The organism is Bacteroides sp. MSK.18.37 (genome assembly GCF_019129155.2).
Lineage (GTDB): Bacteria > Bacteroidota > Bacteroidia > Bacteroidales > Bacteroidaceae > Bacteroides > Bacteroides ovatus.
This window is the reverse complement of the sequence record NZ_JAHOIB020000001.1, coordinates 4,902,078-5,363,450: the sequence shown is the minus strand read 5'-3', so window position 1 is coordinate 5,363,450 and position 461,373 is coordinate 4,902,078. Positions and strand designations below refer to the sequence as shown.

Annotated in this window: 397 protein-coding genes, 6 tRNA genes, 5 pseudogenes and 2 riboswitches (2 of these 410 running past the window's edge); of the genes and pseudogenes, 178 read left to right on the top strand and 230 right to left on the bottom strand. The window is 41.1% G+C overall.

The window, feature by feature from the left end:
* Positions 1–576, top strand: the 3' end of a protein-coding gene (locus KSX81_RS20715; RefSeq protein WP_315870289.1) for a hypothetical protein. It extends 1,269 nt beyond the left edge of the window; 576 of the gene's 1,845 nt are visible here — the last part of the coding sequence; its start codon lies off the left edge, out of view; its stop codon occupies positions 574–576.
* Positions 577–655: 79 nt separating this feature from the next.
* On the opposite strand, the gene KSX81_RS20710 is transcribed toward KSX81_RS20715, so the two are convergent.
* The 6 genes from KSX81_RS20710 to pstC all read right to left on the bottom strand — a co-directional run bounded on the left by KSX81_RS20710 (position 656) and on the right by pstC (position 7,778).
* Positions 656–1,537, bottom strand: a complete 882-nt coding sequence (locus KSX81_RS20710) for a hypothetical protein (protein WP_195578879.1) — start codon at positions 1,535–1,537, stop codon at positions 656–658.
* Between the two features lie 435 nt (positions 1,538–1,972).
* Positions 1,973–3,781: a site-specific integrase gene (locus KSX81_RS20705; protein ID WP_149947058.1), complete on the bottom strand. Its 1,809-nt coding sequence runs from the start codon at positions 3,779–3,781 to the stop codon at positions 1,973–1,975.
* A gap of 411 nt (positions 3,782–4,192) precedes the next feature.
* The gene (phoU, locus tag KSX81_RS20700) at positions 4,193–4,882 is read right to left on the bottom strand and encodes a phosphate signaling complex protein PhoU (RefSeq protein WP_004296659.1); all 690 of its coding nucleotides are present in this window, start codon (positions 4,880–4,882) and stop codon (positions 4,193–4,195) included.
* Positions 4,883–4,937: 55 nt separating this feature from the next.
* Entirely contained in the window at positions 4,938–5,696 is a 759-nt protein-coding gene (gene pstB / locus KSX81_RS20695) for a phosphate ABC transporter ATP-binding protein PstB (protein ID WP_004296658.1), read from the bottom strand.
* An 8-nt stretch (positions 5,697–5,704) separates the two neighbouring features.
* Positions 5,705–6,580 carry a phosphate ABC transporter permease PstA gene (gene pstA, locus KSX81_RS20690; protein WP_004321179.1) on the bottom strand — a complete coding sequence of 292 codons (876 nt, stop codon included), beginning with the start codon at positions 6,578–6,580 and terminating at the stop codon, positions 5,705–5,707.
* A 1-nt stretch (position 6,581) separates the two neighbouring features.
* Positions 6,582–7,778: a phosphate ABC transporter permease subunit PstC gene (gene pstC, locus KSX81_RS20685; RefSeq protein WP_004321180.1), complete on the bottom strand. Its 1,197-nt coding sequence runs from the start codon at positions 7,776–7,778 to the stop codon at positions 6,582–6,584.
* 177 nt (positions 7,779–7,955) lie between these two features.
* Here pstC and KSX81_RS20680 point away from each other — a divergent pair, with 177 nt between their 5' ends.
* The 4 genes from KSX81_RS20680 (at position 7,956) to KSX81_RS20665 (ending at position 12,785) form a co-directional block, all read left to right on the top strand.
* Complete coding sequence (locus tag KSX81_RS20680) at positions 7,956–8,768, top strand: PstS family phosphate ABC transporter substrate-binding protein (protein WP_004321191.1); 813 nt, start codon at positions 7,956–7,958, stop codon at positions 8,766–8,768.
* 48 nt (positions 8,769–8,816) lie between these two features.
* Positions 8,817–10,556 carry a glutamine--tRNA ligase/YqeY domain fusion protein gene (locus KSX81_RS20675; RefSeq protein ID WP_004321195.1) on the top strand — a complete coding sequence of 580 codons (1,740 nt, stop codon included), beginning with the start codon at positions 8,817–8,819 and terminating at the stop codon, positions 10,554–10,556.
* 102 nt (positions 10,557–10,658) lie between these two features.
* Positions 10,659–12,110, top strand: a complete 1,452-nt coding sequence (locus KSX81_RS20670) for a tetratricopeptide repeat protein (protein ID WP_004321197.1) — start codon at positions 10,659–10,661, stop codon at positions 12,108–12,110.
* Positions 12,111–12,140: 30 nt separating this feature from the next.
* Entirely contained in the window at positions 12,141–12,785 is a 645-nt protein-coding gene (locus KSX81_RS20665) for a DedA family protein (protein ID WP_004321199.1), read from the top strand.
* A 169-nt stretch (positions 12,786–12,954) separates the two neighbouring features.
* Here the strand turns inward: KSX81_RS20665 and KSX81_RS20660 are convergent, their stop codons facing one another.
* Entirely contained in the window at positions 12,955–13,839 is an 885-nt protein-coding gene (locus KSX81_RS20660) for a DUF3078 domain-containing protein (RefSeq protein WP_118418240.1), read from the bottom strand.
* A gap of 198 nt (positions 13,840–14,037) precedes the next feature.
* Complete coding sequence (gene tpx, locus KSX81_RS20655) at positions 14,038–14,538, bottom strand: thiol peroxidase (RefSeq protein ID WP_004296650.1); 501 nt, start codon at positions 14,536–14,538, stop codon at positions 14,038–14,040.
* A gap of 137 nt (positions 14,539–14,675) precedes the next feature.
* Between tpx and KSX81_RS20650 the strand changes: the two genes are divergently transcribed.
* From KSX81_RS20650 to KSX81_RS20635, 4 genes are all read left to right on the top strand, one after another.
* A complete protein-coding gene (locus KSX81_RS20650; RefSeq protein WP_217725976.1) occupies positions 14,676–15,239 on the top strand; it encodes an HdeD family acid-resistance protein in 564 nt (187 codons plus the stop codon).
* A gap of 83 nt (positions 15,240–15,322) precedes the next feature.
* Positions 15,323–15,802: a DUF4494 domain-containing protein gene (locus tag KSX81_RS20645; RefSeq protein ID WP_004296648.1), complete on the top strand. Its 480-nt coding sequence runs from the start codon at positions 15,323–15,325 to the stop codon at positions 15,800–15,802.
* A gap of 6 nt (positions 15,803–15,808) precedes the next feature.
* On the top strand, positions 15,809–16,477 hold the full coding sequence (locus KSX81_RS20640; protein WP_004296647.1) for a YggS family pyridoxal phosphate-dependent enzyme: 669 nt from the start codon (positions 15,809–15,811) through the stop codon (positions 16,475–16,477).
* A gap of 23 nt (positions 16,478–16,500) precedes the next feature.
* The gene (locus KSX81_RS20635) at positions 16,501–17,478 is read left to right on the top strand and encodes a dihydroorotate dehydrogenase-like protein (protein ID WP_004296646.1); all 978 of its coding nucleotides are present in this window, start codon (positions 16,501–16,503) and stop codon (positions 17,476–17,478) included.
* 119 nt (positions 17,479–17,597) lie between these two features.
* On the opposite strand, the gene KSX81_RS20630 is transcribed toward KSX81_RS20635, so the two are convergent.
* Positions 17,598–18,923 (bottom strand): PhoH family protein, encoded by a 1,326-nt coding sequence (locus KSX81_RS20630; RefSeq protein WP_004296645.1) that lies wholly within the window; start codon positions 18,921–18,923, stop codon positions 17,598–17,600.
* 131 nt (positions 18,924–19,054) lie between these two features.
* Between KSX81_RS20630 and KSX81_RS20625 the strand changes: the two genes are divergently transcribed.
* Complete coding sequence (locus KSX81_RS20625; protein ID WP_004303885.1) at positions 19,055–20,545, top strand: bifunctional folylpolyglutamate synthase/dihydrofolate synthase; 1,491 nt, start codon at positions 19,055–19,057, stop codon at positions 20,543–20,545.
* Here KSX81_RS20625 and KSX81_RS20620 read toward each other — a convergent pair.
* Positions 20,513–20,887: a RidA family protein gene (locus KSX81_RS20620; RefSeq protein WP_004303886.1), complete on the bottom strand. Its 375-nt coding sequence runs from the start codon at positions 20,885–20,887 to the stop codon at positions 20,513–20,515. The genes KSX81_RS20625 and KSX81_RS20620 overlap by 33 nt on opposite strands.
* A gap of 95 nt (positions 20,888–20,982) precedes the next feature.
* On the opposite strand from KSX81_RS20620, the gene KSX81_RS20615 reads away from it, so the two are divergent.
* From KSX81_RS20615 to KSX81_RS20605, 3 genes are read left to right on the top strand one after another with little or no spacing between them, the layout of a single operon-like run.
* Positions 20,983–22,599, top strand: a complete 1,617-nt coding sequence (locus KSX81_RS20615) for a formylglycine-generating enzyme family protein (protein WP_195401768.1) — start codon at positions 20,983–20,985, stop codon at positions 22,597–22,599.
* A 21-nt stretch (positions 22,600–22,620) separates the two neighbouring features.
* On the top strand, positions 22,621–23,289 hold the full coding sequence (locus KSX81_RS20610) for a hypothetical protein (RefSeq protein ID WP_004310258.1): 669 nt from the start codon (positions 22,621–22,623) through the stop codon (positions 23,287–23,289).
* A gap of 20 nt (positions 23,290–23,309) precedes the next feature.
* Positions 23,310–26,591, top strand: a complete 3,282-nt coding sequence (locus tag KSX81_RS20605; protein ID WP_217725975.1) for a CHAT domain-containing protein — start codon at positions 23,310–23,312, stop codon at positions 26,589–26,591.
* Here the strand turns inward: KSX81_RS20605 and KSX81_RS20600 are convergent.
* From KSX81_RS20600 to KSX81_RS20575, 6 genes are all read right to left on the bottom strand, one after another.
* Entirely contained in the window at positions 26,566–26,859 is a 294-nt protein-coding gene (locus tag KSX81_RS20600; RefSeq protein WP_032843712.1) for a RyR domain-containing protein, read from the bottom strand. The genes KSX81_RS20605 and KSX81_RS20600 overlap by 26 nt on opposite strands.
* A gap of 22 nt (positions 26,860–26,881) precedes the next feature.
* Complete coding sequence (locus KSX81_RS20595) at positions 26,882–27,949, bottom strand: RyR domain-containing protein (protein WP_118032914.1); 1,068 nt, start codon at positions 27,947–27,949, stop codon at positions 26,882–26,884.
* A gap of 4 nt (positions 27,950–27,953) precedes the next feature.
* Positions 27,954–28,526, bottom strand: coding sequence for a sigma-70 family RNA polymerase sigma factor (locus tag KSX81_RS20590; protein WP_004296637.1), 573 nt, complete (start codon positions 28,524–28,526; stop codon positions 27,954–27,956).
* A 4-nt stretch (positions 28,527–28,530) separates the two neighbouring features.
* Complete coding sequence (locus KSX81_RS20585; RefSeq protein WP_195401770.1) at positions 28,531–30,789, bottom strand: hypothetical protein; 2,259 nt, start codon at positions 30,787–30,789, stop codon at positions 28,531–28,533.
* Positions 30,790–30,915: 126 nt separating this feature from the next.
* The gene (locus KSX81_RS20580) at positions 30,916–31,422 is read right to left on the bottom strand and encodes a DUF805 domain-containing protein (RefSeq protein ID WP_004303897.1); all 507 of its coding nucleotides are present in this window, start codon (positions 31,420–31,422) and stop codon (positions 30,916–30,918) included.
* A gap of 137 nt (positions 31,423–31,559) precedes the next feature.
* Positions 31,560–31,919 carry a hypothetical protein gene (locus KSX81_RS20575; RefSeq protein ID WP_004303898.1) on the bottom strand — a complete coding sequence of 120 codons (360 nt, stop codon included), beginning with the start codon at positions 31,917–31,919 and terminating at the stop codon, positions 31,560–31,562.
* A 152-nt stretch (positions 31,920–32,071) separates the two neighbouring features.
* Between KSX81_RS20575 and KSX81_RS20570 the strand changes: the two genes are divergently transcribed.
* The 4 genes from KSX81_RS20570 to KSX81_RS20555 all read left to right on the top strand — a co-directional run bounded on the left by KSX81_RS20570 (position 32,072) and on the right by KSX81_RS20555 (position 35,773).
* Positions 32,072–34,399, top strand: a complete 2,328-nt coding sequence (locus KSX81_RS20570; RefSeq protein WP_118418235.1) for a DUF3987 domain-containing protein — start codon at positions 32,072–32,074, stop codon at positions 34,397–34,399.
* 256 nt (positions 34,400–34,655) lie between these two features.
* A complete protein-coding gene (locus KSX81_RS20565; RefSeq protein ID WP_004296631.1) occupies positions 34,656–35,144 on the top strand; it encodes an HU family DNA-binding protein in 489 nt (162 codons plus the stop codon).
* A gap of 70 nt (positions 35,145–35,214) precedes the next feature.
* A complete protein-coding gene (locus KSX81_RS20560; protein WP_004303901.1) occupies positions 35,215–35,313 on the top strand; it encodes a smalltalk protein in 99 nt (32 codons plus the stop codon).
* A gap of 16 nt (positions 35,314–35,329) precedes the next feature.
* Positions 35,330–35,773 (top strand): N-acetylmuramoyl-L-alanine amidase, encoded by a 444-nt coding sequence (locus KSX81_RS20555; RefSeq protein ID WP_004321221.1) that lies wholly within the window; start codon positions 35,330–35,332, stop codon positions 35,771–35,773.
* Positions 35,774–35,835: 62 nt separating this feature from the next.
* On the opposite strand, the gene KSX81_RS20550 is transcribed toward KSX81_RS20555, so the two are convergent.
* From KSX81_RS20550 to dnaN, 21 genes are all read right to left on the bottom strand, one after another.
* Entirely contained in the window at positions 35,836–36,069 is a 234-nt protein-coding gene (locus KSX81_RS20550) for a DUF4248 domain-containing protein (RefSeq protein ID WP_004296628.1), read from the bottom strand.
* A 342-nt stretch (positions 36,070–36,411) separates the two neighbouring features.
* Complete coding sequence (locus tag KSX81_RS20545; RefSeq protein ID WP_118418234.1) at positions 36,412–37,542, bottom strand: glycosyltransferase family 4 protein; 1,131 nt, start codon at positions 37,540–37,542, stop codon at positions 36,412–36,414.
* An 8-nt stretch (positions 37,543–37,550) separates the two neighbouring features.
* The gene (locus KSX81_RS20540; protein WP_118418233.1) at positions 37,551–38,507 is read right to left on the bottom strand and encodes a glycosyltransferase family 2 protein; all 957 of its coding nucleotides are present in this window, start codon (positions 38,505–38,507) and stop codon (positions 37,551–37,553) included.
* Position 38,508: 1 nt separating this feature from the next.
* Positions 38,509–39,333 (bottom strand): alpha-1,2-fucosyltransferase, encoded by an 825-nt coding sequence (locus tag KSX81_RS20535; protein ID WP_118418232.1) that lies wholly within the window; start codon positions 39,331–39,333, stop codon positions 38,509–38,511.
* 15 nt (positions 39,334–39,348) lie between these two features.
* Positions 39,349–40,260: a glycosyltransferase family 10 domain-containing protein gene (locus KSX81_RS20530; RefSeq protein WP_195530095.1), complete on the bottom strand. Its 912-nt coding sequence runs from the start codon at positions 40,258–40,260 to the stop codon at positions 39,349–39,351.
* A 43-nt stretch (positions 40,261–40,303) separates the two neighbouring features.
* Positions 40,304–40,936: an acyltransferase gene (locus KSX81_RS20525; RefSeq protein ID WP_217725973.1), complete on the bottom strand. Its 633-nt coding sequence runs from the start codon at positions 40,934–40,936 to the stop codon at positions 40,304–40,306.
* On the bottom strand, positions 40,933–41,772 hold the full coding sequence (locus KSX81_RS20520) for a glycosyltransferase family 2 protein (RefSeq protein ID WP_118418230.1): 840 nt from the start codon (positions 41,770–41,772) through the stop codon (positions 40,933–40,935). The genes KSX81_RS20525 and KSX81_RS20520 overlap by 4 nt, the downstream gene beginning before the upstream one ends.
* A gap of 19 nt (positions 41,773–41,791) precedes the next feature.
* Positions 41,792–42,994 (bottom strand): O-antigen ligase family protein, encoded by a 1,203-nt coding sequence (locus KSX81_RS20515; protein WP_118418229.1) that lies wholly within the window; start codon positions 42,992–42,994, stop codon positions 41,792–41,794.
* 18 nt (positions 42,995–43,012) lie between these two features.
* Entirely contained in the window at positions 43,013–43,867 is an 855-nt protein-coding gene (locus KSX81_RS20510) for a hypothetical protein (protein WP_217725971.1), read from the bottom strand.
* Positions 43,868–43,879: 12 nt separating this feature from the next.
* Entirely contained in the window at positions 43,880–45,175 is a 1,296-nt protein-coding gene (locus KSX81_RS20505; protein ID WP_118418227.1) for a lipopolysaccharide biosynthesis protein, read from the bottom strand.
* A gap of 61 nt (positions 45,176–45,236) precedes the next feature.
* On the bottom strand, positions 45,237–46,643 hold the full coding sequence (locus KSX81_RS20500) for an undecaprenyl-phosphate glucose phosphotransferase (protein ID WP_118418226.1): 1,407 nt from the start codon (positions 46,641–46,643) through the stop codon (positions 45,237–45,239).
* Positions 46,644–46,665: 22 nt separating this feature from the next.
* Complete coding sequence (locus KSX81_RS20495) at positions 46,666–47,802, bottom strand: chain-length determining protein (RefSeq protein WP_118418225.1); 1,137 nt, start codon at positions 47,800–47,802, stop codon at positions 46,666–46,668.
* A gap of 11 nt (positions 47,803–47,813) precedes the next feature.
* Positions 47,814–50,228 carry an SLBB domain-containing protein gene (locus tag KSX81_RS20490; protein WP_181990042.1) on the bottom strand — a complete coding sequence of 805 codons (2,415 nt, stop codon included), beginning with the start codon at positions 50,226–50,228 and terminating at the stop codon, positions 47,814–47,816.
* Positions 50,206–50,802 carry a UpxY family transcription antiterminator gene (locus KSX81_RS20485; protein ID WP_004297022.1) on the bottom strand — a complete coding sequence of 199 codons (597 nt, stop codon included), beginning with the start codon at positions 50,800–50,802 and terminating at the stop codon, positions 50,206–50,208. Before KSX81_RS20485 ends, KSX81_RS20490 begins: the two co-directional genes overlap by 23 nt.
* 356 nt (positions 50,803–51,158) lie before the next feature.
* Entirely contained in the window at positions 51,159–52,103 is a 945-nt protein-coding gene (locus KSX81_RS20480) for a tyrosine-type recombinase/integrase (RefSeq protein WP_004321252.1), read from the bottom strand.
* Between the two features lie 359 nt (positions 52,104–52,462).
* The gene (locus KSX81_RS20475; RefSeq protein ID WP_118418252.1) at positions 52,463–54,169 is read right to left on the bottom strand and encodes a serine protease; all 1,707 of its coding nucleotides are present in this window, start codon (positions 54,167–54,169) and stop codon (positions 52,463–52,465) included.
* Between the two features lies 1 nt (position 54,170).
* On the bottom strand, positions 54,171–54,914 hold the full coding sequence (gene rlmB / locus KSX81_RS20470) for a 23S rRNA (guanosine(2251)-2'-O)-methyltransferase RlmB (protein WP_004297025.1): 744 nt from the start codon (positions 54,912–54,914) through the stop codon (positions 54,171–54,173).
* A 41-nt stretch (positions 54,915–54,955) separates the two neighbouring features.
* On the bottom strand, positions 54,956–56,617 hold the full coding sequence (recN, locus tag KSX81_RS20465) for a DNA repair protein RecN (RefSeq protein WP_004304014.1): 1,662 nt from the start codon (positions 56,615–56,617) through the stop codon (positions 54,956–54,958).
* A 26-nt stretch (positions 56,618–56,643) separates the two neighbouring features.
* Complete coding sequence (gene coaBC / locus KSX81_RS20460) at positions 56,644–57,852, bottom strand: bifunctional phosphopantothenoylcysteine decarboxylase/phosphopantothenate--cysteine ligase CoaBC (RefSeq protein ID WP_004297027.1); 1,209 nt, start codon at positions 57,850–57,852, stop codon at positions 56,644–56,646.
* On the bottom strand, positions 57,852–58,631 hold the full coding sequence (locus tag KSX81_RS20455) for a 3'-5' exonuclease (protein ID WP_004297028.1): 780 nt from the start codon (positions 58,629–58,631) through the stop codon (positions 57,852–57,854). Before KSX81_RS20455 ends, coaBC begins: the two co-directional genes overlap by 1 nt.
* A gap of 101 nt (positions 58,632–58,732) precedes the next feature.
* On the bottom strand, positions 58,733–59,857 hold the full coding sequence (gene dnaN, locus KSX81_RS20450; protein WP_004297029.1) for a DNA polymerase III subunit beta: 1,125 nt from the start codon (positions 59,855–59,857) through the stop codon (positions 58,733–58,735).
* Positions 59,858–60,010: 153 nt separating this feature from the next.
* Here dnaN and KSX81_RS20445 point away from each other — a divergent pair, with 153 nt between their 5' ends.
* On the top strand, positions 60,011–60,385 hold the full coding sequence (locus tag KSX81_RS20445) for a DUF3127 domain-containing protein (RefSeq protein ID WP_004311494.1): 375 nt from the start codon (positions 60,011–60,013) through the stop codon (positions 60,383–60,385).
* Positions 60,386–60,490: 105 nt separating this feature from the next.
* Here KSX81_RS20445 and KSX81_RS20440 read toward each other — a convergent pair whose 3' ends face one another.
* The 5 genes from KSX81_RS20440 to KSX81_RS20420 form a co-directional block, all read right to left on the bottom strand.
* Complete coding sequence (locus tag KSX81_RS20440; protein WP_004321257.1) at positions 60,491–62,065, bottom strand: DUF3352 domain-containing protein; 1,575 nt, start codon at positions 62,063–62,065, stop codon at positions 60,491–60,493.
* Positions 62,066–62,148: 83 nt separating this feature from the next.
* Positions 62,149–62,907 (bottom strand): MBL fold metallo-hydrolase, encoded by a 759-nt coding sequence (locus tag KSX81_RS20435; protein WP_004321259.1) that lies wholly within the window; start codon positions 62,905–62,907, stop codon positions 62,149–62,151.
* Positions 62,908–62,917: 10 nt separating this feature from the next.
* Positions 62,918–63,910: a UDP-N-acetylmuramate dehydrogenase gene (gene murB / locus KSX81_RS20430; protein ID WP_004321261.1), complete on the bottom strand. Its 993-nt coding sequence runs from the start codon at positions 63,908–63,910 to the stop codon at positions 62,918–62,920.
* A gap of 47 nt (positions 63,911–63,957) precedes the next feature.
* Positions 63,958–64,806, bottom strand: a complete 849-nt coding sequence (locus KSX81_RS20425) for a DUF4348 domain-containing protein (protein WP_004297036.1) — start codon at positions 64,804–64,806, stop codon at positions 63,958–63,960.
* On the bottom strand, positions 64,806–65,759 hold the full coding sequence (locus tag KSX81_RS20420; protein ID WP_004311497.1) for an NAD-dependent epimerase/dehydratase family protein: 954 nt from the start codon (positions 65,757–65,759) through the stop codon (positions 64,806–64,808). Before KSX81_RS20420 ends, KSX81_RS20425 begins: the two co-directional genes overlap by 1 nt.
* 136 nt (positions 65,760–65,895) lie before the next feature.
* On the opposite strand from KSX81_RS20420, the gene kbl reads away from it, so the two are divergent.
* Positions 65,896–67,089, top strand: a complete 1,194-nt coding sequence (kbl, locus tag KSX81_RS20415) for a glycine C-acetyltransferase (protein WP_004321264.1) — start codon at positions 65,896–65,898, stop codon at positions 67,087–67,089.
* Positions 67,090–67,291: 202 nt separating this feature from the next.
* Positions 67,292–67,699, top strand: a complete 408-nt coding sequence (locus KSX81_RS20410) for a DUF2721 domain-containing protein (protein WP_004304023.1) — start codon at positions 67,292–67,294, stop codon at positions 67,697–67,699.
* Positions 67,700–67,730: 31 nt separating this feature from the next.
* Here KSX81_RS20410 and KSX81_RS20405 read toward each other — a convergent pair whose 3' ends face one another.
* The 10 genes from KSX81_RS20405 to purU form a co-directional block, all read right to left on the bottom strand.
* On the bottom strand, positions 67,731–69,995 hold the full coding sequence (locus KSX81_RS20405; protein ID WP_004321267.1) for a sensor histidine kinase: 2,265 nt from the start codon (positions 69,993–69,995) through the stop codon (positions 67,731–67,733).
* A gap of 155 nt (positions 69,996–70,150) precedes the next feature.
* A complete protein-coding gene (locus tag KSX81_RS20400) occupies positions 70,151–70,630 on the bottom strand; it encodes a ferritin (protein WP_004304025.1) in 480 nt (159 codons plus the stop codon).
* Positions 70,631–70,771: 141 nt separating this feature from the next.
* Complete coding sequence (lysA, locus tag KSX81_RS20395; RefSeq protein WP_004297042.1) at positions 70,772–71,932, bottom strand: diaminopimelate decarboxylase; 1,161 nt, start codon at positions 71,930–71,932, stop codon at positions 70,772–70,774.
* Positions 71,933–72,010: 78 nt separating this feature from the next.
* A complete protein-coding gene (locus tag KSX81_RS20390; protein WP_004297043.1) occupies positions 72,011–73,330 on the bottom strand; it encodes an aspartate kinase in 1,320 nt (439 codons plus the stop codon).
* Positions 73,331–73,343: 13 nt separating this feature from the next.
* Positions 73,344–74,072 (bottom strand): cell division ATP-binding protein FtsE, encoded by a 729-nt coding sequence (locus KSX81_RS20385; protein ID WP_004297044.1) that lies wholly within the window; start codon positions 74,070–74,072, stop codon positions 73,344–73,346.
* A gap of 41 nt (positions 74,073–74,113) precedes the next feature.
* Positions 74,114–74,725, bottom strand: a complete 612-nt coding sequence (hisIE, locus tag KSX81_RS20380) for a bifunctional phosphoribosyl-AMP cyclohydrolase/phosphoribosyl-ATP diphosphatase HisIE (protein WP_004297045.1) — start codon at positions 74,723–74,725, stop codon at positions 74,114–74,116.
* 130 nt (positions 74,726–74,855) lie between these two features.
* Positions 74,856–75,611 carry an imidazole glycerol phosphate synthase subunit HisF gene (gene hisF, locus KSX81_RS20375; protein ID WP_004297046.1) on the bottom strand — a complete coding sequence of 252 codons (756 nt, stop codon included), beginning with the start codon at positions 75,609–75,611 and terminating at the stop codon, positions 74,856–74,858.
* Between the two features lie 103 nt (positions 75,612–75,714).
* Positions 75,715–76,434 (bottom strand): 1-(5-phosphoribosyl)-5-[(5-phosphoribosylamino)methylideneamino]imidazole-4-carboxamide isomerase, encoded by a 720-nt coding sequence (hisA, locus tag KSX81_RS20370; protein WP_004297047.1) that lies wholly within the window; start codon positions 76,432–76,434, stop codon positions 75,715–75,717.
* Between the two features lie 18 nt (positions 76,435–76,452).
* On the bottom strand, positions 76,453–77,043 hold the full coding sequence (hisH, locus tag KSX81_RS20365; RefSeq protein ID WP_004297048.1) for an imidazole glycerol phosphate synthase subunit HisH: 591 nt from the start codon (positions 77,041–77,043) through the stop codon (positions 76,453–76,455).
* The gene (gene purU, locus KSX81_RS20360; RefSeq protein ID WP_004297049.1) at positions 77,043–77,900 is read right to left on the bottom strand and encodes a formyltetrahydrofolate deformylase; all 858 of its coding nucleotides are present in this window, start codon (positions 77,898–77,900) and stop codon (positions 77,043–77,045) included. The genes hisH and purU overlap by 1 nt, the downstream gene beginning before the upstream one ends.
* Before the next feature lie 442 nt (positions 77,901–78,342).
* Between purU and KSX81_RS20355 the strand changes: the two genes are divergently transcribed.
* Positions 78,343–78,416: transfer RNA gene (locus KSX81_RS20355), tRNA-Asp, on the top strand.
* A gap of 55 nt (positions 78,417–78,471) precedes the next feature.
* Positions 78,472–78,545, top strand: a tRNA-Asp gene (locus KSX81_RS20350).
* 218 nt (positions 78,546–78,763) lie between these two features.
* Here the strand turns inward: KSX81_RS20350 and KSX81_RS20345 are convergent.
* From KSX81_RS20345 to KSX81_RS20320, 6 genes and pseudogenes are all read right to left on the bottom strand, one after another.
* Positions 78,764–79,186, bottom strand: coding sequence for a GNAT family N-acetyltransferase (locus tag KSX81_RS20345; protein WP_004321274.1), 423 nt, complete (start codon positions 79,184–79,186; stop codon positions 78,764–78,766).
* Positions 79,187–79,250: 64 nt separating this feature from the next.
* The gene (locus KSX81_RS20340; RefSeq protein ID WP_004321275.1) at positions 79,251–79,829 is read right to left on the bottom strand and encodes a Crp/Fnr family transcriptional regulator; all 579 of its coding nucleotides are present in this window, start codon (positions 79,827–79,829) and stop codon (positions 79,251–79,253) included.
* 105 nt (positions 79,830–79,934) lie between these two features.
* Positions 79,935–80,498 (bottom strand): flavodoxin, encoded by a 564-nt coding sequence (locus KSX81_RS20335; protein ID WP_004304033.1) that lies wholly within the window; start codon positions 80,496–80,498, stop codon positions 79,935–79,937.
* A gap of 98 nt (positions 80,499–80,596) precedes the next feature.
* Positions 80,597–80,671 (bottom strand): annotated as a pseudogene (locus KSX81_RS20330) (sugar O-acetyltransferase); the annotation flags it as partial.
* 55 nt (positions 80,672–80,726) lie between these two features.
* Complete coding sequence (locus KSX81_RS20325) at positions 80,727–81,554, bottom strand: carboxymuconolactone decarboxylase family protein (RefSeq protein ID WP_081084210.1); 828 nt, start codon at positions 81,552–81,554, stop codon at positions 80,727–80,729.
* An 11-nt stretch (positions 81,555–81,565) separates the two neighbouring features.
* On the bottom strand, positions 81,566–82,006 hold the full coding sequence (locus KSX81_RS20320; protein WP_004321279.1) for a putative quinol monooxygenase: 441 nt from the start codon (positions 82,004–82,006) through the stop codon (positions 81,566–81,568).
* Between the two features lie 759 nt (positions 82,007–82,765).
* Between KSX81_RS20320 and KSX81_RS20315 the strand changes: the two genes are divergently transcribed.
* Entirely contained in the window at positions 82,766–86,977 is a 4,212-nt protein-coding gene (locus KSX81_RS20315) for an acyl-CoA dehydratase activase (protein WP_004321281.1), read from the top strand.
* Positions 86,978–86,981: 4 nt separating this feature from the next.
* A complete protein-coding gene (locus tag KSX81_RS20310) occupies positions 86,982–87,602 on the top strand; it encodes a TetR/AcrR family transcriptional regulator (protein WP_004304037.1) in 621 nt (206 codons plus the stop codon).
* Between the two features lie 189 nt (positions 87,603–87,791).
* On the opposite strand, the gene KSX81_RS20305 is transcribed toward KSX81_RS20310, so the two are convergent.
* The 10 genes from KSX81_RS20305 to KSX81_RS20260 all read right to left on the bottom strand — a co-directional run bounded on the left by KSX81_RS20305 (position 87,792) and on the right by KSX81_RS20260 (position 98,617).
* Complete coding sequence (locus KSX81_RS20305; protein WP_004321284.1) at positions 87,792–88,214, bottom strand: pyridoxamine 5'-phosphate oxidase family protein; 423 nt, start codon at positions 88,212–88,214, stop codon at positions 87,792–87,794.
* Between the two features lie 92 nt (positions 88,215–88,306).
* Positions 88,307–89,185 carry a helix-turn-helix domain-containing protein gene (locus KSX81_RS20300; protein WP_004304039.1) on the bottom strand — a complete coding sequence of 293 codons (879 nt, stop codon included), beginning with the start codon at positions 89,183–89,185 and terminating at the stop codon, positions 88,307–88,309.
* Between the two features lie 123 nt (positions 89,186–89,308).
* Entirely contained in the window at positions 89,309–89,857 is a 549-nt protein-coding gene (locus KSX81_RS20295; protein WP_004297054.1) for a Crp/Fnr family transcriptional regulator, read from the bottom strand.
* 40 nt (positions 89,858–89,897) lie between these two features.
* A complete protein-coding gene (locus KSX81_RS20290; RefSeq protein WP_004297055.1) occupies positions 89,898–91,262 on the bottom strand; it encodes an MATE family efflux transporter in 1,365 nt (454 codons plus the stop codon).
* Between the two features lie 237 nt (positions 91,263–91,499).
* Entirely contained in the window at positions 91,500–93,065 is a 1,566-nt protein-coding gene (locus KSX81_RS20285; RefSeq protein WP_004321286.1) for an STM4011 family radical SAM protein, read from the bottom strand.
* 11 nt (positions 93,066–93,076) lie between these two features.
* Entirely contained in the window at positions 93,077–94,354 is a 1,278-nt protein-coding gene (locus tag KSX81_RS20280; RefSeq protein WP_004297057.1) for an STM4012 family radical SAM protein, read from the bottom strand.
* A complete protein-coding gene (locus KSX81_RS20275; RefSeq protein ID WP_004297058.1) occupies positions 94,351–95,205 on the bottom strand; it encodes an STM4013/SEN3800 family hydrolase in 855 nt (284 codons plus the stop codon). Before KSX81_RS20275 ends, KSX81_RS20280 begins: the two co-directional genes overlap by 4 nt.
* Complete coding sequence (locus KSX81_RS20270; RefSeq protein ID WP_004297059.1) at positions 95,192–96,202, bottom strand: STM4014 family protein; 1,011 nt, start codon at positions 96,200–96,202, stop codon at positions 95,192–95,194. Before KSX81_RS20270 ends, KSX81_RS20275 begins: the two co-directional genes overlap by 14 nt.
* A 3-nt stretch (positions 96,203–96,205) precedes the next feature.
* The gene (locus KSX81_RS20265) at positions 96,206–97,279 is read right to left on the bottom strand and encodes an STM4015 family protein (protein ID WP_004321288.1); all 1,074 of its coding nucleotides are present in this window, start codon (positions 97,277–97,279) and stop codon (positions 96,206–96,208) included.
* Between the two features lie 201 nt (positions 97,280–97,480).
* A complete protein-coding gene (locus KSX81_RS20260; RefSeq protein ID WP_008774604.1) occupies positions 97,481–98,617 on the bottom strand; it encodes an OmpA family protein in 1,137 nt (378 codons plus the stop codon).
* A gap of 430 nt (positions 98,618–99,047) precedes the next feature.
* Positions 99,048–99,269, top strand: a riboswitch (cobalamin riboswitch).
* Positions 99,270–99,398: 129 nt separating this feature from the next.
* Between KSX81_RS20260 and nrdD the strand changes: the two genes are divergently transcribed.
* The gene (gene nrdD / locus KSX81_RS20255) at positions 99,399–101,492 is read left to right on the top strand and encodes an anaerobic ribonucleoside-triphosphate reductase (RefSeq protein ID WP_004297063.1); all 2,094 of its coding nucleotides are present in this window, start codon (positions 99,399–99,401) and stop codon (positions 101,490–101,492) included.
* Positions 101,476–101,961: an anaerobic ribonucleoside-triphosphate reductase activating protein gene (gene nrdG / locus KSX81_RS20250; protein WP_004297064.1), complete on the top strand. Its 486-nt coding sequence runs from the start codon at positions 101,476–101,478 to the stop codon at positions 101,959–101,961. Before nrdD ends, nrdG begins: the two co-directional genes overlap by 17 nt.
* A 79-nt stretch (positions 101,962–102,040) precedes the next feature.
* On the opposite strand, the gene KSX81_RS20245 is transcribed toward nrdG, so the two are convergent.
* The 6 genes from KSX81_RS20245 to KSX81_RS20220 all read right to left on the bottom strand — a co-directional run bounded on the left by KSX81_RS20245 (position 102,041) and on the right by KSX81_RS20220 (position 107,727).
* Positions 102,041–103,201, bottom strand: coding sequence for a MalY/PatB family protein (locus KSX81_RS20245; RefSeq protein ID WP_004297065.1), 1,161 nt, complete (start codon positions 103,199–103,201; stop codon positions 102,041–102,043).
* A 3-nt stretch (positions 103,202–103,204) separates the two neighbouring features.
* Complete coding sequence (locus KSX81_RS20240) at positions 103,205–104,068, bottom strand: DUF3737 family protein (RefSeq protein WP_004297066.1); 864 nt, start codon at positions 104,066–104,068, stop codon at positions 103,205–103,207.
* Between the two features lie 11 nt (positions 104,069–104,079).
* Positions 104,080–104,631, bottom strand: coding sequence for a cyclophilin-like fold protein (locus tag KSX81_RS20235; protein WP_004297067.1), 552 nt, complete (start codon positions 104,629–104,631; stop codon positions 104,080–104,082).
* Positions 104,632–104,648: 17 nt separating this feature from the next.
* The gene (locus tag KSX81_RS20230) at positions 104,649–105,680 is read right to left on the bottom strand and encodes an alpha/beta hydrolase (protein WP_004297068.1); all 1,032 of its coding nucleotides are present in this window, start codon (positions 105,678–105,680) and stop codon (positions 104,649–104,651) included.
* 129 nt (positions 105,681–105,809) lie between these two features.
* Complete coding sequence (locus KSX81_RS20225) at positions 105,810–107,015, bottom strand: MFS transporter (RefSeq protein WP_004297070.1); 1,206 nt, start codon at positions 107,013–107,015, stop codon at positions 105,810–105,812.
* 16 nt (positions 107,016–107,031) lie between these two features.
* Complete coding sequence (locus tag KSX81_RS20220) at positions 107,032–107,727, bottom strand: flavodoxin family protein (protein ID WP_004297071.1); 696 nt, start codon at positions 107,725–107,727, stop codon at positions 107,032–107,034.
* A 190-nt stretch (positions 107,728–107,917) separates the two neighbouring features.
* Here KSX81_RS20220 and KSX81_RS20215 point away from each other — a divergent pair, with 190 nt between their 5' ends.
* Positions 107,918–108,823 (top strand): helix-turn-helix domain-containing protein, encoded by a 906-nt coding sequence (locus tag KSX81_RS20215; RefSeq protein WP_004297072.1) that lies wholly within the window; start codon positions 107,918–107,920, stop codon positions 108,821–108,823.
* 141 nt (positions 108,824–108,964) lie between these two features.
* A complete protein-coding gene (locus KSX81_RS20210) occupies positions 108,965–110,722 on the top strand; it encodes a 1-deoxy-D-xylulose-5-phosphate synthase (RefSeq protein WP_004297073.1) in 1,758 nt (585 codons plus the stop codon).
* A 196-nt stretch (positions 110,723–110,918) separates the two neighbouring features.
* On the opposite strand, the gene KSX81_RS20205 is transcribed toward KSX81_RS20210, so the two are convergent.
* Positions 110,919–111,809, bottom strand: coding sequence for a helix-turn-helix domain-containing protein (locus KSX81_RS20205; RefSeq protein WP_004297074.1), 891 nt, complete (start codon positions 111,807–111,809; stop codon positions 110,919–110,921).
* A 155-nt stretch (positions 111,810–111,964) separates the two neighbouring features.
* On the opposite strand from KSX81_RS20205, the gene KSX81_RS20200 reads away from it, so the two are divergent.
* Positions 111,965–112,636: a YczE/YyaS/YitT family protein gene (locus KSX81_RS20200; protein WP_004297076.1), complete on the top strand. Its 672-nt coding sequence runs from the start codon at positions 111,965–111,967 to the stop codon at positions 112,634–112,636.
* A 156-nt stretch (positions 112,637–112,792) separates the two neighbouring features.
* On the opposite strand, the gene KSX81_RS20195 is transcribed toward KSX81_RS20200, so the two are convergent.
* The 3 genes from KSX81_RS20195 to KSX81_RS20185 form a co-directional block, all read right to left on the bottom strand.
* Positions 112,793–116,152, bottom strand: coding sequence for a S41 family peptidase (locus KSX81_RS20195; RefSeq protein ID WP_004321296.1), 3,360 nt, complete (start codon positions 116,150–116,152; stop codon positions 112,793–112,795).
* Between the two features lie 17 nt (positions 116,153–116,169).
* A complete protein-coding gene (locus tag KSX81_RS20190) occupies positions 116,170–116,991 on the bottom strand; it encodes an MBL fold metallo-hydrolase (protein ID WP_004321297.1) in 822 nt (273 codons plus the stop codon).
* A gap of 406 nt (positions 116,992–117,397) precedes the next feature.
* Positions 117,398–117,937 carry a flavodoxin family protein gene (locus tag KSX81_RS20185; RefSeq protein WP_004321298.1) on the bottom strand — a complete coding sequence of 180 codons (540 nt, stop codon included), beginning with the start codon at positions 117,935–117,937 and terminating at the stop codon, positions 117,398–117,400.
* A 194-nt stretch (positions 117,938–118,131) separates the two neighbouring features.
* On the opposite strand from KSX81_RS20185, the gene KSX81_RS20180 reads away from it, so the two are divergent.
* The 6 genes from KSX81_RS20180 to KSX81_RS20155 all read left to right on the top strand — a co-directional run bounded on the left by KSX81_RS20180 (position 118,132) and on the right by KSX81_RS20155 (position 124,085).
* Positions 118,132–118,821 (top strand): Crp/Fnr family transcriptional regulator, encoded by a 690-nt coding sequence (locus KSX81_RS20180; protein ID WP_004304055.1) that lies wholly within the window; start codon positions 118,132–118,134, stop codon positions 118,819–118,821.
* Positions 118,822–118,957: 136 nt separating this feature from the next.
* Entirely contained in the window at positions 118,958–119,794 is an 837-nt protein-coding gene (locus KSX81_RS20175; protein WP_004304056.1) for an AraC family transcriptional regulator, read from the top strand.
* A gap of 376 nt (positions 119,795–120,170) precedes the next feature.
* Positions 120,171–121,244 (top strand): alpha/beta hydrolase, encoded by a 1,074-nt coding sequence (locus KSX81_RS20170; RefSeq protein WP_115484076.1) that lies wholly within the window; start codon positions 120,171–120,173, stop codon positions 121,242–121,244.
* Between the two features lie 9 nt (positions 121,245–121,253).
* Entirely contained in the window at positions 121,254–122,447 is a 1,194-nt protein-coding gene (locus KSX81_RS20165; RefSeq protein WP_118032045.1) for an MFS transporter, read from the top strand.
* Positions 122,444–123,283, top strand: coding sequence for an aldo/keto reductase (locus tag KSX81_RS20160; RefSeq protein WP_217725650.1), 840 nt, complete (start codon positions 122,444–122,446; stop codon positions 123,281–123,283). Before KSX81_RS20165 ends, KSX81_RS20160 begins: the two co-directional genes overlap by 4 nt.
* Positions 123,284–123,323: 40 nt before the next feature.
* Positions 123,324–124,085: an NADPH-dependent oxidoreductase gene (locus tag KSX81_RS20155; protein WP_115484054.1), complete on the top strand. Its 762-nt coding sequence runs from the start codon at positions 123,324–123,326 to the stop codon at positions 124,083–124,085.
* A gap of 66 nt (positions 124,086–124,151) precedes the next feature.
* Here the strand turns inward: KSX81_RS20155 and KSX81_RS20150 are convergent, their stop codons facing one another.
* The 24 genes from KSX81_RS20150 to KSX81_RS20035 all read right to left on the bottom strand — a co-directional run bounded on the left by KSX81_RS20150 (position 124,152) and on the right by KSX81_RS20035 (position 155,953).
* Entirely contained in the window at positions 124,152–125,432 is a 1,281-nt protein-coding gene (locus KSX81_RS20150; RefSeq protein WP_115484053.1) for an alginate export family protein, read from the bottom strand.
* Positions 125,433–125,461: 29 nt separating this feature from the next.
* A complete protein-coding gene (locus tag KSX81_RS20145; RefSeq protein ID WP_004297090.1) occupies positions 125,462–126,253 on the bottom strand; it encodes a cytochrome c biogenesis protein in 792 nt (263 codons plus the stop codon).
* Entirely contained in the window at positions 126,250–127,473 is a 1,224-nt protein-coding gene (locus KSX81_RS20140; protein WP_217725649.1) for a cytochrome c biogenesis protein ResB, read from the bottom strand. The genes KSX81_RS20145 and KSX81_RS20140 overlap by 4 nt, the downstream gene beginning before the upstream one ends.
* Positions 127,474–127,485: 12 nt before the next feature.
* Entirely contained in the window at positions 127,486–128,967 is a 1,482-nt protein-coding gene (nrfA, locus tag KSX81_RS20135) for an ammonia-forming cytochrome c nitrite reductase (protein WP_004297092.1), read from the bottom strand.
* Between the two features lie 39 nt (positions 128,968–129,006).
* Positions 129,007–129,606, bottom strand: coding sequence for a cytochrome c nitrite reductase small subunit (nrfH, locus tag KSX81_RS20130; protein WP_004297093.1), 600 nt, complete (start codon positions 129,604–129,606; stop codon positions 129,007–129,009).
* 162 nt (positions 129,607–129,768) lie between these two features.
* Positions 129,769–130,260, bottom strand: coding sequence for a DUF4625 domain-containing protein (locus KSX81_RS20125; protein ID WP_004309723.1), 492 nt, complete (start codon positions 130,258–130,260; stop codon positions 129,769–129,771).
* Entirely contained in the window at positions 130,257–132,416 is a 2,160-nt protein-coding gene (locus tag KSX81_RS20120) for a TonB-dependent receptor (protein WP_195646465.1), read from the bottom strand. Before KSX81_RS20120 ends, KSX81_RS20125 begins: the two co-directional genes overlap by 4 nt.
* Before the next feature lie 87 nt (positions 132,417–132,503).
* Positions 132,504–132,818 carry a hypothetical protein gene (locus KSX81_RS20115; protein WP_004297096.1) on the bottom strand — a complete coding sequence of 105 codons (315 nt, stop codon included), beginning with the start codon at positions 132,816–132,818 and terminating at the stop codon, positions 132,504–132,506.
* Between the two features lie 72 nt (positions 132,819–132,890).
* Positions 132,891–133,847: a hypothetical protein gene (locus KSX81_RS20110; RefSeq protein WP_004297097.1), complete on the bottom strand. Its 957-nt coding sequence runs from the start codon at positions 133,845–133,847 to the stop codon at positions 132,891–132,893.
* Positions 133,848–133,920: 73 nt separating this feature from the next.
* Positions 133,921–136,014: a hypothetical protein gene (locus KSX81_RS20105; RefSeq protein WP_229128482.1), complete on the bottom strand. Its 2,094-nt coding sequence runs from the start codon at positions 136,012–136,014 to the stop codon at positions 133,921–133,923.
* Positions 136,015–136,059: 45 nt separating this feature from the next.
* Positions 136,060–138,627, bottom strand: a complete 2,568-nt coding sequence (locus KSX81_RS20100; RefSeq protein ID WP_004297099.1) for a beta-mannosidase — start codon at positions 138,625–138,627, stop codon at positions 136,060–136,062.
* 31 nt (positions 138,628–138,658) lie between these two features.
* Positions 138,659–140,077 (bottom strand): DUF5121 domain-containing protein, encoded by a 1,419-nt coding sequence (locus KSX81_RS20095; RefSeq protein ID WP_195646464.1) that lies wholly within the window; start codon positions 140,075–140,077, stop codon positions 138,659–138,661.
* A 34-nt stretch (positions 140,078–140,111) separates the two neighbouring features.
* Positions 140,112–141,665 (bottom strand): RagB/SusD family nutrient uptake outer membrane protein, encoded by a 1,554-nt coding sequence (locus KSX81_RS20090; protein WP_004304085.1) that lies wholly within the window; start codon positions 141,663–141,665, stop codon positions 140,112–140,114.
* Positions 141,666–141,697: 32 nt separating this feature from the next.
* A complete protein-coding gene (locus tag KSX81_RS20085) occupies positions 141,698–144,952 on the bottom strand; it encodes a TonB-dependent receptor (RefSeq protein ID WP_195646463.1) in 3,255 nt (1,084 codons plus the stop codon).
* Positions 144,953–145,097: 145 nt separating this feature from the next.
* On the bottom strand, positions 145,098–146,096 hold the full coding sequence (locus KSX81_RS20080) for a FecR family protein (RefSeq protein ID WP_195646462.1): 999 nt from the start codon (positions 146,094–146,096) through the stop codon (positions 145,098–145,100).
* 144 nt (positions 146,097–146,240) lie between these two features.
* Entirely contained in the window at positions 146,241–146,816 is a 576-nt protein-coding gene (locus tag KSX81_RS20075) for an RNA polymerase sigma-70 factor (protein WP_122135915.1), read from the bottom strand.
* A 34-nt stretch (positions 146,817–146,850) separates the two neighbouring features.
* The gene (locus KSX81_RS20070; RefSeq protein ID WP_032844255.1) at positions 146,851–148,563 is read right to left on the bottom strand and encodes an ATP-binding protein; all 1,713 of its coding nucleotides are present in this window, start codon (positions 148,561–148,563) and stop codon (positions 146,851–146,853) included.
* Positions 148,564–148,644: 81 nt separating this feature from the next.
* Positions 148,645–149,262: an HU family DNA-binding protein gene (locus KSX81_RS20065; protein ID WP_217725648.1), complete on the bottom strand. Its 618-nt coding sequence runs from the start codon at positions 149,260–149,262 to the stop codon at positions 148,645–148,647.
* Positions 149,263–149,531: 269 nt separating this feature from the next.
* Positions 149,532–151,778 carry a hypothetical protein gene (locus KSX81_RS20060; protein ID WP_004297108.1) on the bottom strand — a complete coding sequence of 749 codons (2,247 nt, stop codon included), beginning with the start codon at positions 151,776–151,778 and terminating at the stop codon, positions 149,532–149,534.
* 213 nt (positions 151,779–151,991) lie between these two features.
* A tRNA-OTHER gene (locus KSX81_RS20055) sits at positions 151,992–152,111 on the bottom strand.
* A gap of 198 nt (positions 152,112–152,309) precedes the next feature.
* The gene (rsgA, locus tag KSX81_RS20050) at positions 152,310–153,398 is read right to left on the bottom strand and encodes a ribosome small subunit-dependent GTPase A (RefSeq protein WP_004297109.1); all 1,089 of its coding nucleotides are present in this window, start codon (positions 153,396–153,398) and stop codon (positions 152,310–152,312) included.
* A gap of 217 nt (positions 153,399–153,615) precedes the next feature.
* On the bottom strand, positions 153,616–154,317 hold the full coding sequence (locus tag KSX81_RS20045; protein WP_004321318.1) for an SIMPL domain-containing protein: 702 nt from the start codon (positions 154,315–154,317) through the stop codon (positions 153,616–153,618).
* Between the two features lie 85 nt (positions 154,318–154,402).
* Positions 154,403–155,005 (bottom strand): DUF1062 domain-containing protein, encoded by a 603-nt coding sequence (locus KSX81_RS20040; RefSeq protein ID WP_004304101.1) that lies wholly within the window; start codon positions 155,003–155,005, stop codon positions 154,403–154,405.
* 108 nt (positions 155,006–155,113) lie between these two features.
* A complete protein-coding gene (locus tag KSX81_RS20035; RefSeq protein ID WP_004297112.1) occupies positions 155,114–155,953 on the bottom strand; it encodes an RteC domain-containing protein in 840 nt (279 codons plus the stop codon).
* A gap of 393 nt (positions 155,954–156,346) precedes the next feature.
* Between KSX81_RS20035 and KSX81_RS20030 the strand changes: the two genes are divergently transcribed.
* On the top strand, positions 156,347–156,622 hold the full coding sequence (locus KSX81_RS20030) for a putative quinol monooxygenase (RefSeq protein WP_004297114.1): 276 nt from the start codon (positions 156,347–156,349) through the stop codon (positions 156,620–156,622).
* A 67-nt stretch (positions 156,623–156,689) separates the two neighbouring features.
* Here KSX81_RS20030 and KSX81_RS20025 read toward each other — a convergent pair whose 3' ends face one another.
* The 3 genes and pseudogenes from KSX81_RS20025 to KSX81_RS20015 all read right to left on the bottom strand — a co-directional run.
* Positions 156,690–157,106 carry a pyridoxamine 5'-phosphate oxidase family protein gene (locus tag KSX81_RS20025; RefSeq protein ID WP_004321324.1) on the bottom strand — a complete coding sequence of 139 codons (417 nt, stop codon included), beginning with the start codon at positions 157,104–157,106 and terminating at the stop codon, positions 156,690–156,692.
* Positions 157,107–157,187: 81 nt separating this feature from the next.
* On the bottom strand, positions 157,188–158,012 hold the full coding sequence (locus KSX81_RS20020; protein WP_004297116.1) for a helix-turn-helix domain-containing protein: 825 nt from the start codon (positions 158,010–158,012) through the stop codon (positions 157,188–157,190).
* 37 nt (positions 158,013–158,049) lie between these two features.
* Positions 158,050–158,220 (bottom strand): annotated as a pseudogene (locus KSX81_RS20015) (ammonia-forming cytochrome c nitrite reductase subunit c552); the annotation flags it as partial.
* A gap of 310 nt (positions 158,221–158,530) precedes the next feature.
* Here KSX81_RS20015 and KSX81_RS20010 point away from each other — a divergent pair.
* Positions 158,531–159,127: a 3'-5' exonuclease gene (locus KSX81_RS20010; protein WP_004297119.1), complete on the top strand. Its 597-nt coding sequence runs from the start codon at positions 158,531–158,533 to the stop codon at positions 159,125–159,127.
* Between the two features lie 74 nt (positions 159,128–159,201).
* On the opposite strand, the gene uxuA is transcribed toward KSX81_RS20010, so the two are convergent.
* The 5 genes from uxuA to KSX81_RS19985 form a co-directional block, all read right to left on the bottom strand.
* Positions 159,202–160,371 carry a mannonate dehydratase gene (uxuA, locus tag KSX81_RS20005; RefSeq protein ID WP_004304108.1) on the bottom strand — a complete coding sequence of 390 codons (1,170 nt, stop codon included), beginning with the start codon at positions 160,369–160,371 and terminating at the stop codon, positions 159,202–159,204.
* A 63-nt stretch (positions 160,372–160,434) separates the two neighbouring features.
* Positions 160,435–161,247 carry an SDR family oxidoreductase gene (locus tag KSX81_RS20000; RefSeq protein WP_004297121.1) on the bottom strand — a complete coding sequence of 271 codons (813 nt, stop codon included), beginning with the start codon at positions 161,245–161,247 and terminating at the stop codon, positions 160,435–160,437.
* A 21-nt stretch (positions 161,248–161,268) separates the two neighbouring features.
* The gene (locus tag KSX81_RS19995) at positions 161,269–162,342 is read right to left on the bottom strand and encodes a substrate-binding domain-containing protein (protein WP_004297122.1); all 1,074 of its coding nucleotides are present in this window, start codon (positions 162,340–162,342) and stop codon (positions 161,269–161,271) included.
* A gap of 390 nt (positions 162,343–162,732) precedes the next feature.
* Positions 162,733–163,020: a YtxH domain-containing protein gene (locus KSX81_RS19990; protein WP_004297124.1), complete on the bottom strand. Its 288-nt coding sequence runs from the start codon at positions 163,018–163,020 to the stop codon at positions 162,733–162,735.
* A gap of 44 nt (positions 163,021–163,064) precedes the next feature.
* Positions 163,065–163,310, bottom strand: a complete 246-nt coding sequence (locus KSX81_RS19985; protein ID WP_004297125.1) for a GlsB/YeaQ/YmgE family stress response membrane protein — start codon at positions 163,308–163,310, stop codon at positions 163,065–163,067.
* 207 nt (positions 163,311–163,517) lie between these two features.
* Between KSX81_RS19985 and KSX81_RS19980 the strand changes: the two genes are divergently transcribed.
* Positions 163,518–164,723, top strand: a complete 1,206-nt coding sequence (locus tag KSX81_RS19980; protein ID WP_004297126.1) for an MFS transporter — start codon at positions 163,518–163,520, stop codon at positions 164,721–164,723.
* 132 nt (positions 164,724–164,855) lie between these two features.
* Here KSX81_RS19980 and KSX81_RS19975 read toward each other — a convergent pair whose 3' ends face one another.
* The gene (locus tag KSX81_RS19975) at positions 164,856–166,337 is read right to left on the bottom strand and encodes a RagB/SusD family nutrient uptake outer membrane protein (protein WP_004297127.1); all 1,482 of its coding nucleotides are present in this window, start codon (positions 166,335–166,337) and stop codon (positions 164,856–164,858) included.
* Between the two features lie 14 nt (positions 166,338–166,351).
* Positions 166,352–169,480 (bottom strand): SusC/RagA family TonB-linked outer membrane protein, encoded by a 3,129-nt coding sequence (locus KSX81_RS19970; RefSeq protein ID WP_004297128.1) that lies wholly within the window; start codon positions 169,478–169,480, stop codon positions 166,352–166,354.
* A gap of 157 nt (positions 169,481–169,637) precedes the next feature.
* Here KSX81_RS19970 and KSX81_RS19965 point away from each other — a divergent pair, with 157 nt between their 5' ends.
* The 6 genes from KSX81_RS19965 (at position 169,638) to bioD (ending at position 176,866) form a co-directional block, all read left to right on the top strand.
* Complete coding sequence (locus KSX81_RS19965; RefSeq protein ID WP_004297129.1) at positions 169,638–170,747, top strand: DUF4421 domain-containing protein; 1,110 nt, start codon at positions 169,638–169,640, stop codon at positions 170,745–170,747.
* Between the two features lie 88 nt (positions 170,748–170,835).
* Complete coding sequence (gene bioA, locus KSX81_RS19960; protein ID WP_004297131.1) at positions 170,836–173,250, top strand: adenosylmethionine--8-amino-7-oxononanoate transaminase; 2,415 nt, start codon at positions 170,836–170,838, stop codon at positions 173,248–173,250.
* A 221-nt stretch (positions 173,251–173,471) separates the two neighbouring features.
* Positions 173,472–174,626, top strand: coding sequence for an 8-amino-7-oxononanoate synthase (locus KSX81_RS19955; protein WP_004297133.1), 1,155 nt, complete (start codon positions 173,472–173,474; stop codon positions 174,624–174,626).
* Entirely contained in the window at positions 174,623–175,285 is a 663-nt protein-coding gene (locus KSX81_RS19950; protein WP_004297134.1) for a DUF452 family protein, read from the top strand. The genes KSX81_RS19955 and KSX81_RS19950 overlap by 4 nt, the downstream gene beginning before the upstream one ends.
* A gap of 64 nt (positions 175,286–175,349) precedes the next feature.
* On the top strand, positions 175,350–176,216 hold the full coding sequence (gene bioC, locus KSX81_RS19945; RefSeq protein ID WP_004297135.1) for a malonyl-ACP O-methyltransferase BioC: 867 nt from the start codon (positions 175,350–175,352) through the stop codon (positions 176,214–176,216).
* The gene (gene bioD, locus KSX81_RS19940; RefSeq protein WP_004297136.1) at positions 176,213–176,866 is read left to right on the top strand and encodes a dethiobiotin synthase; all 654 of its coding nucleotides are present in this window, start codon (positions 176,213–176,215) and stop codon (positions 176,864–176,866) included. The genes bioC and bioD overlap by 4 nt, the downstream gene beginning before the upstream one ends.
* A 105-nt stretch (positions 176,867–176,971) precedes the next feature.
* Here bioD and KSX81_RS19935 read toward each other — a convergent pair whose 3' ends face one another.
* The 4 genes from KSX81_RS19935 to KSX81_RS19920 all read right to left on the bottom strand — a co-directional run bounded on the left by KSX81_RS19935 (position 176,972) and on the right by KSX81_RS19920 (position 183,106).
* Positions 176,972–179,329, bottom strand: a complete 2,358-nt coding sequence (locus KSX81_RS19935) for a PAS domain-containing protein (protein ID WP_004297137.1) — start codon at positions 179,327–179,329, stop codon at positions 176,972–176,974.
* An 88-nt stretch (positions 179,330–179,417) separates the two neighbouring features.
* Positions 179,418–179,942, bottom strand: a complete 525-nt coding sequence (locus tag KSX81_RS19930) for a biotin/lipoyl-containing protein (RefSeq protein WP_004297139.1) — start codon at positions 179,940–179,942, stop codon at positions 179,418–179,420.
* Between the two features lie 29 nt (positions 179,943–179,971).
* Complete coding sequence (gene accC / locus KSX81_RS19925; RefSeq protein ID WP_004304129.1) at positions 179,972–181,483, bottom strand: acetyl-CoA carboxylase biotin carboxylase subunit; 1,512 nt, start codon at positions 181,481–181,483, stop codon at positions 179,972–179,974.
* A 78-nt stretch (positions 181,484–181,561) separates the two neighbouring features.
* The gene (locus KSX81_RS19920; RefSeq protein WP_004300524.1) at positions 181,562–183,106 is read right to left on the bottom strand and encodes an acyl-CoA carboxylase subunit beta; all 1,545 of its coding nucleotides are present in this window, start codon (positions 183,104–183,106) and stop codon (positions 181,562–181,564) included.
* A 248-nt stretch (positions 183,107–183,354) separates the two neighbouring features.
* Here KSX81_RS19920 and KSX81_RS19915 point away from each other — a divergent pair, with 248 nt between their 5' ends.
* The 3 genes from KSX81_RS19915 (at position 183,355) to KSX81_RS19905 (ending at position 187,010) form a co-directional block, all read left to right on the top strand.
* Entirely contained in the window at positions 183,355–183,942 is a 588-nt protein-coding gene (locus tag KSX81_RS19915; protein WP_004300526.1) for a DUF3575 domain-containing protein, read from the top strand.
* 24 nt (positions 183,943–183,966) lie between these two features.
* A complete protein-coding gene (locus tag KSX81_RS19910; protein WP_004321329.1) occupies positions 183,967–185,418 on the top strand; it encodes a DUF3868 domain-containing protein in 1,452 nt (483 codons plus the stop codon).
* A gap of 92 nt (positions 185,419–185,510) precedes the next feature.
* Entirely contained in the window at positions 185,511–187,010 is a 1,500-nt protein-coding gene (locus tag KSX81_RS19905) for an L-lactate permease (RefSeq protein ID WP_004300533.1), read from the top strand.
* Positions 187,011–187,980: 970 nt separating this feature from the next.
* On the opposite strand, the gene KSX81_RS19900 is transcribed toward KSX81_RS19905, so the two are convergent.
* The 5 genes from KSX81_RS19900 to KSX81_RS19880 form a co-directional block, all read right to left on the bottom strand.
* The gene (locus KSX81_RS19900) at positions 187,981–188,430 is read right to left on the bottom strand and encodes a WG repeat-containing protein (RefSeq protein ID WP_004300536.1); all 450 of its coding nucleotides are present in this window, start codon (positions 188,428–188,430) and stop codon (positions 187,981–187,983) included.
* Complete coding sequence (locus KSX81_RS19895) at positions 188,430–188,675, bottom strand: hypothetical protein (RefSeq protein ID WP_004300538.1); 246 nt, start codon at positions 188,673–188,675, stop codon at positions 188,430–188,432. Before KSX81_RS19895 ends, KSX81_RS19900 begins: the two co-directional genes overlap by 1 nt.
* A gap of 145 nt (positions 188,676–188,820) precedes the next feature.
* Positions 188,821–189,930 (bottom strand): AAA family ATPase, encoded by a 1,110-nt coding sequence (locus KSX81_RS19890; RefSeq protein WP_004300540.1) that lies wholly within the window; start codon positions 189,928–189,930, stop codon positions 188,821–188,823.
* Positions 189,931–189,932: 2 nt separating this feature from the next.
* Positions 189,933–190,640, bottom strand: coding sequence for an RNA ligase family protein (locus KSX81_RS19885; protein ID WP_004300543.1), 708 nt, complete (start codon positions 190,638–190,640; stop codon positions 189,933–189,935).
* 43 nt (positions 190,641–190,683) lie between these two features.
* Positions 190,684–192,081: an RtcB family protein gene (locus KSX81_RS19880; RefSeq protein WP_004304141.1), complete on the bottom strand. Its 1,398-nt coding sequence runs from the start codon at positions 192,079–192,081 to the stop codon at positions 190,684–190,686.
* Between the two features lie 513 nt (positions 192,082–192,594).
* Here KSX81_RS19880 and trxA point away from each other — a divergent pair.
* On the top strand, positions 192,595–193,092 hold the full coding sequence (trxA, locus tag KSX81_RS19875; RefSeq protein WP_217725647.1) for a thioredoxin: 498 nt from the start codon (positions 192,595–192,597) through the stop codon (positions 193,090–193,092).
* An 82-nt stretch (positions 193,093–193,174) separates the two neighbouring features.
* On the opposite strand, the gene KSX81_RS19870 is transcribed toward trxA, so the two are convergent.
* From KSX81_RS19870 to KSX81_RS19765, 22 genes are all read right to left on the bottom strand, one after another.
* The gene (locus tag KSX81_RS19870; protein WP_217725646.1) at positions 193,175–194,314 is read right to left on the bottom strand and encodes a metallophosphoesterase; all 1,140 of its coding nucleotides are present in this window, start codon (positions 194,312–194,314) and stop codon (positions 193,175–193,177) included.
* A gap of 20 nt (positions 194,315–194,334) precedes the next feature.
* Positions 194,335–195,501, bottom strand: a complete 1,167-nt coding sequence (locus KSX81_RS19865) for a metallophosphoesterase (protein WP_032845324.1) — start codon at positions 195,499–195,501, stop codon at positions 194,335–194,337.
* Between the two features lie 24 nt (positions 195,502–195,525).
* On the bottom strand, positions 195,526–196,983 hold the full coding sequence (locus KSX81_RS19860; protein ID WP_032845325.1) for a RagB/SusD family nutrient uptake outer membrane protein: 1,458 nt from the start codon (positions 196,981–196,983) through the stop codon (positions 195,526–195,528).
* A gap of 26 nt (positions 196,984–197,009) precedes the next feature.
* Positions 197,010–200,387, bottom strand: coding sequence for a TonB-dependent receptor (locus tag KSX81_RS19855; protein WP_032845326.1), 3,378 nt, complete (start codon positions 200,385–200,387; stop codon positions 197,010–197,012).
* A 10-nt stretch (positions 200,388–200,397) separates the two neighbouring features.
* Positions 200,398–201,567, bottom strand: a complete 1,170-nt coding sequence (locus KSX81_RS19850; protein WP_008774635.1) for a FecR family protein — start codon at positions 201,565–201,567, stop codon at positions 200,398–200,400.
* Positions 201,568–201,652: 85 nt separating this feature from the next.
* Positions 201,653–202,201, bottom strand: a complete 549-nt coding sequence (locus KSX81_RS19845) for an RNA polymerase sigma-70 factor (protein WP_004304159.1) — start codon at positions 202,199–202,201, stop codon at positions 201,653–201,655.
* Between the two features lie 64 nt (positions 202,202–202,265).
* Positions 202,266–202,982 carry a LytR/AlgR family response regulator transcription factor gene (locus tag KSX81_RS19840; RefSeq protein WP_004300562.1) on the bottom strand — a complete coding sequence of 239 codons (717 nt, stop codon included), beginning with the start codon at positions 202,980–202,982 and terminating at the stop codon, positions 202,266–202,268.
* Complete coding sequence (locus KSX81_RS19835) at positions 202,979–204,058, bottom strand: sensor histidine kinase (protein ID WP_004300564.1); 1,080 nt, start codon at positions 204,056–204,058, stop codon at positions 202,979–202,981. Before KSX81_RS19835 ends, KSX81_RS19840 begins: the two co-directional genes overlap by 4 nt.
* Positions 204,055–205,131, bottom strand: coding sequence for a sensor histidine kinase (locus KSX81_RS19830; RefSeq protein WP_004300566.1), 1,077 nt, complete (start codon positions 205,129–205,131; stop codon positions 204,055–204,057). Before KSX81_RS19830 ends, KSX81_RS19835 begins: the two co-directional genes overlap by 4 nt.
* Before the next feature lie 81 nt (positions 205,132–205,212).
* Positions 205,213–207,690, bottom strand: coding sequence for a TonB-dependent receptor (locus KSX81_RS19825; protein ID WP_217725645.1), 2,478 nt, complete (start codon positions 207,688–207,690; stop codon positions 205,213–205,215).
* A gap of 233 nt (positions 207,691–207,923) precedes the next feature.
* The gene (locus KSX81_RS19820) at positions 207,924–208,514 is read right to left on the bottom strand and encodes a sugar O-acetyltransferase (protein ID WP_004300595.1); all 591 of its coding nucleotides are present in this window, start codon (positions 208,512–208,514) and stop codon (positions 207,924–207,926) included.
* 20 nt (positions 208,515–208,534) lie between these two features.
* Positions 208,535–209,080: a DUF2500 family protein gene (locus tag KSX81_RS19815; protein ID WP_004300596.1), complete on the bottom strand. Its 546-nt coding sequence runs from the start codon at positions 209,078–209,080 to the stop codon at positions 208,535–208,537.
* A gap of 191 nt (positions 209,081–209,271) precedes the next feature.
* On the bottom strand, positions 209,272–211,353 hold the full coding sequence (locus tag KSX81_RS19810) for a beta-glucosidase (RefSeq protein ID WP_004300597.1): 2,082 nt from the start codon (positions 211,351–211,353) through the stop codon (positions 209,272–209,274).
* A gap of 62 nt (positions 211,354–211,415) precedes the next feature.
* Positions 211,416–212,987 carry a PKD domain-containing protein gene (locus KSX81_RS19805; protein WP_004300598.1) on the bottom strand — a complete coding sequence of 524 codons (1,572 nt, stop codon included), beginning with the start codon at positions 212,985–212,987 and terminating at the stop codon, positions 211,416–211,418.
* Positions 212,988–213,285: 298 nt separating this feature from the next.
* On the bottom strand, positions 213,286–214,446 hold the full coding sequence (locus KSX81_RS19800) for a sialidase family protein (RefSeq protein WP_004300600.1): 1,161 nt from the start codon (positions 214,444–214,446) through the stop codon (positions 213,286–213,288).
* Positions 214,433–215,887, bottom strand: a complete 1,455-nt coding sequence (locus KSX81_RS19795; protein WP_004300601.1) for a RagB/SusD family nutrient uptake outer membrane protein — start codon at positions 215,885–215,887, stop codon at positions 214,433–214,435. The genes KSX81_RS19800 and KSX81_RS19795 overlap by 14 nt, the downstream gene beginning before the upstream one ends.
* A gap of 19 nt (positions 215,888–215,906) precedes the next feature.
* The gene (locus tag KSX81_RS19790; protein ID WP_004300602.1) at positions 215,907–219,197 is read right to left on the bottom strand and encodes a SusC/RagA family TonB-linked outer membrane protein; all 3,291 of its coding nucleotides are present in this window, start codon (positions 219,195–219,197) and stop codon (positions 215,907–215,909) included.
* Positions 219,198–219,233: 36 nt separating this feature from the next.
* The gene (locus KSX81_RS19785) at positions 219,234–220,466 is read right to left on the bottom strand and encodes an MFS transporter (protein WP_004300603.1); all 1,233 of its coding nucleotides are present in this window, start codon (positions 220,464–220,466) and stop codon (positions 219,234–219,236) included.
* A 6-nt stretch (positions 220,467–220,472) separates the two neighbouring features.
* The gene (locus tag KSX81_RS19780; RefSeq protein WP_004300604.1) at positions 220,473–222,113 is read right to left on the bottom strand and encodes a sialidase family protein; all 1,641 of its coding nucleotides are present in this window, start codon (positions 222,111–222,113) and stop codon (positions 220,473–220,475) included.
* 116 nt (positions 222,114–222,229) lie between these two features.
* Entirely contained in the window at positions 222,230–223,141 is a 912-nt protein-coding gene (locus KSX81_RS19775; protein WP_004300605.1) for a dihydrodipicolinate synthase family protein, read from the bottom strand.
* A gap of 35 nt (positions 223,142–223,176) precedes the next feature.
* Positions 223,177–224,193 (bottom strand): hypothetical protein, encoded by a 1,017-nt coding sequence (locus KSX81_RS19770; RefSeq protein WP_004321345.1) that lies wholly within the window; start codon positions 224,191–224,193, stop codon positions 223,177–223,179.
* Positions 224,194–224,240: 47 nt separating this feature from the next.
* Positions 224,241–224,993 (bottom strand): FadR/GntR family transcriptional regulator, encoded by a 753-nt coding sequence (locus tag KSX81_RS19765; protein ID WP_004304171.1) that lies wholly within the window; start codon positions 224,991–224,993, stop codon positions 224,241–224,243.
* Between the two features lie 295 nt (positions 224,994–225,288).
* On the opposite strand from KSX81_RS19765, the gene KSX81_RS19760 reads away from it, so the two are divergent.
* Complete coding sequence (locus KSX81_RS19760) at positions 225,289–225,852, top strand: prolyl-tRNA synthetase associated domain-containing protein (RefSeq protein ID WP_004300608.1); 564 nt, start codon at positions 225,289–225,291, stop codon at positions 225,850–225,852.
* Between the two features lie 626 nt (positions 225,853–226,478).
* Here the strand turns inward: KSX81_RS19760 and KSX81_RS19755 are convergent.
* The 4 genes from KSX81_RS19755 to KSX81_RS19740 are packed head-to-tail and all read right to left on the bottom strand — an operon-like array spanning position 226,479 to position 232,180.
* The gene (locus tag KSX81_RS19755) at positions 226,479–228,899 is read right to left on the bottom strand and encodes an ABC transporter permease (protein WP_004300610.1); all 2,421 of its coding nucleotides are present in this window, start codon (positions 228,897–228,899) and stop codon (positions 226,479–226,481) included.
* Complete coding sequence (locus KSX81_RS19750; RefSeq protein WP_004300611.1) at positions 228,896–229,612, bottom strand: ABC transporter ATP-binding protein; 717 nt, start codon at positions 229,610–229,612, stop codon at positions 228,896–228,898. Before KSX81_RS19750 ends, KSX81_RS19755 begins: the two co-directional genes overlap by 4 nt.
* Before the next feature lie 12 nt (positions 229,613–229,624).
* Entirely contained in the window at positions 229,625–230,872 is a 1,248-nt protein-coding gene (locus KSX81_RS19745; protein WP_004300612.1) for an efflux RND transporter periplasmic adaptor subunit, read from the bottom strand.
* 6 nt (positions 230,873–230,878) lie between these two features.
* Positions 230,879–232,180, bottom strand: coding sequence for a TolC family protein (locus KSX81_RS19740; RefSeq protein WP_004326608.1), 1,302 nt, complete (start codon positions 232,178–232,180; stop codon positions 230,879–230,881).
* A 326-nt stretch (positions 232,181–232,506) separates the two neighbouring features.
* Here KSX81_RS19740 and KSX81_RS19735 point away from each other — a divergent pair, with 326 nt between their 5' ends.
* Genes KSX81_RS19735 through KSX81_RS19720 form a run of 4 tightly spaced genes read left to right on the top strand, consistent with a single transcriptional unit; the run spans position 232,507 to position 237,442 of the window.
* Positions 232,507–233,871 carry a sigma-54-dependent transcriptional regulator gene (locus tag KSX81_RS19735; protein WP_217725842.1) on the top strand — a complete coding sequence of 455 codons (1,365 nt, stop codon included), beginning with the start codon at positions 232,507–232,509 and terminating at the stop codon, positions 233,869–233,871.
* 5 nt (positions 233,872–233,876) lie between these two features.
* Positions 233,877–235,130 carry a sensor histidine kinase gene (locus tag KSX81_RS19730; RefSeq protein ID WP_217725843.1) on the top strand — a complete coding sequence of 418 codons (1,254 nt, stop codon included), beginning with the start codon at positions 233,877–233,879 and terminating at the stop codon, positions 235,128–235,130.
* Between the two features lie 57 nt (positions 235,131–235,187).
* Entirely contained in the window at positions 235,188–236,213 is a 1,026-nt protein-coding gene (locus KSX81_RS19725; protein ID WP_004300618.1) for an AI-2E family transporter, read from the top strand.
* Positions 236,214–236,269: 56 nt separating this feature from the next.
* The gene (locus KSX81_RS19720; RefSeq protein ID WP_217725844.1) at positions 236,270–237,442 is read left to right on the top strand and encodes a glycosyltransferase; all 1,173 of its coding nucleotides are present in this window, start codon (positions 236,270–236,272) and stop codon (positions 237,440–237,442) included.
* Between the two features lie 30 nt (positions 237,443–237,472).
* Here KSX81_RS19720 and rimI read toward each other — a convergent pair whose 3' ends face one another.
* The 4 genes from rimI to KSX81_RS19700 all read right to left on the bottom strand — a co-directional run bounded on the left by rimI (position 237,473) and on the right by KSX81_RS19700 (position 242,048).
* On the bottom strand, positions 237,473–237,922 hold the full coding sequence (gene rimI, locus KSX81_RS19715) for a ribosomal protein S18-alanine N-acetyltransferase (protein ID WP_004300620.1): 450 nt from the start codon (positions 237,920–237,922) through the stop codon (positions 237,473–237,475).
* 2 nt (positions 237,923–237,924) lie between these two features.
* Positions 237,925–239,391 (bottom strand): RimK family protein, encoded by a 1,467-nt coding sequence (locus tag KSX81_RS19710; RefSeq protein WP_004321360.1) that lies wholly within the window; start codon positions 239,389–239,391, stop codon positions 237,925–237,927.
* A 130-nt stretch (positions 239,392–239,521) separates the two neighbouring features.
* Positions 239,522–240,766, bottom strand: coding sequence for an ABC transporter permease (locus tag KSX81_RS19705; protein ID WP_004300622.1), 1,245 nt, complete (start codon positions 240,764–240,766; stop codon positions 239,522–239,524).
* Positions 240,767–240,848: 82 nt separating this feature from the next.
* Complete coding sequence (locus KSX81_RS19700) at positions 240,849–242,048, bottom strand: pyridoxal phosphate-dependent aminotransferase (RefSeq protein ID WP_004300623.1); 1,200 nt, start codon at positions 242,046–242,048, stop codon at positions 240,849–240,851.
* 180 nt (positions 242,049–242,228) lie between these two features.
* On the opposite strand from KSX81_RS19700, the gene KSX81_RS19695 reads away from it, so the two are divergent.
* Both KSX81_RS19695 and KSX81_RS19690 read left to right on the top strand, forming a co-directional pair.
* Complete coding sequence (locus KSX81_RS19695; RefSeq protein ID WP_004300624.1) at positions 242,229–243,464, top strand: hypothetical protein; 1,236 nt, start codon at positions 242,229–242,231, stop codon at positions 243,462–243,464.
* Between the two features lie 26 nt (positions 243,465–243,490).
* Complete coding sequence (locus tag KSX81_RS19690; RefSeq protein ID WP_004321362.1) at positions 243,491–243,706, top strand: hypothetical protein; 216 nt, start codon at positions 243,491–243,493, stop codon at positions 243,704–243,706.
* Between the two features lies 1 nt (position 243,707).
* On the opposite strand, the gene KSX81_RS19685 is transcribed toward KSX81_RS19690, so the two are convergent.
* The 4 genes from KSX81_RS19685 to KSX81_RS19670 form a co-directional block, all read right to left on the bottom strand.
* Positions 243,708–244,547, bottom strand: coding sequence for a histidinol-phosphatase (locus tag KSX81_RS19685; RefSeq protein WP_004304183.1), 840 nt, complete (start codon positions 244,545–244,547; stop codon positions 243,708–243,710).
* A 155-nt stretch (positions 244,548–244,702) separates the two neighbouring features.
* Complete coding sequence (locus KSX81_RS19680) at positions 244,703–246,571, bottom strand: ABC-F family ATP-binding cassette domain-containing protein (protein ID WP_004300627.1); 1,869 nt, start codon at positions 246,569–246,571, stop codon at positions 244,703–244,705.
* Position 246,572: 1 nt separating this feature from the next.
* Positions 246,573–247,373: a DUF3805 domain-containing protein gene (locus tag KSX81_RS19675; protein ID WP_004300628.1), complete on the bottom strand. Its 801-nt coding sequence runs from the start codon at positions 247,371–247,373 to the stop codon at positions 246,573–246,575.
* A 59-nt stretch (positions 247,374–247,432) separates the two neighbouring features.
* Positions 247,433–248,626 (bottom strand): hypothetical protein, encoded by a 1,194-nt coding sequence (locus tag KSX81_RS19670; RefSeq protein ID WP_004300629.1) that lies wholly within the window; start codon positions 248,624–248,626, stop codon positions 247,433–247,435.
* A 241-nt stretch (positions 248,627–248,867) separates the two neighbouring features.
* Between KSX81_RS19670 and KSX81_RS19665 the strand changes: the two genes are divergently transcribed.
* From KSX81_RS19665 to KSX81_RS19625, 9 genes are all read left to right on the top strand, one after another.
* Positions 248,868–249,557 (top strand): response regulator transcription factor, encoded by a 690-nt coding sequence (locus tag KSX81_RS19665; RefSeq protein WP_004300631.1) that lies wholly within the window; start codon positions 248,868–248,870, stop codon positions 249,555–249,557.
* Positions 249,558–249,584: 27 nt separating this feature from the next.
* Positions 249,585–251,366 carry a sensor histidine kinase gene (locus KSX81_RS19660; protein WP_004300632.1) on the top strand — a complete coding sequence of 594 codons (1,782 nt, stop codon included), beginning with the start codon at positions 249,585–249,587 and terminating at the stop codon, positions 251,364–251,366.
* 158 nt (positions 251,367–251,524) lie between these two features.
* Complete coding sequence (locus KSX81_RS19655) at positions 251,525–252,469, top strand: DUF5106 domain-containing protein (protein WP_004300633.1); 945 nt, start codon at positions 251,525–251,527, stop codon at positions 252,467–252,469.
* Between the two features lie 662 nt (positions 252,470–253,131).
* Positions 253,132–253,332, top strand: a riboswitch (cobalamin riboswitch).
* A 182-nt stretch (positions 253,333–253,514) separates the two neighbouring features.
* Positions 253,515–255,557 carry a TonB-dependent receptor plug domain-containing protein gene (locus KSX81_RS19650; protein WP_217725845.1) on the top strand — a complete coding sequence of 681 codons (2,043 nt, stop codon included), beginning with the start codon at positions 253,515–253,517 and terminating at the stop codon, positions 255,555–255,557.
* A 23-nt stretch (positions 255,558–255,580) separates the two neighbouring features.
* Positions 255,581–257,554: a YncE family protein gene (locus KSX81_RS19645; RefSeq protein WP_004321384.1), complete on the top strand. Its 1,974-nt coding sequence runs from the start codon at positions 255,581–255,583 to the stop codon at positions 257,552–257,554.
* 36 nt (positions 257,555–257,590) lie between these two features.
* Positions 257,591–258,376 carry a DUF4465 domain-containing protein gene (locus KSX81_RS19640; protein ID WP_004300637.1) on the top strand — a complete coding sequence of 262 codons (786 nt, stop codon included), beginning with the start codon at positions 257,591–257,593 and terminating at the stop codon, positions 258,374–258,376.
* A 288-nt stretch (positions 258,377–258,664) separates the two neighbouring features.
* On the top strand, positions 258,665–260,038 hold the full coding sequence (locus KSX81_RS19635; RefSeq protein WP_004300638.1) for a tryptophanase: 1,374 nt from the start codon (positions 258,665–258,667) through the stop codon (positions 260,036–260,038).
* Between the two features lie 80 nt (positions 260,039–260,118).
* Positions 260,119–260,421 (top strand): GNAT family N-acetyltransferase, encoded by a 303-nt coding sequence (locus KSX81_RS19630; protein WP_004300639.1) that lies wholly within the window; start codon positions 260,119–260,121, stop codon positions 260,419–260,421.
* Between the two features lie 8 nt (positions 260,422–260,429).
* Positions 260,430–260,654 (top strand): (4Fe-4S)-binding protein, encoded by a 225-nt coding sequence (locus KSX81_RS19625; protein ID WP_004300640.1) that lies wholly within the window; start codon positions 260,430–260,432, stop codon positions 260,652–260,654.
* Between the two features lie 161 nt (positions 260,655–260,815).
* Here KSX81_RS19625 and KSX81_RS19620 read toward each other — a convergent pair whose 3' ends face one another.
* From KSX81_RS19620 to mutY, 4 genes are all read right to left on the bottom strand, one after another.
* Positions 260,816–261,448 carry a 4'-phosphopantetheinyl transferase family protein gene (locus KSX81_RS19620; protein WP_004300641.1) on the bottom strand — a complete coding sequence of 211 codons (633 nt, stop codon included), beginning with the start codon at positions 261,446–261,448 and terminating at the stop codon, positions 260,816–260,818.
* Complete coding sequence (locus tag KSX81_RS19615; RefSeq protein ID WP_004300642.1) at positions 261,426–262,781, bottom strand: gliding motility-associated protein GldE; 1,356 nt, start codon at positions 262,779–262,781, stop codon at positions 261,426–261,428. The genes KSX81_RS19620 and KSX81_RS19615 overlap by 23 nt, the downstream gene beginning before the upstream one ends.
* Before the next feature lie 77 nt (positions 262,782–262,858).
* A complete protein-coding gene (locus tag KSX81_RS19610) occupies positions 262,859–263,338 on the bottom strand; it encodes a single-stranded DNA-binding protein (RefSeq protein ID WP_004304191.1) in 480 nt (159 codons plus the stop codon).
* Between the two features lie 91 nt (positions 263,339–263,429).
* On the bottom strand, positions 263,430–264,479 hold the full coding sequence (gene mutY, locus KSX81_RS19605) for an A/G-specific adenine glycosylase (RefSeq protein ID WP_004300644.1): 1,050 nt from the start codon (positions 264,477–264,479) through the stop codon (positions 263,430–263,432).
* A 211-nt stretch (positions 264,480–264,690) separates the two neighbouring features.
* Between mutY and KSX81_RS19600 the strand changes: the two genes are divergently transcribed.
* On the top strand, positions 264,691–264,966 hold the full coding sequence (locus KSX81_RS19600; protein WP_004300646.1) for an HU family DNA-binding protein: 276 nt from the start codon (positions 264,691–264,693) through the stop codon (positions 264,964–264,966).
* A 283-nt stretch (positions 264,967–265,249) separates the two neighbouring features.
* On the top strand, positions 265,250–266,824 hold the full coding sequence (locus tag KSX81_RS19595; protein WP_004300647.1) for a ribonuclease E/G: 1,575 nt from the start codon (positions 265,250–265,252) through the stop codon (positions 266,822–266,824).
* 43 nt (positions 266,825–266,867) lie between these two features.
* Here KSX81_RS19595 and KSX81_RS19590 read toward each other — a convergent pair whose 3' ends face one another.
* The 5 genes from KSX81_RS19590 to KSX81_RS19570 form a co-directional block, all read right to left on the bottom strand.
* Positions 266,868–268,424, bottom strand: coding sequence for an ATP-binding protein (locus tag KSX81_RS19590; protein ID WP_004300648.1), 1,557 nt, complete (start codon positions 268,422–268,424; stop codon positions 266,868–266,870).
* A 537-nt stretch (positions 268,425–268,961) separates the two neighbouring features.
* A complete protein-coding gene (locus tag KSX81_RS19585; protein WP_004300649.1) occupies positions 268,962–271,547 on the bottom strand; it encodes a collagen-like protein in 2,586 nt (861 codons plus the stop codon).
* A 374-nt stretch (positions 271,548–271,921) separates the two neighbouring features.
* Positions 271,922–272,860 carry a tyrosine-type recombinase/integrase gene (locus KSX81_RS19580; RefSeq protein WP_004300650.1) on the bottom strand — a complete coding sequence of 313 codons (939 nt, stop codon included), beginning with the start codon at positions 272,858–272,860 and terminating at the stop codon, positions 271,922–271,924.
* A 470-nt stretch (positions 272,861–273,330) separates the two neighbouring features.
* Complete coding sequence (locus tag KSX81_RS19575; protein WP_217725832.1) at positions 273,331–276,348, bottom strand: hypothetical protein; 3,018 nt, start codon at positions 276,346–276,348, stop codon at positions 273,331–273,333.
* A gap of 372 nt (positions 276,349–276,720) precedes the next feature.
* Complete coding sequence (locus tag KSX81_RS19570) at positions 276,721–277,665, bottom strand: tyrosine-type recombinase/integrase (RefSeq protein ID WP_217725831.1); 945 nt, start codon at positions 277,663–277,665, stop codon at positions 276,721–276,723.
* Between the two features lie 202 nt (positions 277,666–277,867).
* Here KSX81_RS19570 and KSX81_RS19565 point away from each other — a divergent pair, with 202 nt between their 5' ends.
* The gene (locus KSX81_RS19565; RefSeq protein WP_004300655.1) at positions 277,868–278,137 is read left to right on the top strand and encodes a DUF4248 domain-containing protein; all 270 of its coding nucleotides are present in this window, start codon (positions 277,868–277,870) and stop codon (positions 278,135–278,137) included.
* A gap of 237 nt (positions 278,138–278,374) precedes the next feature.
* On the opposite strand, the gene KSX81_RS19560 is transcribed toward KSX81_RS19565, so the two are convergent.
* The gene (locus KSX81_RS19560) at positions 278,375–278,530 is read right to left on the bottom strand and encodes a hypothetical protein (protein WP_224440856.1); all 156 of its coding nucleotides are present in this window, start codon (positions 278,528–278,530) and stop codon (positions 278,375–278,377) included.
* A gap of 133 nt (positions 278,531–278,663) precedes the next feature.
* Between KSX81_RS19560 and KSX81_RS19555 the strand changes: the two genes are divergently transcribed.
* From KSX81_RS19555 to KSX81_RS19535, 5 genes are all read left to right on the top strand, one after another.
* The gene (locus KSX81_RS19555) at positions 278,664–279,287 is read left to right on the top strand and encodes a hypothetical protein (RefSeq protein WP_004300658.1); all 624 of its coding nucleotides are present in this window, start codon (positions 278,664–278,666) and stop codon (positions 279,285–279,287) included.
* A 47-nt stretch (positions 279,288–279,334) separates the two neighbouring features.
* Complete coding sequence (gene dnaB, locus KSX81_RS19550) at positions 279,335–280,714, top strand: replicative DNA helicase (protein WP_004300659.1); 1,380 nt, start codon at positions 279,335–279,337, stop codon at positions 280,712–280,714.
* 188 nt (positions 280,715–280,902) lie between these two features.
* Positions 280,903–281,409, top strand: coding sequence for an HU family DNA-binding protein (locus KSX81_RS19545; protein WP_004300660.1), 507 nt, complete (start codon positions 280,903–280,905; stop codon positions 281,407–281,409).
* A gap of 121 nt (positions 281,410–281,530) precedes the next feature.
* Positions 281,531–281,824 carry a hypothetical protein gene (locus KSX81_RS19540; RefSeq protein ID WP_004300661.1) on the top strand — a complete coding sequence of 98 codons (294 nt, stop codon included), beginning with the start codon at positions 281,531–281,533 and terminating at the stop codon, positions 281,822–281,824.
* A 27-nt stretch (positions 281,825–281,851) separates the two neighbouring features.
* Positions 281,852–282,301 carry an N-acetylmuramoyl-L-alanine amidase gene (locus KSX81_RS19535; RefSeq protein WP_004300662.1) on the top strand — a complete coding sequence of 150 codons (450 nt, stop codon included), beginning with the start codon at positions 281,852–281,854 and terminating at the stop codon, positions 282,299–282,301.
* On the opposite strand, the gene KSX81_RS19530 is transcribed toward KSX81_RS19535, so the two are convergent.
* The 26 genes from KSX81_RS19530 to KSX81_RS19405 form a co-directional block, all read right to left on the bottom strand.
* Complete coding sequence (locus tag KSX81_RS19530) at positions 282,270–282,500, bottom strand: AAA family ATPase (protein ID WP_004321419.1); 231 nt, start codon at positions 282,498–282,500, stop codon at positions 282,270–282,272. The two genes, KSX81_RS19535 and KSX81_RS19530, sit on opposite strands and share 32 nt — an antisense overlap.
* Positions 282,501–282,768: 268 nt before the next feature.
* Complete coding sequence (locus KSX81_RS19525) at positions 282,769–285,336, bottom strand: zinc-dependent metalloprotease (RefSeq protein WP_004300664.1); 2,568 nt, start codon at positions 285,334–285,336, stop codon at positions 282,769–282,771.
* A 42-nt stretch (positions 285,337–285,378) separates the two neighbouring features.
* Entirely contained in the window at positions 285,379–286,350 is a 972-nt protein-coding gene (locus KSX81_RS19520; protein ID WP_004300665.1) for a fimbrillin family protein, read from the bottom strand.
* Positions 286,351–286,444: 94 nt separating this feature from the next.
* Entirely contained in the window at positions 286,445–288,085 is a 1,641-nt protein-coding gene (locus KSX81_RS19515) for a PKD-like family lipoprotein (RefSeq protein WP_004300666.1), read from the bottom strand.
* A gap of 9 nt (positions 288,086–288,094) precedes the next feature.
* Positions 288,095–288,820, bottom strand: a complete 726-nt coding sequence (locus tag KSX81_RS19510) for a DUF4843 domain-containing protein (RefSeq protein WP_004300667.1) — start codon at positions 288,818–288,820, stop codon at positions 288,095–288,097.
* A 12-nt stretch (positions 288,821–288,832) separates the two neighbouring features.
* A complete protein-coding gene (locus tag KSX81_RS19505; protein ID WP_004300668.1) occupies positions 288,833–290,392 on the bottom strand; it encodes a RagB/SusD family nutrient uptake outer membrane protein in 1,560 nt (519 codons plus the stop codon).
* A gap of 8 nt (positions 290,393–290,400) precedes the next feature.
* Positions 290,401–293,538: a SusC/RagA family TonB-linked outer membrane protein gene (locus tag KSX81_RS19500; protein ID WP_004300669.1), complete on the bottom strand. Its 3,138-nt coding sequence runs from the start codon at positions 293,536–293,538 to the stop codon at positions 290,401–290,403.
* Positions 293,539–293,758: 220 nt separating this feature from the next.
* Entirely contained in the window at positions 293,759–294,931 is a 1,173-nt protein-coding gene (locus KSX81_RS19495) for an iron-containing alcohol dehydrogenase (protein WP_004300670.1), read from the bottom strand.
* 139 nt (positions 294,932–295,070) lie between these two features.
* Positions 295,071–296,081: a lysylphosphatidylglycerol synthase transmembrane domain-containing protein gene (locus KSX81_RS19490; protein ID WP_004300672.1), complete on the bottom strand. Its 1,011-nt coding sequence runs from the start codon at positions 296,079–296,081 to the stop codon at positions 295,071–295,073.
* A 127-nt stretch (positions 296,082–296,208) separates the two neighbouring features.
* Complete coding sequence (locus tag KSX81_RS19485; protein ID WP_212135815.1) at positions 296,209–297,126, bottom strand: phosphatase PAP2 family protein; 918 nt, start codon at positions 297,124–297,126, stop codon at positions 296,209–296,211.
* 123 nt (positions 297,127–297,249) lie between these two features.
* The gene (locus tag KSX81_RS19480) at positions 297,250–297,900 is read right to left on the bottom strand and encodes a CDP-alcohol phosphatidyltransferase family protein (protein ID WP_004304216.1); all 651 of its coding nucleotides are present in this window, start codon (positions 297,898–297,900) and stop codon (positions 297,250–297,252) included.
* A gap of 103 nt (positions 297,901–298,003) precedes the next feature.
* Entirely contained in the window at positions 298,004–298,471 is a 468-nt protein-coding gene (locus KSX81_RS19475) for a GtrA family protein (protein ID WP_004326582.1), read from the bottom strand.
* A 14-nt stretch (positions 298,472–298,485) separates the two neighbouring features.
* On the bottom strand, positions 298,486–298,965 hold the full coding sequence (locus KSX81_RS19470) for a phosphatidylglycerophosphatase A (RefSeq protein ID WP_004326579.1): 480 nt from the start codon (positions 298,963–298,965) through the stop codon (positions 298,486–298,488).
* 161 nt (positions 298,966–299,126) lie between these two features.
* Positions 299,127–300,416: an inositol-3-phosphate synthase gene (locus KSX81_RS19465; protein WP_004300682.1), complete on the bottom strand. Its 1,290-nt coding sequence runs from the start codon at positions 300,414–300,416 to the stop codon at positions 299,127–299,129.
* Between the two features lie 108 nt (positions 300,417–300,524).
* Positions 300,525–303,077, bottom strand: a complete 2,553-nt coding sequence (locus KSX81_RS19460; RefSeq protein WP_032848990.1) for a DUF5686 and carboxypeptidase-like regulatory domain-containing protein — start codon at positions 303,075–303,077, stop codon at positions 300,525–300,527.
* A 97-nt stretch (positions 303,078–303,174) separates the two neighbouring features.
* The gene (locus KSX81_RS19455; protein WP_008648744.1) at positions 303,175–304,467 is read right to left on the bottom strand and encodes a sensor histidine kinase; all 1,293 of its coding nucleotides are present in this window, start codon (positions 304,465–304,467) and stop codon (positions 303,175–303,177) included.
* Between the two features lie 53 nt (positions 304,468–304,520).
* Positions 304,521–305,870: a sigma-54-dependent transcriptional regulator gene (locus KSX81_RS19450; protein WP_004326576.1), complete on the bottom strand. Its 1,350-nt coding sequence runs from the start codon at positions 305,868–305,870 to the stop codon at positions 304,521–304,523.
* A 443-nt stretch (positions 305,871–306,313) separates the two neighbouring features.
* Positions 306,314–307,792: a TolC family protein gene (locus KSX81_RS19445; protein ID WP_004326575.1), complete on the bottom strand. Its 1,479-nt coding sequence runs from the start codon at positions 307,790–307,792 to the stop codon at positions 306,314–306,316.
* 129 nt (positions 307,793–307,921) lie between these two features.
* Entirely contained in the window at positions 307,922–310,531 is a 2,610-nt protein-coding gene (locus KSX81_RS19440) for a PAS domain-containing sensor histidine kinase (RefSeq protein WP_217725830.1), read from the bottom strand.
* An 84-nt stretch (positions 310,532–310,615) separates the two neighbouring features.
* Positions 310,616–311,869 (bottom strand): ABC transporter permease, encoded by a 1,254-nt coding sequence (locus tag KSX81_RS19435; RefSeq protein WP_217725829.1) that lies wholly within the window; start codon positions 311,867–311,869, stop codon positions 310,616–310,618.
* Between the two features lie 29 nt (positions 311,870–311,898).
* Positions 311,899–313,188 carry an ABC transporter permease gene (locus tag KSX81_RS19430; RefSeq protein ID WP_008025744.1) on the bottom strand — a complete coding sequence of 430 codons (1,290 nt, stop codon included), beginning with the start codon at positions 313,186–313,188 and terminating at the stop codon, positions 311,899–311,901.
* A 96-nt stretch (positions 313,189–313,284) separates the two neighbouring features.
* Positions 313,285–313,911 (bottom strand): GIN domain-containing protein, encoded by a 627-nt coding sequence (locus tag KSX81_RS19425; RefSeq protein WP_004314288.1) that lies wholly within the window; start codon positions 313,909–313,911, stop codon positions 313,285–313,287.
* 67 nt (positions 313,912–313,978) lie between these two features.
* Positions 313,979–314,644 (bottom strand): ABC transporter ATP-binding protein, encoded by a 666-nt coding sequence (locus KSX81_RS19420; protein ID WP_008644652.1) that lies wholly within the window; start codon positions 314,642–314,644, stop codon positions 313,979–313,981.
* A 17-nt stretch (positions 314,645–314,661) separates the two neighbouring features.
* Positions 314,662–315,909 carry an efflux RND transporter periplasmic adaptor subunit gene (locus tag KSX81_RS19415; RefSeq protein ID WP_217725828.1) on the bottom strand — a complete coding sequence of 416 codons (1,248 nt, stop codon included), beginning with the start codon at positions 315,907–315,909 and terminating at the stop codon, positions 314,662–314,664.
* Between the two features lie 233 nt (positions 315,910–316,142).
* Positions 316,143–317,540: an NAD(P)/FAD-dependent oxidoreductase gene (locus tag KSX81_RS19410; protein WP_217725827.1), complete on the bottom strand. Its 1,398-nt coding sequence runs from the start codon at positions 317,538–317,540 to the stop codon at positions 316,143–316,145.
* 81 nt (positions 317,541–317,621) lie between these two features.
* On the bottom strand, positions 317,622–318,527 hold the full coding sequence (locus tag KSX81_RS19405) for a glucosaminidase domain-containing protein (RefSeq protein ID WP_217725826.1): 906 nt from the start codon (positions 318,525–318,527) through the stop codon (positions 317,622–317,624).
* Between the two features lie 110 nt (positions 318,528–318,637).
* Between KSX81_RS19405 and cdd the strand changes: the two genes are divergently transcribed.
* From cdd to KSX81_RS19360, 9 genes are all read left to right on the top strand, one after another.
* The gene (cdd, locus tag KSX81_RS19400) at positions 318,638–319,120 is read left to right on the top strand and encodes a cytidine deaminase (protein WP_195359351.1); all 483 of its coding nucleotides are present in this window, start codon (positions 318,638–318,640) and stop codon (positions 319,118–319,120) included.
* Positions 319,121–319,122: 2 nt separating this feature from the next.
* Positions 319,123–319,962, top strand: coding sequence for an AraC family transcriptional regulator (locus KSX81_RS19395; protein ID WP_004304233.1), 840 nt, complete (start codon positions 319,123–319,125; stop codon positions 319,960–319,962).
* Positions 319,963–320,050: 88 nt separating this feature from the next.
* Positions 320,051–320,632, top strand: a complete 582-nt coding sequence (locus KSX81_RS19390; RefSeq protein ID WP_004304234.1) for a DUF417 family protein — start codon at positions 320,051–320,053, stop codon at positions 320,630–320,632.
* Positions 320,633–320,731: 99 nt separating this feature from the next.
* Positions 320,732–322,105: an FAD-dependent oxidoreductase gene (locus KSX81_RS19385; protein WP_008644648.1), complete on the top strand. Its 1,374-nt coding sequence runs from the start codon at positions 320,732–320,734 to the stop codon at positions 322,103–322,105.
* 379 nt (positions 322,106–322,484) lie between these two features.
* The gene (locus tag KSX81_RS19380; RefSeq protein ID WP_128858419.1) at positions 322,485–324,185 is read left to right on the top strand and encodes an ABC-F family ATP-binding cassette domain-containing protein; all 1,701 of its coding nucleotides are present in this window, start codon (positions 322,485–322,487) and stop codon (positions 324,183–324,185) included.
* Between the two features lie 708 nt (positions 324,186–324,893).
* The gene (nudC, locus tag KSX81_RS19375) at positions 324,894–325,688 is read left to right on the top strand and encodes an NAD(+) diphosphatase (protein WP_259319899.1); all 795 of its coding nucleotides are present in this window, start codon (positions 324,894–324,896) and stop codon (positions 325,686–325,688) included.
* A gap of 7 nt (positions 325,689–325,695) precedes the next feature.
* On the top strand, positions 325,696–326,259 hold the full coding sequence (locus tag KSX81_RS19370; protein ID WP_217725833.1) for a Crp/Fnr family transcriptional regulator: 564 nt from the start codon (positions 325,696–325,698) through the stop codon (positions 326,257–326,259).
* Between the two features lie 80 nt (positions 326,260–326,339).
* Positions 326,340–327,389, top strand: coding sequence for an acyltransferase family protein (locus KSX81_RS19365; RefSeq protein WP_004326562.1), 1,050 nt, complete (start codon positions 326,340–326,342; stop codon positions 327,387–327,389).
* Positions 327,390–327,398: 9 nt separating this feature from the next.
* On the top strand, positions 327,399–328,574 hold the full coding sequence (locus KSX81_RS19360) for a DUF418 domain-containing protein (protein ID WP_004300735.1): 1,176 nt from the start codon (positions 327,399–327,401) through the stop codon (positions 328,572–328,574).
* 389 nt (positions 328,575–328,963) lie between these two features.
* On the opposite strand, the gene KSX81_RS19355 is transcribed toward KSX81_RS19360, so the two are convergent.
* From KSX81_RS19355 to KSX81_RS19345, 3 genes are all read right to left on the bottom strand, one after another.
* Complete coding sequence (locus KSX81_RS19355) at positions 328,964–330,709, bottom strand: phospho-sugar mutase (RefSeq protein WP_004300737.1); 1,746 nt, start codon at positions 330,707–330,709, stop codon at positions 328,964–328,966.
* 159 nt (positions 330,710–330,868) lie between these two features.
* Positions 330,869–332,512, bottom strand: a complete 1,644-nt coding sequence (locus tag KSX81_RS19350) for a C69 family dipeptidase (RefSeq protein WP_032812112.1) — start codon at positions 332,510–332,512, stop codon at positions 330,869–330,871.
* Positions 332,513–332,540: 28 nt separating this feature from the next.
* Complete coding sequence (locus KSX81_RS19345) at positions 332,541–334,193, bottom strand: M23 family metallopeptidase (protein ID WP_121960607.1); 1,653 nt, start codon at positions 334,191–334,193, stop codon at positions 332,541–332,543.
* A 198-nt stretch (positions 334,194–334,391) separates the two neighbouring features.
* Here KSX81_RS19345 and KSX81_RS19340 point away from each other — a divergent pair, with 198 nt between their 5' ends.
* Genes KSX81_RS19340 through KSX81_RS19330 form a run of 3 tightly spaced genes read left to right on the top strand, consistent with a single transcriptional unit; the run spans position 334,392 to position 341,751 of the window.
* Positions 334,392–337,025 carry a zinc-dependent metalloprotease gene (locus KSX81_RS19340; RefSeq protein WP_217725825.1) on the top strand — a complete coding sequence of 878 codons (2,634 nt, stop codon included), beginning with the start codon at positions 334,392–334,394 and terminating at the stop codon, positions 337,023–337,025.
* A gap of 30 nt (positions 337,026–337,055) precedes the next feature.
* Positions 337,056–340,403 carry a SusC/RagA family TonB-linked outer membrane protein gene (locus tag KSX81_RS19335; RefSeq protein ID WP_118418212.1) on the top strand — a complete coding sequence of 1,116 codons (3,348 nt, stop codon included), beginning with the start codon at positions 337,056–337,058 and terminating at the stop codon, positions 340,401–340,403.
* 10 nt (positions 340,404–340,413) lie between these two features.
* Positions 340,414–341,751: a RagB/SusD family nutrient uptake outer membrane protein gene (locus KSX81_RS19330; protein WP_004300747.1), complete on the top strand. Its 1,338-nt coding sequence runs from the start codon at positions 340,414–340,416 to the stop codon at positions 341,749–341,751.
* A gap of 420 nt (positions 341,752–342,171) precedes the next feature.
* On the opposite strand, the gene KSX81_RS19325 is transcribed toward KSX81_RS19330, so the two are convergent.
* Positions 342,172–343,245, bottom strand: a complete 1,074-nt coding sequence (locus tag KSX81_RS19325) for an IS110 family transposase (RefSeq protein ID WP_008645115.1) — start codon at positions 343,243–343,245, stop codon at positions 342,172–342,174.
* 354 nt (positions 343,246–343,599) lie between these two features.
* Here KSX81_RS19325 and KSX81_RS19320 point away from each other — a divergent pair, with 354 nt between their 5' ends.
* Both KSX81_RS19320 and ald read left to right on the top strand, forming a co-directional pair.
* The gene (locus KSX81_RS19320) at positions 343,600–344,283 is read left to right on the top strand and encodes a WG repeat-containing protein (RefSeq protein WP_004300751.1); all 684 of its coding nucleotides are present in this window, start codon (positions 343,600–343,602) and stop codon (positions 344,281–344,283) included.
* A gap of 130 nt (positions 344,284–344,413) precedes the next feature.
* The gene (ald, locus tag KSX81_RS19315; RefSeq protein ID WP_008999893.1) at positions 344,414–345,520 is read left to right on the top strand and encodes an alanine dehydrogenase; all 1,107 of its coding nucleotides are present in this window, start codon (positions 344,414–344,416) and stop codon (positions 345,518–345,520) included.
* Between the two features lie 148 nt (positions 345,521–345,668).
* Here ald and KSX81_RS19310 read toward each other — a convergent pair whose 3' ends face one another.
* From KSX81_RS19310 to KSX81_RS19280, 7 genes are all read right to left on the bottom strand, one after another.
* The gene (locus KSX81_RS19310) at positions 345,669–346,607 is read right to left on the bottom strand and encodes an NAD(P)H-dependent flavin oxidoreductase (protein WP_008999892.1); all 939 of its coding nucleotides are present in this window, start codon (positions 346,605–346,607) and stop codon (positions 345,669–345,671) included.
* A gap of 169 nt (positions 346,608–346,776) precedes the next feature.
* Positions 346,777–347,502 carry a DUF4858 domain-containing protein gene (locus tag KSX81_RS19305; protein WP_032853687.1) on the bottom strand — a complete coding sequence of 242 codons (726 nt, stop codon included), beginning with the start codon at positions 347,500–347,502 and terminating at the stop codon, positions 346,777–346,779.
* A gap of 177 nt (positions 347,503–347,679) precedes the next feature.
* Positions 347,680–348,204, bottom strand: a complete 525-nt coding sequence (locus KSX81_RS19300) for a DUF4943 family protein (protein WP_004304253.1) — start codon at positions 348,202–348,204, stop codon at positions 347,680–347,682.
* 11 nt (positions 348,205–348,215) lie between these two features.
* Entirely contained in the window at positions 348,216–349,265 is a 1,050-nt protein-coding gene (locus KSX81_RS19295) for an outer membrane beta-barrel protein (RefSeq protein ID WP_008999890.1), read from the bottom strand.
* Positions 349,249–349,800 carry an RNA polymerase sigma factor gene (locus tag KSX81_RS19290; RefSeq protein WP_004300758.1) on the bottom strand — a complete coding sequence of 184 codons (552 nt, stop codon included), beginning with the start codon at positions 349,798–349,800 and terminating at the stop codon, positions 349,249–349,251. Before KSX81_RS19290 ends, KSX81_RS19295 begins: the two co-directional genes overlap by 17 nt.
* A 249-nt stretch (positions 349,801–350,049) precedes the next feature.
* Positions 350,050–350,898 carry a carboxylating nicotinate-nucleotide diphosphorylase gene (gene nadC / locus KSX81_RS19285; RefSeq protein ID WP_004300759.1) on the bottom strand — a complete coding sequence of 283 codons (849 nt, stop codon included), beginning with the start codon at positions 350,896–350,898 and terminating at the stop codon, positions 350,050–350,052.
* Complete coding sequence (locus tag KSX81_RS19280) at positions 350,891–351,283, bottom strand: DUF4783 domain-containing protein (RefSeq protein WP_004304257.1); 393 nt, start codon at positions 351,281–351,283, stop codon at positions 350,891–350,893. The genes nadC and KSX81_RS19280 overlap by 8 nt, the downstream gene beginning before the upstream one ends.
* A gap of 127 nt (positions 351,284–351,410) precedes the next feature.
* Here KSX81_RS19280 and rlmH point away from each other — a divergent pair, with 127 nt between their 5' ends.
* Positions 351,411–351,884 (top strand): 23S rRNA (pseudouridine(1915)-N(3))-methyltransferase RlmH, encoded by a 474-nt coding sequence (gene rlmH / locus KSX81_RS19275; protein WP_032853686.1) that lies wholly within the window; start codon positions 351,411–351,413, stop codon positions 351,882–351,884.
* A 60-nt stretch (positions 351,885–351,944) separates the two neighbouring features.
* On the opposite strand, the gene KSX81_RS19270 is transcribed toward rlmH, so the two are convergent.
* The 5 genes from KSX81_RS19270 to KSX81_RS19250 all read right to left on the bottom strand — a co-directional run bounded on the left by KSX81_RS19270 (position 351,945) and on the right by KSX81_RS19250 (position 355,748).
* Entirely contained in the window at positions 351,945–352,580 is a 636-nt protein-coding gene (locus KSX81_RS19270) for an HD domain-containing protein (RefSeq protein ID WP_004321440.1), read from the bottom strand.
* A gap of 37 nt (positions 352,581–352,617) precedes the next feature.
* On the bottom strand, positions 352,618–353,073 hold the full coding sequence (gene queF / locus KSX81_RS19265) for a preQ(1) synthase (protein ID WP_004321441.1): 456 nt from the start codon (positions 353,071–353,073) through the stop codon (positions 352,618–352,620).
* A gap of 580 nt (positions 353,074–353,653) precedes the next feature.
* A complete protein-coding gene (gene queC, locus KSX81_RS19260; RefSeq protein WP_004300765.1) occupies positions 353,654–354,313 on the bottom strand; it encodes a 7-cyano-7-deazaguanine synthase QueC in 660 nt (219 codons plus the stop codon).
* A gap of 8 nt (positions 354,314–354,321) precedes the next feature.
* Positions 354,322–355,002 carry a queuosine precursor transporter gene (locus KSX81_RS19255; RefSeq protein WP_004321442.1) on the bottom strand — a complete coding sequence of 227 codons (681 nt, stop codon included), beginning with the start codon at positions 355,000–355,002 and terminating at the stop codon, positions 354,322–354,324.
* A gap of 239 nt (positions 355,003–355,241) precedes the next feature.
* Positions 355,242–355,748, bottom strand: a complete 507-nt coding sequence (locus tag KSX81_RS19250) for an RNA polymerase sigma factor (RefSeq protein WP_004300768.1) — start codon at positions 355,746–355,748, stop codon at positions 355,242–355,244.
* Positions 355,749–355,911: 163 nt separating this feature from the next.
* Between KSX81_RS19250 and KSX81_RS19245 the strand changes: the two genes are divergently transcribed.
* Positions 355,912–357,201 carry a DcaP family trimeric outer membrane transporter gene (locus KSX81_RS19245; protein ID WP_004321443.1) on the top strand — a complete coding sequence of 430 codons (1,290 nt, stop codon included), beginning with the start codon at positions 355,912–355,914 and terminating at the stop codon, positions 357,199–357,201.
* Between the two features lie 83 nt (positions 357,202–357,284).
* Here KSX81_RS19245 and KSX81_RS19240 read toward each other — a convergent pair whose 3' ends face one another.
* Entirely contained in the window at positions 357,285–358,694 is a 1,410-nt protein-coding gene (locus KSX81_RS19240; protein ID WP_022200189.1) for an OmpP1/FadL family transporter, read from the bottom strand.
* 208 nt (positions 358,695–358,902) lie between these two features.
* Between KSX81_RS19240 and KSX81_RS19235 the strand changes: the two genes are divergently transcribed.
* The 6 genes from KSX81_RS19235 (at position 358,903) to KSX81_RS19210 (ending at position 363,713) form a co-directional block, all read left to right on the top strand.
* Positions 358,903–359,904 (top strand): 2-hydroxyacid dehydrogenase, encoded by a 1,002-nt coding sequence (locus KSX81_RS19235; protein WP_004304300.1) that lies wholly within the window; start codon positions 358,903–358,905, stop codon positions 359,902–359,904.
* 63 nt (positions 359,905–359,967) lie between these two features.
* Positions 359,968–360,672 carry a pirin family protein gene (locus KSX81_RS19230; protein ID WP_061447744.1) on the top strand — a complete coding sequence of 235 codons (705 nt, stop codon included), beginning with the start codon at positions 359,968–359,970 and terminating at the stop codon, positions 360,670–360,672.
* Between the two features lie 43 nt (positions 360,673–360,715).
* Positions 360,716–361,363, top strand: a complete 648-nt coding sequence (gene pdxH / locus KSX81_RS19225) for a pyridoxamine 5'-phosphate oxidase (RefSeq protein WP_149939099.1) — start codon at positions 360,716–360,718, stop codon at positions 361,361–361,363.
* 67 nt (positions 361,364–361,430) lie between these two features.
* Positions 361,431–362,162 (top strand): MBL fold metallo-hydrolase, encoded by a 732-nt coding sequence (locus KSX81_RS19220; RefSeq protein ID WP_008999889.1) that lies wholly within the window; start codon positions 361,431–361,433, stop codon positions 362,160–362,162.
* 13 nt (positions 362,163–362,175) lie between these two features.
* On the top strand, positions 362,176–363,321 hold the full coding sequence (locus KSX81_RS19215; protein ID WP_008999888.1) for a DUF4468 domain-containing protein: 1,146 nt from the start codon (positions 362,176–362,178) through the stop codon (positions 363,319–363,321).
* Between the two features lie 14 nt (positions 363,322–363,335).
* On the top strand, positions 363,336–363,713 hold the full coding sequence (locus tag KSX81_RS19210; RefSeq protein WP_004304308.1) for a VOC family protein: 378 nt from the start codon (positions 363,336–363,338) through the stop codon (positions 363,711–363,713).
* 218 nt (positions 363,714–363,931) lie between these two features.
* On the opposite strand, the gene KSX81_RS19205 is transcribed toward KSX81_RS19210, so the two are convergent.
* Positions 363,932–364,117, bottom strand: a complete 186-nt coding sequence (locus KSX81_RS19205) for a hypothetical protein (protein ID WP_004300779.1) — start codon at positions 364,115–364,117, stop codon at positions 363,932–363,934.
* Positions 364,118–364,212: 95 nt separating this feature from the next.
* Between KSX81_RS19205 and KSX81_RS19200 the strand changes: the two genes are divergently transcribed.
* A complete protein-coding gene (locus tag KSX81_RS19200; RefSeq protein WP_004326523.1) occupies positions 364,213–364,944 on the top strand; it encodes a class I SAM-dependent methyltransferase in 732 nt (243 codons plus the stop codon).
* A 144-nt stretch (positions 364,945–365,088) separates the two neighbouring features.
* Here KSX81_RS19200 and KSX81_RS19195 read toward each other — a convergent pair whose 3' ends face one another.
* Positions 365,089–365,691: a TlpA family protein disulfide reductase gene (locus KSX81_RS19195; protein WP_004300781.1), complete on the bottom strand. Its 603-nt coding sequence runs from the start codon at positions 365,689–365,691 to the stop codon at positions 365,089–365,091.
* Between the two features lie 94 nt (positions 365,692–365,785).
* On the opposite strand from KSX81_RS19195, the gene KSX81_RS19190 reads away from it, so the two are divergent.
* Positions 365,786–365,859: transfer RNA gene (locus tag KSX81_RS19190), tRNA-Thr, on the top strand.
* Between the two features lie 59 nt (positions 365,860–365,918).
* Here the strand turns inward: KSX81_RS19190 and KSX81_RS19185 are convergent.
* The 4 genes and pseudogenes from KSX81_RS19185 to KSX81_RS19170 all read right to left on the bottom strand — a co-directional run bounded on the left by KSX81_RS19185 (position 365,919) and on the right by KSX81_RS19170 (position 371,513).
* Positions 365,919–366,798 (bottom strand): annotated as a pseudogene (locus KSX81_RS19185) (DMT family transporter).
* Positions 366,799–366,838: 40 nt separating this feature from the next.
* Positions 366,839–369,862, bottom strand: coding sequence for a PAS domain-containing protein (locus tag KSX81_RS19180; protein ID WP_008999887.1), 3,024 nt, complete (start codon positions 369,860–369,862; stop codon positions 366,839–366,841).
* 200 nt (positions 369,863–370,062) lie between these two features.
* Positions 370,063–370,716: a hypothetical protein gene (locus KSX81_RS19175; protein ID WP_004300785.1), complete on the bottom strand. Its 654-nt coding sequence runs from the start codon at positions 370,714–370,716 to the stop codon at positions 370,063–370,065.
* 380 nt (positions 370,717–371,096) lie between these two features.
* Positions 371,097–371,513 carry a hypothetical protein gene (locus tag KSX81_RS19170; RefSeq protein ID WP_175353606.1) on the bottom strand — a complete coding sequence of 139 codons (417 nt, stop codon included), beginning with the start codon at positions 371,511–371,513 and terminating at the stop codon, positions 371,097–371,099.
* 388 nt (positions 371,514–371,901) lie between these two features.
* On the opposite strand from KSX81_RS19170, the gene KSX81_RS19165 reads away from it, so the two are divergent.
* From KSX81_RS19165 to KSX81_RS19075, 19 genes are all read left to right on the top strand, one after another.
* Positions 371,902–372,288 (top strand): helix-turn-helix transcriptional regulator, encoded by a 387-nt coding sequence (locus KSX81_RS19165; protein WP_049702405.1) that lies wholly within the window; start codon positions 371,902–371,904, stop codon positions 372,286–372,288.
* A 295-nt stretch (positions 372,289–372,583) separates the two neighbouring features.
* Complete coding sequence (locus KSX81_RS19160) at positions 372,584–372,910, top strand: hypothetical protein (protein WP_149943877.1); 327 nt, start codon at positions 372,584–372,586, stop codon at positions 372,908–372,910.
* Positions 372,911–372,916: 6 nt separating this feature from the next.
* A complete protein-coding gene (locus tag KSX81_RS19155) occupies positions 372,917–373,180 on the top strand; it encodes a hypothetical protein (protein WP_149943878.1) in 264 nt (87 codons plus the stop codon).
* A gap of 4 nt (positions 373,181–373,184) precedes the next feature.
* Positions 373,185–373,376 (top strand): hypothetical protein, encoded by a 192-nt coding sequence (locus KSX81_RS19150; protein WP_217725914.1) that lies wholly within the window; start codon positions 373,185–373,187, stop codon positions 373,374–373,376.
* 2 nt (positions 373,377–373,378) lie between these two features.
* The gene (locus tag KSX81_RS19145) at positions 373,379–376,441 is read left to right on the top strand and encodes a CHC2 zinc finger domain-containing protein (RefSeq protein ID WP_175353605.1); all 3,063 of its coding nucleotides are present in this window, start codon (positions 373,379–373,381) and stop codon (positions 376,439–376,441) included.
* Positions 376,442–376,690: 249 nt separating this feature from the next.
* Positions 376,691–376,990 carry a hypothetical protein gene (locus tag KSX81_RS19140; protein ID WP_217725913.1) on the top strand — a complete coding sequence of 100 codons (300 nt, stop codon included), beginning with the start codon at positions 376,691–376,693 and terminating at the stop codon, positions 376,988–376,990.
* Positions 376,991–377,147: 157 nt separating this feature from the next.
* Complete coding sequence (locus KSX81_RS19135; protein ID WP_217725912.1) at positions 377,148–377,531, top strand: hypothetical protein; 384 nt, start codon at positions 377,148–377,150, stop codon at positions 377,529–377,531.
* 116 nt (positions 377,532–377,647) lie between these two features.
* The gene (locus tag KSX81_RS19130) at positions 377,648–377,977 is read left to right on the top strand and encodes a hypothetical protein (protein WP_217725911.1); all 330 of its coding nucleotides are present in this window, start codon (positions 377,648–377,650) and stop codon (positions 377,975–377,977) included.
* Positions 377,978–378,038: 61 nt separating this feature from the next.
* On the top strand, positions 378,039–378,371 hold the full coding sequence (locus tag KSX81_RS19125; RefSeq protein ID WP_049702397.1) for a hypothetical protein: 333 nt from the start codon (positions 378,039–378,041) through the stop codon (positions 378,369–378,371).
* Between the two features lie 578 nt (positions 378,372–378,949).
* Complete coding sequence (locus KSX81_RS19120; protein ID WP_049703309.1) at positions 378,950–379,429, top strand: hypothetical protein; 480 nt, start codon at positions 378,950–378,952, stop codon at positions 379,427–379,429.
* Between the two features lie 79 nt (positions 379,430–379,508).
* Complete coding sequence (locus tag KSX81_RS19115) at positions 379,509–379,967, top strand: hypothetical protein (RefSeq protein ID WP_049702396.1); 459 nt, start codon at positions 379,509–379,511, stop codon at positions 379,965–379,967.
* A 54-nt stretch (positions 379,968–380,021) separates the two neighbouring features.
* Positions 380,022–381,002, top strand: coding sequence for a hypothetical protein (locus tag KSX81_RS19110; RefSeq protein WP_149943884.1), 981 nt, complete (start codon positions 380,022–380,024; stop codon positions 381,000–381,002).
* 33 nt (positions 381,003–381,035) lie between these two features.
* A complete protein-coding gene (locus KSX81_RS19105) occupies positions 381,036–382,304 on the top strand; it encodes a hypothetical protein (RefSeq protein WP_049702394.1) in 1,269 nt (422 codons plus the stop codon).
* 66 nt (positions 382,305–382,370) lie between these two features.
* Positions 382,371–383,072 (top strand): hypothetical protein, encoded by a 702-nt coding sequence (locus tag KSX81_RS19100; protein ID WP_149943886.1) that lies wholly within the window; start codon positions 382,371–382,373, stop codon positions 383,070–383,072.
* Positions 383,073–383,074: 2 nt separating this feature from the next.
* Complete coding sequence (locus KSX81_RS19095; protein WP_217725910.1) at positions 383,075–384,028, top strand: hypothetical protein; 954 nt, start codon at positions 383,075–383,077, stop codon at positions 384,026–384,028.
* Complete coding sequence (locus KSX81_RS19090) at positions 384,009–384,500, top strand: hypothetical protein (RefSeq protein WP_225474029.1); 492 nt, start codon at positions 384,009–384,011, stop codon at positions 384,498–384,500. Before KSX81_RS19095 ends, KSX81_RS19090 begins: the two co-directional genes overlap by 20 nt.
* On the top strand, positions 384,497–384,787 hold the full coding sequence (locus KSX81_RS19085; RefSeq protein WP_225474027.1) for a hypothetical protein: 291 nt from the start codon (positions 384,497–384,499) through the stop codon (positions 384,785–384,787). The genes KSX81_RS19090 and KSX81_RS19085 overlap by 4 nt, the downstream gene beginning before the upstream one ends.
* Positions 384,787–385,389 (top strand): hypothetical protein, encoded by a 603-nt coding sequence (locus tag KSX81_RS19080; protein ID WP_049702390.1) that lies wholly within the window; start codon positions 384,787–384,789, stop codon positions 385,387–385,389. The genes KSX81_RS19085 and KSX81_RS19080 overlap by 1 nt, the downstream gene beginning before the upstream one ends.
* Positions 385,386–387,107, top strand: a complete 1,722-nt coding sequence (locus KSX81_RS19075; protein ID WP_217725909.1) for a hypothetical protein — start codon at positions 385,386–385,388, stop codon at positions 387,105–387,107. The genes KSX81_RS19080 and KSX81_RS19075 overlap by 4 nt, the downstream gene beginning before the upstream one ends.
* A 131-nt stretch (positions 387,108–387,238) precedes the next feature.
* On the opposite strand, the gene KSX81_RS19070 is transcribed toward KSX81_RS19075, so the two are convergent.
* Positions 387,239–387,844 (bottom strand): RadC family protein, encoded by a 606-nt coding sequence (locus tag KSX81_RS19070; protein WP_217725908.1) that lies wholly within the window; start codon positions 387,842–387,844, stop codon positions 387,239–387,241.
* 4 nt (positions 387,845–387,848) lie between these two features.
* Positions 387,849–388,406, bottom strand: coding sequence for a phosphoribosyltransferase (locus KSX81_RS19065; RefSeq protein WP_254884217.1), 558 nt, complete (start codon positions 388,404–388,406; stop codon positions 387,849–387,851).
* A 741-nt stretch (positions 388,407–389,147) separates the two neighbouring features.
* Between KSX81_RS19065 and KSX81_RS19060 the strand changes: the two genes are divergently transcribed.
* From KSX81_RS19060 to KSX81_RS19025, 8 genes are all read left to right on the top strand, one after another.
* Entirely contained in the window at positions 389,148–389,495 is a 348-nt protein-coding gene (locus KSX81_RS19060) for a hypothetical protein (protein WP_148364779.1), read from the top strand.
* Complete coding sequence (locus tag KSX81_RS19055; RefSeq protein WP_217725907.1) at positions 389,492–390,031, top strand: hypothetical protein; 540 nt, start codon at positions 389,492–389,494, stop codon at positions 390,029–390,031. Before KSX81_RS19060 ends, KSX81_RS19055 begins: the two co-directional genes overlap by 4 nt.
* A 13-nt stretch (positions 390,032–390,044) precedes the next feature.
* On the top strand, positions 390,045–390,257 hold the full coding sequence (locus KSX81_RS19050; protein WP_217725906.1) for a hypothetical protein: 213 nt from the start codon (positions 390,045–390,047) through the stop codon (positions 390,255–390,257).
* Positions 390,257–391,678 carry a hypothetical protein gene (locus tag KSX81_RS19045; RefSeq protein ID WP_217725905.1) on the top strand — a complete coding sequence of 474 codons (1,422 nt, stop codon included), beginning with the start codon at positions 390,257–390,259 and terminating at the stop codon, positions 391,676–391,678. Before KSX81_RS19050 ends, KSX81_RS19045 begins: the two co-directional genes overlap by 1 nt.
* A gap of 1 nt (position 391,679) precedes the next feature.
* On the top strand, positions 391,680–392,603 hold the full coding sequence (locus KSX81_RS19040; RefSeq protein ID WP_217725904.1) for a DUF6712 family protein: 924 nt from the start codon (positions 391,680–391,682) through the stop codon (positions 392,601–392,603).
* A gap of 4 nt (positions 392,604–392,607) precedes the next feature.
* A complete protein-coding gene (locus tag KSX81_RS19035; protein ID WP_049702380.1) occupies positions 392,608–393,474 on the top strand; it encodes a hypothetical protein in 867 nt (288 codons plus the stop codon).
* Positions 393,475–393,588: 114 nt separating this feature from the next.
* Entirely contained in the window at positions 393,589–393,924 is a 336-nt protein-coding gene (locus KSX81_RS19030; protein ID WP_049702379.1) for a hypothetical protein, read from the top strand.
* An 81-nt stretch (positions 393,925–394,005) separates the two neighbouring features.
* Positions 394,006–394,473 carry a hypothetical protein gene (locus tag KSX81_RS19025; protein ID WP_148364772.1) on the top strand — a complete coding sequence of 156 codons (468 nt, stop codon included), beginning with the start codon at positions 394,006–394,008 and terminating at the stop codon, positions 394,471–394,473.
* A 357-nt stretch (positions 394,474–394,830) separates the two neighbouring features.
* On the opposite strand, the gene KSX81_RS19020 is transcribed toward KSX81_RS19025, so the two are convergent.
* Positions 394,831–395,373: a hypothetical protein gene (locus KSX81_RS19020; protein WP_149943897.1), complete on the bottom strand. Its 543-nt coding sequence runs from the start codon at positions 395,371–395,373 to the stop codon at positions 394,831–394,833.
* A gap of 95 nt (positions 395,374–395,468) precedes the next feature.
* On the opposite strand from KSX81_RS19020, the gene KSX81_RS19015 reads away from it, so the two are divergent.
* The 20 genes and pseudogenes from KSX81_RS19015 to KSX81_RS18925 all read left to right on the top strand — a co-directional run bounded on the left by KSX81_RS19015 (position 395,469) and on the right by KSX81_RS18925 (position 415,408).
* Positions 395,469–396,890, top strand: a complete 1,422-nt coding sequence (locus KSX81_RS19015) for a P-loop NTPase fold protein (RefSeq protein WP_149943898.1) — start codon at positions 395,469–395,471, stop codon at positions 396,888–396,890.
* Between the two features lie 359 nt (positions 396,891–397,249).
* Positions 397,250–397,531 (top strand): hypothetical protein, encoded by a 282-nt coding sequence (locus KSX81_RS19010; RefSeq protein WP_217726086.1) that lies wholly within the window; start codon positions 397,250–397,252, stop codon positions 397,529–397,531.
* 185 nt (positions 397,532–397,716) lie between these two features.
* Positions 397,717–398,238 (top strand): hypothetical protein, encoded by a 522-nt coding sequence (locus tag KSX81_RS19005; protein WP_149943900.1) that lies wholly within the window; start codon positions 397,717–397,719, stop codon positions 398,236–398,238.
* Positions 398,235–398,879, top strand: coding sequence for a DUF4468 domain-containing protein (locus tag KSX81_RS19000; RefSeq protein ID WP_149943901.1), 645 nt, complete (start codon positions 398,235–398,237; stop codon positions 398,877–398,879). Before KSX81_RS19005 ends, KSX81_RS19000 begins: the two co-directional genes overlap by 4 nt.
* Positions 398,880–399,226: 347 nt before the next feature.
* Positions 399,227–399,472 carry a hypothetical protein gene (locus KSX81_RS29140; RefSeq protein ID WP_149943902.1) on the top strand — a complete coding sequence of 82 codons (246 nt, stop codon included), beginning with the start codon at positions 399,227–399,229 and terminating at the stop codon, positions 399,470–399,472.
* Positions 399,469–399,822, top strand: coding sequence for a hypothetical protein (locus KSX81_RS18995; RefSeq protein ID WP_149943903.1), 354 nt, complete (start codon positions 399,469–399,471; stop codon positions 399,820–399,822). The genes KSX81_RS29140 and KSX81_RS18995 overlap by 4 nt, the downstream gene beginning before the upstream one ends.
* Entirely contained in the window at positions 399,819–400,058 is a 240-nt protein-coding gene (locus KSX81_RS18990; RefSeq protein WP_149943904.1) for a hypothetical protein, read from the top strand. The genes KSX81_RS18995 and KSX81_RS18990 overlap by 4 nt, the downstream gene beginning before the upstream one ends.
* A 4-nt stretch (positions 400,059–400,062) precedes the next feature.
* Positions 400,063–400,203, top strand: coding sequence for a hypothetical protein (locus KSX81_RS18985; protein ID WP_195355537.1), 141 nt, complete (start codon positions 400,063–400,065; stop codon positions 400,201–400,203).
* A 207-nt stretch (positions 400,204–400,410) separates the two neighbouring features.
* Positions 400,411–400,881 carry a hypothetical protein gene (locus KSX81_RS18980; RefSeq protein ID WP_175353579.1) on the top strand — a complete coding sequence of 157 codons (471 nt, stop codon included), beginning with the start codon at positions 400,411–400,413 and terminating at the stop codon, positions 400,879–400,881.
* The gene (locus KSX81_RS18975; RefSeq protein WP_049702369.1) at positions 400,881–401,489 is read left to right on the top strand and encodes a hypothetical protein; all 609 of its coding nucleotides are present in this window, start codon (positions 400,881–400,883) and stop codon (positions 401,487–401,489) included. The genes KSX81_RS18980 and KSX81_RS18975 overlap by 1 nt, the downstream gene beginning before the upstream one ends.
* A 6-nt stretch (positions 401,490–401,495) precedes the next feature.
* Positions 401,496–405,386: a phage tail tape measure protein gene (locus tag KSX81_RS18970; RefSeq protein WP_217726087.1), complete on the top strand. Its 3,891-nt coding sequence runs from the start codon at positions 401,496–401,498 to the stop codon at positions 405,384–405,386.
* An 8-nt stretch (positions 405,387–405,394) separates the two neighbouring features.
* On the top strand, positions 405,395–407,560 hold the full coding sequence (locus tag KSX81_RS18965; protein WP_217726088.1) for a hypothetical protein: 2,166 nt from the start codon (positions 405,395–405,397) through the stop codon (positions 407,558–407,560).
* A gap of 42 nt (positions 407,561–407,602) precedes the next feature.
* Complete coding sequence (locus KSX81_RS18960) at positions 407,603–407,827, top strand: hypothetical protein (protein WP_217731672.1); 225 nt, start codon at positions 407,603–407,605, stop codon at positions 407,825–407,827.
* Positions 407,824–408,957, top strand: coding sequence for a hypothetical protein (locus KSX81_RS18955; RefSeq protein ID WP_217726089.1), 1,134 nt, complete (start codon positions 407,824–407,826; stop codon positions 408,955–408,957). The genes KSX81_RS18960 and KSX81_RS18955 overlap by 4 nt, the downstream gene beginning before the upstream one ends.
* A gap of 1 nt (position 408,958) precedes the next feature.
* Positions 408,959–410,332: a hypothetical protein gene (locus tag KSX81_RS18950; RefSeq protein WP_217726096.1), complete on the top strand. Its 1,374-nt coding sequence runs from the start codon at positions 408,959–408,961 to the stop codon at positions 410,330–410,332.
* Positions 410,333–410,343: 11 nt separating this feature from the next.
* Entirely contained in the window at positions 410,344–410,775 is a 432-nt protein-coding gene (locus tag KSX81_RS18945) for a hypothetical protein (protein WP_217726090.1), read from the top strand.
* A 59-nt stretch (positions 410,776–410,834) separates the two neighbouring features.
* Entirely contained in the window at positions 410,835–411,875 is a 1,041-nt protein-coding gene (locus KSX81_RS18940; protein WP_254884265.1) for a hypothetical protein, read from the top strand.
* A 4-nt stretch (positions 411,876–411,879) separates the two neighbouring features.
* Positions 411,880–414,621 carry a hypothetical protein gene (locus tag KSX81_RS18935; protein WP_332058677.1) on the top strand — a complete coding sequence of 914 codons (2,742 nt, stop codon included), beginning with the start codon at positions 411,880–411,882 and terminating at the stop codon, positions 414,619–414,621.
* An 8-nt stretch (positions 414,622–414,629) separates the two neighbouring features.
* A complete protein-coding gene (locus KSX81_RS18930) occupies positions 414,630–414,887 on the top strand; it encodes a hypothetical protein (RefSeq protein WP_217726092.1) in 258 nt (85 codons plus the stop codon).
* A gap of 28 nt (positions 414,888–414,915) precedes the next feature.
* Positions 414,916–415,408, top strand: a pseudogene (locus KSX81_RS18925) (N-acetylmuramoyl-L-alanine amidase).
* Between the two features lie 108 nt (positions 415,409–415,516).
* Here KSX81_RS18925 and KSX81_RS18920 read toward each other — a convergent pair.
* Positions 415,517–416,680, bottom strand: a complete 1,164-nt coding sequence (locus KSX81_RS18920) for a site-specific integrase (protein WP_217726093.1) — start codon at positions 416,678–416,680, stop codon at positions 415,517–415,519.
* A gap of 351 nt (positions 416,681–417,031) precedes the next feature.
* Between KSX81_RS18920 and KSX81_RS18915 the strand changes: the two genes are divergently transcribed.
* The 16 genes from KSX81_RS18915 to KSX81_RS18840 all read left to right on the top strand — a co-directional run bounded on the left by KSX81_RS18915 (position 417,032) and on the right by KSX81_RS18840 (position 430,755).
* Positions 417,032–418,357 carry a tyrosine-type recombinase/integrase gene (locus KSX81_RS18915; protein WP_117515376.1) on the top strand — a complete coding sequence of 442 codons (1,326 nt, stop codon included), beginning with the start codon at positions 417,032–417,034 and terminating at the stop codon, positions 418,355–418,357.
* Between the two features lie 6 nt (positions 418,358–418,363).
* Positions 418,364–419,569, top strand: coding sequence for a hypothetical protein (locus KSX81_RS18910; RefSeq protein WP_117610446.1), 1,206 nt, complete (start codon positions 418,364–418,366; stop codon positions 419,567–419,569).
* A 177-nt stretch (positions 419,570–419,746) separates the two neighbouring features.
* Positions 419,747–420,046 (top strand): helix-turn-helix domain-containing protein, encoded by a 300-nt coding sequence (locus KSX81_RS18905; RefSeq protein ID WP_117610445.1) that lies wholly within the window; start codon positions 419,747–419,749, stop codon positions 420,044–420,046.
* Positions 420,047–420,048: 2 nt separating this feature from the next.
* Entirely contained in the window at positions 420,049–420,357 is a 309-nt protein-coding gene (locus tag KSX81_RS18900; RefSeq protein WP_117610444.1) for an AbrB family transcriptional regulator, read from the top strand.
* Positions 420,350–421,384, top strand: a complete 1,035-nt coding sequence (locus KSX81_RS18895; protein WP_217726131.1) for an AAA family ATPase — start codon at positions 420,350–420,352, stop codon at positions 421,382–421,384. The genes KSX81_RS18900 and KSX81_RS18895 overlap by 8 nt, the downstream gene beginning before the upstream one ends.
* A 144-nt stretch (positions 421,385–421,528) precedes the next feature.
* On the top strand, positions 421,529–422,578 hold the full coding sequence (locus KSX81_RS18890) for a DUF6371 domain-containing protein (protein ID WP_120144341.1): 1,050 nt from the start codon (positions 421,529–421,531) through the stop codon (positions 422,576–422,578).
* A gap of 2 nt (positions 422,579–422,580) precedes the next feature.
* Positions 422,581–423,024: a RusA family crossover junction endodeoxyribonuclease gene (locus KSX81_RS18885; RefSeq protein ID WP_117610442.1), complete on the top strand. Its 444-nt coding sequence runs from the start codon at positions 422,581–422,583 to the stop codon at positions 423,022–423,024.
* A gap of 50 nt (positions 423,025–423,074) precedes the next feature.
* Positions 423,075–423,347, top strand: a complete 273-nt coding sequence (locus KSX81_RS18880; protein WP_117610441.1) for a hypothetical protein — start codon at positions 423,075–423,077, stop codon at positions 423,345–423,347.
* Between the two features lie 133 nt (positions 423,348–423,480).
* Entirely contained in the window at positions 423,481–423,900 is a 420-nt protein-coding gene (locus KSX81_RS18875; RefSeq protein WP_117610440.1) for a hypothetical protein, read from the top strand.
* 57 nt (positions 423,901–423,957) lie between these two features.
* Positions 423,958–425,739 carry a hypothetical protein gene (locus tag KSX81_RS18870; RefSeq protein ID WP_151923700.1) on the top strand — a complete coding sequence of 594 codons (1,782 nt, stop codon included), beginning with the start codon at positions 423,958–423,960 and terminating at the stop codon, positions 425,737–425,739.
* A 4-nt stretch (positions 425,740–425,743) separates the two neighbouring features.
* Complete coding sequence (locus tag KSX81_RS18865) at positions 425,744–425,905, top strand: hypothetical protein (RefSeq protein ID WP_007754900.1); 162 nt, start codon at positions 425,744–425,746, stop codon at positions 425,903–425,905.
* Between the two features lie 25 nt (positions 425,906–425,930).
* Positions 425,931–426,260 (top strand): hypothetical protein, encoded by a 330-nt coding sequence (locus KSX81_RS18860; protein ID WP_117610438.1) that lies wholly within the window; start codon positions 425,931–425,933, stop codon positions 426,258–426,260.
* A gap of 9 nt (positions 426,261–426,269) precedes the next feature.
* Positions 426,270–429,530: a phage tail tape measure protein gene (locus tag KSX81_RS18855; protein ID WP_117610437.1), complete on the top strand. Its 3,261-nt coding sequence runs from the start codon at positions 426,270–426,272 to the stop codon at positions 429,528–429,530.
* A 25-nt stretch (positions 429,531–429,555) separates the two neighbouring features.
* Positions 429,556–430,050: a hypothetical protein gene (locus tag KSX81_RS18850; RefSeq protein WP_117610436.1), complete on the top strand. Its 495-nt coding sequence runs from the start codon at positions 429,556–429,558 to the stop codon at positions 430,048–430,050.
* 2 nt (positions 430,051–430,052) lie between these two features.
* On the top strand, positions 430,053–430,535 hold the full coding sequence (locus tag KSX81_RS18845; protein ID WP_117610435.1) for a DNA-packaging protein: 483 nt from the start codon (positions 430,053–430,055) through the stop codon (positions 430,533–430,535).
* Entirely contained in the window at positions 430,522–430,755 is a 234-nt protein-coding gene (locus tag KSX81_RS18840) for a hypothetical protein (protein ID WP_217726130.1), read from the top strand. Before KSX81_RS18845 ends, KSX81_RS18840 begins: the two co-directional genes overlap by 14 nt.
* A gap of 37 nt (positions 430,756–430,792) precedes the next feature.
* Here KSX81_RS18840 and KSX81_RS18835 read toward each other — a convergent pair whose 3' ends face one another.
* From KSX81_RS18835 to KSX81_RS18815, 5 genes are all read right to left on the bottom strand, one after another.
* Complete coding sequence (locus tag KSX81_RS18835) at positions 430,793–431,122, bottom strand: hypothetical protein (RefSeq protein WP_217726129.1); 330 nt, start codon at positions 431,120–431,122, stop codon at positions 430,793–430,795.
* A 22-nt stretch (positions 431,123–431,144) separates the two neighbouring features.
* Positions 431,145–432,536, bottom strand: a complete 1,392-nt coding sequence (locus KSX81_RS18830) for a P-loop NTPase fold protein (RefSeq protein ID WP_217731671.1) — start codon at positions 432,534–432,536, stop codon at positions 431,145–431,147.
* 91 nt (positions 432,537–432,627) lie between these two features.
* Positions 432,628–433,029 (bottom strand): hypothetical protein, encoded by a 402-nt coding sequence (locus KSX81_RS18825; RefSeq protein WP_055236446.1) that lies wholly within the window; start codon positions 433,027–433,029, stop codon positions 432,628–432,630.
* Positions 433,030–433,032: 3 nt separating this feature from the next.
* On the bottom strand, positions 433,033–433,794 hold the full coding sequence (locus KSX81_RS18820) for a Fic family protein (RefSeq protein ID WP_217726075.1): 762 nt from the start codon (positions 433,792–433,794) through the stop codon (positions 433,033–433,035).
* Between the two features lie 18 nt (positions 433,795–433,812).
* Positions 433,813–434,106, bottom strand: a complete 294-nt coding sequence (locus tag KSX81_RS18815; RefSeq protein WP_254884262.1) for a helix-turn-helix domain-containing protein — start codon at positions 434,104–434,106, stop codon at positions 433,813–433,815.
* Between the two features lie 180 nt (positions 434,107–434,286).
* Here KSX81_RS18815 and KSX81_RS18810 point away from each other — a divergent pair, with 180 nt between their 5' ends.
* Positions 434,287–434,679, top strand: coding sequence for a hypothetical protein (locus KSX81_RS18810; RefSeq protein WP_254884261.1), 393 nt, complete (start codon positions 434,287–434,289; stop codon positions 434,677–434,679).
* Between the two features lie 248 nt (positions 434,680–434,927).
* Here KSX81_RS18810 and KSX81_RS18805 read toward each other — a convergent pair whose 3' ends face one another.
* Positions 434,928–435,863, bottom strand: coding sequence for a hypothetical protein (locus KSX81_RS18805; RefSeq protein WP_217726070.1), 936 nt, complete (start codon positions 435,861–435,863; stop codon positions 434,928–434,930).
* Positions 435,864–435,929: 66 nt separating this feature from the next.
* On the bottom strand, positions 435,930–436,232 hold the full coding sequence (locus KSX81_RS18800) for a helix-turn-helix domain-containing protein (protein WP_217726069.1): 303 nt from the start codon (positions 436,230–436,232) through the stop codon (positions 435,930–435,932).
* Between the two features lie 178 nt (positions 436,233–436,410).
* Between KSX81_RS18800 and KSX81_RS18795 the strand changes: the two genes are divergently transcribed.
* From KSX81_RS18795 to KSX81_RS18775, 5 genes are all read left to right on the top strand, one after another.
* Positions 436,411–436,587 carry a hypothetical protein gene (locus KSX81_RS18795; protein WP_217726067.1) on the top strand — a complete coding sequence of 59 codons (177 nt, stop codon included), beginning with the start codon at positions 436,411–436,413 and terminating at the stop codon, positions 436,585–436,587.
* 50 nt (positions 436,588–436,637) lie between these two features.
* Complete coding sequence (locus KSX81_RS18790; protein WP_217726065.1) at positions 436,638–436,832, top strand: 2-C-methyl-D-erythritol 4-phosphate cytidylyltransferase; 195 nt, start codon at positions 436,638–436,640, stop codon at positions 436,830–436,832.
* Between the two features lie 801 nt (positions 436,833–437,633).
* The gene (locus KSX81_RS18785) at positions 437,634–437,966 is read left to right on the top strand and encodes a hypothetical protein (RefSeq protein WP_151923698.1); all 333 of its coding nucleotides are present in this window, start codon (positions 437,634–437,636) and stop codon (positions 437,964–437,966) included.
* A gap of 41 nt (positions 437,967–438,007) precedes the next feature.
* On the top strand, positions 438,008–438,307 hold the full coding sequence (locus tag KSX81_RS18780) for a helix-turn-helix domain-containing protein (protein ID WP_117610427.1): 300 nt from the start codon (positions 438,008–438,010) through the stop codon (positions 438,305–438,307).
* A gap of 60 nt (positions 438,308–438,367) precedes the next feature.
* Positions 438,368–438,652, top strand: a complete 285-nt coding sequence (locus KSX81_RS18775; protein WP_117610426.1) for a DUF3853 family protein — start codon at positions 438,368–438,370, stop codon at positions 438,650–438,652.
* 204 nt (positions 438,653–438,856) lie between these two features.
* Here the strand turns inward: KSX81_RS18775 and KSX81_RS18770 are convergent.
* From KSX81_RS18770 to feoB, 3 genes are all read right to left on the bottom strand, one after another.
* Positions 438,857–438,928: transfer RNA gene (locus tag KSX81_RS18770), tRNA-Cys, on the bottom strand.
* A gap of 51 nt (positions 438,929–438,979) precedes the next feature.
* Positions 438,980–439,195: a hypothetical protein gene (locus KSX81_RS18765; RefSeq protein ID WP_004300786.1), complete on the bottom strand. Its 216-nt coding sequence runs from the start codon at positions 439,193–439,195 to the stop codon at positions 438,980–438,982.
* The gene (feoB, locus tag KSX81_RS18760; RefSeq protein WP_004300787.1) at positions 439,192–441,678 is read right to left on the bottom strand and encodes a ferrous iron transport protein B; all 2,487 of its coding nucleotides are present in this window, start codon (positions 441,676–441,678) and stop codon (positions 439,192–439,194) included. The genes KSX81_RS18765 and feoB overlap by 4 nt, the downstream gene beginning before the upstream one ends.
* 145 nt (positions 441,679–441,823) lie before the next feature.
* On the opposite strand from feoB, the gene tilS reads away from it, so the two are divergent.
* A complete protein-coding gene (gene tilS, locus KSX81_RS18755) occupies positions 441,824–443,104 on the top strand; it encodes a tRNA lysidine(34) synthetase TilS (RefSeq protein ID WP_004300789.1) in 1,281 nt (426 codons plus the stop codon).
* On the opposite strand, the gene KSX81_RS18750 is transcribed toward tilS, so the two are convergent.
* On the bottom strand, positions 443,089–443,925 hold the full coding sequence (locus KSX81_RS18750; protein ID WP_032843782.1) for a 4Fe-4S binding protein: 837 nt from the start codon (positions 443,923–443,925) through the stop codon (positions 443,089–443,091). The genes tilS and KSX81_RS18750 overlap by 16 nt on opposite strands.
* 236 nt (positions 443,926–444,161) lie before the next feature.
* On the opposite strand from KSX81_RS18750, the gene rho reads away from it, so the two are divergent.
* The 12 genes and pseudogenes from rho (at position 444,162) to KSX81_RS18690 (ending at position 459,547) form a co-directional block, all read left to right on the top strand.
* Positions 444,162–446,459, top strand: coding sequence for a transcription termination factor Rho (gene rho, locus KSX81_RS18745; RefSeq protein WP_004300791.1), 2,298 nt, complete (start codon positions 444,162–444,164; stop codon positions 446,457–446,459).
* A 284-nt stretch (positions 446,460–446,743) separates the two neighbouring features.
* Complete coding sequence (locus KSX81_RS18740) at positions 446,744–448,210, top strand: sulfatase (RefSeq protein WP_004300792.1); 1,467 nt, start codon at positions 446,744–446,746, stop codon at positions 448,208–448,210.
* Positions 448,211–448,300: 90 nt separating this feature from the next.
* Positions 448,301–450,151 (top strand): sensor histidine kinase, encoded by a 1,851-nt coding sequence (locus KSX81_RS18735; RefSeq protein ID WP_004300793.1) that lies wholly within the window; start codon positions 448,301–448,303, stop codon positions 450,149–450,151.
* Positions 450,148–452,103, top strand: coding sequence for a sensor histidine kinase (locus KSX81_RS18730; RefSeq protein ID WP_004300794.1), 1,956 nt, complete (start codon positions 450,148–450,150; stop codon positions 452,101–452,103). The genes KSX81_RS18735 and KSX81_RS18730 overlap by 4 nt, the downstream gene beginning before the upstream one ends.
* 39 nt (positions 452,104–452,142) lie before the next feature.
* Positions 452,143–453,465 (top strand): MATE family efflux transporter, encoded by a 1,323-nt coding sequence (locus KSX81_RS18725; RefSeq protein WP_004300795.1) that lies wholly within the window; start codon positions 452,143–452,145, stop codon positions 453,463–453,465.
* A 104-nt stretch (positions 453,466–453,569) separates the two neighbouring features.
* Entirely contained in the window at positions 453,570–454,892 is a 1,323-nt protein-coding gene (ffh, locus tag KSX81_RS18720) for a signal recognition particle protein (RefSeq protein WP_004300796.1), read from the top strand.
* 156 nt (positions 454,893–455,048) lie between these two features.
* Positions 455,049–455,930: a bifunctional methylenetetrahydrofolate dehydrogenase/methenyltetrahydrofolate cyclohydrolase FolD gene (folD, locus tag KSX81_RS18715; RefSeq protein WP_004321461.1), complete on the top strand. Its 882-nt coding sequence runs from the start codon at positions 455,049–455,051 to the stop codon at positions 455,928–455,930.
* On the top strand, positions 455,927–457,075 hold the full coding sequence (locus KSX81_RS18710; protein WP_004300798.1) for a CapA family protein: 1,149 nt from the start codon (positions 455,927–455,929) through the stop codon (positions 457,073–457,075). The genes folD and KSX81_RS18710 overlap by 4 nt, the downstream gene beginning before the upstream one ends.
* 64 nt (positions 457,076–457,139) lie before the next feature.
* Positions 457,140–457,215: transfer RNA gene (locus tag KSX81_RS18705), tRNA-His, on the top strand.
* Between the two features lie 239 nt (positions 457,216–457,454).
* On the top strand, positions 457,455–457,688 hold the full coding sequence (locus tag KSX81_RS18700; protein ID WP_004300799.1) for a PspC domain-containing protein: 234 nt from the start codon (positions 457,455–457,457) through the stop codon (positions 457,686–457,688).
* Position 457,689: 1 nt separating this feature from the next.
* Positions 457,690–458,055: pseudogene (locus tag KSX81_RS18695) on the top strand (VOC family protein); the annotation flags it as partial.
* A gap of 133 nt (positions 458,056–458,188) precedes the next feature.
* A complete protein-coding gene (locus KSX81_RS18690; protein ID WP_217726205.1) occupies positions 458,189–459,547 on the top strand; it encodes a transposase in 1,359 nt (452 codons plus the stop codon).
* Between the two features lie 231 nt (positions 459,548–459,778).
* Here the strand turns inward: KSX81_RS18690 and KSX81_RS18685 are convergent, their stop codons facing one another.
* On the bottom strand, positions 459,779–461,373 hold the 3' portion of the coding sequence (locus KSX81_RS18685; RefSeq protein WP_217725743.1) for a DNA polymerase III subunit gamma/tau. It continues 271 nt past the right edge of the window; the window shows 1,595 of its 1,866 coding nt (coding positions 272–1,866); the start codon falls outside the window, past its right edge; it ends in the stop codon at positions 459,779–459,781.

Below are 461,373 nucleotides of genomic sequence, written 5' to 3'. Positions count from 1 at the left end.
TTAGCCTATGTAAATGAGCAATACTGTTTTGATGTCCAGAAGTTCAATTATCAGAATGGGGTAATTGTAAAGAAACTGCTCCAAGATAGTAGTTTCGATGTCAGTGAAAACCAAACTTATGCCGTTTACCAAGAACAGTTGAAACATCTAATCAAAAAGGAGCCATTTGTAGACAGGATGCAGGCATACTGTGAATATCGTGCCAAGCAAGGGCTGATTGTCAATCTCGCAATGTCAACACTGGAAAGCAAATATCCAGAACTTAGGTATTATTATGAGGCTTTGGGGGCTGACAGGATTAAAGCTTTGAATTATAAAGAGAAGAAACTGCTCAATGAAATCCATATCATGAAAACCAAAAATAAGATTCGTCATGAATTACACGGCATTATTCATATCGGAGACAGAATATTAACTACTGATATTCAGCAAACCTTACATGATGTATATGACAGGCTGGGCATTGACAAGTCACCGAAAGCGGCCGACCTCAATGAATTCTTTGAGATTCATCCCGTCAAGATACCGACCGCCAACGGCCGGAAAAATGGCTTTGAGATTCGAGGAATATTGTAAACAAACAGAAAGAGGCTGAACTCAAAATCAATTTGAGACAGCCTCTTATTTTTATGTATCATGTACAATCCGGTTATTCTTATTGCTGTTGAGCGTTACGCATCTCAATAACTCGCTCGATGATTAAGTGCTGAATACAGCTAATTTTATCTTCGCACTTAGCTGCTTCAATCCGCAACTTCTCTGTTGCTTCGATGCTGTTTAACACATCACAGACTGTATCAAAACCATATTCCGAGATACCATAATTAATGGCCTTAATATATCTGGTCTGTTTTGCAGCTTTCACGCCAAAGGCTTGTACTGTTGCCTTCATCAATTGCTCTGCCTGCGCATAAGTTCTATATTCTTCTTTAAAAAGAGAAGAACTCATAGCAAGGGCTTTGCTTTGTAATAAAGAAACAGTAGTGCTTATACCAAAATATCCCTGTACGGCAGTACCGGACATAGAGTACATTATGCCAAACTTGCGGATATTCAGAAATAATTCATCTCCCGTTACAATTCCGGCATATCCTATCCACTCATCCTTTGAAGGACATTGGGAGAGATATGCAGTTGTTGCCACTCTGCGGTAAGCGTCAGAAACGCTATCACATTCCACTAATTCAGCTTGCAGTGGCTCATCCGTCAAACCGAGCAAGTTAACATTGTCGGCTTTATCCAGATAGACCATTACGGCCGGAGCATTATCGGGAAGATTCCCTATTTTACTACCTACGTAATCGTATAGAGGAACATTCTCTGCGTAGAATGGTTTTGCATCACAGAAGCAAAACACGGTCGGCAGGAGCTTGCTCTTATCTATAGATTCATAGGTTTTATTCTTCTCAAGGCATTTACGCCTGATAGAATAATCGGTGAAGGCAGGAATGATTTCCAGTTCTTCGCCATTTACTAATATCGTGGCAACAAAGTACCATTTGGGAGCTTCTTCGCTCCCCAAATTTACATGTTTCATAAAAGTTATATTATTATTGAAACTATCAAACGGTATATAAGAGCGGGCATACTTATACCTTCATATATACCCGGCAATCCGAGAATTGCCTAATTAATAATATTAACAATTATGAACTAATTGTTACAGCTTATCACTTCCAAGCAAAAGCGATAGCTTAAAGCACCGAGGTGCTGGGGTCGGATTGTACATGATTTCAAAGAGCGGGTTGTTCAATGCTTACTCATCAACAATATGAGTTAATCATTTAACTGCTGCAAAGATAAACCATTTTACTGATAATATCCAAATTCTACAATCCATTATGGTTAATTTCGTCCGGATTATTGTACAAATATAGACTGTCTGTTAACGTCAGTTAATGAGATTTTATCATACCTCCTTACAGCCGTAGCTGTTCGAGGAGAATATGGCGGTTTGGGTAGTAGAATCACTTTACTTGTCTTTGGCCTTCAATATTGCCGCTACAATTTCTTTCATGTCATTAAGGCTGTCATTATCCAGAATCCCCATTTTGAAAGCCTTATCAACAATCTGCATGACAGTTTCCACATTTACCTCTATCTTTATACATTTGACAATTAACAGCTTAAGCTCGTCCCTCAAATTGGACAGATTACCAACAGACAGCCGTTCCACATATTTATGGGCTACTTCAAGGCCGGAGGCGGGAGATTGCATATAAGCCTCTATTTCTTTCACAATACCACTTATCTCGCTATTGTAATCATATAGTTTGCCGTTCTTCACATATCCCATACGTTCAAACATGTCACTGGCTTTATTGATTCGGGATGCTAAAAATTGAGTGTCCAACAGAGTATCGAACGTAATACCATTTATAGTATTTTGATACTGTTTTAAAATATTAATGGCTTCTTTGTTACCTTCTTGACTAATAGTAGTAGGTACTTTATCAGATTGCCTTACTTTTGTAGATTCTGTTTCCAACATTAGTAAAGCGGCATCCTCAGAGGTTAATCTTACATATTTCTTAAAAGACTTTGCATCATTATGTCCTGTTATCTTCATTATAATATGACTATCATAGCCATGTTTTAGCATATTACAGATAAAGGAACGTCTTGCTGTATGCGTTCCTATTAGTTCGTATGCTTTCACTTGTGTTGTAACAACTTCTCCTCCCCTATCCTCTGTTACATTATGTAATCTTGTTATACCTGCTTTTTCACCTATGTTCTTTAAATAGTTCAAAGCTGTTTGATTGGTATAAATAGGAAAACCATTTTTATACTTATTCAGAATATCTATAGCAACAGGTAAAAGAGGAATTGATACTCTATGCGTTTTCTTTTCTTGCACAATTTCTATTACTTTCCCTTTACCATTAGGCGCTTCCTTTATAATCCCCTCATTAATTGCTTGCGTATCAGAGAAGCGTTGCCCTATCCAACATTGTAATACAAACAAATCTCTCACTTCTTCTTCCCTTCCTGTTAAGCGCAAAGCATATATTTTATCTATTTCATCTTCCGTTAAATAAATCTCATTTTCATCACCTTGTCTACTTTGGGGCTTTTTATACTTGTCCAGTTTGGATTCGTGAATATCAATCATGCCTTGCTGCTCTGCTCTTTTAAGAATACATATTATCTTCTCTACCTTATTACCAACCGTAGTAGTTTTCGTTGTTTTACCTTTACCAACTTCCTTATTAAAAAGATAAGATTCATAATCCTTTATCAATGGTAAATTTATATCACTAAAACTAATAGGATATTTACCTACTTCATTCAGAAAAGCTTCAAAGAACTTTATTTGTTTCACATAATCAGCTCTTGTACTATCTTTTATAGTTCTATCTAAAGCTAATGTATTACGTAACCAATGTACTGCATTTATATTTTGCTTTTCTTTCTCCATAGTATCTTTGTATATAAACTTCTTTAATATCTTAACACTATTTCCGATTTCGTTGGGATTGTCACAAAGATAACGCTTATATTGCAGAAAGCGATTTTTAATCTCAATTATTTTCGTGTTAACAATAGTATTATTGAGATTATCAAGTTCACTTAACCTACAACTGATATAAGCCTCTTGCTTCTTCACATTCCAATGTTCTGGATATACCTTAACACCCGTAGAAAGTCTTATTTGCTTCCTATCTATCCTGCATACCAAATAGATATTAGTAGGCTTGTTTGATTTGGGTTCTCTCAAATTAAACTTAGCCTGTACTTCATTAAAAAAAATCTGTCCCGTTTGAGCCTTGTTATTCATTTCTGTGCTTCAATTTCGTAATTCAAACTCGTACTTCAATTTCGTGCTTACAAGGCTTTAGCTAACAAAATATCAAGAAGAATCCTCTCTCACAGTATTGTAGAACGCCAATTTACTATCATCAATAAGAGCAAAAAAAATGGGGCTTTTCACAAAGCTCCATTTTTCAGTTTTCAATAGGTATTAGTTTTTTTTTAAGGTAAAAAGATTGTTTTCAGGATAACGGTGCAAATATAGGCGGTTTTACCGATACTATCCAAATTATAAAACATGTCATATAACATCTTTTTGAAAATTCTTTGGATTTATTATCATTTGAAGCAAAATCTCCTGTAACTTGTCCGTTACAGGAGACAAATATAAGATAATTTTTTAAGGAGCCCTAATTTCTGTTTAAAAATCGGCAGAAAATTACTTTTCCGGGTAATTTTCATCGGTTTTTCCACGATGTTTTAACACTTTGGCATCAATGAAGAATACAATCTCCTCGGCAATGTTGGTAATATGATCTCCCGAACGTTCCAGTTTACGGAACACGCTGACCAAATCTACGCAAGTATGTACAGCTTCCGGATGTTCGATAATATAGTCTGAAAGAATTCCTGTCGCATCCGCATTGATTTCATCCAGCAAATTATCCTTAGCAAACACTCCTGCCGCCAAATCATTACTCTCTTCATTCAAGGCACGTTTTGCCAGTTCCAGCATCGACAACACCTCTGCCTGCATCTCTGCCAGGCGGAGACGAGACAACAGCTCTGCATCCAATACCGGTTCTTTGCAACGAAGTACAAAACGGGCGATCCCTTCCGCAAAGTCACCCAAACGTTCCAAGTTCGTATTGATTTTCAACATAGCCAACACAAAACGAAGATCAATCGCCACCGGATTATACAATGCGATAATATCTTCCACATCACTATCTATCTTCAATTCAAAAGCATTCACCCTGCGTTCGCGAACCATCACCTGTTGAGCCAGCTCCTTGTCAAGGGTCAACACAGCCTCTCCGGCACGGTCAAGCTGGTTGTACACCAAGGTCCACATTTCATCAATTTCCTTCTTCAATAGGATGAGTTCCGATTCTATAAACTTTACCATAGTCTATTATATATAAATGATTAATATTCTATCAATTGGGTTTCAGATACCCGGATTACCCAAAACGTCCCGTTATGTAATTCTGGGTAGCCTCTTTCTCCGGATTGGTGAATATCTTTTTCGTCTGATCGAACTCCACCATTTCTCCCATATAGAAAAACGCCGTCTTATCACTGACACGGGCCGCCTGCTGCATATTATGCGTAACGATTACAATCGTATAATCCTTCTTCAGTTCATGAATCAACTCCTCCACTTTCGCCGTAGAAATAGGATCGAGCGCAGACGCAGGTTCATCCATCAGCAATACCGAAGGAGAGACAGCCATCGCACGGGCGATACAAAGACGCTGCTGCTGTCCGCCGGACAGTGCATAAGCCGATTCCTTCAACTTATCTTTCACCTCATCCCAAAGAGCCGCTCCTTTCAATGTTTCCTCCACACGCTGGCGAATGAAAGCATTATCTTTTATTCCGTTCACACGAAGTCCGTAAGCCACATTCTCGAATATGCTTTTCGGGAAAGGATTGGGACGCTGGAACACCATTCCCACATTCTTGCGGAGTTCGTCCACTTCCACGCCTTTCGCATAGATATTATGTCCGTCGATACGGATTTCTCCCTCCAGACGGGTAGCAGGAATCAAATCATTCATCCGATTGAAAAGCCGGAGAAAAGTAGATTTGCCACAACCGGACGGTCCGATAAAAGCAACAACCGATTTTTCCTCAATCTGCATGCTGATGCCCTTCAATGCATGAAAGTCCCCATACCAGAAGTTCACATCACGCGCATCTATTTTCACTGTATCCATATACTAATTTAGTTCGTTTTTACTCTTTTCTCAAAATACTTTCTCAAGGCATTAGCCAGCAGATTCACCAACAGGATAATCATAATCAATACCAATGCCGTGCCATAAGCCAGCGGCAGTTGTGCCTCCATATCCGTTCCACTGGTGGAAATCACATACAAATGGTAAGGCAAGGCCATACACTGATCCAAAATACCGGTAGGAAGTTGCGGCAGGAAGTATGCGGCACAAGTAAACAGAATCGGCGCCGTCTCTCCCGAAACACGTCCCAAGGCGAGAATCAACCCAGTGATAATGTTCGGCATACCCATCGGCAGAATAACGTGCCATATCGTCTGCAACTTCGTCGCTCCCAATGCCCGGCTACCTTCACGCATACTGTCGGGAATGGCTTTCAAGGCTTCCTCCGTTGTCCGGATGACCAAAGGTACGCAAAGCAAACCTAATGTCAAAGAGCCTGCCAGAATACTATCACCAAACCCCATATAATTGACAAACAGCGCCATACCGAACAATCCGAATACGATGGAAGGAATACCGCTCAAGTTATTGGTCATCACCCGGATAAAGCGTACCAACCTGCCTTTCGGCGCATACTCATTCATATAAATCCCACTCATCACCCCTATCGGAAATGCAAACAGCGCACTTCCCACCATCAGGTAGAAGGTACCGACAATAGCCGGCCAGATACCGCCACCTGTCATTCCGTCCGTAGGAGCCGAAGTGATAAAATCCCAACTGATAGCACCGATTCCCTTATAGATGATAAATCCCAGAATCGCAAACAATATCAATACAATGCAAAGACTCAACAACCGGAAAATCCCGAAAGCAAATTTCTGCGAACGGTGTTTAGCTTTATTATTACTCCGTATTTCCATCTTATTTACTACGTTTTAATCCTTTAGAAGAAATATATTCCACACTAAAGTTGATAATCAATGTAATGAAGAACAGTACGACACCCAACAGGAACAATGCCTGATAGTGCGGACCACCTGCAGGAGCCTCTCCCAGTTCGGCGGCAATCGTAGCCGGAATGGTACGTAAAGGCTCAAGAATAGTTGTCGGAATCACAGCCGCATTACCGGTAACCATCAATACCGCCATCGTCTCTCCGATAGCACGTCCGATGCCAAGTACCACGCCGGATGTAATACCCGAAATAGAATAAGGAATTACTACCTTATATATAGTCTGCCATTGAGAAGCCCCCAACGCCAGACTCGCTTCCCGCATTGCACGCGGACAGTTACGCATCGCATCTTCCGTCACCGTTATGATGGTGGGCAATGCCATAATGGCCAGTACGATACTCCCTGCCAGGCCGCTCTCTCCCACCGGAAGATTAAACAACTTCTGAATCAACGGAACGATGACAATCAACCCGAAAAAGCCATAGACCACGGAAGGAATACCGCTCAACAGTTCGATAATCGGTTTCAGCCAGTTCCGCACTTTCGGGTTTGCCACTTCAGACATATAGATAGAAACCGAAAGCCCGAACGGCAAAGCAAAAAGAATGGCGAACAGACTCACCCACAACGTACCGGTAATCAACGGCAGGAAGCCGAATTGAGCTGCCGGAGTGGCCGTAGGAAACCATTCGGCACCCGCAAATACATCTTTCACGGAAATGGTGTTATCCTCTATGAAATGCACCGCGTCCGGATGAACAATAAACTTCTGCGGAACAAAAGCTACGATACCCAGTGTTTTCTCTACCAGTTCCGTAATCTTGTCGCCTGCATATTCATAAGCAGGCCCCAGCTCCTCCTCCGTATAATACTGCGTTATATCCTCCAAACGAAAAACCCGGATAGGGAGATCTTCCCCACCGAGTTCCTTCCAGTTTGTGATCTCCTCATCAAAAACATTTTTTATCTGTGCAGGGCTCAACACACTAACTTTGTTGCTCTTATTCAGCGCCAACACATATCCCTCTTCAATCACCTTACTCTTGAACAGCCCGAAAGCTTCCGTGAAAAGGAAGAGTACAATCAGCAGAATAGTAATACTTGTCACGAAACCGCTACAAGTCAACATTCCTTCTATAATCCTTTCAAATACCTTTTTCATACCTACTATGATTTCTGATGCAAAGAAAGCGTCTCTTTATTAAGGAGGTGTGACTAACGTTTGAAGGAAATGTTTCAATCATGTTACGTTTGTGTTACAAGTATCATTTCCATTCCGGATGAAATGGAAATGTAATATTCGATTGCTTAATTTGCAAAGTCAATAAAAAGAAGAAATATGAAAGTGAGAAGAAACTTATTAATCGCCCTTTCCTTACTCTCGCTCGGTGCCAACGCACAACGTATAAAAGGTAGCGACACGGTACTGCCTGTCGCACAACAGACAGCAGAGCGGTTTATGAACCAGCATCCGAATGCCCGTGTCACTGTAACCGGTGGCGGAACCGGTGTGGGTATCTCCGCTTTAATGGATAATACAACGGACATTGCAATGGCTTCCCGCCCAATCAAGTTCAGCGAGAAGATGAAAATTAAAGCGGCAGGAGAAGAAGTAAACGAAGTGATTGTTGCCTACGACGCCCTCGCCGTGGTGGTGCATCCCTCTAATCCGGTGAAACAGCTGACCCGCCAACAACTGGAGGATATTTTCCGGGGGAAGATAACCAACTGGAAACAGGTAGGCGGAGACAACCGAAAAATAGTAGTCTACTCGCGTGAAACATCGTCCGGTACTTACGAATTTTTCAAAGAGAGCGTACTGAAAAATAAAAACTACATGGCAAGCAGCCTTTCCATGCCGGCAACAGGTGCTATTATCCAGTCTGTCAGCCAGACCAAAGGAGCCATCGGATATGTAGGACTGGCCTACGTGTCTCCCCGTGTCAAAACGCTTTCCGTGTCTTATGACGGAAGCCACTACGCCACCCCTACGGTAGAGAATGCCACCAACAAAACCTACCCTATCGTCCGGCCGCTTTACTACTATTACAATGTAAAAAATAAGGAACAAGTTAGCCCCCTGATTCAGTTTATTCTTTCATCCGACGGACAGGACATTATAAAAAAGAGCGGTTATATTCCGGTTAAATAAAAAAAATGTCCTACTTTTGTAGCCTAAATACAGATAACATTAACCGTTATGACAGATATTAAAAACGAAGAAGCAGGCGAAAAGAAAAGCTTGAACTTTATTGAACAGGCAGTAGAGAAAGACTTGAAAGAAGGTAAAAATGGTGGAAAAGTGCAGACGCGTTTCCCGCCCGAGCCCAACGGCTATCTTCACATCGGCCATGCCAAAGCTATTTGCCTTGATTTCGGCATCGCAGAAAAACACGGCGGTGTATGTAACCTTCGTTTCGACGACACTAACCCTACCAAGGAAGATGTGGAATATGTAGAAGCTATCAAAGAAGATATCCAATGGCTAGGCTACCAGTGGGGAAACGAATACTACGCTTCCGACTACTTCCAACAATTATGGGACTTCGCTATCCGCCTGATTCAGGAGGGAAAAGCATATATCGACGAACAGAGTTCGGAACTGATTGCACAGCAGAAAGGTACTCCTACCCAACCGGGTGTGGAAAGCCCTTACCGGAACCGTCCTATCGAAGAGAGCCTCGAACTTTTTAAGAAAATGAATAGCGGCGAGATCGAAGAAGGCGCCATGGTGCTCCGTGCCAAGATTGACATGGCTAATCCGAATATGCACTTCCGCGATCCGATTATTTACCGTGTAGTGAAACACCCGCACCACCGTACGGGTACTACCTGGAAAGCTTATCCGATGTATGACTTCGCCCACGGACAGAGTGACTTCTTCGAAGGAGTGACTCATTCTCTGTGCACACTTGAATTTGTGGTACACCGTCCGCTTTACGACCTCTTCATCGATTGGTTGAAAGAAGGAAAAGACCTGAACGACAACCGTCCCCGTCAGACTGAATTCAACAAACTGAACCTAAGTTACACCCTGATGAGCAAACGTAACCTGCTCACACTGGTGAAAGAAGGATTGGTAAACGGATGGGACGACCCTCGTATGCCGACGATCTGCGGTTTCCGCCGTCGCGGTTATTCACCGAAGTCCATTCATAAGTTTATCGATAAAATCGGATATACCACTTACGATGCCCTGAACGACATCGCCCTGTTGGAAAGCTCTGTCCGGGATGATTTGAACAGCCGTGCTACCCGTATATCTGCAGTAATCAACCCGGTTAAATTGATTATCACCAACTATCCGGAAGGACAGGTTGAAGAACTGGAAGCAATCAACAATCCGGAAGATCCGGAAGCAGGAAGTCACCTGATCGAGTTCAGCCGCGAATTGTGGATGGAGCGCGAAGACTTCATGGAAGACGCTCCCAAGAAATATTTCCGCATGACACCGGGGCAAGAAGTACGTCTCAAAAATGCTTATATCGTGAAATGTACCGGTTGCAAGAAAGACGAAAACGGTGTTATCACAGAAGTATATTGCGAATATGACGCAAATACCCGCAGCGGCATGCCGGATGCGAACCGCAAGGTGAAAGGTACGCTCCACTGGGTAAGCTGCAACCACTGCCTGCAAGCAGAAGTACGTTTGTACGACCGTTTGTGGAAAGTGGAAAATCCACGTGACGAACTGGCCGCCATCCGCGAAGCAAAAAAATGCGAAGCACTGGAAGCCATGAAAGAAATCATTAATCCGGATTCATTGAAAGTTCTGCCCAACTGCTACATAGAGAAGTTCGCAGCTACCCTGCCTCCACTCTCCTATCTGCAGTTCCAACGGATCGGTTACTTTAATATTGACAAAGAATCAACCCCGGATAAACTAATCTTCAACCGTACAGTAGGGTTGAAAGACACATGGGGTAAGATTAATAAATAACTAAGCTTTCAAGCTTAACTTTACAATGGGGCTGTGTCAAAAGGATCATCATCTGAACTTTTGCAACAGCCCCATCTTAGCAATTAAAAATCTAAAAGTAAAATGGGTAGAAAAAATTCGCCATCAGCAAAAAAGGAACTAGTCACACTAATCACAAACTACGAAGAAGCAAAAGCAGAAAACCGACAACTTTATCTGGATGCTGACCAATTGGCCGGCATCGCCGACTGGTATGCCTCCGAGCGAAAATTTGAAGAAGCACAAGAAGTAATCACTTATGGACTTAAAATACATCCGAGAAACACAGATTTGCTTATAGAACAAGCATATCTTTACCTGGATACCCAAAAGCTGCAAAAAGCAAAAAAAGTAGCGGATTCGATTACCGAAGAATTTGATTCCGAAGTGAAACTGCTGAAAGCCGAACTATTGCTGAATGGAGGAAAACTGGAGGAAGCTCAATGGCTGTTAAGCACAATAGCGGATGCCGACGAGCTGGAAACAATCATTGATGTTGTATTTCTCTATCTGGACATGGGATACCCGGACGCAGCCAAAGAATGGCTCGACAGAGGTAAATCCCGTTATACCGAAGATGAAGAATACATGGCTCTCACAGCCGATTATCTGGCATCGACCCATCAGGTAGAATCAGCCATCATCTATTACAATAAACTCATTGACAAATCTCCATTCAACCCTTCCTACTGGATGGGACTGGTGAAATGTTACTTTGTCCAGGAACAAATAGACAAAGCCATCGAAGCCTGTGATTTCGCATTGGCAGCCGACGATCAGTACGGGGAAGCTTATGCCTACAAGGCACATTGTTTCTTCTATCTGAACAATTCGGATGATGCCATCGAGAATTACCAAAAGGCGATTGAGCTCAAAGCCATTCCCCCCGAACTGGGTTACATGTTTATGGGAATATCCTACGGTAATAAAGAAGAATGGCAAAAAGCCGATGACTATTACGACAAAGTGATCGAACGTTTTGAAGAAGACGGAGACAAGCAGTCTATTTTATTGATAGACACCTATACCAGCAAAGCATTCGCCCTCTCTCACCTGGAAAGGTATGAAGAGGCGCATGAGTTATGCGAGAAAGCCAAAGAGATAAACCCGAACGAGGGATTGATTTATCTGACAGAAGGAAAACTATACCTGGCAGAGGAACTGGAAGACGAAGCTGCCATCTCTTTCGAAAAAGCGATAGAGATCAATCCGAACATAGAAATGTGGTATATGATTGCCTCTGCTTATTCGGAAAGTGACTATCTGATCGAAGCGAAAGAATACTTTGAAAAAGTGTACCAGATAAATCCGAAATACGAAGATGTGACGGAGAAATTGAGTGTTCTTTGCCTCATGCACGGTGAAATCGACAACTTCTTTAAATATAACAAGGAATGTGAACATCCACTGGAAGAAGACATGATCCTGGATCTGTTGAACAGTCCCGAACACAGAGAAGAAGACGAAAGAACTCTCAAAGAAGTGTGGGAACGCATGAAAAAAGAGAATAAGAAAAAAACAAAAGGAAAAAAATAAATCAATTTATAAATTCTATCCTCAAAAAACATGGAATCAGTAGCAGAACTTCTTAAATGGGTATTAGAAAACTTGAACTATTGGGTAGTCACTATTTTTATGGCTATCGAAAGCTCTTTTATTCCCTTCCCCTCGGAAGCCGTAGTACCCCCTGCCGCATGGAAAGCTATGGCAGACGACAGTATGAATATCTTTCTCGTTGTCCTATTTGCAACTATAGGAGCAGATATCGGTGCATTAGTTAATTATTACCTGGCACGTTGGTTGGGTCGTCCTATTATCTATAAATTCGCTAACAGCCGTTTAGGGCACATGTGCCTTATTGACGAAGAGAAAATACACCATGCAGAAGAATATTTCAGAAAGCACGGTGCAGCCTCTACTTTCTTTGGCCGTCTTATTCCGGCTGTACGCCAACTTATCAGTATTCCCGCAGGGTTAGCCGGCATGAAAATAGGTCCTTTCCTGCTTTATACAACTCTCGGCGCTGCTATATGGAACAGCATATTAGCTTTGCTCGGATACCTGATTTACCGTTTTACAGACCTCAAAACGACTAACGATGTCTATGTAATGGCCACCGAATACAGTCACGAAATCGGCTATGCCATTATAGCAGTGGTGGTAATTGTAATCGTTTTTTTGGCTTATAAAGGGCTGAAAAAAAGAAAATAAGTAGTAAAATACTCATTGCAAAGCCACAGAGGACGCAGAGAACACAAAGCAAGAACATAGAGTTACCGGGGCATCCATTATTGTAAATCGGCTATTACCCGTTAAATTCTTACTTCTTTGTGTATTCTACGTCCTCTGTGGTTTATTTTTTGTGGTAGATAAGAGCTAATTAGAAATTAAACTGAACTCCTACTCCCAATATCTCTTTAAATTGCACACGAGCACCTTTTGTACCATCCTTTTGCACGATTTTCACATCATCGTCATACATCAGGTTAGTAGTAAGTGTGGTTGAGAACCATTTATTGATAATCATATTTACTTGTACTTCCCAGTTCACATCTATATTCAGCGGCTTATGCAGATAATCGGAATATAGATCCAAACGTGAATATACCGTCATATTTTTCAAGAATTCATATTTGGCTTCTCCTTTCAAGTTAGCACCGAAGCTGGATAATAGATGTTTGCCCGGATCCACTCCATAAGCTCCTTCGTCAGAGAGACGGTCATTGAGTACAAATGTTCCGCGCCACGCAGCAGGAGACAATACAACGGTAAATATCTTACCCGGATCATACGTAAAGCCCAAACCGGTAGTCAAATAGGCAGGAGCCATAAATTCGGAGATAGCAATGTCTTTATTGACGGAGTAGTCATATCCTGGAGAAAACTGTGTCTGGAAAGTGGCGAACGCACTGGCATACCAACTTTTGGCAATAGCATAGCCATAATTCGTATTCAAATAGATTTTATCATTTGCTTTCCTGGTTCCGTCGTCACCGGTCTTATTTAATCCATAAGCCAGTTCGATACGATTATTCCACAGATGTTTTCCTTTCTTATAATTAATCTGATAAGTGCCCTGCAAGTCAAAGGCAACGGAGTTATCACCTCCGGCAGCCCAATTAGTGAGGCTCACTTGCGTTAGTTTCAGTCCGGCAAATCCTTCTTTTGTCCAGGGAGAAATTTGTGTACTATCGGCAGTTTGGGCCGACAAGGTTCCAACGCCCATACATAACAGGGCGATGAATAGAATTTTCATTTTGTTCATGATAGTTGAGGTTTAGTGTAGAAAAAACACAACCTAACAAGAACGGAGCCTTGGCAGTTTACCAAGCCTTTTTACCAGTTCCCATTAGGTCAAAATCTTTAAGATAAGTAGCAGGCTTAAGTATTAAGTATTAGCCATATTCGTTTATTAGCTGCAACTAATAGTTAATACCTAATACTTAATACTCCATATTCTATATTACTTTACAGCAGCTAAGGCTTTGTCATAATCAGGCTCCTGGGTGATTTCAGGAACAAGTTCCGTATATGCAATTTTGCCATCTTTGCCAATCACAACTACCGCACGCGCCAAAAGTCCTGCTAACGGACCATCTGCCATACGCACTCCGTAACTTTCGTCGAAATCAGAGAAGCGGAAATCAGACAATGGAATTACATTTTCAATACCTTCTGTCGTACAGAAACGGCCGTGTGCAAAAGGAAGATCCTTAGAAATAGCCAATACTACCGTATCTTTCAATCCGGCAGCCATTTTATTAAACTTACGTACAGAAGTTGCACATACGCTGGTATCCAGACTAGGGAAAATATTTAAAATCACATTTTTACCATTTAAATCTTTCAGAGAGAAAGAAGATAAATCTGTTTTTACCAGCTCGAAGTCAGGAGCTACCTTACCTACTTGTATAAATTCACCGATCAGTTTCACCGGTTGTCCTTTGAAATTTGTTGTTGCCATAATGCATGTATTTTTAAAATTTACTTTATATAGGAAACAACTATTCCCCCAAATATGTTCACGGAAAACCTTTTCTAAATTCAATTTGTTATTCCTCAACGAAATCACTCTAGTGTTCAATTTAAAATATAAAATGTATGGAAACTGTATTCAATGAGATTCAACATTCAGTAAAAAATTGGTGGACTTCTCTTCTTTTGGGAATCGTGTATATCATTGTAGCCCTTTGGCTCATGTTCTCACCCGTAAGCACCTATGTAGCTCTAAGTATCATTTTCAGTGTATCGATGCTGATAAGCGGTATTCTGGAAATCATCTTTGCTCTTAGCAACCGGAAAGGTGTCCCGAGCTGGGGATGGTATATCGTAGGAGGACTCATCGACCTCGTTCTGGGTATTTACCTGATTGCCTATCCGATGGTCAGCATGGAAGTTATCCCTTTCATCATAGCCTTCTGGCTTATGTTCCGAGGGTTCTCCTCCACCGGCTATTCCATCGACCTGAAACGTTACGGAACCCGCGACTGGGGCTGGTACATGGCTTTCGGTATTCTTGCCATCCTGTGCTCTCTTTTAATATTATGGCAACCCGCCATAGGAGCGCTCTACGCAGTGTATATGATTTCTTTTGCTTTCCTCATCATCGGACTTTTCCGTGTCGTGCTTTCATTTGAATTAAAGAATCTGCATAAAAGAAAATAAAAAGCTTTCGGCACTTACTTTGGGATTTTGTTTATCTTTGTAGGCAATTTACATAAATCAATTAATTAAAAAGGAAGAAAATTATGGCAATGCATACATGGTTTGAGTGCAAGATCCGTTATGAAAAAGTAATGGAAAACGGAATGCAGAAGAAAGTAACTGAACCTTATCTTGTTGACGCACTCAGTTTTACAGAAGCAGAAGCACGGATTATTGAAGAAATGACTCCGTTTATCTCCGGAGAATTTACCGTTTCGGATATTAAACGTGCCAACTATAGCGAACTTTTCCCCAGCGACGAAGAAAGTGCCGACCGCTGGTTCAAATGCAAACTTATTTTCATCACTCTGGATGAAAAAAGCGGTGCTGAAAAAAAGACTTCCACCCAAGTACTGGTACAAGCTGCCGACTTGCGCGACGCAGTCAAGAAGCTGGATGAAGGAATGAAAGGAACCATGGCAGATTATCAGATCGGTATGGTATCCGAGACTCCGCTCATGGATGTATATCCTTACAGCGCCGAACCGAATGACAAACCGGAGTTTGATCCATCAAAAGCATAAGTAACAATGAGTATTGCTGACAATTTAAAGCAAGTGCTGGCCGAACTCCCTCAAGGAGTCCGGCTGGTTGCTGTCTCAAAATTCCATCCCAATGAAGCGATAGAAGAAGCATATCAGGCGGGACAGCGTATTTTTGGAGAAAGCAAAGTGCAGGAAATGACAGCTAAATACGAAAGTTTGCCCAAAGACATTGAATGGCATTTCATCGGACACCTGCAGACGAACAAAATCAAATACATGATACCATACGTAGCGATGATTCATGGAATTGATAGTTATAAACTGCTGGCCGAAGTCAACAAACAAGCTGTCAAAGCGGGACGTACAGTGAACTGCCTATTGCAGATTCACGTTGCGCAGGAAGAAACCAAATTTGGTTTCAGTCCCGAAGAATGTAAGGAGATGTTGAATGCCGGAGAATGGAAAGAGCTGACTCATGTACGCATCTGCGGATTAATGGGGATGGCCAGCAACACCGATTGCATTGAACAAATCAACCGGGAATTTGGTTTACTAAATAGGCTCTTTAACGAGATAAAAACAACTTGGTTCATCCACTCCGATACTTTCTGCGAGCTGTCGATGGGAATGTCACATGACTACCACGAAGCCATTGCCGCAGGAAGTACGCTGGTACGGGTAGGAAGCAAGATTTTCGGAGAACGAATTTATTAATCAGGAGTAAAAAACATATTGCTATGACCGATTTAAAAACTACTTTCGCAGGGCTTTCCCTTAGAAACCCTATCATTATCAGTAGCTCGGGGCTGACCAACAGTGCCGGCAAAAACAAAAAATTGGCCGAAGATGGTGCCGGTGCAATTGTTCTGAAATCACTGTTTGAGGAACAGATCATGCTGGAAGCAGACCAACTGAAAGATCCGGCTTTCTATCCGGAAGCCAGTGACTATCTGGAAGAATATATCCGTGAGCACAAGCTATCCGAATACCTGACTTTAATAAAAGAAAGTAAGAAGGTATGCCCCATTCCTATCATTGCCAGCATCAACTGCTACACTGATTCCGAATGGATTGACTTTGCAAAGATGATTGAAGAAGCCGGTGCCGACGCATTGGAAATCAATATCCTTGCCCTGCAATCGGAAGTGCAATATACATACGGTTCATTCGAACAACGCCACATCGATATTCTCCGCCACATTAAAAAAACAATCAAGATACCTGTAATCATGAAACTGGGTGATAACCTGACAAATCCTGTGGCATTAATCGATCAGTTGTATGCCAACGGTGCAGCAGCAGTTGTTCTCTTCAACCGTTTCTATCAGCCGGACATCAATATCGAAAAGATGGAGCATATTTCAGGCGAAATATTCAGCAATGCTTCCGACCTCGCCATTCCGCTTCGTTGGATCGGAATTGCGTCTGCAGTAGTAGACAAGATCGACTATGCAGCTTCCGGTGGTGTTGCCAATGCAGAATCAGTAGTGAAAGCTATCCTTGCCGGTGCTTCGGCTGTAGAAGTTTGTAGCGCAGTCTATCTAAATACAAATGCATTCATCGGAGAAGCCAATCGCTTCCTCTCTGCATGGATGGAACGCAAAGGATTCAGGAATATAGCTCAATTCAAAGGCAAACTGAATATTAAGGATGTTCAGGGTGTTAATACATTCGAACGTACACAGTTCCTGAAATATTTCGGAAAGAAAGAATAAGGAAAAAGTATACTCAATCAATAAAGAAACGGTGAACAAATTGTGCTATTTGCAACAGGATGTTCACCGTTTTCTTTTTTAATCACTTATTAATTTATCTCGCTTAGCAGAGAAATCTGTTATAACAGGTTGCTTGCCAGTTCACTCAATTCACTTCGTTCACCTTTCAGCAAATTGACGTGTGCAAAGATATTCTGGTCTTTCATACGATCAATCATATATACCAAGCCATTGGACTGACTATCCAGATAAGGTTGGTCAATCTGCTGGATATCTCCCGTAAATACCATCTTCGTACCTTCTCCTGCACGGGTGATGATTGTCTTTATTTCATTCGGGGTCAGATTCTGCGCTTCGTCAATGATGCAATACATTTCGCTCAAACTACGACCACGGATAAATGCCAGAGCTTCAATCACCAGCTGCTCGCTTTTCTGCATATCTTCTATGCGCTTCACTTCGGTAGAGTTTGTAGCAAACTGACGTTTTATGACGTTCAGGTTATCAAACAACGGCTGCATATAAGGAGCTACTTTTTCCTGTGCGTCTCCCGGAAGGAAACCGATATCCTTATTGGAAAGCGCCACAACGGGACGTGCCAGCAAAATCTGTTTGTAATCCGTCAGCTTGCCCAAAGCAGCAGCCAAAGCCAGCAAAGTCTTACCTGTTCCCGCTTTTCCTGTCAGAGCCACCAGTTTGATGTTCGGGTCATTCAGAATCTCAAAAGCAAAACTCTGTTCCGCATTCCGTGGTTCGATTCCATAATTCTTACCCTTCATCACACGGATAATAGAATGGGTAAAAGGATTGTAGCGTGCCAATACACTATTCCGGTCACTCTTCAATACAAAACATTCATTGGGATGAATCAAATCCTTAAAGTCAAATTCACTCAAGTCAATGCCTTCCTTTGAAGAATAAATACGGTCGATCAATGCCGGATCTACATTTTCAAAAATCTCATTAGATTTCTCGAACACATCTACATTTACCACCTTATCCGTAATATAATCTTCGCAAAGCAGACCGATTGAACGGGCTTTCATGCGCAGATTCACATCTTTGGTCACTAAGATAGATTTCATTTTCGGATACTTGTCGGTCAGGTATTCGGTTGCCGCCAAAATCAAATGATCGGGTTTCTTTATAGGAAACGATTCCCACACTTTGGCAGCCGGCACATTGCTTGTCACGACAAACAGACGTCCCAATCCTTCGCCAAGCTTCACTCCGTCGGAGAAAAGCTCGTCGCTTGTCAGCACATCCAATTCGCGCACGAACTCACGAGCATTGAAATTTATCTGCTCGTTTCCTTTTTTGAACTTATCCAGTTCTTCGAGTACAACAAGAGGGAGGTAAATATCATTTTCCTGAAAATTCTTCAAGCAATTGTAGTCGTGAAGAATAACATTTGTGTCTAGCACAAAATTTTTCTTAGTTCCCATGATTTCTTAGATTTAAATGTTGATATTTGCAATCTCATTCGCCAATCCCCCATTTATAGTCAGATTGACGGTTCTAAAGATAAACAAATTAGTGGGCAATAAAGATTGCCCGACGTTAAATATTATAAAACATGGACTATCAGAACACTTTAAAGTACTTATATGAGAGTGCGCCAATGTTTCAACAAATAGGAGGCAAAGCATATAAGCCGGGTTTAGAGACCACACACAAATTGGACGAACATTTTGGGCATCCTCATCAACAATTCAAGACGATACATATCGCCGGAACCAATGGAAAAGGATCCTGTTCACATACCATCGCAGCCGTATTGCAGTGCGCCGGTTACCGGGTAGGACTATTCACCTCCCCTCATTTAATCGACTTCCGCGAACGTATCCGTATCAACGGTGAGATGATACCGGAAGAGTATGTAGTCAATTTCGTAGAAGAGCATCGCTCTTTCTTCGAGCCGCTGCACCCTTCATTCTTCGAACTGACCACCGCTATGGCATTCCGTTATTTTGCCGACCAGAAAGTAGATGTAGCAGTTATCGAAGTAGGCATGGGCGGAAGATTGGACTGTACGAATATCATCCATCCGGATTTGTGTGTTATCACCAACATAGGCCTCGACCACACCCAATATCTGGGTGACACGCTGACGAAGATTGCCAAAGAGAAAGCCGGAATTATCAAAGAAGGAGTTCCGGTCGTTATCGGCAGAGCCCAAGGGGCAGTGAAACGTGTATTTACCATGAAAGCTAAAGAAAAGAATGCGCCTATCGAATATGCCCGTGAAAATGCCCGGTACTGGGACATGGAAATAGTTCCTTATTCGAAATTGCAAGAAATAAGACCGATGATGGACAACACAATTCAGAGCATGCACGAAATGATCGAAGCAATGGACGAACAATCAGAAGAAGAGGCAAACCAGATGCGGCAAGCATTACTCATGTTAGACCTGTCAGACAGTCTACGTACGCTAGACCAGATACTCGACAAAAGAAAAGATGCTATCAAAATCCACAATGAGATGTTTCCTTTCGGACTTTTCACAGAGTTGAGCGGAGCTTACCAATTCGAAAATATGTTTACCATCCTAAAAGCCCTTGCGACACTGACCCGTCTGAACTACAACATCAGATCCCAGGACTATCGCGCAGGTCTTGCAAACGTATGTCAGCTCACCGGTCTGATGGGGCGTTGGCAGAAAGTACACAGCTATCCGGATATTATCTGTGACACGGGACATAATGTTGATGGAATCGAATATATCCATGTACAGCTCAATGCCATTCACAAAACCTTCGATCAGGAGATCCATATTGTATTCGGCATGGTCAATGACAAAGACATCCGGGGGGTTCTGCGAGCATTGCCGAAATATGCCACCTATTATTTTACCAAAGCAAGCGTTAAACGCGCGCTTCCGGAAAATGAACTACTGGCATTGGCAGAAGAAGCCGGATTGAAAGGTACCACCTACCCCACTGTTGTAGAAGCTGTACAGGCGGCAAAAAAGAACTGCCCCCCCAAAGATCTGATCTTTGTAGGAGGCAGCAGTTTCATTGTCGCAGATTTGTTAGCGAACCGCGATACACTCAATCTCTACTAACGCATCCTTTGGCAGAGCTTTTACGGCAACCGCCGAACGTGCCGGAAAGGCTCCGTCAAAATACGTGGCATACACACCGTTCATCCCTGCAAACAGGGACATATCCTGAAGAAAGACAGTGGTTTTGGCAATGTTTCCCATTGTCAATCCTGCTTCTTCAAGAATGTGTTTGATATTCTCCAACGACTGGCGAGCCTGTCCTTCTATCCCTTCAGCCATCTGTCCCGTAGCGGCATCAATAGGCAACTGACCGGACACAAATACCATACCATTGGCTTCTATCGCCTGACTATAAGGGCCGATAGCCCCCGGAGCTTTCTCACTGCAAATTACTTTTTTCATATATATTTCTTTTTTCTGTTTACTGAATTTCAAAGATAAAAATAAATTTCGAGTAAGATTGACAAATCTGTTTCTTTTTATTATCTTAGCAGCTGATGAGCAAGCATAATTACGACATATTCATAAGTTACCGTAAAAGATGTTCGGGCGACAAGCCTGAAATGCTACAACTGATGCTGGAAGAATCCGGATTCCGCAAAAGGGTGAGCTTTGATAAAGACAATTTAAACGGTCGGTTTGATGTTGAGTTGATTCGCCGTATTGATGAGTGCAAAGACTTCATTATGTTTATGGTGCCGGAGACGTTTACAACGATCCGTCCGCTCAATGAAGAAGCGGTCGAGACAGGCGAAAAAGCAACATGGGACATGGAAGAAGTGGCTTTCTACGAACGGATGGCATCCTTGACCTATGAAGAGTTTGAAACGGAAATTAAGCAGATCAGCCATACCGGAGAAATCGATTTTGTCCGGATAGAATTAGGCCGTGCGTTACACCGCCGGAGTAGAACCCCCAAACAGATAAATATCATTCCGATTGCTCCGCAGGAAAGTGAAAGCTATGATTTCGCCACCCTGCAACTACCACCGGACATTAGCGGATTAAAAGATTTTCAAGCTGTATTTTACAGTAACTCACGAGTAGCCCGATTCAAAGATATAAAGGGTGACCTCCTGAAACAAATGTTATCAAAAACTTCTTATGTATCTGCCAAATGGCTTGTGATGACTTTCATTGCTCTATCATTAATAGTAGTAGGAAGCAAAACTTATACTTCCATCCAAAGAACGGCAGAACAAAAACTGGAATTCAAGGATTGCCGCACTTATGACGATTATAGTAGTTTCATAAAGAAATACCCGGACAGTTCTTTGAAATCTACATGCGACTCCATCCTGCATGAATTCAATGCACTCCGGAATGACGGACGCGCTTCCGTAAACAACACCGGAAACAGGGATATAAAAGACAGAGAGAAAGAATGGGTAGACGTAAAATGGAATCCCACAATCACACTGCCCCAGCTCCGCTCCCTGGTGGAGATGATGAACAATATGCTGCTGATTCCGGCCAAAAACAAAGAATTCATCATGGGAAAGGCTACGGGTAAAGGATATGACTCACCGCAGCACACCGTTATATTGAGTTCCGATTATTATATGTGTAAATACGAAGTAACACGTTCGTTGTGGTATGCCATTATGAATGACTCCATTGTTACAGAAGAAGGCACGCTGCCTATGACACATATAACGTGGAATGACGCAGAGGCCTTCACCAAGAAGCTGAACAAGCTCACCGGTTTACCTTTTTCTCTCCCTACGGAGGCGCAATGGGAATATGCAGCAGCCGGAGGCGAAAGCTATCCTTATGCCGGTTCAGACAACATTCGTGATGTAGCCTACTATGCCTCCAATGCCAATGAACGCCTGCATCCCGTTGGCGAGAAACGCGAAAACGGATTCGATTTATACGACATGTCAGGCAACGCCGCCGAATGGTGTACAGACTGGATGAGCCGGTATGAAAATACACGGGTCACAGATCCCCAAGGTCCGGCAGAGAATCCCGGACACCATAAAAAGATAGTGAGAGGAGGCAGCTACCTGGCCAACGAACGTGATATGGACATTCGCCATCGTAGCGTACAGACTTACGATACATCAGAACCACATATCGGATTTCGTGTGGTACTTAATCCTATTCAATAACACTATGAATGCAGAATAAAAATGAGCAGGAAAACTATTTTCAGAGTATTCATCCTCCTGTTTTTTTCCATCGGAGGGCAAATGAGTGCCAATGCACAGACAACGACACCCTTTGAAACGGTGTTCGACGCCTGTAAGAAAGCATGTGAAGCATTGGACGGCGGCTTTGCCAGTGGCGAACAACTGCTGGCAGTAAGCAAAACGCTGCGTGATGCAGCCCCTATCCCATTAACCGTCAAACAAACCAAGGGCGATGTCTTGAGCCTGAAAGGACATCTGGTATTTGACTACGAATTCATTCAAGCCTGCGTTGATAATGAAACAATCTATGAAATTGCGGACAAGTATGCAGCAGAAGCGAGGATGAGAGGTGATAAGGACTCCGCCAACAAAGTAAGATTAGATACCAAAATGGTGGCTGCCGGTCAGACCTGTACTTTCGAGATTCCGAGCTGTTCGGGAACCTCGCAGATAGGCTGTGTGGCAGAGGTGAATCGCTCTTTCAGTTGGAAAATAAAGACAATCGGTTATCAATCGAAAAGTGAACGGGAATACAAATGTAATGACAGCGTCCGGAAAGGTCTTCCCTTCCGAAAAGAAAAGGTTAGCTCGGATGAACGATATAAAATCATCGTCTCGATCACCAATAAAAGCAAGAGAGACGGGAGCTTTGCCTTGATCTTATTTTAATCCACTAAAATCTCTATTATATGCGACAATTCATTCTATCTCTATTAGCCTGTCTATGTCTGACAGCCTACTCACAGACTACAAGCCAAGCCGACCTACTGGTTGAAGAAGCTCAAAAACTAGAAAGTAAACAAGATTACCCAACTGCCATTACCAAACTGAAACAAGCGGATGAATTATATGTCAAAACAGGAAAGACACAGAGTGCGGAACGCGCTACCTGCCTGCACATTCTCGGCCGTTGTTATCTGAATCTGGAACGTCCCGAAGGACTAACCTATACACAAATGGCAGCAGATATGCGCAAGACCATACTGGGCGAAACAAATATCAAATACATTTCCTCCCTGAACAACACAGGACTCTACTACCTGACTGTTGCAAAAGACTATCCTAAAGCAGCAGAAATTCATGGCAAGACATGGGAACTGTGCAGTCGCATTCAGCCCCGTCCCGAACAGGCATTCATGTTTCATATCAATCTCGCCCGCTGCTACATAGCTTTAGGAGAAATGGACAAAGCAAGTGCCATCGTAGAAGAGGAAATAGCCATCAGTAAAAAGATGTATGGCGAAAAGTCCCTTTCAGTTGCCCGTCAACTCCAGCAGATAGGTTCGTTGTACTACCTGTCGGGACGTAAAGATGTAGGAGTCACTTATTATGAGCAGGCCTTCAACATCTTTCCTGACGATTCAAAAGAATACGAGCAACTTCTCGATTGGATATCATCCATCTACGTGGAACTGAACAATCAGCCGAAAGTATTGGAATACATGAAATTGGTAGAAGCTCACAATAAAAAAGAATTGGAAAAGCCTTGCGACGAACCTGATTGCCTGACCGAGCGTGCCCAGTATTTTGCCAGCATAGGTAACAATGATAAGGCAAGGGCACATTTTCTGGATGCTTTAAAGAAATGCAATGTGAATACTGATAAGGAGATTGTTTTTAAAGTACGCCACAACTATGCGCAATTTCTTTCCGGAATACAAGATCACGCATCTGCCGGCGAATACTACGAACTGGCAGCAGACATCCTTCGCAACAATCCTGCCGAACAGGCTAAATTTGCATTGGAATCTTATCTGGGCGGACTCAATTATAGCATTGCCGCCAAGTATGAGGCCTCCAATCGTATGCTCAATCAGGCACTGTCGGTTTATGCACAGATGTTGCCGGACAAACTGGACAAATATGTAGACGCCTCCATTGCATTGTGCCGTAACTACGGATTCACCAAGGAATATGGAAAAGCCCTCGAAATACTTGCAAAAGCCGAAAAACAGCTTCCGACGGGTGATAAGTCAGATAAGATGGGGGAAATTCTGCGTTCCAGAGGCAGTATCTTATACCGACAAAAACAATATGCAGAAGCAGCAGCAAACTACCAACAGGCTGCAGACATTTACAAAATTCTTCCCGGCAGTGATGTAAAATATCAGGATGCACTTAGCAGTCTGAATCGTTGCCACACCATGATGGGCAATGAGACAGCAGCCAAGCAGACAGAACAGGATGCCGAACGTCAACGAATGGCGGTTTTAAACAGGCTATTGAAAGAGAATCTTGAACAATTGGACGCTTATCGCCTGCAATGGGGAGAAGACGGTTTGATGTATGTCTCCGCATTAGGGACTATCGCTGACATCTACTATACCCAAGGACAGACCGACAAGGCATTAGCCTATATGGAACCTTTCCTCTCCGGCGAAACAACCGCGCTGCGTAATCTTTTCCGTCTCTCGAAAGCCGATGAACGCCTGGCATTCTGGAAGGATATCCGTTCCTCACTGGACAGTATTCCCCTCCGTGCAGCCAATATCGCCGCAACAGGTACACCTGAACAAAAACAACGTTTTGCCCGGTTAGGTTACGATGCATTATTGTTTTCGAAAGGTATTATGCTCAATTCGTCTATTGAACTGGAGTCTCTGATCCGCGCTTCGGGAGATAAATCCCTGCTCAACCAATACAACAAGGCTACCCTTATGGCGGAACAAATTTTATCCATGCAAAGTGAACTCCCGAATGCAACCAATCAGACGGAAGCACGAAAAAATATCATCCGCCAGAAAGAGGAGTATGAACAGTTGCAACTGGACTTGATGCGAAAATCTACTGATTTCGGCGACTATACCCGTTATCTTTCCGTCAAATGGCAAGACGTACAAAAGCATCTGCATGGAAACTCCATCGCCATAGAATTTGCTCTCATAGACGATGAACTACTAGCTCCGGACAAACACCTGGCCGCTTTTGTACTTCGTCCGGGCGACACGTCTCCCACCGCAATCAAGTTAATGAGTCAGAAATTGCTATCGAAAGAGATGCAATCGTCTACGGCTTTCACCGCAACCGAAAACGGGGCACATTTCTGGAGAGCGCTGGATGAATATATCAGCAAAGCAGATACTATTTATTTTTCACCTGACGGGATACTTCATCAGCTACCCGTAGAATATCTTCCGTATGGAGCGGGTAACCTGCCATTAGCATTCCAGAAAGCCGTCTATCGTTTATCGTCAACAAAAGAAATCGCACTCGATAGAGCTTCGCTGAACTACTCATCAGCCGCACTTTTCGGAGGATTAGACTACGAAATGGCTTCAACCAAAGTTCGCAATATTGTTTCTACAGATCATAACTCCGGGAAATTCCGTAACGGACAGAATGGGTATCATGAGTTACCATATACGCTCAATGAAGTAAATAACGTAAATTCCCTGTTGAAAGAAAAGAAGATTAAAACCAATCTATTCGTAGGTGAAAACGGAACTGAAAAGCAGTTCCGGGCACTCGACGGCAAAGCTGTTTCGTTGATTCACATAGCTACTCACGGAGACTATAAAGAATTGAAGCAACGTGAAGCCGATGATGCGATGAAGCATTGCTTCCTGATTATGTCCGGCGCCAATGCCACGGAAGAGAATAACGACGGACTGCTCCGTGCAGATGAAATCAGTACACTAAACCTCCGCGGTTGTCGTATGGTTGTTCTTTCTGCCTGCAACACCGGTCAAGGTACTCTTGGTGCGGATGGTCTTTTCGGTCTTCAACGAGGCTTTAAGAATGCAGGAGTACAAACCATCCTCATGACACTTTCAGCTGTTGACGACCAGGCCTCCATGCTTCTCATGACTAAATTCTATGAGAACATCATTTCAGGGTTATCCGAACGACAGGCTCTTATCAAAGCGCAACAGTACCTTCGTGAGAACGGATATGCAGACAGTAAATATTGGGCACCATTTATCTTGTTGGATGCAGGCAGATCGCCTATTCCTCATCCTTCGAGATCTTGAACCCTAGTTTCATAATCAGTTTCAAGGTTTCCACCGAAGAATTTCTGTCGTACACCTTTTCTTCCTCAGGCAATTCTTCATACGGGACCAGGCACGGATGCTGCTTCAACACATCATCCCGCTTTTTTCCATACGTCCAACCTTGTTCTATTCTGGTTTTCGACCAGACTTCATGAACATTCTTAGCCATTTCTTCTACCAGGTATTCCAACTCCTTCGGGAGTTGGATATGTCCTGTATTCACCGGATTGGGAATATACTCTTTCATTTTATGATTCATTATTTATATATTAGCGGAACAATTTCCAATCTATCTTTTTACCACAATGACTGCAATAGATTTGGTCCATAAAAATAGACGCACCACATTCACAGACTTTGGCATCACCTTCATTCTTCAATTTTCTCATCAGCTCATTATGAAGAGCCGTATCGCCCTGTTTGATAATACTATACCCCAGCTTTTTCATCAGCTTGATCGTATCAAACGCCATACGTCGATCATATTCTTTTTCCGAATAAGGAAGCATGGAATAAGGCACCATGTCCGGAGTCTCTTTCTTCTCGTCATCCCTCTGCGGTCCATAAGTCCATCCTTCTTCCTGACGCTGGTCGGCCCAGACTTCATGCGCATTTTCAGCAATGGCTTCACGCAATTCAATCAAATCAGTGCTCAATTCAACATCTTCCAGATCAATAGGCCGCGGATTATAATCCAGATCAGGCACTTTCACTCTCGCAAGATACGCTTTTGCATCATTCCATGCCGCAATAAAGTGATCCTTGGGATAGGCCGTACTTTCCTCTCCTGTTGCAGGATCATAAAGCGTCACTTCCTCTTCATTTACGTCAAGCACTACTGCTGCATGATAAGCAATTTCCTCCTCGCTATTTTCCGGCAACCGGCAACTATTTACCACAACAATCGCATCATGTCCGGCCTTGAGGGCACGTATGACACTGTCAATACTGGAACCATAACTGCGCATCACAATCAATCCGCGTTGTTCGAGCAGGCGGCCTACACTATGCAAAGGAGTTCCCCTCTCCCTCAACCAACTGTTATTCCTGGCCTCCTCCGAGAGTTCATCCGAATTATATTCAATCTTTCTACGTTTCAAAATAAACTGCTCACACTGGAAATCACAAAGATTACCTTCCGATTTGGCTGCCATCTGCGCCATTGGCAGGAAGTCCGTTTCTTCATCATCAGCTCCCATCATGGCATCCAACTGTTGAGACAAGATAAATTCCTCTTGCAAACTTTCATCAGTCGCCAGATATTCAAGTACCAAAGCTGTTTCTTCAGCATTCGTCTTACCTTCTTCAAAAGCAGCCAACAATTCTTCGGTTATCATATTTTTATCTTTTGTTTTCATACTTCTTCTTATCATTCATAGCTAAGTGAGCCAATGCTGCCAGCGCACGCTTTTTAATATTGTACAGATTAGCAACAGTTATTCCCATAGATAATGCTAAAAATTCAGGTTCGACCTCTTTGAGTACTAATTCCCTGATGACCATCACATACCGCTTATTCGACATCAGATCGAACAAACGTTCCAAATCAATCTTTGCGGCTATTTTCGATTCAGAGTCGTCTATTTCTTCTTCATGATTCTGCTCATAAAGAGGCTCTTTACTCTCGTCTTCTATCATCTGTTCACGTTTTTTCCGGGAACAGAAAAAACGAATTGCCACAATCTTAATCCATGTTCCAATGGTGCTACGTCCCTCAAAATTACGAAGAACGGCAGCATCATTCTTCATTAGATGATAGTAGAGTTCGCTGATACATTCATCGTAATCAACCTGGTAATCAAATATCAGCTTAATTACATTGATAAACAACGGACGATATTTTATGTTGAAAAACCAATCGGTGATTTTTTCATCCCGATTGATTAATCCGTCGACTATTTCCTGATCTGTCATATAGTTAGTTCTTTTTCAATCTAAAACTTAGCTCAACCACACACTGGTCATAAGGGATGGTTTCCGGATATTTACTTCTTAAAATATCATTATCGACGATGCATTTATGCTTCTTCTGCTGAAAGTCTTTATCTCCGTCACACGTTACAAATCCTTGCAGTTCCATACATGCATTCCAACGCAAATGTTCGCACTTACTCAAATTATCAAATAATGTACTGGAAACAACGTCACAAACCTTAGAATAGTTCAATGTATGGGCATCACGCTGCGTCAGCTCAACCATCTCTTTCAATCTTTCCTTATTATCTTTGCCATCCTCTCCCATGGCCCCAGCTAAAAACTTTTTGGTATCGATATGCCATACATTAGCCCTATCCTGCTCTTCCTGATAAGCCAATTTAATTTGTGCATTCAAGCTATGCTTGTCCTGCAATGCCTCTCTACGCGCATTCCATTCTTCTTCCGCTGTTTGCTTCAGGCTTTCCTTCGCTTTCTTCTTCTCTTCAATTTCCTTCTCATTCGTTTCAGGCATTGCGTCAATCATAATTTTCTGATATGCATAATAAAATTCCTTTGCCAATACTTCAAGCACATCTGTCGATACCACATCGTACGAGAATATTTCTTCCTGCGCTCCAAAAGTTATGATTACATCCCGGGTATTGCCATAAATATTAAAATACTCTTTTATTTGCTTCAGCTGAATGGTGTTGCAACTTCCATTGACACGCAGATAAATCCTAAAATCATTGAAACAATCCTTTCTATATCGATAGGCATATTCGTAGAGATCAATCGCCAATGCCATCCCTTCATTATCATTTCCTATAGCAATTACAATATAGTTTAGATCATGAATGATTTCAGAAAATTTTTCCCAAAAACGTTCGGAATGGATAGACATTTCTTCACACCATTCCAACTCATTTTTCCTCTCCTTCAAGGCAGGTGCTTTCATTAAAAAATCACCTTTCAATTCATCCATATGTTCATCAACCACATATATTTTTTGAGGGTTCCTATTGCCATTTACATCGATCAATGCCCCAAACTCATATAGAAAACGAAATGCATCACGTCCTGTTTCTCCAAAGCCAATAATCATCGACGTAAAAGGTTTCTTTACACAAGCCTTCGATGTATCGACATCTACAAAATTCACGGGGTGATTCCTCACATTCTTTTTTAATTGCAATACAGCAAGATTAGACGAGTCGATGATATGAATCTGCTGTTTCAACCCATCACATATTTCCAACTTCTGGTTCTGGTTGTTCTTACGCGCATGGCAATAAATCTGAACCTGATTATGGACTCTATCTTCTTTACATTTCGCTATTTCCTTAAAAACAGACACCGCCTCCAGATTCAGTTCTTCATTGGGAGACAAGAAATAGAAAGTTGCCTGCGGGTACTTCTTGATTAGGTTTCCCAATCTCCTCAATCCGAGATATTTGTATAAATCAAATTCCGATTTGACTTTATCTATAACCCGGCCTGTGATTCCAAATTTAGAGTTAACCAGTATGCCGTCAAGCTCTTCTATCTTTTCTATAAATTTTTCAGTTCCGTCATGAGACGAATTAAAGAAATGACTGAATGTGAACCGGCCATGAGAACTGCTTTCATTAGCAGAAAGCAACCTCACGAAAATGAACTTACAATTCTCCCATCCTTCTTCATTCTTCCCCTTGGGCTCTGCCGCTTTTTTTCTTATGCTGTTAGCCAGCAATATCGCATTATCATTGACACCCCAGAAAATAAACAGCCGGCATTTCTTCTTTCTTGAAAGATTCGCCATACATAACCGCACCCATGAGATAAATCTGAATCCTAACAGTTTGATGATAAAAACCGCACTCACTATAACGGCCAGGAAATGTATCACAGAAAATATCGTCATGTAGAAAGGATCATGATGCAGATCTTCAGGAACCTCCAAAAGATCGGAATGCGAAGCGAACATTTCCATAGAAGACAGAGCAGACCTAAACGCCAACGCTATCGAATTACTGTCACTCCCTCCCTCATTAAAAGCATACCAATATATCAGGAAACCTGCAATAAATACCGTACCTGCAATCCATTTCAGGTTATCCACTAAGAATTTCCGTTTCTTAAAAAGCAGGTATACTAAACCTATCCCGATAATGATTAACAAAAGGGTAGAATATCCCCATTGATTTAAAAAACAAGGGTCTGTCGCGTGCTGTGCATTGCATTCACCAGTTTGAGAGATTACTGTGCTTAACATATACATATTCGATAGATTGATTATTTATTCTACAAATTTATACAAAATATTGAATAACAAACAGATTAGTAACAAAAAACCTCCTGCAAAACGAATTTTGCAAGAGGCTTTCTTATTTCTTCTTTAATAAGATTATTCAGCTTTTTCTTTATTCTCCTCCGCTGGAGCTTCTGCAGGTGCGGGAGCATCCTCCACCGGCTTGTCAACTTTCACCTCTTCTCTTGAAACGTTTACAGTCACATTTACAGAAGCAGGCTGTGCCTGATATGGCATACGGTTTTTCGGATCTGCTCCGTAAGGATTAGGACCTACCGTACCATCTGCAAACAACATATACAATGCAAAAATCCAACCAATGATAGGCACACAGCACAACAAAATCAGCCAACCGGATTTGTTTAAGTCGTGCAGACGTTTCACACCCTGTGCCAAAGAGAACCAAATGGAAGCAATCATAGCAGCAAGACCGATCAATAAACCAAATACTGATCCACCGGCCGATCCGCTGGCAGCACCCAAAATAAATGTACCTACACCAAGTGCCCATGCAATACTGGAAACTATACCACCGATAATGCCCGACAGGAAATATTCAATTCTACGAATACGCCCGTCAAATGAGAAAGGAGCTTTGAACATAATTTATTAAATTTATATGAATAAATAAGTGAGTTTTTATCCGTGTTTCTCAATATGAAAGCAAAGATATAAAAAAAATTAAATAAAGAAAGAAATCGGGCAAAAAGATTGAAAAAATGCCCTATTTTCTGTAGAAATCACAATTTCACTCCATCCCAATGCATCACTGCCACCCATTCTGTCGGCTGACAAGTTCCGCAAGAACGATGCGGAACCGTAGCGACCACCAAGTCACAATGGGAAGACAGTACGATTCTTAACTCCTTCAGCAACATATCCAGCTGAATAATCAAATGAAGATATTTCGTCATACACCGGATCACCCGTACATACTGATAAATGCACATATCCTCTCCCCGCCTTATCTCCCCTAATGTTTTAGGAGAGATAGCGAATTCGCTTATGAAAAAACTGTTACTGAAAATACGATCCATATCCATTAAAGCCAATACCAAATTGCTTAAAAACTCATAAGGTTCCTGTTTTTCTTTTGCCATGTCATTCTATGATTAATAAATTATAATATTTCATTTTTTATTTGCTTTATCAAGTGCTATCCACATAGGGAAGCAACCCTATTTTTAATATCCCGACCTTTGTTCCCGTTATCTGATAGTCAGGTAGCTCAATCTTACAAAAACAATTTTATATGAAAGTTTTAGAAGAAATCAAAGTCTCGGTTTACGAAAATGTGTATTCAAAAAAGCCCCGAGTCATGTCTTTCCTTGAAGTCATTATTATGTGCATTCATCCGATCTATGCCTCCATCATAAACGCTATTCGGCGGTACTATGCAGAAGGAGACCATGCCGCGGCACAGAAGCTGAAAAACCAACTCCCCTGCTTCACTCCGGCAGGCACATTCGACGGAGCGCACGCTATCAAAAACTTTCTTCTCCCCAGCCATATTGTCGGACTTGATTACGATCATGTAAAAGATCGTCTTCAAGTCATCCAACGTTGTGCGGCAGATCCCCACACAGTAGCGGCAATAGAAAGCCCTACCGACGGAGTGAAAGTTTTCGCCTATGTAGAAGGTATCGAAAACCGCCATCGTGAAGGGCAGCAACTAGTGAGCCGCTACTACAATCAACTGCTGGGATTGGAGAGTGACCCGGCATGCAAGGACGAAAGTCGCATGTGTTATTTCAGTTATTCCCCCAACGGATATGTTGCGGCGCTCTATCAGGCATTTGTGTTGGAGCCACTTATAAAAGAAGAAACAAACACTTTCTCTGAAAATGAAGTGCTTCCTCCCTTTCCCCTTCAGGATAATACTCCGGAAAACGTGTCTGAAGAAGAAATCGCCCAATTTATTTCGTCCTATATTTTCTTTCATCCGCTAACAGCCGGTCAGCGCCATTCCAACGTCTTCAAACTTGCCTGCGAAGCCTGCCGCCGACACTATCCCCAGAAAAGCATATTACGCGAACTTACTGTATTTTTCGAGCACACGGATTTTCGTCCCGAAGAACTAACAAAGGTTTTATCGTCTGGATATAAACAAGTTAATGAACATGCACCCGCTTCCTCTCCGGCCAGCGCCCCTTCTTTTCAAAAGGACATAAGGACAAAAAGACAATATAGTACTGCAGAAAATTCCGATACCGACGACGAAGCCTATTGGCTGGGAGAAGAATTCCGAAAAGGAACTCCTTTATTTCCCCGCAGTTTGTACAATAATCTTCCCGACCTATTAAATGACTGTATCATTGAAGACGGAAGCGAACGCGAACAAGATGTCGCTCTCCTTTCCGATCTCACGGCCTTGAGCGCAGCACTTCCGCAGACTTTCGGAATTTATAATCATAAAAAATACTCCACGCATATATTCAGTGTCATACTTTCGCCTGCCGCCAGTGGTAAAAGCATCGCCCAAACCGGACGATACCTGTTGGAAGAAATACATTCAGAAATCCTGTCTACCAGTGAATCTATGATGAAAAACTACCAAACTGTACATAATAACTGGCAATCAGAATATCAAAAACAGAAAAAGAAAGGAGAAGCATGCTCCGAAGAACCGCAACGACCTCCTTTCAAAATGCTATTCATTCCTGCTACTACCAGCTATACCCGCATGCAAATGCAGATGCAGGACAACGGTCCACAGGGAAGTATCATTTTCGACACGGAGGCACAAACGCTATCCACAGCCAATCATCTGGATTGTGGCAATTTCGACGATATGCTCCGCAAGGCTTTTGAGCACGAAAATATAGATTCTTCCTACAAAGCCAACGGCCTCATTCCGATCTATATACGCCATCCCAAATTGGCTTTGTTGCTGACGGGTACTCCCGGACAAATAGACGGCCTATTGAGCAGCTACGAAAACGGATTGCCCAGCCGCACCCTGATTTACACTTTCCGCGAAGCTCCGCACTGGAAAGAAATGGGCGACGACTGCGTCTCACTGGAAGATTCTTTCAAACCGATTGCGCATCGTGTCTCCGAATTATATCACTTCTGTCTGGCTCATCCGGTTCTTTTTCATTTCAACCGCCTGCAATGGAACCGTCTGAATGAGATTTTCTCACGTATGCTGTCCGAGGTGGCATTGGAAGGCAACGATGACCTCCAAGCCGTAGTGAAACGCTATGCTTTTCTGGTGATGCGTATCAGTATGATCCAGACCCGTATCCGGCAATTTGAAACAACCGATCTTTCTCCCGAGATTTATTGCACGGACGCTGATTTTGAGCGTTCTCTTCAAATCGTTCTATGTTGTTACGAGCATAGCCGGTTGTTGCACTCATCCATGCCGTCTCCTTCGGTCCGTCCACTGAAGAATCCGGACACTATTCGTAATTTTGTTCAAGAGTTGCCCGACAGTTTCACGACAGATGAAGCGATTCAGATTGGCGCAAAATACGATTTCAACCATCGTAAGGTAACACGTCTGCTAAAATCGCTTAATGGAGTAAAGATCAATAAGATATCCCATGGTTCCTATACCAAGATGAATGAGCAATAGTCACATCTGTCCTTTTTGTCCTTTTGTCCTTTTGGAGGGCCCGGAAAAACATCGGGAGATTTGAAAAAAACATCTCAATGATTGAAATCAAACATTGGGAAGTTTCGATACAAATCTCCCGATGTTTTTTCTTTTTATCTGTGCGCCTGTGTGCGTCATTATGCGTCATGCCGCTTTCCCGATGTAGTACTTTTGTCATGTAATCGATTACAAGGCAATTAAACAATTAAAAATTAATGATTTAAAATTAAAAGTTATGGCACAGAATTACACTCTCATGGCTCGTAAGAACCTGTTGAAACCTAGTGAAACTCCGAAATTTTATGCAGTGGCGCGTAGCGGTCGTAAAGTGACGGTCAAGGAAGTTTGTAAACGTATCACTGAACGCTCTTCTTATTCCAAAGGGGAACTGGAAGGTTGTATCGGTGAGTTTTTGCTCGAAATCGTCAATGTACTGGATGAAGGAAATATCGTCCAGATGGGTGACCTGGGTAATTTCCGTATGAGTATCAAGACCGGTACTCCTACCGATACGGCAAAGGAATTCAAGGCATCATGCATTGATAAGGGCAAAGTGCTCTTCTATCCGGGTAGTGATCTCCGCAAGTTGTGTAAGACATTGGATTATACATTGTATAAAAGTGATTCTTCCACTGATTCGGATAAAGATCCGCTTCCTGATGATGGCGGTGATGATAATCAGGGAGGTTCCGGCAGCGGGGAAGCTCCGGACCCGGCAGCTTAATCAACCGGTTGTTGACTGGTTCTTGAGTTCATAATGTATCAGTAGTATTTATTCTTTAATTCAAATTTATATGAAAAAGCAACTTTGGAAAAACATTCTCCAGTTTATCGTAACTATCGCGACTTCGATCATTTCGGCTATCGGTGTAACGTCCTGCGTGGGACATTAATCTCCTGCTGACCGATATGGAAAATTCAGAAGAAAACTATCTCCCACGTGAGATTAAGTTGTTGGTGATTCATTGCAGCGCGACGCGCTGCAATGGTTCCTTCACCGTAAAGCAGCTTCGACAATGTCACCTGCAACGAGGTTTCAAGGATATAGGGTATCATTTTTACATCACCCGTAATGGAGAACTTCACCATTGTCGCCCGGTATCGGAGCCCGGTGCGCATGTGCGAGGTTTCAACCGGCATAGTATTGGAATTTGCTATGAAGGTGGGTTGGATGAAGAAGGTCGTCCGGCGGATACGAGAACACAGGCGCAGCGCTTCGCGCTACTTGACTTGTTGACGATTCTCAAACATCAATATCCGGATGCGCAAATCCTGGGACATTATCAACTTAGTGCTTCGATTCATAAGGCTTGTCCCTGTTTTGACAGTCGAAAAGAGTATATGAATATATAAAAAGAACTACGGGAGCTCGCGAAAGTGCAGTCTCCCGTAGTTCTTTTTTATGTTTATATCATTTACAGTTCCCCCGGCTTTCCCAAGTAATAGGTAATAAGCCGCACTTCTCTCACAGAAAATGCCTTTGTCTTCGGATGAAAGTCAGTAGATAGTATTTCATTCATCAACGGCTTGCATCTCCTCATCCACCTCCGAAGTTTATTGACCGAAGCACGAATCGTCAGATCAGGAAAATACATCTGGGCTAACTCTTGTTTATTATAACATTTCACTACAAAGTCTGAATGTTCCATCGTTTCTTTATTACTGTTTTCTATGCTATAAAGTTACAAATATTTCAACATATAAACAAAGAAAACTGATATTATTATCCAGTATAATGAGAGTAAAAAAATATCAACGATCTTCACAGACAGTTGATATAGTGGGAAATTCACATCGGCTTTAACCTCCGATGTCAGGGCGTAGATCAGAAATGTACCGTCGTACGATTTCCAATCCACAATGTAGGAGAATCATACTGTTTACAGCATGAAGCTAGGGACCTACATTTTTTTCATCTCACATACGAAACACTCACGTGTTTATTACATCTCAACATTTTATTTTATACCATTTCTTATTTTTTTTAATCATCAATATCTCGCACTCATAAGTAAACGTTCATGTTCTTTTACAGTACAGCGTATATCATATAAATTTCGCACAGTTGAACGTCCATTAGATACTAGTGTCTGCCTATATTGATTATCTGTATATAACTTAAATGAGGCTTCAACAATTCCTTCGATATCTCCGACATCGATCATTATGCCATTTTTTCCTTGCTGCATTAAATCAGGAACTGCTCCCACTCTAGTTGTAATTATAGGTTTTTCTGCCAACATATATTCTGTTAACACCAATCCAAACCCTTCCCAACGAGTTAATAACATCGCTTGATCGAAGAGTTGGATATATTCTATCGGGTTAGAAACCCACCCAGTTATAAGAAAGTCATCTTTTAGTCTCATCTCTGAAAGTAAATTTTCAACAGATGCCCTTTCTTCACCATCTCCAACAATAACAAAAAAAGCATTAGGAATTTTTTCTTTAATAAGTGCAGCTGCTTTTATAAATAAATCAGGGCCTTTACCATAAGATATTCTTCCTACCATACCTATTATATAAGCGTTTAATGGTATCTTCAATTTGCTCCTATTTAAGTCATATCTACCTCGTTCCTCATCATACAAGCATACGTCAACACCACTAGGTATAATATGAATCTTATCCGAACAACAAATTTTATATTTTATAGCACTCTCCTTTTCCCAAGCAGAAATAGCTATTATCATATTAGTTTTATAAGCTAACACCTTCTCAATCAATGCATACACCTTTTTTTTGATTACAGATATGTTATTCATATTGAATGCCCAACCATGAGGATTATATAAAACTATATTTTTAAATCCGATATCTGCCAATCTTCCTAAAGCACCAGCTTTACTACTGTGCATATATATGACATCTGGCATATACTTTTTTATAAATTTCCGTATAGCCCAAATTCCCTTTGCATCATTTATTATAGAAATTTGTCTCCCCATAGATAAGTATTCTACATGCTCGGCTAAATATTCCATCTTTTCTATTTTATAATCCAAAGAGCAAATCAATATATGTTCAAATCTATTCTTATCCGAATATTTCAAATACATAGAAAGATAACGAGCAACCCCACCAGGAGATTGCACGATATGCATTATTTTTATTTTATCCATATCCTCCCTTATCTCTTATCTATCAAATGAAACACACCTTTCACGCTCCCCAATCCCAAATAGGAAAGCAAACTAGCCACACGTGCTTTTTTCCTTGCCCTACTATTACATAAAACAGACCAACGTATTGCCTTTATTCTTTTGTAAAGCATATTACGATGTTCATAGCCATCTGGCATTTTAAGTAAAAGATGAAAAAAGAAGCTCATCATTCTACATTGATATGCTTGCATTACTTTACCAAGAATATCTAAATGACTTTCCATCAATTCACATACTTTTAATGCACTATCCATCTTCTTAGAACTAAAAGATGACCCTTCAATACTGTCTCTTCGTAATAAATAATTATATATCCTTCTATTACAGAATGCCACCTTATCAGATTGAAATATCAACAAATAAGTAGTAGCCAAGTCTTCATAAACTATGCCTTTTGGATAGCGAATTCCTGTAGCAAATAAAGAACTATGATAAAGTTTTGCCCATGATGCCGTATCATATTTCTCTTGATAAAACATCTCTTCTATAGCTTTTATATTTGTCTGGCAATCTTCTCTATAAACCCTATTAACCACTTTAGGTTTTGAACCTTCGACAAAAGTATTATACAAAGCAATTGAAACTTTACACTCATATTTCTCTATCAATGAATAGAGCGTCATTATATAGTCATCAGTAACATAATCATCACTATCAATAAAAGTAATGAATTCACCAGTTGCTACATCAATCGCCACATTACGAGCATCACTCAATCCTCCATTCTGTTTGTGTATAACCTTTATACGCTTATCTTGTTTTGCATATTCGTCACAGATTCTTCCACAGCCATCAGAACTACCATCATTGACAAGAATTATTTCAAGATTAGTATATGTTTGCGCTAAAATACTGTCTACACATTTAGCTAAGTACGCTTCCACATTATAGACAGGAACAATTATCGAAATTAAGGGTTTCATATTAGGAGCAATTAATTATTATCCAATTATCCATAATAATTTCAGGAGGATTGTCCACATTCGACCATTTAGGAGGACAGAAAACAGTTTGTACATTATTATTAAGCATGGCTGCCCAATAACTAAAAGTGCTATTAGCCAATATCATAGACCTGCAATTAGACATTAAGTACATATCAATAAAACTATCCTCACCTGTATTCCAATCGACAACAAGCATGTTTTCTAATTTATAAAGCTCTTTTACATAATCAGGATCATTAGAAAAAAATACAAATAATGGATTATCAATTGTCTGACAAACTGCCTGTATTGCCCTTTTGTAATACTCATCCGTACAAATATTACCAAATATTTCAGCTTCTTTTTGCCATAAGTAGTCCCCTCGTCTTATATGAATAGATACAGAATTCTCGGATTTCAGCCGTTTAATTAGTTCAATATTCTTTCCTGACAATTCTAAAGATTTAAATAACAATGAAAAGTTATTTCCAATAAATTTCCGATCCTGCATATATCCATCATGAAGCAACGCATCTTCATGCCGTCCACTATCATCATTAATAAACCATGGTAAAAGGCCTAACCTTCTAAAAATCTTATTAAGATAAAAAAGAATCCCTCCCAGCAAGTTCGTAAGAAAAGAGGTAGGAGGCATTTCCACTTCAAATCGTTTACTTAATTCAAATCCATTATGACGTTTTAATGCTGCCTTGGGATAATAGGCAAAAAAACTTTCATTTTTATATTTATTTTTGAGATAAGAATAATACGCATACTCAAAAATCTGATTTCCTAATCCTCCTTGAAATACAATGATCTTCATTCTTCTATTTTTACACTACAATAGTATTTCAAGATGTTTGTCACAAATAAAATCTTCTGTACAAAGATATTTTTTCACACGATTAAAATTATCGTCTATGGCATCTCTCCTTGAGCAATAATCTTTATCGCTACATTGTTTCAATGCTCGGTCGATAGCTTCAATAGACAAATCTTCAATTTGAATAATGCCATCCGAATTAAAAAAATCTTTTATTCTTGACGCACCTATATATATAGGAACGGTTCTTGAAGCAAAACAATTTAGAATTTTTTCTGTAAAATAGAATGGTTCAATCGTATTTTCTATTACAATTGAATACATATAATCTCTATAAATATCCTCACATGAAACGTACCGATTTACAACTTTCCCCATAACATCAACATTGTCATTTGGAATGAGATGTTTCGCAACTTGTTTTCGGTAAATATGCATTCGACACATTGATTTATTTGATGCGACCATTGATATCAATTTATTTTTATCCGCATATTCGACTGCTGCCCCTCCCCACAAATCAGTACCATACCAGACCCCTCCAGCGGGAATAAATTCCGAATTAGATAATTTATCCAGTAGCTCGGGAGAGTATGTAAATACCTTAACAAAATTATCATTCAGATAAGCTATGTTCTTTTTCGCCTTACTATAAATATGAGGTATAATAACTTGAGATTCTAATAGAACTGCATATTTTTTAGCTGACGCGTTTTTAATATTAAAAATGTTCGATGAAGTATAAAAGTGTGTATCCAGAGCATAATTATATCTATCCCACAATATATTCTTCGGATATCTCCCGGCAATAAGAGAATATGGAGAATGAGCAGTCTCATCACTAGACAGAAACATCATTTTCACCCGTTCACCTATTTGATTGAAAATCAAAGGAGAACTCTTATCTTCAATTTCTGTTTTCCTCATAAGTTTTATCAATTCAGTAGGAATTATTTGATTCAGTAATATTTTAATCTTTTTCATCATTACCAATATTAACATGTTTTATCACTTTGCAGGGATTTCCTCCAGCAATACAATCATTTGGAATATTTTTTACCACAACGCTTCCAGCGGCAATAATACTTCTATCACCTATAGTAACACCCTTATTAATAATTGTCCGTGCACCAATAAAAACATCATTCCCTATAATCACCGGAGCATGTTTTATGCAAGCATAATTTTGCAGATCAACCAGTTCTCTTTCATAACGTCGAGATAAGTAGTCCAAAGCGTGGCTATTACTATCGTTTATCATACAGCCGGCTCCCATTGTAACATAGGAACCTATCCTGACATAATTATGAACCCATATTGAAACATCACTCATAGCAACATTATCTTTTATTTCTAATATCGCTCCATCCTCAATCTCAATGTATGACCGCATATTGGCTCCAAGAGTATTTTCACCACTCGTTATACGCGTATGAGAGCCTATCGTAAATCCTGCATAATTCCGATGCAACTTAAATCGAATATTTCCCACTAATCTAACTCCTCTACCAATTGACAATTTTTTATCATGTTTATATGTCTTAACATTCAACCTGATAATATTTAAAACCGTCCATGAGAATCTGATCATTTTCTTTATCATTCTTCCACCCGATATTTATCTAAAAATCTCATTACATATCCTTGAATAACAAAGCTATAAGCATGCTTAATAAAAGGTAATGGATTTATCTTTTTCTCTTTCAATTCCTTACGAGGAGAAGGAATATTTATTAACTTTGAATATTTATTATGAAAAGTGTTCTCATCCTGAATACGCCATTGAGGCAACGATTTATGACGTAAAACTTTATGATTAAGATGCAAGGCAAAACATTCAGGTAAATCAACAGTTTTCCAACCTGCATTATTTAAACGCATTATTAAATCTCCATCTCCACAATAAAAATTATACGATTTCTCATCTATATAATCAACGTCTTCTAATGCCGCTTTAAGATAATAGCCATGATTAAGCGCTATATAGGATCCAAGCGTACCTACACGATAATAATTATAACGAGGATATTCTCTAAAATAAAAGGCACCGGCACCGACCTTTAAACCGGATTTTAAGAAACTTTCCATTGCGTCATAACCATTTTGTAAACAATCATCAGCAAGAATTAGATCATCACTAACCATTACAATATATTTCCCATGCGCATATCTAAATCCAATATTCATAAATTCCCCCCAAGAATGTTTTCTTTTTTTTATGCCATCAAAATCTATTATAGTGTAATTCGGTTGAATTATCGTAAGAATATCTCTTTGTTTTGCTAACCAATCACACGTACCGTCAGTTGATCCACCATCTATCACAATGATTTCCTTTGAACCATTGAATTTATTTTTCCTTATGCTTTCTATCGTAGCTCTTATTAGTTGTTTTCTATTTTTTGAACCTAAAACGACAGATATATCACATTGCTTCATTGTTTATATTATTAAGAGGTTAAGAGTCTGCATTTTTCTTTTTATAATCTAAAAATACCGCCCATACAATTGAATGTATAATCATGCCATTGAAACAATTAAGGAACAAGAACAAAAGACAAGCAGCAACATTATTAAAGTGTAATTCTTTGAGCTTTAAAGTTTTAAAAACTGTTATTAAATAGAAGAACATTATTGGAAGGCCCAAACTCGCACATTGTGCAAGAACTCCATTAGATGATGTTCTATTGTTTAGTTCTAAAGATCTCATATCGTAATCCTCTGAATCGATACCGTATCCTACTAATGGACGTTCAGAAATCATTTGCAACATAGCTAAGTTATCAAACAGACGAACATTCAGTGATCCGTCCGCATTTTGATTCCCATAATCTTCTTCAAGCTTGTCTTGAATAACATCACTCGAATATATATACATTACACCACTAGCGGCTATTAACAATAGAAGAAAAAAAGCAAATTTACTCTTTTTCAAAACATCATTCTGTAAAACAATTATGAGAACAATTATCATTAATCCCAAATATCCGGATGTAGATCGTGATAATATCATAGCCAATATGAGTACGAATACTTTTTTTAATGTTTTCTTATTAAATAAATTAGATATCATATCGGGAATATACAAAAATAGGGTCATTGATAATACGACTTGAAAGGCACTGGGTTCCCACCACAGACTACACATCCGATTGCTATCATAACCTAATTTTATAACATCAAATAAAAGCAAATAATGCGTTCCACCATGAACTCCCTCTACCGAACGAGGAGATATCAACCCTATATGATACAGTGCGTACAAAGCTATGCTAATAATACAAATGACATAGGTCAGATCCAACAACAAACTCTTAAATGCACTGTAACTCATTGACAAAGTCATAAAAAATGTCCCCCAAAGTACTAAACAATATACATAGGGTTGAGTGACAGCTTCTACATGATTAGTATTAATTACAAGAAAATTTATCCATATCCAAAATGTGTAAATAACAACAAATAAAAAACTTTTATTCTTTATAACTGAACTCAAACGAGTTTTACGCCTTACAAATAAATATGCCCCATAAAAGAATAATGAAAAGCATGATAATATAGAATGTTGATGATAAAAGCAAAATGTACCGGATGATAATAATATCAGTAATACAGCTATCATATCCTCTATATAAGAACGCTTTACTATTATTGCTTTCATATACGTCAATGACAACAATTAATAAGTTCTTCCTTTTACTTGAAAGGGACGCTGCATATCCATATTCTCAAATATAATAATATACCAGCGAATCACTAAAATCAAGGGTCTCAATAAGAAACGTTTTATCTTCTTTTTTAAAGATTGATCACTGTAACGAGCTCTTTTAGCATGGATAGGTTTATCTGATAATTTATCCCAATCATTATCCACTGCAACAAACTCATCCGTATTCTGAATAATAGGATTGCATTTCTTTGCTAATAAAGAAAAAACACTTTGATCATGACGATTTTCTATAAAGCCGTCATAATTGGGAATTTTAGATCTTTTATCAGTAACCAAGTCGTAATGATAAAGATTAATATCATACCATTGTTTTGTCAAAGTCAATGTTATATTATTCTTTTTAAGAAAGATACATCCGGATAGAAGTTGATTAGATTCCATTGCAGAATCTCCACTGTTCACATTTAAAAATTCAAATAAATCAGCTTTCGTATATTCCTTTTCTTTATATCTTTCTTGGAATGCCAAAATTCCCGAAATACTGTTATCCAACATCTTTATATATTCCAGAAACCTTGGTATTCCTTTATAATTAAAAACATTTCCCGCATCAGAATAAACTAGTATATCACCATCTTCCATTCTTTGAAGTTGATTATATATAATAAATCCTTTCCAACGCCAATATCCATAGCCACGCCGATGCTTAAACCAATGAATTTTCTTTCTTAATTCAGGCTTAAGGTCTTTTTCTGTAAGAAAAACTCTCTCATCAAAAGGAAAAACTTCCGTTTCTTTTCGCAATCTGATTAAAGAATCAGAATAGTCTGTATTAGCAAATGAAAGAAGTACAATCTTTCTCATATATTGATTAATTTATAGCCGTGAAAACCATGGCATGGGATAAACTTTATTACTATACCACCAAACTCCTAACATAATAACTAAAGACCCAATAACCAAGCTGTATTTTACACCATCGGCTCCAATTGTTTTCACCAATAAAAAAGTTAATAAAAGCTGAATACCACTGCCTAACAATGTTACTACACCTAATCCGAATGTTTTTTTCACAGTATATGGATATTGAATAACTAACCCGTAAAATGAATATATCGTAGACGACAATATTATCCATGGCACATATTGGAAAGAAGAAGCATATTGCTCGCTCAAAACATAATGAACCAAAAACCAGCATAGGAAAATTACGATAAGGCCCAACACAAAAAAAGCACCGCCTAATTTATATGACAATTTTACTAGGAACTTTTTTTCTTCATATTCATTTTCCGGTGTCATCTTAGATAACCTTTTTTGAAGTTCCGGCACATAAACATTATTAAAAGAGGTATTAAACAAAGCGTAAACTGCACCAAAGCTCAAAGCCATCGAATAAAGACCATTAACAGACAGTCCGCAATATGTTGTAAGAATAACTTTATCCATCCCTCCTTTTATCCAAAAAGATAAAGAATGCGGCAAAAGAGGTATTCCAAACTTCATTAAAGTCTTTTGAATGTTAAGGTCTACTTTAAATAACAGATACCCTCTCTTATATAATAGTGAAAGATGAATAAAAGACATAATAAACATTGCTACTACATGACTCAAAATCTTTCCAAATGCCTGTTGTTCATATCCTACTACTAAAATAATAAGTAATCCGACATATACAATAACCTGACCAATCTGCAATTTCGCAAAGTTAATAGGATTATCCTCCATCCTATATAAAATGAAGTTCACACTGTTTGCCAACATACAAATACTACTCAACACTGTAAGCAATTGTAATGATAATCCTATATGTAAATATCCATCTATTATATTAGTACAGAAAACAATAATTATCGCAAAAATCATGTTAAGTAATAAAACTTGAAAAAGTAGATTACTAACCAATATAGCGACCTCTTCTTTGGTCCTTTCATAATAGAAATAGGGTAATGAATTTACTACAACCTGACCAGCTAATAGTATTACTATGTTTTGAAGGACATCAAAATTTGCAGCAATACCTAATTCTGAAGGAATTATAAAATAGGATACAATAGGCAATACTATAAAAGAAATAGATTTAGTTATGCCATCAGTTATAGTATATATAGCCGTTCTCTTAAATATAGGATGCTGTAGATAACCTTTAATTCTATCTTTAAAAAGATACATAATTCATTATAAGATTAAACATCAAACACTGAAAAAGATATATTGACAAATATAATTCTTTTCAATACGCATTTTTCTCTCCAACTATCACATTCACCACAGTCTTGTAAATGATATATAAGTCTAGCAATATCGTCCAATGCTCCATATACCAAATATCAGCCTTTACACGTCCTTCCATTTGTGACAGTTCTTTCGTTTCACCGCGAAAACCATGCGTTTGTGCCCAACCGGTTACGCCAGGTTTAATAAAATGACGCACCATATACTTATCAATCAACTGGGCATAAGTCTCTGTATGAGCTAACATATGTGGACGAGGTCCTACTATTGACATATCCCCCTTAAATACATTAATAAGTTGTGGAAGTTCATCAATATTAGAACGCCGAAGAAAGTCTCCAAAACGAGTTTTTCGAGGATCATCAATCGTAGCCTGTTTGCTGTCGGCTTCATCATTCACTTTCATGGAACGGAACTTGTAACATACAAAATCCACACCGTTCAAACCTGTCCGCATTTGCTTAAAAAATACAGGACCGGGAGAAGTTAACTTTATGATACTTCCAACTATGAGATAAATAAAAGGAAATACAGTAACCAGAAAAAGACCGGAGAAAACAATGTCAAATATTCGTTTTAATATACGGTTTTCCATCTTACCCAAAGGTTCATAACGTAGATTCAAAATAGGCATATTACCAACCATGCTGTGCCAAATTCGTCGAGGAAAACCCTTGCAAACATTAGGAACACCATGAAAATAGAGCAAATGGTTCTCACAATAATTCATTATAGAAAAATTATAGCGTCCTTCCTCCATCGACAAGGAACAAAAAACATGCTTTATTCCTGTTTGTCCAGACATAAAATCAGCAAAACTTTCAGGACTACCCAAATATAGACATTGAGATGAAAAAGTCTCATTATGTTTAATATCAAAATAACCAACAACTTCATAAATAGATGCCAAAGAACTTTCCATTTCTTCATATAACATCTGCATATTATTGCCTCCACCAATAAAAACAGCATAACGCTTATGTTTGCCCTTGGCGCAATAAGCAATCAGCGAATGACGAATTATAATACGATAAATACTTAATACAACAAAAAGTGTAAAAAAATAGATAACAAAAAAAAGAGGAGAAATAATAGATATTCCACTAAATGCCATAATACATGCCCAAAATACTGAAAAAGTTACAATATTCTTCAGTACACGCAATACAAGTTGATCCGCACGAATTTCCCTACTACTCCAAACCTTTCCTCGAGATGCAGAACAGGCCAAATAACAAAGACTAAGAGAAGTCATCATCAAAGAAACAGTACAAGAAAAAGGAGAATGCATATATACATTTTCCCAATAAAATAGTAATAGAAACAAACAGATATTGAGGATGATCAAATCTCCCAAAACTGCAATAAATTCTACTACTTTATTTATCTGATTAGTTGATGCCATATCACTTCACCAATTAGATATATTAAGCCCGGAGTTCTTTAAATTTATTCAGAAAATCTCTTCCGAATAAATTCCAGGATATAACGACACAAACAGACAGGAAAACAAATACCAATACATATATTTTCCTACTCGTTCCCGAAGGTTCCAATGGCACTACCGCAGGCTCTACAATAGCAAAGACCGGCTTTTCTTCCTGGACTTTAGCTCTGGCAACCTGAAGCTGGCTTGCCACTTGACTATATACCTGATAAGCCAAACTCATATCATTCTGCAAGCGTTCCTGTTCGGCACGGACACTTTGCAATATGATATTGTCATGAGAGTCCAGATAATCAGCATATTTCTGCTGCGCGGAATAATATTCCTGCTGGCGCTCTTTGAAGAGTTTCTCCAGATAAATGCAATCTTCTTTCGACTTGGTAATACGATAGTCTATGATATATTCCTGCAGCTTTTTCACCACAGAATCAGCTACGACTGCGGCGGCCCTGGGATTCTGCATGGTTACAGCAACGGAAGTCATGGACGTTTTCTTATCTACAGCGGCAACAATCATTTCCTTTAGGATTTCGATTTTTTTTGACTCTTTTTTAGATAATTCGATTGTGCCTTGACTGATTCTGTTCAAAGCTCTTGATTCATTCTCTTCTTCAGCAAACAAAGACTTCACCCCACCAATTACCATGCCCGGAAATCCGATTACATAGTTCCACCAAGGAGAGGATTCTTCGTCTAGGTAAGTGTTCAAAGTCATAGCTTCATCTTTTATTCCCGCTATTTTCATTGTAGAAAGTTCCAACAAGAAAGGAGTAGAAGAAACAATGTCCGGGGACAAAGAGGTATTTAAAGCATCCGTTCCATCCCCCATAGAAACCTCACTCCCCAAAAAAGAAGCTGCCAGACCTGACAAACCACCACCTTTAACGCTCCCCATCTCCGGAGAAAGAGTCACTTCAACCGTGTATTGCCTTGGAATACTTATCGCGACAATAATGCCAATTACCAGTCCAACGCCGGCAGCTTTATAGATTGTCTTGCGAATACCTATAAGCTTACGAAGAATATCCATCAGATCTAATTCGATCTCTTCATCTGTATGAATGTCCTGTCTCTGTTTTATTTCCTTTTCAGATACTTGTTCCGTCAGAGTAGCCATAGAGGTATTCGTTATTTCTTGATTAAATTAGCGATAGAAGCAACCATCATTCCTAAAGTACTGAATGTAGTAGCATAACCTAAGATATTTCCAATATTAGTTTTCTTCTTAGCTTTACTAGGCACAATTATCTCACATCCCGGCTCAATCTGTCTCTTACCACTACCTTTCACTTTAGTTACCTGGCCGTTCATATAAACGATGAATTTCTTACTCTTCTTTGCATTTTCAGAATAACCACCGGCCTGATTCAGGTAATAATCCATATCTTCACCCTTTATATAAGAAACTGTATTCGGAACCATTACAGCACCATTAATCGTAACCGTATTATTGTTTTTCGGGATAGAAATTACATCACCTTCACGCAAGACAATATCTGCTGTACTTCCAGGATTCGCTAATGCTTTCTCCAAATCAATACCGACTGTAAAATGGTCCTCTACGCGAACACCCAAAGAGTCCATCATAGCTTCACCCAACTGTCTGCTCATCAAACGGATTACATCACTCATGCGTTTCTTTTCACTAGCATTGGCTACACGAGTCAATTTGGCACCACGTAAGTAGGCATAATTCGTTGCACCTCCAGCTTTATTGATTAAGTCCGAAAGACGTTCTTCACGACTGGTCATTGCATAAGAGCCTCCAAACAGAATTTCACCTTCAACAACTACATTCTGTTGAGCTTGATACCCCGGACTGCGACGTACATAAACTTCATCGTAAGGTTGAAGGACAAAGCCGGGAGTTCCATCTACAATAAAACCTTCTTTTAGAGAAAATGTATATATCTGGCCGATAGTATCGTTATCCACTGTACTACGAGGATTCTTAATCCTACGGGATACATCTACACGGACTACAGAAGCGGCTTCACGCAATCCACCTGCTTGAATGATCAAGTCTTCAAGGGTCATGTTATCCGCATAAGGATAGGAATCAGGTTTGGCTACTTCACCGTGGATTACGACGTTGCCTCTGTCTTCCAGGTCATGAATACTAGGAATATAAAGGATATCGTTTTTCATCAGGATGATGTTTTGGGAAGTACCGTCCATGATAGCTTTAATGTCTACTGGAACAACTTCGGTAGTCAAGTCCTCACGCTGGCGGTAGAGAACGGCACGGTTCAAGAAGGCATCACCGGTCAGGCCTTGGGCTTCGTTTACCAGTTCACGGACAGTATTCAGTTTTCCATTCAACTGGTAGATGCCGGGACGATAAACGGCTCCACGGATTTCAAGTTTGTTGATGAAGCGGTTAAGGATGGCTTCGGCGGTCACAACATCACCGTTTCGCATTTTATAGACACTATAGTCAAGGTCTTTGACTGTGTTTACTTCATATTCCTGTCCGTTCTGGCGTACGACACGTAAGGAACGGGTGTAGGCGTCGGCTTCAAAGCTACCGGCATAGCTGATAAGAGTGGATAGGCTTTCATCCTTTTTCATTTCGAAACGCATCGGGCGTTTCACTTTTCCGTCGATCTTAACCAATACGTCATAGGCGGGGACTATTACTACATCCCCTTCCTGAAGCCGGATGTCATCCTGAATGTTTCCTTTCATGATAAATTGGTAGACATCGATCGTGGCGATATTTTTGCCGTTACGTACCAGCTGGACATTGCGAAGGCTTCCTATGTCACTGACTCCACCAGCGCGGTAAAGTGCATGAAAGACTGTGGCAAAAGAAGAGAGGGAGTAAGTGCCCGGTTGGACAACCTCACCCATTACATTGATCTGGATAGTACGTATGCTACCCAAAGTCAGACGGATGTCAGAGGTGGGATCATTCGCATTATTAAGACCATTATATATCTTGTTTAATGTCTTTTTGAGATAGTCATTGGCTTCAGCAATAGTTAGTCCGTTCAGGTTGACAGGACCTATTTTCTGAATGTTGATCGTGCCGTCAGGAGAAATCTGTTGGCGGATAGTGTTCTGGCTGGCTCCCCAGATATCGATAATCACTTCATCACCCGGACCCAGACGATAGTTCAAGGGAGTGGCGATGTTGACGCTGGGTTCAAAAGTCAGGTTACGAGTGTTGAAGATATTTCGTCCGAAAACCTGGTTGCCGCGTGCGAGGTCTTGAGTGCTCGGGTGGTCTTCCAGCATATCGGAAGTGTTTTCTTTCATTTCCTCACGAAGGCGTGATTCATTGATGTCGGTACCCGTTGCATTGGAAGCATTGACATTGTTTTGTTGTTCATATAGTTGCTTCACACGAGTTGCCTGTTCTTTGGTCACACCTCTACGTGCCAGTTCAGAAGCTAGCTGTTTTTGTTCTTTACCCTGGCGGATGCCATCCTTTACATATTCAAGAACTTGGGAGTCGCTCATGCTTTGAGCCATTAAAGGAGAAAAAACTCCCAGCAACAGAATGAATAGAAATACGTTAAATTTTCTTCGTGTTGTCATTGGTGATTTTTGTGGATTCTACATAACCGATTGGCATATCTACACAAGCACAGCCAAGCATATTTAAACGAACGGCAATCTTACTCTTCCCGCCTACAGTCACAAGTTCGCCAACAAGTCCACTCAAAGGACCTTTTATGACACGAACTTTCTCACCACGCGCTAGTGGAGTATCATTCATACAGACTGCTTCTTCGGAATAATCGAGCATGAAACGGAAACGGGCCATCTGCTCGTCAGGAATAACGGCAGGAGTGCTCTCTCCACGCATCACCATATAACGGCTGACCGTAGAAAATGAAAGGACTTCCATACGTTCTTTTGGATTGACATGTACAAAAACCATCATTGGGAGTAAGACTGTATCAACCATCTTACGACGGTCACTCCATTGATGAATTTGTTGTTGAACGGGAACAAAAGAATCAATTCCCATCTTAGACAAACGCTCGGCAACTTTTTTCTCGTGATGCATTCGAACGAGTGCTACATACCAGCGTTTTGAGTGTGCTACGCCTTCCCCTGTCCCACTACTAGGCCCGGCATTTACTGATTTCGGTTTCGTTAAAATCATATTTTTTACCCCATGTTCATCCGTTACTTCTTAGGTAACGGAATTATATTCGCTACAAAGATAGGTAAAAATATTAATAGCAAACAAACAATAAACTTCTTTTTTTCCTTTTTCTCTAAAATATGCAACATAAATCTATCTGAACATGAAGGATAACATCTTCATGCTCAAAGGCTTTTTATTACCTAAATTCAAGAATGTTTTATATTGAATGTTAGGTGCCCGCTTTTATATTCCCTCATAATCGATTTTTTTCTTTTTTTCACAGCGATGTGTATTCTATATGTGTGTTGTCCGTTACCTAAGAAGTAACATCAGCATTAAGTCCCTAATCCATAATGCTTTAATAATATTAATCAGAGCATTTTAAAATTACAAACGTAAGAATAATTCAATTTATTTACTTTTGTTCTTTCTTCCAATTCGAAACCCTTTAAATATATCTGTGTTGTTTTAATAGATTTGTGTCCTAGTGATTCGCTAATCATTTCGATAGGTACACCTCTGTACTTAGCAGTCGTAGCCCAAGAATGACGAAGCGTATACGACGTGACGGGCGAATGTAGCCTTAATTTTCTAGACAGGCTTTTCAACTCATTATTAAAACGTCTCAAAGCTGACTGATACTCACGATAGGCTCCTTCTTCATTCCGCTTGTACGCTCCGCTTAATATCCGGAAAAGATAATCAGGATAGCCAGAACTCCGGGCGTCAGATTTATTGTACAATCCCCCAATTGCATTCTGCGCTGACTCCAGCACTTCTATACTCATAGGAGTACCGGTCTTGGTACGATTGTACTTCAAAAGCCCCCGCTCCAGATTGGACTTTTCCAAATGGGCTAAATCAGAAAAAGGCATTCCACAAAACTGAAATAACAGATTGGCAATGGCCTGCGTCCGACGAAGCTTTTCCGATTGAGGATCTTTGTTTAATAGCATGTGAAGTTCGCCGATCGGGATAGCTTTCTTCTGACGTGTGTCCACCCCGGTAAAAACATCCCGGAACAAACCATGTACATAAGGAGCCTGATGCATATCGACACCACGATTGTAGATACTACGCAACATACGCATATACGTAGAAATCGTATTGGGCTTCAAACGGGAAGCCATCAGATAGTTGCTATACCTCTTTAGAGTTTCACGGTTTATCTTACTAAACGTGATGGATTGAGTTCCACAAAACTGCGAAAAAGAACGAATAGCGTGTTTATACACATGGGCCGTAGAATAACGACCCTCTTGTCGCAAACAGTCGATGTAATTGTTTGCACAAATAGTAAATCGATTTTTTTCCATAAATTATAACTTATCTCATACGTGTTATTAAAAACGTGCGGAATATAGTAAGATTATAGATAAAATGAACCACGATTTTAAATTTACTTACTGTTTTAGATAGAAATTCGAATTATTTCTAAAAAAAATAAGTGAAGCCATGCAGTATTTTCAATAACCATGCATTTAACTTATAAAAGAGGGGAAAAAGGGAAATCAAACCATATATCATTAAAACCTACAACCTGAACTTAACAAGTGAAGTGGGGAAAAATAAAAAAGAGAGAGAGTTTTTTATACAACGTCCCCAAAAACGAGGAATCCCTGCCAATTTTCGAGTTGGCAGGGATTCATTTTTTATCTTCAAGAAGATGATCTTTTTACTTGCAGTATTTGGTTATCAATTCATCTGCATTCGGATCACCCAATTCTTTCGCTTTCTTAAAGTTGCCGCAAGCTTCATCTGTCTTCTTCAGCTGTATCTGGCAAAGTCCCAATAAACGGTAAGCCTCACCATATTTAGGATCAGTCTTCAATATATTATTTAAAATCTGAATGGCTTCTTCATACCGTCCTACACGGAGGTTTACAACTGCATGCTCTGCCTGGTAGGTGAGGTCTGTCGGATTCATCTCGATGGCCTTGGCAATATCGTCTAAAGCGCGTTGAAACTGACGTGCTTTCAAAGCTGCCTGTTCGCGATAATAATAGAACACGTCGTTCACTTCTCCCTTGACTGCCGTATGGTAAGCATCATAATCGAGCATTGCATTTCGCGCCTGATCGGCATTCATATTCATCTGCGCACGTTCCAACAAATATGGAGCAAAGTCGGCCGTAATCGGTTGCGGGCAACGGGCAATACAGCTATCCATTAAGGCTACCACTTCTTTCGGATCCCCTTTCAGCAGTTCTTTCGTCTTGGCAGCACTAAAGAAAGAGGCCGGAGAAGCAATATTGCTAGTATTTACCTTTTCATAAGCAGCCAAAGCACCAGCATAGTCTTGTTGGGCAAACAGTATATCACCTTCCATTTGAATGTAAATTGGCAGCGGATCAATAGCGATTGCCTGACGGACATTCTTCAAAGCAGTGTCATACGTCCAGTCTTTATAAGTTTTCTCCGGCTTCGATAATTGATAAGCATACATTAGCTTACCTATATTATAATATACATCATCTTTCTTCTGGGCTACTTTCAGAGCCTGATTAAAGTCGGCAACGGCTTTATCATACCAGGTCTGATCGTCTTTACCTTTAGATGCATAATAATTGGCACGACGGAGATAACCATCTGCATTGGCAGGGAACTGGCGAATGAAGTCATCCAACAGCTTTTCATAGTCCTCGCCCGAGAGGCTCGAAGAGGCCATGAACAGATACACTAATGCCTGATCTTCCGTTTCAGGTAAACCTTTCCGGATACCAATGCTTTTCAAGGCAGCGTCTCCCAAAGAAAGAGCACTGATTTTCTGCGACATGGCAAAAGCTGCTCCCGCCGCATAACAAGTAGTCACCGTATCGATACCGGATGATTTCTGCGCAATACCAAATACCTGACCTTCCGCATTCATCACCGGACAGCTCACCATCTTATCTTTCATATGCATGCTCAATGTATAATAATGGTATTCTCCGGCTACTTTGGAAACATCTTTCACCTTACCAGTAACGCAAGCAATACTTTTTTGTGTAGAATAAGGAAGCATCCATGCATCGGCTCCTGTCACCGGGGCTGTTTTGGCAACGATCAGTGCAGGCACTTTCTTCTCGGTGATAGCCACACGAAACTTAATGACATCATACATGTCATTCGCTCCAAGTATCAGGCTGACCGGCATCTGCTTGCCTTCGGAAGTAATCACTACCGCACGTTCGGCTCCTTTAAAAAGAGTATAATCTGATAAAGCCAATCCGTCTTCGGACACAAAGAATCCGTTTCCCGTATTCAGCATTTTATCATTCTTGTCATAAGTCACTATTGAGAAGACTGCACGTTTTGCCTTCTCTACCCATTTTGGGGTTTGTGCCATGCTTCCTTGTACCAGGAAGAAAAGCAGCAAAGGTAGAATTAAAATCTTCTTCATATCAGTCATTGTTTCTTTGTTTCACAGCTTCGTAAATCAGGATACCGGCAGCTACAGAGACATTCAGGGATTCGATAGTGCCCAGCATCGGAATTTTCACCCATTCATCACAGAGGGCAAGGTTTTCATAAGAAACTCCTGTATCCTCCGCTCCCATTATGATGCAGAGGGGACCTGTATAATCGGCCTTGGTATAGTCATAATCTCCTTTTTCGGTAGCAGCCACAATGCGGAAACCACTATCTTTCAGATATTGCAGAGTCGAACGGAGGTTCTGTTCACGGCATACCGGAAGAGTATGTAGCGCTCCTGCCGATGTTTTCACGGCGTCAGCATTGACCGACGCACTACCCCGGACAGGAATAATCACAGCATCGACAGCCGCACATTCGCAGGTACGTGCAATCGCCCCGAAATTGCGTACATCGGTCACTCCGTCGAGCATAACAAAAAACGGATTTTTTCCTTGCTCAAACAAGAAAGGAACAAGATCCTCCGCTTTCTGATAAGTCACAGAAGAAATGAAGGCGATCACTCCTTGATGATTTTTCCGGGTAATACGGTTGATACGCTCTACCGGAACACGCTGAACAGGTATCAGCGTACCTTTCAAAGCTGCAAAAAGCTCCTTGGAAAGATCACTTTGAATATCTTTCTTCACGAGGATCTTATCTATCTCTTTTCCAGCCTGAAGGGCTTCTATCACGGCACGAACGCCGAAAATCATTTCACTTTTATCTAACATCTGGTTGATTTACTATTTTACTATTTACTATTCACTATTTATCAGTTGCGGGCAAGCAGGGATTTGGCATTGCTAAGGGCAGCTTCGGTGAGAGTGGCACCACTAAGCATGTGAGCTATTTCCTCTACCCGTTCTTCGTCAGTGAGACGGCGGATATGGCTGTTAGTTTCCGTATCGCTATCTTTCTTGTATACCTTATAATGAGCACGCCCACGGGCAGCAATCTGCGGCAGGTGGGTGATACTGATTACCTGACGGTTGCGGTCGCCCATCTCCTGCATCATGTCCGCCATACGGTCGGCTATTTCACCGGAGACTCCGGTATCTATTTCATCAAATACGATAGTCGGCAGCTTGACGGCTCCGGCAATCATCGCCTTGATAGAAAGCATGACACGGGCGATTTCACCTCCTGAAGCTACAGAAGAGATATTCTGCAAGGTGCCGTTCTTATTGGCGGAAAACAGGAAGTTGACTGTATCTTCTCCTTGCAATCCCGGCTCTTTCTTCAGTCCCATTTCTATCTGGAAACGAACATTCGGCATTCCTAATGGAATCAACCGGACAGCCAGCTGTTTTTCTACTTCACGAGCAGCTTTCGTACGGGCTTTGGTCAGCACTTCTGCCTGTTGTTTCACTTGTTTATATTGTTCCTCTTTGCGAGCAGTCAGTTCGGCGATACGCTCATCATAGGAAGTGATGTCCGACAATTTGCTGCGGTATTCATCCGTTAGCGCTATCAATTCATCAAGGGTTTGTACCCGATGTTTCTGCTGTAAGGAATAAATCAGATTCAACCGTTCATTCACTTCGTCCAGACGAACCGGATTGAATTCAACGGAGTCACTTTGTAAAGAGACTTCGTGCGAAATATCTTTCAGTTCGATATAAGCGCTCTCCATACGTTCGGTAAGTTCCTTGGCCGGCTGATATACTCTTTGCAGATTATTCAGTGTATTCAGACTGTCTTTCAGATAAGAAAGCAAGCCACCTTCATCCGAAGCAAACGACTGCTCCACCCGGTAAAGTCCGGCTTTTATCTCTTCTGCATGACTTAATGTTTCAGCTTCCTGCTCCAGTTCTTCCTGTTCGCCTTCCACCAAACAGGCTTCTTCGAGCTGTTCGAGTTGGAAGCGGATATAATCTTCATCGGAGCGACTTTTCTCTGCCAGTGACACTAATTCAGCGAGTTCGCGATCTGTCTGTTTCCATTCGTCATAACACAGATGATATTTCGCCAATGCAGCGTCATTATGCGCCAGAATATCAAGCACATTCAACTGAAATCCTTCTTTATTAAGCAGCAGATTCTGATGTTGCGAATGTACATCTATCAGCTGTTCGCCCAGCTCTTTCACTTGTGCCAACGAAGCAGGAGTATCGTTGATGAATGCCCGGCTCTTACCGGAAGACTGCACTTCACGACGCAAAATGCACTCTTCATCATATTCCAACTCGTTTTCTTCGAAAAACGGACGCATACCATAGGCAGATATATCGAAACGTGCCTCTATGATACATTTGGAAGCTCCGTGGCGAATCGCTTTCACATCGGCACGCTGTCCTAACAGGAGTCCGATAGCTCCCAGAATAATTGATTTTCCGGCTCCCGTTTCACCTGTTATAACGGAAAAGCCTGTTTCAAAACTGATATCCAGTTTTTCTATCAATGCGTAATTCTGAATGTATAGTGAACGTAACACCTTCTATTTTAATTAAAGATTAAAAATTAAAAACCGGGAGACAGGGTGGCTACCAGACGGTCGATGATGTCTTGGGCTACTTCCGTCTTCGGCTTCAGAGGATAGTCTGTACGACCTTTCCTGTCAATGATACTTATTTTATTGGTATCATGGCGAAAACCGGCTCCAGCATCATTCAACGAATTGAGCACAATAAAGTCGAAGTTTTTGCGTTCGAGCTTTCCTTCGGCATTCTGCTGCTCATTATTGGTTTCGAGGGCAAAGCCAACCAATAACTGATTTTTCCCTTTCAGTGCTCCTAAATTGGCAGCGATGTCTTGTGTTGCCTGAAGATGGAGGGTTAGTTCCTCTTCTTTCTCCCGCTTAATCTTCTTGTCGGCCACTGTTTCCGGACGGTAGTCGGCTACTGCCGCACAAAGAATACCTGCATCAGCATCTGGAAAATAGATCTGTGAAGCCGCATACATTTCTTCTGCTGATTCCACATCTACACGCCGGATACGGGAATGTTTCGTTTTGAGCTGCACAGGACCTGTTATCAATGTCACCTGCGCTCCGCGACGGGCACATTCTTCTGCCAACGCAAATCCCATCTTTCCGGAAGAATAATTGCCTATGAAACGCACCGGGTCAATTTTTTCGTAAGTAGGTCCGGCTGTAATCATCACTTTCTTTCCGGATAGTTCATCACTCGAAGCGAAGAATTCATCCAATACCCGGATGATGTTTTCCGGCTCTTCCATACGTCCCTTTCCTACCAAGTGGCTGGCTAATTCTCCTGTTCCCGGCTCGATAATGTGATTACCGTAAGAACGCAGGATATCCAGATTTTTCTGGGTGGCAGGATGGGCAAACATATCGAGATCCATTGCCGGAGCAACAAACACGGGAGCTTTTGCCGAAAGATAAGTTGTTATGAGCATATTGTCGGCTATTCCATTGGCCATTTTACCGATAGTAGAGGCAGTGGCAGGTGCAATCAATACAGCATCCGCCCACAATCCGAGATCGACGTGGCTATTCCACGTTCCGTCACGCTGGGCAAAAAACTCACTGATGACCGGTTTGCTGGTCAAAGCCGAAAGAGTGATGGGAGTAATAAATTCTTTTCCCGCCGGAGTAATTACGACTTGCACTTCCGCTCCCTGTTTTATCAGTCCGCGAATGATATAGCACGCCTTGTACGCGGCAATACTGCCGGTAATTCCAAGAATTATTTTTTTTCCTTTTAGCATTATTTTGTAATCAAATTACTCATTTCACGCAAACGGATTTTTGTCAATGCCGCCTTAGTGTTCAACGTGAAATCACTATTCAAAATCCAACTGTAATATCCGGGATCTTTCTTCAAAACCTCGGCTACAGACATTCCTTTATATTTTCCGAAGTTGAACACTTCCACCCCATTATCATCGTACACCATGCGTCCGGCAAAGTCTACATTCTTGCTGAAACTTGAATAATCTGCCAGGAACGCAATATCATTCTGAAGATCGGAGTAACGGTCGAGCTGTGCTTTCAGCACTTCGTAAGTGGCCCGTGTATCTGCTTCGGCAGTGTGTGCATCTTCCAGATTCTTGTCGCAATAGAATTTATAGGCAGCAGACAGGGTGCGTTGTTCCATTTTGTGGAAGATCACCTGTACGTCTACAAATTTGCGTTTCGTCATATCAATGTCCACTCCGGCGCGAAGGAACTCTTCAGCAAGGACAGGAATATCAAAACGATTGGAATTAAATCCTGCCAAATCGCAACCTTCAATGTCCCTGGCTATGTTTTTCGCCACTTCTTTGAAAGTAGGGCAATCGACTACGTCGGCATCATAAATGCCATGTATAGCAGAAGATGCTTCCGGGATATGCATTTCAGGATTGATACGTAATGTTTTTGCTTCTTCATTTCCATTCGGATATACTTTCAGATAGCAGATTTCAACAATTCGGTCTGTGTTGATATTGGTTCCGGTTGTTTCTAAATCAAAAAAAACAATGGGATTTTTCAGGTTTAATTTCATTTCTAATTATTTTTTCCACCACAGAGTAACACAGAGTTCCACAGAGTGTTTTATGTATTTATTGCTCTGTAGAACTCTGTGTTATTTTGCGGTGATTACTATTAATCATTTAGCATCATCGGCATCAGCAGCATCAGCAGGTCTTCGTTTTCTTCCTGCTCTACCGGGATGATTACTCCGGCACGTGAAGGATCTGCGAGTTCGATGACTACTTCGTCTGCTGAAATATTGTTCAGGATATCGATGAGGAATGTCGATTTGAAACCGATGCTCATTGCTGCACCTGCATACTGGCAAACTTGTGTTTCTTCGGCAGAAGTAGAGAAGTCAATATCTTGTGCGGAAATCACAATCTGGTTTTCCTGCATACGGAGTTTAATCAAACTGCTTGCCTGCGACGAGAAAATAGACACACGACGCAAAGCTCCTACCAACTGTTGACGGTCTACGGTCACTTTGTGCGGGTTGTTCTGCGGAATTACCGAGTTGTAGTTCGGGTAACGTCCTTCAATCAGGCGGCAAACCATCCGGTAGCTTTCGAGCATGAATACAGCATTGCGTTCATCGAATTCGATCGTCACTGTGCCTTGTTCTTTCGGCAAAAGATTCTTAAGCAAAGTAGCCGGTTTCTTTGGAAGGATGAAGGCTGCACGCTCGTTACCTTTAGCTGCCAATGTCTTGCAACGCACCAGTTTATGACCGTCTGAAGCAACCATTGTGATGTCTTCTGTGGTAATATCGAAATAAATACCGTTCATCACCGGACGAAGTTCGTCATCGGCAGTAGCAAATACCGAACGGTTGATACCTCCCAGAAGTACACTTGCCTCCATTTCTACACGGACTGCATTATCACCCAGTGTAGCCGATTGCGGGAATTCATCCGCATTCTGCCCCATCAGGCTGTATTTTCCGTTCTGGTACTGCACTGTTATTTCATAATTATCCGGATTGATTTCAAATGTAAGTGGTTGTTCCGGGATTTCTTTCAGTGCATCAAGCAATGTTTTCGCTACTACGGCAAAACGCCCGTTTGTATCGCTTTCATTCACTTCTACGGTAGTCACCATCGTTGTTTCACTGTCGGATACAGTCACAGACAATGTTCCGTCTTCCAATTCGAAGAGGAAACAATCGAGAATTGGCAGCGCATTTTTTGAATTAATCACACGGCTGATGGCCTGTAAATGGCTGGAAAGAGCAGTACTTGAAACGATAAATTTCATATATTTTCGTGTATTTAAGTTTTAAATGTTCTATCGCACAAAGTTACGAAAAAAGATTTGGGCTGCCCAATAAAACAAAAGAAAAAAACAGGCATTGTGTGAGGGATATTACTAAAAAATTGTAACTTCGCCCCAGAATTTAAAATTATCGCAATGGAATTTACAGGAAAAATCATCGCTATCCTCCCCCCGAGAGGCGGAGTTTCAAAAACTAGCGGCAACGAGTGGAAATCACAAGAGTACGTTATCGAAAACCACGACCAATATCCGCGCAAGATGTGCTTCGACGTATTTGGCGCAGACAAAATTGAGCAGTTCAACATTCAAATGGGCGAAGAACTAACTGTATCATTCGACGTTGACGCCCGTCAGTGGAACGATCGTTGGTTCAATAGTATCCGTGCATGGAAAGTAGAACGTGTTGGTGCAGGTGCTCCGATGGCTTCCGGTTCTCCCGTTCCTCCCCCACCTCCGTCAGCTATGCCGGAATTTACTCCGGGGGATGCCAAAGACGATCTGCCATTTTAAACCGAAAGCCATTCGCCGGACGAATAAGCATAAAAAACTCCCGATAGGATTAAATTCTGTCGGGAGTTTTTTTTAGAAAAACGATTGTAAACAAACGGTCATTTTTTATTCTGATTTATATTTCAAAACAATGTTAGGATATACCACTCCGTCTGTACAGGCAAACTGAACAAAGAGGGTGAAATTATGGAAAAAATCGGCGTTACGCAGAAAAAAATCCGGTACAAAACGAACGTGGTTTTCTGATTGCCGAAATATGTGGTCAAAATCCGCCATCAACATAAAGTGGTATGAATCAGACAAGTGATCCATGCCTGCCTGATAGGCCATTGCTCCATTAAGCACTTCGCCTTTATCCAGTTGGCGAATATATTGTGACAGAGCATTCTCATCAGGAGCAAGCAACAAACGCCCGTCATAGAACGCCGCATACACATCCAAAGTGGCCTCCACAAAACTGGTCAGTTGTTTAAACAATGTTGTTTGAGGCAACCGATAGACCAAGTATGCCTTATTTACAGTATAACCAAAAGTAATACGGGGAGTTTTTCTTCCTTCATCTGCCGGAGCAGTATTGACAAGGGTGCGAAGCATCCTTTCAGCTTCCGTCACATCTGCCACAGATAGGCTCAAGACTGCCGCTGCATCCTGCAACGTATCTTCACGCTGAAAGAGACAGGCAACCAGGTCTTGCCCGGCATTTTCCATCAGATAGCGGGAAAATTCCTTATCTCTATTCTGCACTTCACTCGTGCGGACTGCCCCGTTCTGCTCCTGCGCATTTCCATAAGAAAGTAAAGACGCCCAGTCCGTAATCCCCTGTCTGCTAAAATAGAAAGCAGTGGAGGGCAGTGCTTCACCCGGGAAGCCTTTGACTGATTGCTGCTGGCGAAGTTGTTTTATAAATGCAAAGCAAGTATCTGCATCATGAGTGATGCCGGAGAAATAGATAAAATCATCTTTCATCTTCATGTCAAATTCCGTCCATCCCATCATCCCTTTCATACGGGTATAGATTGTGGCGGCCGCTACACTTTTTTTCGGAGCACGCACTCCTGTAAAGGTCGGATCATCCGCCAATGATTTGTCACTCTTATATGCATCAATAACGTTTTCAATCAGTTTTTTCTGAAAACTTAACGCCATAAAATCAGACGTCAGATAGCAGGCTAGAAAATCACCATCTGCCAACGGGTAAATGATTATTTCCTCTCCTTTGTAAACAAACGTTTTCGGTGGATAAAGCGAAGATATATATTTACGCACAAACCTGTTCACCAATTCTTTATCCCCATTTCCCAATCTGCAATAAAGTACCTGGTTCCGTTCGTTATCCGGTTCGTGGAAACTAATCAGCATCTGATTCATTTGCCGACTCAAGCCATGGGGAGTATCTTCCGAGAGGGCATAAAGGCTTTGTTTCAGATAAGAAAAAAGTTTGGATACATAAAGATATTGCTGATTTTTACTACAAGTCAGATCATCGACCCCCGCTACAAACTCGAGCACATCATCGGTAACAAATACGGCTGAAGTGGTGGATGGAACCAGTTCATAAAGATCAAAATCTTTCTGCCCTTCGGCCGCCGACAGTCTAAAAAAAGAGTACAATGCGAAACCTGAGCACAAAAGTACAACAGAAGACGTGATCGCTATTTTCACTATCGTACGAAGTTTCATAATATTCGCTGTTTATCGGCTAGGTGCAAAAATAATAATTTCTACAAAGAAAACAAAACTTTTGCTAAAAATTTCACCGATAATCAAAGATAGATATCCAATCCGTCGAATGCCAGGTGAATATTTTCCGGAAGGCTCTTTTCAATCTCCGCATGCAAGCCCATATCATGACTCATGTGTATAAAGTACGTCTTCTTTGCCTGAATGCGCTGCGCCACTGCCAATGCTTCTTCCAAATTCTGATGAGTAGGATGCGTGGCAATCCGAAGTGCATTCACTACCAAAACATCTATTCCCGCCAATTGTTCATAGGATTCTTCGGGCATGGTCAGCATATCAGTGATATAACCTAATTGCCCGATACGATATCCCAGAATAGGCAATCGGCCATGCATCACACGTAAAGGAAGCACCTCCGTGTGGTTAACTGAAAAAGCCTGTCCCACCGAGATTTCCTGCAAAGGAATGTCGGGAACTCCCGGATAACGATGGTCAACAAAACAATAGGGCATACGCAAGCGCAAGCCTTGTGCCACATAATTTTCCGCATAAATAGGCACTGAACCAAATCGGCAAAACGGACGCAAATCGTCCAACCCGCCCACATGGTCATAATGTTCATGCGTAATGAGCACACCATCTATCTTCTCAAAAGGAAGACGCAATACCTGTGTCCGGAAATCCGGACCGCAATCTATCAAAATTCGCGCATCATCTGTCTCAACAATAGCAGATGCACGCAATCGGTTATCTTTCGGATCGGTAGAAGTACAAACCGGACATGTACAGCCGATTTGGGGTACTCCCGTCGATGTTCCACTTCCAATGATTCTTACTTTCACTTGTTACTTCTCAATTTATTAAGTTAACTTCCGGGTGGATATCAATGCCGAACTTCTCATGAACAGAGGCTCGGACTGCATCTGAAAGCGCAAGAATATCGCTACCTTTTGCTCCACCAAGATTCACTAACACCAGCGCTTGTTTATCATGTACGGCAGCCGGACCTAAGGCCTTACCTTTCCAGCCGCATTGGTCGATCATCCATCCTGCCGGAATTTTCACCCGATCTTCTGCCAGCTCATAGTAAGGTATCCGGGGATATTCCTGCTGCAGGGCTTCCAGTTTTTCTTTCGGCACAATGGGATTCATAAAGAAGCTGCCGGCATTTCCCATTACCTTCGGGTCGGGCAACTTGCTCTCACGAATATCAATTATCACTTTCCGTACAACAGAAAGCGTCAATGCCGGATATTTTTCAAGCTCCTGACGAATGGTTCCATAATCTAACGTATAATGTTCTTTTTTACTAAGTCGGAAACGGACATAGGTGACAAAAGCCGACTTGTTTTCCGGGCGTTTAAAGATACTGTTGCGGTAGGTATATCCACACTCTTCCACCGAATAAACGCGTTCTTCAGCTTGAATGTTCACCGTTTCCACAGCTGTTATCAGATCTTTCACTTCAACGCCATAAGCTCCGATGTTCTGTACCGCGCTCGCTCCGACCTCACCGGGGATGAGCGACAGGTTCTCCGTTCCATACCATCCATGTTCTACGCAATATGCAACGAGGTCATCCCATACTACTCCCGCTCCCACTCGTACCGACACAGAGTGTTCATCTTCCTCCGTCACTTCGATTCCTTCAATGCGGGAATGGAGTATCAACCCGTCGTAATCTTTGGTAAACAGCAGGTTACTGCCGCCACCAATATGCAAAAAAGGTGTCACAATGGCACCTTGCACAATCAGCTTCTTCAGTTCTTCAACCGAAGAATATTCTAAAAAACGAGCGGCACTGACATCGATGCCGAATGTATTGTAGGGCAAAAGAGAATACATATATTTTTAGTTATAAGTTATACTGTTATAGTGCATCTTAACCTGTATCAGATACTTGTATCTTCAAACTTATACAATTCCCATTCTCCGGCTTTCCGGCGGAAATAAAGGATATTGGAAAAACCATTTCCGATACCTTTCAACGCCAGGATTTTCGTGGGCGAATCATCGTCATTCCGCTGTCCGTAATTAATATTAGAAAGGCGGTCGACAGGAAGTACCGGTTTGAAGGCGAACCACTGATTAAGATCGAGGGTTGTCTCCAAAATGGAGAAATCATCGTCCGGATCACTGGTTACAAAAGCCAACGGCTCCCGCACACGCTGACTCTGAAAAAGACTATCCGTTGCAAAATGTCCGAAAAACTCAACAAAGTTTTCATTATCACTTTGTTCAATGGGCCGCAGGTTGATTGCCTCCAGTATCCATGCACCTTTGATACGTTCAAAATAGTATCTTTTCACCATTCGTGTTTTCACGAACATCCACTCTACCTGCACAGAAGTGAGGGAGGTATCTCCTACTAAATCCATGTCTTCTTCTCTATCAAACAGCAGTGTATAATAATGCTGTTTGGTAAACAAGTCATCATGCTTCCAGTTGCGTTCCTCAATGTTTGACTTCTTATCTCCATTGTAGTAGGGCAATGGAAATTTCACACGCTGACGCTGTAACACATCATCGGAAGCAAAATTGTAAATAAAATCATCGAAAGATTCATCCGCCTGTATAGGCTGCGGATCTTCCGGCGATTTATCATGGTGGCTAGAATCGGCTATCTGCCGGACTGAATCCACCTCTTTAGTAATAGATGCGAAGGGGTCAATATTTGTTTTCTTGTTTCCACAAGAGCTCAATATACCGAGCAGTATGACCCCTGCAATTAGTTTTTTCATTATTTCAGTTTCTCTCTTAACTTTTCAAGCATATCCACCGTCATGCTTTCCAAATTGTAGGCCGGCTTCCATCCCCACTCTTCACGAGCACAGGTATCATCCAGACTATCGGGCCAGCTATCGGCTATGCGCTGCTTCAAAGGATCTATATCATAAATCATCTCAAACTGCGGCACATGCTTCTTGATAGCTTGATATATCGTTTCCGGATCGAAACTCATGGAAGCGATATTGAAAGCATTGCGATGTATCAATCTTGCCGGATCGGCTTCCATCAGTGTGATTGCTGCATTCAGCGCATCCGGCATGTACATCATATCCATTAAAGTGCCTTGCTTAATGGGGCACACAAACTTTTCTCCTTTCACTGCCGAGTAGTAAATATCGACAGCATAATCGGTCGTACCTCCTCCCGGAGGGGTCACATTCGAAATAATGCCCGGAAAACGGACAGCACGGGTATCGACACCGTATTTATTAAAATAGTAATCACTCAACAACTCTGTCGTTACTTTAGTGACTCCATACATGGTACGGGGACGTTGAATGGTGTCCTGCGGTGTTTTCGTGTGAGGCGTACTAGCGCCAAACGAACCGATAGAACTCGGAGTAAACACCGCGCACCCTTGTTCACGTGCCACTTCCAGCACATTCCACAATCCATCGATGCCTATTTTCCAAGCCAGCTTGGGTTTCGACTCGGCAACTACAGACAACAGAGCAGCCAAGTTATAAATCGTATCGATATGATACTCTTTTACTACAGATGCAATCGCCTCGCCGTCCGTTACATCAGCAATAGCCGACGGTCCCGACTCCTTTAATTCCCCTTTAGGTTCTGCACCCGGAATATAACCAGCTACTACATTTGCATTTCCGTAACGTTTACGTAGCTCCATCGTTAGCTCCGACCCTATCTGTCCGGTAGCTCCAATAATCAAAATGTGTTCCATTTTTTCTTCTGACTTAGAATATCAAGCTTAAATAGTGCGCAAAGTAAGCACTTTTTTTTCAGATTTTAATCAAAAAGACATTGTTATTCCAAGAAAAATTGTGTCCTTTGCAATATAACTTAATCACCCAAACACTATGTACGGTAAAATGCAAGAATATCTCCGCCAAACATTGGCTGAAATTAAGGAAGCCGGACTTTATAAAGAAGAACGACTGATTGAAAGTGCGCAGCAAGCTGCCATCACTGTAAAAGGTAAGGAAGTATTAAACTTCTGCGCAAACAACTATCTAGGATTGTCCAATCATCCCCGATTAATCAAGGCTTCGCAGGAAATGATGAACAACCGTGGATACGGAATGTCATCCGTCCGTTTCATTTGTGGAACACAAGATATACACAAAGAACTGGAAGCTGCCGTTTCGGACTATTTCCAGACTGAAGACACGATTCTGTATGCTGCCTGCTTTGACGCTAACGGCGGTGTATTCGAACCGCTTTTCTCTGAAGAGGATGCCATCATCTCGGACTCGCTAAACCACGCTTCTATCATTGACGGGGTACGTCTTTGTAAAGCGAAACGTTACCGTTATGCCAATGCTGACATGAAAGACCTGGAAAGATGTCTGCAAGAAGCGCAGGCACAACGTTTCCGTATTGTTGTTACGGACGGTGTGTTCTCAATGGATGGCAATGTAGCTCCGATGGATCAGATTTGTGATCTTGCCGAGAAATACAATGCGTTAGTAATGGTGGACGAGTCTCACTCTGCCGGTGTGGTAGGTGCCACTGGTCATGGCGTAAGCGAGTTGTATAAGACTCACGGACGTGTAGATATTTATACCGGAACGTTGGGTAAGGCTTTCGGCGGTGCACTGGGAGGATTTACCACCGGGCGTAAAGAAATCATTGATTTACTCCGTCAACGTAGTCGCCCGTATTTGTTCTCCAACTCATTGGCTCCGGGTATCATCGGTGCAAGTCTTGAAGTTTTCAAGATGCTGAAAGAGAGCAATGCATTACATGACAAGTTGGTTGAAAATGTAAACTATTTCCGTGATAAGATGACGGCTGCCGGATTTGATATTAAACCGACGCAAAGTGCTATTTGTGCGGTAATGCTGTATGATGCGAAACTGTCTCAAATTTATGCTGCACGTATGCAGGAAGAAGGAATCTATGTGACAGGTTTCTACTATCCGGTAGTGCCGAAAGATCAGGCCCGCATCCGTGTACAGATTTCTGCAGGACACGAAAAAGCACATCTTGACAAGTGTATCGCTGCCTTTATCAAGGTAGGTAAAGAACTCAACGTATTGAAAGCGGAATAACTCCGAAGCAAGGTTTCCTTGCGGAATCTATATTTTAGGCGCGGATTACACGGATCACACAGATTTCACGTATCTTACACAGTTGCTTTATAACAAGCTTCATTCTAAAAAACGTATAATACGTGAAATCTATGTAATCTGCACCTAAATTCTCTTTTATAAAATGAATTTTGAACCGCTACTTGACTACAAAAAATAGATTATGGAAGAACTGACCCTCACTACTCCTGCCCTACTTTTCTCGGCAGTTTCATTGATTTTGTTGGCTTACACCAACCGTTTCTTATCGTATGCCCAACTTGTGCGCCAACTGCGTGACCGCTACGTGGAGAACCCTTCGGATATCACTGAAGCTCAAATCGAGAATTTACGGAAACGGTTGAACCTGACCCGTACAATGCAAGGACTGGGTATTGCAAGTCTTTTTCTTTGCGTAGTCAGTATGTTTCTTATTTATATCGGACTGCAATTATTTTCTGCTTACGTATTCGGACTGGCACTGATTCTGTTGATAGCCTCTCTAGGCGTATCTTTCCGCGAAATACAGATTTCCACCCGTTCACTGGAGATTTACTTGGGAACGATGGAGAAAGGGAAAAACAAAAAATAACACGGTTGACAATCCCTCCTATTAAGTTTTATCAAGACACTACCCGGCAAGGAAGGATGACCGTAAAGCGACTTCCCTTGCCTACTTCGGATTTGAGTTCAATCCTTCCACCCAGTTTTTCTATAATTACCTGACAAATAGAAAGCCCCAATCCTGCTCCCTGTGAAAATTCGTTCTGTTTGTAGAAACGGCTGAAAATCATCCGTTGTTCTTCGCGTGGAATACCTCTCCCAGTATCTTCTACATAAATCCGCACATGCCCCTCATCCGGCAGATAAATATACCCTAATTTGATATATCCGGTTTCCGTAAATTTACTGGCGTTATTCAAGAAATTTGTTAGAACTTGTATCAAGCGCTCTCTATCCACATTAATTTCCAAAGGTATATTATCCACTTCTTTCAGGAATTCCAGGCGTGGAGCAATCAATACCTGGTGAGTCATATAAATGTCATCAATCAGCTCTCTCACCCTACATTTCTTAAACGAGAAAGACATATAGCCTGATTCGATACGAGAAAGCTCCAGAATATCGTTAATCAATTTGAGCAGCAACTCGCTGTTCTTATTAATAGTGCCGATGTATTCTTCGCGTTCTACGGAACTCAATCCATCTTCCAATGCCAGAATATTGGCAAAGCCAACAATCGAATTAAGTGGAGTACGTATCTCATGGCTCATATTTGCCAGGAATGATTGTTTCAATTCTGCCTTTTCAGCGAGTAAGCGTGCAGCTTCCAGTTCCTCCTCACGATCTTTTATATCTTGTATGTTGAGCAGCAAACCTGCTGTTTTATATTCACCACCCGAAAGCTGTTTAGTAGTATAACGAAACTCCCACCACTGATAGCCTTTACCGTCGAAGTTACAAAGCTCCTGCACAATTTTTTTATGAGCACTTTTCAGATTTCGCCAGTTGAACTTCACTCCCTCCCAATGATCGGGATGAATAAAGCTCATGAATTCCTTAAACGAAAGTTGTCTAGGATTTAACCCTTGCGACGCCCAGAATGCATCTTCAAAAACAAAACAACCCTTATCCAATCTCCAAGCATACGTCATTCCACCCTCAATGGCTAATGACAATGTTTCTTTTTCATCAGCCAATGCTATAAGAGCCTGTTTTTTCCTCATCTGTTCCCGAAGATATAGCCACCAAAGAGAAGCAAAAAGTAAAATCAGGAAAAGAACAAATGAAGCGACTAAGGCTCCCCACAAAAATGGATATTCAGCTCTGAACGGAATATTGATAATACGATAGTTAGCAGGAATACTTTCCTTACTCAAACCAATTTGCGTCATTGTATTCCAGTCTACGACATACTCTTTCCGGCTTTCAACAATGGGTATATCCGAGGGACTTGCGCCATGCAATATGCGAACGGCAGTTTTCACCTCTTCTTCTACCTGAATAGGCAGCGAAGTGATGTATCCACCCAACAACTTCTCACCAAACCCAAAGGCTTCATTAATAGCTGTCAGACTAGGACTACCACAGATACTCCCAATATTAATAGTGGTGTAATCACGTTTCAACTGGATATAACATTGATCGCGGTAACTCCTGTTTAAAACCCACATAAAAGTAGCATCCGAATGATTTCTGGCATTACGCAAAGGAATAGCCATGAAACGGGTATAACCTTCTTCCTGTGCCAAACGTATCTGTTCTTCAGGAGAAAGTTCGGGATTATCTATGAATCCGGTCACTTTATGTCCTTTAAACTGTTCCTTTGCATCTCTTCTGATTTGTCTGTCGATATAGGTAGTATCGAGCATGGTAAACAAACGAACGTGCTCACCGAAAAGCTCTTTTGCCACACTGATATTCTCATTAAAGGCTATCTTGTCATGGAAGCCTGTCACGTTGGGATGATGTTTCAGTAATCCCCAATTCGGATAATTGACACCACCAAAAACCACAGGCACTTCTTTCGCCAACTGAATTCCGCATTTCATCAATGAATAAGTAGCCTGGTCTTCATTCACCAGAATCACTTCCGGCCGCCAGTCTTTCGATACGGAATCAACCAGAAAGCGCATCCGCTCAAGTTCCGGCTCTTCCCAGTAGGATTCACAGTCTAAATAAACGGTACGAATATCAGCATCAATTTTCTCTTTTTCAAATTGCTCCGCTATCATCCGGTTAAATTCCGGATAAGCCGCATAAGTCTCCTCATAAGAGTGGACAACTAAGATACGTCGTTCCTCTTTTTGAGAACAACTACTCACCCCTAAAAGGAGCAATAAAGATAAAAGGAGCAATCTTATAATTCCTCTGTTCAAACCATTCATTTATAATAACTGGGATTAATTTCTCTCCGACTCGTAACACAAAGGTAGTTTATTTTCGAACATAAGCCAAATAAGTGAAAAAAAAGAAGCTACCTGAACAGGAATTCAGGCAGCTTCTATAATATATTAAAGAACTATTTTTCAGAGTAACATCATTAACGCTGTCCCAATTGTGAGTCTACAAAGAAAATTCCGGTATCACCAGCTTTCTTGATCTTGTCAACAATGCCTTGTGCTGTAGCTTCTTCTTCTACTTGTTCGCGAACAAATCCCCACAAGAAATCCTGTGTTGCTTTATCCTTTTCAGCAGCAGCTACGTCTACCAGCTTGTCTACCAATTGAGAAACATGACATTCATGTTTGTATACGTGTTCGAATACCTCCAGAGGAGTACCCCATCCGTTAGGAACAACATCTATTTTATCTACTTTAGCAGTTCCTCCACGTTTGATGATATAATCTGCCATTGCATAAGCGTGTCCCATTTCTTCCTGGGATTGCTTTTTCATCCAATGAGCAAAACCGCTGAAACCTTCTTTCTCAAAATAGAAAGACATTGCTAGATACAGGTTAGCAGACCACATTTCAGCAGTAATCTGTTCGTTAATTGCATTCTGTAATTTTTCTGAAATCATAATCGTATTTTTTATTAAGTTGTTAATGTAGTTTCTTTTTGAACTCATTACAAAAATAACAAGCTTTCAGTTAAAATTGTTCCATGCACCCTATATTTTTAAACTACATTCACATTTTGATTGTAGCGGTTCATTTTTTACTTACACCAGTTCGTCGGAAGTATATCCTTTCGGCAGTTCACGACAGTTGTATCCGGAAGCCATTATTTCACCATAAGCACCAGCAGAGCGAAGGGCTATCAAGTCACCACGCTTCACTTTGTTCAGGTCAATTGCTTTTCCGAAAACATCCGACGATTCACAGATCGGTCCTACTACATCGTATGCCTCCAATGGTTCTTCGGAAGTAATATTTTCCATTTTATGGAATGCCTGATACAGAGCCGGACGGATAAGATCGGTCATACCTGCATCCAGGATGGCAAATTTCTTCCGTGTGCCTTGTTTTACATACAAAACCTTAGAGATTAAGGAACCGCACTGTCCTACAACTGCACGTCCCAATTCAAAATGCAAGGTCTGATAAGGACGCAATTTCAATTGTCCGGCATAGGTAGCAAAGTAATCCTTGAAGTTCGGAATAGCCTGACGGTTGGGATGTCCGTAGTCAATTCCCAAACCACCTCCTACATTAATATGTTCTACCAGAATTCTGCGAGCTTCCAATTTATCCTGTAATTCATTGACACGATTACAGAGAGCTACAAAATCGCTCATATCCAGAATCTGTGAACCGATGTGGAAGTGAAGCCCGATAAACTTTACGTTTTTCATCTCCTGCGCCACATCTATCACCTTGTCCATATCCTGCATGCTGATACCGAATTTGTTTTCCGCCAAACCTGTAGTGATATTTGCGTGAGTATGTGCGCCTACATCCGGATTGATACGAAAAGCAACATTAGCCACCTTATTTTGAGCAGCGGCCAATTCATTGATTACTTCCAGTTCGGGAATAGACTCTACATTGAAACAGAAGATGCCGTACTCCAGCCCGAGATTGATTTCCCAGTCTGCTTTACCTACTCCTGCAAAAACAACTTTATTGGCCGGAAATCCTGCACGGATAGCGGCACGAATTTCTCCACCGCTCACACAGTCGGCTCCCATTCCGCTCTCACGGATGATGGTAAGTACTTTCGGGTTGGCATTTGCTTTGACAGCGTAATGCACTGAATAATTAGGATATTTGGCAACCTCATGGTTAATAGCCGACAATGTATCGCGCAGCACTTTGGTATCGTAATAATAGAAAGGCGTCTGCAAAGTGCGGAATTTATCGATTGGAAATATTCCCTTCATAATTCGAAAAACTTGTTTAGTTGGTTAAAAAAGAGCGCTTTTATCAGTTCGGTAAAAGCGCTCGTATTATTTGTGGAATTATTTGCTGTTGAAAAGCATATCGCTCAACGATTGTAAAGCTACTTTCTTATCACACTCCCGAATGAGGAAGGAGATGTTATAGTTACTTCCTCCAAACGAGATCATTCGCACCGGTATATCGCGCATCGCATCAAGTGCTTTCGCTTCAAAACCGACATTTTCCCATTCAAGGTCACCTACAACGCAGATGATACACATTTCTTTATCAACGGTTACTGTTCCGTATTTCTTCAGGTCATCCAGAATCTCATTAAGATGTTTCGTGTTATCTATCGTAACAGATACACCGACTTCTGACGTACAGATCATATCGATAGATGTCTGATAGCTTTCGAAGATTTCGAACACCTTACGCAAGAAGCCATGAGCCAATAACATGCGGCTGGATTTAATCTTAATAGCAGTGATGTTATCTTTTGCAGCTACTGCCTTGATCTTGCCTTTTTCCGTGTCGTTAGAAATCAGTGTGCCCGGAGCCTCCGGATCCATTGTGTTCAACAGGCGGACAGGGATATTGGCATATTTAGCCGGCTGGATACAAGTAGGGTGCAGAATCTTTGCACCGAAGTAAGCCAACTCGGCTGCTTCTTCGAAGTGCAGCTGGCGTACCGGAGCGGTCTTGTCAACAATACGCGGGTCGTTATTGTGCATACCGTCGATATCTGTCCAGATCTGGATTTCGGAAGCGTTCACTGCTGCTCCGATCAGAGAAGCGGTGTAGTCGCTACCACCACGTTGCAGGTTGTCTATCTCACCGTAAGCATTGCGGCAGATGAAACCTTGCGTAATGTAGATTTCCGTATCCGGATAAAGATCCAATTGAGCACGCAATTTATCCTTAATATATACGGGGTCCGGTTCTGCGTTCTTATCAGTACGCATGAATTCCAAAGCCGGAAGCAACACGGACTTCACACCGCATTCCTGCAGGTAAAAGTTTACCATCGCCGTAGAGATAAGCTCTCCCTGTGCCAAAACCACTTTCTCTTCGAACAAAGTGAAAAGGTCTTTAGTATAGGAGCGGATGTAGTCGAAGTGGGATTTGACAACTTCAAGACCTTTCTGTTTATATTCCTGGGTTGCAAAAAGCTCATCAATATGCTGTTTATATTTTGCTTCCAGCTTATTAATAATCTCGTTGGCACCCTCCGGATTCTTCTTATACAGATAGTCCGAAATTTCCACCAATGTGTTTGTTGTTCCTGACATAGCAGAAAGAACAACAATCTTCTGTTCACCATCGGTAATCAATTTGGCTACTTCCTTCATGCGCTGAGCAGAACCTACGGAAGTTCCTCCAAACTTTAAAACTTTCATTTTCGTTACTGTTTTAGTTATCTATATTTAAATCTATTTCTATTGTTCTCTGTCTGGGCATATATTCATCAGTCACATCTACAATCTGATGGTCGGCACAACGATATACCCTGCCCGGATAATCTTTCAACAGTTGCAAATTGTGCGTCGTCATCACTACCGATGAGCCGGATTCGCAGATATTGTGCAACAATTCAACGATGGCTTTACCTGTTTCCACATCCAGATTTCCGGTTGGTTCATCCGCCAGGATGATAGCCGGAGAATTGAGTACGGCACGTGCAATCACAATGCGCTGCTGTTCGCCACCGGAAAGTTCGTTCGGAAGTTTATAACCTTTGTTGGACATTCCCACCAGTTGAAGCACTTCTTCAATACGCTCCTGTATCTCCTGTTTGTTTTTCCAGCCTGTGGCACGAAGCACAAATTCCAGGTTATTATATACAGTACGGTCTGTGAGCAGCTGAAAATCCTGGAATACAATGCCTAACTTGCGGCGCAATTGCGGGATATGCTTACGTTTGATAGATCGCATATTATAGCCCAGCACTTCCGCTTCACCGTCAATTACATCCAGTTCGCCATAAAGAGTCTTGAGCAGACTCGTTTTCCCCGAGCCTACTTTTCCGATCAAATAGACAAACTCTCCTTTGTGCAATTCCAGATTTACATCACTTAGCACACAGAGTTCCTGTTGATGGATTTCTACGTTCTTATATTGTATCAACGCCCCGTCATCCATGCCGACTCCCGTTTTAATTTTTAATTTCTAATCTTTACTTATTAATGCTTCTTCCAGGTACTGCTATGTCTTTCCTGCAGTTCACGTGCAAGATCTTCAATGCGATAGCCTTTTGAAGCAAGCAATACAATCATGTGATAAATGAGGTCGGCTCCTTCGTAGATCAAACGTTCGTCAGTACCGTTCGTTGCTTCGATCACTGTTTCCACAGCTTCCTCACCTACTTTTTGAGCTATCTTATTGATTCCCGACTCAAACAGGCTGGTTGTATAAGAACCTTCGGGCATTTCTTCGTGACGTTTGTCTATAAAGTCCTGCAATGCTTTCAGGAACATGACCGGTTCTTCGTTTTTCTCCCCCCAACAAGTATCTGTGCCTGTATGACACACAGGACCTACCGGTTCTACTTGAATCAATAATGTATCATTGTCACAATCAGCCTTTATAGATACAACATGAAGGAAGTTACCGCTTTCTTCGCCTTTTGTCCATAAACGATTCTTCGTACGGCTAAAGAATGTAACTTTTCCGGTTTCCACCGTTTTATCATAAGCTTCTTTATTCATGAAACCCAGCATCAAGACCTTACGTGTCTCGTTGTCCTGTATGATAGCCGGAACGAGTCCGTTCATTTTATCGAAATCCAATTCCATTTTTATATAAGTTCTAATTACTATTCCAATTTACAATTACTACCTATTCGCCTACGGAATTCTTTTGCAGACAGTTCCTATATTTATCTGACTATATAATCCATCCGCAGGAAAACCCGGCCGGGGTGCCTCACCCCCTGATGGTAATTCCTTCGCCGCAAAGATACGATTTTAATTCGGGAATTTTAATTTCTCCGAAGTGAAAAACACTGGCAGCCAATGCAGCATCTGCCTTTCCCTGTAAAAAGACATCACGGAAGTGCTCCTTACAGCCCGCACCTCCTGAAGCTATGATGGGAATGGAGAGTTGATCCGCTAAAGCGGCAAGTGCTTCATTTGCATAACCGGCTTTTACACCATCGTGATTCATGCTTGTGAAGAGTATTTCTCCTGCTCCGCGTTCCTGTGCTTCTTTAGTCCACTCGAACAGATCTTTATCCGTTTCGATGCGTCCTCCGTTCAGGTAACATTTCCAACCGTTTTCGGTCTGTTTGGCATCTACAGCCAACACACAAACTTGTGAGCCGAAATTCTTTGCTATCTCGTCAACCAACCGGGGATTGCGGATAGCGGAAGAATTGATAGAAATCTTATCTGCCCCTGCATTCAGCAGACGGTCTACATCACTTAATTCATTGATTCCACCACCTACGGTAAATGGGATATTGATATTAGCAGCAATCCGTTTTACCAATTCCGTAAAAGTCTTACGTCCTTCATGGCTTGCAGTAATGTCCAGGAAAACAAGTTCATCCGCCCCCTGTTCACTGTAAGCACGACCTAGTTCCACCGGATCACCGGCTTGACGCAAGTTGACAAAATTCGTTCCTTTCACGGTTTGTCCGTCTTTTATATCCAGACAAGGTACTATTCTTTTTGCTAACACAATCCTATTTTATTTATTGTTCAACAATTTATAATCTATATTCCTGAAGCTTGATTCTTATCTCCCTTATTATAAAGGTATCTTATTTATTCCGATACGCTCATTACAGAAAGATTCTCAAATCTTGTAAGGTGATATGTCCTTCGTATAATGCCTTACCGAAAATAACTCCGGGAACACCAGCCTCATCCAAAGCAACAATATCATCCACCTTGCTCACCCCGCCACTAGCCATCAGATAAAGGTCAGGGAATTTTGCCAGCATCTCTTTATACAAATCGATAGAAGGGCCACTCAACATTCCGTCACAGCTAATATCCGTACAGATTACTTTTCGTATACCTTTATCTATATAATTTTCGAGAAATGGAAAAAGTTCACAGGCACTTTCATCTTTCCAACCATTGACGGCTATCTTATGTTCTTTTACATCTGCCCCCAAAATAATCTTCTCACTGCCGTATATTTCCAGCCAATGACAGAATAATTCTGGATCTTTCACTGCAATGCTTCCTCCGGTTACCATCTGCGCACCGCTCTCAAAAGCAATTTTCAAATCTTCATCACTCTTTACTCCTCCACCAAAATCTATGACAAGAGAAGTGCGTACAGCAATCTGTTCCAACACCCGATAGTTAACGACATGATGAGAAGCAGCACCGTCCAAGTCTACCACATGGAGCCTGCGAACACCGTTCGCTTCAAACTCCTTTGCAACTTCCACCGGGTTCTCATTATACACCTTTTTACTATCGTAATCTCCCTGGGAAAGGCGTACGCACTTTCCATCAATAATATCAATGGCTGGAATAATTTCTATCATCTATTTACTATTTGTATCTTAGAGGTTTAAAAAGTTTGTCAGAATCTTCTCTCCTGTCTTACCACTTTTTTCCGGATGGAACTGGGTAGCATAAAAGTTATCTTTATGGAGCGCAGCACTGAACGGGTGAATATAGTCAGTTGTAGCAGCAGTAAAGTCGCAGGTCGGCACATAGAAGCTATGCACAAAATAGACAAACTCTTCTTCGGTGAACCCTTCAAACAATTTACTATTCGTTTTTCCAATGGTGTTCCATCCCATGTGCGGCACTTTATCCTCATGTTTCTGCGGGACAAAACGTTTCACATCCACATCAAAGATATTCAAACAATCGACTTCTCCTTCTTCGGAATGCCGGCACATCAACTGCATGCCGAGACAAATTCCAAATACAGGCTGACGGAGATTCTTAATCAGTTCGTCCAGTCCCGTTGCCTTCAAGTGGTTCATGGTAGTTTCCGCCTCTCCCACTCCGGGAAAAATAACTTTATCGGCCGATTGGAGTTCTTCTTTATCAGCAGTAATCACCGCTTCTACCCCCAACCGCTTTAAAGCATAATCCACAGAACGAATATTGCCGGCATTGTATTTTACAACTGCTACTTTCATCAGCTAAATATTACTGTTTTATTTTTATAAGCCAAAACTTTGCGCTCGATGTGCTTCTGCACTGCACGCGAAAGAACGATTTTTTCCAAATCCTTTCCTTTATTTACGAGGTCTTCAATAGCATCTTTATGAGTAATGCGCACTACATCCTGTTCAATAATCGGTCCGGCATCCAGCTCTGTCGTTACATAATGACTAGTTGCACCAATAATTTTCACCCCTCTCTGGAAAGCTGCGTGATAAGGCTTCGCCCCTACAAACGCAGGAAGGAAAGAATGATGAATATTGATAATCTTATTCGGATAAGCATTAATCATCTGTTCGGAGATCACCTGCATATAGCGTGCCAATACAATAAATGTAATCTTATGTTTGGCAAGCAATTCCATCTCTTTGCGCTCCTGTTCTTCTTTCGTCTCCTTGGTGATAGGGAACAGATAGAAAGGAATTCCGAAACGTTCTGCTACGTGCTGCAAATCCGGATGATTACTTATAATAAGAGGTATCTCTACATTCCACTCTCCTGCCGTATACCGGGCTAACATATCGAAAAGACAGTGTGACAGCTTGGATACGAAAATGGCCATACGTGGTTTTACATCAGAGAAATAAAGACGAAAATCCATTTCATATTTTTGCCCGTAGAGTGTTCTGAAATAATCTTCAATTTTTTCCTGTGGAACCAGAAAATCTTTCAGTTCCCATTCAATACGCATGAAGAAGATGTTCTCTACATGATCTACATACTGATCCAGATAGATAATATTTCCTTTGTTTACCGTAATAAAGTCTGTCACTTCCGCTAGGATTCCCGGTTTGTCGGGACAGTGCAATAACAGTTTGGCTGTTGTCATCATTCTTTCTACTAATTAACGATTCTAGGCAGATTATTTTCTACCTTTCTAATTTTAGTCCGCAAAAATAACGATTTATTGCAAAATTACGAATTATTCAAGCAGAAAGTTGATATAAAAACGGTGATTTCTTACAGATAGAAAGATATCGAGAGTTATTTTCAATGAAAAGAATGACAAACTTTAGGATAGTGATACCATTGCCTTCGGATAGTGACGGTATTCCATCGTGATAGCGTCACTATAACGATCAGATACCGTCACTATCCGAAGAGAAGAAAAACGAATATTTTTTTTCATTACAAAAGTACTCAAAATGAGACACTAAGCATTTTTCTTGTTTTTTCTTGAAAAAAACTTTTCTCAAAACGCTTGCAGGTTTACAAAAAACAACTACCTTTGCACCCGCAATCGAGAGAGATGCAGATTAATAAATTGAAATTCTGGTGCGTTAGTTCAGTTGGTTAGAATACATGCCTGTCACGCATGGGGTCACGGGTTCGAGTCCCGTACGCACCGCTTCTTTCACTAAGAAGCAGAGAGAAATATAAATGAGTTAATCCAATTAAAATTTGGTGCGTTAGTTCAGTTGGTTAGAATACATGCCTGTCACGCATGGGGTCACGGGTTCGAGTCCCGTACGCACCGCGAAAGCAAATAGTAAATTAAAGCAAAGCTCTGAAATTCAAGAAATTCAGAGCTTTTTTCTTTTTCTTCACTTCATTTAAAACAGAGTTTAAGTAGGCGATAGATGTGCCCATTCAAACTCTACAATGATTTTTTAACCAATCATTTTATTCAAATGTAACATTACATCTTCAATTAAAGGTACCTATACTAAGCATCTGTTTATAATTGAACAGAGACTACAACTGCATGTGTAAAATAAGATATTCCTTACCTTCTCCGTCCAAATTCGACCTTTTATATATGTTAAAACCCATATATTCATAAAAACCGACAGCTTGAACATTTTGCTCATTCACATCAACTTTAGTTACTTGCAAATTATCTATGGCATAAGTTATTAATTTTTTTCCGATTCCTGCGCCTCGATACTTATTGTCAATAAATAACATTTCAAGATTTCCTTCTGCAATTCCCATAAATCCGATTAAGATTCCCTCTTGTTCAAATCCGAATAGATTAACATACTGAAAATATACCGGAAGTCGTTCCTTATAATATAGAAAATCTTCCTCTTTAAGAAAATCATGTGTACTCAATACTGCACTTTCCCAAATTTCCATCAAACGTGGATAATCCGTAACTTTAATTTTTCTAATCATACTTGTAATTGCAATTTAAAGCCGCAAAGTTCGTTACTTATACATTCAAAACACTGAACCCAAGTTAAAAAATACGTTTACGGATTCTGCTTAGTGCTTGCGGTGTGATACCCAAATAAGAAGCTATATCTTTTAATGGTATATAGTTTAATGTAATACCATATTCTTCCATCATCTGTAGATAATACTGTTCAGGAGAATATTTAATTAAGTCGATATTTCTTTTCAAAAGTTTATTCAACAATATAGCATTTAAATCTTCAAATACAGTTTTTACTTTAGGGATAGCGGTATATAGTTCATTTACTTGCTTCTTGTCTATTCGGTAAATAACACTATCTACAATTGTTTGCACATTAAATGCAGACCTAGTTTGTAATGTAAAAGATATGTTTGACATTGAAAACGTACCCTCCTTACAAAACCAGAAAGTTTGTTCTTCCCCGTTATGATTTAAAAGCCAACAACGTAATATTCCATCAAAAACGAAATAACTATACCTCTCTGTTTCTCCTTCCTTAATCAAAAATGTACCTTTACTAACTAATATTCGTTCAAAATATTGGTCGAATAACTTAAACTCCTCCCAATTAAAAATATTAGTACTAAAATTAAATTCTTTAAGTAGTTTTTCTAAAAGCATAATCTAAATATGATTCGTAATATACTTACTCATTTAATATATTCACTATTACTTCCGCCCTATTTAACTTCTCATATTTAGTGAATATATTTTCAGTAGCCATTTTTATATTACTCCTTTCGCCCACTCTCCGGCCTGCTTGACACTTCCGTTCAACAATCGGCTTTCTCCCCATACGATTTTTGGATAAAGTTTCTTGAGTTGTTTTACACTATTAGTTATTGAGCTTCCTCCGGAAGTAGCAAATGGAATAACGGTTTTACCGGAGAAATCATATTTCTCAAGGAATGTATTGACCGGACGCGGACATAAATTCCACCATATCGGGTAACCAAGGAATATCACGTCGTAATCTTTCAGATTAAGCGCTTCTCCCCCCAATTCCGGACGTGAATTTTCAGTCGTCATTTCAATTGAACTACGGCTACTCTTGTTGTTCCAGTCGAGATCTGCCGAGGTATAGGCTGTAGCGGGAGTTATCTGATAAAGTTTGCCGCCAACCGTTTTTGCAATGGCATCGGCGGCTTTTTCTGTAGTTCCAGTACAAGAGAAATAGGCAACCAGGATTTTCTTATCGGACTGTACATTAGTATCCGCTGTCTGATTCTGCGCTTTTGATGAGCAGCTAAAGCAAAGGAGACTCATAAATATGAATATAATCTGTTTCATTTTATTTTGATTTTAAATATTTCTTATCATTAATTAGTTTAGACATTATCACGATGGAGTAACCCCACAGGCGTTTTCATTCTTCTATTACTTTGATAATTGCTCATATCGTCCATCAAACGATGTATTTCTCCTGTATTAAGCGCTTTGCGCGTCTTTACATATTCCTTAAAATTCCTCGGTAGTCATATTATTTCCTTTCAAAAGATAAAGCAGGATTAGCAAAAATCATCGTTTAGTCTGTTTGAGTTTGTTATACTCGTCATCTGTAACCGGTTCAAGCCACTCATTGGAAGTGTTTTCACCGGAAACTTCGAAAGCCAGATGAGCAAACCAACTGTCGGCAGCAGCTCCGTGCCAGTGTTTCACATTGGCAGGAATATGGATAACCGTACCAGGCAGAATCTCTACCGCCGGTTTACCTTCTTCCTGATACCAGCCTCGACCGGCTACACCGATAAGCATCTGTCCGCCACCTTTCGTTGCACGGTGAATATGCCAGTTATTGCGGCAACGTGGTTCAAAAGTAACGTTAGAGATATTCACCTGCTCGCGCGAAACCGGAGCAAGATAACTGTTACCAATAAAATACTGTGCATAGGCTGTATTGGGTTCACCAATAGGGAAAATCATCTCACGCTGGAAAGCTGTTTTGGCATCCTCACCAACAATATCTTCAGACCATACTCCTTTTGCCAAATTGAACGCTGCCCACGCCTTCGGCCAACCTGCATAGAAACCTATATGAGTGATAATCTCTGCGATCTCCGTGCGGGTGATGCCGTTCTTCTTCGCCGACTGAAGATGATAAACGAGCGAATTGTCCGTGATTCCCATACTGATAAGGGAGGTAATGGTTACTAAACTGCGGTCACGCAGACCGAGTTTGTCAGTGCGGCTCCAAACTTCTCCAAAGAGAACATCGTCATTAAGTTCCGCAAACTTAGGGGCAAACGTTCCTAACTGGTCGCGTCCTGCCGTCTGTACTATCTTTTCTTGTGCCATAACATTGAGTGTTAAAATACTAAATACTGAAAATAAAAGGAGTTTATTCATAATCATTTCGTTTATTGAATGAAGTTATTAATGCAATTTGCGGGGTTAAGCGGCGTTTGGTCAGAGAGTACGAGAGTCTTAACCATGTGCAGCGTTCCTTGCTTGTACTTTTGAAAATGCTCCGATGCAATATGAGATTTATAAGCCTCCTGACTCGCGTAAGTTTCAAGAATAGTTATCCTGCCAGGATTCTCTTTTTCGCTGACGGCATACATAGTCAGCACTCCCGGTTCAGTACGCAAGGAGACTTCACCCACTTCGGTCGCATATTTCATATATTCTTCAAGATACTCCAGATAAACCTCGATTTTCGATAGCCGCACAATACCGTCAGCCGCCATAGGTAATTTGGCGCACATACCAGGCTGCTGTTTTATATCCTTTTTCCCTGTCATACTGCATGATAACATAACGAATAAAGACAAAACACTTAGAATTGTTTTTATCACCATCTTCTATCTTTTCATTGTTAAACTTCTGATTGCAAATTTACTGCGATAAAACGAATGGAATTGTATATCAATTACGGATTTTTGTACCCAAATCCCCGATTCTGTAATAAAGCCGAATAAAAATCGGATATTAGAAGTAAAGTTATTCATCTGTTTTGAGACCGATAAGCTACTTTTCTCATCAGACTCTTGACAAATGACTTTTTATGTTGTATCTTTGAGAAAAGAAAAAGTATAAACAACATGAAAATAGAAAGAAATAATCATACATAAATCATAAATAACCTGGTATTTTACAATACCACTCCTATACAATATGGGGCAATAGTCGAATGATTATTGCCCCATTTTGTTTATAATTCAGCTTAAAATCTCTCGTCTGATCCTAAAACTGTTCTACAATAGTTTATAATAAACTCGAATACCGTTTTACTAAAACTATCAAAAAGTTTATTATAAACAGAATCCGGGTTTATTAAAATCCACGTTACCTTTTGTCAAAAATAGAGTAAACAAGATTTCTAAGATTCACCATAAAAGATCTACTACAACCCAACAAGTAATATAAATACACAATTATTCATTTACGTCTTTTTTTACACGATCGTTTTCCTCCCTCACATTCCATCTTTCTTTTTTCCCAATTCGTTAATTAAATCAAAAACTTCAATTACGATTTGCCGTATCTACCATATTTTTACATACATTTGCGTCTGACACAGATGTCAAACACGAGGTCTAATTTAAGATATTTGGTATATGAATGTATATAAAGTGGGTTTAGATATAGGCTCTACTACCACTAAGATGGTAGTATTGGATAAAGATGGAACTACAGTCTTGTTTTCCGGATACAAAAGGCATCAGGCAAAAACACAAGAATGTTTACTCAGATTTCTTTATCAAATAAAGGAACAGTTGGGTGATATTCCTTTATCTTTCCACATTACGGGCTCTGTTGGAATGGGAATTTCAGAGAAATGCTCTCTGCCGTTTGTGCAAGAGGTTGTAGCTGCAACAAACTATGTGCGCCGGGAGCATCCGCACACAGCCACTATGATCGATATTGGAGGAGAAGATGCGAAAGTTGTTTTCTTTCAGGACGGACAGGCTACAGACCTGCGCATGAATGGAAATTGCGCCGGCGGAACCGGGGCTTTCATTGACCAGATGGCTATTCTGCTTGGAGTCTCCATCGACGAATTGAATGAACTAGCACTTCGTTCCAATCAGGTATACTCTATCGCTTCACGCTGCGGAGTATTCTGCAAAACGGACATACAGAATCTGATAGCCAAAAATATATCCAAAGAAAATATAGCAGCTTCCATTTTCCATGCAGTAGCCGTACAGACCACTGTCACACTTGCACGCGGTTGCAATATCGTAGCTCCGGTATTACTCTGCGGTGGCCCATTGACTTTTATTCCGGCCCTTCGGAAAGCATTTGACAACTATCTGAATCTGTCACAAGATACAGATTTCATATTACCGGAAAAAGGAAATCTGATCCCTGCCTGGGGAGCAGCATTGGCAGAGAACAATGAAGAAAGTATTCATCTCTCCAACCTGATACAGGTAATAGAAAACAAACTAAGTGTTACCTCACCTTTCCAGAGTGATCTTTCTCCTATATTCGACAGTGAGGAAGAATATCGGTCATGGAAAAAAGAAAAAGACCAGTATAAAATTCAATATGCCAGTCTGCGTCCCGGATTACAGGAAGCAACTATCGGCATAGACTCCGGCTCTACTACCACCAAAATCGTAGTACTCGACAACAATCATCGTATCCTTTACTCCTATTATCACGACAACAACGGAAACCCTATAAAAACAGTAGAGAACGGCTTGCAGAAACTACATGAAGAATGCCGGAGACGAGGAACTACCCTGCGCATAAAAGGAGGATGTTCTACCGGTTACGGAGAAGATCTGATAAAAGCGGCTTTCCACATGGATGCGGGAATCATTGAAACCATCGCTCATTATGCTGCTGCCAAACATATCAGCAAAGAAGTTTCTTTTATCCTGGATATTGGAGGGCAGGATATGAAAGCCATCTTTGTGAACGACGGAGTAATCAACAGAATCGAAATCAATGAAGCCTGTTCCTCCGGTTGCGGTTCTTTTATCAGCACATTTGCGCAATCGCTGGATTACAGTGTGGAGGACTTTGCCAAAGCAGCTTGTTTTTCGCAAGCACCATGTGATCTGGGTACACGTTGCACAGTCTTCATGAACTCCAAAGTAAAACAGGTACTTCGGGAAGGAGCGTCCGTAGCGGATATAGCTGCCGGATTATCTTATTCCGTTGTTAAAAACTGCCTGTATAAGGTTCTGCAATTAAAAGACACGGAGATACTTGGCGACCATATTGTCGTGCAGGGAGGAACCATGCGTAATGATTCCATCGTACGAAGTCTGGAAAAGCTGACCGGGAAACAAACCTTCCGCAGTAACTGTCCTGAATTGATGGGTGCTCTTGGTTGTGCCCTATATGCCAAACAAATCGAAAATGCCCGGGTGACGGAGCTGAACGAGATGCTCCAATGGGCACAATATACTTCCAAGCAACTTCAATGCCGGGGGTGCGAGAACCAGTGCGCCATCATGCGATATACGTTCAACAGTAAAAACCATTACTTCTCCGGCAACCGGTGTGAGAAGGTGTTTTCCAATAAAGGAAGCCATGCGGACAAAGGCATCAATACGTATGATAAAAAGCTGGAATTATTATTCGACCGGAGCGCAGACATTCCACAACCCCTATTCACCATAGGTATTCCACGTATTCTGAACATGTATGAGGAATACCCTTTCTGGCATACCTTATTTACTGCTTGCGGCATTCAGGTACAGTTGTCGGAACCCTCTACATTCAGCAAATACGAGACTGCTGCCGGCATGGTGATGTCTGATAACATCTGCTTCCCTGCCAAACTTGTGCACAGTCATATCCGTAACCTGACACAGCAAAACGTCAACCGGATATTTATGCCGTTCGTTGTTTTCGAGAAAAAGGATAAGCAACAGCAAAACAGCTATAATTGCCCCATCGTTTCCGGTTATTCGGAAGTCATCAAAAGTGTACAGGAAGAGAATATACCGATAGATGCTCCGACTATCACCTTCAAAGATGAAGCATTGCTGTATAAACAATGCTATGAATATCTGAAATCTTTGGGTATCAGGGATGAGGTATGCAAAAATGCCTTCTCACGCGCATTACAGGAACAATATGCTTTCGAAGAAAAAATTGCTGCCTATAATCAGGAAGTTCTGAACGAGGGACGGGAAAAACACAAACTGATTATCTTACTCGCCGGACGCCCTTACCATAGCGATCCACTGATACAACACAAGGTTTCGGATATGATTGCTGCGATGGGAGTTTATGTGATAACTGATGATATTGTCCGCCAGCAGGAGATTTCATTGGAAAAGACTCATTACCTCTCTCAATGGGCATTTACCAACCGTATTCTGAAAGCAACCAAGTGGGCGGCAATGCAAGAGGGTGACATACAATATATGCAGATGACTTCTTTTGGCTGCGGTCCGGATGCTTTCCTTATAGATGAAGTACGTAACTTGCTGAAACGATACGGCAAGAATCTTACTTTGCTCAAGATAGACGATGTTAATAATATCGGCTCCATCAAATTACGAGTCCGCTCGTTGGTGGAAAGCTTGAATTTCAGTTTGAAACATTCTCAAGCGAAAGATCCCGAGCCATTTGTTTCAACTGCTCCTTTCACCAAGAAAGACAAAAAGAAGAAAATCCTCGCTCCATTCTTTACGCCTTTCATTTCACCACTCATTCCATCCATCATGAAAGTGGCCGGATATGAAATGGAAACGTTACCGTTGAGCGACACCGCATCTTGCGACTGGGGATTGAAATACTCCAATAATGAGGTATGTTATCCGGCAACATTGATTGTCGGCGACATAGTAAAAGCCTTTAAAAGCGGACGTTATGATCCTGCCAATACGTGCGTTGCCATCACACAAACCGGTGGACAATGTCGTGCCAGCAACTATATTTCACTGATAAAAAAGGCATTGATTGAGAATGGATACACCAATACACCGGTGGTATCACTTGCTTTCGGCAGTGGTATCGAAAATGAGCAATCCGGTTTTAAGGTAAACTGGCTCAAGGTTTTACCAATCATACTTGCGTCTGTGTTATACAGTGATTGCATTGCCAAATTCTATTATGCAGCTGTCGTTCGTGAGAAAGAACGGGGACAGGCCGCCCGTCTGCGCGATCTTTATCTGGATACAGCACAGCCCATCATCCAGAAAAATAAACCGGAGGACTTGTTGAGCTACTTATATCTCGCTGCCAAAGACTTCAACAAAATCTGTGAACAGAGATCCTGTCACAAAGTAGGTATTGTTGGGGAAATATTCCTGAAGTTCAACCCTTTTGCTCAAAAGGACGTCACCTCATGGCTCATCAACCAGAAGATCGAAGTGATTCCGCCACTGATAAGTGATTTCTTCATGCAGGGATTTGTCAACCTGAAAGTGAGACAGAACCAACACTTGCAGCGAAAACTCACTCCCGACTTTGTTATAGACTGGTTATACAAGAAAGTCCAGAAACAAATTAATAAGGTGAATGAAATCGGCAAAAGTTTCAATTACTTCATACCGTTCGAATCTATCTTTGAAAAGGCAGAAAAAGCTAAACAAGTCATCTCCTTGGGCACCCAGTTTGGAGAGGGTTGGCTGATATCCGGTGAAATACTATCCTTTGCTTCCCAAGGAGTCAATCATGTCATTAGCTTGCAACCTTTCGGATGCATTGCCAATCACATTGTAGAAAAAGGAATAGAAAAACGTATAAAATCGCTGTGCCCTCAAATGAATATACTATCTTTAGACTTTGACAGTAGCGTCAGCGATGTGAACATAACAAACAGATTATTACTTTTTATTGACAACATAAACAACTAAAATTATGGCTACAACGGAACATAGCGATTTAGAGCAGCAAATAATAAAAACTGCCCAACAACTTTTTATAGAAAAAGGATTTGTGGAGACCAGCATGAGTGATATTGCTGCAACGGTAGGAATCAACCGGCCCACTTTACATTATTATTTCAGAACCAAAGATAAGATGTTCAAAGCCGTGTTCGGCTCGATAGTCATGTCTTTAATGCCGAAAATACAGGATATAGTAAAACAGGATATCCCATTTATGGAGCGACTAAGCATGATTCTGGATGAGTATATTGAGCTTTTCACAAGTAATCCCTGTCTTCCCAGATTCATTTGTGGGGAAATACAGCGTGATGTAAACCACTTGCTTGCCACTGCAAAAGAACTTCAGTTCGGAGATGCTTTATCCCAAGTGAAAGACAGTATACTGACAGCAATGGAAGACGGTAAACTTAAAAAGGTTCCGATACATATTGTATTTCTGACTGTCTACAGCCTATTGAGCTATCCATTTCTTGCCAAGAACCTGATAGTATCTTTATTCTTGGAAGATGAAGCCGCTTTTGCTGACTTCCTGCAAGAATGGAAACAAAACATCATCAACCAATTGCAGAACTTATTGTGTTATGAGGAATAGTATAGATACTATATAAGGAGGTGTGTCATAATGAATAATAAAACGCAGATTAACGCAAATTATCGCAGATTATTCCAATTATATTGATATATTAATCAACGATTTATAAAATTATTTCTGCGATAATTTGCGTTAATCTGCGTTTTGACACACTCCGTTATTACCATTCAAATCACCCCATCTTGCACCTTATTCGACCACAAAATCTTCCGATTTAAAATTACTATAGAAACGTCCTGAAATAGCAGTAAACTTCAATACACAGTAATCGGGATCCGCCATTCCCTCCGGATAATACATGGTATCTCCCTCCTGCCAGATCATCTCTTTACTGGCACTATCCGTCAAGACATCCATCGTACCGCGTAGCATGACACCTCTAAAGAATCTCGTATCACAGAAGTAGATACACGCATGGTTGTTCTCACGGTATTGCGCCACACGCATGGACGACGTATTTGTTGTCAGATAAATCGTTTTTATCCCCTTTCTTTTTCTGGGTTGCAACATTGCTTTGATGGTAGGAAATCCTTCACCGTCTATCGAACCGATAAAAGCTGTTTTCAGCTTATCAATCATGTTGCCTACTGTTTTTTCCGCGTCTCTCATCATTTTACTTTTTATTATTGGTTTATTATCTGATGCGAAAGTAGAGAAATGCCAGGAAAGCAATGCAATAAAAAGAAAGGTAGAAATAGCACTTTTTACGGTTTGTGTGCTTTACGATACAATAACGGAGTTTCTCCCGTATGCTGCCGGAAGCTACGGATAAAATAAGAAACCGTTGAAAAACAGAGTTCAAATGCAATATCAGCTATAGGAAAGTCCGTATAAACAAGCAGCCTCTTAGCCTCTTCCATCACCTTGCTCTGAATATATTGTTTTGCGCTGATTCCCATGGTCGAGGTTATCATCTCATTCAGATAATTAGGAGTAATGCAGAGCTTATCCGCATAATATTGAACCGAATGTTGCTCTTTTGCATGTGTAGCAACCAAATTCATGAATTTACTTACATGATTATTGGAAACTTCCCTACTTCTGCCCTCCTCTATCGAAGTCATTTTAAGGTAAGCACGGTCCAGCAACATCAGGACTTCATAAAGCAATGCTCTCAAAACGTGTACATCGCCCTGTTGATACGAATCAATCTCCATCTTTATATCATGCAAGGTTTCAAGTATGCGTGTATAAAGCTCATCAGACAAATGTAGTAGCGATGAAGAACTTTCTATCTGAAAAAACGAAAGATGCTGTACAAACAAAGAATCTTTAAAGAGGAAAGACAAAAATTCTTCTTCGAAAATCAGAGCATACCCATTGGTGATATGATGAGTATCCCAGTTCCGGATTTCCCCCGGTTTAGAGAAAAGGACGTCACATGGAATTGCTTCATAGGTTTGGTTATCGACTGAAAAAGCTCCCTTACCTTCTGTTATAAAAGTAATATCATAATAATTTAGAGTGTGGACAGCACTTTTAGCCAGGAACTTCTTCACATACTTCAGTTCTACTACATCGACCAAAAGTTCACTCCCATACTTATGCTTATAAAAAGTATATCGAGGTATTGAGTTTTTCATTCAGAATACAAAAATAGTATTCCTTACCAAATAATCCAAAGACTTTTCAAATTCGATTCGATTGAATAAGCCATGAACCATCTGATAAGGAATACATAGAAAAATATGTCTAGGTTATATTTCCTATTTAGAACTTCCGGCCAGATATCCCAAACTGGTCACATCTGCCCCCAAGTAATGATTAATGTGCTTCAATGGCACCCTGTACAGAATATCCGGAATTTCCGCCAATAAAGAGAGGTACCTTTCCCTTACTGTCAGCTTGCGGGCATTCATATCCTCTTCCTCTTTAAAGTAAAACTGATACTCCATCAGTTGACGGACCAGATTCGCAAATGAAATTGAAGATGCACACAACTCTTCAATCTCCTCTTCACTGATGTAATAAGCAGCACATTTCGTCAGTGTCTTGATAGAATACTGACTTGAATTATAGCATAACACAGCATCACCCGCAGAGAAAAACCGATTGGTTCTCTCTTCTCCTTCATGAGTGGTATATGTATGCAAAATACCGGAAACAATAATGTACAAGCTCTGCTCTGGCAATGTGGCAGAAGCAATCGTTTCTCCTTTATCCAGATACACCATTTCCATTCGAGCCAACAGCTCTTTCACTTCTCTTTCATCCACCTGATACTCAAAACAGAGTTTCTTCAAATAAGCTTCCATACAAAATAGATTTTAGTTAATATATGTCACTTAAAAACACCTAATTCGACATAGCAGGCATCATTGTGCCTCTCAAATATAATTTCCTTTGGGTATATCGTAAATACCAGATACAGATCAATAATGAAACGACCGTTGAAATGGGTGGAGCAAATCCCATGATAAACAGCGACGAGCTATCTATCTGGCTGAACCAGTATGACAACGGTATACGGAACAGGAAAGTGGCTATCAGACTGTGAATCATCGGGAATAACGAGTTTCCTTGTCCGCTGAAATAAGAATTAATGCAGAACACGAAACTAACCACGATGCAGTCGATGCTATACCCTCGCAAATAATCTGCCGCCATTGCCACCACAGCAGCATCTTTCGTAAAGAAAGCAGTAAGAGTCTCCGGCAGGAATTGCGAATACACGCAAACCGACACACCGAAAACAAGAGCAATCCCAATCCCTGAAGCCAGACATTTATTCATTCTCTTGATAAGTCCCGCTCCATAGTTCTGTGCAGTCATGGTTGCCACAGCCGATGATATAGCCATCGGAGGCAGCATAGCAAACACGATGATTTTCTCAACAACACCCAGGGAAGCAGATGCAATGACTCCCATCTGATTGACAATGACAGTGATAATCAGAAAAGAAACATTGATTAAAGCATCCTGCAAAGCAATAGGTGCTCCCAACACCAAGATCTTTTTAGACAGATTCCGGTTCAATCGAATATCTTTCCGTGAAAAATCAAAATGGAATCCGTGCCGGTATAAGAACCAGAGCGCTATTCCAAAGCTGACTCCTTGTGCACTTACAGTAGCAATAGCCGCTCCTGCAGCTCCCCAATGGAAATAACCGACCAATATAAAATCGAGCACTATATTTATCACACATGCCAGCCCAACAAAATAAAGTGGTGTTTTAGAATCACCCAATCCACGCAAAATACCACATACAACATTATATCCTACTATAAACAGAATACCCAGAGAGCATACCAAAATATAGTTTTTCGTATCTACCATCGCTTCGACAGGAGTATGCATCAGTTCTGCTATCCGACTATGAAAAAGCACCATGACTAAAGTTAGCACTACGCCGGTTATTGAAAACAACCATACGGAAGACCCGATAGTAAAAGCTACTTTTCGATTGTCTTTAGCTCCGGTAGCAATAGCAATCAGCACTGTTGTCCCAGTAGTAATACCCAGAATAATACCTGTAATTGTCTGCATCACCTGACTACCAATAGCTACGGCTGCCACACTTGCCGAATCATCATATTGTCCGACAACGAAAAGGTCAGCTCCGCCATAAAGTGCCTGGAGCACATTGGCAATCAGAAAAGGTACTGCAAACTGCAACAATACCTTCGGTACGCTTCCTTGTGTCAAATCTAACTCTTTCATAGTTTCTTCGATACTTTTCCTCTTTATCTTATTTTGTTACAACATAAAAAAAGTGCCGGACAAGCGAATGATTTGCACCATTCATCTTATCCAGCACTATAATTATTATTATAGCACCCTCCGATGAGGATTTTTATGCCTGTCCCTATTTCAGGGCTGCAAATATGGGCTTTGTTTTCATAATTACCAAATTTTAACCGGTTTTTATTTTCTTATGAAGATGTAACTAGCTATATATCAACTATTATCAGACGAGGTTTGGTCTATAGGATCTCCGTTAGAAAAACGAAAGAAAGCTGCCAACCGATCCGGATTCAGCGTATAACGTGCGCGTTCTTTTAATAAGGGTTCCGCATTCATTACGGCACAAGAATGAGAAACTACGGACATCATCGGCCAGTCCTTTAACGAATTTCCTACAACTAAGGTGTGTTCAAAAGATAAACTCAAAGCCTTACATAACTGAATTACCCCCTCTTTTTTACTCGCTTCAGGATGAATGACTGTTATCAGCGGAGCTTTATGAAAAACCTGGCAGGGATTCTCTTTCAACCGGATAAGAATAGCTTCTCTCTGTTCTTTATCACGTACCAATATACTATACTTGTAAACCACTCCTTCATAATTATGAATAGTGACTTTTGCAGATTCTCCATATACCTCCGGATATACTTTCACCGGCAAACACCTGATCTGGCCCGAATAAGATAATAAACCTCCATCTGCAAAAACTCCTCCCCTGAATAAATAGAAAAGAGCCTTTCCCAGCTTTTTCTTCGCCTGCTCCATCGACAGAGAAGTGGCAAGATATAAGGAAACGGACTGTGCCATATATCGTAGAGCGTTAGCATAACTTTCAGAAACTTTTCCCTGTGAATCAGTCAGAGTTCCATCCACATCGAAGAAAACAGTCGTAATAAGTGGCTTGTCCGGTATTCGCCAGAACGCCCCTTCTCCCATGATTCGATGTAAAGGGTGATTGTTCAGGTTACTGAACGCAATATAACAATCACAAACCTTCCTCTCGCAAGATAGCGGCAGAACAGCTCCATCACCTTGATAAAAATTACCAATCTTCACCCGGCTTCGGGGACAAGCATACATATCCCCTTTCCAATCGATAAAACAATTATTCCTTCCTCCTGCGCAAACTTCCCATTGTACCGGAGCATTCTTCAAGTCATACTCAAAAAGATTATCCAGTTGCCTGAAAAACTGAATATCTTCCTGACTTAATGGTGCCCTTAACCCTTGCATAGCATTAATGAATAAATAAATATCCGGTAAAAGAGCATTCCGTAAATCATTGAGTACGGCCTTTGCAGAGGGATTTCCTACCGCTCCGGCACATACCTGTATTCCCGCATGATGGAGTATATGAATCTGATGCGCAAATTTCTCTACCGAAGTCATCTCCGGATGAAAACTGGCCCAAAGCCTTATCTTACTTATCACAGTGGGAGTTACACGAATCTCATCAAGCCAGTGTTTAGCCGGAAAAGAAAGGTTAGTCTGACAGGAAATTCCAGCCACCTGTGGCAATGCTGCCAAGTGCATCATTCCTTTCCGATAATAACGATGGATCAATGCTTCACCGTAAGGAATAATAAATAACTGCAACGGCTCCCCTTTCCATTGTTCAATAGCTGCTATAAAACGATTCCATGCCTGTTCGTCCTGTGTCGTATCTGCCAGATGCGACTTCTTGCCGAAAGGGCAATAAGAACAGGTATAGTTGCAGCTATTCAATTTGCCGCGATAATATATACGCCTGAAGGAAAGTAAAGAGCCTTCGTTTTCCATTTCTATTTCGTTCAATAAGAATAAGTTTCCATCAGTTCTCTTATTTCAGGAGTAATGAACAACTGACCAATATAATCGGAGTATGCCATTCCGTCGGAAGTCAGACAAATACGACCGTTATCCGTATCTTCTATCCATTGCCGTTCAGCTAACTGTCGAAACAACGGCACATTATCCGGTGATTCTCCAAAACGACGCTCATATTCGGCCTTATCAAGCCCCATATAATACATCAGATTTTTAATGATAAAACGTTGCCGCTGTTCTTCCTGCGAAAGAATAAATCCATTACGAGCCACTGTAAAATCAGTAGTGCCCATATAATCATCTATCTCTCCGGCAATACAACGCTGGCAAACAGTATACCGGGTGGCATAATGCAAATTACCCAGGTAACTGCGTCCGCCGGAGCCACACGACAGCATCACTTCATCCCCACATGAGATTTCCGCATCAGTAGACGGATGATGAATAAAACGCCGCATCGAAGTTTGTAGAAAACCTCTGTCTTTCAACAAATCACAAGCGGCACAATACATCTGAAAACAGACATCGTCGGATTCCCGCTCCGTGATAGCCGTTTCCGGTCGCACATATAGCGGATAGATAAAGAGTTCGTTAGGCTGAAACAGAAGAGCCTGTTCCAATGAATAAAGAAAGCTGGCCACAGTTTGTCCTTTGATTCCGTAAATCAAATCAATATTAAAAAACGGGAATTGTCTCTTCCGGATAGCCTCCAGCGCCTGATTAATCATGTCTCGCCGGGGACGTCTTTTCAAAGCAGTTAATTCTTCGTCAAGGAAACTCTGTACGCCAATACTCACACGAGCCACTCCTGCTTGCTTCAATAAGTCCAAACGGGCAGGATCGGCATATTCCGGCGATGTTTCTACGGAAGTAAAGGTATGTGAAGGATGCACTCCGAATAAGGCAGCTGTATCCAGTAAGTATTCCAGTTGAGGAACAGTGAGGAGCAACGGTGTGCCTCCTCCAATGGCGAAACTATCAAATGCCAGTCCGGTAGTGAGTGGAGACAACTGTTGCGCCTGCTTGTGAAGAGTTTCCAAATAAGTTGCGATATAATCCGCACGATTTGTTTGCAGAGAAAACAGGTTGCAATATCCACATTTATGACTACAAAAAGGAATATGGAAATAAAGCGATGCTTTCTGTCCTTCCACCTGTTTCAGGTAAGGAACCAGCGAAACCGGGGACGGAAAAGAACGATAAGCAGTTTTATGTGGGTAACTATACATATAGTCTACATATCGTGGTAGCGGTTGATTCATTTTTTCGTTAAAATAAAGTGTTTGTAAGGGACTGTATAAACCGTCTCGTGAGATATGCAATGATATTCATATCCATCCTCTCCATAGCAAGTGCCATGATCGGAAAGAGCAATCACCAGCGTATTTCCCCGTTTCTGAAAGGCCTGAAATAAACGGGGGAGCTGACTGTCGACATATTGCAGCGCGGCAGCGTGTGATTCCTTATCATCCTTCATTTTGCCTTCCACATAATGACAGTTCGGATAATGAATAGCAGAAAAATTGATATACATAAAAATCCGTTTGTCCTCCGGATAGTTTTCGAGTTTCTTCAATGCAAAATCAATTTGTTTTTCAGTACTATCGGGTGCCGTGCATCCAAAGGTCGGCAGCCAATAACTTTTAGTAAAGTAACCGGGAAACACACGCCCCAGTTCATTACGCTTGCTGAAGAAGTTCACCCCTCCTATACAAATCGTTTCATAACCTACATTGGCAAGGCTTTGCACAAAAGTTGCTTCCGTAAACGGATAACTTCCCGCAGGCGGAATACGTCCCGTACCAGCTTGCACAGGGAAAAACAACCACTTACGGCTGCGTAGCGAATGAGGTTCCGCCGGAGAAGGCAGAAATCCTGCAAAGATGGCAAAATGAGACGGGTAAGTAAAATTTCCCGGTGCATGTCTTTTTTCCCATTCTCCTCCGTGACTGTTCAGTACCGGTGTTCTTCCCGCCGCTTCTTCCTCCTTGCTGACATCATAACGCAAGGTATCAAAGCAAAGCATCAATATATCATGAGTACCCACCACCTGATTCATATCCAGATCCGGATTTTGGGTCTGTTCGCCAGCCGGCAGTTCATCTATTTGCATGGTTATATCTCTTTTTTATGTTTTTTATCTGTTGAATATAAATAGAATTATGAGCAAACATATCCTGATACACATGATCTCCCTGTCCGTTGACTTCTATTATATAAGGAATATCTGTTCCTCTCTCTATCAGTACATCCACTCCGGCATATTGCAAATCCAAAGATTGAACCGCTTCCTGACACTGAAAATAGATTTGTTGCCGCACTACTTCCGGCAAAGACAATTCGTTCCACCAATGTGCCTTATTGTTCAGATGCAGATTGGTTATGCTTCCTTTACTGCATCTCACAACGATATAATCAATTTCAGATTCCCGGCACACTACCCGGAGATCATAATTCTCTCCCTGCAACTGCTCTTTAGGAATCCATTCTTCTAAAATAGCTTCTGTTTGCATCACCGCTTCCGCCAACGGGATCATCTCTTTTTCCGTACTCAAACGGTGGATACGTTTGGTGTTATGAATGACTCCGTCCACTTGTTGTAAGGTAGTATAGACTACCCATTTATTCCGGTTGGGTTGATAGCGAACAGCCATAATACCTCCCGCCCCCGAACCGTAACGGGGTTTCAAAAAGCATCCTCTACCGCAATCGGCAAGAAGCTCTCTCAACTCATCAAAAGAACGGGGAGAAGGTAACATCGGAGTCACTTTCAACCCTCTGTCCATCAACACTTGTTTAGTTTCCTTTTTATCAAGAGCACGTAATAAAGCATGGGGAGTATTCAAAAAGCACACGTCATCAGATAGCCTCATCTCGCCTAAACGTTGCAGTGTCTCCTTATATGCCTGATTCAACAGCGCATATTTCAGGAAATTCGTTTCATCGCTTACACAAGGTTCCAGTTTGATAACTGCCTGCCGTAGTTGCGGCAAGCAGTTAAAAAGTTCCCCGTAAGTCATAAAACGAACTTCCGTCTGCAAGTGTTTGCCTGCTTCAATAAAGTATTCTATACGTTTGGACAGAGAGTTGCTGACAACGATTATCTGCATCTCCTATTCTGTAATCATCGGGTAATACCACAATTCACCATCATATTCATCTGCCTCTTCAGTTTCAGCAATATCTATTTTCATAGGGAGACTCTGCAACTGTTTCTTCATCTCCTTGCTCAAATAATTATAGCGCATATTGATAAACTTCAAATGAGCGATCTTATCCATATTATCCAGCAATAATTGGGCACCTTCATCTTTGAGAGTACCAGCCGAAACATCCATTGTTTCAAGTTGGGGAAGAATATCCGACTCCAGGAACATTTCTACAATCTTGTCCTGTTCTTCAGAGTTGACGATCCCCAGATAAGTCAGCTTCGGGAAACGTTCTTTGGAGAACAACGGACGGAATATCTCAATATCAGCTTCAAATCCATAATCTTCCACACCAACATATAGAATCAGTTTTTCCAGATTGGGGAAATCAGAACCAAGAATATCTTCTACCACTTCGGTAGGCAGGCCACCACTGATAATTTCGAGTGACCGCAACTCCGGCCGTGAAGTCTTTCCCAAACGCAGATTATTGGTTCCTTTGATTTTCAGATCTTTCAATTTAGGCATGGCATCGAGCAGCGGACTAATATCAGCTTGTTCAATCCATGAAATCTCCTGTTCTTCCTGCTCAATATCTCCCCAGAACAAGCCTTCTATTTGTGCGAACTTCTCCTTATTTTCAATCATTCCCTGTAATAAGGCAGAACAGTCGCCACCCTCATAATCCCAACAACCGATTGTTATTTGTTTATATTCAGAGAGATGTTTATCTTTCAATATCTTATCCAGAAGATTCACATTGTTTTCATACTCATCATAACTCAAAGTATATTTCTTGGCTTCCACTTTCATTTCACGTGCAGTTTCTTCAGCAGTTTCTACATACCCTTTTTTGGTCTTTTCCGCAATCAGTTTGCTGGCTGCTTTTTCAGCTTCTTCAGTCGTTGCGTAGTTTTTCACTTGTGTTTGTCCGTCGGTCCCCAACTTACCATAATTTACAGTAACATCTGTTCCGACTACCTCTATGCTCCAGAATTTCTGCGATTTAAAATCTTGAAAAACGAATACTCTCTTCATAATACAGTTTTTAATGGTTGATATTTGCACACTCAACACAGAACGCGCATGAACAATACCTGCAAAAATAACCATTTTATGTAATGTACAAAGAAATCTGTTTACTAAACTTTCAGAGTATTCAAAAATACAACCCAAGATATGCAACAAAGGCTGCCTTTTGGGGCAGCCTTCATTATTCTATTTCTGTAATATATCAGTTTAATCTTCAATAGTACATATACTTACACGGTTCCAATCCGGTTCAGTAAACATATCGCCTACACCCTGACCTTCAGCAGTGATACGAGATGCACTGATTTTATACTTGTTGACCAAGATCGTTTTTACAGCTTCTGCACGTGCTGCGGCAATTCTGGCATTCACTTCAACACTACCTTCCGGAGAAGCGTATCCCTTAATAACCACTTTAGAATCAGCATATTTCTTCAGGTAAGAAGCTACACGTTCCACATTAGGAAGTTGTGAAGCGTCAACTGACGATTTACCTTGTCTGAAAGTAATGATAGATTCAGGTACACGGGCGGTTTTCACTACAGTCTCCACCGGAACCACTTTTGTGCGGCATGCTTCAAGTTCTTCCTGCAATCCGTTGATACGTTGGTTTGCATTGCTGATCTCACCATCTTTGTTGTTTACATCTGCACGAAGTGCATTGATTGAAGAGTTCAGTCCGTCAATTTCGGCTTGATTATATACTCTCACTTTGGCAAAATGATGTGTTCCGTTACTTGTCTTAAAGTGATATGTCAATCCGGCTGTCAACTCAAAACCTGCGTTATTAGCATTGAAACGGCTCTTTGTTTCAGGGTAAGTACCTTGCATATCATACACAATGGCAGGTTTGATTCCTAATGTCCATGCTTTACTTTCACCCAAGTTGAAATTGAAATTCAATCCCAAACGCGTAGACCAGGAGTTCTGATCGCCATCGCCATTCACATAATAATGTAACCAACCCATTCCGGCCACAGCTTCCACTTCAAACAAACGAGGTTCGCCAGTGTAACTTGCAAATAGATTCATCAAATTGACTTTACCCAATACGCTGACATCCGAAGCATCGAAAGCCGTTTTACTGGATGTGGTATTGATATATCCCATTCCTTGGAATCCCAAACCGAAGATAGGAGTTAATTGCTTTGAGACTCCCACTCCAAAAGTGGGACGCATACCTTTAAAGAAAGCACTGTGAGTAAGGGGAGTAACTCCACCGGCATTTACTCCGACAGACCAATTATCTGTAAGTTTGGTACCTTCTACAACTGATTGGGCATTTGCTACTGTAAAGCCACCCAATATAAAAGCTAATAAAATAATAGATTTTCTCATATTCATAAGTTTTAAATGTAATGTTTTATCTGCTAAATCATTAGAAATGTATTGTTTGTTCATGTCTAACTTTCTAGTTTATTTTTTAATTCGTTATTCACTTTAAACAACATATCATATCAAAAATTAGTTCGCAAGCCATGAGCCCTATTAACATCTATTATGCTTTCGAAAAATCTAAAATATGGAAACATCAATGCAAACGCCTCATTCCCTGAAGAGAAAGGGATCCCAACATCGCTAACCATTATGCATCTTATTTCATTATTCTACACTTTCATTCATCCATCAGGCAGGAAATACATAAACCGGACTCTACTAAAATGCGAAGAATAGAACATAAACGGAAAGTTATCAGGTTGTTAATGCCATATATCGTTCTGATAAAGAGCGAATATTTTTCTTCCTTTTCAATTGGAATCTTGATTTAATTTCTAACTTTGCCGCCAACATCGGTTTCCGGAATGGCATTATCACCAGACGGAATTAAAAGGGAATCCAGTGAAAATCCGGAACTATCCCCGTAGCTGTAAGTTTTATCTCTCTCATAAAAAAGAGAAATGTTATGGCATTCATTTGCCACTGATTCATGAAACGGATCGGGAAGGCGCCACAACAAAAACAAGTCAGAAGACCTGCCGATAAAATTTCCGTTATTCCAGGCTTTCGGGTGAAAGGCAATAGAACGAATCGTACAGGTCCATTTTATTACAAGTCTCCAGAAATTGTCGTGCATGAATAACTATGTAGGCACTAAATCTATTTTGTTAATTCTTAAAATATAGGTATGATTAGTTCGGAGATATTCATTATCAAAAGAGACGGGAAAAAAGAAGCTTTTTCCCTCGACAAAATCAAAAATGCCATATCCAAGGCATTTTTATCAGTAGGTAGTTTTGCTACACAAGATGTGATAACCAATGTGTTAAGCCGTGTCAGTATCAGTGACGGAACAAACGTAGAGGAAATCCAAAACCAGGTGGAAGTCGCCTTGATGGCAGAACATTATTACAGCGTGGCCAAAGCGTATATGCTGTATCGTCAAAAACATTTGGAAGACCGTGAAGTCAGAGACAAACTTAAATTCCTCATGGATTATTGCGATGCTTCCAACCCTGCCAGCGGTAGCAAGTACGATGCCAACGCCAATGTGGAAAACAAGAATATCGCCACGCTGATAGGAGAACTGCCCAAATCCAATTTCATCCGCCTCAACCGCCGCCTGCTGACAGACCGTTTGAGGGATATGTATGGTAAAGAGGCTTCCGACCGTTATTTGGAACTCCTGAATCATCACTTCATCTACAAAAATGATGAAACCAATCTGGCGAACTACTGTGCCAGTATTACTATGTATCCCTGGCTGATAGCAGGAACAACAGCAGTAGGAGGCAATTCTACCGCCCCGACCAATCTGAAATCCTTCTGCGGAGGATTTATCAACATGGTATTTATCGTATCCAGTATGCTAAGCGGCGCATGTGCCACTCCTGAATTCCTGATGTACATGAACTATTTCATTGGTTTGGAATACGGACAGGACTATTATAAACATCCGGATAAACTGGCAGACTTGTCTCTGAAACAAAGATCGATCGATAAAATCATCACAGACTGTTTCGAGCAAATCGTATATTCCATCAACCAGCCTACGGGTGCCCGCAATTTCCAAGCAGTTTTCTGGAATGTGGCTTATTATGACAAGTATTATTTCAATAGCCTTTTCGAGCACTTTGTTTTCCCCGACGGAAGCAAACCCGACTGGGATTCGCTTAGCTGGTTGCAGAAGCGTTTTATGAAATGGTTTAATAAGGAGCGTACACGCACCGTTCTGACATTCCCTGTAGAGACAATGGCACTCCTGACCAAAGACGGCGATGTACTGGATAAGGAATATGGCGACTTCACCGCTGAAATGTATGCCGAAGGACATTCATTCTTCACCTATATGAGTGACAATGCCGACTCTTTGAGTAGCTGCTGCCGTCTACGTAATGAAATACAGGACAATGGCTTTAGTTATACACTGGGAGCCGGAGGAGTCTCTACCGGTTCGAAGAGCGTGTTGACCATCAATCTGAACCGTTGTATACAGCATGCTGTGAAATCAGGTATCCTCTACCCTTTCTTCCTGGAAGAAGTAGTAGACCTAGTTCACAAAGTACAGCTTGCCTATAATGAGAACCTGAAATTATTGCAGGCAAAGGGTATGTTACCTTTGTTTGATGCGGGTTATATCAATATGAGCCGCCAATATCTGACTATCGGCGTGAACGGACTGGTGGAAGCAGCCCAATTTATGGGAATCGACATCAACGACAATCCGAAATACGAGGCTTTTGTGCAGGAGATTCTCGGCATGATTGAGAAATACAATAAGAAATATCGTACCAAAGAAGTACTTTTCAACTGCGAAATGATTCCTGCCGAAAATGTGGGTGTGAAACACGCGAAATGGGACAAGGAAGCCGGATTCCAGACTTACCGCGAATGTTACAACAGCTATTTCTATATTGTAGAAGACAAATCGCTGAACATTGTCGATAAATTCCGCCTGCACGGGCATCGTTATATCGAGCATCTGACGGGTGGTTCGGCTTTGCACATGAATCTGGAAGAGCATCTTAGCAAAGAGCAATACCGGCAGTTGCTTCGTGTTGCCGCTACCGAAGGTTGCAACTACTTCACATTCAATATTCCGAATACAGTATGTAACAAATGCCATCATATCGACAAACGGTATTTGCATGAATGTCCCGAATGTCACAGCGAGAATGTGGATTATCTGACCCGCGTCATCGGATATATGAAGCGTATCAGCAATTTCTCCCAAGCACGGCAAAAGGAGGCCGATTTAAGATATTATGCTCCGGTACGCTGATTATGATATTGTTTTTCAGGAGATACCGGATGAGGTGACATTAGCCATCAACCTCTCCAACTGCCCCAACCATTGTAAAGGGTGCCACAGTGCATATCTGATGGAAGACGTAGGAGAACCATTGACGGAAGAAAGTCTTTCTACCCTGCTCGGTAAATATGGAAAAGCAATTACCTGTGTCTGTTTCATGGGCGGTGATGCTTCACCCGCAGAAGTGGAACAATTAGCTGCTTTTTTACACAAGCAGACCATCACTCCGGTAAAAGTCGGATGGTACTCCGGGAAGAGCAAGCTGCCGGAGCACTTTGATGTATCTCATTTCCAATATATAAAGTTAGGACCTTACATCGAGTCTCTGGGAGGATTAAAATCTGAAACGACCAATCAACGGTTGTACCACATAGAAAATGGAATAATGGAGGATATAACTTATCGTTTTCTCCCCCATCATTCCAAAAAGATTTCTTAATAAGAGAAACGCTCAAACGGAGTATGTTATATTTACCGTTTGAGCGTTCTTTTTTCTAACTACTTCTTTTCATTCGTATTTATGATTTCAGTACCCGCTTCAATCTGTTTAATCCTTCTATCAACCGCTGTCGCGGACACGCAATATTGATACGGATAAACCCTTCACCAGTCTCTCCATACAGACTGCCTTCGTTCACCCAAAGTTTTTCTTTCTTCAACAAGTCTTTTACTATTTCTGCTGACGTTTGATTCAAGACCGAGCAATCCACCCAAACCAGATATGTACCTTCCAACATCATTACGGGAAATTCCGGAAGATATTCATCAAAATAACCTTTTAAATAGATGTAATTCGCAAACAAATAGATTTTAAGTTCTTCCAGCCATTCTTCGCCCTCATTGTAAGCAGCCATCAACGCCTCCACTCCGAAAGGATTCACATCACAAACTTCATTTATATTAATCGCTTTATCTATTCTCACCCGTACATTTGCATCTGCAGAAATAATATTGGCTATCTGAAGCCCTGCCAGATTAAAAGCCTTGCTAGGCGAAACAAAGGTTACCGAATTCATAAGAAACTCTTCTGATATAGAAGCGAAAGGAGTATATTCATGCCCCAGAAAAACCAATTCACAATGAATTTCATCAGCAATCACAAACACATTATTCCGAATACAAATCTCACCTATCTGCCTTAATTCCTGCTTACTCCATACTCTTCCGACAGGATTATGCGGATTACATAACAACATGAGTTTTACCTTCGGATCGGAAGTTTTCTTCTCCAAATCATCAAAGTCAATCTGATACCCTCTGTTTCTATATACTAAAGGATTGGCAATCATCTCGCACCCGTTATTACGGATAGAGGAGAAAAAGCAGTTATATACAGGCGTCTGTACCATCACTTTATCGCCGGGTACTGTCAGTGCTTTAATTGCAGCAGATATTGCCGGCACAACTCCGGTAGTATAAATAATCCATTCTTTTTCTATCCGCCAGGCATGTCGTCGTGCAAACCAATTGGTTATCGCTTCGTAGTATGCGTCAGGTACGCGTACATATCCGAAAACCCCATGTTCCACCCGCTTCTTCAATGCCTCCACGACGGGGGGAGCTGTACGGAAATCCATATCAGCCACCCACATCGGCAAGACATCCGCATCTGCGGACGAATCCCATTTATAGGAATTCGTACCTCTGCGTGGAATAATTTCATCGAAATTATATTTCATATTTCAATCAAAACAGGTTAGATCGTCCCAAAGTTTCAATTCGCAATTTGCTGGTGATTTAATATTTTCGTCCAAAATGATTGCTCCGAAACTTTCGGCAACAATACTTCCCGTACGAGGATTTTTTACGCTATGAACGGGACTTTTAATCGTTGCCTTCACACTACTGTGTTCAAAAGCAAGGTCAGCATCTTCTGCCATCGTACAATTTTCCATCACCAGATCATGTGCGTAGCAAAGCGGTTGAGTCCCCGAAATCCTGCAATTTACCAAACGTAAGTTTTTAGAATGCCAGCCCAGATATTCTCCGTTCAGCTCGGAATCATAGACTGTTACATTTTCCGTATTCCAGAAAGCATCTTTGGAGTTGATAACTGCATTACGGATTTCTACATTCTTGCAATATTGGAACGAATAGTTCCCGTTTTGGGCATAGTTTTGTATCTTAATATTCTCACTGTGTATAAAAAGGTAATCCGCTTTATCAATCTGTACGTTCTTCAGCTCTATATTACGACAATACCAAAACGTTTCCAAAGCATTAGGCAACTGCACGTTTTCGAGTTTTATTCCATCCATTTCACGGAACATCTTCGGTGCTTCTACCAAGGTATCTGCCATTTGCAGACTTTGAGAGTACCATAGAGCAGCACGGGCTCCCTCTGTAAAGAGACAGTTTTTCACAATGAATCCGTTGGTATGCCAAAAAGGATATTTTCCTTCAAAGCGACAGTTGATTGCTATAATATTACTACATTCTTTCAATGCAGATTCACCGGCGTGAATTGTTACATCTTCCAGTTGAAGGTCGTGGGTCGCGAACAGAGGACGTTCGCCTCCATATTCTTTATTTCTTATTTGTTCCATTAGTTTATTCTTTAATCTGTTATTTCAAAAGTTACATTTACGCCTCCTGAACCAAGGGCGGAGGCCAGTCCTGAAGGATTTGTTATACGTCCTAAACGGGTATAAGTATATGAAGTGGAAAAGGTTTCATAAAATAAGACCACACAAGTGGAACCGTAAAGCATCAAGTCACCTGTCCGAATAGTCCCGGGATTGGACGACGCTGTCGGCAAACCTTTCGACAGATAATAATATTTTTCATTACCATGCAGTTCGGACATATCCACTGTCATAGGGAGTAGTCTCTTAAATGCTTTCGCTGTCTCATTATTGTCCAATGTGGCATTGAATGAAACAGGTCCGATTGTTATTTTAAGATTATTGCTCACTGGGGTATCATCGTTATTGTCGTCATTATCATCGGGATTATTGCCATTATTGTTACTGCCATTATCACCGGAACCAGAACCATTACCCGGAGTCACTTGTTGACCTGTTCCCTGTATAGGTTCATCTTCGCTACATGATGCGGAACCGACCGATAATGTCAGCATAGTAAGAATTGCTATTATATAGTATCTCATATTTATAGTATTAAAACTTATTTCTTTAGATATTCCTTAAAGAAGGATTCCAGTTTATTAAATGGAATAAGGCTCACACGATCGTAAAGATCTACGTGTCCGGCACCGGGTACTATATACAGTTCTTTAGGTTCGGCAGCGAATCGGTAGGCGTCTTCACTAAATTCACGTGAGTGGGCATTTTCACCGGTGATGAAAAGCATAGGGCGGGGTGAAATAGTCTCAATATCTTCGAAAGGATAGAAATTCATAAATTTCACATTGCTTGAAAGTGTAGGATGAGTGGTGGTCATAGGAGTTGCTCCGTCGGGGGTAAATTTTCCTCTTTGTGTACGGTAGAACTCATAGAACTCCCGTTCAATCGGACTGGACTTTTCTGTCAGTTGATGTACAGTGCCACCTGTATATTTAGTTTCTCCACCTAAAAATTCAGCATAACGCTGTTCTGCCGCTTCAGCCATTATTTGCTTTCTCTGTTCCAATGTCAATGAGTGTTTTAACCCGTTACGGCTAGCCGTACCCATATTGTACATACTGATTGTCGCAATGGCTTTAAGGCGAGGGTCTATTTTCGCTGCACTGATAGCAAAACTTCCACTACCGCAAATACCGATTACTCCAATTAGATTCCGGTCAACAAACGGACGGGTACCTAAAAAATCAACTGCGGCACTAAAGTCTTCCGCATAAACTTCCGGCAGAACAGCATTGCGCGGCTCGCCTTCACTCCCACCCCAAAAAGACAGGTCTATGGAGAGTGTTACAAACCCCCGTTCGGCCATTTTCGTTGCGTAAAGATTCGCGCTCTGTTCCTTGACAGCTCCCATTGGATGTCCGACAATGATTGCAGGGTATTTGTCCCCTTCTTTCATATTCTTAGGCAGAAACAAATTTCCGGCTACCTTCATTTTATACTGGTTGGAAAAAGAAACTTTCTCCACACTTACCAAATCACTTTTATAAAAGTTATCTGCATCTGTCTGTGCAGAAGAAAAACTAGTTCCAAGCATCATCATAAATACAGTTGTTAATAATAAAATCCGTTTCATATCTCTTATTTTTAATTATTAAAGAATTGATTGTCTACTTTCTACATTGCAAAAATACGATGAAAGAAAGAGACCTTTTGTAGATGAATTACTGACATAATAACCCCAATTACAGATTATATTTTTTTATTATTCTGTTACAATATTGATATTAACCTGCTTCCGGATATGCGCTACGCGAACCCGCAGATAAACGAATACAATACTCGCAATCAGGAAAAACAACGAGCCGAAAACAGAATATCGTGTGCCCATCTCTGTAATAAAAGCTCCGCATATAGCTGTACCAATCGTCGTTCCTAAATTGGCTGAAGTCAGAAACATTCCATTGGCAAAGTCTGGTGCTTCGGGAGCAGCATCTGCTATCATATATTGCATATTATTACTTGCTATACCCGCCAATACGCCTAAAATAAGGATGACAATCACCATAGCTCCAATCCATTCTCCAACGATGAACAGACAGATATATGAAACCAATAATGCAAAAGGCATAAGGATAATTGAACGTTTGGCATTTATTGATAGCAGTTTCCCCGCCATCACATTACCCACAATATTTGCCAAACCATATACGAGCAACACTGCACTTATCACATTATATGGGACCTCCGTTACTTTTTTCAGGTAATCCGACATATAGCTAAAGAATCCGAACATAGCTCCATTAATTAAGGTAACAGCAATAATTGAATACCACATCGTTGTTTTCTTCAATACGCTAAGCTGTGCACCATAAGATACTTTTTCTTTTACAGGCATGGAAGGGATAAACAGAATCGTAGCAACAAAGACTAATGCGTTTGCAACAGTGAAAAACAACATCGCCATGGAGAACGAAACTTCGCTGGCAATAAAACTAGTCACCGGAACGCCCAGCACCATGCCGGCGGACACACCGACAAAGACTTTAGAAACAGCCTTGGGAGCCTGTTCCTTGCTGACAGACGCCGCGGCTACTGTAAAAGCCATAGAGACATATACCGGATGCAGGAAAGCGGGAAGTATCCGAGCAATCAACAATACTGTGAAATTAGAGGTAAACATGGATATTACATTACTTATTGTAAACAATCCCAATGCCAGCAACATTACTTTCTTCCGGTTAATCCCCGAAAATAATAAAGGAGTCACAGGGGCTGACGCAGCCACCACCAATGCGAAAACACTTACCGTCCAGCCGGCTTGAGGTACGGAAACATTAAAAGTTGTGGCTATCAAGGGCAGGATCCCCACTACTCCCATTTCGGTGTTTATAATTCCAAATACACCGACCGTAAGGATAAAGACGAGCAAACCGCCCGAATTGAGTTTTAATTTATTTTTTTGTTCCATAGTTACTATATGCTATTTATAATTCCAATCCCATTTTATAGGCGTTTTCAAGATGTACTTTATCAATCTGCCGTGCCAGTTTCTCGCATCCGGTAGAACCGCCGGCACAATATAATCCCACTTCATTCCAACCTAACGCCTGATTGAGAAGACGAAAATATCGTATGGGCTGTTCGAAGGTCGTATCATTATCATCACCGGCTGTCATCAGTAATACCGAATCTTTTTGAGGATATTTATCATCGACAGAAATGGCATAAAGTCTATCAATGAACGATTTCAGCTTTGCCGTGATTGTCCAAAAGTAAAGAGGAGAAGCCATAACCACTGTATCACATTCCGCAAACAAAGGATATATATCCTGCATGTCGTCGCGAACAGTACACTGATGTGCAAGACGCTGACAAACTCCACATCCCCGGCACCCTTCTATCCGCATACTACCCAGATAAACCTTCGTCACAGAATGTCCGCGCTCTACCAATCCTTTAATGTATGCATCGGTCAGTCGGTCTGTATTGCCGCGTTTTGTGCCTGCACTCATTATTACAAGTATCTTTTTCATATTTCCCTGATGTGTTTTATCGATTAGCGAAGGAAGTGAAGTGTCTGTCGTTTCTTTACTATTCAAACACCGATAAATAGTCGTACCACCTAATAGTACGCCTCCGGTTGTTAGTAACACGCTTTTCAAAAAATGCTTTCTATCCATATTCTCTCTTTTATTAATTTCCTCTGATTCATCAAGTTTTATTTAACATGGCAAAGGTCAGAAGAATATAAAGAAGCCGTTGTAGACGGATTACGGGTATGATAACCCCAATTACAGATTAGTCATTTCCCTACTATGAAAACAGAACATTTATCTGTATCTTTGTTACCGATTCCAAATACCAAAAGCCATGGATAAAGTTATAAAACTAGAGAATGTAAATCAGTATAACGAACTGTACGGACTGGAAACATTGCATCCTTTGGTTAGTGTCATCGACTTGACCAAAGCAACGAAAACAGTTAACCATATCCAGATGAACTATGGTCTTTATGCTCTTTTCCTAAAAGAGAGCAAGAGCTGTGACATTAAATATGGTCGTCAGTATTATGATTACCAAGAAGGAACCATTGTCTGTTTTGCCCCAGGTCAGACAGCCGGTGTGAGTACCATTGAAGATGAAATCAATCCGGCTGTTTATGGTATTATTTTCCATCCGGACCTGATTCGCGGCACCTCACTTGGAAAAGATATTAAGAAATATACTTTCTTCTCTTATGCAGTAAACGAGGCTTTACATCTTTCAGATCAGGAAAAGGAAATAGTCATGGATTGCCTGAAGAAAATCAGTATCGAACTTGAGCATGGTATCGATAAACATAGCAAAGCATTAATCGCCATGAATATCGAACTGTTACTGAACTACTGTATGCGTTTTTATGAACGGCAGTTTATCACCCGGAACAGTGCCAATAAAGATGCTCTTACAAAGTTTGAACAACTTCTGGATGAATATTTCCAAGATCAACTTCCCATACAAAACGGGTTACCTTCCGTGAAGTACTTTGCTGATAAAGTCTATCTCTCCCCCAACTACTTTGGTGATATGGTAAAAAAAGAAACAGGAAAAACTCCACAGGAACATATTCAGACCAAAGTAATCGAACTAGCCAAAGAACGTATTGTCGATACGGAAGAAACCGTCAGCCAGATAGCTTATTCGTTAGGATTCCAATACCCGCAACATCTCTGCAGATTATTCAAAAGACGCGTCGGATGCACGCCTAATGAATACAGAAATCAGGCTTTAGCATAAAAATATAGTCCCTCAAATAAGGGAACTGTAATATAGGTAAAACAATCCGTAATTCATATACAAACAGATTTCAAATCCTGCTGTATCTTTGCAGTGTCATAAAGAAATAAGTAAAAACATTATTTAGAAAAACTGTTTGATATGTATTTAGAAAATATTTATTCTCCTGCAGATGTTAAGAAACTGTCGGAAAAAGAGCTAAACGAATTAGGTGGAGAAATCCGTGCAGCACTCCTGCAAAAATTAAGTGAGCATGGCGGGCATTTCGGACCTAATTTCGGAATGGTGGAAGCAACGATTGCTTTACATTATGTATTCAATTCGCCCAAAGACAAAATTGTATTTGACGTATCGCACCAGAGTTATGTACACAAGATGCTGACCGGTCGTAAAGATGCGTTCCTTCATCCGGAAAAATACGACAACGTATCAGGTTATACCGAACCGCAAGAAAGTGAACATGACTTCTTCATCATTGGACATACTTCCACTTCTGTCAGTCTGGCCAGCGGATTGGCAAAGGGACGTGACCTTACAGGCGGCAATGAAAATATCATAGCCGTCATAGGGGATGGTTCTTTAAGCGGAGGTGAAGCTTTCGAAGGATTGGATTATGTAGCAGAGCTTGGTACTAACATGATTATTATTGTCAATGACAATCAGATGTCTATTGCCGAAAATCACGGTGGACTATATAAGAACCTGAAAGAATTGCGTGACAGCAACGGTCAGTGCGAATGTAACTTCTTCAAGGCTATGGGTCTGGATTATATATATGTAAATGACGGTAACGATGTACAGGCGTTGATTGAAGCATTCTCCAAAGTGAAAGATATTCAGCATCCGATAGTAGTACACATCAACACTTTGAAAGGTAAAGGTTATGAACGTGCCGAACAGGATAAAGAGACTTATCACTGGCGCACTCCATTCAATCCGGAAACCGGAGAAGCAAAAGTCAATTATGAGGAAGAAGATTACAGCGAAGTAACCGCTCAATATCTGCTGAAAAAGATGGAAGAAGATTCTCGTGTGGTGACAATCACTTCGGGTACTCCTGCCGTTCTCGGATTCACTCCGGACCGCCGCAAGGAAGCTGGCAAACAGTTTGTAGATGTCGGCATTGCAGAAGAACACGCAGTAGCTCTTGCTTCGGGTATCGCAGCCAATGGCGGAAAACCTGTTTACGGAGTGTATAGTACATTTATCCAACGTTCATACGATCAACTTTCGCAAGACCTCTGTATCAATAATAACCCGGCTGTTTTGTTGGTATTCTGGGGAACACTGTCCGGAATGAATGATGTAACTCACCTCTGCTTCTTCGATATTCCGCTCATCAGCAATATTCCTAATATGGTTTATCTGGCACCGACTTGCAAAGAGGAATATCTTGCTATGCTAGAATGGAGTATCCGCCAAAATGAATACCCGGTTGCTATCCGTGTACCGGCAACAGATGTAATTACTTGTGGGGAACCGGTGGAGACTGATTATAGTGTTCTCAATCGCTATAAAGTGACGCATCGTGGATCAAAAGTAGCCATTCTTGCTTTAGGTTCGTTCTATGGATTGGGACAGTCGGTTGCATCACTTCTGAAAGAAAAAGCCAATATTGACGCAACACTCATCAATCCGCGTTACATCACCGGTGTAGACAACGAACTGATGGATGAACTGAAAGCAGATCACGAATTAGTGATTACGTTGGAAGACGGTGTATTGGATGGCGGTTTCGGTGAAAAGATTGCCCGTTATTATGGTGCTACAAACATGAAAGTTCTGAACTTTGGAGCTAAAAAAGAATTTGTTGACCGATATGATATACAGGAGTTTCTCCGTGCCAATCATCTGACGGATGAACAGATTGTAGAAGATATCACAGCAGTGATCGGTTAAAATCAAACCCATTCACTATATATTCAGGTAGGTTGATGTATACGGTCTTTAAGGACAGTTGAGTTGCATCAACCTACTTCCATTTTCATTCAAATCAGCCAACTTATTATTTAAATTCATTATATTCACTATTCAGTTCAGTAATTCCCCATTCAGTTCAGCAATCCTTTCCGTTCAAATCAATAATCCTTTCCGTTCAAATCAATAATCCTTTCCGATAATTCAACGGGGTCTGTCCCGCATTTCTTTTAAAGAACTTACAAAAACCGGCTGCATCACTAAACCCCAGTTTAGCAGCAATCTCGCCAACCGTAAATTTGGTAGAACTCAATAAAGTACGCGCTTCCATTACTAACAATTCATTAATAAGGCTATTGATAGTCTTACCTGTTCCAAGACGTACAATGCGTACCAGGTACTGTTCACTAATAGCCAGTTTATCCGCATAAAAGCTCACAAAATGTTCTTCCCTGAAATTACGGGTAACAAGTGCATGAAATTCTTGCAGAACGTGGTCTTTACGACTGATCTCTTTTTTGATAACGGTCTTTCGGGAAAGAAAATCTGCTATATCCAAAAACAGAGAATTGCACGCTGCCTGTATACGCCGGAAAAGGAAATGATGTTCAATATTCATCAGATGCATCAATACTTCCAGCTCCTTATGGATGATTTGAGCTTCATACTCTGTCAACTGAATCGTATATTGCTTATTCCGCCTCATGGTTGCCAACAGGATTGCCGTGATTTGTGTCAGATATGAATCGTCCGTCCGCATAGATTCGGAAAGGGCGAGAGTGATAAATTTAATATCCCGGCTTGAATAAAGATGTTCCGTGAGATAATTTGCTCCGTGAATAAGTAACATATTCGGTTCTATCGCAATAAACTCTCCATTCAGTAGAATTTCCGAACGGCCTTCAAGAACGAATATCATATAAAGCTCCCGATTGAAATAACATTCATTTGCCGGATAACTTCTATCTTTATATTCACTCCGGAAACAGACTACCTCCTCTTTATAATGAGGAAGTTCAGGATGCTCCTTCAACAATTGTGTATTATCAAATATACGAGATTTTACCATTTACACCTTTATTTTATGACGTAAAAATACGATTTGTTTCGGATATGACAAAAACTGTATGGAATTAGATAATCTATTTCAGAGTAAAAAACAAGACCTTTGCATATCCTTTTCAATACATGAGAAAGGAATCAATAGAAAGAGGTTAAAAAGACATGGAAATGAAAGAGATTTTTAAGAGGTATTTAGTGTTTGTTATCGGACTCTATTTTTTAGCGGCAGGTATCGTGTTGATTATACGCTCGGCATTGGGAACTACTCCCATATCGAGCATCAATTATGTATTAAGCCTGAATAGTCCTTTATCGTTGGGTACTTGCACATTTATCATCAACATGGTGCTTATCCTGGGACAGTTCTGGTTAATCCGAAAGAATAGAACCCGACAAGATATTATTGAAATTCTTCTTCAACTACCGTTCTCTTTTATCTTTTCGGCATTCATTGATTTCAATATGATGCTGACAAGCGAACTGCATCCCGCTAATTATGGTATGTCGATTGCTTTATTACTTACAGGATGCATGGTGCAGTCTATCGGAGTAGTGCTTGAACTGAAACCAAAAGTAGCCATGATGAGCGCAGAAGCATTTGTGAAATATGCATCCCGCCATTATAACAAGGAATTTGGAAAGTTCAAAGTTTATTTTGATATTACTTTGGTTACATTAGCCGTGATTCTCTCGCTGCTGCTGACTCAAGGTATTCAGGGAGTACGAGAAGGATCACTCATTGCCGCTTGTATAACGGGGTATATCGTCAGCTTCCTGAATCAGAAGATAATGACTAGAAAAACCCTCCATAGATTACTGCCGGTCTGGAAGTAAGCCCTATATCTATTTAAAATAAACGCCTTATAAAAGGAGTCATATAAAAAGGTCAATATAAGAAAATCACTATAAAAGAAAGTCGCTTCTCTGTTAGAATCTGATTGATTCTTTCAAAGAAGCGACTCTTTATTTTAGATATAATTATACTCGTATTTACTTCTTCTGACTATCTATCTCTTTCAGAAGTTCATCCACAGCCACCTTTAGTTGGGTATCCTCTCCTTTGACTACTGTTTCCGGATTATTGGCAACCTTTACATCCGGTTCCAATTGGGTATTTTCCAAATAACTGCCGTCAGGCAAACGATAACCGACGATAGGAATACCAAAGACCAGTGAAGGATCTTGTAAAGTTTCCCAAGACACACTTGTCATAGTACCCGGAACAGGCATACCGACAAGTTTGCCAATCTTTTGATGTTTATATACCCACGGAGTTCCGTGTGCATTCGAGTAGTTGGCCTCACATTGCAACATAATGGAAGGTTTGTTCCAACGACGGCTCGGCATATCACAGGCTTCACGTCCACGCACTACTTGTGTGAAATACTTCTGACCACTGAACAGTATTTCAATATCTTCATGCAGACGGCCACCACCGTTGAAACGGGTATCAATCACAATGCCTTCGCAGTTGTTATATTTTCCCAGAATGTCCGAGTATACAGTACGGAAGCTATCATCTCCCATCGACTGAATATGAACATATCCCAAACGTCCTTTCGACCATTTTTCAACATCTGCCGCACGTTGTTTTACCCAACGTTTGTATAACAATCCATTCAGTTGCCCGTTGGTGACCGGCATCACCACTTCTTCCCAACGCTCTTTATTTTGTGGATTGTAGATTGAAATCAATGTTTTCTTCCCTGCTTTATTATTCAGCAAGCAGGTTATGTCATTATCGAGAGTTATCTCTTCTCCATTAATCTTTTCAATGATGCAACCAGCCTTTACTTTGGTACGTGAATGATCGAACGGACCTTTTTCTATTATTTCAGCAATCTGCATTCCTTTTCCCTGATAATTCCAGTCGAACAAGAGTCCGAGATTAGAAGTGACATCTCCTTTTCCTTTGGGAGAATAACGTCCTCCGGTATGTGAAACATTCAGCTCACCCAACCACTCACTCAATAATTCTGCAAAGTCATAATTGTTATCAATATGAGGCAAGAACTTACGATAAGCATTAGTCATAGCATCCCAGTCAACCCCGTGCATATTGACATTGTAGAAGCGTTTTTGATGCTGTTTGTACACATGGTCAAACATCGTTTCACGTTCGGCAGCCAAATCCATTTTCATTTCAGCCTGATAGCTGATGGACTTCAACGCATCCGACTTGGCATCCATCTTTTGCATAATCCGGCTTCCCAACAAAAAGATATCTCCTTTTTTGTCCAACATCAACGATGCCCAACCGGTATTGAGTTTGTGCAGACGCTTCGTATCTTTTTCACGGAGATTCATTTTCCAAAGGTCATATCCACCTTCGAACGCGGAGAAATAGTAAAGATCTTCCCCGTCTTTTGAAAGTATGGCACTACCCAAGTCGGAAGAATTAGGAGTCAAACGTACGATACGGTCTTCAATGCCGTTCAGCTCGACAAGTATCTCTTTTTGATCTGCCTTATCATCAGCAGACTCATCCTGATTACTGTCTTTGCTGCTATCTACTTTGCTCTTTTCCTTGTCGGCCTTGCTTTTATCAGTCTTTCCCTTGTTAGCATTTCCTTTATCTGCTTTTTCCGCCTTAGACTTCTTTCCGTCTTTCGTCTTCTCATCGTCTTTCTCCTTTGCCTTCTTCTGTTCCTTTTCAAATTCCTTGAGTAATTCGAAATCTTCCTTACTCAAACGGTAACGATCATAAGCATCCTGATTGAGAAACACCAACATCACATCTTGCTGCGATCCCCAGGAAGCGTGCGCACGCATACCATAGCGCTCGGTTTGGAAAAGAATAGCATTCCCATCGAGTACCCAACGCGGAGCACCACTGATATATCCACTATTTGTCAGATTAGTAATTGCACCTCCCTGTGCGCTGACAATGCCTACATCCGAATAAGGATCGTGGCGGTTGCCTATAAATTCAAGAGTGAACCATTTACCGTCAGGCGACCATTCGTAATCGAATCCACCTCCGGTGTTATACCATGTAGAACCATCCGTTACCTGACGTACCTTTTTTGTTTTCAAATTGAGTACCATCAAACGATTACGGTCTTCGATAAAAGCCAATTCTTTACCGTCCGGTGAATATTGCGGATAAGTACGTTCTACCGTTTTAGACGGTAATAATACTTCCTCTTCAATAAGAGTGGCATTAGGGAAATTCGGGTCTTCCTTACGACTTATTTTGGCGGTATAAAGTTGCCAGTTACCGGTTCGCTCGCTGGCATAAACCAGTGTCCGGTTGTCCGGAGCAAAAGAAACGGCAGCTTCTTTTGCCGGAGTATTTGTGATTTGCTTGGTTGTAGCATAATCAGTTGAGGTCACAAACACATCACCACGTACAATAAAAGCCACTTGTTTACCGTCCGGAGATACAGAAGCGGAAGTTGCTCCCTGTGAGAATTTAAGTGTAGCAAGCTGCTGCTCATCATCACGGACCAGTTCTACTTTTACTTTTTCCGGACGTGCACCAGACTTCTGTGTGTATAACTCACCATCATAGGTATAACATAAGGTACCTTTATCGCTGACAGACAAAAAACGTACCGGGTGAGTTTTGAAAGTAGTCACAGCTTTCACTTCCTGTGGGGTATTCAAAGAGAAAGTATACACATTGAAGGAACCTCCATCACGCTCACTTAAAAAATAGACAGCATTACCATCAGGTGCATACACAGGATTACGGTCCTCTCCTCCCCGGTTTGTCAGGTTCGTATGTTTTCCCGTTTGGGTGTTATATAACCAGATATCTCTCGTAATGGAAGAAGTATGATGCTTTCTCCATTCATCTTCAAACCCTTTACGATCCTGATAAAGAAAGTTCTTCCCTGTTTTATCAAAACAGACCAGTTCGGCAGGAGTGCCCAGCACTTGCTCGGTACGTCCGCCGGCAACAGGAACTTTATATAATTCCGTCATCGCTCCTGTAGGAAACAGGGCAGTGCTTGCCGGATCCTGTATAGAAGCAGAGAAAAAGACATACTTTCCATCCGGAGTAAAAGCCGACGGTATTTCTGATGCAGAATGATAGGTCAATCGCCGGGCGGCACCTCCGTCAGCAGGCATAATGAATAAGTCAAAATTTCCATTCCGGTCACTGGCAAACGCAATTTGCTTGCCATCGGGCGACCAAACCGGATTGGCTTCATAAGAGGTTTGTGTGGTGAGTTGAACAGCTGTTCCTCCTTGTGCAGGGACTTTATAAATGTCACCCTTGTAACAAAAAACAATTTCTGATCCATCCGGTGATATACGTGCATCACGCATCCACAAAGGAGTAATTGCATAGCTGGATAATGCTGATAGTACCAGCGCTAAAGAAGTTATTAGTTTCTTCATATCAAATTATTATAAATTTATTCCGATAAATCGGTTTGAATTAGTTTTCCCGTGTAATTATAAAATGTGCTGTCACCAAAGTCCTTGTAAAAGAAGGCATATTTATCCACTCCCGTACAATGACAAACGCCAATCTGTCGGGGAAGATATTCCTGTAAATAATCTGCAATGACCTGATATTTTTGTTTTTCCGCATTATGGATATGAAAACCTCCCAAAAGTAACTTACAAGGAGATTCGGGAAAGGCAGCCTGAACCGTACGCAAAATATTGGTTATTCCCCGATGAGAACAGGCACTTAATACGGAAAATCCTTCCGGTTCCACCAATACCACCGCCAATTCATCCTGAAAAGTATCCGGTATTTTGCATCCATCTTCTTGCTGAACCAAAAAACGTTCAAAATGGGTATCTGCCTGATTTATAATATCAATAGAGGGAAAAAGGAAAACTCCGGGAAGCAGTTCGATCTGCTTTGTAATAAAGCGGAAACGGGAACGATCGAGATTTTGTGTATGCATCATCCCGTTCTCACGTTCATCCTTGAATTTAGGAGAAAAAATCTCACGCTTACAGACAACGGTTGCCTGCGTATTCAATTCCAAAAAATAACGTAGTCCGCCCGTATGATCGCTATGACCATGAGATAATATCAAATAATCGACTTTTTGCAAGTCAATATGCAACAAGCGGGCGTTACGGATAAACAAGTCGGATGCTCCCGTATCGAAAAGTAACCGATGTCCCGATGTCTCAATATAAAGAGAAAGACCATGCTCTGCCTGCAATTTACGTCCATAGACACAATTCTCCACAAGAGTCGTTATTTTATAGCCCATGACACTTAGTTAGTTATCAAACGAATTATACAAAATAAAAAGTTCTGCCACAAAATTATAATAATTCTGTGGCAGAACAAGCAATCCAGTCAATTAAGTAATCGTAAAAAGGGGAAAAAGGTGAGGGTAGTGAGGGAGGAATTGCAACCTTTTATTTTTATATTTTATTTTTTCCTATCTATATTTTCTCTAAAAAAAAACACGAATGTTAGAAATCCTCCCTCACTACCCTCACCTTTTCCCCTCTTCTTATAAAAAAAGACGGCGGAAAATCTGGAAAACATAACCGTCTTTTCCAGATTTCCCGTCAGGTTTTAAAAGTTAAGTTCAAAACTATATCTCAAATATTCGAACAAATCCATTTATCATATTCTTTATGAATATCTTTAATATGGAAAACAAACAGTTACACCATCTTTCCCATATTATATGCTTCCTGCATGTAGGGAGTATCTTTAATCTCTCCTACTTTCCATGCACCGATTCCATAGACCGTCCCTTTTTCCAGTGGTCCTTCCAAGCAATCGAGGAAGCCACGGAAGCCGTCGATAGTACGCTCCATCATTGCTTTATCGTTTTCTGCTGCCGCAATAATGAAATAAAATTCCTTATTGGTTATTTCCGTATAACGTGCGCAACAGCGGTCAATCATTATCTTCATCTGCCCGCACATGGTGTAAAAATAGACCGGGGTTGCCATTACAATCACATCGGCAGCAATCATCTTCTCCACGATTTCCGCTGCATCATCCTTCTGCGGACAAGGTTTACCGTACATACTGCAAACACTGCATCCCGTACAAGGATGAACCGTTTTGTCTTTCAGAAAAATCTTCTCTACTTCATTGCCCGCCTCAATAGCACCTTTCATAAATTCATCACAAAGCAAATCCGAATTACCACCTTTACGTGGACTGGACGAAATTATCAAAACTTTTTTAGCCATAACTTTCTTTTATTACTTTCATCTTTCAGAATTAATCAGTCTTTTTACTCTGCAAAAATAGACAATTTATAACATAGCGAATGTATATAAATTACAGAGAAATATACCCAGATTACAGATTCAAACATAACAAAAGATTTTTTCTACCAATATTTAATTTATATCTTTGTCCACAATACGAACAACATGATACAATGAAAAAAATACAACTGACCGACACACATAAAGAAAAGCTGTTTCAAATCCCCCTTTTCCGGAATTTGCCCTTAAACATTAAAGAATCCCTATTGGAGAAACTAGATTTCGTAGTCTATATAGCAAACAAGAAAGAGATAGTTGTTACGCAGGGAACGCCTTGCAACAAACTGTATGTGTTGTTGGAAGGGAAATTGCGCACGGATATTATCGACGGACTGGGAAATGAAGTGATGATTGAATATATCATTGCGCCACGCACTTTTGCCACTCCACATCTTTTTAGCTCGGACAACACATTGCCGGCTACTTTCACTGCCCTTGAGGACAGTGTGATACTTATGGCAACAAAGGATTCTACCTTTAAAGTTATCAGCCAGGACCCGCAAGTATTGCACAATTTTCTCTGCATTGCAGGCAATTGCAATATCTGTACCGTATCACGTCTGAAACCACTCTCCCGCAAGACTGTCCGGGAAAGATTTATCGTTTATCTGTTCGAGCACAAGAAGAAAGATTCCCTGATAGTGGAGATTACACATACGCAATCCCAACTTGCCGAATACCTGAATGTATCACGTCCCGCCTTATCGAAAGAAATTAATAAGATTATCAAGGAAGGGCTTATCACTATGGAAGGGAAACGGGTGGAAATTTTGAATAAGGCCGCTTTAGAGAAATTCATATAATAAAGAAACAGGGGCAGGGTTGAAACTAAGGAATAATTTGGCTCTTATATCGAAAACAAGTTAAATATATAAATGAGCCGAAGAGAAATAAAACTGTTTTTGCTATATTTGCAATCAGAAAGAAAAGCAAAAAAATATGACAGATGAACAATTAGGGCAAATGAAGCTTATCTTCAATTACAACGATGTATTCTACAGCTTCTTCTATGATGACCTCAGCGGCTGCGTACATCGCTCCCGCGAATATGCCATCAATTACGTCTATTCGGGTGAGATGATTCTCGACAATGGCAATGAGCAAATTCATGTCGGAAAAGGCGAATGCGTCTTCATACCGCGCGACCATCACATTACGATGTACAAGAAGACGAAAGATGGTGAACGCTACTGCGGTATCTTCCTGATGTTCACACGTCGTTTCTTACGTGAAATGTACGGTAAGTTGGAACAACGTAAAGTACCGACCAATACCGCGAAACTCAATTCCGGAGTGATAAAACTTCCGAAAACGGCCGAACTCGCCAGTCTGTTCGCTTCGATGACGCCCTACTTCGATCCGAAGGTGAAACCTGCGGATGACCTGATGCAACTGAAATTGCAGGAAGGTCTGCTCGCATTATTACATATCGACAAAAAGTTCGCGCCGACGCTTTTCGACTTCAATGAACCGTGGAAAATAGATATTCTGGAATTTATGAACGAGAACTACATGTACGAGCTCACGATGGAAGAGATGGCACACTACACGGGACGCAGCCTTGCCACATTCAAACGGGATTTCAAGAAAATCAGCGACCTCACTCCCGAAAAATGGCTTATCCGTAAACGACTCGAAGTAGCTTACGCCCTGATGAAAGAGGGCGGCAAAAAGGTCGTGGATGTTTATGCCGAAGTCGGTTTCAAGAACCCGTCTCACTTCTCAACCGCCTTCAAAAAACAGTACGGTATGCCGCCGACCGCCACATTCGTGTAAATCGGAGCAAAATATATTGAGTTTTTTAATTAAATTATTTAAGCCTCACTGCGACATCGCAGTGAGGCTTTCACATCAACTTACAGCTTGTTCCTTACAGTAACCTTACGGTAAGGGCAGCCCTGATAATTTACCGGAAAATATAGAGCATACAATCTTCATAGCAATGTGTATGCTGATGCCATATTGTCCATCGCCAAACTTGATTATCATAAATTCAGAACTACTTTTCCAGCCATTTGCATGGAGCTTTTAAGAAAATAGATAGTTGAGCTTTTGAGTAACTCCTTTTGAGCCCGACAATAATGTGCCGCTTATTTTATAGCCGTACCTTTGCAATATGAAATAGAACAATAACCATTTAAATAATAGAATGATGAGAACAGCGAATTTTAAATCCGCAGCTATCGCAGCCTTGTTAAGTATGGGGTTGCTTACCGGCTGCACGAACGGTATTACAAATCAAAAAACAAGTAATCATATGGACACATTGAATCTTACACAGGAATGGGACAAAAAGTTCCCACAGAGCAACAAGGTTAATCATCGTAAAGTAACCTTCAAAAACCGCTATGGCATCACACTTGCCGCCGACTTGTACGAACCCAAGAATATCGAAAGTAAAGTCCCTGCCATTGCCGTTAGCGGCCCTTTCGGGGCTGTGAAGGAACAGTCATCGGGACTTTATGCGCAGACAATGGCCGAATGCGGATTCCTCACCCTTGCGTTCGACCCCTCTTATACGGGCGAGAGCGGTGGCGAACCCCGTAATGTGGCATCGCCCGACATCAACACCGAAGATTTTAGCGCGGCAGTGGATTTCCTGATTGCACACCCCAATGTAGATGCCAAACGCATCGGTATCATCGGCATCTGCGGATTCGGTGGTATGGGACTGAATGCCGCGGCAATGGACACGCGCATCAAAGCAACAGTAGCTTCTACAATGTACGATATGAGCCGCGTGAATGCCAACGGCTATTTCGATGCCGAGGACAGTGCCGAAGTACGCCGCAACAAACGCGAGGCGATGAATGCTATCCGGACCCGTGATGCACAGAACGGCACGGCCACTCCCGGTACGCCCGGTCTGCCCACTAGCATCAAGGGCGACGAGCCGCAATTCGTCAAAGACTACTTCGATTATTACAAGACTGAACGTGCTTTTCACGCCCGTGCCATCAATTCTAATGGTGCATGGAACCCCACGATGGCTCTTTCGTTCATCAATATGCCATTGTTAACCTATATCCACGAGATTGATAATGCTGTATTGCTCATTCACGGCGAAAATGCCCATTCGCGTTATTTCAGCGAGGATGCCTTCAAACGCCTCAAGGGCAACAACAAGGAGTTACTAATCGTTCCCGGAGCCAACCACACCGACCTTTACGACCGGAAGATTCCGTTTGACAAACTGGAAGCATTTTTCAAGTCAAACCTCAAATAAAATAAAAACATGAGTATATCAACTAAAAATAAGCATAACCACTTGTTGATGTTCATCCTCACACTCGGAGTATTCGGAATATTGAATACTGAAATGGGAGTAGTGGGCATCATCCCCATCATTGCCGAAACCTTCGGTGTTACGGTGCCGGATGCGGGTTGGACGGTCAGCCTCTTTGCGCTGATCATTGCCTTCTCTGCTCCCGTCGTACCGTTACTTTTTTCACGGGTAAACCGTAAAACGGTCATGGTGCTCGCCTTGTCCGTGTTCGTGATTTCCAACCTCGTTTCGGTCTTCACGACGAACTTTACCGTACTGTTGATAACCCGTGCGATTCCGGCATTCTTTCATCCGCTCTATGTATCCATCGCTTTCTCAACCGCAGCCTCTTCCGTTAGTCGGGAGGATGCTCCGAAAGCCGTTTCCAAAATCTTTGCCGGAGTATCGGCAGGAATGGTGCTCGGAGTGCCCGTGACGAGCTACATCGCCAGTGAATTTTCATTCTCTGCAGCAATGGTATTTTTTACCGTTGTTAATACATTTGTACTGCTCGCCACTATTTTCCTCATACCGTCCATGCCCGTTAAGGAACGGTTATCGTATGGCACACAACTCAGCGTTTTGAAAAAGCCCGTATTGTGGAACTCCTTCCTTGCGGCATTACTGATGAATGCAGCCATGTTCGGATTTTACAGCTACTTGTCCGATTACCTGATAACGGTTACAGATGTCTCCTTCAAGGTAATCAGCCTTCTGCTGTTTGTTTACGGCATGGCAAATATCGTCGGAAATATCGCAGCCGGAAAGTTGTTGGCACAACATCCTTTCGCCACGTTGAAATACGTACCTGCCATCATGGCGATACTTTATCTCGTACTTTACGGACTAGGGAAACTGACCATACCAACGTCAATCGTCATTCTGATATTGGGAATATTCGCAGGTATTGCAAATAACGGGAATCAATTCATGGTATCTACGTCGGCAACCGAAGCACCCGATTTTGCCAACGGATTGTTCCTGACCGCCGCAAATCTCGGAACAGCGTTGGGAGCGGCAATATGTGGCATGTTCATAACTGTATGGGGAACACAATCATCTCCGTTGGGAGCTGTGGCATTCCTGCTTGTCGGAGTGGCAAGCATTATTATCAGGAATAGCTTAATGAGCCGCAATAAACACATAATGGCAGTGACAATATGAAGAAAACAGAACGACCAATAATCACTTTCCCGAATGGACAAACTGTTTGTCCGTTGGGACAAGGCACATGGAAAATGGGACAATCCGCCGCACGGCGGCATGAAGAAATACGGGCATTACAACATGGCATCGAGCTGGGAATGAACCTTGTCGATACTGCCGAGATGTACGACAACGAGGAACTGGTAGGCGAAGCTGTCCGCGACTGTAGAGAGAAAGTGCTTCTCGTGAGCAAAGTTTTACCGAGTAATGCAAGCTATCGTGGAACGAAACTCGCCTGTGAACGAAGTTTGCTGAAGCTCGGAACGGAGTATATCGACCTCTACCTGTTGCACTGGAAAGGACGCCATCCTTATGAAGAAACCGTTCGGGCGATGACCGAATTGCAACAAGAGGGAAAAATCCGTTTATGGGGTGTCAGTAATATGGACACAGCCGACATGGAACGTATTGTTTCACTGTCCGGTGGAAGCGGCTGCGCCACCGATCAGGTACTCTATAACCTCGGCGACCGGGGCATAGAGTTCGACCTCATGCCGTGGTGCGCTGCCCGTAGAATGCCGCTTATGGCTTATTCGCCCATCGGAGAAGGACGACTTCTGCGCCACCCTACATTGGTGGAAATCGCCCGGCGACACGATGTATCGCCTGCACAAATCGCATTGTCGTGGACGATGCGTCAGCCCGGTATCATTGCCATACCCAAAGCCGGTAATGTAACCCATGTGGAAGATAATTTCCGAAGCCTTTCCATTCATCTGACAGAGGAAGATTTGCATGATTTGGATACCGCGTTTCCCGCATCGGCACGGAAAATACCATTGGCAGGTTGGTAATAACATGAAATGCTATAAATTATGAACTATAATAAGAAAAATGAATAAAGTCATAGATAGTATGCTGGCACATCGTTCCATCCGTTCATACACCGACAGAACGGTAAGTGATGAAGATTTAAACTCCATCATCCGTGCCGTACAAGCCGCACCGAACTGGGTAAACCTGCAACTCGTTTCCATAATTGCAGTAAAGAATACCGACCATAGAAGACGTTTAGCCGAATTATGCGGAAATCAGGTACACATTGCCGAAGCTCCCGTATTCCTCGTGTTCTGTACTGATTACCATAGGGTGGCTCTTGCCTGCCATAAGAAAGAGCAAACGCTCGATGAAGTAATGCAGGACATTGACACATTGCTCGTGGGAGCTCATGAAGTCGGTATCGCTCTCGAAGCGGCTGTCGTGGCTGCCGAATCATTGGGATTGGGAACAGTCCCTATTGGAGATGTACGTAAAAATGCGCTGGAAATTGTCCATGAATTGAAACTTCCGGAATATGTCTTTCCTATGTTGGGATTATGTATCGGCTACCCCGCAGAAGAACCGGGATTAAAGCCTCGTTTTCCACAACAGGCTGTCTTTTTCGAAGAGACATATAAGACTGATTTAAAAGATAAACTCGCTGAATATGACGTTATCTACGCCCATTATCTTAAAGAACGTCCATGGAATAATCGTGTAGGCAACTGGACAGACCTGGCAGCTGATTTCTACCGACATCCGTTTCATTACAAAGGAGTTGCGGATGCCTTAAGTCAACAGGGATTTACCTCGGCTAAAAGCAGATATTCGGTATAGAGATCAAAGTCCTAAAATCCCGGTCAACATAAGTCAACCGGGATTCTCATCATTCTGTTTATTTCTCTACCATTTAGTGAAAAATACTTTCGGATTGATATTCAACGATACCCATCCCCAATCCTGCCAGCTTTTATGATTGCCGGTTTTCACAGCGTCCATCGTCTTCGTACCACGCATAAAAGAATATCCGGCAGAGAGTTTCACATCTTTCATGATCGACCAGTTTATCTGATAATCGACTTCCGAACCTAATGATTTCTTTAAATCCTGAACTTTAACTGCTGTACTAAAATAATGGTAATTAAGTTCCATATCTACCTTGCCAGATAGACGGAAACGACCTCCAATACGAGCATCCATCAATCCCGGTGCATAACCGTTTGCAAATGTAGAAGCATAAAAATAATCCATTGCTCCATAGAATTTATGATGGGTCCCATAAAGAGGATCAAAAGCCTTATACTTACCGCCATTTCCTTTATCACCGCTTAAATAATCAAAACTAGCCACGGCTCCCCATGTCTGATTAAACGTATAGGCGGCTTGTATGCTACCCATCAAAGCTGAAACTTTCTCCGCAGCTTTATTCTTACCCATCTGATAGTAGAAAGCACCATCCAGATTCCAGTTACTATTCTTATAAGTGAGGTAAGTACCCATTGTTTGTAAATAGCGGGTATGAGAATCATCCGTGGCTTTATCACCCGTTTCCAATCCCAGATTCATAAACAATAAAGAAGCTCCGAACGGAACATTATCCGCTTTATAATGATACCAGACGGTTTGCATATTCTTATAAGGCTGTCCGGTAGAAGAATCATAGTAAGTACCTCCACTTGTTCTATTGTCATTATTCTGGTTAAAAGCAAGAATCAGATGGACTTCATTATTTTTGTTGGCATATCCCAGCTTCAATGCATCGTGGTAACGGCCCGCTACATTCCAATCCAGTCCTCCCAAAATACGTTCATCATCATAAATCAATGACTGACGTCCCAGTTGAGCAAAGAACCCTTCACCAAAGTTCAGTTTCGCCCAAGCCTCATTCAACATAAAACGCCCATTCTTCTCAATCTGCGGGTCTTGTCCCCAAACACCGACATGCTGTGCCGACATCTTTAGTTCCAGATCCGAACGTTTATAATCCATCGAGAGGCGTGCACGGTTATTGATGAAAGATGTAGGAGCTACCCCTTCATCCCGTGGAGTCAATGCACCATTCCGATACTCCGCACGAGGTCTGATTTGCATAGACATCGTAAATTCATTCTCTTTCTCCGTGTTTTGTGTATATGCCATGCTTGGCAATAGCATAAGCAAGAATGACCAATAAGGTGTTTTCATTGATATTGAAGTTTAAGTGATTCGATATTTCAATTTAAATTATAAGTATGCACACTGACTCCTTGCGCGGCCGGAAGGTAATTGATTCCATACCAGCACATTTGCAACAGGACAAATGATACTAACAGAATAATCAACGCAGGACGTGCCTTCAATGGCTTGCCCAATCTGAAATGGATATACACCAGATAAGCGAACCAGGTAGCTGCCGCCCAAGTCTCTTTCGGGTCCCAAGCCCAGTAATGTCCCCAGGCTTCTTTTGCCCAGATAGCTCCGGTAAGCATACCTAATGTCATAAATGCCAGACCTACATAGGTGAGGTTGTCACACAAATCCATTTCTTTCCGTTCAATCTCCTTCTTTTTGAACCAAAGCAGATAGACGGCCATCACCGTCGCCGCTCCCAACATAGCATAAGCAAACATATACACAATGACATGAGGGGCAAACCACGGGCTTTGCAAAGCAGGCATCAACGTCTTATTATGAATCTCCGGTTTGAAGATATTGATACAAATAAAGACCAATGAAAGGATGCAACTGAAACTTAAAATCCATTTATACTTCCAGCGTGCATAGGTTATCAATCCCGCCAACGGAAGGAAGAAAGAATACCACAGCCGTGTCTCTCCCATTGTCCGCATCGGAGGACGTTCTAATGAAATCCACATTCCGATAATGAAACTGAAGAAAATAGCCAGACCTAAGAAAGTAAATCCATAAGCCCATCCCGTTTTTGTACCTTTCCAGGCAGCAAAAGCTCCCAAAGCCCAACAAACCAGTGCGGCTATTGCAAATAGTATAAAGTATTCCCAACTCATGCTTTGTCCTCCTCTTTCCTCTTTTGTGCGCTGACAAACAGACAGATGGCTCCTGCCATCATCATTATTATTCCTGTGTAAACAACCGGCAACCACGGATCGCGAACCAACTCGAAGACACTGATATCGCTCCATCGTCCCTTTGTTTCATCGTAACTAAGTTGATAAATTTTCCAACCTTCTATCTCCATCGGGCGGTTCACTTCAATGGTTCCTCCCGTGATCGTTCCTTCTTGTGTGTAAATCTTCACTTCCGATACAAATCGCTGCGGTTCCCGTTCCGGCATTACAATACTGGTTAAAGAATCCAGCCGGATTGCCTTATAGGGAAAAAGAAAACTACCGCAACTTACCCATCCCTCTTTGGTTGTTTGATTCTTCTGATTGACTGCTTTCAGATAGACAGCATAAGTCGCTCCCATCGAATGAAATTCAGTAAACTTCAAAATATCTTCGGTAGCCACAGAAGCAGCCATCGGAATAGATTGCTCAATAGTTAGCTGCCAGTCCTGCAAGCTGCCATTTGTCACTCCCTCTTCCAACAATACATGTACAGGAGATTTTTCGGGAAGCGTACGGCCGGTTTCATTATCAATCAACATCAGTTTCGGAGGATATTCGTCGATAGTGAAATCCTTCAGTTCGATAGCCAGCGGAAGTTCAATCAGTTGACCTTTATCATCCGTAGCCCGCCATTCGGCACTTCCCATCCGGGTTGTCATTTTCAACCTTTGCATATCGGCATTTCCCAAAGTGGCTGTTATCAGTGCAATAAACAATCCGATATGATTCAGTAGGAAAGAAATCCTGCTGATCTTCAAAGAGAAACCGGTGCGAAGGATTGTCAGCCCCAAGGCGGTGACCATCCAAAAGTAGAGCAGGACAAAAGGCCAGGAAGAAATCATCTGCGAAAATCCCAGCAGATCAGCCGGAGCATGACCGGAAGGAGCCTGCCGGATCAGTCCCATCACTACCGTCATGCCGACCACCCACAATAGAGACGAGACAGCAGCGGAATAATGACTCAACCATCCGAATAAATAGACACGTTTGCGAAGAAGGTGCATGGCTACCAAAGCAATGATATAAACCACTAACACAATCACATTGACCGGACAGGCAAACAGGTCCCAATGTATGGCTCCCACTGTCATTTGCAGCAATAGCCCTATCACCAGTAATCCTGCGCCAATCACCAGCCCTTCTTTATAGCTCCACATATATAAATTCTCTTATTTCTGTGCCAGACGGCCGTTTTCTTTCGCTTTCTCCAACCATGCCGGAACAGTTGTTTTCAGGAATTTCTCCTTAGCCGCTCTTTCAGCATCCATATCCAAGCCGATATATTCCTGTGCTTTTGCCTTTGTTGAAATGTCCGGCATCGGAACATCTCCCGTATATCCATTCTTTGCCAATACTTTGGATACAGCCAGACGGGCTTGCATGGCACGATCCAATCCATGAGAAAGAATTCTCTGAATTTCCTGCGGTGCGTGGAAAGAACCTCCGTGTGAAGCTACTCCGAAATCCCAACGCCATTGTGCCTGACGAATCAGTGCGAGCACATCTTTCATCTGTGTTTCTGTAGCACCCTTGTCCCAGGCAAATTTAGCTTCGATATGTGCTTTTGCCAATTCCTGTTCCAGACGGTTACGGATTTCATTCGCTTTACGTTGGCGTTCGTACACATTATTACGTAAAGTCTCTTCACTTTCGCGGTGACAAACCTGACAGGTGCGGTCAATCATAGCCAACGGGCTTTGGATATGGTGATCACTGAATTTCACACCACCTTCACTCTTATACGGCATGTGACAATCGGCACAAGAAACCCCTCTCTGTCCGTGGATACCCATCTGACAAATCTCATAGTCAGGATGCTGCGCTTTCAGAATCGGAGTACGGCTCAATTTATGAATATAATCATAGAAACCGGCCTCATCATAATAAGCCTCCATATCTTCTACCGTAAAACCTTTGTCCCAGGGGAAAGTCAGATACTTACCATCCCCTTTGAAATAATATTCCACATGACATTGTGCACATACCAATGAACGCATCTCCTGCGGAGTAGCTTTAGTGATGTCTTTACCCTGACGTTGGAAAGCCTCTATCAAAGCGGGACGACTGATATGAAGATTCATTGTTTCGGGATCATGACAATCGGAGCATCCGATAGGATTCACAATTTCGGCGCCCATAGCCCCCCATTTATTGTTATAGAAAGAATCGACACCCAATGCCTCCATCATACGGGGAACATCCGGACTCTTACAAGTCCAGCAGGTAGACGGTTGAGGACCTTCAGTCGGGCTCATGGGCGAACCGGTACGCAAAGATGCCGTAATATCCTCAATGGCATGCATGTGTCCCCGTGGAGTGGAATAATCTTTTGAGAAAGCATATCCCGCCCATAGAATCACCATTTCAGGACGTTTTTCCAAAGCATCTACAGCAATATTTCCATTAAATTCACTCTCAAAGTCAGTCTTTGCAGTCTCCGTCCAAGTCTGGTATTCACGGGGAAAGTCATTCTTAAACAGTTCATTTCGTGCTTCAATCCCTTTGATAACGTTTTTACGGTTATTGAAAATGCTGGCAACTTCCGCCCTCCGTTCCATCAACGCAGAAACGCATAATCCCAAAACAAATACAACGACCATTGAACCTCCGAACAACAGCCATCCTTGCCATGATTTTAATTTCTTTTCCATTGTATATCGGTTTTATTATTTTATTACGTATTTCATTTCTTATTTATCTTTCTGATTCACCATCTTCCGGAGCCATTCGGGAACAGGCGATTCCGGAAGAGGAACAATCGCTCCCGGAGTACCGGACAGGGAATTCTTTCCACCATGAGGAACATCACGATGGCAATCCCAGCAAGCCTTCCCCTCTCCTACCTGTGACATCATATAATCAATCTTCCCCGTCTTCACAAATTCCGTATTGAGTTGTGTATGACAGCGGATGCAATTATTCATAATCACTTCGGAACTAGCTTCATGAGCCTGAATGACCTGCGGCTCGCTTTTGGTAAGAAATGCAGCCACGTGTTTCATACCGTCCATACCTTTAAAGGTCCATTTCTTCACAGCATTTTCATGCGGCACATGACAATCATTGCAAGTGGCATTCCGGGCATGTGAACTATGGAACCAGGTTGCATAGTAAGGAGTCATAATGTGACAATTCACGCATGCAGCCGGGTCATCTCCAAGATAGGTATGCGCCCGGAGCATATACATAAACAGTGCTCCTCCACCCACAATAACACCGCCAATGATGACAGCCGCTACCTTCCATTTATAAGAAGGAAAGAGTCGATTTATTATTGGAAACTTCATCATACGAAAAAGTATTTTTCACAAAAGTAAAGGATTGGAAACAAAAAAGGTGTAATAGATATTACACCTTTCGAAAGAAAAAATACTCATTACGTAAAAAAACAGAATGGGAATGTGTCAAACGTCCCTTTTTGACCTCACCTCATTCTTTCTCTATGTATTGTCTTATTCATCATGGTGATGGTCTTCGTCTTCCACCTCATTACTTAATTTGATATTGCGTGCGATATAAGATTCGTTACCTGCGGCATCCGTGCAATAAACCATCAAATGATAATCTCCTGCAGTAGCATTGGCCGGTATTACAATATCGTGATGATGAATATGGGCGGTTTTCTGTCCGGACACATCGTAGGATCTGTTGAAACTAAAATCTACTGTTTCCTGTGCAGCCCTGCTATTACCTCCGTGTGAATGGTGGTCGAAATTACTATGAATTTCAATCTTATAGGATTTCAGCATGACATCATCCGACAAATCCATTTCAAAATGAACCCCATGTTCGTTTCCTATCTCCAAAGCCTGACCTTCTTCCGGTTCGTGAAGTTCAATCAGAGGTTTGGTCGTATCACTGGAGTCATCATTATCACAAGAGGAAAACATGAAAGTAACTGTTGCCAAAAGGCTAATCATTGGGAGATAAAATTTATTTTTCATTTCAGTAATTTTTTAAATGGAACTTTGATTAATATCTGGAAGTTACGTCCCGGTTCGGGGATTTCAACTTTCCTGTAAAAACTAAGATGATTGTAATATCGGGTATCGAATATATTCCGGGCGGTCAGGGTTATTTCAATCTCATTGTTTCCACCTATCGGAATATTCAATGAACCACCCAGATGAAAGAGATTTGCTCCGGCTGTACGGTCTTCGTTACGGTCCACTCTATTTTGCCGGGCAATGCTCTGCCATTCTGCATACAACATATACCAATTCTTTTGCCAGGTTAATGTATTGCGCATAACAGGAGGTGGCGAGAAACTCAATGGAATATGTTCATCACAATTATAGGTGTAAACGTATTCAGCGGAAATCCGATAATTGAAGTTGCGCAGAAAATCAACATCTACGGTAGCTTCAGTTCCTGCAAATAGCGCTTCTGCTCCGGTATAGCGATAGATTTGTCCGGCATGAGGCAATACAGACCACTCTCCAGTAGGACGCAGAAAGATGTAATTGCTGAACCAACTGACAAATGGAGAGACGGAGAAAGAAATTCCCCGGTACTTCAGATGATAAGAAGCGTCCAGTTGCCAGCCTTGTTCGGACTTTAGGTTTGCATCTCCCTGTTCATGGCGGAAAGTGCCGTGATGTACACCGTTGGCAGCCAACTCATTCGCACCGGGCAGGCGGAAACTACGCCCGATATTCACCTTTACCAGATGTTTGTCGGAGGGAGTCCATACCAATCCCAGAGAAAGAGAATAATCACCGTAGTGCTTATTCACAGAGTGACTGTTCCACTTGTAGAAGTCTATCTGTTCCGGATCATAGCCCTGTTTCCGAAGATAATCGGCAAGGTAAGTATCTTCATGCGAAGAGATATTCATATATCCGTAGTCATATCGCACTCCTCCGCTGACTGAAAACACATTGTTGGGTCTGTATGTCGTAAGCCAAAGCATTCCGGTAGTGGAACGGCGATATTCAGGCAGTAAAAACGAATAGCCGGAAATGTCGTTCCGTTGATGTTGTCCATCCCACCCCAATATATGTTCCCACGAAGAAGAACCAATAAAACGAGCTTTCACCGAAGCACTGAAAGTGTTCAGATTAAAAGCAAGTTCCTTGTCGGGGTCTTTCTCCGGTGCGGGTTGCGAACCATAGTGAGTATGGAAAGCACTCCACTCTTCACGGTGATTGTTCTGGAAACCTAAATCGCCTGACAAGATCAGTTTCTCCCATGCATATTGCTGGTGGGTGGTCACTTTCAGGTGATTCACTTTACTGAATGGCAATTCAATATTACGGCTGTCTCCATCATCTTCCACACGTGACGCATCGGGTATGCCATGTGCCCCCGGAAAGAATCCCGTCTTTTGATATACATTACTCACAGCATAATTCGCTTTATAGGCTCTTCGTTGATATTGGGTAAAAAGTCCGATATTGCGTTCAATGCCTGCTGTATTCTTGAGTTTACGCCCATATATGGGAATTCTTTGTGTCAGGTAGACAATAGAATCCGTCGGAATACGATAGTCACCGAAATGTTGTTCCGAATAACGAATATGGGAGTACCAGGCATTCTTCCTGATTCCCAGCATCAGTGATCCTCCGATGGTTCCATTGACTGATTTACCCAGCAGTGTGACATCTCCGAATACACGATTATCAGCAGGAACAGCCGACGGAACAACATCAATCACTCCTCCCATTGCATCACTGCCATAGAGCAGTGAGGAGGGTCCTTTCAATACATTGACTGCTCCGATATTGAAAGCATCCAGTTCTAGTCCGTGATCGGCTCCCCATTGTTGTCCTTCCTGTTTGATTCCGTTTTCCAATACAGCAATCCGGTTGAATCCCATTCCGCGAATCATCGGTTTGGAGAAGCCCGAACCAATATCCATTGCCTGTACTCCGGGAATATTCTCCATCGCCTGCATGAAGTTTCCTGTAAAATGTTTGCGCAAAAAATCCTGATCGGCTACATCAACCGTAAGGGCAGACTTTTTCGCTTGACGTTGCTGGTACGTTTCGGTTACCACAACATCAGGCAAAAGCATGCTCTTGATTGAATCGGATTTCTGTGCATGGACGGATAAGGTTACAAATAGCCCTATTACGCCCGAAATAATTCCGATACGCATCAATTACAATCTTTTATTTAATGTGTAAAATGAATGTAAGGATAGATTGAAAGCCAATCTATCTCCATTGAAAATATGAGTATGTAATCATGCGACCGGAGGCCCGCGTAAATGATGCGAATAAGTTCGTTTGCAAACAACCTTATCCTGGTAAATAATCGGCTCGTAGGGCACGAGCGTCAGTGTGCAATGAAATTCTATCGGTTGAGGTTCAGTAAAGAAAGAAAGGGAGTATTGGCAGATCGCACAATCATCAGATGATTGGTGAGAATGCTTTGCATGGGAACACGACTTTTCATCCTCACTTCCATGATAGTGAAAGGTCTTCACTACAAAGAAGGGAATGAATGTCATGAATAACATCCATGCTATATATACCCTTATATTTTTCTTTTGATACATTCTCCCTCTATTGATTAATAGAATAGCGGGACAAATATAACAGTATGAAAAATAATCAGCAAGTTATACATCTTAATATGTGTTATCAGTAATAGAGTTCACCTCCCTTAATGTCCAAATCTCTTCATATTCATAAGCCTCTCCCGGCTTTAGTTTAACCATAGGACTGTTCGGTTCCATTTCCAAAAATTCATCATTAAAATAAATCATGTTAGGAAAACACACCTGCAAATTATTATCATATTTCCCCTGTGGAACATACTTATTTTGTTTGATATACAAATAATCACTGAACTGATAGAAATACATACCGTTTGTAGTATTTATCCCATATTTCTTTTGTTCGTCTCCTCCGGGAAATGCGGTAAAATAATGATTCTCTACATGAATACGTTCCTGCAGATGATGAGAGGGAATTAATGTATCTGCTGACAATGAAATCTCACTAAATCCCAATGGATATTGTGAATTTGGCATCGCTTCACAATAGTAAATCCCACCGGCAGGCAGTAATGTACGTGTCCAGAAACAATATTCAACCTCCCCATTTGAAATATTAGACATTCGCTGTTTAATATGCAGAACCGGCTGGTTCTCTTCCAAAAAGTAAATCCGCTCCACCTGAATACCCATCGCCTGTGAGGGATGGCTGACCAAGCGCAATTTATCTTCCTCAATAAAGGTTTGATAAGGTCCTGCCCAAATTGAATCATGGATATTCTCCGTTCTACGTTCATTACCGATATCAAATCTACCGGCATCAGGACTTCGTCTTGTTCGTATATAGTTCTCTACAGTCCAACCGTTGATAACAGAATCACTCCACAATATATTATCTCCACGACTCTCTAAGCCGAAATATAGAATTTGTCCGCCATACGTCGGATTAACAATTACGGAAACAGCCCTGTTAGATAGCTTAAGGCAGTTCTCCCACCCTCTGTAAGAAACTGTATCAACCTCCTGAACCGGACGATGTGAACAGGATAAACAGAGAAAAAACAAAAGAATGAATAGTATATATTTCATAAAAGGCCAACCTCTCTTGATTTATTTAAATTCCTTTGGAGAGGATTTGAGAAGTCCTCTCCAAAGGATCATTTTATACCGGAATAATTTCGACAGAGAATGTAGAAGATATTGTTTTATTAAGCCAGATTACGAGGCTTCCTCCTACTTTATCACTCAAATAGTCACTATCAGACACCAACGTCTTTCCACCAACCTTGACCGTTACATTTCCGCTTCCGGTCCAATTATCAATTCTAAATACAGGATTCTTCACTGCGCCGGTAGGGTTACAAGTAAACTGACAACTTCCTGTACCTGTCGTTTTCATCAAAACCATCTCCCGTTTGGAATACCCTGTTACATCTGGATTATAAGAAACTCCGTTCAGATTCGTCGGGCTTCCCATATACAGCCATCCTCTTGTATACGCATCTATATCAGAAGCCGCATCAGGTTGATTGATACCCAACAGCATCAAATATACTCTATATTTATTTCCATCCGAATTAATCTGATAAGCAGTATTCCAGGAAACGTCCCCTTTAGCCTCCACGCCAATCAATGAAGAATGAGAGACCTGTGACGGCCAGGTAGCCGTTGACTTATCATAATCCCCATAACGGGCATTTAAATAGGGTTGTTTATCTACCGGCCAATGAGACATCTGATAATTTATATCATGCCAGGTCAAGTCATTCTCAATCGGCAACGGAGAGACTTCCGGACGTTCAGGAGTATAAGAGAAAACAGAAAAAGCATCAGGAGCATTATTTAAATGAGCAGTATAGATTTGCTCTTTCCAGTTTTTCACATTCTGGTTGACTTCATCAAATGGTTTAGCCGGATAAAGATCATACCGGTTGCCTGAAAGATTAGAAATACTAAAAGCCGGTTGTTTCACATGATCTGACGGAATGGATGAACTGCCGGAAATAACCATGGGCTCACTCAACTCATGATAGCGATAATAAGCCTGTCCCGCCTGTTTCTGAATATACTCGATGTGTCTCACGCCTACTCCGTCAGCATAGAAAGTATAATACTCGTCTACTTCCGGATATATCCCGTCAGGATAAGGAGCCTTATAATCCGGATTTACCAACGCATAATGGTACTTAACCACTTTCCTTACTTTATTATTCTCTATGATATCCACTTTCGCATGCGCCAACAAACGATCCGACATTGGCTCGAAGCATCCTTTACTCAAATCCGACCATGTTTCAGCAAACTCATAACAATAAAGCAATTCGTTATTCATGTGCCAAGCAGGTACAAAGTTTGCCTCCGACCAGAAAACAAATTGTCTGTTTTGTGCAGCAGCCGGGCAATGTTTCGGATTGAAACTGATTACCGTCGCATCCCCCGGAAAGCCAGCCCATGTAAAATTACGCTGTTTTACATCAAATTCCGGAGAGGACTCCACGACATCTTCAGCCGAAAACTCTTCAAAACGAATATCTGAAAAGTTCACTTCTGTCGAGTTTTCATTACCATTCCTGACTATCGGACAAATAAAATAGTTCTGTCCCTGTCCTCCCCAATCTTTCGATTGAGCAAGTTCAATCCAGTTCTCATGAAATTTCCCATCAATTTCTTTTCCAACACTCACATAAAAATGAAAGAAACCGGATATCTTATTCCTGATGATACGTGCCTTACCTGTAGAAGCTGTAAAAGGAACAGAAAAATAGCTATTATTGAGAGGTATGGAATAACGGAAAGAATAATCATTTTTATTTATCTTCTTCGTATTATCCAAAACGTTATCTATTCCGTCCTGACGATCCAATACCCGTACGGTCGACACACCGGATTCTGTACACACACTCACCGAAGTATAATTATTGAAATCCGGTTTCCCGTTCTTCTCCCGGACAATAGCCAAGCCAAAGTTAGTTGTTTTATCAGCTGTTACCTCCGCAATAAAATGTCCCTGCGCAATCTGTGGCAGACAAACACCATAAGTAGAATTCTTCCCGTTTAACCCTATTTTTACAGAGGAACCGGAAACATCAAAACGACCATTAGCCCCTATCGTTAAAGCGACAGGCTGATACTCCGTAACCACAGGAGGAGCCGGTTTTTCTTCTGGATTAACCGGCATATAGGGATCATCCAAAGTGCAAGCTATCAGGCTGGAAAGCAGACAAGCTGCCAATATATTATTCATTATCTTCTTCATTTTTATTATGTATTAATAGGTCCGATTGAGATATACATTTCACAATCAATTGACTTGATTTACCGAGAGATATTTCAATTGCTTCTCAAAAGCCGCCGCTGAAAGATGAGTCTTCACCTGAACCACTTCCTCTTTTCCCGGTATCAGCGTTACGTAATTCTGCTCAAAGAAACTTTCATCGTCATCTACATAAAGATAAAGCCCTCTAATCAGTGCAGAAGAACGAAGCCGTAAATTGACTCCTTCATTGGTCTTCTCCACCGTTATAATAGGAGCCACCTTTGAATAAGTATACTGATTGGAGTAGACCGGATAATGGATGTTCGAAGAAACAGTTTTACCATTTTCATTCAACGTCACATAAATGAAAACTTCGTTCTCTTTCTTACCTCCATAAAGTTCCGTAGTTGTTATCGAAGCCACATCTTCACACCCATTAGCACCCAAATCAAATGAAACTTTCTTTGAGAACACCGTCTGTCCCTCCAAAGTCAGAGTCGTTATCTCCAACTCTCCTTTCATCTTTTGCAAACGATCGGAAATGGCCTTGAATACGACTTGTTTTCCGGAAGCATAAGGAGAAACCAATACCTCGTCATATGCATCGCGGGCATAATACTGTAAAGCCTTCCATCTGCCACAATAATCAATACTTGACCACGAAGCTACCGGCCAACAATCATTAATCTGCCAATAAAGTGTTCCCATACAGTAGGGTTTTGCACGACGATGAGCTTCAATTCCAATCTTCACCGCCTCCGCCTGCAAATACTGGCTCATATAAACAAATGCACTAAAATCATCGGGAACTTTAAAATATTTCTCCATATACATCTTCATCATATTATTCCCGAAATTCGGATCACGAGTCTGGTCATTGCGGGCACGCTGATGAGACAACATAACTTCCGAATCCAAACGCAAATCATGTTCACTTGCAAAACGACGGATGGTGCGCATCTCCGGATAAGACTGAAAACCATACTCACTCATAAAGCGACCTATGTTTTTAGCTTCCGTGTACTCTTCAAGCCATCCTCCTTTCCAGACAGACCAGAAGTGTACATCTCCCATATTATAATCTATATTATTATAGCCGGTCACAGGAGATGTCGGGTGATAATACCTCGTTTCATCCACAGCCTGTATCGCTTCCGGAATTACGTCATAAAAGAGTTTATGCAGATTACTCTGATAAATTCTGTCTTCTTCGGGCGTATAACGATCTTTCCATCCCCATCCGAAATATGAAATCTCATTTTCATTGTTTCCGTTCCAGAGTGCAATGCAAGGATGATTACGCAAGCGTTTTACATTATCCTTCACTTCCTCGGCCACGCTATTCAAATAATGCTCGTCAGCGGGGAACATGCCACAGGCAAACATCATATCCTGCCAGACAAGAATACCGTATTTGTCACACATTTCATAAAACGCATCCATCTCATAAATACCTCCACCCCAAATACGCAACATATTCATATTCACATCAGCTGCCGACTTGATGATATATTCGTACCAACTTTCAGGCACCCTGTTCGGAAAATTATCCAAAGGAATATAATTGGCTCCTTTCATAAAGACCGCTTTTCCATTCAGCTTCACAAACATTGACTGCCCCTGTTCATCTTTTTCACGAACTATTTCCAATGTACGGATACCCGTCTTTACACGGTCTGTCACCTTACGTCCTTCTTTATCCAATACAATATCGAAATCATACATCCGGGGATTGCCTAATCCGTTAGTCCACCATAATTCAGGATTCTTCACTTCGAAGTCTACCCGTACCGTGTTCATCCCTTTAGTTAATGCTACTTGTTTACGAACAGCCTCTTTCTTATCATATTCCACTGTAAACGTTGCCTTCGTATCCTCATCACTCATCACCGTACAAACAGCCTCCATCTTCGCTTTTCCCGACTCCAGTTTCCGGGTAATAATTTGAGTTCCATCGATATGGATATCATCCCAGTATTCCAGATAAACATCTCTCCAGATACCGGTAGTAATCAAACGAGGGCCCCAGTCCCATCCATAATTATATCCGGCTTTGCGGGCATAAAGGCTTAACATAATATCCGACTGATCATTATTAGGCCATGCCTGCAACTGGAAAGGAGACGCCAGGTACTTAGGCATATCCACCTTAAATATAGAATGGAAATAGATGCGGATAGTATTCTCCCCTTTCTTCAAATAAGGAAGAGGATTCAAAGTCCATGTACGAAACATATTGTCACACTTCATCACTAGATAATCATTGATATAAATATCGGCATACGTATCAAGTCCGGCAAAAACTAGCTGTACATTGGGCGCTTGAAGCAGAGCCTCATCTACTATGAAAGTCTTTTTATATTCCCAATCCTTTTCTCCAATCCATTGCAGGGATTTCTCATTCACTCCGTAAAACGGGTCCTTTATCATACGATTATTCATCAAATCGGTATGTACGGCTCCGGGCACTTGTGCCGGGAGCCAATTTTGAGATATAGATTGCTTGAACTGCCATTCATCATTCAGACTGATCCGGCTTTTGTTTTTCGCCGTAACAGGTATCAAACAGGTAAATAACATAAGCAATAATATATATTGAATCTTTTTATGCATAATACAAATTAGTTTAATGATAAGTGATTACTCAATCCAGGTCACTCTCTACCAGAATAGTACTCCGGAAATGAGTTGTATTTCCCGATTTCGGAACAATAAATGTAATCTTGGCAACCGCTGATTTATAACTCGTATCATCGCCCAACGAAGGTGATATATTATAATTTCCCGGTTTACCGCTTTCTTCTACGGCTTTAAAGTTGTCATCTTCAAACGTTATATTCGGACAAGAGAACTCACCTCCCCAGTCTTTTTGATTATAGAATTTGAATTGAACCCATTTACTGACAATGACAGTCTGCGAGTAAACTGTTTGGGTAGCATCTTCCGAAACCTTACGGAAAATAACCGCATTATTAAAATCCCAATCCGGATTATAGCTCCACAATTCCGGACGACCGATTCCCCAACCATTCACAAACAAGGCTTCCGGATAGGAAACATTAGTAGTCAACGGATTTTCCGCACTCTCTACAAAAACAAAGTTGAACATCGTATTCATATATAACGTCACATTACCTGTCTGCCCGATATACATCAACTTATCTCCTTCCAGTTTAAAGAAATCCGGATCAAACTTCAACACATTGAGATCAATCAATTCTGTCCTCACTTCTTCACCGTTTGTCAAAGAAACATTCTGGGCACGAAGTGTATTGCTTACAAAATCATTATCCGACGCATTCTTCTTATATAGCATGAAGACAACATCATTTACTGTCATTTCCTTTTTCAGAGGTGAAATCTCAAAAGAAAAAGCATCGAATACCACCTCTCTCACTTTCTCTTCCGTACTCTGTGAATCACAAAGGGAAACCGGACGCGACGAAGCCAACTCGCAAGTATTCGTACTGGCATCAAATCCCCATACCATTCCTTTCTTTTCCGGCTCGCTATATATAAACACATTTGTATTATTCGGCAAGTCTACAGTAGCCTTATATAAATAAGGAGTTAACGGATTACTTTCATCCCTTTGCAGCACAATTTCTTCCCCTGTTTCACCAACCACTAAATATAATTGTGCAAAATCCGGCCTTTCCAATGGAATCTCGTAAGATTGTTCTGCTGTTTTCACATTTTTATTTGTAGCCACAACCTCCAGAGAAGCAAGTTGCTCGCCACACAAACGTCCAAACGGCACTTCGATTTCCTCTTCCACTTTCAACGTCTTTTGATTATTTCCCGGAAGAGTTTTGGAATAAAGCACCGCCTGATTGGCAACCAAGCGTATTTCTACGTGCGACAAGGCATCTGCATCCGTCACCTCCACGTTTAATTTTACCGACCCACCATATTGCAACTGTTCCTGATTCAAGGATAACTTTCCAATGACAGGTGCTTCGGCAGACGGATCGAAAAACATTTCATCCTGATTCTGGCAAGAAACAGCCAGTAACCCGATAAATATATAGAATGAAACAAGCTTATATAAATTCGTTTTCATATTTCTTCATTTAAAGATTAATAAAGGAAGAGGATTAATTATACCCCGGATTTTGAGTTAGGTTCGGATTACGATCCCTTTCTTCCTGCGGAATAGGCATCAGCAACATGTGTGCGGGGAATTTACCCGTAACAGTCGTTTGTTCTCCATCCACAATTTCCGACCACGTCAGACTTGACAGGGTGCTTTGAGCAATTCCATAACGTTTCAAATCAAAGAATCGCTCTCCTTCGTAAGCCAGTTCCAAGCGTCTTTCTTTCAAAAGGAGCCGGGTCAGTTCTTCTCTTGAACTGGCATTCAATTCCTGAAGTCCGATACGGGTACGAATCTTTTGCAGATTGGGTTCCGCTATTGCAGTTGCCGGACCGGACAAAGCATTGACTGCTTCTGCATGCAACAAAACAATATCAGCCAGACGGAAAATATAGATCAAGTCTCCGCAATCCCATCCTACCCGATTCTTTGCCCTGCACTTGTAAGGGAAAGGCAATGTGCGGGTTTCCCATTGTCCATTCTTCAGTTGCGCATAATACTGGTCGAACCAAATATTGTTAATGTCCTCAAAGATGACCGTAGAGTTTTTACGAACCTGATCTCCTTCATCATCAAAAGCTTTCAGCAAACTTTGGGAAGGTGTCAGATATTTACGCCAATTCTGCTCTGTCATGGAAGGAGGCAATAGAAGAACAGGTACGTAATTATTTTCCGTACTGTTGGCGATATACTGTACAGCCAGAATCGTCTCACTATTATTACGATGTTCATCGTCAAACAGATGGTCATACGTATCCACCAATCGGTATACCGGCGAATTCATCACTGCTTCCGAATAGGTCTTCACCTTATCCCATTCTACATTGCCGGGTGCACCTTTCGTTGCATACACTTTTGCAAACAAAGCGTTAACCGCCCCTTTACTGGCAAATCCTCTGGTTTCAGCTTCCGTAGCACGCTTGTCCGGTAAACGGGTCAACGCAAATTCCAAATCTTCAATGATACGTGCATAAACTTCCTCTTCCGAATCGGCACGAGGCACTTGCACATCAGCCGGAGCAGTGCTTCCCGTAGTAGTCACAACAGGCACACACCCCCAGGTCTTTACTAAATTAAAATAATGCAACGCCCGCAAGAAAGAAGCTTCTCCAAGCATTTCTTCACGTTTACTCACTCCGGTAAAAGCTTCCGCGTCCAACAACGGATCATTAATTTGAGGTATATATTTCAAAGCTACGTTACAACGCATAATACTTCCGTAAAGCGACTTCCATGATTTCATAACAACCGCATTACGGGGAGTCAGGTCGCGTAAGAACACATTATTGATATCCACATCATCACCACCACTGTATGCATTATCCGCAAAACAGTCTGCAAGAATCATATAATACCACATATAATATTCTTCATGCCCCTTCTGTATTCCGTCATAGCAACTGATAATCAGTGCTTCCGCATCTTTTATGGAAGTAAAAGCATTGGCTTCGGTCAGTTCTCCCTGCGGTGTTTCTGTCAGGAAACTATCACAGGAGGTCAGCCCTACATTGAGCAGCAAAGCTGCGGATATAAATATAGAATATATCTGTTTCATGTCTTTTTTAGATTTAATGAGTTGAACAATGCTCAAAATACAATAGTAGCTCCCAGAATATAAGTTCTTGCATGGGGGAAGACACCCTGGTCGATTCCCATAGCCGAAGAACTGCCTCCACCGATATTCACTTCCGGGTCATAACCTCTGTAATTGGTAAAAGTCACCAGGTTATCCCCTGATATATAGACCGTCACTCTGTCCATCAAAGCCTTCCGGGTCAGCGGACGCGGCAAAGTATATGACAGTTTCACATTTTTCAGTTTAAAGTAAGATCCGTCTTCTACAAAACGGGAAGAAATAGCCGGGTATTTATCTTTCTCCGCACGGGGCACAGTAGTGTAGTCTCCCGGATTACGCCAACGCATCAGGACACGGTCGGACTGGTTGCGGGAGTCGAACATTCCTTCGGTAAACATACGGGTGGCATTATAAATATCATTCCCGTATGAACCCTGAAAGAAGAAAGACAGGTCAAAATTCTTATATGAAAAGACATTGTTGATGCCATACAAAAATTTCGGCTGTGCACAACCCAAGATCCGGCGGTCTTCATCTGCGCTCAAATCTTCTTCATACACTAACATTCCGTTAGCCTTTTCGTACATCATACGTCCGTTTTGCGGGTTTACTCCTGCTGCCTGAAAACCATAAAAAGAACCTAAAGCCTGTCCTTTCTGAATGATAGACACATTTCCGGAGATTTTCTTATCAAGTGATCCGGTAAAGATAGCAGGACTTCCTGCCATATCTGTCACCTCATTCTTATTAGTGGAGATATTAAAATCTGTTGTCCATTTTAGTTCTCCGGTCAGATTACGCGTGGTCAGTTGGAACTCCAATCCTTTATTTACCACGCTACCTACATTTTGCATACCCGAATCGAATCCGGAAGTTTGAGGCAGCTTTACCATTAACAGCAAATCGGTTGTTTTCTTATAGTATGCATCGGCAGTCAACGTCATTCTTCCATTAAGGAAAGAGAAGTCGAGTCCCACATTGGTCTGGGTAGTTCTCTCCCAACGCAACTTATCATTCCCTATCTGGCTCTGATAATATCCTGGTAAAATAACGCCATCCATATTATAATTGGCTCCGATTCCATAAATCCCATAAGAACTATAATAACCCACCTGGTCATTACCAACCTGTCCCCAGCCGACACGCAGTTTCAAATCACTCAACCAATCCAATGGTTTCATAAATTCCTCCCCAGTCAGTCTCCATCCCAAAGAGAAAGAAGGGAAATACCCCCAACGGTTGTTCACGCCAAACTTGGAAGAACCGTCAGCACGGAAATTGACAGTGGCGAGGTACTTATTCTGGTAGTCATAGGTCACTCTCCCCAATACAGAAGCATTGGTAGATGCACCATAATCTTCACTTGGCTTGTTTAATACAGTTCCGGCGTTCATAGAATGTATTTTATTATCAGAGAATCCACGTATAGAACTGTTTGCCGATTCTCCCACATAGCGGGAAGCCACAAACCCCGCCAAAGCCGAGAAACTGTGATCTCCTATCTTCTTAGTATAAGTCAGAATTTCTTCGTTGATCCATTTGTAATTTAACGAAGTGTTATAACTCGCTTGTCCCTGCTGGTTACGTCCCCAAGCTGAACTGAACGGGTCCAGAAATTCTTTGTACCGGGAAGCACCCATTTCGATGCCCATGCTTGTTTTTAACTTCAGATCCGGAGTAAAAGCAATCTCCGCATAGAGGTTACCCAACAATTTATGATATACATAATCACGAGTATATGACTCTACCGCACTTAAAGGATTCTCCAAAGAAGACAAAAACGGTAGCGTAGGAAATGTTCCGTCCGCATTATATTTACCTACCACAGATGGAGTGGTGATGGCTTGCAGAATAACGGTCTCGGAATTTCCATCCGAAACATCGACATCATTGATCTTACTGTAACTTAGGTTCGTTCCGATCTTTACCCATTTTTTCAATTCCTGTTCCAGATTGATCTTAAAATTCATACGTTCAAATGAAGATGGTTTTACAATACCATCCTGTTTGATAAATCCGGCTGAAATGTAATAAAGGGATTTTTCGTTTCCACCGGAAATGGATAACTGATAATTCTGCATGGCCGCATTGCGAAACATTTCATCCTGCCAGTCGATATTGGCATTATACACGGAGGTATCCATGGCCGGATACCCCAAATCGGAAAGTAAATCCTGATATTCATCTTTATTCAAAACATCTATTCTCTTGGCACGTTCCGAAAAACCATAGTAGGCATTCAACTCAATTTGCGCTTCACCTTTCCGGCCTCTTTTGGTGGTAATCAGTACTACCCCATTCGCACCTGCATTTCCGTAGATTGCAGCAGAAGAAGCGTCTTTCAATACCGTAATGCTTTCTATTTCGGAAGGGTTGATCGTTTTTGTGTCACTGGTCGGCACTCCATCCACCACATACAAAGGTTCGTTTCCTGCATTGATAGACGTAGCTCCCCGGACACGGATAGAGAAACCCTCATTCGGCTTCCCCGAAGGGGTGATAACTTGTACTCCCGCAGAACGTCCGGCAAGTGCCGACCCGAAATCATTCACGGGAATATTTTCTATATCTTTTGCCAGAACAGTGGATACAGCTCCCGTTATATCTTTCTTCTTCTGTACGCTATAGCCTACTACAACCACTTCATCCAGTTTTTTCACATCTTCCTCTAAAGTTACATTCAGCATCCGGTTGTCTCCGATTCTTTTTTCCTGGGACAGATAACCGAGAAAAGAGTATTGAAGTACTTGATTAGGATGATCGATTTTGATTTCGTACTTACCATCCATATTGGTCACCACTCCATTATTACTTCCTTTCACCATCACACTGACACCTATCATCGGTTCGCCGGAACTATCCGTAACTTGTCCTGTCACGTTTCTGGCAGTAGCCCCCTGTGTAGATTCTGCGTCTTTCTGCCTGACATTCTTGGAGATACGGACAGTTTTGTTATTGATATCGAAAGAGACATCCTGCCCCCGAAACAGATTATTCAGTACATCTTCGATCTTTTGTTGTTTGGCGTCTATTGAAACTTTTCTTTTTGTATCAATATCCGGTGTTCGAAGAACAAACGTGTAGTTGTATCGCTTATTGATTGTTTCCAACGCCTCACCAATTGTCTTATTTTTGAGACTAAGCGTGATAAGTTCTCCATTATTCTGCGCCAATACCGGATTCGTCCAGATAAATAGCGCCAATAGAATTGGTAAAAGATTGCTAAATAGCTCTCTAAAATGAGCCGGTTTTTCATGATATTTCATACCTTTGGCAATGATCTAAGTTAATAATTAATTTTGTTAACTGATTTCCAAAACGGGAAAGTGTCGCAACCACTTTCTCGTTTATTTTTTTATTTGTTTATCCATCCATTCCGCACATGTATTTTAAGGTTAATAACTGGGTTGTCTATCTCGTCTTTCTTGAAATTTCAATAATATCCTGATCTCGCTTGATACATAATTCATTGTCTATATTCAATGCTTCGAGCATCTCATCCAAAGAAAGTCCCTGGGCAAATGTGACAAAGAAAATTTCTTTGAGTAGCGCTTTATCCCTTATCACAATCTGAACATTGAACAGACGTTGAAGTTCCGTTATAATCTCTTGCAGTGTCTTGTCTCTGAATGTATACTGTCCGTTTCGCCAGGATTGATACCCATCGACGTCAAACTTTTCAAGTTTAACTTGTTTTTTATCCAGTATAGCTTTCTCACCCGGAACAAGGAAAATATCATGCTGATTTAAATCTCCCTTCACCAACAAAGAAATACTTCCTTCGAGCAGTGTGGCTTCCGTGCCTTTATCTTCCGTATAAGAACGTACATTAAATCTTGTTCCATGCACTTTGATGCTTAAATCTTTTGTATCTACAATAAAAGGACGTTCCGGATCTTTTGTCACTTCCAGAAAGGTTTCTCCGCTAACAAATATCTGACGAACCTGGGTAAACCGTTCGGGATAGATAATATGTGTACCGGAATTCAGCCAGACTTTACTCTGGTCGGGCAAAATAACTTCTTTCTTTTGCCCATATTCGGCATAGACTTCTATCCAGTTGACTTGTGATTCCTTGTTATCCAGATATAGATAAAGAGTAGCTCCCAATAAAGGAATAAACAGAATAGCTGCAACACGTATCAGATAATGTATTGTTCTCGTGAATGTACTCTTTTGAGGAGACGGAGCTACTCCGCCAATAGCTTCACAGACCTTCACAAATGCAGAAGAAGTCATTTCGCGGTCACAGGCTACTTGAGACGATTCTTTCCAAATTTCTTGCAATTCCTGATCGAATTCCGGTTTAGACTCATTCTCTATGAACCATTGTCCAAACGCACTTGAAGTGATATCCTTCTTCAAGTTATAGAAATAGTCTTTCAATATTCCGGGAGGTAAGAGTTTCATTTTTCTTCGTATTATCTGGTTATATCTGATATACGGAAGCTAGAAAAAGTACACCCAATGCTTTTTCTACTTTAACATTTATAAACTATTAATTGGGGATAGAGGTGTAACAAAAAGTAGTATGGCAGAGCGGAAAAATTAAAATCAGAGAGAAAGAATGAACAAAGCAGCAATCCAATAAAGAAATCCTCCCAGTTTTTCACGAAGTATGTGCAACGCTATATTCAGATGGCGTTCTACCGTGCGTTTGGATATTCCTAGTTTAGAGGCTATCTCATCATTAGACAATCCTTGCAAACGACTCATGACAAACACTGCACGACGTTGCGGCGGCATATTATCCACCTCTTTCATCACCAGTTCTTTAATATGCGATAGATCATAAACACTTTCTATCATTTCATCTGTATGATCGCTATCCTTCAGATATGAAATGCTTTCCAAGGGTTCTGAAATGACTAAGGAACGGAAATAATCTGTTATCTCATTCTTTGTGATGGAATACAAATAGTTATTAAACTTCCGTTCGCAATCAATCAATTCTCTTTTTGTCCAGACCTTGATAAATACATTTTGAGCTATATCATCGGCAACAAAAGAATCTTTCACTATCCCCAATGTGAAGAAACGCACTTGAGAATAGTAACGATCGAAAAGAAGTTTAAAAGCATTTATATCTCCGGAAATCATTCGAGAGATAATATGACTCTCATTTTTCATAAACAGTTAGTGCAATATTGCAGATTTTATTGTCTCATACTTCCCAACATTTCCATCCCTTATTAGCACAAATGTACACCACATATGTCCGTACATTATAATTAGGAAACTTTTTCTTAGTGTCTTCACCGTATCTTTTCACCTGTTCCACGTGCTCGGGAAGAGGCTCGGAAAGCGCAAGCATCTTTTCAGCTTCTTTCATACGATAATATTTAAATTCGACCACACGATCATCCGTATAGTAATCTGTACCGGGAATACCGGTCATTTCAAAGTCTGATCGGCCTACTGAATTATTCTGTTCGATGGCAAAGGTATAACAACTACTTAAATAACGCGATACCAGTTCGTAGAAAGAACACCGGATAAAGTTTTCATTGATCTTATCAAAAACTTGTGCTGGAAATTGTCCCAAATATTGTTCGAAATAATTCTGAACGAGTGGTTCTAAGCTTCGATTGGAATCATAGTGCCGATACACAGGAACATAACGTTGTGCATTGCCTTCTATTTTGTTCAGTTGATTATAGTAGTCCATGTATACACTACGCATCGTCATATTAGGCAATGTGGTTACAAATTTATCCTTCAACGTCGTCATTCCCAAATAAAACAAACTAATGGGATAAAACTCTTTATCAAAAAACTTTTTCTTATTAAACTTACTAGCAAGATCAGCCACATTATAAGGCAATTCATCGTCAATTACCAATGCATCCAACATCGTTTTCGCATTATCCAGCGAAAGAGTCAACCGACGAATCCAATGAATGTCAGTACGTAGATTTTCATCTACCAATTCGTCCGGAATACTACCGGCATTGGCTGCAAATTTCTTGAAGAAGTAAGTAAGGATAGTGGCATTGAATAACCGATCTCCATTCGGACGGAAACGATAACCATCATAGTTACTCACTATTAGTTGCCATATTTCGTCAAAGCGATCCTGTCCTGTAGAATACTTATCAAGCACATAACGTAGATATGTTTCAGTTTCTTCGTATGTAAACCCAAGCATATTCAGGAAATTAGGCTCAAGAGTCAATATCTCTGCAATATTATATCCACTAGTCAAATCATCCATAGTGACAGGCAGCACACCTGTACAAAAACAAGTACGGATACTACCTTCACCAATACCTTTTTTAATTACTTTAAAAAAAGTACGCAGAAAGCTGTCATTAGTAGTAACTTCTTCATAGAGTGGATCATTATAGGCAGTAAGTAATTGATTGGTGAAATTATCATATTCATCAATCAAAATATAGACTTTAGGCAATTCGTGAGAGCGGGCGTAAGTAAGCACTTCTTCCAGCATTTTAGATGCATCGCCACGATTGCTAAATTCAAAATCACCAAACAAATCACGATTATGTGCTACCATTACTTCTACCGGACCGCAATTCAAGTCATTAAAATTCTGTGCCAGCCCTTGAATATGGTCTGACATTACCATTGCGGAGAAGTCATAACGGATTATCATATAACGGTTATGTTCTTTTGTCGGATGGTTTCCAATCCACGTGTCACCAAACAATTCTTCAAACCGATGCGCTTTCGTACGGTCATAATAGCAAGCTAGAGTAGAGACTAACAAACTCTTCCCAAAGCGACGGGGACGCAGAAATACAGGAGCCTTATAATCTTCAAGCTTAGCTATATATTGGGTCTTATCTACGTAATAGAAACCACGTTCACGCATTTCTATGAAATCTGCTACTGCATAAGGAATTGTTATACTTGCCATAATCCTACTGTTTTTTCTATAGACAAACAAAGGTACAAAATTGTTAGCAATAACAAGAAGAAATCTTTGAATTGATTGTTATTACTCTTGTTGCCAAACATAAAACACGGCTCTTCCAGCTCCACGTTTACGAAGAATCCCTTTCTCAATGAAAGTATTCAAATCATCTATTGCTTTCAGTCGGGAAAGTCCGGTCAGGCTACTATATTCCAATCGGGTAATACCACCATTTTTCTTTAGAAATTCCTGTAAAAGCTGTTGGCGTTGCTCCATAGAAAATTCCACTTTTTGAGAAGAGTGTTTGGATTTATCCACACGTTCCAACTCTATTTCACGCTTAATCTTCCTTTTGAACTCTTTGGAAGTGCGCAAATGCACGTTATCAAAACAGATTGATTCGGCACGAATCTCACGTTTAGTCATTACTTTATGCGTACATTTCAAAGAGATGCTAAAATGCCCGAGTTCGCCAAGTTCTACGATATATCCCTCTGCTAACGTTTCGGCTAGTTCATCCAATACAACTCCTACTACCGCATCTATCACGTTATAGTTAAAAGTCTGGGAAGAACGAGATACACGTTCCATGAATTCTTTCTTCGAGTAAGTTCCATTTGGAACGATACGGGCATGCAAAGGCTTTTGTTCTCCGGTACAATCAGGATCCGGTGTTTCATACAAATCATATTGAGCACTCATAAGTATATCTTTTTATTAGTTCATACATTTATTACTTTCACTACGTATATTTAATCGCCTGTTCATTGAACTTTAATCTTCAGTTCATATAAAAATAATCGTCTGACAGCTGTATCTTTTTCGTCTGACAGTTGTCAGACGGAAAGATAACAGTTGTCAGACGAAAGTTCAACAGCTGTCAGACGATTAATCTATCGCATACAAAGGTATAACTTTATGCGATACGACCTTTAAATCTTAGGAGGAAAAAGACAATTCCTCCCAAGAATTTAATCACCCAACAGTAATTTAGTCACAGCGGCAGTATTCAATGCCCATTCACGAGTATATATCTCGTCCGCTTCCGGAATATCAACTAACTTCAATCCCTGTGCCTGTGCTTTGACAGCTAACAGTTCACCAACAGTTGTTTTCGCTTCCAGCTTATCCAGATACTTTTCAATGGTCTGTGTATCCAAAGAAAGAATCGTCTGTCCACCAAAAGGTATTTCCAGCCAAACGATTTCCCGTTCTTTCACTTTCAGAACTCCGAAAACAAGCCCTTTCTGCAAACTTTGGGAAATACGTACCTGATGTTGTACGCAAGAAGGATCGTAAGCTACTCCTGTTCTTTCCGATATCTTCATTGGATAGGCAGAGTTCATCCAACCTACCACCAGATTAGGAGAGATAGTCCCGTTGCTATATGCATTGCAAGTGAAAGCGACATATTCCGCACCTACACGGTTCAGTTCATTCAAATCCAGCTCGATATATTCAGCAGTACCTTTCTTATTAGGAATACTTCGGATATCCCCGCTATGTTTAGCGCCAATAGCTTGCAAGTTGAAGAAGGAACAAACTTCTGTTGTGGAAGGCAAAGTGATATGACAACTCAAGTCCATGTCAAGATGCTGTGCCGGAAGCCCTTTTCCCCACTGCATAAACAATCGCACTTTATCCCCCTCTACCGGGAAACGCGTTCCCTGCAAAGCACAGGAAGTATCCTGAATTGTTTCGCTACGATCGCCGATAGCCAACGGAATATGGAACAACATAGGGTCAATATACATACTTTTGTTTTCACTTTCGACAGTTGCACTGGCGAAACGGGCAGCTACGACTTCCTTACACAAATCCTGTACATCCTTCACCATCGCTTTTAGCTGATCCTCCATATACAGACCCACCAAATAATGTGGTTCTATCAAAAGAGCATTCCCCCCTAAAGGTTTCACCATTCTCTTACGTCCCGGTTCAAAGTAGCTCTCCGCATACATACCCAAAGTAACTACCAAACGTGCCGGCAACAAATGAACCACTTCTTTAAATGCAGCCAACGTCTCTTCCGCTCCGAACCAAAGCATATTCGCAAATAAAGAACGTGCAAACATACCCGGTCGCTGCTTTAACAAAGCAAATGTCTGTTCCGCATCCGCCTTCAAACGGTTGCGCTCCACTTCTCCCTGCCAAACGGTATATGCCTCGCGGTAGAATATATCCATCAATTCCTTCAAATTTCCGAATTCCGGCTTACGGGCATATTCCGCCAGACGCAACGCACGTATCATACGTACCCACATCTCTCTTTTCGGATGCATGATTTCGCAAGCCTTCTCCGGAGCCATTGTCAGGTTGTTCAACCAAAGAGCTACCATTTTACATTCACGACGCGTATATTTCAACTTCAACTCCTCACGCTTCGCTTGAGCTGCCGAACGACTTTTATCCAAAACTCCACATATATGTGTGTTGTTTCTACCTGTTTTACGGATAATAGTCTTAGGCTCTATGATTTGCAGGAATCCGGTTTTCTTATACCACAGATAACGCAATATATCATTCGGAGTAGAGAAATAGATTTGCGCTTCCTGCGCTCTATCCTGTTCCACCAATGTATCTATCACCAACATCAATGTCTCCTTCATTTTGATTCCGACTGCCGGTAACGGAAGTTCGCCAAGCATTATTTTCAAGCTATCCGCTTGTGTGGCATCAAGAGCTGTACGCGATTCAAGCAAGTCACAGAAAAAAGCATTCAGCTCCTTGTCCTGCCAAAGTTCCAGCACTTTCAGTTTACTTCCCTGTCCGAAATATTCCGTAGTAGCCGTTTGGAACGGGGTTCCGCAGAACGGACAACCATTGTATCGTTCCATAGGGAATGTATTATCAGGGATCACGTGTCCGCAAGGTAGTTTAACGCCTTTCTGGCTATTAAACAGGTTAGCGATCCATGTAACCAGATGATCCAAGCGCGTTTCTCCGGTAGGTACATCCCACCCTTTCACCAATGGAGCCCAGTTTAGCGTCACGCCCAATGCTTCTTTCATCACCTGAAGAATCATCATCTGTTGAGCCGGATATAACTGATTAACGGCATGCAGCAGTTCTTCGGACAAGCTATATCCTACTTTACGGAGTTGGGCTACCAATGCAATGGTAGTCGAAGTCAACTCTTCCTGCTTTTTCTCTTCTTCTATCAAAGGCAAATAGATTGCATTCTGCCTGATAGACACTTTCAACAAATCTTTATTCATAACTTTGTTTTTTTAAGTAAGGTAATCGGAAGACTGTGAATCAATGGAGCATTCCTGCGGTTTTGAAGTAAGTCTTCCTTGACCTTAGTTGATAAAAAGAGGTAGAACAGGCCGGATTCGAACCAGCGTTATCCACCGTTAAGAAGTAAGCCCCGGTTGACCTCATTTCAGATAATCCCGAAGCTGCTGTCCTACCTCTATATTTATTTTTTGTGGAGCAGGCCGGAGTCGAACCGACGACCATCACAGGATAGAAGTAAATCTTAATTGACCTTTTTCATCAGGATAATCTCAAGATTATGTATGATGCTCTACCCACTGAGCTACTGCCCCTTTACGAAACAGGAAAACTGATAATCGTATGAGTCAATATCTTAACAGGATGTATGGAAGTAACCCGTACTTGACCTGTTTTCTTGTTTCTTCGACAAAGATAGATGCAGTGGTGCGCAGCCTTTTTGCGCAACTAAAACTTTTTTGCTCTTTTAAAGAAAAAAATAAATTCCAATACCTGCATCGTTTAAATAGAAATCAGCGATTTGCCTTACGATTCTTTACTTCTTCTACAAGTTTTGTAAAGGACTTCTCCTTTTTACGTTTCTCATGTTCGGAAGCTGAAAAGTGCCACGCTTCCCGGCGAAGTTTCAGATAGCTTGCATAAACTTTATAATCTAACACACCGCTATTGACTGCTTCTAAAACAGCACAACCCGGTTCGTTGATATGCTTGCAATCTTTGAAACGGCACGATTCTGCATAGTCAGAGATTTCAAGTACTTCGGCCAGTGAGTCTGGATTGTCGATAACCAAGCCAAATTCACGCACACCCGGAGTATCGATTAAAACACCCGAATCATTCATCAATACCATTTCCCGACGGGTTGATGTATGCCGGCCTTTTCCTGTGGACAGGCTTATATCGGAGGTAAGCAACACAGATTTTTCACAGAGTGCATTTACCAGAGAACTTTTCCCGACACCCGAAGAACCGACAAACACAACAGTTTCTCCCTCTGATATGGATTCCCGCAACCGGAGAATCGTTTGGGGTTGATGAATGCTCGTAAAAAATACGGGTATCTGATTGGAGATATGATTTATTTGTTCTTCAACACTCTGCCTGTCAAAATCTAAATCGGATTTATTAAGTACCAATACAGGCTTGATGTTTTCTTCTAATACCTGAACCATAAAACGTTCTACTCTGCGGACATTGAAATTATCGTCAAGACTCTGCACAATAAATGCTTTATCGACGTAAGAAGCAATGGCCTGCTTATCGGCAACTGTACCACTTTTCTTGCGATACAATGTCCGCTCACGAGGTAGCATATAGACAATAATCCCTTTATTCTCATCAAATGGTTGAAAAAGCACCCAATCACCCGTACAGGGTAATTCAGCATCAGATTTCCCATACATCATGTTTCCCGTGAGTTCACACTGAAACAATCCGTTTTCGGAAACGACCTCGTAGCAGGTACGATGTACTATGGATATACGTCCATGAGGAAGAGTGCTGTAGAGTGATTCTTGTTTTAGTTGGCTTAGTTTATCATTCCAGCCATACCAGTTTAAATTAAAGTCGAATTTGTGAATTGTTTGATTTTCGTTATTCATGATCTTAATGTATACAGCGTACACGTTACAAAGCACCACGATGCTTTTAGCACCCTTGTACGCAAGTTAAAAATTGAAATTATAAAGACATAAAGAGTACTCCCGGAAGGAATCATCCGAGAGCAAACGAAAGGACAATCTGTATCAGAAACACAGATTGTTTACTAAACCAAATCCGATTTATTATTTCTTGTCATGCGACAAAGATAGACTATTTTTATTTAATGGCAAAACGAGCCATCATTTCATACCGTAGCTTGATAACCCGGTACTGCTCGGTAGCTGCCGCACCCATGCTTACATTGCTCTGCGCTTCGAAAGGAAGATAACGGCTTATGTTATTATCGGCAGGTTCGATGATACGAATCACTTCACCCAACTGCTGCCCCATCGCTTCCACCAGATAAGATGCTTTCTCACGGGCAGCCTTCAGTGCTTCAATCTTACCTTGTTTCCGATACATTGGCAAATCCTTATGTTTGAGTTCTCCGATGCGCATGGACTCAATTCCCCACGTATTGACTGAACGAATAATAGAGTTAATCTGCTCAAAATCCGTAAGCCGGATATCCAATTGCTTACCTATCAGAAACTCCTTTCCTCTCTGACGCCAATAATCTCCTATTTCCTGTGTGCGGATAGCATCATCCGTTATTCCTATTTTGCGTAAACTTTTACGCAAATCTTTCTCTATCATTGCCAATGGCACTTTCGTATGAAAATCTTCTTCTTTTTTTGATTTACCGGTGTATTCTTCTTGCCAATACTCCTTAATCTGAACCAGAAAATGAATCTCATCCGGAACGACTTCTATTTCAGAAGAACCGGTCACTTCAACGTATCGTCCATCACTTTCCTGTGCATTCACAACGATACTCCAAGTAAACAAAACAAAAGCTAATAAACATACCTTTTTCATATCTTCCATCTTAATAGTACAACCTCTTTTACAGAATGCGAATTATCATTTCACAAAGCTATTAAAAAAAACTGTAAAACCGATTTTATCCCAAGAAATCAATCAGGCTTTTTCGATCCATCAAAATAGTATCGCCATTCTTTACCTTACACTTGGAAGATGTTTTGCCGGAAAGTAAAGAAATATACCCTTTTTCAAACAGCAGCTTCAAGCGGGTACTGGAAAGAGGCAGACATCTTTTTATCAATGAGGATAATTTAAGGCTCAAGTCGAAATCACACTTGACTTGGATACTTATGATCTCACTACTCATATTCAGGATGTCTTCTAAAGAGACGGTATTTATCACCTCATATTCAACACTGTCATAATCTAATTGAAGATTATTCCTACTTGCCACTCCGGCAGAAAAGGCATATTGCCAGGCAACTTCCCTGTCATTCATAGAAAAGCTGTGAAAGAGCTTTTTATCAATCAAGTCGGGTTTAGTTCGTGACAACAGAGTCATATTACAAGTGTTATCACATTTCACACATCTATAAATCAGCCAGACATCAATGTTTTTCTTCTGTGCATTCATCCTGAACTTATCACTGCAATAAAAGCGGTCACTATCACAGTGACTGCATTTCTTAATTAATAAGGGGCAATTCTTCACCCTTATCTCCCATGTAAATGTTGTTTCCATAACTATACAAAAGCGATTATCTTTCTTTGTGAATCAATTATATTTCTCCGCAAAGTTGGATAATAGCCATTTGTATAATTCACAAGATGTCACAAGACGCCCTGAAATTTATCTGTCAAGCTCATCCATCATCTTTATAATCTGTTCTTTCAACTTATCCAGAAATTGGGTTCTGCTTTTCTTTCTATTCCTGATTTCCAAGAATATACGATAAAAATCACCTATCTCGATATTAAACAGTGTTTCGCAACAAAAAGCAATGTCTTTCAAACTCGTATTTCCATTATTAAAGCATTTACCTGCATACAAGGCATAGATAAACTCAACCAAAGCAACTTTACTGTCCGTCCATTGCAACAGTTTACTGTCTACAATGGAAGTGAATTTAAGATGAAGTTTCTCTGTCAGTTGCTCTATTTCTTCCGACACATATTCTATCAAACGATTATTCGCCAAAATTTCTGCAACACTCGAATCATGCAAGGTGGTAAAAGAAATATCTCTATCCAGTAGATGACAATGTATATCAGAAAGAATATCATAATTCTCCCGAATGAAATAGCGGCTATCAAGCTCTGTCCGACCGACACGATAATATTCATAAAAGTCATTATTCAAAAATAATTTTTGCAGGTTCTCCAATTCAATCTTCAGATATCTGCATTGGGATGACAGAGATTTGTCGATACGATTCTTTTCAATCTGATACAAACGGACATAAAACATCAACAGACCGGAAATCTGCGGTTTCGATACTTTAAAGAAAAGAATCTCTTCTTCAGCACTTCGAAACTGATATCCGGCAACAGCTGTTTTCAGCGAGGTCAGTGAAACCTGTACGACACCAATGATCTGCCTGATTCTATCCAAAGGATCAACCGTCTGAAGCTCAATCCTTTTTATTTCTTCTTCTATGTTCAGCTTACTATTTCTTACGAAATTTTCCATTCATTCTCAACGCACCCACCACTCCCATCTGATTAGCATAAACCGGACTAAAAGCCTGAATACCTTAATTGCATCAGTTTTGAAAAACGATGCAGTGAATAATAAAAATGATAAAATGAAAAACCTGTTCAAGTATAGAACTACTCAAACGAAAGAAATTAGCCTGTGGTTTATGAGGCTAATATTAAGCTATAACAAATTTAAGAATTGTGCCCAAAATCATTGCTTTTAGAATTCAGATGCAAATATAATTGTTTTTTTAGGATGACATGAAGTTTATATGAATTTTTGAAATAAACTCACCAGAAGTATAGAAAAATAGTATCTTTGCCTCCGACTTTTCACAGATACTGTGAGAAAGCAATTCTTTTAATTATATAAATAAAAAAGACTATGATCAGATTAAATGTTTTTGTTCGTGTAAACGAATCCAACCGCGAAGAAGCGATAAAAGCGGCAAAAGAACTGACTGCCTGTTCTTTAAAAGAAGAAGGATGCATTGCTTATGATACTTTCGAAAGCAGCACGCGTCCTGACGTTTTCATGATTTGCGAAACTTGGCAGAATGCCGAAGTATTGGCAGCACACGAAAAATCTCCTCATTTCGCTCAATATGTAGGTATCATTCAGAAATTGGCTGAAATGAAATTGGAAAAATTTGAATTCTAAATGAATTACGAGGCTGTTCGAGAACAGCCTCATTAAATCCGCTATTCCTCTATCTTTCCGAGTAGAATTAGTCGAGTTTCTTATGGATAAATGTTCCTTCAATCCAATAAGTTGCGTGATTCGATTCAAATTTCAACAAGACATAGCCGGGATCAGTGGGACCACCGGGAAAATGATCGATAAACCAATCCTGCCAAAGTTCCTGCTTCATCTTTTCGTCAGTTACAACTTCCACTTTCCCCGTTAACGCCACGCTGTCTCCTTTATCCTGAAAGCATAATCCTGCTTTCGGATTCGATAAGAAATCAATTGTTTTTAGTGAATCTGCTCCGGTAGACATCCAGATAGTGGAAATTCCTTCTGCCAGGATTTTGCTCATCGGCACAGGACGGGGATAACCTTCTTTATTCACAGAAGCAAGGGTAACTACTTCACATCTCTGCAACAATTCTGTTGCTTTCTCTTTCATTGTTTTTGTGGTCATAAATTGATTGTTTTTTATTAACCTTGCAAAGGTAACGGCATATCTTCCCATTCTATTGTAAAAAAGCGACTTTTACCTAATCTATCTTTGTGGTTCGATATAAGTAAGTGTGGTTTCTTCCGGAACGGTTAGGGAAAGAAAAGACGCAGGAGTATTGCCGGACATCGACTTAATCTCTTTTGAAAAATGCGCTAAATCATAGTATCCTGCATCAACTGCCGTAGTCAACAGATTGGCTGATGTTGTGGTTCTCAACAATTCCACAGCATTCTTAAATTTAACAATACGGCTGTATTCTTTAGGAGTAAATCCGGTATAATGCTTGAACTTTCTCTCAAAATGACGCTGACACAAACAGACATCATCCATCAAGCTGCGAACTGAACGTTTTCCTTTGGAATGATTAATCATGTTCACTGCCATAGCGACATGAGAATCGGCAGGCTGATAATGACGCGCCAAATATGCCAGCAAATATTCTTCCACTACTCGTATTCGATCTGTGACATGCTTCTGCTCACCTAATTTTTCAATAAAAGTGTCATCAAAAACAGCCTTCATCTCATTAGTACTGACTCTGCTATTCACAAATTCGTGTAGAGGCAGGTTTGTAAAGCAAGACAAACCACAAGGTAAAAAACGAACGCCAAACATGTGAATCGATTCTGTATAAGTGACGAGTTCCGAATATTTTGTCATAGGTCCTACAAAATAGGAACGATAGGGTTGCATAATCAGACTCCCTTCTTCAACAGCATTAGCCACCTCTCCCAGCGTAAATATAAAATCGGTACAACCATCCGGCAGAATATGGATGCGCATACCATAATCCGGATTGCCCTTAAACTCCCAATAGCTATCAATGTAGGGAACAAGTAAATGAGAAGGCTGATATTCTGTATACATGGATCTATTTTGTACGCAAATATAGCGAAAATAAATTCTAATCAACGATGCGTCCGTTTGCCTTTGCCTTTTGAAGCCATTCAGGGACAATTTCTTCGAGAAATTTATCTTTGCCTACCTTTTCGGCAGCCATATCCAAACCGATATATTGCTGCGCCTTTTCTTTCGTTGTGATATCCGGAAGCGGAACATCACCAGTATATCCGTACGTTCAATTTGAAGGGGTCACTTTCAGCTGGACAAAAGGGATCAATTTAGATTGGATTCAGGGGATCAATTTGATTTGGACAGGAGGGGGCAAATGGTCCCGGATTTTCCATTTTGTCCATGCCTTTGGTTTATGTCGAACAAAAATAGTGTAAATTCTTTAAAAGAAGAGTTTTTTATTGGAAATGTTTCCCCAAAGTCCATTTTAATTCAATTTTTAGTAAAAGGTTTCTATTTGCCAATCCTGTTACTATATTTTCTCCAACCTCATTTTTTATGCTATATTTGTATCCGAAAAAATAATAGAAACGATGATAAACTTTGCAGCTATCGACTTTGAAACAGCCAACGGCAAACGTACCAGCGTATGCAGTGTTGGGGTTGTCATCGTAAGGGAAGGAAAAATAACGAATAAAATCTATCGTCTGATCCGTCCCCGCCCCAATTATTATACGCAATGGACCACAGCTGTTCATGGCTTAACTTACGACGACACGATGGAAGCCGACGAATTTCCGGAAGTATGGGCGGAAATCAAACCATTGATAGACGGTCTGCCACTTGTAGCGCACAACAGTCCTTTTGATGAAGGTTGTCTCCGGGCGGTTCACGAATTATATGACATGACTTATCCTGATTATAAGTTTTATTGTACTTGCCGTACTTCGAGGAAAGTCTTTGGAAAAGATTTGCCCAATCATCAGTTGCATACGGTAGCAGAACGATGCGGATATCATTTAGAGAATCACCACCACGCACTGGCAGATGCAGAGGCTTGCGCACAAATAGCTTTACTTATTATTCCCGAACCGAAAAAAGAAAGAAAAACAAAGAAAGCTGATAAAGATATACATGTTGGAGATTTATTCGCTTCACTTATTCCTCAACCAGTGAAAAAGAGCAAATGAAAAACACTACAACTATTATTTCAATCAATAATAGCCGTAGTGTTTGATAATAAAGTGCTAACTATGTACTTCGATTAGAGGATAGATTTTGCAATACCCATTTCCAAGCCGCGAAGTTCAGCCAATCCGCGAAGACGGCCCAGGCAAGAATATCCCGGATTCGTTTTCTTTTTCAAGTCATCAATCATTTGATGTCCGTGGTCGGGACGCATAGCGATAGAGCATTTACGACGCTGTTGTAGAAGAATAAGGCTCTTCATTACGTTGTACATGTCTACATTTCCTTCCAAGTGATTAGCTTCGTAGAAGTTTCCTTCCTCGTCACGTTGTGTACTGCGCAAGTGTACGAAGTTCACACGGTCGCCAAAACGCTCCATCATACCTGCAAGATCATTGTCGGCACGCACACCGAAAGAGCCTGTACACAAGCAGAGGCCATTAGATTCGTTAGGTACGGCTTCAATCAATTTCTTGAAATCCTCTTCCGTACTCAAAATACGAGGCAAACCTAAGATGGTATAAGGAGGATCATCCGGATGAATCACCAGTTTCACTCCTACTTCATCGGCAACAGGAGCAATTTCTTTTAAGAAAAAAATCAGGTTGGAACGAAGCTTCTCTGCATCAATATCGTCATAACGATCTAATGCTTGCTGAAATTGTTCTACTGTGAAACTTTCTTCCGAACCCGGAAGTCCGGCAATCATATTACGAACCAACAATTTCTTGTCGTCTTCGCTCATCTGCTCAAAACGAGCTTTCGCTTTAGCTATTTCTTCCGGAGTATAGTCTTTTTCAGCATTCGGACGTTTCAAGATGAAAAGATCGAAAGCTACAAAAGCTGCTTTTTCAAAGCGGAGTGCTTTAGAGCCGTCCGGCATTGTATAGGCAAGATCTGTGCGGGTCCAGTCCAATACAGGCATGAAGTTATAAGTAACTACCATCACGCCACACTTCGCCAGATTACGGATACTTTCCTTATAGTTTTCGATGTATTTCATAAAGTCGCCCGTCTGTGTTTTGATATGCTCGTGTACAGGTACACTTTCTACCACAGACCATGTCAGACCCACTTCTTCAATCATTTGCTTACGCTTCATGATCTCTTCTACTGTCCACACTTCACCATTTGGAATGTGATGAAGAGCATTTACTATACCAGTAGCGCCTGCCTGCTTAATATCCCACAAGCTAACCGGGTCATTAGGACCATACCAGCGCCAAGTTTGTTCACATAAATACATATTATTCTTTCCTGATTACAAGTTACTAATTATGATTAAAAACAGAATGATACCATCCCAATATTAGATAGAGAATGCATCAAATCCACCGTCGATAACAGCTACTGTACCTGTTACGAAATTAGAAGCATCGCTAATCAAATAATGGATTGTTCCATAAAGGTCTTCCGGTTCACCGAAACGGTTGAATGGAGTATGAGCGAGAATGGTCTTTGAACGATCGGTCAGAGAACCATCCGGATTAGTCAATAACGCACGATTCTGATCGGTCAGGAAAAATCCCGGAGCGATGGCATTTACACGCAGACCGTTACCGAATTTCAAAGCCAGTTCGCCAGCCATATATTTAGTAAAGTTGGCAATAGCTGCTTTTGCCGCACCATAACCTACCACACGGGTCAATGGACGAAGAGCCGATTCAGAACAGAAGTTTACAATAGAACCTTTCTTCTGTTCTACCATAATTTCAGCAAATACCATCGTAGGCAATACTGTACCGAAAAGGTTCAAATCCACTACTTTCTTGAATGCGTCAATCTGTAAATCGAAAAAAGTTTTATCCGGAGCAATAGTTGCACCTGCCATGTTACCTCCGGCAGCGTTCAACAATACATCAATACGGCCATAAGCCTTCATGATTTCCACTTTGTTGCCTTCCAACACTTCTTTATCCATCACATCCGTGTAAAGGAACATGGCTTCATTTCCTTCGGCTTTGATACTGTCTACCAATGCTTTTCCTGCTTCTCCACTTCTGTCGAGCACAACTACTTTTGCACCTTCCTTTGCGAGATACGCAGCAATACCTTTACCTAAAATACCAGCTCCACCGGTGATAACAACTACTTTGCCTTTTACGTTAAATAATTCATTCATGGTTCTTACAAATTTATATGTTTATAATTTATTGTTCAGATAATATTTCAGATTCTCTTTGAGAAGAATATCGATAGGCATCAAATTAACCTTTTCACTGCCCTGTTTGAACAACAGATGATTACACAATGATTTAATACCATCATATCCCTGACGCTCCGGACGCTGCGCAATCAATGCGGTTATGACACCTTCGGAAAGCAACTGTGTATTTCTCCCGATAAGGTCATAACCAACCAATTTAACAGACTGCATTCCTCTCGCTTTCAGGTAATTCCCTAAAATATAACAAGTTGAATTGAAGATAACAGCCCCATTTATATTTGGATTAGCTTCAAATATTTCATCCAGTTTCATGAAGTTATACACTGAATCATTTATTTTCAACTCCACTTCATGCAGATTTCCGTTGAACCCTGTTTCCGTGAGATAATGGCAGAAACCTTCGCGCCTGTTCTTTCCCTGATTAGAGTCATTCTTCCCACTATGAATAATTCGCGCCATCAATATATCGGAAGACGAAGAAAGCCGGTCCATCAACAATCTGGCAGCAATCACTCCGGCATCATAAGACTCCGTTCCGAAATAAGCCAGTTGATGTTGCCCTCCAATGTTGGAGTCAACATACACATAAGGTATTTCATTCCTGTCAAGTTCCTGCGAAAGCCGGATAACAGAATCCGTAAACAAAGTCGCAATCAATACACCATCTACTTTCTCATTCAGCAGATTACGGATGATATCATCAAAAGTCTTGTTATTATATTGATCGAAAAAGAGTTTGGTAATGGTGATGTTATACGATTCCATTTCCGACGCTGCTTTATCTATACCTTCCGAAATAGCTTCCCAATACTCTCCCTGAACAAAAGAAGGAGTAATCGCTAGAAGATGATATTGCTTTTTGGAGGCCGCCAATGAACGTGCCATCAGATTGGGCTGGTAATGTACCATCTCCAGAATCGCCTGTACCTTTTTCCTATTTTCTTCAGATACCCTACCACGATTATGGATTACACGATCTACCGTGCCAACAGAGACACCTGCCATCTTAGCAATGTCTACAATCCGAATATTTGAAAACTCTTTATCCATTTATTGATAAGTATCTTGTTTTTCATCGACAAAAGTAAAATGAATTATTGAATTAAGCAATAGTGTGTGCGCACACACATAACATACAATAAAGAACATATTATTAATAATCAGCTAGTTAACCAGAACAACCAGGAAGTATACATGTTGTTAAACATAAGAAAAAGTAAAGATAGTATAGAGAAAAAAGCATTTATCAGATGAGAAATCAGAGGGAAAATAGCTTTTGATTCTTGAAGGAAGTGAAAATAATGGAGAAGACACACCAATATGTGTTCGTGCACACATCATTCAAATAGTGACTGATAAGGCTAGAAATAAAAGATTAAACGTATATAAAATAAAACAGGTAACCGATTCTATTTAAATCGATTACCCGTTTTGGAGTTCTTATTTCCCCCACTTATCTTTTGCTTTTCCAGCCACTTTATCGGCTTCATCTGCTACTTTATCAGCAATTTCCGCACCGGCTTCTACTGCTTTAAGTCCAAGATCCACTGCTTTTCTTTCAGCATGAGCAGCAGCTATTTCAGCATCACGACCTATGCGATGGATAGCATTATAAATTTCACTTTCTAATTGTTTTGCTTTTGCTGTACGTGAAAGACGATAAGCTACTGCGCCAAGGATTGACCCAATTCCGAGTCCAATCCAGAAATTTCCATGTCTACATTCCATAATCAAGTTCTGTTTTTAGGATTAAAAATAAATTATATAAATATCTATTTAGATTTCGAGAATAAAGAAGCAATCCACAATACAAGGATAGCTCCTACGGTGGAAGTTATCAAACTTCCGATCAGTCCTGAAGCTGCCAGTCCGAAAAGGGCAAACACCCAACCGCCCAGTACACCTCCAAGAATACCAAGTAATAAATTTATAACAAGACCAAAACCTCCGCCGCGCATTATTTTACCTGCGAGGAATCCAGCCACAATACCAATAACGATATACCATATAAAGCCCATATAATCCTCCTTTTTTATTTAACAACAGTAGGTATGAAGAATAGTTCAGTCACTCAAAACTGAATTAACGACAATTTACAATCCTTAGTCTTAGAGCTTTATTCCTATCATATTGAATTAATCACAGCAAATATATATTGAGAAACGGGAAGTTTCCGTACCTTTGCAGCCGATTTTTCAGGAACACTTCAATAGTAAATAGGTATTATGGTACAGAATCAGGAACAACCCGTAGGAAAAATTACATTTTCCATTTTGATTGCATTGAGTCTTTCGCATTGCCTCAACGATCTTTTACAGTCGGTGCTATCAGCATCTTATCCTTTATTTAAAGATGATTTAGGACTTAGTTTCGCGCAAATCGGACTTATCACACTAGTTTATCAACTTTCCGCTTCAGTTTTTCAACCGATTACCGGAATTTTCTTTGATAAGCATCCCGTCGCATGGTCATTGCCTATCGGAATGAGCTTTACACTGATTGGTTTGATAAACTTAGCATTCTCTGATAATCTATACTGGATATTAGCCTCCGTATTCTTAATCGGAATTGGCTCTTCCGTACTGCATCCGGAAGCCTCCCGTATCACGTTCCTTGCCTCCGGCGGAAAACGTGGACTGGCACAATCACTCTTTCAGGTAGGTGGCAACTTCGGAGGTTCATTAGGTCCTTTACTGGTTGCTCTATTGGTGGCTCCTTATGGCAGACAACATCTCATCGTATTTGCATTTGTGGCTTTAGCTGCTATCGGAGTGATGTACCCAATTTGCAAATGGTATAAATCATATCTAAACCGGATGAAAGCACAGACTGTCAGTGTTAGAAAACCTGTTCATCTTCCTTTGCCTATGGATAAGACAGCCCTTTCAATCGCGATATTGCTGATTCTGATTTTCTCCAAATATATCTATATGGCAAGTCTCACGAGTTATTATACTTTCTATTTGATTCATAAATTCAATGTAAGTGTACAAGATTCGCAGCTATATTTATTTATCTTTCTGGTAGCTACTGCTATCGGAACATTAATCGGCGGACCTGTCGGTGACCGTATCGGTCGGAAGTATGTGATTTGGGCTTCTATTTTAGGAGCTGCCCCGTTCAGTTTACTAATGCCACATGCTAATTTGATGTGGACTATTATCCTTAGCTTCTGTGTGGGATTGATGCTTTCTTCCGCTTTTCCCGCCATATTGCTTTATGCACAGGAATTGCTTCCTACCAAGCTCGGATTAATATCAGGGTTATTCTTTGGATTTGCATTCGGGGTGGCTGGTGTAGCATCTGCTGTACTCGGTAATTTAGCGGATAAAACGAGTATTGAATATGTATATAATATCTGTGCTTATATGCCGCTACTAGGATTGGTCACATTCTTTTTACCTAATTTGAAGAAGAAAAAAATAGAATAAGATTAGATTAAATAAAATAGGGTGTGTCACATTTTGCGCTCCCTCTTTTCCAAAGAAAACGACCGGTATGCGTCGTCACGACGTATACCGGTCTACAAGTTAAGGTCAAAGTCAAAAAATTAAGAGAGCTATTTATATGTTAGGGTTAGCGTTAATTTCTTTCTGTGGAATAGCATATAAATAATAGGTGCTATTTACTGTAAACGGTTTACCGTTCGGGAAGTTAAGGAACCAATGTCCCAGAGGATTTCGTTTTTCAAAGCTACCACCCTCCTGCCAGCAATCGACTTCTGTCTTTTGCATCTCATCCGATAAAGCAGCACGTTCTACTGCCTTTTGTGTACGAAGTATATCGGTAATACCAAATCCTTCTCCCCAAAGTTCACGGCGACGTTCCATCAGAATCTCATTGATTACATCTTCCTGTGATTTTCCTGTCACCTCATAATCCCCTACTCCACGGGCATTACGCAATGTATTCAATGGAGCTACAGCCTGTGCCAACGCTACACCATCACGAACTTTCGCCTCCGCTTCTATCAAATACATTTCAGCAGCACGCATCAAGACCAGATCAGCCGTATCATCTGCACGCATGTGAAATTTCTTATATCCCAAATATCCTTCACGCATCCATTGAAACAAAGGTAAACGAATATCACCTTCGGTAAATGTATCTTTCAGATGGGGATCAGCCATAAAGCTGCTATATGCTCCTACGTATGTTGCATCCAAATAATAGAAATTATAGCTGGCATCCGATTGGGAAGGAATTTGAGGAAATCCCCATATCCATTCTTTATTGGAAATATTATTAAAACCTTCATACTCGGCTGTAGTTGTCATCAACGTATATCCTGCACGTGCTGCTTCAGCAGCTTTCGCAGCTTCTTCCCACTGTCCTGTCAGCAAGTAAGCACGAGCCAAAAGACCGTTGACTACTGCTACATTTGGTTTGAACTTTTGATTATCACCGCTGCGGACATAGTTTTTCAAATAGTCCTTCGCCAAAGTGAGGTCGTCGAAAATAAGCTGATAAACCTGTGCCACTGTTGATTTTCCTTTCGGTACAGTGGAGCTATTGCTAGGTTCGGTATATATAGGAACACACGAAGCATCTTTATCTTTCAAGTAGGTGAATTGATAATGCTGTACCAAGTGCAAATAACAAAAGGCGCGTAATGCCAATGCTTGTCCCTGTGCCTGACGGAGTTCTTCCGAATCCCCCTTGATAGAAATGGCAGTGTTACAATTATCTATCGTTTTATATATCAGATACCAGGCAAACTCTGTTCTACCATTTGAGGATTGCGCTATATCATTAAACTGATACGAAGAGTTAAAACCATATTTCGGACGGGAAACAATATCACTTGCCATCATATCATCCAGACACTGAAGTGCCCGATAACCGATATTGGCATAGGTACTTGAATAATCAAACAGATTATACCAGGCACCATTCACAAGTGCCTCCGCATTTTCGGGTACAGATACCTTATCCGAACTTACCGCATCTGTGGGGTCCGTATCCAAAAAACTGCTGCTACAACTCGTTGCCAGGAAAAGTCCGGCAACTGCCGCAAGAATGGATTGAATTTTTATTTTTCTCATAATTTAGTCTGAATTTAGAAAGAAACATTGATACCTCCGGAGATGGTTCGCATAGCCGGATAACGGTAATAAGTGATACCGGTAATTCCCTGTTCAGGGTCTAGTCCCTGATTCCGGTGAATGGTAAACAGATTATCTCCTTGTACATATACCTGCACACTGCTCAATGACAACTTACTAATCCATTGTTTGGGTAAGTTATAGGAAAGTGTCAGGTTTTTCAATCGCATATACGAATTATTCTGCAAGAAGCGAGTGGAAGCCGAGTTCCAGTTATTAGAGGTAGTACTCAAAGCAGGGACATCGGTATAGCGATTGTCGGGAGTCCATCTTCTTAGAATCTCCGTCGACCAGTCGCGACCTTCCAAACTTCCATTGTGCAGAATCATTGTAACATCACGATTGTAGATATATCCGCCGATACTGTAAGCAAAGATAGCCGAAAGATCGAATCCTTTCCAAGAAAGAGACGTATTGAATCCGCCATACACCTTCGGAAGAGACGATTTGTCAACATAATAATAGTCAGCCGAACCATAATCATTTGTTGTGACACGTTTTCCGGTCGGATTCTTATTTGCATCCACCTCATCCTTATACCACAGCGGATCTCCGTTTTCAGGATCTATCCCCGCCCACTCTATCATATAGAAATCATACACCGAACGACCTACCTGCAACTTGTTCACACCACTTCGCGGCATATCTTTCAATGGGAGGTCTGTCACCTTATTCTTATAATGCGTCAAGTTCATACCCAGTTTCCATACCCAACCATTCTGATTGATAATCGTTCCGTTAAGTACCATTTCTATACCTGTATTCTTCAAGGCTCCTACATTTTCGTCAATAGAACCGTATCCCAGGGAAGGAGCTATCGGACGTGAATAAAGCAGGTCTTTCGAACGACGTGTAAAGAAATCAAACGAACCGGAAAAACGGTTATTGAACAGGGAGAAGTCGATACCTACATTAAAGTTGAGGTTTGTTTCCCATTTCAGATTCGGAGTTGCCATACGGTCGGACACTAACGCATTTTCTCCCAAATTGGAAACAATAGTATAAAGTCCTTTACTTGCATAATAAGTACCTAGGTTGTCATTTCCCTGCGCACCATAGCTCATTTTCAGAGTCAAGGCAGACAACCAGTCGGAAGTACTTGCCATAAACTCTTCCCGGTCGATACGCCAAGAAGTACCCAACGACCAGAAATTTCCCCAGCGGGTCTCCGGCGCAAAACGTGAAGAACCGTCGCGACGATAGGATGCCGAGAAGAAATATTTATTTTGATAGTCGTATAATGCTTGAGTCAGATAACCCACCAACGCATAATCGATGCGATACCCCGAACCTCCGGTCAACTGCGAACCGACTACCAGTTCCGGCATATCAGGCTGTGCCATTTTGGAACGTGATGCTGTCAGTTCATCATAACGGTAAGAATAGGCTTCCACACCGGCAAGGACATTAAAATGATGTTCACCGATTGTCTTGTCATACGTAGCAATATTATTCCATGTCCAAGAGAAAGTACGGGTATTCATTCGGCTGACGCCGCCGCCGTTTTCTTTAGCCGGGCCCAATTGGGGGTTCGTATAATCCAACGTATTATAATTAATCAAGTCAAAGTTAAAACTAGTCTTGAATTTCAATCCCTCAATAATCGTAGCTTCCAGAAAAGTACGACCGGAAACTTCATCTTTCATTCGTTCTGATTTGTCTAAAGGCAAAGTAGCCGGCAGATTCCAGTTTGCCATCGAACCGGAAGGACGATAAGAGCCGAAGTCATAAATGCGGTCTCCATTCTCATCCAATTTGTAACTACCGTCGGTATTCATTTCATAAATCGGATAAAATCCCGGCATGGTACGCCCTGCGGTAATCACGTTACTGGTTTTAGAGTCGGAAGAAACCGGATAGTTCTGCATAGAATGTGCAAAACTCAAATTGACTCCTCCCTTCAACCAGGAGGTCATTTCGCTGGTGATATTGGAACGAAGATTGAAACGCTGATAACCGGATTCAAGCGCAATACCTTTATCATTCAGGTATCCGGCTGAAAAGAAATACTGATTTGCTTTTCCGCCTCCGGAAACACTTAGATTCAACTCTGTGCGAAGTGCTTGTTGTTCCATGGCGTCACTCCAGTCTGAATTCCATAATGGACGGGCACCTGCCACCAATTTTCCATCTGTACCGACCGGTTGCGCATATTGGGGACCGTATGGATTCGGTCCACCTCCCATCAATTTCGTAACCAGGTCTTTGGATGCTTGTGCCGCAGCAGTTGCCGGAGTATAATCCGCGCTCTTGGCGTACTGATTGCGAAGTGCTTCCCAATACAATTCAAAATATTGGTCGGTACTGACACGATCATAATCACGCACGGCACGGTTGGAACCTCCTAAGGAAGCTTTCACCTTTACCGTTGCTTTGGTATTTTGATCTCCCTGCTTGGTGGTGATAATAATCACTCCATTCGCACCACGGGAACCGTACAAAGCAGCAGAGGCCGCATCTTTCAATACTGTCATCGAAGATATGTCATCCGGATTGATAGAGTTCACACTACCATCGAACGGGACACCGTCCACTACATAAAGCGGGGCGCTGGAAGCGTTGATAGATCCGATACCACGAATACGGATTTCCGCATCCGTACCTGGCTGCCCACTTGCCGCACTTGCCTGTACTCCGGATACCGTGCCCTCTAATACACGTGATATGCTGGAAGTCTGTAACTTTTCAATCTCACCTGCTTTCATCGTCGAAGCTGCTCCGGTAAAACTATACTTTTTAGCGGTAGCATAAGCTACCACCATTACTTCTTCCAGTTCCTTACTTTCCGATTCCAACGTGACATTAATCACACTCCGGTTATTCACCGGTTGTTCCACCGTTCTCATTCCTACAAAACGGAACACTAAAGTGCCGGTCGCAGGAATCTCAATCGAATACTTTCCATCAATATCGGTAATGGTGCCGGAAGATGCTCCTTTCAATTGTACGGAGACACCAGGCAAAGGTTCTCCTTCAGAAGTCACTGTGCCTGTCACGCGTTTCTCCTGCTGTGCTTCCGCATATACTATATTTCCTGCAAAAAGCAGAAGAGACACGACTAATAAACGTAAATAGATTCTCATAATTTTGTGGCTTAAGATTTATTTGCTTGTTGTAACTAACAGTACATTGAACTTTTTTGTTTAGGAAACGAAACATTTTTTAGAAGATTGCTAGTATAAATCAACGAAAGATAGTACATTCGTGAAACTAAAAATATCTATACCAACAAAGAACCACATGGGGAAACGGGTTATTCTATATCTTTTTCTGTTATTTTCACTGTCCTTACAGGCGCAGACTGAAGAGAAAGTCTCTTTAGGCAACGATAGTACAGAAGTAGATTCCACAACAACCACCAAGCCAAGTGCTTTTAAAAGAGCGATCAAGAAGTTTATGAACTTCAGTGATTTCGATACGCTCTATATCAGTCCCAACCGTTATAACTATGCGCTGATGGTTACTCATTTCAGCAACTTTGAGTATTATTCTATCACCAGTGAATTGCCGCAGCCACAGAAACTTAGTTTTTCTCCCAACCCGCACAACAAGATAGGATTGTATTTCGGCTGGCGATGGATTTTCCTGGGATGGTCTGTAGATGTGAACGATATTTTCAAAAAAGGTACCCGAAAGAACAGAGGAACAGAATTCGATCTTAGCCTATACAGTTCCAAACTGGGTGTGGATATCTTCTATCGCCGCACTGGTAATGATTACAAAATACATAAAATCAGAGGATTTTCAGACGATATCCCCTCTAACTATTCCGAAGATTTCAGCGGAATAAAGGTAGATATCAAAGGACTGAATCTATATTATATCTTCAATAACCGTAAATTCTCCTATCCTGCCGCATTCAGTCAGTCCACTAATCAACGACGCAATGCAGGTACATTTATTGCAGGTTTTTCCATTTCAAAGCATCATCTCGACTTCGACTATACAGCACTTCCGGGGTTTATCCAGGAGGCGATGAATCCTGCCATGAAAGTCAAGAATATTAAATACACCAATGCCAATATCAGTTTCGGCTACGCCTACAATTGGGTCTTTGCCCGCAACTGTCTGGCATGCCTGTCTCTCACCCCTGCCATTGCCTACAAAGCTTCCGATGTGGACGCAGAAACAAATGAAGCAAAAGCATGGTACGGTAAATTCAATCTGGATTTTCTGGTTCGTGCAGGGATTGTCTACAACACCGGAAAGTATTATGTAGGTACTTCTTTTGTTGGGAAAAACTACAATTATCATCGCAACAATTTCTCTGTAGACAATGGATTCGGTACTCTCCAAATATATGCCGGATTCAACTTCAACACCCGCAAAGAATACAGGAAAAAGAAATAATACCACAGAAACTAGAAATCATCAACTTGCTTATCCAAAGAATCTTTGTACATTTGCCACGTTCTAACGAACAAAAGTAAAAAAATCAATGAAGCAACAACGCCACATACAGACCACACGCACGCTCCTTTCCCGCTTTCGCTACTGGGGAAGAAAGAACTATGCTGCCTTTGCAAGTATGGGACGTGAATTCCAAATCGGTCATCTGCATATCAATGTAGTAGACGTTGCTCTTCGTAAGCAGAATGCTGCACAAACTATCCCTTATCATACATTTATGACACTTCAGGAAATCAAAGACCAAGTGTTGGCGGGTATCGACATATCACCCGACCAAGCTGCTTGGCTAGCCAACATGGCTGACAGCGAGGCGCTTTATGCCGCCGCGCATGAGATTACCGTCGCGCGTGCTTCGCACGAGTTCGACATGTGTTCCATCATCAACGCCAAGTCCGGCCGATGTCCGGAAAACTGCAAATGGTGTGCACAATCCTCCCACTACCAGACTAAAGCCGAGATTTACGATCTCCTTCCCGCTGAAGAATGTCTTCGACAGGCCCAATACAACGAAGCCCAGGACGTCAACCGATTCTCCCTCGTTACCAGCGGACGAAAACCATCTCCCAAACAGATTACCCAACTTTGCGATACAGTCCACTATATGCGTCGACATTCGTCGATTCAACTTTGTGCTTCTCTGGGACTGCTCAATGAAGAAGAATTGCGTTCCCTGCATGAAGCGGGAATCACCCGTTATCACTGTAATCTGGAAACTGCCCCGTCTTATTTTTCCAAACTCTGCTCTACGCATACGCAAGAACAGAAACTGGCTACTCTCGATGCAGCCCGTCGTGTAGGCATGGATATCTGTTGCGGAGGTATCATCGGCATGGGAGAAACGATGGAACAACGGATTGAATTTGCTTTCACATTGGCAGAACTGAATGTTCAATCCATACCTATCAACCTGCTTAGTCCGATTCCGGGAACTCCACTGGAAAACGAGCAGCCTCTAAGCGAAGAAGAAATACTTAAAACCATCGCACTCTTTCGTTTTATCAATCCGACCGCTTTTCTGCGTTTTGCCGGAGGACGTTCACAACTTTCTTCCGAAGCGATGCACAAGGCATTATATATCGGAATTAACTCGGCTATCGTAGGCGACCTATTGACAACACTCGGCTCCAAAGTATCGGAAGACAAAAAGATGATTCAGGAAGAAGGCTATCATTTCGCCGATTCCCAATTTGATCGCGAGCACATCTGGCATCCGTATACTTCGACTACCGATCCGCTTCCTGTCTACAAAGTAAAACGGGCAGACGGCGCTACCATTACCCTCGAAGACGGACGAACGCTCATTGACGGAATGTCTTCCTGGTGGTGTGCAGTGCATGGATATAATCATCCGGTATTAAATCAGGCGGCAAAAGAACAATTAGATAAAATGTCTCATGTCATGTTCGGAGGACTGACGCATGATCCGGCCATTGAACTGGGGAAATTGTTATTGCCTTTGGTTCCTTCCTCCATGCAGAAAATATTCTATGCTGACTCCGGTTCGGTAGCCGTAGAAGTGGCACTGAAAATGGCTGTACAATATTGGTATGCAGCAGGAAAACCGGAAAAGAACAATTTCGTGACTATCCGTTCCGGCTATCACGGTGATACGTGGAATGCCATGTCTGTATGTGATCCGGTGACGGGTATGCACAGTCTTTTCGGTTCGGCATTGCCTGTACGTTATTTTGTCCCGTCCCCCACTTCCCGGTTCGACGGAGAATGGAATCCGAAAGATATACTACCTCTACAAGAGATGATTGAAAAACATTCAAAAGAGTTGGCGGCGCTTATTCTAGAACCGGTGGTACAGGGAGCAGGCGGGATGTGGTTTTATCATCCGCAGTACCTACGTGAAGCAGAAAAGCTTTGCCGGAAGCACGATATTCTTCTTATTTTCGATGAGATAGCAACGGGATTCGGACGAACCGGTAAACTTTTTGCTTGGGAACATGCCGGAGTAGAACCGGATATAATGTGTATCGGTAAAGCACTGACCGGAGGATATATGACACTTTCTGCTGTATTGACCAGCAACCGGATAGCAGATACAATCTCTAACCACGCACCGGGAGCTTTTATGCACGGACCTACATTTATGGGGAATCCACTTGCGTGTGCAGTGGCTTGCGCTTCCGTTCGCCTGCTGCTCGAATCCGGTTGGCAAGAGAATGTGAAGCGAATCGAAACTCAACTGAAAGAAGAACTGGCTCCTGCACGGGAATTTCCGGAAGTGGCTGATGTACGAATACTCGGAGCCATCGGAGTCATTGAGATGAAACGTCCGGTAAATATGGCCTATATGCAACGAAGATTTGTGGAAGAAAGAATCTGGGTACGTCCCTTTGGCAAGCTGGTATATCTGATGCCGCCTTTCATCATCACTTCGGAACAATTAAGCGAACTGACTTCCGGCTTACTTAAAGTTATTCAAAAAAGATGACAGATAAGAAGAATATTACCAGATTTTCACCCAAGAATCTGTTCCTCGGTGAGCAAAAGGGTGTTCCTCGGTGAGGAACGGGCCTTTCCTCACCGAGGAAGGATGCCTTGGTCGGTGAGAAACTTTCGGGATACTTCTTTAGACAATAAACATCTTATAGACAACTGATTACGCTTTCAACCATCCATATATCGAATACTTATTACTTAAAACAATAATTCATGACATTAGAACATATAAACCAGGAACTCCAGACCTTGAAAGAGAAAAAGAACTACCGTTCTCTCCCACCGCTTATTCACGAAGGACGAGATGTTCTGCTGAACGGACAACGAATGTTGAACCTATCTTCTAATGATTATCTCGGGCTGTCCAATGACATTTCATTGAGGAAGGAATTCTTAAAAACACTCACCCCTGAAACATTCCTGCCTACTTCCTCCTCTTCCCGGTTACTGACCGGCAATTTTAGTGACTATCAGAAGTTGGAGCAACAGCTAGCCACGATGTTCGGAACGGAAAGTGCACTTATATTCAATAGTGGTTATCATGCCAATACAGGAATACTTCCTGCCATTTGCAATACTCACACACTGATTCTTGCCGACAAGCTAGTGCATGCAAGCCTGATAGACGGAATTAAATTATCATCAGCTAAATGTATTCGGTATCGTCACAATGATATTTCCCAGTTGCAACGACTGATTGCTGAAAATCATAACGCTTATGAGCAGCTTATTATTGTTACCGAAAGTATCTTCAGCATGGATGGCGATGAAGCTGATCTTCCCGCTCTCATTCAACTCAAAAAGAGTTATTCCAATGTTCTTCTTTATGTAGATGAGGCTCATGCTTTTGGTGTACGAGGAAAAAAAGGATTAGGATGTGCCGAAGAACAGGACTGTATCAACGATATAGACTTTTTAGTAGGAACATTCGGAAAAGCCATTGCTTCGGCAGGTGCCTATATTGTCTGTCGGCAACTCATTCGGGAATATCTTATTAATAAAATGCGCACGTTTATATTCACCACCGCACTTCCTCCTATCAATATCCAGTGGACTTCGTGGATGTTAGAACGCCTTTCAGCTTTACAACATAAGAGGGCTCACCTGCTACAAATCAGTGAAAAGCTAAAGGTAGCCCTTACAGCCAAAGGATATAATTGCCCATCGGTGAGCCATATTGTACCTATGATTATAGGAGCCAGTGAAGATACCATATTGAAAGCAGAAGAACTCCAGCGCAAAGGATTCTATGCATTGCCCGTCCGTCCGCCTACCGTACCCGACGGAACTTCACGTATCCGTTTTTCACTGACAGCGGACATCACTGAACATGAAATTGACCAACTCATCAAATTGATAAACGAATGAAGCAGCATTTTATCATAAAGAATAATCAGAAGCATCTATTGCTTTTCTTCGCCGGTTGGGGGATGGACGAAACTCCTTTCCTGACCATTCATCCTACAGATAAGGACTGGATGATTTGCTATGATTACCGTTCATTAGCATTTGATACCGACTTATTAGAAACCTATTCCCAGATTACACTTATCGCCTGGTCGATGGGAGTCTGGGCAGCTTCGCAAATCATGAAGCAGTACCCACATCTGCCTGTCTCCCAAAGTATCGCCATCAACGGCACCCTCTACCCCATACACGAAACCAAAGGTATCGCTCACTCTATTTTCGATGGCACACTTCAAGGGCTGAATGAACAAACCTTGCAAAAATTTCAAAGAAGAATGTGTGGTTCAATAGCTGACTATAAAACTTTTCAAACCATATCCCCCCAGCGTCCGATGGAAGAACTCAAAGAAGAACTTGCCGCTATACAACAACAATATTTATCATTGCCGCCCTCTGATTTTAAATGGCAAAAAGCTATCATAGGAAAAGGCGACCGCATTTTCCTCCCGGATAACCAATATTTGGCATGGGAAAACCAAGTGGACTCTCTTGAACAAGTGGAAGCGGCACATTACCAACAAGAGCTTTTTAACACGATACTCATGCAGCCGGAGAACTGATGCATCCATCATTTTAAAATAAAGTGATTATCAAGTATATCAGCCTATTAAATAAATATCGATTATGAATAAACGACTAATCGCAGAACGTTTTTCAAAAGCTATCACTACCTATCCAAAGGAAGCAAACGTGCAACGGCAAATAGCAGGTAAAATGATTCGTTTGCTTACAGAACACATACCTTCTCCCTGTTCGAAAGTAATTGAATTTGGCTGCGGAACCGGTATTTACTCCCGTATGCTGCTCCAAGCCCTCCGTCCGGAAGAGTTATTACTTAATGACCTTTGCCCCGATATGAAATATTGCTGTGAGGACTTATTAATGAAGAAGCAGGTTTCTTTTCTTCCGGGAGATGCCGAAACAGTCTCTTTCCCCACCGAAAGTACATTGATAACTTCCTGCTCCGCCTTGCAATGGTTCGAATCACCGGAAAACTTTTTCGAAAGGTGTAATACCCTACTCAATAATCAGGGTTATTTTGCTTTTAGCACTTTTGGAAAAGAAAACATGAAAGAAATACGCGAACTTACCGGCAACGGACTTCCTTATCGTTCACGGGAAGAGCTCGAAGTAGCTTTGTCACCCCATTTTGACATACTGTATTCAGAAGAAGAGCTTATCCCGCTTTCGTTCGAAGACCCGATAAAAGTACTATATCACTTGAAGCAAACCGGAGTCAATGGCTTATCAACGCAATCCTCTCCTACCGGAAAACAAGAGAACGATTTGTGTTCATCAGACAACAATTCAAAGAATAATTCAAGAACTAATTCTAAGAACAATTCTAAGAACAATCTCCCCCAACAACAGTGGACTCGTCGTGACTTGCAACTCTTCTGTGAACGTTACACGCAGGAATTTACTCAGGGCACTTCTGTGTCCTTAACATATCACCCTATTTATATCATCGCAAAAAAGAAAAAAGTATGAAACAGAATGTATATTTCGTAAGCGGTATCGACACTGATGCCGGAAAAAGCTATGCCACCGGCTTTCTAGCTCGTGAATGGAACAAGAACGGGCATCGCACCATCACCCAGAAATTTATTCAAACGGGAAATGTAGGTCATTCCGAAGATATTGACCTACATCGGCAAATCATGGGAATCCCTTTCACCAAAGAAGACCAAGAGGGACTAACCATGCCGGAGATTTTCTCTTATCCCGCCTCTCCGCATCTTGCTTCCCAGCTGGATAACCGCCCCATCGACTTTGATAAAATAAAACGTGCGACCGAAGAATTGAGTGAACGGTATGACTCTGTTTTACTTGAAGGAGCAGGCGGCCTTATGGTTCCCCTGACAACTGAACTTTTAACCATTGACTACATCGTCCAAGAAAAATATCCGCTTATCTTTGTTACTTCGGGCAAACTGGGGAGTATCAATCATACCCTGCTTAGTCTCGAAGCAATACAAAAACGCGGCATTGTACTAGATACCGTATTATATAATTTATATCCTACCGTAGAAGACAAGACGATTCAGAATGATACAATGGAATTTATCCGGACCTGGCTGAAAAAGTATTTTCCGGAAACGAAGTTTATACTGGTTCCGGAAATAAAAAAGAATCTATAGAAAAGTAATCACCGACTACTTTCACTCAACAACAATCGTACTCTTTTGTGGATTATGGCTATCATAAGTAACTTTCACCGGATACATATAGCCATAATCCTTTTTTTAAACAGTAGTCGAATATTTATCTAAAGCCTTTCTCAATGTTCTTTCCGAAATCGGTTTGGTCACAAAGTCATTACAACCCATCTCCAATGCCAATTCTTTATCCGCCTCAAAAGCATAAGCCGTCAAAGCAATGATTGGAATTTCTTTAGAATAAGAGCGGATAATATGGGTTGCTTCCAGTCCATCCATACGCGGCATTTTTACATCCATCAGGATTAAGTCCGGTTGGTACTGCTTATACATTTCGATAGCTTCCACTCCGTCTTTAGCCCAAAGCAATGTATATTCCCTGCCAATCAGATTCTTCAGCAAGATAAAATTGCTCTCCACATCTTCTGCTACCAGAATCTTCTTAATCTGTTGTACACGATTGACTGTATTTCCTTTAGATACCACTTTCGACTCTTTAAAGAATTTACCATGCTCTCCGGTTTCTTCATAAGGGATCGTGAAATAGAATGTGGAGCCTTTACCCAGTTCGGAAGTCACCCCTATTTCTCCACCGATTTTTTCGATAATCATCCGACAGATAGACAGACCTAATCCTGTCCCTTGGGCAAAAGAGTTCAGTTTGACAAAACGCTCGAAGATATGATCTACCTTTTCCGGTTCTATCCCTATTCCTGTATCCTTTACATACACACGAATATCTTTATCCATTCGTCCAAAACCAAAACGGATCTCTCCTTCATAGGTAAACTTACTTGCATTAGTCAGGAAATTCGTTATCACCTGCATGATACGGTTCTGATCTCCCTCCATGAGCAAATCCTCCTCCTCATTATCAAAGACAAGAGTTACCCCTTCTTTCACACGTTCTTTATGAACAGTATAAATTGTTCGGCAGACCTCTCCCAGATTCATTGGACGTTTGATATATTCCAGTGTCCCGGCTTCTATCTTCGATAAATCCAGAATATCATTAATCAATTGCAACAAAATATCCGAATTCTGATTGATTATATCCGAATAGAGTTTTTTCTCTTCAGCAGTTTCGGCAGAAGGCAATAACTGGGAGAATCCTACAATAGCATTCAGCGGAGTCCGGATCTCATGGCTCATGTTAGCAAGGAAAGCGCTTTTCAATCTGTCGGATTGCTCCGCTTTAATCCTTGCCCTAATCAGTTCCTGCTCAATATTCTGAAGATTAGTAATATCCCATGAAATGCCAATCAGCAACGGTTTACGTCCCTCCATCGGTACAAGTGCTTTCAAAGTCTGCACGATACGCGCTTCTCCATTAGCGGACAAATAAGTTTCCTGCATATCAATGCGCTTATGAGTCTGAAGTAATTCTAAATCATCTTTACGGAATTTCTCCGCATCTCCATGCACCGGAAATATTTCATAATCCGTATGCCCGATAGCTTTAGACGCCGGAATACCTGAATGATCGGCAAATGCCTTATTCCAATACAAATATCTAAAATCATCTTCCGGGTCCTTCACACACAAATAGACCGGAATATTATTTAAAATACCATCCAACAATAAATTCAGTTCGCGGAGTTCATCCCGTTTCTTGATAACATCAGTAATATCCTGCGTAAAGAACCAAATGAGTTCCTGATTATTTTCACGAATCAGAAAAGCAGATACCTGATGTACTCTCTCCTTCGTATGCCCGTAAGGTATATAAGCCGCCCGATAAGCAAAGCTACCATCGTTATCACGAATTTCCTGCAATCTTTTTTCCCACGCCCCCCTGTCGGTCATAGAGACACGCAAATCATATACTTTTTGTGTACCCAACTCTTGCGTTACACCGTATTCTTCTATAAATTGCTTATTCGCATAAACCAGCGTTCCATCTCCCGCCACAGCAAGAATGCTGTCACTCACCTTATCGAGCACACTTTTAAAAACTTCCAACTGCCTTTGGGTAGCTACTCGTTCCGTTATATCACGACACATAATCAGCACGTATTCCTCATCCAACGGAAAAATACGGTTCTCGTAATAATGGCGTTCACCATTAAAATCCAGTTCGTGATGTGCAGTTGAAACAGTTCCGGTGGTGATAGCATGACGCATATTGGAGTGAATATTCTGATATGCTTCCGGTGGAACCATATCCTGCATACGCATCCCTCTAAAATCCTTGTTTGATATTCCTACATGGTTGGTTTCCTCATTGGAAACAACTTCAATACCTACCTCACTCTGATTGAAGACAGTCAGCATATCGGGAAGAGAGTCTAGTATTCTAACAGCATATTTTTCTTTAAAACTAACAGGACGATCGTTATATTTCTCATCCCTAAGGGTAGAAAGTTCTTTTCTAAGCTGCTCGTTTTCTTTTTTAAGTGCTTCTAACTGTTCTAATAATGCTTCTTTGCTTTGTTCGATACTCATAATGTAACGGTGTAAATACGTACTTATCTGCCAAAAGTAAATATTTTTTTGAATAAAAGCACGTATTTACCCCGTTTTTTTCAAAGAATTACTCAATTACCATAATCCGGTCGTTCAATCCCACCTTCATGCCATCTTCCACGAATACTTCTTTCACAACTCCATCCGTCACCGAACGTATCTCATTCTCCATTTTCATCGCCACCAATACACAAAGCGGATCACCCCGCTTCACGAGATCTCCTTTCTTTACATACGTCTTCAGGATAACTCCCGGCATCGGTGCCTGTACCACCTGACGCCCTACGGATTCAGCAGCAGTGCGGGCATTATGTATCTTCTCCATTTCTCCCTGCAATTCAATCTGATAAAGCTCCCCTTTATTCATAATCGTATATGAATTATTGGAAGAAGGAGAAATCTGCACTCCATGCGAGTGGTGATCGATGATGATCGAATGGATAGAGTCGCCACCCATGTTATAATCGACCTCATATATCTTACCATTGACTGCAATCTTCTTGATTGGTCCGTCCTCCAGAATCTCCACCTTATATTCACTGTCCGGCATATCCTGGAGCTTGGCGTAATATGTAGCTAATGTTGTACCCATAATCTGTTCCGTTATTTATTAGTCTCAAATCAATAATTATTAGCAGTCATCTGCAATTTACCATAATACTTCCAGAGTGATTCTCCTACTACCGGGAGTGTTGTTGCACGGGAAGCCGCTTCTTTCTCACGCTCGTAATGTCGCACTGCGGCAGCAATGACAGCCACTGTCGGATCTGTATTCTGACGACGTTTCAGGTCTTCCTTATCGAAGCGTGTATCAATAAACGTCGTGTCATATTCACCTTTCAGGAAAGCTGCGTTCTTCAATACACGTTGATGGAAAGGAATCGTTGTCTTAATTCCCAGAATCTTATACTCGCGCAAAGCACGTGCCATATTGGAAATGGCCGATGCACGGGTACGCCCCCAACAACATAGCTTGGCAATCATCGGGTCATAATGCAGAGAGACTTCAAATCCGGCATAAGCGGCACTGTCAAGACGCAGGTTACGTCCCTCGGGAGCTTCACGGACAGTAATCACACCGGGAGAGGGCATGAAGTTATTCTCCGGATCTTCGGCGTAAATACGACATTCGATCGCTGCTCCGCTAAACTCAATATCATCCTGTTTGTAAGGTAATGGATTTCCGGCAGCAACAGTTATCATATCCCGTACCAAGTCAACGCCTGTGCACTCCTCCGTCACAGGATGCTCTACCTGCAAACGGGTATTCATCTCGAGAAAATAGAAGTTCTGGTCCTTATCCATCATAAACTCCAATGTCCCGGCACTGTAATAACCTATTTTTTTACAGGCTTCCACGGCTACCTTCAACATCTTCTTTCTCGTCTCCTCTTTCACAAAAGGAGAAGGACTTTCTTCTATCACCTTTTGGTTACGACGCTGAATGGAACATTCACGTTCATACAGATGAACGACATTTCCATACTTATCTCCCATGATCTGAACTTCGATATGATGCGGATTCTCAATATATTTTTCAATATAAACCGCATCATTGCCAAAGGATGTCCCTGCTTCGGATTGCGACAAACGGAGAGCAGTTTCCACCTCTTCTTCCGTACGTACCAGACGCATACCTTTTCCTCCACCTCCCGCAAGTGCTTTCAGCATAATGGGATAGCCAACTTCATTAGCTACCTTCTTCACTTCATCAATGCCCTGTACCGGTGTTTCGGTTCCGGGCACAATAGGCAATCCTGCTTCCCGCATAATCTTACGGGCCTCCGTCTTGATTCCCATTTTGGAAATAATATCCGCACTCGGTCCGATAAAAATCACTCCCTCTTCTTCGCAACGGCGGGCAAAATCCGCATTCTCCGACAGGAAACCATATCCCGGATGAATAGCGGCTCCGGTCTTTTTGGCAATGGACAATATCAATTCCGGCTTTAGGTAGGAGGTATCTTCGGGCGATTCGGAGATGCAATAGGCTTCTTCCGCATAACGCACGTGCAAAGCTCCGCGGTCTACATGGGTATAAACAGCCACTGTCGAGATATTCATCACCCGACAAGTCCGAAAGATGCGCATCGCTATCTCACCCCGGTTGGCTACTAATATTTTTTTTATCATAATCTTTTTCTTTTTAGAAGTCAAAACTTAAAAGAGCAATTTAATAATTTTAGGCACGGATTTAATCCATAAACAGGCTTACAGCGGTAGATTAGAATGTTTCTTAGGAGGATTCGACTGCCGTTTGTTGGCAAGCATCTCGAAACTTCGAATCAACCGCAAACGGGTTACTGCCGGATCGATTACTTCATCCACATATCCCAGTTCCGCCGCCCGGTAAGGATTGGCAAACTTTCCGCGATAATCATCCTGAAGTTCTTTCCGTTTCTCTTCGGGTTTCTCGGCTTTATCTATTTCCTTACGGAAAAGGATATTCACAGCTCCATCCGGTCCCATCACCGCGATTTCGGCGGTAGGGAAAGCAAGATTTACATCTCCACGGATATGCTTGGAACTCATCACATCGTAAGCACCACCGTATGCTTTGCGGGTAATAACCGTCACTTTCGGCACCGTAGCCTCACAATAAGCATAAAGTAATTTTGCCCCGTTACGGATAATTCCGCCATATTCCTGATCGATTCCCGGAAGGAATCCCGGAACATCTACCAGTGTCAGTAAAGGGATATTGAAAGCATCACAGAAGCGGACAAAACGGGCGGCTTTGATAGACGCATTGATATCCAGTGTACCAGCAAGCACCAATGGCTGATTAGCCACCACTCCCACCGTTTTTCCATTCAGGCGGATATATCCCGTCACAATATTCGCAGCATATTCTGCCTGAAGCTCGAAGAAACTATTATCATCAGCCACCGCTTCTATCATCTCTTTTATATTATACGGCTGATTCGGATTGGACGGAATCAAATCTGCCAGTTCCGGAGTCAGGCGAGTCGGCGAATCGCTGGTCGCTACAAACGGAGGCTCTTCCATATTATTCCCCGGCAGATAGGAGATCAATTCACGAATATAATTGATGCACTCAATATCGTTTTCCGCAGAAAGATGGGCTACACCGGACTTTGTCATGTGCACGCCTACTCCACCGAGTTCTTCTTTTGTCACTTCTTCCTGTGTCACGCTTCTCACCACATCCGGTCCTGTAATAAACATATAACCGGAGTTTTTCACCATCAAAATAAAATCGGTCAATGCAGGAGAATAAACAGCACCACCGGCACAAGGTCCCATGATTGCGCTAATCTGCGGAATCACTCCGGATGCCATAGAATTGCGCAGGAATATCTCGGCATATCCGGCCAAAGAACGTACTCCTTCCTGAATTCGTGCACCTCCCGAGTCATTCAATCCGATGATGGGTGCTCCCATCTGCATGGCCATGTCCATCACTTTACAAATTTTCTTAGCGTGCGTTTCCGAAAGAGCTCCTCCAAATACGGTGAAATCCTGTGCGAATACATAAACCAGGCGCTTGCCAATCATACCATATCCCGTCACCACCCCGTCTCCGGCGAATTTCTGCTTTTCCATACCGAAATCGGTACACCGATGGGTTACCAACTTATCCAGTTCGATAAACGAACCTTTCTCCAATAATAAATCGATGCGTTCACGGGCGGTCAGCTTGCCCACAGAATGTTGTTTTTCAATGCGAGCGTCTCCGCCGCCTTTTTCTGCTTTCCTGTTCAGTACTTCCAGGTTGCTAATAAGCTCTTTCATAGGCTGTAATTATTAAAGTTGTATGTGTGTGTAAAAATAAACAGTAATAAATGAAATCATTGTCATATTGATTACACAAAGGTACTTTTATATAATGAACGCATCATGCGTGGAAATTGTTAGCATTTATGCCTTAAAACATCTTTATCCATTTATTTAGGGAGCTTTTTTTGCAGGTTGCGACAACAAACTTCCCCGCTTTTCTGTTTATCGCTTATCATTTTTAATAAAACCTATACCCTAACAAAATGAGAACAATTAAAATCTTATTAGCAGCCGGTTTCCTGCTCGTGTTCGGTACAAGTATTCATGCACAGGTACAACGGAATGAAACCTATCTACCCAAATTTGCCATCAAGACCAATGCTCTCTATTGGGCCACTTCTACGCCCAATTTAGGAATCGAAGTGGGATTGGCAAAGAAACTGACTCTCGACATATCCGGTAACTACAATCCGTGGAAGTTTGGTGACGACCGTCAAATCAAACATTGGCTCGTTCAGCCGGAATTACGCTATTGGCTCTGCGAACGTTTCAACGGAAGTTTCTTCGGTTTGCACGGACATTACGGAGAAATGAATGTCAGCAATCTGAATATATTCGGAATGGGACATGACCGTTACGACGGCAATCTGTACGGAGCCGGTATTTCCTACGGATATCAATGGATCATAAGCAAACGATGGAGTATGGAAGCTACCATCGGAGTGGGATACGCCCGTCTGGAATATGACAAGTATGCTCGTGGTGACGGAGGTGAAAAGTTGGGACATAACACCCGCAATTATTTCGGTCCGACCAAAATCGGTCTTAGTTTCATTTATGTCATCAAATAATCGAACTCTCTAAAACTTACAATGATGAAAAGAAAACTTATTTATCTATTTATAGCTTTTGCAGCCGCCATCCTACCGGCTCATGCACAAAAATTCCTGAACGATGCGCTCACTCTCTCGAACGTATCTTTATGGCAACAAGGTAACTCTCTCTATGTCAGCATGACCTTCGACATGAAGAATCTGACAATAGGTTCCGCCCGAAGTTTAAGCCTTATTCCCCTGCTGACGGACGGACAGCATAATGTACCCTTGCAAGAAATCATCGTCAATGGTAAAAGACGCGAAAAAGCATATATCCGCAGTCTGGCAATCACTAAGCAAGAACCTACCGCCATTATCGTTCCTTATAATAAAAGGGAAACTTTTAATTATACGCAGGTGATTCCTTACAAACCCTGGATGGCTAATGCCAGTTTGCAACTTGTAGAGAATCTATGCGGATGCGGCAATTATCAGGAAATGAATGCACAGGAACTGATTACCAATGATGTATCTACCGAAGCCAAACGTTTAAGTGCCATGTCTCCTATCATTGCCTATATTCAGCCAACCGTAGAAGTGGTCAAAAACCGTAGCGAACAATATGAAGCTCATCTGGATTTTCCGGTCAACAAATCGGTGATCCTTACCGACTTCATGAACAATCATGCTGAATTGGTGAATATCCATGCCATGTTTGACAAAATACAGAATGACCGGAACCTGACTGTGAAAGGTATCAGTATCAAAGGTTTCGCCTCGCCGGAAGGACCTCTTACCTTCAATGAACAGCTTTCCAAAAAACGTGCGGAAGCTTTGAAGGATTATCTGGTTAAGAACGAAAAAGTGCCTTCCAAACTATATAAAGTGACTTTCGGTGGAGAAAACTGGGATGGATTGGTAAAAGCACTCCAATCTTCTTCGATGAAGGAGAAGGAAACATTCCTGAACATCATCAAAAATACAACTGACGATGCCAAACGTAAACAGGAAATCATGCGTGTAGGCGGCGGAGCTCCTTACCGTAGTATGCTGAAAGAGATTTATCCGGGATTGCGTAAAGTGAACTGCAAGATTGACTATACCGTTGTCAATTTCGATGTTGAACAAGGCCGTATCATTATCCGGGAAAATCCGAAATATCTTAGTCTGAACGAAATGTATCAGGTGGCCAACAGTTATCCGAAAGGCAGCAAGGATTTTGTTAATGTATTCGATATTGCTGTACGCATGTATCCTACTGACGCCGTAGCTAACCTGAACGCAGGAGCCGTCGCATTATCACAAAAGGATTTGGATGCAGCAGTGAAGTTTATGGAGAAAGCCGATCACAATACTGCCGAGTTCATCAACAATACCGGAGTCTACAATTTCCTTAACGGAGACATTAACCGTGCCATGGCCGCATTCGAGCAGGCAGCAAAGCTAGGTAACGAAGCTGCCCTTGCCAACTTAAAACAATTACAACAAATTTTAAGTGTGAAGATGAAATAAACAGAAAAATCTATTTATTCAACCGACCAAAGTGGGGCGTTCGTTTGTTATATCAATAATAAACGACGTTCCACTTTTTAAATCTGATAATTATGACCTTGATCCTTGCTGTTATTCCAGTGTTACTGTTGATTATACTGATGGCATTTTTTAAAATGTCAGGTGATAAAAGTAGTATCATTTCTCTGATTGTGACGATGCTGATTGCTCTTTTCGGCTTCGCTTTCTCGGTAGACAATCTGTTTTACTCCTTTTTATATGGAGCATTAAAAGCTGTCTCTCCTATCTTAATCATTATTTTGATGGCTATTTTCAGTTATAATGTATTGTTGAAAACTGAAAAGATGGAGATTATCAAACAGCAATTCGCATCTATTTCTACCGATAAAAGTATTCAGGTGTTATTACTGACTTGGGGATTTGGAGGTCTATTGGAAGCTATGGCCGGCTTCGGAACAGCAGTAGCTATTCCGGCGGCAATTCTTATCAGTCTAGGATTCAAGCCTATCTTTTCGGCAACGGTGAGTCTGATTGCCAATAGTGTAGCCACTGCTTTCGGAGCAATCGGAACTCCGGTATTAGTATTGGCCAAAGAAACGAATTTGGACGTATTGCATCTTAGTACGAATGTCGTATTGCAATTATCCGTTTTAATGTTCCTGATTCCGCTGGTTCTACTTTTCCTTACTGATTCCAAACTTAAGTCGCTCCCGAAAAATATATTCCTGGCTTTATTGGTAGGCGGAGTCTCTTTAGCCAGCCAATATGTGGCAGCAAAATATATGGGTGCTGAATCTCCGGCCATAATCGGCAGTATTCTTTCTATTATCGTAATCGTTATTTATGGAAAACTTACTGCATCCAAAGAAGAGAAAGCACGAAAAAGCCATCTGAAAACGAAAGATATATTAAATGCATGGAGCATTTATTTACTGATTCTGTTTCTGATTATCTTAACCAGTCCCCTCTTTCCGGGATTACGTCATACATTAGAGAATAACTGGATTACGAGAATCAGCCTTCCTATCAATGCGTCCACCGTTAATTATACTATTTCCTGGCTGACCCATGCCGGAGTATTGCTTTTCATCGGTACTTTTATCGGTGGATTGATTCAGGGGGCTAAAGTAAAAGATCTGTTCATCGTTCTTTGGAATACCGTGAAGCAGTTGAAGAAAACATTCATTACGGTTATCTGCCTCGTGGGGTTATCTACTATTATGGATAGTTCCGGAATGATCGCCGTGATTGCCACAGCACTGGCTACGGCTACCGGAAGTTTATACCCGTTATTTGCTCCGGTTATCGGTTGTTTGGGAACGTTTATCACCGGAAGCGATACATCTTCCAACATCCTTTTCGGAAAGTTGCAAGCAAGTGTGGCTGGGCAAATTCATGTCAGTCCGGATTGGCTGTCTGCTGCAAATACAGTAGGTGCTACAGGGGGTAAGATTATCTCTCCACAAAGTATTGCCATTGCTACTTCTGCCGGAAACCAACAGGGAAAAGAAGGTGAAATACTGAAAGCAGCTATTCCTTATGCTTTAATATATGTGGCGATTACAGGAATTATTGTTTATATTTTCAGTTAATTACCCTAAAATTGAAGAAGATAATAATACTGTTAACAAAGCGTGATAATACTTCCGCTTAACCATTAGATATTAAAACATTTAGCTCGTTTTTGCACGGAAATGAATGAAACAGTGCGAAAATGAGTGAAACTGTATGGATTCGGTCATACATAGTGGAAAAAACATCTATCATTCCTATACTGTATCTATTTTAGTGTAGCATTAGGTGAGATAATCCATTTAAAGACATACGAATGCACACTTTATAGGGTGATAACCTGTATTTGACAGCTTAATTATCTATGAGGAGCGGCAGTATTTCTATAGTTCACAAGTGTGTGCCGTACAGCCCACGCATGTAAACCATACAACCTACATATGCGGGCTATGCAGCACACACTTGTGGGCTATAAATTTATCGCTGTTTAAGTGGGATTTTTGAGCTGCGATATTCGGATTTATATGGCTTCATTGTGACAAAAACAAGCCGTCTTATGCTTATAGGATATTTATACGGCTATTTTGTAGATGATAGGTAACCCGTTTTTACTGGTAAAAGTATGATAGATACATTTTTTTAAAGCTATCTAGCATAGATATTACAGTGATAATTAAAACATTACTAAAATGAATGATAGTATGATAGATAGTTTTTTCATTATGTAATGTTTAGTTCAAACTCCTATACTATGAATTAGTTCAAATCCATACAGTATTGTGAATACTACTAAAAAACACATGGCAGTTTAAGCAGATGTACTTAGTTAACTATATACATCTTGAGAATGTAAAATATTTGCAGAAACGACTTAATGCAGGATCCGATGAAGAAAATAGCAGTAAAGCACTGATATAAACCGGTTCTTCTTGGTAGAAAACGTACGAAAAGTGCCAGAAATAAGCAATCACCTTTACTACAGCATTAGCGTAGTGAGGGTGATTTCAACTTATTCTCTCTCACATCTTTCCTTGAAACTGTTAAATATAACTACAAATAATTTTTAAATATCTTATCTATTATACTTTTCTGAAGCATCACTTCCATAATAGGTGTTTCTCTATCATATTTATAATATCTCTTATCTTTACGCACATAAATATATCTAATATACTCATAACCTGTAGCACACCATTCCTCAATATCAAATCTAATATCATCATATTCGAAAGGAAGCACTAATCTATTATTTATATCAACAGCTCCATATTTACTATCCTTAGTTACTATTACAACATCTTTAGTTACATAATCCAAACTATCATATTCTGTAGGAAGTAATACTTTACCGATATAATCAATAATTCCCACTTTTTTATCTTTCACAACATAATGCGCGGAAGGCCCATATTCCCACCATGAAGAAATCGAATCATACTCGCAGGGAATTAGCTGCTCACCATCCTTCATCACCACTCCCACCTTATCCTGCCTCTTCACTACAAGGCTTTTTCAGCCAAGACCAAATTAAAGTCATCATCAGCTGAAATTTCCTGTAATTTTCCAAAGCCGAAAATAGTATCTCCTTTATTATCCAGCCAAGCATAACCACGTTCACCACACAAAATAACGCCCCATTTCCCTTCCTGAATATATATGATATCGTTCTCTTCTTGTGCATATCCTATAGAAGATACTAATAAAGAGAATAAAAGTAAAATATAAGTTTTAACTATGTGTTCCATGATATCAGAATTACAACCATCATAATATTCTCAAATATAACGGATATAATTCTGATACACAATAATTCTTCTAACAAATAACAATTCTATTTCTCATCATCAAATGAGTGGCTCTAGAATCACCTTTATCAACTTTTCACGTCGCTTATACCACATGATATACGACTTCATGCGCTTCCGCCAGTTGAGGAACCTCCAGTTTATCCAACATTTTATCTAAAACAGATTCAGGAAGTGCATATTCCCTGCTTTTATTTTGTTGACGCCAAATGTGGTATGGTTGTTCCAGATAGACTATCTTTACTTTTGCACCATAATCAACAAACAAACCAATCAATTGGGCACGCATCTGACGAGTTATGTTAGTAGCATTCCAAACAAAGTCCTGACCTTTGCGGAGATACGTTCTGGCTTCCTCTTTCGCTGTTTGCACTACCCATCCATTCGCAGACTTATCCGTAGGACTCAATTTGTGTTTTCGACGAATGACGTCCAAACTCACCACCGGAACATCTATGCCAGCAGATTGAATATAATAATCCTTCCCCATTCCCGGAAGTCCTGACAACATCGTCACTTCACATTTAAACTGTTCGTGAGGGACATAATCGATATAACTGTCTTCAGTATGGAAGTAATGAAAACGTGCATAATCAGTGGCAAATTCTCTTGGTTTCTTCCAACAATCCTGTTCACGGCAGAAAATCTCAAACAGTTCCAGTGCTTCCAGCAGTTCATTCTTATCTTCACAAATGCGTCCTCTGATATCAGCATCGGCCAACATCTTTAGCAATGAAGTATCTACCCGTAAAGAAGCTTCACAGAGTTTCTTCACAGAGTCAGGCTTCTCCATCAGCCAAACAGGTAATCCATGGTACCGGACTAAAGATGCAATCTGTTCCCGGATATGGAATGGAGCAGGACAATCCCGGTATAAAATAGTGCGGACAGTGTACTCTCCTTTTCTGGCATGTCCTTTAGCAGATACCCGCCTCTCTCCTTCATCCACGGAAGTTGAACGTTTTTCAACATCATGCAACAAGGCAGATGTCCAAATAAGTTCTTTCTCCAAAGTAGAAAGAGAATGATAAGCGGAAGACTGCTGCAATGCCTCCAACACCATACGGGTATGTTCGGCTACACTGCCCTCGGCATGATAACGAATATCCTGCTGAACAGTATTCATTTCGCGCACCCACTCGAACTGTTGTTCGAGTGAGCACCACGATTTATCTTCTATCAATTTCCAATTCATCTTTATTCCTCCTTTTCATTATTAAATTCCCAAACAAGCGGGGCACGCTTCCAGTTACGTGTCCAATGCTCGTCTGTTTTAACATGTCCTTTCCGCACATACTTAAATACATTATGTGCAAATTCGCTTACCAGATATTCTCCGACATTGCGGCTGACTACTCCCTCACGGGTACAAACCTCTTTCGTCCACGGTTCACAAGAGCCGAAGATAGCCGGTTCTTGTGACATACGGATGATTTCCTGTTTTAATAGTTCCGGTGTCAAACCGGAAACAGACTCTATCTTCAACTCCGGAACAGTAGGAAAGTCGAATAAAGCTGCATAAAACTTTACTTCTTCCCACGACAGCCACTGATCCATACAGCGGACTGCAAAAACATAAAAATGCGTTTCTAATCGCTGATATTCTATGGAATGTACGGCATATAGATTCTCTCCAAAGATTTCTATATCACCCAAATCATTCTTTATCAATTCCCAACGCTCACGCAGTTGCCTCGTCCAAGGTGAAGTAGTAGGAGCAGCATGCGAACGGGCAAAAACACCCCACTGACTTAAACAATTATTCTCTCCATCCAGCTTCTCGGTATGCACCAATGTCCGAATCCGTTGGATGTCCTCCCAATACGTATGGTTAATCCGGTCGTCACTAGTCGTTCCGGGAGAGAACGGATAGTGATAAGTGCGACCATATTTCTCTGATATCATTTCTTTCTTTTTTTTTAATTAAATACTAATTTCTTTCATCACATCACTCCTTATTCATTCGAACGATGCGAGGCATAAATTTACCCTGCACTTCCACCAGCGTTTCCTGTGTATACATCACTCTGTCAATATCTTTATATGCCAGTGGCATTTCTTCCACGCTCCCACCAATCAAAGTCACTCCCGCCTGCGACAGTAGTTTCTTCAAAGCCGATTGCGTAAAACTATCTTTTGCCTTCTGGCGGGACATCGCCCTGCCGGCTCCATGAGAAGCCGAATTTAAAGCAGCTTCCATCCCTTTGCCACAAACCAGATAACCTGCAGTAGCCATGCTACCGGGAATCAATCCCGCTTGTCCTTTCTGTGCCGGAGTAGCTCCTTTGCGATGCACGATTGCCATACGCCCCGGTGCTATTTCCTCTCTCCAAGCGAAGTTATGATGGTTGTTGACATTAGCGAGCGGCTTCAACCCTAATGCTTTCGCCAAATTCAAATGAATTCGCTCATGACAGGCACGGGCATAATCACCTGCCAGATTCATACTCATCCAATACTCCTGCCCCGCTTCAGTGTTTAAATCCAGCCAGGCAAAATGCTGTGCTTCACGGGGAAGCCTGCACACTTCACGTGCCAACAGGCTGTAATGTTTGGCAATGGCAGCTCCCAATCCTCGTGAACCGGAATGTGACAACAATGCCAGATAATTTCCTTCCGGAAGATTCAACACGTTATTTTCTTGCAGAGCGATCTCGCCGAACTCTACAAAATGATTGCCACCACCGGAACTCCCCAGTTGACGTACTGCCTTTCCATGCAAATCTCTCAACAAAGGCGTCAAACGGAATTCTTCCCTATCCAACACCTCATGTTCTTGCTCAAAACCCAATCCGCCATCCATACCGAAATGAGTGAAATCTTTCAAGGCTTCTTTCATCTGATAGGTATATCGTTTCAGGAAGTCAGCGCTGGCATCAAATACCGTCAGGCTCATCCGACAACCGATATCAACGCCTACGGCATACGGAATCACTACATTATCCGTAGCAAGCACTCCACCGATAGGTAACCCGTATCCGGCATGAGCGTCAGGCATCAATGCTCCGGCCACCGTTACAGGTAAGCGCATAGCCAGGTTCATCTGTTGTTTGGCAAGCGTTTCGATAAATTTACCTCCATAGGTTTTATACATCAACGGCTCATCCAATAAATCATAAGCTATAAACTCTTTCGCTATGATAGTAGGCGAAAGGCGTTCGGCCAGCTTATTCCAAATTTCATTATTTTTGTAAGATTCGGGATGCTCGAGTATATCGCTCAATGTCATTTCAATCTGTTCTTTAGTGTCGTATTTGCAATGTTTGCTCACAATGTCCACTACCAGACTACGGGCAACATTATCCCGGTATCCCAGTTTGCTTAAATCTTTTAATCGTATTCCCATACTCTTTTTTCGTTCGCATACAGCATTCCCTGTCGGCCTCACCGGCAGACAACAATGCAATACACGTGATACCAATGCTTTGGATATGGATATGAAATACCTCACCACCGCATTAAAGTGATTAATTTAAAATATAAAAAGTGATTGCAGGACTAATCAACGATTACCGCTTGTTAGTAGAATTGCGGTCAATATAAGAACCATAAGTTCAGTGTAAAAACAATAAGTTGCAAAGCCTCATCCTCTCGACGAGACAACTTAGTCCTAATTTGAAAATATTATAGCTCCAACATAATTAATACCCTTTCCATCTGTTTTTAAAGGGTGAATACTCATTTTATCGCGGCAAAAGTAGTGCTTATTTTTATTTCCTCCAAAGAATAATAGACAAATTTTAGCGTTCAGTAACTATCCGAGGGAAGTTTTGCCAAGAGTTTCTGTCAAATTGCTATTTTTTACTCCCTTTATATCCCCTATCTTTGCAACAGAGAAAACAAAAAGAAAGAATAGTATATGAAACTAATGAAAGGTTTATTGAGTGCTTTTGCCGTTATATTGGCAACCACAGCTTGTGCAGGCAACAGCGGAGAAAATAAAAAGAGTAATGAATCAACAAAGGAGGACAATAAAATGGAAGTAGTAGCATTAAATAAAGCCGATTTTTTAAAGAAAGTATATAATTATGAAGCCAATCCGAACGATTGGAAATTTGAGGGCAGCCGTCCTGCTATCGTAGATTTCTATGCTACCTGGTGCGGTCCATGTAAGGTGATGCACCCGATTCTGGAAGAACTTAGCAAAGAATATAGCGGTAAAGTAGATATCTACCAGATTGATGTGGACAAAGAACAAGATCTGGCAGCGGCATTCGGTATCCGCAGCATCCCTACCCTATTGATGATTCCAATGAAAGAGGAACCTAGAATCATGCAGGGAGCTATGCCCAAAGACCAGCTTAAAAAAGCAATTGATGAATTTCTTCTGAAACAAAATAACGAAACAAAGCAATAGACTTCGACTTTTTTCTCGTCATGGTGACTGCCCTCTATTCGTCTTTTGAAGATGGATAGGGGGCTAGTTCTAGTTAAACTCATTATAGTTTTCTCTGAACCCCGTCGTCACCAACGACGTAATAAACTCCATTGTCTATCAATACAGCCCGTCCACGCTTTTTCTTCCGATTCTCCTTATTGTCAACATTGACAGCGATGACTTTACCATTATAAAAGGTTGAAATATCCTTGAAGATAGTGTGCCCCATAAGGATATGTTTTACCATATAACGATCCAACATCATTTGTAAAGAGTCCTGTACCAACGGTTTATACTTGGGATCTTCTCTCACCAGGCCGCGATACCAGATCGGACCGTCATTACCATACAGAAAATCAGTCAGTGGAGAAAGCGCCTTACGCTCTTTTTTGCTCATGAAAAGTGCCCGGCTCATTTCCTCGTTCACAGTGGGGATATTCAAGTCCTTATCATAGAATAATTTTCCTAATCCGGCATGTACATATAAATCGGTTCCAATGATTTGCATTGTATTACGTGTTGCAAGCCAACGGCCTAATTCGGTATTTGTGCCGAATAATGAAGGATATTCCACTCCCAGTTTTTCTGCCAGCAATTTATATTTATCTTTTGTATAGCGAAGATCGTTGGACAACACCAGAGCCTCATGGTTTCCCAAAAGGAAAGAGACATGACCTCCCGCTTTAGCCGCTTCGTCTTCTAATTTATAGAACAGCCAGAAGATCTGCAGTACATCCTTGCCACGGTCGAAAACATCTCCGATAATCACCAAATGATTGCTACCGAAATTCCATTGATAGTTATCATTAATCACTCCATTTCCTTGTAACAGACTAATCACACAATCCAGCCGCCCATGAGGATCGGATATCACAAAAACTTTTTCCGGACGGGTATATTGCCACTCCGGTCTTTTCAATGGATGGAGTTTTACATCAAACGGATATCGTCCCTCATGGTCCGTCACACGGAAACTGAAATCTTTAGGTAATGTCGCATAAGTCTTGTCTGTAATCCGTCCTTTCTTATTGACATTAATAACCCGCGTACTACCGTCTGCCTGATAGAGTATATAGGGTCCGTCACCAGATAATTTTTCTTTTTTCTTATCTCCTGAATGATAAGTTCCGGCCTGAATGCCGGAACTTATTAAAACGAGAACAAGAGTAGAAAGAAATAATCTCAAAAAACGAGTGCTCATATTCTTTTCTTTCTTGAAGTTTATTTTTTAATCGTTACTAATTCTCCTTCGTCATTGATGGCTTTAATATCATCTCCTTCAATAACCACGGCACGAGTTTCTTTTTCAAAAGCTTTGGGATGGTTAACACAAATATCATATACCTTTTTATTATAGGTATACTTCACACGACTATTTTCCGTATGACCGATAATAATACGTTTGACATCATATTGAGCCAGAAGTTTATCTACATCCGCTTCCTTTATCGGACTGTACTCACTGCCAGTCTTAACCATTCCACGATACCACAACGGACCGTTATAACTATCACTATAAAGGAAATCGGCAATATCCGGATATTGTTTTTTCCGTTCCTCTTTTGAAAGGTAAATGCTCTTGCTCACCAGTTCATTGATTTCGGGAATTGTCTCTTCGCGTTCCATAAACACCTTACTCAATCCTGCATGAACATAAAGGTTTTCACCTACAATCTGAATGGTGTTTTTAGAACGCAGCCAGTTACCCATCACATTCGTCAGTCCCCACATTTTTCCATAGGTCATGTTCATCGCTCTTTGCGAAAGAGTGTTGTACTTGGCATACGTATATTTCAGATTATCACGCATTATCATTTCTTCGTGATCCCCCAAGATGGTTGTCACTCTGCCGCCAACAGTTTTCGCCTCAAATTCCAATTTGTATATGAGCCATAAAATAGGAAGTACGTCTGCTCCACGATCGAAAATATCACCATCAATCACCAAATGGTTACTGCCATATATCCATTCATATTTATCATTAATCACTTCCCCTGTTTTCAGAATAGCGGCAAACAAGTCGAAACGCCCGTGAAGGTCGGATACGGCAAATGTTTTAGCATACTCGGTACGGTTTTCCCATGCCGGACGTTCAAAATTCTCAATCTTATTAATGGGTACCTGAAAAAGGAGCTGATTATCATCCGAATACACATCCAGTTTCAATCCGGCCGGTAATCCGGATTCTTCACGAATGTTCAATGCATTATCTTTAGTCACTTCCAGAATTTTAAGTCTACCGTTTTCATAGAAAAGGTAAGGACCATCATTACGGAAATGAGTGATTTCAGCTATATCCGGTCCCACGGGAGTCAGATCTTCCCCGCACGAATAAAAGGCCGTGATGAACAAACCCAAAAGGAAATAGATGCTATATATCTTTTTCATAATTTCTATACGTTAATGCGTTAATTAATGCAATTCATATTCCGGATTCTGAACCATATTTTCATTGTACTCCATTTCGTGGTTAGGAACAGGAAGAACGATTTTATAATAACTCCAATCAAACTCTACTGCTTCATTGGGAACTTCGCTCAAATAATCTTCACGTATCACTTTCTTGTTATTTCTAAGTAAATCAAAGAAACGTTGTCCCTCTCCCCAAAATTCAATGCGGCGCTGTTCAAGCACCAGATCCAGATTTATACCTTCATCCGCCACAGCATCCAGATCCTTACCCGTACGTGCATAAATAGGTTTCAGATACTTGCGCGTATTAGGTATATCATTCCTCTTAATCGCAGCTTCAGCCGCATTCAGATAGAGTTCCGACAGACGGAAAACCGGGATATTGGCATCTTCATACGATTTAGAACCTTGGGCCGGATATTTCAAGCAATAAGGTTTACTGCTACTTGCCGTAGACACCATCTGACTACGAACATCATCGGAATTGTCTTTCATGTAGTCTTTCCAATACTTTTCGGTAGCTATCAGATTATATTTGGTGCTAAGATAACCGATGGATGATTTTCCCGGACTATCAGTTGTCAGATTCACAATTTCGAACAACAGTTCACTATTGAACGGAGTAGCCCATATCTTGGCATATTCATCATTGGTCCACAACTTATAGCCTTGTTTTTCCGCACCTTTGATAGCTTCGGCAGCCACATCGTATGCCTCTTTGTCATTCCCCATATAGAGATAAACCCGGCTTAATAATGTCATTGCCCCCCATTTATTGATTTTACCCTCTTTCTTTACCGGACGAAGCAGCTTCACCGCATCTGTCAGGTCGTCTGTGATGGCCTTATAACATTGGGCGGTCGTATTGCGGGAAGGTTTGATATTCTTATCTTCTACCACTTTATCAATAATGGGCACAGCCAGTGATGCCCCGTTATCTTTCAGATAAGGATACCCGTAAATACGTGTCATATCGAACAGCAACAAGGCACGTATTGCCAAAGCCTCTCCTTTCAAGTCATTATAATATTCCTGCTCTGTCAGCTTCTCCAGTTTCGGAGTTGTAATTTCCCGATCGGGAACAAGCTTTATCTTTTCAATATCCCGGAATAAAATGTTCAGGTTCTTACCAATACCGTAGTACATCCCCCAGAAACCACTAGGTCCATTCGTCTTATTGTACTTGAATGTATAGAAACTGACATTGGTGCTGGAAGACTTATAAGATTTCATGTCATCTCCCCTCAAATCACCATAACAGAACATATCTGCTCCATAATAACTGGATGACTGCATACTGCTGTATGCACCGTTCAGCACAAATTCAAAATCTCTTAATTCGGTCAATGAACCATCGGTTTCTATAGCTGTGGAAGATTGCAAATCTAACCAGTCATTTCCGCAACTACTCAATAAGGTTGCAAAGACACCTAAAGCTATATATTTTATCTTTTTCATACTTATTCATTTATAGATTAATGCACTTAGAATTTCACTTCCAAACCGAATGTATAGGTTCTCATCGGAGGAGTATCCCAACTAGGTGATGAACCCGATTCGGGGTCAATATAATCGTATGCCGCCCAAGTTAACAGGTTATTGCCCGATGCATACAGACGTATATTGTCGATACCCACTTTCCGGGTCCATGTCTTCGGCAGTGTAAAGCCGAAAGTCAGATTCTTCAGACGAACATAATCTCCACTGTATAAACGACGTGTGGTAGCATAATCGGTCATGGAAATTGATCTACCGACTACAAAACGTTCAATACTCGTTTCATCACCCTCCTTCTGCCAGCGTTTCCGGTAATAAATAGGAATATTCAGCGTTCCATCGCCACCGTGTTCCAGTTTGCCTGCCGCGCCGTCATAGTTCCATGCCCCAAAAGAGAAATTCACGTTAAAATTCAGATCAAACCACTTATAAGAGATGCTGTTACCCAGTCCACCGGTGATAGTAGGATCGGCACATTGCAGTATCACTTTTTCCGCACTACGCGGATCTTTAGTAGTTTCTTTGTTCAGATTTCCATTTTCATCCGTCGTATTCTTATAGAACATCGGTTCACCGTCTGCCGGGTCGATGCCTGCAAATTCAATCATATAATAGGTAGAATAGGGCAAACCTACCTTATGAATAGATGTTCCGCTGGTTACTTGTTTCAAATCTCCGTCCAACTTCAGGATTTTATTGGCATTATGTCCCAGATTCAAACTAGTACTCCAACGAAAATCTTTTGTCTCGATATTAGTTGAACGAATTTCCAATTCATATCCCTTGTTTTGTAATTTACCTATGTTGGCAAGATAACTTGAGAAACCTGTTGCAAGAGATAATGGCCGGCTGTAAAGCAGATTTTTCGTTGTACGAACGTAATATTCAAATGTAACATTCAGTCTGTTGTCGAAGAATCCCAAGTCGATACCGGAGTTGAAGTTGTAGTTGGTTTCCCAAGTCAGTTCCTTGTTTTTCAGTTGCGACTGCGTGATACCCGGATTATCGTTATAATTACTAGTCAGACTGCTCAATCCCATATATCCATAATAAGAAGACGGCAGAGTTCCGTTCACACCGTAAGAAACTCTAAGTTTCAGGTCACTTAACCAGTTCTGAAGAGGTTTCATAAAACTCTCGCTACTCACTCTCCATGCACCGGACAATGACCAGAAATTTCCCCAACGATTCTCTCTTGCCAATCGCGAACTTCCGTCTGTTCTCCAACTCGCTCCCAGATAGTATTTGTTGTCATAATCATAGTTGGCACGTGTAATATAAGAGACAATACGCGTCGTACTGTTAGAACCTCCCATACTCTGATACACTACACCATTGTTGACTTCCGGTTTATCCCAGCGTGCAAAATTAGAGATAGTAGTTCCCAGTCCATCCGACTCCTTACTGTTGATTTCATAACCAGCCAAAAGGTCCAGATTATGTTTTTTCTTGATCTTTGTCTGATAAGTCAGAATATTAGACCATGTCATATTGGTAATATCATTATAATCTTTGCTGAAACGCCCGTTATCATCGTCACCGTCACTGGTACGCGGGTCTTTCCATGCACGAGACTTGTTCATCACAAAATCATAGCTGAATGTAGACGCAAACTTGATTCCTTTCCAAATATCGAATGATGCATATACGGTATTGAAAGAACGAGTCGCATATTCTCTCTTAAAATTATAAGAATTTGATAACATCGGGTTACGGTCATCCAATTTGATTAATGCACGGTTCCAGGTGCCGTCTTCATTCCATATAGGGTCAGACGGTGTGGCTCCATTACGCGTACCGTAAATTGGAGAAGTATACGATGTCCCTTCCGAATAAGTATCCTGATTCACTTTGGAGAACTGTATCTTTGCACCGATATTCATCCATTTAGCCATTTGATAGTCTACATTCAAACGTGCAGAAATACGTTCCAGACCGGAGTTTATCGTAACACCATCCTGCTTCATATAGCCGATGGACGTATAGTATTTAATCTTTTCCTGTCCGCCGGAAGCTGAAAACTCGTAATTCTGGTGGCTACCGTTACGGAACAGATAATCATCCCAATTCACAAAACCACACCAAGGGATCGGTGCATACTGGTCAATATTCGAATCGGCATAAGCCCATGCTTCATTCTCGGTCATCCCCTGATGAAGTCCCACCTCATCATCGGTCTTACCGCTATAAGTTAAAGCATAATTTCGAAGCCCCTCGTGGATCAGGTTACGACGTTCCTGTCCGCCCATCAATTCGCGGAAAGGCATGGCAAAATTAGAGAATCCCCAATCCGATTTCAATTTAAAGACCGGTTTACCTGCTTTTCCTTGTTTCGTAGTAATAATGACAACTCCATTCGCTGCACGTGAACCATAAAGTGAAGCAGCAGCGGCATCCTTGATAACAGTGATGCTTTCAATATCCGATGTATTCAAGGTAGACATTACATCCAAACCGGAATCACTACCAGATGCACCAATATTACCCGACAATACGGGAACACCATCCACTACATACAGCGGAGAATTGGAGGCATTAAACGAACCCATACCACGGATACGGATGGACGTTGACGAACCCGGTATACCCGAACCGGTATTTACGCTGACACCGGGAGCCGCCCCCTCCAACATCTGTTGGAAAGATACATTAGGCACATCTTTCACAGCATCTGTCTTTACGATACTGGCAGAACCTGCATAAGCCGATTTCTTGAAAGTACCATATCCCGTTACAATCACTTCGTCCAACAGGTTATTATCCACTTTCAGGATTATGCTCATCGGCTTGCCGGGAGTTGCAACTACCTCCTGTGACGTATAACCGATATAAGAAACCATCAGAGTCACTTTCTTGTCTGTAACTTCCAGATGGAAATTACCGTCCATATCAGTCATCATACCGTTAGTTGTACCTTTCACGATGACATTAGCTCCGATTATCGGCTCTCCACTATCTTCAATTACTTTCCCTGTAATCGTATATTTCTCACGTGCAACAGTTTCCGTCCTAACGGGTTCAGCCTTACGGATGGCAATTACTCCATCATGAACCGTATAAGTCAGTCCGCTATTTCGCAGGCATTTGTTAAGCACTTCAGAAATCAGTTCATTCTTCACATCCAGATTTTCCACTCTGACTTTCTTTGCATCATTTGTGCTGTAGATAAAGGTAAAGTCCGTTTGTTTCTGAATTTCCCAAAGAACTTCATTCAGTGTTACATTTCTGAATTTGGCTGTAACCGTGGTCTGTGCGAATACAGATGCGCGCATCAGCCCTGAAGTCGTAATACAGAGAAAAAGGAACATCATACAAAGACGTTTTCCATATTTCCCAAATCTGGCAACATTACGTAGTTTTTCCATAAAACAGGGATTAATGATTAGTGAATATTTTGATAGTTTTTCCTTCTACTGTGACAGTTACTCTACCCGTTTGCTCCAACAATTTCACCAATGGGGTAATCTCATTATAGCGGTTAACATAGCAACCGAAGCGTAACTCTTTCGTCGCCTCATTCTCATAGACTACATCCATATCATACCATCTGGCAAGAGTTTTCATGATGTCGTCCAATCGCTGGTCCTTGAAATTGATCTTTCCATGTATCCATGAAGTATAAAATGCAGTATCTACATTGCGTACATTGATCTGGTTGCTGCCCGGAGTAATACAAGCCTGTTCCGATGGTTTCAGAATCCGGTTGCTTCCATTTTCAGTCTGTACTTTTACCGAACCGCTGACAAGTGTAGTTTGATATTCTTCGTTTGCGTAAGCTGATATATTAAAAGTAGTTCCTAATACTTCTATTTTCATCCCTTTGGTTTGTACAATAAAAGGCTGTCCGGTTTTGCTTACTTCGAAATAGGCCTCTCCCTCCAATTCTACCAGACGGCAATCCTGTGCAAACTGAACAGGGAAACGGATGGAACTCATAGAATTCAACTGTACTTTACTTCCATCGCTCAACGTCAGCTGATATTCACCACCACGAGGAACGTTTACCTTATTATATGCAAGTTTTTCGGATGTCCGGGCGGGAGCCTGCTGATAATTCAATGCTGTAGAATCCACCTGAATGACTGTACCATCTTTTTCTTTCAATTCCACGCCGGAGGTAGACTTCAAATCAATTGCTTCTCCATTATCCAGAATAAGAACGGCTTTCTTACCACCCGGAACAATTTGTTTCGCTACTTGAGATAACGGCTGGGGTTCATTACCGCTCTTATATATTGCCACAGTAGCAATAACCACCGGAAAAATGAAAATAGCAGCATATTTACATATATTCAGTATCCGATGTCTGAACCGATGGCGTTGGATTTTTCTTTGCACTCCCTCCCATCCGTCCTCTGTATGGAAAGTTTGCCGCTTCTGCATATTCTGCTTTATGTTCTCTTCCTTGCAGATTTCCCGAAAAAGGCGTTCGTTTTCGGGCGATTCATTTCTCCACCGGGTCAGTTCTGCCTGTTCTTCTTCCTCGATTTCATCAGATAAGTATCTGGCAATGAGTCTTGCAATATAGAAATGTTGGTTTATCATAATTCACATGTTTTAATCGTTGTTTATACTAAAACAGGTGAATTGAAAATCAGGGTGTATTAAAAATGATTTTTTTTAAAAGAAACTATAAAAAGTAAAAAACCAGGTAGTAATAGTCTTTCAAATATACGCGTAGTTTACGGTAGGCAATCTTTTTCTGGGAGTGTACCGTTTCGCCGGAAATATTCAGTGTTTCAGCAATTTCCGGATTGCTTTTTCCCTCAAGCGCCAGTTGCATAATGCTTTTCATCTGTGGCGGTAGTTTTTCAATGGCATCCACTAATATCCGGTAACTTTCTTCTGCTATGACCTTGTCTTGGAAAAAAGAGTCTTTACTCATTTCCTGAACTTTCTGTGCATACTCGTTCATGACCTTGGTATGTTCCAGTTCATTTAAAGATTTATTGCGTACCGACGTATAGAGGAATGATTTAATCTGATGCACATACATGAAATCATCGCGCAACTGCCACAACTTCACAAAACACTCCTGAACAATATCAGCCGCTAATGCATCATTTTCGACATACTGATTAGCAAACATACATAAAGATATGTAATATTTGTCGAATATAGAACGAAACTGCGTCTCATCAGTTAACTTAATACTAATATAGTCTGTTGTGCCAATCACGTATTCTTTATTTTGGTTACAAATATACCATTTGAAAATTATGTAACCAAACAAAAATGAAAAATCACAATCTTTGTTTCATTACAAAACCCTCAAAGAAGTCGTCCCGATAACTATTACCGATAGCAATTTCATACGATTTTATAAATATATCATTATTGTCAAATGACTCGATGTGATCGGTATTGACGATATAGGATTTATTCACCCGCAAAAAAATAGATTTTGGTAATAAATCGAATATGGCTTTCAGGCTCATGCGAGTAATGATACGCTGGTCGTTCAGTTGAAGAATGACGTAATCTTTCAATCCCTCAATAAAGAGAATATCGGAGAAATTCACCTTGAAATACCGGCGCTCTGCCTTTACGAAGAAATATTCAGCGGCAACAATCGTTTCGATAGCTTCTTTTTCTTCTTTCAATAATAGAGAATGATAGGATAACGCTTTATCCACCGCCTTTTGAAAACGTTCCGCTTCGACGGGCTTAATCAGATAGTCGATTGCATCTACTTCATAGCTATCCAGCGCATATTCTGTATAGGCTGTGGTGAAAATAACCAGTGTTTTTTTGGAAATCGTACGGGCAAACTCTATTCCTGTAATCCCAGGCATCTGAATATCCAGAAAAACCAGATCGACTCCCTGCTGCTCCATAAAGTCGGAAGCAGTTGCAGCACTATTAAAGCTGCCTATCAACTGGAGATTATCGGATTCTTCTATCAATAACTTCATGGCCTCACGTGCCAAGGGTTCATCATCTACAATGATACAATTCATAATGTTATACTTAAAATTACAGAATAGAGATTTTCATCTTCTTTTTGTTCCAACTTATAATGTTCAGGATACAGTAATCCTAATCTACGCTGAATATTGGCAAGTCCGATTCCACCGACTTTACCCTGCTGGACTGCAACAGCCGGTTTAGAATTCTCACACCGGAATTCCAGCCGGTGAGCCTCCACCTTAAAAAAGACATGGACATACGAAGAATGCTCACTATCAAAACTATGTTTCACCGCATTTTCCACAAAAGGAATGAATAATAAAGGCTGAATCCAAATGGAATCCACTTCTCCCTCCTGCCTCAACGTAAACTGGAAATTGTCACGGCGTATCTTTTCCAAATTCAGGTAGTCATTCAGGAAACGGATATCCGAAGCCAACGAAACTCTTTCACGCGAACTGTCATTAATCTGATACCGTAGCAAATCTTCCAGTTTAAAAAGTACTTTGGAAGCTTCTTCCGGATTTCTCTTTATCAGGACATTGGCATTATTCAGCATATTGAAAAGGAAATGCGGGTTAATCTGATTCTTCAGAAATGTCAGTTCGGATTGCAAAGTAGTGGACTCGAGTTCGTCAATACGCAGGTTGTAGCGCAACCAATGGGTAAACAGCGATATGGCTGCCGAACCTGCGGTAACAAAACCGATGGTCAGTATCCCCGAAAAAGTATTAATGAAAGTAGCGAATCTGCCAGGATCTTTTCCGGGCAGAATTACTTCAAAGAGTAATCCCTGGGTGATTGAAAGGAAGACGATGACTACCAAATTCGTCAGGACAGCCGCCAGGACATAATGACCTAAGCGGTTCTTCAACAGAAAACAGGGTACTAATATATACAGGTTCATATAGATTACTGTATTAATGGAAACAAAATATGCCAGGAATCCACCAAAACGCCGCCAAAAAGAAACTGACTGCAAAGGTTCGTACCAAAAGACATTAATAGTCATCAAAAGAACTATTATTTGCAGTAACAGATGTCTGCATGTCCGGTAATGAGGACTTAACAAAAAAGCTGTAACACTTTTATCTTCCATTCTTCTATGTTCTGTATTCAGGTTCATACTTCACCTCCTTTCAATTCCAACCAGATGCTTTCTGTCGTCAGGAATAGTCTGTAACGATTGCCATATAATAAGTTCAGTCTTTGGCGGATTCTTTCAAGTCCTTTATCTTCCAAAAGATTCACTTGTAGGCAAAGACAGGTGAATATAATTGTGTTCTCTTCTACTTTCAAATGGATTTTGAGAGAAACAGGGATTGATGTTCGCTGTTCGTTGATTGATTTTACAATATATTGCACAAATGGAATGAAAAGCAAGGGTGGAACCAGTGTTCTATTTACTTCTCCATCCGCAAGCAGTTCATAATTGAATTGTGCCTGGGAATTCTGTTCCAAGGTCAGGTAATTATTCAGGAAATTAATTTCACTACTAAGCAATACCTTTGTTCTGCTGCAATCATATAGTTGATAACGAAGTAGTTGACTTAATTTCATCAGCATCTTCGAGGCTTTTTCCGGTTCGCTCAATGTCAGTTCCCCCGAATGATGTAATGTTTTGAAAAGAAGTTCGGGGCTGACTTGTTCTTTTAGCTGTTCCACTTCCGAAAGTACGTGAACCTTTTCCATTTGTGAGACACGTTGATGGTCTATCATCCATTCTTTCAGGAGAACAGTCATTGTTCCTCCTATCATGCAGAGTGTAGACAACATGAAAGAAGATATATAATCCATCACTATAGGTATGGAGAAATAGGAGGCACGTTCGTAAAATTCCGGCCAGCAGGAATAAGATACATATTCCGTTGCCATTTGTATTGCCAGAGCAAGCATCATTGCTACTGAAAGTAAGGATATGTAGCTTAGATAGCGTCTTTTCAGCAAAAACTTTGGAAAGAGCCAGAAAAGATTCAGATAAATAACTCCTATATAAGTCAGTAGATATAAGAAAGTGAATGTATAAATCCATCCTCCCAATATATCCCGATAATCGAGGAATATAATAAAAACCTGATTGAATGATATGGTAGCCAACACCATAATAAGCACCAGATAACGCGCCCATCGAAGTTCCGGACTAACGAGGAATCGATATAATAAAGTAGATTTATTGTCTGTTGTTATTGTTTCAGCCATCGTGTATTTAATCAGGGAAGATGTTTTATCTCCGGGGACGAAGATAAAACATTTTTCCGGTTGGACTTCTATATCGGTTATCTAAAATTCAAGTTTATAACTCACATTTGTCAATGTTGTAGAACCGTCGCTAACATCAATTTTTCCAGTTTTCACATTATATTCATGTCCATAGTGTTCTTTCGCACCGGTAAAGTTAAGTCCTTTCACTGCAAACTCATGAGAGACTTTCTTCTTGTTGATGCGGTAACTCACGGTATAGTTGCCGATAAGCATGGGAGAATACTGTTTAGAAAATGCTTTCGTTTCGTCATACTGTACCTCTTTATCAGGATGATTCATCGTTGCTTCCCTGTCAATCGGAGAATACCGGTCACCTCCTTGTAAGGTCAATTTCAGATTGATGCTAAGAATATTCTGCCTGTTACGTCCCAGCATCCATTCCTTTCCAATCAGTCCGTTGATGACATAATTCCGATTAAACTTCGTATTGTACCACACACCGTCTCCGCCCCGGTAACGGGAATCGAAAAGAGAACCGGAAATCATGTAATAGAGTCCTTTTTCCAGGAAACGTTCTAAAGTGATGTCAATGCCTATATTGCGTCCTCTTCCTTTATTAACCAATGCGTCTTCCACATAGAAATCAGAGCGGTTGAGTACGGAATAAGAGCTGTCAGCCATCACAGGCACATCATGGAGAAATTGGATATAAGGTTCTATTTTCAGATTCATGCGATCGGATATTTTGTATCCAAAAGACAACATGACGTGCTGCGCTTTGGTGAAATCGAGTTCCTTGTTGACGGATTTGTCTCCTGTACTTTTCGTTTTCACAAAATAGACGTCCATTTTCTCCATACGGCTGTACATACCATAAGCCAGTGCGAAAGTTGCTTTCGGAGTAGCTTGCCATTTCAAACCAATACGGGGTTCAACAGACCACTTATTATTCAGGGTTAGAAATTGCCCGTAAATACCGGCATTGAGCGTCCAACGTTCCGTCAATCCTACAGAAGAACTATTGTAGGCAGATATCAGACTCGTATTGCCTTTTCCTTGAGATACGGTTTCCAGTGATTCGGCTTCATAAGGAGCAATGGCAAGGTTCATTTGATAGAACATGGCATTATACGTAAATCCTGTCTTATTAGTAAAACGGTTACTGAATTTACGGTTGAAAGTTGAAGTCAGTATCAAGTTGGTATGTTTCGAGTTAAGATCCATGTAGGGAGTAGATTCCAGAGAGTGGTTAAACATGGTTGCTCCTCCGTCCAGTTGTGAATAAGTACCGGCAATAGTGGTTTTCAATGATGCGTCATTGTTGAAGAAATAACGGTGGCTGATACCTCCGGCAGCCATATACTGTTTGTCTTTTGATTCGTTACGGTCGCTCATATATTCCCATTTATCCGTATTCTTTTCAAAATCACTGCCGAATTTATCAATCAGGCTGGTTCCCCAGACAGAGAATGTTCCTGCTTTCTGTGTCGGGAAATTCAGTTTGAAGTTCAAGTCCTGATAGTCCATCTTTCCGCCCTCCAAGTTCAGAAGTCCTGTTGTGGAATACCGATAATTGAAAATATAGGACGCTTTGTGCTTCTTGCTTAACGGTCCTTCGGAAGCTACATCAATTCCCATGATGCCCACTTGAAGCGTATTCTCATTCTTCTGGTTATTGCCATTGCGCAATTTCATATCAAACACACCGGATACCGCATTTCCATATTCTGCCGGAAAAGCTCCGGTAAAGAAATCGGAATTACCCAATACCTGCGAACTAAGAGATGAAAGTATTCCTCCACCCAATGTGGCAATATCCGCAAAGTGATTCGGGTTGGGAATTTCAACGTCTTCCAATCGCCATTGCAACAAATGGGGAGCATTGCCATGAATGGATATTCCATTGGAAGATACACTGGGGGCCACTCCGGCAAAGGAGGATACCAAACGGGCAGGGTCGTCAAAACCTCCGGCATAGCGGCTCGCTTCTTCCACACTCAACATACGGGCTCCGGTAGTAGCCATCTTATTCATCGCCTCCTCTTTATTGGTTCTGGCACGAATCACTACTTCATTGAGTTCGTTTACACTTTCTTTCAAAGGAATTTCCAGATAAACCTCCTTGGCGGAAGTTACCAGTATCTCTCTGAAAATACCCGGCTCATATCCCATAAAGGCTGCCTCTACCGTATGCCGTCCAACAGGAACCTGTGGTATGCTGAAACGCCCGAGACTGTCTGTTATCGTACCTGTTCCCTCTTTTTCGGATAATCTCACCGTTGCATACGGTATCGGGTGTTTTGAATCCCCGTCAATAACCATTCCCCGGATTGTCTGTACCGGCCGTCCTTTTCTCTGCGGTGTCTGACTAAACGCCACTGCGGATACCAACAAAGCAACCAACAAAAGTATCCACCCGCCATAACGATGTATTTTCCGGGTTAACTCTTCACTAAGAACTCTTTCAAAGGTTTTGAGTACTGCGCTGCATTCATCTGCGGAGATACCTGACTGAATAGATATTTTTTCTAATAATCTAGTTTTATTCATCTTCATGATTTTATTCTGTTTTTATTTCGTCACGAAGATAGAGTATAGAAGATTGCCGATTTTTGAAATGAGACGAATGCATCCCGTTCGTAGACAAAACACAAAATTGATAAGACGAAAAATCGTCCGAACTATGGAATTTCACTTAAAGAAGAACCTCTTTTTAAAAGACACATCACTTTCAGAACGATTTATATCCTCTAAAAGTGATGTGACTTTTTTTAATAGCACACGCCAACCTACCCTAAAAAGTCGGTCTTATCTTTATCCGTGATCTCCCGAATTACTTTACATGGCACTCCCGCAGCGATTACATTTTCCGGCACATCCTTAGTCACTACACTTCCTGCTCCGATTACCGAATTTCTCCCAATGGTAACACCACCCATAATATGAACGCCTGCACCAATCCAGACATTATCCTCTATTACAATCGGATGTGCATAGCAACCTCCCATAATGCGTTCCCGGGCATCAAGTGCATGATTTGCTGTGTACAATCCTACACGTGGCCCCAACAATACATTATCCCCTATTGTAATAAGATTCCCATCCAACATGATGCAATCAAAATTAGCAAAGAAGTTGTTTCCTATAGTGATATTAAATCCAAACTCACACCGGAAATTGGGTTCGAAGTGAACATTCTCCCCAATGCCTTTCAACAAATTGCGTAATAATGCTTCACGAACCTCTTTGGGTTTTCCATAAGTAGAGTTATAATCATTAGTCAGAAAAACGACTTGTTCTCTTCTCTGAACCAGTTCTGTAGACAAATCATTATACATAGTCCCCGACAACATTCTTTCATACAATTCTCTATTTTCCATATCTATATCATAATGATTGATTAAAGTCCTTTTGTAATCACCGGTAATCCGAAAAAGCCTTTTTGTAAAGTCAGTATCTTCGATGCACCTGCCTTGGCCTTATTATAAGTGGAAAGTGACACATGCAGCTCTTCCACAGCTCCATTCTCAAAAGCTACCTGCAAATAGTATTCCTTACGTATGCCATCCGAAACATAACGATGCCTGCCTACTCTACGGGTCTTCTTGTGTGTTTCTACATATTTTTTCTGTACCATCACTGTTTCTTCGTGTGTGGAAGCAGGATCGGCAAACCAATAATTACCGCCAAGAAACAAGACATAACTGATGGCACCGATGCAAGCCAAATGACACAAACAATTAATTACTTTACCATCCATGGTTGTCAGCCATATCCATTTCTTATAGAATGGGATAGTAACAAGAGCAATCAAAAGCGCCATTCCAAGAGGTATCCACCAGGCAGTCAGTGTATCTTCGTAGATAACATATCCAATGCCACACGAAGCAATAAATATCAGAAGCATCAAAAAGCGAAGTATCCTAATAAATAGAGTTTTCATCATATTTCTTTCATTTATACGCAAATATAAAAATAAGCTACTGAAAACACTGATTATTAAGAAAAATACTTGATTCAACCTACTAATTCATGATTAATCAAAAGCCTTTTGCCGATATATCAAGACCTTTTGATTTTCCATCATAACTGAAATTCATGCTTATTGTATCTCCTAATAAAATGACAGCTATACAATCATTCTTTTGTGAAAGAAAGAATATGACTAATATGTCTGGAGGATGTTCCTAATAAAATAGAATATTGACCGGAATTCACTTTCCAATCATGCGTTTCATCATCCCAGAAAGCCAAATCCTCTGGCGTTATTTCAAATTCTACAGTTTGATTCTCTCCTGAATTTAAAAATATCTTCTTAAACCTTTTCAGTTCTTTCTCGGGACGCGACACAGATGGTTGATTTTCTTTGAGATATAGCTGTATAACTTCAGCTCCTTTCTGACTTCCTGTATTTGTAATAGTCACCGAACATCTTATCATTTGGTCATTCATTTTTTTAGATGACAAACGTGGTTTAATCAATGTAAAAGTTGTATAAGAAAGCCCATACCCAAAAGGATAAAGTGGTTCTATATTTTTTGTATCATACCATCTATATCCCACTAATACACTTTCTCCATAATTCACATCATACACATTGATAAGATGCTCATTTTTAAGTTCATTATAGAGTGACGCCCCTTTAGGTAAGTATCCCCATGCCGGTGAGTCCTCAAATGTTTTTTCTATAGTCATTGGTAACTTACCAGAAGGAGTTACCTTACCTGTGATAATATCTGTAAGTGCTTCAAAACCCGATTGTCCTCCATACCACCCGTAAATCAAACCCGCCAATCGATCATTCCATGCAGACATATCAATAGCTGATCCCGTATTGAGGATAGCAATAGTATTAGGATTATTTTTAGTGACATATCGCATTAATGATTCATCTTCTTTTGGCAAAGCAAATGGACGTTCTATTGCTTCTTTATCTCGCGTACCCATACTTAGCAAAACGATGTCAGCCTCTTTTATATCAGCTACAGTAGGCTTTTCTATATAATACACTGTTCTGCCAAAAGCTCTCTGTAATGCTTCAATCAGACTTACATTATTGTAGCCGATTACTTCTGCAGCTCCATAGCCACGAGGTATTTCATATATAAACTTACCTGTCAATAATATTTTTCTATTCTTTGTTGGATCAAGTGGCAAAATATTATCTCTGTTTTTAAGTAAAACAATTCCTTCTTCTGCCACTTGTCGTGCAATTTTTTCATGCTCCTGATACTTATCAAGCAAAGACAAGTCATATTTGGACCTATCATAAAATCCCATTGCAATACAAGTAGCCAAAATAGGACGCACCATATCATCTAAATCTTTTTCTGTGATTTTTTTCTGATGGTATAAACCCAACACAGATTCTCCAAAATTATATGAACCAGGCATCTCCAAATTCTGTCCTGATTTAATAACTTTCTCCAAATTCCACACCGAATTCCAATCACTCATTACCAACCATTTAAATCCCAATTTTTCTCTAAGAATATTCTTAATAACATATGAACTTTGCCCAGCCCACTCTCCATCAATTTGGTTATACGAGGTCATTACAGACATAGCACCTGCATCTATTCCTGCCTTAAAACCAGGTAAATAGATTTCATTCATAGCTCGTTCGCTAATGATAGAATTACTCCGTTTACGATAAAATTCGGTGTTGTTCCCATAGAAATGCTTCAAACAAGCCGCTGTGCCTGTACTTTGAAGTCCCGTTACATATTGACTTACCATTTGAGATACTAAATAAGGATCTTCTCCAAAATATTCAAAGTTTCTTGCACATTGAGATTGTCGATAAATATTTAATCCAGGACCCAACAAAACTTCGATACCTCCGGCTCTACATTCCTCACCAATAGCTTTTGCATATTGGTAAGATAGATCTGGAGAAAATGTAGAGGCTAACAATATAGGAGAAGGAAAAGCTGTTGAGCGTTCCAATTGTTTCACCACATTAGGATCAGGCAAATTATTTCGGATATTTACTCCTTGTGTTGCATCCGACAAGTAAATGGGAAGTATCCCTTTCTCTTCGAATCCTTTAATAAAGAATTTATTATATCCTCTGACCATAAGTGCCTTCTCTTCTATCGTCAATCGTTCCAATAAGTCATTCGCCTTTTTATATGCCGCAGTTGCGTCCATTATTTGTTGAGCATATATCCCAATGCAACTAATAAACATAAAAACAAGTGAGATAATTTTTTTCATATTATGAAAACTCTTTAATGTAGAACTCCTCTTTATAATAGAGAAGTTCTACCTATTAATATTTAATTATTATATAATTCTTTTATTTCACTTTCTGATAATATTCTTTCGTACAAAATAAAATCATCCAGATAACCATTTAAAAAGTTTTCAGGGGCAAATGCTCCATTAGTAAAGCGATAATTACAACCAATGTAATATGGCCAATTATCAACTACTTTGTCAATAACCCCTTTCTTTTCAATAACTTTTTCTCCGTCTATATAAAGATAACTATCCCTTTTGCCATCAACTTTTTGATAAACACAAACATAATGATGCCATTCACCATCATCCATCCGTTTTCCTTCATATTCAGCCCAGTTTCCAGCCTTACCTTTATATTCTACGCAGAACACAACAGTTTTACCACTAGTATCAAGTCTGAACCAACTTTGTCTTGGGACAGGATCAGTATATGTAGCACCAGGACCAACACCTTGATGGAATATAGCATTCTTTCCAGTCATATTTGAAGTCTTCACCCAGAATGCAACAGTAAACTCACTCTCCGTATAGTGGCTCTTTAACCCTTCTTCAGGAATAGACAATATTGAATAATTTTCTTTATCTCCCTGGAAATGAGCAGCGAATCTACATTCAGCACTTTCGCCAGAAAAACGTGCCGGAGCATTATAGACATTTGCCCCAGTTCCTCCTATAAGTTCTTCAGGGTTCAATTGATTGGGACCTATATCTTTATTATCACCATCGAATGGTAAATATAACACTAGTTTTTCTGCAGAAATGACATATACGTATCCTTCTTTCTCTTTTACGGAACTGTTCACCGAGTTTTTGACCGTTAACGTCACTTTATATTTTCCAGGATTTACATACTGCACCACAGGATTCTGATCTGTTGAAACAGAAGGATTACCTCCTTCAAAAGTCCATTTCCAGTCTTCCACCATTCCCAATGTTTTATCTAAAAAGTGAATATATCCTCCGGCATATGTATTCCGGCATTGTGCTCCAAAATCTGCGGCAATCGCATTCTTATCAATAACAGTGATATAATCCACCATTACTTTATCAGAAGATGCTTTCGGATTTTTTGCCACTAATTTAACCGTATAAATTCCCGGAGAGAACATCATTTGTGGATTTTGTTCTGTTGAAGTAATAATTTCTCCACCTTCTTTAGGAGTAAAACTCCACAACCATTCATTAGGATAGCCTTTAGATAAATCTTTGAAAGATATAATATCTTCATTTGTTGCAGTAGTCTTATCTGCAGAGAAGTTGGCTGTTATCTGAGATGGGTAGTTGACAGTAATATATTGTTCTTTCACAATTTCATTAACATTGCTTCCTCGTCCAACAGACAAAATGACAGAATAAACTCCAGGTTTATTGTACACAACACTAGGACTGAATAAGACCGAAGTCTCCGGTTCTCCTCCATCAAAATGCCAGTTCCACTTAGTCGGTTCACCGATAGAAGCATCTTTGAAAGTGACACTTTCACCCATTGTGACTTCCTGAACATTCGATTCAAATGCTGCCTGTAATGATTGCAAATCATCTTCAGAACAAGCAGACAATACTATCATAACGACACACTGTAATAAATATAAAACTTTTCTTTTCATATCAGTGATATATTAAATTCATTGTATTTTATTAATTCTAATTCTCTCAAAACTAATCTTTTCGTATAGCTTTGAGCTGCCATTTTCATATAAAATTCCTATTTCATTATCAGAGAACATTACGATATCAGAATAGGCGAAGCCCCACTATATACGACATATCCTGCCGACCATGTTTTACCATTATCCGCACTTTTCTTTATACTCATATTTATGCGTGTTAAACTTATATCTGTATTCTCCTGCACATCAGAACAGGAAAATAAAAACAGTCTGAACAATATGTATTGACACCAATTCATTGTATCGATTTTATATTGACAACTTTAAAAGCCAATCCATCTGTATATCTTTTTTCTCCACCTTCATATATAAGAGCAATCTGTGAATCAGAGAGTTCAACCAAATCCGAATAACCAGAGTTTCCTTCATACACAATATATTGCCCTTTCCAACTTTTTCCACCATCAGAGCTTTTCTTAATAGTCATATTAATACGTTCTGTAGCAGAAGCTGCATTTGAGAGAAAAACAGATTGTCCTATTGATAGTATACTACCCTGACATTTACAATCTATTTGATCGTTGCTAGCTTGAGGATTAGACCACGTTATACCACCATCCTGACTAATACTATTTTTTCGGTAGAATCCTTCATCCGCTCTCATATTCAACATTAAAGTTCCCTCTCCTATTTCAGCAACAGAACATTCGCCAACACCACTAACCGGAGTTGGTTCACCTGGTTTCCATGTCTTTCCGTAATCATCAGAATAAATAATATGCGAATAACTTTTTACTTTTCCATTTTCCCTAGTAGTAAAATAGTTTGGAGCAATTAAACGTCCCCTATTGGTCCCTTTCTGAATTTGAATACCATGACAAGGTCCAGTAGCGTACCAATCCCATTTTTCTTTTTTCACAGCAGAAGTTATCTCAACAGGAGATGCCCAAGTGACACCGTCATCATCCGAATAGGTATAATACGGACGCCGAGTGTTTTCTCCGGTTCCATTGGTTATTGTTCCCCACTTATCTGTTTGATAATTCCATGTCATTAACAAATGTATTCTACCTTTATCATCAACAATCGGAACAGGATTTCCACAAGTATTCTGCCCATCATCCCATATCATTATTTGTTTACTCCATGTTTTTCCATTATCAGACGAACGCTTAACAACAAGATCTATATCTCCACTGTCTCCATTACTTCTAGCTTTTCTAGCCTCTGCAAATGCCAATAAGGTATTACTCTGCGTTTTAACAATAGCAGGTATTCTATAGACTTCATATCCGTCTACTCCCTGACTATAGACATAATCGAATTGGGATGCTGGAACTTCCTCTTCAGGTGAAGGTGGAACCGGAGTATCTTGTGAATCATCATCTTTTTGACAAGCCTGTGTAAATAGGCTCGTCATAAGAAATATACATGTCAGAATCTTATAAGTTTTCATATCCTTGGGTTTGTTTCAGATTAGGATTAATATTCATATCACTTAGTGGAATTGCGAGATATAATGGAATAATAATATTATCAATAGCTTTCTTTTTCAAGTTCGGAACTTCCTGATAGACATCTATTGTTCCACCAAAATGGAATCTGAGAAGATCAGGCCATCTTTTCCTTTCAAGATATAATTCTCTTGCACGCTCATTCAGAATCTCCTTTTCCACTACTTTTTTATCCGTACTTCCATTATAAATACCTATCTTAGCACGATCCCTGACTTTATTTAACTCAATGATAGCCTGCGGTGTCTGATTCAATGCTGCATAAGCTTCGGCCTTGAACAAATACATCTCTGCAAGTCGATAAATGATAATATCCGAATCATAGGTACGATCACCTTCTGTTTTTGTCCCCTTCATCTTATTATCGAAAATACCGATCTCATTTCCTCCCGCATCCTTAGCTATTATAAAAGACTCTTTTGTTCTAATATCAGTGGGATTAGCATAAAAAAGATCTATTAAAAAAGAGCTTGGTGCATAAGTACTGCGAGCCCCACCTTTTGCATAAGGTATTTCATCTTTATTTACTGCCTTTTCCACAAATACATCTCTTGGCTTCAAACTTTGACTATATTGGGCTTCCTTTTCATAAATCTCAAAGTGAATAGTCCATATCACTTCTTTTCCATATTTAGTACCATAAATATCGGCAAAATTGTCTTCAAAAGAAAGACCTTTACTTGCTAAATCAGCATAAGTGATAACATCTTTCAAATCCTGCTCAGAACCATTCAAGACTTTCGCTTTCCATAACAAAATATCGGCTTTCAGTGCATAACATGCCGGTTTTGAGGCTCTTCCTTTTCCATTCGTATAACTTTCTTCCGGGAAGAGATTGATTGCTGCATTCACATCACTTAGAGCCCGTTCTAAAACTTGCTCTGCCGGCTCCCTTGCTAATTTAGGCTTATTGGAACTTTCTGTCGGTTCCAGTTCTATAGGAGCATCTCCCCATATACGAGCTACACAGAAATACATATATCCCCTTATGCAATATGCTTCTGCCAACAGCCTGTTTTTATCAGATTCCACTCCAAAACTTATTCCAGGAGTATACTTTAATAACATATTACAATGCTGAATTACCGAATAATAACTTGACCAACCATATCCGTTTTGTGAAGTCAGATTCTGCGCCCACAAATTCGATGGACCACCTTCCAGACCTGTTGTAAAAGCATCTCCTCTATCTTCAAAATGAAGAGTTGAATTAGAAGTATCACGTAACTTAGTATAAATACCTATCAAATAGCTTTCTACATCCCCCTTTGTATTCCAGTACCCGTCTCCCGTTATACTTGAAACTGTATCTACATCCAACAAATTGCATGAATGTAACAAAAACAATGAAATTCCTAATAATATTGATTTAATTTGTTTCATAATTACAAGTCTTATTTAATTAGAAATTAATTTTTACTCCCATATTATATTGTCTTGGCCTTGGGTATACCCCATAATCCACTCCGGTATATATTTCAGGAAACATACCATCATATTTCTTTATATAACCTATGTTATATGCTCCAGCAAAAACTTCCACTCCACTCAATCTTATTTTTCTAACCCAAGTTGATGGTAGCATATAGCTTAAAGACACTTCTCTAAATGCCAGATAATCTCCTTTACTAAAATACAGGCTATTGTTGGTACTCCCACTTTCAGAACTGCCTATTTGATTATCCCATCTCATATGATTTCGATATTGATAATCGTAATCACTTTGAACTGTATATTTAGGATATTTCGTTCCATCATTCGCACTTTGCCAGGAATTGGTCATTGCGTCTTTTATGGCATTATTGTTATTACGTGAACTACCCATTATCTGTCCTTTAAAACCATTATCTATCACATGTCCCATAGCCCAGTCCATTACAACTCGTACAGTAAGTCCTTTATATTTGAAAGAGTTGACAATACCTCCTACCTTATCCGGTCGGATATATCCCATGAATTTCATATCTTTAGAGTCCAATTGCCCATCATTGTTCACGTCTTCAAATATGGCATCTCCTGCATGTTTCTTTCTACCTTGCGCATTAGGATCATTAGGGGCTTTAGCTGCTTCTTCTTCCGTTTGATAGGTTCCTAAATAATGAAACGCCCATCTTCCACCAAACTTTTCGCCCTCAGCAATTCCCCCAACCTTTTTAGTACCTCCTGTAGCAGGATCATAAATAAAATTACCTCCTACCCGATTTTTCTCTTCTCCATTATCCGGTAAATCTACTACGATTCCTTTATTGTAAGCAAACGTCAATGATAAATCCCATGAAAAATCTTTGGTTTGAATAGGAGTAGCATTCAACTCTATTTCTATTCCGGAGTTTCTTACTGAACCATAATTACTCTTAATCGAACTAAAGCCCGTAGAATTCCATAAAGGTTCATCATACAATCTATCAAATGTCAGTTTATTATAGTAGTCAATTAATAATCCCAATCTATTATTAAAAAATCCGAGATCGACTCCGATATCATACGATTCCGTCGTTTCCCATCGTAATTGAGAATTTTTTAATGTTGTATTTAGTATACCTACTGATCCTTGATAATTAGTATCTGTAATTTTGTACTCACCTCTTGAATTGGCAACACTCAAATTGTTATTACCCGTACGCCCCCAACTTGCACGCCATTTCCAACGACTCATAATACTTTCTAATGGCTTGAAGAAATTTTCCCTATGCATATTCCATCCAGCTGATACTCCAGGGAAAAATCCCCATTTATTATCTTCTGCAAACCGTGAAGAACCATCTGCACGCATACTGACAGAAACTATATATTTACCTTTATAATCATAGTTTACACGTCCAAAATAACTTAAAGTAGCTTCCATTGTCTTAGTAGAACTTGCTCTTTGTGTACTATCTGCCGTTGCATTTAATGTTGGAATTAAATCTATAGAAGATCCACTACCGCTTGCCGAAAGTCTGTAACTATAATCATGAGTATAACTGGCACCTGCTACAGCTCCTATATTATGCTCCTTGATTTTCTTATCATACGAAAGAACCAAATCTCCCTGCAAATGTCTGTCATAGTTATGCTTAGCTGAAGCAGGACGGATTGTATTTCCAGTCGTCTCATTATCTGCCTGAAAATAATTCTCAATACCTTCAGTTCCAAAATAATAGGCTGTTGGTTTTAAAACTAGCCCAGGTAAAATATTCCAGATTGCACCCAACTGAAAAGTTGTCCTATACACACTAGTATCATCATAATTTGTTTTATAATAAATCTCATGCAATCTACTTCTGAAAGAAGAAATACCTTCTCCGGGGGCTGGAGTTCCATCTTCATAGTACAATCTGTAGGTCGGTGGTGTTAATATACTTCGAGATATAGTATTGACTGTATTTCCACCTCCCACAGCATCTCTAACCTGCAGACTAGCTTTAGTAGACAAACTCCATGCCTCACTTAATTTATAATTTCCATTAAATAAGACACTATAATTTTTATAATTTGTACCTCTAAGTATACCATCCTGATTCAAATATCTTAAACCTACATAATAGTTAATCGCCTCTGTTCCTCCACTAATACTAAGATCAACCTCATGCTTTTGTCCTGTTGTGAAAGTTGCTTTCTGAAAGTCATTATCCTGGAAGATGAGCTGTTTTCCCGTAACAGGGTCCGCCATGGTTTGCCAGCCCTCATGTTCCAGCAGATTACTCACATAACCTTGACCATACTTTTGCAAATAAACATCCAAAAATTCAAGTGTATTTTTAGAGTTTCTCGGATTTCCTGTTGACATACCAAAAGAACCACTTAAGAATTTTGCCTGATCTTCCTTTCCATTATATGTCAAATCAGCCTGATTAAATTTCGCAATATTAGAACGGGATAATGTTATATAATCCCGTGCATTCAATAGTGGAATTCTCTGCGGTTGTTGTTCCACTCCATACGTATACCTTAAACTGACAGTAGGTTTCCCTTTCTGACCAGCTTTGGTTTTAACCAAGATTATACCATTAGCAGCTCTGGAACCATAAATAGCAGTAGAAGCAGCATCTTTCAGAACTTCTATCGATTCTATATCTGCAGGATTCATATCTGATATATTTCTAAATCCTTGTGATATTATACCATCAATAATTATTAAGGGAGTATCACTTTCAGGTGAAGTAGAACTACCTCCACGAATAAATATTTGAGGGTCTGCCCCCGGTTGTCCATTAGATATTTGTAAGGATAAACCTGGAACTTTGCCTTGTAATTGTAATAACGGATTCTGTCCTGGTGCTTTTTGAAATTCCTCTTTATTTATCTTAGAAATAGAATTTGTTATTAATGCTCTTGACTGTTTACCATAACCAATGGCAACGACTTCATCAAGTAACACAGAACTCTCTTCCAAAACAATCACAATATTTCTCCGTCCCTTAATATCAACCTCTTTTGTTTCCATTCCGACAAAAGAGACAATCAGAGTTGCATTAGGAGGAACCATTATAGAAAATTCACCGGAAGCATTGGTGATAGTACCTTTATCCATACCTTTTACGGATATTGAAACTCCTGGTAATTCAACTCCTGTCTGGTCTTGTACTACACCAGAGACCTTTATATCTTCAGAATTAATATTATTTGCTTGAATATTTGAAAATACAGATGATAAGATAAATACCATCGATAATATTAATAAATCTTTAGTATGCTTTATTGAGTTTTTCATAAAAAATAAAATTAGAATGAATAAATTATATAAGGATTAATCTTTCATATCAATCGTTTTAGGTCGCAGACAAGTGACCAAAATGACCAGCATAACAAATACCAGTATAGCAAGCAACGCAAAATCGCGTCCCAAATGTCCGGCATCCATCGACTCACCCAGAAGGCTCGTAATAATAGCTCCGGCAAATACACCACACATATTCATAATACCATAGGCAGTTGCCCTGTAACGTGCAGACACAAACTGACAGAGAATAGGCATATTATTTGCGTCAAACATACCAAAACCTATCCCAAACAGCATAGCCCCCATCACCAGTGCGAAAATAGAATGACCATATCCGATAAACAACAAGGAAGGTATGATAAGCCCCAAACCCATAGCACCAGTATATACTCTTCCACGTACATTTTTTAATACCCAACGGTCGGATATATATCCACCTGCCAACACACCGAATAATGAGGACAAAGCTATAGAAATAGTAGACATAGGACCTGCTACCGAAATATCAATAGATAAGCTGTCAGAGAAAAGAGTCGGTAACCAGTTCTTTGCCGCCCATCCCGGGGTGCCCGGTACACAGAAATAAAATAAGATAATCCAGAAAAAGACATTGGAAAATAACATTCCCAAACTCTTCAATACAGGAATCTTTTTCATCTTCTGATTTTCAGATACACTTCCTCTCTCTTTATCACGCAGAAGAAATGCCAGAATAACACCATAACCCACACCTATAATACCAAACCAATGGAATGTTGTATGCCAGGAATAGATTGCTGCAAAAGTAGCTCCAAATCCACCGATAGCCTGTCCCACATACAACCCTGTCATATGTATTCCCACAGCCAACGAACGAGTCTTATCTTTATGAAAATCGGCAATCAATGACAAAGCAGCAGGTAAATACAACGCTTCACTAATTCCCATAATTCCACGCAACCAGTAGAGTTGATTGAAAGTGGTGGCATATCCCATCAAGTAAGTAACTCCTGACCACACACACAGACTACCTACAATCAACCATTTGCGGCTCATACGATCACCGACAATCCCCGATAAAGGACTCATCAGTCCGTATACCCACAAGAATACAGCCATCAGGCGACCGAAATTGGCTGCTGATTCCAATTCCCGCACATCCTCCATCATTGGAATTCGCATAGTGGAAAGCATTTGCCTGTCCATATAATTCAACAAGGCAACACCCCACAGCAGCCCAACCACTACCCAAGGATATATATTTGAAGTTTTATTATTCATGTCCGTTTACTTTAAAATCTCTATTAAATTGATTTTTATAAAAGCTAAATCCGACTGACTACTCTCATATAATATACCTATTGAATTTTCATCTATGGATGTAATGCAGGAATATCCAGTACTACGATATTGGTCGAAAAGAATCCAATGTTCTTCCGGCCAAGTCATTCCATCATCAAAACTAACTTTTAAAGTCAGATTATCTCTTGTCCCATAATTATTCGGATTTACAAACAGAAGCATGCTTTTCTTCTTTCCTTCTTCCATATACTCATGTCGATGCAGACTTGCCATACAAGTAGGTTCTACGAGTGCTCTCCGTGAAGTTGGATGTTCTTTCCAACTTTCTCCCAGATCAATAGTTGTGCAGATTCTACGACCGTTCACGTCTTTATTTCCTCTGTTCCGGTTATCACGCATGTTCAACATCAAGGCGCCGTCACCCAATTGTACGACACTACATTCCGTAACATCCTGATATGCAGGATTACTGGTCACCCACGTCTTTCCATGATCTTTACTATACGTAATATTCGAGAAAGGAAGCCCGTTTTCGTCACGTCCTTGTGTAGGAAATACCAACGTTCCGTCTGTCAACGTAATTCCCTGTCCGGGTGCAGGTGCAAATAACCACCATTCAGGGCGTTTCGTCTTTGAGGTTATATTATCCGGAAAGCCCCAGCTAAGACCATCATCCGTACTTTTTGCTATCATAAACTGGGAAGTTTCTTTTAGCCCTGTTCCTGGTTGAGAACCTCTACCTTTCCATTGATGTGTCCAGTTCGTACTGTTTTCATTCAGACCTTCTATCCACTTTCCGTCTTTATCCAGCAGACCGTGCATCCATAATCCGGCTACATAAATATCACCAGTATTTTTATCTACTAAAATACAGGCATCACTCACTCCATTGTATTTCTGTGGTAAACCTCCCCATTCCCTCATATCCAAAACAGTTTGAATGGGTTGCCAAGTTACTCCCTTATCTGTACTACGATGAAGAGCAATATCTATATTTCCCTGCAAATCACGAGGATAATCATAGCGGGCATCAAAAATGGCCAATAAAGTGCCTTTATTACTAGTAGCTAATCCTGGAATACGTGATGAGATACATCCATCCTGTCCTTTCTGTCGTACAGCTACTCCTACTCGTAAAGGTTTACTTGTTTTATCCAAAATTTTCAGATTGCCTTTCGTGGTTTTCACCCGGTTACAATTAACCTGAACACGATGATCCAGTGAAACCGTATCTTTCAATGTTACGGCTACCCAAAAAGACAAAGAATCCTGATTAACCTGCACTTCATTAGTAAATGACATTTTTTGTGTAGCGGGAAGTGCATTACAAAGTAAACGAGACGTATCTATCAGTCCATTCTTCTTCGCACCATATATGGCAACAGAAACAATATCTGCCACATTCGTGCTCCCCAATAAATCCAGATCTATTTGCCGGATAACATAAGGTTGATTATCTGTCCTGATTAAAGTTATCTTCATTACAGGATTTGCCGGTTTCTTTACCAACACAGGAATAACAGGTCTCTCCAGTATCCATTTTATGTCTTTACCTAAAGATGTGACTGGTGACACCAATAACAAAATCATCGAAAATATGATAAATATTTTCTTACTTACTTTCATAGTATCTTTATTTTAGGTAATTTTGAACGCATTTAACTAGATTGGAGGGGATAGACAGAAAGTAAAGTAGCTTACCCCAGCAATACACTTTTACTGTCATCTCCTCTTTATTATTTTCAGAATTCAAAGAATTTTATAGCGTCCAAATCACCTCTTAGTTTTTCATATTCATCAACAGAAAAAGGTTTTATCGGCAACCGGCAAGAACCGCAATCAATACCTATCAGCTTCATAATCGCTTTGCCACCGCGCACTCCGCCACCATATTTAATAATAACCTCCACGGTACGTATGGATTTTATCTGATTGTGGCGAGCCGTTTCCAAATCGTTCATTTTCATTGAATCAAAAATAGCCTGATAGACATTAGGTATATAATTATACGTACTTCCAACTCCTGCTACAGCTCCCATAGCCAAGCCGGAAATAAGAATTTCATCATAACCATGCAATACTTCAAACCGATGTTGCTCCAACTCTATGCAAACTCCCATCTCCATCAGGTTATTATGAGTAAACTTAGTACCCACCAGATTAGGTATTTTCTTTTTCCCTTCTACCAAAAACTTATCCACCGGCAAATTAACCCCTGTAATCGATGGCATATTATAATAATAGAAAGGTAAGCCAGCAGCAGAGTGGCAAATAGGTGCAAAAAAATCAACTAATTCATCTACTGTTCCCGGTTTAAAAAAAGAGGGAGCAATTGAAGCAATAGCATCGGCCCCTACTTGTGCAGCATGACGTGCCAGTTCCATTGCACTTCGTTGACAGTTTGAGCCTACATGAGCTATGACCTTGAATCGCTTACGGGCAGAAACGAGCCATTTTTCAAGAATTAATTTACGCTCATCGATCGTCAATGAAGAAAATTCACCGGTTGTGCCGCACACAAATACCCCTTTGATAGGAGTCGATGCTATCCAATCAGCATATTTATCAATAACAGATAAATTTACGTCCCCATTCTCATCCAATGGGGTGAAGGTGGCCGCAACCATACCTTCCAGTTTTTCATAATTGTTCATAGTGCATTTAATTAGATTGTTATTTTACTTTATTTTCAGAAAGTTCCTTTCAAAATTAAGGGAGTTCGTATACCAGGTTGTATTTCACCGCTTACCACGTAAACGTCATTCCCCATATAAACCGCATTTGTCGTAACAGGAATAGGATAAGGGCAGTCTAAAGAATCCACCAAAGAATTTGTTTCTGTACTGATGACTCGTAGCTTACGGCTAAATCCCGGATGCTCGGGAGATGTAGGTAGTATTTCTTCAACTCCTCCCAGTAGTATTATCTTGTCTTTTTCATATGGAATAGCAGTCCCCGCCATTACAGGAAAATTACCAGCTATTTTGCTCCATTTCCTGCTACCTGGTTCATATACGTACCCCTCCGTATATTCTACCATCACTTCATTCGGAGCATAACTCCTTCCACTAAAAAGATAGAATCGTCCTCCCTGAACTACACTCACCGCATAGGCGAGCGATGGTCCCTCCCAACCGGGCATCTTCTGCCATCCTTTTTCTTTATGCAATAAATCAAGCATATAAAAATGATTGGTCGACTGTTCATTTGTCATAGTTTCCTGCCCCCCAGCAATATAAATACAGTTATCCCCAATAGCCCCCGTTGCATTTGCCAACGGAACCGGTAAAGCCGGATAACTAACAGAATCTACTACAAATGAAACGCCCTCTTTTTTTATGAGAAAAACTTTATCGCTACATTGCATACGATCGCATCCTCCAATACATAATAACCCTTCCGGCAAGCATATCGAAACTCCATAAGCTAATGGGCTGTTAAGGAAATCATCATAAACAGTCCACTTATCCATGTGCAGATCATAACTATATAAAGTAGACCACCAAGTTTTAACTCCTCCCTCCCAAGGATATTTATCAGGAAAGTTGGCTCCTCCCAGCACTAGTAATTTATCCTCTACTATTCCTGAGTATGCACCAGCCAATCCAACGTTTTTCAGCATACCGGTACATCCCGGAAGTAACAATGAGTTTTCCCATTGCATTACTATCTTATTTTCTCCTTTTCTCGAACAAGCCGTATTCATATATGATAAAATTAAAGATAAATATAAAATAAAAAAATACTGTTTTCTCATATACTATCTATCCTTTCTTCTTCGTTTTTCTCTGCCATCAATTCCAGACTCCGGTTCACTTTAAAAATCTTATAAACCTCAAAATGTCTTTCAATGGCATCACGATAGCCTTTCTCATCTCCTTTTCTTATAAAATCCAATAAATCAGCATGAGTAGCTATTCTGCCGCTTTTACTCATCTCTATATTTATAGGTTTTAAGTAGTCTTTGAACTTTTCTTTCACATAGACAAGTATAGGATGAATGATTTCCTGAAATTCAGATATTATTTTATTTCCCGTAATTTTGTATAGTTTTGTATGAAAAGCCGATTCGCTGATTAACGCATACTCGTTATTCTCGAAAACAATTCCCATTTTCACAATCTCGCTCAATTCCTCAATATCTTTAGGAGTTATCTTACGGAAAATATCACTTGATATTCCTATTTCAAGTGCGATTCTGAAATCCAATAAATCCAAAATTGTTTCTTCACTCAAAACACGAGGATCTATCACTCTTTTCATTCCACCTAAAATGGAAGGTTCAGTCAAAACCATTCCCTTACGAGGGCGCGCATGAATCAGTCCCATCATTTTCAAACGGCTCAAAGCTTCTCTGACAACACTTCTTGCAACTCCTAATTCTGCGGCCAGATTATTCTCATTGGGAATAGAATCTCCACATCTCAAATCATTCTTTTTAAAGTAGGTAAGTAAGCTGTCTTCTACCTGATCGATCAATGTTGTTTGATTAATTTCTATCTTCATATTATTAGATTTTACCATTTGTAGTATTTGTCTGACAAATAATACAAATGCAATATTAAGAGATTTTTTTTAGAATACAAGGGCATTATAATAAGAAAATGCACATTTATGTTGAAAAACATACTTTTAGTACATATTGAGCTCTCATTTAGAACAATAGCAAGAGCAGAGATACTCATTTTAAACATAGTAGCGATATCTACTTATTATAGTGAAGGCATAAATTCATAAGATAGGATACCCAAAAAATAAGCAATTAAAGATACAGACAAAATCACATATAAAAATCTAGGTTATGTCTATTGTATCTTTTATCTTTGCAACAATCAAAAAAAGCGATTATATGAGTCCTGATTCAGAATATACAGAAACACATGAGAATAAAATCTATGCCACTCTTGACAAACTGGGAATAGCGTATCAAAGTCTACACCACCCAGCCATAATGACTATGGAGGAAGGAGCAGAAATAGCCCAAAAGCTAGGTTGTACTTCATGCAAAAGTCTGTTTCTGACTAATAAACAGCAAGAATACTTCATGCTCTTATTGCCTGCAAATAAAAAATTGAAAACAAAAGAACTTGCCGGGCAGATAGGTAGTTCCCATCTCTCTTTCGCTTCCGAAAAGGCAATGGAAAATCTCTTGTGTACTTTTCCGGGGGCTGTCAGTATTCTAGGTCTTATCTACGATAAAGAGAACAAAGTACAGCTCCTGATTGATAAAGAAATTCTTGAATCAACATATATAGGATGTCATCCATGCGTAAACACATGCAGTCTAAAAATCAGGTTGGAGGACATTCTTAAAATACTATTGCCCAAAATCAGTCATCAGAATTTTAATATCGTGGAGTTATAATCCGAAATTACAAAGTCGTACATTCTGCAAAAAAAACGAACATTTAAGCTAGTTTCACGACTTAATTAAAGTACATGTCTTGTTCCTCGGTGAGAAACACATCGTTGCACACCGAGAAACGGGTCGTTCCTTTTAAAGGAACGGGGCTTTGGTTTTAAACCAAAAAACAAGCCATATAATCAGCTAAATATCAGCGTATTATCAGATTGCTATTCCAACTAATAAGCATATTGGAATTTTATTGACAACTTACGATAGGATGGGAATGATAGAATAACAGAAAGGATAGAAAAATTCATTTTAAACATGGTGACGGTATCCACTTATGATAGTGACGGTATATTCGTGGGATAGGGTAACCATCCCGACCGGATAGTGACGCTATGTTTTTGCTGGGAAAAGAGCATAAAAAAAGGCTATCTATCCCAGACAGCCAATCTTTTGTTAACCTTAAATCTAATACTATGAAAAACACATTGCAAAGATACGGACTTTCTGCATATCTCCAAATTTTCAGGCTCAAGTAGCGTATCTTATAACATGGTTTAATAGAAGTAACAGTTTCGTTAACATTTAACATAAATCCATCGGATATTAACAAATATCCGATGGAGTAGATTCAGAGATTACTCATATCGCAATGAACGAGCAGGTTTGCTCATTATTATTTTCATTGTCTGGAAAGCCACTGTCACAAATGAGATAAACAGCATCAGCAATACAGGTACTATAAAGAACCACGCTTTGAGATCGGTACGGAAAGCATAATGGCTTAACCAGGCATTCATACTAAACCAAGCTACCGGAAGAGCTATAACAACTGCAATCAAAATCAACTGGAAAAATCCTTTGACCAACTGATAGAAAAGATTCCAGCGGGAAGCTCCCAACACTTTACGTATTCCCATCTCTTTGGTGCGGGTGGAACAGGAAAACATGACTAATACCCAAAGTCCGAGACAGGAAATAAAGATTGCCAATCCGGTGAACGAACCGATCATCGCTCCGAAAACCTCGTCTTGCCGATATTGGTGGTCGAAGAACTGATCGAGGAAGAAATAATCAAAGCTGGAATCCGCAAAATACTGATTCCAGATCTCTTGCACTTGAGATACCAGTTCACGGGGATTTCCGGAAGCCATCACAACAGAGATATAACGCTGGGGCAACCAATCAATTTTATCTTTATGAATCAGCATGATAGGTGTATAGTTCTTGCTCAACGCCTGCTGATGATAATCTTTCACCACTCCGATAATCTGCATCGGCGCATCAGTACATTCCACTGTTACCAACTCGCCTATCGCCTCATCATTGGAAGCAAATCCCAGATTACGTACAGCTGTTTCATTAATCACCAGTTTATCGACATCATCACCATATTCTTCGGAGAAACTTCTTCCGGCTACTATCTGCAAACCGTATGCATCCGCATAATCAGGATCACAAGCCAGCATCTCATAAAGACGGTTCTGCTTCAAAGCGTCATTGGTGCGACGATTGGAAAGGAATGTGGCCACTTCTTCGCCCGGCACGGCACCGGAAAAAGTAACCCGATGGACCAGAGGAAGACGCGCGATTGCTTTTTTCATTGCTTCCAACTTGATATTCTGCCCCTCTGTATGTCCCGGAAACTTAACCACTAATGTCTGGCTGGTTTTCACTCCCAAAGATTGATTGCGCATAAAATTCAGCTGTGCAAAAACAATCAATGTAACACAAAGTAAAATCATGGAAGCTGTATACTGGACAACCACCAGTACCTGACGGGTTCGGTCGCCTGACTTGCTATGCAAAAACTTCCCTTTCAACAAGGTTATAGGTTTGCGATTCAACAAAGCCAATGCCGGATAATACCCGGAAATAAATATTCCGGCTATAAAAACGAGAACCAGCAAAATCCACCAGTAATCCATGAACCAGACAGAAAACGTAACTGTACGTCCTACCAATTGGTTGAAATGTGGAAGAACCAGTTCTATTAATCCCACAGCTAATATGAAAGCTATCAGATTCATAACCAAGGCCTCAAACAGGAATTGATAAATCAACTGTTGGCGGAAAGCTCCCACTACCCTGCGCACTCCCACTTCTTTAGCACGCTCCATCGAACGTGCTACGGTCAGATTGATATAGTTAATCCAGGCAATAACCAGAATAGCGACAGCCGCAAAAATCAGGGCGATCATAGCAGAACGATTTCCTTTGGTTTCCGTCTCATAGCCTATCTGTGGGGTGAGATGTATATCTGCCAAGGGAATTAAAGACACGCCCCACGTCTTATTTTTCAGTGCTTCCTCTGTCTTGTATTTCTCCGCCATCACAGGAAATTCTTTTTCTATCTCCGCTTTTCTTTCCGGTGAATCGAGCAAAACATACGTATAGGCTTCATGCTTATACCAGTATTCCTGCATATATTGAGGCAGAGAGGCATAGGAAATCAGAAAATTATAATGAATGTGTGAGTTGGAGGGCATTTCTTTCATGACTCCGGTCACTTCGCACGATACTTTATCATACGTTCCGGTAAAGATCAGAATTTTGCCGATAGGGTCTTCATCTTTGAAATACTTACGGGCAATACGTTCGGTGATTACCACTTGCCGGGGCATGGAGAGACAAGTCTTTTTATCCCCTTTCAGAAGTTCGAAATCAAAAAGACGGAAGAAGCCCGGATCGGCATAGGCTATCTGATTCTCCCGTAATGTCAGTTCGCCATATTTCACAATCTGCTCCGGTTGGAGATGGGTAGCGATACGGGTATAATCTTCGATTCCGGCAAGATTCTCTTTCATGGCCGAGGCATATCCGAAAGAGCTGGTCGCCCAGTAATCGGTCAGGACTTCCCCTTCATGAAAAGTGCTTTGCACCCGATAGATATGGGCATATTTCGTGTGCATTTTATCAAAGCTGAACTCAAAAGTGACATAGGTTAGCATCAGTAATGCCGATGCCATTCCGATTGCCAATCCAAAGATATTGATGAAACTGAACTTCTTCCGCTTCATCAGATTCCGATAGGCACTATTCCAGTAATTCCCTATCATACGGTTTCGTTTTTAGATGACGTTTTCTTTTCCAGCGGACGGTTGATGTTTTCGGCTACAATCTGTCCGTCCAATAGTTGGATGACCCGGTGTGCATACTTCGCATCCCGCTGTGAGTGGGTGACGATAATGATTGTGGTTCCCTGACGGTTGAGTTCGCTCAACAGTTCCATCACTTCGATGCCATTCACCGAATCCAGATTTCCGGTAGGTTCGTCGGCCAGCAGTAGTTTACATTCGGTCACTACGGCACGGACAATGGCTACACGCTGTTGCTGTCCGCCGGATAACTGCTGGGGATAATGATTCGCACGATGTAACAGGTTGACTTTTTCGAGCACTTTATTGACTCGTTCTTTCCGTTGGAGAGTCTTCATACCCAGATAGACAAGTGGCAGTTCCACATTCTCATACACGGTCAGTTCGTCAATCAGGTTGAAACTCTGAAAGATAAAGCCCAGATTACCTTTCCGCAAAGCAGTCAACTGGTTTTCAGTCATTTTATCGACTTGCTTCCCCTCAAAAAAGTAAGAACCGGAAGTCGGAGAATCCAATGTACCGAGAATATTCAGCAAGGTGGATTTGCCGCATCCTGACGGTCCCATTATCGCTACAAATTCTCCTTGTTCCACCTGTAAGGTGACATCATTCAATGCTTTTGTCTGCACCTCTTCTGTGGTGAAAAGCATAGATAGTTTTTCTGTTTTAATCATAATAATTATTCATTATTTTAGTATTAGTTTCTCATTGTCTCCAAATAATTCATACCCGGATATGATTACTTTCTCACCCGGAGACAAACCGTCTGTCACCTCGTAATACAGTGGATTCTGCCGTCCTATCTTCACAGGGCGCCGCGTGGCAAATGTACCACTTTCATCGACAACGTACATCCATCGGCCCCCGGTAATTTGAAAGAATCCGCCACGGGGAACCAGAATAGCTTGTGCCGGATCACCCAATTGCAGGTTTATGTGATAAGTCTGTCCGGCACGGATATTCTCCGGTCGTTCGGATATAAAATTGAGGTCTGTACGAAACTGACCGTCTTTCACTTCAGGATAAGGTTTAGTCACTTCCAGTTTATAGGTTCCTCCGTCACGGGTAAAGTCGGCAGGAAGTCCGGGAAGTACCCGTTCTACGTAGTGCTCGTCTATCTGTGCCTGTACTTTAAGGTCGGAAGTGATGATTTGCCCGATATGTTCGCCGGCAGAAATAGATTGCCCGATTTGCGCATTCAGGTTTCCTACCTGTCCGTCAATCGGAGCTTTCACTTTCAGGTTTTCCAAACGCTCACGAACCAATGCCAAGCTCCGTTTCATATTACGTATATTCTCGTCAAGACTGCCTATCTGACTTTCCCGAAAAATATGATCCTGCCGGATACGTTCGTCAATAACAGCCAGTTGCTCTTTGGCTGCTATATATTCTTCCTCTGCCTGGCGATAGTCTTCACGTGCTATCAGTTGTTCGTTTACCAAACGTTTATACTGCTCATAACGGCGTTGCTTCCCGATAAGCTCTTTATTCAGGCCGATACGTTCTTGTTTCAGTTGCAGTCGTTCCTGCTCCATACTAATCCGGGTATTACGCAACTCGTTTTCCTGATAAGCAAGATCGGCTTCACTCTGCATGATACCGATATTGAGCAATGGGTTGCTAAGACGCAGAATCACATCACCGGCCTTTACCATAGCTCCCTCTTCTTTCAGGCGCTCTTCCACACGACCGCCCTCGATGGCATCCATATAGATAATCCGGCTAGGCATGACCTGACCAATCACACGGATATAATCACTGAACTCGGCCTGCTCGACAGTAGCAATTGTCAGCCGGTCTTTCTCCACTGCCATAGAAGAAGCTGTATCTCTGAAAATAAAATAGGCAATCACAGCAAGTCCGAGCATTACCCCACCGACCCAATAAAGACGTTTGCGATTGATGCCGGGTTTTCGTTCAATAAGTGTATCCATAATGGTTTATAAAAAAGTTCCTTGTCGATAATATTTTTCTAGTTTCATCATCATTTCTATTTGCAAGCGTACACGAACCAGTTCTGCTTTGGCAGCAATAAACCGGTTACGGGCTTCCATCAGTTGAAAGACGGAAATCAATCCCTCTTCCCATTTCCGTTCGGATTCTTTCAGTACCAGTGTTTCAGCGTCAAGTTGTGATAATGCCTGCTGATGTTCACTATATCCGGTGTGAAGAGAAAGGAGTGTTTGCTCAATATCCGTATATAATTGTTGTTTTTCAAGTTCTTCTTCGTTTTTGAGCCGATACATATTCAATTTCAGCTTGCGCTGATTGGTCAAACGTTGCAAACCGCTTAGCAGGGGAAAGGAGATGCCAACACCCACATATTTTCCTATATTATCACGCAATTGTCTGGCCGAGAAAGCTGTATTATAATAATTGGAACCGACGGTGAAACGAGCAAAGACAGAGGGTGAGAAAGCTCCTCCCGCTATCGCATACTCTTTATGAGCTGCTTTTTGTTTCAAATCAATCATACGTATGGAGGGCAATATTTCGATAGATTGTGCGTATAGAGTTTCCACAGTCGAAACAGAATATGGTGGTACTTGGGATGCTGTAATCGTATCCAGAATAGCGAGTGTGTCGCCCGGCTGGATATTCATTAATTGTTTCAGATGTAATAAAGCGATCCGACTGCTATTTCCGCGCGACTGATAACGATAAATATCTCCCTCCCGGCGTGCTTTCACCTCCTGTAAATCGGAAGCTGATTTCAATCCCAGTTCCACGAAGACCTCTGTCTGTTTCAAATACCTTTCGCTCAACCGGCTTTGTTCCAAAGCAAGATCGAGCAATTTTCTCTCCAGAATCAGTTTGTAATAAGCATCCGTCACCTGATAGGCCAGTTCATTCTGTTTCTCTTTCAGCTCCCATTCACTACGTTCTTTGTTCATTTTCCGGAAACGCACCTGATTGATACGCGAAAAGCCTTCAAATAAGGAAAGTGTCATATCAAGTCCCACCGTTCCCTCTTCAAAAGATTCACTGGTATACCCATTGGTGTCAGGATCCAGCGAACGTCCGAATCGTTTGCCTGTTTCCGCATTAACCACTATGTGCGGCAGGAAAGCACCGACAGAAGCTATATAATCCGCTTTCGTTTCCTTTATGCCGATAACTCCGTTACGTACAGCCGGATTCTGTTTATAAGCCAAACGAATGCAATCGTCCAAACTCATAGCGGATTGGGCTAGCAGGAAAACCGGCACTGAAAGCAATAGTAGTAAAAGAAATCTTTTCATCCTTTATAATATATGATTGTGTGATAGCAGGATGATAAAAGCAAATGCAATGCCACAAATCATAAATAATTGATTATAAAACAAATAGAAATCACATAATTCTTCCACCGTCCAAAAATTAAACGCCCTAACGTCCAATAATTGGACATTACCGAGAGAATCCCTCTATTCTACCCCATTCTAACTCGTTCTGACTCATTCCAGCATAAACTTTGTATGAAAACGTCTAATTATTGGACACTCCCTTGCAAAGAAAATCAAAAACAGATACCTTTACCCGGAAACTTAAAAGGAACATTCAACGGACAGAGCCCCCAATCTTGCGTATGGAAACAGGAACGATTTTAATTGTAGACGACAATAAGAGTGTATTAGCCTCACTGGAGTTATTACTCGAGAATGTGTTCAGCACAGTCCGCACAGCTGCCAATCCTAATCAAATCACGACCATCTTATCTACCACTCCGATTGATATTGTGATTCTGGATATGAACTTTTCAGCAGGAATCAACAATGGTAACGAGGGACTGTACTGGCTGAAACATATCCATGAAATCCGCCCTTCACTGCCCGTTATTATGCTAACCGCCTACGGTGATGTAGAATTAGCCGTTAAAGCACTGAAGAATGGTGCAACAGATTTTCTACTAAAACCATGGGATAACCACATACTGATACAGAAAATAAAGGAAGCCTATCAAAACAATCGTCCAACCCATCATAAAAACTCTCCCAAATCAACCCAGAAAGCATCCGGTGATGAAAATCTGAATAAGTCAGAAATGTTGATCGGTCATTCCCCTGCAATGCTACAGCTAATTAAGGTAGTTACTAAAGTCGCCAAAACCGATGCCAATATCCTGATAACCGGAGAAAACGGAACAGGAAAAGAGATGTTAGCCAGGGAAATACATCGCTTATCTTCACGAAACACCCGTCAGTTACTTAGTGTCGATATGGGGGCTATCAGCGAATCGCTCTTTGAGAGTGAACTCTTCGGACACGAACGTGGAGCGTTTACTGATGCTTATGAAAGCCGTCCGGGTAAATTCGAAGCCGCCAATGGTGGTTCGCTTTTTATGGATGAAATCGGAAATCTCCCTCTTGCATTGCAGGCCAAACTACTGACTGTACTACAAAACCGAAATATCACCCGAATCGGAAGCAACAAAGTGATTCCCGTTGATATCCGACTCATCTCCGCCACCAACAAAGACATACCGGAGATGATTAAAGAAGGTTTGTTCCGCGAAGACTTATTCTATCGCATCAATACCATCCATCTGGAAATTCCCCCTTTGAGAGAACGGGGAGATGATCTATTATTATTCATCGATGCTTTTCTTCATCGCTTCGCTTCCAAATATCAACGACCGGAAATGCGAATGCATGAGCAAACGATTGAAAAGCTACGCTTCTATCATTGGCCGGGCAATATCCGGGAACTGCAACACACCATCGAAAAGGCGGTTATTTTATGCGAAAGCAACGTGATACGTCCTAAAGATATTCTGGTGAAACAGACTTGGAAACCACAGACAGTCCAAGCGGTGCCCAATCTGGAAGAAGTGGAACGACAAGCCATCGAGACGGCCATCTTGCAAAATAATGGAAACCTGACTGCTGCGGCCGAACAACTTGGTATCAGCCGACAAACGCTCTACAATAAACTGAAACGATTTAAGCCCTAAGCCGTATGCTATTCAGCCGACATATATATTGGACCACATTAGGACATATCCTATTTATTCTTGCTACCGCAGGAACAGGTCTATGGCTCATTATTTCCCAACAAGGAGTGGTAATAGGGATATTACTGGTTATCTGCTCCTTGTTTCAGATTGGAAGATTAGTGAATAAGCTAAACTCTTTCAACCAAAAATTACGCCTTTTCTTCGATGCGATAGAAGACAAAGACAATATGCTCTATTTCCCCGAAAACAATGTCAGCCGGGAACAGGAAATGCTGAATCGTTCACTCAACCGTATCAATGCCCTGCTCATCCGAACTCAAGCTGAATATTCAAAGCAGGAACATTTCTACCGTTCGCTATTGGAAGAAGTCCCTAGCGGTGTGTTGGCATGGGATTCTTCCGAAAAAATAATGATGGCCAACAGTGCCGCACTGACTTTATTGGGATGCCAGCAACTAGCCCAATACGACCAACTGAAACCTATCCTGCAGGAAAAAGAGAAGAAAGAACGGCTTAGTCTGTCTCAAAACCAGATGAAATTACAGAACGAAACTATTACCATCTTATCCATCAAGGATATCAGCAATGAACTGAATGATAAAGAGAGTGAATCATGGAACAAGCTAAGCCACGTGCTTACCCACGAAATCATGAACACCATTGCTCCCATCATCTCCCTGTCGCAAACATTATCCGCATATCCGGACAACAGCGAAAAAACACTTCGCGGACTTCATATCATCCAGGCACAAAGTGAACGCCTGCTGGAATTTACCGAATCTTTCCGTCGTCTCTCCTATCTGCCCCAACCGGAAAGGAAACGGTTTTCACTAACAGCCCTCCTGCAAAATCTGCAAGAACTCCTGTCTACCGATTTTCAGGAAAATCAGATTCATTTCACACTTACCTGTCAGCCGGAATTCATCGACATGGATGGAGACGAGAACCAGCTATCCCAAGTCCTGCTCAATCTCCTTAGAAACTCCATTCAGGCGTTAGACGGAAGAACAGACGGAGCAATCGAAATTTATGCATATCGGGACGAGCATATATCTATCGACGTCACAGACAATGGTCCCGGTATCCCCGATGAACTGCAGGAAAAAATATTCATTCCGTTCTTCACCACCAAATCCGAAGGAACCGGTATCGGATTAAGTCTCTGCCGACAAATCATCCGTAACCACAACGGTCATTTGTCTATTTTGGAAAGCCGTCCCGGTAAAACAATTTTTCATATCGACATTTCACTGTAAAACAAACCTTTCACGGCCTTCGAGTGTTTATTATCATATAAACGAATTTTACACGATATGAGCACCAAAGAACAATACTGGAAATATTCCCTCATTGTCATCATCCTGTTTATGGGAGTCATCATCTTCCGCCAAATCACTCCTTTTCTGGGGGGATTGCTGGGAGCACTCACCATCTACATTCTTGTACGCGGACAGATGAATCATCTGGTAGAAAAACGAAAGCTGAAACGAAGCATCAGCGCACTGTTGATTACCGCAGAAACGATTTTCGTCTTTCTTATCCCTTTGGGATTGACTGTCTGGATGGTGGCAAACAAGTTACAGGATATCAATCTGGATCCACAGACCTATATTGCACCTATTCAACAGGTAGCAGAATTCATCAAAGAGAAAACAGGATACGATGTATTGGGAAAAGATACGCTGTCATTCATCATGTCCATACTTCCCCGTATCGGACAAATTATAATGGAAAGCATCAGCAGCCTTGCCATCAACCTGTTCGTCATGATCTTTGTGCTTTACTTCATGCTGATTGGAGGAAAAAAGATGGAAGCTTATGTCAATGACATTCTGCCATTTAATGAAACCAATACGCAGGAAGTCATTCACGAAATCAATATGATTGTCCGTTCCAATGCTATCGGCATTCCCTTACTGGCTATCATTCAGGGAGGCGTGGCTATGATAGGCTATCTGCTTTTCGGAGCACCCAACATACTGATGCTGGGATTCCTGACCTGCTTTGCAACCATCATTCCGATGGTAGGTACGGCATTGGTATGGTTTCCTGTAGCCGCTTATCTTGCCATCAGCGGAGACTGGTTCAACGCCATCGGGCTTTTTGGCTATGGAGCTATCGTCGTATCGCAATCGGACAACCTTATCCGGTTCATCCTTCAAAAGAAGATGGCGGATACACATCCGCTTATCACTATTTTCGGAGTAGTCATCGGCCTGCCGATATTCGGGTTTATGGGAGTCATCTTCGGTCCGTTGCTGCTTTCATTATTCTTTCTTTTTGTGGATATGTTCAAGAAAGAATATCTCGACTTGCGAAATAACCTCCCATCGAGATGACGAAACTACCGAAAAATTGTGTACTTTTGCGGCTGTAAAAACGACACTAAAATTTGATGGAAACATTTACATTCAATACTGTCGAACTGATTCTTTTATCGGTGGCAGGTATTCTTTTTATCATCCAGCTCATTTATTATTTCGGCCTGTACAATCGAATACATGTCCACAATAAAGCTGTAGGCAAAGAAGAGGTGCATTTCATACGAGAACTGCCTCCACTTTCCGTGATTCTCTGTGCACGCAATGAGGCTGAAAATCTTCGTAAAATTCTACCTGCCATTCTGGAACAGGACTATCCACAATTTGAAGTGATTGTCATCAATGATGCTTCCACAGATGATACCGAGGATATACTGGGAGTGATGGAAGAAAAATATCCTCATCTTTACCATAGTTTTACGCCCGAAAGTGCACGCTATATCAGTCATAAGAAACTGGCTCTAACGTTAGGCATCAAAGCCAGCAAACATGACTGGCTCGTATTTACGGAAACAAACTGTATGCCCGCCAGCAACCAGTGGCTAAAACTGATGGCACGTAATTTCACTCCGCAGACCCAAATTGTGTTGGGATATAGCGGATACGACCGCACAAAAGGATGGTTGCACAAACGTACTGCATTCGATACTTTGTTCCAGTCTTTGCGCTATCTGGGATTCGCGCTGGCCGGAAAACCTTATATCGGTATCGGACGCAACCTGGCTTACCGGAAAGAACTATTCTTTCAACAGAAAGGTTTCTCCAAATACCTGAATCTGCAACGTGGAGAAGATGATTTATTCATTAATGAGCTAGCTACCTCCTCCAACACCCGTGTTGAAACAGACTTCAACGCTACCACACGGATACAGCCCGTATATCGCTACAAAGATTGGAAAGAAGAAAAGGTTAGTTATATGGCTACTGCCAGATTCTACCACGGAATACAGCGTTACCTACTGGGATTTGAGACATTTTCCCGTTTGTTATTCTATGCTGCCTGTATAGCAGGTATCGTATTCGGAATTCTTAATTTCCACTGGCTGGTAGCAGGCATCGCATTCCTGATCTGGTTACTGCGCTTTACAGTACAAGCTGTCATTATCAACCGCACGGCAAAAGAAATGGGTGGAGGACGAAAATACTATTTCTCGTTACCTGTTTTCGACCTTATCCAACCTGTACAGTCATTGAAGTTCAAACTCTGCCGTTTCTTCCGGGGAAAAGGAGATTTCATGAGAAGATAAACCGGATTTCGTGAGAAGACAGACTTATTGTTAAATCAATCGCTGCATATAAATAGCATCCGAACCATCGTGATAATAGCATGGCTTTATTCCAACAGGAATAAAGCCATTTTTCATATATAGCCCGATAGCGGAAGTATTGGTCACTTTCACTTCAAGCGTAATCTTTGCAGCCTTACATTCACCGGCCGTCTGAATCGTCTGGTCCATCAATACCTGCCCCAGTTCTCTTCCTCTATAATCCGGATGAACAGCTATCGAATAGATTCTTAAATAGCGAGTTCCCCCATGAAATAACAGGGAGACATAAGCGATCACCCTATCCGCCTCCATCATCACATAGAAAATTCCTTTCGAACGGCTTATCAGATAGGCAAACTGCTCTTTTGAAAAACTGTCTTCCCGGAAACACTCCCACTCTATTTCCAAAATAGCGGGAATGTCTGCCTGCTGTGCTTTACGGACGATTATCGGCTCCATAATCAATAATGTTTTGTTTCTAGCACTTGTTCAAAGTGATTCAACAAACGGTAATACATTTCATCACCGATAATGGCATCTTCCAGTCCATGATCGATGCTCGGATTGTCATTGATTTCAATCACATAAGCCTTATCATCCACCATTTTCAGATCGACTCCATACAACCCTTTTCCTATCAGATTGGCAGCCTTTACAGCTGTATCCAATACCACACGAGGCACCTGATAAATAGGAATCGTATCTACCAATCCACAACGGCTTCTGCCCGAATCATAGTGACAGTAAATCTGCCAGTGTCCTTTCGCCATATAATATTTGCAGGCATAGAGCGGTACACCGTTCAATAGACCGACACGCCAGTCAAACTCCGTTGGAGTAAATGCCTGTGCCAGCAAGATAGCCGATTTTTCAAACAGTATCTTCAGACTGGCTTGCAGTTCCTCTTCGTTCGACACTTTTTTCATACCAATGGAATAAGAGCCATCCGGTATTTTCAGGATAAAAGGAGCACCTACCAGTTCGCTTATCTGTTCAAACGAATGATGGTTGGATTGAAAAATCAATGTAGACTTAGGAGCAGATATCTTTTCCTTCTCAAAAAGTTCTTTCAGATACACTTTGTTCGTACACCGAATGATAGACAACGGATCGTCAATAACAGCCATTCCGTTTTGTGCAGCCAACTGTGACAAATGGAATGTATAATGATTGAGCGACGTTGTAGTACGAATAAACAAGGCATCAAATTCGAGCAAACGGATAGCATCATCTTCGGTTATCATCTCCACATGGATGTTCATTTTCTTAGCTACCTCCGTCAATTTGTGCAGAGCACCTTTATTGCTGGGAGGAAATTTCTCCTGTGGATCGACCAATACAGCGAGACTGTAACGGGAAGCCTTTGCCGACTTCGGTGCACGCCATATTTTCTTGTTAAAGTTATCCAGCGTATTGGCAAAGAAATCCTGCTCTGCATCATTAAGCTGATTCAGGGGAAGAAAATGAATGCCCTCGATCTGATTTCTGGGATGAGTATTCAAAGCCACTCTTAACAATGGGCAAGGGTAATTCTCGAAAATAAAACGCGCAATCCGTTCCATACCTTTTTCCCGGCATTTGCCAAAGTAGATATTCAGGTACCAGATATCATCCTTGATGTCATTCTTCTGTATCCATTGATAACAAAGGGCTTGCAGACTACGGTCCATCCGCACCCCCGTTCCAGCCTCCATTTTGTTGATGATATCAACATCCGGAATGACTTTCTGTCCTCTCGTTTGGGCTAGCAGCGAACAGTAATACCCTTCAGAGTTATAGCTGTAATCATTGCTAAGATTAATAACTAACTTCCGGTCTTTCTCCACCGGCTTGTTTTTTAGATAGTCGGAAACAGTCAGGACACTACTTGTCTCATAATACGGTTTCCAGTCATCCAGATTATCCAACAGAATTAACACATTATTCATAATGGTTAAAAATTAAACCTACAAGAGGATATTAAGTAAATTGGGCGCAAATATAGACATATTATTCACTCCACATCACGCAATGGACCAAATTATTTTTGCAGTAAAAATCAGATAGGAAAAAAGAGGATTATTCGTATCTCATGGAGCTTGCCGGATTGATCTTAGTGATAAGAAATGAAGGACCAATCAACATCAATACAGATGCACACAAAGTGCCCAAATTAATCAAGATAAAAAGTAAAACATTAAAAGAAACTGGAACAGTATCTACATAATAAGTCGCCGGATCAAGTTTAAAGAATCCGAATTGAGACTGAAGGATACAGAATGCCAAGCCAATGGCATTGCCCCAAAACATTCCTTTGCCAATCAAAAAGACTGCAAACCAAAGAAAGGTTCTGCGAATCGTGAAATTATTGGCTCCCAATGCTTTTAAAATCCCAATCATATTGGTACGTTCGATGATAATAATCAATAAACCGGAAATCATGGTGAAGCCAGCAACTCCTATCATCAAAATCAGAATCACCCATACGTTCAAATCCAATAAATCAAGCCAAGCAAAGATTTGAGGATTCAGTTGTTCGATGTTACGCACATAATACACACCTCCCAACTCATCTTGCCTGTTGTCAATATCAGTTGCGATCTCATAGGTTATATCTTCCAGTCTATCATAATCTTTCACCTGTAATTCCACACCGGTCACCTGTTCCGGTTGCCAACCGTTCAAACGATTCACCAGATTAAGATCCGTCAGTAAAAAGAGGTTGTCGTATTCGGAGAAATTCGTCTGATAAATTCCGGCAATCGTCAGGCGACGAGCGCGAATATCATCCTGTATATAATAGGTATATATCTTATCTCCCAGTTTCAACTTCATTTTAGTTGCCAACGCTTTCGAGATAAGTACTTGATTGGTAGAAACTGAATCACTGAAAACAGGAATCTCCCCTTCTACCAAATACTCTTTTATAAAATGGGGGTCAAACTCCGGACCTACACCTTTCAACACCATTCCTTGAAAAGCGTCATCGGTCTTAATCATACCCGGTTTGGTAGAGAAACGCTGCACATGGCTTATCTCCGGATAATCAGCAAGAGCAGTCATCATACTGTCTCCTACCACAATGGGATGGGTTTCGTAAGAACTGACCGCATCCAAATTAGTTATCTGGATATGCGACCCGAATCCTATAACTTTATTTCTCACTTCACTTTTAAACCCGATGACTACCGCCACTGCAATAATCATTACGGCCAAACCAATAGCAATACCCGCCATGGCAATGAGGACCGCAGGACGTGACACCTGCTTTCCGCCATCGCTTTCACGATAGATACGCCGGGCTATGAAAAGTGATAAAGACATTTGTTTAAGTATTAGGTATTAAGTATTAAGTGTAGCAGCAACAAACACCCCAGAAACTACGGTTAATACTTAATACTAGAATTTATTCCGTTCTTCCCGGATACACTTCCAAAGCCTTCTGCAAGACAAAAAGTGCACGGGTTAAATCTTCTTTTTTCAATACGTAAGCAATACGAACCTCATTGATTCCAGATCCCGGAGTGGTATAGAAACCGGAAGCCGGAGCCATGAATACAGTCTGACCTTCATACTCAAAATCAGAAAGACACCATGCGCAGAACTTATCGGAGTCATCTACCGGAAGTTTGGCCACTGTATAGAAAGCTCCCATCGGAATGGGCGAATAAACACCGGGAATACGGTTCAAACCGTCAATCAGACATTTACGACGTTCTACATACTCATCATACGTTTCGCGTGAATATTCTTCCGGAGCATCCAAAGAAGCTTCTGCAGCAATCTGTCCAATCAACGGAGGACTTAAACGAGCCTGACAGAACTTCATGACAGCATCGCGTATCTCCTTGTTTTTGGTAATCAACGCACCAATGCGGATACCACATTCGGAATATCGTTTTGATACCGAATCAATCAGTACTACATTATTTTCAATACCTTCCAGATGGCAGGCAGAAATATATGGAGAACCGGTATATATAAACTCACGATATACTTCATCAGAGAAAAGGAATAAATCGTACTTCTTTACCAAGTCACGAATCTGATTCATTTCACGACGTGTATACAAATAACCGGTAGGATTGTTTGGGTTACAAATAAGAATCGCTTTCGTACGCTCATTAATCAGTTCTTCAAACTTCTCTACTTTCGGAAGGGAAAAGCCTTCTTCAATGGTCGTAGCAATAGTGCGAATCTTTGCTCCGGCAGAGATTGCAAATGCCATATAGTTAGCGTATGCAGGTTCCGGAACGATAATTTCATCTCCCGGATTCAGGCAGGAAAGGAAGGAAAAAAGTACGGCTTCCGAACCTCCCGATGTAATGATTATATCGTCTGCTGTAAGGTTGATATTGAACTTTGCATAATATCCCACTAATTTTTCGCGATAGCTACGATAACCTGCACTGGGGCTATATTCCAGCACTTTACGATCAATATTGCGTATCGCGTCAATCGCGGCCTGAGGAGTGGGCAGATCAGGCTGTCCGATGTTCAGGTGAAACACATGGACTCCGCGTTGCTTGGCAGCGTCTGCCAAAGGAGCCAGTTTTCTGATAGGAGATGCAGGCATCTCGTTTCCGCGAATGGATATGGTTGGCATAATTTTAACTACAAATTACTAATTACTATTTACTTTTTCTACTTGGAGCTGCAAATGTACGCAATAATTTGAATACAGAGACATAAAAACTTTAAAAACCTTAGCAAGGTTAAAATCGTTATGGTAAATTGAAAAGAAAGCTATACATTTGTCATACAGAAAACTTAAAACAATATCATAATGACCATACACCTTATCTCATTCGCTTCAATACTTCACAAACAAGTCTCGCTACGTAGCTCGCACGAAGCTATTTTGAGCGAGATTGAAAAATATTATACTGTAAAGTTCGTCGACCATCAAGATATGGACAAACTTAGTAGTGACGATTTCAAAATCATTTTCGTCGCTACCGGTGGGGTGGAAAGACTGGTCATACAGCACTTTGAGAATCTTCCCCGCCCTGCCATTTTACTGGCAGACGGTATGCAGAATTCTCTTGCTGCCGCACTGGAAATTTCCACCTGGCTACGGGGACGCGGAATGAAAAGTGAAATTCTGCACGGTGAATTATCGGCTATCATCTTACGTATTCATACACTTTATAATAATTTTCAGGCACAACGTTCTTTGTTTGGCAAACGTATCGGAGTCATTGGAAGTCCTTCTTCCTGGTTAGTTGCCAGTAACGTAGACTACTTGTTGGCAAAACGTCGTTGGGGAATCGAATATGTAGATATTCCATTGGAACGGATTTATGAACAATTTAAACACATTACGGATGACCAAGTTGGAGCATCATGCGCAGCTGTAGCATCACAAGCTCTTGCCTGCCGCGAAGGAACTCCTGAAGATTTAATCAAATCCATGCGGCTGTACCGGGCAATCAAAAAGGTCTGTCAGGAAGAAAATCTGGAAGCGCTGACATTAAGCTGTTTTAAACTGATTGAACAAATCGACACTACCGGATGCGTGGCATTATCTTTATTGAATGATGACGGGATAATAGCAGGTTGTGAAGGAGATCTTCAATCTGTATTTACGCTATTAGCAGTTAAAGCACTTACGGGTAAAGACGGATTTATGGCAAATCCTTCCATGATTAATTCCCGTACGAATGAACTGATATTGGCACATTGCACCGTAGGTCTCAAACAAACGGAGAGATATATTATCCGCAATCACTTTGAAACAGAAAAAGGAATTGCCATACAAGGGCTACTTCCGACGGGGGATGTAACGATCATAAAATGTGGCGGTGAATGTCTGGATGAATATTACTTGTCTACAGGAACATTGACTGAAAACACTAATTATATTAATATGTGCCGTACACAAGTGCGCATCCACATGAATACTCCGGCCGAATACTTCTTAAAGAATCCACTGGGAAATCATCATATTATGCTTCATGGTAACTATGAAGATACGTTGAACGAGTTTTTCCAGGCAAATGCTTGCAAGAGGACGGAATAAAGGCATCTATAAAAAAAGAAAGATTTATGATAGGAGAAATTTCATGTGCTATAAATAGAGTTGAAGAGCAAATAGAGCAACTCTTTGACGAGAAAGAGGAGTTTATCATGGCCAATGAAGATGTGCTACCTAGAACTATGTATCTGAAGAAGTTGGCTGAAATTGATTCACGAATAGACGAGCTAAAAAAGACATTGGTTTCGTTGAATGAAGAGAAACAAGAGATTCTGGATATGGAATAACTTATCCTATGGGAATATCTTCCCATTTCCCCCCATGCCATTCTACCACCGAAGTAAAACCTGCTTTCTTCAAAGCGGCTAATCCTTCGAAGCGGGCATTGTTTATTCTTTCAGGGTAGTGCGCATCACTATTCACCTGTACCCGAATACCCAATTCTTTCAGGAAAGGGAAATAACGTTCATTCGGATAGAATGTACCCAGCTCATGATAAGACTTGGTATTGATTTCCACCATATAACCACGTGCGGCAATCACCGCGAAGTAATCGCGGACCAACGTGTCATACCATGCTTCATCAAGCAAACCCGGACGATAACAGGAAGCGTTATAATGCATCTTGTCAGCATGACCGACAATATCAAATCCTCCCAGCTCTACCATACGGAGCAGGTTCTTATAATAAAGGTGGACAACAGAATCCAAGTCACCATCGAAGTGCCTGTCTACCAATTGACGGAAAAGATCTGCCGGGGTATCAATATCTACGATTTTCCCTTCTGGAGAATACAACATATGCACAGAACCTATCCGGTAGTCAAGTGGTAGTTTTTGAAAACAAGGCAAAGAGGGATTGTTTTCTTCATTCAGGTAGTCAATTTCGAGACCGATGGCAAGCTCTATCTTACCTGCATATTTCTTTTTCAGACGAGAGAATTCGGAAAGGTAATCTTCCATTCTATCCCACTCCATCGTCCATGCGGTAGAAAATGGTAGTGGAGCATGAGAAGAAATGCCATAAGAAGTAAACCCTTCGCTGATAGCAAAACGAATAAAATCGTCCATATTGGCTCGTCCGTCGCAATACAGGCAGTGGCTATGATAATTGGTTAGGTTTGTCATACTAGGTTATATTGTCTGGGGGTATATTATCATTATTTGGTTATCCGGGAATATAATAAACTATACTTGTGCCATCGAAGTGGCACAACTGTGCCAGCATGTTGGCACTGCTACGCCAAAGAGGTGGCACAAAGGTGCCAATATAGTGGCACGAATCAGCCTTCTATTTCGCTAAGTTCCAACCAACGCATTGTCTTTTCGTCAATCATATCATTGACTTCGGGCAAACGTTTTGACTTTTCAGTCAATTCGTCAACGGAAAGTGTGCCGCTACAAAGAAGTTCCTCAATTTGTGTTTTTTCAGCTTCCAGTTCGGCGATTTCTTTTTCCAGTTGCTCGAATTCACGCTTTTCTTTAAAGCTCATCTTACGCTTGTCGTTCAGACGGACACGGGCGGTCTTTTCTTCCTGCGGCTTCTCTGCTTCTTTCTCTTTTTGTTCCTTTGCTTCTTTCCAGTTACGATAATCACTATAATTTCCGGGGAAGTCACGAATATCTCCCTGTCCGTTGAATACCATCAGGTGATCTACTACTTTATCCATAAAGTAACGGTCATGGGAAACGACAATCACACAGCCTTTGAAGTTTTGGAGATATTCTTCGAGCACATTCAGCGTGATAATATCGAGGTCATTGGTAGGCTCATCCAATACCAGGAAGTTAGGATTACGCATCAGGATGGTACAAAGGTAAAGACGGCGACGTTCTCCCCCACTCAATTTATAGACATAACTATGCTGGGTTTCAGGAGTAAACAGGAAATGCTGCAGAAATTGAGAAGCAGTCAGCTTCTTTCCATTGCCCAATTCGATGACTTCGGCAATATCCTGTATCACATCAATTACTTTCATCTGTTCGTCAAACTGAAGTCCGTCCTGCGAATAATAACCGAAACGAACTGTTTCGCCAATATCCACTGTTCCGCTATCAGGCTTGACTTGTCCCATCAATATCTTGATAAAAGTAGATTTTCCGGTTCCGTTATTTCCTACAATTCCCATCTTCTCATAACGAGAGAAGATATAAGAGAAATCATCCAGAATCTTCAGATCTCCGAAACTCTTGAAAAGATGGTCGGCTTCGAATATCTTGCTTCCGATATACGATGCTTTCACTTCCAGCTTTACATTATCAGTATTAAAACGCTGCTTCGCAACCTTTTCCAATTCGTAGAAAGCATCTTCCCGGTAACGAGCCTTATGTCCGCGTGCCTGCGGCATCCGGCGCATCCAGTCGAGTTCTGTACGATACAGATTATTGGCACGCTCTATTTCCACGCTCTTAGATTCAATACGTTCCTGACGCTTTTCGAGATAATAGCTGTAGTTACCTTTATATTGGTAGATTTGTTGATTGTCTATTTCGATAATCTCGGAGCAAACACGATCAAGGAAGTAACGGTCGTGAGTCACCATCAGCAGGCTAAGGTTGGTACGACGCAGGTAATCTTCCAACCATTCGGTCATATCCAAGTCCAGATGGTTGGTCGGCTCATCAAGGATTAACAGATCCGGTTCGGTAATCAAAGCGTTTGCCAAAGCAACACGCTTCAGCTGTCCGCCGGACAGTTGCTTCACTTTCTGATCGAAATTACGGATTTTAAGTTGTGAAAGGATTTGCTTGGCTTTCTGTTCATACTCCCAAGCTTTCTCCTGATCCATACGTGCCAAGAGGTTTTCCAATCCCGGATGACCTTCGGTTTCCATGCAGCGTTCGTACTCCTTTATCAATTCCACCGTGCTGTTACCATGATGGAAACAGGCTTCGAGCACTGTCAGTTCTTCGGGATATTGCGGATCCTGTTCCAGGTAATCCACCCGAAGATCACGACGAAAAACAATATTACCGCTATCATAACCTTCCTTTCCGGCAATGATATTCAGTAAGGTAGTCTTTCCACTACCGTTCTTTGCTATTAATCCTACCCGCTGACCTTCGGCAATGCCCAAAGATACATTTTCAAAAAGAACCAAGTCACCGAAAGACTTGGTCAGGTTATCTATCTGTAAATAAGGTACTGCCATTTTAATCCAAACACTTCTTATATTCTTCTATTACATTGCAAGGCTCTCCCGCCTTTACTTTACTCCAAACGAGCTTCATCGGGTCGATGGTCCGATCTTTATATTGGAGAACAGGAGCTTCCCGGTTGCCGTCAATCAACGTTTTCCATTCCATGCCATCCACTTCATTTGCCAGAATTGCACAAACAGTGATACCAATAGCCAACCATTCTTCTTTCTTTTTCGAACCAATCTTACCGCTGTCAATCACTTGTTGAAGTTTCTCCAAGTCCTCTTCTATTCCTTGAAAATCCTTTTTCAGTTCCTGCTTCACAGTAGATACCACCCATTCATATCCCTCATTAATCAAATAAATTTCAGAAAGACGTACAGGAATCAATTCAGCAGGATACTTCTGCCCTTCTTTACGTACCTCCAAAGTAGCGATTACATCTTCCGCCTCCTTCACAACTCCACCTTTAGGCACGGTGAAAGAACATTCAAAAGCAATATCGTCAACGCCTGTAATCCACAAATGGGAAGTATAATAAGTTCCCTCCTCCTGAAACATTTCTTTGCTATACGCACATTCCCACGTTCCGACTTTCACCAATGAAGCCGAATCGTTCTCTTTCAGTTCCTGCCGGATGGCATCTTTGCCATAACCGGCTTTTCCTTTAAATGCGGATATACGAAAATTCCCCGTCCATACATCGGGATTATAGAAAAGAAAAGAGCCTTCGCCATCTTCAAACTCATTCCAGTCTGATGGATAGTTCATAGAAAACCATGCTCCGGGAGAGATAAATTTCTTGCCTTGCATCCTTTTATTTTAAAATGATTACTTGGCAAAAGTACGAATTAAATACGAATTACAAAACATCATTTCCCTATTGGCTGTATTTTCCTCCGCACATCTTTAGAAATCTCCAGAAACATATAATTCAATTTCCCGGAATGAATACCTTCTTCGTTCTCCTTATACTTCTTATTAGCATATTGCTTCGATTTCTCGAAAGTCAATAGCGACATTTCATTCTGCGACTTGCCTACCATTGTGGAGTCCAGCTGTTCATCCGGGAAAAAGTCATCCAGATCGACATCACCAATCATTGTTGTTTCCAGGAAGTTCTTATCAGTATGTGAATTATCGGTATAATACCCCACAAACATGTGTCCCGGCGTACGTACCAGAATAGGATCGATATTTATAGCCCGAAGCAGTGATGCAAACAGTACGCTACCGTCCACACAATTAATCTGCGAAGATTCCAGTGCATCATCAAACGTACGAACCCGTTGCGAGAAAACAACATTGCTCGAAAGGCTGGTGTTGGAAACAGAACTGTAACGGAATTTGCGTTTCTGCAATATATTCCAGAGAGCATACACCTGCTTGTCCACCGCCCCTTTAGCCTTACTCTGATAGCCTAAGAAGCGATTGACAATACGAGTATTCAGTGCTTCGCGAAGCAACTGGTCAATCATCGGATTCTCTTCATTGACATAGGCAGCAAAGAAAATACTTGTATCATGGAATTTGGTTCCATTCGATACATACCCCAACAGACATTCATTGATACTGCGCACAGAGAATGTACGCACCCGTTGCCCCAGATCTTTTCCATTCATCTCGACAGTAATAGCCACACTTACCGGTTCTGCCTGCACCTCATTTTTCAGAGCTTCATAGTTCCAGATGATATCAGGATAAATCGTATATTCCGTTCGAGGCTTGTTTAGTACAAATTCCGACACCGAACGGGAGAAAAAAGGCGTTTCAGCCACTTCAATCCGTACCCGGCTATAGGCTGTCTTCGACTTCACCCGAACAGCAATACACGATTTCGGATTCCCCAAATAATTAGAATCCGACGGAACAATCACCTGCGCATCAGTAGTGGCAACAGACAAAATCGCTGAAGGAAATATATTTCCGCCCAGATCATCCACAATTTCAAAACCGGAATTGAATGAAGTATATTTAAACACAGACATACCGCCAAGGAGAATTAACAGTACCACCACCGATCCTATTATTTCCTTCCGATGCCGTTTTAAGTCAATTTTTATCATTATTTGTAGTTTCTATAATCAAACGTTTCTATTGTATCTCGCTAACAAAGATAACAAATAGTGAGCGGTTTTTCCTCTTACAATCAACAAAAACTTCCATATACCTCATCAATTCTCGGAATTCCCGGAATGTAACACGATTGTAACGTCTGTTTCATCTGCCCGTAACAAAGTCTCCTCATCTTTGCAAAGGATAAAATAAAAACGTAACTTTGTCATATCACATTAATACATACATCTTATGAACGATTACCGTATTCTAGTTGTCGACGATGAAGAAGACCTCTGTGAGATTCTGAAATTCAATCTTGAAAACGAAGGTTATGAAGTTGATACTGCAAACTCTGCTGAAGAAGCAATGAAGATGGACATCAGCAGCTATCACTTGATTCTCCTCGATGTGATGATGGGAGAAATCTCCGGATTCAAAATGGCGAACATCCTGAAAAAAGACAAGAAAACAGCTAAAGTGCCTATTATCTTTATCACAGCAAAAGATACCGAAAACGATACTGTGACCGGATTCAACCTGGGAGCAGACGATTATATTTCAAAACCTTTCTCGCTGCGTGAAGTCATCGCCCGTGTGAAAGCCGTATTAAGACGCACAGTAACAACGGAAACGGAAAGAGTCCCCGAACGTCTTACTTATCAGTCGCTCGTTATTGACATCACAAAGAAAAAAGTAAGTATCGACGATGAAGAAGTGCCATTGACCAAAAAAGAATTTGAGATCTTGCTTCTGCTGGTACAGAATAAAGGACGTGTATTTTCCCGTGAAGACATCCTGGCCCGCATCTGGAGTGACGAAGTGTACGTGCTCGACCGTACTATCGACGTAAACATCACCCGTCTGCGTAAAAAGATTGGGGTATACGGCAAATGCATTGTCACCCGTCTCGGATATGGATACTGTTTTGAAGCTGAATAAATAATTATGCCGAATTAAATAGTTATTATGAACCTGCCTGTAACTCAAAAGCATTTTCTTTCTTTTAGCCGAAAACTTTTCCTTTCGGTTATTTCACTATTCCTGGTATTTGCCATTTGTTTTATTGCGTACCAGTATCAACGTGAACGGGAATATAAAATAGAACTGCTAAACACCAAACTGCAAGATTACAACAGCAGGCTCTACGAACAACTGGAGAATCAACCTCTTGACAGTGAAATCATCAACGGTTATATCAATAACCATATCCTGGAAGACTTGCGTGTAACCCTTATTGATGCTCAAGGAAATGTTGTTTACGACAGCTATCCAAGTCATAATAACCAGATGGAGAACCACCTGAACCGTCCGGAAGTACAGAAAGCCATAAAACATGGCAACGGATATGATGTACGCCGTACTTCCGAGACAACCGGAGTTCCCTATTTCTATTCGGCCACTCATTATAAAGATTATATTGTCCGTTCGGCTTTACCTTACAATGTCAGCCTCATCAACAACCTGCAAGCAGACCCGCACTATTTATGGTTTACCGTAATCGTGACCTTATTATTAATGATTATCTTCTACAAATTCACCAACAAACTGGGGACTTCCATCAGCCAGCTCCGTGAATTTGCGATGCGCGCCGACCGGAACGAGCCTATCGAAATGGCTATGCAATCCGCCTTCCCGCACAACGAACTGGGAGAAATATCACAGCACATCATTCAAATCTACAAACGACTGCACGAAACCAAAGAAGCTCTCTACATTGAACGTGAAAAGCTAATCACCCACCTTCAAATCTCACACGAAGGACTAGGTATATTTACTAAAGACAAAAAAGAGATTCTTGTCAACAATCTTTTCACCCAATACAGCAACCTGATTTCAGACTCCAACCTGGAAACAACAGAAGAAGTCTTTGCCATCAGCGAACTGCAAGAGATCATTCATTTTATCAATAAGAATCAGCAAGAACGTTCGAGAGGAAAAGGTGAAAAACGAATGTCTGTCACCATCAATAAGAATGGACGGACATTTATCGTAGAATGTATCATCTTCCAGGATGCCAGCTTCGAGATTTCCATCAACGACGTTACCCAGGAAGAAGAACAGGTTAGACTCAAACGCCAACTGACCCAGAATATCGCCCATGAGTTGAAAACTCCCGTCAGCAGTATCCAAGGGTATTTGGAAACCATTGTCAGCAATGAAAATATTCCACGCGAGAAGATCAACGTATTCCTCGAACGTTGTTATGCACAAAGCAACCGTTTAAGTCGGTTATTACGCGACATCTCCGTACTCACCCGCATGGATGAAGCCGCCAACATGATCGACATGGAACGGGTAGACATCAGTGTGTTGGTAGGTAACATCATCAACGAAGTATCGTTGGAGCTTGACGAAAAACATATTACAGTCGTCAACTCCTTAAAGAAGAGTATACAAATCAAAGGAAATTACTCACTACTTTATTCCATCTTCCGTAATCTAATGGACAATGCCATCGCATACGCCGGAAGTAATATCCAGATCAATATCAACTGTTTCCGTGAAGATGAGAATTTCTACTATTTCAGCTTTGCCGACACAGGTATTGGAGTATCTCCCGAACATCTGAATCGTCTCTTCGAACGTTTCTACCGGGTAGACAAAGGTCGTTCACGGAAAGTAGGTGGAACAGGACTGGGACTAGCTATTGTGAAGAATGCCGTCATCATCCACGGTGGCAGCATCTCCGCCAAGAACAATCAGGGAGGCGGGCTGGAATTTGTATTTACATTGGCAAAGGAGAAGTAAAATCAGGAGTTATCCTGCAAAACTTGTCTAATCAAAAAAAACTAACAGAAGAGAACGCAGCAAAATAAAAGGAAGAAAAATTCTTTGAATAAAGTAGAAAGGACATTATCTTTGTCACCAATGTAATCTACATAAGTTCAATGTAATAATTGTTAGTTATGAAAACAAACATCCATATTCTTCCAGCTATATGCATCCTTTGCCTTTGTGCCTGCAAAAGCGGCAACGCTTCCAGTCTGAACAAAAATGATGTAAGACAAGACACCATTAAAACCTTTACATTGCCTGCCATCCCCCCAATGATGACAGCCCCGGAACAACGGGCAGACTTTCTGGTAAAACACTATTGGGATAACGTCAACTTCGCCGACACTAATTACATCCACCACCCCGAAGTGACCGAACAAGCTTGGGCGGATTATTGTGACATACTGAATCACGTCCCGTTGGAAACTGCACAAGAAGCCATGCGGAAAACAATCGAACAAACGAATGTAGACAAAAAAGTATTCACCTACATCACCGACCTGGCGGATAAATATTTATACGACCCCAACTCCCCCATGCGTAACGAAGAATTCTATATTCCCGTATTAGACGCCATGTTAGCTTCTCCCTTGTTAGAGGAAATTGAGAAAGTACGTCCTAAAGCCCGCCGGGAATTAGCACAGAAAAACCGTATCGGAACCAAAGCCCTGAACTTCAGCTACACATTAGCTTCCGGCGCACAAGGCTCCCTCTATCAACAGCAAGCCGACTATATCCTCCTATTCATCAACAACCCCGGCTGTCATGCCTGCACAGAAACAATAGATGCCCTGAAAAACGCACCTATCATCAACCGACTTTTGGGACAAAAGAAACTAACAGTCCTCTCTATCTACCCTGACGAAGAGTTGGACGAATGGAGAAAACACCTGAATGAATTCCCCAAAGAATGGATCAACGGATACGACAAGAAATTTGCCATCAAAGAACAACAACTATATGATTTGAAGGCTATCCCCACCCTCTACCTTTTAAACAAGGAAAAGACCGTGCTCCTAAAAGATGCCACCGCACAAGCTATCGAAGAACACCTAACTAATATTGAATTAAAGTAAAAACGGTGCAGAAATGAACTAATTTATTTCTCACTGATTGTAGCTATTCCCTTTATGTGCTATAATTATTCCGGAGTTATACTAAATATAATCACTCTGGATACATATATTTATTCGTCGGACTATAGTCCGACGTAAAGTTGACTATAGTCTTTCTTTCGAAGCACTATAGTCCAACGAAAGGTAGACTATAGTTCGACGAATTAATATATGCATATAGAGATATTATTTTCTACAGAATTGGAATGTAAATTTAGTACTTGAATTCCTTGTCTAAAACATTTGATTCATATCGGTGCAGTAAGGAACAAAATAGGTGGATACCGCTGCATCCACCTATAAAAAACTACCAATTATGTTTCAATAAATCTGTTTCATACGTCCAACGTTGGACATAGACAAGGATACTTTTTAAAAGCTAATCTTATGTCAAAGGCGGGCAACTCAATACCCGTCTCTAAAATCCGCTAATTTGGTAAATTTTGTAATAAGTGGCAGTCTCATTTACAAAAATACAAAAAATATCGAAGAAAACAAGTAAGAAGCAACAAATAATCGGTCCTTGCACGGCTCCTCCAATCTCGTTCTTTTTGGTTCTTTTTTTTCGTATCAAGACGAAAGAAAAAGAACATCCCCCAACTTGGAAAAAACAAATAAACTCCCTATCTTTGTCGCGCATTGGTTTGCGACTCCCATGCGGGGGAAGCAATTAAAAGGGAATCAGGTGTAAATCCTGAACAGTCCCGCTGCTGTAAGTTCCATGCATATTACAAGCAATTCACTCATTGCCACTGGAGACTAATCTGGGAAGGCGTTTGTAACAGGAATAAGTCAGAAGACCTACCATGCAATTATGTTTCACTGCTTTCGAGGAAAAAGCGTTGAGTCTAATGAACCGGACAAGTCGTCTATCATTTCATTCATCACTCTAATTCAGAGAAAGTGTGTTAAAACGAATAAACTCTGCCAAGTTTATTTATGCGTGTCCGGTCGAAGGGATTTCGCCCGGACACTTTTAAATAGCAACAGACAGAAAAAGAACTAAATGAAAGAGAGAACATTTAAGAAAATGATCTTTGCAGTATTTTACTGCCAATTCTTATCCATACCACTTTTTGCACAACAGCAAAAGGTAGATACGACACATACATATTCTATTCCTGAAATAACAGTATCAGATATCTATCAGACTCGCGAAGTACGTTCTACCGCTCCCCTGCAAGTATTCTCCAAAGACGCCCTGAAAAACCTGCACGCCCTGCAAGTATCCGACGCAGTGAAACACTTTGCCGGAGTGACCGTAAAAGACTACGGAGGTATTGGCGGACTAAAAACTGTATCCATACGAAGCCTGGGAGCACAACATACCGCTGTTGGCTATGACGGGATCACCCTAACCGATTGCCAAACGGGACAAATCGACATCGGGCGTTTCTCACTTGATAACGTAGACAGACTTTCTCTAAACAACGGACAAAGCGATAACATCTTCCAACCTGCCCGCTTCTTTGCGTCAGCAGGCATCTTGAATATCCAGACACTTACTCCACAGTTCACAAAAGACAAAAAGACCAACATAGCAGGAGCTTTCAAAACAGGTTCCTGGGGATTAGTCAATCCCTCCCTCCTGCTGGAACAACAATTCAATAAAACATGGAGCATGTCAGTCAATGGCGAATGGATGTCTTCTGACGGACATTATCCATATACACTGCGCTATGGAAGTGCAGAAGGAGATCTGTCCTCACGTGAGAAACGGAAGAATACAGACGTACAAACATTCCGTGCTGAAGCCGGACTTTACGGTAACTTCTCCGATAAAGAACAATGGCGGTTGAAAGCCTATTACTTCCAATCCTCCCGGGGACTACCCAAAGCTACCACTTTCTACAACGACCATTCTACCCAACACCTGTGGGATAAAAACACTTTCATACAAAGTCAATACAAGAAAGAATTCAGCCAACAATGGGTATTCCAAACCTCTGCCAAGTGGAATTGGAGCTATCAACGTTACCTAGACCCCGATACAAAGAACTCATTAAAGAAAACAGAAAACAGCTACTACCAGCAAGAATATTACCTTTCCTCTTCTGTACTATACAGACTGTTGAGCAACCTCTCATTCTCTCTTTCCACCGACGGAAGCATCAACACCATGAACGCCGATCTAAACAACTTTGTACACCCCACGCGCTATTCATGGCTAACGGCATTCGCCGGCAAATACGTGAATGACTGGTTAACAATCTCCGCATCCGCATTAGCAACCATTATCAATGAAGATGTAAAGAAAGGCGGCAGTGCCGGCAATCACCGTAAATTAACCCCTTATGTAAGTGCTGCATTCAAACCTTTTCATAATGAAGAATTCCGTGTACGCTTCTTCTATAAAGACATTTTCCGTCTGGCAAGTTTCAACGACTTATATTACGAAGAAGTAGGAAACACACAACTAAAGCCGGAAAAAGCCAAACAATACAACATCGGACTGACATACAACAAAAATGTATGCTCGTTCCTACCCTATTTGTCAGCAACCATCGACGCTTATTATAATAAGGTAACAGATAAAATCATCGCTTATCCTACCAAGAACCTTGCAGTATGGAGCATGAAAAACCTGGGACAAGTTGACATCAAAGGTATTGATGTTACAGGAAGCCTCTCCCTCCAACCCGGGGAAAAAATCCGCATCAACCTCTCGGGTAACTATACATACCAACGAGCATTAGACGTTACCCCACCCGATCCAAACACGTATGAATCAACATACAAACACCAGATAGCCTACACTCCCCGCGTCTCCGCTTCGGGGCAGGCAGGTATCGAAACACCATGGATCAATCTGTCTTACTCATTCCTATTTTCAGGAAAGCGCTATGCGTTGGGACAAAACATTGCCGAAAACAGATTAGATAGTTATAGCGACCACAGTATTTCTGCAAGCCGTGATTTCCTGATAAGAAAAGCCACCACCTCTTTCAGCTTGGAAGTACTGAACCTGATGGACAAGAATTACGAGATTGTGAAATACTTCCCAATGCCCGGACGATCTGTAAGAGCAACAATAAAAATAAGATATTAAATATTATAAAATAAGATATTGACGTGAAAAGGAAATTAATATATATATTCTGGTGCTGGCTGTCATCGATCTTGTTATTCATGGCATGTGATGACATGGAAGACAAACCTTTCACATCAGGCATTATAGGTGATCCGACAGAAACAGGTACCGCCGAATTATATGTATTATGTGAAGGACTGTTCAACCAGAATAACAGCTCATTGGCACGTTTCTCTTTCGGTAATCAACAAATGGTTCGTGATTACTTCAAAGCAGTCAACCACCGAGGATTAGGAGATACAGCCAACGATATGGCTATTTATGGAAGCAAGGTGTATGTCGTAGTCAACATCTCCAGTACAGTAGAAGTGATAGATTTTCGTACAGGAACCTCATTGAAACAAATTCAGATGCAGGCAGAAAATGGGAGTTCCCGCCAACCACGCTATATCACTTTTCATAAAGAAAAAGCATACGTATGTTCCTATGACGGAACCGTTGCGCGTATAGACACAACTTCCCTCTCCATAGATGCTATCACAACAGTGGGACGTAACCCTGACGGCATTTGTGTACAAAACGAAAAGCTATATATTTCCAATTCCGGCGGATTGGATTATTCATCAGGGCTGGGTGTAGATAATACAGTATCCGTTGTCGATATTGCCACATTCAAAGAGAGTAGCAAAATTATAGTAGGCCCGAATCCCGGTAAAATAATAGCAGGTCCGGATGAAACCGTCTATGTAGCCACCCGTGGCGAAGATATAGAAGCCGGAGATTATAATTTCGTCAAGATAGACTGCCGGACAAACAAAGTCACTCAATGTAACGAGAAAGTGCAAAACTTCGCCATCGACGGAGACATAGCCTACCTATATAATTACAACTACACCACACAGACTTCTTCTATCAAGATGTTCAATCTGAAAACAGAAGAAACAATCCGTGAGAATTTCATAACCGATGGAACTGTGATAAAGACACCTTACGGTATCAATATCAACCCTTACAGCAACAATGTATATATCACCGAAGCACGCGATTACACCACTTACGGCGACTTACTTTGTTTCAACCAACAAGGACAACTCATGTTTCGCCTAAACAACATCGGACTTAACCCGAATACCATCGTATTCAGTGACAAAGCCTCACAAAGCAATATTGACGACAATGACGATGACACGGAAAACCCTCTAGCTTTCGCCAATAAAGTATGGGAATACCGCCCTGCTCCCGGACAATTTATCAATACTACCACATCAGCATACAAGGATGGATTTACCTACGATGAAATATTGGAAGAAGCAACCCGCAGAATCCAGCAAAAATCGCTTATTACATTAGGAGGATTCGGTGGCTACATTGTTTTAGGATTCCCACAGCCCATTCCGAATGTAACGGGAGAATATGACTTCAAAGTAAGAGGTAATGCTTACTACAATTCCAAAACCGGAACAGGAAAACTGGGAGGAAGTGCCGAACCGGGAATTGTATTCGTATCCAAAGATGCAAACGGTAATGGAAAACCTGATGACGAATGGTATGAACTGAAAGGCAGCGAATACGGGAAAGATACAGAAACCCGAGAATATGAAATAACCTATTACCGTCCGAACCTAGCCAACCAAAATGTTTTCTGGAAGGATAATAAAAAAAACGAAGGATATATTCTCCGCAACAGTTACCATAATCAGGAATCCTATTATCCACTTTGGATAGAAGATGATGAAATCACATTTCAGGGAACACGCCTAAAAGATAATGCTGTCTTAGAAAATGGATTATGGGTAGGATATTGTTATCCATGGGGATATGCAGACAACCATCCCAACACCAAGGAAGGCAGTAATTTCAAGATAGATTGGGCTGTGGACAGTAACGGCACACCAGCCGACTTGGATCAAATAGATTTCGTTAAGATTATGACTGCAGTTAACCAAGACGCAGGACAAATGGGTGAAATATCAACCGAAGTCACAACCGTTGAAAACTTACATTTCAAAAAATAATCAACAATTTATTAATAACTAAAATTAGAAAAGAACATGAAAAAATTATCCTTATTATTACTATTATCAGTATTTATATTTTGTGGCTGTAGCGATGATGACGATACAAAAACATACATACTTAGCTTGCCTAATTACGAAACTCATACACTCGACATGGGCGATCAAGAAAATCCGGATGATTCATGGTCAGTAAGTAGTGAGTGGGGAACAACTAACTATAAATACAATCTGTTAACTGACGCAAGTGGAATCTTTGAATTTGACTGTGTATCTTCAACATACGGTTTCTATTCAGATAGCTTTGCATTTACGAATTGTACAGTAGAAGATTGTCCAGACTTCGCAAGCTATGATTATCGCGCTATCACCAAAAAAGGGGTAATCAATAATACATACGTTATCGTTGGAGCTGCCGGATATAAAATCGGAAAGAATTCTGATAAAGAAGCCGCAATACGATTCAGAGATCACGACAACCCTAATGAACTGGAAGACTATAGAGTAAAAGGACTATATGTAACAAACAGTGTCTATGCTTATAGCAGTATGAAAGAAGGAACTGGATATTATGGTGAAGAAGAAATATTCGGAAGCAACGACTCATTCAAACTTACTATCTACAATTATGATAAAACAATGCACGTAGATTGTTATTTGGCAGAAGGAACCAATCTCCTCGATCAATGGAAATGGGTAGATCTAACTTCATTGGGAGAAACGAAAGGACTAAAATTCTCATTAACATCTACCAAAAAGAATGAATACGGTCCATTGACACCGACCTACTTCTGTCTTGACGGTATCACTATCGAAGACTAAATAACCACTGCTCGATTGACCTCAACCTATTATATATTTATTTTTAATCAGCCTATTGATTACCAATAATCAAACTTATAATCATACTCAATCGAATGCATAATTTTAAAGAGCCGGATATCCTTTTAAGGGATCCGGCTCTCTTTATATCTTCTTACCACAAATTGATATATCACTAGCCTACGGAGAAATAATTCCATCAGCCACAACTTACAAAAAGTCATCATATATTTGTTAATCACGCAGATTTTAGCTACATTCGTCGACCTAAACTATAAATCTACAACAATGGAATTACCTTTTGCTGAATCATGGAAAATCAAGATGGTAGAACCCATCCGGAAAAGCACACGTGAAGAGCGTGAGCAATGGATTAAAGAAGCACATTATAATGTCTTTCAACTCAAATCAGAACAAGTTTATATCGATCTCATCACCGACTCCGGCACCGGAGCGATGAGTGACCGTCAATGGGCGGGAATGATGCTAGGTGATGAAAGCTATGCCGGAGCGACCTCATTCTTCAAGTTGAAAGAGATGATTACGAAACTAACAGGATTTGAATACATCATACCAACCCATCAGGGACGTGCCGCTGAAAATGTTCTTTTCTCTTATTTGGTACATGAAGGAGACATTGTGCCCGGCAACTCACATTTTGACACCACCAAAGGGCACATCGAGGGACGTCATGCCATCGCATTAGACTGCACCATCGATGCAGCCAAACAAACCCAACTAGAAATACCGTTTAAAGGAAATGTAGACCCTGATAAATTACAGAAAGCCCTCACAGAATACGCTGAACGGATTCCTTTTATCATCGTCACCATCACCAACAATACAGCCGGAGGACAACCCGTCTCTATGCAAAACCTGTACGAAGTACGTGCCATCGCCGACAAATATGGCAAACCCGTACTTTTCGACTCTGCACGTTTTGCCGAGAATGCCTACTTCATCAAAATGCGCGAAGAAGGTTACCGAGACAAAACTATCAAAGAAATCACACGGGAAATGTTCTCTCTTGCCGATGGCATGACAATGAGCGCCAAGAAAGACGGAATCGTCAATATGGGCGGATTTATTGCCACGCGACGTGCAGACTGGTATGAAGGTGCAAAAGGCTTCTGTGTACAATACGAAGGCTATCTCACCTACGGAGGCATGAACGGACGGGATATGAACGCCCTCGCCATCGGACTGGACGAAAACACCGAATTCGACAACCTCGAAACACGTATTAAACAAGTGGAATACCTGGCAAAGAAACTGGATGAATACGGAATCCCTTACCAACGCCCAGCCGGAGGACACGCCATCTTCATTGATGCGCCTAAAGTGCTGACACATGTTCCTCAAGAAGAATTCCCGGCGCAGACGCTAACCGTAGAGCTCTACCTGGAAGCCGGTATCCGTGGATGCGAAATCGGTTATATCCTTGCCGACCGTGATCCGGTGACCCATGAAAATCGCTTTAACGGCCTTGACCTACTTCGCCTCGCAATCCCCCGCAGAGTATATACCGACAATCACATGAATGTAATAGCTGCCGCCCTCAAAAATGTATATGAACGCAGAGAAAGCATCACTCATGGAGTACGTATCGCCTGGGAAGCTCCCTTAATGAGACACTTCACAGTTCAATTGGAAAGATTATAAACTTGGAGAATATTTGTTCGCGTAAAACAAAAGTGTTCCCCAAGTGTTTATATTATAATCGAACTTAATACGTAAAAATTATGGCAGAAGATTATAAATTAATAGACAACGAAGAAAAACATCGGTATGAGTTTCAGATCGATGGCAAAATAGCTGAAATAGACTATATCAAATCAAACAATGGAGAAATATACCTTGTACATACCGAAGTACCCGCCTCATTAGGCGGCAAGGGAGTAGGCTCACAACTTGCGGAAAAAGCATTGGCAGACATCGAGCGACAAGGTCTACGCCTGGTACCGCTTTGCCCGTTTGTAGCCGGATATATTCACAAACATCCGGAATGGAAGCGAATTGTAATGCGTGGTATTCATATTAAATAAATACATATATGGGAAAAAAAATTGAATATACCAATGGTGAACTGACCATTGTGTGGCAGCCTGAATTATGTCAGCACGCCGGAATATGTGTAAAGATGCTACCCAATGTTTATCATCCCAAAGAAAGACCCTGGGTGCAGATTGAAAATGCGACAACAGAAGAATTAATTGCACAAATCGGCAAATGTCCGTCAGGAGCATTGAGCTATCGACTTAATAAAAAAGAGAAATAACCCAATAGTGAAAGACTTCGCTTGAAAGGCTTTGAATTCATAAAAATGAGATTGCTTCAAAATAAAAAAATGAGGCAGTCTCATTTTTCGTTTTAGAAAGACACTACATTCGGACAATGATAACACACCGAGAAAAGAGCCTCACACATTTCCTCGTCCGTTCAATTCAATGTCCACGTCAATACAAAGTCCGGACAAATACGATAACCGACAGAATAAAGTTCTTGCTGCGCCGTAACTAACTCCTGAACCTGAAACGTCCCCTCCTCTTGAGGAATAAAATGCGTCAGCCGGAGTTTACGAAGATCAGCATCCGCATTTTCCATCCGCTTGAAAACAGCTTCCTTTGCCGACCAATGCAATAACAGCCCCCAAGTTATATCTCCCTGATAAGATTCTACTTGCTCGTCAGGACGGACATAGCGGTCGCATACCTTGTGAACCCGTTGGGCATATTGTTCAATGTCAATGCCTACCGGAACCGAAGAAGCAAGCATCACCGCCACATAACCTTTCGTATGAGAAATACTGATAAAAAAAGAATGATCTGTGAGATAAGGTTTCCCCTCGAGAGAGTAACCGATTTCCTTATCCTCCTGCAACATGGAATACAGCAGAACACGAACCGACAACCATTCCATCTTACGACGTTCGGAGACAAAGCGATTCAATTCCTGCTCACAGAAAGCTCTTCGCGCACCGGGCAAAAGAAGCAATAAAGCATCCAAAGACTCTTCCATCTTCCAGACAGCCCACTGTATGCCATTCGTCTTATACTGCAGAAACGACGCCATCTTCCATTTCTTTCGGCAGAATTGTAAACTTAACTTTCAATATACGGCGACTATCCATTTCGAGCACTTCAAACTCATAATTGTGATACGTCACTTTCTCATGCAGCGCCGGGAATTCACCTTTAATTTCGAGCAACATACCTGCCAATGTATCTGCATCTCCCACCACCTTTTCAAATTCGTCTTCGTCTACTTTTGCAATCTTATAGAAATCCGTCAACTGCGTTTTCGCTTCAAATATCCAGGTATGGTCATTCAAAACAACGTATGTACGCTCTTCATCATCGTATTCGTCGTGAATCTCACCTACAATCTCTTCGATAATATCCTCCATCGTTACCAGCCCGGAAGTTCCTCCAAACTCATCCACAACAATAGCAATATGAATCTTATTCGCCTGGAAGTCACGCAGCAAATCATCAATCATCTTCGTCTCCGGCACAAAATAAGCCGGACGAATCAATGACTGCCAACGGAAATTATCCCCCTTATTGACATGAGGCAGAAGGTCTTTAATATACAGCACCCCTTTAATATTGTCCCGTGAACCGGAATAGATAGGAATACGTGAATAAGCATTTTCAATGATACATTGCATCACCTCCTTGAAAGAGGTACGGATATCCAGATCGACCATATCCAGACGTGATGTCATCACCTCCTTCACGGTTTCCCCACCGAAACGGATAATTCCCTCCAGAATATTGTTCTCTTCAGAAAGCTCCGCTTTATCCGTCAATTCCAACGCGTGCGACAGTTCATCCACAGAAATATTGTGACTCTTCTTCACAAAATGCTTATTCAGAAAAGTTGTCGAACGCACAAGCACAGTAGCTATCGGACGGAATACCTTTTCCAGAAAGTAAATTCCCGGTGCCGAAAAACGGCAAAAGGCCAATGTTTTCTGTGCCGAATAAATCTTAGGCATAATTTCACCGAACAACAACAGGAGGAAGGTCAGGATGACGGTCAGTATCAGGAACTCTGCCAACGGAGAATGGAAAACAAACACATTCATAAAGAAGAAATTGCAGAGCATGATAATGGTCACATTCACAAAATTGTTCGTAATCAATATCGTTGCCAAGAGACGTTCGGTGTCCCCAAGAAGAGCACTTATTTTATCGTCGGAAGGATGATTGCGCTCATCAATATCATTCCGATCAGAAGGAGATAGCGAGAAAAAAGCTATTTCGGAAGCCGAAGCAAAGCCGGAAGCAAGCAGGAGCACACCTGCCAGCGCTATGGCAATAATAGCAGAGATAGAAGGAGTGTTTACGGTAATACCGTTGAAAATGTCAGCCAATTGGCTTAAATAACCATCTGAGTCCAAAGAGTTTATATTTTAGTTAAACAAAAGATAATGTGCCAATGAGTTAGAAAAAATCGATTGGCACACTATCACATTATTTAGAACGGCAAATCATCTGCCGGATTATCTTGTACAGGTTGCGCCTGCGACTGCTGCGTTTGTTGCGGCTGGCCGGCAACCGGTTGTTGCTGCTGTCCCATAGCAGGCTGTCCGGAAGCAGAAGCTCCCGCACCCGGGTTGGCTCCTTTCGGAGACAACATTTCCATATTATCCACATAAATTTCGGTGATATAGCGCATAGCACCCGACTGATCGCTGTAAGAACGCGTTCTTATTTTCCCTTCCAGATACAGCTTGTCACCTTTGTGCACATATTTATCTACAATCTCTGCCAAACGGTTAGATGCAACGATATTATGCCACTCTGTTCTTTCGGGAATCTGGGTTCCATTAGCCAACGTATATCCACGATCCGTCGTAGCCAATGGGAAAGTTGCCACTGCCGAACCTGTATCGAAGTATTTCACCCGAGGATCTTGTCCTACATTTCCTACCAATATCACTCTATTTACTGACATATCTGTATCAAGTTTATGATTCTTAAAATTAAATCTGCTGCCAAAATTAAACAGAATAACAATAGGATGCAAGAATTTTAAGTATTAAAACTTAATACTTGCCATTTAGTGCTTGCAGCAGAGTTTGCACCAGCCTTGAAATAGCGTACTGCTCCAGTTCCTCCACTTTTATTTTCTGGAAATCACCGAAAGAAGTCAAATTTTCAGATAATGTTACTTCATACAGATTAGCATAAATCACCCGGTGAGACAACACATGCTTCACTTCCCTGCAAACAGAACGCACCACCGGCACTTCCCCTGATGCAAAGAATGCACGGAATTCTGGCAAAGCAAGAAACTCTTCTTCCGAAAGAGCCGTCGGAGTCTCTATCAATGGCAATTCGAACAGATTCTTCCAAATATCATTTCCTGTTCGTTTATTTATAAAGGTATACGCGCCCGCACGTACATAAATATAATTGAAGTAACGGTTGGTAGTCTTTGTTTTATGCTGTTTCACCGGAAGCTTTGTCACTAACCCCTTCGAAAGTGCCGAGCAACCGCCTGCCAAGGGACAAAACAAACAGTTGGGCGACTGCGGAGTACACTGAATCGCTCCGAAATCCATTATCCCCTGATTGTAAACAGCCGGATGCTTCTTATCCAACATCTCATCTGCCAATGCTGCAAAAAGTTTCTTTCCTTCCGTCGAATCAATCGGAGTATCTATACCGAAATAACGTGAAAGCACCCGATACACATTACCATCCACCACCGCATAAGGCATACCGTAAGCAAACGAACAGATAGCTGCCGCCGTGTACTCCCCCACTCCTTTCAGAGCCAGCACTTCCGGATATGTTTTCGGGAAAACACCATTCATGCTTTTGGCGGCAGCATGAAGATTGCGGGCACGCGAATAATACCCCAACCCCTGCCAATACTTCATCACCTCGTCCTCATCCGCAGCAGCCAAAGTCTGTACATCGGGAAAACGCTTGATAAAGCGAAGAAAATAATCATACCCCTGCGCCACCCGCGTCTGTTGAAGAATAATCTCCGAAATCCAGATCAGATACGGATCGGCAGACTCCCTCCAGGGCAGTTCACGTTTATTCTCTTCATACCACTCTACAATCGTTTTCGTAAACTCGTTCATATCCTCATTCCTAATGTATTATCTAACATTTATCTTGTATATCCTACTCAAAAGGCACACAAAAGTAACTCTTTTAGCTCTAAGAAAACCCTATGCCACTATTTTTTTAGAAAAATGTGCAGAATATATTTTTTTAGGAGCTTAAAAAGCTATATATTTGCAGTCCAAAAAATTAGCAATAACATAGTAATAATATTTTTTTTAAGGAAAAATGACTAAAGCAGATATTGTAAACGAGATTACAAAGAAAACTGGGATTGATAAGCAGACAGTTCTTACAACAGTTGAGGCATTTATGGATGCAGTAAAGGATTCACTGTCTAACGATGAGAACGTATACCTGCGTGGGTTTGGTAGTTTCGTAGTAAAGAAAAGAGCACAGAAAACTGCTCGTAACATTTCTAAAAACACTACGATCATTATTCCGGAGCACAACATTCCGGCTTTCAAACCGGCTAAGACATTTACAATTTCAGTAAAGAAATAATAAACAAGAGTATTAACCCATAAAATGTGAAGCTATGCCAAGCGGAAAAAAGAAAAAAAGACATAAAATGTCTACGCACAAGCGTAAAAAAAGACTAAGAAAGAACAGACATAAAAGCAAAAAATAATTTTTAAGTCTGGATCACACAGAAATAAAGAACAAACTTGCGAAGCTAATGTCTTTCAAGTTTGTTCTTTGTTTAAGTAGCTAACCCTAAATGAACAATTTGTCAAAAAAGTTGTTCATATAAACGAGATTCAATCAATAATAAGGAAACAAAACAGTGACAAATGAACTAGTAGTTGACGTACAGCCCAAAGAGGTCTCCATCGCCCTTCTCGAAGATAAGAGCCTGGTGGAACTTCAAAGCGAAGGAAGAAATATTTCTTTCTCTGTGGGCAATATGTATTTGGGACGTATCAAGAAATTGATGCCCGGACTGAATGCATGCTTTGTAGACGTCGGTTACGAGAAAGACGCTTTCCTTCATTATTTAGACTTGGGTCCTCAATTTAACTCACTCGAAAAGTTTGTAAAGCAGACTTTAAGCGACAAAAAGAAGCTGACCTCCATCAGCAAAGCAACCCTGCTTCCCGACCTTGACAAGGATGGAACTGTATCCAACACCCTCAAAGTAGGACAAGAAGTAGTGGTGCAAATCGTTAAGGAACCGATCTCCACTAAGGGACCGCGACTGACGTCCGAAATTTCGTTTGCCGGACGCTATCTCGTACTGATCCCTTTCAATGATAAGGTTTCTGTTTCACAAAAAATTAAATCGAGCGAAGAGCGCGCCCGCCTTAAACAACTGCTGATGAGCATCAAGCCTAAAAACTTTGGTGTCATTGTCCGCACGGTAGCCGAAGGCAAACGCGTAGCCGAACTCGACGGAGAGCTTAAAGTTTTGGTTAAGCATTGGGAAGATGCGATGGTAAAAGTACAAAAAGCCACCAAGTACCCGACGTTGATTTATGAAGAAACCAGCCGCGCCGTAGGTTTGTTGCGCGACCTCTTCAACCCATCATTTGAGAATATTCACGTCAACGACGAGGCTGTGTACAATGAAATTAGGGATTACGTATCACTGATTGCGCCCGACCGGGCTAATATCGTGAAACTGTACAAAGGCCAACTTCCCATTTACGACAATTTCGGTATCACCAAGCAGATTAAATCATCGTTTGGTAAAACAGTCTCTTACAAGAGTGGTGCCTATCTGATTATTGAGCACACTGAGGCGCTTCACGTAGTAGACGTGAACAGCGGTAATCGCACCAAGAATGCCAACGGGCAGGAAGGTAACGCACTCGAAGTAAATCTGGGAGCCGCCGACGAGCTGGCCCGCCAACTGCGATTAAGAGACATGGGTGGTATCATTGTCGTCGACTTCATCGATATGAATGAAGCCGAAAACCGTCAAAAGCTTTATGAACGAATGTGTGCCAATATGCAGAAAGACAGGGCACGGCATAATATTCTGCCGCTTAGCAAATTTGGGCTAATGCAGATTACACGCCAACGTGTGCGTCCGGCAATGGACGTCAACACGACCGAAATCTGTCCTACTTGCTTCGGCAAAGGCACCATCAAATCGTCCATTCTCTTTACGGACACTTTGGAGAGTAAAATTGATTACCTGGTCAATAAACTGAAGGTTAAGAAATTCTCGTTACACGTCCATCCGTATGTTGCCGCCTACATCAATCAGGGACTCGTTTCCCTGAAACGGAAGTGGCAAATGAAATATGGATTCGGTATTAAGATTATTCCAAGTCAGAAACTCGCATTCCTGCAATATGTGTTCTATGATACACATGGAGAGGAAATCGATATGAAGGAAGAAATCGAAATCAAATAGACAAAAGGCGGCTCGTTAGGTACGGGTCGCCTTTTTGTTTGATCTATTTCTCTTCCACTATCCACTTTTCAATATTGCGGGTTTCCGCACTGAAATTTACTCCTATTTTAAAAAGCTTCCGTCCATCCATCTCGAAAGGAAGAGCATAGTGCTTGTCGTTTATCTGTTGTAAAGCCTCTTCTGCCGTACCGTTCAGTTTAAATTCCATGATATAGATGAAATTGTCTGTCTGCAAGACAAGATCGATGCGCCCTTCGCTTGTATGATATTCCACTTTGGCATAGAAGCCAACCAGTTTAAAGACGATGAAAAGTACATTCTCGTAATGCAGTTCCTGGTCGCGAATCACTTCGTAGGTGGTATCTGCAAAGAAACTTTGCAGGCGACGGAAGAAAGAGTCGTAATCGCCGGATTCCACTTCACGAACAAACTTCTGAATTTCAAAAGGAGATTCTACCTTATTCACATTCGCATAATAAGGAAGCAGAAAACGGACAAACCCCTCTTCTACTTCACGATTCGGGAAACCTAAGCGGTATATTCCAAAACGTTCGTCATACCCTTTAATGGTGAGGTAGCCACTCTGATAAATCACCGGAATAGGATTAGTCGATTCGGAGTCTATACTATTCAATACTTGGGCATCGGTTTCTTCGTGTGTCATCCGCTCCAAGTCATAATGATGTTTTTGCAGTAATTTCACCAGATAAGTGGGTGTACCTGTTTCAAACCAGTAGCTGCCAAATTCTCTATACTTAAAAGCATTGAGCAAACTAAACGGATTATACATACCGATTGAATGGTGCGTAAAGTGATAGCCGTCATAACATTCTTTCAATTCTGCACAGAGTTTATCATACGTCACACCTCGAACATCAGCAAATTCATGAAGCTCGGCATCCAAAGTATCATGAAGTTCCTGATCGCTAACCCCACAGATTTCAACATAATCTTTTCGCATGGATATATCGTCCAAGTTGTTCAAGTCACTAAACACACTGACTTTGCCAAACTTTGTCACACCGGTAAGGAATGCAAACTTGATGCAACCGTCCATTGTTTTAAGCGCTCCATAAAAAGGCTTTAATGTATTCCGAAATTGCTTTTGCAATTCTTCATTACCGATGGCTTGCAACATGGGTTTGTCATATTCATCGACAAGAATAACCACACGTTGCCCCGCCAACTTACAGGCACGCTCTATGATACCGGCAAAACGCAAAGAAAACGAACGTTCGGACGGCTCGGCACCATATAGTTTTTCCCATGCTGTCAGCGATTTATCAAGTATATTATCCAGACTTTCGGATGTATCATATTTCTCGATATTAAGGTCCAGATGCAGTATAGGATATTTTATCCAGTCCTTTTCCAGTTTTTCCACAGCCAACCCTTCAAACAGTTCTTTCTTTCCTTGAAAATAGGCCTCTAAGGTGGAGACGAGCAGACTCTTTCCGAAACGGCGCGGACGACTCAAGAAGTAATAACTTCCGGTCTTTACCATTTGATACATCAGTGCTGTCTTATCAATATAGAAATAACCGTCATTACGAATTTTTTCGAAATTCTGAATGCCGATCGGATAAATTTTATGGCTCATATTCTCTTCTTTTATAAATCAATGCCTTTCTTGCAAAGATATATATTTTTAATAGAACTCTTTGTCATGGCAAGTTAAAAGATTCTTTTCAACAATTCATTCTACACATTTACCAGGAAATAATTTAAGGACGACAAAGTAAGAGGAGGATGACTACACAAAAAGATTGAAAAGCCCGGACTTTCGCAAGCTCGGGCTTTCTATATTCTCTCAAGACATCTCCTTAATCTATAGGGAAATGGGGAACTAGCAAAACATTTAGAGTATACTAGTATTCTTGTAAAGAGATGCACTTAGAGTAAAGAAAAAGGGATGCCAGTGGGAAATTAGGGAGGCATCCCTTTCTAAAAGAAGTACAGATAGGGAAGGATTGACTTTCACAAGCTAATACCTTCCATCTGTTACTTCTCGGCGTATTCTTCACCATAACGGCGAAGAAGGGTTTATCTATTTTATCATCCGTTCAAGAGACAGCTCCCAATCCCATTAGGGATAAACATAGAGGAGCTATCTGATAAAACATTGAATGATTTCAAATTAATCTGCAAAGAGAGCAGTAGGGAATGTTACTGTCTTCACTACAGCTGCAGGAGATGTCGCGCTCCAGCTGATTGAAGGAGTAATAGTAACCGTCACTACCAAATCTTTCACAAGGCCTTGCAGTGCCAGACCAGCAGATGTAAGCTTCACTTTCTTTCCAGTAGAATCAAACTCGAAGTTAACTTTATCACTTAGTTCTACCTTAATAGAATATCCATAAAGAGCAAGAACATCGTCAGCAGAAGTCAAAGTACTAGTGTCATAAGTATTTTCATCTGCAGTCGGCCACATAGCCTTGCCTTTTCTGTCTTTCCATACGAGGTCAGTTAATACATCGATCTCTTCATTTTTAGCTTTAGCCGTATACTCTTTTATAATGCCAGTTTTTGCTACTGCCGCACCAAATTCTGATTTAAGCAGTTCTGACAATGATATGAATTGAACCTTTTTGTTACCAATTACAGAAAGATCAGTAGCACCATCAGGTTTACAATTTACATTTACGGTCAATGCCATATTGTCTTTAGCGTGATCCATGTCTACTGTGAACTTACCGTTAGCTACACTTCCTACAGGATCGTCGCCATTCTTGTCTATAGCGTATGTAACACTAGTGTATTTCCCTGCAGTAACTCCGTCAGTAATATCGCTCCAGCCAGTAAAGATTGCACTCATATCTCTTTCAAGTTTGATGCTCTGAATTTTAGTAACTGAACCTGAAGCAGAAGTAACGGTAGTCGTTGTTTCATTAATTACGAGAGATACTTTATCATCTTCAGTCCACATACCTGGAGCAGGTGTAAACACAGGCACGAGATAACCGACAGTTACCGGCAATTTGAATATAATTTGCTTCGTATTATCAACGTCGACTGTCAATACAGCATCCATAGAACCCAAGTATGCAGCGCCTACTGTCAGTTTCAGGGCGTCGTATTTAGTGTTGCTAGTACCAATGCCACTGAACTTCACTTTATCAGTTGCGTTGGCCGTAGCACTCGAACTGCTAATTTTAGCAGTAGTAATAGCATCTTTGATTGCTTTAATATTAGCAGCTGACACCTCAATATCACTCTTTTCGCCAGAGTTCCAAGTTACATCCTGTGCTGCCAAAGTAACTGTTTCTACTTGCTTGAAGGTGACAGTCAGTTTAGCTGCAGCATTGGTTACACTCGCACGCTCTACTCCATCATAAGGTTTACCATCTGTAGTCAGATAGCAGACTTCTACCTCTGCTTCTTGTCCTGTGGGAGAAATAATAGTCTGTTTACCATCTTTCGTTCCTAATTTCACATCTGCAGGAGCACCGTCCGCTAATTGATAATAATATGCGTAGACAGTACTCAAATCCATAGGAGTAGTGGTAGCTGCAGCAGCCAAGTCATCCAAAACAAGCTCCTTACCTACTTCTGCAGACACTGCTGCATCCGCCAGTGTTACAGTAGAACCAGAAACTGCTTCCGCTTTAATCTTCACATCATAAGCAGAGATAATCTCATTACCCCATGCGTCGTATGTGCAGAGTGCATACGCAGCTTCGGCAGGTGCTGTGGCTAGATCACCTTTTGGATTGATAGTCAGGTCATAGATACCACGATTTTTAGTAGGTTCTGCAGTACGAGTCAAAGGGCCAACTGTCTTGTTCTGCGCCATTTTAGAGATAATGTATGGTGCGTCCCCTTTTGAGTCCTTCAAAAGAATAGTGTATTTGCTAACATCACTAAAGTCGATATTCACCGGATTAATCAAAGCGTTCACTACATTGTCTGCAGCAAACAATAGTTGATTTTCTTTATATTCAACCCCATGGAACGTGAAAGCTGCTGCACATTTACCGTATTTTAATGTAACATCTTTCGTTCCGTCAGTAGTGATTTTGCCGTTGTTAATTGCTACTCCCTGAATACTAGTAATCAATTTACCAGTCGGCAGAACAACATCCACAAACTTACCGGTTTCCTGATCCTTCACATGCAAAGTCAGACTAGGAGTGCCGTCACCTTGTACAAGATAGATATTGGATTCAGCAGAATCACCCTTCACCCATTTACTTGATGCGTCATCATAAAAATACCAGAAGCCTTTTTCATAGTCACCGGTTCCGTTACCGATAAAAGGTGAATGACCGGCAGGACCTGTTGCCCCAGTTTCTCCCTTCGGGCCGGCAGGACCTGTTGCCCCAGTTTCTCCCTTTGGACCGTCAGGACCAGTTGCCCCAGTTTCTCCCTTCGGACCGGCAGGACCTACGGCACTATGTCCACTGTCGATACCGTCAAACAACCAGTGGTTAGTGGTTGGATCAATAGTAACCTTCGTTCCAGGATCTCCTTTTTTACCGTCTACAATAGAATAAGAATCTCCATTATTGAAAGTAATTTTAAATCCACCTTCAATATCGGTCACGTCAGTCACCCATTTACCGTCGTCGACCTTTGCCTGCAATGTGGCAATGCCTGCCTTATTCGCATCAATTTGCGTTTGCAGATTGTCAATGTCATCATCATAGTCTTTACAGCCTACGTAAGTGACAGTAGCAAGTGCCAATGCCCCGAAAAGCATTACCCTAACAAAATTTTTCTTCATAACTACTTAAAAATTACATTAATAATATATTATTAAACACTAAGTTTCAACAATAACCCCTCTGTTACTTTCTAGGTAACGGAGAAACCTTTGTGCCTGCTCTTCGGGAGTAGTTAATACTGAAAAATAATACAATATGCAATGAAACTTTTTTACCCCTGCTTCTGAAAGGCAGTAGAGGGAAGGAGATTTTTTGCAAAAATTTAGAAGTTAACAAAGTCCTAATACAAAGAATCCGCGTGTTTTATTTATATAATTCCTGTTTTGAGTGGTTTATTGGAAAAAATGTATGATTTCGTTTGGTTGTTTTAAGAAATATGCTCATATTTGCACCGATATTCATTCCCGTTACCTAGAAAGTAACAGAGTAATTTTCAAGTATTTACACCTATCACAGAGCGTTTCACAAAGTCAAGAACTTGTTTATTTGCTTCATCAATTTTCTTACTCCGGAAAGGTTTCAGGTAAGTCTCGGTCACAGTGATAGATGAATGTCCCATCGCTTCGGAGATAATGCCCGGATGAATTTCACAATAATAAGCCGTCGTAGCCCAGGTATGGCGGGCGGTGTACGAACTCAATTTATCGGATAATCCCAATAATTCACCTAACAACATCAACTGTTGGTTAAAGCTGCGCAATGCCAACTGATATTCGCGATACGCCTCTTTAGTTCCTTCACGGCTTTTCAACAACGGAAATAAATAAGGGGAAGTAGGATCACGATTGATGTACTTCTTTACCAGGATCATCGCTTCCGCAGTCAACGTCACAGATAGAGGACGACCTGTCTTACGTCTGCGATACGTTATTACGTTATCACGCAAATCGCTCTTACGCAAATAAGCAAGATCGACAAATGGCATACCACGTAACAAGAACATCAAAATAAACAACTCTTGTGCCTGATATACAGCCAATGAAACACCCGATGTACGGGACAATTTAACAAACACCTTTTTCATATCTTCATCGCCCAACGCACGTTTATGATCGGCGCGAGTACCGGTATAAACAGAACGGAACAAGTGAGGAACATAAGGTGCCTTACGAAGATCGACGGCACGATTGTAAACTGCACGAAACGTACGCAAATAAGTGGAAACGGTGTTCCAACTACAACCACGACTACGAAGATGTATTTCAAATCCTTTTAACCACTCCGGACTCACTTCTTCAAAGGTGAAGTCCGCTTTCCCACAATAAGCAATGATGGCATTCAGACTGCTACGATAAACGTGCGCAGTACCGAAGTTTCCCTCCACCTGTAGCCCCGTGGCTACTTGCTTCATAAATGTTACTACTTTCAACATTTTCTCAATTTATTAATTTATTCGACAATAAAGATACAAGTATTCTTTCATCTAAAAACTCATCATACGAACAAAACTGAAAACAAAGATGTTTTATAGAGAAAGCTATCAAAGTCGATTTATAACAAAAGCCCGGACTTTCGCAAGCTCGAGCTTTCTATATCTTGGGGACGTCTCCTTTACCTATAGGGAAATGGGTGACTAGCAATTGATTCTAGTACAACAAAAAAGACGCTCCAAGAATAAAGATAAAAGGGATGCCAGTGGGAAATTAGGGTGGCATCCCTTTTCTAAATAGAAGAACAAAGATAGAAGGATGGACTTTCACAAGCTGTGTCCTTCGCTTTGTTCTGGGGTAAAAATATCTTTTTCACACATAGGTGAAGAAGGGTTTTATCTTTATGGAGATAAATATCTCCTGCTCCCGACAGGAAGACCCCATACGTCACAGGAGATATATCATCATCTAATTAATTAGTAGTATCGTCTACCCAAGTTGAAACTTTGACTGTAATAGTCTTAGCCTGACCAACCATGCTACCCCAAGGAGAAGTAGGAGTAGCTTTCACGGTAACTACCAAGTTAGCATTGTTCATACTCAATTTAGCCATTGCATCAGTCAATTTGAGTTTATTATCAGAAATAGTAGGCTTCACAAAAGAAGACGCATCATTTCCTGAAAGAGAATACTCGATAGAGAAACCGTAGATAGTCATAGCAGCACTTGCATAGGTGTCAGCAGCAAAAGTAGGCCATACTTCTTTGCTATTTTTATCTTTCCAGATAAATGCTGTTGTCAAATCAAAACCGGCTTTTCTTGTACTCTCATCTGTCACATCATAGTCAAATTCAGTCTTTTCTGCATCTTTATAGCTAAATGTTCCGTTCAAGTTAGCGGCAGGAATGATTACCGGAATAGTTTCGGTGAATATTACGTTCTCACCACATTTTCCCTGCAGCGTAACATTGATTGGTTCGCCATCGTATTGGTTAGTCACTGTTACAGTACCGTCATTTTCATTAACAGTTACACCACGACTCGCCGGAGCAGCTTTTTGAGTATTAGCAGCAAGAGCAAACTTCATAGTACCGCCCATATCCGTAACTAATTTGCCATACACGGCATCATAATTAGAATAAAGTTCTTTCAAGCTTCTGGATGCTGTTACTGCTGTTATCTTGCTGCTAGGATCTTTAGCAAAGTTAGTTAGCAAAGTTCCGTCCGTTTGAGTAATAGCTTCCAGTTTAAATGCCGCATCAGTTTCTTTAGGAAGAGTTACGGTTACGCCCTTCACTGTTACATCAACAGTGTAATCACCATTCGTAATCTTCGTAGTAATATCAGTAGCCTCACAAGTTGTATTTGCAGGAACGACCAAGGCTAGTTGATTGCTGCCGTTCAAACCTAACTTAATAGTCTGATCTTGTGGAACACCTTCAAAGGTGCAACCGGAGAAATCACTCATACTAGCATCTCCCAATGCAGTTTTTATTGCAGTTATAACAGCAGCAGCGTCATTGGTAGTAGCGATGTCATACTTCTTTTCTGCAGCATTCCACAAAATAGGATCTGTTGAAGCCAGTGTAGCCGTTTGTGCCTGTCCTTCGCTGACAATTTTAACTTCCGTATATGACTTGGCAGCATAAACTTTTGTCGTAGGATGTTCATCTCCGGCTGTTGCAGGATCTGTCACTGTTACGGTAGATTGTACAGTAGCTTGGCTTCCTGCATCTCCTTTAGCTTTCAATACACCAGTCTCTGCATTCAAATCAAAGTTAGCAGCAACATTTGCTGTCGTTGAAAATGCTACACTGAAATACTTATCAGAGATACCGAGTTCGCTCAATGTCTTTGTATCAGGAGTACCGTCTACATCTCCATTAGCTTTTATTGCTGTATTCACAGTTACGTTATAATCAGATACCTTGGCATCTCCATCATTTTCCTTATAGTCAATACTAGCACCTTTCTTCACTGTTGCTACTCCTGCATTTGCAGATGCCCATTCCACCTTACTGATATACAGATTACTCTTCACAGCGGCAAAATAGTTGGAGGAGACATCATTCAAAGTCTTCTTATCGGCAGCAACTTTGTCTGTTACAGTCAGAGCCACAGCATAACTATTTTTCACTGCGCTAGCATCCAATGTTACTTCAATCAAGTTAGGTTCAGCATCTACCACTTTGATTCCTTTTATCTTGAACGGATCGTTTAGAGAACGCGTCTTCACTTTCTGGCAATCTACAGAAATAACATATTTCGCATTCTCACTTACTTCACCATTCTCACCATAACAAGCAACCAAATCTTTTATTACATCAGCCGGAGATACACGGAATCTCACTGCCACTTCGTTGACATTGACTACCGATTTCCAGTCGTGACCACCACCCGTAGCAAAGTCCACATAGTATGTATTGAACTGAACCTGTCCGTCTGCATAAGTCGGCACATACACGATACTCTGAATCATGCCTTTGATAGCGTCGATTTCTTTCTGAAGATGATCGGTCAAATCTTTGATCGCTTGATTGACAGCTGATTTCTCATCAGCAATCAGCGCTTTTACACCTTCATCCAATGTGGCAGTCCCTTCCGGCATATTGAGAGCAGCAACAGCTTTCTGTGCGTCAACAATCTGTTTGATAAGAGCTGCATAGTTTTCATAATCTGCGCCTTCTGTTTTTGCTACATAAGCATTGATGGCAGTCAGCAATTCATTTAATTGTGCCTGCTGTGCTTTAGCATCATCACTGAAAAGTTTATCGTACACATTTCCTACAAAAGTAGCCAGCGTTGTAGACACTCCATATTTTTCAGTAAGTACAGCATTGATGTTACCGAGTTCTGTTGTGATTCCGCTTTGAACAGCTCCTGTTACATACTTAGCAATCTCTCCCCACTTATCCTGATCGGTTCCATCATGCTTAAGAGCATCGATGATAGCTTGATTTACATAAGCACCGAAGCTGGTACTTTCGTAAGCACTTACATTTTTTTTGCCGGATGTGATGTATGCCTGTTCTGCTGCAATCAGTTCAGATAATACGGTTTTGGCATCTTCAAGTTCTGTAATCTTCTTTTCCAAGCCACTGACTCCATCCTCACCTTTGAGAATCTTTTGCAAAGAGGTCAGTTGATTTTGAAGGTCTGTCAATCTTGCTGCCAAATCTTTAGCTTTATCGCCTGTAGCATCTGCCAAAGCTTTTTCCAATGCAGCGATTTTTTGTTTCAAAGTTTCTTCACCATCCGGATTTTTCACAAGTGCACTCAAGTCGTTCAGTTGTGTCTGCAAATCTTGTTTTGCCTTTTCAACTGCGCTCTTCATGTCTTCTGTACTTACCGGACTGGTCGATGTGATCTTATCAACCTGCTCCTGCAAGCCTTTAATATCATCATCATAGTCCTTACAGCTTGTCACCACTGTACTGACTGTAAGCGTCAATGCCCCAAAAAGCATTACCCTAACAAATTTTTTCTTCATAACTACTTAAAAATTACATTAATAATATATTATTAAACACTAAGTTTCAATAATAGCCGCCCGTTACTTCGTAGGTAACGGAGAAACCTTTGTGCCTGCTCTTCGGGAGTAGTCAATACGGAAAAATGAAACAATATGCGATTACATTTTTTACCCCTGCTTCTTAGAAGCGGCAGAGGGGCGGGAGACCTTTTGCAAAATTTAGAAGTTAACAAAGCCCTAATACAAAGAATCCGCTTGTTTTATTTGGTTAATTCCTGTTTTGAGTAGTTTATTAGAAAAAATGTATGATTTCGTTTGGTTGTTTTAAGAAATATGCTCATATTTGCACCGATATTTCAACCCGTTACCTACGAAGTAACAGGATAAAAATCAAGCACTTAGACCTACCACAGATCGTTTTACAAAATCAAGTACTTGTATATTTGCTTCATCAATTTTCTTATTTCGGAAAGGCTTCAAATAAGTTTCCGTCACAGTGATAGACGAATGTCCCATCGCTTCGGAGATAATACCCGGATGAATTTCGCAATAATACGCAGTCGTAGCCCAGGTATGGCGGGCGGTGTACGAGCTCAACCGGTCTTTGAGTCCCAATGCCTTTCCTAATAATTCCAACTGATAATTAAAATTGCGCAATGCCAGTTGATATTCCCTATACGCCTTTGGCGAACCTTCGTCACTGTGAAGAATCGGGAACAAATAAGGCGACTGTTCCTCCCGATTCATATACTTTTGCAAAAGAAACATCGCTTCCGTCGTCAACGTCACAGACAACGGACGCCCCGTTTTACGACGACGATAACTAATCACATTTCCCCGCAAATCACTCTTGCGCAAATAAGCCAGGTCGACAAAAGGCAATCCCCGAAGCAGGAACATAAGAATGAACAACTCCTGCGCACCCTTCATGGCAGGAGTGATAGCGTCCGACTGCAACAGACGGGCAAACACCTTCTTCATATCCTCCATATCCAGTGCCCGGCGGCGGTCTGCCCGCGTACCTGTATATACGGATCGAAAAAGATGCGGCACGTATGATGCCTTCCGAAGATCGACAGCGCGATTGTAAACCGCACGCAACGTGCGAAGATACGTAGACACCGTATTCCAACTACACCCACGTGCACGAAGACTACCCTCAAAATGCTTCAGCCACTCCGGAGTGATTTCCCAAAACGACAAACGATCGGAACCCTGAAAAGTAAGAATCGCATTCAACGTACTTCTGTATACATGAGCAGTCCCTAAATTTCCACTCTGCTGCAAATCAACAGCCACTTGTTTCATAAACAAAGTAAAACTTTCCTTTTTCATTAAAAATAAATTAATAATTAATATTTACTTTTCCCACATTTTACTTTAGTAAAATACAAAAATATATCTTCAAAAATTTACATACATAAAATCTAAAAAATAAAAACCAAAACATTTACATTAATCATCAAAGTAAATTTCATACATTTGCACAATTTTTCAAACAACATATTATTTTAACCATTTAAAGTATAAAAAAATTATGAACAACAATGAACCAGCTGCCGAACGCTACAGCATTAATGGATTCAAGTATTTCTCCGAATTGGCGAAGGAGTATTTTCCCGATCTGGCAAACGCTTCTTCCGCCAGCAAAAAAATGCGCAAACGCATTAAAGCAAACAAGACATTGAACGAACAACTGGTTGCTGCATATTACACCAGCCAAACAATCGATGTCAGTCCTGAAATGCAGCTAATCATCTACCGACACTGGGGACCTCCCCACATTGACTTGCCGACAAACGTTTAGCGCGTAACAGAAAACGAAAACACGGACAAGAAATAAAAGGAAAATCGATCTATATATTTTTAAATATATCATTTATCTTTTATTGTTTATTATGTATTCCACTTTGCGTTCACCACTTTTTTTCAAAACAAAGATAACTACCAATCATATAGCTATTTACAGAAAGAAAAAAGCGTTCCACAAAGCGTTCGGCAAAAATGACCGTTTTTTCACTACAAACAAGACCTTCGAATCCCCCTAAACGAAGGCTTTGTTTTTTCTCCAACAGAAGCTCCACCAGTCACCAACAGAAGCTCCACCAACCACCAACAAAAGCTCCGCCAACCACCAACAGAAGCTCCGCCAACCACCAACAGAGCATCCGTTCCATCCCCACTCCTTCCCCGGCTTCATGAAAGAAGAAAAAAAACAGCGATTTGCGCATCGCGGCACCCTTTATTCATCCACACCCGTCCGCACGGAACCACCCCCCTTGCGCATCGCACAGGAACGGCGTACCTTTACAGAAATTTAAAACGATAACCCAATGAACAATTTCAACTTTCAAGCCATGATGGAACATGGTTTTCTCATTATCCCCAAAGCCCTGCTACAACAACAGATAGAAGACCCGAACATAGAAGCCGGAGAAATAGAAGCGCTCCTGAAAATCCTGATGAAAGTCAACTATTCGGACACGTTATACAGCGACCGGCAGCACAAAGACTACCTGTGCAAAAGAGGCGAAAGCATGTTCAGCTACCGCGACTGGAGCCGCATTTTCCGCTGGTCTGTCGGAAAAACCTTCCGGTTCATACACGCCCTTGCCATCCTGGGGATCATCGAAATCGTCCCCCATCCCAACAACCCGTCCCTGCATATCCGTGTCGTCGAATACGACAAATGGGTAGGAGCCCCCGACAGCGGCAAGCAGAAAAAGAAAGCCGTCAACGAGAAGTTCCGCCTGTTTTGGAATGAGTTTCACAGCATCACGCAGCTTCCCAAAGAAAACATCGCCAAAGCGCAACGCGAATGGAAAAAATTAAGCGACAAGGAACAGCAACTCGCCATCGACAAGGTAGAAGATTATTATTTCCACCAAACAAACATCAACTACCTGCTCCACGCTGCCAGCTATTTATCCAACAAAGCTTTCCTAAACGAATACTGATAAAACGAATCCCAATTAAACGAAGACTGATTAAACAAACACTGATTATGAATACCGAAAACAGAGTTTCACCACAGGCTCCCGAAATAGAAGAAGCCATCATCGGCGCCTGCCTGATAGAGCAGAGAGCTATACCACTGATAGCCGACAAGCTGCGCCCCGAAATGTTCTATGTCCTGCGCCACCAACTGATCTACGCCGCCATACTGGCTATGTACCACGCCGGAATGAAGATAGACATCCTCACCGTAAAAGAAGAGCTTTCCCACCGCGGAAAGCTCGAAGAGGCGGGCGGAGCGTTCGGCATCACCCAGTTGAGCAGCAAAGTGGCGACTTCCGCCCACCTCGAATATCACGCGCAGATCGTACACGAGAAATATCTACGACGCGAAATGATCTTGGGATTCAACAAACTACTCGCCTGCTCGCTAGACGAAACGATGGACATCGACGACTCGCTGATGGACGCGCACAACCTGCTCGACCGTCTGGAAGGCGAATTCGGCCACAACAACCACATGCGGGACATGGATGAACTGATGACCGCCACCATGACCGAAGCCGAAGGACGTATTGCCAACAACATAAACGGAGTAACCGGCATCCCTACCGGACTGGCAGACCTGGACCGCATGACGTCCGGACTCCAAAACGGCGAACTAGTGGTAATTGCCGCCCGTCCCGGCGTAGGAAAAACGGCATTCGCACTACACCTGGCACGAAACGCAGCCATGGCAGGACATGCCGTAGCCGTCTACAGCCTCGAAATGCAAGGAGAAAGACTGGCCGACCGATGGCTGACAGCAGCCAGCGAAGTCAGTGCCCGCCATTGGCGGTCAGGAACCGTCAGCCCGCAAGAGCTTGCAGAGGCACGCACAGCAGCCGCCGACCTCAAACGCCTGCCGATACACGTAGACGACAGCACCTCGGTCAACATGGAACACGTACGATCCAGCGCGCGACTGCTGCAAAGCCAACATGCGTGCGACGCGATCATTATAGACTACCTGCAACTCTGCGACATGACAACCGGCCAAAACAACCGCAACCGCGAACAGGAAGTGGCGCAAGCCACCCGCAAAGCGAAGTTGCTAGCCAAAGAGCTAAACGTACCGGTGGTACTGCTTAGCCAGCTAAACCGCGAATCGGAAAACCGCCCCGCAGGCCGCCCCGAACTGGCACATCTCCGCGAAAGTGGCGCAATCGAGCAGGATGCGGACGTCGTGATATTACTCTACCGCCCCGCCCTCGCACGAATAACAACCGACCGCGAAAGCGGTTACCCTACCGAAGAACTAGGCATAGCAATCATAGCCAAACAACGCAACGGAGAGACGGGAAACGTATACTTCAGGCATAATTCGGCAATGACAAAAATCACCGAATACGTCCCACCGCTGGAATACATGCTGAAACATGCTAAATAGATACAGATTCATCCCGATTCCATACAATTTTATATTACAATATATAGCTGTATGGAATTTCTTTTTTAGTTCATTATTGATATAAAATAAATAGCAAAATACTTGACTTTCCCTTTCAAATTTCGTATATTTGTAATGTCAACAAGGACAGAAAATATTATTACTTAAACCTTAACTTTTTTAATTGTATGAATGTATTAGTGGAGCGCTATCAGCGCAGAAAGTATGTGAATCAGCCGGATTCACAGATGTTGTATTATGTACGCCAGAAATCGGGCACAGTGAGAGTGATGGACATCAACAAGCTGGCCGATGCCATCGAAGCGAACTCATCGCTTACAGCAGGAGATGTGAAGCATTCCATCGAGGCTTTTGTTGAGCAGTTGCGCCTGTCGCTTACCCAGGGCGACAAGGTGAAGATTGACGGATTGGGCACGTTCCATATCACGTTGAGCAGCGAAGGGGCGGAAAAGGAGAAGGATTGCACGGTGCGCAATATCCGCAGAGTAAATGTTCGTTTTGTGGCAGACAAGGCACTTCAGTTGGTGAATACGAGTCATGCCACTACCCGAGGCGAGAATAATGTCGATTTCATCCTGGCCGGAAAGGGTGACGGAGAAGACGCGGATGGCGGCAACGGTGGTGGAAACAGCGGTAGCGGCGGAAGCGGAGAAGCTCCGGACCCGGCAGCCTAATCATTAAAAACAGTGCCGCATGGGTATTACAGAGTGATTTCTACAATTGCTCTCCATGTGGTTTCTGTTTTCTTCTACGTTTATTTTTTAATTCTCAATTTTCAATTCTCAATTTATTAAAATGCTCGATAAAATCATAGAGATCATTATGACGATCCTGCCCTTTCTGGGTAGTAATCGCAAGAAGCGCAAAGCAATGGCGCAAGAAGTAAAAGAGTTCAGTGAACTGGTGAAAGACCAATATACATTTCTGATGCAGCAGTTGGAAAAAGTGTTGAAGGATTATTTCGACCTTAGCTCGAGAGTGAAAGAGATGCATACAGAAATCTTCTCGCTAAGAGGTCAACTGGCACAGGCTGCTGCCTTGCAATGTATCAATAAAGAGTGTCCACAACGTAGTGTGACAGAGGCATGATAGTGATTCAGTCTATTTAATCCATCCATGAGAACTATAAATCTGATAGTAATCCATTGCTCCGCTACGCGCGAAGATAAGAGTTTCACAGAATATGACCTGGACGTCTGTCATCGCAGACGGGGATTCAACGGAGCGGGGTATCATTTCTATATCCGCAAGAACGGGGACATAAAATCTACCCGTCCGATAGAACGGATCGGTGCACACAGCCGCGGTTTCAACAAGGAAAGTATAGGGATTTGCTATGAGGGTGGACTCGACTGCAAAGGACAACCGAAAGATACCCGTACCGAATGGCAGAAACATTCGCTCCGGGTATTGATTCTCGCTTTATTGAAAGATTACCCGAATTGCCGGATATGTGGACACCGGGATCTAAGTCCCGACCTGAACGGAAACGGCGAGATAGAACCGGAAGAATGGATCAAGGCCTGTCCCTGTTTTAATGCTGAAACGGACTGGGGAAAAGTCTGAAAGAAGATACATTCAACTCAAATAAAGATGCCGCCTCCCGTTTCTCCAAATTCAAATACAGGTAATTGTCAAACTGTTTTCCAAATTCATTAACTACCGTTGTCTTACCGACTTGCCTTGCTCCACGCAATATCAAAGGCTTCCTGTGCGTATCGACTTTCCATCTTTCCAAATGAAATAATATATCTCTTTTAAACATAAGCAATAAACTTATTGATTTTCAGCAACAAATTTATAAAAAGTTTCCAAAGATGGGGCAAAACATCATTGATTTTGTTCCAAAGATGGGGCAAGATGCCAGTGATTTTGTTTTAAAGATGGGGCAAGCCACACTAATACTGTTACAAAAATGGGTCAAAACAGAATTTATATAGTTACAATCAGCTGATTTACAAATTAGACGATTTACTATGTACCGACTCCAATCGTACATCGTAAATCGTCTAATCGTCTAATAAGTTCGTCTATTATTTCACGTCGAATGCAGCTTCAATCAGTGCTTTCAAGTTCAGATAATGACTTCTGTATATTCCGCTGGAAGCATTTGCCGCATTAGTCAGGTCTCTTTTAAGATCAGTCAACTGTCCGCGTGCAATGGTCGGTGCCTCGGAAGGGAAATCGAAAGCCACAAGCGAATAACCACCCAGACTTCCGAGCGAGCCGGAACTGTTCTTCGGTTTATCAAGCATTCCGATCAACGCATTGACATAAGTCTTCTGCAAGCTACGCTGGGAAGCATCCGGTTTCTTTCCTCCTTGCAGATCGCTCCAGATACTCTTCTTCAAATCACGGAACAAATCGTTGGCCGTGTATGCTTTCGCTCCGTTGACCAGTTCGTTATCCGTCATTTTGTCGAGCGTGCGGCTACTAAGCAGTTGTTTCAATGTACTGCTCTGTACACGGTAGATCGAATTGAAAGTATTGATACCTGTTCTTTCGGTCAGTTTATCATCCATCAGCCAAGTCGGTGTGGTGAACAGTTCTTTGTTCAAGAAGTCGACCGCTTTCTTCTGAATATCTTTCGGTACGTATTCTACCGCTTTCATGTCTGTCTGTTCCACAGAAATCGGATTGTGGTAGATACCGGCAACATTGGTAGTCACATGCCCCACGTACAAGCTGAATTGTCCCACCACATTCTGATACAAGCGGACGGCCTTCATATAACCTTCATTCGGTTCATAAGTCCAGTTCATGATTTCAGGCATCACGCGTTTCAGGTTTTTGATGCCATACGAACTTGCCAACATGGCATCGTCTCCCAAATCCTCACTCTGGTTGCGGGGATCGTTTCTGTCGAGTTCCGTTCCGAACGTGTAACGTTTGTCTTCGCGCAACTTCCCGATGATCCACTTATTCAGGTGAGGTATTTCGGCTTCCGCCGTTTCATATTCGGGCATCCAGCGGTAGCCCCACTCAATCGCCCATTTGTCGTAGATACCGATACGGGGGAATATTCCCGAACGTGAGATGTTGTCTTCCGGCTGCGCCACATAGTTGAAACGGGCATAGTCCATGATAGACGGCGTGTGCCCGTTAGCTTCCACCCATATTTTGTCTCTTAGTTTCTCTACCGGGACGGTATTGGAAGAGCCGAAGTTATGACGCAGTCCTAACGTGTGTCCCACCTCGTGGGAGGAGACAAAGCGTATCAGTTCGCCCATCAGTTCATCGTCGAACATCGGTTTGCGTGCTCCCGGATCAATGGCTCCCGCCTGCACGATGTACCAGTTGTAGAGCAGGCTCATCACGTTGTGATACCAGTTGATATGCGTTTCAAGGATTTCACCGCTGCGAGGGTCGTGCACGTGAGGTCCGCTTGCGTTGGGTATATCGGAAGGTTTGTACACGATAGCCGAATGGCGGGCGTCTTCCAGGCTCCAAGAAGGATCGTCCGTCGGCGCTTCTTTGCCGAAGATCGCGTTTTTGAATCCCGCTTTTTCGAAAGCTGCTTGCCAGTCGTTCACACCTTGAATGAGGTAAGGCACCCATTTTTTGGGAGTGGCGGGGTCGATGTAGATGATAATCGGTTTCTTCGGTTCCACCAATTCGCCACGAAGGTATTTCTCGCGGTCTTCCTCTTTGGGTTCGAGACGCCAACGGGTGATATTTGCTTTGTACTTCACGCCCTGTGGGTTCTCATCAAAGTCCTTGTAGCTCACGGCAAAGTAACCTACCCGGTCGTCATGCAGTCTCGGTTTCATCGGTTCTTTGGGGAGCAGCAACAGGGAACTGTTCAGTTCGTAAGTCAACGGAGTGGTAGAAGTGGCAAAGAAAGCTGCCAGCAGTTTTTCCAGTCCGCTACCTCCTCCTTTCTTCCGTTGGAAGGTGCGGACAGTACGTATTTCGATATTCTGCGGGAAGGCTTTCAGCGTGTCGATGTAACTTGCGTCGTCTACCATGCTGCTTGCTCCGATGTTATCTTTCACACGGCTGGTGAATGAAAACATTTCGTTATCCTTACGGATATAGTCGGTCATGTCGATTACATAGTTGGTAGTTTCTCCTTCCTTACGGATGGTCTTCAGAGGGAACGTGGCCACAATGGGCTGAACATTGGAGTTCAACACTGCCTGATACAACCCCAGCGTATCGGCCGAATGTTCCAGATAGGAAATCTCACGCACGAACAGTTTGTCGCCACGTCCTTTCTCGAAACGGATGACTTCGTCGCTGATGTAATCGCCCGGATAGCCGACTTTACGTTTCTGCGCGTCTACCGGTGCTTTTACCACCCGGTTGACAATCAGTACATCACGCCCGAAAAGAGAGTCGGCTATTTCAAAGAAATATTTACCCTCTACGTAGTGTACCTTGAAAAAGCCGTCCATTGTTTTGGCTTTGCCGGTGATTACTTTTGCATAAGGTTGCAGCGCATCTTTCTTGCTCTTGGCGATGGAGTCAGCTTTTGCCTTATCCACTGCTTCCGTCTTGCTTTTCTTTTTCTTCTTTTTCTTGAAGATGTCCGTCGATTGCGCTCCGGCCAATGGAACGATCATTGCCAGAATCATCAGAATTGAAACTAATTTCTTCATTTTTTCTTTTTTAATATTTATATACAGATACAAAGATAATAATTATTCGATAGCGGTAATATCTTTCATATTCAGGTTGTTATCCGTTGACCAGAAGCCTGTTTTGGGTTTGCCTGAAGTCGTATATTCCCGTCCGTCGATTGTCAGCGTAAATTTATAGGTATAATTCATTCCTTTTTCAAAAGGAACGGCAACCATCATATAAGCGGTTTCCAGTGAAGACGGAAGTCCGAAAGCCGGCATTCCGGCATTTACTACCAGTCCGTCGGGAATGTTGTAAGTGATGCTATTCAAAGGGGTACCGCTGATTTCACCCGTTGCCAGGTTAACGGTGGCTCCGTCTGCATAAGACAGGGGATGTTCGTCACAAGTTACTACAATTTTAGTACAGGTTTTGTTGGCCAAAGCATCCGGACATTCCAACGCGGGCAAGGTGAGCTGGGAAAACAAAGGTTTGAATTCTCCTAAAGAAACCGTAGCTGCCGAATAACTGGAAGTGGTGGCCGAAGCGTATGCGAAGCCATATTTACGATTGGGCACAAATTCCGATGCATAGTGTTCCTGCACCGAAATGTTTGGAAGGGCTACTGTTTTGTAATCCTGCGAGGCGGCACTATAAGGGGTGTATGCGTAAATGGTATGATCGCCGCTTTTAAATCCTGCGGATAGTTCCGAAGAGGGATTCAAGGTCACTTCGTCGGTCACATGATCTTCATTGTCATAGGTGATATATGTCTTACCTTCATATTCCATCACAGTAGCTTTGGCTACTTCCGACGGGGCGTACGGCAAGTTATCCTGCGATTTGCCATCGGACAACACATATATTCCTATCTTGTCCGCTTCAATCCATCCCTGACTTCCATGGGAGTACACATTATAAGCACCGGAAACGGCAATTTTCCCCACCACGGGAATGTCTACATCTTCATCTTCACCATCATCACTACTGCAACTAACTGAAGATAACGCCAAAGCCACACAAGCGGCAAAATAAAAAAGTCTATTTTTCATACTTTTCTCGTTTAAATGATTAATTATTTACTGATAGATTATTTTCTTGTTTCTAATATTCTTCTTTTCATTTCTTACCTTTTCCTTCCTGTTCCTAATATTCTCCTTCATAGTTCGTGCACCACACCACGCCTTTCACATCGCCAAACCCGCTGAACGTCTGCAATTCCAGATCGGGAGCAAAACCTTCGAAGAGGCGTACCATCTGACTCCTGTTTACGTCGATTATGGCGATCTCTCCATTTTCCTGCGAAAGTGCCAGCCGGAAGTTCGGATCAGTACTATTTCCTCCATAGCCATAGAACTCGCAAACGACGGGGCTTCCACTGATACCGATGATACGACTGCCGGCTGTATAAGCTAGCATGTGGCTGCGCATCTGCATACTGTATATATAGAGATTTTTGTCTCCATCGGTAAAGTAGAAATAAGGATTCTTTTCAAAGTTGGAGGACATCTTGATGACACTTTGCGAGGTCAATAAGGAGCCGCCACTAAATCCGTATTGTTCTGTACCGGTTATCAGGTGAGAATTATTATCCATTCCTTTGACGGCAAACTCATGCAAATTATAATTCCCGGTGCCCTGCACGTCGATCAACGATACATAGTTTGCCCAGAAAGTCACTCCGCCGTTGGAGGCTACATCTATCTTTTCGTAAGCACCGATTGCCAGACAGCGGGTTCCCGCTCCCATGTCGTTCACCCGCAACACACCGGAAGGCACTTCCAAATCCTGATCGTATGTTTCGAAGTAGACAATGGCGGGGGTATAAGCTGTTCCCCACTGCGTATAGTCCGTGATACCGATAAAACGGGCGTTCTGCTCATCATACAAGATACAGCGTTCTTCATCGGCACACCAATAAGTAACGTTATGAAACGGTGCGAAACAGGTAATGCGACTGCCTCCCTCAAACTCATACGGCATGGCACTATACTTTCCATAATATGGAATTTCTTTATTGTCACTGCCTACGGCACGGATATACACGTCTCCCTGTTCGGAACAAATCACGTAATATTCTTTTTTGAACGCGAAGTTCATCATCCGCAAATCTTCCGGCTCTTTACGGTTCTCGAATTCGTCGGCAAGCCACATATCCTTTTGCAACGAATTGCCATCCAGCGTGACACTTCCACTGCCCTGATTAATCAGGATTTTCGGTAAACCTGATACGTAGGAACCGGAGATGGAGCCTAATACATAATAGTAATAGATTCCGCGCGGGTCTGTGCCCAAGCCGTCTTCGATGGTGCTTTCTACATCGTGCGTAGCCCGGAGGCTGGGATTGATGAAAGATAGGGAGGATTTTCCGTCTCCTTTGTCGGAAAGAATCATCCATCCCCAGTCGAAACTGTTCTTTCCCGTCAGGGTATATTTATTGCTGATATAAGTTTCATTCGTTTCTTTATTGATGACTTTCAGTATCAGTTCGTACGTTCCGCCTTTCTCGAACTGGTATTTCAGATGATAACCAGTGTAAATCAGTTCACGGTTCAGATACCATTGAACGGTAAATAGTTCATCTACATTGCCGATGTCCGTTGAGAAATTGATGGGAGCATCCATCTCGAAAAGGGTTCCTACCATAAATGTGTAATCCGACGAAGCGGAATTCACAAAGGAGACTTTGGCAGAGTCGGTATAGTCATAGTTTCCCAAATCGTCATAGCAGCCGGTTATCACGAGAAGCTGCAGGATTGAAATGAATAATATTGTTTTTCGCTTCATAGTTTATTGTCAGTTATCGAGAATTGTTTCATACAGGGGTGTCACTCCGTCTGCATCATAATACTGGTAATTACCTTGCTGCCACTGGTTTTTCCACCAGGTCTTGAAGTCGGCTATCAGGTTGATAAACTCAAGACCGGTGTATTTATCCAATGATTCGAGTATCTCGCCATCCATGAAAATGATAAAAACGCGGTATTTCATATCCGAGTATACTCCCAGATTGGCCGCTGAACTCTGGCTCCACCACACAGGGCAGGAAATCCGGTCGGTCACTTGAATCGTGACGTATTGATATTCTGCCGGGCCTACCAGACAGTTTTCCACTGCATCCAGCGAAAGGGTAAGTGTATATTCTGTGTTGAGCAGTGCTTCATTACGATAGACGGTGACTTCGTAGGTGTCTTCTGCCAGTCCTTTATGGAAGATGCCGGAAGTCAAAGGGGCATAATCGATGCCGGAACGGGCGGTGCTCTTCTCTCCCACTGCGGAAATATCACAGGTAGCATTTTCTTCGAGCAGGTAGCCAAGAAGTGTCATTTTCACTTTCACGGTTCCTTCCCGAAGCAAGGGTGCATCCGTAGCAAAATTGAATGTTATTTTCTGGGGAGACTTATCGTTCATGTAAGTAAAATAGACGTAGTTGTCTCCATGATAAACTTCCAGTTGCTCTTCGCTGCAGGAGGCGAAAACAAGCAGCAGGCAGAAGGTGGTATATGTCAATATTCGTTTCATATTATCCGGGGATTAGTTCGTTGTTTCACTTGCAGGCAATGGAAGTACATAGGAACCGGCCATGTTGATTTCTCCTTCCTCGTCAGAGTCGGGTACGGTGGAGAGGTTCATCCGTTTGTAGGTGTAAAAGGTGCCGCCTTCACCTATCATTTCTTTTCGTATATCGAGCAGTATCTCGGCATCCAGTTGTTCACGGGTACTGACTGTCAGACTAAGGGTACGCTCGGCTCCACGGGCTTTCCTGACTGTTTCGAGGTAGTTGATGCCGTCGGTTATTTTGCCATTATAGCTGCTTATTTCCGCCAGGATATGGCAGATTTCGCTAAACCGGATCACGGGAATCATCGGATTCTCCATCGCTTCTACCACCGATTCTACCGAAGGGTTATACTTGAGGGTGTAGTACTTAGACTGGGTTTCATTGGTGGTCCCAATCAGGTAAGTCAGCCGGTAGTCGGTATATACCCCAGTGTTGTCCGAAGCAAACAGGGAAGGGATGTTCGCCAACGGCAGACGGGTGGTAGACGAAGAGGAGGAAGAACCCCATACAGCCTGTTCATAATCCGTTGCCAACTGTTTCTTGTACAATCCGAACAAGATGTCATGGGAGACTTTCGTGTATCGGGAATTGAGATTGCAAGTGATGTTTTCTCCTTCTGTAAAGCCTATCCATCGCTTCTGCAAATAATAGGTGTTGTAGAGTTCTTTGGCGGCTGTTTCTGCATTTCTGTAGTAGGCAGGGCCGGCATAGATGCAGACACGGGCTTTCAACCCCAACAATGCCAGATAGTTGATACGGATGCCGCGATACCAGAAAAATGCGCCCATATCGTCTATATAGGAACCGGAATTGAAGCGGTAACGGGAATTCCATTCGGGAGTAGGTTCGTACATTTGTGAAGCATACATTGCTTCGGGATGGTATTCGGTGTCAAACTTACGCAGAATGTCTTCCGCTTCCAGCAGGTCTTTCAGGATTTTCTCGATAAAATCGGTAACGGTGCTCTTTTCTATCACAGCGGCTTCATATTTATCACGGTAAGGAAGATAAGTGCCGGAAGGGTTGGTTGCCGGCGCAGGAGCAAACAGGCGGAGCAGGTCAAAATGCATCATCGCCCTTAATGACAAAGCTTCCGCATAAATGAGTTTTTTCTCTTCTTCACCATATTCGAACAAAGAAATGTCCGTCGGCAGAATGTTCTCGATGAGCTTGTTCAGGTTGGCTATTACTTTATAACCTTTCTCCCAAATAGCGGTCACGACGGGTTCGGTGTCGACCGTGTTATAGATAAGTTCGGAAGCATCGGCATACATCGGAGAGATGGTTCCCACTTTTTGATTGTATTGTTGGGAGATGGCGCTTAGAAATCCCCAACTAAGTTGCTTACCGTAGAGTTCGTCGGACGCCAAGTTGGTGTAAATGCCGTTTAGCGCGTTCCGGTAGCCGAAACCGGTGGAAAACAGATCGTCGTCGGCAATCGCATTGTCGGGCGTTACGTCCAGCCAGGCATTGCAGGAGACTGTTAATATTCCTGCCAGGGCTATTAGTATATGGTTGATTCGTTTCTTCATTGGTATTGCTAGAATATGATGTTAGTAGTCAGATTGAATGAACGTGAGTAAGGATAATCCAGTCCCCGCTCCTGGCGGATGGTAGACCAATAGAACAAGTCGTTCATCGTGAACGAAAAGCGCAGGCCGGACAGACGTAGTTTCCTCAATTGTTCCGGACGGAAATTGTAGCTCATTGTCAATGAACTCCATTGCAGGGTATTGTTCTTCTGTACAAAACGCGAAGAAGCACCGGTAGTGACATTACGGTCACGAATATCTTTCATCGTAGTTATATCTCCCGGCCTCTGCCAACGGTCGAGCAGTACCCGCTTATCTACATTGTCATTCTTAATATCAGCATTTTCTACATAAGAGACGAGGGTATTGTTGTAAGCATCGCCGCCAAAGGTATAAAGGAAAGAGGCAAACATGGACAACTGTTTATAAGACAGGGTGTAACCGAACGAGCCTTGTCCTTTGGGGGCTGTATCGCCAATGATGGTCCATTCGTCGGCAGACCATACATCGGTAACATCACCATTACGGCGAAGATAGATTTCTTTGCCATTTGTGGGGCTGATTCCCAATGACTTCATTCCGTAGATGGAGGTCAGAGAAGCTCCTTCATAATACTTCAGATATGTTTGAGCGTATTTCGAATCAGAGCTGCTTTCGGGGTTATATCCGCTGAACAGTTCTTCTACCCTTTTATTATAGTCACGCATTGCCTGGGAGATTTCGACAATCGTATCTTTGTTTCTTGCAAAGCTGCCGTAGAGTTGCAAGAGCCAGTTTCTATCGCTGTAAAGCCTCATCCGCAGTTCCAGTTCGACACCGGTATTTTTCACTTTTCCCATATTCTCTTTGTAGGAGGTGAATCCGGTAGAAGAAGGGATGGTGTAATCGGTTATCAGGTCGATAGTACGTTCATCATAGGCAGAGGCTTTCAGATAGACTTTATCATGCCATAGCCCGATTTCAATTCCGTAATCGAGCGTGTATTTGCGTTCCCATTTCAGGTTCGGATTTCCCATCTGATAGAGGAATACGCCGTACCCTGTGGGGTACCAGCTGTCTGTCTGCAACTGATACATATCTTTAGCCGAATAGAGGGAGAAGTTGGTCTTTCCGGTCAGCCCGTAGGAGGCACGGAACTTCAGCATGGAGAAGAGTTCGTTCGACTTCATAAAATCATAATTATGAATATTGATTCCTGCTCCTGTCGACCAGAACATAGACCATCTTTTATCGGAACCGAACTCGGAAGAGCCGTCGATACGTCCTGTAAGGTCTGCCAGATAGATATTGTTATAAGTATAGTTGGAAGTAAATAAGGCTCCTACCAGACGGGTGGTATTGTCTGAACTGCTGGGCTTGCCATACACTTCTGCCGCATAGTTTGATGAGACAAGATCGCCACCCGGAAATCCCCGGTAATGTGTTTCGGAAGCTGTGCTCTGCGTCTGTCTCATGCTAGAGGATAAGCAGATGTTCAGGTTGTGTCCCCTGAAAGTATTGTTGTACATGAGTGACAGGCTTCCGTCTATCACTGTCCGCTTTTGCGTGGATTCCGTTTTTTCACCGTTAATGCTGCCTGTACTGGCTGAATAACTGGCAGAAGCGGGATCTTTGTATAAATCACCGGTCGAGTTTCTCATCAGGACAGAGAACTGTCCGCGCAGACGCAAACCGTCAGTGATGCGCCAGTTCAGACTAAGGTCATCGGTTACTTCGTTATAACCGGAACGATCGAAGCTGTTGTAGAAATTGATTTCGTACAGTGGATTTACTTGTGTACTGCTGGCACCGTCGAACTTTTCGAGACGACGGACATAATCGCCATTCTCATCATACAGGCGCATATAGGGAAGTAAATGGGAATAGTCGCTGAATGAATTGAAGGGGACATCTGTACTTTTATTATAAGTATAGGTCACTTTGTTCTTTATTTGTAATCCGCCAATACGGTAGTCTACATAAAAAGCGGCATTGGCATTTTTACGGGAAGAGTGTTTCATCACTCCTTCTGTTCCTCTGAATCCCAGTTCCACGCCCCAACGCACATCGTTTTCTCCACCGTCTATGAAGACGGAGTGTTTGTTGTTTAAAGCTGTGCGCAGTCCTTGAGAAAGCCAGTATGTATCGACACCCGTCAGTACATTATTGAGGCGTTGATAGTAACCGTTGGTATAGGGGGCTATTTCCGGCGTGTTACTGTCATATAGTCCTGCCAAACGTTCTGTTTCTAATTTCTCACGGGCATTCATCAGATTGTAAGAAGATAAATCCGGCAGTTCGGCAGACAGTACTCCGGAGTACTGTACGCGAAACTTTCCGGCTTCCGGTGCACGCCGTTCAACTACAATGACTCCGTTAGCCGCACGCGAACCATACATGGCAGTAGCGGCAGCATCTTTCAAAATATTGATACTGTGGATGCTATTCATATCGAGGTCGTATATCTTTTCTACATCGACTTCAAAACCATCCAGGATAAAGATAGGCAGATTGGAGTTACCGCTCAAGACTTCCCGGGAGATGGAGGAGGTAGAAGTCTGTCCCAGTGTCGTTTGTCCGATACCGGTCTGACCACGCAAGACAAACTGGGGCAGGCTGTTGGGATCGGACCCCGCTGCCAGATTCTCCTGTATCCTGAAAGAGGGATCGAAGGTTTGAATAGCTGAAATCAGGTTGTTAGGATTCACTCTCAACAGGTCTTCTTTTTCTATCTTTGTCGTATTTCCAGTGAAGCTTTCTTTCTGTATGGAGTTGTAGCCGGTCACAATCACTTCCTGAATACTTTCAGTGGCTTCTACCATTAGTACATCGACTTTCTGCCTGGAAGTGGTTTTGATTTTACGGGTTTCGAAACCGATATAGGAATAGATGACCAAACCGCCCTCTTCGGGCAGGGTCAACACGTAGCAACCGTTTATATCGGTAATTACACCATTGGAATGACCATCCAGACGAATCGTCACCCCTACCATCGGTTCATTGGAGAGTTTCTCAATCACCCGGCCATAAACATAATTTCCCTGCGGAGGAAGATTGTATGTTTCTTTTAAATTCTTTTTGTTTTGGGCTATTGCATTCGTAGATAGTGATAAAATATATACAAATAGTAAGATTCTATTCAAAGCCCCGGAATTTAGCTTTTGCATAACGGATATATATAGTTATTACATCTGCAAAAGTATCTTTATAGAATAGACTGGACAATCACGGATTTTAGGTATTTTATACAACTATTATACCAATACATTATTAAAGCGGATATTTTTTGCTTCCGTTTAGGTATTAACTAATAGCAAAACAAACAACTGCATCATTTATCCTCTATCAGAAGACAAATGATGCAGTTGCTCGTTATATCTGTTTTCCTTATAATGCCAGACGGTAAATCTCTTTACTATCCTTTTTCGTTAATTTGACATAGTTGCCAACCAACTCGCCTTTATTCCGGTGAAGGCTATCCGCAAGACGGTCGATATCCGGATTTTCAATACCGAGTTCCTTGAAAGTAACAGGTAGACCGATGGAAGTAAAGAAGGTCTTCAGGCGGGAAATTCCTTCAAGGGCCACCGCCTTTTTATCAGCTGAATCTGCCACTCCCCACACGCGGATTGCATATTGGGCTATCTTATCTACATTATGTTCTGTCATCCATGTCATCCAGGCAGGGAAGATAACGGAAAGTCCCGCACCATGAGTTACATTGTAAATCGCACTGATTTCATGTTCAAGGAAGTGAGAAGCCCAGTCTTCTTCACAGCCTACGCCACAGGTTCCGTTATGGGCAATCGTTCCGCACCACATCAGATTGGCACGGGCTCCGTAGTTTTCAGGGTCTTTCATGACGGTGGTTGCCTCTTTGATGATGGCAAGCAGGGTACCTTCGCACAGGCGGTCGCCTATTTCTACTTCTTTGGTATTGGTGAAATAGCGTTCCATGATGTGCGCCATCATATCGGCAACGCCGCAAGCGGTTTGAAAAGGAGGAAGTGTGTAGGTCAGTTCCGGGTTCATCACGGCGAAAACGGGACGCAATACAGAGGGAGCACGGAGACTTAATTTCTGCAATCCATCGACTTTGGTGATTACAGTGTTACCGGAGCCCTCGCTTCCGGCTGCAGGAATCGTCAATACAACAGCTACTTTCAGTGCTTCCGCAACAACGGCTTTTCCGATGTAGAAGTCCCAAAAATCTCCGTCATAAGGAACTCCGGCTGCAATGGCTTTTGCCGTATCGATTACGGAGCCACCACCCACGGCAAGCATCATGTCTACACTTTCTTTCCGGCAAAGGTCGATTCCTTCGTACACTTTCGTATCTATCGGATTAGGCTGTACACCGCCCAGCATACAATAGGGAATGCCTACTTCCTGCAATGATTTCTCTACACGAGCCAACAAGCCGCTACGTATCACAGAACCGCCACCATAAACAATCATGACTTTACGTGCACCGTATTTCTGTACTAATGCACCAGTCTGCGCTTCCGTATCCCGACCGAACACAAATTCGGTAGGGCTGTAAAAGATAAAATTATTCATTATCGTTTTCTTTATAGGTCTTTTCGTAAGTCTTTTCTATATAGATCCAAATATAACTCCTTTTGCAAACGAGCCTTTCTATAAATCCTTTGATGGATTCTTTCATAGAAGGACTTATAGGTCAGACAAAGTTATAAATTTAAGCAGAATATTTTTCTTTTGATTGTTTAAAATTTCCTACTTTCATAAGTGCAAGGCCGATTACAATCCAGACCATCTCGCGTACCCGGGTAATCAAAGCGGCATAGACTCCGTAAGCTCCGGAAAGGGAAAGACCTCCCACAGCGAGGGCAAAACCTCCTTCACGACCTCCCAATTGCATGGGTAAAAAAAACAGAAGATTGGCAAGTAAAGAAGAAAAAGCCGCAATCAGACAGCAGTCGGCAAAGCTGACATTAGTAGTCAGTACGTTCAGTATCAGCCATATTTCAAGACAACTGACTACACGGGCGGTATATTCCAACAAAAGGGCACTATAAAAGGTTTGTTTCTTTTGTTGGTGGAGAAGGGCGATTTGTTTGTCTATATTTTCCAACTTCTCTTTATGCACGCTTGCAAAGTGAAGGACTTTCTTTTTCAGAAAAGGGATGCGACTACCCATACGGACAACAGCCACAGCCATCCCATGCCGATAACCTTTTATAAAAAGAGTAGCAATCAGCAGGCAAAAGACAGTAATGGCTCCCAGAATGATTCCCATCACCCACCCCACCGGATACAGACAAACGTAAAGTAACACCGAACTTAACCAAAAGCAAAAGTGGGAAAAGATATGCATCATCACATAAAGAATCACGGAAGAAGTGGCACGCTCTATTCCGATATAGGGTTTCAACTCCATAATGCGGTATGGCTCGCCACCCATCAACCCGACAGGAGTCACGTAATTAAGTGCAAAACCTGTTACTGTGAATTTATAGAGCCGAGCAAATGAAAAACCGGTCTTGCCACTACTGCGGATGATTATGTACCACGATACTGTATTGATAAGATAGACAAATAGCCACAGCAACAAAACCAAAGGCAAATATACCCCTGCACGCTTCAGATTCGCCCAAAGCTCCTGATAATCCATATCGAAAGTGAATATCATTATCAGGACGGCGATAATACCAAAGGCGAGGAATATATTTCGGTACTTGTTCTTCACTATTTTGTAGGACTTATATCTATTTTATATAGGTATATATCTGCTTTTATATGAGTATATAGTTACTTCTTAGATGAGTATATGCTTACTTCTTGATGGATATATATCACTCTATTCACATATAACCTCACTTTATATACGCATAATATCTTTCGAAAAATCTTTTGAACGCCGGGATTCTCATCAATACATACTCAAATACCAGCCAGCCGATTAATGCGCAAGAGATGCCAAGTAATACATCAATGATATAATGATGGCAGGAATAAATAGCTGTTCCCCAAATGCCGACCATGATAATGGAGAAGAGGGTAATCACATACCATCTGCATTTACCAATAATGGCATACACTAATGCAACTACCATATAGGCCGCGTGCAGTGAAGGCACTGCCGCAAATACATTTGCATTACGCCCGTAGATTGAATCAAAGATAGTCACTCCAAAGAATGCATCAAAGCGACCCAATCCTGCAACATTGCCCGGTGTGTTCAATATCGGTTCGAAGCCGTAGTTGATGGCATACCAGGGCGGAGCAGCCGGATGAATGTAATAACCGGCAAAACCAATCAAATTGACAAACAAGAATACTAACGCAAAGCGAAGGTAGGTTTTTCTTTCCTTCTTGAAATACAGGCAAAGACCGAACAGGATGGGAACGGGAACCCAACAAAGGTAGAAGATTCCGGCAAAAACGTCCGCTATCGGCCAGTTGTGTGCAGCGAAGTATTCGCAAGGAGTAACCAGAAGACCATTATCCATTACTCCGAAAAGAGACTTTTCGAGATTATACAGTCCGGCCACATCAATCGGGTTCACTTCGTAGTTGGGGCAAATACGCATCCAGTCATACGAGATTCCAAAAATGGCGAAAGGTAACAGGGCCACAGCCAACTTACGAGTAGGTAATCCGGCAAAAAATAAAACTAAATAGAGTACCGCCATTAACAGGTGCTCGGAACGAAGCCCGATGAAGATACTTGTCAGCAAAAGGAAAAGAGCCATAATGACTGTCACAGTCAGGGCTTCTCTCTTCGACGGCATTTGAATATTCTTTATCATTATAATGTTTTGATTAGACAACTAGACTATTTACTATTAGACTATTTACGATGTACTATTTAGGATGTACGATGTAAATAGTAAATCGTCCAACAGTAAATTAATTCATTCTTTCATCGCTTTGTAACAATGTCTCACACGAGCAAATGCCGTGATATTGGCAAACAGGGCAACAAAAGCCAGAGGAACAATCATAATCAGGATTGGTTCGAAAACGGTGATATCTTTGAAAACGCCACAGAACAAAGCTCCGAGACTGGTCAGCACTACGCGTTCCGGACGTTGCATGAATCCGACTTTACATTCAATTCCTAAGCCTTCGGCACGGGCACGCACGTAGCTTACCATCAGTGAGCCGATTAGTGCCACAAATGCAATGAGTGCATAAAGGAAATAATCTTTCATTGATAAATAGTAACAGATACCAAAGAAAGTCATCAATTCACTGTAACGGTCGAGTACTGAATCGTAAAGCGCACCGAACTTGGAACTCATGTTGCCTAGGCGAGCTACACGTCCGTCCATCATATCGAACAGTCCGGCAAACAAAATCACACCTCCTGCCCAGCCGATAATGGCCAAATCGTTCTGTCCGCCATATATGCCGGCATATACAAACATACCTGCCGCTACTACATTCAGGATAAATCCGGTAGTGGTGATAAAGTTAGGAGTGATTCCTATTTTAATCATTCCGCGTATCAGGGGATTGATAATCTTATAAATCAACTGTTGTAAATAATCTCTGTAATTCATCTGTTTAAATCTGTTTATAGCTATTTTTATCTAAATCTTCTGTTTTCTCAATCTGTATATATCTAATTCTTTCGTTTTCTCATCAGTCTTTTCAATCCGTTTTTCAGTTTCTTTTTCCGAACAAACTTCTTATATCTATATTCCGGTAAACAAAAAAGCGTTGCATATTATAGTTCCAGAACAGTGCCACGATGACTGCCACTACCACTTTAGGAATAATGAAAAAATCTCCGAAATACAGGCTAAGCGTGTCGCGTACCCAGGGAATCTTCGCTAATGATTCCGTCAGTGCATACGTGCCCCACGTGTTTAACCAAACGCTGCAAATCCATACAAGGACAAATTTTACGGCAACGTGTGTTTTCTTTCCTTTCGATTTAAAAGTCCATTTATAGTTGATAACGCAATTAACGATTCCTCCATAGATAGCCCCCGCCAAGGTAGCATATACATAGTAGACATCAAACAGCCTGACTAGAAGAATCGTAACGAGAAAGTCTGCAATAGTTGCCATTTGAGCAGAAAGCTGCGCCCTCAAGAACATGAAGATGCCGCCTTTCTGGGAAATCATCCGTGCAACTTTTTTCAGCCAATCACCCATCTCGCTCCCACTAACAATATAAAACTATACACTCCCGCCAAAACATCGTCCATCATGACCCCTACCCCACCTTTCAGGCTTTCCATACGACGTATGCCCAACGGTTTGGCTATATCAAAGATGCGGAACAAGGCAAAAGCCGCAATCACGTACCAAAACCATTTGTCATCATTGGGAACAGCCAACAACGGTATCCACACTCCCACCATCTCATCTACTACCACACGCGAAGGATCTTCTCCCCAATAAGTCTCCAGCTTATCGGCAGCCCAAATGCCGGCGAATGTAAATACAATCACCAAAGCGGCAGTCAGCCATAATACCCAAGAGAAAGGAAGGAGAAAATAAAGTGCAATCCAAATGATAGAAGCCAGTAACGCCCCAGCCGTGCCGGGAGCAAAAGGAGAAAAACCGGAGCCAAAGCCCGTGCCTATAAAAACAGGTAGAAAGGGAGGACGCTTCATTTATTACTAATTACTAATTACAAACTACGAGTCGGTTGTGTCACGAGTCCCCCAACGAATGGGGAATTTGTACAATAAAAAAGTAAAAGTTGAGGTTGAGCATCCACCAGTCTTTATAGGATGGTAAATCTCAATCTCAACTTATTATTTGGGGTTACTGATTAAGCTAAGTAATCAGGTTCTTTTTCACCAATCATGTTACGCAATGTCTGTTTTACCATTCTCCATTGTGTAAACAAGTCGTGTTCGGGCTGATGTTCGAAATCGTGCATCGGGCTCTTGCAGAAGAATGACAACCAAGTCTGGATGCCACACATACCTGCACGCATTGCCAAGTCGCTGAACAACACAAGGTCAAGAGCGATAGGAGCTGCAAGGATAGAGTCGCGGCAAAGGAAGTTCACCTTGATTTCCATCGGGTAGCCCATCCATCCGAAGATGTCGATGTTGTCCCATGCTTCTTTGTTGTCTTTGCGGGGAGGATAGTAGTTGATACGTACTTTATGATAAACATCTCCGTAGAGATCCGGATATTTTTCTGGTTCGAAGATAGTGTCGATTACAGACAGCTTGCTGACTTCTTTTGTCTTGAAGTTGTCCGGATCATCAAGCACTTCACCGTCGCGGTTACCGAGGATATTGGTAGAGAACCAACCGTTCACACCCAGCATACGGGTTTTGAACATCGGAGCCAATACGGTTTTCATCAATGTCTGACCACTCTTGAAGTCTTTACCGGAGATAGGTACATTCTTTTGTTTAGAGAATTCCCACATAGCAGGAGTATCCACACACAAGTTAGGAGCACCCATTACGAACGGAGCGTCTTCTGCAATCGCAGCATACGCGTAACACATACTCGGAGAAATCACGTCTGTATTGTTTTCCTTCATTGCTTTCTCTAAAGCAGCGAGTGACATGTGTTCGTCAGACAGCGGAATGTAAATTTCAGTACTTGCAGCCCAAAGCACCACTACGCGTTCGCAGTTGTTAGCAGCCTTGAAGTCGCGGATATCCTGACGAAGTTGTTCTACCATTTCCCAACGGGTAGCGGCCTTCTTCACGTGTGTACCGTTCAGACGTTTTGCCCAGTTGTGATCGAAAGCAGCCGGCATCGGTTTGATAGCTTCCAACTCTTCTTTTACTCCATTCAGGTCTTTTTCTTTCAAAACCTCGGCGTACATAGCAGCTTCGTATGCGTTGTCCGGGAAAATATCCCATCCTCCGAAAACAATGTCTTCCAAATTCGTCAAAGGCACAACGTCCTTGATGAGTTTTTCTTCGTTGTTCTCCATGCGCATTGTGGCTAACTGTGTAATAGATCCTATCGGTTTTGCCAGTCCCTTGCGAGAGGCTAGTGTACCTACAATCATCGTGGTAGCTACCGCACCACCCACTCCAACTACCAGTACGCCAAGACGCCCGGTAGCGGGTTTAATTTCTTGTTTCATTTCTATTCTATTAAAATTAAACTAAAATTGATGCAAAAATAAGATTAATTAATTACTAATACGGTCTTTATTTGTCATATAAACATTGCAATTAGCAGGATTTAACTTTTAAAAGGTCATGTGGAGACTTATTCTCAAGCCTGATCTGTCAATCCCGGGCGAATCACGATAAGTGAGCCTCCAGATATAGTCCAAACGTAACACCTTGAAAATGTTTTCAATACCGACACCCGCCTCCACATAAGGTGTTTTTCCCATTGTTTGTGTGTTCTCTATCGGAAAAGCGAACAAACCGTCGCTCAAAGCCGGGTTGTTTTTATCGCTCAAATGTCCATATAATCCACGACAGGAAACTATTTCTCTCCATTTAAGTTTTTTCAACAACGGTACCCGGTTGAACAGCCATCCGTTGAGGAAATAAGTAACATCCCACGAGAAATATTCATCGTTCATAAACTCCATCGCATTCATCAACGAGTAAGATTCCGGTTGGATGGTATAAGAAAGGTTGGCATTAGGCATGATAAGCAACGGAAAAGGTACTTTATCCCACACTTTACCTGCTTTTAGTATAACGTCCGTATAGCCGAACGCGGAAAACCAGAAGCGTTTCTGAATACCGGCTTCGGTATGATTGTAAGTGTAATCGCTGCCCAACACTCCTTTTCCGGCAATGGTATGCGACAAGGTAAACACCGGTGCATCCAACGATACGGGAAAACGGTTCCATTGGGTCTGGAAGAATTTCTCATTTGGAGCATAACGCAACTTCAACTCTGCGGCACTGATAGAGAAATCTTTTACCGGGGTGTAGGTATCTCCTTCTTTCTTTAAAAAAGGAATCAGGTAGGAGGACTCATCTTTCCGTGTACGTGCTGTCAACTGGAAAGAAAAGCCGGAATAAAACTCATTGGTATAGGTCATCTCCGCCTGCCGGAAATAGCCGATACGGTCGTCCTTCTCACGTTTCAAGGCCAGAAACACATTGTCTTTGCTTGTATACAGGTAATTTTGTCCGTACTGGTTCACATCTGATTCGTAACGCAATTTCAATGAATGGATGGGAAATTCGTTGGCGTATTCTTTCTTCTTCTTGAAAGAATATTCCAGTTCCGCCAATCCTTTCACTCTTTCATCTTTAAACCCGTAAGCCACATATCCTTTGCCAAACAGGTGCGGATTGAGCCAGGCGGTAGTCATACCTCCGGCACGGATACGGGGACCTTCCAATGTGTTACCGCTGATAGTGGCATTCATCGGGCCGATATAGAAAAGCGGCGCTTCTTTGGAGGTAGGAATATATCCCGTAAAGAGAATGGAGAGTACTTTCTCCGTCCAGTAATATACCGGATAACTGCGTAATTGTGTCATCAGGCGGTCTACCGAGTTTTCCTGCTGGGAGATAGCGGCTTGCGGACGATTCTCCGCCCAGAATGTTTCGGGACGCGACAGGGCTTCCGTCTCTTCAATAATACGTTCGGGTTTGGTGAAGGCTTTGTCGGCTTCGGCAGTCGGCGTAAAGGTGTAGTTGCTGTAATCCGCTACACGGCGGGCAAAAATACCATCCTGTCCTTCGGTCAGTTTAAACTCAACAGTGATACTTTCATGATCGAGCAGACGTGTGCCGTCTTCAGCGCGCTTAAATTCCTGTTCGAGCAACATGTAGTCTACAAAGTTCAGGTTTATCTTTTTGGAAAAGTTGAATACGGCACGTTTAACAAAGTAAGTAGAGTCGAGCGTCACATACAGGTGTCCGTTGAAACCGAAAGACTCGGAATTAAAAGGCGTGAAAGCAAGGTCTGCACAAGGCTCTCCGGCAATCTGCAACGTGTCCATCAGGTAATATTTATAAAAGCCTGTGCCGATACGGGACAAGGGACTGACAAACTTATTTGTAAACAGGGAAATGTTGTTTTCGTAAATGTCGACGTCTTTAAAGACTTCATTGATGGCTGCCTGCATCCCTTGTTTAGAGAGAAATTCATCAACACCGGCCTGTTTGCGTCCTTTCACCCATTGCTTCTCGGAACGGGGAGATTTCCGGTAATAGTCTGTGGCAAGCAGTTCACGGGCTGATACCGTCAGAATCGGTTTACCGGTAACGGCAGAAGTATCTACATATTCTGTCAGGAAATCAAATTTACGATATAGCCATTTTTTCTGTTTCTCTTCATCGAAGTTATTCAACGCAAAGGTGGTCTTTTCATAACGTTCGCGTTGCCAGAAGTCTTTCTCGTAGGGAGAGTAGTTGTCACGGCTTTCAATCATACGGCGGACAAATTCTACGGCAGGATTATCTTTCTTCCGGTAGTGTTCACGTTTGGGTTTGACTACCACTTCACCAAGCGCGTATTCGGTAGGCGCAAGTGCTACTTTATAGGATGCATTACGGGCAGGGCGAATGGTGCGGATATAGTCATTATAACCGATTACAGAGATTACAAGTACTGCTTCGGAGCGGTGGGTTTTGAAGTAAAAGCGTCCGTCGCTTCCGGTAGTAGTTCCTTCGGTCGTGTCTTTTAAGCGTACAGATGCATAAGGCAAAGGTTCTTTGGTCAGAGAATCAGTCACCACCCCTTGTACCACATACTGCGCACTGAGCGGAATACTGATAGCCAATAAAAGAAAGAGCGTCAATGTGCCTTTTTTCATTAATCTCATACCTTAAATCCTATTGAATTGAGCGGGGCAAAGGTAGGAGTGATTTCAAGACAAAAAAAGGTCTATTTGACGGAAGAAATGTTCTTATTTGACACAATTAGGGGAAAGTAATACGAAATCGGGTCAGTCCGTCGGCATAGGTTCGCAAAGAGAATGTGCACCCATGACGCATCAGTACTTCGCGAATAAAGATGAGTCCGATTCCCTGACCGTTCGGTTTGGTAGAGAAGAAAGGACTGAACAGTTTAGCTTCTGTTTCTTTGCTGATTCCCTGACCGTTATCTATCACTTCAACAGTGGCCGGAGCGAGGGTGCGGACTATTATTTCCCCATCGGCTTCAATGCTTTCCGCTGCATTTTTGATGATATTTACGAGTACTTGCTCAAACAAAGCGGCATCCAGCATCACATCTTTCACACTTTCGTCTATTTCCATGCGGAGTGTAATGCGACGGTCATTACACATTCCTTCCATAAACCGCTTGCAGGTGAAAACCAAATCATTCAGATTAACAGAAGAAAGTGTCGGTTCGGGGATTTTCACCACATCGGCAAAACGGGTGATGAAACGACTCATCGAGAAACAACGGTCGGTACATACACGCATCACGTCGCAGATGTCTTCCATTCCTTCTTCGCTGGAAAGGGCTTGTTCTACCGTATCCAGTGTGGAAGTAATGCCGGCAGTCGTGTTGTTCACTTCGTGGGCAATCATGCGAATCACTTTCTCGTATGCTTTCTTTTCCGCTTTCATCACTTCGTCGGTGAGGGTTTCTACCAAGTAGAAGGGATGCTGAAATCCACGATCAATGAAAGAAGAATGAGTACACCGGTAGATATTCGAGTCGTTCAGACGGACGGTTACCTTCTCTCCTTTCGGGAGGTTAGCCAATTCCACCGCTAACGGAGAATCAATCTCTTTCATCTTCTTGCCTTGTACGTCTTCCAAACGAACACCCAGCATTTTCAAAGCCATCGGATTCAATTCCGAAAGGTCTTCATCAAGGGAAGTTATAATCACTCCCATCGGAGAAGCTTTAATCAGCAAATCAAGAAAATTATTCTGTTCACGCAGGCGGAGACGTTCATTCTTGAGCTGTTCCATCATGCGGTTGAAGATATTCACCACACGATCGGCCTCATATTGGCCTACAGGACTAAGGCGGCTACTGAAATCCTGCTCACGCAACAATTCCATACCGCTTCCGATTGTATTCAACGGCTTCACGATCTTACGATAGAAAAAGGTCAGATAAATGAGGATGAAAAGTATCAGCCCCTCCCCTATGTAGAAAAAGATTGTATTCAGTTGACTGGAAAGGAACAGCAATACACTACCTAATGCCAGCAGCAGAAAGACTAGTATGTAAAAGAATCCTTTTATACGCACGTTATCTGTGGTTACGGTTAATCTTAATATTATTAGGCACGTGCCTAAATCTATCACATTGTTATATTATATTTTTCGAGACGGCGATAGAGCGCTGCACGGCTGATACCCAATGCCGTAGCTACCTGACTCAAATTTCCTTTGTAACGGTCCAACGCCTGGAGAATGGTCTGGCGCTCTATTTCATCCAAAGTCATACCGGCCAGAGCTGCGCCTTCGGTTACTCTTGCGTCATCGTGGCGAATATACTGCGCATCAAAGTCGGAAGCATCAAGCAGCGGTTTACCACTTACCAGAATGGTACGTTCCACCAAGTTCTTCAATTCACGAATATTCCCCGGATAGGGCAAACGGCTCAAGAATTGCAGGGCATCGGCAGAGAACTCTGTACGGGGCAATCCGTTGGTTACCGCCTGACGGTCGGCAAAATGACGTGCCAGCAAAGGAATATCTTCGCGACGTTCGCGCAAGGCCGGCAGTTTCACTGTTATCAGATTGATACGATAGAAGAGGTCTTCACGAAAAATACGTTCGCCCACCATTTTGCGCAAATCGGCATTGGTGGCTGATACTACCCGGATATCCGTCTTGCGCGGACGGCTGTCGCCGAGCACTTCAAATGTCTGATCCTGCAATACACGCAGTAACTTCACCTGGCACGAAGGATCGAGATCACCTATTTCATCCAGGAAAATCGTCCCTTTGTTTGCCATTTCGAAACGTCCGATACGGTCTGCGGAAGCATCGGTAAAAGCTCCTTTCTTGTGCCCGAACATTTCACTTTCGAACAGGCTTTGAGAAATACCTCCAAGATTCACTTTCACAAAGGGATGTTTGGCACGCTGACTGTTGATATGAATGGCCTCGGCTATCAATTCCTTACCTGTTCCGCTTTCCCCTGTAATGAGGACAGAGGCATTGGTCTTTGCTATGCGGGCAATCGTATTCAACACATCCATCAATCCCTGGCTACGCCCGATGATGTGGCTGCGGTCGAAAGAATCGCTCTGTTCCTGCGTTGGTTCCTGTGGAGTGCCCGAAAGTTGGAGTGCCGTTTCAATGCGTTGCAACAAGGCGGCATTATTCCAGGGCTTCGTTATGAAATCAAAAGCTCCCGCCTGCATTCCTTGTACAGCAAGTTGGATACTTCCCCAAGCAGTCATCAATATCACCGGTGTTTCGGGACGGAATATTTTTACTTGTTTGAGTAGGGTCAAACCCTCCTCACCCGTTGTAGAAAGAGTGAAGTTCATATCCATCAGGATTAAATCCGGAGCTACGGAACGTACCACTTCCATAGCTTCCCGTGGACCGGGAACGGTCTGTACTTCATATCCTGCCCGCTTCAACATGAAGCTAAGCGAAGAACGCACTGCGCTGTCATCGTCAATTATCAGAATCATAGTTATATTTGAGTTTTGCCCAGTCAATTAACAACTTTGTCTCACACTCCAAAGGTACTAATAAATAGTTTGCTACCAAATGATTGATATATAAATCACGGAATGCACGCTTCAATAATACAAGTTACGTAATAAAGCTGTTTTCTTATTATTGTATTTAAGATTTTCCACTGCACTAAATAAAGATTTTCAGTACAGTAATTTATAATTGTTTATGCAGTCGAGTAATTATCCAGTTATAATGGGACAAAAGTCACCTTATAGAGTGATAAATATCATCTTATAAGATGACTATTGTCACTCTATAAGATGACCACCTGTCTCCGAAAGGATTAAAACTCTTAAGATACGAAATTAATTCGTAAAAAGCAAGAACGGAAGAGAAAATAATACTATTTACTGCAAGTTCCTCCATAAGATTCAAAAGCTTTTTCCTAGCCTTTTTATTGCCGGATGATTTCATCAAAATCAGCTTCAAGTTCGGTATTGGTACGAAAATCCCATAGCGTCAGACTGCGAATCTGATAATAATAATACCAATAATAATAAAGTTCGGAAATATGTTTCTGTCTCGCATCATCTTTAGAGTTCTGTGCATCATTCAAATCCAAGGTATTGATTTTACCTATCAGGAAAGTTTCAATACTTGTTTTATATCGTTGCTGGGCTATCGCATCGGCTTCTTTGGCTATGTCCAACTGTTGTGCCTGATTATTGAAATGCTCCACCAACAGAAAAATGTCCTGATTGAAGTTTATCTGTTCCTGACGAATCTTTGAAAGCACTACATCCCGGTTGCTCTTGGCTACCCGGACTTTCCCACGGCGTTTTCCCCAATCGAGAATCGGAATCTTAACGCCTACCTGAACAATCTGATTGTCCTGCAAGTTCCTGTAAACGGCCGGAAAATTCCGGTTCTCACCCGTATATCCTACGCTTGCAAACAAATCGACACTACGCAAATTTCCGCGTGCAGTAGCTACTTCATAATCGGCTTCCAACTGGCGGCGACGGATATTCTGTGCAAAAGAATTACGTTCCAATGCTTTATTTAACACCTGATTGTACTCCATCCTCGGGCCATCCACAGCTTCGGGAAGAACCGGGTTTAGTACTTCATCCTCTCCCACTCCCAAAAAAGCACGGAGCTGGAACATCTTGGCATTGAGATCACTCTCTGCTTCCGTCAATGCTGCTTTCGCATTCAAAGCGGAGAGTTTCAACTGCAAGAGTTCATTCTCGGAAATCTGCCCCATTTTGCGTTTGGCAAGGGCTACTTCATAAAGGTGGTCGGCGTTTGTCTGGTTCTGTTTCGCCGTGCCAAGATTTTCTTTTGCCAACAAAAGATTAAAGTAATAAGTGATGGCACGCATCGTCACTTCTTCGGTAGCAGTGATAAAAGCTGCTTTCGCTTCGGCATAACGAACCGGTTCGATGCGTCTGTTCCACTTTATATTATTGACTCCAAAGATGGGTTGTGTAAGTTGTAATGTGACAGGAACCGACATAAAATGCCGGTCTCCTCCGGCTCCCAATTGCTTGATATAGTCGAGAGAGGAAGTCAGCGAAAGTTTACCACCGGTAAGCCAGATGTTTTGATCGATAGAAAGATCACCGGTAAGCCCCAATGTGTTATTACGGACGAAACCGTAAGAACCGTCCGAATTTTGATAGGAACTATACGATTTGTTATAATTGGGCAGGGTTCCGGTCAAGTTGACTTCCGGCAGAAGATCAGCACGAAAGGTACGAAATTCCCAATAGGCCGTTTTCAATTCATTCAAGGCAACAGCAGCGTCAACAGATTGAATACGCGCCATAGCAATAGCTTCATTCAAGGTTATTTCCCTTTCCTTCTGTGCCGACAATGCCAACGGCAGGCAAACGGCAGCAAGAGCAAACAATATACTTTTCTTTTTCATTATACACAGTATTTTCCACTATGAGAGAATCAAACGATGTGCCAAAAAAGTAAAGTTTTTATTATCAACAGATTAGAAAATAAGAAAAGTGTCCATTTTCGGACACTATGCCCAAAAGTGAACGTTCGATTATTCGCAGTAGTTAGGAAGGCGCACAGTGAAACGAGTGCCTTTACCTACTTCGGAGGTGACGGAGATGGTACCATTCAGACGTTCGATGATGGTCTGACAAATACTTAATCCCAAACCTGCTCCTTGGGTGAAATTATCGACTTTATAGAATCGTTCGAATATATGACGGATACCTTCTTCAGAAATACCGACTCCGGTATCCTCCACAAAGATGCGGGTGTAGCCGGGAACCTCATCATCTTCATAGCCGAAAGTAATGAAACCGCTGCTCGTAAATTTAGCAGCGTTATTTATCAGATTATTCACGACTTGCTGCAAGCGTACATTATCTGTCGTGAGATATTTCTTATCACTTTCGGGCATACGCAACACCAGTTCTACTCCCGGTGGCATATTCAAGCGTTGAGAATCATGGACGGTCTTTAATAACAGCGGCAGGTTATGCTCGGCGAACATAAATTCCATGGTTCCCGATTCGATACGTGACAAATCAAGAATATCATTAATCAAAGCTAGCAACAGGCCGCAATTTTTATTAATGGTTCCGATAAACTGGGCAATCTCTTCGCTTGTAAAACCACTCGTATCGCTTAGCAAATCGGAGAAACCTACAATCGCATTCAGCGGAGTCCGAATCTCGTGACTCATGTTGGCAAGGAATGCCGATTTCAGTTTGTCAGCCTGGAGGGCTTTATCACGAGCCTCTCTCATCTCCTGCTCGGCAGTCTTATATCGCTGGATACTCTGGCAAACACCTAATATATTGTACAATGAATCTTGTGTCAATCCCGTGATTACGGAAGAACGATATTCCCACCATTCATACTCTCCGTTGACATTCCGCTGACGGAAATTCAGACGGGTATTGGAATCTTCTCCTGTCAATGCTCTATTAAATAACGGACTTATTTCCTTCAAATCATCAGGATGGATAGTGCGATCCATTTCATCACGGGAGATGGTAGTAACCGATTCATCGTATCCAAGACGTTTCAAGAAACCTTGCGGGAAAATGAAACAGTTGGTTTCCATATCAAACTGCCACGGATAGATGGAGCTTTCGTCTACTGCCATATCAAAGAAACGCTTCTGCATTTCTTCATTCGAAATATTCCGTGCGGAAAGTGCCATACCGGTAATCGCATCCTTTGAACGGATCGGGACTATTTCCCCCGACACCGGGAAGTATTTATCACTATGCACTTCTTTCATGAAAGCTCCCTGGGGTATCTTCACACTTTCTCCTTTAGCAGCTACCTGCTTCAGCATAGAATGAAGAATATCCTGACCGTTATAATATATCTTGAAGATGCTGCCTGCCATCATTCCTTCATAAAAACGGCCCCCTGACTCATACGGCAAATGCAGCATTTGTAATAAGGAGCGGTTTGTGAAATGAATGTGCAAATCGGTATCATACGTTATCACACCATCACGGATGGAATGAAATACATTATCAAACTCATTACGCTGTTCCACAAGTTTATTCTGCACGAGCAGACGGGTCTGTGCCTGAATCCGTCGTTTGGACTCACGCCGGTTGGCACGCATCAACCACACGATAGAAGCTATCAGCAACGCCAGGATAGACGGATAGAGCAGTATAAAAAGGTATTTATATTTTTCCCAATACGGTTCGTTGACGATGGTCCCGCTAGAGGATACTTTATCAGGGTCAATATGAAAATAATCCAACTGTTTATAGTCATAGATGAATCCCTGCGTGATTTCTGTCACTCCTATTTCTTGGGGAGATGTACCTTTTAAGACTAAAGCAGCCCTTTGAGCTGCCGATAATGCTGAAGCATAACTATCGGAATCGTATGCACAGAATACGCCATTAGTTAACCCCACATTCTGACTCGAAAATACGGGAGCTTTTGAGTTTTTGCCAACGAATGAAAGGAAAGGCGACCATTTAGGAGCAACCACCAGACGTTCGTAGCTGTTACGAGGGTAACAAATAGCAGCAATGATGTGACTCGTTGTATGATTTTGGGTATTATAGACTTTCATTCTATAATCCGGATTGTCTTTTTGAAAGATTTTCCACTCTTCTTCAAAATCTTCAAGGCCTTTGTTACTCAAAAAGCTGTTATCTATCACACATACCACTTCTTTCCGCTGGGGAAATATCTTTTGCGCCTGACGCAATATGACATCAAAATCCGGATTGGCAGTGAACCCGCAAACATTGGGATGAGTAGCAATCAGCTCCATATCAGGATACTTAATGCCGAAAAACACGACCGGTATCTGCAAAGGCAACGAATCTCCACAGGCAAAAAGAATATAGAAAGCTTCATCACTTGCTGTTATAATCAAATCGGTCTGCCTGTCACGAGCACGCTGACAAAAACGACGCATAATTACTTTCTCGGAGTTGAATGCCCAAAAATCGGCATCAAGATACTCCGTTGTTATATTCACCTTCAGGCCACTTTCTTTAAATCCTTTGACCAACCCCTGATTAAGGTCGCTATGCCAAGGAGTCTGTGAGGTGTATGACTGTACAAACAGGATATTGTATGTACGTTCCGCTGCTGCCGCCTGAATAAGAACAGCAAAAAACAGAACGATAAGCAAACAATAGTAGCGTCGATTCATATAATTAAAGCCTGCGGTGTTTTCAATATTATGCCGACAAAGATACGTTAATTATATTGAAAACAAACAGATAGCCCAAGTTTTTTATTCTTCGCGCAACGCCTCGGCAGGGTGTATGCGAATTACCTGACGAGCAGGAAACCAAATGCCAACGAGAATCATTAAAGACATCAGGAAATAGGTTATGACAAATGTAATAAGAAAACGCACTACTCCCCACTCCATATACCCTTCAGTCAACTCCAGATGGCCGATATTATAACAGATGACGGCGGCAGGCAAAGCAGCCAGAGTCAACAATAGCAATCCTTCTTTATTTAAACGTTGCCAAAGCTGCATCCGGCTGGCCCCGACTGCTATACGAAGCGCAGACTCGGCACGACGGTGCTGCGTACGGAACCAGAAGGTGCCGACAATGCCCAATAGGATATTAAGCAATAAGAATCCCATCATCCAGAAACGTACCTGTACCTGATTATAGCTCTCTTGCTGGAAATCATTCCGTATATCTTCATAATCATGCACTTTCAAGATGAATAAGTTGCCGACACTCAACTGGTTGGCGGACAATTTCATCAAATGTTCCGCAAAGTCTTTAGAAGTCCCCGGCTTCACACGCAGACAAACTTCTACACTTGAAGGATAAAGTTCATCGTCAAGTTCGACCATTATCTTTTCAGGAAGTTCAATGGCTACATACCGATCACTGTAGTTAGGCCAGAAGTCATTGTAACGCACCTTCTTCGAAACTCCCCCTATCTTGTACACTTTCGTAGAATCATCCACATCGACCATTTCTTTACCCAACAGCGTACGATCGCCTTTATAATCTTTGGGCAAGAAATTTTCACCAACAACGACATTGCCATTCCTTAAAGCTTGCACCAACGGCTGATAACCACTCCCATCAGCACTTTGATAACGAAAGACCTGAAAAAAGTCAGGGGTTACCGAACGCCGTAGCGGATTACTAACTAATGTATCGATACGTAACATACTACCGGAGTTACTCCCGATATAGGGACGCGCATTATTGGATATTGAAACGGCCTCCACTTCCGGCAATCTCCGGAGACGATTAGTCAACTCGATAATATCTTGTCCTAAAGATGTACTCTTTTGCTCTTTCGAAAGATAGGAATTACTCTTGTCGTTTTTCAGGCTTAGTTCCAAATAATACGTATCGGTAATATCAAATCCTACCGGTTCGTAATAAGTACGCGCTGTCACATACGTCCAGTCGACCACATACCACAGGACCACAAAAACAATTAATAGTTCTGACCATAACCATCCGTTTGACCGGCGCTCGTTCCATATTTGTTTTAATAGTTGCATTTTCTTTAGAATTTAGATGAGTTGAAGAATTATCTTTCGTTGATGGCATCCACAATATTGGTGCGAGTTACTCTCCATGCCGGAATGGCGGCACTTAATAAATTGAGTAGGAAGCAAGCCAGAAATGCCAGCAGGAATACGGTAGGATCGAACAGTAAGTCGACACACATGGTCCGCAAATCTTCCACCCCATTGGATACAAAGTCTACGGAGAAAAGCATTCCTCCCAAAAGGAAAGCGGCGACATAACTTAATACCAGTCCGAGAATTCCTCCGAACAGGGAATAAAGCATATTTTCGGATAGTACCTGCATCATAAGCTCCCGTCTGGGGGCACCAAAGGCTTTTCGCACTCCTATTTCGGAGATACGCTTACGCATGCGTGACAAAGTAAGTCCGGACAAGTTGACGGCAGGAACAATCAATAAGACAAGTAATGTCAGTATGTATTGCCGTACTGCTTCTTTCACAGCAGGAGGATTGTTGGCGGAATAGCGTTGCGCGGCTACGAAATAAGTATCAGGCTGTCCGCGATAGAGTAAATCGAAATTGGGATGCCCTGCCATAAAGATAGCCCGCAAGCGGTCTGCCTCCTGACGAATAGCCGGAAAATCGTCTTTCGATTTAGCCAGTATATAGACGGCAGTCATACCCATGATATTGTCATCGCCCCAAGTGGCTGTGAAGGCACTTGTTGAACTCAAAGGAATCCAAACTTGCGCATAGGCGTACTTCGCCAGTTTAGAGACCGGACGTACCACTCCGCAAACAATATAAGCCGAATGATTCAGAAGGAATGTTTTTCCAACCACTTCTGATGTTCCGAACAAACGGCGAGCCATATCTTCAGAAATCACAGCTTTTGCTGCTCCGGCATCAAAATCGGCATTATCATACGGTTTACCGGATAGAAACTCAAATTCAAATATTTTCCAGAAAGCATCGTCTGTTTGCAACACACTACAACTTTCCATCTCACCTGCCGGTTTAGCAGCCAGCATTGTTTCCTGCCAGATATTGGTTATGGAAACAACTTCGGGAATTGTCATTGCTTTGAAACAAGCCTTTGCCGTATTGTATCCGATAGGGCCATTGCTTTGCCAATTCACGTTGGACTTACTTTGAAGTCCGGCAAACCGGAAAATAAGCATCCGGTCACGATGGGTTTCCGGTGCAAAGGGAGCAATAGTCGCACGTAAAGTAATCACAATTACCATTATCATAGCAATAGCCAAAGCTGTACCAATAATGGAAATAGATGAAAGCAGTTTATTTTCTCCCAACAGATGGAATGCTTGTTTAAAATAGAGTTTTATCATGATCGTTACCAGTATAGAGTTCAGTATATTTCTTACTCGTCTTTTTTATTCTTCTTCGATTAGGTTCCACAGAAGTTCGTCAAAGAACGTTCCATATTAGAAATTCCATCCCTTCTTTGTTATATCCTTACATTTCAGGTTTTTGTGATTGATTTTACCAACACCATCCTTTTTAAAGAAAGCAGTATCAGCCTTACCCGATAAAGTGATATTCCCTACTCCATCCACTTTAGCCTTGATAAGGCCACAGTCAACATTCATTTTCATATTGCCTACTCCGTCGACATCGAGTTTCAGTTCATCGCAATGAAGATTTTTCACGTTGCAATTTCCCACTCCGTCAAGTTCGAAAGCTATATTTTTAAGATTCAATTTTTCCTTTGCATCAAAGTTCCCTACCCCGTCGATTTTCACTTTACTCAAATCGGGAGCAGTGATGTAAAAAATCAGATTCTTGACATTCTTTACGTTCTTCTCTTTATAATCGATAACCAGTGTACCGTTCTTCACCGTTACCCGGGTTTTCTCCACAAATTCGGAAGGCCCTTCCAAACGGCAGGTACATTCTGCCGATTGAGCGAAAATAATATTTCCGACAGATTGCAGGTTGATGGCAGAAAAGTCGCCTACATTATAATCTTTACTCACATTTTGTGCCGATAGCGAACAAAAAGCAACACTTAACAGGACAGCTATCGCAACGATGAAAATATTCTTTGTCATGGTGGTTTTTAATTTAGAGAAATATTAATCTGTTTTTCTATTTAGTTTCATGTATAAAACGCAGGTTCTACTGCACCTGTCGTCCGTCAAAGAAACGAATGGTACGCGAAGTCTGCTTTGCCTGTTCTTCATTATGGGTAACCATGACGATGGTGCGTCCGTCTTCTTTATTCAGTCGGTGAAGCAGTTCCATGACTTCGGCTCCCATCCTTGAATCCAAGTTACCTGTCGGCTCATCGGCAAGGATTATTTCAGGATTACCGATAATAGCACGGGCAATAGCTACACGTTGGCACTGACCACCGGAAAGTTGTGTAGGAAAATGTCTCATACGATGGCTTAATCCTACTTTTTCCAATACCTCTTGTGCCAACCGCTTTCGCTCACTACTGCCAACACGGCGATAAAGTAAAGGCAACTCCACATTATCCGTCACATTTAACGAATTAATCAGATGAAAAGACTGAAACACAAAACCAAGCGTTTTATTACGAAAAACGGCCAATTCTTTGTCTTTCATTCCTTCTGTACGTATTCCATTGATTTCCACTATTCCCATGGTAGGTGCGTCAAGTAATCCCATTATATTCAACAATGTAGATTTTCCGCACCCGGAAGGTCCCATTATACTTAGGAATTCTCCACGTTCTACCGTCAGATTCACATTTTCCAACGCTACCGTTTCAATCTCATCAGTACGGTAAATTTTGGAAAGAGAGTTCAATGTTATCATAACTTCTAGTATTTAATTTATTTAATCTTCAGCTTATTCTTGTTCTTATATGCACTCATATCGCTTACCACTACCTTGTCACCCGGTTGCAATCCACTCAAAACTTCTACATATTCAAAGTTTGAATCACCCAATTGTATCTTACGTTTGACCAGTTCATTGTCAGAGTTGCAGACAAACAATTCGTATTCACCACGCCCCACATAGAAAGAGCCATTGGCAACACGCATCACATCTTCCTTCACGGCATTCATCACATAAACATCTGTCTTCAATCCGGAGCGCAGACGACGGTGATTATCTTCCTTCAACTGAACCGTGAATGATATGACGCCATTCTTGGATAACGGTGTTACACTGCTGACCGTTCCTTCCAGTTTATCGCTTCCTATCTTAACAATTGCTTTTCCTCCGGCTGCCACACGGTCGCCATACGTATCAGCAATCTCGCCTTCTACCTTAAAATGACTTAAATCGGAAATGATAGCGACTTGTCCGCCTTCGGAAATCTGCGCACCAATCTGGTTATTAATATAGGTAAGAATAGCTCTGCGCGGAGAACGGATTTGCGCATCATCCAAAGTACGTTTCTTTTCGGAGAGACTCTTACGGAAGATATTAAAATCAAGTTCCTGTACTTTCAGTTCAGCAGCAGCCACCTCCTTCTCATTTTTATATTGCTGCCGGAGTTGTTCGTACTCTAACTGGGCAACATTATAGCTCAATTCAGCTTGGCGCACTTTATCCGTTGTTCCCGCACCGAGACTGTCCAAATAGTGTTCATTTCTCAACTCCACCTTCATCCGGCTTAATTTCATAGCCGAAACTTTGATCTGCATCGCCATATCCGAAAGCTTCGTCTGATTATTGACACGAAGCTGATCGAGCTTATACCGACGCATCTGCTCTTCGTCCAGCAACTTTTTATATTCGGTTTCCGTACTCTGAAGATCTAGTTTCAGAATCGGAGTACCTACATCTACGCTATCTCCTCCTTTTTTATAAACTTCAAGAATACGACTGTTGATTGGAGAATTGATTATTTCTTCAAATGCAGGAACCACCTTGCCGGAAGCACTGACACTTACCTCAATAACTCCTGTATCGACTGTGGAAAAGACAAGTTCTTTTGCCTCCACTCCTGCCCTTAGTACAGATATAAGTACACCAATGACAACAATACTTGCCACCCCGATGGATGAATAACGAATGATCTTCTTATTACGTTCTTTCTGACGTACCTCTTTAGGAATTTCTCTGTCCATATCTGATCGTTTACGATTTTATCATGTATCAATTTAGCATTTCATATACCAAATCTATGCCAAAAACGTAAGTAATTGATAAATAGAATATAACAAAAAACAAAGGGTGTCCGATATCGGACACCCTGTACGAATTTACTGTTCAGAATATGAATCTATCCACCTGTCGGCGGAAGGTCAGTACACCTGGATAATGACGGATTGTCAACTACGGTATAATGACTTCTCATTGACTATTTTTTCTCTTGTCCGGAAGGTTGCTGAATCTCCTGCGGAGAGTGTTGCTTCGGTTCCTGTATCAGTTCTTTTCCCCAATGATTAGTCTCCTCCAGCTTTTCACGATCGCGAATTTCTTTTGCTTTACGGGCATAGACAATCATACGCATGGATTGATCGTAAGTGAAATAATTCCAGATCCAATTTAAGAGCACAATCACTTTATTACGCACTCCAAGGATAGAACGCAGATGAACAACCAGCCACATCACCCAGGCAAACCATCCCTGCATCTTTACTTTACTAAACTCTGCTACGGCACGATTGCGCCCGACGGTCGCCATCGAACCTAAATTGCGATAATGGAAAGGTTTCATTTCCTGTCCTTTCTCCATACGAATTAGATTCTTTGCCAATAGTTCTCCTTGCTGGATCGCCACTTGTGCCAGTTGAGGATGCCCGTTCGGGTAATTTTCATCAGCCAACTGAATACATTGGTCGCCAATAGCAAACACATTGTTCATCCCTTCTACACGGTTGAATGAATCGACTTTAATACGTCCTCCACGCCCAATCAGAGAGGCATCCAGATTGCCGATAGTCACACCGGTAACACCACTCACCCAGATAAAAGTACGCGTGGCAATCTCTGTACCATCTTCGAGTACTACTTTATGGTCACGATAATCCACAACACGTTTATTCAACAGGATATTTACTCCCATTTCACGGAGAAACTGTTCAGCATGTGCAGAAGATTCTTCTGACATTCCGGCAAGCAATCGCGGCCCGGCTTCAATCAAATAGATATGCATCAGACTGCTGGGCATATCAGGATAATCATTCGGCAAGACGAATTTCTTCATCTCGGAAAGTATTCCGGCTACTTCTATCCCGGTAGCTCCACCTCCTACAATTACAATATTCAATAACTCTTGTTGTTCCTGCTTCGTTGAACAGGTCAGCGCTCGTTCCAGATTAGCCAGAAGAGCGTTTCGCAATCCCATCGCTTCTGACACATTTTTCATCGGCATGGCTTCCTCTTCGATATGTTTATTACCGAAATAGTTGGTTGTAGTACCTGCTGCTAACACCAGATAGTCATATTCTGCTTTTCCGATGGAAGTCTGTATCATATTCTTTTCCGGGAAAATGGCACGTACTTCCGCCATACGGAAAAAGAAATCTTTCCGATGCTGGAATATTTTACGGAAGGGGAAGGATATGGAAGTTGGCTCCATACCAGCCGAAGCCACCTGATAAATCAAAGGAGGAAACTGATGATAGTTGTTTTTATCTATCAATACGACTTGAAAGCCTGACTTTTTCAGCTTGTTAGCCAGTTTCAAGCCACCGAAACCACCGCCTACTATGACGACACGTTTCTTATTACTTTTTGCAATGTTTAGACTCATATTCTAATCATGTTTTATCAAGATAATAACACATGAATGAGTCATTAAGTTTCCGAAATTCGAAACTTTTGAGAGAAGTCTCTACCGCAGACGCAATCTATCTCCGATTTCCGGAACATACTCACCATCCTTACGATTCATCTTATACAGATTTTTGAGGCGGATACCATATTTTTGAGAGATGCCATGCATGGAATCTCCATCTTTCACAACATATACAGTATAAGGTTTGGAAGCCTTTTTCTTCTTGCTCTTCAGGTAGATGATATCTCCTTCCATCAAGGTATAATCACGCTGCAAGTCGTTGTACTTCACAAGTTTCCTCCAACTAATATCGAATTCCTTGCCTAAATCTTTAAAGGTATCACCGTTGCGGGCTACCACATAAGCAATATCATTAGCGATATACACCTGATGCGGGCTCATCAACCAAGGATTCTTTTTCAGTTTCCGTTCCGAATATACCCCCTTACGGTCGTATTTATACAAGTCATAATCTTCGATAATTGTAATCAGACGATTAGCATAAGAAGGATCGGTAGCATAGCCTGCTTTTTTCAGTCCACGCGCCCAGCCTTTATAATCGGTGATGTCCAGTTTAAAAAGAAAAGCGTAACGGGCACCTCTTCTAAGGAAGTCGGAATGATCTTCGTAAGAGTCACGCGGATGCTTATAAGCACGGAAACATTCGTTACGGGCATCATCATCATGACGAACCGTACGTCCCCGCCAACTGCCACCACACTTAATACCAAAGTGGTTATTACTCTTTCGTGCCAACTGGCTGTATCCGGCACCGCTTTCCAGCAATCCTTGTGCCAATGTAATACTCGCCGGAATCTTATGAAGCTTCATCTGTTCAACAGCCAAATCACTATACTTATTTATATATTCGATATAACGGGCATTTCGTTTCTGTGCCTGCACTCCTACGGCAAAGAAGAAAACAATGGTTAAAAAGATAAGTCTATACAGTTTATTCTCCATTTTAGTTCAGATGTGGATTAGATGGCACAAAAATCCGAAAAATAATTGGGATTATCAATCTCTTTCCTAACTTTGTAACATTAATTGTAGAAACCAATACCCTAACGTATATGAGAGACCTCACAATTACCGCTATTATTAAAGTATATCAATATGATGAGTTGAATGAGGCCGATCGGGCACTTATGCAGACTGCCATGGAGGCAACAGCTCGTAGTTATTCTCCGTATTCCCATTTCTCCGTAGGTGCCGCTGCGTTATTGGGCAACGGAGCTGTTGTGACAGGAACCAATCAGGAGAATGCCGCCTACCCGTCAGGACTTTGTGCGGAACGCACTACCTTATTCTATGCCAATTCCCAATATCCCGACCAGCCGGTTGTCACTCTTGCCATCGCGGCACGAACGGAAAAAGATTTCATCGACCAACCGATTCCTCCCTGCGGCGCTTGCCGGCAAGTGATTCTGGAAACGGAAAAGCGTTACAAACAACCCATCCGTATCCTATTATATGGCAAAGAATGTATCTACGAAGTAAAAAGTATAGGCGACCTACTGCCATTATCATTTGACGCATCAGCAATGGAGGATTAATTATGTTACAACAATATCACACGAAACTAAAAGGAACACTCGCACTTACAGACTCTTATCTGACAGAAAAAGCACTGCAAAAAGAAAAAGGGCTTTATAAATTTATATGGGTACGCAACGGAAGCATCACAGTAGAAATCGACCATCAGGAAATGATACTTACCCAAGATGAAGTGATTTCACTCACTCATCTGCAACACCTCGAATTTAAATCGATTGATGGTGAATACCTGACTTTGTTGTTCAACAGCAATTTCTATTGTATCTATGGCAACGACCATGAAGTGTCATGCAGCGGTTTCCTGTTCAACGGTTCTTCTCACCTGATCCGTTTTACCCTGAATGAAAAAGAACGTAAAGAACTCGACACCATTACCGAAGCACTGGAAAACGAGTTTACCGTTTCCGACAGCCTGCAGGAGGAGATGCTACGCATCCTGCTAAAACGTTTCATTATCCAATGTACCCGGATTGCACGTCACCGCATGAATATCACCCGTGAAAAAGAATCCGGTTTTGAGATTGTCCGCCAATACTATAACTTGGTCGACGAGCATTACCGGACGAAGAAACAGGTGCAGGACTATGCCGATATGTTGCATAAATCTCCCAAGACACTATCGAACATCTTTTCTACCTGCAAACTGCCTTCGCCGCTTCGGGTTATCCACGAACGGGTGGAAGCGGAAGCTAAACGTCTCCTGCTTTACAGCAACAAAAGCGCCAAAGAGATTGCCGATATTCTGGGATTTGAAGACCAGGCTTCTTTCAGCCGTTTCTTCAAAAATATGACTGGACAGAGCGCCGTGCAATTCAGAAACACACAGGAAGGGAAAAATTGACAAGGCATACGGAAGTATTGCTATTTTGGGGGTAGTGGAAATGGACGACCTTTGCAACATAAGATAAACCCATTAAAACCCCAACAAAATGAAAGAGAAATTGATCGCTTTACTGACCTTCACTTCAAGTCTGAAAAGTTTTGGTATGAAATTTATCCGCGTTGCCATCCTGGTAGTATTTGTATGGATAGGCGGATTGAAGTATTTCCATTATGAAGCCGACGGGATTGTTCCGTTTGTTGCCAACAGTCCTTTTATGAGTTTCTTCTATGCTAAAGGTGCACCCGAATACAAAGAACATAAAAATGCGGAAGGTGCTTTTGTCCCGGAAAATCGTGCATGGCACGAAGCAAACCGCACTTATACTTTCTCTTACGGACTGGGAGCTCTTATTATGGGTATCGGCATACTGGTATTCTTGGGAATCTTTTTCCCAAAAGTGGGATTGGCAGGCGACACCCTCGCCATTATCATGACGCTCGGCACACTTTCTTTTCTTGTCACCACCCCGGAAGTCTGGGTTCCCGACTTGGGAAGCGGAGAATTCGGTTTCCCATTACTATCCGGTGCAGGGCGGTTGGTGATTAAAGACATTGTGATCCTGGCCAGTGCCGTAGTGTTATTATCCGACTCGTCACAACGCGTACTCAAAACACTTAAAAAAGACTAAGACAACCACTAAAGAGGATTCTGACTTCTTGCCATTGCGGAACAAATCGTATTTTCAGACTGTTATATAGTCTCATACAAATCGTTAATACAAGAAGTTATGAAACAATATGATGCAATTATTATAGGATTCGGCAAGGCAGGGAAAACCCTGGCTGCCGAACTTTCCAACCGCGGATGGCAAGTGGCCATCGTAGAACGTTCCAACATGATGTATGGAGGAAGCTGTCCGAATGTAGCCTGTATCCCAACAAAGACGCTGGTGCATGAAGCCGAGGTTTCCGCTTTGCTTTACCACGATGATTTTCCGAAGCAGGCGAATATGTACAAACAAGCCATCGGCCGAAAGAACCGCCTCACTTCCTTTCTTAGAAATGATAATTACGAAAGACTAAGCAAACGTCCTAATGTGACTATCTATACCGGAACGGGGTCTTTCATATCCGCCGATACCATAAAAGTGGAACTTCCCGAAGGAGAAATCGAACTGAAAGGAAAAGAGATATTTATCAACACGGGGTCTACTCCCATTATCCCTGCAATAGATGGTATTCAGCAAAGTCAGCACGTATATACCAGTAGTGCGCTTTTGGACTTAAGTGTACTTCCTCATCACCTGATTATCATAGGTGGAGGATATATCGGACTGGAGTTCGCTTCTATGTATGCCGGTTTCGGCAGTAAAGTGACGATACTCGAAGGAGGAAACAAATTTATGCCTCGCGAAGATCGGGATATTGCAAACAGCGTCAAAGAAGTGATGGAGAAGAAAGGTATTGAAATCCATCTGAACGCTCGTGCACAGTCTATCCATGACACGAATGACGGAGTGACACTGACTTACTCGGACATATCCGACGGTACTCCTTATTATGTAGATGGAGATGCCATTCTTATCGCAACGGGACGTAAACCGATGATTGAAGGATTGAATCTGCAAGCAGCGGGTGTAGGAGTTGATGCTCACGGAGCTATCATCGTAAACGATCAGTTACGCACTACTGTTCCTCATATATGGGCAATGGGAGATGTGAAAGGCGGATCGCAATTTACTTATGTCTCGCTAGATGATTTCCGGATTATCCGTGACCAGCTCTTCGGTGACAAGAAACGTGATATCGGAGACCGTGATCCTGTGCAATATGCAGTGTTTATTGATCCGCCATTGGCACATATCGGAATCAGTGAAGAAGAAGCTCTGAAAAGAGGATATTCATTTAAGGTTTCCCGGTTGCCGGCTTCCTCTATCGTTCGTACCCGCACATTAAGGCAGACTGATGGTATGCTAAAAGCTATCATCAATAATCATAACGGGAAGATTATGGGCTGTACTCTATTCTGTGCCGATGCTTCAGAAATCATCAATATCGTAGCTATGGCGATAAAAACAGGGCAAACCTCTACATTCTTGCGCGATTTTATCTTCACGCATCCCAGTATGAGTGAGGGATTAAATCAACTGTTTGATGTATAAGAATAAGAAAGAATATAACTCACTTCTAAAACAGAGCCTCTGAATAGGGTAAACAGAGGCTCTATTTGGAGTAATCGGAGGCTCTGAATGAGGTAAACGGAGCCTCTAAATAAATGAAACTCATTCTTTTTCAGTCTTAATAGAGTGAAATCTAATAGAAAGTGTTATCTTTGCAACCAAGTTAAACTATATACCTACCGCAATGAGAATTAGTAAGTAAGACAACACTTCTAAGTAAACATCACTTTTCTTATATGCTTTTTCTATTTCGTTAAGCATCACGAAATCCGTGTTGTTTAGCCAGTATTGTGTTTGTCGTTCCCCCCTATCCTGTGATTTTCCCTCACTCTATTTTCAACCTCAAACCCAATAGATCATTATGTCTATAAGTATTCAGCAAATCAGCTATATCCATCCGGATAAAGAAGTATTATTCAGTGATCTCAATTTCGCCATCAGTAAGGGGCAGAAACTGGGATTAGTCGGTAACAATGGGTGCGGTAAATCTACTTTGCTGCAAATTATTGCCGGACAACTTTCACCCTCTTCCGGTGTCATTGTCCGTCCGGACGACCTATATTATATCCCGCAACATTTCGGGCAATATGATTCATTGACTATCGCTCAAGCACTCCAGATAGAACGTAAGCAACAAGCCTTACATGCTATCCTGTCAGGAGATGCCTCAAACGAAAATTTCGTCATCCTGGATGATGACTGGAATATTGAAGAACGTTCCATTGCCGCTCTCGATTTATGGGGGCTAGGACAGTTTACTCTATCCTACCCGATGAATTTGCTTAGCGGCGGTGAAAAGACCCGTGTATTTCTGGCAGGGATGGACATTCATCACCCATCTGTCGTACTTATGGATGAACCGACCAATCATCTCGATTCTTCCGGCAGACAACGTTTATATGACTGGGTAGAGAAATATCGTTCCACCCTGTTAGTGGTAAGTCATGACCGTACTCTGCTCAATCTTCTCCCCGAGATTTGCGAACTGGAGAAGCATCAAATCAATTATTATGGCGGAAATTACGAATTCTACAAAGAACAAAAAACGCTGATGCAGGAAGCATTGCAACAACGTATTGAAGAAAAAGAAAAGGCACTACGTATTGCCCGTAAAGTGGCTCGCGAAACGGCCGAACGCAGGGACAAACAGAATGTACGCGGCGAAAAGAGTAATATAAGAAAAGGAGTTCCACGCATTGTATTGAACGCACTCCAAGGGAAATCCGAGAAGAGCACTAGTAAACTGACTGGCGTTCATCAGGAAAAAGCCGAGAAGTTAACAAATGAACGCAACCAGCTTCGAGGTTCGCTCTCTCCGACTGCGGCATTAAAAACCGACTTCAACAGTTCCTCGCTTCATACCGGGAAGATATTAGTGACAGCAAAAGAGATTAACTTCAGTTATCATTCCAATTCGGTTAACAATGATATTCTGACGAATAATGAAATAAATTCGTCTGACACAGGTTATCTTCCCAATCCGAATAGCAATGATATTCAGGAAAATAGTATCTCAAAACAACAGCTTTGGCAAGCTCCTGTCAGTTTTCAGCTAAAGAGCGGAGACCGCCTCCGTATAGAAGGAGCCAACGGTAGCGGGAAAACAACTCTATTGAAATTAATCACCGGCCAACTTCAACCACAGGAAGGAACCCTGACACGGACGGACTTTAGCTATGTCTATTTGAATCAAGAGTATTCGATCATTGACGACCGGAACAGTATTCTTGAACAGGCTTACGCTTTCAATAGCCGGAATCTGCCGGAGCATGAAATAAAGATTATTCTAAACCGTTACTTGTTTCCTGCATCCGAATGGGACAAATCCTGCCGGAAACTTAGTGGTGGTGAGAAAATGCGTCTCGCTTTCTGCTGTCTGATGATTAGTAACAATACCCCTGATATGTTTATCCTGGATGAACCTACCAACAATTTGGACATACAAAGTATTGAAATTATCACTGCTACTATCAAAAATTATGCAGGTACTGTGATAGCAATCTCACACGACAATTATTTTATTCAGGAAATTGGTGTCGAACAATGCATTTTATTGAGTTAGTCTATTGATATTTTATCCAGGGCAACCGCACCAAAATTTAATTCATATCCGCACAGTTTTGAATAAAATAATGGAGTATTCTGGAAACGTTGTGGTAAATCTGAAAAAGATGATTGAGTTTTTAAGATTCCCCGTTATCTTTTTATTATAAGATATGGGTCAAAGGTGAGGGTTGGTGAGGGTAGATTTATAACCTTTTATTTTATTATTTTCTATACTATCTCCTTTTTTATTTATAAAAAAAAATACGAAAGTTATAAATCTACCCTCACCAACCCTCACCCTTGACCCATTCATTAGCGCACCGTTTAACTCGTTTCAGTACAGTTCTTAATTAAATGGGAATTTATCGGTTAGGCTGAAAGCCTTACAATTATATATTTATTGGGGTGCCCTGAAAGGGCTTAATTCTATAGCGTAGGGCAACGCCCTACGAAAAAAAACACACCAGCCACAAGCCCTGAAAGGGCGGAACTATATACAATTATGCCCTTTCAGGGCGCAAATTCAGATTGTCGTTTTTACGTAGGGCGTTGCCCTACGCTATATAATTAAGCCCTTTCAGGGCACTCCGCAAAATTATCATTTAGCTCATTTCTGCACGGTTATGAATCAAATTTTGGTGCAGTTGCCCTGTATTTTATCTGATAAGTCTAAATATCAATCTAGTTTTTTTATAACTTCGCAGCGCGAAGATCAAGAATTAGAATTAAAATGAATCAGACAGCACAATCATGGTGGTTTATCTTTTACAAAGACCAACTGCTTCTTGAGAAAAAAGAAGATGCCATATATGCCATCCCGTGTGGAGAAAGCTCTCCTATTGTTATTAAAGAAAAAACAACCGTACACAATATCACTACACTGGAAGGGAAAAACTGCAAGGCTTTCTCCCTCTCCTCTCCCATTGAAGAATCGGAGCAATGGATCATGATAGGGCTTCGTGCCTCCTATGAATATCTTCCTTTGTCTCATTATCAGACAGCAGGAAAAGCACATGAGATTCTGCATTGGGATAGAAACAGCCGCTTTTGTTCCGCCTGCGGCACGCCTATGGAACAGAAAGAATCTATCATGAAGCGTTGTCCGAAATGTGGCCGGGAAGCATATCCTTCCATTTCCACAGCGATTCTTGTATTAGTGAGAAAAAAAGATTCACTACTCTTAGTGCATGCCCGCAATTTTAAAGGAACATTCAACAGTCTCGTTGCCGGATTTCTGGAAACCGGAGAAACGCTAGAAGAATGTGTAGCACGTGAAGTGAAAGAAGAAACCGGACTGGATGTAAAGAATATCACTTATTTCGGTAATCAGCCCTGGCCTTATCCTAGCGGACTAATGGTCGGCTTTATTGCTGATTATGCCGGAGGGGAAATCAACCTCCAAGATGAAGAATTGAGCTCGGGAGACTTTTATACAAGAGACAATTTACCCGAACTTCCCAGAAAACTTAGTCTTGCCCGAAAGATGATTGATTGGTGGATAGAACATCCAAATGAATAAATCAAACATGGAAAATATCATCAAAGGAATCCGTCAGTATTATCCGGTATCCGACAGTTCTTTAGAAGTACTCTTCAGCTATATGAAGAAAATGGAGCTTCCTAAAAAACATTTACTGATACACGGTGGAGTACTAGACCGCCACGTCTACTTTATTGAAAAAGGGTTTTGTAGGTCCTATTGTTTACGTGACGGAGAAGAAATCACGATCTGGTTTTCACGCGAAGGTGATATTACCTTTGCCATGAAAGATTTATATCATAATCAACCGGGATACGAATATGTAGAATTACTGGAAGATTGTGAACTATATGCCATACGTATTGAAGATTTAAATCAGATTTATGAAACTAATATAGAAATTGCCAACTGGGGACGTGTCATTCATCAGGAATGTTTGTTGTACATGGATATTCACCATATCAACCGATTGTATCTTCCGGCCAAAGAACGTTATGAACAACTTTTACGTGAGCAACCCGATGTCATTCACCGTGCCCAATTGGGATATATAGCCTCCTTTCTAGGCATGACTCCCCAACATCTTAGCCGCCTACGGTCTGAATTTTGATTCTTTTTAATCTATGTGAATTTTTATATCACAAGAAAACAGTACTTTTGTCAGCGAATACAAAAAAACTGATAAGTATCGTGATTAACACATTAACTTCTTTACGAATATTATTTGCCTTGATGGTATTCGGGGCACATTGTTATGTTCTGGATCCGAGCTTCGACACACACTTCTTTAAAGAAGGATTTGTTGGAGTCAGCTTTTTTTTCATCCTTAGTGGCTTCATTATTGCCTATAATTATGAAGAAAAGTTATTGGAAAAGATCACCACCAAACGTACTTTTTGGGTAGCACGCATTGCCCGCATTTACCCCCTCCATCTACTTACTCTATTAATTGCCGCATGCATAGGAGGGTATGTTCAATACAACGATACGACAGACTGGATAAAACACTTCGCCGCTTCCACTTTTTTATTGCAACCGTTCTTCCCTTCTGCAGATTATTTTTTCTCATTCAATAGTCCTTCGTGGAGTCTGGGCTGCGAACAGTTATTTTATTTCTGTTTCCCCCTCATCATTCCTTTCTTAAATAGTAAACGGAATCTATGTATCACTCTTTTCATCTGCCTGCTGATTATGCTGACAGGTATGCATCTGACTGCTGAAGAACAAATTAAAGCATACTGGTATGTAAATCCAATCACCCGCCTGCCGGACTTTTTTGTAGGTGTTTTACTTTATCAGTTTTATCGGTCAATATTCAACAAAAAGATTTCTTATTCCACCGGAACACTATTAGAAATAGGAGTAGTCATTTTATTTTTTGTTTTCTATTTTTGTGCCGCAGACATTCCCAAAGTATACCGCTATTCTTGTTACTACTGGCTACCCGTTTCTTTGGTGATACTTATCTTTGCCTTACAAAGAGGGTATATATCCCGGTTACTATCCAATCGGGTCTTAGTGATAGGAGGAGAAATCAGTTATAGTTTCTATCTGATACATTTATTTATTATACTCACATACCTCCAAATGGCTACTCTGTATCAATGGCACATACATTGGATGATAAGTGTCCCCGTCATTTTTTGCATCACTATTGCGCTTAGCTTACTTTCTTATTATTATTTTGAAAAGCCTGCCAATAGATGGGTAAAACAAATACTAACTAAAAAACAATCATAAATTAGCCCCATGGAATTATCAACAAAAACACCCCGAATTGAAGTAGTAGATGCTCTTAGAGGATTTGCTGTAATGGCCATCCTTCTGGTTCATAACCTGGAGCATTTCATTTTCCCCGTATATCCGGAAAGTTCTCCTGAATGGCTCACCATTTTGGATGCCGGAGTATTTAATGCGACATTTTCACTGCTTGCCGGAAAGTCTTATGCCATATTCGCTCTGCTTTTCGGATTCACTTTCTATATCCAGTCGCACAACCAGCAGTTGAAAGGAAAAGATTTTGGTTACCGCTTTTTATGGAGAATGATATTGCTGGCAGGATTCGCCACTCTGAATGCCGCTTTCTTCCCGGCAGGAGATGTCCTGCTTCTGTTTGTTGTAGTCAGTCTTGTACTATTTATCGTACGTAAATGGAGTGACAAAGCGATTCTAATCACCGCCATCTTGTTTTCACTGCAACCGATTGAATGGTTTCATTATATAATGAGCCTTTTCAATCCTGCCTATACCCTACCCGATTTGAATGTCGGAGCCATGTATGCTGAAGTAGCGGAATACACCAAAGCCGGAAGCTTTTGGGATTTTCTGATAGGTAATGTTACGCTGGGACAGAAAGCAAGTCTGTTTTGGGCTATCGGTGCCGGACGTTTCTTGCAGACTGCCGGACTTTTCCTGTTTGGCTTATATATCGGACGCAAAGAATTGTTCGTTACTACCGAATCTCATTTGAAGTTCTGGATGAAAGCACTTATTATTGCAGCTATCAGTTTCGCGCCACTGTATTCTCTGAAAGAACAGATCATGCAAAGTGACAGCAGTTTAATTCAGCAAACGGTAGGTACTGCCTTTGATATGTGGCAGAAATTTGCATTTACGATTGTACTTGTTGCTTCTTTCGTGTTGCTTTATCAGAAGGATCAGTTCAAGAAAACTGTATCTAATCTGCGATTCTACGGAAAAATGAGCTTGACCAATTATATTTCTCAATCTATTTTGGGAGCCATTATCTATTTCCCATTCGGATTCTATCTTGCTCCTTACTGTGGATATACTCTTAGCCTGATTATCGGTATTATTCTTTTCCTGGCGCAAGTTCGGTTCTGCAAATGGTGGCTGTCTAAACATAAACAAGGACCATTGGAAACAATATGGCATAAATGGACTTGGATAGGCACGAAGAAATAACAGAAAAAAAAGAAATAGCACTGACTGAAAAATAGACTAAGAAAGCAGGCCACGAAATACACATAACTACAAACGAACAACTTACGAATATGAAACTGAACGTATCACTCTAAAGCATCAACAAAACATGTGTATCCGCAGCCTGCGGGTTGAAATTGAGATGATGTCAATACAACAAGATTCTCGCAAGAAGGATTAGCAAGTGGACTTAAAGAATGCAAAGGAAATGAAAGAACTGTGCCAAGTTGGGGAAAAAGCCCGAAAATAGACAGAATCAGGGCTATGTATAGAGAAAAAGAAGCGCCTCCATAATCTTCGAAAAGACCATGGAGGCGCTATTTATTATTTATCTTTCGTTATCTATATCTGAAATTTCAGAAGAAACAAAATCAGATACCCAATGATTTCTTCACTGCTTCAATCTTTTCCATTGCGGCAGATTCGGCAGAAGCATAACAATTGCGGCAACCCATTTCACCCTGAACTTCCATATAGAACTTAATCTTAGGTTCTGTACCTGAAGGACGAACGGAAACTTTGCTACCGTCTTCAGTGAAATATTGAAGTACGTTAGATGGTTCCGGCATATCGATTGCAGTTACGTTACCTTTATCATCTGTCTGTTTCAGTGTCTTATAATCTTTGCTCAAGATCACTTTAGAGCCACCCAATTCTTTCGGAGGATTGGCACGGAAGTTCTCCATCATAGCTTTGATTTCTTCTGCACCACTCTTACCCGGTTTCACTACGTTTACAGTAAACTCTTTAGAGAATCCGTATTCTACGTAGATATCCAGCAACAACTGATACAAGGATTTTCCATTATCTTTTGCCCATGCAGCAACTTCAGCAATCAAACAGCAAGCTGATACGGCATCTTTATCGCGAACGAAATCTTCGGCAAGGAATCCGTAGCTTTCTTCACCGCCACCGATATATTTCTGTTTGCCTTCACGCAGACGGATTTCACGGGCAATCCATTTAAATCCGGTGTAGCAGTCAAGCATTTCGATATTGTTCTTATCTGCGATTTTCTTGATTAGTTCAGTTGTAACGATTGTCTTCACGCAGAACTCGCCACCTTTAATCTTACCCAGTTGTTTGTACTGTGTCAGAATATAATAAAGGTACATCATACAAGTCTGATTACCGTTAATCAGTACCCATTCGCCTTTATCATCCTTGCAAGCAATACCCACACGGTCAGCATCCGGGTCGGAAGCCATAACGAGGTCAGCATCAATTTCTTTGGCAAGGTTTACAGCCATAGAAAGAGCTTCCGCGTTTTCCGGGTTCGGAGATACGACAGTCGGGAAGTTACCGTCCTTAATCATCTGTTCGGGCACAGTAAATACGTTTTCGAATCCCCACATTTTCAATGCACGAGGAATCAACATCATACCTGTACCATGAATCGGAGTATAGACAATCTTCATATCTTTGTGACGGGCGATAGCTGCCGGATCAATAGAAACAGTTTTCACCATATCCAGATAAATCTTATCGATGTCTTCACCGATAATCTGAATCAAATCCGGATTTCCCTGGAATTTAATATCGGCAGCAGAAGCAATTGCATTCACTTCGTCGATGATACCTTTATCGTGTGGAGCCAATACCTGTGCACCATCGTCCCAATATGCCTTGTAACCGTTGTATTCCTTCGGATTGTGAGAAGCAGTCAGAATGATACCGCTCTGGCAACCGAGGTGACGGATGGCGAAAGACATTTCCGGTGTCGGACGCATGTCGTCAAACAGATATACTTTAATACCATTGGCAGAGAAAATATTAGCAGAAGTTTCCGCAAACAAACGGCTGTTGTTGCGGCAATCGTGACCTACTACTACAGAAATCTGCGGCAGGTCTTTGAAGTTCTTTTTCAGATAGTTGGAAAGTCCTTGAGTGGCAGCACCTACCGTATAGATATTCATACGATTGCTACCTACACCCATAATACCACGCAGACCACCAGTACCAAATTCAAGATCTTTGTAGAAAGCTTCAATTAGTTCGGTTTTATCATCGTTTTCCAACATACGTTTCACTTCAGCCTGGGTTTCAGCATCATAAGCCGGGGTTAGCCATTTTTCGGCTTTTTCAGTGACCTGTTTAATAAGTTCCTGATTTTCCATTTCGATTGTTATTTATTGGTTAATGAATTATTTATTATCAATTTCTTGAGCACACAAATGTAAAATAATAAGTTTATAATTCCTATTCTTTTAATTGAAATTTGAGAATTAAGAATTAAAAAGCGATATACTTAATACCTAATATCTCATACTTAATATCTATTCTTGTGGCACTTTATATCTGTCACCAGTCTGCTTGACATATTCCTGCAAGAATTCTTTCGGATATCCGGGACGCATCACTCCGGCAGGTTGTCCGATAGAATTACGCTCAAACTTACCGTCTTTAACACGTTTCACCACTCCATCATTGTACTTCACAATCAAGAATGTACCCAATTGTTTCCAAGTATCGAAAGTGCTCTGTGCGGTCATATTTGTATAGTTTGTCAGAAAGTCAACCGCTGCGTTCTTATCTTTTGCCAGCAGTTTGGCAGCCATTTCTTCAATGCCTTCCTGTGCATTGTTGAAAGTAGTTTCCATTTCTTTCTGCGCTTCCCGTACATCACCGATCATCAAATCATAACGCGGATAGACCATATTAGATACCCAGTTGAAAATCCAGAAAGCAGAATTCCAGGAGAAAGTAATATAATCGGCCCCATCTACACGGGTATAACATACCGGCACTTTAGTAGCACAACAATAAACCGGGGTAAATACAGCCATGTTCGCATCATCCACGCCAAACCAAAGTACACCGCCTATCGGGTCCGGCTTATGAGCCCGCATTTGTGCAACAAATACAAACCCGCTTTGTTGAGTGGAAATCGGACGTTCGTTGAAATATTCCTGACCATCTACCTTGAAGTTCAGAGGAGAAAGACGGTAAGGTGTCTTATAAGGTCCGGCTCCAAAATCATTGGAGATGTCAAGGGGCGTTCCTTCATAATGGTCGCGCATCATATCTTTCACATCTTGCACGGATAACTTATGTTTCGGTTTCACAAAAAGAGGCATCGGCGTATTGGTCTTTCCCTCAATGTAAGGAAGATAATCTTTTCCGTTATCTGTGAACTTATTAAAATAGCTCCACACACGAGCCTCACAGAAACGGCGGGCACCAAAATCAAGAGGCGCATAGGCTAATGAGAAGCTAAAGTCTTTGTTTACTCCATTAAAATATCCCTTCTCACGGGCAAAAGAAACGACATCCGGAGAGTACATGCAGTTTTCCTTGTCGTTCATATCAAACTGGTGGATACGTGACTGGTTGGCATGGGCCGAAATGCAATCATCGGGCACACGTACAGCTACCCAAACTGCTCCACGGATGCCGGGACCTTTACCAATCATTTCCATAATCCATATTTCGTTCGGATCGGCAATAGTAAAGGATTCTCCTTCGCTATAATAGCCGTATTGCTGCACTAAGTCGGTCATGATCTTAATTGCTTCACGGGCAGTGCGCGAACGTTGCAAACCGATATAAATCAGACTTCCGTAATCGATAATCCCTGTAGAATCGGCCAATTCCGGACGTCCGCCGAAAGTTGTCTCACCAATGGTAACCTGATATTCATTCATATTACCGACTACATTGTAAGTCTGGCGTGCCTGCTCTATTTCTCCCAGATACTTGCCGGTATCCCATTCATAAACTTTCAGCATCGTACCTTTTGGATAGGTAGCAGCCGGATAATGATAAAGTTCTCCGAATAAGCCGTACGAGTCGGCAGAATAGGAAACAATCGTCGAGCCATCGGCAGACGCATTTTTTCCGACAATCAGGTTGGTGCAGGCGAAGGTGTTCGCCACAGCCGCCATCAATACGGCGGCACAAAGAATAATTCTTCTCTTCATAATAAATATATGATTCACTTTTAATAATTTACCAAATAAAGCTTTCACGGGCCACTGTTTCATTCCCACAATAGTCGGTCACTGTAAATTCAACAGTATGCTTGCCTCCTTTCCTTACGCGTTTGGGGTCCAACGTACATTCCCAGTATGATTTCACAATATTGGGACGTCCGAAAAGCGCATACTTTCCGTCAATCGTTCCACGATAGGAAGCAATTCCCGCGCCCTGATCTTTCAAACGATAGACAATTTTTCCGTTTCTTCCCCACTGATTCTTGTTGACAGGGATAATCTCCGGCGGGATGGTATCGATGGCAACAGTGTAAGTTCCCAACTCCCGGATAGATGCTTTCATGTATCCGTCTTCATACTTTCCGCCTACGCTGTACTTTCCTCCTTTTGGAGTTATGCGGGCCACATAATATTTCGTCGTATCGGCAATTGGTTTTCTACGCAACCCGATACACAGTTCACAAGCTGCATGCAGCGGAACCGCCTTATCATTCAGCTGATAAGTAAAAGCAACGGCACCACTATCCGCCTTCACCTGATAATTGAGGGGAACATCATCATACAACATTCCTTTCGGAACAACCAAGTTCAATCCCGGTTCTTGCAGATAATTAGTCTTATTCCATGTAAAATAATATTTCTCCCGATGATTCAACGGTTCAATCGGCTGTTTCCGACCCCGTACGGTGAAACTATATTTGGAAGTGTTTCCGAAAGCATCTTTTAATGTATATAAGAACTGATAGTCCCGTTCCTCATCAATCGTCACCAAGCCACGGTTATCATTCGATGCTTTTAGCAGACGCAAAGTGTTGCCCGGATCAATGAAAGATTTCATATATTGCCCGTAAGTCCAGGAATTAATCATCCGGTTCTCTTCCTGCGAGAAACGATCTACGGTGCTACGAAATATTTCATTGCCATCTACCGTAAGCACAACTGAATAAACTCCATAATGGTTATTCACTCCATCCATGTAATCGTATGCTTTGATCCCCACACCTATCACTCCCCATGCTTCCACCGGACGCTCACTATTAGGAAGGATGATTTTATTCTCTTGCTTTCCATCCACTACTCCTTTACCCAGTTGTGGAAAAAATAGAATGCCATCCGCTTTCGGAGCACGCGTATCTTTTATTTTCGATTGAAAGAAAGGCATAGGGTCAATATAATCTCCCGATTCCGTTTCAAATACATCCAGGTGAAGATGCGGACCGAACGAATATCCGGTGTTTCCGCTCCATGCGATCTGCTGGCCTCCTTTTACCGGATATTCTCCCGGTTCGGGAACAATCTCTACTTCCCAGCTTTCTTCTTCATATTGAAGTTTCTCCACCCTTTCGGCAATGGGAGAAACAAAACCACTCAAATGGCGGTTGATCGTTGAATAGCCATTGTGATAACAGACATCAAGTACATATCCCGAACCATTCGTGACGCGAATACGCGAAATATAGCCATCAGCGAGAGCACGAACGGGTTTACCGATAACTCCGCCTGTCTTAAAATCCAGTCCGCCGTGGAAGTGATTGGAGCGGATTTCTCCAAAGTTCCCACTCAATGTAAGAGGAAAGTCAAAAGGAGGTACAAAGGTTACTTGCTTCTTCTCTTGTCCATACCCTCCGATGCAGCAAGCCAGCATCAAAGCAGTGATATATCGTCTCATCATTCCGTTCACTTTTTTACTCCCGCAAATGTACACTATTCCCACTAAACTATGAAATATCCGAGGAGAATGATGACCGTAGATACTAGTTAATATTTCTTTTTAATGTTATATTCATTGCAAATTAGTAGTCATTATGTTATTTATATTAGTACTTTTGTAGCCGTTTTTTAATTATAATTAAAAGTTAGAAACTCAATGAGAATGTATGTAAAAGTAATGGCAGCGGTCATTGCATGTATATTGCTGAGTGGAGAAGCGCTCTCGGCATTTGCAACTACCCCCGCTACAGAAAATCTGAGTTGGTTTAAAAAGAAAAAGAAAAAACCAGAAGAGAAAGAAGAGAAGAGTAAAAGCGACTACGAGAAATTAGTGGAAGACAGTAAAACGACCAAAGGGATGTTTGCTGTACATCAAAAGAAGAATGATTATTATTTTGAAATTCCCACCTCACTTTTGGGACGTGACTTATTAGTTGTCAATAAGCTGCAACGAGTTCCTGCCGAACTTAATGATGCGGGCGTAAACCGCGGAGTAAACTATGAGAATCAAATGGTTTGCATGGAATGGGACAAAGCGACGGGCAAACTAATATTACGTCAACAACGCCCATTACCTCTGGCCCCCCAAACGGATGCTATCTTCCGTTCGGTAAAGGATAATTTTATCTCTCCGCTGATTGCCGCATTCAAGATCGAAGCAGTCAATGCAGATTCTACGGCATTAGTAATCAAGGTGAATGATATTTATGATGGTACGGAAACCAGTATCAATAACGTATTTACCAATATTAATCTGGGTACTTCGGCTATCAAGAATTTATCACGTATTCTATCCATCAAATCCTTTTCAAACAATGTCGTGGCAACTTCCGAGTTGACTACCCGGGTAACGGAAGGTACTACTACTGTTTATGTAACGGTGGAAGTTAGTTCTTCTATTCTCTTATTGCCCGAGAAGCCGATGATGGGACGATTCGACAATCAGAAGGTCGGTTATTTCACGAATCCGTTATTAAGTTTTAGTGATGCGCAGCAGCGTACGGATAAGACACAGTATATCACCCGCTGGCGTATGGAACCCAAACCGGAAGATCGGGAGGCTTATCTGAAAGGTCAGATGGTGGAACCTGCCAAACCGATTGTCTTCTACATTGATAATTCAACTCCTTACCAATGGCGTTCGTACATTAAGAAAGGTATCGAGGACTGGCAGATTGCCTTTGAAAAGGCTGGTTTCAAGAATGCGATTATTGCCAAAGAAATCACGGACAGTATGCATGTAGACATGGATGATGTCAATTACTCCGTACTGACTTATGCTGCTTCGGAAAAGAAAAATGCAATGGGACCTTCTCTGTTAGATCCCCGTTCCGGAGAAATCCTGGAAGCTGATATTATGTGGTGGCACAATGTGCTTTCTATGGTACGTGAATGGATTACTGTCCAGACCGGAACAGTGTGTCCGGAAGCACGTAATGTACAATTGCCTGATGCTTTGATGGGAGATGCCATTCGATTCGTCGCCTGTCATGAGGTAGGCCACTCTCTGGGACTCCGCCACAATATGATGGGTTCATGGGCTTTCCCGACAGATTCATTACGTTCCGAAGCATTCACTTCCAGAATGAACTCTACCGCTTCATCTATCATGGATTATGCACGATTCAATTATATCGCACAGCCTGGAGATGGCGTGAAAGTTCTTTCTCCGCATATCGGTCCATACGATATGTTCGCTATCGAATATGGATATCGTTGGTACGGAAAGAGTACTCCGGAAGAAGAAAAGGATATTTTATTCGATTTCTTGAGCAAACATACTGATCGGCTTTATAAATATAGTGAAGCACAGGATGTCCGCGATGCGGTAGATCCACGTGCACAGAACGAAGATTTAGGTGATGATCCGGTTCGCTCTTCTTTACTTGGCATTGAGAATCTGAAACGTATCGTTCCACAAATTCTTCAATGGACTACTACCGGTGAGAAGGGACAAACTTATGAAGAAGCATCTCGCCTCTACTACGCTGTAATCAACCAATGGAACAACTATTTATATCATGTCCTTGCCAATATTGGCGGCATCTACATTGAAAATACAATTGTAGGAGACGGCGTTAAAACTTATACATTCGTAGAGAAAGAGAAACAACAAGCTTCACTGAAATTTCTGATGGATGAAGTTTTGACATACCCTAAATGGCTGTTTGACACGGAAGTGGGGCAATATACTTATCTACTTCGCAATACTCCCATCGGAAAACAGGAAAATGCTCCTACACAAATCTTAAAGAACGCCCAAGCCTATATCCTTTGGGATTTACTTGGCAATACTCGTTTGATGCGTATGATAGAGAATGAATCTGTCAACGGAAAGAAAGCCTTTACAGTAGTGGAACTTATGGACGGACTTCATAAGAATATTTTCGGTGTTACCGAACGCGGTGGTATCCCTAATGTTATGGAACGTTCTTTGCAGAAAAACTTCCTCGATGCATTACTTACAGCCGCTGCAGAACCGGAAGCCGTTAAAATCAACAAGAAGATTGCAAACGAGCATTTCTTGCTTGACCACGCTACTCCTTTCTGTAGCTGTTACGCTGCCGAACAACGTGCACTTCGTCAGGAAGACCGGATGGGTGCTCCACGTGTGCTCAATTTCTATGGCAGTCAGCTCAACCGTATTTCAGATGCTATCTCTGTGAAACGCGGTGAATTATTACGTATCAAGAAGTTGTTGCAGAACCGTCTCGGAACTTCCGATACTGCTGCACGCTATCATTATGAGGACATGATTCTACGTATTAATACTGCTTTAGGAATCAAATAAAACCACTTATTACTTTAACTATCTACATTAATGAGAAAAAAATACTTGTGCATTCTTATATGCCTCTTTGCAAATGCGCTGGCCTTTGCCAGCGCTGCTAATCGTACAATCACCGGAGTCGTTATATCCGGTGAAGATAATGAACCTCTGATCGGTGCTTCCGTATATGTTAACGCAGATGACTTGAAAAAGGCCGGAGCATCACAGACTTCTCTAGGTACTATCACTGATATGGATGGTAAATTCTCCATTTCCATTCCGGAAAAGGTGACTAGGTTACATTGTAGTTATATAGGATTTGAAGAACAAGACATCGTTTTGCAAGCAGGAAAAGATACTTATCGTATTGTACTTCAAGCTTCATCACACACATTAGGAGACGTAGTAGTAACTGGTTATCAAGAACTGGAACGTCGTAAACTGACTGCTGCCATTGCCAAAGTAGATGTTACAGATGGAATGGTAGGTGCTGCAAAAAGTATCGATCAGGCGTTAGCAGGACAAATCGCCGGTGTAGCTGTTACGACAACTTCTGGTGCACCGGGAGCTCCAGCACGTATTCGTATTCGTGGTACGGCTTCATTAAATGGAACACAAGACCCATTATGGGTATTGGATGGAATACCTTTGGAGGGGACAGATATTCCAGAGATTAACAAAGATAACGATAATGACATTGTAAATATGTCACAATCTTCTATCGCAGGTTTGAGCCCAAACGACATTGAAAGCATTACGATATTAAAAGATGCAGCTGCTACTGCCATTTATGGCGCACGTGCTGCAAATGGTGTAATTGTGGTAACAACCAAAAGAGGAAAAACCGGAAAACCTGTTATTAACTTCAATACTAAATTGACTTATACTCCAAATCTCAATACTTCACGGCTCAACTTACTAAACTCGGAAGAGAAAGTCGATTTGGAACTTCAATTATTAAAAGAAGCACGGTTTGAGATATTATGGGGATTAACAGATCCGATACCGGTATTTCCTGAAAAAGGAAAAGTTGCTGCTATCATGAAACAATATAACTTAATAGACATCTATAAAGAACAGGGGTGGAACGGACTGACACCTGAAGCCCAAAATGCTATAAACAAACTGAAAACAATCAATACAGACTGGAATGATATATTATTCAGAGATGCTTTCACGCAAGAATATAACTTTAGCATTTCCGGTGGTAGCGAAAAGGTTACTTATTACAACTCACTTGGTTATGTCAAAGAAAACGGAAATGTACCAGGTGTAAGCATGAGCCGTTTTAATCTGACCAGTAAAACGTCTTACCAAATCAACAAAATATTAAAAATTGGAATGTCTATTTTTGCCAACAGACGCAAGAATAACACATTTATGACTGATACTTACGGACTTATTAACCCTATATATTATTCACGTATCGCCAACCCTTACTTTGCTCCGTTTGACGAACAAGGAAACTACCTTTACGATTACGACGTAGTCAGAAGTAATGAAACAGATGAAAAGCAAGGCTTTAATATATTCGAAGAACGAGCAAACACCAATAAAGAATCTGTCACCACAGCCATCAATTCTATCTTTGATGTTCAGCTACGTTTTAACGATCAGTGGAAAGTTTATTCACAGATTGGTGTGCAATGGGATCAATTGTCGCAAGAAGAATATGCCGGGATAAATTCATATAATATTAGGAATATACGTGAAAACAATAAATATTGGAAAGATGGTGTACAAACCTATCTTATACCAGAAGGAGGTATGCTTAAAACAACTAATAGCACAACCTCACAACTCACATGGAAAATCCAGGGAGAATACAAAAACACATTTGGGGATATACATGATATACAAATAATGGCTGGTTCGGAAATTCGCAAAAACTGGGCAGACAACCAAGCCTCAACCGGATATGGGTATGATCCAAAGAAACTGACATTCCAGAATCTCATATTTAAAGATGAAGCACAAGCCAATGATTGGAATCTAAAAACTAAATCGTACAAGGAAAACGCTTTTGCTTCTTTCTTTGCCAATGGTTCATATACTTTAATGAATCGTTATACATTGGGAGGAAGTGTGCGCATGGATGGTTCTGATTTATTCGGAGTAGATAAGAAATACCGTTTCTTACCAATCTATTCGGTAAGTGGTCTATGGCGTTTATCAAATGAGTCGTTCATTAGACAATACAAATGGGTTGATAATTTAGCTCTTCGCCTTTCTTATGGCTTACAAGGAAATATTGATAAGGGAACCTCTCCATTCCTAGTCGGAAAATATGATAATGTGAATATTTTACCTGGTTACAGTGAAGAAAATATTATTATCAATAGTGCTCCCAACAGTAAATTACGCTGGGAAAAAACAGCATCTTACAATCTAGGAATAGATTTTTCTGTACTCAATCAAGCCATCAATCTTAGTGTAGATTACTACTATAGAAAAGGAACAGACTTAATTGGTTCTAAAGCATTAGCTTTGGAAAATGGATTCACTAATATGTCTATAAACTGGGCTAGTATGGAAAATAAAGGTGTAGAAATAAACCTGCAGACACGTAATATCACCACTAAAAACTTCTCTTGGTACACTACTTTCAACTTCGCATATAATCAAAATAAAGTACTAAAAGTACTTACAGATAAAAGCCAAGTGACTCCTAGTCTGGAAGGATATCCCGTAGGTGCAATCTTTGCACTAAAAACAAAAGGTATAAATCCTGATACAGGACAAATCTATCTTGAGAATAAAGAGGGGAAAGCTGTCACTGTAGAAGAGTTATTCAGAATGACATCGAATGAAGATGGTCTTGGCACTTACCAAATAGGACCAAGTACTGAAGAACAAAGAGACTTTTACAGCTATGTTGGAACGTCAGATGCTCCCTACACGGGCGGTTTTCTAAATACGTTCAATTACCGAAATTGGGAACTGAATCTGAATTTTTCATATAATTTTGGAGCACACGTAAAAACAACTCCAAGTTATAATGTATCTGACTTAGACCCAGGGCGCAATATGAATAGAGACATACTGGATAGATGGACACCGGAAAATACAACAGGAAAGTTCCCTGCATTAGCAACGTACAATTACAATCCGGCCGACTACTACTTGTTCAGTACTCGAAATGACATTTACAGATCACTGGATATCTGGGTAAAAAAGCTAAGCTTTGTACGTCTACAAAATATACGTCTTGCTTACCGGGTTCCATCCGAATGGCTTCATAAACTAAGTATCGGCGGAGCAACTGTAGGATTAGAGGCTCGTAACCTATTCGTTATCAGCTCTAATTATGATAATTATATGGATCCGGAGTCAATGGGCAACTTATACTCTACCCCAGTTCCCAAATCCATTACCTTCAATCTAAGTCTTAACTTTTAAAAAATATATTATGACAAAGAAAATATATTATATATTCACATTAATAGGAAGCCTGTTATTATCTTCCTGTGATAGTTATTTGGACATACAACCAGTAGGCCAAGTAATTCCCAATACGCTAGCTGAATACAGAGCTTTATTCACAACAGCTTACAATACAGCACTCAATGACAGAGGAATATGCGAAATCAGAACAGATATCGCAACCATATTACAGTCTGATGCCACTTCCAAAAATTCTTTAGGAGATGTTGAAAAATGGAATGATGTTAATCCGAATGCAAGTACGAGACAATTTGGATGGGCGGCCTATTATACCAATATCTATTATGCCAACGCAATCATCGATAAAAAAGATGAAATATCAGAAGGAAGCCAAGAAGATATTAATCAATTAGTTGGAGAAGCTTACCTCATGAGAGCATATATGCATTTCATATTGGTCAATCTTTATGGACAACCTTATACAGCTACCGGAGCATTAGAAACCAAAGCAGTTCCTCTAAAACTCAATACTGATTTAGAAGAAATACCATCAAGAAATACTGTAAAGGAAATATATACCTCTATTTTATCTGATATAGAAACAGCACGGAAACTGATTAATAAAAAAGAATGGGAAATTCAATATTCATACCGTTTTTCAACATTATCAGTAGATGCTATGGAATCACGGGTATATTTATACATGGGTGAATGGAGCAAATCTTATGAAGCTTCGGAACGTATATTAGCCGGAAAATCGACATTGGTAAACCTAAATGATGAAGGAGGCAAACTTCCTAATGAATTTACATCTGTAGAAATGATCACTGCCTATGAAGTTTTTCCAAATAGCGATTATGCCGGATCACTCTTACTTTACCCTTCATTTTTACAAGAATATGAGGAAGGAAAAGATCTACGTCCAAACAAGTATTATCAAGCAAATAAAAATGGAAATTATACTTCCATCAAAAGTGGTGAATCTAAATTCAAATGTACTTTCCGCACCGGAGAGCTTTATTTAAATTCAGCAGAAGCTGCTGCACATTTAAACAAATTACCTGAAGCACGTACCCGGCTCTTGAAACTAATAGAGAATCGTTATACATCAGAAGGTTATGAGCAGAAAAAGAATGAAATAAATGCGATGAGCCAAGAAAAGCTAGTCACAGAAATTCTGAAAGAACGTGCTCGCGAGCTTGCTTTTGAAGGCCATCGCTGGTTTGATTTACGCCGAACTACCCGACCGGAAATCAAAAAAGAAATTGAAGATGTAACCTACACACTTGTACAAGATGATTCCCGTTACACATTGCGTATTCCACAAGATGCAATTGATGCTAATCCCGGACTTTTAAACTAATAACCAAGCATTTTTCATAGAAACAAACCGCCTGACATCATAGACTAAAAAGCTCCCTTTACCTAAAGCGTAAAAGGAGCTTTTTTTAATCTATCTACTAGCCATTTCTCATTTTGTACACCTACCTCATTCACCATTAAATCTTTATCCCCTAAAAGCATTGTTCTTTAACAAGAAATCCGTATCTTTGTAGCGACTTATTACGATTAATAACGTAGAAGCGTTTAGAATATTATCTCTATTCAGAATCTGGTAAATTCTTTAATTGGGGAGATAATGGCAACTAAGCGTTCACGTCTTTGTTATATGCAAGGGCGTGGACTCTGTTGTTCATTTCCCAATAGGTTTACCAGAGCCTTGAATAGAATGAACTAACGACGTCCACGTATTCTATGCTAATATCCTAATCTCTTATTCCGTTTAACAATAAATTAACTTCTCGTTCTTTTTCCTTTCTATAACTTCTCGTTCTTCATAATATTTGTATGTATTTTGATCATATGGTACTTTCTTCCTGACTAATGCCACTATGATTCTTATGAGTTTGTTCTTGACATTATTTAAAGCCACTTGAGGCTTCTTTCCCTTACTAATCAGTCTTTGATAGTAATCTCTAATTTCGGGATTATATATTTTGGCTATATGAGCTGCTTGTCCTAATAATGATTTAATAAGTTTATTGGCGAAATGGCTTGTATGAGCAGGTGTATTTACACTCGTTCCGGATTGTTTACCAAAGGGGGCAACTCCATAATAGCATGCAATCTTTCTTGGGTCATATCCGAATTTTTTGAAGTTGTTTGTGTAGACCAACATACAGGTTGCGTTTTGCCTGGCTACGCCTTTTATTGAGGTTATAATAGCATAATTTTCTTTCAGTTCCTCATCCGCCTCTATTATGCTATCAATGGCCTTATCGCATTCGGCAATTGTTTTGTTTATCTCCGCAATAAGGTGTTTGCTCTTGCGGTTGATGAAGGATATTGCTTTTGACTTGTTTGATTGTGATTTGTCCTCTTTTCGTAATTCCATTGCCACTCTTTGCCCAACTAGCTTATGCCTATAGAGGAAAATCTCCCTTAGTTGCGCAAGGGATTCATTCAATGGTTCAAAGGGTACAACCTTGTCCTGTTGCCTCCATGCGTATTCAGCAATGATTGCTGAGTCCGCCTTATCGTTTTTCACACGCTGGATACCACTGCTATGTTTTATGGCGTAAGCGTTCTCAATCCATATGTCATAGCCTTTTCCGTAAAGCCATTTGCTCAGTCCTATACTACATGAACCTGTGTCTTCTCCACAGAATAGCCATTCCTCAGCAATTGTATTCCAAGCGTTTGTTTTAACCCAATTACATAACTTGCGGTAGCCCGTAGTGTTATTTGGGAAACACCCATACTCACGGGAGCCTATTTCGTTCATTCCACATGCGAGAATTATCGTCGCGTCAAGTTTCTCCTTTGAAAAATCAATTCCAATAAATAATTTTTTCATATTTTTGCTGTACTTTTCTAAGACTGGTAAAAGCTGTTTGAACTCTAAACTCTAAATAGGCTCGCAACCTTGATATTCTATCGGAGCTTTGCAGCTTGGCGGAGAGAGGCCGTTACGTGGGCTAGCCTCAAGTGCTTTCTCTTTTATGGTGTCCTCTTCCCGCCTATCAGTCTTTATCTTAATACAACAAAGATAATAAGACTGATATTTTCCTGATAAGATGCGGAGGTAATTATTCGTCTCGCTTGACTTTTTTAAAATAAATTTCCGACCTCTTATCTATTAACTGCAAACTTAGAGCTTCTCTTGTATATATATGGTATCCGGACGCTTACCACACAAACAATAAAGGTAATGAGCAGCACTATTACAAAGTTCTTCGCTTCTTTTTTAGCTTATGGGGTAGCTAATAAGAAAAAGCGCTTCTCGGCAATTGGCCGTTTCTCCGAAGGATTGGCTCCGGTAAAAGGAAAAATCCAATGGGGATACATTAATAAAGAGTATGACATTGTCATTCCTCTAATGTATGAACGGGCTTTCTCGTTTAAAGAAGGATTAGGGATGGTAGTACTCAATTCTCAATACGGATTCATCGACCATACCGGACAAATACGGATTCCGTTTAAATACGCAGCCGCTCACTCGTTTGAGCAAGAATGTGCACGAGTATGTCACGATGGATTATGGGGACTGATTGACAGACAAGGAAACTACATTCTTCCACCGACTTACAGTCAAATGGAGCAATTCGCGGAAGGATTAGCCCTCGTCTCACTACACAACAAAGTAGGATTCATTAATAAGAAAGGAGAAGTTGTCATTCCGCTGGAATATGATAACGGATGCTCTTTTTCCGAAGGATTGGCTGCTGTTTGCATTGAAAGCCAGTCATCCAAGTGGGGATACATAAACAAAGATAATGAAGAAGTACTTCCTTTTAAGTACGATATTGCAGAACCCTTTTATAACAACATAGCTCGAGTGGGTCTCTATGGAAAAAGCATGAAAATCAACAAGCAGGGCAGTGAATGTCTATAAAACAACCACTCTACGCATTTATTCATCTCAACACGCGAAGACATTCTGTTCTAAAACATCCCCTTACGAACAACAACGTAAGGGGATTTTTCGTACTTTCGAACATGTTAAATCTTTAATACGCAACATTATGATTATCGGAGTACCAAAGGAAATCAAAAACAATGAGAACCGTGTAGGCATGACACCTTCGGGAGTGGCTGAAGTGGTAAAACAAGGGCATCGGGTATTTATCCAACATACAGCGGGAATAAATAGCGGTTTTCCGGATGAAGCATATCAAGCTGTCGGCGCACATATCCTGCCAACAATAGAAGATATTTACGCCACTGCCGAGATGATCGTAAAGGTGAAAGAGCCGATAATCACTGAATATAACTTAATAAGAAAAGGACAGTTACTATTCACTTATTTCCATTTTGCTTCCGACAGGGAGTTAACCCTTGCCATGCTCTCCAACAAATCAATATGCCTGGCTTACGAAACTGTAGAAGAAGCAGACCACACATTACCTTTATTAATTCCGATGAGCGAAGTTGCCGGACGTATGTCTATTCAGGAAGGCGCCCGTTTTCTGGAAAAACCGCAAGGCGGAAAAGGTATCCTTTTGGGAGGTGTACCAGGTGTTAAACCAGCTAAAGTATTAATTTTAGGAGGTGGAGTTGTAGGTAGCAATGCTGCACAAATGGCTGCTGGAATGGGGGCAGATGTCACTATTACAGATATAAATCTGGCACGTCTGCGCTATTTGAGCGAGACACTGCCGAAGAATGTAAAGACATTGTACGCATCCGAACTAAGAATCAGAAAAGAATTGCCGGATGTTGATTTAGTTGTCGGCTCTGTACTGATTCCCGGTGATAAAGCACCACATTTGATTACCAAAGAAATGCTTTCAATAATGCAGCCCGGCACAGTATTAGTAGATGTAGCAATCGATCAGGGAGGATGTTTCGAGACCTCTCACCCGACCACTCACAGTGCACCGACCTATATTGTAGATGGAATCGTGCATTATGCAGTAGCTAATATTCCGGGAGCTGTACCTTACACTTCCACCCTTGCACTGACCAATGCTACCCTCCCCTATGTGATCGCTTTAGCAAATAAGGGATGGAAAAAAGCCTGCAAAGAGAATCCAGCATTAGCACTCGGATTAAATATCGTAGAAGGAAAAATCGTTTATAAGGCCGTAGCCGACGTATTTGGTTTAAAGTACGATCCTATCAGCCTATAACTATGCATTTTCACCATACAGTAACACAAAGTCTTACAGAGTTTTTTCTTTTTCAAAATAAGGCCATCTCAATGTCTTACGCCTTCGATTGATGATCTTTTAAAAAAACTCTGCAAGACTTTGTATTACTCTGTGGTGAGCTATATCTTTAAAATAAATAATCTTTCTTTGCTGCCCGTTGATAAGCCGCTACCAATTCGTCCATTACTTCTGCCACAGACTGCCGACGGGATATGATTGCCGAAACTTGTCCGATCTCCAATTCCCCTTCTTCCAGATCACCTTCGAAGATTCCTTTTTTAGCACGCCCCCGTCCTAATAAAGTTCTCAAATCTTCTGCACTAGCACCACTATCTTCAGCCTTCTCCACCGCTTCGCGGAAAGCATTCTTTACCAAACGTGTCGGAGCCAGCTTTTTCAACAACAACTTAGTATCCCCTTCTCTGAGACTCAAGCAATAATCTTTAAATACCGAACTCGCTGAACTCTCTTCAGTAAGAGCAAAACGGGTTCCTATCTGCACCCCTTCGGCTCCCAACACCATAGCAGCCAATACTCCTTCCCCTGTGCCGACACCTCCTGCAGCTATCAAAGGTAATGTTGTAGCCTCACGTACAGCCGGAATCAAACAGAAAGTCGTTGTTTCTTCGCGTCCATTATGCCCTCCGGCTTCAAACCCTTCTGCCACTACCGCATCTACTCCAGCCTCCTCACATTTTACAGCAAAACGGGAAGAAGAAACAACATGAACAACCGTTATTCCACGCTCTTTCAACCACCCAGTCCACGTTTTCGGATTTCCGGCAGAGGTAAAAACAATCTTCACTCCCTCTTCCACCACAATATTCATAATCTCTTCTATCTGGGGATACATCAAAGGAATGTTTACACCAAAAGGCAATTTCGTGGCCGCATTACATTTACGGATATGCTCGCGTAAAGTGTCCGGATGCATGGAACCGGCACCGATCAATCCCAGTCCACCGGCATTGCTCACAGCAGAAGCAAGACGCCAACCGCTACACCACACCATACCACCTTGAATAATAGGATACCGAATACCCAGAAGAGAAGTAATTCTATTCATAACCAATAATTTATCTATGTGTTAATATACTAAGATACCAATAATAGCGACAAAGCTATATAACAATGCGCCAACATAACAACACACAAATATACTAATTATTCAATTACAAACATTCTCTAGTCAGCACATTAGCGCATTGCTACATCAACACATCATTATAACGCCTTCAACGGGCAATCTGTTCAATTGGTTTATTTATCAACACAGTGGTAGAATCTCCATAAGTTCTCAACACTTCCAATGTGCGGGCACGGTTATCCCGTCCCGTCTTATTCCAGAAATCTTTTGTAAAGACAGCCATCAGGTCAAGTCCGCCGATAGTTCCACCATTGATATACACTCCACTCCCACCAAACAAGGGAATAGGTGCATCCATCACTACCGTGTTCACCATCATTCCGTTAGCACGTTCACCCAACTGACGGAAACGCACCCCACTCGCCTGTATCTCATCCAACGACTTACGCATTCCCTTTGCCATCGGATTGCGTGCCCAGTTTGAATAAGATCTTTGATGGCGTATCTCGTAGAAAGGATCACCCCGCCAGGTATTTTTATCGATCTTTATCTTCTTCTGATAGATGGGATCCCAGTTATAGCGGGTATTCGCTTTATATGGCATCAGAGTCAACATCACTTTCGGTTTAGGCAACGCTTCAGGAAACGATTCGTCAGGCATCATCCAGCTTTTCTCCTCCGACATCCGGGGAGTACCCACTGCGCTTCCGAAATCAATCGACTTCACAGCATCCATATTTAAATGCAACTCCTGGTCACTCTCCAGCAATTTCTTCAAATGCAAAGAATCTTGCGCCGTCCATACTTGCGAATATGCAAATACAGCGGTCAGGCACAGTGCCATCGTTGTTATAACCCGTTTTAATCCATCCATTCTTTTTACTCTTTCATTACCTATATTTCGGAGCACTTCATATACATTTGTACGTATAAGAGGCTATCTTTTGAGCGTAATAATCCCCCTGTCAGCAGCAAAAGACTACTGATACAAACAAATATTCCCACATGAATGTTTCCTATTTTTTACTTTCCGAAGGCTCCTCCCCCTTTATTACCACCAACGATAACCCGATCCACAAAGCGGCTCATCGTAACACGGATCAATTGTCCATCTCGTTTTCGGATATTGGCGTTCTTCCCACCAACTACGATAACAAGCGGCTGCATCGAGTACTTCCTCATCGGTCAGGAAATAGATTGCTTCATAATTTTCAGCATTCGCCAATACCATTTTGCAACCTAATGACGGAGGTGTGCCCTGACGGATAGATTCAATCACCCAAAGCATACACTCACCCAACCGAATCTTACCGTTGTTCATATTATAAACCGACGGAAAAGAAGGGATAATAGTCAGATCTTCTGCATATTTTAAAAGTTCGGGGATATCCTCTTCCGTGAAATGAGGAACCTCCACCACCCCTTTTTCATTCTTCATCTTGTACGTACCCGACTTCAATTGCTTCACAAAAAGAGCAACATCCGGATTGTTATAATCCATTTCTTCGCTGGTGCATCCTGTAAAGGATACGATCAGGCAAACAGCCATCCACAGCATTAGTAGTGTTTTTTTCATTTTCATAAGGATTAATACGTCATGCGAAGTCCGCAAAGTAAATTAAAATTAGTCGGCCGTTTTGTTCGTACCGTAGCCAGTTTCGAATCTGTTTTGAAATGATGCGAAACTCCGGGTTCGGCAAAAACAGCAAGTCGGTCATTAATCTTATAGTTGATTCCAATACCGGCAGTCACTGCCAGCTGGATAGGTTCTTCTTTAAAACTGTTGTCCGGTGCACCGGCAATACATTTATCGGCTACTCCTCCTACAGTAGCGTAAAGGTCGATTTTTTTCGTATCTACCAACGTCACGTTCACTTTAACGGGGATTCCCAGATAGTGCAAGTGCTGCCCTGCAGAACGGAGGTTCGAATAGAGCAATCCAGTTTCTATGCCAAGAAAATCGTTCAACTTACGCTCTACCGTCACCCCTGCGGAAACCGGCATTTTATAAGTACCGTTATCTGCCGGAAGTGCTGTACCCACTTGAACTTTCATCGCCCAGCGATGCTTTTTCACTGCTTTGGGTTGAGACATATCGACATTCGACTGTTCTTCCGAAGCGACAGATGATCCTGTATTACCGTTTGTTGCCTGCCAATAACCATTATGCCCCTGATTACCATATCTGTTGCCATTTCCCGTAGAAGTAGTGGAAGAAAAAGAAAACGACATAGAGAAAGTGATAGAAAGAGAATCTTCTTCCTCCGTATATTGCGACAGCATACCGTAAGATTTCGGAGCCGGTTTCGGCAACACCGGTTCTACCGGCAACGGCAACTGATTGACGCGTATTCCATCTCCATCCATCTGTCCTCCATTCGTCACGGCTATCTTTGTAAATGCTTCTTCCATTTCCTCCTTTGGAGAGAAATACAAGAAAGTAGCCGACGAGGCTGCCAAAACAAGCAATACAGATGCCGCAGCCGCTACACGGAAGAGCAGAATCCGACGACGATGCTGGCAAGCCACAGGAATTTCCTGCGAGAGCTCTTCCCAAAAGCCATCCCGTACACTCATCCCGGCATCAGCGAGACGCGTGCGAAACAGATCGGTTATTTCATCATTTTCTTTCTTCATGATTTCTATACTCTTTAATTCTTTTTGCTAACAAATATTTGGCCCGGTGCAGCTGCGAAGTAGATGAATGCTCTTTAATATGAAGCATCTTGGCTATCTCCTTGTGCGATTTCTCTTCAAACACATAAAGGTTGAAAACGGTTCGGCAACCATCCGGCAATTCGGCAATAAAAGCCATCAACTGCTCTTCGGAGATTCCAGCCCCTCCTCCCGAATCCGATATATCCGGTATATCGGGAAGCTGCTCTTCATGCACTACCAACTGGCTGACTCGCTTCTCCCGTCGCAGGAAATCGAGTGATTGAGTAACCATCACCCGGGTAATCCATGTACAAAGTGAAGACTCACCCCGGAACGAAAAGTTGGTAAAAATCTTGATGAAACCGTCATGCAGTACATCGTGCGCCGCATCCATATCGCCCGTATAGCGGAAACATACCGCCAGCATCTGCTTGGAATAGAGAGTGTAAAGTTCCTTTCGGGCTGAATCCTTTCCTGCCCGACAGCCCTTTATCAGTTCTATCTCGTTTTCCAAAGTCAATTACTTTTTTTAAAATCGAACGTATGTCTGCGTCGTTTGCTCATTAGACGCGAGAGTTTGAGGAATGCTGCAAGGAATATTGCTAAAAGAAGTTAAAGGATAGATAATAATAAACGGGAAAGAAAAAAACGATGAACGATAAACGGTAAATGATGAACAAAGCTGCGCATAATCATGCTACAAAATATCCACCGTTTACTGTTTATCGTTCACCGCTTACAGTTCACCGCTTATTATATACTATCAGCATGCTTTGAAACTCATGTCCAGCCCTTTCACTGAATGAGTCAAAGCTCCTACAGAGATGAAGTCTACGCCACATTCGGCATACTCACGAAGAGTATCAAAGGTGATACCACCCGAAGATTCGGTTTCGTATTTGCCTGCTACCATCTCTACTGCTTTCTTTGTCATTTCGGGAGTGAAGTTATCAAACATGATACGGTCTACTCCGCCGAGATCAAGAACTTGCTGCAGTTCGTCGAAGCTGCGGACTTCTATTTCTATTTTCAGGTCTTTACCTTTTTCCTTGCAATATTCTTTGGCACGAGTGATGGCTTTGTCGATACCTCCGGCAAAGTCCACATGATTGTCTTTCAGAAGAATCATGTCGAACAGACCAATACGATGGTTTACTCCGCCACCGATTTTCACTGCCATTTTTTCGAGGATACGCATACCGGGAGTTGTTTTGCGGGTATCAAGCACACGGGTATTTGTACCTTCCAATACCTTTGCATATTTACGGGTCATTGTTGCAATGCCGCTCATACGCTGCATCACGTTCAACATCAGGCGTTCGGTTTGAAGTAAAGATTGCACTTTTCCTTCCACTACCATTGCTACATCACCCGGTTTCACTTCTGTTCCGTCATTGATAAACACTTCCACTTTCATGGTAGGATCAAAACGGTTGAAGATTTCTTTAGCTACTTCGATGCCAGCCAACACACCGGCTTCTTTGATAAGCAATTTTGATTTTCCCATTGCCGTAGCGGGAATACATGAAAGGGTGGTATGATCGCCATCACCTATATCTTCTGCAAAAGCAAGATCGATCAACTTGTCGATCAGTTCTTTTTCCTTATTCATTGATCTTGTCAATTCTTATTTGATGTATTAAATATTGATTCTGCACTTTCTTCAGGAAGCAGTTCACACGAAAGTTCCCATTAGTAGTAGCCAACGTACCGATAACGAAACTTGATTCGTCCCGTTTTCCCTGATGGTTCACGTTAAATCCGCTGACTTTATTCTCCGTAAAGAATTCCTGCATCATAGCTGTTGCTTTCTGCTTGTCAACGCTTGTCGAGCGACCTTGGAGCACCAGATTTACCTTGTCCCCCATATACTTACTTAGCTCTTGCGAGCTTCCTCTTTTAAATGCCGTTATCACTCCTGCCGGTATCTCTTGTGCCATCAGCAACGAGAGAGAAAGAAGCAAAGTGGCCATTCCTACGAGCACTCGTTTTTTCATAAATACAAGCTTTTAAGTTGTAGTTTAAAGGCTTAAACTTTCAACTAATGATAGGCAAAGGTAAGCATTAATTGCAGAATAACATAAAAAATGCCTATTTTTGTGCAATAATCAGAATTGTAGACGTATGAAAACAACCTTGCTCGTCGTAGGACGAACCGTAGAACAACACTATATAACTGCCATCAATGACTATATCCAGCGCACCAAACGGTCTATCACTTTTGATATGGAAGTGATTCCCGAACTGAAAAACACCAAGAGTCTTTCAATGGAAGTGCAGAAAGAAAAGGAAGGGGAACTGATATTAAAAGCTCTCCAACCGGGCGACGTGGTGGTATTGCTCGATGAGCACGGAAAAGAAATGCGTTCTCTGGAGTTTGCCGAATATATGAAGCGAAAAATGAACACGGTCAACAAACGACTGGTATTCATTATCGGAGGGCCTTATGGCTTTTCAGAAAAGGTTTATCAAGCGGCACACGAAAAGATTTCAATGTCGAAGATGACTTTCTCTCATCAGATGATCCGGCTGATATTCGTTGAGCAGATTTATCGGGCGATGACTATATTGAATGGAGGGCCGTATCATCATGAATAAACTACATCCACAAAGATGCACCGTGAAAAATGAATTATACAATAAAGAAGATGGATATCATTATCCATTCTTCTCTTCTATATAAAGTTTATTAAATACCTGCCGGAGTTCGTCTTCATTAGTAATCAAATTCCGAAGTTCTGCCAACCGTCCGGCATTATCCGATTGGGGTATCCATAACTTCAGATACCCTCCTTCTGCATATTTTTCAGTTAGATGTTTCCGAAAACGGGCATATTGCTCTTCTTTATCCATCTCCGGATAATGAGACAGCCCATATTGTACGGTACGACGTAAAGTAACTTCGGGATCAATAATTCGGTCAGCCTCGGCAACAATCATTCCATAGATTGTTCTGGGAGCCTGTTTATTGGAAGCCCGATGATCTTCTATCGCCTCTTTCATCTGCAACAGCTGCTCATCCGTAAACCAACGCCGCAAAGTTTCGTCGGCTAGCAACACTTTGCCGGAGGTTATATGATGAAATTCACGTCCTTCATACAACCCCAGGTCATGATAAGCAGCGATGACATAAACCATCGAATAATCGACTTCATAATGCGTCGCTAATTTCAGACTTTCCTCAATTACCTTTTCTACATGGTCAATTTGATGCGCTTTATCAAAGTTAGCGTATTGAGGAATAATACTTTGCCGAACATAGTTTTGTAATTCAGCAGGCACATGATGAGTCATATTCGATCTTTTTAGCTAGTGAATTCTTTTATTTATATTATTCCCGATTCATCAAACGATGTTCTGCCATCTGTTCGAACTTTGTTCCCGGACGACCATAATTGGCATACGGATAAATGGAAATACCACCACGAGGAGTAAATATTCCCGTTACTTCTATGTATTTGGGACTCATCAATCGGATAAGATCTTTCATTATGATATTCACACAATCTTCATGAAAGGCTCCATGACTGCGGAAACTGAAAAGATAGAGTTTCAAACTCTTACTTTCTACCATTTTTATATCAGGAATGTAGCTGATACGTATTTCGGCAAAGTCCGGCTGTCCGGTAATAGGACACAGACTTGTGAACTCCGGGCAGTTGAAACGTACCCAGTAATCATTTTCAGGATGCTTATTATCAAAGGCTTCCAGTACTTCAGGAGCATAATCTTGTTTATACTCGGTTTTTCTTCCTAATAAGGAAAGTTGGTCTTTTAATTCTGTCATTGCACTCATTAACTACAACCTCTACTCTAAACAAAAAAACGCATTTCTTCTTTCACCTATCACCGTCCTGCCTCAAACGCCTTATTCATCGAGGTTTTAGTGGTGAAGGATTCATTTCACAACCTATCACCGCATCTATCACCTATCACCATCAACTCTTATCCTACGTTTGCTTTCTCCTCATCTTACTTGTTACGGTGTGTTTCATTGCCTGAAACAATGTGTTTCCCGCCTTGAAACAAAGTGTTTCATTACTTGGAACAAACTGTTTCAAGTCTTGGAACTTATAGTTTCAAGCGTTAGAAACTTTAGTTTCCTACCGTTGAAACTTTAGTTTCTCACTGATGAAACAACAGTTTCAAGCTGTTGAAACTAATCTAAGCCAATACATTCCGGACAGAAACTACTATCATTTATTAATTAGAACTTACCGGTGACAATAGATGTGACGGCAAAATGTCAAATTTAGCTGCTGTCACTACTTGCTGTCACAAACTAGAAATCTTATAATCAAACATTTATCTACAACAATGTGACAGATGACAGCAAAAAAACGCATTTTAATCTCTATGTAGAGATATTATTGATTCTTACTTTTTAAATACTTTTCCAATCCTTCCCGACGCAATGTACAAGCCGGGCAATGTCCGCAACCATCTCCCTGAACGCCATTATAACAGGTCAAAGTCTCGGTGCGAATCAGTTCCAATACCCCCAGTTCGTCGGCCAATGCCCATGTTTCTGCCTTATCAATCCACATCAAAGGGGTATGAATCACAAATTGTTCATCCATAGCCAGATTGAGAGTTACATTAAGAGATTTGATAAAGGCATCACGGCAATCGGGATAACCGCTGAAATCTGTTTGAGAAACTCCCGTTACCAAATGATTAATACCACGTTCACGGGCATATACTGCTGCGATACTTAGAAAAAACAGATTACGTCCCGGAACAAAGGTATTAGGAACGCTATCTGCAGGTTTTTCCTGATCCATCACCATCGTAGTATCGGTCAATGAATTATGACCTAACTGTCCGATAAAGGAAACATCCATCACATCAAATTCCACTTCCGCTTTCCGGGCTATCTCCCGTGCAAGCTCCACTTCTTTCTGATGCTTCTGACCATAAAGAAAACTCAAGGCATATACTTTCTTAAAGTTGCGTTTTGCCCAAAACAAACAAGTGGTAGAATCCTGCCCACCACTAAACACAACCAATGCTGCTTCTCTATTCATATTCTATATTAAATATCTTTGACTTTCAATACATTATAAGAGATATTGGTGTCGTAAACATCGCTACCGTCTATTTTCTTGATTGCTTTCACCACACGAATTGTCACCGGAAGGATAATAACTTCATACATGGATTTCAGCACAATCTGAATCCCCATCATGATAAGCAGTTCTTTCCAGGCAATAACTCCACCAAAAGCTACCGGGAAGAAAATCAATGAATCGGCAGTCTCACCTACAACAGTCGACCAGATGGCACGGGCCGAAAAGTTACGCCCCTGACTGGCTACTTTCATCTTACTCATCACATACGCATTGAGAAATGAGCCTACCAGAAAAGCCATCAGACTGGCAGCCACAATACGGGGAGCCATACCGAACACAAAATTGAAATGTTCCTCGCCCTCCCAGAAAGGAGCAGCCGGAATGGCAACAGCTATCAACCCAAGAGCAACCACGAAGAAGTTCATGGCAAAACCGCTCCAAATGATGAGCCGCGCTTTCTTGAATCCCCAAACCTCGGCGATACAATCATTAATAATATAAGAAATAGGAAAAACCAATAATCCGGCTGTCACGGTCAGACTACCTACCTGAATTACTTTTGTTTCAAGAAGATTGGCTGCAATGAGACAGACATTAAACAGAATGCCCAGCAGCATAAAGGGTACAGATACTTTTTCTTTCATAATTCCTGTTTTTTACGTGGTGTTCTAGAATACACGACCGCTATTCACGGCATCATACATTTTTTATTCTTTCGGAGTGCAAAGGTAAAAAATAAAACTGGAATTATCACATTCATCTTACCAGAATCTGTCTTCCCGATAATTGAAGAAAAAATAAGCCTCCCTGTCAGTCGTCGTATTCTGACAGGAAGGCTCATCACTTTGACCTTAAAAACACATCACTCAATCAGGCATCCGCATCAAGAGGAGAAGTCTTTCAATTCCTCTTTCAACCGCTTACGGATGAAAAACAAACGGCTCTTTACCGTTCCCATCGGCAATCCTAATTTTTCGGCAATTTCTCTATACTTAAATCCGGCTACAAACATCTGAAAAGGCACTTTCATCTCTTCCGGTATGGAATGTATCACCCGGTACAACTGTTTCATATCATACGTAAACTCGAATCTATCAGCATCTTCATCTTCTATCAGATGTTGTTGATTGATGGAGTAACTATCATCAATCAGGTTCATTTCACGAACTGTGCGACGATAGTTGTTCACGAAAATATTACGCATAAGCGTATACATCCATCCCTTCAGATTTTTGCTATACGTAAACTTCTCCTGATTATCTAATGCCTGCAACAAACAATCCTGAACCAAATCATTAGCAGATTCGCGGTCTGCCGTCAATTTATATGCGAAGCGATGCAAATCCGGTTGTATCGCTAATATTCCTTGAGTAAAATCAACTTTTTCCATCGTCGTATTTCCTTTATCTAATTAGTACGATACAAAGGTCCGTTTTTTTAGAATCATTATAAATAGCAATTCTTCCGATTAGTTTGGCAATTTTTCCTTTGCCCCTCTCAACCATTTCTTTTTTTAGTTGTTCATTGGGCATTCACCTAAAACTTAACTGATAATGAAAACAAGCTTTAAAATGGTAGCTATGCTACTGGGGATAGGAATTTTCCCCCTCTGTGCCTATGCACAACAGAAGGTAGTCATCGAAGATGAAGAACCGAATTCTATCATGTTTGTTTCGAAAAACAAAGCAGGAGATGAAATCATCCGAATCATGAACGACCGTTCGCAGATGCGTTTCCACGACCCGAATGCTCCCCGTTTCCTGCTAACCGACCAGAAAGGGAAATTTGCCCTGGGTATCGGAGGATATGTTCGTGCAACAGCAGAGTATGACTTTAACGGTATCGTAAATGATGTCGATTTCTATCCGGCATTGATTCCACAACGCGGAAGCGGCAATTTTGCCAAGAATCAATTCCAGATGGACATCACCACTTCTACCCTATTCCTCAAACTGGTAGGACGTACGAAACATCTGGGAGACTTCGTTGTCTACACAGCCGGAAACTTCCGGGGTGACGGAAAAACCTTTGAATTGCAGAATGCTTATGCGCAATTCCTCGGTTTCACGATCGGATACAGCTACGGTTCGTTCATGGACCTCTCCGCACTGCCTCCTACCATCGACTTTGCAGGTCCTAACGGATCAGCCTTTTACCGCACTACGCAATTGAGCTATATGTGCGATAAGTTGAAAAACTGGAAATTCGGTGTTTCAATGGAAATGCCTTCAGTAGACGGTACAACCAACAATGACTTGTCTATCAACACCCAACGAATGCCGGACTTTGCCACTTCCGTACAGTATAACTGGAATAGTAGCAGTCACGTTAAATTAGGTGCTATTGTCCGTAGTATGACTTACTCAAGTAACGTTCATGAGAAAGCCTATTCCGCCACCGGCTTCGGTCTGCAAGCATCTACAACTTTCAATATTACGAAGAAATTACAGGCATTCGGACAGTTTAATTATGGAAAAGGTATCGGATCTTACCTGAACGATTTAAGTAATCTGAACGTAGATATCGTTCCCGATCCTGATAATGAGGGAAAAATGCAGGTTCTCCCAATGCTGGGATGGTATGCAGGGCTGCAATACAACCTTTGTCCGAGCATCTTTATATCCGGTACATATAGTTTATCCAGACTTTATTCTGAAAACGGATATCCAAGTGAAAATCCGGAATCCTATCGTAAAGGACAGTATTTAGTGGCTAATGCTTTCTGGAATGTAAGCAGTAATTTGCAAGTGGGCGTAGAATATTTAAGAGGATGGCGTACTGATTTCAGTTCCGCAACCCGTCATGCCAACCGGTTGAATATGCTGGTGCAGTATTCTTTCTAAACTAACATAGAACAGTAAAACAAAAAAGCCGTCTCAACATCATGTCCGAGACGGCTTTTATATACATATAAAGGATTAGAAATTTAGAACTTGTAATTCACGCTCACGCCAAATACTTTATTGGTACGGCTATAAACGTCTTTATCAATAGATGCACCTAATCCACGTACATTTTCTTTAGTATAATCACTATACGTAGTCCAGAAATAAGCAACATCAAGGCTCAATGCCTCCGTGAAATTAATACGGCCTCCGAAACCAACTGAATAAGAATCACAAGAGAAACTTGTATCCGATTGGAAAGCATCGCTCAATCCGTAGTCTGTTTTCTGATAACCTCCACTGACTGTGAACAGTTTATTGATATCCCATTCAACACCCGCCAAATACTCGTGTGTACCATGTTTCAGTGTTTTCTGCTTGCCATCCGCCATACCGGCATTCTTATCATCAAAGAAATGATATTCTACCGATGCTCTCAATGATGGCAAGATCTCATAACTTGCAGCTAAAGAAAGCATAGCAGGAAGATCACTCGGAGTGTTCACACCATTCTGATAAGGTGCCATAAAATCTGCGGCAGCATCCGGAGCAGTTATGTCATGTGTATCATTCTCAATATTCATATTGGCTTTGAACTCATACTTTGCAGCCAGATTCAATTTTCCGAACTTAGCATCAATACCAATAATCGGTGTCAATCCCCAACCTGTCTGATCGCAGTCTAATTTAAGTTTCGCATCATTCAGCTGCTGCGACTTTTGTAATGCTGCCTGTTGTGCCTGCTCTAAAGTCATACCGGCGGCCATTAGTTTTTTTACAATCTCAGCACCCAACTGTTCTGCTACACCCTCTTTCAAATTGATATCAAGGAAACCTTTATAGCCACCCGTAAAATAATTCATACGTGCACCAGCAAAAACTGCAAAGTGCTCATTAATTTTATAGCTTGCTCCTAATTGAAAACCATAAATATACTGACGACCTTCCATAGCCGAATTAATAGTATATTGATTAGGAGACAGCATCCCTTGACCGATTGTATTTACCAGACTAATAGCAGCCGCATCAAACATAGGTAAACCTTTGTCAAATGAAGCTTTTCCGCCACCACCTACAATGGCAAAGCTACCGGAAAACGCCCAATCGCCTTTTTTATAGACAGCATGTATAGAAGGAATAACGGGAGCAGAAGCTTTTCCTTCATACTTACGTACAGTATTCTGTCCGTCCATGGTCCATAAAGGACTTGTTGCAGCAATATCACGGGTCTGATATGCACTTTGAATAGTAAGTGCTACTTGAAGACCATCTTTGGGAAGAAATGCCAGTCCGGCAGGATTACTATAAACTCCATCAACATCGATGGAAGCGCCGCGGGCTATCATGCGTAAGAAAGCAGCATTCTGATTCGTATTGGTTAGATAATCTCCAGCAAAAGTTGGAATTGAAACGATCAACATTGCAAGACCAATCAACGAAATTTTTCTCATCTAAATCTTTTTTAAAATTATTTCGGCGCAAAGATATAACAATATTGCACAGGGAGCACATATTTGTGCACTTATTTTCATTTATCCGCCATTTTAATTGAAAAATCAAACTGTTTCTAATGAAACAATCTATTTTTCGAATGATGGATTGATTAAACAAATTCACCTGTTCCAACGTTTAATATTATATAATTTATAGAATAATATTATGGCCTATACAATTGCATTTTTCGGCACAAAGCCTTATGATGAGTCCTCTTTCAATGACAAAAACAAAGAGTTCGGGTTTGAGATACGCTACTACAAAGGGCATCTGAATAAGAACAACGTACTACTGACACAAGGAGTGGATGCTGTCTGCATCTTTGTGAACGACGTTGCCGACGCAGAAGTAATCCGTGTGATGGCAGCCAACGGAGTAAAACTATTGGCACTACGCTGTGCCGGATTTAATAATGTAGATTTAGATGCTGCCGCCGCTGCCGGAATTACCGTAGTACGGGTTCCTGCCTACTCTCCTTATGCCGTTGCAGAGTACACCGTAGCTCTTATGCTATCGCTAAACCGGAAAATTCCCCGTGCTTCCTGGCGTACCAAAGATGGTAATTTCTCCCTGCACGGTCTGATGGGATTCGATATGCACGGAAAAACAGCAGGCATCATCGGTACAGGAAAAATCGCGAAAATACTGATTCACATCTTAAAAGGGTTTGGAATGAACATATTGGCTTATGACCTCTATCCGGACCATAACTTCGCCCGTGAAGAACAAATAGTTTATACTTCACTGGACGAACTATATCACAATTCGGATATCATCTCTTTGCATTGCCCGCTCACCGAAGCGACCAAGTATCTGATTAACGACTACTCTATCAGCAAAATGAAAGACGGAGTTATGATTATCAATACCGGCCGTGGACAGCTGATTCACACCAATGCACTGATTGAAGGGTTGAAGAACAAGAAAATAGGTTCCGCAGGACTGGACGTATATGAGGAAGAAAGCGAATACTTTTATGAAGATCAATCCGACCGCATCATCGACGATGATGTACTCGCCCGCTTACTTTCATTCAACAATGTGATAGTCACTTCTCATCAAGCTTTTTTCACACATGAAGCGATGGAGAATATTGCGGCGACCACCCTGCAAAACATAAAAGATTTTATCAATCATAAGCCTTTGCTAAATGAAGTGAAGAAATAAAACTTTTAAGCTCCTTTCTTTGTTTACAAAACATATAAACAAATAAGAGAAAGGACAGATTTTATGAAAAAAGTAATACACAAAGCAGATACAAGAGGACATTCCCAGTACGATTGGTTGGATAGTTACCATACTTTTAGTTTTGACGAATACTTCGACTCCAATCGTATCAACTTCGGTGCCCTTCGCGTATTGAATGATGACAAAGTTGCACCCGGAGAAGGTTTTCAGACTCACCCGCATAAGAATATGGAAATTATCTCCATCCCTCTGAAAGGACATCTGCAACATGGAGACAGCAAGAAGAACAGCCGCATCATTACTGTTGGAGAAATTCAGACAATGAGTGCCGGAACGGGAATCTTCCACAGTGAAGTGAATGCAAGCCCTGTAGAACCGGTAGAATTCCTGCAAATCTGGATTATGCCAAGAGAACGGAACACCCGTCCCGTTTATCAGGATTTCAGTATCACAGAGTTGGAACGTCCGAATGAACTGGCAGTCATCGTATCTCCTGACGGCAGTACACCTGCTTCCCTTTTGCAAGACACCTGGTTCTCAATCGGTAAAGTAGAAGCCGGAAAGGAACTGGGTTATCACATGCATCAAAGTCATGCAGGCGTCTATATTTTCCTCATTGAAGGAGAAATTGTAGTAGATGGCGAAGTGTTGAAACGCCGGGACGGTATGGGTGTTTACGATACCAACAGTTTCGAACTGGAGACACTGAAAGATTCACATATTCTATTAATAGAAGTACCTATGTGATTCCATCATTAGAAATTAAGAACTAAAACTGCCAGATAATCTTATGGCGAAATTAAACATAGCAGATATCCGACAGGAATATACGAAAGGCGGGTTGCGGGAAAATGAACTTCCGGGCGACCCGCTTTCGCTTTTCAACCGTTGGCTACAAGAAGCAATTGACGCAGAGGTGGATGAACCAACTGCTGTCATTGTAGGAACCGTATCCCCTGAAGGGAGACCGTCCACGCGTACCGTATTATTAAAAGGGCTCCATGATGGAAAATTTGTCTTCTATACCAATTATGAAAGCCGTAAAGGCAGGCAATTGGCACAAAATCCGTATATCTCCCTCTCTTTTGTGTGGCACGCCCTCGAAAGACAAATACATATAGAGGGAATAGCGACGAAAGTTCCTCCGGAAGAATCGGATGAATATTTCCGGAAACGTCCTTATAAAAGTCGGGGCGGTGCACGAATTTCTCCCCAAAGTCAACCTATAACAAGCCGAATGCAATTAATACGGTCTTTTGTCAGGGAGGCAGCCCGGTGGATCGGAAAAGAAGTGGAGAGGCCCGATAATTGGGGCGGATATGCCGTTACCCCTACAAGGATTGAATTCTGGCAAGGACGCCCCAACCGTCTGCATGACCGTTTTCTATATACCCTGCAACCGGACGGGGAATGGAAAATCAGTCGTCTTGCTCCTTGATTTCGTCGATTTTTCTTGGCAACTCCAACTAGAATACGTAATATTGCAATTATAAAATAGTCAGCTTATGACACTGGATTATATTTATCACAGCGGTTTCGCCATCGAAATGGAAGGTGTAACCGTTATCATCGATTACTACAAAGATTCTTCCGAAACGGAACATAACCGGGGAATCGTACATGATTATCTCCTGCAAAGGCCGGGTAAACTATATGTATTGGCCACCCATTTCCATCCCGACCACTTTAACCGTGAGATATTGACCTGGAAAGAACAACGCCCCGACATTCAATATATTTTCTCCAAAGATATCTTGAAATCCCATCGTGCCAAAGCCGAAGATGCTTTCTATATTAAAAAAGGAGAAACATACGAAGACGAGACAATTCGTATCGATGCTTTCGGCTCAACGGATGTCGGCAGTTCGTTCCTGCTTCACCTGCAAGATTGGAGTATTTTCCATGCCGGCGACTTGAACAACTGGCATTGGAGTGAGGAATCTACTGAAGAAGAGATCCGAAAAGCCAATGGTGATTTCCTTGCAGAAGTTAAATATTTAAAAGAAAAAGCGCCAAACATCGATTTAGTACTATTCCCGGTGGATCGGAGAATGGGAAAAGATTACATGAAAGGGGCAAAACAGTTCATCGAACAAATAAAAACTACTATATTTGTGCCCATGCACTTCAGTGAAGATTATGAGGGGGGGAATGCGCTTTGTAGTTTTGCTGAAAATGCCGGATGCCGTTTTATCAGCATCACCCATCGGGGCGAAAGTTTTGAGATTACCAAATAAACACATGATAATTATGAATAAATTTACGATTCTGTTTCTTACCCTGTTCCTTGCATTGCCGATGGCGATGAAGGCAGATTCTGCAAAAGAGAAGAAAGATGACACCAGGTACCTTGTAGGAGCTGTTCCTGAAGTAGATGGTAAAGTAGTATTTTCCAAAGAGTTCCAGATTCCCGGAATGAGTCAGGCACAAATCTACGACACAATGACAAAGTGGATGAACGAACGTCTGAAAGAAAATAAAAATATTGATAGCCGCATTGTTTTCTCTGACGAAGCAAAGGGAACAATTGCCGGTGTTGGAGAAGAATGGATTGTTTTCAGTTCCAGTGCTCTGTCATTAGACCGTACACTGGTCAACTATCAGATTACCGTTACCTGTAAACCCGGCAACTGCCTAGTAGAGCTTGAGAAAATCCGTTTCACTTATCGCGAAACAGAGAAATACAAAGCGGAAGAATGGATTACTGATAAATATGCGCTCAATAAAGCAAAGACCAAATTAGTGCGCGGCCTGGCTAAATGGCGTAGAAAAACTGTAGACTTCGCAGATGATATGTTTATGGATGTAGCAGTAGCTTTCGGAGCACCTGATACTCGTCCGAAGACAGAGAAAAAGAAGAAAGAAGAAGAGCAACAAACTCCATCAATCGTTGCAGCCGCAGGCCCGATTATCATTGGTGGCACAGATAAAAAGACTGATATTAAAGTGACGACCGCCGAACCCGTTCAAACTACAGTTCCTGCTGCGACTCTCACTCCTGCTACTCCAGTAGGCAAAGCTTCCACAGATATGCCGGGTTATACAGAAATTGATTTGAAACAAATTCCGGGCGAAGTATATGCCTTAATGGGAAGTGGTAAATTAGTAATCAGTATTGGAAAAGATGAGTTCAACATGACCAATATGACTGCAAATGCAGGTGGTGCATTAGGTTATCAATCAGGAAAAGCTGTTGCGTATTGCACACTTTCACCCGACCAACCTTATGAGGCAATAGAAAAGGCAGACAGCTATACACTGAAATTGTATGCCCCGAACCAGACAACTCCTTCAGCTGTTATCGAATGTAAGAAAATGCCTTCACAGACAACTCCGCAAGCCGGACAACCCCGTACCTATGTTGGAGAAATTGTGAAACTCTTAATGAAAAAATAAGGAAAATTGCAACAATGGAAATAAAAAGTAAATTTGACCATTTTAATATCAACGTTACAAATCTGGAGCGGAGTATCGCTTTTTATGAGAAAGCACTCGGCTTAAAAGAACATCATCGGAAAGAAGCATCCGACGGTTCATTCACACTAGTTTACCTGACAGATAATGAAACAGGTTTCCTATTGGAATTGACATGGCTCAAAGATCATACTGCTCCATACGAACTGGGGGAAAACGAAAGTCACCTATGTTTTCGTGTAGCCGGTGATTACGATGCAATCAGGGCCTATCACAAAGAAATGAATTGTGTATGTTTTGAGAACACTGCCATGGGGCTTTATTTCATTAATGACCCGGATGATTACTGGATTGAAATACTCCCACAGAAGTGATTTTATATAAAAAGTGGGGGCAGGATAATTATCCTGCCCCCACTTTTTATGTAGAATATATGATCTATCAAACACATAGTATATATACCTAAAACAACAAATACTATAAATATGTATCCGAAAATAAACACCACCTTGCCAGTTGCTTAATCAGAAAAAAGCCACTCCTCAATGACTAAAAGGCAACCGGATTGATGATCCGTTTATTGCTACAGCCTTTATTTTTTATGTCGGCTAGCTCTTTTCTTCCGGATATCTGCTTTCATCTTCGCTGCACCCGAACCATGTTGTCCACGAATATACGTCGCTTTTTTCGCTTTCGTTTTCACCTTTTCCTCTTCTTTGGGCTTATCTTTCTTACCTTTAAAAACGATGCCACCCATGATTGCTTCTTCTATACTCATATAATCATTTATTAGTATTCAACATTTCCGATGGCAAAGATAACCCTTTTCTACGGATTTATTTATCTTTGCAAAGTTAACAATCGTAACCACCAATGGCAATAACAATTCTTTCTGCAGAAAAGGACCCGATGGGAGCCGCTATTTCTGACTATTTCAACCATCATAGAGCTGATCGTTTGCGGGTATTTTCTTCTCAATTCGAAGAAGATGAAATTCCCGTCAAAGAACTGTTTCGTCGTATACAGTCTATGCCTGTACTAGAGCGCACCGCCCTGCAAATGGCTACTGGACGGATTTTGGATGTAGGTGCCGGAAGTGGTTGCCATGCGCTCGCACTTCAGGAAATGGGAAAAGACGTATGCGCCATTGATATTTCTCCTTTATCTGTCGAAGTAATGAAACAACGTGGAGTGAACGATCCTCGTCTCATCAACCTTTTTGATGAAACATTTTCCGAAACATTCGATACGATCCTAATGCTCATGAATGGTTCCGGAATCATCGGACGGCTGAATAATATGCCCGAATTTTTCCAACGGATGAAACGTATTCTCCGCCCCGGTGGATGCATATTTATGGATTCCAGTGATTTGCGTTATCTTTTTGAAGAGGAAGACGGTAGCATAGTCATCGATCTGGCCGGAGATTACTACGGAGAGATCGACTTCCAAATGCAATATAAAGATGTAAAAGGAGACACATTCGACTGGTTATATGTAGATTTCCAGACTCTTAGCTTATATGCTTCCGAATGTGGTTTTAAGGCAGAATTGATAAAAGAAGGAAAGCATTACGATTACCTGGTCAAACTTAGCATTGCTTGAAAATGCATCATCATATAGTGACGGTATGTACTCCGGATAGCGTCACTATATAACCAAAATAGTAACGCCATCACATCAGGATAGCGTTACTATTTTTATATACTCATATATGTTCCGTTGGAAACATCTGATGAAGGTTCTCTTTTATTTCAGCATTTCATTAATTGCCTGCACAAGAGAAGCAAACTCTTCCTCATTATATAAACGAGTCAGCTTTACAATTTTTCCTTCCTTATCAATCAACACGTTTCTCGTTATTCCGGATTCACGTAATGCATATTTCGCAAAGATATCAGCTCCCGGATCCAGTCCTAACGGATAAGTGACTCCGGTAGATTTTGCAAAAGCCAGTACTTTGTCAAGCGGTTCGTCACGGTCAATGCCAATCAGAGCAAAGTCTGCATTATTTTTATGCTTCAACCAAATATCCTTCTCGATAAACGGCATTTCTTTACGGCAAACTCCACACCAGCTTGCAGTGAACTGCAACATGACAACTTTACCACGAAGGGAAGATAAACTCACTTGCTTCCCATCTGTCAAGGTAATTGTGAAATCCGGAGCCATCTCTCCTACCCGAACAATATATCCTGTACTATCTGCCTGAACTGATTTTGCATCCGCAGTTACTTCTACACTATCTGTTGCAACTTCAACATTCGCCGTTCCTTTCTTCTGTCCGGAACAAGCCCATATACCTATGGCTAAAAGCGCCACACTACATACATTCATAATTTTCATTTTCATCTAATCATTGGTAACTTTGCAAATATAAAAAAAGTATGCGATGTATTTGCATTTTTAAAAGAAATTCATACCTTTGCACCCGCAAAAGAAAAACGCCTCTTTAGCTCAGTTGGCCAGAGCACGTGATTTGTAATCTCGGGGTCGTTGGTTCGAATCCGACAAGAGGCTCTCCAGAATGAATGCTGTTTATCACATCAGATAAGCAGCATTTTTTATTAATATCTTCTTTAAGATTTTTGCTTACGAAATACTACCATACCCACAGCCAACAAAATCAAAAGAATTCCAATAACACTATTCAGGGTAAACAGTTCTTTAAAAACAAAGACACCGATCACAACGGCTGTCAGTGGTTCCATCGCACCTAAAATAGAAGTCAGTGTAGGTCCCGCATACTTAATTGCCCGTACCAAAGTTATATTGGAAATAGCCGTAGCCGGCAATGCAAGTCCTAAAATAATCAGCCATATATAACCGTCTGTCACCAGATGAAGCCCGAAAGTTGCCATAGCTCCTATCAGATAGAGAACAGCTCCCATCCCCATAACATAACATGTCAGTACAGTGGAATTGATTTGAGCGGCTCGTGTTGTTCGAACCCCAATGATGTATCCTCCGTAAGAAAAGACAGAAATACAAGCCGCCACCAATCCTACTATTGTATCACAACTTTTCGCCTCCAACTCTCCCGATGACAGTAAAGCAGCACCAAACAAAGACATTAAAACAGCAAGCATCACCAAAAGAGATTTCTTTTCATGAAAGAAAAACATCATTGCCAATGATACAGCCAACGGATACATAAAATGAATAGTCGATGCTACCCCCGTGGCTATATTCTGATAGGCAATGAGCAAACTGAATGAGGTGGTTGCCCGCAACAAACTTAATAAAAAAAACGACTAACAAATCTTTCTTTGCCAGCCGGAAATTACATCCCGAACACCATCCAAACAGTGTCAATACAATAGCAGCCACTCCCCAACGATAAGAAAGCACCTCGAAAGCCGAAAAACCAGCTAACAACAGAGTTATAGAAAAAAACGGAGCCAGCCCAAAAGTGGAGGAGGATACCGCCGCATAAAGTATACCTTTAATACGATTCATCGATATATTCAACTAATTCCAGATATTCACAATGCAAAGATTATAAATATTTCTTTAATGCCACCATTAATTTCATTTTTTCAAGCGGCTTAACCAGATATTCATTACAGCCGACCTTTATTGCAGCAATCCGGTCAGAATCGAAAGCATGGGCGGTAAGTGCGACGATAGGTAAGCTAGCATTAAACTTACGTATTTCAGCTGTAGCCTTCAATCCATCCAGTACAGGCATTTTCATATCCATCAACAACAAATCGACATGTTGGCTACGCGCTATTTCCACTGCCTTTTGCCCATTCTCCGCATGCAGTAAATCATAATGATCCTTCAGGATAGTAGACACCAGCTGATAATTACTTTGTATATCTTCAGCTATGAGAATTGTTTTCCGACCGGCACTCTTCTCCATCACTTCGTCATTCGCACCAAACTCTCCTCCGGAGATATTCTCTTCTTTCTTCTCTTCTACCATAGAAAGTGTATCGACTTCACAAGGTAAAAATGCCCAAAACAGCGATCCTTCATTGTGTACCGATTCAAAGCCGACTTTACCTCCCATAGCTTCTGCAATTGCCTTGCAAATAGAAAGTCCAAGTCCGGTACCTTGGGCAAACTCATCAAGTTTCTCAAAACGCTGGAATACTTTTCCTTTTTTATCATCAGCTATACCAATACCGGTATCTTTCACATAAAAATAGACGCCTCCATCCTTACATGCATATCCCATTTTAATAGAACCTTTTGAAGTATATTTGATAGCATTAGTGACATAATTCGTTATAATTTGTGCCACGCGATTACGGTCCAGAGTTACCTGACAACAGTGATAAGGATTGATTTCAGTTAACACGATATCCGGATTCTTCAGGCGCTGCTTCATGGAAGTAAACATGTTTTCAAAATGTTCGGATAAGTCGAACGGTTCGTATTTCAGTTCTACCGAACCGGCTTCCAGCTTGGATAAATCAAGTATATCATTTATCAGTTTTAGCAATAACTCATTATTACTATTAATAATCTGGATATAGTCCGCCTTTTCTTCTTCTCCGGCATAAGCCATCAACTCCGAAAAACCTACAATAGCATTCAAGGGAGTACGGATTTCATGACTCATATTCGCCAGGAACGCAGATTTCAATTTATCAGACTGCTCTGCCTGATGTTTGGCTTCCTGCAATTCCTTAATCATTTTTTCACGCTCCGTTACATCATCCACGCGAATTACAACACCATCCACAGATCCATCTTCAAGAACTACGGGAGTGGCAAACACTTCAACGGTATGCGCACTGTCCAACGAAAACTTCATCTGTTCCGTCTGTAATGAAACAAAAGCACGTTGCATCACACAATTTTCACAGGGAGAAGTACGATTATATGTACTTTTATAGCAAAGTTCACCTTTTTTGTAGGCTTCAAAAGAAAGACTTTTTGAACATAACGAAATATTTTCCCATTGAACCATATATTCCTTCGTGATGTAGGCCAACCCTGAATTCGTATTGTTAAGAACCAGTTCATTCTGTCGTACCAAAGCGTCCTGTATTTCTTTATTCTTTAGTAAGGTCAATTCAGTCTGCTTATAGGAATCGATATTTTGCGTCATACCGAACAAATACTTATAAGGAGCATCGTTCAAAGTTGTGGTTTCAACAAGGCCACGCGTTTCCCACCATTGATACATGCCATCTCCTTTAAAGTCAATGCGATATTCCACATCCCATACACCGCTTCCTAGTTCTACCGCCTTTTGCAAAGTTTCAGCAAACTTTTGTCGGTCATCAGGATGTACGAGAGTCAGATATTTCTCGACCGAATTAATTTCTGATGCCTTCTTCCCATTTTTATCAAAACCTTCACCGAAACTCACCCTGTTCTTAGCCGGCTCAAAAAACCAGGTGAAGGCATTCATCGCTTCCATAGTGACAGTTAACAGCTGTGCACGACGCTTCAGTTCATTTTGTAAACTCTGATCCCAGCGGGTATTTAACAGAAAGCGTTTGCCATCATCTTCAATTATACTTTTGCGAACAATAGTATCATAGCTGCGTCCATCCTTCAGTATAATACGTTCCATGCCGAAATAAGGGTTCCCAGTATTGTATACCTCTAAATCAGTCTTCTGAATACGCTCTACTTCTTCTTCACTCAGCACATCATAAGTAGTTTTATCTTCGCTGGTACCAAACATGAGCTTACTCTCTTCATTGCAAAAAACATAGCGGAAATCATTCTCTACATCTTTGATATGAACAGATAACGGAAGATTATTTAATATATTATAGAAGAACTGCTCCTTTTTCTGCACCTCCGTATTATTCTTTCGGGTACCAACATATTTCAATACCTTCTTATTAGAATCAAATTCATAAGGAGCACCGCTTATCGTACAAAATTGCCAGGTTGAGCTATCCGGTAACATAACCCTGCTATCAAAAGAAAAAGAAAAATCTTCCCCATTGCTCATTCTTTCCATTACTTCAGTAACCTGACTACGGTCATCCGGATGCAAAGTCTCCAGATATAGTGCCATACTAACTGGCTTAGACTGATCGTATCCATTCAGCGGTTCATTATCACTATAAAATAATTTGGGCACTGCATCAAATTCCCAAAACATGATGTTGGCTGCCTTCATAGCAAGCTCCGTTTTCCGGCGACTTTGACGGAGTACCTCTTCACTTTTCACCGTTTCTGTAATATCTTCAAAGATAAAAATGTAATTAACAAACTTGCCATCATTATCATAAAGAGGATTACCATTACATTTCAAATAGCAGGTCCGGGTACGCGTAGAGAAAAAACGTTTATCGGTTCTCTGTTTATCGAAATCATACAAAAAACTCATCTGTACCGGAACACAACGACGAACTGCTTCCTTCACCACGTCAGGAACCACAGAATTTTCATTTATGTTGAGTTTATTACCAAGAAGCGTTTGCGAGTCAGCGCCAAAAATTCGGCAGAAGCTTTCATTGCATCTTACCAGAGTGCCATCGGCTGTGAAGAAACCTATTCCAACAGGAAGTGAATTAAATACAGTTAGTAATTGTTTGTGTTCCATTTCTTTATCCTTGAATAACTTAGAAATAAATATTTTATCTCCGCACTATGCAAATATATACACTTTTACGATTATAATATGATTTTATAGCGAACATATTATTGCCAGGTTATAACATACAATAAGGGGCTATCCACGATATTGTGAATAACCCCTATCTCAAATGACATCCCATATATTATCATTTTAAAAAGTACATTTTAATACTCCTCAATGACTGTATTTCCAAAAATATCCTTTTTAATAATTTTCCCATGACCGTTACCATATTCAATTATTTCGTTTCCAAAAATATCTTTTTTAATAGTTGTTCTATTCCCCTTATCATCCTCGATAATAGTATTCCCAAAGATATCTTTTGTAATCGTCTTTCTATTACCTTTGTCATCGCGAATAATAGTATTTCCCAGAATATCTTTCTCTATAGTTTTTCTATTACCCTTATCGTCCCGGATAATGGTATTTCCTAGAATATCTTCTTCAATAGTCTTTCTATTACCTTTATCATCACGAACAATGAAATTTCCTAAAATATCCTCTTCGATAGTCGTTCTATTGCCTCTATCATCACGGATAATGATGTTCCCCAAAATATCCTTTTCAATAGTCTTTCTATTGCCTTTATCATCACGAATGATGATATTCCCTAAGATATCCTTTTCAATAGTCTTTCTATTACCATTATCATCACGGATAATGATATTACCTAAAATATCCTTTTCAACAGTCTCTCTCCCTTGGTCAACTCCCGAATACTCATAATTATCTTCAACAAGATTTGCACCATAGCCCTTTATTATATAAGGAGCCAAAATAAACTGGGCAACAAACAGGATAAATAAAATCTTTTTCATGGCGTTTTTCTTTTGGTTTAGAACAAAAGTAACGCAGGAAAATCAGAATTAATAAGTGAATTCCATAATTGTCAGTAGGGAAAAACCTAAAATAAAAAGGATTAGCGCATGCAGTAACGGTATATCCATAATATACTACCTAATTGGTCCCCAGAATGGTCCCCCCAAAAAGAAATTCCTTGAAAGTACTTGACTTTCAAGGAATTCAAAGTGTTACTTGAGGTTCCTGGCGTACTATTTTCAGTACTAATAATCAGAAACTTACCTCGTAAGCGGGCTACAAACGTAACCGGAACCGAAACATTTTCTTAGTTTCTAAAGTTTCTATCTCTTGTTATTTCTCACTATTTATTTAGGGAATTTTCCCCCTTTAATAATCGTCATCCTGTTTTATTTTTGGAATCATCCAGTAATTCCAATCTTGTTCTCAAAGATGCGTTTTCTACGAGTAATCTCCTGTTTTCACATTCCAATTCCTTATTCTTATCACGCAAAAAAAAGACTAAACTGTCACTATTCAAGTTGTTAGGAATATCGGATGCTTTCGCAGGCTGATCGTCCACATACATAGTACCCTTACCAGTCATTAACCATTCGGCACTTAAGTTTGTGTAAGCACACAAGATTCGTTCTATACTATCTGAATTCATAGATGACCTATTCTTTAAAGCTTTACCTATAAGACCATTTGAAAGGCCTGCTGCGACAGTCAAGCTATTAGAATTCAATCCTTCAGTTTTCATAAAAAACTCAAGTCGGTCTATAAATGTCTCTTTAGCAATAGAACTATTCTCCATTATTTGTTTTCATTTATAGAACAATTCGCAATAAAATATTCATTTTATTAGAAATGTTCTCGTAAAACATTTGCAAATAGAGAAAAGTTCTCTATATTTGCACAGTGATTTCAAAATTATTGCAACAAATGTACAACAAAACTAGAACATCCGCAATAGCGAAAAAACGCTATTCGTTTAAAAAAGGATATCTGCAAGTCTCTTTAGAAGATAAAGACAAGCTCAAATCAGACTTGACACAGGTTTTAAATAACCCATCACGATCGTACTTCTCAAAAAAACTGAATGCCGGGATTATCGATATCTCCGTAACTCTATTCTCGGCAATTACAGAAGTCTTTAAAAAATATGATATAACAGACTGTTGGACCATTGAAGATATGTAGTTATGAACTTAAAAGTCACACTTGCAAAACGGGAAAACGAAATAGCCGAATGTGTTGCGTGGGGAGGCTCATATAAAGAGACAGCTTCACTGCTACAAATCAGCGTACGGACCGTAGACAACACCCTTCGTAAAGTCAAAGAGAAATTAGGACTAAATAAGATCAACGAAATTTCAGCATGGTGGTTTTGTACGCACCACAACATAAGCTTTGACTTATCCCCTTTTGTTAGAAGACAAGTATCGGTCATACTACTTTTCTTGTTCATCGGTGGAGAAATTACGATCATTACAGACTCAACATATACAGTACGTCGTTCTCGCAGAACACGTACTGAATATCGAGTCAGAAGACAGGAAACTTCTATTAATCAACCATATATTATTTAATCAAATTACGCACAAGGAATGCGTCCGGGATAAACCCGGTATTTTAGTTATACATTTTCTATATTCAAATGAGGAAATAGAAGTTTATCATTATTAATCATTAAAAACGTGCTTAAGGAGGCATGTAGGGTATCCAATCCCTGGTTAGGTTTGTTACACAAGATTTGCCGGGTGAAATTCCCGGCATACGGGTAATGGTGTAAGGTAGCATGACGGAGTTTTCAGCATTTCTCTGTTGGCTGGGTTCGAATCCCAAATACCCACTATTTCTATTATTAACATAAAAGTAAACGTTATGGAAAACTTTGAAGAAACAGAAAAACGTATAACTTCCGCAATGAATGAAATTTCAAATATTATTAAATCAAATAATATGAGTGCTCTTTGTTTTTTTTATAAAGAGCAAGATTCTCTCGTTGCCACTCCGGCAGTAATTACCGGTTCCCCTATCAATATCATACCAGCTATAGTACAGATCATGCAAAACTCATTTATTGCCCGTAATATCATTTTAACGGCCTGTGACTATTATAGATTCCAAGAAAAAGAGAAGATAGAAACAAAGGAGATGCCTCAATACTTAAAGGAATTTATTGAAGAGCTGTTAAATGAATTACAATAGTAAGCTATGAAAGTTGTTCACTCCCCCAGCCCATCCACTCAAAAAAGAGAAAAGATAAATCTTTTTGAGAACGATGATCCGGAAGAAGTTGCAGCTCTTTGTCAGCAATCTGTTCAGCTAGAATCAAACAAGATATTGTTAAGAATAGACGCCCGGACGCAAGTTCTCGTTGATCCCAAAGATGCAACATCTGAATATGCGGAAAAACTACGGCAACGGTATAAGTTAAGTTATCACCATAAAGCCGTAGGAGGGCGTAAAAAAAGATAATACTATGTATGTAGACATTGACAATCGTGGTTTACTCACCATTAATGATATTCATCCAAAAGACGCTCAACATCTTTTAGAAATAATTCAGCAGGCAGACGCGCAACTTTTATCCAGTCCTATTGAAGTCCTTAGAAAACAGCTTCATTTGCAACTCAAAGAACTTGTTTTCTCCGTACCAAATAAAAAAACATAGCTATGAATTTTACTGATGATGATATAAAACGCATCAAAGACGCATCAGCCAGCCACCTAATTGATGTGGTACAAGACTTCCAGAATCTTCGTAAATCTGGGACTAGTTACATATGTGACTGCCCTGTATGCAAAGCTTCGAAGAAGTTTAGCATACACCCGGTCAAAGATATTTATGGATGCTTTTCTTGCCATCAAGTCAACGGAGTTGGTGCACTTGACTATTTAATGAGAGTCGAGAAAAAAGAATTCCCAGATGCTCTCGAATATCTGGCACACAAATTCAACGTCATTCTTGATCAGCGTCCGGAACAGAAAAAAAAGCAGATCGAGAAAATGAAGAAAGGAAGTAAAAAAGCTAAAGGCAATGATGTCTGCAGCTTTTGTTCTAAAATGCTTTCTGATTCTGGATTGACTTTTGAAGATGTCACAGCCAAGATTTATAAAACCGGTGATACGAAATCAATTTTCGAGGCACGTACATTTCATCCTGGTACCATAAACGGATCCGGAGAGATTGATTCATCCGGAGATGACGTGATTATAGAATATTATGATCTCGAAGGCATGCCGGTTACCTATTCCAGGAAAGATCATCGAAAAAAAGACACAGGTGAACGGAAAGAATATTTTCGGGTACGATGGCAATTTCCAGATGCACATTTAGACAAAGAAGGGAAACCATTCAAATATAAATCACCTTCAGGAAGTGGTACGCCTATCTATATTCCAGAAAAACTGCGCCGTATGTATAAGGAGAAAGAGCAAATCCCCAGACTCTATATCCAGGAAGGAGAAAAAAAAGCAGAGAAGGCATGCAAACACGGAGTTCCCTCAATTGCTGTTTCTGGCATTCAAAATTTAGGTAGTAAAGAAAACAGCTCTCTTCCGGAAGATCTAGTAAAGATCATCACAACATGTGGTGTTAAAGAAGTTGCATTCATATTTGACTCTGATTGGGATGATATCAGCACTAATATCCGACTTAATGACCGTGTCGAAAAACGTCCTTACTGTTTTTTCTACGCTGCCAAAAACTTCAAAGAGTATATGCGTACTCTTAAGAATCGAAATATCTACGTAGAAGTTTTTGTTGGCCACATTCAGAAGAATGAAGCTGGAGACAAAGGTCTGGATGACCTGCTTTCAAATACCCTTAAAGATCATGAAGATGAATTGGCAAAGGATATCGAATTTGCGTGTAATCAAAAAAAAGGTCTTGGAAAGTATGTTGAAATGTTCAAGGTTACAACTTGGACCGATCACAAATTACAAGAGTTATGGTGTCTGCATTCTCATGAAGCTTTTGCCGAACGTCATAAGGATATTCTCAAAAACCTTCCTGAATTTGTATTCGGAAGATACCGATGGAAGTTTGATGACACAGGCAAAGTTGTCCTGGCACAACCTTTCGATGATGATGAAAAATTTTGGGAAGAAGTAGAGAAAAAAGACCGGGGAGGAGACCCGCGTATTGAATATCAATTCTGCTATGTCAATTCCCATAATTTTCTGCAAAATCGCGGTTTTGGTCGTCTTCGTCGTCTTGACAAAACCTATCAGTTTATTCACCTGGATCCACCGGTCGTCCAAGCAATCGACGCATCGGATGCACGAGACTATTTATTTCAATTTGCAAAACATTATTGTAAAAAGGAAGTAAACGAGATGCTTATCAAAGGGGTATCTCAATATGTAGGTCCGGACAAACTATCACTTCTCAATTTCATTGAACCGAATTTTATAAAGCCTAATAGAGAAAGCCAATATTTTTATTTCGATACCAAATGTTGGTACATAACCAAAGACAGTGTACAAGAAATGGGATACGAGAATATCAGCCACCATATATGGGCAGAACAACGAAAAATGATTCCCGCCAAATACTTGGGCTACCCATTAATCACTTTCAAGGTAGATCAAGAAAATCATTATACCTATTCTATCTCAAAAGATGGGGAAAAATGCCATTATCTCCTTTTTCTAAAAAATGCCAGCAATTTCTCCTGGCGGAAGTCTGAAGTAGAAAAAGATGCCGATGAAGAGAATGAGAATCGAATTCATCTTTTAAGTAAGTTATGTGCCATAGGTTATATGATAATGGAAGCTAAAGATAATAACGTTTCAAAAGCTGTTGTCGGAATGGACGGAAAACAATCCGAAGTAGGTGATTCCAATGGCCGAAGTGGTAAATCTTTAATTGGGGAACTCATGCGCTGCGCTATTCCCACAGCTTACATACCTGGAAAAAGAAGCGACCTCTTCAATGATCAATTTGTTTGGAATGATGTACTTGAAAATACTAAGCTAGTATTCATTGATGACGTACTGCAGAACTTCAATTTTGAATTTTTATTCCCCAATATTACCGGAGATTGGAGTGTTAACTATAAAGGAGGCAGAAGGATTACTATACCTTTTTCCGCATCTCCCAAAATCTACATTGCCACCAACCATGCAATTCGTGGTAGTGGCTCCAGCTTTACTGATCGACAGTGGCTCCTTGCCTTCTCCGATTATTACAACGATTCACGTAAGCCTATTGATGACTTTGGTACACTCTTTTTCTCCGAATGGGATTTCGACCAATGGAATCTCACTTGGAACTTATTGGCCAACTGCATACAGCTCTATCTTCAGTTTGGAGTCGTGCAAGCTCCAGGAGAACGACTCGAACAACGGAAGCTTCGCCAAGAAATGGGCGAAACCCTCATATCCTGGGCAGACGAATATTTCTCCTCAAATGAACATTTAAATCAGCGTCTTGTCCGGAAGGACTTATATGATGCCTTTTGTACATATGATCCTGCTCAAAGGAAATTCATATCACCGACTGCATTCAAAAAGAAGTTCATTATGTATTGTGACTGGAAAGGCTACATATTCAACCCACATAAATACGACAGTAAAACTGGCAAACCTTTCCAACTGGATAAAGATGGTCGTCCTATCATCGATGATAAAGCTGGAGGAATAGAATATTTTACTGTTGGAACAGGATCCTATACAGGAGATGGGATTCCAGAAGATGATTCTACAAATGAACAAACATTAATAGACTTTTGAGAATATGGAAAAGTTAACAATACAGCAAGTCTGCCTCAAATCAGACAAACTTAAAAAAGAAATCATAAAACGGCTAAAGTGCCAAATAAGAGACTTTGAAGTAGTACAACATGAAAGTGAGATAAGTATACACTGGTACGCTTATTATCCTGATAATCCACATATAGAAATCCCGTATGGTTGGATGATAAGCACAATTGACTGGTCAGAGAAATGGCTACACATGTATGCTTCTCACAGAGATATCTTATGAGTAAAACAGAAAAAGAAATGAATGGAGAACAAATAATACCGCCAATCACCGACCCGTCAGGGCAAAGTTGGAAACAACCGCATAGACGTTACATTGAGTTGGATAAAACTCATGCACTCATGAGCGAACAAACTTTTAAAGGGTTGCCGGAGTATTCTTATACCATACCGACCGGAAAGTATGAGGGTAAAATGTGGCGAGCCAATAAATATGGCAAATGGTATCTTGCATGGTACGGACCAGCCCCAGAACCCGGCTGCTTATCTATCGAATGGAGAGAAATATTAATTGCATAAAACAGAATAGAACTTGAACCTAATGCTGTATAGGTAAGCGTAATGTCTTATGAAAAAGAAAATTTCGTTTAGTTGGATAGAGAAAAATATATCTGATGCAGAACGTGTAGGAGCAATGTATTGCTTCAAAAGATGTGATGTAAACTTTATGTAAATCATGGAATTTGTAGTTACAAAACTGAATTATACAGCCTATGAACTAGATAGGCTGTATAATATAAACTCTGGTGGATGTTGCTATTTTGCATACAGGATTGCTTATTGGCTTGAAAAATACGGGATTGAATATTATTTTATCATACAAGATGATGGACCTATACAAGATTATATTGGAAAACATTACTGTTTGCAAGTACTTCCTAGCAAGTTATACCTGAATAAGTCCCCCCTATATACGCACATTAAAAGCATAAAACGCACATCAAACCAGATTTTAGATTACTACAAGAAATCAAGTTGGAGTGAAAAATATGATGCTTTAAATAATGTCTTTGTGGATAGTTTGATAGATAATATTTTTGAATTTAAAATAAATAAATAACCTCATAACAGAAATGTGCTTTTGTTAAAAGACCAAGTTTTTTTAATGAATAGAACCAACTAGGAACTTGCAATTTCTTGAAGAATATTCAAGAATTGGCGTAAAACAATACAGATATGAAAATGCAGAGTTATAAAGATGTATTAGATGAAGTCATGCCTATCTTCCATAAGAACCCGGATCGATTCATGGGATTTTACCATGCAGTCAATAACATTCTGGCCGCTATTCCTGAAGGTGATAGCATTCGTATTGACGAATATTGCAAGCCGGCATCACGCGATTTATTCATAAAAATAGCGACTATGTATATGATGGAAGAAATGATTCGAAAGAACAGCTTAGAGGGTTTTCTGGAGTTTTCTGATGATTATAATGCAATTCGACATGTGCCGAAAATGGTACCGGCTACAACTAAGCCTCACTTCTACTCTAATCGCAGATGAGTAGATTATCCCAATTTATTACTCTGTAAATATACAAAATTCCGCTTTAACACGCAACATTATGACGATAAAAAAAGAGAATAAAATAATGGTTATCATCGCACCGACTGCAGATGACCGAGAACAACTCATGTCGCGCCTGGCTGTTCGTTTAGGATTTGCAAAAGTACCTTCAGATGGAAAGAAGATCATACGCAAGGACATCTATTCCATTGACCTATCAACTGCATATTTCGTATTATGCAGCAATTACAACTTTCGCGGTTCTATCATCACGACACAGAGACTATATGAGCTTGCAGCAAAAGGGATTTGCGTAGTTGTAGGTGTCAAATCTCTACCTCGTGAATACGAACTGATTTCTCAAGTGTTTTATCCTGATGACTTGCGTTAACATAAGTCGAGACATTTCTGTTATATACGCGATAGTATTATTTCCCGGTGCGCTTCAGCGTACCGGGTTTTCTTTTTTCGCTCCCCTCGCCTCCCCTTCATTCTATCAAAAACGTTTTGGACAAACGTGCATGGGAAGGCGAGAAACGTTGAAAAGGGCATATATATATTATTTTTATTTTTTATTTCTTTCTTAAAAATACCCTATCTAAAAATAGTAGAAAATTTTGTGCTTTCGTGCAAGCCCTGTATTTTCGTTATTTATTACATTAATAATCAAATATTTATACGATGCACGATTTTTGTACGAAACCGTACAATCCGTACAAAAGTGCACAAAATCTTATTTTGTACGGAGCATTATAATTTCGTACTGAAAAGTACAGCATTTTGTACGGAAATAACAAGTTGATATTCAATGGATAATATGAATATTTAAGGAAGTAATGTACTATTGCACAAAAAAATAGTACGCATTCGCAAAGGGGTATTTGAATTAAACACATTTTTTATTGCCAAAGAAGTATTATTCAGTTCTTTTTTGTATATTAGCTCCACACCTAAACCACTATGATTTATATGATTACTACTAAGATTGAAGTTCCCCCACATCTTAAGGAGTATCTGATCGGAAAGTTCTGTAATATGCAGGACTCTCCGATTCATTTCCCAGACAAGACTGATATCTATCACATAATCTATGATCTGCTTGAACGCCGCCCAATCAATATACCGCCTATTGATCAGGGTAATCTTGAGATTTATCTTCCAGAACGCAGTACAGGCAAAAATCCCAAGACCTACAACTATTTAGGAAAACGCTCACAAGTTATTCTTGTTAGAAAAATCGACCGGATGTTGTGGGCAGAAGTACATGATTTCCTGGACGAGCAGAAACACAGCTACGGAATTACATACATTAATGGAATACATAATTTCATGACAATGTATGGGATTGACTCCATCACGGAAGATGCGTTCAAGAAGAACTACTACCGATGGAGAGCTGATATTCGTCGGAAAGAGAAAAAAAGGGGCTATAATCGCCTAAAAAAATAACCTAGCAAGTGTAGTTAAATGTCCCTTTTTTGTTCGAAAAGTGTTCTAAAAATGTGTACTAATTGAAAATCAATAAATTATGAGAGAAATCAACAATATGGGAGGCATATTATTCGCTGATATCCTATACAAAAATGAAATATCCCTATTTGCTGTTCATCAGAATACAGCATGTATCCAAATTATAAAGGGACATGACTGGCATCGTCTCCCTACAGTGGGTATCATTGAATCTCCTACTGTTACCTCGAACGAATCAGCGGCAGGAATTACATATAAACATTCAGCAGCAATTAAACTTCCCCAAACATTGTTTGCTCCTGAAGCAGCAAATGATTTACGTAACAGAATAACAGAAGGGTGTATTTTGCGTTGTCAGGATCCTGCCGGAGACAAATATATATACGGAACCGGCACATATTTACTATTCGGAGAACTAACCAAGGTTATCGGCAAAAAAGTCACTGATTTTACAGGGTATGAACTCAAATTATCAGGGACTTCACAATATCCTCTTTTACAGTATTACAGCCTGTAATCCGTCCTTCCATAGGCTTCTCAATAAATGTATCATTGCACCAAAATAAGTGCAATGAGCCAAAAACGTATTATTCTTTCTGATTCATCACTCAACTGCTACGGCTATCGGGTTCTTACTTCCGGAATGTCAATCGAAGCATTTAAGAAGAACCCTATCATGCTATATATGCATTTCCGCGATGAAGGTTCACCCTATTGGGGGGACTACAAAGCTATCGGCCATTGGGAGGATATACAACTTAACGGTGACGAACTTTCTGCCATTCCTATTTTTGACAAAGTTGATGATTTATCAAAAGAAATTGCCGCAAAATACGAAGCAGGGACTTTCAATGCCGCAAGTGTGGGTATTAAAATCATAGCTACATCAGCAAACAAAGATGTTCTGTTACCTGGTCAAACCAGAGAAACTGTCACTGAATGCGAGTTGAGAGAAGCATCGATTGTAGATATTCCCGCCAACTCCAATGCCGTTCGTCTTTATGACCGTTCCACATCCGTTCTCCTGGCAGCGGGTATGGACACGCATATCGTGCCAGAATTATCCAATCATACATCTAAAAATAAAATGAATCTCAAAGCAACATGGCCGGCTTTTCTCTCTTTTTTCAAAATCAATAAGGAAGATGCAGAAAATACCGAGTTATCAGCAGAAAGATTGGATTCATTACATGGTGAATTCAATCGTTTAAAGAGTGAACACACTTCACTGGTAGAGGCAAAGAAAGACGTAGATGAAAAGTTTGCATCTTCTGTCACAGAAATCAAAACCCTGAAATCAAGCATAGAAAGCAAAGATCAGGAGATTTTGCAACTCAAAAATGAAAGTACCCAGAAGGATGATGAAATCACCCAACTTAAAGAACAGGTAAACAACCTGAAGCAAGTTCCTGCACCCGGATCTAACGGACTCTCTCCGCAGTCAGAACCAGGAGCAAGTGAAACTAAGGATGATTTATCCACCTTCTGCGAAAAAAATCCCGGAGATTATCAGGCCATCACCGAACGTCTGAAGCAAGACGGTCTCCTTTAATTTTAGTAACCACACCCTTAACTATTAAAAATCATGTCTACTCCCAAATTAATAGACGTATCTAAATTAAACCAAGCTCTTGTCACTTATGACAAGGGTCTTCGTGCTCTCCCTTTCGCAACTTTGCAGGAAGTAGCAGCTATACTGGGACTAAATGTCATGGATCTGCAAGGCAAACACGCATTGATCAATGAACGTCGTCGTGCCGGTGGTACCCAGTCTTACAAAATTGGTAAGGATTTCCGCCTTACTGACAAACTGCTTGGCTATGAACCTTCAGTTATCGAACCCAAAGATGTAGTCTGCATCACTAAGGAAAACTCTCAAAAGTATGATGACGGTGAACTACTGATTGTAGGAGGCGAACCGGTTAGCAACATTAACAAAAAACATCCACTGGAAACGCGTGTTGCTTTCACGTTAGTAAAATCACACATTGAAGATGTCGTATATGTACTCTATCATGCCGAACGTGACGAAGACTCTTCCTCACCATCCGGAGCATTTGACGGTCTCTTCACTAAGATCGATATGCTGATTACCGGTGGTGATGTTAACGCAGCTCGCGGCAACTTCGCCCAATCAGGCCTTTTTGTTACCCCGACATCTGACACAGACTATGCAGCATACGAAAATCTAGTTGAATGGATTGGAGGAGCAAATACATACCTGCGTTCATCCAAGTCAGGTATTCCTCAATTACAATGTGCGGAAACAGTATTGAAAGCAGCACGTGCAGCTTTGCGCAACAAACTACGTATGCAGGAATATCCATCCATGCAACGCATGATTGAATTGCTCCGTGAAGATGCAATGTGTCCAGCATTGGAAATCGTATCTCATGAAGCACTTGGACAAGGTTCACGTCTGGTATTACAAAAGAAAGGAAATATGGACGTCGCATTCAACACACAGGCAGCAACCAAATTCTGCCAAATCCGCGATATCTACGAAGATCCGAACGAATGGCAATTCTGGTTACAAACCGGATATGACACTCGTATTCGTGACTGGCATGAAAAGGCCTTCCGCTGTAATGAGCAAAAGAATGAATCACTTGATTTGGCCGGTGATTATTGTAAAACCGGAGCTATTCAAGTGGATATTACCGGAGCCGACAACGGCACTTGGAGCATTCAAGGGAAAGCAGCCAGCCGCACTAATGGACAATGTATTTTGGGACTGGCTCCTGGCAATTATACTATTGAATTCAATGCTGTGGACGGTAAAAACAAACCGGCTAACAAACAAGTAACAGTAGTGGCGGGAGAAGTGGTAACCGCAACCGGAACCTACTCTTAATCTTCAATAACTAAAGAGTGGTCATGTTTGGCCACTCCTATTTATTTATTCTAAACTTTTATACAAATGAAAAAATACATTTATTTGATTCTCTGCGTTTTATTTGTAGCTTTGGTTATTACAGTCCCCGAACTGCATTCGCAGACGTGCCATCTCAATGGAGATACTTTAATCATGATGGCTGCCGGTCCCGCATTCGCTCCATTAAAATGGGAAGTTGGTCAAAACAACATGGGAGGTTATAAGGGAATGTTGCTTTTTGTTCCTTTTAATGCTCCTGAGACAGTGCCAACCGTACCGGATCCATCAAAAGCAACCAGTAACGAAGAATTAATAACGGCAGCCGGATCATTTACGTTTCCAGCTGAAGGAACTTACAAACAACCTATTTACCTATACAGTACCGAAGCAACCGTTGAATATAAAGCAGAACAGCAAGGAGAAGCCGACGGTATCAGTTATAAATGTACGCTCGGTTTCTTTTTCCCTGGCAATACTCCAGGAATGCACGCATTCAATGCACTAATCAAAAACACTCCAGGATATTATATCTTTGAAGATGCAGATGGCAAACAAATGATCTTGGGGCAACCCGGCTTGTATGCAACCACCGCACCATCTTTCAACGGAGGTAAAGCAAGAGCCGATCGTCGTGGTACCACTTACACCGCTACCGTAGACTCCAATTATTCAGCCATCTTCCTACAAACACCAATTGACATGGAAGTCATAGCAGGATTAAAACCCGCACCATCTCCAAGTGAATAATTATGACCAGACAAGAACAATTGACTCAATGGTTAGGCGACCGTCAGCGCAAATACGCTGACGGTATAGTTCTTTTCGAGGCACTCGCAAAGGAACCAGCCAAGAAAAGGTTCTCTGCTTATTTTGCAAAAGCTCCAGAAGCTCCACATATCTTCGATCCACATTTTACACAACTCGTCAATAGTCTCACGAAGATTGACAAGGAAATCAAATTTTCTCCTGCTATCTACCCAGCAGCAATGGAGGAAATAATCGTAGCAAAAACGATGAGTGATGACGAACGGAAAGAAGCGATCGAAAGCAAGAAACTGGAAATGATCAATCTGGAGACAATAGTCACTGATATCCAATCTCGCGTTGACGAACTAGAAAGCGACAATGAAAATCATGCGGAAGAATTAGTCTCCCTTCAAGAACAATTCGAAGAAAAAATGTCCGAACTCACAGAACTACGTGATGAGATCAACGCCTTAAGTACACCAGGCGTTAAAATCATTACCGAAGAGTCACTCAATCCATCCATTCGCAAGGCCTACAATCGTATCAAGGAGATCGCCCCATTATATGCAAGCCTGCATAATGATGTCGCAAATCCGGAACTTCCTGTAGAAGAACGACAACCGATAGCTGAAGAACTATGCAAGCTCGACGACGAACGACGCAAATTATGGAAACAGATTGACTCCTGGGCTGAAGGAAAAGGAAATCTGCAATTAAAAGAAAAGAGACCGGAATTCAGTGAAAACAGCATTGTGCGTGGTATTGAAATAGCCCGTCAAATCAAACGTTTGAAGAACAACATATCCAACAGTAAAGCAGCTGCTGACCGTGCTCAAAAAGATGGAAAACAAACCGTTATGCAAAATGCTTTAGACCGTATTGAGAAGTATCAGACAGAACTTGCCACATTGGAGGCTGAAATAGCACTAACACAAGATGAAAAGATTTCAGGATAACTTTCCACTTGCATTGTGTCCAGATTCTATTGAACCGTTTATGCACAAGGGAGACTGGGCAATACATGAAGTATTGCCCTCTCTTTTATCTGCGATCGGCCCAGCAAAAGTGAAGATCATGACATTCAGTATCTCTGAAGATAGCCTACGCCCTCTTTTTTTTCTCGCTGACGAAAGAAAAATAGAAAGCCTGACACTTCTACTGGATATGACAGTAAAACGTCATAAACTCGATCTATTACTGTTTGCCTCAAATATTAGTCCGTCCATCCGAATTGATTCATGTCATGCCAAACTATTATTAGTCGAGAATAGGCAACATAAATTCGGGATTGCCGGATCTGCAAACCTTAATCAAAACCACCGATGGGAAAATGGTTTCTATTTCACCTCCGGAAAACATTACGAATACTTCTCACAAATGTTTAACCAAGCGTATGAAAATGCCATTCGCTATGATATATTAGAATGATGACCTTATCCGAAGAAGTTCTGCAACAGATAAAAGAAATGTCTTCCGCCCTTTTACCACCGGGGGAAATTGCCATTTTATTGAATATCCCAGTTGACCAACGGGACTTCTTCTGTGATATTTGCAAAAATCATCATAGTTCGCCTATCTATACTGCTTATCACCAGGGAAGACTTCAGACCAAGCTCAACCTCCGGAAAACAGTCATCAAACTAGCTATCGCCGGCAGCCCTGCAGCTGAACCTCTGGCCGATAAATACATGAAAGAACAAAGTATTAATGAATAATGCCAAAGAAAGATCCCACATACGAACGAATTGAACGTGCTTTATTCAAAGACAAAGATGAAGCGACAACTCTCCTTTCACCCAGAGAAATGGAGATTAAGAAACGTATGATGTTGTGCGTAAGCAAAAAAATGGAAGAGCCACTAATTCCAGATACAGAACTGGTTAATTTTCTACTACACGGCTGTGGAGGAAATACGGAACCGGTCTCCCAATCGCAAGCCTACCGTGACATAGGCATGATTAACCGCCTAGTAGGAAACATACAACTTGCAGCCAAAGCCTGGTACCGGTATATGATTGTCGAAGGTGGAAAAAAGGCTTTTAATATGGCAATGGACAAAGAAGATGCAAAGGGAGCTGCAGCTGCATTGGATAAAATAGGCAAATATACACGTTCTGACAAGGAAGATGAAAAATTCGATTACTCGCAACTGGTACCTCCATCCTTTGAACCTTCAGATGATGTCACATTACTGGAGGGGCTCGAACCGATAGAGAATCTTGAAGAAGAACGAATCAGAATGCGCAGTATGTTTAAAGGAATGTTAAACAAGAAAGCAGTGGACACTCATCCCATTGAAGAGGAGGAAGAAGAATGAACACGCAAATCTCTCCTGTTCTATCCGCCTATGAACTAAGAAGAAAGCAGAATGAAGTCGTAGACAAATTCTTTAATAGAATGCAACGACAGGCAATGGCCATCAACGCACATGACGAATATATAGTCGCATCACGTGGTACCGGTAAATCGGAAGGAATTGATGCACGCATCATTCTACGTAATGTGTGGGAAATGCCAGGTTCTTTGGGTGGACTTATCTCTCCCAGCTATGCAAAAGCTTGGGGAAATACACTGCCGGCCATTTGCAAAGCACTTGCCGAATGGGGATACATACAAGGCATTCATTATGTTGTTGGTCACAAAGCTCCGGAAAGCATGGGATTCGGCAAACCAGTACGTCCAATATTAGCTGATGGTTGGAATAATGCTTTCCATTTTTGGAATGGTACCGTCATGGTGATTCTTTCCTTTAACCAGGGAATGTCTGCAAACTCTATGTCACTTGATTGGGTGATAGGCCCTGAAGCAAAGTTCCTCAATTACGAAAAAATAAAGAGCGAAGTAGATCCCGCCAATCGTGGTAACCGGCAATATTTTGGAGACTGTCCTCACCATCACAGCGTCAGTTACTCTACAGATATGCCTACCGCTTCAATGGGGAAATGGATCTTGGATAAGATAGATGAAATGTCGCTGGCACATATCAACCTGATCCGAAACTTATATAAAAAAGTGCAGGAATATAAACGTAAGCCACTGACAGACCATGTGGTGCGCATGATCAAAGAATACCAGCATGATTTAGACTTGGCACGAAAATATCAACCACCTATTAAACCACAACAGGGGAAGACTAAAGAATATACAGTTTTCTATGGTGAATATGACGTGTTTGATAACCTGGAAGTACTCGGAGAAGATTTCATCTGGCAAATGTATCGCAACTCTCCACCTCTTATTTGGCGTACAGCATTTATGAATGAACGTTTATTCCGAGTGCAAAACGGGTTCTATTCAGCTTTAGATGATAATATTCATTTCTACACACCCGCTGATAATGGACGGCTCCGGGATCTTGGCAGTAACTGGAGTAAATTAACAGCTTGCGGCTGTCTAGGCGACGGTGATCTTGACTTCTCTAAAGAACTGCACCTGGCATTCGACTCCAATGCCTCCATATCGACAGCTATTATCGGTCAATTGGATAATCATACTATGCGTGTACTCAAATCTTTTTATGTCAAAACACCAAGCAAACTACAGGATCTAGTCAAAATGATAGCCGATTACTACCGACCAAAACTAAACCGTGATGTAGTGGTCTATTATGACCACACTTTTACTTGGGAATCCGGATCATCAACCGAAACTTACGCAGATATCATCGAACGTGTATTCAAAGAAAACGGATATAAAGTTACAATGGTATATGTCGGCCAAGCTCCTAAACATGAATGGAAACATCTGAATATCGACCTAACCTTGAAAGGAGATCCGCAATTCCTTTGGATCCAAATAAACCTGTATCAAAATGAGTTTTTGAAGATCGCAATGGAACAGACTGGAATTAAACAAGGAAAGAACGGATTTGAAAAAGATAAAACGCCTGAAGGAACACCTGATACCCCCGACAATCCAGACGAATACAAAACACACATTACAGATGCCTTTGATACGTTATGGCTAGGTATGAACTTTTATTTCACTCTACCGGGAACAAGTGCAGGGGGGATATTCTTCCTAAACAATAAATAATATACCATCAGCACTCCCGCCTCTTCGTGATTAAAGGAACGAAAATCAAATAAATAATACCTATTTCCGGGTCCCATTCCGTTTTGCGAGCGTGCGAGCAAAACGGAATGGGTGCCCCTGCACCCTTCCTTTTATAAACATCCTTCATCCGAATAACTATAATAGTTATGATTACAGATTACTAAATGGTCTGCCAAACGAATCTCCATTATTTCAGTTACTTTCTTAATTTTTTCCGTTAACCTATTATCTGTCATGCTCGGCTGATTATTTCCGCTTGGATGATTGTGGGCAACTATTATTTGCGTCGCATTATTCATTATAGCCTGTTTTAGCAATATTCTTACATCTACATACGTTCCATCAATGCCACCACTTGACAACCTTATCTTCTTAATGACTTTAGACCCTTGATTTAGTAATAACAACCAAAATTCCTCAACCTCCAGTTCACCAATCAGAGGGCACATAATTTTATAAACATCCTCACTGGAACGTACTACCTGCTTTTCAAATTTACGTTCCTGTATCCTTTTATACAGTTCCACTGCTGCCAGTGCCACTCTTTTTCTTCCTGGTGTTAACTCCTCAAACAACATTTCCACGGATAAGTCTTCATTATGGCTTAATGCTTCTGTGAATTGAGAAACAGCCCGTTCACTATTCGTAATATTATATATTAGCTCATTGTCACTAAAATGTCTACATTCTCCTGTCATATCAAACAAATTATTCATATTCTTATTTCATTAAAGTACGACCTAAAAAATATCCTCCCAAAACTTCTGCACCCATGTTTTCAAGTGCGCATGAAAATCGCGCATAGCTCGTACCTTGTGTCAGTATGTCATCAAATACAAGAACTTTCTTTCCCTTAAAAAAAGGCTTATCAAATTTGACTATTTCCACATTCTGTATCGTCTTTACTCCTTTATATTCATGAATAGCCAAACGCCCTCCTTCTACAGTTATTGCTTGATAGGCATTCTTACAGCCTGCCAACCTTGCCACTTCTTCCGAGAAATTCTTGTAACGTAGTTCATTCTTATCTGAAGAACTGGCTGGAATACAGGTTAACGTTATATTTTCGCATTCTGCTCCGAACTGTTCCCGTATCTTCTTTGCAATCAATTCTGCTACTTCCAAACTACGTTTCCCGTCTTTAAAGTCCCAAATCATTTTCCGAACTTTCCATTCCCTTTCGTTTGCTTCATACTTGACGGGCAAATAATCAAAGAAACAATACATAAACTTCGACCATTGTCTTTTCCAGCTCTCCGGCATGTTTTTTGTTTTCATAATTCTCTGTGTTAATTGTTAATTTATTCTTGAACTTGAAGTCCGGAGGGTGTGAGCCTTTAACCTCTTTCTCCCTGCCTGGAGCTTTTTTTTATTCCGTCGCTTTCGCTCGGGGTATGTTTCGCCTTTATGCCGCACCAGAAGGTGTTTATTGCAACGACGCCAAGCTTTTAGCTTCAAATACTACCCGTAGGTGTGGAGATTTTAAGATAAACCGGAACGACTTGAGCTTTGCACAGGAAAAGAAACATTTACCTTCGCGGAATAAAGTCGGAAAACATTCCTCGAAAGAGATGCATCTATATATGGCGACAGGCAGAAAAAGGAAAAAGAGACAATAGAATAGAAATACTACTCTGCCCCACCCCAAAATATGAGAAAGGGGCGTATTCCCGGAAAACGGTTCGGAATGATTAAGCAGTTTCAGCTTGTGACAAAAAAACTACTTAATCATTCCGAGCCGTTTTCCGGCATTTTTTTTATCTCATTCAATTCCCATGAATAAAAGTCTAAAAAACTGTCATCCAGCAAAAAAAGGGTTTTAAAGGGGAAAAATTTCCCCTTTATCTGTCGCAAGACCACGCACCGCCCTGAAAAAAAGTTTCGACCTAAAGTTTTTCAATTTCCCTTATATGCTGCACCTTTAAAAATGTAAAGAAAATTCATTTTGCCAAAATCGGCTCTCCTCCCTGTCCTTTATCGCCTGCCATACACCTGATACCTTTGCTTAAAAAGAAGGTCATGAACGATGTCATTACACAAAACCTACTCACATTCTTGCTTGGTGGTGGTCTCTTGTCATCCATCACTGGAGTTATTACTCTCAAATACACCAAGAAGCAAGCAGAAGCCAAAGCTCTTAGTTCCGTACAAGATGTATATCAGGAACTAATCGCTGACCTGCGAGCTGACAAGGAGGCTATGAAAAAAGAGAAAATAGAAAGCGAAACAAAATGGACTACCCGTATAGAAAAACTAGAAAGCAACCAGCTATCCCAAGATAAAAAGATAGCAGAAAATGAAAAAGAAATAGCTGATCTTAAACGATTCAAATGTGTAAACCTAACGTGTAACAACCGTAAACAATGAAACATCATGCACACACTCTCATCTATCTTGCTTGCCTGGCTATTGCCTGGCTACTGTGTAGTTGCCGTAGTACTCTTCAAAACAATCGTAGTACTCAAGAACAAAGCGATCTTTCTATCACAGATTCCGCACTGCGAATTAGAACCGAAGATACCTATTCCCGATTCAACCTCAACCAGGAACAAACGGGTAAAGACTGGAAAGTTAAAGTTAACTTCGACACAACGAAATCAGCAGCCCCATCTACCGGACTACCCCCAATATCGAATATCGAGATTGAAGGGAGCAAGACAACGATCAAAACTTTGCTTCAGAAAGATGACACTACACGTATATCTGATAAACAGGAAACAACGACTGACGTCACATTTCAGCAAAACAAACAATCCGAATCCCAAAAGAATGCCAGCGGTTCTATCGCGGACGGAATTGATGATGGATTCAAGTATGGCTTAATCATTGGTATCCCAATATTACTAATCATTCTCATACTACCTTTTTATGCAAAGTATAGACAAAAGAATCCATCAAAGTAAGATATGGAAACTCATGGAGCGTAGACAAGACGGTAAGCCTATCGAATTCTCCATTGAATTCTGTAAAAAGAGCACAGGCGAACTTGTCACCTACGATCGTGCAGTATTGACCTCATTCCATAGCAGTGGAAGCACTATTAACGTATTACCTGCCGGAGAAGCTACTCCGAAAAAAATCCGCCGATGCCTTATCACCAAATTCAACAATCTCAAAGTATATTTCTAATGAAGCAACAACAACCCTCAATCAATCTTATAATGAAAGGCTATGATACTTATGCCGTCTTAAAAGGTGGAAAGAATGTTATCAAATTCAGTGATAACAGTGATATCGCCACTGATAAGAATCCTACACCTATCGAAGTAGCTCCCAAAGGAGAAAAGAATCCAATCAAATGGATACCACGCGGACGAAATAATCATATGCCTTATGACATCATGAAAAAAATCGGTACCAACGTCACCATAGGCAGCAATATCGAATTCAAGAATAAAGTTGTATTCGGTGACAGCATACTCGTCTATCGGAAATACCGGGACCCTAAAACGAGGAAAATAGTCAAAGAGGAAGTTCTTCCGTACGAGCAGCCGGAAATTTTTGAATTCCTTGAAAACAACAACTTCAATTTTGTCCGTATGGAGCTGGCAAACGATCTGGTTATATTCTATGACGGCTACCTGGAGTATATATTCAACAATGACAATAAATCCCCCAAACTCGTACAAATCAAAGCTAAGGAGTCCACTTGTTCCAGGATCAGTGAAATTGACGAAAAGACTGGTAAAAGCGAATGGCACGGTTATTCTGCAGAATGGCATACCGGTACACCAACAGATTTGATTGCCACTCCTCTGCTCGATCGGCAGACTCCACTACTCGACCTCAAAATGAGAATGGGACTTGCTCCCAATGACAAAGGAGAGAAAATTGTAGGAAAAGAACGGAGATTTATCCATAACCTCCGCATCTCTACACCCGGACGGTTTTATTATAGTCATCCATATTGGTGGAGTGTTTTTGCATCCGGCTGGTATGACTTCTCCAGTGCAATCCCTGTTTTCAAAAAATCATTGATTAAAAATCAAATGGCACTGAGGTACATTGTGTATATTCAAGAGTCTTTTTGGGAAAAGTTATTTGCATCTGAAGGCATAGTCAAAGATGACGAGAAGAAAGCACGCAAAGAAAAGTTCCTGAAGGATATGAATGATTTTCTTGCCGGTGAAGAAAATGCCGGCAAAGGCTTTGTCTCTCACTTTCGCTACGATCGTGTAAAAGGCTTTGAAGAAAAAGACATCATTATTACTCCACTCGAATCTTTCTTCAAAGGTGGTGAGTATATTGAAGACAGCGAAGAGGTCAGCAATATGATGTGTTACGGTATGGGCGTACATCCTTCGATAATCGGATCCGCACCAGGTAAGGGAAAAAGTATCAATGGTACCGAAGCACGGGAGTTATTTATCATAGAACAGGCACTCATGAAGATGTATCAGGATGCAACATTGGAACCTCTCTACTTTGCAAAAGCCATGAATAACTGGCCTAAAGATATTTATTTCTCGGTGACTAATTGTCAACTCACCACGCTGGACCAAGGTACCGGAGCGACAAAGAATACAGGTTTAACCCCAGAAACAGAATAAAATGAACGCACTAATCCCCGACATCGACACCCTCAAAAAGGTAGTAAAGATCAACTCCTCACTGCCTTACGAATCAATCGAACCATATATCGAAGATGCACTGGATATATACATCAAACCGTATATCGGTAAATCAACGATCAGTAAAGCTCATGAAGACAAAGGATCTGACTTATACAACAAACTACTGCGTGCCCTCGGCCCATTAACCCTGATGCTCGCATCTGATGAACTGGGTGTTATGTTCGGTGATGCCGGTATCACAGTAAGTAACGTGCAGGGACAGCGTTCTCCTGCCAGTGACACAAAGATCGCAGCAGCAAAAAAGAATCTCTGTTTTCGCGGAATGCAAGCACTTGACCGGCTAATATCATACCTGGAGGAAAACAAAAAGGATTATCCTAATTATGTTATCGATAATATACCCCGGTTTTGCTTCATTCGTAACGCAGCAGAATTCCAGGATCTCGGTATGGTAGACATTGATTATTCTATCCTATCTTATCGTATCATGTTCCCTACCATTCGTCAACTTCAAGAACACAACATTCGAGAAATGATAACGGATAAAGTCTATGACATACTCAAAGAAGCTCTTTCAGAAAATACCGAAACGCCCAAACAACAAGTACTTATTGACTATATCATCCGCTACTTAGCCAATAAAACTGCCGAATTATATACCTCACAGAAAACAACCGAACAACATGTAGCCGGCAGAACGATCGAATATACTCCCACTATTCGACCAATCTATCAAGACCCGGACGCAAACGGCAATTTTTTTGCAGACCAGGCAACTTATTATTCAGGGAAAATACACACTTATCTGGCCGAAAATGCGGAAGAACTGGGAGTTGAAACAACGTCACAAGCTATTGACTTCAATTCTAAAGAAAAGAAACTATTCACCTCAATATCGTAACACTATGCATACTATACGAATTAATGATGATACATACACACTTCCAGGAAGTTGGGACGAACTCACCCCGAAACAGCTTCTTTATCTAGTCAAACTCACAAAGTCAGATATACCGGTAGAACAAGTTAAGGTATACATGATGCTTTATTGCCTGAAAGCTCATGTATGCCGGCATAAGAAAATATTTAAAGAGTATGTACGTATCAGAATTTGGCAAGAAAGTCCAACAGTCCGCTTCTATGTCCGTCACCATAGCTGTCTTCTTCATCCGGAAGAAGTATCAATGCTTGCCAACTTGTTTGACTTCCTTATTTGTTCGGAAGAAGATAGTTCATTGCCCATGCGCAAATACTATCACCTGACACCGGATCTGACAAGCAACCCATATCCAACCATCCATTGCCGACTTTGGAAATTCATCGGCCCAGAAGATCAGTTGCTTGATATTACCTTTGAACAATTCATGTATCTACAGACCTATCTTGATGCAATGCGTTCAGATCCAACGAAGATTGACCACCTACTAGCCTGCTTGTGGCATCGTAATAAGGTATTCGACATTAATCAATTAGACAAAGATGCAGCCATTCTTCACCATCTTCCTGAAGACAGAAAAATACTCATGTATTGGTATATTTTAGGAAGTCTGTCATGTATGGCCAATTCCTATCCGCGTATTTTTTCAGGAGAGGGAAAGGGTAGTTACGGTCGCGTATTCGACGCACAGCTCCGCCTTCTTGATTCCCTGGCACAGTCCGACATGACTAAAAAGCCGGAAATCCGAAAAGGTCTTTTACTCGATGCCCTGTATTCGATGGACGAATCGATCAGACGTAAAGAGGAAACCGAAGAAAGTCTAAGAAACAGATAAAAGTTTGTTAGTAGCAAACAAATAAACAATAAAAAGTTTGTTAGTAGCAAACTTTTCTATATATTTGCAGTGTCAAACAAACGCGGGTGACGTCCGCATAAGTTCTTTTATATTATGGAACAATTGTTCGAGGCTATCCTAAAGATAGCAAATGCGAATCCTGATGGATTCACGGTTGACCTCACAACCTTAAAAAAGGTCACAAAAGGTATTTCAGTCGCCTATCTTGAGACTCAAGACAGTTTCGGAGAAGAAGGATTGAAAAGAGTTCTTAATCATGCTTTGATGCACGAAAAGAAAGTCGGTGGATGGCTTAACGAAGAAAACAATCAGTTTTATTTCGACTCCATCAGGATTTTCACCAACCTTGAAGAAGCCAAGCAATTCGGGCGTGAAAACAAACAGATTGCTATTTTCGACATCGGGCAAATGAGACTCATCAAATTGTGATCCGGAGGGGCAAAAGCCCCTCCATTACAAAGTATATTGCATTATTAAATACCCGATTATCAAATCGTAAATTGATGAATTATGAAGAATTTAGACTTACTACCTCTCTCTGCCGAGAGTAAAAAGCGAATCGACGAATTCGCAAAGCAGTATCAACGTTATGGACATATATCCATAGAAGTAGTCTCTTACTCCGATAGCCGATTAATCGTTCGCGCAGAGCAAAAAGACTTAGTAAATGACAAGTTCCTTACCAAAAAGGAACTAACCGAACGTGTACGAGAAATGTTTAAGGGAGAAATCCCGGATGATTGGAAGCTGACTGTATCGGCTGTAAACTTTGATCGTAAGGATATCGACAGCATTACCGTCGATTGGATTAAGAAGCGTATGGAAAAGCTTGGCTTAAAAAGCAAGCACTTAAGTAACTATACAGGCATCGACAAATGCACTGTATCATCACTTTTATCTGGTGACAAGGAATTAACTAAATGGCATAAGGTAGCCCTCTACTACTTCTTTAAGTATTATGAAGTAGCCAATTTCTAATCACAAAAATATATTGAGACAGGAAAGCGGAGTAAAAAACTCTGCTTTCTTTTTGCTATATATAGAAAAAATCGTACTTTAGCCATCGCCCAATATCGTTATAAAAACATGAATCCCTTACCATAGTGTAACCAGGCAGCTGGTTCCGGAAATAACACCGGTGGGCGCACTATAGTGAGGGATTCGCCCGTTTAACAATGAGATATACTAATAATATCACCGTTCTATCTTTAAAAGATGGTCCGCGAAATTCTTACTGCTGCAATGCTGATGGTTCTACAGATGACCCTGTTTCACTGCCTGACATCACAAGTGATACTCCTATTCAAACAAATGGTTTAGATACTAGCGATCTGATCAATAAATAGCAAATGCTATTAAAAAGGAAGTGACAGCCACAAAAGAGCCGAATATCAGAAATGCAAGAGAACGTTTAGTATATTCGACTCTTTTTTTATTCATTGCCTCCTGTGCAGTTATCTTTTGCTGAAGTACAACTAGTTCATCACTAACTACTTGTTTCTTTTGATCAATATCTTTCCCTTTAAAATAAGCTATATATTGCGGTATAGTAAACTTATCAGGTTCTTTTCCTGGTGCAAGAAGAGTATGTGGTTTAATGACATGATAAATATAACCAATAGAAATAGATGTAAAAACAACAATAGACAAACATCCGGAAGTCAAAGCTGCATCATCATTTGCACTCAAATGCGTAAGAATATATCCTATTGCAGCTGTTAAAATGCCAAAATAGATAGCAAACAAAGTATATCCCCTTTCAGTTATAAGAGATTCTACACGGACAAGATCATTATGGCGAGCCATAGCTTGTTCATAATACCATTCGATAAGCGATAAATCGATTACTTTTAATTGTTCTGCTGTGAGTCTTTCCATTGTCTATCAAATTTTGAGCTAAAATACATTTTTCTATTGGCATTACAAATATATTACCATTATCTTTGTTGCCGTAACAAATAAAACTATAACCTATGAAATGCAAACTTGAAAAATTAGAAATCCCAGCAGAACAGCCTTTCAAAAATTGTAAACTGGATCGGGAGAAGTATGCTGAAGTCCTTAAAACGATTATCACTACATATGATAAAGGCTTCGTATTAGCAATAAATGGCAAATGGGGAACAGGGAAAACCACATTTGTAGAAATGTGGAAGGCATATCTTGAATTAAATGAATTCAAGACACTGTACTTTAATGCCTGGGGAAATGATTTCATTTCAGACCCTCTTGTCGGATTACTTGGGGAACTAAAAGAAATAAGCCTGAGCACCAAAACTACAACAACTTTCACATCTATATTGACCAGATTAGGGAAAATTACCATTAAAGCTGGCCCCTCAATACTCAAAGCAATGCTAAAAGGGAAAGTAGGTGAAGAAGCCCTTAATATTATATCTGATTTTATTGAAGAAGGCTCTGCAATGCTAAGCAAAGAGATAGACAATTATGAAAATCAAAAAAAAGAATTAAAGTTCTTTCAAAATGAACTCGAAAAATACGTTAATGAAATCTGTGACAAAAAACCATTGATATTTATCATAGATGAACTTGATCGATGCAACCCACATTATGCAGTAAAAACTTTAGAACGAATTAAACATCTTTTCAACATACCTAATATAGTATTTGTCTTATCCATAGATAAGGAACAATTAAGTAACTCTATACGTGGATATTATGGAAGTGATCTAATAGACGCCGATGAATACTTGAAAAGATTTATTGATATTGAATATATATTACCAGCCCCTAATATAGTACAATTCTGTAACTACTTATATGATTATTATGGCTTTGATAGCTATGAAAAGGCGAGAGATTCAAGAGATGGACTAAAGGAGTCTTTTTTAGTTATAGCTAACATTCTATTCATGTATAAAAACCTATCATTAAGACAAATAGAAAAGATTTTCACCCATATTCGTCTATCTCTAAATATGTATAACTATAATCAAATCATATATTCAGATTTAGTATGTTTACTCACATATCTTCGAATTTGTGAACCTGATTCCTATGATAAAATAAGTTATAAGAGCTACTCAATACAGGAACTTATAGATCAAATAGAAACTATAATTCCAAAGCAAATATTTAACGTTGAATTAAATGCAAGTTATTCTCCTAACCGTTATTTTTACTTTACATTAGCTTTATTATTAAGATGTTATGTCTGTAGTTATCAAAATTCCGACAATAATGATAAACTTTTAACAAGAACATCATCTCAATCAAAATTAGAAATCAACTTTAATGTAAAAATTATCAATAAAGAATTATTAGCCGAGGCCTTAGAATGGGTATTCAACAATAATAAAATGATACCATTATCTTACTTTACTAATAAAATTGACTTACTGGAAAATTTCATGATCGTCAACACAGTAGAATAAATTCGTTATAAATTATTTCAATCAATATTAATCACAAATAAGCGGAGCAAAAAACTCTGCTTTATTTTTGTTAATTTTGAAAAACAATTGTACTTTAGTTATTATCAAAATAAACTAACTCGTCAATTCCTTATGTCGTGCACTCGTAAAACCGGGTGGCTGGGTGGTTCCAGTTGGCACACGACATAAGGAATTGATTTTTTTATACTATGGAATCATTAGAAATTCATTTCAAAGGTATTATATTAAGTGATCTATATTGCGACCCTCGTAAAAAACGTATTCAATACGATATATTGGATAAGCTACAAATTAAATTATTACCAGAACAACTTATTAGTTACCGGAAACAATGAATCATGGAGGGACTAATAACTGAAGATTGCCCGGATGAAATAGATTCGCCCGTTGAAATCACTCCTAAAGGTTACAAAATTATTCACTTGCATAGAAGTTACGATGCCTATATTAATTCTATGAAACAGGATGAGGAATTAGGAAAAGAGAGCGAAAGACTGCAAGCTAAATATTTGAAACTAAAAATATACAATACGGTCATAACTATTTTTTGTACCATAATATCATTTATAGCAGGTATCCTACTATCAGGCCCAATAAAACAGCTATGGCAACAGCTATAGATTTATTAAATACCGCGACCCTATATTGATAGTAATCACGAGATAATTCAGACAACTTGCGACGTAGATTTTTAATCTCCTGTTCTTGATCCATATTTGATTTATTTTGAGCTAAAATACAATTTTCTATTGGCATTACAAATATATTACCACTATCTTTGTTGCTGTAACAAATAAAACCACACATGGAAACAAAAAAATTAACAGCTGCCGAAAGCACTCTAGCAGCTATGTCAAAAACAGTGCTAGTGTTAGGTATCATAGGTTCAATCGTAGTTTTCTTCTCGTCATGTATTGCGTGGGAATATTCCAGATACTCCGGAGGTATAGTTGGAGCAGATGGAATCAATTGGTTAGGATTCCCAGCCCTTATCTATTGTGTCATGGGTACCTTGATTGGATGGTCTGTACTTGCTATTCTCGTTGAAATCGCAATCAATACCCGGACAAACAATTCTCAATCTAATTGGAAAAAAGACTTTGCAGTGATGGTAGCTACTGGAGAAAAAGGGAAAGCAAAAGAAATTCTTTATCGTGGCATCATGGAATCAGAGGAGTTTAAGCGGGTATTAACCGGTGGAAACGAAAACTACCATAAAGAATGCATAGACGCTTTAAACAAGAAATACAGTGATCACCTCAAAGCTATCGATGAAGACTCATTTATAAATACTGATGAGAACGAAATATACCAAGCATTCAAATGAAAAGACACACTCTATTTATTGCGGTTATAGCTACAATTTCATGTAATGTCACTGCGCAAAATTCCGATTTACAAAAATGGGCTAATAAAGTTAATAATCAGAAAGTCTATTCTGGTCCTAATAAGGTGGAGACAGGACTAGCCAATCACAAACTAGACCAAGATGCTATATGTGGCTACCTGCCGATTAAAGATGGTAAAGTATATTATTCTGATGTAATTCAAAGTAATGGGACGGCTGATCAATTATACACGAGTGCTCGTTCATGGACTGCTAAAAATTTTGTAAATGCACAGAATGTTATCCAAATGGATGATCCAACATCACATAAAATGATAATAAAAGCATCTTGTCCGGTATCGAAAGATGGTCAATTCTTCTACTATACATTAACGATACAAACTAAAGATGGCAGGTATCGATATGAACTATCTGATTTTCTTATGCAGGGATTTAAAGCAGGTTTAGTTCCTAAAGTTTTCAAAGAACCTTTTGAAATCTATTTTAAAAATTATGATTGTGAGAAAACAATTCATAAGAAAGAACTAACGGTCATCAAACGAAACATAGAAATTTCTATAATTGAAAGTTTGCGTGCCGCAATGTTAAACACACGTTCTGACACCAACGATGATTGGTGAAATAAACATTATTTTGTTTGGCACTCTCAAATATTATCCTCATATTTGTAGTGCCAAATCAAATGATAGATAATCTATCCCGATGAGCAACGGTTAGATGCTCAATACGAAATTGGGCTTTTTTTATGTCCATCAGTTTGCTTCCGATATTAATATTGTTTGCAAATTCATATACGAAATAGTAGAAGTTTATTTATAAACGAATACGGCTGTCTTTCTTCTCGTTGTATTACAGCTCTTCGGGGTTATACTACATTTGGTTTGGCGACTACGGGAAATTGGCAGCCGTTCGTGTACCGTCTAGGTACACGAAAACTTGCCAATAACAGCCAAACCAAATGTAGTATATGAAACAATTAACCCAGGGCACGAACTACGTGCCCTCATTCCGCACAGGAACAGACGTAAACACGCTCCAACAGCGTTACTTCCGTGAATTAAAAAAAGAATGCGCTATCAACTCCGCATCGGACGCCTATTACGTCTCTGCAATAGCCTGCTTCTGCCTGACCTTTATCTTTCCCCCTGCTGTAATTGGCGCAGTTCTCTGTGTCTATCGAGCAAAGAAGTGTCAGAAAGGGGGTGAATCATGATGTTCTTTATTCACCATGTGCAAACATATAAGAACGTAAATCGTAAGGGTCAGGAAATGTGTGAATTTGCCCAGGCATACGACCGTATTCTAGTACAAGATGAATGTGCTATGGATTCCCTAAAATGCGAATTCGAAGAAGTTGTCAAGGAACTGAATGAGAAATACCCTAATCAAAAAAAACTCAAATTCAATGGGCATAATGGAGACTCCTCCGGTGGACAATGGAGTATAAAACTAGGAGACGATGATAGCAATCCTGTATGTTATATCTCATACAGTAAAGTACGCGGTCATTATTCTTTTGGAGAAGGATCTCACCTACTGGAACAGAAAGGAGACCAGCCATGATACCAACAGAAATCAATGGCATCATCCTCACCGATGATTGTATCTCATCAATCAAAACTATCCAGGAAGGAGAACACTCTTGGATGGAAGCAACACTGGAAAAAGCAATTGACTTAGCTCTTGACATTGATTCTCCGGACATAGATTCTGTCAATCGACTAACACTTATTTCTGAAATCAGAATAATAAAAAAGCATATTCAATCAATAAGCAGTATTCAACACCCTAAAAAATAACATTATGAATAGACATGAAGCCTTACGGTTAGTAAACAAATTACTGGATCCGGAAACACCAATGGACGAAAAGCAGCGTGCAGCCGCACAACTTTCTGAATTAATTCGTATCTTGCTTCCAGAATCAGACGAAGAACAAAAATGATCTTAACGATAATAACTATATCCGGAATAGTACTTCTGTGCCTGGCATTCTTTAAAGCCTCGCGCTCAATCCTTGCAAAAGTATTTTGGCTTCTGCTCATGCTTACTTTGTTAGCACTATTCCTGTTCTTATAACCTATCGTTTTGTCCTTTATAGCCCGCCCGCAGCGGGCTATTTTTGTCTCCATAACCTAAACATTATACAGTTATGGAGTATGACCATTTCGCTTATGGTGAAGCCTTAGCTTCGGCACTCAAAGCCATTTCACACACATCTCAAAAGAAAAGGTTCTTCACAGCATTCGGACTGGAGGACCTGATCAGCCTCGATGACAGTTTATCCTCCATCAATGGAACCATCCTTATCGCCGTTGATGGTTGCGAGTCTGAATCCGAAGACAACGAAGCTGATTCACTCAATGACAAACAAGTCTACTCATTCATCGTGGCCAGAAACACAATTTCCGGAAATCCGGAAACAATTAATCAGGCAGCCAAACAATGCAAGAGTATATGTAAACAGATCCGGAATAAATTGCTGAAAGACATTAAATATGTAGACCGCAATACTCAAATTAACGGTATCGGCCCGATCGGTGATAACTTCTATGGCACCGTGCTTACCTTCTTTGTTAATGTTCCGGAAGAATTCATCGTCGATCCAAACTACTTTTTGTAATGGGATTCTATAAACGAATGTCAGACAAGCAGTCGGAAATAAAACGCTATAATGCAGCCCGACGAAAAGCGGATAAGTTATCTTCTACTCCGACTTCCCGACTAATCCGAATGGAAACCATCTCGGAGATAGAACGCTATAACATCGCCCAGGATGCCGACCGACTCACCGCATTCAACAAAGAGGTAGAACAATGGCAGGATGCTGTCAGTAAACAACTCAAAGCCACCATTTCATCCCGTAGTTTACGTATTGCTCGTGAACTACAACCTAAAGCCTATACTGACAAATACGGATTAATCAACCGACTTGGTTTCTCTTTTCCTCGTCATGGTGTCTATATCCACAAAGGTGCCGGACGCGGGCAAGGTGGTCTTATCGGAAGTAAATGGAGCTATCTGAAGAGAATCAACGGAATGGAAATCAATACGAGTATCATCCGACATACTAATCCCGCTTCACTTGGCAAACAGAATGAAGGTAACCGGCAGGCTTACCATTGGTTCGATCCGGTCATCAAAAACCGTCTTCCGGAACTTGCCGATATCTGTATGCGCTATTTTGACACTATGCTTATCGACGCAACCAAAATATACATTGAAAAGTAAAGCCATATGAACGACCTAAACCGAAGTATTAAAATATTTATTGATGGAACTGAAGCATCAGCCGGCGTCAAGAAGATAGAAGATGCCATCTCCCAGCTAAAGAATAAAATATCTTCTCTTGATAAATCAGAATCAGGATATGCCAGAAAATCCAAAACTCTGCAAAAAGAACTGGAGAATAAGTATAAAACTCTCAATACTTATAAGCAAAAAGTAGCCGAGACCGACCGAATCCTGAAGAATCTCTCCGGTGCCACCTATGATGAACTATTATCTGTCAGCCAAAAAGTCCGTAAAGAACTCCGTGCAGCCATACCCGGTACTGAACAATACAATGCAGCCCTGGAGCAAAATAGGCGCGTCACTGAAGCAGTAGCCAGGGCACAAAAAAATATGCGTGTAGAAGTTGGTTGTCAAGCTAGTCCAATAGGAAAAGCCGTGGAACTGTTTAATAAATATGCAGCTGTTGTCACCACCGTCATAGCAGCTGTGACAGGCTTAACACTAAAGCTGAACCAACTTCGTGAAAAACGCAATGAACGTGAAGATGCCAAAGCCGATGTCGAAGCATTAACAGGACTTTCCAAAGACGACATTAATTGGCTGGAACAAGAAGCAATCCGGCTTTCCACTACAATTAGTGATTCCGGTATCCGGATCCGACAATCAGCAACCGAAATTCTTGATGCTTATAAATTGGTCGGTTCTGCTAAACCGGAGTTACTATCTAACAAGGAAGCACTAGCCGCAGTAACAGAACAAACACTCATCTTAGCATCTGCTTCAGGGATGACACTGAAAGACGCAGTGGATGCCGTAACTCTCTCTCTCAATCAATATGGAGATGGTGCTGATCAGGCAGCCCGTTATGCGAATGTCATGGCAGCCGGTTCTAAATATGGATCTGCTGCAGTTGAATCAGTTACTAATGCAATAACCAAATCCGGTGTTGCCGCTTCATCCGCTAACATCCCCATTGAACAGTTAGTCGGAACTATTGAAACTTTAGCAGAGAAAGGTATCAAAGATGAAATAGCCGGTACCGGTCTAAAGAAATTCTTTCTTACTCTTCAAACCGGAGCTAACGATACGAATCCTAAAATCGTAGGACTGGAGACTGCACTGGATAACCTGCAGAAAAAACAATTGTCTGCAGCACAAATCAAAAAAATGTTTGGTGAAGAGGGGTATAACGTCGCTTCTGTTCTGATCAACGAAACTGAAAAAGTCAAATACTACACCCAGGCAGTCACCGACACCAGTGTCGCCATGGAACAGGCAGCTACCAAATCCGATACGGCAGCCACCAAACTCGCACAAGCGAAAAACAAAATGAATGAGATGGGAATGGAGTTAATGGAAAAACTCAATCCTTCAATTATTAGTGCAGTAAACGATACAGTAAACTGGACCAGAAAAATTATAGACCTGATTGGGTTTATGGTCAAACATTCGGGTATAATCATCACTCTAACAACTGCCATTACAACTTACTACCTAGCTGTAAAGGCTACTGAATTTTACGAGACAAAGCTCAAAAATGCAAAACTATTAAGTATTGCAACCGACAAAATAGCGGAGACATGGAGTAAGATCAGGTTAGCCTCAATTCTAGCTTTATCTGCAGCCAAATATGCATTAGCCGGCAACACAACGATGGCCACAGCCGCCATGCAGCGACTCAATGCCACAATGAAAGGAAATATGATAGGAATCATTATTTCATTATTGGCCACAGCAGCTATGGCAATCTATCAATTCACTAAACGATCCAAAGAAGCAACGGAGGCACAAGAAAAATTCCAAAGCGAGTTACTTAAAGAGCAACGTTCGCTCAATAATTTGTTTGATGCTCTTAAAAGAGCAGGAGAAGGCACAGAGAACCGCCGCCGGCTGATTAAAGCTGTTAATGAAACCTATGGCCAGTATCTTCCACATCTTATCACCGAGAAAAGCTCACTTGATGAGATTAATGATGCCTATAAACGAATAAACGGTTCTTTACAAACACAAATAGCTCTCAAGGTACAAAATGAGGCTACTGATAAAATCGTTACTAGTGCCGTAAAAGAACAGGCAACAGCACTTGAGGGTATCCGTAGCAGAGTAGCCAGTTCACTCGGAAACGGACAGCTTACTAATATTGTAATTGACGATCTGAAACAAACAACCTCGGAATTCCAAAAAGCTGGCATGAAATGGCAACAGGCTTGGGGACAAGCCTATCACAACATCAGTCGCAAGTATTTCAAAGGGCAAGCACTTAGCGATGAAATGGGAGAATATATAGAAGACTATATTAAAAGTGTATATGATATGGAAAAAAAGATTGCTCAAACCGAAGCTAAATTCCGCCCTTTTCTAAACCGTATCAATAATAATCTTCTCCCTGAAACTGTTGTTACCGGAGATAAACCGGAAGGAAATAAGACAAGCGAGGATGAAAAAGAATCCGAAAAGAAGCGAAAAAAACAACTTGAAGAAGAAAAAAAACTATATACCCAAAAGCAAGCCATACTGAAAGAAATGTTTCTGGAGGGTAATGATGAAACTCTGAAGACAGAAAAGCAATTTCAGAAAGAAATGGAATGTCTGCAGATGGAATACCTGGAACGGTCCCTTAAAGTTGCTGGATCCAAATCCAAGGAAGGTGCCGAAATCCAAAATCAGATTAATGATCTGAAGTTAAAAATGCAGAAAGACCACACTCAACAGCTACTTGACGAAGAAACAACTCAATATGAAAAGCAACAACAGGATTTAAAAGAACTGTATGCCTCCGGCAAAGATGAGAATCTAAGCTCCGAAACAGCCTATAATGATGCTATGGAACAACTTACCATCATGCATCTTGAACGAATGCTTTCCATTGCCGGTTTAAACGCCGAACAACGAAAACAAGTTGAGAAACAACTTCTTGATTTCAAAATAAAATGCATGAAGGAAGAACAGACCTCACATGCCAAAGCAAAAGATGCTGAACAAAAGAAGACAGCAGCACAAACCAAGAAAGAACAACAACAATATCAGGAACGTCTGCAAACATACAAACAGTATGGTTCAGCACTTGGTTCAGCAATGGGGAACATTATCTCCGGACAAGAAAATGCAATGCAGGGTTTTGCAGACACAATGATTGATATCGTATTCGATATACTGGGAAAGATCATCGAAGCCGAAATTATAAAAGCTACAGCCACTGCCACCGGTGCCGTGGCCAGATCTACAGCTGAAGCAATGGCTATGCCGGATTCCGTTGCATCATTCGGAGCTTCCGGTGCAGCTCGTGCAGCCATTCTCACCGGCTTGATTATGGCAGCACTTGCAACTGCAAAAAGTGCTCTGAAAGGAATGGTTAGCGGCAAACACTCGTCCGGATCTTCCGACTCCGACACGTCTTCGACCGACGCTCCCAAACGAGCAACCGTCAGCGTATCCCAATGGGCATCCGGCCGGTATGATGTCATCGGGAAAGATGACGGCAAGAACTATCAGGACATACCTTATATTGGGGCTGCACAAACCGGAATCGTTCGACACACTTCTCTAGTTTCAGAGAATGGTGCAGAATTAATCATTAACGCCGAGGACTTATCACGGTTACAAAAACATATAAATTATCCTTTGGTACTAAATGCGATTGAAGATGCCCGTAAAGGTCATGTGCCCCAACGAGCTTCAGGTAATTACGCAGCAATAGATACTCCTGTCCGAAATAACCAGGAAATTCCTGAAACTGATACATCAGCAACCGAACTAGAAAAACTCATAAAAGAAATCGGGATGCTGATTAATACCCTCAAGAATCTAAAAGCATACGTATCCCTACGAGATATACGAAATGCTGAAGAACTAGATGAAAAATCCAAGAAACCATTTACCCGCTCAACCAAATAAGAATTATTATGGCACTAAGAATATCAAACACATCCGGTACTTTTGATCTGCCGAAAGACTTCAGTACAGAAATAGAAGACAGCTCTCCCATTTACAACGAACGGGGATCCCAATCTATTGCCGCTACCATACCTGGTACCAGAAATAATCTACGTCTCAACAATTACATTAACAGAACTGATATTGACAGCGCCCCTATTGCTGATGAACGCGTGACCATCAGTGACGGAGTTTACCATCGAGTGGGTAAAATGAATACGACAAAAGCTTCAGAGAATGATGGAATAACTTTTAATGTAGGGTTTGGAGAATCTGAATTATACAGTATATGGGAAGATGTTTCTTTGCAGTCCATCACCCTTCCTGTTATTCGTCCTGAAGGAGGAGTCTCGGAATTACTACCTTATATTATAGAGAATAGTCAAAAGGATGATTCTCCTTTCTGTCTGTTTCCTGTGGCTGTATCTTGCAATCGTAAGAAAGATAATGATACAGTTACAGATTATGCAGAATATATAAATAATTATCGTGATGGATATTGGTGGAAAGCACGGACGGAAACTTTTTTCATCAATGGAGAACCCGTGGAAGTATCGCTTCCTGAAGGATATGGAATAGTTCCTTTTATAAAAGTCAGCTATATATTAGAAGCTATATTCTCAACCTACGGATATACTGTCACGGAGAACCCATTTACTAACCACCACCAGCTCGGTCAATTGGTTGTTCTTAATAATGCAGCCGACTGCTGTGTAAAAGGAGAACTAAAATATGCTGATCTCATGCCTGACTGCACAATCAATGAATTCATGCAAGCCTTATGGTGCCGTTTTGGATTACTTTACTTTGTAGATGGAAATACCCGTAAGGTCAGACTTAAATTCATTCGTGATATCCTTAATTCCAAAACTACTTCTGATTGGACGCTACAAAAAGCGTCCAAACCAATTATCAATTTTGAAGCCCCACAGCAATTAAAATTATCAGCTGCAACAAACGTACGGGGGGAAGATCCAAGATGGACGGCAGCTCCTGCCGCTGATTCACTGGATAAATTCTTAAAGCCATATCATTATATTGTTACCACTAAAGCAAATGGATATCTCACTTATTCTACAGAGAGCGGATTATACTATAAAACAGATAACATAACCGGACGTTCAGAATTAGTGTCAACGGATTTCTTCCCCTGGGATCGTGGAGCTGATATGGCATATAAAGAGATTACCTCTATTGATGAATTTTTGCCTTCCGCAACGGAGCGTTTTAAAGGAAACATATATAAATATATACGAGTTCCTTACTATCTGTTCGGTAAAGTACATCGATACACTACAATTTCTAGTTCCGATGTTGAATTATCAGAAAACTTAAACTACCAAACCCCTTTGGCATTTTGCTTTTCTTTCTTCGATACAAGAGACCGAGTTACTTATGGTTCACAAATTTGTCTGGATATTTTCGGAGAACCGGTATTAAACAAACAAAATGGAAAAGCCTGCGAAATTTCTCTTTTATTTGTTGGCAAATATGGACTGTTCAATCATTTCTGGAAGGAATATGACGCTATTCTTCGCCACGCCAATCATCTCATAGAAACGGATATGCATCTATCGGCTCAACAATGTATGAATCCAGATTTCTCCTCTCCTATTTTACTTGATGGTCAACGAATGTTGCCTGATACCATACGTTATACGTTACCCAAAAGTTCTTCATTCCCGGCAACAGTCAAATTGCGTACAACCAAATTACTCAAACCATATAATCTGAAAGAAGAACAAACCGTCCCCATCGTCGATCAAAAATATAAGTGGGCGTTATTTGATAACAAGAATTCAGTTGTAGAAGCTGCCGTAAAACCACAAAAAGATGCCTGGAGAGACGAAGCGAATAGAGATGGGAATAGCTTATATGACCTACAATATAAGAATGTTTCTACTGATACAGTGGATATTAAAGTCCCTCTTTCAGTACCTACTGAAGAAGATTACAATAATAAAAAGGAGTATTTTATAAGGAAAGTCAATTATAGTTTCGATCTATATTACCGGATTAGGTATTACCTCGGTACAACGCCCGATGGACACCTCCATTATGAGATTAGTAATTCGAGAGGAGGAGTACATTATGACCTGCAATATGACCAATCATTGCGTGCAGAGTTATTATAAAATGTCCTTTATATCCCGCAATATAACATACAATTTTGCAATATGAATACATCAGAAACAGTAATATCAACTATTCAATCAAATGATATTGAAAAGATGCTCATCACTTATCAGGAATATATGAAAAATGCATCTATTACGTTTGATGACCTCTTTCTTTTTCTCTCTCACCCAACCGCTGATAGAGAAGAATTCCTGTATGACTATTGTACCTGTAATTATCTGGTACAAGAACAAATTATCTCACCTAATTATCTAGTAAAATGAGTTTGACTGCAAACATATCGCCCGCCAATATGGCATTGACCGGCAATCCAATCAAGTTGTCGATCAACAGCAGTTCTCTGGCAACTTATACCATTTTAGTAGGAGAACAAACAATATTCACCGGCAGCGGAGAAGGCAACTTCTTTGTTTTTATTCAGGATATACTTGCTGATATAGTACAACCGGCCCAATTATATAATGAATCGGAAGAAGTTCTGCTACAGGCAGAAGGTTGTTCTCGTAATGTTACTATCAATGTTTCCAATAGTGAAAAAAATAATCTAACGATCTCCCTGAAAGTATTTATTGGCGGAGTAAGCAAAAGAATGTTACGTCATCTCAATGATGAAAATAAGAATGTGTTTATCTGGAAATTGATGAATCCGGACGGTAATTTCTTCCAAACAACCCGTACTTCCGAAAGACTTATTACAATCCGGGAAACGGAACTACTTCCGCTCTCCTTCATCTATCCTGATGGTGGTATACTAAGAGTAATTGCAAACGGAATGGAGACCGCCCTAATCGGAGTAGCCGGACAACCGGTTGCACTCAACTTATATCGTCTTCGGAAGCAACTTTTCGATACTCACCATATTCTTGCCTCCATATTTGATATCTATGTAGGAGAAACTAAATCCTGCACGATCGTAATTACTCCCGGAACAATAAGTAGAGAAAGGTATCTCTTACAATTTCTTAATTCATACGGTTCTTATGAGCTGATCGAAATTACCGGCATTGGAAGTATTAAGCGTGAAGCAGAAAAAGAAAATGCATTCAATAAGTATGATGAAGTCATAGATGATTATGTTGAATCCTGGGAAAGGTTATCCGGACGCGAATCTATGACTGTAGAATCCGGATATCGCACAAATGACGAACTGATACATTTGATTGATCTGTTATCTTCTGACGACATAAAACTCCTTGGACTGGATGGACGAAATATCAGAGTAAATATAACAGCGGAAAATCTTACCAGAGCATCCCGTGCAACCGTTCCGGAGAGTATAAAGTTATCTCTACGTTTTGCGGATTCAGAACAGCGTTATACCGGTTCATTCACTGATGATGATTTAGGATCACCGCGAATACATACCGAACAATTCACTAAACAATTCAATTGATATGTCAACACAACAGGATCTCATAGATCAACTGATAGACTACATTGACAAAGCTATTTTGAAGAACAGTGTCTCCAACCGACATGTCGCAACAGTACTATCTTTCCTAAATGAAAAACTGAAAGATTTTGCTGAAGGAGATACTTTTTTGCGTCGTAAGCAACCAGACAGCACCCTCTTCTTATTGCAGTTGCTAGGAGGACTTGAAGTTGAGAAAGGAGTAAAAGCTGATAATATAAAGGTGCTAAATGAACTTCTTGCCAATACCGCCTCTTTCACTGGAAACATTTCTACTTCAGGAGATATTTCTTCTTCAGACTATGCCTGCAAAATGTTGGGATGGTTAATATCGGCTATCGGAGATGCAGAGTTTAACTCTGTACACATACGCGGATTCCTGGAATCAGATGAATTTAGATATAATCGTATCTCGGTAGTTAGTGGAGAAACTTGGAATGCACCTGGCGGGGGCATCATAGAGGAAGTAGATCCACTGGAGAGAATTATCTATTTGAAATTAGAGCCCGGAGAACTTGCAGAAATAGAGATTGATGACATCTGCAAAGGAAAATTCAATGATTCGGTCACTGGTTTTCATACCTCTTATTTCCGAATTTCTGAAAAAATTGATGAAAAGACTTTTAAATACATACTTCGTAGCGGAACTATACTTCCACCACAAAAGACCATGCACTTCGTCGCGTATGGAAACTTCACGAACGAAGAGCGACAAAGATCGAGCTATTCGACGCAAAGCTATGTCCGCTATCTGACAGGTGTTAATAATTGGGAGATTACTAAGGAAATGATCGCTATGCAGTTGGGCGACCTGTCTAACTTAAAACTGTTTGATATTGATATGACCGGACATTCAGCCTATCTCCGTAATGTATATATGACCGGAGTTATCAAACAGATTTCCGATGATGGAGTAACAGAAAGCCGCGTCCCCTGTTTTAAGGGAGAGTGGAAAGCCGGAGCTTATTATTACTATGACGAAGTAACTCACAACGGATCGTCATGGTTATGTATTTCAGATAAGCCTACAACGCAAGAACCGGAGGAAGGTGCTACAGACTGGCTTGAAAAGTCAGCAGCAGGCAAAGATGCGATAATAGTTAATATAATGAGTTCTAACGGGAATATATTTCAGAACGGTTCTGTAGCTACCACTTTAACCGCTTACGTGATAAAAGGAGATACAGATATAACAGATAGCGTTCCGTCTTCTCGCTTTTCGTGGGAGAAGGAAAGTGATAATTCGGATACCGATAAAATATTCAATGAGACGCATGTCGGGCACGGGCATGTACTTACACTTACCCCAGATGATGTTTGGGGACGTGCTACATTTAATTGTATTGTTTCACTATAAAAAATAAATTTATGGAATTTACAACACCATGTTTTATAAGAAAGAATACTAAGGAACTTCGAAAGAAGTTGGAGGTATTGGGGTATAAAGAATCTATCGGAAAGGAAGGTCCTTTTCTTTTCACGTCATGCAATAGCTTTGACTGTATGCACTCCGATTCCGGATTGAATGATTTAGTCAATAATGGACTTATTGATTGCGATGGAAATGAAGAGCTTTTTCTTGCTATTGCTGCACTTCGTGATGATATTGACAGAGGACAATGGTTCGTTTTGGATTATGACAATATTTGGGAGGCAGTTGGCTGTTATCAATACAAAGGTGATTTTAAACTGTGTGATTATAGAGATAAATGGTATGGAGCGACCGATATTCCTACTGCTCATAAGGCTACGGTGAAAGAACTTATTGAACATTTTAATGCCCTACCTTTAAAGAAGTGAATTAATTTAGTTTTAAATGTGACAAGTAAAATAGTTATAACAATTTAATAATCAAAATTATGCCAATCGCAAGAGGTCAAATTACCATCGTCGATTTGAACGACGCAAAATCAATGAACATGTATCTAGGCTCTAATCAGCCTTTAACGCAAATCTTTAACAAGGAAAACAGCACCTATGTACCGAACTATACGGCTTCTCCTTTCCTTGTCATTACCCCTGAAATGTATGTATCCGGAACGACAACAAACGTAATCAGTCGTTTAAAAGCTGCTCCTACCTATACAGTGAATGGAGGTGCAATCACTGCATTCGGTGGTACTGTTGCCGCTACTGCGCCGTATGCGTTGACGCTTAAGAACAATATGACATCTGTATCGCAGATGAAGGTTGAATGCTCCGGTATTTACGTTGATCCGGATACGAAGTTAGAAACTCCTGTCAAAGCAGTCATCAACTACACTAAAACTGAAAATGCCGGGCAGCTTATTTGTGCTATTGCGTATGCTCCTGCTGGTAATGTTTTCAAAAACGATCAGTCTTCAACTTTAAAAGCGCATTGTGACATGTGGCGAGGTAGTAGTATTGATGCTGATAAGGTTGCATATCAATGGTTTAAATTGAAATCTGATGGTACCTGGGAATCTTTGGCAGCTTCCAACTCATACGGTATTACGGGTACAACAACTAATGAGATCACCATCCCGGCAAGTGCTGTCTTAAATTTCGAGTCTTTCAAATGTGAGATCAAGGATACCGATACAGCATCCGGAACCTACAACACAACAGTGAGCGATATTATTTCGTTCTCCGATCTTTCCGATCCGTATATAGTGGAAGTCTCCTCTACAACGGGGGATAAGTTAGTAAATGGCCAAGGAAGTACGACTATCAATGCCAAAGTATGGCAAAATGGGGAAGCATTCACCGACAGTGCTGCTGATACCAAATTTGTATTTTCTTGGAAGAAGTACAATAAGGATGGTACACAAGATACGGCTTGGGGAACTTCCGGTGTAAAGACTGGAAAGACCATTACCGTCACTGCTGCCGAAGTCGATGTAAAAGCGACGTTTGTAGTTGAATTATCACTAAAATAATAGTATGATAGTAGCAAGAGGACAAATAACGATTAGCGTAACGAAGGACGGGCAATATCCCGCGCAGGAGTTCGCAAAGTCTACATCTGGCACGGTTGCGCCTACAAGTGGGTGGAGTAAAACTCCGCCCGCCTGTGGTACAAACGAATATTTGTGGATGCGCACGGGTATTGTTATCCCTCCGGCTACGTCTCCCGTTTCATGGACTACTGTTCGTATTGGTGCAATAGATGGGGCAACTGGGGCTAAAGGTGACAAAGGTGAAACGGGACCGACAGGATCGCAGGGTATTCCCGGCACGTCACAATTCTTTCATGTGAAGTATTCCGCTAATGCGAACGGCAATCCTATGAGTGATACCCCTAATACCTACATCGGTACAGCAGTTACAACAAGTGCGGCCGCTCCGACCGGATATACTTCATATAAGTGGGTACAGTTGAAAGGCTCGCAAGGTCCTAAAGGAGAACAAGGTATTGCCGGACCAACCGGAGCCAACGGACAAACTTCCTACTTACACATCAAGTACTCGGACAACGGTACGACGTTTACCGCTAACAACGGTGAGACGCCGGGCGCATACATCGGACAATACACTGACTTCACGGCGGCAGACAGCAATACGTTTTCCGCATATACCTGGACGAAAGTCAAGGGCGACAAAGGCGACAAGGGTGATACAGGTGCAACTGGGGCAAAAGGCGACAAAGGTGATACAGGACCGACCGGATCGCAAGGTATTCCCGGCACATCACAGTATTTTCACGTAAAGTACTCCGCTAATGCGAACGGTAATCCGATGTCTGACACTCCGAATACTTATATCGGTACAGCGGTAACAACAAGCGCGACCGCTCCAACCGGACACACTTCGTATAAGTGGGTACAGTTGAAAGGCTCGCAAGGGCCTAAAGGGGAACAAGGTATTGCCGGACCAACCGGAGCCAACGGACAAACTTCCTACTTACACATCAAGTACTCGGACAACGGTACGACGTTTACCGCTAACAACGGTGAGACGCCGGGCGCATATATCGGACAATACACTGACTTCACGGCGGCAGACAGCAATACGTTTTCCGCTTATACCTGGACGAAAGTCAAGGGCGACAAAGGAGATAAAGGCGACAAGGGTGATACAGGTGCAACCGGGGCAAAAGGTGACAAAGGTGATACAGGACCGACCGGATCGCAAGGTATTCCCGGCACATCACAGTATTTTCACGTAAAGTACTCCGCTAATGCGAACGGTAATCCGATGTCTGACACTCCGAACACTTATATCGGTACAGCGGTAACAACAAGCGCGACCGCTCCAACCGGATATACTTCATATAAGTGGGTACAGTTGAAAGGCTCGCAAGGTCCTAAAGGAGAACAAGGTATTGCCGGACCAACCGGAGCCAACGGACAAACTTCCTACTTACACATCAAGTACTCGGACAACGGTACGACGTTTACCGCTAACAACGGTGAGACGCCGGGCGCATATATCGGACAATACACTGACTTTACGGCGGCAGACAGCAATACGTTTTCCGCTTATACCTGGACGAAGGTTAAGGGCGACAAAGGTGATAAGGGAGATACGGGTGCAACTGGAGCAACCGGGCTTCCCGGTGCTCTAATCCGTCCGCGCGGCGAGTGGAAAGCAAATACTAACTATGTTAACAACACGCAGTATCGAGATACTATCATCTACAACGGTAATACTTATTCGTGTCGTGCGGATCATAATTCCGGTTCTTCTTTCGATGTAACGAAATGGACTTTGTTTAACGAATTTATAAATGTCGCTACGCATTTATTAGTAGCTCAAAATGCAACGATCGATATACTCGGTACGTCTGGTCTGTTTATCGGTAATCAAGCAAAAACGCAAGGTTGGTTAATGACAGGCGGTTCGATTAAGCACAATGTAACCGGGCTTGAACTAACAGCAGACGGGAAATTATCACTCCCTAAAACAGGTGCGATATTAGTTGGGGGTAAGACGTTTATCAGTGATGGAAAGATCGTAGCTGATTTTATTGATGTTGATAAATTAGCAGTTACTAACTTAGCAGCAATAAAAGGCACGATTGCAGGGTTTGAGATTGCGAATAATCGTATCGGAGTTGCAGATAGCGACAAAGGAGGTGTGTATTCCGGGTTATCTCTTAACAGAGATTTTATTAAGTTTTCCGAGTCGGATACATGGGTAGGCATAGGCACTAATGTGTTTCCATCGTCAACCGGAATGAAGTGTCTGGCACGATGCGAATATACAGGAAGTGTAAATTCGGGTATAGCTTTATACGCAAAATTTAGACCTAAAGAAGCTTCTAGCTGGTATACACAACGTGCTATTCAATATGACGGGAATGTTTTTGGAATAGGTCGGCGCGCTATTTTTGAAGATGGTTATGTTGGAGCAGCCTACACGGATATAATAACAAGTAATATAGCGAATACTCATACTTATGTATTTACCTCGATCTCGTCCACATTAGTAGCGATTAATCTTCCGGGACGTGCTCAACTAGAGAAGCTCGGAATTTCTAATAACACTTTCTTCGAGTTGCGGATAATGGTTACCTGGGAACCCGGTTCTAATAAATGGCTAAGAATTAAAGGCTGTGCAGATGGTCGCCTGTTGATGGGTGTCAATGTTGCAAATGTGAATCTATGGGGAGATGGTTGTGCTGATATTTCAGGTGGGAATATGTTTAGAATAAGATATATGAATAGTCACTATTACCTATAATTACAATAATGAAAATAGACTTTAGAAATATTCAAGTAAAAGACATCGAAGGGAATAACAGTACCGTCGATATTGCAAAAATGTTAGGCAATACGATCTATCAGAAAACCGCCGATTTAGGCGAGTTGGAACTAGCTCAACAAATCTACAAGAACGGTGAAGTAGAAGTATCTCCCGAACAGGCGGAAAGTATTAAAAAATATGTGAGTACGGGGTTCGTCGCTTTTGTTCAGGTAGCGGTTAATGAAGCTTTATCGGTAGAATAATTCAGTTTCAATCACTTTTATTAAAGACATGAACAATATTGATTCAATCATCATCCACTGTTCGGCTACACGTGCTGGACAAGCTTTCAAAGCAAAAGACATTGATCGAATGCATAGAGATCGAAACTTTTCTATGATTGGTTATCACTATGTCATTGACTTAGATGGTACCATCGAAGAAGGAAGACCTCTATCAATGGAAGGTGCCCATTGTAATACTAAAGGCACCTCTGGTATATCATACAATAAACATAGCGTAGGAATTTGCTATGTAGGTGGTTTAGACGCCAACGGTAACCCAGCAGACACACGTACTCCTGCACAAAAAATTGCACTAATCGAGTTGGTCTCCCGACTTCAAAAGTCAATTCAAGATCACAGAAGTACTAGGTCACAGAGATACTTCTCCAGATCTGAATGACAATGGCATCGTAGAGTCAAAGGAATGGATTAAATCCTGCCCCTGCTTCGACGCTGCAATTGAATTCGGCTACTCTCCTGCAGTTGTTATACGACCATAAGAAAGTTTGTACGAGCATGCAGTGTTTTGTACCAAAGTGTACAAAGACTGTACGCTCGTTATTTACTGGTTTTCAGACTGATAGAAACACATTGTACAAATGTACAATTTAAAATGCAAAACAGTTGAAACACTGCATTCCCTCTTGCTTACTCTCGTTTAAAACATGGGCATACACTAAAGTCTCTTTTAAATCAGAATGTCCTAGTATCTCTTTCAAGGAAGCTATATCTTTAGTCTTACGCAAAAAAACAGTTGCAAAAGTATGTCTACCAACTTTATGTGTAATGTTCTTCTCTATTCCAGCAATAGCAGCTATTTCTTTCAGGAATCTATTCATCGTTTGATCAGCTGGCAGTTTCTCAAAAACGATACCCTTTTTTCTGGTACCAACAATATTTTTCAGTAATGTACGAAGTGGATCCGATATAGGTACTTGAATAGGAAATGGTTTTCTTTTCTTTAGCTTCATTCGGAAATAAGTCAATGTATCATCTGTAAACTGCTCAAGAATCAATTTCTTTGCATCCCCTATGTGCAAAGAGCTAAAACATAAAAACAAAAACATTTCTAATGTTTTATGATGTTTATAGTCTAGTTCTCCATCCATATATAACCCCATCAAAGTTTGTAACTCATCTTCTTGCAAATACTCACCACTAGGAATTCCTTTCTTTATCTTCCAGTTCTTGAAAGGATTCTCATCCATATATCCAGCATTGTATGCAGCTAAAACATACTTCTTTATTGTGGCCATGTTTTTGTTTGCGGTATTTTGATTATTTCCAAGTCCAGTCATCAGATGAAAGAAATACTCATCAAGCCACTCCCTGGTTATATCATCAAAATAGAGATTAGGATTATATTCTTGCAGCTTTTTGATAACCGATAAGTTCGTCTTAAAAGTTGAATATTCAAGTTTAAACGATTCTTTTTTTTGATAGTCTCGTACGAACTCGAAAAAAGTATTGTAATCGGTTGGTCGATGATATGCTTTAAGAAAAGCATCGCGAGTAAGTTTGCGATCACGAAGTCGGTATTTTACAAAAACATTGTTTATTCTGGCTAATATGTTTTCTATAATCAGGTTTTTGTCATTGCACTGTTTGTCTCCTACTCCTACACACTTCTTCTTATCATTCCAGTTTTTCAAATCAACAGAGACTTTCGTTGAAAAGTTTACTTTTTCACGATTAACGTAAAAAGATAACCAAACGACTCCGGTAGATGGGTCGCTTCCGTATGTTCTTAGATATATTTTTATAGTTACCATAATCTACAATGGTCCCTTTTTACAGATAAGAATTGATAATCGGTCTACACCTGCACAGTTTGTTACACAAATACAGAAGTAGTTAATTGTTTGTGTGTCAACAAATAACAAATGCCGGACACATTTCTGTATCCGGCATTTTGCCTTCTTCGAGGTTCCTGGCGAACCTCTTTTTCTTTATTTTCCTTATTTATTAGATAAAACATTATCTTCATAAACTACTGAAAAACAACAAATTATTTATCACACAAAGAAAATAGAATAAAATAAGATAAAAGTTTGTAGTACCAATGTAGTACCAAATCAAAAAGAATCTCTATCTTTGTAGTACCAACTTATAAAAGTAAAAATATGGGTGCAACATTCATTTTGAGAACTGACAAAAGCGAAGGATATGCAACCTTATACGCTCGCATACAAAACAGGGTTCCAAAGATTAACATTCGAGTATCTACCGGATTAGAGGTTGATATAAAAGAGTGGAACAAATCTTTAACAGGAGCCAAAGCTCTAACAGCTTTCAGGACAGGCAAAGGAAAAGAACTTTACCTTAAACTAGACGCTATTTCATCAACGATTGACGCACTAATAAAAAATGGTGTAGCCATAACTTCCAACATGGCTAAAGAGCGTATACATGAAATAGTATATGCTGAACAGATAGCAGCCGAAAAAGAACGAGCAGAAGCCGAAGCTAAAGCCCTAGAAGAAGAACAGGCTACCAACTTCAACGACTTCATAGCACAATTCATTCACGAATGCGAAACAGGAAAACGGAAAAAGAAGGGAGGAACTACAAATATATCTCCTGGAACAATCAAAAGCTACAAAGGCTTTCAATCCCAGTTTAAAGCGTATCAGGAAACAAGGCTAAAGGTTATTGATTTTGAGGATCTGACAATAGAGTTTTATAATGACTTTCGATCATTCCTCACAGATAAGGAATATTCCCCTAATACTATTGCCCGGATGGTGAAGATATGCAAAACAATCTGTTATGCAGCCGAACAGCTTAAACTAATGGATGCGGCAAACGTCCGGTTTGGTTTTGATGTGATCTATAAAGATGTTGATAATGTCTACTTGACTGAAGAACGAATACAGGAACTTTATGAGTACGATTTATCCAATCGTCCGGCATGGGAAAAGATAAAAGATGTGTTTGTAGTCGGCTGTCTGACCGGGCAACGAGTAAGTGATTATAAGCGCATCAATTCAAAAATGATAGTTACCCTTACCGATGGCAATAAGTACATCAAACTTAAACAGGAAAAGACCGGAAATATCGTTTATATTCCTCTTGATTATCGGGTTGCAGCTATCCTTGACAAATATAACGGTACACTTCCCAAAGTCTACGACCAAAAGATAAACGACCATATCAAAGAGATTGGAGAGGCTTTAGGATGGACGGAAATAGTAGAGTTGGACGAACAACGGGGAGCAATGGAGTATACAGCAAAGAAACGTTTCTGCGACCTTCTTAAAACTCATACCTGCCGAAGAAGCTTAGCAACCAATATGTATAAAGCCGGGGCTTCATTAAGTTCTATTATGGCTATCACTGGACACAACAGCGAGCAGCAACTAAAGACGTACCTTAAACTGGATGAATCGGAAAAGAGCATGCTAGCAGCTAAAGAGAATTATTTCACGAAATTACGAATAGCAAAATAATCAATCATGGAAAATTGGAAAGAACAATACAATCAGCTAGAATGTGAGTGGAAGAAATATTATAAGGATGATTTTGCAGAAGTTTATAAATACTTATTAGAAGATAATATATCAATTGACGAAGCAATAATCAAGATAGGAGCTAATTATAATGCAGAAGATATATCAAACCTCAAGAGATGCGATGAGATATTGGCTCAAGGCACCAAATTAGTAATGGATAATTCAGAAGAGCTAATTAATGAAGGAAACGCAATTATGTACGATCTGATCTTAGCATTATCTAATGAAAAAATTAAAAAGACATTATTTTTTGAAAATCTAAAAAAAGAAGATGAAAGTTTTGATGATCTGTTTATGTCGAATAACTATAAATGCGAATATGGACTTTACACATATTACAGAAAGCTAAAAGAGCATAAGCTAGACGTTTTTTTAGGAACAGAAGATTTTAAGAACATAATAGAGACATTAAATAAAGTCTGTATATTTATAAAAGAGAATAATCAACATCCTATTAAAATTCAAAACCAACTCATTGAACTAATAACATTATATATTGGAATGAGGCTTGAATATCATTTAATTATAGTATTACAAGGTTTAATAGAATGGACAGAAAAAATATATGAAAATAACAATGAGCCCGAAAAAGAAAACGCATTTGAGTTACATACCTGGATTTTAAAACAAGCAACCCGGTTGTACTATAGTTATTATCTTTCCTGCAGTAATCAAATTGAGAATGATTTTGATGTTTTCTTCTTTTCTACAATGATCGGGAGATATATTAAAGAACATAGTGATGAATATTCAATAGAAGCAATAGAAAACATCATTGATGATAACAACATTCCTAAAATCGACAAAACATTAATAAGAAAAATCTATAACAAATGCAACAATAATCAATGGAATAGTATCCCTATAGATGATTTTATCAGATTACTTAATTGTGACAATTCAAGAACTCTATCTATTAAAAAAGATGAGTTTAATAGGACAAAAGTTGTATTTAAGAATATAGCCAACAGCATAAAAGATAAAGGAAGTCGCAAAAAATGGATCGAATTTATTAAAAAAGAAGTCTTCAATAATGTAGATTTTATGAAAGCTACATTGAGAACCGATACAAGCTGCGAAGGATATAGCCAAATCGATATAAATTTTAGCAGTTTTATAGCCGATTTAGGAGTTTCCCCCAATAAATAAAAAACGCCCCAATAAACTCCCCAATAAATATTTCAGAAGCGCATTGATAATCAACATTTTATCAATGCGTTTTTTTTTATATTCCCCAATAAATCCCAATTTCTCCCCAATGTATCTTCGCAGTTGAAGATTAGGACGTGCACACCCTGCCTTCATAACAATTAAAAAGTATAAGTTATGAAAGAATTAAATGCAACCCAGCAAGCTATAATTATGAGTTTCTTTGATCCATTTGTAGATGTGATTGTAGATAGAGTTTCAGAAAGAATATTGTCTGTAACTGCTAAGAAAGAACCAAAGTTCTACACTCGAAAAGAAGCCGCTGAAATCCTTCATGTCACCTTACCAACATTGGCGAGAATAACAAAAGACGGACTTCTTATCTCCAAGCGTGTAGGTAGTAGAATCCTGTATGAAGCGGATGCTATTGATGAGGCAGTAAAAAAGCAGGTCGTATTCAAATATCGGAGGGCGTGACTATGAAAGAAAAGAAAAAGGCAGCCTCCACGACCGCCAATCTCCAACATAGATCCGGAAACAAAGATAGCAAATCATCTCGAATAATTCAACAGGTACGATCTATTTTCTTATCTGGTCGGAAAGTAACAGCAAAAGAAATCAACGCTGAAACAAATTCGAATGATGCTAGACGTGTAATCTCCACCCTCCGTAATGATGAAGGTTGGGACATTAAAGACGTTCGTCTGGACGATAGAAGAAAACTATACTGGTTAGAGCCAGATAAACGGCAAATGTCTATTGATTGGGAGGTTAATGGCAATGAGTGAAGCAATAAAACAGATTGTTAGCGAATTTGAAAAGCCTGTGATTGAGATTCCATCCGATATAATGGATGCTATTCAATGTAGCCGCCTGGACTTATCACAAAATATACCCGATCCGCAAATGCTCGTATCAAAAGGAAACCTACCTGTATGTACCCGGGGAAATTTTTCTTTCGTTATTGGTTTACCCGGTGCAAGAAAGAGTTTTCTATGTTCCGGTATTGCCGGGGCGTTCCTGAATGAAAACGGGTGTATGGGATTAGACAACCCGAACGGATCTGGAAAGTTACTTTGGATTGATACGGAGCAAGCACCGGGGCACGTGGCGAAGATCGGGCGGAGACTACACCGCATTGCAGGGCTTCCAACTAACATCAATTCAGATAATATCATTATTCACATGTTGAGAGAGTATCAGCCGCCAATAAGACATAAAATCTTTTATGCGTGCATGAATCTATATCATCCTGATTTTGTCGTTCTTGATGGAGTTAGTGATCTAATAGCCGACCCTAACAGTTCGGAGCAATCAACGTCTGTAATTAATGATTTGATGGCTTTTACAAAGGAATATGATTGCCACGTTCTGACAGTCATTCACGCCAATGTAGGAAGTGAAAAAGCCCGGGGACATCTTGGATCGGAGGCTTTGCGGAAGTGCGAAACAGCGATTTTTGCGGAGGCTAAAGGAGATGTAACGTTGTGCAAATGGGCTAAAACTAGAGATATGCGACCGATGGACTTTGCATTTATAGTTTTGGAAGGGCTTCCCGTTGAAGCTGAATACATGCCCATTGAAGCAAAAACGGATAAACTACAACAGACTTTATCAAGTATCATGCCTCAATATCCGGCAACTATAACCTATTCGGATTTAAGACAGAAACTAATGCTACATCTTGGAGTGAAAGAAAGAGCGGCAGAAAAGAATGTTACGAAAGCGGTAGAGAATGGATATATTATCAAAAATCAGGTAGGCTGTTATTACCTGCCAAAGATTGAAAAAGCTAATGATACACTACCATTTTAATAACCGTTACCGTACCGTACTTTTCTACCGTACTCATCACCCCTTCTATAGAAGGGGGTGAATACGGTTAATACGGTGTACGGCAAAAATACGGTAAAAATACGGTTATTAATACGGTGCTATAAAATTTAAAGATTTTGATTTATGAGTGAACATACATATCACCTACAAAAATACGCAGGAACGAGTACCCGCCACACCTGCCCGCAATGCGGACATAAAGGAGAATTTACTTATTATGTTGATGAAAGGAATGTTCCTATTGATGAATCGTGCGGACGTTGCAACCGGGAACGTTGCGGCTATCATCTGACACCTTCGGAATATTTCAAGGCACACCCGGCCGATAAACGAAATGAGTTTACCACATGGAAACAGCCGGAACCACCTAAAGCAATTCCCATATCTTATCTACCTTCTTCGTTGTTGGCAACAGATACACACCGAGACAGAAACAATCTATTCCAGTTTATGTCTAAAGAGTTCGGAGATGTTGAGGCAAACCGGGTGTTTGATCTCTACCATGTCGGGACATCTCGCCACTGGAGAAACAATGACGGATTATCTACCACCTTTCCACAGATTAACGAAAAAGGCAAATTATGCCAACTAAAGGTTATGGCTTATAATCCCAATACGGGAAAACGGATGAAAAAACAAGACCGGGCGGAGATGTGGAGCGATAAGGCGCAAAAGTATATTCCAGATACTCGACCGATGGATAAGATTTGGTTTGCCGGGAAAACGCTTCTCAAAAACTATGAGGCTAATCTTCAGCAAACATTCTTCGGTTGCCATTTAATAAAAACCTCATCCCGGATAGGAATTGTTGAAAGTGAGAAATCAGCCCTTATATGCTCTATTTTGATGCCCGAAATCACTTGGATAGCATCAGGAGGCTGTAACGGATGCAAATGGACGGAAACAGCCGTTTTCAAGCCGTTATCAGGCAAAAGAGTAGTTTTATATCCTGATAGTGGAATGTTGGCAAAATGGGAAGAAAAAGCCGAAATATTGCACAGCGCCGGAATAGATGTAACAGTTAGCCGGATATGTGAAGGACTACCGAATAACTGGGACGTGGCGGACGTTCTTCTTCGGGAACGACATACACAGAAAGGTATGAATATTGGTGAAATAATGGCTTATGCCAAAGAAATAGGAGTTTCCCGGCAAATAACATATAACGTTTGAGTATGGAAATAGAAATAATATACGGGCAAGTGATAGCGAAAGCAAATAACTATCAAGCCGTACCGGGCAAAGACGGTCAGAAACGGATCATCAAAAACGACCGGATCAGGGAGTATGAGAAATCCTTCTGCCTACAATGCAAGAAGTATCGAGGAAAGCGCATTTCCGGTCGTTTCAAGCTATTTATTCGTGTATGGCATGGGAATATTCGCTTCGATCTGGATAATGCCTTAAAAACGATCCTTGATTGCTTGCAAATGGTGGAGGCTATTACAAATGACAGCCTTTGTTTTGAGATTCATGCGGAGAAACGGATAGACCGACGGAATCCGAGAGTAGAGTTTGGTATGGAAGAGATAAACGAGCAAAAAAATATATTCAGCCAAAATAAAGCGAGCGAAAATCACTTTCATCTGTCAGATGAGCAAGAGTACCCAAAAGAGTAAATTATCATTTTCGCTCACCTTAAAATGAGCGAGAGCAACATTTAAAAGTTATGGAAGCAATTAAAGAATTAAAGAAAGAGTTTATTAAGAACAAAGAGCGATTTATCCAAATCGGATATAATCCCCAAACTGAAGTTTACTTATACAAGCGTATATTTCCAGGAGGAGCAATCGTTTATGAAGTGTTCAAACGCAAGATAAATAAACGGTTTAACTGTGTTAGCTATCCCGGTAACAACGCCTTTGGTTATTGGGCTTTGACATTCCCCAAATATGAGCAAGCGAGATATTATTTAGATAATGGGTTTATAAAACCCTCGTAAGTTTATTTTTAAAAGAATCATTTAAACAAATGCCCATTAAACGAGGAAAAGTATTATCAGATAGGTGTTTGTCTAATCGTTGCAAAAGAATTAGAGAACAAATATTTTATTAACCAATTTAATTTTTTAGGTCATGAAACAAGAAACATTTTTCGGAGTAAGAAAAGATAGTGAAAAACATCTTTATGTGAGAAGATGTGACAACAACGAAGTCCTTATCACTAAAACAGTAAACGGGGAATCCATAACAGAAGAGAACACCGTACACCTAAATGCGGAAGAAGCCCGTAAACTGGGGATTCAGTTGCTAAAATTAGGTAGTGAAGAACTGCCAAAATCTGGAATAGATCTTAAAACGGAATCTTTCGTAGACAAAATCACGGTATACAGAGGAATAAACCCGGACGAAACACCGGCCAATCTCGCAGTTATCACCATTGATGAAAGTGATGAAGCCAGACAAGTAAGGGAAGATAGCGGAGAGGAGCCCGGCTTTTCCATTGAAGGCGAAGAACTGGAAAAACTCATTTCCGCACTGGCAAAGATTGTATAACCGATACCGGGTAGGTCTGCTTCGGATGGTCTACCCGGTATAAATAAAAAATATGCTATGACAAGAGACGAATTATATATCAATAACACAAAAGCCGATCTTAACAAGACGGATATTACTTTGAGCTATAAGAGTAACCTGCTAACCGATATTAGTAAAATTATAAGTAATAGGAGTTATACGATCAGGTTGCCTAAAACAGCAAAGAATCTGGCTTTGATTGAGTGTTCACATCTTCCCAGCTCAATAAGCCGTTATCCTTACCTAAAGCATAAAGGAACATTATTGCGAAATGGTGTTGAGATGATTAAAAATGCCAATGTAGTACTACTAGAAACTGGCGAAACAATAGAGGTTGCTCTTACATGGGGAAACGTCACAAACTTTGCTGGCGTGGTAAACGATGGCAAGAAGCTAACGGATATTACGCACGGGACAGTGGAAGGCGTGGATTGGGTAGTATGGAGTAATAAGGGAAGCAATTCAGCGCAATTTCCACTTATCGACTACGGGTTTAACTCCGATGATCCGAACGTGTGGTATCATCCTGTAGTGACTGTGAAATGGATTTTAGACAAGATTCAGGAGCAAAGCGGAGTGACATTTAATTTCCCGTCTGACAAGCTTACTGTTATAAATAAAATGATTATTCCTCTTTTGACAAGGAATGATTCACAAGAGATATATGATGCCTACCCAATGACTTTAAAAGTAACAGGGTATGATTCATCAATAATCAAATTTGAAGCTGTAGGAGATAGTACCCAACAGTATGTTAGCACTAATGGGAGCCGGGATATTTACCCGAAATTTGATTCAACATTGAAACTGAAAGGAACAATAGAAGTTTCATACACTTACTCACAGGGGATTGATTATTTAAATACGCCTTTTCAAATCACAGTTTATAGCACACCGACCAAGCAGGAGGAAATAATAAACATATATAAGCCGGCTGCATATATAGAACCGCCATATATTCGGCTAGTTTATAGCTTTGATACTTCTGCTACAGTTTATAAAGATGGATATTTTATAATATCAAGTGGAAACGGAAAACAACCGATAAATAGTGTATCAGGGAGTTTATCAGTAACGATAACAGAAAGAGAAGAGGATGTTTTACTAGGTGAGAAATTTCCCCTAGTTCCCAATCTTCCAGACATCAAGCAAATAGACTTCATTAAAGCCGTTGCCTCAATGGTCGGTTTGTTTGCCTTACCGGATGGCGAAAACGGGATCAAGTTTATTCCCTTCGATAATCTGTCTGCAAACAAATCTAAAGCTGTAGACTGGACGAATCGTGTGATAATGGCTTATAATAGCGTAACGCCAAGAAACTTACAGTACACCCTTGATAACATTGCTCAAAACAACTGGTTCCGGTATAAAGAAGATGATAATGTCATGGGAAACTATGACGGAAATATCCAGGTTGATGATGCCACGATTGAGTACGAACGTGATGCCATCACTTTGCCTTTCTCCGCCTGCAGTACAAAAGGAGGCGTTGCTTATATTCCTCTTTATTCTTATAACGAGGAAGGAGAGTTGGAGTATAACAAAACAAATCCCCGGATATTATTGCTTGATGGCACGAAGGGAATATTCAAGGGGCTAGAATGGACTACCTTAATTGCAAATAACTATCAGACGTACAAAGGGCTAATCAATAATGCAAAGGTAGTGACCGAGTATATCCGTCTTAACAGTATCGAATTGCGGGACTTAGAGATGGATATACCGGTTTATTTGGCTCAATATGGTTGTTATCTGGCTATCATAGAGATAACGACCAAAGAAAACGATATATGCGAGTGTAAACTTTTAAAATTGTAATGTCATGGAAGAAAATGTAGAAGAAAAGATTCGGAGTATTACCGAACAGGCCAATCAAACTAGAAAAATGCTTTTAGAAGAGTATTTGGGACATTCTATCTCTATGGAGGAGGCTATAAATATGGAAATACCGGACGAAGCTCTGGATCATCTGGGAGATTTGTAATTTAATGATTTAATATAAAATGATTATGACAGAAAAAGATTTATTAAACAACAGAGAAGCCATGAAATTAGCTTTGGCTTTTGATAAGATGGCCAAAGAGTATAAAACTACTATTCAGAAAATAGTAGCAGAAGGCAAACGAGTTACGGAATTAATCCAAAACAACCGGATGGAGGCTGTATCAACATTATCAATGATCGAGAATCTGATAAATGAACATGAACCGGATTCCGAAAAACGTAAAAAAATGCTTTCACTCCTGGATAATCTGAATATCAAAGGAGATAGCAAAACTTTCCCAGCCCTTGTTATGGCTTTATTTTTTGCAAGTAACGGAGTATTAACCGAAAAATAGAAAAGAGTTATGAAAAATGAAAATACAGTAGAAAAAGTATTAGAGATAAAAGTCCGATATGATGATGCGATCCGGAACATTGCAAAATACCGGGCGGCTATTGACGATTTGAAGAAGGAAGAGGCAGAGTATAAAAAAGCCTTGAAGGACAAGAAAATATCACAAGAGGAGTATAATGCCAAGCTCGTAGAAACAGAAAAAAAGATGATGCACGCTAAAGACGTGGTTCAGACGCTTACTAAAGATGTTAGAAATAATATAAAGATTGAAAAGGAGCAAACAGGTAGTTTAAAGCAACTCCGAGCACAATTATCCAATCTTACATCAGAGTATGACAGCCTTTCGGAAGTAGAAAGAAAAGCAAGCAGAGGGCAGGAACTTAAAATCAAGATCAACGGTATAACAGATTCACTCAAAGAAGCGGAAGGAGAAACTCAACGTTTCTACCGAAGTGTCGGAAGCTACGAAGAAGCCATAAAAAACGCTCTGGGAATGAATAACTCTTTTGCTGATTCCCTGCTACGTATGGCAGACAATGCCAAAAGCGGTTCCGGTCTTTTCTCCAATCTAAAAACGGAAGCTTCCGCCTTCGGAAATACCCTAACTTCCCTTTTAAAGAATAAAGTATTTTTAGGCATCGCAGGGATAGCGGGTGCTGGTGTTGTCTTTAAATGGTGGTATGATTACAATAAAGGTTTGGTTGAAGCTACAAAGTTAACAAGGCAATTCACTGATAAATCAGGGGATGATTTGAAGGCTTATCGAAGTGAAGTGCAAGCTCTGGCAGACTATTACGGGAAAGACTTTAAAGAAGTGCTTATTTCCGCTAATACGGTATCAAAACAATTTGGTATCACTTCCGAGAAGGCTTTGCAAATAATAAAAGACGGATTTATAGCCGGAGCAGATGCGAATGGCGAATTTCTGGATAGCCTGAAAGAATACCCGGCATATTTCAAAGAGGCTGGAATATCTGCCGATCAGTTTGTAGCCATCATCGCAGAGACCAACAAGCAGGGGATATTCTCCGATAAGGGTATAGATACGATTAAAGAAGCAAATATACGGCTCCGAGAAATGACAGATTCCACTGCCGCAGCATTAGAGGGGATCGGGCTAAATTCGAAGAAAATACAAAAGGAGTTACAAAGCGGGTCTATTACTACTTTTGAGGTTATGCAACTTGTTTCTGATAAATTGAATGAGCTTCCGGAAAGTTCCGCTGCTGTTGGTACTGCCATTGCTGATATATTTGGCGGCCCGGGAGAAGATGCAGGTTTGAAGTATATCCGGACACTGAAAGATATTTCTACCAATTTGGATGAAGTGAAAGCTAAGGCCGGAGAGTTAGGACGTGTCGAAGAAGATTTAATTAATTCTCAAACCGAATTAACAAAAGAGATTGCTTTGCTGTTTGATGCTACCGGAGGATCATTTGAGAAAATGACAACTAAGATTAAGCTATTTGTGAACTCCGTTCTTTCAGAACTAATTAAAGAGGTTAGAGGGCTGTTTGATACCGTAGAAACTATATCCAATAGAGAAGAAGCCATTGCAAAACGATTAGGAGAGACTATTGGGACAGACATGGCAAAAAAGAAGTATATTGATATAGAAAAAGCTCGGAAAGAATATATTAAACAGGGAATATCCGACAATGAAGCTTTAGAGAAAGCAAAACAAGATCAACTAAAGATTCTCGAATTATCATTGGCACAAGAGGAAGAATATTTCCAAAAGACTATAGATATAAACGAGAAATACAATAAAGAACTAAAAGATGCTTCAATTATTAGACAAGGACTAGGGTTAGATCGTACTAATAAAGAAATAAATCAGGATATTAGCAAATCTTGGAAAGAGCGAATGAATCAATTATCTGTTGTTGAATCTCTAAGAAAACAAATAAATGATATAACGAATTATGAGCCTACAAGCAAAGCAACGGGGGGTATCACCAGTGCTGCCAATATTGAAGCAAAAAAGAAAGAAATTGCCGAATTGAGGAAAGCAGAAGATGAAGCCTTAAAACTGATAAAAGATAGCCGGAAACGCCAAACGGAAGAGATCGAACTACAGTATTCCCGCCAGATAGAGGATCTTAAAAAGCGTATTAAAACGGAGGAGGATTTGACACCTAAAGCAAAAGAGGCCATCAATAAGCAAATCACTTCATTAGAAGCACAAAAACAGCAGGCACTAAAGAAGCTATCCGATGAAGAATTGCAGAAGGAAATTGCCAACCGCCAGAAGCTTATAGAAATACAACTTGAATCTGTAAAGAAAGGAAGCGAACAGGAATATCAACTGAAGATGCAGCAATTAATTGCGCAACGGGATTTAGACCTTTCTAATACCGAACTTACCGAACAGATGAAATTTGCCATCCGTGAAAAATATAATAAGAAAATTGATGATCTTGTAAAACAACATGATGCGGACTTACTGAAAAAGCAACAGGATGCAATGAAACTTCGCTATGAAACCGAGATTGCAAAAGTGTACAATGATGAAGCGGAAGTTTATCGTATCAGATTAAAGCAAAGAAAGGAGGAATTAGACGCCATCCAACAAATGGAAGGAGAAAGTATAGAAGCTTTCAATCTTCGTAAGCTGGAGCTTAAAAATGCCTATCTCGATGCAGAAAAAGAACTAGCTGATAAAGAAGTAGAAATCGAAACACAGAAATCAGAAGCTATTGGAAATCTTATTGGTGGAATCTCTTCCTTGTTGGAGTTGGCAGGAGAAACTAATGAAGAAATGGCACGTGCCGCAAAACTATTAGCGATTGCAGAAGTTGCCATAGCGCAGGGAGTAGCTATTGCAAATGCTGTTAAAACGGCTACCAGTTCAAGTGCAACATGGATAGATATGCTTGCAGCCATTGGAACTGTTGTTGGTGCTGTTACTGCTATGATGGGAACTGCTATGAAGTCTATTAAATCCGCCAAGTTTGCAACCGGTGGACTAGTTACTGGGCCGGGAACCGGAACGAGTGATAGCATACCGGCACAACTAAGTAACGGAGAATCGGTAATGACAGCAAGAACTACGGAGTTATTCGCTCCGATACTTTCCTCATTTAACCAAATGGGAGGCGGTGTTCCGATAAACATCACCGCATCAAGTAATCAGACCATGGGAGAGGATATGTTAGCAAGAGCTGTAGCAAAAGGAGTCCAGATGATGCCTAATCCGGTGGTATCTGTAACTGAAATAAACACAGTTGGAAAACGAGTTGAAGTACTTGAAAACCTAGAAAGCTTATAATATATTATTAAAAACTATTGAAGATATGGCAAAATTTAATGAAGAAACAATTCAAAAGTGCGTTGACTGGGTATGTGAAAACGGACTTATAGATTATGGCGGTGCAAAGCTTATTGACTTCTGTAATGTAATGGGAATCGGAAAGAGTACCTATTACCGGTGGATGGAAAATGAAACTTTCGGGACTGCTATAAAAAAGGCGAAAGAAGATTTCAAAAACGGGTTAGAACGCAATGTAGTTTCTTCCCTTGCAAGGTCTGCCATCGGGTATGAATACGAACAAGTTTCTTCCGAATACTACATGGAAGGCAAGAAAAAGAAGTTGAAAAAGGAAGTTAGAAAAAATGTCCGTGTTGAGCCTAATGTAGGAGCCGGAATATTCCTTCTCACAAACCTTGCTCCTGACAGATGGAAGAACAAACAGAACACCGAGCATTCCGGAGAAGTTTCTACCGGATTGACCGTTGTAGTCAAGAATCAGGAAGAAGCGGATTTAATCAAACAATTAAAAGAGCATTAGTTATGTCTGCACCTAAAGGAAACCAATTTTGGAAGTTGAGAAACAGGCATGGGAGAAGCAAGCGTTTTGCTTCTCCTGAACAGTTGTGGGAAGCAGCCTGTGAGTATTTTGCCTATTGTGACAGGACTCCATGGAAAGTAATCAAGAATAAAACGAAAGGAGAAATAAAGGAAAAAGAAGAAAGCCCTACACAACGTCCTTACTCTCTGACCGGGTTAATGGCTTATTTAGATGTTAGTAAGTCCTTTTGGAACGATTTTAAAAAAGGTAGTCATGAAGATTTTTCCGTAGTCATTACACGCATAGAGAATGTCATCAGGACACAACAATTAGAAGGTGCTATTGTTGGTGCGTTTAATCCCAATATAGTTTCCCGAATTATAGGTCTTTCTGATAAACAAAAGGTAACTCATACCATCAACAGTAAAGAGTTTAAAGGCTTTGATTTCTTACCTTATATTCCCAAAGCAGATGAAAGTATATGAGGTTTTAGCATCAAGCCGCTTTCTACTCGCTACAATGAACAGAAACGGAGTGAGCGCAGATGATATAATGTATCTTGATATGTTCTATGAGTATAGAGATATGCTTGCAGAAGGACGAAAAGAAACCGAAATTCGGGACTTTCTTGCAAACAAGCATAAATTATCAGCCTCAACAATAAAAAGGATCATAAAACGTCTGAATGATGAATATAAATTATAGTTTTAATGGCTAAGTATAAACAAAAGTCCCGAACCAATCAAGGAACGGGGCTTATTATTTCTCTCATTTCAGCCTTTGCCAAAGGGGAAAGTTCTTTCATATAATTACATTTAAAAGCGGCTGATTCCAGGTCAAGCACATCATAACGGACGCCGGAACGTAACTTTTCATCAACATCTTTATATTTCTTCACTATGCCAGCTTTTACCCATTTAGTAACATTTCCTTTGCCATACCGGATATGTGCCTGATTTTGAGATATAAATTGAGATTCTTTGAATAAGCTAATTCGTTCTTTTTTACGACCCAGATTTTCTGCAAATTCTACTAGCTTAAACAGCAATTCTTCGGATATGGCTACAATCATATTAACATTTATTTTTACCACATCACTCATAAGACTTAGGAATGTTCAAATATTGATATTTAATTCTATCTAACAGATGAAATACAGGAAATGTAAGTGCATAATAATCTGTAACACCATTTACAGCAACTAATTTCCAATATGAGTAATATGCAGTTTTTTGAATATTGAATGTATATTTATTATCATAAATTAATAATTCATGTTGTTGTTTCTCCGTTATTGATGGATATAAAAGACATAATACTTCATTTATAGCTGTAAAATTCTTCCTATACGGAGATAATGGTTCTTGTATAGAACAGGCTGATATCGCATTAGAAACTTCATAATCATCTACAAACATTTTTTTCAAAACAAGAAATAATAATCCTGCATAATCACACGTTTTATGAAAATCGTCAAGAGTCTTTGTTGGTATTATCTCAATATGTGCTTCTTGAATTTTTGTTATTGTTCTAACATTTATTTCCCCACAATTAATCATTACCTGAATAATGTCAAGATAGCGTTCAAAAAATTCACTTCTTACATCAGGCGGCATATTTATTTGACTGAATAGAATATTTATGACTTTCACAAGATCATTCCTTATATCAAAACGAAAGATTTCCGTTGAATAGAATTTATCAATATATCCATTGAAAGCTTTATTGGTTCCATTGATATGTACAAAGCAATCACGCAAATTATTTATATCACATACTATAATAATTTTATCAAACCCAAATTTATTCTCTCCTGTACCCGTTTCATTGTCATTTGTAGACAAAATATTTAACAAGCGAAAAGACTGTAATGGTTCAAGACGATCAAAATCATCTATCAACAAAATAGTTTCTTTTTGCTTATTCTCTAATTTGCTAGCTTTAATAAGCATTTCTCTTATCAAATTAGATATGTCGTTCATTTCATAACTAGTACCTATCTCATTCTCTAAATCGTTTAAAAATTGTTCGATTTTAGTCTTTGGAGAATCATCTTTGTAGTCTTTGTATATATTCGCAATCACTTCTATTGCTTTACCTAACTTTACTGTATTCTCATCAATAAGTGATGCTACTTCCAAAATACTTTGCAATAACTTAAGCGCATTACTTTTCACCGACCTACATATTGTAGAAACTTTTTCAAAATCAGTTCTTTCAATCGTAATCCCAGTCCCCAACAATTGAATTAATATGTCGAATTTTATTAACTCGTAAATGTCTTTATTAGTTGAAGTCACATAATTTACTGGGAATAGTTTACATACGTAATATTTTTCCTGTTGTTCTGGATCATTAAAAAAATTATTTAAAAATGTAGTTTTGCCACTTCCAAAACAACCTGAAAAAATAATTCGTTGGTTATTTGTATTATTTAGATGAGCCTGAAATTGCTCCATCATACCCTTTGTTTCTATTTGACGCATAAATATTTCTGTATTATTCCTCACTTTCTATTCTAATCTCCATAATAAGAACAAAACGAATTTATTCTTTAGATTATTCCGGTTCGTAACCCTAATAATAAGATTGTGTAATACCCTTAAATATAACTTCTCTATCATCTACCTGGTTGGTTAATCTTTGATGTAACAAAGTCCGTAGTTCCAGGTCGTTAATCGGGCTTCTTTCCATAGCTTGCAAATAGAGAACCTTATCTACATTCTGCCAATCGATCACCATGCCAAGACGTTTTTTAAGTATCACATCAAGATACATACAATTAGCAAAACGAAAGTTTCCCTTTACTATATTCAACGTACGCACCTGTTCAGCAAACCTGTACAACCCATCGAACAAATAACGGTGTATGTCACACAATCCCTTTACGGTTCCCACCTCAATACGATCTATATCTCCAGTTTCAAACAAGGCATGAGCTTTTGCAAAGCTCAATTTATCTATTTCATTTGTATTCATACCCTATTGCATTATAGACAAATATCTTTGTAAAGAGGCTATTTCGGCCTCAACAACAAGTTTTTGAAAGGCTTCCGGCTCATTCTCTGTATGAGATTCTTCCAGTGCTTTATAATAACTTATTTTATCCTCATTGCTACCTTTTAAAGTAACCAATGTATACCCATTCCGTAAAAGATAAAGATTCATCAATAAACGTGACGTTCGCCCGTTTCCATCAATAAACGGATGAATACGTACAAGTTCGTCGTGAAGATATGCGGCTATAAGTACCGGATGTACTTTTTCTTCCTCCATCTGCCGGAACTTTATCATAAAATCCTCCATTTGCTTCTGTATTAAATAAGGTTGTGGCGGCATGTGGGTACTACCGGAAATCATGACGGGAACGGTGCGATACCGCCCGGCATTTTCACGATCTATTCCGTGCAAGATAAGAGCGTGTATTTCTTTGATAGTGCGTTCGCTTATCTCTATATCTTTCTTCGCTATATCTTTGATATAATCAATAGCCTCGCTATGATTGATAGCCTCCAGATGTTCACGCATAGATTTGCCGGATATGGTAACTCCTTCATTTACTACTAGAGCGGTTTCCTGTAATGTAAGGGTATTGCCTTCGATTCGGTTACTTTCGTAAGTGTATTCTATATCTAAGGCATCCTGTATCTTTTCCAAAGCATCTTCCGGTAATGGACGTAAAGCGGATAATTCTCCTTTGAGTGTGTCAGCTTTATCTAACAACAGTTTTAAATCTTCATTCATGACTATTCTACTTTGATACTATAAAACAATTTCTCCGCTTTCTATTCTATCCAGCAACCGGGACAAATCCGGCACACTATTTATATTGTAACTGGTATCTCTTATGCGGATTACTCCAATAATACCACCGGAAGAAGAAGGTGCAAACAGCTCTGTAATATCAACCTCTAAAGCATTGGCAATCCTTTCCAGTGTTTCAAGCGTTGGATTTCCATTGATAGCCCGGCTTAAACTTTCTTGCTTAATACCCATCTTTTCCGCAAGCTGGCTCACTGTGATGCCTTTTTCTTTACATACTTCTTTTATTCTCATGATAATGACATTTTAAGTTATAATTCAATTTATGTGCAAATATAGGAATAAATAACTCAAAAGTTATATCTCATAGTTAAATATAGTTTAAAGCATCATTATTTTTCATTTAGATAATTGTAATTATGATATTAAGAGTTATATTTGCACTATAATAATAACAATAAAAGTTATAAAGATATGGCACGTTACGATTTAAGCAAGATAATGAAGAGAGCTTGGGCACTATTTACGAATGCCCGTGTAAAGTACCCGACATTTGCCGATGCACTCCGTAAATCTTGGAGCATGGCAAAGTTTGAGGTTAGAGTAGCCGAAGAACGCCAAGCAATCGAAGCGGAGACTAAAGCACGTGAAGCAAAGGTACGTGAAGAGAACGAGCAAGCCGCAATTAGTTCGGTTCTTCTTCAGGCACAAATCGAAGCCGATCGGATCAGAAGAGAAGCGGAAGCCAAAGCGGAACGCATGAAGGGCGAGATAGCAGCACGCAAAGAGGGCATCTCTTACAATGAGTATCAAAGCCGTATTAGCCGTGCAATGGGCTACGGGTGTGGCTCGTATTGCGGTGATTGATTATTTTATTCATAATATTTGATTTGTTTTCATGGAAGCACTGGTTTGTGAAAATAGGTGCTTCTCTTTCACTGAATTATTAACCCGGAAATAGTTAAATTTGATAAGCCTATTTTTCAAAGTGAGAGAGCATGACGTTCAGGAATGTATGATATAAAGAACTATTATTTAGTTATACTATTTAATTATATTATTAATGCGGGCGGATATAAGGGTGAACATAAGGGCGGGCATAAAGGTGATGTTAATTAAGAGGGTGACTTATTAAGACGGCGTTTTATTGAATTTATTGATTGTAATCTACTATCTTCCAACTGTTTAACCTTGAAATTTAAACTTTTCTGTTTGATGTGCTCTACAATAGCATCTTCTAAGCCCTTCATATCCATTTTACAAGATACATACGTACGCTTATTATAACCTATTTCAGACATCAAGAACCCACGTACTACAAGCTCCTTCAACATTTTCTTATAATGATAATCAGTCGTATATTGCTTGTACGCAGATTTCACTTTCTTATCATTCAATATAAGCTCTAATTCGGCTTGATTCTTTGCGCCGAACATCCTACATTTAATCATGTTTCCAGTCGTTTCTGCAAAGTCTTTATTACCAATAATGGAGCGGATGCCGGCATACATAGCAAACAATGCTTTTTCGTAGTCGGTCTTTGTGTTTTTATAGAAATCAAACATCATCCTTTGACTGATTGATACTAACGGCTGGTTGTGAAACCCGTTATAAGCGGTATAATACTTTTGGTAGGTTTGGGCAACACAAGATATATCAAATGTAATATTAAGTACGGTTTTTACCTGCCTTAGACGGTGAAACTCCTCTATTTCATTCTTCAGTTCTTCATGCTCCTTGCAATATTCGTAAATGCTTTCTATTTCTTCATCGGGAACAAATTCATAACTACTAAACCCGTTGTAATCTTCATCGCTATAAAACAGTTCTCCCTGTTCAAGTCTGGCTAGTTCGTTTTGTAAACTCTTGGTAAGCCCGCCACGGTAGTAACAATAAATAAGCTGTTTTAAGGCATTGTATTCGTCTATCCGCAATGTTTGAGATACACGGTATATTCCTACATCGAAAATATCACTAAACCCTGTTTTGGGCTTCTTGAATATTTCTTGGATTAGTGGCAACGGAAATAGGATGTATTCAAAATTATCCATATCTTTGTATAGTCAAATAATTGCGCCTGGTTGCTTGTGAGAAGTAGCCGGGCGTTCTTCATTTTATTAATCTTCTTTTTTATTTGTGCAATCAGGCACTGACAGCGTTTCAGCGTATGCCTTTAATGCCTCTTCTGTCTCAAAGGTGAATGTTTCACCGTTACGCCGTACAAAAGCTATAAAATCCCGTTCCGCTTCAAATAGAGACGATATAGGAACGTTTAAAGCGGTGGCTATCTGTGAGAGCCTTTCAAGCGTTGGATTACCCGAAAGCGATTTAGATAAAGCTCCCTCACTGATATTCATTTTTGCCGCCAAATCTTTTGCGGTCATCCCTTTCTGCCTTAGCAGTTCTTTAATCTGTATCATATTTACCTATATTAAAAGTTCTTGTAGGTACAAAAATAGCGTAAAATTTCAATATACAACAATAAATAATAGAAAAATTGCATTAAAATGAAATATTTTACATAAAAACCTTGCATATTAATTTAAGTATACGTAAATTTGCATCATGAAAATTGAAGTAAACGTAAACATAAAGATTATGAAAGCAATTATCGACTACAAGAAAGAGAACAGCGAACTAACAGGCGCAATTATAGTAAATGAATATGCAGGTAAGACAACTTACATCGCAGTTATAGCATCAGCAAGTAAGACTTACAAGACATTGAAAGGTGCTGAAAAGTTCATGAATGAATACAATTACAAGAAATGCTAATATAAACCGGATGGGGTAGTTTCAACCAACCCCATCATAAAATATACACTATGACAGAAACAAAGGTTTACAAGCTCCACGAGAGCAAGCAAGTAGAGGATATTACTACCATGCTAAAGATAGAAGGAATAAAGCATAAGGTATTCGAATACGAAGAGTACACAGCAATAGAAGTGACCGGCACACCGTTAGAGATAATAAGAGTCTCCACGATATACCAACAGGCTACAACCATTAAGCTATAACGAGATGGAGATATTGATAGTATTTGGATGCCTATACACTGGCTATAGGATATTCAGGAGAAAGGGAGAACACTTCTTTGATGTTTAATCAATTATGAACGCTACACTAATTATTTGTATCATCCTTCTTGCTTTTTGCGTCTGGGATGAAATTTTTAACGATAACAACAGGAATCAATCAATATAAAATATAACTATGGAAATGGTAATAGAGCCCGCTAGCAAAGAACGGACAGAGCAAGGAGAGCAGTTTATCGAAAGACTACTAAAGATTCTACAAAACAACGATAAAGTAACGGTTAACGTAATGTATTGCCAGACTTGCGTTATTGACAGGCTGGTAACTGTAGAATCTGGCACCAGTTTTAATGCGGGTCTAAGTAAAGACAATTGTACAGTACTAAATGAAATGGTTTACAACTCACATCAATAAAAAGGAATCATGGACTTATAAGAGATATTATTGCAAAGACTTGTATTTCTGACTGATGAATACTTTCTGTTAAAGAAAAGAGTTAAGGAGTTGGAGAACGAGACAAGAATAAAGAGTTCAACGGCTCCAAGGATAATAAAGATGAGAATAGAGAAAGCAAAATAAGTTAGTGTTTAGGGGGCTTCGGCCTGGCACATTAGTTGACGCCATCAACAAAGACGCCCGGTAACAATACGGTTGCCGGGTTTTCTTTTTATGATGGCTATTTATGAGGATGAATGAGATAAACCCACAAATAAAAAGATCAAAATGTCGTAATAACTCCAATTATTTTCGTTCATTTGTCACTTAACAAAAAGAAAAAAAACATGGAAATAGATCCGATTATTAAGCAAGCCATTGAGATTGGTATTAAATTAGGTATTGAAGCATATAAGAATGAAAGAAATGCAAATCTCAAAAATAAAAAAATTCTTATATGTAAATCCGATGCGGAAGACCGTTTCGGAAGCGGAGTTCTTAAAAATTTAGAGAAACGGAAACTAGTATTCCCTTATCAATTTGGTATTGAAACAATGGTAAACGAAGAAGGTGACGAAATTTCCGAACCTAGAGGACATATATACTATAAACTGCATGAAATTATGGAAGCTATTGAGAGTGGAAACATTCTAAAGTGTCTTCAAAAAATACAGATGTAGATAAAATAGCCAAAAGCAATTTAATATAAAATCAACAAATTATGAAATTACAAGATTTATTGGAAAGCGATTTAAATATTTCCATAACGATTACGATCAAGGAGCTAAAAGAATTTGCAGATTATCTTCTCCAACAGTCAAAAGATGATATAGAACGTTTGATTTTAGAAACAAAGCAACCCAAAGAATACCTTACTCCCAATGAAACCGCAAAACTATTGCATGTCAACCGTAGCACATTATATCAGTGGAATAAAAATGGATATTTACGTGTAATAGAAGTTGGAGGAAAAAGGCTTTATAGACAATCTGATATTGATGCCATTTTAAATAGGAAATAATCAGAAAAGAGCTGAAAAAGCAATTGTTGGAGATTAATTTATAACTTAATAAATAATACTATGATAGGAATAGAAAGAAGATTTTCAGACGACACTCGCCTAATTGACTTAACAGTAGGAGATTTAAAAGAACTAATAACCAGCCTTATCTCAAAAATCAAACAGATAGAAGAAAAAAGATATGTATATGGTTTACAGGGATTAGCCGATTTATTACACTGCACAAAGCGACATGCTTCAAAAATAAAATCATCGGGAATACTAGATGAGGCAATAAAACAAAGAGGGAGAACTATTGTAATAGATCATGATTTGGCTTTAGAATTATTCGGAAAGCAAAATTAATTGCAATAATGAAAGTTATTAGAACCAAACTTCCGAATACCGCTATTTGGAACTGATACACTACAAAGATTTTTCCGTAGTCATTACACATGTGAGAAGAAGAATCACACTTTTCCTACCCTAATTTTGTAGTACCAATGTAGTACCATTTTCAGTTAAGAGCAAAGAAAAACCCTTCCAGAAAACATCTGAAAGGGCTTCGTGAGGTTCCTGGCGGATTCGAACCGCCGTACACGGTTTTGCAGACCGCTGACTAAGCCACTCATCCAAGGAACCATTATTTCTCGTTTGCGGTTGCAAAGGTAGTACAAATTTTGAAACTACCAACTATCCGCAGCAATTTTTCTTTGTACTTTTTTTCTTTACATCGCACTCTCCGCGTTTCTTATCCATCATATCCTTTAGTTCACAGCCACTTACACAGCTGTCACAAGGATTCTGATTTTCTCGCGTACGACGAAAAAAACGAAATATTCCATATATGACGCGGGCAATGCAGAGTACAACCAGTACTCCGACTACCCAATCTTGCCAATTATTCATACAAACAATCCTCCAATCTGATAAACAGCAAATGATACAAGCCAAGCCAATCCCGTTGTGTAACAAGCAGCAAAAAGCGTCCATTTCCAACTACCCGATTCCTGTTTTATAGCCGCTATCGCCGCAATACACGGGAAGTAAATCAATACAAACAACATATAACAGAAAGCAACCAATGGAGTAATCGGAATTCGTTCTGCCAAACTTACTGAATCAGCATCCGGATCATCTGCATATAAGACACCTAATGTACTTACTACCAATTCTTTCGCTCCCACACCGGAAAGCAAGCCAATACCTAGTTTCCAATCAAATCCCAGTGGTTTTATAACTGGCTCTATACCACGTCCCAACTGGCCGATATAAGAATTTTCCTGCTGCTCGGCAACTGTTTCATAAGCATCATGATTCGGATAATACCCCAAGAACCAGATTATAATAGAAGCAATCATAATAATGCCTCCCATCTTTTTCAAATACTGCGCTCCCTTTTCCCATGTGTGACGGAAGATCGATTTTGCTGTCGGCATCCGGTAAGGTGGAAGTTCCATCACAAATGGAGTATCATCACCCTTCACCAGAAACTTGCTAAACAAGCGGGCCATTACCACAGCCAGTACAATACCAATCACATAAATACTTAACAACACCAGACTTGCATTGTTCGGGAAGAAAGCACCCACCAACAATAAATAAATTGGCAGACGCGCACTGCAAGACATCAAAGGATTTACCAACATTGTAATAAGACGGCTCTTCCGGTTCTCAATAGTACGGGAAGCTATAATAGCAGGTACATTGCATCCAAATCCCATAATCAAAGGAATGAATGATTTTCCGTGCAATCCCATTTTATGCATGATTTTATCCATGATAAAAGCTGCACGAGCCATATAACCCGAATCTTCCATAAGAGAAATGCAGAAATACAAAATCAAGATATTCGGCAAAAAGACAATAACCGCTCCTACCCCACCAATAATTCCATCAATCAGCAAATCTTTAAATGGACCTTCCGCCATATTATTGCGTAACAAGTCACCAATCTGCTCGACAAGCCATTCAATCCCCATCATCGGATATTCTCCAATGACAAACGTACCCTCAAACATCAGATACATAAAAAGGAAGAAAATAGGAAATCCCCAGACACGGTGAGTTACGATCGAATCCAGCACTTTTGTTGTCTGCGCCTGCTCCAAGTGATTATCTGTGAATGTCTCCTTCAGTGCACCACTGATAAATCCATATTTAGCATCCGTAATAGCCGATTCACAATCCTCATTCATTGTGTCCTGAACACGCTTCGACATCTTATCACGGACATGGAATATCTCATCCGCATTTGGTAATGTCCGCACAATGCGCTCAATGTCAGGATCATTCTCCAACAATTTAATGGATAGGAAACGGGTAGAATATTTATGACGGATAAATTCGTTTTTGGACACTTCACTTTTTACAGCTTCAATCGCTTTTTCGATATCAGGACCATGATTGATATGAATATGCCGGAAGACACGCCCCGTCTTTTTATGTTCACGTACATAATCTTCCAAATGCTCTTCCTCGTGGTTCTTACGATCTTCCAGAGAATCATGCCATTCGGTCAAATCCTTAAGAACTTCCGGATTCATATTTCCCTGTTTATCAAAGAAGTCTACTCCTTCATACAGATTGATAACAACATGAAACAAGGTATCCAATCCACGATTTTTCTTACTGACAGTAGGCAACATCGGCACCCCGAACAACTTACTCAACAGATGATAATCCAATGTATTTCCACTGGCTTCCAACTCATCATAAATATTCAGAGCTACCACCATGCGGACATTCATATCTATCAATTGAGTAGTCAGATATAAGTTTCGCTCCAGATTAGAGGAATCGACTACATTAATAATCACGTCCGGAGTTTCATCGATAATATGACGACGCACATAGATTTCTTCCGGCGTATAAGCAGACAAAGAATAAGTTCCCGGCAAATCGACAATACGGAAATGATAGCCTTCGAAATCAAAATAACCTTCTTTGGCATCCACGGTTACGCCGCTGTAGTTTCCAACATGCTCATGAGCACCGGATGCAAGATTAAATAAAGAAGTCTTGCCACTGTTCGGGTTTCCGACCAAAGCAACATTAATGGTACGGCGTTTACCTAACGCCAACCGTTTCATATCTTCTTCTTTTACTGAAAGGTCTTCAGGCAATCCTTCATGATAAACGGTCTTCTCGGCCAGTTTCTTTGCTTCCTCTTCGCTGATAACTTCGATCATTTCAGCTTCCTGACGACGAAGAGAAATTTCATAACCTAAAACTTTATATTTTATGGGATCTTTTAGCGGAGCATTCAACAGCACTTCAACCGTTTTACCTTTAATGAAGCCCATCTCCACAATACGTTTACGAAAACCACCGTGCCCCAATACCTTTACAATAACACCTTTTTCTCCTGTTTTTAATTCGGACAAACGCATAACTCTCAAAATTTTTGGCAAAGATAATTCATAACTTCGGAGCATGCAAATTATTTAGAATGTTTTTAAATAGCAGCTTTTTTCATCCTCTAAAAGATTCAGAAAAAATAAAAAAACTTATTGATAAACTCGTATCTTTGCAGGTATGATACAACAACGCGTTACAAAATATATAGAAAAGGAACATTTATTCTCACCGGATGATAAAATCCTGGTCGCATTGAGTGGTGGTGCCGACTCGGTGGCATTACTATATATTCTGCATACAGCAGGCTATCATTGCGAAGCCGCACATTGTAATTTCCACCTGCGAGGCAAAGAGTCAGACCGGGACGAGTTATTTGTCCGCCAACTTTGCGAAAGAATGGAAATCCATTTACATACCATTGATTTCAACACGACCCAATATGCAACGGAAAAACATATTTCGATTGAAATGGCCGCACGGGAACTCCGCTACCAATGGTTCGAGAAAATTAGAAAAGAATGTCAGGCAGATGTTGTCGCTGTGGCCCATCACCAGGATGATAGCATAGAAACTATACTACTTAACCTGATTCGGGGAACAGGAATTACCGGTCTGTTAGGAATCCGCCCCCGTAATGGAACCATCGTACGCCCTCTGCTTTGTATCAACCGGGAAGAGATAATTCGTTACCTGCAAAACATCGGACAAGATTATGTGACAGACAGCACCAATCTGGAAGACGAATATACCCGTAATAAAATCCGACTCAACCTCCTTCCCCTCATGCAGGAAATTAATCCGTCAGTCAAAAACACTCTGATAGATACGAGTAATTATCTGAATGATGTAGCCACTATATATAATAAATGTATAGAGGAAACTAAAAAGAAAATCATTACGGCAGAAGGTATCAGAATCTGTGATTTGGTAAAGGAACCGGCACCCGAAGCCATCTTATTCGAAGTCCTGCATCCTCTAGGATTCAATTCCGCACAAATCAAAGATATCACCCATTCGCTTCATAGCCAACCGGGCAAGCAATTCTGTAGCAAAGAATGGAGAGTGATAAAAGACAGAGAATTCCTATTAATAGAAACAGCTGAATCTGAAAATGAGACTCTTCCTCCTTTTCAAATTATCAAAGAAGAAAAAGAATACACCCCGGATTTTCTCATTCCACGTGAAAAGGAAATTGCCTGTTTTGATGCCGACAAACTGAATGGAGAAATTCATTACCGGAAATGGCAGCCGGGAGACACTTTTATTCCTTTTGGAATGAAAGGAAAGAAAAAAATAAGCGATTATCTGACCGACCGCAAATTTTCTATCAGCCAAAAAGAACGCCAATGGGTACTCTGCTGTGGAGAACACATCGCATGGCTGATAGGCGAACGAACAGACAACCGCTTTCGTATTGATGAAACGACTAAGCGCGTCGTGATTTACAAAATAGTCTGAGGCAACTTCTGTTTCTTGAAACAATCTGATAACAAAGCTGCAAAAGGAGTTTCATACACCCTTGCTTTCCTAACGCAAGCTTTTACACAAGCGCAACATTTGATACATTTAGCCTCATCCGTATGTAGCTCATCCCCTTTCGTTATAGCCCCTGCCGGACAACGGACCACACATAACCCGCAATGGGTACACAAATCCTCATCTTCCACCCAAGGAACGCGGGGAAGCGGTGTACCACTTTTACGTAACTTGATGACTTTCCTCAAAAAACGGAACAAAGGAAAGAATGGTTGACTCGGACGTTTGATAGTACGTACATCCACCGGATAAAGGGTATCCATACTATCAGCTGTCTGTATTTTTTCCATGATTTTCTTCCCAAACTCCGCAGCAAAGGCTAAATCCGATTCATCAGGACGTCCCACTGCAATCGGGTATTTGTCGGTACTATATGAATGTTCTCCAATAAAAGTTGCCCCGGCAATTACTTTAAATCCGTGAGGAATAGCAAAAGCATCCAGTTCCATTAAAGCTTTTTCATAAGCGCGATTTCCGTAAACCACTACCAAAACGGTAGGAGTATCCACTCCACGGATATACTGTAAACGTTCCATTGCCAAAGGAGCGACATGTCCTCCATACACAGGCACTACAATAATAGCCAAAGAAGATGTAGGAATCACAATTTCATCCGCAATCTGCTGCGTCACATTAATAGGAAAAATATTTTTTATGCCCGTCCCGTGAACAATCGCCTCCGCAACTTGTTTAGATGTGTGTGTAGGCGAAAAATAAATTAAATGAGCTTCATTTACTGTCATACTATTTTCTTTTATGTAGCAAAGATACACTTTTACGTGGAAAAAAATGTTTGATTGTTCATGAAACCAAAAAAAATTATTATCTTTGCCCCGTTGAAACATTCTACGATTCAACATATACATCCCTAATTCAGAATAAAAAACAAAACGTATGCTCGCATATCTGTAGCCATGAGCTGTAGTAATGCTGTCCATAATTCAGCAAAAAAAGAAATATTAATAACTTACCATACTATATGTATAACATTATCCAATTAAACGACAAAAATCTGTCGGAACTTCAAGTTATTGCCAAAGAGTTAGGCATAAAAAAAGCAGACTCATACAAAAAAGAAGACCTTGTTTATAAAATACTCGATGAACAGGCCATTGTAGGAGCTACAAAGAAAGTAGCCGCAGATAAGCTAAAAGAAGAACGCAAAAATGAAGAACAAAAGAAAAAGCGTTCACGGGTAGCTCCTACCAAAAAAGAAGACAAAGTGGTTTCCGCAACAAAGAGTGAAGAGGCTAACAAGACAAAAGAGACCGCTCCTGTAAAAGCTGCACCACAACCTTCCAAGAAAGAAGAAAGTACAAACAAAGAAAAAGAAACTGTTGTTGTAGAAGCTAAAGCGGAAAACACTGCTACTCCCAAGCGTAAAGTAGGCCGTCCTCGTAAGAGCTCTGATGCAGAAGAGAAAAAAGAAGTAGAAAATGCAAAACCGGCAGCACCCAAAGTAGTGGAACCTAAACCTGTTGTTGCAGAGAAAGCTACTGGTGCTACGGAAAAGCCAGCTCCGGTACAACAGCAAACAGCTGAGAAGAAAGCAAAAAACAAACCAGCTGCAGAAGCAAATAAGCCTGTTGCAGAAACAAATAAACCGGCTACTGAACCTAACAAACCTGTTGTAGAGAAAAAGGTAATAGATAAACCACAAAAGAAAGCTGCACCCGTTATCGACGAGGAAAGTAATATCTTATCCAGCGTTGACGACGATGATTTTATTCCAATCGAAGATCTGCCTTCTGAAAAAATAGAGCTTCCTACCGAATTATTCGGAAAATTCGAAGCTACTAAAACAGAATCAGCACAGACAGCACCGGAACAGCCATCTCATCCTCAACAGCAACAACAATCTCAACAGCAGCAGTCCCAGCAGCAACGTCCGCGTATTGTTCGCTCACGCGACAATAACAACGGTAATAACAATGCTAACAACAATGGAAATAATGGCAATAACACCAATAATAATTTCCAGCGTAACAACAATAACCAGAATCAGGTTCAGAACCCAAATCAAAATCAGAACCAGAACCAAAACCAACAACGCTCACCGATGCCACGTGCCGCTCAGCAGAACAATGCGGGTGAAAATCTTCCGGTACAACAGCAGCAGGAACGTAAGGTTATTGAACGCGAAAAGCCTTATGAATTCGACGATATTCTCAACGGAGTAGGTGTTCTGGAAATTATGCAGGATGGATACGGATTCCTCCGTTCTTCCGACTATAACTACCTTTCTTCTCCGGATGATATTTATGTATCACAATCTCAAATCAAACTATTTGGTCTGAAAACCGGTGATGTAGTAGAAGGAGTTATCCGTCCACCCAAAGAAGGAGAAAAATATTTCCCATTGGTAAAGGTTTCGAAGATCAACGGACGTGATGCAGCTTTCGTTCGCGACCGTGTTCCTTTCGAACATCTGACACCTCTCTTCCCGGATGAAAAGTTTAAACTTTGCAAAGGCGGTTATTCAGACTCTATGTCTGCCCGTGTCGTCGATCTTTTCGCTCCTATCGGTAAAGGCCAGCGTGCATTGATCGTTGCCCAGCCAAAGACAGGTAAGACCATCTTAATGAAAGATATCGCAAACGCTATCGCAGCCAACCACCCGGAAGTTTACATGATTATGCTGCTGATTGACGAACGCCCGGAAGAAGTAACAGACATGGCGCGCAGCGTTAATGCAGAAGTAATTGCTTCTACTTTCGACGAACCGGCAGAACGCCACGTAAAAATTGCAGGTATCGTATTGGAAAAGGCAAAACGTCTGGTAGAATGTGGTCACGACGTAGTTATCTTCCTTGATTCTATTACTCGTCTGGCTCGTGCATACAATACAGTATCTCCTGCATCCGGTAAAGTTCTTTCCGGTGGTGTGGATGCAAATGCACTTCATAAACCTAAACGCTTCTTCGGTGCTGCCCGTAATATTGAAAACGGTGGTTCACTGACTATTATTGCTACCGCATTGATCGATACCGGTTCTAAAATGGACGAAGTTATCTTCGAAGAATTCAAGGGTACAGGTAACATGGAGTTGCAGCTCGACCGCAACCTGTCCAACAAACGCATCTTCCCGGCAGTCAACATTACCGCATCCAGCACTCGTCGCGACGACCTGTTGCTTGATAAAACAACCCTTGACCGCATGTGGATATTGCGCAAATATCTTGCCGACATGAATCCGATCGAAGCAATGGACTTTGTTAAAGACCGTCTGGAAAAAACCAGAGACAACGACGAATTCCTGATGAGCATGAACAGCTAATCAACAGCAAACTTATAAATGAACGGTGAACAAACTGCGCCATAACAAGTGCAGTTTATTCACCGTTTTCTTTTTCGGTAACCCATTTTATGACTTATCACCTGCCGTTTATCACTTATCATTCAACTCCCATCACCGATAGTTACCCCTAACCGCTTGCCACACCTTTCATTTTTGTACAAAATACTTTCATTTGCGTCCAAAACTACTACCTCGCCCTTTTTTACGTTTCCTTTTTTCCTACTTTTGCTTCCAAATCAAATATTACTTAATTCTAACCAGTAATGAAAACTATTTATCCATTCATGGGATTAGCCCTGTGCAGCGTGACAGCGCAGGCCCAAGAAAAGCCCAATTTCCTGATTATCCAGTGCGACCATCTGACACAACGCGTTGTGGGAGCTTACGGACAAACACAAGGCTGCACCCTCCCTATTGACGAAGTCGCTTCACGAGGAGTTATCTTCTCCAATGCTTATGTAGGCTGCCCTCTCAGCCAACCCTCACGCGCTGCTTTATGGAGTGGCATGATGCCTCATCAAACCAATGTACGTTCCAACTCCAGCGAACCTATCAACCCACGTATTCCCGAAAATGTACCGACATTAGGAAGTCTTTTTTCTGAAAACGGTTACGAAGCCGTACACTTCGGAAAAACGCATGACATGGGTTCACTTAGAGGATTCAAGCATAAAGAACCAGTAGCCAAGCCATTCACTGATCCGGAATTCCCGGTCAATAACGACAGCTTCCTGGATGTAGGAACATGCGAAGACGCTGTTGCTTATCTAAGTAATCCGCCGGAAGAACCATTCATCTGTATCGCAGATTTTCAGAACCCTCACAATATCTGTGGATTTGTAGGAGCGAACGAAGGAGTACATACCGACCGCCCCATTAGCGGAACCCTTCCGGAACTACCAGCCAATTTCGATGTAGAAGACTGGAGCAATATCCCTAAACCTGTACAATACATCTGCTGCAGTCATCGCCGCATGACCCAGGCCTCTCATTGGAATGAAGAGAATTACCGTCATTACATTGCTGCTTTCCAACACTATACCAAGATGGTTTCCAAGCAAGTAGACAGCGTATTGAAAGCACTTTACTCCACTCCTGCCGGAAAAAACACAATCGTTATTATCATGGCTGACCATGGTGATGGGATGGCTTCACACCGCATGGTGACCAAACACATCAGCTTCTACGATGAAATGACCAACGTACCGTTTATCTTTGCAGGTCCCGGCATCAAACAACAGAAAAAGCCCATAGACCAAGTATTGACACAGCCTACACTGGATCTTCTGCCTACCCTTTGTGATTTGGCAGGAATTCCTGTTCCGGCCGAAAAACCGGGAATCAGCCTTGCACCTATATTAAAAGGAGAGAAACAGAAAAAAACTCACCCTTATGTCGTTTCCGAATGGCATAGCGAATATGAATATGTCGTTACTCCCGGACGTATGGTACGCGGACCGAGATACAAGTACACTCACTATCTGGAAGGTAACGGAGAAGAGCTATATGATATGAAAAAGGATCCGGGAGAACGCAAGAATCTCGCCAAAGACCCTAAATACAGTAAAGTCCTCGCCGAACACCGTGCCATGCTTGATGATTACATCGCCCGCACCAAAGACGATTACCGGAGTTTGAAAGTAGATGCCGATCCACGATGCAGAAACCATACTCCCGGCTACCCCAACCACGAGGGCCCTGGGGTACGAGAGATACTCAAAAGAAAATAAATTATAAAAAAGAGTGAAGATTTCTTTGTAATCTTCACTCTTTTTAGTTCTTTTGCAGATAAACTTACAAGCAAGCAATTCTTATATCAGGTGAAAAAACACAGACGTCATATAATTGCAATAGTCGTAACCGCATTAATATCGGTCACCTTATATGCTGCACGTACAAATTCAGATCGTCTTTCTTTATTACAACCTTTACTTGAATACAATCATCCATTTAGTCCGGACGCCCCTGTCGACAGCATCATTGCCTGGGAAAAACTTTTAGAACCGGAATTACAAAAGGAACAACAATACCCACTCCTATTCCAGATAAATCTGCTGACCGTTCAAGCCTTAATCACAGAAGGCAACATCAGTCTCGCCATCAACCAGGCCAATCAGATATACCAGAAAGCCAGAGAAATGGACTATCCTTTGGGAACAGCACTCGCATTACACGCCATTGGAAATACCTATTTAAGTTCGTCAACACCACAAGTTGCCATCAAATCGTATAAGGAAGCATTAGAAATCATTCAGAAACTCCCTCATGCCAACCAATATATCAAAACGATCTTGTCCCAATTTATCCTGACGAAGCTCAACTATCACCAAATGACAGATATAGAAGACAATATCCGGGAACTCGAATCTGTTATCAACAAGGATACGAATCCCCAAGACGATTTCCACCTTGTTTATTGTCAGGCATTCTATCGCATCCAGATGCATCATCTTCCGGAAGCATTAAACTATATACGACAAACCGAACAAATCAGCCGGCAACACCAGTACCCATATTTTCATTTAATGATTAAATACCTGTATTCACGCTACTACACTGAATCCAAAGAATACACGCAGGCACTAACCACACTTGACGAATTACTTTCGCATACCAAAGCAGCCAACTCATACAGATCCCTGCAAGTACTGAAAGATCGTGCACACATACTTACACTAATGGGAAACAGCAAGGAAGCATGTGAAGCTTATGAAATATTCAATACGTACAAAGACTCTTTGGACGCAATGAATTATATTCGCCAAATCAATGAATTGCACACCCTCTACCAAATAGATAAAAATGAACTGGACAACTTAAACAGACAGAAGACAATCCTCTACTGGAGCTGGTTCACCATCCTATTCATAGTCATACTGATTGTATTTTTCATCCTTTTGGTCAGACGAGGAAATAAAAAACTGCGCCAATCACAGCAGGAACTGGAAAAAGTGAAAAAGCAAGAAGAAAATTCCATCCGGACAAAGAGCCTTTTCCTTTCCAACATGAGCCATGAAATTCGCACGCCGCTCAATGCGTTGTCCGGCTTCTCCTCCATCCTGACGGAAGAATCCATCGACAACGAGACCCGGAAACAGTGTAGCGATATTATTCAGCAAAATTCAGAACTGTTACTCAAGCTGATTAACGACGTAATCGACTTGTCCAGTCTCGAAGTAGGCAAGATGAAATTCAAATATGAGCGATGTGATGCAGTGGCAATATGCAGAAACGTTATCGACATGGTTGAGAAAATAAAACAAACGAATGCTAACGTCCGTTTTTCGACCTCTCTCCATTCATTAGAATTGACGACAGACAATGCAAGGTTACAACAATTATTAATCAACCTTCTCATCAATGCAACCAAATTTACTCCGCAAGGTTCCATCACCATGGAACTGGAAAAACAGACAGAAGACATAGCACTGTTTTCCGTGACCGACACCGGTTGCGGTATCTCTCCGGAGAATCAGAATAAAATATTCAACCGTTTTGAGAAACTGAATGAAAATGCTCAAGGGACAGGACTCGGTCTGTCTATCTGCCAACTCATTATCGAGCAGCTGGGCGGCAAAATATGGATTGACTCCAATTATGAGGAAGGAGCCCGTTTCCTGTTCACACACCCCATTTACCATGAGCAACAAGGAAAGGAGGAAGCCGAATGAAACAAGTCCTGCTCCTGATCCTTCTATTATGCTGCACCCTCACCGGAAAAGCCAGCACCGAGATTGTTTTGGAATCCGACAGCCTGATAAAGGTGTTGGAAACATTACCGTACGATACGACACGGCTGAATGTTCTCAATCAAATCATCAGAATAGAACAAAACAACCAGCAATGTATCCAATATTCGGATGCATTAATGAAAGAAGCATTGCAACTGGGAAATGACAAATATGCCGGTCTGGCTGCTTACTACCATATTTTATACTATTACAATCGTAATAATCAAGACAGTGTAGCCAAATGGCTCACCATAATGGAGCCTCATGCCCGGAAATCAGATTTATGGAATTACTTCTTTGATGCCAAACGTTTCCAGATAGACCTGTACACATTCAACGAACAATACGAACTTGCTATCAACGAATCTCAAAAGATGCAACAGCAAGCCTCCCAAATGAATAGTAACCGGGGTAGTATGGCTGCCTATCAATGCTTGAGTAATGCATATATCGGCAGCCAGCGCTGGGATAAAGGAATAGAAGCACTGGAGGCTGCCTACCAGCTACTCACTCCGACAGAAAATCCGGTGGTCCGTATCTCGGTATTGTCACAGTTAGTATCCGTTGTCAAAGAAAAGAAGGATAATAAAAAACTACTCAAATATTTGCAGGAACTGGAAAACACTCTTCATAACCACATCAGTGCAAACCCATCCTTAAAAGCGGGATTTGCCGATGTATACCTGTTCAATGAACTGTTCTACAGCTATTATTACCTGAATACCCATCAGCCGCAACAAGCCTATGAACATCTCGTAAAATCTAAAGAATATCTGGACGAGAATACTTATTTCATGTATAAAGTACTCTATTTCGACACATTTGCCAAATATTACCAGGCAATTGGAGCCTACCAACAGGCATCGGATTATATCGACACGACACTGACGATGTTGAAGAAAGACTTCACAAGCGACTATGCCGAACAGCTACTCGAAAAGGCCAGAATATGGAAACAGGCAGGGCAAAGCGGAAAAGCCATCCCCCTGTATGAGCAGGCACTTGCCATCAAAGACTCGACAGCCACTGTACTCTCAAACAATCAGATGGCACAGATACAAAGCAAATACAATATCGAAAAAACAGAACTGGATCAAAAAAGGGAAAACAACCGGATCCAGCTCACCTATCTGATCTTTATATTTGTTATCCTGATTCTGCTTTTTATCTTTATGGCACGACTCTTTATGGTACGGAAGGCACTCAAATACGCGGAAAACGAAATCCGGAAAACAACAGAAAACGTGCGGAAGACCAATGAAATAAAAAATCGCTTCCTGTCCAACATGAGCTATAACATCCGTACCCCACTCAACAATGTGGTCGGTTTCTCACAACTCATAGCCAGCGAACCCAATATAGACAAGGAAATAAGGCAAGAATACTCAAACATCATCCACAAAAGTTCGGAGAAGTTAATGAGACTTGTCAATGACGTTCTCGACTTATCCCGTTTGGAAGCTCAGATGATGAAGTTCCAGTTGCAAGACTATGATGCCACTACCCTATGCAAGGAAGCATGCAGCATGGCGCAGATGAGGAACGAAGAAACAGGTATCCAGATTGAATTTTCCAGCGAAACGGACGCCCAAATTCATACCGATATAATGCGACTGACACAGGCCTTGATTAGCGTACTGGTGTACCCACAAGAACACCGGCAAGCACGAATCATCCGGTTCACATTAAGCCAGAATGAAAACATGCTTTGTTTCCGGATCACTAATTCACCTTTGGCAGACCATGCATTCGTATCACAGGAAACCATCATCCGGCATGATATCAACCTATTGTTACTAAAACATTTCGGAGGAAACTATCTCGTCAACGATAAAACTCCCGAAGGTCCGGAAATTGTTTTCATCTACCCCATCGTTTCCGAATCGAAATAAAGCACTATCTTTGCAAAGTGTAAACTTAAACACTTAATTATGTACACCAACAAACAGATTTGGAGTGTCAGTTATCCGATACTACTAAGCTTGCTGGCACAAAATGTCATCAATGTCACCGACACAGCATTCCTCGGACACGTGAGTGAAGTAGCCCTTGGAGCATCAGCTATGGGCGGGTTATTCTATATATGCGTATTCACCATCGCATTCGGATTCAGTACCGGTTCGCAGATAGTCATCGCACGACGCAATGGCGAAGGACGCTATTCGGATGTCGGTCCCGTCATGATTCAAGGAATCATGTTCCTGTTCGTCATGGCCCTGCTGCTATTCGGATTCACCAAAGCATTCGGTGGAAACATCATGCGTTTGCTGGTTTCTTCAGAATCCATCTACGAAGGAACAATGGAGTTTCTGAACTGGCGTATTTACGGATTCTTTTTCTCTTTTATCAATGTCATGTTCCGGGCATTGTACATCGGCATTACACGCACTAAAGTGCTAACCATCAATGCTATTGTCATGGCATTAACTAATGTCGTACTGGACTATGCATTAATTTTCGGAAAGTTCGGTTTGCCGGAAATGGGTATCAAAGGGGCTGCTATTGCTTCCGTATTGGCAGAAGCCTCCTCCATTCTCTTTTTCGTCATCTATACGTATGCCACGGTCGATTTAAAGAAATACGGTATGAACCGCCTGCGCACATTCGACCCAGCATTGCTGATGCGGATTCTTAGTATCTCCTGCTTCACCATGCTGCAATATTTCCTGTCGATGGCTACCTGGTTCGTTTTCTTCGTAGCCGTAGAACGGTTGGGACAACGGGAACTGGCGATTGCCAATATCGTCCGGAGTATTTATGTCGTATTGCTGATTCCGGTCAACGCACTGGCTACGACTACCAACAGTCTTGTCAGCAATGCTATTGGTGCAGGAGGCATCCAGCACGTGATGCCGCTCATTAATAAAATTGCGCGTTTCTCCTTTTTCATCATGCTGGGGTTAGTAGCGGTATCGGCACTGTTTCCGCAATTCCTGCTCTCCATTTACACTAGTGAAGCTGCGCTCATTACGGAATCCGTCCCCTCGGTATATGTAATTTGTTGCGCCATGCTTATCGCATCCGTAGCCAACGTGGTGTTTAACGGTATCTCCGGAACAGGAAATACACAGGCAGCCCTGTTGCTCGAAACGATTACAATTATCATCTACGGATCATACATCATTTTCATCGGAATGTGGCTGAAAGCACCGATCGAAATTTGCTTTACGATTGAGATTGTGTATTATAGCTTGCTGTTGATAACAAGTTATATTTATCTCAAAAAAGCAAAATGGCAGAATAAAAAGATATAAATACAAGAGATTTTTGTACATTTGCAAGCTCAAATAAAGAGTAGACGGAAAAGTCCCTCTTTCGGCCAAGTAAATTGTAATTAGTAATTCGTAATTAAATAACTATGTTCGATAATTTAAGTGAAAGACTAGAACGGTCATTCAAGATTCTGAAAGGTGAAGGCAAAATCACCGAAATCAACGTGGCGGAGACGCTGAAAGACGTACGTAAAGCACTTCTCGACGCCGACGTAAACTACAAGGTGGCAAAGAATTTCACGGATACAGTGAAAGAAAAAGCGCTTGGCCAGAACGTTCTTACGGCTGTGAAGCCAAGCCAATTGATGGTGAAAATCGTGCATGATGAACTTACACAATTGATGGGTGGAGAGACAGCCGAGATCAACATTGACGCCCGTCCGGCAGTTATCCTGATGTCAGGTTTGCAGGGTTCGGGTAAGACCACCTTCTCCGGTAAACTGGCACGGATGCTGAAAACCAAGAAGAACCGTAAGCCATTATTGGTGGCTTGTGACGTTTACCGTCCGGCAGCTATCGAACAGTTACGTGTATTGGCAGAACAGATTGAAGTACCGATGTACTGCGAACTGGACAGCAAGAATCCGGTAGAAATCGCACAACACGCCATTCAGGAAGCCAAAGCCAAAGGATACGACCTCGTTATCGTCGATACAGCCGGACGTCTGGCAGTAGACGAGCAGATGATGAACGAGATCGCCGCTATCAAAAAAGCAATCAACCCGGACGAAATTCTGTTCGTGGTAGACTCCATGACCGGTCAGGACGCTGTAAACACAGCTAAAGAATTCAATGAACGTCTGGACTTCAACGGTGTGGTACTGACCAAACTCGATGGTGATACCCGCGGTGGTGCGGCTCTTTCTATCCGTTCGGTAGTGAACAAACCGATTAAATTCGTAGGTACAGGTGAAAAGCTGGAAGCAATCGATCAGTTCCACCCTGCCCGTATGGCCGACCGTATTCTCGGTATGGGTGACATCGTTTCATTGGTAGAACGCGCACAGGAACAATACGATGAAGAAGAAGCCAAACGCTTACAGAAGAAAATTGCCAAAAACCAATTCGACTTCAACGACTTCCTTAGCCAGATTGCACAAATCAAGAAAATGGGTAATCTGAAAGACCTCGCTTCCATGATTCCGGGAGTAGGAAAAGCAATCAAAGATATTGATATTGACGACAATGCTTTCAAGAGCATCGAAGCCATCATTTATTCCATGACTCCGGCAGAACGTTCCAATCCGGAAATACTGAACGGTTCACGCCGTACGCGTATCGCCAAAGGTAGCGGAACGACTATCCAAGAAGTGAATCGCCTATTGAAACAGTTCGACCAGACACGCAAAATGATGAAAATGGTGACTAGCAGCAAAATGGGTAAGATGATGCCTAAGATGAAAAAGTAATCATTCTGTAGATCCAAATCTAATGATAAGTAAAAAGAGGAAGTTTCGGCTCCCTCTTTTTTTATCCCCCCCATCTCTTGACAAAAATTCCAATCCCTTTGGAGAGTTCAGTTATTTATTTTACTTTTGTCCATCACCAATAAATACTCTGAAAATATGACTCTGATAGACGGAAAAGCAATTTCCGAACAAGTAAAACAAGAGATTGCAGCCGAAGTAGCCGAAATGGTGGCTCATGGCGAAAAACGCCCGCACCTGGCCGCTATTCTTGTAGGACACGATGGTGGTAGCGAGACTTATGTAGCTGCCAAAGTAAAAGCCTGTGAAGTATGTGGATTCAAGTCTTCCCTCATCCGTTATGAAAGTGACGTGACCGAAGAAGAACTGCTTGCCAAAGTACGTGAACTAAACGAAGACAACGACGTGGACGGCTTTATCGTACAACTTCCCTTACCCAAGCATATCTCCGAACAGAAAGTAATCGAAACAATTGATTACCGTAAAGACGTAGACGGTTTCCATCCGATCAACGTAGGCCGTATGTCCATCGGGCTTCCGTGTTATGTATCCGCTACTCCCAACGGCATCCTCGAATTGTTGAAACGTTATAACATAGAAACTTCCGGAAAAAAGTGCGTCGTACTCGGACGCAGCAATATTGTCGGCAAACCGATGGCTGCCCTGATGATGCAGAAAGCCTATCCGGGCGATGCCACAGTAACCGTATGCCACAGCCGTAGCAGAGACCTGGTAAAAGAATGTCAGGAAGCTGATATTATTATCGCTGCTTTGGGACAACCGAACTTTGTAAAAGCCGAAATGGTGAAAGAAGGCGCGGCAGTTATTGACGTAGGTACTACCCGTGTGCCGGATGCAACCAAGAAATCAGGTTTTAAACTGACCGGCGACGTGAAGTTTGACGAAGTTGCACCGAAATGCTCATTCATCACTCCCGTACCGGGCGGTGTTGGACCAATGACGATTGTATCGTTAATGAAAAATACACTCTTAGCTGGTAAGAAAGCTATTTATCAATGAGACATACCCTGTTTCTGATGATTTTGCTTCTCTCTTTGTCCTGCACCTCCCGGTCGCAGGCAAAGAGAGATTCTATCATTGACACCCTGTCGGACAGCCTTTCCGACAGCATCTTCCCCACCGACACCCTACGCCTCCTTTTCGTAGGTGACCTCATGCAACATCAGGGACAAATCAACGCTGCACGAACATCAACCGGCTATGATTACTCCACATGCTTTGCGTATGTCAAAGAAGAAATAAAGAAAGCCGACCTCTCCATCGCCAACCTGGAAGTGACATTAGGAGGCAAACCTTACAAAGGTTATCCTGCTTTCAGCGCGCCGGACGAATTTCTGACCGCAATTCACGATGCAGGTTTCAATGTTTTAGTGACTGCCAACAACCACAGTCTCGATCGTGGTAAATCCGGACTGGAGAGAACCATTCAATTAATAGACTCTTTAAAGGTTCCACACGCAGGCACGTATATCAACGCTGATGAACGCGAAAAGAAATATCCTCTTTTATTAGAAAAGAACGGATTCCGCATCGCCCTGCTCAACTACACGTATGGAACAAACGGCATCCCCGTTACCCCTCCTAATATCGTGAACTATATCGATACAGCCATCATCGCCAAAGATATTGAAGAGAGTAAAGCAATGAAGCCGGATGCCATCATAGCTTGTATGCATTGGGGAATCGAATACCAGTCACTCCCGGACAAAGAGCAAAAATTCCTCGCCGACTGGCTGATTGAAAAAGGAGTAAACCATATCATCGGCTCCCATCCTCACGTAGTTCAGCCCATCGAAGTTCGCACAGACAGCCTGACGAATGACAAACATCTCGTAGTCTATTCGCTGGGAAATTATATTTCCAATATGTCCGCCCGCCGCACTGACGGAGGACTGATGGTAAGAATGGAATTAGTAAAAGACAGCACTGTCCGCCTCAATAATTGTGATTATAGTTTGGTATGGACAGCCCGTCCCATTCAATCAGGAAAAAAAAATCATCAATTGCTCCCAGTCAATTTGCCGATTGATTCAATTCCTTTACAAGCACGTAACTCTCTGAAAATCTTTGTAAATGATGCGCGAACCCTTTTCAGCAAGCACAATCGGGGAATAAAAGAATATACTTTTTTCGAAAAAAAATAGCAGAATCTTTTGGAAATTAGAAGATAATATCTATCTTTGCACCGCGTTAGAGAAACGCAAACATGGTGGATGTAGTTCAGTTGGTTAGAGCGTCAGATTGTGGTTCTGAATGTCGCCGGTTCGAGTCCGGTCTTCCACCCAACAAAAACCCTTGTAAGTTAAATACTTATGAGGGTTTTCTGCTTTCAGGAAATAGGCATCTTAGAGAGCAAATCATGCTAAATCCTACCTAATATTCCTTGTTGTTGGTCTATTGTTGACCCCCAATTAAGTAAGTTAAAATGCTAACAAATAATACATAAATCTTTCCGTTTAACCCATAAACCAAATATATTCTCTATATTTGTGTAGCATTTGCATTAAAAGAACATAGTATATCATGGAAAATGAAAAGAAATTAACCCGCTCTTCCAATCGAATGATTGCAGGTGTATGTGCCGGAATAGCCGAATATTTCGGATGGGATGCTACTTTATTGAGAATAGTATATATATTGGCTACATTCTTCACTGCTTTCGCCGGAGTGATTATATATATTATCTTGTGGATTGTCATGCCGGGAAGAAAACCTTCAGACGGATATGAAGACCGCATGAATCAACGCCTACATTGATATGAAAATCAAGAATATCGACCATATCGTCATACCGGTGTCCGATATAGATAAAAGCCTACATTTCTACACAGAAGTCCTGGGAATGGAAGCCGATACAAGCAACCAACGCTTTGCCGTCAAGTTCGGTAATCAGAAAATCAATCTTCACGTAGGAAAAGCACAGTTCCTTCCTGCTGCTAAGCATCCTGCTTTCGGAAGTGCGGACATCTGTCTACTGACAGAAGGAAACATAGAGGAAATAAAAGTCGAAGTAGAATCCAAAGGAATAGAAATAGAAGTCGGTATAGTCCAGCGTCGAGGTGCGCAGGGTGCCATCCGGAGTATTTATTTCAGAGATCCGGATGGTAATCTGATAGAAGTAAGTAGGGATATTCCTAAAATAATAAAATTTAAGGCAACTAATTCATTGCGAGTTAGTTGCCTTTTTTGTATCTTTAAGCATTCCCCCCCAAAAACGGTTTGACGGCCAAAACGGGGGGAATTAAAAATAAAAACACATGGTAAAGATACAAAAAATCTCAGAAATCGAACCTTGTTTAGGTTTTACCGAGTTCGATATGCTTAAAAAATATCGTCAAAGTTTTGCAACGAGTGAATTAGGTCGACTCCATTCTCTGTTCCCTTTCTCGGAACTGGCCCGACAAATGCATTTGAAGTCCTCTCCTTTGGGGCGTAAAAGTTATTTTTCTCCCGAAGGTAAAATAGCCTTGATGGTCTTGAAGTCCTATACCAACTTTTCCGATGCACAACTGATTGAGCATTTAAACGGTAATATTCATTACCAGTTATTTTGTGGTATTCAGATTGATCCGCTTCATCCACTGACCAATCCTAAAATCGTCAGTGCAATTCGTCAGGAACTAGCGGATCGCCTTGATATTGAGTCCCTCCAGCTCATTCTTGCCGAGCATTGGAAACCTTATCTTGAGAACCTTCATGTCTGTATGACCGATGCCACCTGTTATGAAAGTCATCTGCGCTTTCCTACTGATACCAAACTCTTATGGGAAGGTATTGTATGGCTTCATCGTCATCTGTGCAAACATTGCCAGACCTTGCACATACAACGTCCCCGTAACAAGTATCTTGATGTACGCCGTGCCTATCTTGCTTATAGCAAACTGCGTAAACGCAAGAAATCACAGACTCGTATGATTACACGAAGGTTACTTCAGTTATTGGAAAAGTTACTTGACCAGCTGGAGCAGCTTCATTCATCCTACAGGAACAGGCTTACACTATCCTCTGATTACCAAAGACGTTTCTCGGTCATACAGACAGTCCTTGAGCAAGGGAAAAATTTATTTGCAGGCAAAAAAGTGTCCAACCGTATCGTGAGTATCGACCGGCATTACCTTCGTCCCATTATCAGAGGCAAGGAAACCAAATCCGTTGAATTCGGAGCCAAAGTCAACAATATACAGATAGACGGAATCTCCTTTATAGAACATATCTCCTTTAAGGCTTTTAACGAAGGAGTACGTTTGAAAGACTGTATTCATCTGCAACAACAACTGACCGGGGTCAGGGTTAAGGCGCTTGCGGCGGATTCAATCTATGCCAATAATGCCAACCGGAAATTTTGTACAAAATATCATATAAGTACTTCCTTTAAGCGTAAGGGCAGAGCTGCCAAAGATGAGCCGCTTCGGAAAATCTTACGGTCGGAACTCAGCCGTGAAAGAGCTACCCGCCTGGAAGGAAGTTTTGGAACGCAGAAACAACATTACTCACTGGCCAGGATAAAAGCTAGAAACAGGAAAACGGAAGTACTTTGGATTTTCTTTGGGATACATACAGCCAATGCGGTATGTATGATAGAAAAGGTCGAAAAGAAAAAAAGAAAGGCAGCATAATCTGACTAAAATAACAGGAAAAACAGGAGAGGTTTTAACTTCCCCTAAAAAAGACATGTACATAATGCAAGGGTGGGAAGGAAAAAACAAGAATATGTAAACAATATTGTACAAAAAAGATAGAAGACTGGGAGAGTTGAACGAAAAAATCAAGAGAAAAGCTCACGTAAAGCAAAGCTTTTCTCTTGATTTTTTAGAAAGAGGAACATTTACTGAATATCCCTAAGTACATTAATATAATTCCAGCCCGAACTCATCTTTCAGTTGCATCAATGCCTGATTCTTTTGAGCCATCATCTGGAATTTCTCGACACGTCCCACAGGACGTACTGTTTCTGTTGCCTCACTTACCCGCACTGTCATCATCACTTTACTGTTCTTCAGTCTGCCGCGAAGATAATCCTGCAATTCGGGAATCAAAGCTGTAAAATCCTTTGCAGCAAACTCATTATCAACCACCACTTCAAAAGTCGTTGAGTTGTTAAGCAACGCCGGACGGAGCATCTGCATACGTTTTGCAAGAGCATCCTGTTCTTTCGGCAACTGGCCGGCATACTCCTGCCAATAATAATTCAAATCCCGGTCATTGAACATAAAATCCTCTTCCGGTTGTTGCACCTTAGGAACATAAATTGTAGTCGCATTCTGCGATACTTGGTCACGCTGCGGATTCTTGATAGATACCCCCAAGCTGGACATCTTCATCACGGGAATTTTTCGTTCTTCCTTGGCAGTCTGAGCAACTCCCGCTCCTTGTGACGGAGCAGACGAAGCCGCACCAGGAGAAGCCGGTGCTCCCGGTTGCACAGCCGCAGAAGCCTGCGGATGCTGGGCAGTAGTGCCATTAGCAGCCTGTGTTGTAACTGAAGACGGAGACGAATGAACTGGAGCCTGCTGAACCTGAGTGGCAGAAGCTACCTGCGGCTGCTGTGCTGCGGCAGGCTGAGTGAATACGGGTTTTATAGTCTTCTTAGGGCCACGCCCACCACTCACGTCATCCCCCTCGGTGGTAAGCTGTGCAACCTGTATCAAGGTCAGTTCTACCAGCAAACGCTTATTTTTGCTGATGCGGTAATTCAAATCGCACTCATTACACAGCTTCATAGCCCGGTACAAGAAAGGTAACGGACATTTCTGCGCCTGTTCCTGATAACGTTGGCGTATGCTCGCTCCCACTTCCAGTAAAGGCAATGTCACCGGGTCTTTCCCGACCAACAAGTCACGGAAATGAGACGACAATCCGGTAATAAAGTGACTTCCGTCAAAACCTTTATTCAATATATCATTGAAAAGCAACAATGCGTCGCTCACCTTGTTTTCGAGGAAGCAATCCGTCAGACGGAAATAATATTCATAATCAAGTACGTTCAGATTATCAATCACACTCTTATAGGTGATATTTCCTCCGGTGAAACTAACCACCTGATCGAAGATAGACAATGCATCACGCATACCACCGTCCGCCTTCATGGCTATCACGTTCAGCGCTTCCGGCTCTGCCGTGATTCCTTCTTTCGAAGCAACATACGACAGATGATTCACCGTATCTTCCACGCTTATCCGGTTAAAGTCATAAATCTGACAACGTGAAAGAATGGTAGGAAGAATCTTATGCTTCTCCGTCGTAGCCAGAATAAAAATCGCATGACGGGGAGGTTCTTCCAGCGTTTTTAGGAACGCATTGAAAGCAGATGCCGAGAGCATGTGCACCTCGTCGATGATATATACCTTATACTTACCAATCTGTGGCGGGATACGCACTTGCTCCACCAACTGGCGAATGTCATCCACCGAGTTATTAGAAGCAGCATCGAGTTCGTGAATAT

Coding starts and splice junctions, on each gene's coding strand:
- KSX81_RS20710 (WP_195578879.1), bottom strand. CDS start 1,537: ATGAAACATGTAAATTTGGGGAGCGAAGAAGCTCCCAAATGGTACTTT.
- KSX81_RS20705 (WP_149947058.1), bottom strand. CDS start 3,781: ATGAATAACAAGGCTCAAACGGGACAGATTTTTTTTAATGAAGTACAG.
- phoU (WP_004296659.1), bottom strand. CDS start 4,882: ATGGTAAAGTTTATAGAATCGGAACTCATCCTATTGAAGAAGGAAATT.
- pstB (WP_004296658.1), bottom strand. CDS start 5,696: ATGGATACAGTGAAAATAGATGCGCGTGATGTGAACTTCTGGTATGGG.
- pstA (WP_004321179.1), bottom strand. CDS start 6,580: ATGGAAATACGGAGTAATAATAAAGCTAAACACCGTTCGCAGAAATTT.
- pstC (WP_004321180.1), bottom strand. CDS start 7,778: ATGAAAAAGGTATTTGAAAGGATTATAGAAGGAATGTTGACTTGTAGC.
- KSX81_RS20680 (WP_004321191.1), top strand. CDS start 7,956: ATGAAAGTGAGAAGAAACTTATTAATCGCCCTTTCCTTACTCTCGCTC.
- KSX81_RS20675 (WP_004321195.1), top strand. CDS start 8,817: ATGACAGATATTAAAAACGAAGAAGCAGGCGAAAAGAAAAGCTTGAAC.
- KSX81_RS20670 (WP_004321197.1), top strand. CDS start 10,659: ATGGGTAGAAAAAATTCGCCATCAGCAAAAAAGGAACTAGTCACACTA.
- KSX81_RS20665 (WP_004321199.1), top strand. CDS start 12,141: ATGGAATCAGTAGCAGAACTTCTTAAATGGGTATTAGAAAACTTGAAC.
- KSX81_RS20660 (WP_118418240.1), bottom strand. CDS start 13,839: ATGAACAAAATGAAAATTCTATTCATCGCCCTGTTATGTATGGGCGTT.
- tpx (WP_004296650.1), bottom strand. CDS start 14,538: ATGGCAACAACAAATTTCAAAGGACAACCGGTGAAACTGATCGGTGAA.
- KSX81_RS20650 (WP_217725976.1), top strand. CDS start 14,676: ATGGAAACTGTATTCAATGAGATTCAACATTCAGTAAAAAATTGGTGG.
- KSX81_RS20645 (WP_004296648.1), top strand. CDS start 15,323: ATGGCAATGCATACATGGTTTGAGTGCAAGATCCGTTATGAAAAAGTA.
- KSX81_RS20640 (WP_004296647.1), top strand. CDS start 15,809: ATGAGTATTGCTGACAATTTAAAGCAAGTGCTGGCCGAACTCCCTCAA.
- KSX81_RS20635 (WP_004296646.1), top strand. CDS start 16,501: ATGACCGATTTAAAAACTACTTTCGCAGGGCTTTCCCTTAGAAACCCT.
- KSX81_RS20630 (WP_004296645.1), bottom strand. CDS start 18,923: ATGGGAACTAAGAAAAATTTTGTGCTAGACACAAATGTTATTCTTCAC.
- KSX81_RS20625 (WP_004303885.1), top strand. CDS start 19,055: ATGGACTATCAGAACACTTTAAAGTACTTATATGAGAGTGCGCCAATG.
- KSX81_RS20620 (WP_004303886.1), bottom strand. CDS start 20,887: ATGAAAAAAGTAATTTGCAGTGAGAAAGCTCCGGGGGCTATCGGCCCT.
- KSX81_RS20615 (WP_195401768.1), top strand. CDS start 20,983: ATGAGCAAGCATAATTACGACATATTCATAAGTTACCGTAAAAGATGT.
- KSX81_RS20610 (WP_004310258.1), top strand. CDS start 22,621: ATGAGCAGGAAAACTATTTTCAGAGTATTCATCCTCCTGTTTTTTTCC.
- KSX81_RS20605 (WP_217725975.1), top strand. CDS start 23,310: ATGCGACAATTCATTCTATCTCTATTAGCCTGTCTATGTCTGACAGCC.
- KSX81_RS20600 (WP_032843712.1), bottom strand. CDS start 26,859: ATGAAAGAGTATATTCCCAATCCGGTGAATACAGGACATATCCAACTC.
- KSX81_RS20595 (WP_118032914.1), bottom strand. CDS start 27,949: ATGATAACCGAAGAATTGTTGGCTGCTTTTGAAGAAGGTAAGACGAAT.
- KSX81_RS20590 (WP_004296637.1), bottom strand. CDS start 28,526: ATGACAGATCAGGAAATAGTCGACGGATTAATCAATCGGGATGAAAAA.
- KSX81_RS20585 (WP_195401770.1), bottom strand. CDS start 30,789: ATGTATATGTTAAGCACAGTAATCTCTCAAACTGGTGAATGCAATGCA.
- KSX81_RS20580 (WP_004303897.1), bottom strand. CDS start 31,422: ATGTTCAAAGCTCCTTTCTCATTTGACGGGCGTATTCGTAGAATTGAA.
- KSX81_RS20575 (WP_004303898.1), bottom strand. CDS start 31,919: ATGGCAAAAGAAAAACAGGAACCTTATGAGTTTTTAAGCAATTTGGTA.
- KSX81_RS20570 (WP_118418235.1), top strand. CDS start 32,072: ATGAAAGTTTTAGAAGAAATCAAAGTCTCGGTTTACGAAAATGTGTAT.
- KSX81_RS20565 (WP_004296631.1), top strand. CDS start 34,656: ATGGCACAGAATTACACTCTCATGGCTCGTAAGAACCTGTTGAAACCT.
- KSX81_RS20560 (WP_004303901.1), top strand. CDS start 35,215: ATGAAAAAGCAACTTTGGAAAAACATTCTCCAGTTTATCGTAACTATC.
- KSX81_RS20555 (WP_004321221.1), top strand. CDS start 35,330: ATGGAAAATTCAGAAGAAAACTATCTCCCACGTGAGATTAAGTTGTTG.
- KSX81_RS20550 (WP_004296628.1), bottom strand. CDS start 36,069: ATGGAACATTCAGACTTTGTAGTGAAATGTTATAATAAACAAGAGTTA.
- KSX81_RS20545 (WP_118418234.1), bottom strand. CDS start 37,542: ATGGATAAAATAAAAATAATGCATATCGTGCAATCTCCTGGTGGGGTT.
- KSX81_RS20540 (WP_118418233.1), bottom strand. CDS start 38,507: ATGAAACCCTTAATTTCGATAATTGTTCCTGTCTATAATGTGGAAGCG.
- KSX81_RS20535 (WP_118418232.1), bottom strand. CDS start 39,333: ATGAAGATCATTGTATTTCAAGGAGGATTAGGAAATCAGATTTTTGAG.
- KSX81_RS20530 (WP_195530095.1), bottom strand. CDS start 40,260: ATGAGGAAAACAGAAATTGAAGATAAGAGTTCTCCTTTGATTTTCAAT.
- KSX81_RS20525 (WP_217725973.1), bottom strand. CDS start 40,936: ATGATAAAGAAAATGATCAGATTCTCATGGACGGTTTTAAATATTATC.
- KSX81_RS20520 (WP_118418230.1), bottom strand. CDS start 41,772: ATGAAGCAATGTGATATATCTGTCGTTTTAGGTTCAAAAAATAGAAAA.
- KSX81_RS20515 (WP_118418229.1), bottom strand. CDS start 42,994: ATGAAAGCAATAATAGTAAAGCGTTCTTATATAGAGGATATGATAGCT.
- KSX81_RS20510 (WP_217725971.1), bottom strand. CDS start 43,867: ATGAGAAAGATTGTACTTCTTTCATTTGCTAATACAGACTATTCTGAT.
- KSX81_RS20505 (WP_118418227.1), bottom strand. CDS start 45,175: ATGTATCTTTTTAAAGATAGAATTAAAGGTTATCTACAGCATCCTATA.
- KSX81_RS20500 (WP_118418226.1), bottom strand. CDS start 46,643: ATGGCATCAACTAATCAGATAAATAAAGTAGTAGAATTTATTGCAGTT.
- KSX81_RS20495 (WP_118418225.1), bottom strand. CDS start 47,802: ATGGCTACTCTGACGGAACAAGTATCTGAAAAGGAAATAAAACAGAGA.
- KSX81_RS20490 (WP_181990042.1), bottom strand. CDS start 50,228: ATGACAACACGAAGAAAATTTAACGTATTTCTATTCATTCTGTTGCTG.
- KSX81_RS20485 (WP_004297022.1), bottom strand. CDS start 50,802: ATGATTTTAACGAAACCGAAATCAGTAAATGCCGGGCCTAGTAGTGGG.
- KSX81_RS20480 (WP_004321252.1), bottom strand. CDS start 52,103: ATGGAAAAAAATCGATTTACTATTTGTGCAAACAATTACATCGACTGT.
- KSX81_RS20475 (WP_118418252.1), bottom strand. CDS start 54,169: ATGAAGAAGATTTTAATTCTACCTTTGCTGCTTTTCTTCCTGGTACAA.
- rlmB (WP_004297025.1), bottom strand. CDS start 54,914: ATGTTAGATAAAAGTGAAATGATTTTCGGCGTTCGTGCCGTGATAGAA.
- coaBC (WP_004297027.1), bottom strand. CDS start 57,852: ATGCTAAAAGGAAAAAAAATAATTCTTGGAATTACCGGCAGTATTGCC.
- KSX81_RS20455 (WP_004297028.1), bottom strand. CDS start 58,631: ATGAAATTAAACCTGAAAAATCCCATTGTTTTTTTTGATTTAGAAACA.
- dnaN (WP_004297029.1), bottom strand. CDS start 59,857: ATGAAATTTATCGTTTCAAGTACTGCTCTTTCCAGCCATTTACAGGCC.
- KSX81_RS20445 (WP_004311494.1), top strand. CDS start 60,011: ATGGAATTTACAGGAAAAATCATCGCTATCCTCCCCCCGAGAGGCGGA.
- KSX81_RS20440 (WP_004321257.1), bottom strand. CDS start 62,065: ATGAAACTTCGTACGATAGTGAAAATAGCGATCACGTCTTCTGTTGTA.
- murB (WP_004321261.1), bottom strand. CDS start 63,910: ATGTATTCTCTTTTGCCCTACAATACATTCGGCATCGATGTCAGTGCC.
- KSX81_RS20425 (WP_004297036.1), bottom strand. CDS start 64,806: ATGAAAAAACTAATTGCAGGGGTCATACTGCTCGGTATATTGAGCTCT.
- KSX81_RS20420 (WP_004311497.1), bottom strand. CDS start 65,759: ATGGAACACATTTTGATTATTGGAGCTACCGGACAGATAGGGTCGGAG.
- kbl (WP_004321264.1), top strand. CDS start 65,896: ATGTACGGTAAAATGCAAGAATATCTCCGCCAAACATTGGCTGAAATT.
- KSX81_RS20410 (WP_004304023.1), top strand. CDS start 67,292: ATGGAAGAACTGACCCTCACTACTCCTGCCCTACTTTTCTCGGCAGTT.
- KSX81_RS20405 (WP_004321267.1), bottom strand. CDS start 69,995: ATGAATGGTTTGAACAGAGGAATTATAAGATTGCTCCTTTTATCTTTA.
- KSX81_RS20400 (WP_004304025.1), bottom strand. CDS start 70,630: ATGATTTCAGAAAAATTACAGAATGCAATTAACGAACAGATTACTGCT.
- lysA (WP_004297042.1), bottom strand. CDS start 71,932: ATGAAGGGAATATTTCCAATCGATAAATTCCGCACTTTGCAGACGCCT.
- KSX81_RS20390 (WP_004297043.1), bottom strand. CDS start 73,330: ATGAAAGTTTTAAAGTTTGGAGGAACTTCCGTAGGTTCTGCTCAGCGC.
- KSX81_RS20385 (WP_004297044.1), bottom strand. CDS start 74,072: ATGGATGACGGGGCGTTGATACAATATAAGAACGTAGAAATCCATCAA.
- hisIE (WP_004297045.1), bottom strand. CDS start 74,725: ATGGAATTGGATTTCGATAAAATGAACGGACTCGTTCCGGCTATCATA.
- hisA (WP_004297047.1), bottom strand. CDS start 76,434: ATGATAGAAATTATTCCAGCCATTGATATTATTGATGGAAAGTGCGTA.
- hisH (WP_004297048.1), bottom strand. CDS start 77,043: ATGAAAGTAGCAGTTGTAAAATACAATGCCGGCAATATTCGTTCTGTG.
- purU (WP_004297049.1), bottom strand. CDS start 77,900: ATGATGACAACAGCCAAACTGTTATTGCACTGTCCCGACAAACCGGGA.
- KSX81_RS20345 (WP_004321274.1), bottom strand. CDS start 79,186: ATGATTAGAAAAATTAAAGTTACGGATTATCCACGTTTGATGGAAATT.
- KSX81_RS20340 (WP_004321275.1), bottom strand. CDS start 79,829: ATGCTTTTAGAAAAACTACTTAAAGAATTTAATTTTAGTACTAATATT.
- KSX81_RS20335 (WP_004304033.1), bottom strand. CDS start 80,498: ATGAAACAGATTATATTCATATTTATGAGTCTCCTTTGCTTTAGCTGC.
- KSX81_RS20325 (WP_081084210.1), bottom strand. CDS start 81,554: ATGAATAAACTCCTTTTATTTTCAGTATTTAGTATTTTAACACTCAAT.
- KSX81_RS20320 (WP_004321279.1), bottom strand. CDS start 82,006: ATGGTGATAAAAACAATTCTAAGTGTTTTGTCTTTATTCGTTATGTTA.
- KSX81_RS20315 (WP_004321281.1), top strand. CDS start 82,766: ATGAATGTATATAAAGTGGGTTTAGATATAGGCTCTACTACCACTAAG.
- KSX81_RS20310 (WP_004304037.1), top strand. CDS start 86,982: ATGGCTACAACGGAACATAGCGATTTAGAGCAGCAAATAATAAAAACT.
- KSX81_RS20305 (WP_004321284.1), bottom strand. CDS start 88,214: ATGATGAGAGACGCGGAAAAAACAGTAGGCAACATGATTGATAAGCTG.
- KSX81_RS20300 (WP_004304039.1), bottom strand. CDS start 89,185: ATGAAAAACTCAATACCTCGATATACTTTTTATAAGCATAAGTATGGG.
- KSX81_RS20295 (WP_004297054.1), bottom strand. CDS start 89,857: ATGGAAGCTTATTTGAAGAAACTCTGTTTTGAGTATCAGGTGGATGAA.
- KSX81_RS20290 (WP_004297055.1), bottom strand. CDS start 91,262: ATGAAAGAGTTAGATTTGACACAAGGAAGCGTACCGAAGGTATTGTTG.
- KSX81_RS20285 (WP_004321286.1), bottom strand. CDS start 93,065: ATGGAAAACGAAGGCTCTTTACTTTCCTTCAGGCGTATATATTATCGC.
- KSX81_RS20280 (WP_004297057.1), bottom strand. CDS start 94,354: ATGAATCAACCGCTACCACGATATGTAGACTATATGTATAGTTACCCA.
- KSX81_RS20275 (WP_004297058.1), bottom strand. CDS start 95,205: ATGCAAATAGATGAACTGCCGGCTGGCGAACAGACCCAAAATCCGGAT.
- KSX81_RS20270 (WP_004297059.1), bottom strand. CDS start 96,202: ATGCAGATAATCGTTGTCAGCAACTCTCTGTCCAAACGTATAGAATAC.
- KSX81_RS20265 (WP_004321288.1), bottom strand. CDS start 97,279: ATGAAGAGAGTATTCGTTTTTCAAGATTTTAAATCGCAGAAATTCTGG.
- KSX81_RS20260 (WP_008774604.1), bottom strand. CDS start 98,617: ATGAATATGAGAAAATCTATTATTTTATTAGCTTTTATATTGGGTGGC.
- nrdD (WP_004297063.1), top strand. CDS start 99,399: ATGATTAGTTCGGAGATATTCATTATCAAAAGAGACGGGAAAAAAGAA.
- nrdG (WP_004297064.1), top strand. CDS start 101,476: ATGCTCCGGTACGCTGATTATGATATTGTTTTTCAGGAGATACCGGAT.
- KSX81_RS20245 (WP_004297065.1), bottom strand. CDS start 103,201: ATGAAATATAATTTCGATGAAATTATTCCACGCAGAGGTACGAATTCC.
- KSX81_RS20240 (WP_004297066.1), bottom strand. CDS start 104,068: ATGGAACAAATAAGAAATAAAGAATATGGAGGCGAACGTCCTCTGTTC.
- KSX81_RS20235 (WP_004297067.1), bottom strand. CDS start 104,631: ATGAGATACTATATAATAGCAATTCTTACTATGCTGACATTATCGGTC.
- KSX81_RS20230 (WP_004297068.1), bottom strand. CDS start 105,680: ATGAAACGGATTTTATTATTAACAACTGTATTTATGATGATGCTTGGA.
- KSX81_RS20225 (WP_004297070.1), bottom strand. CDS start 107,015: ATGGAACAAAAAAATAAATTAAAACTCAATTCGGGCGGTTTGCTCGTC.
- KSX81_RS20220 (WP_004297071.1), bottom strand. CDS start 107,727: ATGGATAGAAAGCATTTTTTGAAAAGCGTGTTACTAACAACCGGAGGC.
- KSX81_RS20215 (WP_004297072.1), top strand. CDS start 107,918: ATGGATAAAGTTATAAAACTAGAGAATGTAAATCAGTATAACGAACTG.
- KSX81_RS20210 (WP_004297073.1), top strand. CDS start 108,965: ATGTATTTAGAAAATATTTATTCTCCTGCAGATGTTAAGAAACTGTCG.
- KSX81_RS20205 (WP_004297074.1), bottom strand. CDS start 111,809: ATGGTAAAATCTCGTATATTTGATAATACACAATTGTTGAAGGAGCAT.
- KSX81_RS20200 (WP_004297076.1), top strand. CDS start 111,965: ATGGAAATGAAAGAGATTTTTAAGAGGTATTTAGTGTTTGTTATCGGA.
- KSX81_RS20195 (WP_004321296.1), bottom strand. CDS start 116,152: ATGAAGAAACTAATAACTTCTTTAGCGCTGGTACTATCAGCATTATCC.
- KSX81_RS20190 (WP_004321297.1), bottom strand. CDS start 116,991: ATGGGCTATAAAATAACGACTCTTGTGGAGAATTGTGTCTATGGACGT.
- KSX81_RS20185 (WP_004321298.1), bottom strand. CDS start 117,937: ATGGCTAAAAAAGTTTTGATAATTTCGTCCAGTCCACGTAAAGGTGGT.
- KSX81_RS20180 (WP_004304055.1), top strand. CDS start 118,132: ATGAAAAAAATACAACTGACCGACACACATAAAGAAAAGCTGTTTCAA.
- KSX81_RS20175 (WP_004304056.1), top strand. CDS start 118,958: ATGACAGATGAACAATTAGGGCAAATGAAGCTTATCTTCAATTACAAC.
- KSX81_RS20170 (WP_115484076.1), top strand. CDS start 120,171: ATGAGAACAGCGAATTTTAAATCCGCAGCTATCGCAGCCTTGTTAAGT.
- KSX81_RS20165 (WP_118032045.1), top strand. CDS start 121,254: ATGAGTATATCAACTAAAAATAAGCATAACCACTTGTTGATGTTCATC.
- KSX81_RS20160 (WP_217725650.1), top strand. CDS start 122,444: ATGAAGAAAACAGAACGACCAATAATCACTTTCCCGAATGGACAAACT.
- KSX81_RS20155 (WP_115484054.1), top strand. CDS start 123,324: ATGAATAAAGTCATAGATAGTATGCTGGCACATCGTTCCATCCGTTCA.
- KSX81_RS20150 (WP_115484053.1), bottom strand. CDS start 125,432: ATGAAAACACCTTATTGGTCATTCTTGCTTATGCTATTGCCAAGCATG.
- KSX81_RS20145 (WP_004297090.1), bottom strand. CDS start 126,253: ATGAGTTGGGAATACTTTATACTATTTGCAATAGCCGCACTGGTTTGT.
- KSX81_RS20140 (WP_217725649.1), bottom strand. CDS start 127,473: ATGTGGAGCTATAAAGAAGGGCTGGTGATTGGCGCAGGATTACTGGTG.
- nrfA (WP_004297092.1), bottom strand. CDS start 128,967: ATGGAAAAGAAATTAAAATCATGGCAAGGATGGCTGTTGTTCGGAGGT.
- nrfH (WP_004297093.1), bottom strand. CDS start 129,606: ATGATGAAGTTTCCAATAATAAATCGACTCTTTCCTTCTTATAAATGG.
- KSX81_RS20125 (WP_004309723.1), bottom strand. CDS start 130,260: ATGAAAAATAAATTTTATCTCCCAATGATTAGCCTTTTGGCAACAGTT.
- KSX81_RS20120 (WP_195646465.1), bottom strand. CDS start 132,416: ATGCGTATCGGAATTATTTCGGGCGTAATAGGGCTATTTGTAACCTTA.
- KSX81_RS20115 (WP_004297096.1), bottom strand. CDS start 132,818: ATGTATCAAAAGAAAAATATAAGGGTATATATAGCATGGATGTTATTC.
- KSX81_RS20110 (WP_004297097.1), bottom strand. CDS start 133,847: ATGAAATATATACTATTCATTCTTTTGTTTTTTCTCTGTTTATCCTGT.
- KSX81_RS20105 (WP_229128482.1), bottom strand. CDS start 136,014: ATGAAGAAGATAATGAATAATATATTGGCAGCTTGTCTGCTTTCCAGC.
- KSX81_RS20100 (WP_004297099.1), bottom strand. CDS start 138,627: ATGCATAAAAAGATTCAATATATATTATTGCTTATGTTATTTACCTGT.
- KSX81_RS20095 (WP_195646464.1), bottom strand. CDS start 140,077: ATGAAAACGAATTTATATAAGCTTGTTTCATTCTATATATTTATCGGG.
- KSX81_RS20090 (WP_004304085.1), bottom strand. CDS start 141,665: ATGAAACAGATATATTCTATATTTATATCCGCAGCTTTGCTGCTCAAT.
- KSX81_RS20085 (WP_195646463.1), bottom strand. CDS start 144,952: ATGAAATATCATGAAAAACCGGCTCATTTTAGAGAGCTATTTAGCAAT.
- KSX81_RS20080 (WP_195646462.1), bottom strand. CDS start 146,096: ATGAAACTCTTACCTCCCGGAATATTGAAAGACTATTTCTATAACTTG.
- KSX81_RS20075 (WP_122135915.1), bottom strand. CDS start 146,816: ATGAAAAATGAGAGTCATATTATCTCTCGAATGATTTCCGGAGATATA.
- KSX81_RS20070 (WP_032844255.1), bottom strand. CDS start 148,563: ATGGCAAGTATAACAATTCCTTATGCAGTAGCAGATTTCATAGAAATG.
- KSX81_RS20065 (WP_217725648.1), bottom strand. CDS start 149,262: ATGAGTGCTCAATATGATTTGTATGAAACACCGGATCCTGATTGTACC.
- KSX81_RS20060 (WP_004297108.1), bottom strand. CDS start 151,778: ATGAATAAAGATTTGTTGAAAGTGTCTATCAGGCAGAATGCAATCTAT.
- rsgA (WP_004297109.1), bottom strand. CDS start 153,398: ATGAATAACGAAAATCAAACAATTCACAAATTCGACTTTAATTTAAAC.
- KSX81_RS20045 (WP_004321318.1), bottom strand. CDS start 154,317: ATGAAAAAGGTATGTTTATTAGCTTTTGTTTTGTTTACTTGGAGTATC.
- KSX81_RS20040 (WP_004304101.1), bottom strand. CDS start 155,005: ATGGAAACAACATTTACATGGGAGATAAGGGTGAAGAATTGCCCCTTA.
- KSX81_RS20035 (WP_004297112.1), bottom strand. CDS start 155,953: ATGGAAAATTTCGTAAGAAATAGTAAGCTGAACATAGAAGAAGAAATA.
- KSX81_RS20030 (WP_004297114.1), top strand. CDS start 156,347: ATGATCAGATTAAATGTTTTTGTTCGTGTAAACGAATCCAACCGCGAA.
- KSX81_RS20025 (WP_004321324.1), bottom strand. CDS start 157,106: ATGACCACAAAAACAATGAAAGAGAAAGCAACAGAATTGTTGCAGAGA.
- KSX81_RS20020 (WP_004297116.1), bottom strand. CDS start 158,012: ATGTATACAGAATATCAGCCTTCTCATTTACTTGTTCCCTACATTGAT.
- KSX81_RS20010 (WP_004297119.1), top strand. CDS start 158,531: ATGATAAACTTTGCAGCTATCGACTTTGAAACAGCCAACGGCAAACGT.
- uxuA (WP_004304108.1), bottom strand. CDS start 160,371: ATGTATTTATGTGAACAAACTTGGCGCTGGTATGGTCCTAATGACCCG.
- KSX81_RS20000 (WP_004297121.1), bottom strand. CDS start 161,247: ATGAATGAATTATTTAACGTAAAAGGCAAAGTAGTTGTTATCACCGGT.
- KSX81_RS19995 (WP_004297122.1), bottom strand. CDS start 162,342: ATGGATAAAGAGTTTTCAAATATTCGGATTGTAGACATTGCTAAGATG.
- KSX81_RS19990 (WP_004297124.1), bottom strand. CDS start 163,020: ATGGAATGTAGACATGGAAATTTCTGGATTGGACTCGGAATTGGGTCA.
- KSX81_RS19985 (WP_004297125.1), bottom strand. CDS start 163,310: ATGGGCTTTATATGGTATATCGTTATTGGTATTGTGGCTGGATTCCTC.
- KSX81_RS19980 (WP_004297126.1), top strand. CDS start 163,518: ATGGTACAGAATCAGGAACAACCCGTAGGAAAAATTACATTTTCCATT.
- KSX81_RS19975 (WP_004297127.1), bottom strand. CDS start 166,337: ATGAGAAAAATAAAAATTCAATCCATTCTTGCGGCAGTTGCCGGACTT.
- KSX81_RS19970 (WP_004297128.1), bottom strand. CDS start 169,480: ATGAGAATCTATTTACGTTTATTAGTCGTGTCTCTTCTGCTTTTTGCA.
- KSX81_RS19965 (WP_004297129.1), top strand. CDS start 169,638: ATGGGGAAACGGGTTATTCTATATCTTTTTCTGTTATTTTCACTGTCC.
- bioA (WP_004297131.1), top strand. CDS start 170,836: ATGAAGCAACAACGCCACATACAGACCACACGCACGCTCCTTTCCCGC.
- KSX81_RS19955 (WP_004297133.1), top strand. CDS start 173,472: ATGACATTAGAACATATAAACCAGGAACTCCAGACCTTGAAAGAGAAA.
- KSX81_RS19950 (WP_004297134.1), top strand. CDS start 174,623: ATGAAGCAGCATTTTATCATAAAGAATAATCAGAAGCATCTATTGCTT.
- bioC (WP_004297135.1), top strand. CDS start 175,350: ATGAATAAACGACTAATCGCAGAACGTTTTTCAAAAGCTATCACTACC.
- bioD (WP_004297136.1), top strand. CDS start 176,213: ATGAAACAGAATGTATATTTCGTAAGCGGTATCGACACTGATGCCGGA.
- KSX81_RS19935 (WP_004297137.1), bottom strand. CDS start 179,329: ATGAGTATCGAACAAAGCAAAGAAGCATTATTAGAACAGTTAGAAGCA.
- KSX81_RS19930 (WP_004297139.1), bottom strand. CDS start 179,942: ATGGGTACAACATTAGCTACATATTACGCCAAGCTCCAGGATATGCCG.
- accC (WP_004304129.1), bottom strand. CDS start 181,483: ATGATAAAAAAAATATTAGTAGCCAACCGGGGTGAGATAGCGATGCGC.
- KSX81_RS19920 (WP_004300524.1), bottom strand. CDS start 183,106: ATGAAAGAGCTTATTAGCAACCTGGAAGTACTGAACAGGAAAGCAGAA.
- KSX81_RS19915 (WP_004300526.1), top strand. CDS start 183,355: ATGAGAACAATTAAAATCTTATTAGCAGCCGGTTTCCTGCTCGTGTTC.
- KSX81_RS19910 (WP_004321329.1), top strand. CDS start 183,967: ATGAAAAGAAAACTTATTTATCTATTTATAGCTTTTGCAGCCGCCATC.
- KSX81_RS19905 (WP_004300533.1), top strand. CDS start 185,511: ATGACCTTGATCCTTGCTGTTATTCCAGTGTTACTGTTGATTATACTG.
- KSX81_RS19895 (WP_004300538.1), bottom strand. CDS start 188,675: ATGGAACACATAGTTAAAACTTATATTTTACTTTTATTCTCTTTATTA.
- KSX81_RS19890 (WP_004300540.1), bottom strand. CDS start 189,930: ATGAATTGGAAATTGATAGAAGATAAATCGTGGTGCTCACTCGAACAA.
- KSX81_RS19885 (WP_004300543.1), bottom strand. CDS start 190,640: ATGATATCAGAGAAATATGGTCGCACTTATCACTATCCGTTCTCTCCC.
- KSX81_RS19880 (WP_004304141.1), bottom strand. CDS start 192,081: ATGGGAATACGATTAAAAGATTTAAGCAAACTGGGATACCGGGATAAT.
- trxA (WP_217725647.1), top strand. CDS start 192,595: ATGAAACTAATGAAAGGTTTATTGAGTGCTTTTGCCGTTATATTGGCA.
- KSX81_RS19870 (WP_217725646.1), bottom strand. CDS start 194,314: ATGAGCACTCGTTTTTTGAGATTATTTCTTTCTACTCTTGTTCTCGTT.
- KSX81_RS19865 (WP_032845324.1), bottom strand. CDS start 195,501: ATGAAAAAGATATATAGCATCTATTTCCTTTTGGGTTTGTTCATCACG.
- KSX81_RS19860 (WP_032845325.1), bottom strand. CDS start 196,983: ATGAAAAAGATAAAATATATAGCTTTAGGTGTCTTTGCAACCTTATTG.
- KSX81_RS19855 (WP_032845326.1), bottom strand. CDS start 200,387: ATGGAAAAACTACGTAATGTTGCCAGATTTGGGAAATATGGAAAACGT.
- KSX81_RS19850 (WP_008774635.1), bottom strand. CDS start 201,567: ATGATAAACCAACATTTCTATATTGCAAGACTCATTGCCAGATACTTA.
- KSX81_RS19840 (WP_004300562.1), bottom strand. CDS start 202,982: ATGAATTGTATCATTGTAGATGATGAACCCTTGGCACGTGAGGCCATG.
- KSX81_RS19835 (WP_004300564.1), bottom strand. CDS start 204,058: ATGAACCTGAATACAGAACATAGAAGAATGGAAGATAAAAGTGTTACA.
- KSX81_RS19830 (WP_004300566.1), bottom strand. CDS start 205,131: ATGGCTGAAACAATAACAACAGACAATAAATCTACTTTATTATATCGA.
- KSX81_RS19825 (WP_217725645.1), bottom strand. CDS start 207,690: ATGAAGATGAATAAAACTAGATTATTAGAAAAAATATCTATTCAGTCA.
- KSX81_RS19820 (WP_004300595.1), bottom strand. CDS start 208,514: ATGGAAAATAGAGAATTGTATGAAAGAATGTTGTCGGGGACTATGTAT.
- KSX81_RS19815 (WP_004300596.1), bottom strand. CDS start 209,080: ATGATGAAAACTCTATTTATTAGGATACTTCGCTTTTTGATGCTTCTG.
- KSX81_RS19810 (WP_004300597.1), bottom strand. CDS start 211,353: ATGAAAAAAATTATCTCACTTGTTTTTATGTTTATTAGTTGCATTGGG.
- KSX81_RS19805 (WP_004300598.1), bottom strand. CDS start 212,987: ATGAAAAGAAAAGTTTTATATTTATTACAGTGTGTCGTTATGATAGTA.
- KSX81_RS19800 (WP_004300600.1), bottom strand. CDS start 214,446: ATGAAAACTTATAAGATTCTGACATGTATATTTCTTATGACGAGCCTA.
- KSX81_RS19795 (WP_004300601.1), bottom strand. CDS start 215,887: ATGAAACAAATTAAATCAATATTATTAGGAATTTCATTGTTTTTGTTA.
- KSX81_RS19790 (WP_004300602.1), bottom strand. CDS start 219,197: ATGAAAAACTCAATAAAGCATACTAAAGATTTATTAATATTATCGATG.
- KSX81_RS19785 (WP_004300603.1), bottom strand. CDS start 220,466: ATGAATAATAAAACTTCAAATATATATCCTTGGGTAGTGGTTGGGCTG.
- KSX81_RS19780 (WP_004300604.1), bottom strand. CDS start 222,113: ATGAAAGTAAGTAAGAAAATATTTATCATATTTTCGATGATTTTGTTA.
- KSX81_RS19775 (WP_004300605.1), bottom strand. CDS start 223,141: ATGAACAATTATGAAAAACTGGAAGGTATGGTTGCGGCCACCTTCACC.
- KSX81_RS19770 (WP_004321345.1), bottom strand. CDS start 224,193: ATGAATACGGCTTGTTCGAGAAAAGGAGAAAATAAGATAGTAATGCAA.
- KSX81_RS19765 (WP_004304171.1), bottom strand. CDS start 224,993: ATGAAGATAGAAATTAATCAAACAACATTGATCGATCAGGTAGAAGAC.
- KSX81_RS19760 (WP_004300608.1), top strand. CDS start 225,289: ATGTCTATTGTATCTTTTATCTTTGCAACAATCAAAAAAAGCGATTAT.
- KSX81_RS19755 (WP_004300610.1), bottom strand. CDS start 228,899: ATGATAGGGAATTACTGGAATAGTGCCTATCGGAATCTGATGAAGCGG.
- KSX81_RS19750 (WP_004300611.1), bottom strand. CDS start 229,612: ATGATTAAAACAGAAAAACTATCTATGCTTTTCACCACAGAAGAGGTG.
- KSX81_RS19745 (WP_004300612.1), bottom strand. CDS start 230,872: ATGGATACACTTATTGAACGAAAACCCGGCATCAATCGCAAACGTCTT.
- KSX81_RS19740 (WP_004326608.1), bottom strand. CDS start 232,180: ATGAAAAGATTTCTTTTACTACTATTGCTTTCAGTGCCGGTTTTCCTG.
- KSX81_RS19735 (WP_217725842.1), top strand. CDS start 232,507: ATGGAAACAGGAACGATTTTAATTGTAGACGACAATAAGAGTGTATTA.
- KSX81_RS19730 (WP_217725843.1), top strand. CDS start 233,877: ATGCTATTCAGCCGACATATATATTGGACCACATTAGGACATATCCTA.
- KSX81_RS19725 (WP_004300618.1), top strand. CDS start 235,188: ATGAGCACCAAAGAACAATACTGGAAATATTCCCTCATTGTCATCATC.
- KSX81_RS19720 (WP_217725844.1), top strand. CDS start 236,270: ATGGAAACATTTACATTCAATACTGTCGAACTGATTCTTTTATCGGTG.
- rimI (WP_004300620.1), bottom strand. CDS start 237,922: ATGGAGCCGATAATCGTCCGTAAAGCACAGCAGGCAGACATTCCCGCT.
- KSX81_RS19710 (WP_004321360.1), bottom strand. CDS start 239,391: ATGAATAATGTGTTAATTCTGTTGGATAATCTGGATGACTGGAAACCG.
- KSX81_RS19705 (WP_004300622.1), bottom strand. CDS start 240,766: ATGTCTTTATCACTTTTCATAGCCCGGCGTATCTATCGTGAAAGCGAT.
- KSX81_RS19700 (WP_004300623.1), bottom strand. CDS start 242,048: ATGCCAACCATATCCATTCGCGGAAACGAGATGCCTGCATCTCCTATC.
- KSX81_RS19695 (WP_004300624.1), top strand. CDS start 242,229: ATGACCATACACCTTATCTCATTCGCTTCAATACTTCACAAACAAGTC.
- KSX81_RS19690 (WP_004321362.1), top strand. CDS start 243,491: ATGATAGGAGAAATTTCATGTGCTATAAATAGAGTTGAAGAGCAAATA.
- KSX81_RS19685 (WP_004304183.1), bottom strand. CDS start 244,547: ATGACAAACCTAACCAATTATCATAGCCACTGCCTGTATTGCGACGGA.
- KSX81_RS19680 (WP_004300627.1), bottom strand. CDS start 246,571: ATGGCAGTACCTTATTTACAGATAGATAACCTGACCAAGTCTTTCGGT.
- KSX81_RS19675 (WP_004300628.1), bottom strand. CDS start 247,373: ATGCAAGGCAAGAAATTTATCTCTCCCGGAGCATGGTTTTCTATGAAC.
- KSX81_RS19670 (WP_004300629.1), bottom strand. CDS start 248,626: ATGATAAAAATTGACTTAAAACGGCATCGGAAGGAAATAATAGGATCG.
- KSX81_RS19665 (WP_004300631.1), top strand. CDS start 248,868: ATGAACGATTACCGTATTCTAGTTGTCGACGATGAAGAAGACCTCTGT.
- KSX81_RS19660 (WP_004300632.1), top strand. CDS start 249,585: ATGAACCTGCCTGTAACTCAAAAGCATTTTCTTTCTTTTAGCCGAAAA.
- KSX81_RS19655 (WP_004300633.1), top strand. CDS start 251,525: ATGAAAACAAACATCCATATTCTTCCAGCTATATGCATCCTTTGCCTT.
- KSX81_RS19650 (WP_217725845.1), top strand. CDS start 253,515: ATGAAAGAGAGAACATTTAAGAAAATGATCTTTGCAGTATTTTACTGC.
- KSX81_RS19640 (WP_004300637.1), top strand. CDS start 257,591: ATGAAAAAATTATCCTTATTATTACTATTATCAGTATTTATATTTTGT.
- KSX81_RS19635 (WP_004300638.1), top strand. CDS start 258,665: ATGGAATTACCTTTTGCTGAATCATGGAAAATCAAGATGGTAGAACCC.
- KSX81_RS19630 (WP_004300639.1), top strand. CDS start 260,119: ATGGCAGAAGATTATAAATTAATAGACAACGAAGAAAAACATCGGTAT.
- KSX81_RS19625 (WP_004300640.1), top strand. CDS start 260,430: ATGGGAAAAAAAATTGAATATACCAATGGTGAACTGACCATTGTGTGG.
- KSX81_RS19620 (WP_004300641.1), bottom strand. CDS start 261,448: ATGGCGTCGTTTCTGCAGTATAAGACGAATGGCATACAGTGGGCTGTC.
- KSX81_RS19610 (WP_004304191.1), bottom strand. CDS start 263,338: ATGTCAGTAAATAGAGTGATATTGGTAGGAAATGTAGGACAAGATCCT.
- mutY (WP_004300644.1), bottom strand. CDS start 264,479: ATGAACGAGTTTACGAAAACGATTGTAGAGTGGTATGAAGAGAATAAA.
- KSX81_RS19600 (WP_004300646.1), top strand. CDS start 264,691: ATGACTAAAGCAGATATTGTAAACGAGATTACAAAGAAAACTGGGATT.
- KSX81_RS19590 (WP_004300648.1), bottom strand. CDS start 268,424: ATGAGCCATAAAATTTATCCGATCGGCATTCAGAATTTCGAAAAAATT.
- KSX81_RS19585 (WP_004300649.1), bottom strand. CDS start 271,547: ATGAAGAAAAATTTTGTTAGGGTAATGCTTTTCGGGGCATTGGCACTT.
- KSX81_RS19580 (WP_004300650.1), bottom strand. CDS start 272,860: ATGTTGAAAGTAGTAACATTTATGAAGCAAGTAGCCACGGGGCTACAG.
- KSX81_RS19575 (WP_217725832.1), bottom strand. CDS start 276,348: ATGAAGAAAAAATTTGTTAGGGTAATGCTTTTTGGGGCATTGACGCTT.
- KSX81_RS19570 (WP_217725831.1), bottom strand. CDS start 277,665: ATGAAAAAGGAAAGTTTTACTTTGTTTATGAAACAAGTGGCTGTTGAT.
- KSX81_RS19565 (WP_004300655.1), top strand. CDS start 277,868: ATGAACAACAATGAACCAGCTGCCGAACGCTACAGCATTAATGGATTC.
- KSX81_RS19560 (WP_224440856.1), bottom strand. CDS start 278,530: ATGAAGCCGGGGAAGGAGTGGGGATGGAACGGATGCTCTGTTGGTGGT.
- KSX81_RS19555 (WP_004300658.1), top strand. CDS start 278,664: ATGAACAATTTCAACTTTCAAGCCATGATGGAACATGGTTTTCTCATT.
- dnaB (WP_004300659.1), top strand. CDS start 279,335: ATGAATACCGAAAACAGAGTTTCACCACAGGCTCCCGAAATAGAAGAA.
- KSX81_RS19545 (WP_004300660.1), top strand. CDS start 280,903: ATGAATGTATTAGTGGAGCGCTATCAGCGCAGAAAGTATGTGAATCAG.
- KSX81_RS19540 (WP_004300661.1), top strand. CDS start 281,531: ATGCTCGATAAAATCATAGAGATCATTATGACGATCCTGCCCTTTCTG.
- KSX81_RS19535 (WP_004300662.1), top strand. CDS start 281,852: ATGAGAACTATAAATCTGATAGTAATCCATTGCTCCGCTACGCGCGAA.
- KSX81_RS19530 (WP_004321419.1), bottom strand. CDS start 282,500: ATGTTTAAAAGAGATATATTATTTCATTTGGAAAGATGGAAAGTCGAT.
- KSX81_RS19525 (WP_004300664.1), bottom strand. CDS start 285,336: ATGAAGAAATTAGTTTCAATTCTGATGATTCTGGCAATGATCGTTCCA.
- KSX81_RS19520 (WP_004300665.1), bottom strand. CDS start 286,350: ATGAAAAATAGACTTTTTTATTTTGCCGCTTGTGTGGCTTTGGCGTTA.
- KSX81_RS19515 (WP_004300666.1), bottom strand. CDS start 288,085: ATGAAGCGAAAAACAATATTATTCATTTCAATCCTGCAGCTTCTCGTG.
- KSX81_RS19510 (WP_004300667.1), bottom strand. CDS start 288,820: ATGAAACGAATATTGACATATACCACCTTCTGCCTGCTGCTTGTTTTC.
- KSX81_RS19505 (WP_004300668.1), bottom strand. CDS start 290,392: ATGAAGAAACGAATCAACCATATACTAATAGCCCTGGCAGGAATATTA.
- KSX81_RS19500 (WP_004300669.1), bottom strand. CDS start 293,538: ATGCAAAAGCTAAATTCCGGGGCTTTGAATAGAATCTTACTATTTGTA.
- KSX81_RS19495 (WP_004300670.1), bottom strand. CDS start 294,931: ATGAATAATTTTATCTTTTACAGCCCTACCGAATTTGTGTTCGGTCGG.
- KSX81_RS19485 (WP_212135815.1), bottom strand. CDS start 297,126: ATGCCGTCGAAGAGAGAAGCCCTGACTGTGACAGTCATTATGGCTCTT.
- KSX81_RS19480 (WP_004304216.1), bottom strand. CDS start 297,900: ATGAATTACAGAGATTATTTACAACAGTTGATTTATAAGATTATCAAT.
- KSX81_RS19475 (WP_004326582.1), bottom strand. CDS start 298,471: ATGATTTCCCAGAAAGGCGGCATCTTCATGTTCTTGAGGGCGCAGCTT.
- KSX81_RS19470 (WP_004326579.1), bottom strand. CDS start 298,965: ATGAAGCGTCCTCCCTTTCTACCTGTTTTTATAGGCACGGGCTTTGGC.
- KSX81_RS19465 (WP_004300682.1), bottom strand. CDS start 300,416: ATGAAACAAGAAATTAAACCCGCTACCGGGCGTCTTGGCGTACTGGTA.
- KSX81_RS19460 (WP_032848990.1), bottom strand. CDS start 303,077: ATGAGATTAATGAAAAAAGGCACATTGACGCTCTTTCTTTTATTGGCT.
- KSX81_RS19450 (WP_004326576.1), bottom strand. CDS start 305,870: ATGATTCTGATAATTGACGATGACAGCGCAGTGCGTTCTTCGCTTAGC.
- KSX81_RS19445 (WP_004326575.1), bottom strand. CDS start 307,792: ATGAAAAAGAAAAGTATATTGTTTGCTCTTGCTGCCGTTTGCCTGCCG.
- KSX81_RS19440 (WP_217725830.1), bottom strand. CDS start 310,531: ATGAATCGACGCTACTATTGTTTGCTTATCGTTCTGTTTTTTGCTGTT.
- KSX81_RS19435 (WP_217725829.1), bottom strand. CDS start 311,869: ATGCAACTATTAAAACAAATATGGAACGAGCGCCGGTCAAACGGATGG.
- KSX81_RS19430 (WP_008025744.1), bottom strand. CDS start 313,188: ATGATAAAACTCTATTTTAAACAAGCATTCCATCTGTTGGGAGAAAAT.
- KSX81_RS19425 (WP_004314288.1), bottom strand. CDS start 313,911: ATGACAAAGAATATTTTCATCGTTGCGATAGCTGTCCTGTTAAGTGTT.
- KSX81_RS19420 (WP_008644652.1), bottom strand. CDS start 314,644: ATGATAACATTGAACTCTCTTTCCAAAATTTACCGTACTGATGAGATT.
- KSX81_RS19415 (WP_217725828.1), bottom strand. CDS start 315,909: ATGGACAGAGAAATTCCTAAAGAGGTACGTCAGAAAGAACGTAATAAG.
- KSX81_RS19410 (WP_217725827.1), bottom strand. CDS start 317,540: ATGAGTCTAAACATTGCAAAAAGTAATAAGAAACGTGTCGTCATAGTA.
- KSX81_RS19405 (WP_217725826.1), bottom strand. CDS start 318,527: ATGGAGAATAAACTGTATAGACTTATCTTTTTAACCATTGTTTTCTTC.
- cdd (WP_195359351.1), top strand. CDS start 318,638: ATGAGAGACCTCACAATTACCGCTATTATTAAAGTATATCAATATGAT.
- KSX81_RS19395 (WP_004304233.1), top strand. CDS start 319,123: ATGTTACAACAATATCACACGAAACTAAAAGGAACACTCGCACTTACA.
- KSX81_RS19390 (WP_004304234.1), top strand. CDS start 320,051: ATGAAAGAGAAATTGATCGCTTTACTGACCTTCACTTCAAGTCTGAAA.
- KSX81_RS19385 (WP_008644648.1), top strand. CDS start 320,732: ATGAAACAATATGATGCAATTATTATAGGATTCGGCAAGGCAGGGAAA.
- KSX81_RS19380 (WP_128858419.1), top strand. CDS start 322,485: ATGTCTATAAGTATTCAGCAAATCAGCTATATCCATCCGGATAAAGAA.
- KSX81_RS19370 (WP_217725833.1), top strand. CDS start 325,696: ATGGAAAATATCATCAAAGGAATCCGTCAGTATTATCCGGTATCCGAC.
- KSX81_RS19360 (WP_004300735.1), top strand. CDS start 327,399: ATGGAATTATCAACAAAAACACCCCGAATTGAAGTAGTAGATGCTCTT.
- KSX81_RS19355 (WP_004300737.1), bottom strand. CDS start 330,709: ATGGAAAATCAGGAACTTATTAAACAGGTCACTGAAAAAGCCGAAAAA.
- KSX81_RS19350 (WP_032812112.1), bottom strand. CDS start 332,512: ATGAAGAGAAGAATTATTCTTTGTGCCGCCGTATTGATGGCGGCTGTG.
- KSX81_RS19345 (WP_121960607.1), bottom strand. CDS start 334,193: ATGAGACGATATATCACTGCTTTGATGCTGGCTTGCTGCATCGGAGGG.
- KSX81_RS19340 (WP_217725825.1), top strand. CDS start 334,392: ATGAGAATGTATGTAAAAGTAATGGCAGCGGTCATTGCATGTATATTG.
- KSX81_RS19335 (WP_118418212.1), top strand. CDS start 337,056: ATGAGAAAAAAATACTTGTGCATTCTTATATGCCTCTTTGCAAATGCG.
- KSX81_RS19330 (WP_004300747.1), top strand. CDS start 340,414: ATGACAAAGAAAATATATTATATATTCACATTAATAGGAAGCCTGTTA.
- KSX81_RS19325 (WP_008645115.1), bottom strand. CDS start 343,245: ATGAAAAAATTATTTATTGGAATTGATTTTTCAAAGGAGAAACTTGAC.
- KSX81_RS19320 (WP_004300751.1), top strand. CDS start 343,600: ATGAGCAGCACTATTACAAAGTTCTTCGCTTCTTTTTTAGCTTATGGG.
- ald (WP_008999893.1), top strand. CDS start 344,414: ATGATTATCGGAGTACCAAAGGAAATCAAAAACAATGAGAACCGTGTA.
- KSX81_RS19310 (WP_008999892.1), bottom strand. CDS start 346,607: ATGAATAGAATTACTTCTCTTCTGGGTATTCGGTATCCTATTATTCAA.
- KSX81_RS19305 (WP_032853687.1), bottom strand. CDS start 347,502: ATGGATGGATTAAAACGGGTTATAACAACGATGGCACTGTGCCTGACC.
- KSX81_RS19300 (WP_004304253.1), bottom strand. CDS start 348,204: ATGAAAAAAACACTACTAATGCTGTGGATGGCTGTTTGCCTGATCGTA.
- KSX81_RS19295 (WP_008999890.1), bottom strand. CDS start 349,265: ATGAAGAAAGAAAATGATGAAATAACCGATCTGTTTCGCACGCGTCTC.
- nadC (WP_004300759.1), bottom strand. CDS start 350,898: ATGAATAAGGAAAAAGAACTGATCGACAAGTTGATCGATCTTGCTTTT.
- KSX81_RS19280 (WP_004304257.1), bottom strand. CDS start 351,283: ATGAAAAAACGAGTGCTCGTAGGAATGGCCACTTTGCTTCTTTCTCTC.
- rlmH (WP_032853686.1), top strand. CDS start 351,411: ATGAAAACAACCTTGCTCGTCGTAGGACGAACCGTAGAACAACACTAT.
- KSX81_RS19270 (WP_004321440.1), bottom strand. CDS start 352,580: ATGACTCATCATGTGCCTGCTGAATTACAAAACTATGTTCGGCAAAGT.
- queF (WP_004321441.1), bottom strand. CDS start 353,073: ATGACAGAATTAAAAGACCAACTTTCCTTATTAGGAAGAAAAACCGAG.
- queC (WP_004300765.1), bottom strand. CDS start 354,313: ATGAATAGAGAAGCAGCATTGGTTGTGTTTAGTGGTGGGCAGGATTCT.
- KSX81_RS19255 (WP_004321442.1), bottom strand. CDS start 355,002: ATGAAAGAAAAAGTATCTGTACCCTTTATGCTGCTGGGCATTCTGTTT.
- KSX81_RS19250 (WP_004300768.1), bottom strand. CDS start 355,748: ATGGAAAAAGTTGATTTTACTCAAGGAATATTAGCGATACAACCGGAT.
- KSX81_RS19245 (WP_004321443.1), top strand. CDS start 355,912: ATGAAAACAAGCTTTAAAATGGTAGCTATGCTACTGGGGATAGGAATT.
- KSX81_RS19240 (WP_022200189.1), bottom strand. CDS start 358,694: ATGAGAAAAATTTCGTTGATTGGTCTTGCAATGTTGATCGTTTCAATT.
- KSX81_RS19235 (WP_004304300.1), top strand. CDS start 358,903: ATGGCCTATACAATTGCATTTTTCGGCACAAAGCCTTATGATGAGTCC.
- KSX81_RS19230 (WP_061447744.1), top strand. CDS start 359,968: ATGAAAAAAGTAATACACAAAGCAGATACAAGAGGACATTCCCAGTAC.
- pdxH (WP_149939099.1), top strand. CDS start 360,716: ATGGCGAAATTAAACATAGCAGATATCCGACAGGAATATACGAAAGGC.
- KSX81_RS19220 (WP_008999889.1), top strand. CDS start 361,431: ATGACACTGGATTATATTTATCACAGCGGTTTCGCCATCGAAATGGAA.
- KSX81_RS19215 (WP_008999888.1), top strand. CDS start 362,176: ATGAATAAATTTACGATTCTGTTTCTTACCCTGTTCCTTGCATTGCCG.
- KSX81_RS19210 (WP_004304308.1), top strand. CDS start 363,336: ATGGAAATAAAAAGTAAATTTGACCATTTTAATATCAACGTTACAAAT.
- KSX81_RS19205 (WP_004300779.1), bottom strand. CDS start 364,117: ATGAGTATAGAAGAAGCAATCATGGGTGGCATCGTTTTTAAAGGTAAG.
- KSX81_RS19200 (WP_004326523.1), top strand. CDS start 364,213: ATGGCAATAACAATTCTTTCTGCAGAAAAGGACCCGATGGGAGCCGCT.
- KSX81_RS19195 (WP_004300781.1), bottom strand. CDS start 365,691: ATGAAAATGAAAATTATGAATGTATGTAGTGTGGCGCTTTTAGCCATA.
- KSX81_RS19180 (WP_008999887.1), bottom strand. CDS start 369,862: ATGGAACACAAACAATTACTAACTGTATTTAATTCACTTCCTGTTGGA.
- KSX81_RS19175 (WP_004300785.1), bottom strand. CDS start 370,716: ATGAAAAAGATTTTATTTATCCTGTTTGTTGCCCAGTTTATTTTGGCT.
- KSX81_RS19170 (WP_175353606.1), bottom strand. CDS start 371,513: ATGGAGAATAGTTCTATTGCTAAAGAGACATTTATAGACCGACTTGAG.
- KSX81_RS19165 (WP_049702405.1), top strand. CDS start 371,902: ATGAACTTAAAAGTCACACTTGCAAAACGGGAAAACGAAATAGCCGAA.
- KSX81_RS19160 (WP_149943877.1), top strand. CDS start 372,584: ATGGAAAACTTTGAAGAAACAGAAAAACGTATAACTTCCGCAATGAAT.
- KSX81_RS19155 (WP_149943878.1), top strand. CDS start 372,917: ATGAAAGTTGTTCACTCCCCCAGCCCATCCACTCAAAAAAGAGAAAAG.
- KSX81_RS19150 (WP_217725914.1), top strand. CDS start 373,185: ATGTATGTAGACATTGACAATCGTGGTTTACTCACCATTAATGATATT.
- KSX81_RS19145 (WP_175353605.1), top strand. CDS start 373,379: ATGAATTTTACTGATGATGATATAAAACGCATCAAAGACGCATCAGCC.
- KSX81_RS19140 (WP_217725913.1), top strand. CDS start 376,691: ATGAGTAAAACAGAAAAAGAAATGAATGGAGAACAAATAATACCGCCA.
- KSX81_RS19135 (WP_217725912.1), top strand. CDS start 377,148: ATGGAATTTGTAGTTACAAAACTGAATTATACAGCCTATGAACTAGAT.
- KSX81_RS19130 (WP_217725911.1), top strand. CDS start 377,648: ATGAAAATGCAGAGTTATAAAGATGTATTAGATGAAGTCATGCCTATC.
- KSX81_RS19125 (WP_049702397.1), top strand. CDS start 378,039: ATGACGATAAAAAAAGAGAATAAAATAATGGTTATCATCGCACCGACT.
- KSX81_RS19120 (WP_049703309.1), top strand. CDS start 378,950: ATGATTACTACTAAGATTGAAGTTCCCCCACATCTTAAGGAGTATCTG.
- KSX81_RS19115 (WP_049702396.1), top strand. CDS start 379,509: ATGAGAGAAATCAACAATATGGGAGGCATATTATTCGCTGATATCCTA.
- KSX81_RS19110 (WP_149943884.1), top strand. CDS start 380,022: ATGAGCCAAAAACGTATTATTCTTTCTGATTCATCACTCAACTGCTAC.
- KSX81_RS19105 (WP_049702394.1), top strand. CDS start 381,036: ATGTCTACTCCCAAATTAATAGACGTATCTAAATTAAACCAAGCTCTT.
- KSX81_RS19100 (WP_149943886.1), top strand. CDS start 382,371: ATGAAAAAATACATTTATTTGATTCTCTGCGTTTTATTTGTAGCTTTG.
- KSX81_RS19095 (WP_217725910.1), top strand. CDS start 383,075: ATGACCAGACAAGAACAATTGACTCAATGGTTAGGCGACCGTCAGCGC.
- KSX81_RS19090 (WP_225474029.1), top strand. CDS start 384,009: ATGAAAAGATTTCAGGATAACTTTCCACTTGCATTGTGTCCAGATTCT.
- KSX81_RS19085 (WP_225474027.1), top strand. CDS start 384,497: ATGATGACCTTATCCGAAGAAGTTCTGCAACAGATAAAAGAAATGTCT.
- KSX81_RS19080 (WP_049702390.1), top strand. CDS start 384,787: ATGCCAAAGAAAGATCCCACATACGAACGAATTGAACGTGCTTTATTC.
- KSX81_RS19075 (WP_217725909.1), top strand. CDS start 385,386: ATGAACACGCAAATCTCTCCTGTTCTATCCGCCTATGAACTAAGAAGA.
- KSX81_RS19070 (WP_217725908.1), bottom strand. CDS start 387,844: ATGAATAATTTGTTTGATATGACAGGAGAATGTAGACATTTTAGTGAC.
- KSX81_RS19065 (WP_254884217.1), bottom strand. CDS start 388,406: ATGAAAACAAAAAACATGCCGGAGAGCTGGAAAAGACAATGGTCGAAG.
- KSX81_RS19060 (WP_148364779.1), top strand. CDS start 389,148: ATGAACGATGTCATTACACAAAACCTACTCACATTCTTGCTTGGTGGT.
- KSX81_RS19055 (WP_217725907.1), top strand. CDS start 389,492: ATGAAACATCATGCACACACTCTCATCTATCTTGCTTGCCTGGCTATT.
- KSX81_RS19050 (WP_217725906.1), top strand. CDS start 390,045: ATGGAGCGTAGACAAGACGGTAAGCCTATCGAATTCTCCATTGAATTC.
- KSX81_RS19045 (WP_217725905.1), top strand. CDS start 390,257: ATGAAGCAACAACAACCCTCAATCAATCTTATAATGAAAGGCTATGAT.
- KSX81_RS19040 (WP_217725904.1), top strand. CDS start 391,680: ATGAACGCACTAATCCCCGACATCGACACCCTCAAAAAGGTAGTAAAG.
- KSX81_RS19035 (WP_049702380.1), top strand. CDS start 392,608: ATGCATACTATACGAATTAATGATGATACATACACACTTCCAGGAAGT.
- KSX81_RS19030 (WP_049702379.1), top strand. CDS start 393,589: ATGGAACAATTGTTCGAGGCTATCCTAAAGATAGCAAATGCGAATCCT.
- KSX81_RS19025 (WP_148364772.1), top strand. CDS start 394,006: ATGAAGAATTTAGACTTACTACCTCTCTCTGCCGAGAGTAAAAAGCGA.
- KSX81_RS19020 (WP_149943897.1), bottom strand. CDS start 395,373: ATGGAAAGACTCACAGCAGAACAATTAAAAGTAATCGATTTATCGCTT.
- KSX81_RS19015 (WP_149943898.1), top strand. CDS start 395,469: ATGAAATGCAAACTTGAAAAATTAGAAATCCCAGCAGAACAGCCTTTC.
- KSX81_RS19010 (WP_217726086.1), top strand. CDS start 397,250: ATGGAGGGACTAATAACTGAAGATTGCCCGGATGAAATAGATTCGCCC.
- KSX81_RS19005 (WP_149943900.1), top strand. CDS start 397,717: ATGGAAACAAAAAAATTAACAGCTGCCGAAAGCACTCTAGCAGCTATG.
- KSX81_RS19000 (WP_149943901.1), top strand. CDS start 398,235: ATGAAAAGACACACTCTATTTATTGCGGTTATAGCTACAATTTCATGT.
- KSX81_RS29140 (WP_149943902.1), top strand. CDS start 399,227: ATGAAACAATTAACCCAGGGCACGAACTACGTGCCCTCATTCCGCACA.
- KSX81_RS18995 (WP_149943903.1), top strand. CDS start 399,469: ATGATGTTCTTTATTCACCATGTGCAAACATATAAGAACGTAAATCGT.
- KSX81_RS18990 (WP_149943904.1), top strand. CDS start 399,819: ATGATACCAACAGAAATCAATGGCATCATCCTCACCGATGATTGTATC.
- KSX81_RS18985 (WP_195355537.1), top strand. CDS start 400,063: ATGAATAGACATGAAGCCTTACGGTTAGTAAACAAATTACTGGATCCG.
- KSX81_RS18980 (WP_175353579.1), top strand. CDS start 400,411: ATGGAGTATGACCATTTCGCTTATGGTGAAGCCTTAGCTTCGGCACTC.
- KSX81_RS18975 (WP_049702369.1), top strand. CDS start 400,881: ATGGGATTCTATAAACGAATGTCAGACAAGCAGTCGGAAATAAAACGC.
- KSX81_RS18970 (WP_217726087.1), top strand. CDS start 401,496: ATGAACGACCTAAACCGAAGTATTAAAATATTTATTGATGGAACTGAA.
- KSX81_RS18965 (WP_217726088.1), top strand. CDS start 405,395: ATGGCACTAAGAATATCAAACACATCCGGTACTTTTGATCTGCCGAAA.
- KSX81_RS18960 (WP_217731672.1), top strand. CDS start 407,603: ATGAATACATCAGAAACAGTAATATCAACTATTCAATCAAATGATATT.
- KSX81_RS18955 (WP_217726089.1), top strand. CDS start 407,824: ATGAGTTTGACTGCAAACATATCGCCCGCCAATATGGCATTGACCGGC.
- KSX81_RS18950 (WP_217726096.1), top strand. CDS start 408,959: ATGTCAACACAACAGGATCTCATAGATCAACTGATAGACTACATTGAC.
- KSX81_RS18945 (WP_217726090.1), top strand. CDS start 410,344: ATGGAATTTACAACACCATGTTTTATAAGAAAGAATACTAAGGAACTT.
- KSX81_RS18940 (WP_254884265.1), top strand. CDS start 410,835: ATGCCAATCGCAAGAGGTCAAATTACCATCGTCGATTTGAACGACGCA.
- KSX81_RS18935 (WP_332058677.1), top strand. CDS start 411,880: ATGATAGTAGCAAGAGGACAAATAACGATTAGCGTAACGAAGGACGGG.
- KSX81_RS18930 (WP_217726092.1), top strand. CDS start 414,630: ATGAAAATAGACTTTAGAAATATTCAAGTAAAAGACATCGAAGGGAAT.
- KSX81_RS18920 (WP_217726093.1), bottom strand. CDS start 416,680: ATGGTAACTATAAAAATATATCTAAGAACATACGGAAGCGACCCATCT.
- KSX81_RS18915 (WP_117515376.1), top strand. CDS start 417,032: ATGGGTGCAACATTCATTTTGAGAACTGACAAAAGCGAAGGATATGCA.
- KSX81_RS18910 (WP_117610446.1), top strand. CDS start 418,364: ATGGAAAATTGGAAAGAACAATACAATCAGCTAGAATGTGAGTGGAAG.
- KSX81_RS18905 (WP_117610445.1), top strand. CDS start 419,747: ATGAAAGAATTAAATGCAACCCAGCAAGCTATAATTATGAGTTTCTTT.
- KSX81_RS18900 (WP_117610444.1), top strand. CDS start 420,049: ATGAAAGAAAAGAAAAAGGCAGCCTCCACGACCGCCAATCTCCAACAT.
- KSX81_RS18895 (WP_217726131.1), top strand. CDS start 420,350: ATGAGTGAAGCAATAAAACAGATTGTTAGCGAATTTGAAAAGCCTGTG.
- KSX81_RS18890 (WP_120144341.1), top strand. CDS start 421,529: ATGAGTGAACATACATATCACCTACAAAAATACGCAGGAACGAGTACC.
- KSX81_RS18885 (WP_117610442.1), top strand. CDS start 422,581: ATGGAAATAGAAATAATATACGGGCAAGTGATAGCGAAAGCAAATAAC.
- KSX81_RS18880 (WP_117610441.1), top strand. CDS start 423,075: ATGGAAGCAATTAAAGAATTAAAGAAAGAGTTTATTAAGAACAAAGAG.
- KSX81_RS18875 (WP_117610440.1), top strand. CDS start 423,481: ATGAAACAAGAAACATTTTTCGGAGTAAGAAAAGATAGTGAAAAACAT.
- KSX81_RS18870 (WP_151923700.1), top strand. CDS start 423,958: ATGACAAGAGACGAATTATATATCAATAACACAAAAGCCGATCTTAAC.
- KSX81_RS18865 (WP_007754900.1), top strand. CDS start 425,744: ATGGAAGAAAATGTAGAAGAAAAGATTCGGAGTATTACCGAACAGGCC.
- KSX81_RS18860 (WP_117610438.1), top strand. CDS start 425,931: ATGACAGAAAAAGATTTATTAAACAACAGAGAAGCCATGAAATTAGCT.
- KSX81_RS18855 (WP_117610437.1), top strand. CDS start 426,270: ATGAAAAATGAAAATACAGTAGAAAAAGTATTAGAGATAAAAGTCCGA.
- KSX81_RS18850 (WP_117610436.1), top strand. CDS start 429,556: ATGGCAAAATTTAATGAAGAAACAATTCAAAAGTGCGTTGACTGGGTA.
- KSX81_RS18845 (WP_117610435.1), top strand. CDS start 430,053: ATGTCTGCACCTAAAGGAAACCAATTTTGGAAGTTGAGAAACAGGCAT.
- KSX81_RS18840 (WP_217726130.1), top strand. CDS start 430,522: ATGAAAGTATATGAGGTTTTAGCATCAAGCCGCTTTCTACTCGCTACA.
- KSX81_RS18835 (WP_217726129.1), bottom strand. CDS start 431,122: ATGATTGTAGCCATATCCGAAGAATTGCTGTTTAAGCTAGTAGAATTT.
- KSX81_RS18830 (WP_217731671.1), bottom strand. CDS start 432,536: ATGCGTCAAATAGAAACAAAGGGTATGATGGAGCAATTTCAGGCTCAT.
- KSX81_RS18825 (WP_055236446.1), bottom strand. CDS start 433,029: ATGAATACAAATGAAATAGATAAATTGAGCTTTGCAAAAGCTCATGCC.
- KSX81_RS18820 (WP_217726075.1), bottom strand. CDS start 433,794: ATGAATGAAGATTTAAAACTGTTGTTAGATAAAGCTGACACACTCAAA.
- KSX81_RS18815 (WP_254884262.1), bottom strand. CDS start 434,106: ATGAGAATAAAAGAAGTATGTAAAGAAAAAGGCATCACAGTGAGCCAG.
- KSX81_RS18810 (WP_254884261.1), top strand. CDS start 434,287: ATGGCACGTTACGATTTAAGCAAGATAATGAAGAGAGCTTGGGCACTA.
- KSX81_RS18805 (WP_217726070.1), bottom strand. CDS start 435,863: ATGGATAATTTTGAATACATCCTATTTCCGTTGCCACTAATCCAAGAA.
- KSX81_RS18800 (WP_217726069.1), bottom strand. CDS start 436,232: ATGATACAGATTAAAGAACTGCTAAGGCAGAAAGGGATGACCGCAAAA.
- KSX81_RS18795 (WP_217726067.1), top strand. CDS start 436,411: ATGAAAGCAATTATCGACTACAAGAAAGAGAACAGCGAACTAACAGGC.
- KSX81_RS18790 (WP_217726065.1), top strand. CDS start 436,638: ATGACAGAAACAAAGGTTTACAAGCTCCACGAGAGCAAGCAAGTAGAG.
- KSX81_RS18785 (WP_151923698.1), top strand. CDS start 437,634: ATGGAAATAGATCCGATTATTAAGCAAGCCATTGAGATTGGTATTAAA.
- KSX81_RS18780 (WP_117610427.1), top strand. CDS start 438,008: ATGAAATTACAAGATTTATTGGAAAGCGATTTAAATATTTCCATAACG.
- KSX81_RS18775 (WP_117610426.1), top strand. CDS start 438,368: ATGATAGGAATAGAAAGAAGATTTTCAGACGACACTCGCCTAATTGAC.
- KSX81_RS18765 (WP_004300786.1), bottom strand. CDS start 439,195: ATGAATAATTGGCAAGATTGGGTAGTCGGAGTACTGGTTGTACTCTGC.
- feoB (WP_004300787.1), bottom strand. CDS start 441,678: ATGCGTTTGTCCGAATTAAAAACAGGAGAAAAAGGTGTTATTGTAAAG.
- tilS (WP_004300789.1), top strand. CDS start 441,824: ATGATACAACAACGCGTTACAAAATATATAGAAAAGGAACATTTATTC.
- KSX81_RS18750 (WP_032843782.1), bottom strand. CDS start 443,925: ATGACAGTAAATGAAGCTCATTTAATTTATTTTTCGCCTACACACACA.
- rho (WP_004300791.1), top strand. CDS start 444,162: ATGTATAACATTATCCAATTAAACGACAAAAATCTGTCGGAACTTCAA.
- KSX81_RS18740 (WP_004300792.1), top strand. CDS start 446,744: ATGAAAACTATTTATCCATTCATGGGATTAGCCCTGTGCAGCGTGACA.
- KSX81_RS18730 (WP_004300794.1), top strand. CDS start 450,148: ATGAAACAAGTCCTGCTCCTGATCCTTCTATTATGCTGCACCCTCACC.
- KSX81_RS18725 (WP_004300795.1), top strand. CDS start 452,143: ATGTACACCAACAAACAGATTTGGAGTGTCAGTTATCCGATACTACTA.
- ffh (WP_004300796.1), top strand. CDS start 453,570: ATGTTCGATAATTTAAGTGAAAGACTAGAACGGTCATTCAAGATTCTG.
- folD (WP_004321461.1), top strand. CDS start 455,049: ATGACTCTGATAGACGGAAAAGCAATTTCCGAACAAGTAAAACAAGAG.
- KSX81_RS18710 (WP_004300798.1), top strand. CDS start 455,927: ATGAGACATACCCTGTTTCTGATGATTTTGCTTCTCTCTTTGTCCTGC.
- KSX81_RS18700 (WP_004300799.1), top strand. CDS start 457,455: ATGGAAAATGAAAAGAAATTAACCCGCTCTTCCAATCGAATGATTGCA.
- KSX81_RS18690 (WP_217726205.1), top strand. CDS start 458,189: ATGGTAAAGATACAAAAAATCTCAGAAATCGAACCTTGTTTAGGTTTT.